Annotated in this window: 385 protein-coding genes, 14 tRNA genes and 1 pseudogene (1 of these 400 running past the window's edge); 205 read left to right on the forward strand and 195 right to left on the reverse strand. The window is 42.5% G+C overall.

The window, feature by feature from the left end; translation table 11 throughout:
- Positions 1-375 precede the first annotated feature (375 nt).
- The 5 genes from AAA970_RS00435 to AAA970_RS00455 all read left to right on the forward strand — a co-directional run bounded on the left by AAA970_RS00435 (position 376) and on the right by AAA970_RS00455 (position 921).
- Positions 376-449, forward strand: a tRNA-Arg gene (locus AAA970_RS00435).
- Between the two features lie 44 nt (positions 450-493).
- Positions 494-567, forward strand: a tRNA-Arg gene (locus tag AAA970_RS00440).
- A 44-nt stretch (positions 568-611) separates the two neighbouring features.
- Positions 612-685: transfer RNA gene (locus AAA970_RS00445), tRNA-Arg, on the forward strand.
- A 44-nt stretch (positions 686-729) separates the two neighbouring features.
- Positions 730-803: transfer RNA gene (locus tag AAA970_RS00450), tRNA-Arg, on the forward strand.
- A gap of 44 nt (positions 804-847) precedes the next feature.
- Positions 848-921 (forward strand) — tRNA-Arg (locus AAA970_RS00455).
- Positions 922-975: 54 nt separating this feature from the next.
- Here AAA970_RS00455 and AAA970_RS00460 read toward each other — a convergent pair.
- From AAA970_RS00460 to AAA970_RS00470, 3 genes are all read right to left on the reverse strand, one after another.
- Positions 976-1,413 (reverse strand): DUF2141 domain-containing protein, encoded by a 438-nt coding sequence (locus tag AAA970_RS00460; RefSeq protein ID WP_338235569.1) that lies wholly within the window; start codon positions 1,411-1,413, stop codon positions 976-978.
- Positions 1,414-1,681: 268 nt separating this feature from the next.
- Entirely contained in the window at positions 1,682-2,914 is a 1,233-nt protein-coding gene (locus AAA970_RS00465; RefSeq protein WP_338235570.1) for an aspartyl protease family protein, read from the reverse strand.
- Between the two features lie 15 nt (positions 2,915-2,929).
- Positions 2,930-3,178: a hypothetical protein gene (locus AAA970_RS00470; RefSeq protein ID WP_338235571.1), complete on the reverse strand. Its 249-nt coding sequence runs from the start codon at positions 3,176-3,178 to the stop codon at positions 2,930-2,932.
- Between the two features lie 692 nt (positions 3,179-3,870).
- On the opposite strand from AAA970_RS00470, the gene AAA970_RS00475 reads away from it, so the two are divergent.
- Together AAA970_RS00475 and AAA970_RS00480 are read left to right on the forward strand one after the other, a co-directional pair.
- Positions 3,871-5,292: a carbohydrate porin gene (locus tag AAA970_RS00475; protein WP_338235572.1), complete on the forward strand. Its 1,422-nt coding sequence runs from the start codon at positions 3,871-3,873 to the stop codon at positions 5,290-5,292.
- Positions 5,293-5,582: 290 nt separating this feature from the next.
- The gene (locus tag AAA970_RS00480; protein WP_338235573.1) at positions 5,583-6,470 is read left to right on the forward strand and encodes a class I SAM-dependent methyltransferase; all 888 of its coding nucleotides are present in this window, start codon (positions 5,583-5,585) and stop codon (positions 6,468-6,470) included.
- Between the two features lie 205 nt (positions 6,471-6,675).
- Here the strand turns inward: AAA970_RS00480 and AAA970_RS00485 are convergent, their stop codons facing one another.
- On the reverse strand, positions 6,676-7,965 hold the full coding sequence (locus tag AAA970_RS00485) for a glycosyltransferase (protein WP_338235574.1): 1,290 nt from the start codon (positions 7,963-7,965) through the stop codon (positions 6,676-6,678).
- A 61-nt stretch (positions 7,966-8,026) separates the two neighbouring features.
- Here AAA970_RS00485 and AAA970_RS00490 point away from each other — a divergent pair, with 61 nt between their 5' ends.
- The 6 genes from AAA970_RS00490 (at position 8,027) to AAA970_RS00515 (ending at position 15,867) form a co-directional block, all read left to right on the forward strand.
- The gene (locus AAA970_RS00490) at positions 8,027-8,929 is read left to right on the forward strand and encodes a glycosyltransferase family 2 protein (RefSeq protein ID WP_338235575.1); all 903 of its coding nucleotides are present in this window, start codon (positions 8,027-8,029) and stop codon (positions 8,927-8,929) included.
- 194 nt (positions 8,930-9,123) lie between these two features.
- Positions 9,124-9,957 (forward strand): universal stress protein, encoded by an 834-nt coding sequence (locus tag AAA970_RS00495; protein ID WP_338235576.1) that lies wholly within the window; start codon positions 9,124-9,126, stop codon positions 9,955-9,957.
- Positions 9,958-9,967: 10 nt separating this feature from the next.
- A complete protein-coding gene (locus AAA970_RS00500; RefSeq protein WP_338235577.1) occupies positions 9,968-11,227 on the forward strand; it encodes a cation:proton antiporter in 1,260 nt (419 codons plus the stop codon).
- Complete coding sequence (locus AAA970_RS00505) at positions 11,224-11,985, forward strand: FkbM family methyltransferase (protein WP_338235578.1); 762 nt, start codon at positions 11,224-11,226, stop codon at positions 11,983-11,985. The genes AAA970_RS00500 and AAA970_RS00505 overlap by 4 nt, the downstream gene beginning before the upstream one ends.
- 439 nt (positions 11,986-12,424) lie before the next feature.
- Positions 12,425-13,903 (forward strand): glycine--tRNA ligase, encoded by a 1,479-nt coding sequence (locus AAA970_RS00510; protein ID WP_053406300.1) that lies wholly within the window; start codon positions 12,425-12,427, stop codon positions 13,901-13,903.
- A 749-nt stretch (positions 13,904-14,652) separates the two neighbouring features.
- Complete coding sequence (locus AAA970_RS00515) at positions 14,653-15,867, forward strand: alkaline phosphatase family protein (RefSeq protein WP_338235579.1); 1,215 nt, start codon at positions 14,653-14,655, stop codon at positions 15,865-15,867.
- 379 nt (positions 15,868-16,246) lie between these two features.
- On the opposite strand, the gene AAA970_RS00520 is transcribed toward AAA970_RS00515, so the two are convergent.
- The 4 genes from AAA970_RS00520 to tilS form a co-directional block, all read right to left on the reverse strand.
- A complete protein-coding gene (locus AAA970_RS00520; protein ID WP_338235580.1) occupies positions 16,247-17,263 on the reverse strand; it encodes a hypothetical protein in 1,017 nt (338 codons plus the stop codon).
- 272 nt (positions 17,264-17,535) lie between these two features.
- Entirely contained in the window at positions 17,536-19,161 is a 1,626-nt protein-coding gene (ade, locus tag AAA970_RS00525; RefSeq protein WP_338235581.1) for an adenine deaminase, read from the reverse strand.
- A 334-nt stretch (positions 19,162-19,495) separates the two neighbouring features.
- A complete protein-coding gene (locus AAA970_RS00530) occupies positions 19,496-20,011 on the reverse strand; it encodes a cyclic nucleotide-binding domain-containing protein (protein WP_060685100.1) in 516 nt (171 codons plus the stop codon).
- Positions 19,995-21,335, reverse strand: a complete 1,341-nt coding sequence (tilS, locus tag AAA970_RS00535) for a tRNA lysidine(34) synthetase TilS (protein ID WP_338235582.1) — start codon at positions 21,333-21,335, stop codon at positions 19,995-19,997. The genes AAA970_RS00530 and tilS overlap by 17 nt, the downstream gene beginning before the upstream one ends.
- A 157-nt stretch (positions 21,336-21,492) precedes the next feature.
- Here tilS and AAA970_RS00540 point away from each other — a divergent pair, with 157 nt between their 5' ends.
- Complete coding sequence (locus AAA970_RS00540) at positions 21,493-23,154, forward strand: OstA-like protein (protein WP_338235583.1); 1,662 nt, start codon at positions 21,493-21,495, stop codon at positions 23,152-23,154.
- 405 nt (positions 23,155-23,559) lie between these two features.
- Here the strand turns inward: AAA970_RS00540 and yfcE are convergent, their stop codons facing one another.
- Positions 23,560-24,108 carry a phosphodiesterase gene (gene yfcE / locus AAA970_RS00545; RefSeq protein WP_053406973.1) on the reverse strand — a complete coding sequence of 183 codons (549 nt, stop codon included), beginning with the start codon at positions 24,106-24,108 and terminating at the stop codon, positions 23,560-23,562.
- A 312-nt stretch (positions 24,109-24,420) separates the two neighbouring features.
- Here yfcE and AAA970_RS00550 point away from each other — a divergent pair, with 312 nt between their 5' ends.
- Positions 24,421-25,050, forward strand: a complete 630-nt coding sequence (locus tag AAA970_RS00550; protein WP_338235584.1) for a hypothetical protein — start codon at positions 24,421-24,423, stop codon at positions 25,048-25,050.
- Positions 25,051-25,582: 532 nt separating this feature from the next.
- Here AAA970_RS00550 and AAA970_RS00555 read toward each other — a convergent pair.
- The 7 genes from AAA970_RS00555 to prfA all read right to left on the reverse strand — a co-directional run bounded on the left by AAA970_RS00555 (position 25,583) and on the right by prfA (position 32,310).
- Positions 25,583-26,329, reverse strand: a complete 747-nt coding sequence (locus AAA970_RS00555; RefSeq protein WP_338237698.1) for an SDR family NAD(P)-dependent oxidoreductase — start codon at positions 26,327-26,329, stop codon at positions 25,583-25,585.
- Positions 26,330-26,434: 105 nt separating this feature from the next.
- A complete protein-coding gene (locus AAA970_RS00560; RefSeq protein ID WP_053406291.1) occupies positions 26,435-27,472 on the reverse strand; it encodes an RluA family pseudouridine synthase in 1,038 nt (345 codons plus the stop codon).
- A gap of 101 nt (positions 27,473-27,573) precedes the next feature.
- Positions 27,574-28,308, reverse strand: coding sequence for an acyl-CoA desaturase (locus AAA970_RS00565; protein WP_338235585.1), 735 nt, complete (start codon positions 28,306-28,308; stop codon positions 27,574-27,576).
- 100 nt (positions 28,309-28,408) lie between these two features.
- On the reverse strand, positions 28,409-29,071 hold the full coding sequence (locus AAA970_RS00570) for a sigma-70 family RNA polymerase sigma factor (RefSeq protein WP_082305085.1): 663 nt from the start codon (positions 29,069-29,071) through the stop codon (positions 28,409-28,411).
- A 37-nt stretch (positions 29,072-29,108) separates the two neighbouring features.
- Positions 29,109-29,741: a PAQR family membrane homeostasis protein TrhA gene (gene trhA / locus AAA970_RS00575; RefSeq protein ID WP_053406288.1), complete on the reverse strand. Its 633-nt coding sequence runs from the start codon at positions 29,739-29,741 to the stop codon at positions 29,109-29,111.
- A 91-nt stretch (positions 29,742-29,832) separates the two neighbouring features.
- The gene (locus tag AAA970_RS00580; protein ID WP_338235586.1) at positions 29,833-31,044 is read right to left on the reverse strand and encodes a hypothetical protein; all 1,212 of its coding nucleotides are present in this window, start codon (positions 31,042-31,044) and stop codon (positions 29,833-29,835) included.
- 195 nt (positions 31,045-31,239) lie between these two features.
- Positions 31,240-32,310 (reverse strand): peptide chain release factor 1, encoded by a 1,071-nt coding sequence (gene prfA / locus AAA970_RS00585; RefSeq protein WP_338235587.1) that lies wholly within the window; start codon positions 32,308-32,310, stop codon positions 31,240-31,242.
- A gap of 365 nt (positions 32,311-32,675) precedes the next feature.
- Here prfA and AAA970_RS00590 point away from each other — a divergent pair, with 365 nt between their 5' ends.
- Positions 32,676-33,197: a YfiR family protein gene (locus AAA970_RS00590; RefSeq protein WP_338235588.1), complete on the forward strand. Its 522-nt coding sequence runs from the start codon at positions 32,676-32,678 to the stop codon at positions 33,195-33,197.
- A gap of 101 nt (positions 33,198-33,298) precedes the next feature.
- Here the strand turns inward: AAA970_RS00590 and AAA970_RS00595 are convergent, their stop codons facing one another.
- The 3 genes from AAA970_RS00595 to AAA970_RS00605 all read right to left on the reverse strand — a co-directional run bounded on the left by AAA970_RS00595 (position 33,299) and on the right by AAA970_RS00605 (position 36,980).
- Positions 33,299-34,222, reverse strand: coding sequence for a helix-turn-helix domain-containing protein (locus AAA970_RS00595; RefSeq protein WP_053406284.1), 924 nt, complete (start codon positions 34,220-34,222; stop codon positions 33,299-33,301).
- A 622-nt stretch (positions 34,223-34,844) separates the two neighbouring features.
- On the reverse strand, positions 34,845-35,819 hold the full coding sequence (locus tag AAA970_RS00600) for an NAD-dependent epimerase/dehydratase family protein (RefSeq protein ID WP_338235589.1): 975 nt from the start codon (positions 35,817-35,819) through the stop codon (positions 34,845-34,847).
- Positions 35,820-35,945: 126 nt separating this feature from the next.
- Complete coding sequence (locus AAA970_RS00605; RefSeq protein ID WP_338235590.1) at positions 35,946-36,980, reverse strand: potassium channel family protein; 1,035 nt, start codon at positions 36,978-36,980, stop codon at positions 35,946-35,948.
- A 417-nt stretch (positions 36,981-37,397) separates the two neighbouring features.
- Here AAA970_RS00605 and AAA970_RS00610 point away from each other — a divergent pair, with 417 nt between their 5' ends.
- The 3 genes from AAA970_RS00610 to AAA970_RS00620 all read left to right on the forward strand — a co-directional run bounded on the left by AAA970_RS00610 (position 37,398) and on the right by AAA970_RS00620 (position 42,203).
- A complete protein-coding gene (locus AAA970_RS00610) occupies positions 37,398-39,326 on the forward strand; it encodes a PrkA family serine protein kinase (protein ID WP_053406282.1) in 1,929 nt (642 codons plus the stop codon).
- A gap of 69 nt (positions 39,327-39,395) precedes the next feature.
- Positions 39,396-40,667 (forward strand): YeaH/YhbH family protein, encoded by a 1,272-nt coding sequence (locus AAA970_RS00615; protein WP_338235591.1) that lies wholly within the window; start codon positions 39,396-39,398, stop codon positions 40,665-40,667.
- A gap of 24 nt (positions 40,668-40,691) precedes the next feature.
- Entirely contained in the window at positions 40,692-42,203 is a 1,512-nt protein-coding gene (locus AAA970_RS00620; protein ID WP_053406280.1) for a SpoVR family protein, read from the forward strand.
- A 23-nt stretch (positions 42,204-42,226) separates the two neighbouring features.
- Here the strand turns inward: AAA970_RS00620 and hemA are convergent, their stop codons facing one another.
- Positions 42,227-43,504, reverse strand: a complete 1,278-nt coding sequence (gene hemA / locus AAA970_RS00625; RefSeq protein ID WP_053406279.1) for a glutamyl-tRNA reductase — start codon at positions 43,502-43,504, stop codon at positions 42,227-42,229.
- Between the two features lie 405 nt (positions 43,505-43,909).
- Between hemA and AAA970_RS00630 the strand changes: the two genes are divergently transcribed.
- Positions 43,910-44,746, forward strand: a complete 837-nt coding sequence (locus tag AAA970_RS00630) for a hypothetical protein (RefSeq protein WP_338235592.1) — start codon at positions 43,910-43,912, stop codon at positions 44,744-44,746.
- Between the two features lie 433 nt (positions 44,747-45,179).
- Here AAA970_RS00630 and AAA970_RS00635 read toward each other — a convergent pair whose 3' ends face one another.
- From AAA970_RS00635 to AAA970_RS00665, 7 genes are all read right to left on the reverse strand, one after another.
- Complete coding sequence (locus AAA970_RS00635) at positions 45,180-46,031, reverse strand: hypothetical protein (RefSeq protein ID WP_338235593.1); 852 nt, start codon at positions 46,029-46,031, stop codon at positions 45,180-45,182.
- A 247-nt stretch (positions 46,032-46,278) separates the two neighbouring features.
- Positions 46,279-47,166 (reverse strand): MerR family transcriptional regulator, encoded by an 888-nt coding sequence (locus tag AAA970_RS00640; RefSeq protein WP_053406276.1) that lies wholly within the window; start codon positions 47,164-47,166, stop codon positions 46,279-46,281.
- A gap of 54 nt (positions 47,167-47,220) precedes the next feature.
- Positions 47,221-47,886 carry a carotenoid biosynthesis protein gene (locus AAA970_RS00645; RefSeq protein ID WP_053406275.1) on the reverse strand — a complete coding sequence of 222 codons (666 nt, stop codon included), beginning with the start codon at positions 47,884-47,886 and terminating at the stop codon, positions 47,221-47,223.
- Positions 47,883-48,374, reverse strand: a complete 492-nt coding sequence (locus AAA970_RS00650) for a regulatory protein RecX (RefSeq protein ID WP_338235594.1) — start codon at positions 48,372-48,374, stop codon at positions 47,883-47,885. The genes AAA970_RS00645 and AAA970_RS00650 overlap by 4 nt, the downstream gene beginning before the upstream one ends.
- Positions 48,375-48,708: 334 nt before the next feature.
- Positions 48,709-49,224 (reverse strand): hypothetical protein, encoded by a 516-nt coding sequence (locus AAA970_RS00655; protein ID WP_060685122.1) that lies wholly within the window; start codon positions 49,222-49,224, stop codon positions 48,709-48,711.
- 28 nt (positions 49,225-49,252) lie between these two features.
- Entirely contained in the window at positions 49,253-50,107 is an 855-nt protein-coding gene (gene nadC / locus AAA970_RS00660; protein ID WP_338235595.1) for a carboxylating nicotinate-nucleotide diphosphorylase, read from the reverse strand.
- Between the two features lie 127 nt (positions 50,108-50,234).
- On the reverse strand, positions 50,235-50,630 hold the full coding sequence (locus tag AAA970_RS00665; RefSeq protein WP_053406271.1) for a DUF4783 domain-containing protein: 396 nt from the start codon (positions 50,628-50,630) through the stop codon (positions 50,235-50,237).
- Here AAA970_RS00665 and AAA970_RS00670 point away from each other — a divergent pair, their 5' ends adjacent.
- From AAA970_RS00670 to AAA970_RS00695, 6 genes are all read left to right on the forward strand, one after another.
- Positions 50,631-50,852 (forward strand): hypothetical protein, encoded by a 222-nt coding sequence (locus tag AAA970_RS00670; RefSeq protein WP_338235596.1) that lies wholly within the window; start codon positions 50,631-50,633, stop codon positions 50,850-50,852.
- Positions 50,853-50,872: 20 nt separating this feature from the next.
- Positions 50,873-52,396 carry a 2,3-bisphosphoglycerate-independent phosphoglycerate mutase gene (gene gpmI, locus AAA970_RS00675; RefSeq protein WP_338235597.1) on the forward strand — a complete coding sequence of 508 codons (1,524 nt, stop codon included), beginning with the start codon at positions 50,873-50,875 and terminating at the stop codon, positions 52,394-52,396.
- Positions 52,397-52,500: 104 nt separating this feature from the next.
- Positions 52,501-54,381, forward strand: a complete 1,881-nt coding sequence (locus AAA970_RS00680) for a GAF domain-containing protein (RefSeq protein WP_338235598.1) — start codon at positions 52,501-52,503, stop codon at positions 54,379-54,381.
- A gap of 298 nt (positions 54,382-54,679) precedes the next feature.
- A complete protein-coding gene (locus AAA970_RS00685) occupies positions 54,680-55,231 on the forward strand; it encodes a hypothetical protein (protein WP_338235599.1) in 552 nt (183 codons plus the stop codon).
- Complete coding sequence (locus AAA970_RS00690; RefSeq protein ID WP_338235600.1) at positions 55,232-56,215, forward strand: aldo/keto reductase; 984 nt, start codon at positions 55,232-55,234, stop codon at positions 56,213-56,215. It abuts the gene before it with no gap.
- A 548-nt stretch (positions 56,216-56,763) separates the two neighbouring features.
- Entirely contained in the window at positions 56,764-58,026 is a 1,263-nt protein-coding gene (locus AAA970_RS00695) for an oxygenase MpaB family protein (RefSeq protein WP_338235601.1), read from the forward strand.
- On the opposite strand, the gene AAA970_RS00700 is transcribed toward AAA970_RS00695, so the two are convergent.
- The 6 genes from AAA970_RS00700 to mutY form a co-directional block, all read right to left on the reverse strand.
- A complete protein-coding gene (locus AAA970_RS00700) occupies positions 58,023-58,313 on the reverse strand; it encodes a PLDc N-terminal domain-containing protein (protein WP_338235602.1) in 291 nt (96 codons plus the stop codon). The two genes, AAA970_RS00695 and AAA970_RS00700, sit on opposite strands and share 4 nt — an antisense overlap.
- A gap of 132 nt (positions 58,314-58,445) precedes the next feature.
- Positions 58,446-60,545: an ATP-dependent DNA helicase RecG gene (gene recG / locus AAA970_RS00705; protein WP_338235603.1), complete on the reverse strand. Its 2,100-nt coding sequence runs from the start codon at positions 60,543-60,545 to the stop codon at positions 58,446-58,448.
- A gap of 25 nt (positions 60,546-60,570) precedes the next feature.
- Positions 60,571-61,149, reverse strand: a complete 579-nt coding sequence (gldD, locus tag AAA970_RS00710; RefSeq protein ID WP_053406263.1) for a gliding motility lipoprotein GldD — start codon at positions 61,147-61,149, stop codon at positions 60,571-60,573.
- Positions 61,150-61,172: 23 nt separating this feature from the next.
- Entirely contained in the window at positions 61,173-62,519 is a 1,347-nt protein-coding gene (gene gldE / locus AAA970_RS00715; protein WP_338235604.1) for a gliding motility-associated protein GldE, read from the reverse strand.
- Between the two features lie 961 nt (positions 62,520-63,480).
- Positions 63,481-63,960 (reverse strand): single-stranded DNA-binding protein, encoded by a 480-nt coding sequence (locus tag AAA970_RS00720; protein ID WP_338235605.1) that lies wholly within the window; start codon positions 63,958-63,960, stop codon positions 63,481-63,483.
- A 155-nt stretch (positions 63,961-64,115) separates the two neighbouring features.
- The gene (mutY, locus tag AAA970_RS00725) at positions 64,116-65,189 is read right to left on the reverse strand and encodes an A/G-specific adenine glycosylase (protein ID WP_338235606.1); all 1,074 of its coding nucleotides are present in this window, start codon (positions 65,187-65,189) and stop codon (positions 64,116-64,118) included.
- 163 nt (positions 65,190-65,352) lie between these two features.
- Between mutY and AAA970_RS00730 the strand changes: the two genes are divergently transcribed.
- From AAA970_RS00730 to AAA970_RS00740, 3 genes are all read left to right on the forward strand, one after another.
- The gene (locus AAA970_RS00730; protein WP_053406260.1) at positions 65,353-65,646 is read left to right on the forward strand and encodes an HU family DNA-binding protein; all 294 of its coding nucleotides are present in this window, start codon (positions 65,353-65,355) and stop codon (positions 65,644-65,646) included.
- A gap of 37 nt (positions 65,647-65,683) precedes the next feature.
- On the forward strand, positions 65,684-66,559 hold the full coding sequence (locus AAA970_RS00735) for a tetratricopeptide repeat protein (protein WP_338235607.1): 876 nt from the start codon (positions 65,684-65,686) through the stop codon (positions 66,557-66,559).
- Positions 66,560-66,778: 219 nt separating this feature from the next.
- Complete coding sequence (locus AAA970_RS00740; protein WP_053406258.1) at positions 66,779-68,332, forward strand: Rne/Rng family ribonuclease; 1,554 nt, start codon at positions 66,779-66,781, stop codon at positions 68,330-68,332.
- A gap of 29 nt (positions 68,333-68,361) precedes the next feature.
- Here AAA970_RS00740 and AAA970_RS00745 read toward each other — a convergent pair whose 3' ends face one another.
- From AAA970_RS00745 to AAA970_RS00760, 4 genes are all read right to left on the reverse strand, one after another.
- A complete protein-coding gene (locus AAA970_RS00745) occupies positions 68,362-69,222 on the reverse strand; it encodes an HAEPLYID family protein (protein WP_338235608.1) in 861 nt (286 codons plus the stop codon).
- Between the two features lie 346 nt (positions 69,223-69,568).
- Positions 69,569-71,545, reverse strand: coding sequence for a protein-disulfide reductase DsbD family protein (locus AAA970_RS00750; protein WP_338235609.1), 1,977 nt, complete (start codon positions 71,543-71,545; stop codon positions 69,569-69,571).
- 99 nt (positions 71,546-71,644) lie between these two features.
- Positions 71,645-72,028 (reverse strand): hypothetical protein, encoded by a 384-nt coding sequence (locus AAA970_RS00755; protein ID WP_338235610.1) that lies wholly within the window; start codon positions 72,026-72,028, stop codon positions 71,645-71,647.
- Positions 72,029-72,178: 150 nt separating this feature from the next.
- Positions 72,179-73,546 carry a dipeptidase gene (locus AAA970_RS00760; protein ID WP_338235611.1) on the reverse strand — a complete coding sequence of 456 codons (1,368 nt, stop codon included), beginning with the start codon at positions 73,544-73,546 and terminating at the stop codon, positions 72,179-72,181.
- A 286-nt stretch (positions 73,547-73,832) separates the two neighbouring features.
- Here AAA970_RS00760 and AAA970_RS00765 point away from each other — a divergent pair, with 286 nt between their 5' ends.
- Positions 73,833-74,948, forward strand: a complete 1,116-nt coding sequence (locus AAA970_RS00765; protein WP_338235612.1) for a hypothetical protein — start codon at positions 73,833-73,835, stop codon at positions 74,946-74,948.
- A 292-nt stretch (positions 74,949-75,240) separates the two neighbouring features.
- Here the strand turns inward: AAA970_RS00765 and AAA970_RS00770 are convergent, their stop codons facing one another.
- The gene (locus tag AAA970_RS00770; protein ID WP_338235613.1) at positions 75,241-77,001 is read right to left on the reverse strand and encodes a PAS domain-containing protein; all 1,761 of its coding nucleotides are present in this window, start codon (positions 76,999-77,001) and stop codon (positions 75,241-75,243) included.
- A 387-nt stretch (positions 77,002-77,388) separates the two neighbouring features.
- Between AAA970_RS00770 and AAA970_RS00775 the strand changes: the two genes are divergently transcribed.
- From AAA970_RS00775 to AAA970_RS00785, 3 genes are all read left to right on the forward strand, one after another.
- Positions 77,389-78,534, forward strand: a complete 1,146-nt coding sequence (locus AAA970_RS00775; RefSeq protein WP_338235614.1) for a BamA/TamA family outer membrane protein — start codon at positions 77,389-77,391, stop codon at positions 78,532-78,534.
- Between the two features lie 100 nt (positions 78,535-78,634).
- Positions 78,635-79,282: an endonuclease III gene (nth, locus tag AAA970_RS00780; protein ID WP_053406247.1), complete on the forward strand. Its 648-nt coding sequence runs from the start codon at positions 78,635-78,637 to the stop codon at positions 79,280-79,282.
- An 86-nt stretch (positions 79,283-79,368) separates the two neighbouring features.
- On the forward strand, positions 79,369-81,195 hold the full coding sequence (locus tag AAA970_RS00785; RefSeq protein WP_338235615.1) for an asparagine synthetase B family protein: 1,827 nt from the start codon (positions 79,369-79,371) through the stop codon (positions 81,193-81,195).
- A 266-nt stretch (positions 81,196-81,461) separates the two neighbouring features.
- Here AAA970_RS00785 and gldB read toward each other — a convergent pair whose 3' ends face one another.
- Entirely contained in the window at positions 81,462-82,481 is a 1,020-nt protein-coding gene (gldB, locus tag AAA970_RS00790) for a gliding motility lipoprotein GldB (RefSeq protein ID WP_338235616.1), read from the reverse strand.
- 67 nt (positions 82,482-82,548) lie between these two features.
- Between gldB and AAA970_RS00795 the strand changes: the two genes are divergently transcribed.
- The 6 genes from AAA970_RS00795 (at position 82,549) to AAA970_RS00820 (ending at position 88,636) form a co-directional block, all read left to right on the forward strand.
- A complete protein-coding gene (locus tag AAA970_RS00795) occupies positions 82,549-82,704 on the forward strand; it encodes a hypothetical protein (RefSeq protein WP_338235617.1) in 156 nt (51 codons plus the stop codon).
- A 255-nt stretch (positions 82,705-82,959) separates the two neighbouring features.
- Positions 82,960-83,544 (forward strand): cytochrome c nitrite reductase small subunit, encoded by a 585-nt coding sequence (nrfH, locus tag AAA970_RS00800; protein ID WP_338235618.1) that lies wholly within the window; start codon positions 82,960-82,962, stop codon positions 83,542-83,544.
- 19 nt (positions 83,545-83,563) lie between these two features.
- A complete protein-coding gene (gene nrfA, locus AAA970_RS00805) occupies positions 83,564-85,063 on the forward strand; it encodes an ammonia-forming cytochrome c nitrite reductase (RefSeq protein ID WP_338235619.1) in 1,500 nt (499 codons plus the stop codon).
- A gap of 166 nt (positions 85,064-85,229) precedes the next feature.
- A complete protein-coding gene (locus AAA970_RS00810; protein ID WP_338235620.1) occupies positions 85,230-86,498 on the forward strand; it encodes a cytochrome c biogenesis ResB family protein in 1,269 nt (422 codons plus the stop codon).
- A 2-nt stretch (positions 86,499-86,500) separates the two neighbouring features.
- Positions 86,501-87,280: a cytochrome c biogenesis protein CcsA gene (ccsA, locus tag AAA970_RS00815; protein WP_053406242.1), complete on the forward strand. Its 780-nt coding sequence runs from the start codon at positions 86,501-86,503 to the stop codon at positions 87,278-87,280.
- 21 nt (positions 87,281-87,301) lie between these two features.
- The gene (locus AAA970_RS00820; RefSeq protein WP_338235621.1) at positions 87,302-88,636 is read left to right on the forward strand and encodes an alginate export family protein; all 1,335 of its coding nucleotides are present in this window, start codon (positions 87,302-87,304) and stop codon (positions 88,634-88,636) included.
- 800 nt (positions 88,637-89,436) lie between these two features.
- On the opposite strand, the gene sigZ is transcribed toward AAA970_RS00820, so the two are convergent.
- The 3 genes from sigZ to AAA970_RS00835 all read right to left on the reverse strand — a co-directional run bounded on the left by sigZ (position 89,437) and on the right by AAA970_RS00835 (position 92,738).
- A complete protein-coding gene (gene sigZ / locus AAA970_RS00825) occupies positions 89,437-90,024 on the reverse strand; it encodes an RNA polymerase sigma factor SigZ (RefSeq protein WP_338235622.1) in 588 nt (195 codons plus the stop codon).
- Between the two features lie 93 nt (positions 90,025-90,117).
- The gene (locus AAA970_RS00830; protein WP_338235623.1) at positions 90,118-91,860 is read right to left on the reverse strand and encodes an L-dopachrome tautomerase-related protein; all 1,743 of its coding nucleotides are present in this window, start codon (positions 91,858-91,860) and stop codon (positions 90,118-90,120) included.
- Between the two features lie 371 nt (positions 91,861-92,231).
- Positions 92,232-92,738, reverse strand: coding sequence for a lactoylglutathione lyase family protein (locus AAA970_RS00835; RefSeq protein WP_053406239.1), 507 nt, complete (start codon positions 92,736-92,738; stop codon positions 92,232-92,234).
- Between the two features lie 144 nt (positions 92,739-92,882).
- Here AAA970_RS00835 and AAA970_RS00840 point away from each other — a divergent pair, with 144 nt between their 5' ends.
- The 3 genes from AAA970_RS00840 (at position 92,883) to AAA970_RS00850 (ending at position 94,228) form a co-directional block, all read left to right on the forward strand.
- Positions 92,883-93,212: a winged helix-turn-helix transcriptional regulator gene (locus AAA970_RS00840; protein ID WP_338235624.1), complete on the forward strand. Its 330-nt coding sequence runs from the start codon at positions 92,883-92,885 to the stop codon at positions 93,210-93,212.
- Positions 93,213-93,353: 141 nt separating this feature from the next.
- Positions 93,354-93,683 carry a type II toxin-antitoxin system HigB family toxin gene (locus tag AAA970_RS00845; RefSeq protein WP_338235625.1) on the forward strand — a complete coding sequence of 110 codons (330 nt, stop codon included), beginning with the start codon at positions 93,354-93,356 and terminating at the stop codon, positions 93,681-93,683.
- 146 nt (positions 93,684-93,829) lie between these two features.
- Positions 93,830-94,228, forward strand: a complete 399-nt coding sequence (locus AAA970_RS00850; RefSeq protein WP_053406236.1) for a helix-turn-helix domain-containing protein — start codon at positions 93,830-93,832, stop codon at positions 94,226-94,228.
- Between the two features lie 197 nt (positions 94,229-94,425).
- On the opposite strand, the gene feoB is transcribed toward AAA970_RS00850, so the two are convergent.
- The 6 genes from feoB to pdhA all read right to left on the reverse strand — a co-directional run bounded on the left by feoB (position 94,426) and on the right by pdhA (position 101,440).
- The gene (feoB, locus tag AAA970_RS00855; protein ID WP_338235626.1) at positions 94,426-96,534 is read right to left on the reverse strand and encodes a ferrous iron transport protein B; all 2,109 of its coding nucleotides are present in this window, start codon (positions 96,532-96,534) and stop codon (positions 94,426-94,428) included.
- 4 nt (positions 96,535-96,538) lie between these two features.
- Complete coding sequence (locus AAA970_RS00860; RefSeq protein WP_053406235.1) at positions 96,539-96,763, reverse strand: FeoA family protein; 225 nt, start codon at positions 96,761-96,763, stop codon at positions 96,539-96,541.
- 195 nt (positions 96,764-96,958) lie between these two features.
- Entirely contained in the window at positions 96,959-98,275 is a 1,317-nt protein-coding gene (locus AAA970_RS00865; protein ID WP_338235627.1) for an aspartate kinase, read from the reverse strand.
- Between the two features lie 90 nt (positions 98,276-98,365).
- Complete coding sequence (gene ribH, locus AAA970_RS00870) at positions 98,366-98,842, reverse strand: 6,7-dimethyl-8-ribityllumazine synthase (RefSeq protein WP_053406233.1); 477 nt, start codon at positions 98,840-98,842, stop codon at positions 98,366-98,368.
- Between the two features lie 785 nt (positions 98,843-99,627).
- Positions 99,628-100,344 (reverse strand): tetratricopeptide repeat protein, encoded by a 717-nt coding sequence (locus AAA970_RS00875; protein WP_338235628.1) that lies wholly within the window; start codon positions 100,342-100,344, stop codon positions 99,628-99,630.
- 67 nt (positions 100,345-100,411) lie between these two features.
- Positions 100,412-101,440, reverse strand: coding sequence for a pyruvate dehydrogenase (acetyl-transferring) E1 component subunit alpha (gene pdhA / locus AAA970_RS00880; RefSeq protein WP_060685156.1), 1,029 nt, complete (start codon positions 101,438-101,440; stop codon positions 100,412-100,414).
- 115 nt (positions 101,441-101,555) lie between these two features.
- Here pdhA and recF point away from each other — a divergent pair, with 115 nt between their 5' ends.
- Entirely contained in the window at positions 101,556-102,665 is a 1,110-nt protein-coding gene (gene recF, locus AAA970_RS00885; protein ID WP_338235629.1) for a DNA replication/repair protein RecF, read from the forward strand.
- A 72-nt stretch (positions 102,666-102,737) separates the two neighbouring features.
- On the opposite strand, the gene AAA970_RS00890 is transcribed toward recF, so the two are convergent.
- The 3 genes from AAA970_RS00890 to AAA970_RS00900 form a co-directional block, all read right to left on the reverse strand.
- A tRNA-Arg gene (locus AAA970_RS00890) sits at positions 102,738-102,811 on the reverse strand.
- Positions 102,812-102,815: 4 nt separating this feature from the next.
- A tRNA-Arg gene (locus tag AAA970_RS00895) sits at positions 102,816-102,892 on the reverse strand.
- Between the two features lie 113 nt (positions 102,893-103,005).
- Positions 103,006-104,859 (reverse strand): AMP-dependent synthetase/ligase, encoded by a 1,854-nt coding sequence (locus tag AAA970_RS00900; protein WP_338235630.1) that lies wholly within the window; start codon positions 104,857-104,859, stop codon positions 103,006-103,008.
- Positions 104,860-104,983: 124 nt separating this feature from the next.
- Between AAA970_RS00900 and AAA970_RS00905 the strand changes: the two genes are divergently transcribed.
- Entirely contained in the window at positions 104,984-105,868 is an 885-nt protein-coding gene (locus AAA970_RS00905; RefSeq protein ID WP_338235631.1) for a YicC/YloC family endoribonuclease, read from the forward strand.
- A 98-nt stretch (positions 105,869-105,966) separates the two neighbouring features.
- Here AAA970_RS00905 and AAA970_RS00910 read toward each other — a convergent pair whose 3' ends face one another.
- The 16 genes from AAA970_RS00910 to AAA970_RS00985 all read right to left on the reverse strand — a co-directional run bounded on the left by AAA970_RS00910 (position 105,967) and on the right by AAA970_RS00985 (position 127,161).
- Positions 105,967-106,641: an energy transducer TonB gene (locus AAA970_RS00910; RefSeq protein ID WP_338235632.1), complete on the reverse strand. Its 675-nt coding sequence runs from the start codon at positions 106,639-106,641 to the stop codon at positions 105,967-105,969.
- A 526-nt stretch (positions 106,642-107,167) separates the two neighbouring features.
- Complete coding sequence (locus AAA970_RS00915; RefSeq protein ID WP_053406225.1) at positions 107,168-107,842, reverse strand: energy transducer TonB; 675 nt, start codon at positions 107,840-107,842, stop codon at positions 107,168-107,170.
- Between the two features lie 92 nt (positions 107,843-107,934).
- Positions 107,935-108,327, reverse strand: coding sequence for a VanZ family protein (locus AAA970_RS00920; protein WP_338235633.1), 393 nt, complete (start codon positions 108,325-108,327; stop codon positions 107,935-107,937).
- Positions 108,328-108,372: 45 nt separating this feature from the next.
- Complete coding sequence (gene gcvH / locus AAA970_RS00925; protein WP_053406223.1) at positions 108,373-108,750, reverse strand: glycine cleavage system protein GcvH; 378 nt, start codon at positions 108,748-108,750, stop codon at positions 108,373-108,375.
- Positions 108,751-108,933: 183 nt separating this feature from the next.
- Complete coding sequence (gene sov / locus AAA970_RS00930) at positions 108,934-116,073, reverse strand: T9SS outer membrane translocon Sov/SprA (protein ID WP_338235634.1); 7,140 nt, start codon at positions 116,071-116,073, stop codon at positions 108,934-108,936.
- A 35-nt stretch (positions 116,074-116,108) separates the two neighbouring features.
- On the reverse strand, positions 116,109-116,702 hold the full coding sequence (gene ruvA / locus AAA970_RS00935; protein WP_338235635.1) for a Holliday junction branch migration protein RuvA: 594 nt from the start codon (positions 116,700-116,702) through the stop codon (positions 116,109-116,111).
- A 166-nt stretch (positions 116,703-116,868) separates the two neighbouring features.
- Positions 116,869-117,291: a secondary thiamine-phosphate synthase enzyme YjbQ gene (locus tag AAA970_RS00940; RefSeq protein WP_053406221.1), complete on the reverse strand. Its 423-nt coding sequence runs from the start codon at positions 117,289-117,291 to the stop codon at positions 116,869-116,871.
- A gap of 46 nt (positions 117,292-117,337) precedes the next feature.
- Positions 117,338-118,225, reverse strand: a complete 888-nt coding sequence (locus AAA970_RS00945; protein WP_338235636.1) for a ComEA family DNA-binding protein — start codon at positions 118,223-118,225, stop codon at positions 117,338-117,340.
- A 70-nt stretch (positions 118,226-118,295) separates the two neighbouring features.
- On the reverse strand, positions 118,296-118,925 hold the full coding sequence (locus tag AAA970_RS00950) for a riboflavin synthase (protein ID WP_338235637.1): 630 nt from the start codon (positions 118,923-118,925) through the stop codon (positions 118,296-118,298).
- Positions 118,926-119,265: 340 nt separating this feature from the next.
- A complete protein-coding gene (locus tag AAA970_RS00955; protein WP_053406218.1) occupies positions 119,266-120,327 on the reverse strand; it encodes a hypothetical protein in 1,062 nt (353 codons plus the stop codon).
- A gap of 94 nt (positions 120,328-120,421) precedes the next feature.
- Positions 120,422-121,561: a glycosyltransferase family protein gene (locus AAA970_RS00960; RefSeq protein WP_338235638.1), complete on the reverse strand. Its 1,140-nt coding sequence runs from the start codon at positions 121,559-121,561 to the stop codon at positions 120,422-120,424.
- 9 nt (positions 121,562-121,570) lie between these two features.
- The gene (locus AAA970_RS00965; protein WP_338235639.1) at positions 121,571-122,458 is read right to left on the reverse strand and encodes a UDP-2,3-diacylglucosamine diphosphatase; all 888 of its coding nucleotides are present in this window, start codon (positions 122,456-122,458) and stop codon (positions 121,571-121,573) included.
- Positions 122,459-122,714: 256 nt separating this feature from the next.
- A complete protein-coding gene (locus AAA970_RS00970; RefSeq protein WP_338235640.1) occupies positions 122,715-124,088 on the reverse strand; it encodes a sensor histidine kinase in 1,374 nt (457 codons plus the stop codon).
- Positions 124,078-125,469: a sigma-54-dependent transcriptional regulator gene (locus AAA970_RS00975; protein ID WP_338235641.1), complete on the reverse strand. Its 1,392-nt coding sequence runs from the start codon at positions 125,467-125,469 to the stop codon at positions 124,078-124,080. Before AAA970_RS00975 ends, AAA970_RS00970 begins: the two co-directional genes overlap by 11 nt.
- A 246-nt stretch (positions 125,470-125,715) precedes the next feature.
- Positions 125,716-126,906, reverse strand: coding sequence for a glycine C-acetyltransferase (kbl, locus tag AAA970_RS00980; RefSeq protein WP_338235642.1), 1,191 nt, complete (start codon positions 126,904-126,906; stop codon positions 125,716-125,718).
- 66 nt (positions 126,907-126,972) lie between these two features.
- A complete protein-coding gene (locus AAA970_RS00985) occupies positions 126,973-127,161 on the reverse strand; it encodes a hypothetical protein (RefSeq protein ID WP_253275696.1) in 189 nt (62 codons plus the stop codon).
- A gap of 150 nt (positions 127,162-127,311) precedes the next feature.
- Between AAA970_RS00985 and AAA970_RS00990 the strand changes: the two genes are divergently transcribed.
- Complete coding sequence (locus AAA970_RS00990) at positions 127,312-128,241, forward strand: NAD-dependent epimerase/dehydratase family protein (RefSeq protein WP_053406212.1); 930 nt, start codon at positions 127,312-127,314, stop codon at positions 128,239-128,241.
- 38 nt (positions 128,242-128,279) lie between these two features.
- Here the strand turns inward: AAA970_RS00990 and AAA970_RS00995 are convergent, their stop codons facing one another.
- Together AAA970_RS00995 and AAA970_RS01000 are read right to left on the reverse strand one after the other, a co-directional pair.
- Positions 128,280-130,295: an LruC domain-containing protein gene (locus tag AAA970_RS00995; protein ID WP_338235643.1), complete on the reverse strand. Its 2,016-nt coding sequence runs from the start codon at positions 130,293-130,295 to the stop codon at positions 128,280-128,282.
- 221 nt (positions 130,296-130,516) lie between these two features.
- Positions 130,517-131,959: an NADP-dependent isocitrate dehydrogenase gene (locus AAA970_RS01000; protein ID WP_338235644.1), complete on the reverse strand. Its 1,443-nt coding sequence runs from the start codon at positions 131,957-131,959 to the stop codon at positions 130,517-130,519.
- Positions 131,960-132,396: 437 nt separating this feature from the next.
- Between AAA970_RS01000 and AAA970_RS01005 the strand changes: the two genes are divergently transcribed.
- The 14 genes from AAA970_RS01005 to AAA970_RS01070 all read left to right on the forward strand — a co-directional run bounded on the left by AAA970_RS01005 (position 132,397) and on the right by AAA970_RS01070 (position 150,395).
- On the forward strand, positions 132,397-133,176 hold the full coding sequence (locus tag AAA970_RS01005) for an enoyl-CoA hydratase-related protein (RefSeq protein ID WP_060685171.1): 780 nt from the start codon (positions 132,397-132,399) through the stop codon (positions 133,174-133,176).
- Positions 133,177-133,250: 74 nt separating this feature from the next.
- Complete coding sequence (locus tag AAA970_RS01010) at positions 133,251-134,756, forward strand: oligosaccharide flippase family protein (RefSeq protein ID WP_338235645.1); 1,506 nt, start codon at positions 133,251-133,253, stop codon at positions 134,754-134,756.
- 15 nt (positions 134,757-134,771) lie between these two features.
- Complete coding sequence (gene dut / locus AAA970_RS01015) at positions 134,772-135,203, forward strand: dUTP diphosphatase (RefSeq protein ID WP_338235646.1); 432 nt, start codon at positions 134,772-134,774, stop codon at positions 135,201-135,203.
- Positions 135,204-135,232: 29 nt separating this feature from the next.
- A complete protein-coding gene (locus AAA970_RS01020; RefSeq protein WP_338235647.1) occupies positions 135,233-136,243 on the forward strand; it encodes a sugar nucleotidyltransferase in 1,011 nt (336 codons plus the stop codon).
- A 217-nt stretch (positions 136,244-136,460) separates the two neighbouring features.
- On the forward strand, positions 136,461-138,224 hold the full coding sequence (locus AAA970_RS01025; RefSeq protein ID WP_338235648.1) for a tetratricopeptide repeat protein: 1,764 nt from the start codon (positions 136,461-136,463) through the stop codon (positions 138,222-138,224).
- A complete protein-coding gene (gene lolB1, locus AAA970_RS01030; RefSeq protein WP_479531366.1) occupies positions 138,217-139,068 on the forward strand; it encodes a lipoprotein insertase outer membrane protein LolB1 in 852 nt (283 codons plus the stop codon). The genes AAA970_RS01025 and lolB1 overlap by 8 nt, the downstream gene beginning before the upstream one ends.
- Positions 139,069-139,123: 55 nt before the next feature.
- Positions 139,124-140,266 (forward strand): murein hydrolase activator EnvC family protein, encoded by a 1,143-nt coding sequence (locus AAA970_RS01035; RefSeq protein ID WP_338235650.1) that lies wholly within the window; start codon positions 139,124-139,126, stop codon positions 140,264-140,266.
- 95 nt (positions 140,267-140,361) lie between these two features.
- On the forward strand, positions 140,362-140,538 hold the full coding sequence (tatA, locus tag AAA970_RS01040; RefSeq protein ID WP_072159092.1) for a twin-arginine translocase TatA/TatE family subunit: 177 nt from the start codon (positions 140,362-140,364) through the stop codon (positions 140,536-140,538).
- Positions 140,539-140,676: 138 nt separating this feature from the next.
- Positions 140,677-142,101, forward strand: coding sequence for an Asp-tRNA(Asn)/Glu-tRNA(Gln) amidotransferase subunit GatA (gene gatA / locus AAA970_RS01045; RefSeq protein WP_338235651.1), 1,425 nt, complete (start codon positions 140,677-140,679; stop codon positions 142,099-142,101).
- Positions 142,102-142,113: 12 nt separating this feature from the next.
- Positions 142,114-143,520 (forward strand): lytic transglycosylase domain-containing protein, encoded by a 1,407-nt coding sequence (locus tag AAA970_RS01050; protein WP_338235652.1) that lies wholly within the window; start codon positions 142,114-142,116, stop codon positions 143,518-143,520.
- Positions 143,521-143,872: 352 nt separating this feature from the next.
- Positions 143,873-144,988, forward strand: a complete 1,116-nt coding sequence (locus AAA970_RS01055) for a DUF4837 family protein (RefSeq protein ID WP_338235653.1) — start codon at positions 143,873-143,875, stop codon at positions 144,986-144,988.
- 107 nt (positions 144,989-145,095) lie between these two features.
- Complete coding sequence (locus tag AAA970_RS01060; RefSeq protein ID WP_338235654.1) at positions 145,096-147,357, forward strand: NADP-dependent malic enzyme; 2,262 nt, start codon at positions 145,096-145,098, stop codon at positions 147,355-147,357.
- 204 nt (positions 147,358-147,561) lie between these two features.
- A complete protein-coding gene (gene nadB / locus AAA970_RS01065) occupies positions 147,562-149,172 on the forward strand; it encodes an L-aspartate oxidase (RefSeq protein WP_338235655.1) in 1,611 nt (536 codons plus the stop codon).
- Positions 149,173-149,624: 452 nt separating this feature from the next.
- Positions 149,625-150,395, forward strand: a complete 771-nt coding sequence (locus AAA970_RS01070; RefSeq protein WP_338235656.1) for a septal ring lytic transglycosylase RlpA family protein — start codon at positions 149,625-149,627, stop codon at positions 150,393-150,395.
- A 272-nt stretch (positions 150,396-150,667) separates the two neighbouring features.
- Here AAA970_RS01070 and AAA970_RS01075 read toward each other — a convergent pair whose 3' ends face one another.
- Positions 150,668-151,258, reverse strand: a complete 591-nt coding sequence (locus AAA970_RS01075) for an acetate uptake transporter (RefSeq protein WP_338235657.1) — start codon at positions 151,256-151,258, stop codon at positions 150,668-150,670.
- A 243-nt stretch (positions 151,259-151,501) separates the two neighbouring features.
- Between AAA970_RS01075 and AAA970_RS27790 the strand changes: the two genes are divergently transcribed.
- Both AAA970_RS27790 and AAA970_RS01080 read left to right on the forward strand, forming a co-directional pair.
- Positions 151,502-151,738, forward strand: coding sequence for a cysteine-rich CWC family protein (locus AAA970_RS27790; RefSeq protein ID WP_060685184.1), 237 nt, complete (start codon positions 151,502-151,504; stop codon positions 151,736-151,738).
- A 26-nt stretch (positions 151,739-151,764) separates the two neighbouring features.
- A complete protein-coding gene (locus tag AAA970_RS01080; protein ID WP_338235658.1) occupies positions 151,765-153,444 on the forward strand; it encodes an FAD-dependent oxidoreductase in 1,680 nt (559 codons plus the stop codon).
- 56 nt (positions 153,445-153,500) lie between these two features.
- Here AAA970_RS01080 and AAA970_RS01085 read toward each other — a convergent pair whose 3' ends face one another.
- Positions 153,501-154,634, reverse strand: coding sequence for a serine hydrolase domain-containing protein (locus AAA970_RS01085; RefSeq protein WP_338235659.1), 1,134 nt, complete (start codon positions 154,632-154,634; stop codon positions 153,501-153,503).
- A gap of 145 nt (positions 154,635-154,779) precedes the next feature.
- Between AAA970_RS01085 and AAA970_RS01090 the strand changes: the two genes are divergently transcribed.
- The 4 genes from AAA970_RS01090 to AAA970_RS01105 all read left to right on the forward strand — a co-directional run bounded on the left by AAA970_RS01090 (position 154,780) and on the right by AAA970_RS01105 (position 157,758).
- Positions 154,780-155,721, forward strand: a complete 942-nt coding sequence (locus AAA970_RS01090; RefSeq protein WP_338235660.1) for an ABC transporter ATP-binding protein — start codon at positions 154,780-154,782, stop codon at positions 155,719-155,721.
- A complete protein-coding gene (locus tag AAA970_RS01095; protein ID WP_338235661.1) occupies positions 155,721-157,019 on the forward strand; it encodes an ABC transporter permease in 1,299 nt (432 codons plus the stop codon). The genes AAA970_RS01090 and AAA970_RS01095 overlap by 1 nt, the downstream gene beginning before the upstream one ends.
- 81 nt (positions 157,020-157,100) lie before the next feature.
- Positions 157,101-157,352, forward strand: a complete 252-nt coding sequence (locus AAA970_RS01100; protein WP_338235662.1) for a DUF6364 family protein — start codon at positions 157,101-157,103, stop codon at positions 157,350-157,352.
- Entirely contained in the window at positions 157,345-157,758 is a 414-nt protein-coding gene (locus AAA970_RS01105; RefSeq protein ID WP_338235663.1) for a PIN domain-containing protein, read from the forward strand. Before AAA970_RS01100 ends, AAA970_RS01105 begins: the two co-directional genes overlap by 8 nt.
- Before the next feature lie 350 nt (positions 157,759-158,108).
- On the opposite strand, the gene dnaJ is transcribed toward AAA970_RS01105, so the two are convergent.
- From dnaJ to hpt, 5 genes are all read right to left on the reverse strand, one after another.
- On the reverse strand, positions 158,109-159,260 hold the full coding sequence (gene dnaJ, locus AAA970_RS01110) for a molecular chaperone DnaJ (RefSeq protein WP_338235664.1): 1,152 nt from the start codon (positions 159,258-159,260) through the stop codon (positions 158,109-158,111).
- 77 nt (positions 159,261-159,337) lie between these two features.
- Complete coding sequence (locus AAA970_RS01115) at positions 159,338-159,931, reverse strand: nucleotide exchange factor GrpE (protein ID WP_053406192.1); 594 nt, start codon at positions 159,929-159,931, stop codon at positions 159,338-159,340.
- A 109-nt stretch (positions 159,932-160,040) separates the two neighbouring features.
- Positions 160,041-161,042 carry a GTPase ObgE gene (obgE, locus tag AAA970_RS01120; protein WP_053406191.1) on the reverse strand — a complete coding sequence of 334 codons (1,002 nt, stop codon included), beginning with the start codon at positions 161,040-161,042 and terminating at the stop codon, positions 160,041-160,043.
- Between the two features lie 437 nt (positions 161,043-161,479).
- Positions 161,480-162,052, reverse strand: coding sequence for an adenylate kinase (locus AAA970_RS01125; RefSeq protein ID WP_338235665.1), 573 nt, complete (start codon positions 162,050-162,052; stop codon positions 161,480-161,482).
- Between the two features lie 89 nt (positions 162,053-162,141).
- The gene (gene hpt, locus AAA970_RS01130; protein ID WP_053406189.1) at positions 162,142-162,669 is read right to left on the reverse strand and encodes a hypoxanthine phosphoribosyltransferase; all 528 of its coding nucleotides are present in this window, start codon (positions 162,667-162,669) and stop codon (positions 162,142-162,144) included.
- Between the two features lie 383 nt (positions 162,670-163,052).
- On the opposite strand from hpt, the gene upp reads away from it, so the two are divergent.
- From upp to AAA970_RS01150, 4 genes are all read left to right on the forward strand, one after another.
- The gene (upp, locus tag AAA970_RS01135) at positions 163,053-163,709 is read left to right on the forward strand and encodes a uracil phosphoribosyltransferase (RefSeq protein WP_082305081.1); all 657 of its coding nucleotides are present in this window, start codon (positions 163,053-163,055) and stop codon (positions 163,707-163,709) included.
- Between the two features lie 139 nt (positions 163,710-163,848).
- Positions 163,849-164,805: a calcium/sodium antiporter gene (locus tag AAA970_RS01140; RefSeq protein ID WP_338235666.1), complete on the forward strand. Its 957-nt coding sequence runs from the start codon at positions 163,849-163,851 to the stop codon at positions 164,803-164,805.
- A gap of 139 nt (positions 164,806-164,944) precedes the next feature.
- Positions 164,945-165,904, forward strand: coding sequence for a calcium/sodium antiporter (locus AAA970_RS01145; protein WP_338235667.1), 960 nt, complete (start codon positions 164,945-164,947; stop codon positions 165,902-165,904).
- Between the two features lie 151 nt (positions 165,905-166,055).
- The gene (locus tag AAA970_RS01150; RefSeq protein WP_053406958.1) at positions 166,056-166,439 is read left to right on the forward strand and encodes a hypothetical protein; all 384 of its coding nucleotides are present in this window, start codon (positions 166,056-166,058) and stop codon (positions 166,437-166,439) included.
- A 70-nt stretch (positions 166,440-166,509) separates the two neighbouring features.
- Here AAA970_RS01150 and ispF read toward each other — a convergent pair whose 3' ends face one another.
- A complete protein-coding gene (gene ispF / locus AAA970_RS01155; RefSeq protein ID WP_053406187.1) occupies positions 166,510-166,989 on the reverse strand; it encodes a 2-C-methyl-D-erythritol 2,4-cyclodiphosphate synthase in 480 nt (159 codons plus the stop codon).
- A 142-nt stretch (positions 166,990-167,131) separates the two neighbouring features.
- Here ispF and AAA970_RS01160 point away from each other — a divergent pair, with 142 nt between their 5' ends.
- The gene (locus AAA970_RS01160) at positions 167,132-168,478 is read left to right on the forward strand and encodes a YihY/virulence factor BrkB family protein (RefSeq protein WP_338235668.1); all 1,347 of its coding nucleotides are present in this window, start codon (positions 167,132-167,134) and stop codon (positions 168,476-168,478) included.
- A 29-nt stretch (positions 168,479-168,507) separates the two neighbouring features.
- Here the strand turns inward: AAA970_RS01160 and AAA970_RS01165 are convergent, their stop codons facing one another.
- Positions 168,508-169,743 (reverse strand): M16 family metallopeptidase, encoded by a 1,236-nt coding sequence (locus AAA970_RS01165; RefSeq protein ID WP_338235669.1) that lies wholly within the window; start codon positions 169,741-169,743, stop codon positions 168,508-168,510.
- 290 nt (positions 169,744-170,033) lie between these two features.
- On the opposite strand from AAA970_RS01165, the gene AAA970_RS01170 reads away from it, so the two are divergent.
- From AAA970_RS01170 to coaE, 6 genes are all read left to right on the forward strand, one after another.
- Entirely contained in the window at positions 170,034-172,493 is a 2,460-nt protein-coding gene (locus tag AAA970_RS01170; RefSeq protein WP_338235670.1) for a hypothetical protein, read from the forward strand.
- A gap of 8 nt (positions 172,494-172,501) precedes the next feature.
- Positions 172,502-172,837, forward strand: a complete 336-nt coding sequence (ytxJ, locus tag AAA970_RS01175; RefSeq protein ID WP_053406183.1) for a bacillithiol system redox-active protein YtxJ — start codon at positions 172,502-172,504, stop codon at positions 172,835-172,837.
- A 109-nt stretch (positions 172,838-172,946) separates the two neighbouring features.
- The gene (locus AAA970_RS01180) at positions 172,947-173,672 is read left to right on the forward strand and encodes a hypothetical protein (RefSeq protein WP_338235671.1); all 726 of its coding nucleotides are present in this window, start codon (positions 172,947-172,949) and stop codon (positions 173,670-173,672) included.
- A 216-nt stretch (positions 173,673-173,888) separates the two neighbouring features.
- Positions 173,889-174,785 carry a lipoyl synthase gene (gene lipA, locus AAA970_RS01185; RefSeq protein WP_053406180.1) on the forward strand — a complete coding sequence of 299 codons (897 nt, stop codon included), beginning with the start codon at positions 173,889-173,891 and terminating at the stop codon, positions 174,783-174,785.
- 343 nt (positions 174,786-175,128) lie between these two features.
- Positions 175,129-176,109 (forward strand): CdaR family protein, encoded by a 981-nt coding sequence (locus tag AAA970_RS01190; protein WP_338235672.1) that lies wholly within the window; start codon positions 175,129-175,131, stop codon positions 176,107-176,109.
- Positions 176,099-176,707, forward strand: a complete 609-nt coding sequence (gene coaE, locus AAA970_RS01195) for a dephospho-CoA kinase (RefSeq protein ID WP_338235673.1) — start codon at positions 176,099-176,101, stop codon at positions 176,705-176,707. The genes AAA970_RS01190 and coaE overlap by 11 nt, the downstream gene beginning before the upstream one ends.
- 194 nt (positions 176,708-176,901) lie before the next feature.
- On the opposite strand, the gene AAA970_RS01200 is transcribed toward coaE, so the two are convergent.
- Together AAA970_RS01200 and AAA970_RS01205 are read right to left on the reverse strand one after the other, a co-directional pair.
- Complete coding sequence (locus AAA970_RS01200) at positions 176,902-177,135, reverse strand: hypothetical protein (protein ID WP_338235674.1); 234 nt, start codon at positions 177,133-177,135, stop codon at positions 176,902-176,904.
- A 170-nt stretch (positions 177,136-177,305) separates the two neighbouring features.
- On the reverse strand, positions 177,306-178,820 hold the full coding sequence (locus AAA970_RS01205) for a sodium:proton antiporter (RefSeq protein WP_420916721.1): 1,515 nt from the start codon (positions 178,818-178,820) through the stop codon (positions 177,306-177,308).
- A 642-nt stretch (positions 178,821-179,462) separates the two neighbouring features.
- Here AAA970_RS01205 and AAA970_RS01210 point away from each other — a divergent pair.
- The 9 genes from AAA970_RS01210 (at position 179,463) to AAA970_RS01250 (ending at position 189,920) form a co-directional block, all read left to right on the forward strand.
- Positions 179,463-180,191, forward strand: a complete 729-nt coding sequence (locus AAA970_RS01210; RefSeq protein ID WP_053406177.1) for a type III pantothenate kinase — start codon at positions 179,463-179,465, stop codon at positions 180,189-180,191.
- On the forward strand, positions 180,178-181,548 hold the full coding sequence (bamG, locus tag AAA970_RS01215; protein WP_053406176.1) for a BamG family beta-barrel-assembly machinery protein: 1,371 nt from the start codon (positions 180,178-180,180) through the stop codon (positions 181,546-181,548). Before AAA970_RS01210 ends, bamG begins: the two co-directional genes overlap by 14 nt.
- A gap of 13 nt (positions 181,549-181,561) precedes the next feature.
- Positions 181,562-182,869, forward strand: a complete 1,308-nt coding sequence (locus AAA970_RS01220; RefSeq protein WP_338235676.1) for a tetratricopeptide repeat protein — start codon at positions 181,562-181,564, stop codon at positions 182,867-182,869.
- Positions 182,870-183,304: 435 nt separating this feature from the next.
- The gene (locus AAA970_RS01225; protein WP_338235677.1) at positions 183,305-184,609 is read left to right on the forward strand and encodes a tetratricopeptide repeat protein; all 1,305 of its coding nucleotides are present in this window, start codon (positions 183,305-183,307) and stop codon (positions 184,607-184,609) included.
- A 303-nt stretch (positions 184,610-184,912) separates the two neighbouring features.
- The gene (gene lptC, locus AAA970_RS01230) at positions 184,913-185,524 is read left to right on the forward strand and encodes an LPS export ABC transporter periplasmic protein LptC (RefSeq protein ID WP_338235678.1); all 612 of its coding nucleotides are present in this window, start codon (positions 184,913-184,915) and stop codon (positions 185,522-185,524) included.
- Between the two features lie 7 nt (positions 185,525-185,531).
- The gene (locus tag AAA970_RS01235; RefSeq protein ID WP_338235679.1) at positions 185,532-185,768 is read left to right on the forward strand and encodes a hypothetical protein; all 237 of its coding nucleotides are present in this window, start codon (positions 185,532-185,534) and stop codon (positions 185,766-185,768) included.
- Between the two features lie 7 nt (positions 185,769-185,775).
- Positions 185,776-187,056, forward strand: a complete 1,281-nt coding sequence (locus AAA970_RS01240; RefSeq protein ID WP_338235680.1) for a hemolysin family protein — start codon at positions 185,776-185,778, stop codon at positions 187,054-187,056.
- Positions 187,057-187,407: 351 nt separating this feature from the next.
- Positions 187,408-189,504, forward strand: coding sequence for a peptidylprolyl isomerase (locus tag AAA970_RS01245; RefSeq protein WP_338235681.1), 2,097 nt, complete (start codon positions 187,408-187,410; stop codon positions 189,502-189,504).
- Between the two features lie 146 nt (positions 189,505-189,650).
- A complete protein-coding gene (locus AAA970_RS01250) occupies positions 189,651-189,920 on the forward strand; it encodes a DUF493 family protein (protein ID WP_053406169.1) in 270 nt (89 codons plus the stop codon).
- Between the two features lie 98 nt (positions 189,921-190,018).
- Here AAA970_RS01250 and AAA970_RS01255 read toward each other — a convergent pair whose 3' ends face one another.
- Positions 190,019-190,783, reverse strand: coding sequence for a superoxide dismutase (locus tag AAA970_RS01255; protein ID WP_338235682.1), 765 nt, complete (start codon positions 190,781-190,783; stop codon positions 190,019-190,021).
- A 169-nt stretch (positions 190,784-190,952) separates the two neighbouring features.
- Here AAA970_RS01255 and chrA point away from each other — a divergent pair, with 169 nt between their 5' ends.
- Positions 190,953-192,131, forward strand: coding sequence for a chromate efflux transporter (chrA, locus tag AAA970_RS01260; protein ID WP_338235683.1), 1,179 nt, complete (start codon positions 190,953-190,955; stop codon positions 192,129-192,131).
- On the opposite strand, the gene AAA970_RS01265 is transcribed toward chrA, so the two are convergent.
- The 9 genes from AAA970_RS01265 to AAA970_RS01305 all read right to left on the reverse strand — a co-directional run bounded on the left by AAA970_RS01265 (position 192,120) and on the right by AAA970_RS01305 (position 201,680).
- Positions 192,120-193,034 (reverse strand): S66 peptidase family protein, encoded by a 915-nt coding sequence (locus AAA970_RS01265; protein WP_338235684.1) that lies wholly within the window; start codon positions 193,032-193,034, stop codon positions 192,120-192,122. The two genes, chrA and AAA970_RS01265, sit on opposite strands and share 12 nt — an antisense overlap.
- Positions 193,035-193,098: 64 nt before the next feature.
- Positions 193,099-193,644 (reverse strand): OmpH/Skp family outer membrane protein, encoded by a 546-nt coding sequence (locus AAA970_RS01270; RefSeq protein WP_338235685.1) that lies wholly within the window; start codon positions 193,642-193,644, stop codon positions 193,099-193,101.
- Between the two features lie 104 nt (positions 193,645-193,748).
- Positions 193,749-194,288 (reverse strand): OmpH family outer membrane protein, encoded by a 540-nt coding sequence (locus AAA970_RS01275; protein ID WP_060685215.1) that lies wholly within the window; start codon positions 194,286-194,288, stop codon positions 193,749-193,751.
- 492 nt (positions 194,289-194,780) lie between these two features.
- Positions 194,781-197,459, reverse strand: coding sequence for a BamA/OMP85 family outer membrane protein (locus AAA970_RS01280; RefSeq protein WP_338235686.1), 2,679 nt, complete (start codon positions 197,457-197,459; stop codon positions 194,781-194,783).
- Positions 197,460-197,461: 2 nt separating this feature from the next.
- Positions 197,462-198,208, reverse strand: coding sequence for an isoprenyl transferase (locus AAA970_RS01285; RefSeq protein ID WP_338235687.1), 747 nt, complete (start codon positions 198,206-198,208; stop codon positions 197,462-197,464).
- A gap of 78 nt (positions 198,209-198,286) precedes the next feature.
- Positions 198,287-199,180: a type IX secretion system protein PorG gene (gene porG / locus AAA970_RS01290; RefSeq protein ID WP_338235688.1), complete on the reverse strand. Its 894-nt coding sequence runs from the start codon at positions 199,178-199,180 to the stop codon at positions 198,287-198,289.
- Positions 199,181-199,298: 118 nt separating this feature from the next.
- Positions 199,299-200,171, reverse strand: coding sequence for an NAD kinase (locus tag AAA970_RS01295; protein ID WP_338235689.1), 873 nt, complete (start codon positions 200,169-200,171; stop codon positions 199,299-199,301).
- An 85-nt stretch (positions 200,172-200,256) separates the two neighbouring features.
- A complete protein-coding gene (locus AAA970_RS01300) occupies positions 200,257-200,922 on the reverse strand; it encodes a CBS domain-containing protein (protein ID WP_338235690.1) in 666 nt (221 codons plus the stop codon).
- Positions 200,923-200,930: 8 nt separating this feature from the next.
- Positions 200,931-201,680 carry an alpha/beta fold hydrolase gene (locus AAA970_RS01305; protein WP_338235691.1) on the reverse strand — a complete coding sequence of 250 codons (750 nt, stop codon included), beginning with the start codon at positions 201,678-201,680 and terminating at the stop codon, positions 200,931-200,933.
- A 199-nt stretch (positions 201,681-201,879) separates the two neighbouring features.
- On the opposite strand from AAA970_RS01305, the gene AAA970_RS01310 reads away from it, so the two are divergent.
- The gene (locus AAA970_RS01310) at positions 201,880-203,043 is read left to right on the forward strand and encodes a transposase (RefSeq protein ID WP_338235692.1); all 1,164 of its coding nucleotides are present in this window, start codon (positions 201,880-201,882) and stop codon (positions 203,041-203,043) included.
- 38 nt (positions 203,044-203,081) lie between these two features.
- Here the strand turns inward: AAA970_RS01310 and AAA970_RS01315 are convergent, their stop codons facing one another.
- Genes AAA970_RS01315 through AAA970_RS01325 form a run of 3 tightly spaced genes read right to left on the reverse strand, consistent with a single transcriptional unit; the run spans position 203,082 to position 204,631 of the window.
- Positions 203,082-203,654: an anthranilate synthase component II gene (locus AAA970_RS01315; protein ID WP_338235693.1), complete on the reverse strand. Its 573-nt coding sequence runs from the start codon at positions 203,652-203,654 to the stop codon at positions 203,082-203,084.
- Positions 203,655-203,656: 2 nt separating this feature from the next.
- Positions 203,657-204,166: a CvpA family protein gene (locus AAA970_RS01320; RefSeq protein WP_338235694.1), complete on the reverse strand. Its 510-nt coding sequence runs from the start codon at positions 204,164-204,166 to the stop codon at positions 203,657-203,659.
- A gap of 12 nt (positions 204,167-204,178) precedes the next feature.
- Positions 204,179-204,631 carry a GatB/YqeY domain-containing protein gene (locus AAA970_RS01325; protein ID WP_338235695.1) on the reverse strand — a complete coding sequence of 151 codons (453 nt, stop codon included), beginning with the start codon at positions 204,629-204,631 and terminating at the stop codon, positions 204,179-204,181.
- Between the two features lie 141 nt (positions 204,632-204,772).
- On the opposite strand from AAA970_RS01325, the gene AAA970_RS01330 reads away from it, so the two are divergent.
- The 4 genes from AAA970_RS01330 to metK all read left to right on the forward strand — a co-directional run bounded on the left by AAA970_RS01330 (position 204,773) and on the right by metK (position 208,369).
- A complete protein-coding gene (locus AAA970_RS01330) occupies positions 204,773-205,486 on the forward strand; it encodes a pyridoxine 5'-phosphate synthase (RefSeq protein ID WP_338235696.1) in 714 nt (237 codons plus the stop codon).
- Between the two features lie 6 nt (positions 205,487-205,492).
- Positions 205,493-206,248, forward strand: a complete 756-nt coding sequence (locus tag AAA970_RS01335) for an alpha/beta fold hydrolase (protein ID WP_338235697.1) — start codon at positions 205,493-205,495, stop codon at positions 206,246-206,248.
- A 1-nt stretch (position 206,249) separates the two neighbouring features.
- Entirely contained in the window at positions 206,250-206,963 is a 714-nt protein-coding gene (locus AAA970_RS01340) for an SAM-dependent methyltransferase (RefSeq protein ID WP_053406155.1), read from the forward strand.
- A 149-nt stretch (positions 206,964-207,112) separates the two neighbouring features.
- Entirely contained in the window at positions 207,113-208,369 is a 1,257-nt protein-coding gene (gene metK / locus AAA970_RS01345; protein WP_338235698.1) for a methionine adenosyltransferase, read from the forward strand.
- A 548-nt stretch (positions 208,370-208,917) separates the two neighbouring features.
- Here metK and hpf read toward each other — a convergent pair.
- From hpf to rpsU, 3 genes and pseudogenes are all read right to left on the reverse strand, one after another.
- Positions 208,918-209,214, reverse strand: a pseudogene (gene hpf, locus AAA970_RS01350) (ribosome hibernation-promoting factor, HPF/YfiA family); the annotation flags it as partial.
- A gap of 23 nt (positions 209,215-209,237) precedes the next feature.
- Complete coding sequence (locus tag AAA970_RS01355) at positions 209,238-210,140, reverse strand: tyrosine-type recombinase/integrase (RefSeq protein WP_053406153.1); 903 nt, start codon at positions 210,138-210,140, stop codon at positions 209,238-209,240.
- 146 nt (positions 210,141-210,286) lie between these two features.
- The gene (rpsU, locus tag AAA970_RS01360) at positions 210,287-210,481 is read right to left on the reverse strand and encodes a 30S ribosomal protein S21 (protein ID WP_053406152.1); all 195 of its coding nucleotides are present in this window, start codon (positions 210,479-210,481) and stop codon (positions 210,287-210,289) included.
- Between the two features lie 244 nt (positions 210,482-210,725).
- On the opposite strand from rpsU, the gene AAA970_RS01365 reads away from it, so the two are divergent.
- The 4 genes from AAA970_RS01365 to rfbA are packed head-to-tail and all read left to right on the forward strand — an operon-like array spanning position 210,726 to position 215,021.
- On the forward strand, positions 210,726-212,057 hold the full coding sequence (locus AAA970_RS01365) for a UDP-glucose dehydrogenase family protein (protein WP_053406151.1): 1,332 nt from the start codon (positions 210,726-210,728) through the stop codon (positions 212,055-212,057).
- Positions 212,058-212,062: 5 nt separating this feature from the next.
- On the forward strand, positions 212,063-213,049 hold the full coding sequence (locus AAA970_RS01370; RefSeq protein WP_338235699.1) for a UDP-glucuronic acid decarboxylase family protein: 987 nt from the start codon (positions 212,063-212,065) through the stop codon (positions 213,047-213,049).
- Between the two features lie 7 nt (positions 213,050-213,056).
- Complete coding sequence (gene rfbB, locus AAA970_RS01375) at positions 213,057-214,106, forward strand: dTDP-glucose 4,6-dehydratase (protein ID WP_338235700.1); 1,050 nt, start codon at positions 213,057-213,059, stop codon at positions 214,104-214,106.
- Positions 214,107-214,157: 51 nt separating this feature from the next.
- Positions 214,158-215,021 carry a glucose-1-phosphate thymidylyltransferase RfbA gene (rfbA, locus tag AAA970_RS01380; protein ID WP_338235701.1) on the forward strand — a complete coding sequence of 288 codons (864 nt, stop codon included), beginning with the start codon at positions 214,158-214,160 and terminating at the stop codon, positions 215,019-215,021.
- 250 nt (positions 215,022-215,271) lie between these two features.
- Here rfbA and cysS read toward each other — a convergent pair whose 3' ends face one another.
- A complete protein-coding gene (gene cysS, locus AAA970_RS01385; protein ID WP_338235702.1) occupies positions 215,272-216,768 on the reverse strand; it encodes a cysteine--tRNA ligase in 1,497 nt (498 codons plus the stop codon).
- Between the two features lie 280 nt (positions 216,769-217,048).
- On the opposite strand from cysS, the gene AAA970_RS01390 reads away from it, so the two are divergent.
- From AAA970_RS01390 to AAA970_RS01415, 6 genes are all read left to right on the forward strand, one after another.
- The gene (locus tag AAA970_RS01390) at positions 217,049-217,534 is read left to right on the forward strand and encodes a ribosome maturation factor RimP (protein WP_053406146.1); all 486 of its coding nucleotides are present in this window, start codon (positions 217,049-217,051) and stop codon (positions 217,532-217,534) included.
- Between the two features lie 69 nt (positions 217,535-217,603).
- Positions 217,604-218,845, forward strand: a complete 1,242-nt coding sequence (nusA, locus tag AAA970_RS01395; RefSeq protein WP_053406953.1) for a transcription termination factor NusA — start codon at positions 217,604-217,606, stop codon at positions 218,843-218,845.
- Between the two features lie 122 nt (positions 218,846-218,967).
- Positions 218,968-222,063 carry a translation initiation factor IF-2 gene (gene infB / locus AAA970_RS01400; RefSeq protein ID WP_338235703.1) on the forward strand — a complete coding sequence of 1,032 codons (3,096 nt, stop codon included), beginning with the start codon at positions 218,968-218,970 and terminating at the stop codon, positions 222,061-222,063.
- Between the two features lie 80 nt (positions 222,064-222,143).
- Positions 222,144-222,689, forward strand: coding sequence for a hypothetical protein (locus tag AAA970_RS01405; protein WP_053406144.1), 546 nt, complete (start codon positions 222,144-222,146; stop codon positions 222,687-222,689).
- On the forward strand, positions 222,686-223,141 hold the full coding sequence (locus AAA970_RS01410; protein ID WP_053406143.1) for a nucleoside deaminase: 456 nt from the start codon (positions 222,686-222,688) through the stop codon (positions 223,139-223,141). The genes AAA970_RS01405 and AAA970_RS01410 overlap by 4 nt, the downstream gene beginning before the upstream one ends.
- Before the next feature lie 533 nt (positions 223,142-223,674).
- Positions 223,675-224,280, forward strand: coding sequence for a superoxide dismutase (locus AAA970_RS01415; RefSeq protein WP_338235704.1), 606 nt, complete (start codon positions 223,675-223,677; stop codon positions 224,278-224,280).
- A 56-nt stretch (positions 224,281-224,336) separates the two neighbouring features.
- On the opposite strand, the gene AAA970_RS01420 is transcribed toward AAA970_RS01415, so the two are convergent.
- The 4 genes from AAA970_RS01420 to AAA970_RS01435 form a co-directional block, all read right to left on the reverse strand.
- Positions 224,337-224,753, reverse strand: a complete 417-nt coding sequence (locus AAA970_RS01420; RefSeq protein WP_053406141.1) for a response regulator — start codon at positions 224,751-224,753, stop codon at positions 224,337-224,339.
- 92 nt (positions 224,754-224,845) lie between these two features.
- On the reverse strand, positions 224,846-226,375 hold the full coding sequence (amaB, locus tag AAA970_RS01425; RefSeq protein ID WP_338235705.1) for an L-piperidine-6-carboxylate dehydrogenase: 1,530 nt from the start codon (positions 226,373-226,375) through the stop codon (positions 224,846-224,848).
- Between the two features lie 321 nt (positions 226,376-226,696).
- Positions 226,697-228,346, reverse strand: a complete 1,650-nt coding sequence (locus AAA970_RS01430; RefSeq protein WP_338235706.1) for a dipeptidyl-peptidase 3 family protein — start codon at positions 228,344-228,346, stop codon at positions 226,697-226,699.
- 19 nt (positions 228,347-228,365) lie between these two features.
- Positions 228,366-229,310 carry a CobW family GTP-binding protein gene (locus tag AAA970_RS01435; protein WP_338235707.1) on the reverse strand — a complete coding sequence of 315 codons (945 nt, stop codon included), beginning with the start codon at positions 229,308-229,310 and terminating at the stop codon, positions 228,366-228,368.
- Between the two features lie 230 nt (positions 229,311-229,540).
- Here AAA970_RS01435 and AAA970_RS01440 point away from each other — a divergent pair, with 230 nt between their 5' ends.
- Together AAA970_RS01440 and AAA970_RS01445 are read left to right on the forward strand one after the other, a co-directional pair.
- Positions 229,541-230,242: a hypothetical protein gene (locus AAA970_RS01440; protein ID WP_338235708.1), complete on the forward strand. Its 702-nt coding sequence runs from the start codon at positions 229,541-229,543 to the stop codon at positions 230,240-230,242.
- 83 nt (positions 230,243-230,325) lie between these two features.
- The gene (locus AAA970_RS01445; protein WP_338235709.1) at positions 230,326-231,654 is read left to right on the forward strand and encodes a serine hydrolase domain-containing protein; all 1,329 of its coding nucleotides are present in this window, start codon (positions 230,326-230,328) and stop codon (positions 231,652-231,654) included.
- Between the two features lie 321 nt (positions 231,655-231,975).
- Here the strand turns inward: AAA970_RS01445 and nadD are convergent, their stop codons facing one another.
- Both nadD and gmk read right to left on the reverse strand, forming a co-directional pair.
- Complete coding sequence (gene nadD / locus AAA970_RS01450) at positions 231,976-232,578, reverse strand: nicotinate (nicotinamide) nucleotide adenylyltransferase (RefSeq protein WP_338235710.1); 603 nt, start codon at positions 232,576-232,578, stop codon at positions 231,976-231,978.
- A gap of 9 nt (positions 232,579-232,587) precedes the next feature.
- Entirely contained in the window at positions 232,588-233,160 is a 573-nt protein-coding gene (gene gmk, locus AAA970_RS01455) for a guanylate kinase (RefSeq protein WP_338235711.1), read from the reverse strand.
- Positions 233,161-233,626: 466 nt separating this feature from the next.
- On the opposite strand from gmk, the gene AAA970_RS01460 reads away from it, so the two are divergent.
- The gene (locus AAA970_RS01460; RefSeq protein ID WP_338235712.1) at positions 233,627-234,526 is read left to right on the forward strand and encodes a lysophospholipid acyltransferase family protein; all 900 of its coding nucleotides are present in this window, start codon (positions 233,627-233,629) and stop codon (positions 234,524-234,526) included.
- Between the two features lie 34 nt (positions 234,527-234,560).
- On the opposite strand, the gene mnmC2 is transcribed toward AAA970_RS01460, so the two are convergent.
- From mnmC2 to AAA970_RS01490, 6 genes are all read right to left on the reverse strand, one after another.
- Complete coding sequence (gene mnmC2, locus AAA970_RS01465) at positions 234,561-235,247, reverse strand: tRNA (5-methylaminomethyl-2-thiouridine)(34)-methyltransferase MnmC2 (RefSeq protein WP_338235713.1); 687 nt, start codon at positions 235,245-235,247, stop codon at positions 234,561-234,563.
- 97 nt (positions 235,248-235,344) lie between these two features.
- On the reverse strand, positions 235,345-236,862 hold the full coding sequence (locus tag AAA970_RS01470) for an NAD(P)H-hydrate dehydratase (protein WP_338235714.1): 1,518 nt from the start codon (positions 236,860-236,862) through the stop codon (positions 235,345-235,347).
- Positions 236,863-236,871: 9 nt separating this feature from the next.
- Positions 236,872-237,156: a hypothetical protein gene (locus AAA970_RS01475; protein WP_053406130.1), complete on the reverse strand. Its 285-nt coding sequence runs from the start codon at positions 237,154-237,156 to the stop codon at positions 236,872-236,874.
- A gap of 120 nt (positions 237,157-237,276) precedes the next feature.
- Positions 237,277-237,924, reverse strand: a complete 648-nt coding sequence (locus tag AAA970_RS01480; RefSeq protein WP_053406129.1) for a hypothetical protein — start codon at positions 237,922-237,924, stop codon at positions 237,277-237,279.
- 165 nt (positions 237,925-238,089) lie between these two features.
- Positions 238,090-238,884 (reverse strand): hypothetical protein, encoded by a 795-nt coding sequence (locus AAA970_RS01485; protein WP_338235715.1) that lies wholly within the window; start codon positions 238,882-238,884, stop codon positions 238,090-238,092.
- Positions 238,885-239,262: 378 nt separating this feature from the next.
- Entirely contained in the window at positions 239,263-240,384 is a 1,122-nt protein-coding gene (locus AAA970_RS01490; protein ID WP_338235716.1) for a glycosyltransferase family 4 protein, read from the reverse strand.
- Positions 240,385-240,509: 125 nt separating this feature from the next.
- On the opposite strand from AAA970_RS01490, the gene AAA970_RS01495 reads away from it, so the two are divergent.
- A complete protein-coding gene (locus AAA970_RS01495) occupies positions 240,510-241,484 on the forward strand; it encodes a glycosyl transferase family 90 (protein ID WP_338235717.1) in 975 nt (324 codons plus the stop codon).
- Here the strand turns inward: AAA970_RS01495 and AAA970_RS01500 are convergent.
- The 3 genes from AAA970_RS01500 to AAA970_RS01510 all read right to left on the reverse strand — a co-directional run bounded on the left by AAA970_RS01500 (position 241,455) and on the right by AAA970_RS01510 (position 244,526).
- Positions 241,455-242,618, reverse strand: coding sequence for a glycosyltransferase family 4 protein (locus AAA970_RS01500; protein ID WP_338235718.1), 1,164 nt, complete (start codon positions 242,616-242,618; stop codon positions 241,455-241,457). The genes AAA970_RS01495 and AAA970_RS01500 overlap by 30 nt on opposite strands.
- Before the next feature lie 116 nt (positions 242,619-242,734).
- On the reverse strand, positions 242,735-243,547 hold the full coding sequence (locus tag AAA970_RS01505; RefSeq protein WP_338235719.1) for a glycosyltransferase family protein: 813 nt from the start codon (positions 243,545-243,547) through the stop codon (positions 242,735-242,737).
- 1 nt (position 243,548) lies between these two features.
- Positions 243,549-244,526: a glycosyltransferase family 2 protein gene (locus AAA970_RS01510; RefSeq protein WP_338235720.1), complete on the reverse strand. Its 978-nt coding sequence runs from the start codon at positions 244,524-244,526 to the stop codon at positions 243,549-243,551.
- A gap of 338 nt (positions 244,527-244,864) precedes the next feature.
- Here AAA970_RS01510 and dnaK point away from each other — a divergent pair, with 338 nt between their 5' ends.
- On the forward strand, positions 244,865-246,790 hold the full coding sequence (gene dnaK, locus AAA970_RS01515; protein WP_053406122.1) for a molecular chaperone DnaK: 1,926 nt from the start codon (positions 244,865-244,867) through the stop codon (positions 246,788-246,790).
- Between the two features lie 55 nt (positions 246,791-246,845).
- On the opposite strand, the gene AAA970_RS01520 is transcribed toward dnaK, so the two are convergent.
- Positions 246,846-247,493 carry a DUF1919 domain-containing protein gene (locus tag AAA970_RS01520; RefSeq protein WP_338235721.1) on the reverse strand — a complete coding sequence of 216 codons (648 nt, stop codon included), beginning with the start codon at positions 247,491-247,493 and terminating at the stop codon, positions 246,846-246,848.
- A 425-nt stretch (positions 247,494-247,918) separates the two neighbouring features.
- Here AAA970_RS01520 and AAA970_RS01525 point away from each other — a divergent pair, with 425 nt between their 5' ends.
- The 3 genes from AAA970_RS01525 (at position 247,919) to AAA970_RS01535 (ending at position 250,527) form a co-directional block, all read left to right on the forward strand.
- On the forward strand, positions 247,919-248,734 hold the full coding sequence (locus AAA970_RS01525) for a polysaccharide pyruvyl transferase family protein (RefSeq protein ID WP_338235722.1): 816 nt from the start codon (positions 247,919-247,921) through the stop codon (positions 248,732-248,734).
- Positions 248,735-248,775: 41 nt separating this feature from the next.
- A complete protein-coding gene (locus AAA970_RS01530) occupies positions 248,776-249,576 on the forward strand; it encodes a glycosyltransferase family 2 protein (protein WP_338235723.1) in 801 nt (266 codons plus the stop codon).
- A gap of 165 nt (positions 249,577-249,741) precedes the next feature.
- Positions 249,742-250,527: a DUF4422 domain-containing protein gene (locus tag AAA970_RS01535; protein ID WP_338235724.1), complete on the forward strand. Its 786-nt coding sequence runs from the start codon at positions 249,742-249,744 to the stop codon at positions 250,525-250,527.
- Here AAA970_RS01535 and glf read toward each other — a convergent pair.
- The 9 genes from glf to rsfS form a co-directional block, all read right to left on the reverse strand.
- Complete coding sequence (gene glf, locus AAA970_RS01540; protein ID WP_338235725.1) at positions 250,514-251,665, reverse strand: UDP-galactopyranose mutase; 1,152 nt, start codon at positions 251,663-251,665, stop codon at positions 250,514-250,516. The two genes, AAA970_RS01535 and glf, sit on opposite strands and share 14 nt — an antisense overlap.
- Positions 251,666-251,722: 57 nt before the next feature.
- On the reverse strand, positions 251,723-253,537 hold the full coding sequence (locus AAA970_RS01545; RefSeq protein ID WP_338235726.1) for a TrkH family potassium uptake protein: 1,815 nt from the start codon (positions 253,535-253,537) through the stop codon (positions 251,723-251,725).
- A gap of 440 nt (positions 253,538-253,977) precedes the next feature.
- Positions 253,978-254,982, reverse strand: a complete 1,005-nt coding sequence (gene rfaE1 / locus AAA970_RS01550; protein WP_338235727.1) for a D-glycero-beta-D-manno-heptose-7-phosphate kinase — start codon at positions 254,980-254,982, stop codon at positions 253,978-253,980.
- 145 nt (positions 254,983-255,127) lie between these two features.
- A complete protein-coding gene (locus AAA970_RS01555; protein ID WP_338235728.1) occupies positions 255,128-256,327 on the reverse strand; it encodes a pyridoxal phosphate-dependent aminotransferase in 1,200 nt (399 codons plus the stop codon).
- 263 nt (positions 256,328-256,590) lie between these two features.
- On the reverse strand, positions 256,591-257,214 hold the full coding sequence (recR, locus tag AAA970_RS01560) for a recombination mediator RecR (RefSeq protein ID WP_338235729.1): 624 nt from the start codon (positions 257,212-257,214) through the stop codon (positions 256,591-256,593).
- Between the two features lie 41 nt (positions 257,215-257,255).
- Complete coding sequence (locus AAA970_RS01565) at positions 257,256-257,537, reverse strand: ATP-dependent Clp protease adaptor ClpS (protein WP_053406111.1); 282 nt, start codon at positions 257,535-257,537, stop codon at positions 257,256-257,258.
- A 49-nt stretch (positions 257,538-257,586) separates the two neighbouring features.
- Positions 257,587-258,384, reverse strand: coding sequence for a UDP-2,3-diacylglucosamine diphosphatase (locus AAA970_RS01570; protein WP_338235730.1), 798 nt, complete (start codon positions 258,382-258,384; stop codon positions 257,587-257,589).
- Positions 258,385-258,490: 106 nt separating this feature from the next.
- A complete protein-coding gene (gene ftsH, locus AAA970_RS01575; protein ID WP_338235731.1) occupies positions 258,491-260,512 on the reverse strand; it encodes an ATP-dependent zinc metalloprotease FtsH in 2,022 nt (673 codons plus the stop codon).
- 192 nt (positions 260,513-260,704) lie between these two features.
- Positions 260,705-261,073, reverse strand: coding sequence for a ribosome silencing factor (gene rsfS, locus AAA970_RS01580; RefSeq protein ID WP_053406108.1), 369 nt, complete (start codon positions 261,071-261,073; stop codon positions 260,705-260,707).
- 53 nt (positions 261,074-261,126) lie between these two features.
- Between rsfS and AAA970_RS01585 the strand changes: the two genes are divergently transcribed.
- The 3 genes from AAA970_RS01585 to AAA970_RS01595 all read left to right on the forward strand — a co-directional run bounded on the left by AAA970_RS01585 (position 261,127) and on the right by AAA970_RS01595 (position 265,179).
- Complete coding sequence (locus AAA970_RS01585; RefSeq protein ID WP_338235732.1) at positions 261,127-261,888, forward strand: biotin--[acetyl-CoA-carboxylase] ligase; 762 nt, start codon at positions 261,127-261,129, stop codon at positions 261,886-261,888.
- Between the two features lie 77 nt (positions 261,889-261,965).
- Entirely contained in the window at positions 261,966-263,273 is a 1,308-nt protein-coding gene (ahcY, locus tag AAA970_RS01590; RefSeq protein ID WP_338235733.1) for an adenosylhomocysteinase, read from the forward strand.
- Between the two features lie 412 nt (positions 263,274-263,685).
- On the forward strand, positions 263,686-265,179 hold the full coding sequence (locus AAA970_RS01595) for an MltF family protein (protein ID WP_338235734.1): 1,494 nt from the start codon (positions 263,686-263,688) through the stop codon (positions 265,177-265,179).
- A gap of 47 nt (positions 265,180-265,226) precedes the next feature.
- Here AAA970_RS01595 and crtD read toward each other — a convergent pair whose 3' ends face one another.
- The 5 genes from crtD to AAA970_RS01620 form a co-directional block, all read right to left on the reverse strand.
- Positions 265,227-266,702: a 1-hydroxycarotenoid 3,4-desaturase CrtD gene (gene crtD / locus AAA970_RS01600; RefSeq protein ID WP_338235735.1), complete on the reverse strand. Its 1,476-nt coding sequence runs from the start codon at positions 266,700-266,702 to the stop codon at positions 265,227-265,229.
- Between the two features lie 63 nt (positions 266,703-266,765).
- Positions 266,766-267,488, reverse strand: coding sequence for a hypothetical protein (locus tag AAA970_RS01605; protein ID WP_338235736.1), 723 nt, complete (start codon positions 267,486-267,488; stop codon positions 266,766-266,768).
- Between the two features lie 5 nt (positions 267,489-267,493).
- Positions 267,494-268,129, reverse strand: a complete 636-nt coding sequence (gene rsmG / locus AAA970_RS01610; RefSeq protein WP_053406102.1) for a 16S rRNA (guanine(527)-N(7))-methyltransferase RsmG — start codon at positions 268,127-268,129, stop codon at positions 267,494-267,496.
- A gap of 103 nt (positions 268,130-268,232) precedes the next feature.
- Positions 268,233-268,847: an RNA polymerase sigma factor gene (locus tag AAA970_RS01615; RefSeq protein ID WP_053406101.1), complete on the reverse strand. Its 615-nt coding sequence runs from the start codon at positions 268,845-268,847 to the stop codon at positions 268,233-268,235.
- Entirely contained in the window at positions 268,805-269,983 is a 1,179-nt protein-coding gene (locus AAA970_RS01620; RefSeq protein WP_338235737.1) for a glycosyltransferase, read from the reverse strand. Before AAA970_RS01620 ends, AAA970_RS01615 begins: the two co-directional genes overlap by 43 nt.
- Positions 269,984-270,129: 146 nt before the next feature.
- On the opposite strand from AAA970_RS01620, the gene tgt reads away from it, so the two are divergent.
- The 3 genes from tgt to AAA970_RS01635 all read left to right on the forward strand — a co-directional run bounded on the left by tgt (position 270,130) and on the right by AAA970_RS01635 (position 273,336).
- Entirely contained in the window at positions 270,130-271,260 is a 1,131-nt protein-coding gene (tgt, locus tag AAA970_RS01625; protein ID WP_053406099.1) for a tRNA guanosine(34) transglycosylase Tgt, read from the forward strand.
- Positions 271,261-271,328: 68 nt separating this feature from the next.
- A complete protein-coding gene (locus AAA970_RS01630; RefSeq protein WP_053406098.1) occupies positions 271,329-272,405 on the forward strand; it encodes an LptF/LptG family permease in 1,077 nt (358 codons plus the stop codon).
- A gap of 1 nt (position 272,406) precedes the next feature.
- Positions 272,407-273,336: a DMT family transporter gene (locus AAA970_RS01635; RefSeq protein ID WP_338235738.1), complete on the forward strand. Its 930-nt coding sequence runs from the start codon at positions 272,407-272,409 to the stop codon at positions 273,334-273,336.
- Between the two features lie 271 nt (positions 273,337-273,607).
- On the opposite strand, the gene AAA970_RS01640 is transcribed toward AAA970_RS01635, so the two are convergent.
- Positions 273,608-274,774: a BamA/TamA family outer membrane protein gene (locus AAA970_RS01640; protein WP_338235739.1), complete on the reverse strand. Its 1,167-nt coding sequence runs from the start codon at positions 274,772-274,774 to the stop codon at positions 273,608-273,610.
- Positions 274,775-274,986: 212 nt separating this feature from the next.
- On the opposite strand from AAA970_RS01640, the gene AAA970_RS01645 reads away from it, so the two are divergent.
- Complete coding sequence (locus AAA970_RS01645; protein WP_053406095.1) at positions 274,987-275,346, forward strand: T9SS type A sorting domain-containing protein; 360 nt, start codon at positions 274,987-274,989, stop codon at positions 275,344-275,346.
- 54 nt (positions 275,347-275,400) lie between these two features.
- Here AAA970_RS01645 and AAA970_RS01650 read toward each other — a convergent pair whose 3' ends face one another.
- Positions 275,401-276,009 (reverse strand): Ezrin/radixin/moesin family protein, encoded by a 609-nt coding sequence (locus AAA970_RS01650; RefSeq protein ID WP_338235740.1) that lies wholly within the window; start codon positions 276,007-276,009, stop codon positions 275,401-275,403.
- A gap of 285 nt (positions 276,010-276,294) precedes the next feature.
- Entirely contained in the window at positions 276,295-278,910 is a 2,616-nt protein-coding gene (clpB, locus tag AAA970_RS01655) for an ATP-dependent chaperone ClpB (protein WP_338235741.1), read from the reverse strand.
- 406 nt (positions 278,911-279,316) lie between these two features.
- Here clpB and AAA970_RS01660 point away from each other — a divergent pair, with 406 nt between their 5' ends.
- From AAA970_RS01660 to AAA970_RS01690, 7 genes are all read left to right on the forward strand, one after another.
- Entirely contained in the window at positions 279,317-279,565 is a 249-nt protein-coding gene (locus AAA970_RS01660) for a type B 50S ribosomal protein L31 (RefSeq protein WP_053406091.1), read from the forward strand.
- Positions 279,566-279,703: 138 nt separating this feature from the next.
- Positions 279,704-280,912 carry a GlmU family protein gene (locus AAA970_RS01665; protein ID WP_338235742.1) on the forward strand — a complete coding sequence of 403 codons (1,209 nt, stop codon included), beginning with the start codon at positions 279,704-279,706 and terminating at the stop codon, positions 280,910-280,912.
- Positions 280,913-280,958: 46 nt separating this feature from the next.
- On the forward strand, positions 280,959-282,083 hold the full coding sequence (holB, locus tag AAA970_RS01670; RefSeq protein ID WP_338235743.1) for a DNA polymerase III subunit delta': 1,125 nt from the start codon (positions 280,959-280,961) through the stop codon (positions 282,081-282,083).
- Positions 282,084-282,093: 10 nt separating this feature from the next.
- Positions 282,094-283,017, forward strand: coding sequence for a hydroxymethylbilane synthase (hemC, locus tag AAA970_RS01675; RefSeq protein WP_338235744.1), 924 nt, complete (start codon positions 282,094-282,096; stop codon positions 283,015-283,017).
- Positions 283,018-283,344: 327 nt separating this feature from the next.
- A complete protein-coding gene (locus AAA970_RS01680) occupies positions 283,345-284,124 on the forward strand; it encodes a TrmB family transcriptional regulator (protein ID WP_338235745.1) in 780 nt (259 codons plus the stop codon).
- 176 nt (positions 284,125-284,300) lie between these two features.
- Positions 284,301-291,179 carry a S8 family serine peptidase gene (locus AAA970_RS01685; protein ID WP_338235746.1) on the forward strand — a complete coding sequence of 2,293 codons (6,879 nt, stop codon included), beginning with the start codon at positions 284,301-284,303 and terminating at the stop codon, positions 291,177-291,179.
- A 123-nt stretch (positions 291,180-291,302) separates the two neighbouring features.
- Positions 291,303-291,554 carry a hypothetical protein gene (locus AAA970_RS01690; RefSeq protein ID WP_338235747.1) on the forward strand — a complete coding sequence of 84 codons (252 nt, stop codon included), beginning with the start codon at positions 291,303-291,305 and terminating at the stop codon, positions 291,552-291,554.
- Here AAA970_RS01690 and AAA970_RS01695 read toward each other — a convergent pair.
- From AAA970_RS01695 to AAA970_RS01705, 3 genes are all read right to left on the reverse strand, one after another.
- A complete protein-coding gene (locus AAA970_RS01695) occupies positions 291,537-292,415 on the reverse strand; it encodes a diacylglycerol/lipid kinase family protein (protein WP_338235748.1) in 879 nt (292 codons plus the stop codon). The two genes, AAA970_RS01690 and AAA970_RS01695, sit on opposite strands and share 18 nt — an antisense overlap.
- A 107-nt stretch (positions 292,416-292,522) precedes the next feature.
- On the reverse strand, positions 292,523-293,344 hold the full coding sequence (locus tag AAA970_RS01700) for an enoyl-ACP reductase FabI (protein WP_338235749.1): 822 nt from the start codon (positions 293,342-293,344) through the stop codon (positions 292,523-292,525).
- Between the two features lie 355 nt (positions 293,345-293,699).
- Positions 293,700-294,941, reverse strand: a complete 1,242-nt coding sequence (locus AAA970_RS01705) for a J domain-containing protein (protein WP_338235750.1) — start codon at positions 294,939-294,941, stop codon at positions 293,700-293,702.
- Positions 294,942-295,036: 95 nt separating this feature from the next.
- Between AAA970_RS01705 and AAA970_RS01710 the strand changes: the two genes are divergently transcribed.
- Positions 295,037-297,319: a S46 family peptidase gene (locus tag AAA970_RS01710; protein ID WP_338235751.1), complete on the forward strand. Its 2,283-nt coding sequence runs from the start codon at positions 295,037-295,039 to the stop codon at positions 297,317-297,319.
- Positions 297,320-297,374: 55 nt separating this feature from the next.
- Here the strand turns inward: AAA970_RS01710 and AAA970_RS01715 are convergent, their stop codons facing one another.
- Positions 297,375-298,418 (reverse strand): DUF481 domain-containing protein, encoded by a 1,044-nt coding sequence (locus AAA970_RS01715; protein ID WP_338235752.1) that lies wholly within the window; start codon positions 298,416-298,418, stop codon positions 297,375-297,377.
- A 118-nt stretch (positions 298,419-298,536) separates the two neighbouring features.
- Between AAA970_RS01715 and ispE the strand changes: the two genes are divergently transcribed.
- The 4 genes from ispE to AAA970_RS01735 all read left to right on the forward strand — a co-directional run bounded on the left by ispE (position 298,537) and on the right by AAA970_RS01735 (position 306,549).
- Entirely contained in the window at positions 298,537-299,358 is an 822-nt protein-coding gene (ispE, locus tag AAA970_RS01720) for a 4-(cytidine 5'-diphospho)-2-C-methyl-D-erythritol kinase (RefSeq protein WP_338235753.1), read from the forward strand.
- Positions 299,359-299,658: 300 nt separating this feature from the next.
- Positions 299,659-304,362, forward strand: coding sequence for a tetratricopeptide repeat protein (locus AAA970_RS01725; RefSeq protein WP_338235754.1), 4,704 nt, complete (start codon positions 299,659-299,661; stop codon positions 304,360-304,362).
- 800 nt (positions 304,363-305,162) lie between these two features.
- Positions 305,163-305,693 (forward strand): hypothetical protein, encoded by a 531-nt coding sequence (locus tag AAA970_RS01730; RefSeq protein ID WP_338235755.1) that lies wholly within the window; start codon positions 305,163-305,165, stop codon positions 305,691-305,693.
- On the forward strand, positions 305,665-306,549 hold the full coding sequence (locus AAA970_RS01735; RefSeq protein ID WP_338235756.1) for a DUF6048 family protein: 885 nt from the start codon (positions 305,665-305,667) through the stop codon (positions 306,547-306,549). The genes AAA970_RS01730 and AAA970_RS01735 overlap by 29 nt, the downstream gene beginning before the upstream one ends.
- Positions 306,550-306,587: 38 nt before the next feature.
- On the opposite strand, the gene AAA970_RS01740 is transcribed toward AAA970_RS01735, so the two are convergent.
- From AAA970_RS01740 to ribD, 5 genes are all read right to left on the reverse strand, one after another.
- On the reverse strand, positions 306,588-306,917 hold the full coding sequence (locus AAA970_RS01740; protein ID WP_338235757.1) for an MGMT family protein: 330 nt from the start codon (positions 306,915-306,917) through the stop codon (positions 306,588-306,590).
- A 353-nt stretch (positions 306,918-307,270) separates the two neighbouring features.
- Positions 307,271-309,739 carry a TonB-dependent receptor gene (locus tag AAA970_RS01745; protein WP_053406076.1) on the reverse strand — a complete coding sequence of 823 codons (2,469 nt, stop codon included), beginning with the start codon at positions 309,737-309,739 and terminating at the stop codon, positions 307,271-307,273.
- A 234-nt stretch (positions 309,740-309,973) separates the two neighbouring features.
- A complete protein-coding gene (locus AAA970_RS01750; protein WP_338235758.1) occupies positions 309,974-311,194 on the reverse strand; it encodes an arginine deiminase in 1,221 nt (406 codons plus the stop codon).
- Positions 311,195-311,395: 201 nt separating this feature from the next.
- On the reverse strand, positions 311,396-311,878 hold the full coding sequence (locus AAA970_RS01755) for a GAF domain-containing protein (RefSeq protein WP_060685301.1): 483 nt from the start codon (positions 311,876-311,878) through the stop codon (positions 311,396-311,398).
- Positions 311,879-311,888: 10 nt separating this feature from the next.
- Positions 311,889-312,929, reverse strand: coding sequence for a bifunctional diaminohydroxyphosphoribosylaminopyrimidine deaminase/5-amino-6-(5-phosphoribosylamino)uracil reductase RibD (ribD, locus tag AAA970_RS01760; RefSeq protein ID WP_338235759.1), 1,041 nt, complete (start codon positions 312,927-312,929; stop codon positions 311,889-311,891).
- Between the two features lie 184 nt (positions 312,930-313,113).
- On the opposite strand from ribD, the gene AAA970_RS01765 reads away from it, so the two are divergent.
- Positions 313,114-313,668, forward strand: coding sequence for an acyl-CoA thioesterase (locus AAA970_RS01765; RefSeq protein ID WP_338235760.1), 555 nt, complete (start codon positions 313,114-313,116; stop codon positions 313,666-313,668).
- 465 nt (positions 313,669-314,133) lie between these two features.
- On the opposite strand, the gene AAA970_RS01770 is transcribed toward AAA970_RS01765, so the two are convergent.
- From AAA970_RS01770 to AAA970_RS01780, 3 genes are all read right to left on the reverse strand, one after another.
- A complete protein-coding gene (locus AAA970_RS01770) occupies positions 314,134-314,937 on the reverse strand; it encodes a GIN domain-containing protein (RefSeq protein ID WP_338235761.1) in 804 nt (267 codons plus the stop codon).
- A 501-nt stretch (positions 314,938-315,438) separates the two neighbouring features.
- A complete protein-coding gene (locus AAA970_RS01775; RefSeq protein ID WP_338235762.1) occupies positions 315,439-316,239 on the reverse strand; it encodes a GIN domain-containing protein in 801 nt (266 codons plus the stop codon).
- Between the two features lie 259 nt (positions 316,240-316,498).
- A complete protein-coding gene (locus AAA970_RS01780; RefSeq protein ID WP_053406068.1) occupies positions 316,499-316,957 on the reverse strand; it encodes a hypothetical protein in 459 nt (152 codons plus the stop codon).
- A gap of 226 nt (positions 316,958-317,183) precedes the next feature.
- Between AAA970_RS01780 and prmC the strand changes: the two genes are divergently transcribed.
- The gene (gene prmC, locus AAA970_RS01785; protein WP_338235763.1) at positions 317,184-318,044 is read left to right on the forward strand and encodes a peptide chain release factor N(5)-glutamine methyltransferase; all 861 of its coding nucleotides are present in this window, start codon (positions 317,184-317,186) and stop codon (positions 318,042-318,044) included.
- A gap of 140 nt (positions 318,045-318,184) precedes the next feature.
- Here the strand turns inward: prmC and AAA970_RS01790 are convergent, their stop codons facing one another.
- From AAA970_RS01790 to AAA970_RS01800, 3 genes are all read right to left on the reverse strand, one after another.
- A complete protein-coding gene (locus tag AAA970_RS01790) occupies positions 318,185-318,667 on the reverse strand; it encodes a hypothetical protein (protein WP_053406067.1) in 483 nt (160 codons plus the stop codon).
- A 109-nt stretch (positions 318,668-318,776) separates the two neighbouring features.
- Positions 318,777-319,694: a PfkB family carbohydrate kinase gene (locus AAA970_RS01795; RefSeq protein ID WP_338235764.1), complete on the reverse strand. Its 918-nt coding sequence runs from the start codon at positions 319,692-319,694 to the stop codon at positions 318,777-318,779.
- A gap of 54 nt (positions 319,695-319,748) precedes the next feature.
- The gene (locus AAA970_RS01800) at positions 319,749-320,960 is read right to left on the reverse strand and encodes a hypothetical protein (RefSeq protein ID WP_338235765.1); all 1,212 of its coding nucleotides are present in this window, start codon (positions 320,958-320,960) and stop codon (positions 319,749-319,751) included.
- A gap of 439 nt (positions 320,961-321,399) precedes the next feature.
- Here AAA970_RS01800 and AAA970_RS01805 point away from each other — a divergent pair, with 439 nt between their 5' ends.
- The 4 genes from AAA970_RS01805 (at position 321,400) to rsgA (ending at position 325,495) form a co-directional block, all read left to right on the forward strand.
- Positions 321,400-321,864: a Dps family protein gene (locus AAA970_RS01805; RefSeq protein ID WP_053406948.1), complete on the forward strand. Its 465-nt coding sequence runs from the start codon at positions 321,400-321,402 to the stop codon at positions 321,862-321,864.
- Between the two features lie 262 nt (positions 321,865-322,126).
- Complete coding sequence (locus AAA970_RS01810; protein WP_338235766.1) at positions 322,127-322,756, forward strand: peroxiredoxin; 630 nt, start codon at positions 322,127-322,129, stop codon at positions 322,754-322,756.
- Positions 322,757-323,306: 550 nt separating this feature from the next.
- A complete protein-coding gene (locus tag AAA970_RS01815; protein WP_338235767.1) occupies positions 323,307-324,557 on the forward strand; it encodes a 3-deoxy-D-manno-octulosonic acid transferase in 1,251 nt (416 codons plus the stop codon).
- Between the two features lie 11 nt (positions 324,558-324,568).
- A complete protein-coding gene (gene rsgA / locus AAA970_RS01820; protein WP_053406062.1) occupies positions 324,569-325,495 on the forward strand; it encodes a ribosome small subunit-dependent GTPase A in 927 nt (308 codons plus the stop codon).
- Here the strand turns inward: rsgA and AAA970_RS01825 are convergent, their stop codons facing one another.
- Positions 325,496-326,701, reverse strand: coding sequence for an MATE family efflux transporter (locus AAA970_RS01825; protein WP_338235768.1), 1,206 nt, complete (start codon positions 326,699-326,701; stop codon positions 325,496-325,498).
- Positions 326,702-326,968: 267 nt separating this feature from the next.
- Between AAA970_RS01825 and AAA970_RS01830 the strand changes: the two genes are divergently transcribed.
- Positions 326,969-328,090: a hypothetical protein gene (locus tag AAA970_RS01830; protein WP_338235769.1), complete on the forward strand. Its 1,122-nt coding sequence runs from the start codon at positions 326,969-326,971 to the stop codon at positions 328,088-328,090.
- A gap of 72 nt (positions 328,091-328,162) precedes the next feature.
- Complete coding sequence (locus AAA970_RS01835) at positions 328,163-328,768, forward strand: YigZ family protein (protein WP_053406058.1); 606 nt, start codon at positions 328,163-328,165, stop codon at positions 328,766-328,768.
- A gap of 62 nt (positions 328,769-328,830) precedes the next feature.
- Here the strand turns inward: AAA970_RS01835 and AAA970_RS01840 are convergent, their stop codons facing one another.
- Together AAA970_RS01840 and nhaC are read right to left on the reverse strand one after the other, a co-directional pair.
- Entirely contained in the window at positions 328,831-329,418 is a 588-nt protein-coding gene (locus AAA970_RS01840) for a 3'-5' exonuclease (protein WP_053406057.1), read from the reverse strand.
- Between the two features lie 10 nt (positions 329,419-329,428).
- On the reverse strand, positions 329,429-330,895 hold the full coding sequence (gene nhaC, locus AAA970_RS01845; protein WP_338235770.1) for a Na+/H+ antiporter NhaC: 1,467 nt from the start codon (positions 330,893-330,895) through the stop codon (positions 329,429-329,431).
- A 124-nt stretch (positions 330,896-331,019) separates the two neighbouring features.
- On the opposite strand from nhaC, the gene AAA970_RS01850 reads away from it, so the two are divergent.
- Together AAA970_RS01850 and AAA970_RS01855 are read left to right on the forward strand one after the other, a co-directional pair.
- The gene (locus AAA970_RS01850) at positions 331,020-331,835 is read left to right on the forward strand and encodes a Rossmann-like and DUF2520 domain-containing protein (protein WP_338235771.1); all 816 of its coding nucleotides are present in this window, start codon (positions 331,020-331,022) and stop codon (positions 331,833-331,835) included.
- 12 nt (positions 331,836-331,847) lie between these two features.
- Complete coding sequence (locus tag AAA970_RS01855) at positions 331,848-333,116, forward strand: replication-associated recombination protein A (protein WP_338235772.1); 1,269 nt, start codon at positions 331,848-331,850, stop codon at positions 333,114-333,116.
- A gap of 57 nt (positions 333,117-333,173) precedes the next feature.
- Here AAA970_RS01855 and AAA970_RS01860 read toward each other — a convergent pair whose 3' ends face one another.
- From AAA970_RS01860 to AAA970_RS01900, 9 genes are all read right to left on the reverse strand, one after another.
- A complete protein-coding gene (locus AAA970_RS01860; protein WP_338235773.1) occupies positions 333,174-334,001 on the reverse strand; it encodes a carboxypeptidase-like regulatory domain-containing protein in 828 nt (275 codons plus the stop codon).
- 100 nt (positions 334,002-334,101) lie between these two features.
- Positions 334,102-334,608 (reverse strand): outer membrane beta-barrel protein, encoded by a 507-nt coding sequence (locus AAA970_RS01865; protein WP_063790773.1) that lies wholly within the window; start codon positions 334,606-334,608, stop codon positions 334,102-334,104.
- An 82-nt stretch (positions 334,609-334,690) separates the two neighbouring features.
- Positions 334,691-335,227: an outer membrane beta-barrel protein gene (locus AAA970_RS01870; RefSeq protein ID WP_338235774.1), complete on the reverse strand. Its 537-nt coding sequence runs from the start codon at positions 335,225-335,227 to the stop codon at positions 334,691-334,693.
- A gap of 98 nt (positions 335,228-335,325) precedes the next feature.
- Entirely contained in the window at positions 335,326-335,697 is a 372-nt protein-coding gene (locus AAA970_RS01875; protein WP_338235775.1) for a hypothetical protein, read from the reverse strand.
- Positions 335,698-336,098: 401 nt separating this feature from the next.
- The gene (gene tsf, locus AAA970_RS01880; RefSeq protein WP_053406047.1) at positions 336,099-336,929 is read right to left on the reverse strand and encodes a translation elongation factor Ts; all 831 of its coding nucleotides are present in this window, start codon (positions 336,927-336,929) and stop codon (positions 336,099-336,101) included.
- A gap of 151 nt (positions 336,930-337,080) precedes the next feature.
- Positions 337,081-337,851: a 30S ribosomal protein S2 gene (gene rpsB / locus AAA970_RS01885; protein ID WP_060685320.1), complete on the reverse strand. Its 771-nt coding sequence runs from the start codon at positions 337,849-337,851 to the stop codon at positions 337,081-337,083.
- 65 nt (positions 337,852-337,916) lie between these two features.
- Positions 337,917-338,303: a 30S ribosomal protein S9 gene (gene rpsI / locus AAA970_RS01890; RefSeq protein ID WP_053406045.1), complete on the reverse strand. Its 387-nt coding sequence runs from the start codon at positions 338,301-338,303 to the stop codon at positions 337,917-337,919.
- Positions 338,304-338,308: 5 nt separating this feature from the next.
- A complete protein-coding gene (gene rplM / locus AAA970_RS01895; protein ID WP_053406044.1) occupies positions 338,309-338,755 on the reverse strand; it encodes a 50S ribosomal protein L13 in 447 nt (148 codons plus the stop codon).
- A 799-nt stretch (positions 338,756-339,554) separates the two neighbouring features.
- The gene (locus tag AAA970_RS01900; RefSeq protein ID WP_053406043.1) at positions 339,555-340,019 is read right to left on the reverse strand and encodes a hypothetical protein; all 465 of its coding nucleotides are present in this window, start codon (positions 340,017-340,019) and stop codon (positions 339,555-339,557) included.
- Between the two features lie 358 nt (positions 340,020-340,377).
- On the opposite strand from AAA970_RS01900, the gene AAA970_RS01905 reads away from it, so the two are divergent.
- Entirely contained in the window at positions 340,378-343,350 is a 2,973-nt protein-coding gene (locus AAA970_RS01905; protein WP_338235776.1) for a glycosyltransferase family 117 protein, read from the forward strand.
- A gap of 671 nt (positions 343,351-344,021) precedes the next feature.
- On the opposite strand, the gene hemE is transcribed toward AAA970_RS01905, so the two are convergent.
- Positions 344,022-345,062, reverse strand: a complete 1,041-nt coding sequence (gene hemE, locus AAA970_RS01910; protein ID WP_338235777.1) for a uroporphyrinogen decarboxylase — start codon at positions 345,060-345,062, stop codon at positions 344,022-344,024.
- Positions 345,063-345,245: 183 nt separating this feature from the next.
- On the opposite strand from hemE, the gene AAA970_RS01915 reads away from it, so the two are divergent.
- From AAA970_RS01915 to ffh, 3 genes are all read left to right on the forward strand, one after another.
- Entirely contained in the window at positions 345,246-346,409 is a 1,164-nt protein-coding gene (locus AAA970_RS01915; protein WP_338235692.1) for a transposase, read from the forward strand.
- A 136-nt stretch (positions 346,410-346,545) separates the two neighbouring features.
- The gene (locus AAA970_RS01920) at positions 346,546-346,791 is read left to right on the forward strand and encodes a YgjV family protein (protein WP_053406040.1); all 246 of its coding nucleotides are present in this window, start codon (positions 346,546-346,548) and stop codon (positions 346,789-346,791) included.
- Between the two features lie 295 nt (positions 346,792-347,086).
- Positions 347,087-348,418, forward strand: a complete 1,332-nt coding sequence (gene ffh, locus AAA970_RS01925; RefSeq protein ID WP_053406038.1) for a signal recognition particle protein — start codon at positions 347,087-347,089, stop codon at positions 348,416-348,418.
- Positions 348,419-348,423: 5 nt separating this feature from the next.
- On the opposite strand, the gene AAA970_RS01930 is transcribed toward ffh, so the two are convergent.
- The 3 genes from AAA970_RS01930 to AAA970_RS01940 all read right to left on the reverse strand — a co-directional run bounded on the left by AAA970_RS01930 (position 348,424) and on the right by AAA970_RS01940 (position 352,312).
- A complete protein-coding gene (locus tag AAA970_RS01930; protein WP_053406037.1) occupies positions 348,424-349,281 on the reverse strand; it encodes a patatin-like phospholipase family protein in 858 nt (285 codons plus the stop codon).
- A 95-nt stretch (positions 349,282-349,376) separates the two neighbouring features.
- Complete coding sequence (locus tag AAA970_RS01935; RefSeq protein ID WP_338235778.1) at positions 349,377-350,354, reverse strand: pyruvate dehydrogenase complex E1 component subunit beta; 978 nt, start codon at positions 350,352-350,354, stop codon at positions 349,377-349,379.
- 176 nt (positions 350,355-350,530) lie between these two features.
- Positions 350,531-352,312, reverse strand: coding sequence for a tetratricopeptide repeat protein (locus tag AAA970_RS01940; RefSeq protein WP_053406036.1), 1,782 nt, complete (start codon positions 352,310-352,312; stop codon positions 350,531-350,533).
- A gap of 147 nt (positions 352,313-352,459) precedes the next feature.
- On the opposite strand from AAA970_RS01940, the gene AAA970_RS01945 reads away from it, so the two are divergent.
- Positions 352,460-352,678 carry a PspC domain-containing protein gene (locus tag AAA970_RS01945; protein WP_072159071.1) on the forward strand — a complete coding sequence of 73 codons (219 nt, stop codon included), beginning with the start codon at positions 352,460-352,462 and terminating at the stop codon, positions 352,676-352,678.
- Positions 352,679-352,691: 13 nt separating this feature from the next.
- Here the strand turns inward: AAA970_RS01945 and AAA970_RS01950 are convergent, their stop codons facing one another.
- The 4 genes from AAA970_RS01950 to pyk all read right to left on the reverse strand — a co-directional run bounded on the left by AAA970_RS01950 (position 352,692) and on the right by pyk (position 357,792).
- Positions 352,692-353,702 (reverse strand): glycosyltransferase family 2 protein, encoded by a 1,011-nt coding sequence (locus AAA970_RS01950; RefSeq protein ID WP_338235779.1) that lies wholly within the window; start codon positions 353,700-353,702, stop codon positions 352,692-352,694.
- 67 nt (positions 353,703-353,769) lie between these two features.
- The gene (locus AAA970_RS01955; RefSeq protein WP_053406947.1) at positions 353,770-354,108 is read right to left on the reverse strand and encodes a YbaB/EbfC family nucleoid-associated protein; all 339 of its coding nucleotides are present in this window, start codon (positions 354,106-354,108) and stop codon (positions 353,770-353,772) included.
- A 123-nt stretch (positions 354,109-354,231) separates the two neighbouring features.
- Positions 354,232-356,199, reverse strand: a complete 1,968-nt coding sequence (locus AAA970_RS01960; protein ID WP_338235780.1) for a T9SS type B sorting domain-containing protein — start codon at positions 356,197-356,199, stop codon at positions 354,232-354,234.
- A 174-nt stretch (positions 356,200-356,373) separates the two neighbouring features.
- On the reverse strand, positions 356,374-357,792 hold the full coding sequence (gene pyk, locus AAA970_RS01965) for a pyruvate kinase (protein WP_053406033.1): 1,419 nt from the start codon (positions 357,790-357,792) through the stop codon (positions 356,374-356,376).
- Between the two features lie 723 nt (positions 357,793-358,515).
- On the opposite strand from pyk, the gene AAA970_RS01970 reads away from it, so the two are divergent.
- Positions 358,516-360,558, forward strand: coding sequence for a S9 family peptidase (locus AAA970_RS01970; protein WP_338235781.1), 2,043 nt, complete (start codon positions 358,516-358,518; stop codon positions 360,556-360,558).
- A gap of 425 nt (positions 360,559-360,983) precedes the next feature.
- Here AAA970_RS01970 and AAA970_RS01975 read toward each other — a convergent pair whose 3' ends face one another.
- The 8 genes from AAA970_RS01975 to ruvB form a co-directional block, all read right to left on the reverse strand.
- The gene (locus AAA970_RS01975; protein WP_338235782.1) at positions 360,984-361,592 is read right to left on the reverse strand and encodes a NifU family protein; all 609 of its coding nucleotides are present in this window, start codon (positions 361,590-361,592) and stop codon (positions 360,984-360,986) included.
- 84 nt (positions 361,593-361,676) lie between these two features.
- Entirely contained in the window at positions 361,677-363,008 is a 1,332-nt protein-coding gene (locus tag AAA970_RS01980) for a dicarboxylate/amino acid:cation symporter (protein WP_338235783.1), read from the reverse strand.
- Positions 363,009-363,182: 174 nt separating this feature from the next.
- Entirely contained in the window at positions 363,183-364,277 is a 1,095-nt protein-coding gene (gene aroC / locus AAA970_RS01985) for a chorismate synthase (protein WP_338235784.1), read from the reverse strand.
- 278 nt (positions 364,278-364,555) lie between these two features.
- Positions 364,556-366,037, reverse strand: a complete 1,482-nt coding sequence (locus AAA970_RS01990) for a BatD family protein (RefSeq protein WP_338235785.1) — start codon at positions 366,035-366,037, stop codon at positions 364,556-364,558.
- A gap of 342 nt (positions 366,038-366,379) precedes the next feature.
- The gene (locus AAA970_RS01995; RefSeq protein WP_338235786.1) at positions 366,380-366,931 is read right to left on the reverse strand and encodes a beta/alpha barrel domain-containing protein; all 552 of its coding nucleotides are present in this window, start codon (positions 366,929-366,931) and stop codon (positions 366,380-366,382) included.
- Between the two features lie 5 nt (positions 366,932-366,936).
- Positions 366,937-367,350 (reverse strand): hypothetical protein, encoded by a 414-nt coding sequence (locus AAA970_RS02000; RefSeq protein WP_338235787.1) that lies wholly within the window; start codon positions 367,348-367,350, stop codon positions 366,937-366,939.
- A gap of 833 nt (positions 367,351-368,183) precedes the next feature.
- Positions 368,184-369,113, reverse strand: a complete 930-nt coding sequence (gene queG / locus AAA970_RS02005; RefSeq protein WP_338235788.1) for a tRNA epoxyqueuosine(34) reductase QueG — start codon at positions 369,111-369,113, stop codon at positions 368,184-368,186.
- 9 nt (positions 369,114-369,122) lie between these two features.
- Entirely contained in the window at positions 369,123-370,157 is a 1,035-nt protein-coding gene (gene ruvB, locus AAA970_RS02010) for a Holliday junction branch migration DNA helicase RuvB (protein ID WP_053406024.1), read from the reverse strand.
- A 269-nt stretch (positions 370,158-370,426) separates the two neighbouring features.
- On the opposite strand from ruvB, the gene AAA970_RS02015 reads away from it, so the two are divergent.
- The 14 genes from AAA970_RS02015 to AAA970_RS02080 all read left to right on the forward strand — a co-directional run bounded on the left by AAA970_RS02015 (position 370,427) and on the right by AAA970_RS02080 (position 386,844).
- Positions 370,427-371,515, forward strand: coding sequence for an FAD:protein FMN transferase (locus tag AAA970_RS02015; protein WP_338235789.1), 1,089 nt, complete (start codon positions 370,427-370,429; stop codon positions 371,513-371,515).
- Positions 371,516-371,617: 102 nt separating this feature from the next.
- Positions 371,618-372,364 (forward strand): class I SAM-dependent DNA methyltransferase, encoded by a 747-nt coding sequence (locus AAA970_RS02020; RefSeq protein ID WP_338235790.1) that lies wholly within the window; start codon positions 371,618-371,620, stop codon positions 372,362-372,364.
- A gap of 316 nt (positions 372,365-372,680) precedes the next feature.
- A complete protein-coding gene (locus AAA970_RS02025) occupies positions 372,681-373,463 on the forward strand; it encodes a ZIP family metal transporter (RefSeq protein WP_053406021.1) in 783 nt (260 codons plus the stop codon).
- Positions 373,464-373,622: 159 nt separating this feature from the next.
- Positions 373,623-374,438 (forward strand): alpha/beta fold hydrolase, encoded by an 816-nt coding sequence (locus AAA970_RS02030; protein ID WP_338235791.1) that lies wholly within the window; start codon positions 373,623-373,625, stop codon positions 374,436-374,438.
- Positions 374,439-374,558: 120 nt separating this feature from the next.
- Positions 374,559-374,915, forward strand: a complete 357-nt coding sequence (locus AAA970_RS02035) for a hypothetical protein (protein WP_338235792.1) — start codon at positions 374,559-374,561, stop codon at positions 374,913-374,915.
- 78 nt (positions 374,916-374,993) lie between these two features.
- Positions 374,994-375,335, forward strand: a complete 342-nt coding sequence (locus tag AAA970_RS02040) for a c-type cytochrome (protein WP_060685346.1) — start codon at positions 374,994-374,996, stop codon at positions 375,333-375,335.
- Positions 375,336-375,451: 116 nt separating this feature from the next.
- Complete coding sequence (gene hflX, locus AAA970_RS02045) at positions 375,452-376,714, forward strand: GTPase HflX (protein ID WP_053406017.1); 1,263 nt, start codon at positions 375,452-375,454, stop codon at positions 376,712-376,714.
- Between the two features lie 146 nt (positions 376,715-376,860).
- A complete protein-coding gene (locus tag AAA970_RS02050; RefSeq protein ID WP_338235793.1) occupies positions 376,861-377,601 on the forward strand; it encodes a hypothetical protein in 741 nt (246 codons plus the stop codon).
- 12 nt (positions 377,602-377,613) lie between these two features.
- A complete protein-coding gene (locus tag AAA970_RS02055) occupies positions 377,614-378,768 on the forward strand; it encodes a PCMD domain-containing protein (protein ID WP_338235794.1) in 1,155 nt (384 codons plus the stop codon).
- Between the two features lie 140 nt (positions 378,769-378,908).
- Positions 378,909-379,814, forward strand: coding sequence for a peptidylprolyl isomerase (locus AAA970_RS02060; RefSeq protein ID WP_338235795.1), 906 nt, complete (start codon positions 378,909-378,911; stop codon positions 379,812-379,814).
- 219 nt (positions 379,815-380,033) lie between these two features.
- Complete coding sequence (purD, locus tag AAA970_RS02065; RefSeq protein WP_338235796.1) at positions 380,034-381,320, forward strand: phosphoribosylamine--glycine ligase; 1,287 nt, start codon at positions 380,034-380,036, stop codon at positions 381,318-381,320.
- Between the two features lie 519 nt (positions 381,321-381,839).
- Positions 381,840-383,342 (forward strand): PSP1 domain-containing protein, encoded by a 1,503-nt coding sequence (locus tag AAA970_RS02070; RefSeq protein WP_338235797.1) that lies wholly within the window; start codon positions 381,840-381,842, stop codon positions 383,340-383,342.
- Positions 383,343-383,822 carry a gliding motility lipoprotein GldH gene (locus AAA970_RS02075; protein ID WP_060685351.1) on the forward strand — a complete coding sequence of 160 codons (480 nt, stop codon included), beginning with the start codon at positions 383,343-383,345 and terminating at the stop codon, positions 383,820-383,822.
- 52 nt (positions 383,823-383,874) lie between these two features.
- Positions 383,875-386,844: a PD-(D/E)XK nuclease family protein gene (locus AAA970_RS02080; protein WP_338235798.1), complete on the forward strand. Its 2,970-nt coding sequence runs from the start codon at positions 383,875-383,877 to the stop codon at positions 386,842-386,844.
- Positions 386,845-386,863: 19 nt separating this feature from the next.
- Here the strand turns inward: AAA970_RS02080 and AAA970_RS02085 are convergent, their stop codons facing one another.
- A complete protein-coding gene (locus tag AAA970_RS02085) occupies positions 386,864-387,121 on the reverse strand; it encodes a hypothetical protein (RefSeq protein ID WP_338235799.1) in 258 nt (85 codons plus the stop codon).
- Positions 387,102-388,382 carry a tetratricopeptide repeat protein gene (locus AAA970_RS02090; RefSeq protein ID WP_338235800.1) on the reverse strand — a complete coding sequence of 427 codons (1,281 nt, stop codon included), beginning with the start codon at positions 388,380-388,382 and terminating at the stop codon, positions 387,102-387,104. The genes AAA970_RS02085 and AAA970_RS02090 overlap by 20 nt, the downstream gene beginning before the upstream one ends.
- A gap of 218 nt (positions 388,383-388,600) precedes the next feature.
- Here AAA970_RS02090 and AAA970_RS02095 point away from each other — a divergent pair.
- From AAA970_RS02095 to AAA970_RS02125, 7 genes are all read left to right on the forward strand, one after another.
- Positions 388,601-388,673: transfer RNA gene (locus AAA970_RS02095), tRNA-Gln, on the forward strand.
- Between the two features lie 66 nt (positions 388,674-388,739).
- Positions 388,740-388,812 (forward strand) — tRNA-Gln (locus AAA970_RS02100).
- 42 nt (positions 388,813-388,854) lie between these two features.
- Positions 388,855-388,927 (forward strand) — tRNA-Gln (locus tag AAA970_RS02105).
- A 27-nt stretch (positions 388,928-388,954) separates the two neighbouring features.
- A tRNA-Gln gene (locus AAA970_RS02110) sits at positions 388,955-389,027 on the forward strand.
- Between the two features lie 24 nt (positions 389,028-389,051).
- Positions 389,052-389,124: transfer RNA gene (locus AAA970_RS02115), tRNA-Gln, on the forward strand.
- 28 nt (positions 389,125-389,152) lie between these two features.
- Positions 389,153-389,225 (forward strand) — tRNA-Gln (locus AAA970_RS02120).
- Between the two features lie 28 nt (positions 389,226-389,253).
- Positions 389,254-389,326: transfer RNA gene (locus tag AAA970_RS02125), tRNA-Gln, on the forward strand.
- A gap of 1,112 nt (positions 389,327-390,438) precedes the next feature.
- On the opposite strand, the gene AAA970_RS02130 is transcribed toward AAA970_RS02125, so the two are convergent.
- The gene (locus AAA970_RS02130) at positions 390,439-390,825 is read right to left on the reverse strand and encodes a DUF6249 domain-containing protein (protein ID WP_053406008.1); all 387 of its coding nucleotides are present in this window, start codon (positions 390,823-390,825) and stop codon (positions 390,439-390,441) included.
- Between the two features lie 346 nt (positions 390,826-391,171).
- On the opposite strand from AAA970_RS02130, the gene AAA970_RS02135 reads away from it, so the two are divergent.
- Both AAA970_RS02135 and AAA970_RS02140 read left to right on the forward strand, forming a co-directional pair.
- Positions 391,172-391,810 (forward strand): RNA polymerase sigma factor, encoded by a 639-nt coding sequence (locus AAA970_RS02135; protein ID WP_338235801.1) that lies wholly within the window; start codon positions 391,172-391,174, stop codon positions 391,808-391,810.
- Entirely contained in the window at positions 391,807-392,211 is a 405-nt protein-coding gene (locus AAA970_RS02140) for a hypothetical protein (protein WP_338235802.1), read from the forward strand. The genes AAA970_RS02135 and AAA970_RS02140 overlap by 4 nt, the downstream gene beginning before the upstream one ends.
- A gap of 302 nt (positions 392,212-392,513) precedes the next feature.
- Here the strand turns inward: AAA970_RS02140 and hemB are convergent, their stop codons facing one another.
- The 5 genes from hemB to AAA970_RS02165 form a co-directional block, all read right to left on the reverse strand.
- A complete protein-coding gene (gene hemB, locus AAA970_RS02145; RefSeq protein WP_053406005.1) occupies positions 392,514-393,497 on the reverse strand; it encodes a porphobilinogen synthase in 984 nt (327 codons plus the stop codon).
- An 89-nt stretch (positions 393,498-393,586) separates the two neighbouring features.
- Positions 393,587-394,315: a hypothetical protein gene (locus AAA970_RS02150; protein ID WP_338235803.1), complete on the reverse strand. Its 729-nt coding sequence runs from the start codon at positions 394,313-394,315 to the stop codon at positions 393,587-393,589.
- Positions 394,316-394,587: 272 nt separating this feature from the next.
- Positions 394,588-395,661, reverse strand: coding sequence for a cytochrome d ubiquinol oxidase subunit II (gene cydB, locus AAA970_RS02155; protein ID WP_053406003.1), 1,074 nt, complete (start codon positions 395,659-395,661; stop codon positions 394,588-394,590).
- Positions 395,662-395,700: 39 nt separating this feature from the next.
- Entirely contained in the window at positions 395,701-397,083 is a 1,383-nt protein-coding gene (locus AAA970_RS02160; RefSeq protein WP_053406002.1) for a cytochrome ubiquinol oxidase subunit I, read from the reverse strand.
- Positions 397,084-397,085: 2 nt separating this feature from the next.
- Positions 397,086-397,319, reverse strand: a complete 234-nt coding sequence (locus AAA970_RS02165) for a hypothetical protein (protein ID WP_338235804.1) — start codon at positions 397,317-397,319, stop codon at positions 397,086-397,088.
- Positions 397,320-397,619: 300 nt separating this feature from the next.
- On the opposite strand from AAA970_RS02165, the gene AAA970_RS02170 reads away from it, so the two are divergent.
- Positions 397,620-398,129, forward strand: coding sequence for a metallophosphoesterase family protein (locus tag AAA970_RS02170; RefSeq protein ID WP_338235805.1), 510 nt, complete (start codon positions 397,620-397,622; stop codon positions 398,127-398,129).
- 63 nt (positions 398,130-398,192) lie between these two features.
- Here the strand turns inward: AAA970_RS02170 and AAA970_RS02175 are convergent, their stop codons facing one another.
- On the reverse strand, positions 398,193-398,336 hold the full coding sequence (locus AAA970_RS02175; protein ID WP_172674377.1) for a hypothetical protein: 144 nt from the start codon (positions 398,334-398,336) through the stop codon (positions 398,193-398,195).
- Between the two features lie 215 nt (positions 398,337-398,551).
- Between AAA970_RS02175 and hisS the strand changes: the two genes are divergently transcribed.
- Positions 398,552-399,919 (forward strand): histidine--tRNA ligase, encoded by a 1,368-nt coding sequence (gene hisS / locus AAA970_RS02180; RefSeq protein WP_338235806.1) that lies wholly within the window; start codon positions 398,552-398,554, stop codon positions 399,917-399,919.
- A 69-nt stretch (positions 399,920-399,988) separates the two neighbouring features.
- On the opposite strand, the gene AAA970_RS02185 is transcribed toward hisS, so the two are convergent.
- Positions 399,989-400,888 carry an SDR family oxidoreductase gene (locus tag AAA970_RS02185; protein WP_338235807.1) on the reverse strand — a complete coding sequence of 300 codons (900 nt, stop codon included), beginning with the start codon at positions 400,886-400,888 and terminating at the stop codon, positions 399,989-399,991.
- A 113-nt stretch (positions 400,889-401,001) separates the two neighbouring features.
- Positions 401,002-403,197 (reverse strand): DNA helicase RecQ, encoded by a 2,196-nt coding sequence (gene recQ, locus AAA970_RS02190; RefSeq protein WP_338235808.1) that lies wholly within the window; start codon positions 403,195-403,197, stop codon positions 401,002-401,004.
- Between the two features lie 336 nt (positions 403,198-403,533).
- Here recQ and AAA970_RS02195 point away from each other — a divergent pair, with 336 nt between their 5' ends.
- Positions 403,534-404,616 (forward strand): mannose-1-phosphate guanylyltransferase, encoded by a 1,083-nt coding sequence (locus tag AAA970_RS02195; protein ID WP_338235809.1) that lies wholly within the window; start codon positions 403,534-403,536, stop codon positions 404,614-404,616.
- 46 nt (positions 404,617-404,662) lie between these two features.
- On the opposite strand, the gene rlmB is transcribed toward AAA970_RS02195, so the two are convergent.
- Both rlmB and AAA970_RS02205 read right to left on the reverse strand, forming a co-directional pair.
- Positions 404,663-405,439, reverse strand: coding sequence for a 23S rRNA (guanosine(2251)-2'-O)-methyltransferase RlmB (rlmB, locus tag AAA970_RS02200; protein ID WP_338235810.1), 777 nt, complete (start codon positions 405,437-405,439; stop codon positions 404,663-404,665).
- 506 nt (positions 405,440-405,945) lie between these two features.
- The gene (locus AAA970_RS02205) at positions 405,946-407,154 is read right to left on the reverse strand and encodes a GWxTD domain-containing protein (protein WP_338235811.1); all 1,209 of its coding nucleotides are present in this window, start codon (positions 407,152-407,154) and stop codon (positions 405,946-405,948) included.
- Between the two features lie 193 nt (positions 407,155-407,347).
- On the opposite strand from AAA970_RS02205, the gene AAA970_RS02210 reads away from it, so the two are divergent.
- Complete coding sequence (locus AAA970_RS02210; protein WP_338235812.1) at positions 407,348-408,121, forward strand: class I SAM-dependent methyltransferase; 774 nt, start codon at positions 407,348-407,350, stop codon at positions 408,119-408,121.
- 42 nt (positions 408,122-408,163) lie between these two features.
- Here the strand turns inward: AAA970_RS02210 and AAA970_RS02215 are convergent, their stop codons facing one another.
- On the reverse strand, positions 408,164-409,057 hold the full coding sequence (locus tag AAA970_RS02215; protein WP_338235813.1) for a glycerophosphodiester phosphodiesterase: 894 nt from the start codon (positions 409,055-409,057) through the stop codon (positions 408,164-408,166).
- Between the two features lie 194 nt (positions 409,058-409,251).
- Between AAA970_RS02215 and AAA970_RS02220 the strand changes: the two genes are divergently transcribed.
- Positions 409,252-410,673, forward strand: coding sequence for an aldehyde dehydrogenase family protein (locus AAA970_RS02220; protein WP_338235814.1), 1,422 nt, complete (start codon positions 409,252-409,254; stop codon positions 410,671-410,673).
- Between the two features lie 530 nt (positions 410,674-411,203).
- Positions 411,204-412,382 carry an N-acetylglucosamine-6-phosphate deacetylase gene (gene nagA / locus AAA970_RS02225; protein WP_338235815.1) on the forward strand — a complete coding sequence of 393 codons (1,179 nt, stop codon included), beginning with the start codon at positions 411,204-411,206 and terminating at the stop codon, positions 412,380-412,382.
- A 216-nt stretch (positions 412,383-412,598) separates the two neighbouring features.
- On the opposite strand, the gene AAA970_RS02230 is transcribed toward nagA, so the two are convergent.
- Both AAA970_RS02230 and AAA970_RS02235 read right to left on the reverse strand, forming a co-directional pair.
- Complete coding sequence (locus AAA970_RS02230) at positions 412,599-412,964, reverse strand: magnetosome magnetite crystal formation protein family (RefSeq protein ID WP_060685373.1); 366 nt, start codon at positions 412,962-412,964, stop codon at positions 412,599-412,601.
- 54 nt (positions 412,965-413,018) lie between these two features.
- Positions 413,019-413,318 (reverse strand): hypothetical protein, encoded by a 300-nt coding sequence (locus AAA970_RS02235; RefSeq protein WP_060685374.1) that lies wholly within the window; start codon positions 413,316-413,318, stop codon positions 413,019-413,021.
- A gap of 444 nt (positions 413,319-413,762) precedes the next feature.
- Here AAA970_RS02235 and cmk point away from each other — a divergent pair, with 444 nt between their 5' ends.
- The 8 genes from cmk (at position 413,763) to AAA970_RS02275 (ending at position 421,736) form a co-directional block, all read left to right on the forward strand.
- Positions 413,763-414,449, forward strand: coding sequence for a (d)CMP kinase (gene cmk, locus AAA970_RS02240; RefSeq protein WP_338235816.1), 687 nt, complete (start codon positions 413,763-413,765; stop codon positions 414,447-414,449).
- A 19-nt stretch (positions 414,450-414,468) separates the two neighbouring features.
- Positions 414,469-415,338 (forward strand): 4-hydroxy-3-methylbut-2-enyl diphosphate reductase, encoded by an 870-nt coding sequence (locus AAA970_RS02245; RefSeq protein WP_060687349.1) that lies wholly within the window; start codon positions 414,469-414,471, stop codon positions 415,336-415,338.
- 144 nt (positions 415,339-415,482) lie between these two features.
- Positions 415,483-416,844 carry a Na(+)-translocating NADH-quinone reductase subunit A gene (locus AAA970_RS02250; protein WP_338235817.1) on the forward strand — a complete coding sequence of 454 codons (1,362 nt, stop codon included), beginning with the start codon at positions 415,483-415,485 and terminating at the stop codon, positions 416,842-416,844.
- Positions 416,845-416,852: 8 nt separating this feature from the next.
- Positions 416,853-418,049 carry an NADH:ubiquinone reductase (Na(+)-transporting) subunit B gene (locus AAA970_RS02255; RefSeq protein WP_338235818.1) on the forward strand — a complete coding sequence of 399 codons (1,197 nt, stop codon included), beginning with the start codon at positions 416,853-416,855 and terminating at the stop codon, positions 418,047-418,049.
- Positions 418,036-418,746 carry an NADH:ubiquinone reductase (Na(+)-transporting) subunit C gene (nqrC, locus tag AAA970_RS02260; protein WP_053405980.1) on the forward strand — a complete coding sequence of 237 codons (711 nt, stop codon included), beginning with the start codon at positions 418,036-418,038 and terminating at the stop codon, positions 418,744-418,746. Before AAA970_RS02255 ends, nqrC begins: the two co-directional genes overlap by 14 nt.
- 20 nt (positions 418,747-418,766) lie before the next feature.
- A complete protein-coding gene (locus AAA970_RS02265) occupies positions 418,767-419,432 on the forward strand; it encodes an NADH:ubiquinone reductase (Na(+)-transporting) subunit D (RefSeq protein ID WP_053405979.1) in 666 nt (221 codons plus the stop codon).
- 16 nt (positions 419,433-419,448) lie between these two features.
- Entirely contained in the window at positions 419,449-420,066 is a 618-nt protein-coding gene (nqrE, locus tag AAA970_RS02270; RefSeq protein WP_053405978.1) for an NADH:ubiquinone reductase (Na(+)-transporting) subunit E, read from the forward strand.
- Positions 420,067-420,239: 173 nt separating this feature from the next.
- Positions 420,240-421,736, forward strand: a complete 1,497-nt coding sequence (locus tag AAA970_RS02275) for an O-antigen ligase domain-containing protein (RefSeq protein ID WP_338235819.1) — start codon at positions 420,240-420,242, stop codon at positions 421,734-421,736.
- A 47-nt stretch (positions 421,737-421,783) separates the two neighbouring features.
- Here AAA970_RS02275 and AAA970_RS02280 read toward each other — a convergent pair whose 3' ends face one another.
- Positions 421,784-422,980 (reverse strand): acyltransferase family protein, encoded by a 1,197-nt coding sequence (locus AAA970_RS02280; protein WP_338235820.1) that lies wholly within the window; start codon positions 422,978-422,980, stop codon positions 421,784-421,786.
- 96 nt (positions 422,981-423,076) lie between these two features.
- On the opposite strand from AAA970_RS02280, the gene AAA970_RS02285 reads away from it, so the two are divergent.
- The 3 genes from AAA970_RS02285 to AAA970_RS02295 all read left to right on the forward strand — a co-directional run bounded on the left by AAA970_RS02285 (position 423,077) and on the right by AAA970_RS02295 (position 427,170).
- Entirely contained in the window at positions 423,077-426,418 is a 3,342-nt protein-coding gene (locus tag AAA970_RS02285; RefSeq protein WP_338235821.1) for a UvrD-helicase domain-containing protein, read from the forward strand.
- A gap of 92 nt (positions 426,419-426,510) precedes the next feature.
- On the forward strand, positions 426,511-426,870 hold the full coding sequence (locus AAA970_RS02290; protein WP_338235822.1) for a type II toxin-antitoxin system RelE/ParE family toxin: 360 nt from the start codon (positions 426,511-426,513) through the stop codon (positions 426,868-426,870).
- A gap of 9 nt (positions 426,871-426,879) precedes the next feature.
- A complete protein-coding gene (locus AAA970_RS02295) occupies positions 426,880-427,170 on the forward strand; it encodes a helix-turn-helix domain-containing protein (protein ID WP_338235823.1) in 291 nt (96 codons plus the stop codon).
- Here AAA970_RS02295 and AAA970_RS02300 read toward each other — a convergent pair.
- Positions 427,167-427,736, reverse strand: coding sequence for a 5-formyltetrahydrofolate cyclo-ligase (locus tag AAA970_RS02300; protein WP_338235824.1), 570 nt, complete (start codon positions 427,734-427,736; stop codon positions 427,167-427,169). The two genes, AAA970_RS02295 and AAA970_RS02300, sit on opposite strands and share 4 nt — an antisense overlap.
- 161 nt (positions 427,737-427,897) lie before the next feature.
- Between AAA970_RS02300 and AAA970_RS02305 the strand changes: the two genes are divergently transcribed.
- From AAA970_RS02305 to AAA970_RS02325, 5 genes are all read left to right on the forward strand, one after another.
- The gene (locus AAA970_RS02305; protein WP_053405971.1) at positions 427,898-428,269 is read left to right on the forward strand and encodes a BlaI/MecI/CopY family transcriptional regulator; all 372 of its coding nucleotides are present in this window, start codon (positions 427,898-427,900) and stop codon (positions 428,267-428,269) included.
- Positions 428,270-428,285: 16 nt separating this feature from the next.
- Entirely contained in the window at positions 428,286-429,746 is a 1,461-nt protein-coding gene (locus AAA970_RS02310; protein ID WP_338235825.1) for a TonB family protein, read from the forward strand.
- Between the two features lie 43 nt (positions 429,747-429,789).
- Positions 429,790-431,238, forward strand: a complete 1,449-nt coding sequence (locus AAA970_RS02315) for an energy transducer TonB (protein WP_338235826.1) — start codon at positions 429,790-429,792, stop codon at positions 431,236-431,238.
- Positions 431,239-431,321: 83 nt separating this feature from the next.
- Positions 431,322-431,816, forward strand: coding sequence for an energy transducer TonB (locus AAA970_RS02320; RefSeq protein WP_338235827.1), 495 nt, complete (start codon positions 431,322-431,324; stop codon positions 431,814-431,816).
- A 75-nt stretch (positions 431,817-431,891) separates the two neighbouring features.
- Positions 431,892-432,359: an energy transducer TonB gene (locus tag AAA970_RS02325; protein ID WP_338235828.1), complete on the forward strand. Its 468-nt coding sequence runs from the start codon at positions 431,892-431,894 to the stop codon at positions 432,357-432,359.
- A 277-nt stretch (positions 432,360-432,636) separates the two neighbouring features.
- On the opposite strand, the gene rocD is transcribed toward AAA970_RS02325, so the two are convergent.
- Both rocD and AAA970_RS02335 read right to left on the reverse strand, forming a co-directional pair.
- Positions 432,637-433,887, reverse strand: a complete 1,251-nt coding sequence (gene rocD / locus AAA970_RS02330) for an ornithine--oxo-acid transaminase (protein WP_338235829.1) — start codon at positions 433,885-433,887, stop codon at positions 432,637-432,639.
- A gap of 201 nt (positions 433,888-434,088) precedes the next feature.
- Entirely contained in the window at positions 434,089-434,511 is a 423-nt protein-coding gene (locus tag AAA970_RS02335; RefSeq protein ID WP_338235830.1) for a hypothetical protein, read from the reverse strand.
- Positions 434,512-434,609: 98 nt separating this feature from the next.
- Here AAA970_RS02335 and AAA970_RS02340 point away from each other — a divergent pair, with 98 nt between their 5' ends.
- Positions 434,610-434,783, forward strand: a complete 174-nt coding sequence (locus tag AAA970_RS02340; RefSeq protein ID WP_338235831.1) for a C1orf53 family protein — start codon at positions 434,610-434,612, stop codon at positions 434,781-434,783.
- A gap of 894 nt (positions 434,784-435,677) precedes the next feature.
- Here the strand turns inward: AAA970_RS02340 and AAA970_RS02345 are convergent.
- The gene (locus AAA970_RS02345; protein ID WP_053403863.1) at positions 435,678-436,973 is read right to left on the reverse strand and encodes an IS1380 family transposase; all 1,296 of its coding nucleotides are present in this window, start codon (positions 436,971-436,973) and stop codon (positions 435,678-435,680) included.
- A gap of 671 nt (positions 436,974-437,644) precedes the next feature.
- Between AAA970_RS02345 and rpmB the strand changes: the two genes are divergently transcribed.
- The 6 genes from rpmB to AAA970_RS02375 all read left to right on the forward strand — a co-directional run bounded on the left by rpmB (position 437,645) and on the right by AAA970_RS02375 (position 440,670).
- A complete protein-coding gene (rpmB, locus tag AAA970_RS02350) occupies positions 437,645-437,884 on the forward strand; it encodes a 50S ribosomal protein L28 (RefSeq protein WP_053405962.1) in 240 nt (79 codons plus the stop codon).
- A gap of 55 nt (positions 437,885-437,939) precedes the next feature.
- On the forward strand, positions 437,940-438,122 hold the full coding sequence (gene rpmG, locus AAA970_RS02355) for a 50S ribosomal protein L33 (protein ID WP_053405961.1): 183 nt from the start codon (positions 437,940-437,942) through the stop codon (positions 438,120-438,122).
- A 2-nt stretch (positions 438,123-438,124) separates the two neighbouring features.
- Entirely contained in the window at positions 438,125-438,274 is a 150-nt protein-coding gene (locus AAA970_RS02360) for a DUF4295 domain-containing protein (protein WP_071932164.1), read from the forward strand.
- 184 nt (positions 438,275-438,458) lie between these two features.
- Positions 438,459-439,415, forward strand: a complete 957-nt coding sequence (ftsY, locus tag AAA970_RS02365) for a signal recognition particle-docking protein FtsY (protein ID WP_338235832.1) — start codon at positions 438,459-438,461, stop codon at positions 439,413-439,415.
- Between the two features lie 287 nt (positions 439,416-439,702).
- The gene (locus AAA970_RS02370) at positions 439,703-439,855 is read left to right on the forward strand and encodes a hypothetical protein (RefSeq protein WP_338235833.1); all 153 of its coding nucleotides are present in this window, start codon (positions 439,703-439,705) and stop codon (positions 439,853-439,855) included.
- A gap of 56 nt (positions 439,856-439,911) precedes the next feature.
- Positions 439,912-440,670: a hypothetical protein gene (locus AAA970_RS02375; RefSeq protein WP_338235834.1), complete on the forward strand. Its 759-nt coding sequence runs from the start codon at positions 439,912-439,914 to the stop codon at positions 440,668-440,670.
- A gap of 160 nt (positions 440,671-440,830) precedes the next feature.
- On the opposite strand, the gene AAA970_RS02380 is transcribed toward AAA970_RS02375, so the two are convergent.
- Complete coding sequence (locus tag AAA970_RS02380; RefSeq protein ID WP_338235835.1) at positions 440,831-441,982, reverse strand: lactonase family protein; 1,152 nt, start codon at positions 441,980-441,982, stop codon at positions 440,831-440,833.
- 450 nt (positions 441,983-442,432) lie between these two features.
- Here AAA970_RS02380 and rlmN point away from each other — a divergent pair, with 450 nt between their 5' ends.
- The 9 genes from rlmN to AAA970_RS02425 all read left to right on the forward strand — a co-directional run.
- Positions 442,433-443,482: a dual-specificity RNA methyltransferase RlmN gene (gene rlmN, locus AAA970_RS02385; RefSeq protein ID WP_060687351.1), complete on the forward strand. Its 1,050-nt coding sequence runs from the start codon at positions 442,433-442,435 to the stop codon at positions 443,480-443,482.
- A gap of 828 nt (positions 443,483-444,310) precedes the next feature.
- On the forward strand, positions 444,311-447,274 hold the full coding sequence (locus tag AAA970_RS02390; protein ID WP_338235836.1) for a SusC/RagA family TonB-linked outer membrane protein: 2,964 nt from the start codon (positions 444,311-444,313) through the stop codon (positions 447,272-447,274).
- A gap of 12 nt (positions 447,275-447,286) precedes the next feature.
- Positions 447,287-448,669 (forward strand): RagB/SusD family nutrient uptake outer membrane protein, encoded by a 1,383-nt coding sequence (locus AAA970_RS02395; protein WP_338235837.1) that lies wholly within the window; start codon positions 447,287-447,289, stop codon positions 448,667-448,669.
- Positions 448,670-448,671: 2 nt separating this feature from the next.
- Positions 448,672-449,466: a hypothetical protein gene (locus AAA970_RS02400; protein WP_338235838.1), complete on the forward strand. Its 795-nt coding sequence runs from the start codon at positions 448,672-448,674 to the stop codon at positions 449,464-449,466.
- Positions 449,467-450,001: 535 nt separating this feature from the next.
- The gene (locus tag AAA970_RS02405; protein WP_338235839.1) at positions 450,002-453,163 is read left to right on the forward strand and encodes a SusC/RagA family TonB-linked outer membrane protein; all 3,162 of its coding nucleotides are present in this window, start codon (positions 450,002-450,004) and stop codon (positions 453,161-453,163) included.
- A 17-nt stretch (positions 453,164-453,180) separates the two neighbouring features.
- Complete coding sequence (locus tag AAA970_RS02410; protein WP_338235840.1) at positions 453,181-454,674, forward strand: SusD/RagB family nutrient-binding outer membrane lipoprotein; 1,494 nt, start codon at positions 453,181-453,183, stop codon at positions 454,672-454,674.
- Positions 454,675-455,359: 685 nt separating this feature from the next.
- Positions 455,360-458,476, forward strand: coding sequence for a SusC/RagA family TonB-linked outer membrane protein (locus AAA970_RS02415; RefSeq protein ID WP_338235841.1), 3,117 nt, complete (start codon positions 455,360-455,362; stop codon positions 458,474-458,476).
- A gap of 9 nt (positions 458,477-458,485) precedes the next feature.
- On the forward strand, positions 458,486-459,982 hold the full coding sequence (locus tag AAA970_RS02420; protein ID WP_338235842.1) for a RagB/SusD family nutrient uptake outer membrane protein: 1,497 nt from the start codon (positions 458,486-458,488) through the stop codon (positions 459,980-459,982).
- Between the two features lie 1,291 nt (positions 459,983-461,273).
- A protein-coding gene (locus AAA970_RS02425) for a SusC/RagA family TonB-linked outer membrane protein (RefSeq protein WP_338235843.1) crosses the window boundary here: on the forward strand, positions 461,274-461,373 show its beginning. It continues 2,855 nt past the right edge of the window; only the first 100 of its 2,955 coding nucleotides appear in the window; the start codon lies at positions 461,274-461,276; its stop codon lies beyond the right edge, outside the window.

Consider the following 461,373-nt stretch of genomic DNA (forward strand, 5'->3'; position numbering starts at 1 on the left):
GAAAATGACCGTATTTATTAAGTGAAGGCCTTTATTTCGTCGGAATCCTTGTCCTGCTTTCCAAAAAATACGGATAGTAGTAAAATTGTTGGAATTTAACGATTCCCTGAATTTGAATAATTATTTAAAAATAATGGGGGAAAATAAGGGGGCTTCTGCTTTTGGAATATCTTTTGCTTCAGAAAGTGAAAATGTAATCAATAGCGCGAATTGAATTTTTCTAATAGAGAATAGTTAAAAGTGCTAAAATTGAGATTTATTACATTTTTTTTCAAAAAGGGGTTTGCAAAAGCGAAAACAAGCCTTACCTTTGCAAAGCAATTTTGAAAAGGGCCATTCGAAGCCCTCTTTTTTTCTATAAAATTGTACAATAATGGCCTCGTAGCTCAACTGAATAGAGCACTTGATTACGGCTCAAGAGGTTCCAGGTTTGAATCCTGGCGAGGTCACGAAACAGCAGGTCTGCGCTGTATAAATAAAAGGACGGTTTATTGGCCTCGTAGCTCAACTGAATAGAGCACTTGATTACGGCTCAAGAGGTTCCAGGTTTGAATCCTGGCGAGGTCACGAAACAGCAAGTCTGTGCTGTATAAATAAAAGGACGGTTTATTGGCCTCGTAGCTCAACTGAATAGAGCACTTGATTACGGCTCAAGAGGTTCCAGGTTTGAATCCTGGCGAGGTCACGAAACAGCAAGTCTGCGCTGTATAAATAAGAGGACGGTTTATTGGCCTCGTAGCTCAACTGAATAGAGCACTTGATTACGGCTCAAGAGGTTCCAGGTTTGAATCCTGGCGAGGTCACGAAACAGCAGGTCTGCGCTGTATAAATAAGAGGATGGTTTATTGGCCTCGTAGCTCAACTGAATAGAGCACTTGATTACGGCTCAAGAGGTTCCAGGTTTGAATCCTGGCGAGGTCACAAATCCGAATTGGAAACAATTCGGATTTTTTTTTGCCTTCTATTTCGGTCAGACTATAAATAGTTGGTCTCCACAGTGGATTGAATGGGCTGGTCAGCGATGGTGAATTTCGCATCTTCAAATTTTGGAGGACCAAAGGAGCCCTTGGCATTGTTGGAAGCCCCTACCCCTTCTTTAGGCATACCGATGAAATTCGTATCTCTTTTGCCATTGTTGTTCTCATCATGGGTGAAAGCGAAGGCGTAAGTTCCGGCAGGAAGATGGAATTGAAAATTTGCTTTTCCATCCCGAATATCTGCTTTAAAAGTCTTTATGGCTTTCTTTTGGCTTGGGAAATCTTCTGCATTATCGAAAAGACTGAGTATCACCTGCCCTTCTTCACTTCTTAAATTAGTAACGGTGACCCTTACTTCGGTAGTTTTGTCATCGTTGGCATATAGACAGGTGTTTATTCCGAAAAATAGCCACCCCATTAGCAATAATGTTTTCATTTTAGCTTCCGTTGATTTGTGATTTAGAATAGATTGTTTGAGTTTTTCCCCTTTTTTATGGGCATTTAAAATGGCTTGTAGGAGGAACAGGACCTAAACCTACCACTTCATCCACTTTTCATGCCATTGATACGAAAATTATTTTATTCCGAATTATGCGCTTCAACCCTCATGTAGCGTTAAGGCGAAAGAATTGTAGGAATATTTCTGATTGATTGTTTGTTCCACAAAAGCGGCTAAACGAGGATTTAAGCATGAATTTTCCGGCTTAAATCAAGTCTTCCAGATAAAAAGTGGTTTTAAAGGTCTCCTCCCCTCTTTTGTACTTGATCTTTATTTTTCTTTTTCGCCTGGATTGTAAGAGGTTGTTAATATTCCCCAATTGTCCTTCTCCACCTTTAAAGTAGTTAACGGAAAGAATTTGATCCCCCTTTTGCAAGCCCGCTTTAGCCGCTGGTGAAGGAGCAGCGATATATTCTACATATATTTTGGGGGATAATTCATTTTTAAGGTGGAGGGTAAGTCCGCTTCTATCAAATTTATAGGGCTTGTTAAATTTGCGGCTTTTTTTGAGGTACATTTCTTTATGGTAATAATCTATCCACAGGTGGAAGCGGGACAAAATTTCCCCACCAATGGTGCCATTTCGCTGAAGTACGATGGCGCTGTCCAGAAAGAATTGTTCATCTACAAAATTACTGACCACATTATCAAGGGCAATTTCTGTATGAGAGAGGGAAACCGAATCTACCATACCCACCCAGCCGTTTAGCATGCCGCTGATGCCTACTCCCAGATGCGTTTCAATATTTTTTTGTGGGGGAGCAATGAGTTGATGTTGTTGGTCTTTTTCGAGGGTCAGTGCCGTGCTTGCTCCCGTATCGATCATTAATTGACTTTTGGGGAAGCTTCTGTTTTCTAAATGAACATCTCCTTCGATATGAATTTTGGTGTTGTCTACACTGATGGGAATGCTGGTGGCTTTGCGGGGTGGTTGGAAATCTTCTATGCGATGGAAAGTGATCATCTTGCGGTCGTAGTCGATTTCGGTCACAAACCTACTCAAAAGATCATAACCCAAAATTCCGTGAACCACTGTGCCGGTCATGGACCAAAAGTTGAGCGGGTCTTTGTCCAGCACTAAAATGGTCAGGTGATTGCCCATTAATTTGCCGGAAGCGAACTGAATCCCGGAAGAGATATAAGCATTTACGGGTTGTCGGTTTGCGCCATAAAGGGTGATTTTTTTTTGATATTTCAGGCCGAGAATGTCAGCGATGGTGATATCGGTAATAATGGTGGTGCGGACGCCGGTATCAATAATGAAGTTTAGAGGGATAAAGCCGTTGAGCTGGGCTTTGACAATGATGAGATTGCTTTTTATTTCAAAAGGAAGGGAATAACGTTTAGTCTCCCCCTTTAAATGAAAGCCGTAGCGCTGTTGAGCAAAAAGTGGAGTGGTAAGTAGAAAAAAAAATAGAACTGAGAATAATTTTCTCATTGATGATATGGGGTTTTATCTCCGCAAGACCAAATCCGTGAAGATCCCCACCACATTGAAATGAAAGTTCGGACTTGAATTTCTATGGTTATTTTCTTCTACCTGAGGATGCTCAACAGGGAAAAGGAAAGACAGTTTTGAGGTATTATCCTTCGCCAGAGACTGCCCTAAAGCGATCATCGCGGTAATCACGAGCATTACAGCAAAGGCGCCATAAATTTTGCGATTAAAACTTTTTGCGGATTTGGAAGGATAATTTTTCATGGACTTGAAGATCTAAGCTACTAAAATAGTGAGGTTTGGCCTTTTTTCCAAAGGGCGCCCACTTCAATTGAGATAGAATTCTTAATAGGATAGCTTAATACTGAATTGATTTGAAAAAGAAAAGGTTGAATTGTACTCTTGTTGCACCCTATTCTCTTTTTATTTGGAGTTTAGAGGGTGTTCAAAAGCGCAGCCTCCGGCTGCAAATTCGAATTATTGGAAGCGATTTTGGATAATTTCTCAACAATAGTGCTGCTATGCTCTCAAAATAATCGGGTATCGCTTCTGTAAAATTAAATTTTCGCTGCGAATTTTGGCTTACAAACACGCTCTTAGGCTGATTAATACCTCTTAAGATTCAGGAGATTCACACCAGGAAATTATTATCAGTCCATTGTGGATGTTTCCTGATCGCTAGATACTCCCAATTGAGCCGAGCATGCTTTCTCCTCATTCCGCCTCTTCGTTCGCAATAAAATCGAAACAGGAAAATTCCTTCATTTCCCACCTTATTGCTAAACGATGATTTAAGCATAAATAATTCGGCTTAGTGATCGTTTGTGCATTTGTGACCCAAAAAAAGGCCTCAGCAGCCGATCTTATCCCTTCCATTTGGAAAGAATCCACTTTGCCCCAAACAAAGCCAGCGTCCTTTATTTCTTATAATATAAAAGTACTAAAACAAAGGATAAATGGGATTTAAGCAATGGACTCTCTTTTTCCTCCTTATTTTTTGCACGAAGGCATGGGCGCAGCCCAACCAATATCCGGAAGATCCGAGGCAGGGTTTTTATATGGGCATGTATGCCCGGGTGGGGGTGAATTGGCTCTTTCAGCATCAACGTTCTATAGGGCGGAATTTTAATCTGAATGGGATGGGAAGTATTGGCGGCCGAAATGAAGAAGGAGATTATTTGGAATTATATACCGGCTATACTTTTCAGCCTTTAAAAAGTAAGGGAGACAGTACCATTATTCATACCCGCATAAGGCTTTCTGCTTTTTCATTATCCTCTCAGTTGATAGGTTTCGGAACCACAAACTCTCCTACCGGTTTAGGGTTTTCCTTGCCGGAGTTTCATGTGGAAGCCCGAAATATTGCCAACACCCCATGGGATTTATGGCTGGGAGCGATATTTTATCGGGGGGAAGATATTCATATGGCCGATCATTTTTACTTTGATGATCATACCGGTCAGGGCGTTGGTGCGAGATATAAAAATTCATCGCTGTCTGCCATGTTTATTGCTAATACCGATACTACTTCTACCGTTCCACCTTATTTTTTTACTAATGTGGTGAATGGTTTTCCGGTTTTGGAGTTAAGGCAGCGTTTGGTATTGATAGCAGAGCATGAGTTACAGCTTAATGATCATCATCGCCTGAAAGGGATGCTGGAGTATCATCAATTGGCTGAGGCGGGGAGTAGCGAAGAAGATTCTGTGGAGAATTACCCCTCCGACTGGGGCGGGGTTTTGGGCTTGAAGCATTTTTGGAAAATTCCGGGAATGAAGAATTCTTTTAATAATACCGCGATCCGTTATGGTGCCAGAATCGCCAATGGAGGTGATGGAGGGTTTTCCCGAACTTACCTTACCTATGGCGCCCCTAATCTGACGACAGGCGATTTTAGAAAAGCTTATTCCTTATCTTTTATCAACCGATTGCTACTCGATGATGCTGAGGATTGGTCATTGGAAGCTTATGCTTTGTACACTTATAGTCGGGGAGCTGCAGATACTTTGGGGGAATCGCCTACCTACAGGGGGAGAGTGACCTATAATCAAAAGCGGGAGTTCGCTATTGGCGGTCGCTATACCTACTATGTGACGGACTATTTTCATTTATTGACGGAGTCCAACTTTGCCCTAAGGAAGGATGGCTTGCAGGATCCGGCCACGGTTTTTAAAATAGGAATAACGCCGACATTGGTCCCTTTTGCAGGTAGAAGTTATTGGTCCAGGCCGCATTTCAGGCTGGTGACCTCCCTGGCTTTTTATAATCAATTTGCGCGGGAGAATTTATATTCCCCCTATTTGCAGGCTGTGGGAGAGACGGCGGTGGGTTTTTATTTAGGGTTCAAGACGGAATGGTGGTTGAATGCGCCTTGGTAATGGTCCTATTTGAGTTATTTTTAATTTTTATTTAGAGCTTGTTTAAAAGCACACTATCCGGCTGCAAATTCGAATTATTGGAAGCGATTTTGGATAATTTTTCAACAATAGCGGTGCTATTCTCTCAAAATAATCGGGTATCACTTCTGTAATACTTCAAATTCTCACTGCGAATTTTGGCTTTTAAACACGCTCCTAGGGGTTAAATGAGAAAAGGGTAGTTGAAAATTGCTGTTATATGTTTTTTAAATGCATTGAATCAATAACTTAGGGTATTGGGAATTTAAAAAGTGAACACAAACGAAATGAATGCTCAGGAAAGTTATCAAAAGCACGCCCTTCATCTACAAGAAAGAGTCAAATCAGCTCAATTTTGGGAGGAACGCTCCGTTAATGACTGGCGAGCGGAGCGTTTGTATGGTGCGCTGGATCCCATTATCCAAAGTGATAAATCCGCCAGTTGGTTGACGGTAGGTGATGGTTATGGAGCGGATGCTCATTACTTATTGAAAAGTGGGGTGATAGAAGTCTTGGCTTCTGATATTGAGGATAGTATTTTAAGTCTTGCGAAAGCGTCCGGGCGGATAAAGCAATATGCTGCTTTGAATGCCGAAGCGATCGATTTAGAGGATAACGCCTATGACTTTGTACTGTGTAAGGAGGCATTACATCATTTTCCAAGACCTTATCTCGCCTTATCGGAAATGACCAGAGTGGCCAAAAGGGCCGTGATTTTTATGGAACCGGTGGATATAGCGCTTTCCAATCCAGCCTTTCTGTTATTAAAAAATTTGGGAGATCGTCTGCCGAAGCTTTTTGGAGGACTGTGGAAGAATCGCTATTCTTTCGAAACGGTGGGCAATTATGTCTATAAGTTTTCGAAAAGAGAAGTGGAGAAGTTTGCCATGGGCATGGGGCTAAGGCATATTGCTTTTGGAGGGATCAATGATGTGCATGATGATTCCCCTGAAATGAATGAAAGGCCGATGAATCAAAGGAAACTAAGGCAGATCCAAAAAAGAATAAAACTAAAAGACAGGCTTTGCGCTACCGATTTTATTCCGAAAATGCATTTGATAGCAGTTATTGGAAAAGGTACTTTTTCCGATGAATTTAAGGATGTTTTAAATAAATCTCATTTTCAAATACAAGATCTGCCTCTCAACCCTTATGCTTAGATATTGGCTGATCCGAAAGATGTATGCTTAAATCCTCGTTTAGCTTTGGGGCGGGAAAAATGGTGGAAGAGTTCCCTGTTTCAAGTTTTATCCAATGAAGCAGATGAATGAGGAGAAAACAAGCTTTTCCAAATTTGGACCATTAAAAAAATCAGCCCTCCCCCGTAATGAACGATAACAAGTTGCTTGGGAATATTTATTAAATTTAGCGGGGCATAATTCGGGCTAACACTTGCTGATAGAGAGAATGATAGGCTTTTCCAACCTCTTTTTCAGAAAAGTGGGAAAGCATATGGCTTCTTGCAGCTTTACTAAGCTGATCAATATCGTTATCAAACATCCAATGAATTCCTTCCGCCAGAGAGGCCGGCTTTCCCAATTCCGCGACATAACCATTCTGTTGGTGAATTACGGCTTCGGGATTGCCCCCTGCGGCATAGGTGATCACCGGGCAGCCACAGGCCATGGCCTCCATAATCATATAGCTCAGGTTTTCATTCAAGGCAGCCGTGATAAAAGCGTCTGACAATTGGTATAGCTCCCGAATTTTCTTTTCCTGTCTGATTTCCCCCACATATGTAAAAGGGAAAGGCAGTTGATCTAATCGTTGTGGGTCATTACATTTTCCGAAAAGGAGAAGATGGGGATGCACTGATTTTTGCTTTTTCAAAAGCTGAAGTGCCTTTTCCAAATCTTGAAACCCCTTTCTTGTATCCAGGAGATTAGCGGCTCCGAAGGTTAAGATAGCTTGATCTTCGGGTAAATTCCACTGCCGTCGTAAGGCCTGCATATGCTTTGCAGGTTGAAAAAGATCCGTATCGATGGGGTTGTGGATTTGGTGGAATTGCAGGTATTGCTGAAGCCCGCTTTCCTGTGCCTGATCAATGATCCATTGACTCACTCCCACCAAATGCGGCGCCAGAATGTCGTAAATATCTTTTTTAGCTTTCCATTGTTGATGGGAAATATCTTTTGGATGAGCCTTTCGGATTTGAGGGCAATTTCCACAGCTGTTTAAATAGCCTTTGCAATCAAAAGCATAATGGCAGCCTCCGGAAAACGCCCAAATATCATGCAGCGTCCACACCACCGGTTTCCCCAAAGCAAAAAGTTTTTTCAAGCCTTTCAGCGATAAAAATCCCTGATTGATCCAGTGAATGTGGATAATGTCGGCAGATTGAATCATGGGGTGCCGGGAAAGATCAGCCCCGACAGTCGCTGAGGAAAAGGCAAACCGATGTGCTTTATCTTTTTCATATAACAGGAAATGAAGCTTTTCCAGTGCCAATCGCCATTTCCAGCCTTTTACCACTTCCATGTTTTCATGCGGCCTGTTTTGGTGCTGTACTAAAAAGTGTACATCCACCCCTTGCTGACGAAGGGCTTTAGCGAGGCGTAAGGAAGCCATGGCAGCTCCACCGGTATCTCCGAAGGAACAAAGGAAAACGACTTTTAGGGGCTTTTTTTGATTCATCTTAGGCGCTAAGCTAAGCATGGCATTTATATTATTAAAAGAAATAGCTTTAATTTAGTGGTGAATTAAAAATGCTCACGCCATGACCTTTGCCCCAATCGCACTTTTCGTTTACAATCGTCCGGATCATACCTTGAAAACTTTGGAGGCTTTAAAAGCCAATCCGGAGGTGGCGCATTCAGAGATTTTCATTTTTGCAGATGGCCCCAAAGCCGGAGCGGATGAAAAAACGAAATTGGCCATTCAGTCCACCAAGGCCCTGGTAATGGATTTTGAGATTGGGGCGAGGAAGGAATTGATTTTTTCGGATCAGAATAAGGGCCTGGCCAATAGTATTATTGAAGGGGTAAGCCGGATTTTGAAATCGCATGGCCGGATTATCGTCCTGGAGGATGATATCGTGGTGGCACCGGGCTTTCTCAAATTTATGAATGAGGCGCTGGAATTGTATCAAAATGAGGACAAAGTGTGGCATATTGGTGCTTATATGCCGGATTTGAAAAGGAATGATCTTCCACCTTTGGCTTTGGTTCAGCAAATGCAGTGTTGGGGCTGGGCCACCTGGGCAAATCGCTGGGAGCAATTTAATCCCTCATCAGCAGACTTGTTGAGTAAATTTGATGGCAGGCTGAAAAAGCAGTTTGACTATGAAGGTTCCTTTAACTTTCACCGGATGTTGCGTAATCAATTGGCTGGCAAGCGGGACTCCTGGGCCATTCGCTGGTATGCGACGATTTTTTTGGCGGGTGGTCTCTGCCTGAATCCTTCACGCAGTATCACGGAGAATATTGGCCAGGATGGTTCCGGACAGCACTCTTTTCGCACCACCAACTATGATGTGGACCGACTGGACCGGTTAGCAGTAGAGAAAATTCCCCTAGAAGAAAATAAAGAGGTGCGGCAGGCGATGGTGAAATATTATTGGAAAGCAAAGCTAAAAGCTATTCCACAATATATCATGTATTTACTTTTTGGCAGACGCTAAGGCTTGCGCCAACCACCAAAGCATCTCTTTCAAAATGGCTAAAAAACAGTCTCTGATTTTGATTTTAAGCCCAATTTGCCAAAAAAAGCTTTATATTGGGATAGCTTCCTGAGGGAATGATTTTTTGATCGTAGCCTTTGTGGTCTTGAAAATCAGGGAGTTAAAATTTTTCTTTACGAAATTTTCCGAGCATCATGTTTAAAAAATTAGCGGTGGCAATTGCCTTTTCGCCCACCGGGGAGGCCGTATTGTGGGAAGCAGTGCGTTTACAACAGTTGTTTGAAGCTGAAATGGTTTTAATTCACATTGGCGAGCGTTCTGATGAGGATGTAAAGCAGCTTGATGAAATGCTGGACCAGGTGAAGGTGGACAGGGGAAAAGTCAAACTTTGTTGGGAAAATGGCGCTCCTTCTAAAAAGATATTGGAGATCTGTCGGCGGGAAGAGGTGGATTTATTGATCGCCGGGGCACTTAGAAAGGAGAATCTCTTTCAATATTATATAGGTTCTGTTGCTCGGGACATTCTTCGAAAGGCCGATTGTTCAGTGCTGGTGCTGGTGACACCTTCCTCCCACCCGCAGAATTTCGATAATATTGTGGTGCAGGCTGGTGGTGGTAGAAACCCCCGAAAATCCCTGAAGGTGGCCTGCGACTTAGGCAAGCGGGATCAGGCCAGTATTCTGCATTTGATTCGGGAGATTAAGCTTTATGGGCTGAGCCTGGCGGTGGCCTCTGAGGATACGGAGGAGGAATATAGTGAAACCCGAAAAAATCTGGTGAATGAGGAGTTGAAAGAGGTGCAGGCCAAATTGGATAAACTGGATACCGAAGATCTTCGCATTAACATAAAAATTACTGCCGGTAAAGCAGGGCATGAATTGGCCAAATTTACCAGACGTACGAATGCCGATTTGCTTGTGATGCAGGGCATGGGCCGAAAGTTAGGACTCTTTGATCGCATTTTCAGACAAGACCTGGAGTATATCATGTCTGACCTGCCTTCCAATCTTTTGATCGTACACCCTTAAATGCCTTTTCATGGAGAAATTAAATCATAGTGAAGTAATCAACCTATTACTGCAGCTGGCCATAATTTTGGGAGTGGCGCGGTTGTTGGCCGAAGTGATGCGCCGGCTGAAGCAGCCCGCAGTAGTAGGAGAAATATTGGCCGGGGTGCTTTTAGGGCCTACCCTCTTTGGCCGACTGGCGCCGGAATTGTGGGGGACTTTATTCCCTACCAGTGGTTCCTCAGCGATTGTGCTGGATGGCTTTTTCCAGATTGCCGTAGTGCTGTTGCTCTTTATCGCCGGCCTGGAGGTGGAGCTGGATCTGGTGATAGAGCAGGGAAAGAAGGCGGCCAATATCAGTTTGTCTGCATTAATCATTCCCTTTATTCTGGGATTTATCGGCCCATTTATGGCGCCGGAATTTTACGGATTGACCGATGACCGCAATCATTTGGTATTTGCGCTTTTCATAGGAACGACCCTTTCCATTACGGCCTTGCCCGTTATTGCCCGGATTCTCATGGACCTCAATATCTTCAAAACCCGGACGGGGATGCTGATTATTGCTTCGGCCATGATTATTGATATTCTGGGCTGGTTGATATTTACCGTCATATTGTCGATGATGGGCTCTGAAAATGGCCATATGGGCTTGGGGGAAACGATTGGGCTGACCATGGGCTTCACGCTGGCAATGCTGACGATAGGCCGGGCGCTGATCAATAAAATACTGCCCTGGATCAATGCCCGCCTGGCATGGCCCGGGGGCTTGTTGTCCCTGTCGATGGCGCTTTGCTTTCTGGCGGCTGCTTTTACAGAGTGGATCGGTATTCATGCCATTTTCGGCTCTTTCATTGTGGGAATTGCGCTGGGAGATTCGGTGCACTTATCGGAAAGAGCGAAGGAGATTGTACATCATTTTATAAATAATATCTTTGCACCATTATTCTTTGTGTCCATTGGATTGCATGTCAACTTTATCGAAAGTTTTAATTTCCCTTTAGTGGTGGTATTGATCATTACCGCCTTTGTTGGTAAAGTGATCGGTGGATACGGAGGAGCAAAAATTAGTGGTTTAAGCAAGCATGATTCCCTGGCTATAGGCTTTGGAATGAATACCCATGGAACATTAGAGGTGATTCTGGGAGCAATAGCCTTGCAGGCCGGTTTGATCGAAAATCAGCTTTTTGTGGCGATTGTGATCATGGTATTGGTAACCATCATTATTTCTGCTCCATTATTGAAAATGTGTATCCAGCTGGGAGCACAGGCTAAGAAAGATTCAGAATGAGTATTATAATTGACCGATATATGAAATTAAAGGCCTGGTGGAAACTAGGCCGTTTTTTTGATTTTACCCGACTACCGGTGGAGGCGCTGGGTTCAAAAAGCTGCCATTGGTATATTCCAAAAGGGATTTTGGATGAGCATGCGGTGTGTTATTTGGCGGGAGCCGGTGAGGATATTTCCTTTGATGCTGCCCTGAGCCAGACTTATGGCTGTCAGGTACACACCTTTGACCCGACCCCAAGAGCCATCGCGCATTTCGAAGCATTACAAAATGCCTTGCAGGAGGCGCGGGCATTGGAGCTGCCCCATGAGGAGGGAACATTTTATCCCACCGATGCTGCCCTTTTGAACAAATGGCAATTTCACCCCTGGGGCTTATGGAATCAGGAAGAGGTTTTGAAATTTTACATGCCGGCAGATCCTTCTCATGTTTCGCATTCTGCGGTGAACCTGCAAAAAACAGCAGACTTTTTCGAAGCGCAGGTGTATGCCGTAGATGATTTGATGAAACAACTGGGTCATCAGCAGATTGACCTTTTGAAGATTGATATTGAAGGTGCCGAATACAAGGTGATGGAAGACTTGCTGAAGAAAGAGATCTATCCGCGTATTTTATGTGTGGAGTTTGATGAGGTGAACCACCCTCAGGATGAACATTACCTGAAGCGCATCAGGGAGCATATCCAGCAATGGTTAGACAAAGGCTACCAGCTGGTGCATATGGATGAGTTTTTTAATTCCACACTTTTGAGGGCCTAAGAGGAATTAGCGGATTAAGCTTTAAGCCGGATTATTCACCGCCAGCTTTAGAGTCTACCGTAAGAAGTTGTTTGTCTGTCTATTACAGCTAGGTCTGCTAAATTGCTGATAGCCCAAATTGGGGTAGGCTTGCTTGCTCCTCATTCATCTGCTTCGTTGGAAAAAACTCGAAATAGGAAACTATTCCATCATTTTTTCCACCTCGTAGCTATACGAGGATTAAAGGATGCATCATTCACGTGAAGTTCATGCCGGTCTTTGGGGGGCTTTTGCATCAAATTCCAAGGCATGAATAAGAATCTCACGGCTTTAGCCCCTTGCCAAATTCAAATTCCTTATATTTGCAGGCTAGTAATAATACCCCTCTTTTGATGGCATTATCACAATGCTTCAGGGGGTTTAGATTCGATACTAAGATTCAATATATTATTTTTCCAACATGGCAAAACAAGAAGAACACAGCGCCTTAAAGGATATCATCTCACATGCGAAAGAGTATGGTTTTGTTTATCCTTCTTCAGAAATTTATGACGGCCTTCAGGCAGTATATGATTATGGAGCCTACGGGGTGGAATTGAAGAAAAACCTGAAAGATGTTTGGTGGCAGTCCATGACGCGCCTGAATTCCAATGTTGTCGGGATTGATGCTTCCATTTTCATGCACCCTACTACTTGGAAAGCCTCAGGTCACGTGGATTCTTTCAATGATCCTATGATCGATAATAAGGATTCCAAGAAGCGTTACCGTGCGGATGTTTTGGTGGAGGAGTATGCTGCCAGGTTGGAAGAAGAAGGCAAAGCTGCTGAAGGAAAAGCTTTAGAGCAGGAGTTGGCGCGTCTTTTGGATGCGGAAGATTTGGAAGGTGTTCGCCAGTTGATCATTGATAATGGGATTGCATGCCCAATTTCTGGTACGACTAACTGGACAGAAGTTCGTCAGTTTAACCTGATGTTCTCTACCCAGATTGGTTCTGTGGCAGATGAGTCAAGCACGGTTTACCTTCGTCCGGAAACGGCTCAGGGTATTTTCGTCAACTTCCTGAACGTTCAGAAAACGGCTCGTATGAAAGTGCCTTTCGGTATTGCACAGATTGGTAAAGCTTTCCGTAATGAGATCGTCGCACGTCAGTTTATCTTCCGTATGCGTGAGTTTGAGCAAATGGAGATGCAATTTTTCGTTCGTCCGGGCGAAGAAATGGAGTGGTACGAGAAGTGGAAAGAAAGCCGCATGAAGTGGCACAAAGTATTGGGGGTACCACAAGAAAAGCTTCGTTTCCATGACCATGAGAAATTGGCGCACTATGCTAATGCTGCAGCGGATATTGAATATAAATTCCCATTCGGTTTCAAAGAGGTAGAGGGTATTCACTCTCGTACGGACTTTGACCTTTCTCAGCACCAGGAATTCTCTAAGAAGAAACAACAGTACTTCGATACGGAAATCAATAAAAACTACATCCCTTATGTAGTGGAGACTTCCATCGGAGCGGATCGTTTGTTCCTGATGACCATGTTCAATGCTTATACAGAGGAAATGGTGGGCGAAGGCGATAAGGCGAAAAAACGTACTTATTTGAAATTCCACCCGGCTTTGGCTCCGGTAAAAGCGGCGATCTTCCCATTAACGAAGAAAGATGGTTTGCCGGAAGTAGCGAAAGAAATCTTCGACGATTTGAAATATGATTTCAACTTGGTGTATGAAGAGCAGCAGTCCATTGGTAAGCGTTATACCCGTCAGGATTTGATTGGTACACCTTTCTGTATTGCGGTAGATCACCAGACCTTGGAAGACAAAACGGTTACTATCCGTCATCGTGATACCATGGAACAGGAGCGTGTAGCGATTGCAGACCTTAGAAAAGTGATTGGGGAAGCAGTTTCTATCTCTAAAATTTTCCGTGAGTTGGAAGACAAGTAAGTAATTATCAATAATAAAAAAAGCGGAGCTTATAAGTTCCGCTTTTTTTTTTCCTGTTTGAATATAAAAATAAGCGGATGAATATCACGCTTAAATGATAAAGTCAATTGGGATATTGATAATGTCAATAATAAAAAGAGCGGCAATTATTGTATTTGGCTGAGGATTAGTTGTAAATTAAAAAAAAGTTAGTGATGTCTGAAACCTACAAAGGAATATGCTAGTTCATTAAGTCAGACATTCGATAAAAAAGAATTTTCTTGAAGTAAGATATTTAAACCATTCCACAAAATTTTCTACAGAGACCTGACGGAAGCAGTCCACCGTCAGGTTTTTTTTGTTTTGGAACAATTGGGGAGTAAATGTTAGGTATCGATCAATTTTAAAGTGATAAAAAAATAACTTTGAAATTTTAGGAAGTCCTGTCGTTTTACTCCTGCTATTTTATTGAAGATGGAAACTGTCTATTATTTGCAGTTCCGTTTTGAAATTTGGACGCTTGTTTTTGAGCTAATTGACCTGTTTTTGTCATTAAACGATAGCCGTTATACTTTTTGAAAACTAAAAACCTATTCAATTGAATAATTTTGCACTTTTCTCATAATGATCTAATGATTTCGCTTTCTGCGGGATTAGAATCAGAAAAAAATGGTTTGAATTCCTCTTAATGAAATGATAATAATTCTTTGTGCTTTGGATGATTCACTATCGGATTTCTCCATTTATTTTTGTGGGATAATGATCAGTATATGAAAAGACTATGGATATTCTTTCTGACAGGAATGGTGTTTTGCTCCTGTGGAAAGAAAATGCAGCCCAGCACCGAGGAAGCCTATCATCCTCTTATTTTGATTTCACTGGATGGCTACCGATTCGACTATACGGAAAAGTATGCCCCACCCCATTTGGCTCAGTTTTCAAAGGAAGGAGTAAAGGCCAAGAGTATGATTCCTTCTTATCCTTCCAAAACGTTTCCAAACCATTGGGCCGTCATCACGGGCATGTATCCCGGACATAATGGCTTAATTCATAATGTTTTTTATTCTCCCGAATATGATGCTGTTTATGCATTGGGAAAGGCGGAGGAAAGAAACAATCCCCGCTGGTATGGGGGAACTCCTTTTTGGAAATTAGTGGAAGATCAGGGCAAAAAGGCCGCTTGTTTCTTCTGGCCCGGATCTGACGTCCCTCAACACGGAACCCTTCCCTCTTATTTTTTTCCTTATGATGAGTCTATTCCTTTTGAGAAAAGGGTAGAAAAGATTTTGTCCTGGACACAATTATCAAAAGAGGAAAGACCAGATTTTATCACCCTTTATTTCCATGAGCCCGATAAGAGTGGGCATAACTTTGGTCCTGATTCTGAAGAAGCGGCTGCAGCGGTAGCACAGGTGGATGCGCAATTGGGCGCGCTGTTGGATGGATTAAAGCAGCAGCAGGTGGAGGCCAATATTATTGTGGTGTCTGACCATGGCATGCAAAAGATAGAAGAAGGCATTGATTATCGATCGATGACGGACTATTCCAATTTTGAAGTGGTGAATGCTGGCGGATCGCAGGTGTTGCTTTATCCAAAGGAAGGTGCTGATGTAGAGTTGCTGGAAAAAGAATTGACCCAAAAAGCGGATGGCAGGTTTAAAGTGATTGTAAAGGAGTCTGCTCCAGAAAGATGGCATTATACCCATACTGCCGTACCGGAGGTATGGCTGGATGCACAAATCCCTTATTTATTCGTGGAAACAGGTAAGTCTTTTTCGACGGGAGCCCATGGCTTTGACCCCGCGGAGCAGAATATGCATGCGATTTTTTATGCCAAGGGACCTTCCTTTCAAAACAGGCTGGAAATTGAAGTTTTTGAAAATATTCACCTGTACCCATTAATGGCGCATTTATTAAATCTGGAGTGTCCGGAAACAATAGATGGGGAGTTCGAGGTTTTAGCCCCTACTTTACAGCAGCCCTAGGCCGGATTGATTAACTATAAACACGCTCTTTGGGAATGCTTGTCGTATTATCTTGAGTAGGTATGCTGATTGCTAATTTGCCCAAATTTGGGGAAGCTTGCTTGCTCCTGATTCATTTGTTCTCTTGGAAAAAACTCGAAATAGGAAAAATTTCTTCCTTTTTCCCGCCCTGCAGTTAAAAGAGGACATAAGCAGGATGAAAATAAAAATCGCTATTCCGGAGGGGATAGCGATTTTTTTTTTGATCCACAGTATTCGCCGTTTTAAGGACTATTCGGACTTACATTGGATGAGATTAGGAGCATTTGACAAGAAAGTCCCTCCCTCATTGACCATAATAACTAACAGGAGGCGAGTTGGAGCGGCTTTACAATAGCTTCTAATCTGCTTTATTGACGGCAAAGGTCAACTGCTCATAGAATAAAACATCATCATTTTGATTTTCATTTTTTAGGGCGATAATAGCGCTGAAGGTGATTTTTTCTTCACTATTCACTATTCGAAAATCATTTGGAAATAAGCCGCTGGTCTCCACTACATAGGAATTTTCTCCATCGGTAAAGGAACCGGATAGCTTGTTGGAGGCATTGGAGACAAATACTTCAAATTCATCGGAACCCAATAAATTCTGTAAGTCGCTATCCTCCGCACTTATTTGTAAGGAAAAAGATTTGTCGCCTTCGGTATCCACCTGAATAAGGGTTTGATTATCCTCCAAAAGCTCAAGAACGGCAGTGAAATCGTTAGTGGTGATATTCTGCTCGGTCTTATCGGATATGGCCGTCAGTCGGTCAAAATCATTTTCATCAATGATGATGATATTACTCTCCTGCCCCTGACCGGTGATGTATTTAAAAAACATGTTTTGCCCGGTATGGATCTTTGCTGATGTGATTTGGTAGGTAGTATAAGGAATAAAACTTTGCCCGTCGAAGGAGAAATAAGGGTTTACTACTACAGGTGGGGTATCATCAAAATTAATTTCGAAACTTTGTTCATCTATTTTATTCAGGGAGATGGTGAAATCATTGGCAAGGGTAGTGATACTTTCCACATTGGAAACGGATACCTGACCAGAAGAAGAGGTCGCCTCTATCTGACAGAAATAATTGGTCGCCTCTTTGATGTTGGCATTAATGATGGTTTTCGTTTGGTCCCCTGCTGTCAATGTTTCCGAAAATAAGACCGGGACTCCTTCCCCCGGTAGAGAGAGATAAACGTTGAGTACAAAATCTCCTTCTCCATCGGTGGAATATTCAATGTCAAAGCTGGATCCGGTTGGGTTTTTCAAACTTAAAATTTCAGCAGTTGCCACTACGATGGGCGTGCCCTCATCGTCATTTGAACAAGCAAAAAACAGCACAAGAGGCAAAATCAGAAGGGAAATTTTCTTCATTATAGTATTCGTTAGTATGTTTAACTATACGGAATGAAAAAATTTGCGTTAAAAAAATGCCTTTGGAACATTAATCCAAAGGCATAGAGATTGATGAAGAAGTTGGTGTTGATAAGATTATTATTGGTTAAGTTTTTGGAGCCGTTATTCTTATAACACTGTAAATATAAGATTAAGATCCAATTAACCAAAGCATAGGGTCGCAAATAATTACCTTAAAAAATAAGTATAAGTATATTTTAATTGGCTTTTTTAAAGGTTATATGCGCATTTTAATCAGTTAGCAGCTTGCAAAATGTGAATTTATCTGCATCAAATAATCCTAAATCACTCAGCTTTAAGGAGGGAATGACCAGTAAAGCCATGAAGGAAAGGGTCATAAAGGGAGAGTTTAGTTTTCCTCCCATTCTTTTCACCATTTGATCTACAGCCGTATACTTTTGCGCGATTTCATAACCATTGCTGGTCGACATTAAGCCGGCAACCGGTAAGGGTACGATGGCGCGTTCCTCCTCATCAAAGGCGCAAACGCCTCCCTTGTGTTCAATGATATAATTGACCGCTTCCGCAAGTGAATGATCATCAACGCCTACGGCAATGATGTTGTGGGAATCATGCGCTACGGAGGAGGCGATGGCACCCGATTTCAAACCAAAATTTTTGACGAAGCCTTTGGCTACTTCGGCTTTTTTGTATCGATTGACCACCACCATTTTCAGGATATCGCGATCCGGATCACTGACGACCAGACCATCTTCGATTTTGGCCTCCAGGGTCAAAGGATTGGTGATGAGTTGCCCTTCCAGCGCTTCAATGACTTTTACTTTTGAGCCTTCGGCCTTTATCTGAAAGTCTTCCGGCTTTTTTTCTGTGCAGGAAAAATTATTAATTGGGGTGCAGGCAGTGGATTTCATCAAAGTGACGCCATTTTCTGCCACGCATTCCCCTTCAATGAAGGTTTGTTGAATGTTGAAATCGTCCAGATTGTCTACCAAAATGAAATCTGCGGGATCTCCTTCTTGCAAAAGGCCAATATCCAGCCCGTAATGCTTGACGGTATTGTAGCTGGCCGCTCTGAGTACCTGGAATAAATCATGTCCCTTAGCCAGTGCCCGTTTCACGTGATCGTCCAGGTGATTTTCCACTAATTCGTCGGGATGTTTGTCATCGCAACAAAACATGATTTGTTCCGGATAATCAGCAAGGAGGCCAATTAAAGCTTCAAAATTTTTGGCAGCACTTCCTTCCCTGATTTGGATTTTCATGCCCGCCTTGAGTTTGTCCAGCGCTTCCTCTGCGGTGAAACATTCATGATCCGTGCTAATGCCCGCCGCAGCATAATTAGCCGCATCTTCCCCCTTCAGGCCCGGGGCGTGTCCGTCCACCGGACGGTTATATTTTTGAGCAATTTTTATTTTAGCCATTACGTCCTCCTCCTTTTGAAGTACGCCGGGCCAGTTCATCATTTCGGCCAAATATTTCAGGCCGTCCTTTCGGAAAAGGGTTTCAATATCTTCGGGACTGATGATGGCTCCTGCAGTTTCAAAGCTGGTCGCCGGCACACAGGGAGGGGCACCGAAATTGAATTTGAAATTGACATGCTGGGCATTATTGACCATGAATCGGATGCCCATAATGCCCATCACATTGGCAATTTCATGGGGATCCGATACAGTTCCCACCGTTCCATGCACCACGGCTAGTCGGGCAAATTCCGAAGGCACCAGCATGGAACTTTCTATATGAATATGGGCATCCACAAAGCCGGGCATTATGTAATGAGCCGGAGCATCCTTTACTTTTTGGATGGATGCGATTTTATTTTTTTTGATCTTGATCTCCGCCGGGTAAATTTTCTTTTGGTGTAAATCTACCAGCTGTCCTCTTATAATTTTCATAAGCAATTTGCTTCTCTGGAGTATTAATTAAGCAAAGCAGGATTTTCTCTTCTACAAAAGTAGCAACAAGAATTTATGGAGTACACTGCTTTTGTAGTGTCGATAAGGTACACCCGAATTATTCACCGTAATAATTTAGTAGTTGGTCTTAAGACGGTTGTTTTCCGTTCGATGAGGTTATGTTTACTGATTTATTACTGGCCCCAATTTGGGCAAGCTTGCTTTCCCCTCCTTCATCTGCATCGTTGGAAAAAAATGAAATAAGTAACATCCCTTTATTTTTCCGCCCTGCAGCTACAGAAGGATTTAAGCAGGAATAATCCGGCTAAAGGGATTATTGATATACTTCCTTCAACTCAAAAAAGGCCTTCGATTTTTTATAGGCCTGAAATAGTCGCTTCATATAATCATTATAATAAATGGATAAGGAGCGCAACATTTTATTTTCTATTTCCGGATTCTTTTCGAAAAGGTCCTGAAGGCTTCCGCCCGAGATCGCATAAATTTCGGCGGACTTACTGGTAGTCACTGCATTGTGGGTTCGTGTTGTATTGGGCAAGATCGCATTTTTGCCAAAAGCACTAAAGGGCCCCAGCCTTCCCAGCTCTTCAAAGTTGCCTTCAATATCAATGGACATCGTGACCTCTCCGCTTTTGATGATATAAAGCACCTGGCTGGGGTCATTGCGGAAATATACCGCCTCGTCCATTTGGAACTCTCGTTCATAAAGTAAGGGTTTGATCTCCGAAAGTTCCTGATAGGTCAGTTCCGACAGTAAAGGGCAATTTTGCAAAAAGTCGAACAGGACGATATCCTCAGGGTCATATGGTTTTTTAAAAAGTGATTTCATTTTGCTTCAATTCTATTCTCCAGATGTTTTTTGTTTTTGGGCCAATTTTGAATCGATCATCGGGGCGGTATCCTACCAACCAGACGATTTCTCCCTGACTTTCCAATACCATGGTTTGAGCTTTTAATAAAATCGGTATTTTTTGATCAATCAAAAAATCACTGACTTTCTTTTTTCCTTTCATTCCGAGGGGGCGAAATTTATCTCCCAGTTTCCAGGGTCTCAGTTTTAAAGGAAATTGGAGCAGATCTAGATCAAATGCCCCGATCAAAGGATTTTTTTCAAGCTGAAAATCCTTCACATTAAACGTATCCGACTGCCATTGGAATTGGTGGAGGTTAAGGATTTGCCTGCTATTTTCAATGATTTGAGCAGGCGGAGCCTGTGGTTTTTGTCCCAAAATAAAATTTCCCCGGTCCACTTGCAGGGCGAAGTCCCCGGATTCAAATAAGCTGCCACTATTCTCGCCCTGGCCTTCTGCGATTTGTAGCACCTGCTGGTAATTAAATCCATATTCCCTTAGCCACAGCTCGAGGAATAAGATGGGTTCTTTTTGGGAAAAAACCCGGGAGGTGGGCAAATAGAATAATTGTTGTTTCCAGTCGCCATGATTTTCCAAATGGGAATTTACCCAATGTTGCAATTGCCGATCCGCAGCTGCAATCCTAGCCTGACTGTTCCTGAAAGTGTGCTCCAGTTCAGGGTTAATTTTTTTGAGTTCAGGAATGATGTTTTGTCGGATTTTATTCCGGTGATATTGGGTGTCCTGGTTACTTTCATCTTCCCGAAATGGAATGCCTTCCATTTTTGCATAGGCTAAAATGTCCTTCCGGCTGAATTGTAAAAGCGGTCGGGCCAATCGATCATGTTGTTCGGGCATCCCTTTTAACCCACGAATTCCACAGCCTTTGGCCATATTGAAAAGGAAGGTCTCCAGCTGATCATTTAAATGGTGGGCGGTTAAGAGTTGATCACAATTTTGGCTTTTCATTAATTCTTCAAACCAATCATACCGGAGTTGGCGGGCCACCATTTCGATGGATTGCCCCCTTTCTTTTGCCTCAGCCATGGTATGGAAGCTTCTACAATAAAGTGGAACTTGATGTTCCTCGGCCCATTTGCGTACCAATAATTCATCCAAATCAGAAGACGATCCTCTTAGCTGAAAATTACAATGTGCCAGGATGAAAGGTATTTTTGCCTTTAAGCACAGGGTGGCCAGCACCATAGAATCCACTCCGCCACTTAGGGCAAGAAGGCTTTTGGTGGTGGAAAGATGCGGAAAGTGTTTGTGAATATGCGCTAAAAAGGCCTTAAGCTTCATTAGAATATTGTCGAATTAGCGTGGGGAATTATTAAATTTGAGTGAATTTACCAAAATTACAGGAGGATTGGTTCATTCGGACATTTTTGTCTGGCCACTTCCTGCCAAATGTCGACTCTTATGCTTAATTGATTAAGCAATCGTAAAACAATAGATAATGCGAATTATACTGCTTGCGTTTTCGGTATTGATGCTGGGCCTAAGCCTGCCGTCCATGGCGCAGAATAAAAAGGAAAAAGTGGATTATGATGCGGAGAACCTTTACAATGGGCGTAGAGGCAATATTCGTTATCAAAAATTGATTGATAATGTGGTTTTTCGATTCAAAAAACGGGATGCCATAATCTATGCGGATTCCGCCTATTATTACCGCCAGGAAGGGGAAATGGAATGCTATGGAAAGGTTCGCATTGTAGAGAATGATTCCATTAATATTACCTCCAAAAAATTGGTGTACCGGACACAGGAACGATTGGCCCGGTTGAGAGAAGAGGTGGTCTATACGGATGGAGAAATGATTCTGTATACTGATTTCCTGGATTATAATACTTCCTCCAAAAGTGCTCATTATTTCAATGGCGGAAATATCGTGGATGGGCAGAATAATTTGGATTCTGACCGGGGAACCTATTATCCGAATCAGAATAAGATGATTTTCGTGGGAAATGTAGTGTTAACTAATCCGGATTATATCATGGAAACGGACTCTTTGGTGTATAATACCATTACCAAGGAGGCCATTACTTTTGGCTTTACCAAGAGTACTTCCAAAGATGGAATGACGCTGGAGACTGACCACGGGATGATTTATGATGCCAGCAGTGAGGAATCATATGTAGAAGAGGGGCAGGTAGAAACAGATTCTTATTTAGTGACCGGCGATGATATGAAATATAACCGGGGGACGGATTCCTATTCGGTGATTGGAAATGTGTTTATGCTTTCCAAAAAAGATAGCGTCATCGTGACCGGGGAAGAGGCCTATTATGATAAGGCCACCGGCTATACCAAAGTGTGGGGTAGTCCGGTAATGAAGAAGTTGATGGAGGCGGATACCTTTTATATGAGCGCCGATACCCTGGTAGCCATTGATAATGAGGCGCAGCAAGAGAATAAAATGTTGGCTTATCACGATGTGCTGATCTGGAAATCTGACCTGCAGGGAATAGCGGATTCCCTTTGTTATGATATGGCCGATTCCATGATTTACCTTTATGAAGATCCCTTGCTTTGGGCACAGAATACCAATCAGATAGAAGCGGATTCGATTTCCCTATTAATGGCGAATAACACACTGGATAAGATGTTTCTGAAGCGGAACTCTTTTATAATCATGGAGGATACTCTCAAGAACTATAATCAGATCAAGGGACGGGAAATGATTGCTTATTTTGAAGGGCAAAATATCTCCATGGTGGATGTGAACGGGAATAGTGAAAGTAACTATTATGCGCTGAAGCAAGACAATACCTTGCATGGGCTGAACCACACGCTTTGCTCCAATATGAAGATCTTTTTTGAAGACAATGAGCCGGTTAATGTCCGTTTTTATGTACAGCCCGAGGCTAGTTTTTATCCGCCACATACTATTGAGCCGGAGATAGAAAAGTTAAGTGGCTTCAATTGGCGGATAGAAGAAAAACCGACTAAGGCGGATGTATTGGCTCCCCGTCTGGCGAAAATAGATAGCTTAATGCTGGATAGCCTCAGCATTGAAAAGCCGGCCACTCCAATTTTGTTAAATCTGGAGGAAAAGGAATCTTTGGAAAAAGAAATCCCTAAAGGGGAGGAGATGCAGACGATTCCGATGGAGCAATAAGCAAAAAAGAATAAAGAAAAAGGGCTGTCGACTGACAGCCCTATCCATAATCCCATTTGTCCTCCGTTTTGAAGGAAATTAACCTATATTGACTGCATCCAAGTAAGTCAAAAAATATAATAATATCAAGTTATTTTGGTGCAATAATTCAACAATTGAATATTTGTATGTTTTACATCCAATTACAATGAAATAGGCGGTTTAAGGTAGTTTTGTGCCCCGAAAATTCTTCCTTTCCAGTTTAGCATAAGGAATGGAACGAGGTTTTTTTCTGACCAATGGAGAGTCATGCGGATCAATTAGCTTTATTTTTTTTAAAATATTGACTCCTGGGAGAGTAGGCGTTTTAGTTTTATTTTTTCGACCGCTAAAGAAATTCACACAAGGACTTGTATTATAAAGGACTTATTTTTCGATTTCTACTGATTTTATCACATTTCCTTCAAAATCTTTCACGATAAGTTGGTTTTGATCAAAAATGCCATAGCTAGGGGCAAAACCTCCTTTTGGTAAAGCAATAGAACCCGGATTGAAGAAATATAGGCCTTTTTCTTTAGTGGCAACCGGAATGTGGGTGTGCCCTGAGACGAAAATGCTTCCTGCTTTAAGGGCCGGAGCCTGTTCCGGACTGGCTAAATGCCCATGGGTGATGTAGAAGTAAATGCCTTCGGCCTGGTATACCGCATAATCTCCCATCATCGGAAATTCTAATAACATCTGGTCCACTTCACTGTCGCAATTGCCTCTTACGGCAATGATCCGGTCTTTATAATTATTCAGCAGGCTGGCTACTTTTGCGGGTGCATAGCCTTCAGGTAAGGGATTCCTGGGGCCGTGGTACATGGCGTCTCCCACTAATATTATTTGATCCGGTTTTTCAGATTCCACTACTGCAAGTGCTTTTTCTAAAAAGGTGGCAGAACCATGAATGTCGGAAATGAAGATGATTTTCATATTTGATGCGTTTGAAATAAGTGAATTCTTTTCTTTAGAGGTGGATATAATGGCTTGGCGGCCTAACTGTTTGAAATCCAATTATTTTTTTACAAAAAAATGGAATTTTTTTTTCGCTAGCAATTTCCGGAAAAAGGGAATAATCTTTTAGTGTTTCTCCTCATTTAATGTGAATTATTCAATAAACAATCCTCAAAAGATGATTTTTGTCAGTTGAGAAAATGAGGGTGACTCTGAAATTATTTGCTTATTCTCATGAGTCCTTATATGTTTGCGGCTGCAATAACCAATTTACCACCAATTTTTATAATAATGTTCGAGTCAAAGTTATTTCACCGTTGGTCTCTTTTTCAATTAATGTCTGCATTTCAGGTATTGATTATTATTGCCATTGTGGGATATGGTATCACTCATCTTTCGAATGGCGTTGATCAGTCTTTCGGATCAGCATTAATTTTACTTTTTCTCCCTATGATGTATTACTTTCTGAGACAGCCTCTTCGTTTGGCTTTCAGAGAAGAAGGGATAGAATTTTCCAGGCCATTTGTGATTGGTCGCAAGGAATTGTTAGCATATAGTGATATTCGTGGGTATAGTTATTCCACTACTCCAACAAAATATTTTGAATTACATACGGTGATTTTCTATTTGGAAAATGGTAAAACCATTGAAGTGAATCGTCGAAATTTAGATAATTATTCTTCTTTACTGGAGAGTTTGACTCATTCTGAAATCAATTATTTTGGATTTGAGGCAGGACCTGAAGTGCCGGGAAAAAAACGTCAGTATAATTTTCTTAAAGTTTCCGGGAATGTAGGTGACCAAAACACAAAGCAGATAAAGCATGAATTAATTCAGGGAAGTGATGGCTTTAATACTTGTCTTGCGGGCTGGTCGGCCATCAGTGCGCTGTTGATTTGCGCGATTTACTTTGTAGCATAAGCATTACCTTAACCTTAACCAGATCGCTAATCGATCATCAATAATCAAACAAAAACCCAAAAGCTGCCGGTATGAGGGCGCACCATAAATGACTTTTCAGTCCAAAGTTTTGGTGAGCCTGGTAGTAAAAATCCTAATGATCCTATAATTGTGGCCGTCCGATGCAGGGCGGCCTTTTTTTATTTGGGATAAAAAGCTAAGCCGAATTAATCACGGCTCCATTTAGTGACTTATCATAGGTCGCTTGATAGCAATATTTTATGATTGGTTTTGCCGAATGTTTAATAGCTCCTATTTGGGCAAGCTTGCTTTCTCCTCATTCATCTGCTTCCTTGGAAAAAACTCCAAACAGAAAAATTCCTTCATTTTTCCCGACTTGCAGCTAAAAGAGGAGTAAAGCATGAATAATCCGGGTTAATGAACTGTCGATAATTGAGTCGCTCAAAGACCGCTATTATGACATGCCTTATAAGGATTTTTATCGCAGATTTTGGTTTCATCCAAATCAACCCTAGTCTATTGCATCCGCTGCTTATTTCCGATTGAAAATGGTAGCGCTTCCCTGGGCTTTGGGTAAAATGGTAATATCTGAAATGTTCACGTGATCCGGCCGAAGCGCCATAAAAGCAATAACTTCAGCGATATCCTGAGCGACCAATGGTTCATAGCCCTCATAGACTTTGGCTGCTTTTTCAAGGTCTCCTTTAAATCTTACCGCTGAAAATTCAGTGTCTACTGCTCCCGGGCACACATTCCCCACTTTAATATTATAAGGGTTGAGTTCCATGCGCATGCCATCGCTAAGGGCGGTTACGGCATGTTTGGAGGCGCAATAAACACCTCCTTTGGGGTATACTTCTTTGCCTGCAATGGAACTGATATTGATAATATGCCCGCAATCTCTTTCCACCATTTCCGGAACGATGGCCTTGGAAACGTAGATCAGTCCTTTAACATTTATGTCTATCATGGCATCGAAATCTTCCAGACTCCCTTCGTGAATGAGATCCAGGCCATGAGCATTTCCGGCATTATTTATTAAAAGGTCAATTTTTCTCCACTCCGGGCTCAGGCTATTAATGGCATCAAATACTTCACTTTGGTTACGTACATCAAAACATAGCGTCCTGGTTTCGGTAGGCATCGCTTCGGATATTGCTGCTAAACGATCAGCTCTTCGTCCACATAAAATCAATTTAAAATGTGGGGCAAGGGCTTCAGCGGTTGCTTTTCCAATGCCGGAGGTAGCACCAGTGATAAAGGCTATTTTTTTCATGATGTTGGGTACTTTTCAATTAAGAATTCTTTGCCCGGAAATTTAGGTAAAATGTTGGGTATTGGGATATAAAAAAAGCGGATTTGCTCCGCTTTTAAATTTTTTCGACTAGTCGTTGTACTGAACGTATTGCTCCCATTTTTCAATAACGCTGGCAAAATCCTCCGGCAGGTCACATTCAAATTGCATCCATTCTTTGGTCACGGGGTGTTCAAATCCCAAAGATTTCGCATGAAGCGCCTGGCGTGGCATTACTTTGAAGCAGTTATCCACAAATTGCTTATACTTGGAAAAAGAAGTTCCTTTTAGGATTTTATCGCCACCATACATAGTATCACTAAAAAGTGGGTGTCCCAGATACTTCATATGTGCCCGGATCTGGTGGGTTCTTCCGGTCTCCAAATTACATTGAATCAGCGAAACATACCGCAGGGGCTGAATAACTTTATAATGCGTAATGGCATGGCGGCCAATATCTCCCTCCGGAAAGGCATCTACTACGCGACGGTCCTTGAAAGATCTGCCCAGATGCACATTAATGGTTCCTTCACTTTCCTTAGGTTCTCCCCAGACTAAAGCTAGGTAGGTTCTTTCTATGGAGTGGTCAAAGAATTGTTTGGCCAGGCCACTCATGGCCTTTTCTGTTTTGGCAATCACCAACAAGCCGCTGGTATCTTTATCAATACGGTGCACTAAACCGGGGCGACCGGTATTGCCCTCCATTTCAGGAAGATTCTGAAAATGGTAAGCTAATGCGTTGACCAAAGTGCCGTTCCAGTTTTGATGTGCAGGGTGAACCACCATTCCGGCTTCTTTATTTACCACCAATAAATGTTCATCTTCATAAACAATATTCAGTGGGATATCCTCTGGAATTACTTCCGACTCATTCGGAGGCTCCGGAAGCGCCACAACCACAATATCATTTGGGTGAACTTTATAGTTCGGCTTTATCGTCTGCTCATTAACCTTTACAAAGCCATCTTTTATCGCTTTCTGAAGTTTACTTCTGCTCGTACTGGGCAGTTTATCCATCAGAAATTTGTCCAAGCGCACTAAAGTTTGCTTGGGATCCGCCACTATGCGGTGATGTTCATATAATTCTTCGTTTTCCTCGTCGAAAAAGCCTGTTGTTTCTTCACTCATATTCTTGAATTTCAACCGCAAAGGTAGTGGCCTTAACTGGAAAGTCCAAAGAGACCAAAAAATAGGGAGCACCTAATGCTGCTCCCTTATGTATGGTGTAGTTAAATCGCTGATTTTCTGAGTTTAATAATTTTTAGTCGGTCCAACATTTTGATGATGATAAAGGTGGGGTCGATTTCCCACCATTTAACGCCGAAGTTAGGTTTATGTCCCTGCGAATGATGGTTATTGTGGTAAGACTCGCCCATCATCAGGAAGTCTACCGGCAGTAAATTTTTGGAAGTGTCGGACACCTCAAAGTTACGGTAGCCATATTTGTGTGCAAACCAGTTAATGATGACGCCATGTACCGGTGCCATTAGGCACTGAATAGGGAAAAGTAACCAAAGCCAGATATTATCTGCGAACAAAAGATATATTATGAGATAGATTATGCCCCACATTAGGCGCGAAGGCCAGCTGGAGGCAAACAGATCGAATTTTTTCCATTCCGGCACTCCGCGGGTAAACCGTGCTTCCACAGGGGTTCTGCTGTAAAGAATATCAGTGAAGATCTTCTTAGTGCGGAACATCATGTAAAATAAATTCTTATCGTAAATGGGCGAATGTGGATCATGCTCGGTGTCTGCATAAGCGTGGTGCATTCGGTGCAAGACGCCATAAGCATAGGGAGAAAGATAACTGGACCCCTGACCGATCCAGGTAAGAATGAAGAAAACTTTTTCCGTCGTTCGAGACATGGAAAAAGTCTTATGTGCTGCATAGCGGTGCAGAAAGAAGGTCTGGAAAAATAGGGAAAAGTACCAGCTGAATATAAAAAACAGAATGATAATCATGGGTTATGGCTAGTTTGATTGTGTTGTATCATACAAGACAATCCACCATAACTATCTGTGACAAAAATAGCTGATAAAATTAAATGAAAATTAAAAACGTTTATTTCTCCTTTTGGGTATCCTCTTTCAGAAAATTGATAAAGTCTTCCAAATTACCTTCCCTGCTGGCTTTCAGAAAATGCTCATAGCCTTTTTTGGCTTGCTGAGCCTCAATTTGAAATCGCTCTTTTTGATCTTCCAGTCGTTGTTTGGCTCTGGAAACCAGTTGACGACAGTGATCCATTTTCTTTTCAAAGATTTCCGAGATCTCCGGGTATTCCAAATCAAAAAATTCCCGAAGCATATAAGGGCCCCGCTCTAAAGGACTGAGTTTTTTCACCATGGTTTGGTAAGCGCTGTGGAGTTGATGGTCAATATCTGCTTTGAAATCCTCCATCTCCTTTGTGCTGGGAAGAAACTCTGACATGTTTACGCTCCAGGGCATTTCCATTTTGTGGCGCCACTGTTTTTTGAAATTCAGGCAGGCATTGGTTACCGCTCGCACAAGATAGGCCTTTGGGTTGGCTACCTTCGAGCGATCCATATTCGTCCATTTGATCAGGGTTTCCTGAACCACATCCTCGGCATCTTTCAGGTCATCAAGGATTTCCATGGCTACTTTAAATAGTAACGGGCGGTATGTAATAATGCTTTGTGTCAGTTCCATCTTGCGACAAAGATACTTTAATTTTAATCGAATCAAATGGAATGAGCGAGAGGTCATGAAAGATTTTTTTCCATTTTAAAGGAAACTCTGTGGCCTATAGCTCTAAAATCACTAAAAAATGACATAAACTTCCTGCTACTACAAAAAGGTGCCAAACGGAATGGGCATAAGGTAATTTTTCCCAATGGAAAAAAATGGTACCCAGGCTGTAAAGGCCTCCTCCGGCCATCAAAAGCCATAATCCCTGACTTGGAATGAGTAAATAGAGTGGTTTAAGGAAGATAATGGCCATCCAGCCCATGGCAAGATAGGAGGCTGTGCTGAGCTTTTGGTACTTTCCGGTATATTTAAATTTTAATATTATGCCCAGCAGGGCCACTATCCATAAGAAAACTAAAAAATAGGGCCCTCCGTGCCGTTTTAGGGTAATTAATAGTATGGGGGTGTAAGTTCCGGCGATCATTAAAAAGATGGCGCAATGGTCGATGATTTGCAGCTTCCTTTTTAGGCTTGGACGGGAAACCCAATGATATAGGGTGGAGGAAATATAAACGGCGATCAGGCAAATACCATAAATGGTGAATCCGGCCAAATACCAGGGGTCAGCAACGTGCCAGGCTTTATGTAATAGCATTCCGAAGCCATAACTGCTTAATAAGAGCCCTACCCCATGGGTGAGGTAATTGGCCTGTTCTTCTCCAATAGTTTGTTTGTTAGATTTTTTCATATTCGGTTATTGATATTAACCGATTGAAAAATAATAAGTTGTGTGAGTTTTTGGGTGCTTTTAAATTATTTTCCCTTTATCTAGTGTCCAATTATTCGGTGGGGAGGTCCGCCTCCGGAATAAATTCGAATGCGCCAATATCCGGAAGTTCGTCCCGGTCCCGGTCTAAAATATCTTTGGTGACATTGGAAGGGATCCCAAAATCTATCTGTGGGCTATCTTCCAATAGTTTATAGTTATCGGTACTAATGTCCTGAAATAATTCCTGAGCGGTATACCGGTTGTAATTATTGGTATCTCCAAAATCCTGATCAGTGCGAAGTAGATTGTATTCCAGATGTACAGTTTGTGCCTGCTCATCAATATGGATTTCATCCGTTTGGCTGCTGGCTCCCCAAATGATAGAGTTGATGATATGCACTTCCAATGGGCGTTGCGCATTAGGATCCACCGGTAATTCTTCTGATTCAGGTTCTATGCGCAAATTCAGGGCCGGTTTTCTGCGGATAAGTCCTGTTCCGGCAGTAGAAAGGGTCAGGTGATTGGCTTGAATGTTGGCGCCCATTACCACCCCAATAAGTGGTCCTCCCACTTTTGCGATGATGCTGTTTTCCGCTATTACATCCGCATCATTTAGCAGCAGGCCATGGCTGTAATGGTTGATGAGCTCTACATTTCGCAGGATCAGCGGGCGATTAGAATGTTGCATGCAAAGGCCGATGTGAGCATTTTTGATCTGCGTATATTCAAAGCGCACTTCTCTCCCGGGTTGTTCAAGATATACGCCTTCCCATTGATTAGGAGCCTCAATATTCATTTTTTCATTCCGGATAATGACTGGTTTTTCTACACTTCCGGTGCTTATTAATCCACCGAACACCAGGATGGCAGATTTTTCCTGTGCCAGGATTTGTGTTCCCTCCCTTAAGAAGGCGGTCGCATTTGCGTCAATAGTCAGGGTGTCGGTCAGCAAATACGGACGGCTGTTGGAGAAAACAGAGTCAGATTGGAGGGTTAATTTTCCCAACACATAAACATCCTGACTAAAGGCTTGTAGTTTCACCTCCTGCTCATTGCCATTGGTTAGGAAAATCAGACTGTCCTTTTGTTCGAAGGGCTGGTCAAAGTCCGTTTCCTGAGCAAAGTATTCCACTATTATTAGCAGGCTGTCCTGTGCCATTAACAGCTCTTCGTTAATGGCAGGTTCTTCTTTTCCATTAATGATGACCTTGTAAGGGGAGCTTGTCCCTCCGGCAAGTCGGATTTGACTGATGTTGACAGACTCATTGTGCCGATTGTACACCCATAATCTTTTTGCGGCGCTAACCTGTCCGCTAAGAAGGGTGTCAAACTTTAAGCTGTCTGTGGAAAAATTCAGCTTGAGGGCTGGGTTTGTAGATATGGGTTCTTCCCGGGGCAAGCAAGCCCACGCAAAAATGACCAAGAAAAATAATAAAAAAAGATTTCGCATAAGCTTGCTTGGGGAAAAATGCAGGGATTACTCCTCTCCTGCTTTCATTTTATCTGCATTTTCAGCAATACGTAATTGCTCAATGATATCGCCAATATCACCATCCATAATGGCTGGAAGGTTATGAGAGGAATATCCGATACGGTGATCCGTCACTCTACTTTGCGGGTAGTTGTAAGTACGGATTTTGTCCGAGCGGTCACCGGAACCAACCAGCGATTTACGATGCTCGGAAATGGCATCATTGTGTTTTTTCAGTTCTGCTTCATACAGACGGGAACGCAAAACGGTAAGCGCTTTATCGTAGTTGGCGTGCTGAGAACGGCCATCCTGACACTCTACCACTGTGTTGGTGGGAAGGTGTGTTAAACGAACAGCTGATTCTGTTTTGTTGACGTGCTGCCCTCCTGCGCCGGAAGCTCGGAAGGTATCTTTTTTGATATCCTTCAAATTCAGCTCAAAGTCCACATCTTCGGCCTCAGGCATCATCGCCACCGTAGCAGCAGAAGTATGTACTCTTCCCTGGGTTTCAGTGGCCGGAACTCGCTGAACACGGTGAACACCGGATTCAAATTTCAGTTTACCGTAAACATCCTCACCGGAAACGGAGGCAATAATTTCTTTAAAACCACCTACCGTACCTTCTGTGGCACTCATTACCGAGAATTTCCAGCCCTGTTTCTCCGCGAATCTCTGGTACATACGGAATAAATCTCCAGCAAAAATAGAGGCTTCATCTCCACCGGTTCCTGCGCGAATTTCCAAAATACCATCTTTGGAATCATTAGGATCTTTAGGGATCAGCAGTTCTTTTAACTCCTCTTCCAATGGACTAATCTGAGGTTCCAGTTCATCCAATTCCATTTTAGCCATTTCACGATAATCTTCGTCTTTTTCAGTGGCTAAAATGCTTTTGGCATCCTCTATTCCTTTTTGAACGTTCTGGTATTCTTCGTATTTATTCACCACCTTTTCCAAATCTTTGAATTCTTTGGTGAGCTTGGTGAATTGTTTCATATCAGAAGCAATGTCAGGCTGAACTAAAAGTTGCCCAACTTCCTCGTAGCGAGCTTTTATTGCCTCGAGTTTATCTGTCATAATTTTTTTCGCTTATTAGGTCGCAATTTAATAAAACCGTGAATTAATTCCTTCTCAACTTATAGTATCCTTATCACATTCCGCCCATGTTGTGGCATGATGGAGATAAATCGCCTCTTTTTCGGGAAAGCTATCAGGTGATTTCTATAATTGGTTTTCGATACTCATTATAAAAACGAGCCTTTTCGCTTTTTTTTGCGTTAAATCTTCAACAGGAAAGCGAAAATATTATAACTAGGCTTAGTTAAATTTCACTCTTAGGGAAGATTCTTCAATTAATACTCATGAAAATAAAATTATTTGCCGGATCATTTTCCGATCTTTTCTGTAGCTTGTATATTGAAAATTGAATTATTTTTGCGTCAATGAAAAATAAGATCCTTTTCTTTTTGTGGGCAATGCTATTGAGTGCTTCAGTGACAATGGCACAGGGCAATCAATCTTTCGCCTTTCAAAAATTGTATATATATACTTTTACCAAATATGTAGAGTGGCCTGCCGCTGTAAGTGAGGGTGACTTTGTCATCGGAGTTTTAGGGCAGACCGGCTTATTGATTCATTTGCAAAAAATGGCAGATGAAAAGACGGTAGATGGTCGTGAAATAAAAATTGTTCAACTTGATAAGCCGGAACAGGCCAAAGATTGTCATATCTTATTTTTGGCACAGAACTTAAGCGAGCAGTTACCTGAAGTGGAGCAGGCACTGAATGAGGCACCGGTTTTAGTGGTGACCGAGCAGGATGGGCTCGCCAAGGAGGGCAGTGGCATCAATTTTATTATGGTAGATGGGAAATTGAAATTTGAGATGAATTTAACATCCATTGAAAAATCACAGTTAAAGGTGAAGGATGCCTTGAAACGATTTGCGGTGGAGGTTTATTCCTAAAAAGATATTTAAAATTAGTCCCCGACATCAGTCGGGGATTTTTTTTGCCCAAAAAAAATCCCCTGATGGCTCAGGGGATCTTATTATTTCTTTTGCTATCCTTAGATATTCATCAAGGACTCTCTGCGTCTCATTTTACCGGCAGGGATACCGAACATCATCTTGAATCGGCGACAGAAATAAGCGGTGTCTTTATAGCCTACTTCTTTTCCAATGTCTCGAATAGATTTTTTGGTAGTTCTCAATAGTCCCACCGCTTTTTCCATGCGCTGATACTCGATATAATCCTGAGGGTTAATACCGGTCAACATTTTGAAATACTGCCCTACATAATCTTCGGATACATTGGCTACACTTGCCAATACCTTATTGGACAGGTCTCCCTCAAGGTTTTCCTTGATGTAGTTAAAGATGTCGATCAATCGAGGATCCTTGAAGTAAGTAGAGTTCGTCGCCAATTGCTCCACAAACAATCTGTTGCGAATAATATGACGAACAATTTCCACCACCAGATATTCTGTATTGATCTTAACCACACGCTGGTTGCCGGCCAACTCTGAAACACTTTCTTTCAGGATGGTTCGCATGATGGCAGCTAAGCGATCATTTTTGCCGATCACAAATGGAGGAATATCCAGAGAGTTGAAGAAGTTTACAGAGTCGAAAACTTTTGCTTCAAAGGAAACATAGGAAAAGTTCTCGGCAATGGTATCTTCTAATTCGGAGTGATGGAAGGTTTTAAAGAAATCATCTCTTCTGGTGATGAATTCATCATTGTTCAATACATCCGGTTTGCCAGAACCATAAGTAATCGTGGTGGAATGGCCTCCAGGAATGAATAAAATATCTCCTTCGTTTACAGCCTCATCATTTTCACCAAAACGAACTTCACCTTTATTTAGTAATAAAATGGTGTTTTCTACGTCGTAGTAGTTGGTAATGGTAAGGGGTTGTAATATTTTTATATTCTTTGCTTTCGCGTACCGAACTCCGAGGGATTCGATAATTTTGTTATAATCTTCCATGATTTATCAACTTACACTGTTTCAATAATCTCTAAATTATCAAATTAAACCAATGATTACTTTTATAAGTGACTGAAAATAAGTCGTTAGTCGTAATCTGTATTGGTTTTGTTCAAATTTAATAATTATATTTTTTAAATTTTATTCTTACGTTAATTATTTTTCAGCAAACTTAATCTAAGAACAGTTCAAAAATTGAAAAGTTTATGTTTTTCTTCTTTTAGAACGTTTTTATTAAGCCTTTTCGTCATATTTTACTACAATTGACGAAAAAGTGTTTCAGTTATTAAAAAAATAAGGTGGATTATTGTAGAAAGGCAAATTTACGACCTTTCATTGTATTTTAGCTATAATTTTTGTTTCTCGCTTTGGTAGTGAAAGCCAGCTTTGTAAGCAGGTGGAGGAGGGAAATGACATGCCGCTATCCATAAATAGGGTAATTTATGCTGATTCTTAAATGGATGATATGTTAAGGGTCTAATTTGTTTGTCAAGGGGACATTATCTTTCACTGAATTTGGGAATAATGATATAGTGAATCTTAAATTGACTTTCCCTAATAAATCATATTCTGCTGGAGTAATTGAGATGGCTGTTTTTAAGCGGGAAAAATACAAGAAGGACTAAGAAGGATTTTTTTCCATCCATTCATAACAATCTTTGATGGCTTTGGGGAGGGAGGAAGCATTCCAATTTAGTTGCTGGACAATTTTTTTGGAGGAATAGTAATTTTGAATCGTCAGGATTCTGGCATTATTGGTATTAAGCAGGCTGGAGAATTGAAAGGTCTGAGCTAAATATTCCAAAGTCTTTCCGGCCCATATCAGCAGGCGATTAGGAAGTGGAATGATTACCTTAGGGTAATGAAACACGGAGTGACACTGCTGAAAAAATTCCTTATAAGACAAATTATCGCCAACGACCAAATAACACTCCCCGGAGATTTCTGATAGCCCAGCGAGTAAGGCAGCCTGCGCAACATCCCTGGCAGGAACAAAATTCTTCCCTCCTTTTGGGGCAAAAGCGAGAACAGATTTTGCTTTTTGTATGATTTGCCCGGAAGAGGGTTTAGCGTCCCGGGGGCCAATGATGAAGCTTGGGTTCAGCACAATGGCATTAAGTTGTTGTTTTTGGCAGGCATCCAGGACCATATGCTGAGCCTTGAGCTTACTTTGGGCATAGAAAGAATTCAAAAATAGCGGATCAGGAGCTAAAGACTCATTTCCGGGCTGTTTTTTATCACCATAGCCGAAAGCATTTGCCGTGGAGATGAAGATTAGTTTTTTTTCGGGGAAAAGTAAGCATGCCTTAATGATCTGTTCGGTCGAATCATAATTAAAAGCATAGTCACTTAACTGTTGACCACTCATATCCGTGGTGGCTGCCGCATGAATGATGAGGTCAGCCTCTTCTACCAGGGGTTTTAGGAATTCCCATTGAAGAATTTCACCATAGGCTAATCTTACGGGTAGATCTTGGATAGCGGAAATATTGGCCCCTTGTCTTAGAATACCAATTACCTCCCAATCATTTTTCAGGAAGGTTTCCGCGATATTGCTACCCAGCAATCCATTCACTCCGGTGATTAGTACTTTCATTTAAAGGGGTTTGGGTGTAAAATTGTAATAATCAATTAATTAAGTTGGAGGGCGCCTTGTGCAAATTTTTCAATAATTTGAATTTAATCTAGATCTACTATTCTCAAAAGAAGTGCTTTTCAGAATTTATTTGCAGTAAACTTTTTTGAATTTTTCAATTTCTTTGGTCTTTCCAATAATAATCATGGTGGTAGATTCCTCAATTTTGGTATGAATGGAGGGATTAAATTGAAATTTCTCTTTATCCTTTTTTGTCCCCAAAACAGAGACGCCGGTGATTTTCCGGATGTCTAATTCCTCAATCGTATGTGATTGATATTTTTGTGACAATTGGTCGTAACTGATTTCCTCCATTTGCATATCCTCCTCCGTGACTCCACTGATCGTATCAATAAATTCTACCACCAATGGTTTAGTGATCAGCTGCGCCATATGGTATCCTCCAAGAGTGTCGGGTTTAACAATTCGGTTTGCACCAGCCCTAATAAGCTTTTTTTCTGAAGACTCTTCACTTGCACGAGCAATTACCTCTAGCTTTGGGTTGAGCTCTCTACTGGTCAGGGAGATAAAAACATTTTCCGCATCAGAGGGTAAGGTGGTGATCAATGCCTTGGCATAAAGGATTCCTGCTTTTATTAATATGTGGTCAGCAGTGGCGTCGCCGAGAATCATTTGATGTCCGATATTGAAGGGAAATCTTTCCAATACTTCTTCACTGGACTCTACTACCACAAAAGGGGTCCCGGCTTTGGAAAGTTCCTCGCAAGCTTTTATTCCATTTCGTCCTAATCCGCAAACAATGACATGATTTTTTAATTTTCTTACCTCTCTGCTCATTTTATAACGGTTTAATAAATGGTTCATTTCTCCCCCAAAAAGGTAGCTGGTCAGGGTGGAGACTCCAAATGCAATGATAATCAGATTACTGATGATGTACAGGGTGGTGAACAATCTGCCATCCTGTGAAAGCGGAAGAATTTCCCCATAGCCCACCGTGCTGATCGTGATTACCGCCATATAAGCGGCATCAATCAGACTGTAGCCTTCTACTAAAGCATAAAATGTGGTACCCGTAAAAAAGCTTAAAAACAGCAGTGAAAGGGCAAAGAAAGGCCTTCTCAATGCTTTTTTATAGTCTCGATCAATGATAGATATTTTCAATTTCAGTATTAGATGTTTTGAATATGGATTGCTCTTCCTGTTTTATCAGGTCAAATGTATTAAACATAGGAGTCAATCTCCATAAAGATGCATTATTCATTTAAAAATTACGTTCATCTATAAAATTTAGGGACTGTAATTTTATTCTTTAAGTACAAAAAATAAGCAGAAGTAATAAAAACAAAAATTTGGTCTTTTTTATTATTTACAAGTGATCCTTTGGTGGATTAAGGGATTTGAAAGCTATGATGTTACAACGGAAAGCTTCACCAGTCCGTAATAAAACTAAGAGCTAACGGAATATTCACAAAAATAAGAGAATAGTTACAAGTTGCTTTAGCATTATTTCTAGTCAGGAGATTAAATAATACCGAATAATAAATAGCACCTAAAGAAGATTTCGAAAAAGGGGGAATTATGAGCTTAATAGATAAAATCAAAAACACATACCATCATGCCCAGGAAGAATTGACGGTCTCTGAGTATTTGGAATTGTGTAAGAATGATGATCAGGTTTATTTAAAACCTGCTGAGCGGATGCTCAAAGCTATAGGAGATCCGGTTGTGATCAATACAGGTGACGACCCACAAATGAGTCGTATTTTCTCTAACAAGAAAATAAAGGTTTATCCTGCCTTCAAGGATTTCTATGGAATGGAAACCACCATTGAGCAGATCGTTTCTTACTTCAGGCATTCCGCACAAGGGCTGGAGGAAAAAAAGCAGATCTTGTATTTAATGGGACCTGTGGGAGGAGGTAAAAGTTCTCTGGCAGAAAAAATTAAGGCATTGATTCAGGATCAGCCCATTTATGTACTAAAAGCTGGAAATGTCATTTCACCCGTTTATGAGAGTCCCTTAGGCTTATTTTCTGCCTACCGAGAGGATATGCAGGAGGCCTACAACATTCCTAGTCGCTATGTGCCCGCCTGTATGAGTCCCTGGGCTTCTAAAAGACTGAAAGAATTTGGTGGCGATGTTAATCAGTTCCGCGTGGTGAAGATGTATCCTTCTGTTCAGGATCAGGTGGCAGTGGCCAAAACCGAACCCGGGGATGAAAATAATCAGGATATTTCCACTCTTGTAGGAAAAGTAGATATTCGAAAGTTAGCGGAACACCAGCAATCCGATCCGGATGCCTACAGCTTTACCGGAGGTTTGTGTTTGGCGAATCAGGGGGTAATGGAATTTGTGGAAATGTTTAAAGCACCGATCAAGGTTTTGAATCCCCTGCTGACCGCAACTCAGGAAAATAATTATAAAGGAACGGAACCCATTGGGGCTATTCCTTTTGACGGGATTATTCTGGCGCACTCCAATGAAAGTGAGTGGGCGAAGTTTACTTCAGATAAGAAAAATGAGGCCTTCCTTGATCGTATTTATAAAGTGCAAGTGCCTTATGTATTGCGTGTTAAAGAAGAGATCAAGATTTATGATAAACTGATTCGGGAGAGTTCTCTGAGTAAGGCGCCCTGTGCTCCGCAAACTTTGCAGATTTTGGCACAGTTTGCCGTGATGTCGCGTTTATCTCCTTCTGAAAATTCTTCCCTATTCTCAAAAATGAGAGTGTATAATGGTGAATCTTTAAAAGATACTGATCCAAATGCGAAGAGTCTGCAGGAGTATCAGGATGAAGCCGGGATCAATGAAGGGATGACGGGTATCTCTACCCGATTCGCCTTTAAAGTGCTTTCCAAAGTATTCAATTACGATACGGATGAGATTGCGGCCAATCCGGTACATTTGCTCTATGTACTGGAGCAGGAGGTCATTAAAATGCAGATGGATAAAGAGCGTGAGGAGCGCTATCTGAATATTATTAAGTCTGTGTTAGCCTCTAAATATGCCGAGTTTATCGCAGATGAAATTCAGAAGGCTTATATCGAGTCTTACTCTACCTACGGTCAGAATATATTTGAGAAATATGTGGTCTATGCCGATCACTGGATGCAGAATAATGATTACCGCGACCCTGATTCGGGAGAGATGTTATCCAGATCAATGCTCAATGAAGAGCTGGAAAAAATTGAAAAACCTGCCGGAATTGCCAATCCAAAAGATTTCCGCGCAGAGGTTACCAATTTTACCCTTCGGTTCAAGGCCAGCAATGGTGGTGAAAGTCCGAGATGGGATGCTTATGAAAAAATTAAGACGGTTATCGAGAAAAAGATTTTCGCCAATACGGAGGATCTTTTACCGGTGATCACCTTCAATGCCAAGTCTAATAAAGATGATGAGGCGAAGCATAAGGATTTCATTCGTAGAATGGAAGATCGTGGCTATACCTACAAACAGATCCGAATTCTGGTAGACTGGTTTATGCGGGTTAGGAAAACAATGGCCTAAGCACTTGAAAAGGAATTTAAAAACCCAGGCTATAATCCTGGGTTTTTTTGATGGAAAAATGACTGCTCCATGGGTAAAATTATTGACAGGCGAAAAAATTCAAAAGGCAAATCAACCAGTAATCGTCATCGGTTTCTGAGAAGAGTTGAGGATCAAATCAAAAAGGCATTGCCTGATTTGATCAGCCAGGAGAAAATTACGGATGCCACCGGGGGTGGATCTGTGCGGGTGCCTATAAAAAAAATTAGTGAACCTTCCTTCCGACACGACGGGCGTACAGGGGATAAAACCACCGTTCGGCCGGGCAATGATCGCTTTAATGAAGGGGATAAAATTCCTAAGCCACCCGGAGGCGAAGGTCAGGGAAGTGGTCAGGGTAAGGGTTCCAATGACCCTACAGTGACCGAGGATGGTTTTACGGTGATAATTAGTCGGGATGAGTTTTTACATTATTTCTTTGAAGATCTGGAATTGCCCAATTTGTTAAAGAAGTATATGGAGCAAACCGAGGCGACCAAATTAAAGCGTGCCGGCTATTCCAAAGACGGTTCTCCGTCTAAATTGGCCATAAAAACGAGTTATCAGCAATCTATGGCGCGGCAGATTGCCATTCGGGGTGTGCTTAATAAGAAGAAAAAAGAGAAAGAAGAGGCTCTGGAAAAAGAGAAGAATGAGGAGAAACGACAAATATTATTAGAGGAAATCAAGCAGTTGGAGCTGCAGCTGAAAAATATACCTTTCTTTGATCACATTGATTTGCGGTATAAAAATCATGAACCCTATCCGCAGCCGATAACTTCTGCCGTTATGTTTTGTATTATGGACGTTTCGGCCTCCATGGGGGAGCATGAAAAGGATATTGCCAAACGGTTCTTTACGCTCTTATATCTTTTTCTGACCAAGCAGTATAAGAAAATTGAAATTGTTTTTATTCGCCACCATACAGTGGCTAAAGAGGTAGATGAGGAGGAATTCTTTAATTCTCGTGAATCCGGGGGTACGATTGTGGCGCCTTCACTGAAGTTGATGAATGAGATTATTGACGAACGCTACTCTTCTTCCGAATGGAATATTTACTGTTGCCAGGCCTCTGATGGGGATGCCTGGTCGGAGCGGGATGCGGTGGAATGCCGGAATATGATTAAGGAGACCTTGCTGCCGAAAATTCAGTATATGGCCTATCTGGAAATTAACAATAGTGAATATTCCAGTTACTTATGGCAGAACTATAAGGCAATAAATGATGAACAGGGATTTTCCATCCGTAAAATTTATCAGGTGTCTGAAATCTGGCCGGTATTTAAAGGATTGTTCCGGAAAAGAACAGCAGAGAAAGTCTAATTACCCACTAACTGACCTAAATCCATGAGTATAAAGTCAAAGGCGGCATTGAGTCGTAAGGTTTTTTCCAATCCACACTGGGATTTCGATTCCATACAGTTGGCAGATGAAATTACCCATTACTATGGGAAAGAATACCTGAAGCTGGATGTATATCCCAATCAGATAGAGGTGGTGACTTCAGAACAAATGTTGGATGCCTATTCGTTGGTAGGCTTGCCTACCTCCTACCCGCATTGGAAATTTGGAAAAGACTTTGTGATGAATCAGAACAGTTATCGCAAAGGGCAGATGGGTTTGTCTTATGAGATGGTGATTAACTCCAACCCCTGTATCTCCTACAATATGGAGAATAATTCTACCTGTTTAATGCTTTTGGTAATAGCGCATGCCTGTCAGGGGCATAATGCTTTTTTCAAAGGGAATTATATGTTTCGGGACTGGACTATGGCCGATGCGATCCTGGACTATATGGTTTTTGCTCGTGATTATGTGCTAAAGTGTGAGGAAGAATTCGGATATGAGGAGGTGGAGGCTACTTTAGATGCTTGCCATGCTTTGATGAACCTTGGGGTGGATAAGTATAAGAAACCGGAGGAGCGCTCGGTGAAAGAGGAAAACGAAAGGCTGAGGAAGCTGGTGGAGTTTAAGCGGGAAACGTATAATGAGTTATGGAAAACCATTCCTTCTGATACCTCCTCTAAGCTGGAAGAAAATGGCAAGGGTGTTGAGATGGAGGAGAATATCTTGTACTATATTGAAAAAAATGCCCCGCGTTTACCGGTTTGGAAAAGAGAGCTGATCCGGATTGTAAGGAAGGTTAGTCAGTATTTTTATCCGCAATCACAAACCAAGGTAATGAATGAGGGCTTTGCGACTTTTACCCATTACCATTTGGTGAATAAATTACATGAAGAGGGTTTTCTGGAGGAAGGATTTATGTTGGAATTCCTCCATCACCACAGTAGCGTAGTTTTTCAACCACCCTATTCCAGTAAGTATTTCAATGGTCTGAACCCTTATACGCTGGGCTTTAATATTTTCATGGATTTAAAACGAATTTGTGAGCACCCTACTGCCGAGGATCGGGAGTGGTTTCCGTCTATGGCAGGGAAGGACTGGCTGGAGCAATTTCATTTTGCCATGGAAAACTTCAGGGATGATTCCTTTCTCTTACAGTATTTGTCACCCAAAGTAATGCGAGATATGAAGTTGTTTGCCATCCGGGATGATGAAAAGGAGAAGCATTACGAAATCTCCGCCATTCATAATGAGCGTGGATATAAGAAGCTTCGGGAATATTTGAGCAGTCAATATTCCAGATCTAATTATGTTCCGGATATACAGGTGGAGAAGGGAGATATTCACGAAAGCAATGTGCTGAAGTTGATTTATAACCCTATCAATAATTATCAGCTCAATGATAAGGAGGCGGAGGAAACATTGGATTATGTCCGTTATTTATGGGGCTTTCCGGTTCATCTTTACCGGAAAAATAAGTTGGGCGTGAATCAGTTATTGAAAAAGTCTTATTAAAAAAAAAGCTGTCGGAGGACAGCTTATTTTTTTACATATTCTTGTGATTTTTCCAGATCGAATAAATCATTTAAAACGTCTACTAATTGATCCGCCTCATCTCGCTTACAAGCGGCCTTTAATTGGAGTACCGGTAGCTTCATGATTTTTTGGATCATGCCTTTGGTTACCTTGTCCATCATCTTGGCTTCCTGCTCTGTGGCATTTTTCAGGAAACGAGCCATTTCTTGTTGACGAATCTGCTCCAAAGAGTTTTTCATCTTTTTAATGGTAGGAGAAACGACCATTTCTTTGCTCCAATTCATGAATTCTGACTGGCATTCCTGAATGATGCTTTCTACCTGAGGGACCGCTTTCAGTCTTTTTTCAAGGGCTTTATTAGTAGTGGCCGTGATATTATCAATATTGTGTAAGGTTGCTCCCGGTACAAACTCCACATCCAACTCGATGCTTCGTGGTACTGAAAGATCTATAAAATGCTTATATCCTTTAATATTGATGTCTTTCACAAAATCAGCCGTAATAAAGGGCTGATCCATGGCGACAGAGCTGATGATGACATCTGCTTCTTCTCTGATAAAGGCTTGTGCTTCTTCGAAAGGAAGGGTATTTAAATTTAATTCACTTGCTAACTTTGTTGCTTTGGAAGAAGTACGGTTAGCAATATAAATCTCACGAAATTCCCGATCTACCAAATTTCTTACCACATCTTCTCCAATTTCACCAAGCCCTAATACTAATATCTTGGGGTCAAGGATTTGGGAGGTTAGGTTTTCTGCAATCTCTGTTGCGGCATAGGAAACGGATGCTGCTCCATCACGGAAACAGGTTTCCTGAGAAACGCGCTTGTTGCAGAAAAATACGGTGTGCATCAAACGGTGTAAAAGCGGACCCGCCATGCCTTCATCACAAGACCATTGGTAGGCTTTTTTCACCTGATTGGAAATTTGAATATCCCCTACTACCTTGGATTCAAGACCCATTGCAATATGGAATAAATATTGAACGGCGGCAGAATTTTCGGAAATTCCTTCAAATTTTGCGGCTATCCTACAAGGATTTTCCAGACCTTTTATGACCCCGATTAAGCGGGCAATATCGAAGCTAAGATCTCTTCGGTCATTATAATAAACTTCCGTTCGGTTACAGGTAGATAAAATTAGTGCCTCCTGAAGTCCTAATTTCTCTTTAAGCTCAAATAATAGCTTTTTGCTGGCATTTTCATCCAATGCCACAAGCTCCCTTAGCTTAATATCCGCTTGTTTATGGGATATCCCTGTAAATTTGAAATTGTTCACCATAGAAACCTCCTCTGTCTTGCAAAAGTACTGGTTTACTCACGAAAATCACTGATTATTATCACTTTTGTAAAACATTTATAATGAGTATAAATAAGATCAAAAGTGAATTCAATGGGTTCAAATTTTGAACCATTTTTTAAGGAAAGTCCTTAAGTTTTATTTATCTGGTAAATAAACAAGCATTTTTTTGTCTGAAATATGGTTGATTCGTCCTATTATTGGTTTCATTTTTAATTATATAAATTTTTTGTATTTAAATTTTCATTTTATCAACTGGTAATCAATAATTAAATGGTGTTGAGTAATCTGCTTTCCTTATGGATGGCCCTGAAGAGTATCGTAATTTCGTGTCCATTTCCAACTGAAAAGTGTGACAGTTGCCCCAATAAATTATACGAGGTGAATATGATAGGGAGATTACCGGAGGAAGTGAAGGAATCTTCGGGTTTAGCCGCGCATAATGATCTTTTTTTTACGCATGACGATAGTGGAGGTAAGCCGGTTTTATTTGCCTTCAAAAATGATGAAGTGGATTTAATGGGGCAGGTGAATTTTCCTGAAGAGGTGAAAAATGTGGACTGGGAAGATCTTGCTCAGGATGAAGATGGTCATATTTTCATGGGTGATTTTGGGAATAATAACAACAATCGAAAGGATTTAAAAATTTATCGCTATCACATTTTTTCGGGCGAAGTGGAGACTATTTCCTTTTCATATGAAGATCAGCTTGAGTTTCCTCCTAAGAAGAATAAAAATAAGCGTTTTGATTGTGAGGCAATGCTTTGGGCAAGAGGAAAGCTCTATCTCTTCGCAAAAATCCGGGGAGGGAAGCAAGTGAAGGTATATCAATTACCGGATCAGGCCGGAGAATATGTGGCGAGGGAAGTTTTTGCTTTTAAAATGCGAGAGCAGATTACGGCTGCAGATATCAGTCCGGAAAAAGGGCAGGTGGCACTTTTAAGTTATGGAAAAGTACTCTTGTATTATGCGGACTTCGACCAGGAAGATAATCTTCGAATGGTTCCTTTTTATTGTAAGCGATTTGTGAATTCGGGTCAGTCGGAGGCGATTTTATACCTGAATGAGGAGGAATTGTTGATAACTAATGAAAAGGGGAAGGTTTTCCTGATGAACCGGCGAACCTTATTTGAGGTGCCAGAGCGCTATACACCAGAACTACCTAAAATGGAAGCGCCTGAGCTGCTTCCGGCGCCAGATGAGCCGGTAAGAAGGGAAAATTAATCGGACTTACTCATCGCCAGGCTTAGGAAGTCAAATAAAAGGGTGCCTTATAGACGTTTTGTTATCAGTGTATCTTTATTGGTTTTGCTGATTTTTAATTGCCCGAATTTTGGGTGCTTGCTTTCCCACATTCATCCGATTCCTTGGTGGAAAAAATCAAAATGGAAAACGATTTCCTCCGCCACCAAAGGAAGAATAAAGGATGAATATTTCGGCTCAGGTTAATTTTGTGCATAACTACCCCTGAGTATGTGGATAAGTGGATAAATTGGTGGATTGCATGGGTCTTTTCCACATATTTTCGTGAAACATGATGGAAGTATTGATTTTATTCACGTAAAAATGCGCTTGGTAGATTTTTTGGGGAATAAAAAAGGGTTTTCCACATTAAGATTGTGGAAAACCCTTTTGTTTGTGGATAACTTCAAAATCCTTATTCCCGTTTGTTGGTGGATTTATATCGTTTCCCTTTAGATTTTTTAGGCAAGTTCCTTCTGTGACTTTTCTTTTTCCCATTCAAGTGTTGGTTATACAGGTATTTAGTGCCTGAATTGGACCATGGGCGATAAGTTAATCCCACACTCACTTGAAGGTATTGGTCCAGTCTCGGGGTATTGGTTTTTATGCCATCCAAAAAGTTAGTGGAAGTGAATCGGTATCCTACTTCAGAATGGAAGCCCATTTTATCTGAGAAATAGTAATTAAAACCTATTCCCACGGGAAGGATAATGCCTAATTGCGCATATTCATAGGCACTAATGTTATAGCTACCGTCATCTGTTGGAGCGCCTATAATATAGCCATGAGATTTCTCAGCCCTTTTATCGCCATCGAAATGGTTGAAAAACACGTTTCCCACACCGGCAAAGATATGCAGATCCCAATAATGGGTTGCTTTCAATGCGTTTACATTGGTCAATAACTTTCTTTTGAAGGCGACATAGTATTCAACATTTCGGGAGTGAAAGGCCAGGGAATCCGGATATGTCCCGCCATCGAAATTTTGGTTGAAAAAATTAAAATGTCCAGCCACAGACCATCGGTTGTTAAATTGATAGTCAATATTGATACCTCCTGTGAAGTTGTATATAGGCTGATGTCCACTTCCCAATTTTACGGCATCTGTATTGAACAGCGAGGTTCCGGTGGAAAGTCCAAAAGACCATGCACTTCTTAGGTTTGTATGATGGCTATATCCTTTAGAGGGAATCCGACCTTGGGCTAAAGCATCATTTGAACAAAAAATTAGTGCAAAAAAGGCGATGAAGTAAAATTTTAATTTCATTGGTCAATGCAGTGCGAGGGTTCCGAAAAGCAATTTTTATTACATGGTACTCTCAAAAGTAAAGAAAATCCTTCGAAAGTTATCTAATCTCACACAATACTGAAAATAAATATGAATTGTTTAAGGTAAATGATTGATTTTCAATGAAATGAAACCAGGGCTATTTTAGAGGGTTTTTGTAAACGCCTGAGCGTGCCGATCAGGGCAGTATGGTGGCTTTCGGCATGGGCAAAAATGTGGAAGCTGCCTATTCCTGCTCTTCAATAAAATCTACCAGGTCCTGGAATTTATTAAGTACAATCACATTTTCTGGTTCAATAATTCCCTGTCCAACTACCTGAGGCCCACTGATTAAAATGGTGGTTTTGGGGAAAGCGGCAGACATATTGTCCACGAATTTTTGCACTTCCAAATAGCTGCCTGGCACAGAGGTGATGATGGTGAGCAGGAAATCTGGCTGATGGATCTCAAAAATGGAGGTTAATTCTTCAAAAGGGAGGCTCTGTCCGAGGTAGAAGGTTTTATTTTTACGGTTTCGGAGCAGATAATTCGCGAATAGCAGCCCGATATCATGTAATTCTCCATCAGGCAAGAAGAGCATATATTTATGCTTAAACTCGGAATTACTTACATACTGACTGTCGATGGCGACCATCAGTTTTTGACGTACCAGATTACTGATAAAGTGCTCCTGAGCCGGATTAATTCCACCGGTTTGCCATAACAGACCTACCCGGGCCATAAAAGGATAGATAATGTTCACCATGGTATTTTCGAAGCCATATTTAAGGATATTGCTTCCCATGATTTTCTCAAAGCGCTCTTCGTCTAACTCCACCATGGCCAGTGTCAGGGCGTAGATCTGTTCCGGATAAGTGGTTTTTGAATCGGTGATGCGAATGACGTGGTCTCGCATTTCCGATTCCTCCATTTTGGCAATATTCGAAATTCTCAGGCCGTTTTCTTTCAGCAGCGATACATTCAGTATTAACTTCAGATCCCGATCGGTATAATAGCGGATATTGGTGTCTGTTCTTTGGGGTTTAAGGAAATTATATCGCTGTTCCCAAATACGTAATGTATGAGCTTTAATACCGGAAAGAAGTTCTAAATCTTTAATTGAATAGTTAGACATATCGCAGATGGTTAGGGGCTTACAAATATAATCCAATAACGGCTTGTACGCCGTTTAGCGCAGTAAAGCCCATAAAAAAATGAAAAAAAGCCCTTGAATGATAAAAAAAATGGATGAAACGGGATTCTTACTTTTTTTAACCAATATATAATAAAGGTTAGACAATAGGAAGGCGATAATAAACCAGCCCAAATAGTTCTGAAAGGGGATGGTTTCATTTTCCCAATTCCAGAAATCCAGGGCCATGGCCACCGGTTCAATAAATATATCCAGTGTGACCATGGTGCCAGCAGCCAGGGCCGCTTTGAAGAGCTGGTGAATTTTTAATTGTTGAAAAAGGTAAGAACTCCCATACACCAGACTGAACCAGTTCAGTCCAATGGTTAAGGGGGTGTGGAATATTTTGAGGCCGAGGGTTTGTCCGTATTGGTACTGGCCGAATATTAATCCGGTGTTGACGCCAATCATTTCCATAAGAAGTCCGACGGTAAAAGCGGAAAAGGCGAACAAATAAAAGCCCCGTGTTTTGTTGTGGTGAAATTGAAACAGGACAAAATTGGAAAACAGCAGATTGAGTGGGGTTAATAACTGAAAGTAAGGACGGCTGTATTCAAAAGTCAATCCAATGACGCCGGCTAAATGCATAGTGGCCAGCAGTACTAACAGCGGCCTGGCCGCACTTTTGTAATTCGAAAAATGGAGGTGTTTGATAAGGTTCATGAGTCGTCTTCCATTTCAATGGCTTCGTCAATCAGGCAAAAAATGATGGAGGATTCAAAGCCCTTTTGGGCGGCATGCTGAACCGTTTTCATTTTACGTTTGTAGGGATCTGTTTCTTTTTCCAGTTGATGGTATTTTCGATAAAGGATTTTCAACAAAACCTCATCATAATCTTCTGGCTTGATTTCATTTTCCAAAGCCGACTGTATCAGCGCATCATTCACCTGCTTGAGTTTTAAAGCTTGGCGGATCTTCTGTTTTCCCCATTTTTGATAATAAAATTTTCCCCTGACATAAGACCGGCAAAAGCGCTCCTCATCTAAGTATTTCTCCGCTATTAACTGCTCAATGGCGGCCTCCAGCATTTCATCTTCCAGTCCCCATTTCTGCAGTTTCTCACTTACCTCAGCCGTACAACGGTCCTGATAAGCACAGTAATTGGCGGCTTTTAAATAAATACTCTTATAGTCAGGGCGGTTAGCGTGCATGGGATTTTCGTCAAATTATTGGAAAAGAATGCTTTAGATATTATTTAGCCATTTTTTGTTTTAAACTTTAGAGGAAAATAGTGAAAAAATGTCCTTTTGGCTATCCGAAAATTTATTTGAGCGGTTAATATTATAAAAACACAGACGTTTACTAGTCACGTGCTTGGGATGAGTCCAGTGTATCCATCGTAGATGCACACCCAAATCTGATGATTATTGAATGAATAAAATGAAAACGCACGGACCGTCTGTTAAAACCCCGTCTTTAGTTGGATGGGGTTTTTTTATGCATAAAAAAAGCGGCCTGGCCGCTTTTCATAATTTTTTATGATCATCAGGAAGCTTGCTTAAGCACCCATTTGTTTTTGCCTTTTTTGTCAAACTTGCGATCGAAAATGGCACTTTCCATGAAGCTGAATTCTCGCTCGCCTTTAAAAGCCTTAAAAGGCAAATGAATCAATTGTGCTTTGGATACCCACAATTCGTAAGCATCTTCACTCTTGATAATTTCCTGAACCTGCTCCCACTTCATCGGCATTCCCTGTCTTTCATTCATCTTGATCAGGATCTGCTGACTGGTGATTTCATAGAAGAGCTTTTCAAAAAGTAATTGCCCCTGCTCCATCTGAGTAAGGCCTGCAAACTGGATCATCCAAAATAAAACGTAGAGGATCAGGGCCACAACAGCACCACCAATCCACCAACCCAGGTAACCTGGGGTTAGAAATCCTCCGCAGCAAATGGCCAGAAAAATAAGCGCCACCCACCATTGTTTTTTCAGGGTGTGCAACATCGCCATTTTGATGTACTCGTTTTTGTCCAGTTGAATTTTTTTGGTCTTTATGATCATAATTGTAAATGATAATAAGTCAATTGACTTAGAATGCTTTCAAGCTAATGTCTAAACTTTTAAAGGAATGTGTTAGTGCACCCACGGAAATGAAATCCACTCCGGTTTCGGCCATTTCACGAATATTCTCTTCCGTTATACCACCGGATGCTTCCGTCTGGCATTTGCCGTCAATCAGGGCAATGGCTTCCCGCATCATGTCGGGCTGCATATTGTCCAGCATGATCACGTCAATGCCTTCCACTTCCAGGCATTCCTTCACCTCTTCCAAATTTCGGGTTTCCACTTCTACGCGAAGGTCCAGCCCTTTTTCTTTCAGGTATTTTTGGGTTGCGGTAACGGATTGTCTGATCCCTCCGGCATAATCATTATGATTGTCCTTCAGCATGATCATATCGTACAAACCGAAACGGTGATTTTTTCCCCCACCAATATGAACCGCCCATTTTTCCATGATTCGCACATTTGGCGTGGTTTTACGGGTGTCCAGTAGTCGGGTGTTGGTCCCTTCAATAAGCTGGCTAATGCGATGCGTGCGCGTGGCAATGCCACTCATGCGCTGTGCAAAATTCAAAACAATGCGCTCTGCAGTAAGAATACCCCGAACAGGCCCTTCCACAATCAACGCTATATCGCCAAATTTCACATGATCACCATCATGCTTCTTAAGGCTCACTTTTAATCGAGGTTCTACGATATTGAACACCCGCTTGGCAACTTCCAGTCCGGCAATAATGCCATCATCTTTGATGATCATCTGCGCCCTTGATTGCGCATCTTCCGGAATAGCTGCTAGCGTTGAATGGTCACCATCTCCAATATCCTCCTTTATCGCAGTGCGAATGCACTGTTCCAAAGTTTCTTCAGTCAAATATGCTAACATGGTGCAAAAGTATAAATTAAGGCCACAAATGACAAGCGTCCATAAAGAGTTAAAAAATTATGACGATAGTCGGGAGATATATCCCTGGCTCACAGGGAGCTTTACCTAATATAAGGTGTTCCTTAATTTATTCCTTACTGAAATCAATGGTGTCTACATAATAGTTGCCGTCATAGGGCTTGACGAACATATAGACCCGATAAGTAGCGGTTTGCGTCTCATATTTTCCAATACTGTACTTCAGGCCCTCACGAGAAGTGCCTTGATGAACATATTGAAAATCCACGGGGGGATTCTTCTTAAAGAAGTCTTTTAACACGAACTCGGCCTGTGTCCGGCTATAATTAGCTTTTTCGCCATCAAAAGTAAGCTCGGCGTTCTGGTGAACATGCCGGCTGAGTTCTTTGGCGTTTCCGGTTTTAAGGGCGGTGCGTACTTTTTGCAAAACATCATTTTGCGCATGCCCCTGAAAGCCAATGCACAGGAGTATCGGTAATAGGAAAATGGGATAAAATTTTCTCATATGCTGGTTGAATGGAAAATTCAATATTTAGCAAAGAAGTTACAATATAATAATTCTATTGTTAATCCTGATCCTTGGGCTTTAAATTTACCTTTAATTGATTATTATAATGATTTAGATCATCTTGCGCCCCAATGCATTCTGTTATTTTTGTATCACATTTTGCTGGTGAAATCCCTTGGGAAAATCGTCAGCAAACTGCCAACAGTTGAAAAAATCTAATTTCACAATAAAGAATTGTCATGAATAAGAAAGTTATCCTTATGATCCTTGACGGATGGGGAATTGCTCCAAATCCAGAGGTATCAGCGATCGACAAAGCACAAACTCCATTTGTAGATTCTCTTTATGGTAAGTACTCCCACTCCAAACTGGAAGCATCCGGTTTGTTGGTAGGTCTTCCTGAGGGCCAAATGGGTAACTCTGAGGTTGGTCACATGAACCTTGGGGCAGGCCGTATTGTGTATCAGGATTTGGTAAAGATTAACAAATCTATCGAAGAGCACACATTGGATAACAATGAGGTGTTGGTAGAAGCGTTGAACTATGCCAAGGAGAACAACAAGAAAGTTCACTACATTGGTTTGGTTTCGGATGGAGGGGTTCACTCTCACATCAACCACCTGAAAGGCTTGTTGTCGATCACGGCAGAAAAAGGCTTGAAAGAAAATGTTTTCGTTCATGCTTTTACGGATGGTCGTGACTGCGATCCTAAGTCAGGAAAAGGTCATTTGGAGAACTTGACTGCTCATATGGCGGAGACTACCGGTCAGTTGGCTTCAGTAGTAGGTCGTTACTTTGCCATGGACCGTGATAACCGTTGGGAGCGCGTGAAATTGGCTTATGATGTAATGGTAAATGCGGTTGGTGAAAAAACTACCGACGTACCTGCGGCGATTCAGGCTTCTTACGATGCGGATGTAACGGATGAGTTCATCAAGCCAATCGTAAATACAGATGCTGCGGGTAACCCAATCGCGAAAATTGAAGAGGATGATGTAGTGATCTGCTTCAATTACCGTACGGACCGTGGTCGTGAGATTTCTAAGGCATTGACGCAGGAAGCTTTCCCCGAGCAGGACATGACGCCTTTGAAACTGAAGTATGTGACGTTGACGAATTACGATGCTACTTTCAAGAACGTATCTGTAATTTTCGATAAAGATAACCTGACCAACACGATTGGTGAGGTAATCGAGAAGGCGGGTCGTAAGCAAATCCGTATTGCCGAGACGGAGAAATACCCACACGTAACCTTCTTCTTCTCTGGTGGTCGTGAGGCTGAATTTGAAGGGGAGAAGCGTTTGCTTTGCCCATCTCCAAAGGTGGCCACTTACGATTTGAAGCCGGAAATGTCTGCGGAAGATATCCGTGATGCCATTATCCCTGAGATTCAGAACGAATGGCCTGATTTCGTTTGTTTGAACTTCGCGAACACGGATATGGTAGGTCATACCGGTGTATTTGAAGCAGCAGTGAAAGCAGCCGAAACAGTAGATAAGTGTGCTGAAGCTGTAGTAAACGAAGCATTAGCGCATGATTATTCTATTGTATTGTTAGCGGATCACGGTAACTCTGACTTCATGGTGAATAATGATGGTACGCCTAACACTGCTCACACCACAAACCCGGTTCCTTGTGTTATTATCGATAAGGAATTCAACGGTCCTGTGAAAGATGGTAAGTTGGGTGATGTAGCACCAACCATTTTGAAATTGATGGGCATTGAGCAGCCTGCAGACATGACGGGTGATTGCTTGATCTAAGAATTATCCTAAAATAAAATAAAGAAAAAATTAAAAAGCCTGATCATTAGATTGATTAGGCTTTTTTTATGAAATTTGTGTTTTTTAGTTAAAAAATACCCATTATGAATCTTTTGCTTTCTAAGGAGAAATCATTGGCTGAACGCTATTTGATTTTTTTCGGGATCGTTGTTATCATTAGTATCCTGCCTGCTATAAAAATTCTGAGCCTCAAAAAAGATATTAGTGACAGAAGAATAGTTGAAGAACAAGGTTATACTCCCCTCCGCTTTGCGATTGCAGATATGGAAAGTGCTGTAAGTGATTTACTGGTATTATCGCTTATTCAAGAAGCGGAAGGCCATACAATAGAAGACAAAGCAGTTCAGGCTTTTTCAGATTATAATGGTTCTTTAGCAGCAGCGCAGATTGCCCTTGAATACATTCAGAACCAAGAATTAAATAAGAAGTTGGCGCTCTTGTTAAAACAAAATGAGGGATTCATGAAAAGCTATAAAGCTAATAATATGAATTCAGAGGTAATTCTAGAAGGCCAATTAATGAAAAAGCAGTTGATGCATTTGGAAAAAGAAATTGATGATCACCTTTCTGCTCATATTAATGTAACCAATAAGGATATTAGTTGGCTGACCCGTTCTTATATTTTTTTCCTTTTGTTTTTGTTTTTACAGATTATCGGTTTTTTGGTGTACACCATTAAATTGGTGAAGAAACCAATACAAAAGTTAAGCACTCTGCTAGATTCTATGGCAACGGGTCAATTACCTGAAAAATATTTGGTGACTCACCTGAAGGACTTCAAAAAACTAAGCCAGTCCTTATCCAAAGTGGGTGACAACCTGAAGGCAGCTTCTAATTTTGCCAATCAGGTAGGAGAAGGTAATCTGGAGGAAGATTATGCAGCACAGGGGGAGGATGATCTTTTGGGAAATTCCCTGATTCATATGCGCCAGCAATTGAAGTCGGTGGCGGTGGAAGAGAAACAACGCCTTTGGAAGATTGAGGGCCTGGCGGCTTTAACGAATATAATTCGGAATGACTTTGATAATCTGGCTCATTTAGGAGATCAGTTGCTTCCGCAATTAGTAAGTTATTTGGGTGCTGTTCAAGGCACTTTTTATGTATATCAGGAAGTTGGAGGGGCGGGCTATTTAGACCAAACGGCCACTTATGCTTTCAGTAGGAAAAAGTATGAGCAGGGACAGATCAAAATCGGTGAGGGGCTTGTAGGGCAGGTGTTTTTGGAACAGAAAACGGTTTATATGACTGAGATTCCGGAAGATTTTATTCGAATTACCTCCGGTTTGGGAGATGCCCGTCCGCGCGCTTTGTTGGTATTACCCCTGAAGAATAATGATCAGGTAGAAGGAATTCTGGAGCTGGCTTCTTTTCACTCCTTTGATCAGCATCAATTAGATTTCTTAGAGGAGGCGGCCCAGTCTATTGCCATGACCATCTATAATGCGCGAACCAATGAGCAAACCTCCAAATTATTGAGAGAAACGCAGGAACAGGCCGAACAGATGAGGGCGCAGGAAGAGGAATTGCGTCAGAATATGGAAGAGATGCAGGCGACCCATGAACAAATGAGCCGTTTGCAACAGGAGCAAAAAACATCGACCAAGCAGATTCAGGATAAACTGGAATTCAATGAAATGATTCTGACTAAATTATCCGGAGGTGACCAATCCTGGGCGGTGAAGAAAGTGAATGGACAGTATGAAATGCTCAGCAAGTTGTTCGCAGAGCACCTTGGTTACCATGAGGTAGAAGAAGTATTGGGCCGACAGGATATGCAGCTGGTGAAGGATAGCCGTCTTTTAGCAGAGTTCCAGAGCAGAGATCAGCAAACACTCCAGTCTGAAACGCCTTGTTTGTTCGAAGAGGACGGCTTTTGGGAAGAAAGGGGTCATTTGGAATGGAAAGGAGAAGTGTGGATCTGGATCAGAAGGAAATCCACTTCAGCCAGTGGTTTGAAAGCATAAGCCGAATGCTGTACCCCCAGATTCCATTATCTTGTTCAGGGTGTTTATTTTCAGTGTGTTGAAAACGTTATTTCTGATTTAAAAATAGTTCAAATTTGGGTGAGCTTGCTTTCTCCTCATTCATCTGTTTCGTTGGAAAAAGCTCGAAATAGGAAAAATTCCTTCATTTTTTCCGCCTTATAGCTAACCGAGGATGTAAGCTTGCTTAATTCGGTTTAATCCATTGATTCCGGTGAGTTGCCGGATTTTTATTTGGATTGATTTTTTTATTTATTGCCCCTTCATTAAAACAAACTCAATGAGACTTTCCTTATCAATCGCTTTTGCCTTAGCGGTATTGCTTTCTTCCTGTAATATGGATCCGAAGAAAGAAGAAAGCCCTGCTTATTTTGATGTGAAAACTGTGGAAAACAGGCTGAAAAATCATTTGGAAAAGGTGCAGCCTGCGGTTGAACAGTATGTGGCCATTGGTCAAAAAGTAGAAAAGGTGAAAATAGAGGGGCCATCAGTGAATTGGGAAAACCAGTTCAAATTACTGGATGATATTGATTTAAATAAACCTGTTTTGGAGGGGCTTTATAAGGTGGATTCATTGGGTCAAAGCCTTCGTTATGAGCTGCTCAATGAAGATACTAAAGCCAGTGTGATTTCCCTGGAGGTCCAGGATCGGGATGGCATGAACAGTTTAGTGGCCTATCTTAGAGGGGAAACGCTGGTGCACAAAGCCAACCGAAAAATCAGCCTGAAATGGAAGGACGACCAGTTAATTTCCTATGAAGTCCATGGGCTGACGAAAGTCGTCATGCAGGATACGGTAACTTATACGGTAGAAATTAAACCTCTTTGGTAAATGGAATTAAGAGATTTAGGGAAAACGGGCATAAAAGTCAGTCGCTTGGGGATTGGTACCGCGGCTTTGGGGCGTCCGGCCTATATTAATTTAGGTCATGCAGAAGATTTGCAGCGGAATTATAATCAGGCAGAAATGGAAGCCCGTACCCATCAGGTGCTGGAGGCGGCTTATGCTGCCGGAATCCGCTACTTTGATACTGCCAGAAGTTACGGCCTTGGGGAACAATTCATGGGGAATTGGCTAAAGACGTTCAATCCGAAGGAAATTAGCGTGGGCTCCAAATGGGGCTATTATTATGTGGCGGATTGGGAAATTGAGGCGGAGGTACATGAGGTGAAGGATCATTCCCTTGGTCGATTTCAGCAACAATGGCTGGAAAGTGAGCAGCATTTGGGAAGCCATATAGATTTATATCAGGTACACTCTGCTACTTTGGACAGTGGCATCCTGACCAATTCAGCCGTGCATCAGGCGCTTCAGGAATTAAAGGAGCAAAAGGGTATTCGGATTGGTCTTTCTCTGAGTGGTGCTCAGCAGGCTGAAGTTTTGGAGGAAGCCATGAATATTTCCATAGACGGGCAAAGGTTGTTTGATGCCGTGCAGGCCACTTATAATGTATTGGAAACCTCTGCAGAGCGCATGCTTCAGACGGCTCATGAAGCAGGAATGGGAGTCATCATAAAAGAGGCGGTGGCCAATGGGCGCCTGACTTCCCGAAATCAGGAGGAGCCTTTTGTCAGTGATCTTAAGCAAATGGCTTGGAAACATCAGGTGGGAATGGACGCCATTGCCCTGGCCTTTGTTTTGCATCAGGACTGGGCCGATGTGGTGTTGAGTGGCGCGAGTACGGTGGCGCATCTTGAATCTAATGTATGGGCGAATTCGGTTCGGCTGGATCAGGAGGATATGGATTTACTGCGCGCCATGGCGATGGTTTCGGAGGATTATTGGGGTAAGCGAAAAAGTTTATCCTGGAACTAGCTTACCCTCGGGCAAAGGTAAATCTCTTTCTTTTTTATCTTCTTGGTTAGTTTGAGGAAGGGAAGTTTCCTGAAATAAGATGAAATTCTTCCTTTTAGAGCGCCTTTAAAAGTAGCCCAATTGGGGGTGATTTCAGATTATTAAAAGCGGTCATGGGGTTGTGGATCATTTTCAGATGATAGTCACGCATTTTCTCCCAATTATTGATTGTGGCTGCTGCTTTTTCCATTTTAGAGCGCAAATATTGGGTTTAACCCGAATTATTCACCGCTAGATTCAGGGGCTTGCTTTAATTCTCTAATTATCAGAGTGTTATATCCCTTCGGGTTGATTTTTAATAGCCCAAATTTGGGCAAGCTTGCTTTCTCCTCATTCATCTGCTTCGTTGGAAAAAACTCGAAATAGAAAACTATTCCTTCATTTTTCCCGCCTTGCAGCTAAACGAGTATTGAAGCATGAATAATCCGGGTTAAACAGGCGCTTAAAAATCAGTTGGATATCATATAAAATATTATCTTCAGGGATGTTTCAAAACTAAAACCTGACAGATGCCTGAATTGACACAAAACCCTAAGCCCAAAAATATAGATTGGAAGCCTTTACGCTTGCTGGCCGACCCTTTAGCTGATGAGGCCATAGCCCCCATAGTGGAAGGAGGTTATGCTCAGATTGCCAAAGTCAATGCCCTCTTTGATCAACTCAAATCGAATAAGCATTTTCCTGAAGATCAGATTCCTGATTATTTAAAAACCTACTTTGCCCATACCTCTTCCCTACCCGATTTCGCTGATGCTCAATTAATCGCCAAAGGGGAGCGCTTTTTCCAGCAGCACGGAACGCTGATTTCCATGCTATTGTTGTTGAAATCCCTTCCGGCCACTTATGCCTGTGGTCTGGGGGCGGAAGTGTTGCACCGCACCGGGCAGTTTGAAATGCAGCAAAAGAATCTGCAGCCTTTTGTCAGGAGGTTAATGGAGACCTCTCAGTTTGTACTGGACATCATGACCGATGGTGGTCTAGGGAAAAAGGGTAAGGGAATTCGATCCATACAAAAAGTACGATTAATGCATGCGGTGGTCCGTGCGAGAATACTGAAAGATCCTGCAGGATGGGAGGTAGATCATTTTGGAATGCCCATTAATCAGGAGGATATGCTGGGCACGCTTTTGTCTTTTTCCGTTTTTCCTCTAATGGGTTTGGAACAATTGGGCATTGCGCTAAAAGATGAGGAAGTGGAGGCCTATCTGCATGTATGGAAAGTAGTGGGGCATTTGATGGGCGTGCAAGCCGAATTGATCCCACATACTTATCAGGAGGGAAAACGCACCGGGATGTCTATTTTGCAGGATCAGCGATTAGCCTCCAAAGCAGGTGAAGTCCTGACCAAATCCCTGATTGAGTTTTTTGAATATGTGATTCCAGGAAATATTCTCGATGATGTGCCCGCAATTTTAATTGAGTTTTTTATAGGAAAGGAACTATCTAAGGCCATCAACCTGCAGGTGGAACCTCATCACCTGGAAAAAAAAGTAAGCCTGCTTTTTCGCCACTTTGTGGGGGCGTATGATGAGCTCCTGGACAGGCCAGCGAAGATGAGAAGACTGGTGGAAATTTTTAATAATAGCTTTTTACAGGCTGCAATGCATTATTATAATGGCTCCTCGGAAATTGCTTTTTACCTCTCTCCTTCGCTGAAGCATCGGTATGTTGCTCCGCATCCTGGAGGTTGGTATGAAAGAAGATCCCTTCGTTTTTGGGATAAATGGAAACTGACTATTTCAGGCCGAAAGCCCAAATGGCAGTTAGATTAACGGTTTTTTATGGAGCCTCTTAACAAATAGGCAATGGGTGTGATAAAAGGAAGGAGGATCATGAAAACCATCCAAATGGTTCTCTTTTCTTTATTAAATAAATAGATATAGGCCATAGAAATTATCCAGGTAATGAACAGCCCGATCTGAGACCCAAGAAAAAAATAGGAGCTTAATTGGTATTCGAAAAGAGAAAGCGCAAGAATAACGAGCATCAACATGCAGCTGATAACCGTTAATGCTTTTAGCGGGAAGGCATTATAAGCTTCTGAAACGAATTTTTTCATATTGATTTTCCTCCAATACAAAGGTACGTTTCAGGCAAATCTGTATGATTAATTAAGAATTAGTTTTTCAGTACAATTAATTGAGGAGAAAGTCAATAATTTTAATGATAATAAGATATCTAAAAATGATTTTTAACTTATTCTCCCCCAATTGGTAGTTGTCTTTTTAAGGGAATTAATATGGCTAAGGATGGGTTGGTTCTTGGGATGGGCTAATTCAGGATCCCTTTCCAGTATTCTTTTTGCAGCATCTCTTGCCGCCTGTAGAAGGGCGCCATCTGTTGCTAAATCCGCTATTAACAGGTCTAATACCCCACTTTGCTGCGTGCCGCTGATATCTCCCGGGCCTCTGAGTTTAAGGTCAACATCTGCAATTTCAAATCCATTATTGGTGCGCACCATAGTTTCCATTCTGACTTTTCCCTCTTTGCTTAGTTTTTCCTTACTCATTAAAATACAATAAGATTGCTCAGCACCCCGGCCTACCCTTCCTCTGAGCTGGTGCAACTGCGCCAACCCAAATCGTTCTGCATTTTCAATGATCATTACCGAAGCGTTAGGCACATTCACCCCTACCTCAATTACAGTGGTGGCGACCATGATTTGGGTTTCATTTTTGATAAACCGCTGCATTTCAAATTCTTTGTCTTCCGGTTTCATGCGGCCGTGGACAATACTGATGTGGTTTTCGGGAAATGCCCTGCAAATGCTTTCATAACCGTCCTGTAGATCTTTGATGTCTAATGTTTCCGATTCTTCTATCAGCGGATATACAATATAAACCTGTCTTCCCTTTTCAATTTCCTTTTTAATGAACCCATTGACCCGAAGGCGCCCGCTGTCATTCATATGAAAAGTCTGTATGGGTTTCCTTCCGGCGGGAAGTTCATCAATAACCGAAACATCCAGGTCACCATATAGTGTCATCGCAAGTGTACGCGGAATGGGCGTGGCGGTCATCACCAGAATATGAGGGTAAATTCCTGCGTTTTTATTCCATAATTTAGCTCTTTGGGCTACTCCAAAACGGTGTTGCTCGTCCACAATAGCCAGTCCTAATAATTTGAATTGAACGGTATCTTCCAAAAGGGCATGCGTACCTACGATTATTTTGAGTTCGCCGGACCGAAGGTTTTCATCAATGATCCTTCTTTTGGCTGTACGGGTGGAGCCGGTGAGTAATTCAATGGTCACCCCCATCATATCAGCAAAGGGTTTCAGTCCCTCATAGTGTTGAGTGGCAAGAATTTCCGTAGGGGCCATTAAGGCCGACTGGGTTCCGCTGGCAACGGCGATCAACATGGAGATAAAGGCAACAATGGTTTTCCCGGAGCCCACATCTCCCTGCACCAGCCGGTTCATTTGTTCGCCCGAAGCCATGTCGGCATGTATTTCCTTGATCACTCTTTTCTGAGCGCCGGTTAAATCAAAGGGCAGGTGTTGCTGATAGAAAGTATTCAGCAAATTGGTTCTTTTCAGCACCATTCCTTTGAATTTGTCTGTGCGGGCAATTTTTAGTTTGAGCAACTGTAATTGTAGAAAGAAAAGTTCCTCCGTTTTTAATCGGAACTTTGCCTTCTGAAGGGCCTCTATGGAGGGAGGGAAATGAATATGCCAGAGCGCTGTTTTTTTGTCAATCAGCTTGAAATGCTCCATCAGATAGTCCGGCAGACTTTCATTGACGTGTTCCAGAGACTGGTTGACAGCAGTTTTCATTAATTTGGAAAGTGCCTTGCTGTCCAGGAAGCGTCTTTTCATCACCTCTGTAGTGTGATAAATAGGTTGAAGTCCTCCCCCGGAGGGCTGGTGTGTTTCGGTCACCAGCTCAATTTCCGGATGGGCAATGCTGAACTTGGCCCCATATAATTGAGGTTTCCCAAAAACCAGTAACTCTTGCCCAACAGTTAGTTGTTTTTCAATCCACTTGGCTCCTTTGAACCACACCAGCTCAATGCTTCCGTGCTCATCGGAGAATGTGGCCACCAATCGTTGCTTTTGTTTTTCGCCAATAGTTTCAATCTTTCTGATCCAGCCTCTGACCTGAATGTAGGGCATGTCGGACTGAATTTGATCCAGCTGATGGTACTGAGAGCGATCCTCATGCCGGAAGGGGTAATGCTGGATGAGATCTCCAACTGTGTGAATATTCAGTTCTTTCTTAAGAATTTCCGCCTTTTTTGGGCCAACCCCTTTAAGAAATTCAATTTTTGTATTGAAAAAATTCTCAACCATTCCCTTCCCAGCTATAAAAAAGTCTTTATTTCCACTCCAGTGTGTTCATCATATGGAAGATATCATCCGTTACATACTGGATCACCGGGGCGAGGCTATCATTGGCCGTAGCTGTTCTGAAATATAATGCCCCGCGGAGAAAGTGCTTACTGCTGTCAGTAGTAAAAAACTGAAACTGCGTTGGGACTTCTCCCTCAATGGCCGCCACACTAACTAAATGACCATTCGCACTGGTGAAGGTACCTTCGTCAATGGCCGTGGCCTTTATTTGTTGTTTATGAGTAAGGCGATAGCTTTCATTAACGAATTCTTCCAGCTTTTCCTGAGAGTCGATCGCCTTATAGGTCAGTTGTATATCGGCCACAAATTCCGGGTAAAACACATGAATCCAATGCTCTTCTGCTATCCAGGAGGTGTCAGGTTTAATCACCGCATATTTAGACATTTCAAAATCATAGGGCATGCTGTCCGGTGCGGAAATATATGCATGTTCGGGCAGCGGGATACGGTAGAGAGCCGTTGGTTTTGGGTAATAGCTTTGATCATTGCAGGCTTGAGCGCCTATCAGCAGGCAAATGCTAAAAAAATAATATCTTAATTTCATGATTTTGGGCTTGGCTTTTCGACTTAGTTTTTGTCGGATTTCGTCATTTGGGTGCGTTTTACTCTTACACGCTTAATCCGCTTTTTGTCCACGGAATTGATGGTAAAGTTAAGGTTATTAACCGCTATTTCCTGTCCTACATTAGGCAGTTTGTGGTTAATTTCAAGCAGCAGTCCGCCTAAAGACTCGCTTTCCCCTTTAAGTGGTTCGAAGTCATTGATATCGATGTCGAGCACTTTGGCAAAATCATTCAGGGAAGTTTTTCCTTCGAAGATAAAAGTATTGGAGTCAATTTCCTTAAAGGCAATTTCTTCATCATCATACTCATCTTTGATCTCCCCAACAATTTCTTCAATGATATCTTCCAGAGTAATGAGCCCGGAGGTTCCGCCATATTCATCAACGATGATGGCCATGTGCACTCGTTTTTCCTGAAATTCTTTCAATAAACCATCAATTTTTTTGAGCTCAGGAACAAAATAGGCCGGCCTTAAGAGTTCCTGCCATTTAAAGTGTTCATCTTTCTCAATGTGGGGCAGCAGGTCTTTTACATATAAAATACCTTCTATCTTATCGATGGTATCATTAAATACCGGAATTCGGGAATAGTTATTTTTGTTGATACTGTCCATGAGTTCATGGAAGTCCATTTCCAACTCAAAAGCGGTGATGTCCATTCGGCTTCTCATCACCTGTTTCACGGTCAGGGAGCTGAAATTGACAATTCCTCTCAGAATGTCCTTTTCTTCCTTAGAGGTACTTTTTTCTGTCAGTTCCAGGATGTGATAAATTTCATCTGCCGAAATCTGATAGCCTTTTCGCTGAATACGACTTTCAATAATATTGGACCAGCTCATTAAAAGCCAGGAAAGCGGCGTGAAAAGAAATTCAGAAGCTTTTAAAATTCGGCCGGAGAATTTGGCGAATTTCAGATTATTCTGACGGGCAAAAACCTTTGGGATAATTTCTCCAAAAAAGACGATGACCAGTGAAAGGCCGGTAGTGGTGAGCGCAATTACCCCGGCGTCAGACTCATCACTTCCTACCGCATGCCAAACCATTACTGTGGTAATGAGTACCATGGATACGTTGATGAAGTTGTTGAGGATCAGGATATTGGCGAGCAGTCTTTTGGGTTTGCTGATCAGTTCGTAAACCAATCGGTCTCCGCTGTCTCCGGATTTAGATTTTTTGATGGTTTCCGTATCCAAAGAAAAGAAAGCGACCTCAGATCCTGAGGCAATAAAAGACATGACCAAAAGCGCAATGATCAATAAGCCGTTGAAGCTGTAGTAGAGAAATTCTCCTGTAAAAAAGCTACCTATTGCCAGGTACAACGGGTAGGGGTCATCAATCGCGGAAGTTTCCAAATTAGTGTAAAGGATGTTTTTCGATAAAATACAAAAAAATTGGGAAATTCAATCTAATCCAAGCAATTTGGCTTTAAGATTATCGGTTATTCTCCGGAATCACGGCCGGCGTAATTTAATTTTTCTCAAAATCATTCAAGCAGAATCCAATAGCTTGGGTTTTGTTGCCTCCTAAATTGCCGGTGTTTATTGTCTATTAAATGATAACCGGATCATGATTTTTCCCGATTTTTGACTTTAGTTAAGCGGTCATTCTAGCTTAACCCGATTAACAGGGCTTTTTCATAAAAAGCTAGATCAGCCATTCAATACCTTTTATAGTATAATTAATCGTTTCTTTTTCATTTTTTCTTGATAAAAAACGAAACAAAAAAATCAAGGCTGTGATCAATTTCGGCGGGACAAGGAACCTGCTGACGGAATCCATCAAGGCGACATTTGCAGACGACGCCAGACTGGTAAAGTATTGCAGAAATGTCGCTGTGATGCCTTCTGGTCGCCAGCAGAACCTTTGTCTATCCGCCCATTGATCAAGGCCGGAGGGTTGATGTGGAAGATTTTATACCATAATGTCAATACTGTAAAAGGTAGTAAGTTAACCCATAAACAAGCGCTCAAATCAAATAGACTCCCATCGGGAACTAGATCATTCCTATAATTTGCCCATTTGTGGTTTTATGTAAAAGCCGTGACCCGAAATATTTATCGCTAGATTTAGTGAACTAAGATAAAAAATTTATGATCAGTCCATTGTGTTGGTATTGCTGATTTTTTTACTGCCCCAATTGTGGAGAGCTTGCTTTCGCCTCCTTCATTTGCTTGCTTGGAAAAAACGAAATAGGAAAAATTCCTTTATTTTCCTGCCTTGCAGCTAAAGGAGGATTTTAGCAGGGAAATTTCGGCTTGTTGGCGGGGCTCAGTTTTTGGTAAAAAAAATCGCCCCGAAGGGCGATTGTATTTTTTAAAAAGGAAGATCATCATCCACGGCGGTATTGGGTGCTGCAGGAGCTTGTAATGGATCATTGACCATGGTGTTGGTCTGAGGTTGCATCACTTCCGGTTGTGGCTTTTGGCTCGCTGGAGCTGCAGCAGGCGCCGGAGCTCCCTCAGGTCTTGCCTTAGGCATCAATTTCATTTCACGTGCCACAATATCTGTGGTGTATTTAGTAACGCCGGTTTGGTCCTGATAAGAGCGCGTTTCAATCTTTCCTTCTATATACACCAAATCTCCCTTTTTGAGATATTTCTCTGCAATATCAGCTAAGCCTCTCCAAAGCACGATGCGGTGCCACTCCGTAGATTCCCGGCGCTCTCCTGTATTTCGGTCTTTGTAAACCTCAGTGGTTGCCACATTTATATTTGCGACCATCACTCCATTTTCCAGATGACGAACTTCAGGGTCAGCGCCCAGCCTTCCGAGTATTGTTGCTTTATTGATCATATGAAATGTTATTTATATATAATTTTTCTTTTGTCTAATATAACGGTCTACTTTCAAAAGTGCTTTGTTCAATTTTGATTTAGCCCTTTTCTCTAATGTAGGGTAAAAACCCTGAAAGGTGAAATAATCGACTATATTTTGTCGATTACCCCTTGTTATTCTACACCTTCTAGTTGGTGTTCTTTCAGGTACTGGTCAATGAGAATGGGTTTCGGAATCCCCATGGTTTCTTCTAATGGAAAGCTATGGGATTGAAAAGCTTCTTTGACCTGCTGGAAAGCAGCCTGATTTTTAGTGGAAATCTCAAAAAAACGCACAAACAGCTGTTGATGTGTCAAAACATGCTTGTATTGTTGACTTATTTGTCCCAACAGAAATTTTCCCCCATTAAAATTAGGCGTATTTTCTAATAAATCATCAAAATCAACTATGGCTTCCTTGCCTTCTATCAGTGGGAAATCATATAAACCCGCCCAAATTCCTTTAGTGTCGCGTTTTTTCATGAGCACTTCTCCCTCATGTTTAATAATAAGGTAGTGCAAATATCTTTTTTTTACTTTGACTTTTTTTGTTTTCACCGGAAGCTCTTCCTGCTTATTGTGCTCAAAAGCAAAGCAGCCTGCCTGTAGCGGACAATACATGCAATTGGGCTTTTTGGGAGTGCAAACCATCGCCCCCATTTCCATGGTGGCCTGATTAAATAAGTCAGGACGATCGCTGGGAATCAGGCTTTGAGCCTTTTCGAAAAATACTTTTTGCCCCTTTGGCGAGGCGATGTCATCCGAAATGCCGAAAAAGCGACTCAATAGCCGGTAAACATTTCCATCTACACAGGCTACTTTTTCGCCAAAAGCGAAAGAGGCAATGGCGGCAGCAGTATAAGGCCCAATTCCCGGAAGTTTTTTTAAATCTTCAAATTTTTTGGGAAAATGCCCCCCATGTTCTGCCATGACCGTTTTTGCGCATTTGTGGAGGTTTCGCGCTCTGGAATAATAGCCTAAGCCCTGCCAAAGCCGTAAAATTGATTCTTCATTTGCTTCGGCAAGTGATTGTATATTAGGGTGTTCTGTTGTAAATTGCTCGTAATAAGGTCGTCCCTGTTCTACACGCGTTTGCTGTAAGATAATTTCCGATAGCCATATGCGATAGGGGTCATGGGTTTCTCGCCAGGGGAGTTGGCGGTGATTCTTTTCATACCAGCTAACGATTTTATTTACAAAGTCTTGCATCGAGATTTTATTTTTTTAAATGGATCGGTCAAGTCGCGAAAACAGGGATAATTTTTACGCAATTTGTTTTTTAATTAAATACCGACCGTTATTTTTGTGAGCCCAAAAATAATTGGTTGATAGAATTTTACGAATTAATTTTTAAAACTTAAATAATAGCAAAGTGACTAAGGCAGACGTAATTTCTCAGATCGCTGAGCAAACCGGGATTGATAAGGCTGACGTTCAAGAGACTGTTGAAGCATTCTTCCAAGTAGTGAAGAACTCAATGGCTAATGGCGAAAACATTTACGTTCGTGGTTTTGGAAGTTTCGTAAACAAGAAAAGAGCTCGTAAAGTAGCACGTAACATTTCTCAGAACACGGCTATCGTAATCGATGAGCATTATGTTCCAGCGTTCAAACCTTCTAAGGTTTTCGTTGAGAAGGTAAAAGCTAGCGTAAAAGATAGCGAATAATTTGTTCTGAAAGATTTAGGCGTTTTTACCCAACGATATGAGCCGATCCCGTTTAACCTTAATTGCCTCTACCATTATCCTGACGTTTGCTATTTATAGCTTGCCCAGGGTGTTGAAAAAATCCGGTGAACCTGTTTCTTCTAAAGAAGAACAGCCAACCGAAAATGTAGCGAATGCTGATCGCCATGAAGGGCATGATCATAGTGATCATGAAGGACATGACCATTCGCATGATCACGCTCACAATATGGAAGGGGCAGAAGAGCTACACGCTGTGATAGTTTCTTTGAAAGAAAAATGGGAGAATTCGGAAATGTTAGAAAAAAAACATATATTTGCGGATTCATTGGCGGGCGTGTATAAGCGCCTAAATCAATTTGACAGTGCTGCATTTTTTGCAGAATTGTCATTACCTGATGAACCTTCAGCTTTAAAGTTGAAATCGGTTGGGGAATATTGTTACGAGGCTTTTCAGTTTGCGCCAAGCAGAGCTGCTGCTGCGGACTGGGGAGAAAAAACTCGTAATTATTTGGCAGCGTATTTGAAAGAGAATCCTGGAGATTTGACTTCAAAAACGCATTTGGCGATGACTTACGTATCAACAGATCAGCCGATGACGGCGATCATGGAGCTGCGTGAGGTATTGGCACAGGACCCTGATCAAGCCGACGCTTTATTTGCAATGGGCATGCTTTCGGTGCAATCCGGGCAGTATGACAAGGCCAGTGAGCGTTTTAAGCATTTAACTGAGGTTGATCCTCAGCATTTGCAGGCTCATTTCTATTTAGGATTGAGCTATTTTGAATTAGGAAAAAAGTCCAAGGCCAAGTCAGCGTTTGAATGGGTGGTTGCCAACAGTAACGATCCGGTGGTTCAAGCTACGGCGGGTGATTATTTGGAACAGCTTCAATAAAATTATTTTATAACTAAACACTCTTATAATTATGCCTTGCGGTAAAAAAAGAAAGAGACATAAGATTTCTACTCACAAGAGAAAAAAGCGTCTAAGAAAAAATAGACACAAGAAGAAGTAGTCTTATAACGATGTTTTCGTAGGCTGGACGGTGAAATACTGTTCAGCCTTCGTTTGTTTTGCTGCTACGGACATCTTTCACTTAAATTAATTAAGATTTTGAGTAACGAATTAATCATTAATGGAACTCAAAATGGATGTCGGTTAGCCCTTTTGAAAGACAAGCGCTTGCTGGAATTCCATACGGAGGACAGTGGGAATCAATTCAATGTTGGCGACATCTATTTAGGTACGGTTAAGAAAATCGCACCAGGCATGAATGCCGCATTTGTGGACATAGGTTATGAGAAAGATGCATTCTTGCACTATCTAGATCTTGGTCCGCAGGTTCGTTCTTTGAACAAATACACCAAACAAGCCCAAAATAAGAGAAATAACAACTTCCGCCTTAATGGCTTCAAAAGTGAAGAAGATATTAACAAATTGGGCAAGATCAACCAGGTACTGGCCAAAGGTCAGCAAATACTGGTACAGGTGGTGAAGGAGCCGATTTCTACCAAAGGTCCCCGATTGTCTTGCGAACTCTCTATAGCAGGTCGTTATATCGTTCTGGTCCCTTTTTCAAATGCAGTCCATGTTTCGAAGAAGGTCACCAGTAAAGAAGAACGTAAGCGACTGATTCGGTTGTTGAATTCCATCCGTCCGGAAAACTTCGGTATCATTGTACGTACCGTGGCCGAAGGAAAGGATGTTGCAGAGCTGGATCGAGACCTGCGCAACTTGCTTGACAAGTGGGAAAAAGGCATTAAAGCGCTAAAAACTGCCAAGCCACGAGACAAAGTGATTGGTGAAATGGGAAGAGCCTCATCCATATTGAGAGATATGCTCAATGAATCCTTTGATCAGATTGTTTCTGATGACGAGGAGGTATTTGAAGAGGTACAAAATTACATCAGGTCCATCGCCCCTGATAAAGAGAAAATTGTCAAACATTATACGGGTAAAGCCAAGATATTTGAGAATTTCGGCGTGGAAAAGCAGCTTAAGTCGCTCTTCGGTCAGTCCGTCAGCCTAAGAAATGGCGGTTACCTGATCATTGAACACACTGAGGCCATGCACGTCATTGACGTCAACAGCGGAAATAAATCCAATGCTGAGGCCGACCAGGAGACTACCGCATTGAAGGTGAACCTGGAAGCTGCGAACGAAGTCGCACGGCAATTGCGACTGCGTGATATGGGTGGTATTGTCATCATTGACTTCATCGATATGCGTTTGCCCGAGAATAAACGGGTATTGTATGAGCGCATGAAAGAGGAGATGAAAGATGATCGCTCGAAATTTACCATATTGCCTTTGACGAAATTCGGCCTGATGCAAATTACACGTCAGCGTGTGCGTCCGGAGTTGAATATTCAGACAAAAGAGGTTTGCCCGACTTGCAACGGCAGCGGTACAATTACCGCATCAATCGTAGTAGCAGACCAAATTGAGGAAAACATCGATTATATCCTTACAAAACAAAATGAAAAACATTTGACCGTTGCACTACATCCATACCTCCATGCCTATTTCACCGCAGGCTTTTTATCGCGGCGAATGAATTGGTTTTTAAAATACTGGAGATGGGTGAACCTTGAAAAAGATTCATCTCTTGGCTTAACCGAGTTTGTGTTAAGAACCAAAGATGGCGAAGAAATTGAAATTAAGTAGTGAGAAGCTCCTCGGAAGAGGAGCTTTTTTTATGGCTCCCAAATCAACCTTAAAAAAGTAGACAACCGCTGTCTTTCCCTGCTCACCGGAATTCCGGTCACGATACCAATCATCAAATCATCGGTGATGCCCAGTCTCATTTGGGGGCGAATGGTCATGTCAAAGTCCCCATGATCTACCTCCTTGTTTAATTCCACACCTAGGAAGTTCCGGGTGCCGGGAATCATATAGTGGAAGTTGGTATTGATTTGCCATTCGGTATGGATTTCATTTTCATGAAAAGGCTGTTCAATCACTGGCCCGGTGTAAATGAGGGTGTGAAAATTTTGCCCCCACCTTTTGGCTGCTACGAAAAAGGGGTTGTAAACATTAGCGGTAAAGAAGGATTCTTTTCCGTAGTTCTCAAAGGGCGTCATTTCAAATTCATGGATATAGCCTATGGCCAGGGAGGTTTTGGCTTTTTCGGAGACAAAGAAGGAATACTGGGCAGCCAGTTTCAGACTCTCCATCCTGTTGGCGGGCACTGCTTCCATGCCATTAGGATTGCCGGAATAGAAAGAAAAAGGAACTTCAATTTCGAGTCCAAGGCGGTTGATAGGCGCCCATTCGTATTCCACCAGCGCCTCTATCCGATCGTAGTCTGTATTATCATTCAAACCGAAGCCTACGTTCCACTCCTTCTCCCCTTTTCGGGCTCCCAAATCACGAATCAAGTCAATGTATAGCGGTTCAGCATGGAGGACTTTTGCGGGTGTTTTGTCTTCCGTTTCTTCAATATAAAGGCTGTCCAGAAGGTACCGATCCTCCCGAAGTTCTGTTTTTTGTGCATTCGAAATGAAAGGAATTAGCAAAAGTGCAAAAGCAGCAAGAGCAGTAAATTTGGTTTTCATGGAGTAGGTAATGTATTTCAATTAATTCAAATGATTCAGAGCCAAAAAAAATGCCTTATCGCCATGAGTATTGAGCAGCGGTAGCATTGGTCTTTACTTTGGCTTAGCAGTACCGGGCAAGGCTTTTTTATCCCTTTTTATTGCAGTCGTGATACATCCAGCAATAGTAGGCTAATCCTGTTTTTTTGCCTGAATTCTGAAAGGTGTAGCAGTTATCCGGCTGCATTTTCTGAAGGCGAATATGTAGGCATTTTTTTACAATTTCAATTTTAAGTGGCTAAAATGTACATGCACAAAAAAAGCGCTGAACCGAAATTCAGCGCTTTTTAAAGGGGGTTAATGAAGCTTATTTGTTGTAAGCCGCAATTCCTTTGTTCAGGAATTCTACAAAATTATTCACATTCAAATCATAAGCTTTTGGCTGAATCATTAATTCGCCCTCGCTGTCCAATAGCAAATAAAATGGCTGTGCATTGTTATTGTATTTGGTGATCTGAAGGTCGGCATTTTGCTTACCGATGGTCTTTTTTACTTTGTTGTCATATTCAGAAGTGTACCAATCAGCCTCAGGCAATTCTTTTTTATCATCGACATAAAGCGCCAGAATTACATAATCCTCACGCAAAATGTCCAATACCTTTGGGTCTGACCAAACGCGCTCTTCCATTTCACGGCAGTTCACACAACCATGGCCGGTGAAGTCGACGAAGATTGGTTTGCCTAATGCTTTGGAAGCCTCTAAAGCTTCGTCCATGTCAAAGTATCCTTGCAAGCCGTGTGGCAAGTGTAGGAAATCTGAATATTTGGCTGGTTTGTCCAATACATTTCCGGATACTACTGCGGCATTGCCTGAACCTTCCAAATTGAAATCTTGTGTTGTTCTTGGAGGCAAGTAACCTGCTAAAGCTTTTAAAGGTGCACCCCACATTCCCGGAATCATATACACGACGAAGGTGAAAGTCAAAATCGCCATGATCATCTTTGGAACGGAAGTTTTTCCATCAGAAGGAGAATCATGTGGCATTGAAATTTTGCCCAAGAAATAAAGGCCGATCATGAAGAAAATCACAATCCAGAAAGCCAGGTATACTTCCCGGTCCAAAAGACCCCAATGGTAGGTTTGGTCGGCGATGGAAAGGAATTTCAAACCTAAAGCCAATTCCAGGAATCCCAATACAACTTTTACATTGTTCAGCCATCCACCGGATTGCGGAAGGCTTTTCAATAGCTTTGGAGAAGCTGCGAAGATGGTGAATGGTACTGCAAAAGCTAGTGAGAAGGCAAACATCCCTACGACCGGTTTCAGGATTTGTCCGCCAGCAGATTCTACCAGGATGGTACCGACAATGGGTCCCGTACAGGAGAAGGATACCAATACCAAGGTAAAAGCCATGAAGAAAATTCCAATCAATCCCTCTTTTTCCTCATTGGCTACTGATTTATTGACTAAAGCAGAAGGGATTACGATTTCGAAAAGTCCCAGGAATGAAAGGGCGAAGATCAGGAAAACGATGAAGAAAAATAAATTCGGCGCCCAGTGCGTAGCTAAGAAGTTGGCAAACTCCGGTCCCATGGTCGCGGCTACAATCGTTCCTGCCAGGGTATAAATAGCAATGATAGAAAATCCATAAATCAATGCCTTTTGCAATCCACCAGAAGTATCCTGTCCGCCTTTAGTGAAGAAAGAAACGGTCATCGGGATCATTGGGAATACACATGGGGTCAATAGCGCTGCTAATCCGGCCAAAAATGCCAATACGGCAAATCCCCAGAGGCTGGTGCTCTGGTCGCCTTGCCCTTCCGGAATTACAGAAACCTCTGTTTTCGCTTTTTCCGCTTTTTTAGCTACAGGCTTGAAGAAGGCATTGAAATCAAATTCTTTGTCAAAAGGAATACACTGTCCGCTTTCGTCGGAGCATACTTGATATTCAATTACCGCAGAGATGGATGGATTATCCTTTAGCAGCTTCACTTTTTGCTGAAACTCCCCTGTTTTCTTAAAATAGGTGTACTCGCCTTCCCAAAGGTCATCGTACTTTTTGGATGGATTGACCGGAACCAAATCTCCCACCAACTCATAAGAATCATTGGTGTTGAAGTTAATTACCGTTACCATTGGTCCCAATTCCGGATCGAAATCGGAAGAATACAGGTACCAGCCGGCATCGATTTTTGCAGTAAAAGAAAGAGTAATTTCGTCTCCTGCCTTCGCTTCTTTATTGTCAACAGAAACTTCCCATTTGGCAGGATCTAATATTTGCGCAAAAGCGGTATTGATCATTGCCAGCAGGGCAACCATCAACATGGCCATTAATTTTTTCATAAAAATGATGAAATAGGAGGAGCATCAATGCTCCTGAAAATAAAATTCAGACATATAAATTAGTCACCCACAAAAGGGTGATTAGCAAGGGCAATATGTCTAGCACCGGGGAGGCGGGGAAAGCTTGGCGTCTTTCAAAAATTGATATTGATCCATAAAAGGACTTTCCTCCTGCTGACAAAGCGGAAGTGCTCTACTGCTGAAGTGAAAGAATTTGAGGATGTGTTGATCCAAGGATTTTACAATCACAATTTCCTTGGTGCAGGTTTTATTGTCCTCAGTTGGCTGGGGTAAGAATGCGGTATAATCGCAGGTGTTGTCTCCGAATACGGAAGGATAACATTGCACCGTACCGACACGTGAGGTATTTTGATCACCCCATTGGACACAAAAACGAATATAGGGAGAGTCCACCGGAACGGCTCCGTAGGTGTAGGCAATAACCGCCACCAAAATTCCCAATATTTGAATTTGTCTTAACATGAATGCAAATATAACGGGAGGAAGTGGTTATCGGAAGTATTTAAATCAGATAAATGGCTGAGATTGTCTAAAATGAGACAGTATTTTTACTTTCGCTTTAAAAAAAAGGCGAATCCGGAGAATCGCCTTTTGTCTTTTTTTTGCAACCGATTATTTATTCAAGTCGGCAAATTGCTGATGGAATTCCATAATGGTCTCAATCCCTTTCAGGTAATTCTCCACCCCATAGCTTTCGTTTGGTGAGTGGATAGTGTCTTCATCCAATCCAAAGCCCAGCATGATGGAATCCAAGCCTAATTCTTTTTTGAACAAGGCCACAATTGGAATAGATCCTCCTTCACGCATTGGAATCGCAGGCTTACCCCATACTTTTTCAAATGCATTGCTGGCCGCACGGAAGCCGATAGAATCCACTTTCGTTACCGATGCTTCACCACCGTGGTGAGGTGTTACCTCTACTTTTACAGATGCCGGAGCAATGGCCTCAAAATGCTTTTTGAAAAGCTGAGTAATGGTCGCACTGTCCTGCCCCGGTACCAAACGCATCGAAATTTTAGCAAATGCTTTAGAAGGCAATACGGTTTTGGCTCCTTCGCCAGTATAGCCACCCCACATGCCGTTTACATCCAAAGATGGACGAATACCGGTACGCTCAATAGTGGTGTATCCCGCTTCACCGTCAACGGCATCCACGCCCAGGTCTTTTTGATAAGCCTCCAGGCTGAATGGTGCGGCATTTAAAGCGGCACGCTCCTCGGCAGAAACTTCCTCTACGCCATCGTAGAATCCGGGTACGGTAATGCTACCGTTTTCATCTTTCAAAGATGCCACCATTTGCGAAAGCACGATCAATGGGTTGGCCACCGCACCACCATACTGACCGGAGTGAAGATCGCGGTTAGGCCCCGTTACTTCTACTTCCACATAGCTCAAACCTCTCAGGCCGGAACAAATCGATGGGCAATCCATAGAGAACAAACCGGTATCAGAGATCAGGATCACATCCGCTTTCAGGCGTTCTTTGTTGGCTTTAACGAAATCGCCCAAATGTTTAGAGCCGATTTCCTCTTCCCCCTCAATCATGAACTTAAGGTTCACCGGCTGCTGGCCCAAATTATGCAAAGCCTCAAAGGCCTTCAGGTGCATATAGGCTTGGCCTTTGTCATCAGAGGAACCACGCGCGTAGATGCGGTTGTTGCGAATTTCCGGCTCAAATGGCTCGGAATCCCATAATTCATATGGATCTGCCGGTTGCACATCGTAGTGGCCATATACCAATACGGTAGGCAATGACGGATCAATGATCTTGTCGGCATAAACTACCGGGTGACCATTGGTTTCCACGATTTCAATATTTTCTGCTCCCGCTTCTGCGAAACGCTCTTTGATGAATTCCGCTGCTTTGCGCACATCACCAGCAAACTTGCTGTCAGCACTTACTGATGGGATTCTTAACAAATCAAAAAGTTCGTTCAGGAAGCGTTCCTGATTTTCCTGAATATAGGAATTAGCACTCATAAGGGTCGAAATTTGAAATTCAATGTCTTATTTTCTCTTTGGCAAATTACTGAAATATTGTGGATATCTTTTGGCTTTTACACTTTTTAAGGCAGGCTTAATGCATTTTGGCGCCTTCCTCTGAGGTGTAGCTGAATGTTTTAGCCCTTGTATGCAGAAAGAATGACAGATAATTTGCAAATTTGTCTTTCTTGGAGCCTAATCTTCTTTTTAAGAAGGGCGGGCCGAATAGCAAGATTTGAGTTTAACCGTAATAATGCTCCACCTGAGGGCAAAAATAACATCGATGAAAAATTGGCTAAAATATAGCATGTTGACCATCCTGGCGATCACTGCGCTAAGTGCTTGTAAGGATGATGACGAAACAGCAGACTACATCCCCAATCCATTTAGTTCCAGCAGAATTATTGATACTGCAGGCGTTGATCATCCTTATTATAATGGATCGATCCAAAATCCGACGGTAGCCAATATGGAGGAGATGAAGGATCGTGGGGTAGTATCGATCAGAGGTTCTTTGGTGTTCAGTGATTTTGATTATAGTAATGAGGATATCAAAACGCTTAATTTTTTGGACTCCATTACGGGTAACCTTTCCTTTATTGCGGACAGTACTTTGACCGAAATTGGTGGTTTTGAAAACTTGCTGTATATCGGTGGGAATTTGCTGATTGAGCGTAATTTTTTGGCGAAGGAAATTAACGGTTTTCCCAACTTAGGCTGGATAGAAGGGAATATCACCATTAAAAACAATGAGGTGATGAGTTCATTGGCCGGTCTTTCTACCTTGGAGACTTTCAAAGGGAATTTGAGAATTGGGGTAATGCCGGATTTACTTTCTTTGGAAGGCTTGAATAAAATTGACTCCGTATTGGAGTTATCCATAGAGGGTTTGGGCGTTCAAAACCTGAAAGGGCTGGAGAGTCTGGAGTATGTGGAATCCAACGTGATGATTTCTTCGAATCCTTTTTTAAAGTCATTTGAAGGCCTGGAGCGGATTAATACCTTGACCAGATTGGACATTGCTCAAAACGAAAGCCTGGTTTCACTGGATGGATTAGAGAATTTGGAAGTGGTAACGGGTGAATTCAGATTATTGGCCAATGATGACTTGAGCAGCTTGGTGAATCTGGAAAAGCTCAATACGGTTGGTGGCCTGAATATTTCCTCTAACAATAGTTTGAGTAATCTGGATGGGCTGGAGCAGGTGAATATTGCTTTACCAAACCGTCAGGGTGCATTACAAATTGATACGAACGCCTCCCTGGCTGTTTCCGGTATGTGTGGGATCAAGCATTTGGCGGAAGAGTCGGTAGCCAATGATTCCTTTATCTGGAACGTTAGCCTGGCCAGTGGAGACCGGGTGAATCCACAGCAGGTTGCTGATCTGACTTGCCCATAGTAAAAAATACATTTTAACCCGAATTATTCACCGCTAGATTTAGCGACTCACTATAAATATCTTTAAGTTAGGGTGTTGCGATTGGTTTTGTCGAATTATCAATAGCTCAAATTTGGGTATGCTTGCTTTCTCCTCATTCATCTGCTTCGTTGGGAAAAACTCGAAATAGGCAACTATTCCTTCATTTTTCCCGCCTAGCAGCTAAACGAGTATTTAAGCCTGAATAATCCGGGTTAAATAAAAAGACCGCCATTCTTCAGGAGTGGCGGTCTTTTTTTGTCCTTTGGTGTGATCAGGCATTGACAGAGGAGTTGATTTTAGCCAGGTCAAAAGGCTTTAGAATCAACATGATCTTTTCCACTTGTTTATCAGTGGTGAAAATCGGACTGTAAATGGTTTCGATCAGGTATTTCTTATTATTGATTTCACAATTCTGCATGTATTCGTAGCTTTTTCCGCTTTGTAGGTGCTTCCAGAACTTTTCGTACTGATCCGGCCTGCTGGCCAAAGGGTTAAAGTCCCGGTCTCTTTTTCCGTCATAATATCCTTCCGGATCATTAAAAAATCGGCAGAATTCCGGACTCACCTCTAAATAGTTTCCATCAAAATCAAAGGTGGCTGAGATGATGGCCTTATTCAGGGTATTGAGTACGTCTTTAATCTCTCGCTCCTTCGCCGCATTTTGAAGGGACAGCTCTTTGACTTTGGTGATATCATGCGCAAGGTTGAGGATTTTCACCACTTCCCCTTCTTTGTTTTTTACAGGAGTATAGTTTTCCTCCAAATAGAAAGTCTTTCCCCCTATTTGTACGACTCCCTCTTTCTTGATGGCCTCCCCTTTCCGTAATCTGCCCCAGAATTGCTGATAAGCTTCCGGTTGTTTGGCCAGTTCGTCAAATTCCCGGTGATTTTTACCGATCAGGGACTCTTTGGTGAACGCTTTGCCGAATAAAGTCAGAAACTGATCATTGACATAAGTGATTTTCCCATCAGTGGAGAACTCTGCCAGATAATTGGCATAATCAATGGCCAGGAGTACTCCTTCCATCTCTGCTTTTTGTTTATGCAGGCTTTCCTGAGTAGTGTTGATTTCTTCCAGTTGTTGCTCCAGCTCTTCTTTCTGCTCCTGAATTTCCTCTGTTCTTTTAAAAACTTCGGATTCCAGATCGGTCTTTAATCGCTCAAGCTCCTTTTGTCGCTTTTTCATCTCCTCCTGAGTGGCCATTAATTCTTCCGTATTCTGGCGCATTTCTTCCTCCTGAGCACGTAATTGCTCTGTTTGCAGTTGAGATTCTTCCAGTAGGAGGGTAGTTTTTTGATTCAGATTGAAGCTGCTGATGGAAGCGGCGAGCTGTTCGGATAGTTTATTTAAAAACTCCAATTCGAAAGCCTCGAACATTTGGAAGGAAGCCAGTTCCATGACTCCGTAGACTTCCTCATTGACCATCAGGGGAATGATGTAAATATTCCGGGCCGTGGCGTCCCCAAGTCCGGAGGTAATTTTCGGATAGCCATTGGGAATATCTGTCATATAAATAGGAGCCTTTTCCAGATAGGCCTGCCCTGCTAAGCCCTCTCCAATGGCAATTTTTTTATGGAGATACTTTTTCCTGTCATAGGCATAGCAGGCTTCCAGTACCAGACAAGCTTCCTCTTCTTCTTCCACATCCACGATATAGATCATACCCTGATTGGCTTTGAGATAATGGATGACCTCTTTGAGGACGATGTATGCAATGTCCGTTTCTGAATTGGCCATTCGTAAAATGTCAGCAAATTTAGCCAGACCGATATTCGTCCAGTTGCGTTGATGCTCTATTTTCTCTTTTTCAATAAAATGATCTTTGAGTTTGATCAGCGCCCCATGGATCTCATCGCTCAAGGTGGAGTCGTCCATTTTTACTTTTAGGTTACCCTGAGAAAACTGCTGGATAATGTGTAATGCATTGTCTCGTATTTGCTGTTGTTCTCCCATCATTTTCGAATATTGCTGAAGCTCTTTCTTAAATATTCCTTTAAACAGTTGATTTTTTATACGAGATATTGATTTCACTTTTTATTGAAAATTTGATGGCTCTTAATGAGCGCAAATCAGCAAAAAAAAATCATGGTCTCCCTTAGAGATCAGTTAGAAAAAAGTTAATCTTCAGTCGTTTCTAAATCCTTCTTCATTCTAATAGTATTTAGTGTAGTTTTATTTGTGTTGTTGCTGTAGCTGAGCGGTTTCTGTTTTTATTGGAGTCAAAAAAATAGAGTGTATAATAATGGTTGTGCTGCTTCATCATGAGGATGGTATGGGGGGATTTGATCTAAAAATTATCCTCCTATTTTTATAGTGAAATTATAATGGAAAGGATTAATTGGATTCTAAAAACAGGTCACTCTGAGGTTTTATCGGGGATTTTTGCGTAACTAGAATCTCTAAAAATACAATATCGTTTTGAGTAAGCCTCTTTTTGCCCTTTTTCTATTGTTTATTGGTTTTTGTCAAGGGAGTGCCCATGCGCAACATCAAGCTGATAGTTTGTCCTCAGGGCAAGAGATGAAGCTGGTGGAAGATGTAATGGATTGGGTGACTATTGATAAAGAAAAATATACCCTGTCCTTTTATCCTTTGCTGGATTATTCTGAAAGGGCAGGTTTAGATGTAGGCATTATGCCTGTGATCGTACTGAAAGATCAGAAAGAACGTAAAAGGGAAACCAAGTACAGCAGACCAACGACGATCATTCCTTCTTTTGCGTATTCTACCAAAGGGCAAATGATGCTGGATACGGATGTGATTTATTATCACACGAATGGCTGGCTTCTGGGTGCCAGAATTCTTTGGTATCAAATTCCGGATACTTTCTATGGTATTGGTGGACCCAATGTTGCGCCTACCGAATTTTTAACCAATACTTTTGGGGCCACAGGCGTTTGGCTGAACCCACTAACCGATGTGTTTTTTCTGGGACTGTCTTATGATGTTTCCTGGGTAGATAATAGTCGTTTTGAAGGAGAGAGCCTGGATGAAAGTATCAGGGGATTTGAAGGAGGGTTTACCACAGGTTTGGGGCTGGATGCCCGTTTTGATACCCGGGATGATATCCTGTATCCTAGCCGGGGGCAATTATTTACTTTTGACTATCGCTACTATTTCGGGGATTTTAACTTTCATCATTTGGAACTGGATCTGGCTTCCTTTTGGAAAATTGGTTCCGCCAAAAACGTGATTGGTGCTCAGGCTTATTATGAGTTTGTCCTGGGGGATGATGTGCCCTTTTACAAATTACCGCAATTGGGGGGTAAGCATCATTTTCGAGCCATTGGTCACCCGAACCGATATATTGATAATCAAATCTATTATGTACAGGCAGAATATCGCCGGCATATTTACGGGCGATTTGGGGCTGCTGCTTTTGGGGGCTGGGGAAATACGCATGCGGAATGGGAAAATCCCTTTGTGAAAAATGGCAAATGGATGTATGGTGCCGGATTGCGATTTCAGCTATTGCCGGATGATCATTTGAATTTCCGCCTGGATGTGGGCAAAACTGCCGGAGAAGAGATGGCCATATTCTTTACCATGCGGGAGGCCTTCTAAAAAAGGGGCGGGAATTATTGCTGTTGAGGCAGGAATCTTTCAGGAAAAATTGCACAGCTGAGCGACAAGGGTGTAATTTGTGGAAAACAAGCCATAAATCATGACCCGTAAAGAACGCTATCAGGGCATATTGGACTATTTCGCCCAAGCCCAGCCGGAAGTTGAAACAGAGCTCAATTATTCCAATCCTTATGAACTTATTGTCGCCGTGGCCCTATCTGCCCAGTGTACAGATAAGCGCGTCAATATGGTGACGCCGAAAATTTTCGAAGACTTTCCTACCGTAGCGCATTTGGCGGCCACGCATTTTGATGAGCTTTTCCCCTATATCAAATCCATTTCTTATCCCAACAATAAGACGAAACACCTGATTGGAATGGCGAAAATGTTGGTGGAGGATTTTAACAGTGAAGTCCCTGCTACGGTAGAGGAATTAGTAAAATTGCCCGGAGTGGGTCGGAAAACGGCCAATGTGATCGTATCGGTGATTTACAATCAGCCTGCCATGGCGGTGGATACCCATGTTTTTCGTGTATCCAAAAGGATGGGACTGGTGAATCAGAATGCTTCTACTCCTTTGGAGGTGGAAAAACAATTGATGCGCCACATCCCCAAAGAGGTGGTGCCCAAGGCGCATCATTGGTTGATTTTACATGGGCGCTATATTTGCCTGGCGCGTAAGCCAAAATGTGAAGATTGTAAGATTTCGGCCTTTTGCCGTTCCTTTGAAAAGGGCGCGTTTATATAAATATTCAGGCTATGTTTTTTCAGTGATTGTCAACCTTTGTGGGAAGGCCATAGCCGTTATTCCAATAGAAATTATTCAAACTAAATATGTCAGCAATACATGCAATTTGGGATCGTCAGGGAGTGTTAACCACCGAAGTTATAGAGCGGATGCTGCAGGCGGCAGAAGGTTATGGAAACTCAGCGGGGCGATGGGAAGTAATCCACATGCCGGAAGGGCAAATCTTCCTTGGGGTGAATAATTTGCTGTTGGATGACAAAGATGTCCGGAGTTTACAGCCCGTTTCCACCAAAGAACGTACACGATATGCGGCCATGGATGGGCAACTCTTTAATTATCATGATATTAAAAATCAACTGGTCAGTGAAAGGGCTGTATTTGGTTCCATGTCTGTGGCGGAGGTGTGGATGAAATGGGAGGAAAGGGTCGAAAATCCCCAATATTCAGAGATAAATGGTGATTTTGCGGGATTTTATGTGGATAAGTCTGTTAATAAGTTGAAAATTGTGGATAACTCTTATGGTTCGAAGCAAATATTCAACTATCAGTCGGAAAATTTTTGGGTGTTTTCCACCTCATTGTCCTCCGTTATTGCATCGGGCTTGACAGATAAAGCGCTTGATCAGGTGGAAGTTGCGAAACTGTTATCTCAGGGTTACGTCTCTGAGGGGGCTACCATTTATAAAAATGTAAAAAACCTTACATGGGGGACGCAGCTGCAGCTTAGCTGTGGAAAGGAAGGTTGGCAGTTTTCCACAAATGTGTGTAAGTCGGTGGATAACTACTTTTCTGCGCAAACGGAAACTGATGAGGAGGGATTGAAGGAGGCTTTGATCGATACTTTGTTCATGGAAACCTCAGGGGATAAGAACATTGGTTTGCTTTTTACCGGCGGTCAGATGAGTACCACTTTGGCGGCTTTAGGAAGGGAGGCAGGCATCCGCCCCGCATTGGCTTATGGACTTGCAGTGGATCCTTCAGAGGTGGATCAGCGATATGCGGATTATAAGTTTGCGGAAGATACTTCCTATGAGGAGGGATTAGCATTATATCAGGATTTGCTTACTGAAAAATCATTAGAGCACTGGGAAGATTACATCTCCCAAATGGAGGTGCCCTGTCTGAGAATGAGCGGATTTATTCATTATCTGCTGGCACAGTTTATTGATGGCCGATCCGAAGTGGTGTTATCTGCTGAAGGGGGAAACACCTTGTTGGGAGCGGATAATGCTACTTTTGGTTTTGGCTTGTATCTCGAAAAATATGATTTGTTAAAGTCATGGATTCCCATGATTAAAAAGCTGGAAGGGGTATTGCCTTCAAAATCTTTTCTGCCAGTTAAAAAGCACCTGGACTTAATTCATTTGTTGGGCAGACATATTGACGAATCCCCCTCGATCACGGCGCAAAATTTATTCAGCTTATTTGGGGATAGCGCAGAGGGGGATATGGGGAGTGATTATAAAGCGCTGCGGGAATGGCAGTTTAAGCAAGATCTTCCAGGTCGCTTATATGTGGAGTCTTCCCAGTTTTATCGTCAGAATGGGATTGAGGTGCGGTATCCTTTTTTGAATGAGTTGGTGCTGGAAGAAGGCTTAAAATCTGCCATACACTTTAATAGTGAGCAAAATGCGACTGTAAAGCATTGGTTGAAGAATTGGGCCAAGGATAAGGTTGCCGCGCGGCCACATTACGAAAGTCGCTTACCGCTTGCGAATTATTTAAAATCCGGCAGGGCAGATATAATTAAGCATCAACTGCAAAAGGAAGATGCGCTGGTGTATCAATATTTGGACTTCGAGGAAATCCAGGGCATGCTGAAAGCGGCGGAAAAAGGAAAAGCTCAGTTTGAGGACCAACTGTGGGCAGCCGCTGTGATGGGCGCCTGGTTAGATTTTCATTTTGGGGAATAAAAAAAGGAAGGGCGCAGGCTCTTCCTTTTTCTAAGCCGGATTATTCTTGCGTATATCCTCGTTTAGCGGTAAGGCGGAAAAAATGAAGAAATTTTTCCTATTTCATTTTTTTCCAACGAAACAGATGAATGAGGAGAAAGCAAGTTTGCCCAATTTTGGGCTATTATAAATCAAAGAAAACATATCATAACAAACTAAAAACCAGTTGTTGCGCTTAGTTAATGAATTGAGCGGTGAATAATTCGGGTTAATAGTGGGGTTTTGCCCTAGCCTTTGTATTTAGAATTGGCAAAAATATTTTCTGCATTCGGATTGGCCATCAGGCTTTTTAAGTCAGCGGATTCATTTTCTTCCATATATTTCTTTACGATCTCCCAGCCTACCCATTGGCCAATTCTTCCCGGGCATTTTTCACCTATTTCCAGTGTTTTCGGGCGCTCTCCAATGAACTTTTTCTTTAATTCATTACCGGATTCATATAGCATTTGATTTTTCACCAGGCTGGCCCAAATCACTTTACTGTGCTCCTTTGATTCATTAAATTCCTCCTCGGTATAGCCAATGATCACCGTATCTGCCACGCAGGGGAGGATTTGTTTGGTGAAATAATACGACTTTCCATAAAATATCATGTCCGCCAGCATGCTGCGGTCCTTGGCATTGGAGCGCATAAAGCCATCGGCCAGTTGGTTGATTACTGAAGGGACAATATATTCCGGTGAGTATCTTCGCAAAATATACTGTGGCATGCTGTTGGGGCGGTATTTGGCGCCTTCTCCAAGAAAATAATCCAGCCCGATGATAATGAGGCTGTCCGAAACGTAGAGGTCGTCGTCAAAGCCCTGAAAGTTGGTGTCAAAGCCGGTAACGCCTGTCACGATTCTCGGTGCCTTAAATTCGGGGTAATGGTATTTGATGTTTTTAAAAGCTTGCTCAAACTCCTGCTTGAGGTCATATTGATCGAAAACTTTTTCCGATTCCTGGATTAATTCCTGAAAGGCCGGATGCTGACTGCGGTCAAATAGCTGATTGACCAGGATAGAATCGTGTGGGTGCTGTCCCTGTTTCAAAAAGAGGGTAGCAAAGGCCGGTTGGTTTTTTAAAAATAGCGCAACTTCTTCTTTGGATGATATTTTTTTTAGTGCAGAAGCGGTCGAAGTAAAGTCCAATTGGAGTGCAATATTTTCGGTATTGGGTTGTTGGCCACAAGGATCCTCTGTTTGATTGCGGCCACATGCAATCGCAGTCAAAAGGACCATGAAATATTTAATTTTGCTGAAATTCATAGACGGTAAATTTATGGCAATTTTTCATAAGGTGAAATAAGTATAAAATTAAAAGGAAAAATACTGTATGAATTTAAATCTTATTGAAAATTATTTTTTAGGGTTGTATTGGAATAATTATATTTTTCAGGGAGTTGATATTGCGATCGGTGTTATGAAAAATGATATTAACAATCTGGTTTCCTTATTGCGCTTTAAGGATGAGTGGCTTGAGTATGTTTAATGTTGACATAATTATTTCCTATTCCACTATTATTTTTAGTGATAATACCATTTAGAATCATTCTAAATAATTTCAATTGAATGAAACCAATAACAATTTTTTGGTTTGGGGGACTCATTTTTCATCAATTTCATAATCAACAATGGATCTTATTAAAAAATTATTCATCCCTGACAATTGTCATATTCCAACCTAATCTTAATCCCTTCTAAAGCAACTGATTCTTCCCTCCTTTATGGTAAACTAATATAGAATATGGGGAAGGTTTTCAGATTTCTAATGCCACCGAAGCAGTGGCGAATTCCTGTTATTTTGCTATTGGGAGTTTTTGCTGGTTTGGGGGCGTACACCTTTTATGTATCTAAAGCATGGGTGTATTTATCCGATGATCCTGCGGCCTGTGTGAACTGTCACATCATGGCTCCTCAGTATGCAACCTGGCAGCACAGCTCCCACCGTGAGCAGGCAACTTGTAATGATTGCCATGTGCCGCATGATACGCAGGCGCGCAAGTATTATTTCAAAGCCATGGACGGTTTGCGCCATGCGACGATGTTCACTTTGCGCTTAGAGCCTCAGGTGATCAAGATTCATGAAGCAGGAGCTACCGTAGTACAGGAGAACTGTCAGCGTTGTCATGATCATTTGACTTCCGCTAACGATAATCTACAGGTGAGCTTTCAGGAAGCAGAACATGGGCAAGGTAAATTATGCTGGGATTGTCACCGCGAGGTGCCACACGGCCGGGTGAATAGTTTGTCCTCAACGCCTAATGCGCGTGTGCCATTACCTTCATCGGTAGTGCCAAAGTGGTTAAAAGAAAAAACGAATAAGAAATAAGATTTAATTAGATATTGATATGGCGAATATTTCCAAAAGCGTAAACAATAAACCCTGGTTGGGTTGGTTGTTATTCGGACTTTCCCTGGTAGCAGTTTTCTGCCTGGGCTTGTTGGCTTCTTCTATTACTGAGCGACGGGTTGAAGCTCAGCTGGTGAACAAACCAATGAAAGCTTTGTCTAAAACAGAAGCAAGAAACGAATTGTGGGGAGAGAATTATCCTCGCGAGTACCAGTCCTGGAAGGAGACTTCGGAAATGGATTTCGTTTCAAAATACAATGGAAATGTAGAGCGTGACATGTTGGAAGAGGATCCAAATTTGGTGGTACTTTGGGCAGGTTATGGTTTCTCTAAAGACTATAATGCACCACGTGGTCACTTCTATGCGGTGGAGGATATTCAAAACACTTTACGTACAGGTGGTCCAGTAGATGAGAATGACGGTCCTATGCCAGCGACTTGTTGGACTTGTAAGTCTCCGGATGTACCTCGTATGATGGAGGAGCATGGAGTGGCAGAATTCTACAAAGGAAAGTGGGCCGGTAAAGGTTCTGAGATTGTGAACCCAATTGGTTGTGCAGACTGTCACGATTCTGAGACCATGAACTTGCAAATCAGCCGTCCGGCATTGGCCGAAGCTTTCGAGCGTCAGGGTAAAGATATCAATGATGCTTCTCACCAGGAGATGCGTACTTTGGTTTGTGCGCAGTGTCACGTAGAGTACTACTTCGACAAGCGTGATGGCAAAGAGAATTACTTGACTTTCCCATGGGATGAAGGTTTCAAAGTAGAGGATATGGAGAAATACTACGATGCGATCGATTTCTCTGACTGGACTCACTCTATCTCCAAAGCGCCGATGTTGAAAGCACAGCACCCGGGTTATGAAACCTGGCAAATGGGTATCCACGGTCAGCGTGGTGTATCTTGTGCGGACTGTCATATGCCTTATAAAACTGAAGGCGGTCAGAAATTCACTGATCACCACATCCAGTCTCCATTGAATAACATTGCAAACTCTTGTCAGGTATGTCACCGCGAGGATGCAGAAACATTGACGGCTAACGTTTATGAGCGTCAGGATGCGATCAAAGAAACACGTGATAAAGTAGAGCGTGAATTGGCGATTGCTCACCTGGAAGCAGGTTTCGCCTGGGAACAAGGTGCAACTCCAGCACAAATGAAAGAAGCTTTGACTATGATTCGCCACGCGGGTTGGAGATGGGATTTCGCTGTTGCGGCACACGGTTCCTCTTTCCACGCACCAGTAGAGATTGCTCGTATCTTGGGATCTGCGCTTGAGAAGTCTTACCAGGCACGTATGGAGATCAAGAAAGTATTGGTTGACTTAGGTTATACCAAAGATGTTCCACTTCCAGATTTCTCTACGAAAGAGAAAGCACAGAAAACCGTTGGTTTGGACATGGCGAAGTTGGAAAAAGAAAAAGAAGACTTCAAGCAAAACCTATTGCCTAAGTGGTTGGAAGAAGCCAAGGCAAATGGTAAGTTGATGAAATAAAACAATTTCGAGGCAAGCATTTTGGAGCAATCTTTGAATTGCTAAGCTTAAGAGGCAATGTAAAGACGGGAGGAGTTCATTCTCCCGTTTTTTACGCAAAACACTATCAATGATCATGTTTTGATCTGTGAATTGTCAGGAATCAAGAAAATCTATTGCTAAGAAGATGGAAAACAAGAAGCAGAAAAGAAAGCTTTGGACAGGCGCTCTGGGATATGCGGAAGCATGGGTGACGGTTGCGGGCTTGTGGTTGATTGGAGCCGCACTTCAATTTATGAATGGGCCATTTCCCGATGTGGCCATGATGTGGCCGGCCAATATCATTGCGGGAACAGTTTTGGTAACTGCCATCGTTTTACTTTATTTCTTCAATAGAAAAAAAGCCTGGGTGAAATGGCTGGCCGGAGTACCAGTGGCGATTGTGAGCTTATCTTTCTTCGGGCTGTTGTCCGTGATCATGGCGCTTACGCCACAGCAAGCGCATTTGGATCCGCACTGGATCATGGATTTGGGCTGGAATCAGATGACCTCTTCCTACCCTTTCATTTTATCTTATTTCTTCCTGTTAGTTTCTCTTGGTTTTGCTACCATGAAGCGTTGCTTCCCATGGCGGAATAAAAACTGGGGTTTCTTTGCGAACCATGCCGGTTTGTGGATTGCCCTGTGGGCGGCCGGATTTGGCGCTTATGATGTGCAACGCCTGTCAATGGATTTATACACCGGACAGCCGGAATGGAGAGCGTATGATGCCAAAGGGCAGATTTACGAACTGGATCTGGCTTTGGAGTTGAAAGCGTTTATCATGGAGGAATACGATCCGAAACTGATGATGGTACACCCGAAGACCGGACAGATTTATGATGATGCTGCACAGTATTTCCTCACGGTAGAAAATGATTCTACCGCCGGCAATATGATGGGCTTTGATATTCAGGTGAAGCGATTGATGCCTGCTGCCGCTTATGTGGCGGATGCCTCAAATGCCCGCTATGAGGAAGTGAATCAAATTGGTGCAGCCGCTACCGTATACGCTGAGGTGACCAAGCCGAATGGCGAGAAAGTGGAAGGCTGGGTAAGTGCAGGTAGCTTTGCGGCTTCTCCTGCATGGTTAATGCTGGACAGCACGCACACTTTAGCCATGGCACCGCCGGATCCTAAGCGATATGCGTCTGAGGTGAAAATCTTCCGTCCGGAAGAGGAAACTTCCGAGGAAGCACTGATTGAGGTGAACCATCCGATAAAGGTGGGTGACTGGAAAATTTACCAATTGAGCTATGATGCCGAGAAAGGCAAGTGGTCCAATCTGTCAGTGGTGGAGTTGGTGAGAGATCCATGGTTGTGGGTCGTGTACATCGGGGTATTTATGATGATCGCCGGAGCGGTTTATCTGTTCACCCTGAATAAAGATAAAGTAGAACCATCAAAACAAGCATAAGGATGAGCTGGGCAATTTTTCCATACATCGGTATGATCAGTGGAGCACTGTGGACAACCGGAACTTTCGGAGCATTTAAAAAATGGGATGACAAGGTGGTGAATGTCTTGTTCTTCTTGGGGATTCTGCTTTTTGGTGGTTTTATCGCTGCCATGTGGATGCATCTGGACCGTCCACCGATGAGAACATTGGGCGAGACGCGCCTTTGGTATTCGCTATTCATTCCGCTTATTGGTTTGTTAGGCTACCGTCGCTGGAAATATTTCTGGCTGCTGGCTTATGCCTGTGGGATGTCGGTGATGTTTATCAGCATAAATGTAATGAATCCTGAGGCCATGAATAAGGCTTTGATGCCGGCATTGCGTTCGGTATGGTTCGTTCCCCATGTGATTGTATACCTTTTCGCTTATGCGATTCTTTCCGCTTCCTCGGTGGTGGCGATTCAGGGACTGATTCAGCCGAAGAAGAGTTTGAGTTTGTTGAAAATGGGTGATCATTTGGTGTATGTGGGAACGGCATTTTTGACTTTGGGCTTATTGTTCGGGGCGCTTTGGGCGAAAGAAGCCTGGGGCCATTACTGGACCTGGGATCCAAAGGAAACCTGGGCTTTCATTACGTGGCTGGCTTATATGATTTACATCCACTATCGCCATTTTCATCCTAAAAAAGAGTCTGCAGCACTGTGGACGCTAGCTATTGCATTTATTGTACTACTGATCTGCTGGTTTGGTATTAACTATTTACCATCTGCGGCGAGCAGTGTACATACATATACGTCGTAAATTTTTGGGTAAAATCAACCTATGAAAAACTATTACTTACTATTAGGCATGCTGGCTGCATTGTGGTCTGCCCCTGCTTATGCGCAAGAAGAGGGCGAATCTAAATTTGAAGTGAAAGCTCAGATTCGTCCACGTGCGGAATTCCGCAATGGATCACATGGATTAAAGCCGGAAGGCGCAGATCCTGCATTTTTTATTAATAACCGTGCACGATTAAGTGCCTACTATACCGATGCAAGCGGTAAGTTGAAAGTCGGAATGTCGGGTCAGAATGTTTCTGTATGGGGGGCGACTCCACAAACAGAGATGGAAGGTTCCTTCATGTTGAATGAGGCGTGGGCTGAATATGCCGTTTCTAATGCGGTGGCTTTCAAAATTGGTCGTCAGCAGGCGGCTTATGATGATGATCGTATTCTGGGAACTTTGGACTGGCACGATATGTTCCTGACTAAAGTGGAACTGAACGATTTTCAGGCGCATTTGGGTTTGGCTTACAGCCAGAATGGTGAAAATAAGTTTGATAACTTATACACGCCAAGCGGCCAGCCTTACAAAAGCATGCAGTATTTGTGGACGAGCTATCAATTCTCCGAGCAACTGTCAGCAACGGCATTGTTCATGAATTTAGGCTTCCAGAAGATGGACGCTGATGGTCCTGTTTCAGGCTTAAATAATCTGCAGACGGTGGGCACCAACTGGACCTACAAAAACAATGGTTGGATGGTGTATGCGACTTACTACCATCAGTTCGGTAATAACAACGGTGTGGAGAATGTAAACGCAAACCTTGCCGCTGTTAAAGTAGCGTATAACGCACAAGGATCTGCCTGGACTTTCACCGGTGGATTGGATTACGTTTCCGGTAACGATGGAGAAGTAGTTGATATAGTAGATGACAACGGAATTGCTACTGGTGAGCAAAGAGTTGTTCCTGTAGAGGGAAATAAATCTTTTGATCCGTTATTCGGGACTCACCACAAATTCTATGGCTTCATGGATTACTTCTATGTGGGTAACCATGGTGGAAGTGTAGGTCTGTTTGATAAAAACATCGGAACCACTTATAAGGTGAATCCTAAATTGGCGATTACCGGTACTTTACACCATTTCAACAGCGCAGCTTCTATCAAGAACGAGCAGGGAGGTTCTGAAAGTACTTATTTGGGAACGGAACTGGATCTATCCTTTGCTTATAAAGTGGCGAAAGACGTTACTTTGGTGGGTGGATTCTCTCAGATGTTTGCCGGTGAGCAAATGGAATTGCTCTATCCAACAGGAAATTCTTCCAATGGTCAGAACTGGGCCTGGTTGAGTGTGAATATTAATCCTACGATTTTTGCGACTACGTTTAAGTAATCCATCCATTGAAGAGATAAAAGACAGGCCTTCCGATTCGGGAGGCCTGTTTTGTTTTTAACGATTTTGGAACTGCTAAAAACGGACTTTCGGTTTTTCAATCGGGGCAGGGATGAAGTGGGCCTGTTAAACCCGAATTATTCACCGCTAAATTCATCAGCTAAGTATAAGTAGCTTTAATTCAGTTTATTATAATTTTTTTCTTTAGTTTATAATAGCCCAAATTTGGGCAAGCTTGCTTTCTCCTCATTCATCTGTTTCGTTGGAAAAAACTCGAAATAGGAAACTATTCCTTCATTTTTTCCGCCTTACAGCTAAACGAGGATTTAAGCATGAAAAATCCGGGTTAAGCTCCTTTTTCCAGCCTGACAGCGTAGCGGCTCGGAAAAAGAGCGAGCCACGCCAGCCCGATGCGAACCCTTGCGGTAGCAGCCCCCCTAAAAAGGAAGCACCCTGATTTCATTTTGATAATGCTTAACAGCAGGCTTCGGTAGTACAGCAGTCGGTCTTTTGATTGTTTTGGCAATCACAGGTACAGGAGCTTCCATCTGCGCAGGTGCAGGTACAAGTACAAGTTCCATCCTCATTGCAGACGCACTCACACTTTTGATCTCCGCACTGACATTCGCATTTTCCGTTTTCACACTTACAGTTCTGGTCGTTTTGAGGTTCGCAACAGTTGGTTTCCGGTGTGCAACAAGCATTTGAATTACTCATCTTTTGAAATGTTTAGGTGTTAAAATTATTTCACCCTATAAGACGGACCACTTTTAAAAAGACGCAAAAATTTTTCAAATCGATTAACTGTTGCGCTGCGTGATGGCGCAGGTACAATGGCTTGCCCCGGCTTCACAGTTTTTTCGGCAGTTGCATTTGGGCTGGTAATCGTGGATATTGCCGTAACGATCTGTTTCTGCTCCACAACATTGCTGAAATAGCGCTTTTAATTTTTGTCGTCCGCGTTGTACTCTGGATTTGGCAGCGGAGTAACTGAGGTTAAGTTCTTCGGCCAATTGCTTTTGATTGAGGGTACCTTGTGCCGATTTCTCCAGCGCGTGGCGATATTTTTCCGGTAATTGATTAATAAAAGGTAGCAGGCAGGGAAGAAAGTCTCCATTGAGATTTTGCGCTTCCTCTAAATCGGGAATGTTATAGGTTTCCTGATAATCGACCAGCTGTTTTTTACGGTAATGATCAATAATGGTGTTGCGGGTAATTTGGTAAAGCCAGCTGGAGAGCTGATCCTGATCTTTGAGGCTATCGGACTTCAGGTGAATTTTCACAAAAACATCCTGCAAAATGTCCTCAGCGGTTTCATAGTCATTGACACGTTTGTGAATAAAGCCACCTAATTGATCCTTGAAATTGTTCCAGATATGCTCCGTCATGCCTTTTTCTTTGATAGACGATTCTCTCTGAAAAAGACGCAAAAATAATGCATAAAAAAAGCCGCAGCTACTGCCACGGCTTTCGTTTTAGTGTTATTTGGCTAGCCAGTCGACCATCTTTTGAGCTACACTGTGTGCAGAGGCGGGATTTTGTCCGGAGACCACCCGCTGATCCGCTACGGAATAGTCGCCCCACATCGGACCTTTGGAAAAGATACCTCCTCTTTCAATCAGGGCATCTTCCAAAAGCAAGGGAACCGTTTTTTCCAGCTTCATGGCCGTTTCTTCCTCATTAGAAAAGCCATTGACCTTTTTGCCTTTGATCAGGTATTCTCCATTGGATAGCTTGATGGGCAATAAGCCCGAAGGTCCGTGGCAAACTGCGCCCACCACACCGCCATCTTCATAAATGACTTGCGAAATCGTCGCCAAATTTTCATCTGTCGGGAAATCCCACATTGTCCCGTGGCCTCCGGCATAATAGATAGCGCGATAATCTTTTGGATTAATATCCGAAGCCTTAATGCTGTTCCTGACCAGCTTTTGAGCAGTGTCATCTTTGAGAAAATTCCTGTTTTGCATATCCGTGGTATCCATTCCGGTAAGCGGTGCCTCTCCCCCATTCGGACTAACGAAAGCCACCTCATAGCCATTTTCCAGGAAGGTATAATAGGCATGTGAAACTTCCGACAGGAAATAGCCGGTGGGCTCTCCCCCCTGACCCATTTCAGCATGACTGGTCAGTGCAATCAGGATTTTTCCCTTATTGACCGGGAGTTTTGGTTGGATATTGATGCGGTAAATTTCATAATCTTTCCGGTCTGAGACAGCATAATTGATTTGAGAAGTAGTAAAGTAAATGTTGCCTTCGGGGTCTTTGGCAAAGGTATCGGCCCAACGGATTTTTGGATCTTTCAGAAACTGGAAATATCGCTCCTCATTGTAAACCGCCACAGCTTCATTTTCCAAATCCGCCATGAACAGGTTGCCGGTATTATCGAACAGCATGCCATCTGGGGCCGCTATAGAGGCTACTCGCTCCACCCGATGGGCAAGGTCTTCATCATTGAAGGTTGGGTTTTGCAAAGCTGCTGTTGGTATTCTATACAGACTGTGAGCAGTTAAAGCGGCATAGTAAAGGTATTTTTTATCAGGAGAGAGGGCGATGCCGTCGGAATGCACCTGATTTTTCCAAAGACCATTTTCAAAAACCAGATAATCCGTTTCAGCCTGCGTGGAGGGATGGTCGGCCAAAACTTTTCGGGAGACGCCGGTATTTAAATTCAGGATGATTAATCCTCCTGCACCGGAATCAGTAATGTATATCATTCCGGTCTCAGTATCAATTCGCAAATCGTTGAAATAGGAGTTTTGACTCCAGGTCGTTCTAGAGAAAGGAATGGTCTTTACAAACTCATCCCGATCCAGATTAAAGAGATGCAGACGGGGACCGCCTTCCAATACGCCCTGAAATTGGGGATTCGCCGGATCCAGTACCCATAGGAAATTGCGGTCGTCCACCACGACGGATTGCACCGCAGTGAAGTGCTCTGCCTCATTTTTACCATTAAAGGTATTCCATGCTTCATTAGGAAAAGGCACTACCTTACCGTCAATAATTTCCGCTACTGACAAAGGTACATCATCGGACCAGCGGGGGAAATTCACGAACATTCGGCCTTCGGGACTGATGGTGATGCCGGTCCATTGTCTGGAAGAGCTGGCGATCAGACTCAGCGGGCGGTCATCTTTTGTGATTTTTTCTTTTTTGGGGTGCTCACAAGCCCAAGCGGACATTAAGAATGCCGCGATCAGGAGTTGGTTTAGTATTTTCATTTTGAGGGTAGATTGGGTGGAAGGGTGTTGGTCTGATTAGCAATCGGACTGGAGTGGAAATGAAAGTGTGCCGTGATACTAATCAACTATTTTAACCCGAATTATTCACCGCTAAATTTATCAACTAAGCGTAAATAGTTTATTTTAAGGTTTTTAAAACTAATTTTCTTTGAATTGTAATAGCCCAAATTTGGGCAAACTTGCTTTCTCCTCATTCATCTGTTTCGTTGGAAAAAATTTGAAATAGGAAAAATTCCTTCATTTTTTCCGCCTTACCGCTAAACGAGGATTTAAGTATGAATAATACGGCTTAAAAAAATTAAACAAAATTCAAGAGGGATGCAAACAGCATGCATCCCTCCCGGTAAGTATTATTTATACGCCCCGCTGGAGTAGTGTAACTCATAACTGTGGCTGTAAATTTCAAAGATATTTCCGAAAGGGTCTTCCACATAAACCATACGGTAAGGTTTCTCATTCGGGTAGTAATACCGCACGGGCATTCTTTGCTTGCCACCTGCGGCAACAATTTTTTCTGTTAGTCCTTCTACATCCGGGTCCTGTACACAGAAGTGGAATACGCCGGATTGGTAAGGATTGAAAATACCTCTGGTTTTGGGTTGATTAGGGAATTCGAACATCTCGAAGCCTACCCCATCTGAAGTGGATAAATGGGCAATGCGGAAAGTTTCCCAACCCTCTCCAAATACGTCGATACACATGATCCCGATGGCGGATTCATTTTCTTCTTTCACCGTTTCGGGGCCCATTAATAAATACCAGCCCATGACTTCAGTATAGAACTTAATCGCCTGATCTAAATCAGGCACGGTAATACCAATGTGGGAGAATGCTCTTGGATAAGTTTTATTTTCCATTTTTCACCTTTTAAATTTGTAATCCTGTTTGGGTGCAAATCTTGCAGGTAAATGTTGGATGGTCAAGTATCTACTAAAAAGTAGCCTACTTACCAAAAAGTAGTAATTGAGCTGAATAGTTCTGTTCGGTAATATTTTTTTTAAATGGAAGCAGAAAAAAGTTGTGGAGTATGTCCATTGGCAGAGACCATGGAGGTGATCGGTAGTAAATGGAAGCCCTTAATCTTGTTTCATCTGCGCGAAGGTGCAGAGCGTTCCGGGATACTTCAAAGACGCGTAAAAGGGATTACGAATAAGATGTTTACCCAATCCATTCGGGAGTTGGAGGCCGATGGTTTGGTGGCCCGGAAGGTGTATCCTGTCGTGCCTCCGAAAGTGGAGTATATGTTAAGTGCGCGAGGAAAATCTTTGTTGCCCATTTTGGAGCAACTAGATCAATGGGGACGTGAGGTTTTGCTTGCTGAACAAGTGTAATGTATCGTGGTACTTTATGTTAAAATAGTTGGTTTATTGTAAGTTTTGTGAGGTTTTCATCAGTTAAAGGGGTAAAACATCCTTAATTTTTGGAGTGGTTTCATTTTGTGAAACTTATTTTATAAGTTTAAAGTACTGATAATGAGAGTTCATTTGATAAAGAGGCAGACGGTGGAGGATTATATGCGTTCCAATGCATCTAGTAAGGCCGCTTTTGAGGCATGGTTAATGGCTATTCGTTATGCGGACTGGTACCAGCCTCATGATATATTATCCACCTTTAATTCTGTAGATATTTTAGGGAAGGGTTCAGATCGGGTTATTTTCAATATTGGTGGTAATTCCCATCGGATGATCTGCAAATATTTGTTCGGCCGCAAGGTGCACCTCTTTGTGAAATGGATCGGGACGCATGCAGAATACGATAAAATCTGTAAGCGAGGTTTACAATATTCCATTAGTGAATTTTAGGTCCTGATTTTTATAATAATGGGAACAGTAGCTATGCTTTTGAATAATTAGTGAGCTGTGGTATCGCAAATATTGTAAATAACCTCCATATAATGTGAATTCGTGGTCGGAAGAGTAGTTTTAAAAGGTTTTTAACAGAGAAAGGAATGGAAGCTTTAAAGTATAAGATTATCAAGGATCGGGAGCAGTATGAAGATTATTGCGAACAGCTAGAGGCCTTGTTAGCCCTGGAGAATCCCGAATTGGAAGACGAGATAGAGTTACTTACTTTTCTGATCGAAAAGTATGATGAGGAGCATTCCTCTTTTAATGAGCTCTCCCCTATTGCACTATTAAGGGAATTAATGGCTAGTCATAGCTTGAATCAAAGTCAGTTGGGGGAGATCATGGGGGTGCAAAAAAGCACCGTATCTAAAGTCCTCAATCTTCAGAAAGGGCTTTCTAAAGAAAGTATCCGCAGGTTGGCAGATCACTTTAAACTAAGGCAGGAGGCTTTTAACCGTCCTTATGAACTGCTCAATCAGGAGGTGTTGAAATCAAGCTAAGTCGAATTGCACGCCCTCAGGCTTAATTGGTAAGGCTCTCAGGGGCTTGTTTTGTAGTGTGTTGTGGTGGAAATCCTGATTTTTAACTAAGCCCAATTGGGATAGCTTGCTTTCTCCTCATTCATTTTCTCGTTGGAAAAAATGCAATAAAAAGGCGAACCATGGAGGTTCGCCTTTTTAGTATTTTTAAAGAAAAACTATATCAATGTTTGATAGGCAATCAGGGCTGAAACATAAGCCAGACCGGTCAGGTAGGCCAATTGTACCATCGGCCACTTCCAGCTTTTAGTTTCTCTTTTTACAATAGCCAGTGTACTCATGCACTGCATGGCAATGGCGTAGAATATCATCAGGGAAATTCCACTGGCCAGATTAAAGACCGGTAATCCGGTTTTGGGGTTAATCTCCGTGGCGAGTCGGTCTTTCACCGTTTTGGTGTTTTCGGCATCTGTTCCCACACTGTAAATGGTGGCCATGGATCCTACAAATACTTCTCTGGCCGCAAAGGAAGTGATCAGGGCGATCCCGATTTTCCAGTCATATCCAAGCGGTTCGATCACCGGCTCAATGGCTTTGCCCAAATATCCGGCGAAGGAATGCTCCAGCTTATAGGAAGCAATCAGGTTTTCCAGCTCTTCCTGATCATTTCCCTGATATTGTTCCGTGACGATGCTTTCTGCTTGTGCAATTTCACTTCCGGGACCATAGCTTGCCAATACCCATAATACGATAGAAATGATGAAAATAATTTTACCTGCGGAGAATACGAAGGTTTTGGATTTTTCATAAATCGTTAGTCCCACGTTTTTCCATCTGGGCATTCTGAAAGAAGGCAATTCCATGATCAGGAATGGGCGTTGAGGTGAATTGATGATCTTATGCATAATCAAAGCAATACCCAGCGCCAGGACAAATCCCAATACATATAATCCCATCAGCACCAAACCCTGAAGATTAAAGAAACCGATGGATTCGTCCGGAATCACCAAGGCAATCAGAATGGTGTAAACCGGCAGACGAGCCGAACAGCTGATCAGTGGTGCTACCAAAATGGTGATAAGGCGCTCTTTCCAGTTTTCGATATTCCGAGCAGCCATTACCGCCGGAATTGCACAAGCTACTCCTGAAATCAGTGGCACAATACTTTTTCCATTCAGGCCAAATACCCGCATGATCCGGTCGGTGAGGAATACGGCACGGGCCATATAGCCGGTTTCTTCCAGAAGTGCGATGAAGGCAAAAAGAATGGCAATTTGAGGAACGAAAATGACGATTCCGCCAATCCCCGGAATGATTCCTTCGCTGATGAGCGAATTTAAAGCTCCGTCCGGAAGAGTAGCACTAATCCATTCTCCCAATGCTCCGAATTGTTCATCTATGAAATCCATTGGAATACTGGCCCAGGAATAAATGGCCTGGAACATGAAGAATAAGATTCCAATGAAAATAAAATATCCCCAGAGTGGGTGGGTAAGTATTTTGTCCAGTTGGGAAGAGACGCGAAGGTTTTCCTCAATTTTTTTGTTATGAGGTTTTACTTCTCTCAGGATATCATCCAGCAGGCGGTAACGGTTTATGGTTTCCTGTGCCTGCAGTTGGTGACTTTTAAAGGAAGAGTTTTCCTTGATCTCATCAATGATGTCGATGTCCTCCGGGCCGATACCCGCATAGGTATCGGTCTGCTGCATCATTTGATATACCCGGTAGGGGTGCTCATCAGGGAAGGCAGCCGTTGCCCGATAGAATAAATCATCATGCACATAGGATTCCATCGGAAGGAAAGGCTCCGGGATATGATATTCGAATCGCTCGATTTCAGCGATTAATTCCTCCATTCCCTCTCCATTTCTACCATTCACCGGAATAATAGGACTGTCTAATTTTTGAGCTAATAGCTCAAGATCTAATTGGTCTTTCTCCGGCAATACGTCCAGCATGGTCATGGCTATAATAGCCGGCACGCCCATATCTTTGATTTGGGAGAAAAGCAAAAGATTACGCTTCAGGTGAGCCGCATCCACCACGACAACCGCCATATCCGGGAAATTATCTGATTCCGGATTGGTGACTTCCGTAAAAAATACCCGTTCGTCAGCGGAACGGGGATAAATACTGTAAGTGCCGGGAAAGTCTACGATTTGAACTTTGCGCGATTTAATCTTATTGCAGGGGCCGGATTTTTTATCGACCGTAACACCGGGAAAGTTTCCTACTTTTTGATTAAGACCTGTAAGTAAGTTAAAAATGGAGGTCTTACCGGCGTTGGGGTTACCAATAAGGGCAACCTTTAAAATATTTTCACGCACAGATTTACGATATTTTTTCAATCATGACGGTGGAGGCTTCTTTTTTACGCAAAGAAACGCGGGAGCCTGCTACATCAATGGCAATTGGATCACCTAAAGGCGCAATACAACTCAGGGTAATTTCTTCCCCGGGTAAACAGCCCATATCCAATAGGCGAAGGGATAGTTCCTCGTCAGAAAATCCTGTGACGATTCCCTTTTGTCCAATTTTCAAATCTGCAATGTTCATGATTTTTATACGAAACTAATTTAGAACTGATCTAAACGCAAATTAGTATTTTTTCCTTAACAAAACGATGTTGGAGAATTAAAATATAGAACAGGATATGAGATAATTAGTTGTTGTCCGGGCAATTTATTGGAGGGCATAAAAAAAGCTGCCCCGGGAGAGACAGCTTTCTATTAATGATTGCTTTATAGTTGCTTAGAAAAGGAATTCATTCAGACGACAAAGTGACTTCTCTTTGTTTTCACTTCCCACTAAAAGGGAAATGTTGTAATCTGAACCTCCATAGGAAATCATTCGGATTGGCACTTCTTCCATAGCATCCAGTACTTTGGTTGCGATACCCACTTTTTCCTCTCCAAAGTCTCCCACTACACAAACGATGGACTGATTGCGGTCCACCTGCACCTGGCCGAATTTCTCTAAGGTTTCCAGGATCTGAGGAAGTTGTTCATCATTATCAATGGTTAATGAGACTGCTACCTCAGAAGTAGTGATCATATCGATTGGTGTTTTATATTTTTCAAACACCTCGAAGATCTGACGGATAAATCCATAAGCCAGTACCATTCGATTGGAACGGATTTTTATAGCGGTAATGCCATCTTTTGCAGCAACTGCTTTTACAGCTCCGGTTGCCGAAAAATGCTGACTGATCAAAGTACCCGGTGCTTTTGGCTCCATTGTATTCTTCAATCGTACCGGAACATTGTAACGTTGTGCAGGGATAATGGACGTCGGGTGCAGGATTTTTGCACCAAAATAGGCCAATTCGGAAGCTTCATCAAAGCTCAACTCCGGAATTGGAAAAGTGTTTTCTACTACTCTAGGGTCATTGTTGTGCATGCCGTCAATGTCCGTCCAGATCTGCGTTTCTGATGCCTGAATGGCAGCGCCGATCAAAGTAGCGGTATAGTCAGATCCACCGCGGCTCAGGTTGGAAACCTCGCCTTCGTGGTCACGACAAATATAGCCCTGGGTGATAAAAAGTTGAGTGCCTTCAGCAGCTTCCACCAAGGCGGACAGTTCTCTGGAAGTGAATTCCAGGTCCGGCTCATGGTCTTCGTTTACTAGCATAAAATCCAATGCCGGCAGCAATTGTGCTTTTACGCCTTGTTCGTGCAGGTAAGTGGTGAATAGCTTGGTGGACATTAATTCGCCTTGTGCCAATAATTCCTTATTCAGGCGCTTGTTGAAGAAGTGTCCGGGCAAAGTGCGGATGAAGCTAAAGTGTTCATCAATGATTTGTTTTGCCTTGGCCAATGCATTATCGCCGATTACTAATTTGGGATAGAATGCCAAATAGTGCTCGTAAAGCTCTTCAATTAATTGGCGGGCCAAATCATTGTTTTTGGCTGTTAACGCATCTCCAATTGCCACTAAGGCGTTAGTAGTGCCCGAAAGAGCGGACAATACCACGATTTTACGTTCTGAATCTGCCTGAATTAATTCTGCTACGCGATGCATACGCTCCGGTCTTCCTACCGAAGTGCCTCCAAACTTGTATACCTGCATGACCTGTATAATATTTATCGTTTTTTACTCAAGTTTCAAGAGGCAGTGAACTAAAAACGGGCAAGGAGTTCTCCCTGCCCGAAGCTGTATTTAGAATCCCAGCATTTTAATTGCTGTGATCGCTGCCTCGTCTCCTTTATTTCCATGTTTCCCGCCGGCTCTGTCCAACGCCTGTTCCTGCGTATCTGGGGTAAGCACACCGAAAATTACGGGTTTATTGAATTTCAAATTCACTTCTGTAATACCAATCGCTACGGCCTGATTGATGAAGTCAAAATGTTTGGTTTCACCCTGAATCACGCATCCCAGGCAAATGACCGCATCCACATCAGCACGTTGTGCCATCCACTGTGCGCCTAAGGATAATTCGTAACTTCCCGGAACATTCTTTCGGATGATATTCTTTTCAGAAACCCCATTGACTAAAAGTGTTTCTTTAGCCCCCTTATAAAGGGCTTCTGTTACTTCCTCATTCCATTCCGACACTACAATTGCGAAAGTCTTGCCACTTACGTCAGATAAGTTTTTATCAGAATATTCGCTCAGATTTTTTAGTGCAGTTGCCATATGTATTACAGTTCAAATTTAGATGAATAAAAAGAATCGTGGTCAATTATTTTCCCGCTTTTATGTAAATCGATTCTAACAAATTGTTATAAAATGGAATAAACGCCGCCGATGGGTTTTATTATTATAACAACTGTTAGATTTATAAAACAACGGTTTTATTTGACGCTCAAAAGTACAATTAATTTTTGGGATTGAGGTTTGAAACTATTGGTGGATTTATGGGAAATGGGATTTAACTCCTCTCTAATTCAGGCTGATGTAAAATTGATTGTTTTCCATTCTCATATTCAAGTTTTGACTAAAATGGGAAAGCGATAATTGCTTTTTTCGTTTTAGTGTTTAGTCGTTGCCAATTTTTCGGTCAGTAAGGGTGTCCGCAGGGGGCGGTGGTGGCTTCAGATTGCCTGTTGAGCGGAGAAAGGTTGCAAATTGTTTAATTAGTAGCCAGAGGCCGGCCATTTGTACAGGGATGAACGATCAGGAGCGATCTTTTTTTCAACTTAAGCTGAATTCTTATTGCTTAAATCTTCGTTTGGCTGCCGGGTGGGGAAAATCAAGGAATAGTTACCAATTTCAACTGTTTTCCAAGGGAACAGGTGAATGAGGAGAAAGCAAGCCTGCGCAAATTTGGGTTATTAATAAATCAATAAACACCATCTTATCGAGCTGAAAATATGCCACTTTAGGGGAATTGCTGAATTTAGCGGTGAATAATTCGAGAAAGGGCAATAAAAAAAGGGATCAGCTTTTGGCTAATCCCTTTTGTATTTTTTTGGCTAATCTTAGTTGATCATTCCGTTCACGCGCGCTAGTTGCTTGCGGGCTTCCTGATACTCGTTAGCATCTGAGTAGTCATTTACGATAGTCTCCAGGCTTGACTTTGCCGTTTTCAAGTCACCTTTCAATTCAGCCGCTAAAGCTGCTTTTTTCAGGTAAATCGGAGAAAAGAATTTGTTGGCTTTGTAGTTGGCCGCTTTCTGATAGTAAGAAAGTGCATCCCCATAGCTTTTCTTTTCCATATAGCCATCACCAATCAAGGCATAAGTTTTTGCCTGAATCAACTGATCTGAAGGGCTGAAGCCTTTCAAAGTGTTGATGGCCTTATCAAACTCACCCTGACGCAAGTAAATTACACCTGTGTAATAGTTTGCCAATTTACCTGCAGGAGTGCTGCCATATTCGTCGGCAATTTTAAGAAAACCATAGCTGTTTCCATCTCCATTTAAAGCCAGGTTAAGGCTGTCTTGCTCAAAGTAGTACTGCGCCTGAAACATTTCTGCCTGTGCAGTTTTATCTTTGCCGGAAATGAAGCTCTGGTAAAAGAAAAACAATCCTACCGCCACGATCAAAGCTACGGATCCACCAATTACGGCTACCTTGTTTTTTTCTAAAAACTCTTCTGATTTACTCAGGCGGTCAGCAATCGCTTCTGGATTTTCCAATAACTCCTGACCTGTATACTTTTCAGCTTCTTCTTGTTTTTTCTTATTCTTTGCCATTTGAAAAAATTTTTAGGGTGCAATAATAATCAATTTTTATTGATATTAAAATAGCGGCCCTCACCGATTATTCTCTAACGAATGGATAGTCTTCCTGAGCGTAAACGTCTGTGAAAATTTCTTTTGGGTCCGGAAGTGGAGACTCCTCCGCAAATTTTACACATTCTTTTACAGACTCTTTGATTCTGTTATCCATTTCTTTTAATTCCTCTTCAGTTGCATAACCTTTTTCAAGGATAGTGGCTTTTACCTGCTGAACAGGGTCTTTTTGCTTGTAGCTCTCTACCTCTTCTTTGGTACGGTATTTTGCAGGGTCAGACATAGAGTGACCTTTGTAGCGGTAAGTGCGGAACTCTAGCAATACAGGACCTTTTCCTGCACGGATATGCTCAGCAGCTTCCTCACAAGCAATATGAACCTCTTCCACGCTCATGCCGTCTACCGGACGGGATGGCATATCGTAAGATTCTCCTAATTTATAAAGTTCGATTACGTTAGAAGTACGTTGTACGGAAGTACCCATGGCGTAACCATTGTTTTCAATCACGAAGATAATAGGCAATTTCATGGTCATGGCCATGTTGAATGCCTCGTGTACCGCACCCTGGCGAGCTGCACCATCTCCCATATAAGCGATACAAAGGTTATCTGTTCCTTTATATTGTTCAGCGAAAGCCAAACCGGCGCCCAATGGAATTTGTCCACCCACGATACCGTGGCCACCGTAGAAGCCATTCTCCACATCGAAGATGTGCATAGACCCACCTTTACCTTTAGAAAGGCCGGTGGCTTTACCGTAAAGCTCAGCCATGATACGCTTTGGGTCAGATCCTAAGGCAATAGGATGAGCGTGATCACGATAAGCGGTAATGTATTTATCCCCTTTTTTTAGTGCGGAAACAGCACCTGCTGCACAGGCTTCCTGACCAATATACAAGTGGCAGAATCCACTGATTTTCTGCTGACCATACACACGACCACTCATTTCTTCAAAGCGTCTCATGTGTAGCATGTTTTCATACCACCACATATAGGTTTCTTTGGAGAAACGCTCCTCAGTAGCCGCAGATCCAGTGTTTGCAGTTTGGTTTGACATAATTGTTATATGGTTTTATTGTTGTCTTAAGCTTGATTTGCAGAAAACAATTGTAGTTAATAGGTTTGTAGTGGGCGAAAATAATAAAAAGTCGCTGCAATCAATACATTCCTTTATGTTTCTTTTTAATATCCAACTGCTGAATTTCAAGAATTATGAAGAGCTGAATATGCAGTTTTCACCTCAGATTAATTGTTTGGTTGGAGAAAATGGTAGCGGAAAAACCAATCTGCTCGATGCTATTCACTATTTATCGCTGGCGAAATCTGCTTTTCCGGGGCAGGACCAGCAAAGCATTCGTCATCAGGAGCCTTTTTTCAGTATTCGGGGAGAATTCAGGAATGAAGACCGGCAGCATCAGGTATTGTGCGCTTTGCAACAAGGGGCCAAAAAGGTGTTGAGATGCGATCAGGTGCCTTATGAGCGCCTTTCGGATCATGTGGGGCGATTTCCGGTGGTGATGATGGCGCCCCATGATACGGATTTGATTCGGGAAGGAAGTGAAGAGCGGAGGCGTTTTTTTGATGCGATTATTTGTCAGACCGATCGTAATTATCTGCAATGGCTGATGGAATACAATGGATTGTTGAAGCAGCGGAATGCGCTGCTGCGTCAGTGGCAGAAAAATCATATGCCGGCAGATCAGGATCTATTGGAAACCTATAATATTCCCCTATTAGATCGTGCGGAAAAGATCGCCCGCGCGCGCATTTCTTTTTTGGATCAGTTTGAACCTTTGTTTCAGGCGCATTATCAGGCCTTGTCTGGTGGACGGGAAGAAGTGAGTTTGCGTTACCGGACGGAGGTACTGAAGGAAGATTTTAAGGAGAAGTTTGAGCAGGCGACGGAAAAAGATGTCGTCCTGGGAAGAACAACTATGGGGGTGCATCGGGATGATTTCCGATTTTTGATTGGTGGCCATCCGGTGAAGCGATTTGGTTCACAGGGGCAGCAGAAGTCCTTCGTGGTGGCATTGAAGTTGAGCCATTTTGATTTAATTCATCAGCAGAAAGGGTTTAAACCTATTTTGTTGCTGGACGATATTTTCGATAAGCTGGATGATCAGCGCATGCAGCACCTGTTGAAAATGGTGGCAGGGCATAAATTCGGACAAATTTTTATTACTGACGCCCGTCCGGAGCGAACCAAAGGCCTGGTAAAGGAGATTGACGAAGAGGTAAAAATCTTTGAAATTGAAAAGGGAGTAATACAGAATAAGGAATAGTCTGACCGTTTTAGAAAAATATTCAGGCAAAAAAAAGCCCATTCGAAAGAATGGGCTTTTGCTTAAGCATCGTGATCCAGCAGGGACTCGAACCCCGAACCGCCTGCTTAGAAGGCAGGTGCTCTATCCAGTTGAGCTACTAGACCATTGTGGTGATCGCGCAGGGACTCGAACCCCGAACCGTCTGCTTAGAAGGCAGATGCTCTATCCAGTTGAGCTACGCGACCGTTTCCTTCAATGCTTAAGCGGATGCAAATGTAGGAAGGCTTTGGTAAAAAACAAACCTTAGCGCCCCATTTTAGCTAATTTTACAAGATTTATTTTCTTTGTGCACCCTTTATTAATGGCTAACGTGCAGGCTTCTTGCGCGTTCCAAATTTATGGGATCATTGGTATTTCGATCTTTTTTTCTGAAAATTTCTTCAATTTCTGCTGCATAAAAATCATGTACCCGTGGTCGGATCATTTTGTAGTTATGATTCAGGAAGCGATTTTGAATACTCATGGGCTCCATCATCAGGCGGAATCTGTTGGGGGTCCATTTGGCTTCAAAGGCAGTCGCCTTTCTGAAATTGATTAACTCTTCTTCGATGGTTTTGAGTGTAAAAGGGATGAGTTCTTTATTTCCAATATGTTTTTCCAGGGCTTTTTTTCGAATGTTGGCCACATTTGGAACTACTAAAGCCAGGGTATAGGGTGATTGGTTATTGAACAGGCAAACGGCATCAATACAGCTGCAAAATTCTTCGATATCGGCCTCCACCATTTCCGGAGGAAATTTCTCTCCATCAGAGGAAATTAGCAGGCTTTTGATGCGCCCCAGGACATAGAGGTAACCCTCGCTGTCAATTTTACCAATGTCTCCGGTATGTAGCCATTTGTCTCTGATCAGGAGGTTCGTAGCTTCCGTATTTTTGAAATACCCTCTGGTCACATTTGTGCCTTTTACCACAATCTCTCCTGTTTTTTCCAGGGGTAATCGCTCTCCCTTTTCATCCCGAATTTCCACTTCTACCATGGAAAGCGGCATGCCTACGGAACCTACTTTTTGATATTGTTCATTATTGGTAGAAACTACCGGGCTGGCTTCGGTAAGTCCATAGCCCTGATAAACTGGAAGCCCGAGGGCATTGAAATAGAAAATGACATTGCGATCCAAATAGGCTCCCCCGGTTACCATAAATTTTAGGTTAGGGAATAGTTTATCTTTGAGCTTATTGAGGACGGCGTGTGTCATGAAAAAGGCACTCAGTCGTTTTACATATCCTAATTCATCTCCGCTTCTGGCTTTTTGATAAGCCAGGGCCAAAGCATTGCGGTAATCTTTTTCTACTTCCTCTCCTAGTGAGCGAACCGCTCTTTCTACATACAAGCGAAGACTTTTAATCAGGGCCGGAACCAGGAGCAGGAAGTCGGGCTGGAAGGACTGCAGGATTTCGGGAATCATCCGGAGAATTTCCATCATGGATTTTCCCTGTGGAGGAAAGCCAATACTTCCTCCCTGAATGATGACGCTATACAAACCTACGGTATGTGCAAAGGCATGATCCAGCGGAAGCAGCATGAAAGTGCGTGCCTCCGGGGGAATAGGGATTCTTTTTTTGATTTGGAGGACATTGGTTCGCAGATTCTCATGGCTAAGTAGAACAGCCCTAGGGTCTGCGCTGGTACCCGAAGTAAAGATAATGGTCGCCAGCTCCGTAGTCGGGATAAGGGGCACCTGATCACCAAAATCTAATAACTCCTGCAGGGGTGTTATTTGCGGGTGTTCGAAGCGCTGATTTTTGCGGTTATACCACAAATGTAAATTTTCAGGCAAAGCAGGCAGGTGCGGCAGTATTTGTTCCACCAGATGTTCTTCCAATACCAGATGTTGACATTCCGCATGTTTGATTTGCCAAATCAGGGTATTGATTTCCGTTTTGAGATTCATGGGTACCGCCACTCCCCCGGCATACCAAATGCTGATTTCCGTAATGACCCACAGCGGGGAGGAGTCGAGCCAAAGGGCGACTTTCTCTCCACGGTTTAGTCCTAAGTTTTTCCATCCATTGGCATAGCCATGCACATGCTGACTGGTTTCCTGATAGGTAATGGGGCTGAAAACTCCCTCCTGCCATTGCCAGAAAAGCGGTTGTGGTCCAAATGCATGTACGGCTTTCTCGAAAAGATCCAATAGACTGTTTTTATCCATGGGGGATAGGGTCAAATCGTCGACTTTTTACCAATTAAACGAAAATTTGAATTTCGGTCAACGAAGGAAATAAATGAAATATTGTATGTTTTTTTTACATTAGTATTTAAATAAAGAAAAGGCTATGATAAAATCCATGACAGGTTACGGTTCTGCCAATTTGGATACGGAATCCATCAGTATTCAGGTAGAAGTCAGAACTTTGAATTCTAAGTTCTTAGATACTAACTTAAAATTACCCAGAACCTTCAGCGATCGGGAGATCGAGATTAGAAATACCATTGGGGACTGTCTGGAAAGAGGGAAAGTTGCGGTCAATATTGAATTTAATCGCAAAGATGATACTACTCCAAAGGTGCAGGTGAATGAAGGGCTTTTTCAGAATTATTATGCCGCTCTGAAAGCTTTGGCGGAAAATACAGGCGCCAGTGAACAGGAATTGTTTAAGTTGGTATTGCAGATGCCGGAAGTTTTGGTGAATGAGCGGGAAGAGCTGGGTAGTGAAGCGGATTGGAAATTACTTCATTCGGCTTTAAATGCCGCGCTAAAAGATTGTGATGCCTTCCGCCTAAAGGAAGGAGCGGTATTGGCTGAAAAGCTGGTGAGCTATATTGACGTCATTGATGGATGTTTGCAAAAAGTTCCTCAATTTGAAGAAGAGCGCGTGGAGACGGTGAAAAACCGCCTGCGTCAAAATTTGGAGGACTTGCAGCAAAAAGAAGATTACGATCAGAATCGTTTTGAGCAGGAGATCATATTCTATCTGGAGAAATATGACATTAATGAGGAGAAAGTGCGTCTGGCGAATCACCTGAAATATTTTAAAGAGGTAATATTAAAACCTACGCAGGCTTCTAACGGAAAAAAACTGGGTTTTATTTCCCAGGAGATTGGCCGGGAAATCAATACGCTTGGATCAAAAGCCAACCATGCCGCCATTCAGCGCCTGGTGGTACAAATGAAAGAAGAGTTGGAAAAAATTAAGGAGCAATCCCTGAATATCCTTTAAAGGATTACAAATGATTGTACAATGAATAAGGCCAGCCCGTAGTGAGCTGGCCTTTTTGGTAGGTATAGTATGGGAAAAATATATCCTACTACTATGGTTTAATTCAATTTGAAGGTGATTGGTAACACCATTCTGACGCGCACGGCTCTGCCCCGCTGTTTTCCAGGATTCCATTTTGGGGAATTGGCCAATACACGCTTCGCTTCTTCATCACATCCGGCCCCAATGCCTTTCATGATTTCTACATTGGAAATGGAACCGTCGCGGTCTACTACGAACTGCACAAAAACTTTTCCTGAAATGCCTTGCCTTTTGGCTTGGCTGGGATAGTTCATGTTCTTGCTTACATATTTATAAAAAGCAGAAATTCCTCCGGGGAAAGCAGGTTGTTTTTCAGCAAAGACAACGATTTCTTCAGGATCTTCTTCTATTGGAGCGTCTGTAAATATTACATCTTCAATCTTATCGGTTTCGGTTACCTCGATATCGATGTCAATATCATCGGGATCAAGGATATCCTCCGTATCCGGAATTTCAATAATCACGGGATTAACCACTCTGGGTGGTTTGGGGGGCTCAATTCTACTGGCCGGGATTTCGACGATTTCGATATCATCTCCATCTATGGGGATGCCGGTAATATCAATTTTATCCTCATAAACCCGCCAATTAAAAGCAGCAATACTGAAAGCTAAAGAGAGGCAAAGGCCGATGGTAAAAAATAAGGATCTTCTCTTTTTTAGATCTTTTCCGGGGTCTTTCTTGAGTTCCATAAGCTAAAATGTTAGAAGTACTACATTAGAATCGGCCAATTCTTTTGCTTTATTATACTACAAAAACGTTGCCACAAAATTATTTTTGGTAAAAAATAACGTTTAAAAAATATAAAAAGGAGAAGCTATGGTTCTTGAGTGGTTTATTTTGTTGTTGATGGTTTGGGGGTAATTTGCTGTGGTGTAGTTTGTTGTGACTCGTTTGAGGAATTATATTTTAACCTTAAATTTTCAATGATAGATTCAGTAAATACCATTAATCAACTTATTGCCATTTCGATTTTGTTTTTTAAATAACCCAAATTGGGGTAAGCTTGCTTTCTCCTCATTCATCTGCTTCGTTGGGATAAATTTGAAATGGGAGAAGTTACTTCATTTTTTCCGCCTTACAACTAAACGAGGATTTAAGCATGAATTATCCGGCTTAAGCCAGAATAATCCGACTTAAGCCTTCGTAATTTGGATTTAAGCATAAAAAAAAGGACTACATTGCTGCAGTCCTTTTTTTAATTTCTTTTTTAGGGAATTATCCCAATTTGAAGGTGATCGGAAGGATCATACGTACTTTTACAGCACGTCCACGTTGCTTACCAGCTTTCCATTTTGGAGAGCTTTCAATTACACGCTTAGCTTCCTCATCACAACCAGCACCAATACCTTTAATAACTTGTACTTCGCTGATTTTACCATCTTTACCTACTACGAACTGTACGAATACCTTTCCTTCGATACCCATACGACGGGCTTGAGATGGATACTTCAAGTTTTTACCAATGTATTTGTAGAACGCTGGCATTCCTCCCGGGAATTCTGGCTGATCCTCTACAATAGTAAATACTTCTTCTACTTCTTCTTCCTCCGGTGCTTCCTCGAATACTACTTCTTCGATTACGGCATCTTCGGTAACATCCACGTCCAAATCAACGTCGATATCCTCGTCAATCACTTCCTCATCCGGTACCTCTACAATAACAGGTGCCTGGATTTTTGGTGGTGGTGGAGGGGGCTGTTGAGTCTGGGGTACCTCGGTCACTTCTTCGAAATCTACTTCAGCAACGGCAGCGTCGGCGATTTTTACATCGTCGTACGACTTCCACTCAAAAGCAAGGATTACAAGACCTAAGGAAATACACAGACCAATATTAAAGAACAGCCCTGATTTTTTGGTAAGATCCTTACCAGGGTTCTTTTTAATCTCCATATCAGCTTCCTTTTTAATTAGTCAAAGGGATGTATAAGAAAAGTTGTTGTCGTCCCTCAAACTTATTAAAAATTTCGCGAAACAAAAAGACCTCACCACTTATAGACGAAAAAAAATACAATCAACCCAATAAATGCGCCTATCATATCTGCCACTAAATCCATCCATTCGAAATGTCGGCTGGTGAAACTCCCTTGTAAAACTTCAATCAACAGTCCGAAAACGAAACACAGGCTAATGGTCCAATGGTAGGGAAAGCGTTTCATGTGTTCAACGCTGTACTGCTTACAGGAGCCTATTGTCAGTAATAGGGCCAATATTCCGAAAACACCAGCATGGGCCAATTTATCGAAAGGGATATACCAGTTGATTCCTGAAGGTAAGGAAGAGGCTGGCAATAGGGTAAGAAAAAGGATGATGATCACCCAGATGATGGTGAACAGTTGGTAACGAAGGATCATAACGGAAAGGTAAAAAAAAATCAAAGAAGTATCCTCCTTTGATTTTTTAAGCCAAGATTAAATTTAATGTTAGCCAATAAGTTCTTCGTACGCCTCTGCAGAAAGTAATGTTTCTACTTCTGCAGGATTGTTCATTTCAATTTTGATCATCCAACCTTCCCCATAGGCATCAGCGTTTACCTTTTCAGGCTCGCTTTCCAGGGATTCGTTGAATTCCACAATAGTTCCGCTAATGGGCATAAACAGGTCAGAAACGGTTTTTACCGCTTCTACTGTTCCGAATACCTCACCAGCTTCAATTTCTTCGTCTACCGTTTCTACTTCTACATAAACGATATCTCCCAGCTCTTTTTGAGCAAAATCAGTGACGCCCACGATAGCGGTATTTCCTTCAATACGGATCCACTCGTGATCTTTAGTATACTTTAATTCTGCAGGGATATTCATGGTTTTAAAAAATTAAAATGGGTCAAACTGTTGTGTGGCAAATATTGAATTATTTTTTCTAAAAACCATGGGAATTAGAGGGCAGTATGGAATTTAGAAATATTCAGAAGATGGCCTCAGAAGATTCTATCTTCTGCAAACAAAAACGCCCAAAACCATTGGAAGTTTTGGGCGCTTAAGAAATTAATTTGAGAAATTGAACCTTACCTGAACCCCGAAGTTGGTGGCTGTTCTGAGGTAGGAGGTGGAGATTTTGGGCTCATTTACCGTTCGCTCATAATAGGCTTGAATATTCAGTCGGTTATTTACCACGTAGGCGACCGTAGGCCTGATCTGGTAATTGACATTACCGTTGGTAATGGTGCTGACATCATCCAGCTTTCTTTGCAGGGTTTCGGTATCCCGAATCACAAAGTTGAGGCGGAAGGTCAGGTCATTGTCCAGAACGACGGTCCGTCCTTTCCATCGGAATGGCATTTTCATTCCTCCTTTGGTATATCCAATGTCAAAGGACCAGTCTTTATTTCTCATCTCGGTCATCTGAATATTGGAGATGTTCAGGGCGAGGTTCCTCTCCCATCGGTATTCTATCTTGGCACTTACCTTGGATTTTGTTCTGACATTTAAACCAATCAGCGGAGAAAATTGCTCCGACATCACGATTTGATCCAGGACATATACCGGTGTATAGAAGCCAGTTTCCTCGTTTATTTTAGTGGCCAAGGGGTAATTCTCAATGTCATTGGATAATTCCAGATTATCGGTGTACTCCAGTGAATTGGTATAGCTGTTGACGCTGTAAGTTGAATTATAGGCGTGAGTAATATTCACCGAACTGAAAATGTCTTTTAGCGCCGGGATATTACGCAATCCGGAATAGTCCAGACGCCAGTTTGGAATCGGGATTTTCGGGAATGGGCTTAATTTAGCTTCTTCCGCTGATTTTCCGGTATAGGCCGCTATAAAGGCCGGAATTAATACATCCTGAGAATTGATGTTATACTCTCCTCCATTGGGGTTAAGTGCATCCAACCGGTCCTTAATGATGGCGCGATAGCTTTCAAAATCCCGGAAAGCCTTATCCACCAAATCAGTATCAAAACTGGAGAAGGTGGTTGGCAGCATGAAATAGGAGATGGAATAGCTACCATTTCTTGCCGGCGTATTGGATTCAAAGGAATTACTGATGGTGTCATAACGGAAGAGTTCCTGATAGAAGGAGTTCTTCGTTTTGGTCATACTCAGTCGGATTTTCAAATCCTTAATCGGTTCCAGGTTGGCATTCAGGTTCATATTGATCATCTGGTTCTGACTGAATTGCTGGGTCAGGTTACCATTTTGAATCAATAGATCCTGATCCGCCAGCTGATTCCGAATGCCTGCATCCTGACTACCCAGAATAAAGGGCCAGCCCGGTGCGTTATTGTCAAAGTTTTGCCCGAAGAGGTTCGGGGTTGGCTCAAAGCCCGGCAAAGAAGTTCCGTCCGTATAGCTAATGGTGGCGTTCACGTCCCGAACCATCATTAACAACCTTAGCATGCCCTTAAGCCCTTTCATTTCAGCTGGGGCTTTAATAGTATCTGCCTCTATCTTTCTGGTGGTGGATCTGGAGGAGGATCGCCGTTTTCGTTTAGGTTTATTAATGTCCCGCAGGAATTTATTTTTATTGTAGAGTTTGACCAGGTCAATTTTACCGGTACCTCCGTATTGACGGTAGTTTTGGATCGTATTGGCGAAATCAAATTCCTCCTCAATGTTCACCGGGCCGGCCGTCCAGGTATAGTTCACCGAATAGTTCAGGTCGGCATTTAAGAAGTCCGTCAATGGAATTTTATCCAAAGGTAATCGGTAATCAGCCCGGATATTCTGATCAAAAGTTTTCAAACGGCCCAGCCTCATCAGATTGGCTCGAATGGAATCTCTGGCAGCCTGGGTATTGATGTCGCCTTCGGGTTCATCAATGGTTGCAAATGCTCTGGCATTATATGTAAGCGAGAGGTTTTGCGTTAATGCCCAGCGAATATTGTAATAGCGGTTAAAATTGAAGTATTTCTCATAGGTCGGTTCAATGCCTACCGTGGTTAAATCTTCATTGAAAAGCTGGTTTCTGATAAAGCTTCGGTCCAGGTCTCCCCTCACACTAATGGAAGAGGGCCATAGGGCTAAATTGAAATCTTTGATCAAACGCAACCAGTCTGATTTTAATCCTTTACTGTTTTTAAATGGCTCCAATATGAAGGGGTTGGCGTTATAGTTATAGGCCAGCCCTACTTTATGGTTAAAGTTGATATAATCTGCCAGGTTGATATTCGTCCGGGTAATTTCACTATAGGCATAAGAGAAAGCCCAGTTTTCAATATCATAAATGTGTGGGATAGCATCCTCTTTCACTTTTACTTTCCGGACATTGTTAAAACTAATCGCCCTCCGGTAAGTATTATCTTCCACTAATTTGCGATATGCATCCCTTTCGGCCTGGGTGTCAAAGGACTCCAGTGAGGCCTCCAGCGGAATGTCGGGATCCAGCGGATCCCACTTTGGCGTAATTTTGTTATGTTCGTAAGAAACGTACATCGGAATACGCAGTCCGAAACGGTCCAGCCCGAATTTATCTAAATTGACATTAGCGGCAATATCATAGTTCAGGGAAGACTCCCTGGTTCGTGCGGAAATATTATCCTGAATACCTCCAAAGCCGGAAGAGATATAGCTACTGCTACCTGAAAGTACCCCTAAATCCGCCAGTTTGGTATTGAATCGGACATTTCCGGCCCAACCATTTTCACTGTCGAAATCCGTTGCACGTAATTCATTAAACCAAACGGTGATATCCTTGCTTTGCTTGTCGAAGGTATCCGGATTTCGAGCACCGAGCATAATTGTTTGAACGGTACTTAATTCCGGCCGACCCACAATCGTGATTTTATACCGTCCCACCTGCTGCGAATAAGGCAAAGCCTGCTCAAAGCCTTCCCTGTTTCTCCGAGATTTAATAGCATAAAGGTCATTTAAGGCAATGTCCAGGTTGTTTTCTGCAGGCCAGATTTCCTCAGAGGTATTGGAACCTTCCGGTGTTATTTTAAGAGGCCATTCAATTTCGTAGAAGTTCTGGGTTAAGTCCGTACCGATTCTCATGAACACCCGGAGTTCATCACTCTGCGTGATGGGGTCCTGCCCATGGACAAACATTTTTAATCGACCATAATTGATCAAGTCCAGGGTGGTGTTTTTAAACACTGCCCGGGCGTCTTTATTCTGAAGATCTTTCATCACCAACTGAATGGATTGTTCGTTCAGCTGACGAGAAACCACAGAAGTGTTGTCGTAATCCCGGCTGATTCCCGGTGGAACCCGGTAAGGTATTTTGTTGAGTGCACTTGAGTTTTCCTCCAAATTCACCACGGAGACCTGGAAGTCGGTATCAAATGGCTCCGGCACTTCGTCCAGCCCATTGTCAAATAAGCTGTTTTCGTAACGTCGCCACTGCGAACCTACCAGCTGGAATTTGGCCATACGCAATACCACCGGCTGCTGCCAGCCCGTCAGGTATGTCCGCATAAAGCGAATGGTTTTGAAACCGGAAATCCCACCATAGGAGCCAGTAGGCTGACGCACCGGGATACGGAATAAATACCAGGAGGCGTTAGCCTCTGAGTTGGTGACTTTATCAACAATATTGTTTTTACCTACTTCCAGATCACCTGGTTTAAGGCTGATTTTGTATTCATAATACTCCTCCAGGTCACTGATAGTGTTGTCATTATTCAAATCCTCATTGTCAGGATAAGCGCTACCGGCTGAGGTGAAGTTATTATTGTTGGACTGAATCGGCGAGTTACCATCCATTCCGTTGAAGTCTTTATAACGCTCCAGGATTTTGGCATCAATATCCGTGTAAGCAGCATCCAGATAGTGTCGGAAGTTATCACCGGAAGGGTCTTGAGAAATAGCGGTAAGTACTTCCGGTGCTACTACTAATCGATCAATGAAATTTTCCCTAAAGAACTCTAATTCTTCCTCTGAACGAAGGCCATCCAGTCCCACATCCTGGAAAGGTCGGGAGTTCGGGTCATTATCAAAGGCATTGTTCAAATATTGCTGGGTCGTTACCTTACCCCATTCGTTGGTGTCGAAGCCGCCATCAGAACCATCGGGCGGCAGGCCGTTCTCAAAAGCATGCTTGCCATCCTTCATCAGGTCTTCGGATACAGAGCCCAGATTGAAATACAGGTCTCCTCCGGTAGTGTTATTGGTATTCAGACGCCCATCCAGTACGCGACCATTGGTGCCCTCGATGAAGGGATCCATCATCCAGAATTCGATGTACTCGATATTGGTTTTATCAAAGTCCACATCTGAGGTAATGGCGCGGGTAATAGCTCCCCAGTTGTCCTCCGGTTCCGGCAAAAGCCCCTCATTTGTCAGGTTGGGATTGTAGTTGTAGGGTCCACGTTCCTGCGGGAAAAAAGCCATATCGAAGGTGGCGATATTGGCATTGATCAGGGTCTCATCACGTTCTCTGAAGATCTCCTGTGGAGGAATATTCCGAACATAGTTGTTCTGAGTGTCTTCAGTGGTAATATTGGCCGGTTTGTTCCGGCTGTTGGTCTGGTAGAAGGTATTGTCAATGGTATACCAGGCCAGCTTGGCGCGCTTATAATTAATACCCAGTTTATCTTCTCCATTATCTTCGATGAGTCGGTTACCGGTGGTTTCAGGAGTCGCCCCTAAAAACCAGTTGTTGGATACCGAAAATGGGGTAATGGTGGTTTCAAAATCATCGATATAAGCGGTTCCGGATCCATCCACTTTATTAGAGGTGCCCGGAATTAATTGCGCAAATTCTGCATTAATACTGACCGTGGAAGTTTCTTTGGTTTGCACCAGGGGAAGCGCATCTACCATGCGGGTTAGAAAACGGGATTCATCCTGAAAGCTGACATCAAACCCATACTTCACATTTCGAACCGGTTCATCACCTATTCCTACCCGGCTTACTACTGCTCGTTCATTAAGGTAAAGCAGCGTACCTCCAATATTCAGGCGGTCATCCACCCGATAATCCAGGCGAGTTCCCAATAAGGATCGGGTCTGGAAGTTGAGTAAATCAGCCTGCTCATAAGTAATGGTAATAGATTTTCCGGAATTCAGAATGGCCTGGTTGGTAATATTTACCCGCCCCAGGTTATAGTCTACCGTATAATCCACGCCCTCGGTCATGGGAATACCACCAGCAGAGAGGACCACGGATCCCGGAGAGATATCAATTCCCGGAAGGGTGATCTCCGAGCCACTACCGGCCTGGAAGGATCCTTTGATAAAGAATTTATTCTTTTCGGTGACCAGCTCGGCATCCGCCTTGGTTCTGGAATAGAGTTCCTCGAAGACATATTTTTCTTTCAAAACATCCTCCGTGGGGAGGAACTGTTCGTCCAGGGTATTACCAAAAGGCTGCAGTACAGGGAAGAAGATGTTTCCATTGTCGGAGAATACGGTAACGTCGGCGACGTAATCAAAAATACCATCCGGCTGGGGGTCTCCGTTTCTGTTCAATCTATCGGCTCTTAACAGTTCCACCAAAGGCTTATCCTTAGTATTTGTTCCCTCGTGCAAACTGGGGTTATCAATACCGGTACGGTCATCCCGGTAAATTACTTTCAAATCAAAACCCTCCGGGCCAATTTGAGAAGACCCCAGGTTGTAGACGTTTCTCATCATCAGCTGCCAAGCGGGTGATTCTACATCAATCTTATTCGGGCGAAGCATTTTCAGGAAGATCAGTTCAGCATCAGGTCTGTTCTGATAATCTTCTGACATCTCCCCTACTTTATAAGCTTGTCCGTTGTAAGTGTATTCGTAGGCTACGGCCAGCATTTCATCATTTTGTAAACGACGGAAAAGCGAGATATAACCTAATGCACTATGAATGGAATATTCCTGCGGATCCAGCTTTCTGGCCCCATTGATCTTGACAAAATCCTCTGAATTTTCGAAGCCTTTGGCAATCATCGCATCGGTAAAGGTGTCCGCATTTCTTAAAGAGGGATCTTGCTGCAAGCTATTGAACATGCCATTGGCACGGTTATCATTCGGAAAAGCCGGATTAATAGGTTGGTTAAAGGAGTTATCCGGTTTATTCATATTATCCCTGTTGGGTTCGGCCATATCCAGGAGACCGGCTACATTTCGCAGGGTTTGGGTGTCATTATTTCGATTCAGCACATAGACTTCCACCCGGGTAACATTCACTCCTGAAAGCACCTGAGGTAATCCTCTCAACCAGTTTTCATAATTATCTTTGAAGAAATGGCCCAGGAAGAAGTGGCGGTTTTCGTCATAATTCGAAGCCACCATCTCGAATTGTTTTCCCTGTCCTCCGGAATTGCCTTCCAGAACAATGGTATTTGATTTACCTCTTTGTGTGGAAAAAAGCGTGGTCGCGTAAAGTTTACCAAACTGGAATTGAGCTTTTACCCCGAATAGGTTTTGAGCACCGGTAATCAAACTGTTGGAAGAGGGTAAACTTACATTACCGACTTCAATCTTTTTGATGATTTCTTCCTTGTATCCGGTATATTCTACCCGGAAGTCATTTTGAAAGTTAAAAGCCTTGTTGTTGTCAAAATTGGCAGTCACCTTCAGCTTATCTCCAATCTCCCCGATGACGTTCATGGATATTTGGTTTTGAAATTCAAAACCGCCATTTCGTTGTTGAGAAACCGGTACGGCCGGATTGGCCACTCTTTGATATCTTAAGGCAAAATCTAAGGTGGCATAACCGGAAGGGGTAATGTCAATATAACTCCCGCCGAAAATACGGTCGAAAATAGGGCTTACATAAATAGGCGGGATCAATTGTCGCCCACTTACGGCACTTTCGCCGTCCAGTCCTTTTGATCTTTCCAGCCAATATTCCTTTTGGATTTGTTGATTGTTGTATTGATTGAATTCATCAAAAGTCATATTGGTAGTAGGCCGGAAATTCACATCACCCATTTTTTCATAAATGGTGTAATTGTTGGAAGTATCCAGCTCAACATCCATCTTCACATTGGAGGGGTCTTTCAGGTATAATGGCGAAAGTCCCAAATTAGGATCTGTAAAGGGCGCTCCGGGCCGATCAGATTCCGGATTAATCTGCGGAGTGCGAGACGGTACATATTTCTCCGGAATACTGTCTTTCTGATTCTCATTCCTAAGGGTATCGGCCTGTTCCACCACCTGGAAAAAAGGCGCTGCAGCATCAGACAATGCCGGTGCTGCGAAAAGCGTTACTGCTGCAATGAACAGTAGTTGAGATATTGAATAAAGGTTAGACTTCAAGGTGGTGATGGGTTAAAAAATAGGTTGAGTCAGGATTAATTTTTTAGTGCAAGTTTGATGATCTCTTCCACACTAATATCACTTCCATGCTTTTTAAGGATATTAGTGATGCTTTTTTCAGCAGTGGCTTTAGGTATTCCTAAAGTAGTCAGTGCAATTAAAGCTTCTTCTTTCGCCTGATGTGCTGTGCCACCGCCAGTAGAACTTGCCGGAGCATCCACCCCCTCTTTCAGCAATTTATCTTTCAATTCCAGAATGATGCGCTGAGCAGTTTTGGCTCCGATGCCTTTAATTTTTTGAATAGTTTTTACATCCTCAGAAGCAATGGCCTCTTTAAGCTCCCTGACATTCATGGAGGAAAGCATAACCATGGCCGTATTGGCACCTACGCCATTTACGCCAATAAGGTGTAAAAAAAGCTTTTTCTCCAGGATATCAAAAAAGCCGAAAAGGGTGTGAGCATCTTCCTTTACCTGTAAATAAGTGGCTAATCTCACTTCTTCTTTATTGTCCTGAAGTTTTTCAAAAGTATTGAGGGAAATACGAACTTCATAACCTAATCCTCCCACATCCAACACTACATATGTTGGTTCTTTTTCTGTAATTCTTCCTCGGATATATGCAATCATTGATCAGCTTTTCTGGTATAAAATGAAGAAATACGCTAAATGCAATAAATAACGATAAAATTAATAAAACTACTGGTAAAACCGCAGTCTAGTGCTTTTTAATCCACTTTTAATTTAATAGTATGTCATAAAATAAAAGCATAATGCATTTTTCGCTTTCAAAAATCTAAATTCCCTGGGCGGTTATGATAATTTTTCTTTCTCCCCCATAATCCCGATGCTCGCAAAGGTAAATGCCCTGCCAGGTCCCCATGTTCAATTGCCCATTGGTGATAGGAATTGTCAAAGCAGGCCCCATAAGGGATGCCTTAATATGCGCGGGCATATCATCGGGACCTTCATAGGTGTGTTTGAAATAGGAGGCTCCTTCCGGCACCATTTTATTCATATGGGCTTCAAAATCCTGCCTTACGGTAGGGTCGGCATTCTCATTTATGGTTAAACTAGCGGAAGTATGCTGAATAAACACATGTAAGATTCCGACCTTAATTTGCGATAATTCGGGCATGTGGGCCATCACCTCCTCCGTAATCAGGTGAAAACCTCTTCGGAAGGCGGGAAGCCTTAATTGGTGTTGGAAAAACTTCATACGCAATAAAAGGAATTTCCCAAATTAAGGTAAAAAGTGATACCCGTCAATCGAAATTGAGGTAGGGAGCTAATTTTTGTATTTTTCTGTCACTACAGGATAGTATTTTCTTTAAATGACTACTATTCTCAATTGGGAATTCCCTTCGGTAATTGCAAATCACCTTGACTTCTTCATATTCCAGATAGGGGTGTCGGACTAGTTTTTTGAAATCATCCTGATTGATGGAGATGGTTTCGGGTTGGAAATGGGGCGTAATAAAGCAAGCCTGGTAGCAATTTTTCAGCACTTCTGTCTCTCCTTCGAGTGCATAGACCTCGGCCAGTTGTTCTTTTTCCACATAGCCTCCCAGTAGCTTTCGGTACTTGAGAATCTGCTCTGCTCGCTTGGGACCTATACCATATATTTTTGACAAATTATGCTTATCTGCAGTGTTGAGATTAATGTTTAGCTTTTTAGGAGGCGAATAGGGCTTCGCCATTTTAGGCTTGGCTTTGGCTTTAGGATTACGTTTAGGAAAGCTTTCCGGTAGATCGATGAAAGTGTAAATTTTTTGAAAATGGAGGGAATCCATATCAGCAATTTTGAGCAGGTCTTTTTTGAGCCGAAAGTTATAGCCTTTTTTGCGGAAGTTGAGAAGATGCTGAATGCTTTTTTTCTTAAAGCCTAATTGATGAAGTTGTAGGGCATTGGCCTTATTGGGATTAAAAGTGAACAGACTGTCTTTTTCCCATTCCTTCTGTAAAGCCAATAATTCGGGAGAAATAGTGATTTCTTCAATAATGCCCAATTTTATCGCTGTGGGTTTCAATAATTGGGGAAGGGTGTTCCCTAAGCCCAAAATGATAATGATAAAAAGGTGAAGTAAGATCACCGACCAAAGCTCCCGGTCACTGAGGTTGTATTTTTTTTGAAATTGACGAAAAAAGCGCATCAGTTTTTTTATTCAAAATGACTGATGCGCTTCGTTTTAGTTTAAAGCATATTGGAAGAATGCATGTAATTTAAACTTTACCTTTTAACTTTTCCAAAAGATAATCTTCATAGCCTCCTTCGAATAATCTTTGAACATATTTTCCAAGAATATCGAATTCCAGGTTCACCCTATCGCCCGCTTTAATTTGTTTAAAATTGGTGTGTTCGAAGGTGTAAGGAATAATTGTTACACGGAATTTTCCTTTCTCTGCCGTATTAAAAACCGTCAAACTTACGCCATTAATGGTAATGGAACCCTTTTCCACGCAAAAGTTGCCGGTGGAAGGGTCATATTCGAAATCAAATAGCCAGGAGCCATCCACTTCCTGAACACTGGTGCAAATACCCACCTGATCCACATGTCCCTGCACAATGTGGCCGTCATAGCGACCACCGGAAGCCATGGCTCTTTCCAGGTTTACAATATCTCCCGCTTTTAAATCACCCAGGGCTGTTTTTTTCAGGGTTTCATCCACGGCAACTACCGTAGAAACATTTCCGTCTATTTCAGTCACTGTCAGGCAAACACCATTGTGTGCCAAACTCTGATCGATTTTTAATTCAGGAGCCAGTACAGACTCGATTTTAAAAACGGCATTAGAATGGTCTTGAATGACTTCCTTGATGATACCGATTTGTTCAATTATTCCTGTAAACATGATGCTATATTTAGTGGGATTTAGGCAAAGGTAGTGATTTCCATTATAGAGGTAAACCTCATTTGCTTGTCTCCCAAGAATTTTAAAAGCATAGAGCAAGTTAAAAACCATTTCATCTGAAAAAAATTCGAATGATGGGAAGCGATTTTGGATCAATTCTCAACAATAGCCAGGCTATTCTCCCAAAATAATTGGGTATCGCTTCTGCAATCATCAAATTTTCGCTTCGAATTTTGGTTTTTAAACACGCACATAGTGATGCTGTTCCCTCCCAAAAATCAGGTATTGCCTCCGCAATAACTCAAATACGGAAAGAGGATGCCGGCCTTTAAACTGGCGCTTATTCAATAATTGGAATACTGTTATTCCTTGGGCGAATTTTTTGTTTAAAGAGCATGCTCAGACTTTCATGTAGCACTTCTCCCATATTCTGGCATTTCAGGAAAGAGGAAGAACGATACATTTCCGAAAGTTCGGTTTTCAACTGGTGTACATTGGTGGGTTTGGAGATATTATCGCCTTTCATCACCTCGATCAGCTGATCAATCTTATAATGCGCAGCTCGAATTCGGTTTCTTAATCGGGAACGTTCCTCTTTTTGGTACTGTAATTCCAGCTCCGGCTTCATATACTTGATGCCAATCTGAATGATGGGGTTGTTCTGCTTAAAAAACTGTGGAAGATAAATTACCCGACGGCCTTCGTAGTTTTGTTGGTCAAAGTCAATAGGACGGATTCGATAATGAACCTCATCAAAATCCGGAATAATCTCCACCACAAAGTTATTGGCGTGCATATCTCCCAAAAGGCGCACGAAGCATCTTTCGTTGAATTTAACAAATTCCTTGGCCAGTCTGATCTCATTGACCTCCTGTGAATGCATATGTCCGGCCATAAACTGGTCGCCGGGAATCCCCTGAATATGTTCTTCTACCAGCGTTTGGTCATTTACAAAGAAGGTGATGTTATTAGGAGAAAGGAGATGTTCCAGCTCCAGGCCATAAACCCGGGAAGCATCGGCTCTTTTGATATAAAAATAGTCGAAAAGGTCGTTAATGCGGTTCACCACCCGAATTCGGAAGGGACGGGTATTGCCGTAAGTACAAACGTCAATGCGATCAATATAAAGGTGTTTGATCACCGATACATCCCCGCCAGCTCTCAATAAAGAGTAAATATATTTCAGACTAGCGTGCACCTGTTCCATTTCAATGGGAGAGAAAAATACAGTCTCCCAAAGGGTGTCATTGTCGTTGTTATCAAAAAGTGGGATGGAACTATTGTATCGGCAGAGGTCTTCATAGGTGATGGGTAAGTCTGCTTGTCGACCGTGCTCGGCACAATAGAGTTGTAATTTATCGTAAATCGGATAAATGATTTTTTTCTTACTGATTATGGCCATTGTTGTGGATTGTCTGTCGGTCACAAATATAAAGATCACAACGACATTCAGGAGGAAATTGTGAGCAAAATCCAAAGGATATTTCGGGAGGTCATCAGACTTGCAGTGATTCTGTAATTTTTTGGCCAGGTGAGCTTGTCCTTTCACTGGAATTCAGCTGTTCCAATGCCGCTATGATCTTTCTCTCTCCGTCATCGAACCATTCTTTCTGCGGATTTACTCTTTTCGTTTTTTGTCCTTCCAAATAGGCCAGAAAGGTACTGATGTCAAAGTATTCAGCCCAAATGCCCGCACCTGCTTTTGCGGCATCCAGCGCATTGCAGGCTTGTTCATATTGCCTTTTTACAGGCACCATAAAGGTGGGTTTTCCTAAATACATGGCCTCACAAATGGATTCAAAACCGGCAGTGCTTACCAAGCCTCTGCAACGCAGCATGTGGTCTATGAATTTGGGACCATTGAGCTGATGAAAGATTAGGTTGGGATGAGGTTGGTACACTTCCCCGGCAGTTTTTCGGTCCCAAAAAGCAACGAGCTTCACTTCCCGGTTGCGCTCATGCCATTTCATGATATCGTCTCCATAGCCGTCATTGACCATATAGCAAAGCAAAAATTCCTCCTGATGAAGAGAGGGTTCGGGTAAATCATCTCTTAGCAATGGTGGGACGACCACGGTTTTCTTTTCCGGAATTGAGGTATAGGGCGCGAAGGAAAGTGCTATTTTAAGATCGGCCCCCAGGGCCATCAGGAAGTTATTGGTTTCGAAAAGAAGTTTTTCGGACCTGCGTTGAGGAATATGTGGGAAATCCGGGTGCTGAGCCAGGTACTGATGGCCGATGCAAACAAATTTGGCCTTAGGGCGAAAGCGTAGATTGTAAAATCCTCCCAAAAAATCATAGAAACTGACGATGATATCGGGCTTTTGTTCCTGCACCACCTCATGAATACGATTAAGACTTTTTTTGAAGATATTCAGGTATTTGAAATTATATAATACCGAACGGACGATTCTTACTTTTTTATTGTGTTTATCCGTAATGAAGTTGGGGCTTGCCACCTGCTCTACCGGGCAGGAAAAGTGTTCTGCGAAATATTCCGGCATTTCTCGTCTTTTCCCCTTGCCCAAGAAGACATGCGATACTTCATGACCTGCTTTTTGCAGGCGGGTTTGCAAAGCCATGGCCTGAGTCATATGCCCCCTACCCTCGATTTGAACAATAAATATGAATCGCATGCTTAATTTTTATTCGAATTTATCGGTTAATTTAATCATTTCATGGACAGAAAGCGGAAGAACTTCACTGCTCATGGTGGTGTTTTCCTCTTCTTCTGAATTTTGCAGGAGATTTTCCCATTCCTTATTTCCTTTCTTCTCCACTTCCTCTTCCTCCATTAATTCTTCGCAGTAGGTTATCAGCTGCCATTTTCCATTTTCATCTTCTGCTAGCGCCGTTAGGGATTCCACCCAGTCTCCGGAGTTGAGGTAGTGAATATCTTCAATCATTTTGTTGGCAGGCTGGTGAATATGTCCGCAGATAATGCCGTTGCAGTTATGGTGGCGTGCAATGGAGACCAGGTGCTGCTCAAAATCATCAATAAAAGAAACGGCCGATTTTACTCTGGCTTTGATCACCTGAGAAAGCGAATAATAGGGTAGCCCTTTTTTTCTTCTTCTGCGATTGTAATGGTGATTTAGCCAAAGCAAAAATGTATAGCCAATATCGCCCAGCTTGGCCAGCCAGGTCCATTGAGTGGTAATGGAATCGAAAATATCTCCATGAATGATGTAATACCGCTTTCCATGACTGTGGTAAAAATAGTCTTTGGCAATCTCAAAGTTGCCGATTTTTAGTGGAAGCACCTGGTCCAAAAAGTCATCATGATTTCCTCTAAGGTAAAATACTTTGGTTTGATGCTTTTCCATCATTTTCATGATGCGCATAAAAAATCGGGTATGCTTTTTCTTCCAAACCCCTGATTTCTTTAATTGCCAGCCATCGATGATATCCCCATTCAGGAAAAGATTATCACAGCTGTTTTTCTTTAAAAACTTCACCAGTTCTTTGGCTTTTGAGCCTCGGGTTCCCAGGTGAACATCAGAGATAACGATGGTCTTGTAGTGCTTGGCCATAAACGGAAACGGTTTAGCGCAAGGTCATCATTAATCATCAACTGGTTGTCAATTCATTTTTAAGAAAGGATGAAAAAAAGCCCCTCAGGGGCTTTGTAGGTTATTGGAATTTTACCTCTGTATTATTCTGATTATCCGGTTTCAGCCTGCAAATTGCTCGCAGCGTTTTGGCGGATAGTCACCCTGTTGAGGAAGTACGTCAAATAAATTAATCGGCATATTTTATCTGGGGAACCTGCCGGTTTTAGTTTAGGGATTAATTGATTCGAATGGTAAATTCGCTACCCACTCCTTCGGTAGACTTGGCGGTAATATTTCCATGATGCTGACGGATGATTTGACGAGATAATGCCAAGCCAATACCCGATCCATTTTTCTTAGTGGTAAAGAATGGAATGAAGATTTTTGCCAGCGCATCTGCTTCAATACCCGTTCCATTGTCCCGAATGATTAAAAGGGTCTGATCCGCTTTTCCGCCTCTCAGAGCGATTAACTCAATTAGACCACCTTCTTTTTTCTTTATGGCCTGACAGGCATTCTGCATCAGGTTGATTAATACCTGCTGCAGTTGTTGTGGATCCACAAAAATGGCCAGGTCATCCGGGATCACGTCTATTTTTACATCAATGTTTTTCGGTTCGGTTTCATATGCCATCAGGCGCACCACCTCATCAAAAAGTGATCTGGCCGCTACCACGCGGCGTTCTGGCTTTGGAATCTTGGTCAGGCTGCGGAAGTCCGTCACAAAGTGAATCAGCCCTTCTCCCCTTTTCTGAATCGTTCGAACAGCCATTTGAAGGTCTTCCAAATCAGCCTTGGGGAAATCGCAGAATTCTTTTTCCTCCTCGCAGCGATCGAGGTTGTGGATGATATCTCCTTCAATGGTGGAAGCCAGGGAAGTAATCGGTGTAATAGAGTTCATGATCTCGTGCGTCAGCACGCGTACCAGTTTTTGCCAGGCTTCCATCTCATTCTGATCCAGCTCGGACTGAATGTTCTGGAAGGAAATCAGCTTGAAGTTTTCCTTATTCAAATGGAGCTCCACTGCGAATAGGGACAGATTCACTTCTTCATCTCCGTTTTGAATTTTGATCAATCCTCTGCCGCCGGTCTTCAGGTTTTTTATTTGTTGCCGCAGCTCAGGGTGTACTTCTGTCAGGGCAGAAATGTGATCCAGGCTTTCGATGCCCAATAGGTTTTTTGCTTCGGTATTGAAGATTTCTACCTTCCCCCGGGAATCAAAAGTGATCAGACCTACCCCGGCATGCTGCACAATGTTTTTAAGGTAATTGTATTTTTCTCTTCCCTCTTCAGGCTCTAACCGGAATTCATTGAGCATGCCATTGAGTTCCCGGTACAAACCACTGAGATAACTCTGGTCGTTGTACTGGGGAAAGCGAAATGGGGTGTTCCCGTTTTCCTTTAATTGAAAAAATTTGCTCAATGCGTTATGGATGGTGTCCATCATCTTCATGAGCAGAAACACTTGTCCGGCCACCAGCAGTAACACCACGATGATCGAAAAAGCCGACCTATCGTCGCTCAGGATTAAAAATGCCAAAGCAAAGACAGAGACGGTCAGGGCAATGAGCCGGAGTAATATTTCTTTTTTCAGGGAATTATATTCCATATTTCTGTAGTCTGCGATAGAGGGATGCCCTCGTCAGTCCCAATTCTTTGGCAGCCTGAGAGATGTTTCCATTATGTTTGTCAATGGCTTTTTGAATGACGTTTTTCTCGACTTCATCCAAATTAAAGTTATTAGCCGGCTGGGAGGGTTCGTTTTGCACCTGGTGCATGGTTTGCTGAAGGAAAAAGAAATCTTTTTCACTCAGTTTCTCCCCATCGCACATGATAATGGCGCGTTCAATGGCATGTTGCAATTCGCGGATGTTTCCGGGCCAGCCGTAGGATTTCATCCTTTGCAGGCCGGAGTCATCAAGGCTAATCGGTGGCTTTTGATATTTTTTACAATAATTATTGATGAAGTGCCTGGCAAGGGTCGGGATGTCTTCCTGTCTTTCCCGAAGGGGGGGCAGGTGAATTTCCACCGTATTGATTCGGTAGAGTAAATCCTGTCGGAAAGTATTTTGATGCACCATTTCGTGCAAAGGCATATTGGTCGCTGTGATCAGCCGAATATCTACCGGTATGGACTTATTAGTTCCAATTCTGGTGATTTCTCTTCTTTGGAGGGCAGTCAGTAATTTGGATTGTAATGGCATGCTCAGGTTACCGATTTCATCCAAAAACAAAGAGCCTTTATTGGCCATTTCAAAGCGCCCCACGCGGTCTTCCTTTGCGTCGGTATAAGCGCCCTTTTTATGTCCAAAGAGTTCACTTTCAAAAAGCGTTTCGGTGATAGCGCCCATGTCCACATTTACAAAAATATTGTTTTTGCGCATCGAGCGATTGTGAATTTCTCTGGCGACCAATTCTTTACCGGTTCCATTTTCCCCCAGAATTAAGACATTGGCATCTGTGGTGGCGACTTTATCAATAATGGCGAATACATTCCGCATGGAAGGGCTGTCCCCTATCATTTGCCCAAAATTATCCTGCTGATCCGCTGAAAGTTGGCGATTGGTCTGGCGAAGCGTATCTACCTGTTCATAAGATTTGCGAAGCTTACTGGCAGACGTTAGGGTGGCCAACAGCTTTTCATTTTGCCAGGGCTTCAGTACGAAGTCGGTAGCGCCCTGCTTCAATGCCTGAACGGCCATTTCCACATCACCAAAGGCGGTAATGAGGATCACCACCGCATTGGCATCTCTTTCCATGATGTGTTCCAGCCAATAGAAACCTTCTTTCCCCGAGGTAGTGTCCCGGCTAAAATTCATGTCCAGCATGATGACATCGTAGGTGTCATGATTGAGCAGGAAAGGTATTTTTTTAGGGTTTTTCTCAATGATGACTTCCTTTGCATATTTTTTCAACAGCATCTTGGCTGCAAATAGTACATCCTCATCATCATCAATAATTAAAATTTTGCCGAGCTCTTTTTCCATCATAGTAGTAAGGTTTGGTGAAAAATTATCCTAAAATGATGCCATAATCCTAAATCTTTGATTACAAGCATACTGAGCATACCGGACTGTCCGCTTTTGGGAATGGTAGTGTCCGCTCGTGATCACAACTGTCCGTTTATGAACAATATAAGGAATAATCATCATAATTCGGAAGCAGGGTAAAATCCCTAAGACACAAAAAAAAGACCGGCGTAAACCGGTCTTTCGGGGATCGTTTCTGAAAGCGTACTATTGAATGACTCCCAGTTCTTTTCCGATTTTGGTGAAAGCCGCAATAGCTTTGTCCAAATGATGTTTTTCGTGAACCGCAGAGATCTGTGTTCTGATTCTTGCCTCCCCTTTTGGTACTACCGGATAGAAAAATCCGATCACATAAATGCCTTCTTCTAAAAGTCTGGTCGCAAATTTCTGCGCCAAAGGAGCATCGTATAGCATTACCGGAACAATGGGGTGACTACCCGGCTTAATGTCAAAACCTGCCGCGGTCATTTGCTTGCGGAAATAAGCGGTGTTTTCCCAAACTTTATCTCTCAGTTCAGTGCTTTCTTCCAGAATGTCGATCACCTCAATAGAAGCGCCCACGATCGCTGGAGCCAAAGTATTGGAGAATAAATAAGGGCGGGAACGCTGACGAAGCATGTCGATAATTTCTTTTCTGCCGGAAGTGAAACCACCGGAAGCTCCCCCCAGGGCTTTACCAAAAGTACCGGTAATGATGTCAATTCTTCCCATAACATCGCAATGCTCGTGCGTACCTTTTCCGGTTTTACCCATGAATCCGGAAGAGTGGCATTCGTCTACCATCACCAATGCTTTGTATTGATCAGCCAAATCACAGATTTTGTCCAACTGGGCAATGGTACCATCCATGGAGAATACCGAGTCAGTTACGATAATTCTATGCTCAGCATCCTGAGCAGCTTTCAATTGCTCTTCCAAATCCGCCATATCGTTATGCTTATAGCGGTAACGGGCCGCCTTACATAAACGCACCCCATCAATGATGGAAGCATGGTTAAGGGTGTCAGAGATAATGGCACTGTTGGGGCCCAAAAGAGGTTCGAAAACGCCACCATTGGCATCAAAAGCAGCAGCATACAAAATGGTATCTTCTGTCCCCAACCATTTGGCTACTTTTTGCTCTAATTCGCGGTGAATATCCTGCGTTCCGCAAATGAAACGAACGGAAGACATTCCAAAGCCATGGGTGTCAATTGTTCTTTTTGCCGCCTCAATCACTCTTGGGTGAGAGGAAAGTCCCAAATAATTGTTCGCACAGAAATTGATAACTTCCTTACCTTCTGTGGTTTTAATCTCCGCTCCCTGAGGAGTAGTAATGATTCTTTCCGTTTTGTAAAGACCAGCTTCCTTGATGGCCTCCAGCTCTTTTTCAAGTGCGGGTTTAAGCGTTTCGTACATGTTGTAAATTATATAGTAGGGGAAAATTTTTCCGTTAATAATTAGGGTAAAATGGGGTAACCTGAATTAATATTTGGTGAGGGTGAATTTTCTACGAATTTTATTAATCTCAAAGAGTTTTTGCATGGTGAAACTTTTGGGATGCATCTCGCTAAACTCCTGATTCCAAAGCTTATACTTTTCCGGTTCGTTCTGCTCAAAAGCGGCCGGATTAATATTTTTTGTTTTTAAATATTCGCTAAATTCCATCTTCATTTACCCGAATTAGTGGTTCAAAAATCATAAATTAGCACCTAAATCCAAAGGTAAAAGCTTTGCTTCAGGATTGAATTTAAATTTATTCATTATTGGATAGTTATTGTTAATAATTATTCAAAAAAATTACCGTTTTTCTGTATTATTGGAATGGAGAGAGTTTTAGTCATTGGCGCTTTCGGACAATTGGGTTCTGAGCTTACGGATGAATTGCGAAAATTATATGGAGAGCAAAATGTCATTGCCTCCGATTTAACCGTGGCCAAAGCGCAGGCCGAACGCGGTCCGTTTGAGCAATTGGACGTTTTGGATCGGGAACGTTTGGGGCAAATTGTGGAAAAGCACAAGATCACCCAAATTTATAATCTTGCCGCTATTTTGTCCTCCATTGGGGAGTCCAAGCCAGGTATTGCATGGAATGTGAACATGAATGGCCTGGTAAATGTGCTGGAACTTGCCAGAGAAAAGAATTTAAATAAAATTTATTGGCCGAGTTCTATCGCGGTTTTTGGACCTGATACCCCTAAGGTGATGACTCCTCAGGAAACGGTGATGAACCCGACGACCATGTATGGGGTAAATAAGCTGGCAGGTGAAAAATTGTGTCAGTATTATTTCCAAAAATTTGGTGTGGATGTACGTTCAGTTCGTTATCCGGGGCTGGTAGGCTATAAGGCTATGCCGGGTGGAGGAACCACGGACTATGCCGTTGATATATATTTCAAAGCCAAGCAGGGCGAAGAGTTTAATTGCTTTTTGGATAAAGGCACGGTATTGCCGATGATGTATATGGAGGATGCCATCCGTGGTACCATTCAGTTGATGGAAAGTCCGGCGGAGCAGGTGAAAATCCGCACCTCCTATAATTTGGCGGGAATGAGCTTTGCGCCGGAAGAGATTGGGGAGTCTATTCAGAAGATTATTCCGGACTTTAAAATGGTGTATAAACCGGATCATCGTCAGGCTATTGCAGAGTCATGGCCGGATTCTATTGATGACCAGTTCGCCAGAGCGCATTGGAATTGGGCTCCGAAATTTGATTTGGATGCCATGACCAAAGATATTTTAGAGCATATCTAAAAAAAAGAAGCCCGACGATTTTCGCCGGGCTTTTTGTTTTATGGCACTTGGTAAATATTACTGGTGTTGCGATATCCACTTTTATCTGAATACCAATCCGGATAGTTGCTTCCGCCAGATTCTACCCATTCCACAAATTTCAGATAAGTCTCATCAATACGTTTGCCCTCTGCGCAGTAATCAAAAGAATTGGGCAGGTTCATTGCCCATGGCAAATTGTGTTGTGATTTATACAGCTTTCCATCATTGATGCTGGAGTCATCATCAGCATTTTGGAAAAGGCCGGTATCGGCTAAATCTGTGGGCGCTTTTCCTGCCAAATGAATTTCATACCCTCGTCTCATATTGGCAATCAGAATAGGGTCAAAAGGTGCATTCCCAATTTCAGCCGGAAGGATAGGATTTGTCAGTTCCATAGAAAACCGGAGTGTGTCCGGGGTTTGGTAAGGGTTGGCCGCCAAAACATTTACATAAGCGCCGCCAAAGGCCTGCATGATGTTATAAGCATTGTCAAAAATGGGAACCACTGCAGTGGACTGCCCTGCTTCGGTGCCATTGGCCGCTATATTTAAATAGCCCTCCGCAAATGGCTGGATGCCATTTTCATCCGGTACTACATTCACAGAGCTGACCTGATTAGGGCTCAACTCGGGGAAGTTAATGGCAAATCCGTTTTTAAAGCCCGCTCCAATGGCCCGGATGACGAAGGTTCCTTCGATAAAAGTCACCTGATAATTGCCGTTTTTCACGATTTGGTACTGATAATCAATTACCAGGTCATTAAAATCATAATCACCTTTACTTGGCCAGAGGTCTTCATAAGTTAAGGATGCGAAAGCGTTGGAGCCAGGGTAATAATCATAATAGGTTCTTTTCGGGTCATTGGGGTCGCGATCAAAAACGTCATCTACTCCATCCCCATCTCCATCGGTAGGATCCGTGGTTTCCGGCACATCACCTCTTGTAATATTGGATGTTGGGTTAGCCGTCGCATAAAATACCAGATCATTGAAATCCTGATCACAACCTCTTTCTTCTCTTTGGATGTCTTCAAATCCGAATAGATAAAGGTCTTCATCCGGATTGTAAAGCATGACCATATGCTGGCGGTTGTCCGCGCTATTTTCTGGGTTTAAATCCGGATGAGAATAGAAGCTCCATTTCGGGCTGGAAGGCTGTTGGTTGCTGAAGGCATTGGATAGAATAAAAAAGCCAATGGTAGTTCCGGCATCAAAAGTTCCGATTTTTACTTTATCGCCGGACATCATTTGACCGCCACTGCCATTCAAAGAAGCATTTGGGAAAATGATGGTTCGGCTGTTTTCAATATCAGAGATGGAGCTTGGAGGATCATTTGTTGGGTAAGTGTAAAAACCCAGGGAGTTTCTGTAGCCCGCCCCTTCATGAACAACGGTGACCCATACGTCAGTAGATCCACCGGTAATGTGTATTTCTTTGGTGGTAGCGTTCAGATAATCCGGGTTGTAAGTAGGGACCGGGAATCTTTCCGGTAGGCTCGCCTGCACTTGATCAATAAGAGCGGACGAGATATTATCTCCAGGACTTACAAGATAGTCGGGCAACCCATTGGTATTCCAGCTTCCTAAATACTGATAGCCTAGTGTGGGATCTCCGTTAACACTTACAGCGGAAATCCGGTTGCTGGGAGCAGAACGATCGGTAGTGATTTCAAACTGAAAGCCCTCACTTCGATAAATAGGGAAAGAATCTTGTGGCACGCCGAATTTTGTAAAATGAACATAAACTTCTTCGGAGGCCGCGGGAATATTCAAATCAATTGTGGCGATTCCCTGGTTATCGGTTTCACCATTGAAGATCACGTCAAATTGCTCATTTAACAGTACAAATTTTGTTTCGGTTAAATCAGTGGATAGGCCGATAGTGGAAGCACTTTCTGTTTGAAAATTAAAATCCTCGGGAATATTTAGATTTTGAAGCGCATCAACATCTTGATTATCTACCGGATTGTCTCGATCCGGGGAGCAGGACCATGCCAGGAGTATTACACTCAGAATAGCAAAATATTTTATCATTATTGAGGTTAATTTTGGTACTCTTAGAGTTACGGCTCTTCTGAAAAAAAATTAAACGCATGTTGCGGGTAATGTCGATTAAGCTTTGGTCATGATGTAATAAAAAGTTTTTTTGTGAAAAGTGTAAGGTAAAGTATTGAAAATTATCTTTTTAGGTACTTGCATAAAACAAAAGCACTACCGGGGAGGCAGTGCTTTCGCAATAAGAAATATTATAACTTTTATTCCCCTTGTCCGAGGGAATAAGCTCTTTCTCCATTGAACATATACAAATGTTCTGTTTTGATAAAGTCGTGACCTTTATCGGCCAATATGGTCAGTAATTGAGCTACCTGACTATGACTTACCGTTTCATCAGTGGCGACAAACCGACAACGCCAGTGGTCTACGCAGAAAGTTTCCGGATTACCATCCGGATATACCTTAATACCGCGGTTAGAAATCATTCTAAGTTTAAGCCCATCAGCCTCAATGGCATTTAGAGCGTCACCAATGGTATTCGGGTTCATGTCTTCGCTTTTCCAGTCGATGAATACATCCACTCCCACTAATTCTTTCTTTTGAGGAGCGTATTTCGTCATGGGTTTTGGCTCCTCTTTTTGTTCATCGTAGGTTACTGATTTGAGCTCCGAAGGTTTTTTACCCAATCGCTCAATCACTGCCAAAGCAAATTCTTTGGTGCCTACTAATTCTTTAGAATCCGTTTTGTCGTAAATATCAGCCGTATGAATTCCATCCTCAATGGTTTTTAACCAGGCATTTTGGATTTTTTCGGCAATTTCCGGCTCGCCAATGTGTACCATCATCATCACGGCAGCATTGATCAGACCGGAGGGGTTGGCAATATTTTTTCCGGCAATATCCGGAGCAGAGCCGTGGATGGCCTCAAACATGGCGTAATTTTCCCCCACATTGGAAGATCCGCCCAATCCTACCGATCCGGTGATTTGTGCTGCAATATCTGAAATGATGTCCCCATAAAGATTCAGCGTTACGATAACATCGAAGATATGTGGACGATCGGCAATCATGGCCGAGCCGATATCGATGATCATGTGCTCCTGCTCAATTTCCGGATATTCCTTTCCTACTTCATCGAATACACGGTGGAAAAGGCCATCTGCCTGCTTCATGATATTGTCCTTGGTCATACAGGTCACTTTTTTGCGACCATATTTGCGGGCATATTCATAGGCATAACGTACGATTTTCTCGCAGCCGGACCTGGAGATGAGCTTCAGACACTGCACCACATCCTCCGTTTGCTGGTGTTCTATGCCGGCGTATAGATCCTCTTCATTTTCCCGGATAATCACCATGTCAGTTAATGGATGGTGAGTTTGTACATAGGGGAAGAAGGAGCGGCAGGGTCGGACATTGGCGTAAAGGCCAAGGGTTTTACGTGTGGTGACGTTCAGACTCTTGAAGCCACCACCCTGAGGAGTGGTAATCGGGGCTTTTAGAAAAATTTTATTCTTACGAAGGGATTCCCAGGATGAGGGCTCAATTCCTGCAGAAACACCTTTTAGGTACACATTTTTCCCAATTTCAATGGTTTCAATATCAATAGGGGCTTTAGCTGCCTCCAAAATCGCCAAAGTGGCTTCCATGATTTCCGGTCCGATACCATCACCGTGGGCTACGGTTATTGTTTTGTTTGGCATAACGATAGGGAATAAAAATTTAAGGTCTATGTTGATTTTATGATTCCTAACGAATTTAAAGAAATTTATTGATTTTTCAGGCTGCCATCCTTTTTTGATTATAAATATGTGGTATTGGTAATTTATATAGGTATAGAGGATTTGATTTATATTTTTTGACTCAAAAAGAGGTCGAATATTACTGAATTATTCAGGGCTTTTTTAGGAAGAATTGTGGAGGATGACCGATCTTCTTTTTTCCATCAATTTATTTTAGTTACTTCAGCCCGCAAAAATACAAGCACTGCTAATTTTTGCTCATTTACAGTGAATTAAATTGACTTTATCCTTTTTTTGCTAATACTTTAGGAGGGGAGTCAAAGGCCTTAAATAAATGCTACATTTTTTGCGATTTTAAGGTCAAGCTTTATCTTTGGTAAAAAAATTTCCATTTTGTAATGTTTAAATCCATCGAATTTGAAGTGGAGGATAACGTCCTTCTGCTGACAATCAATAAGCCTGAAAAGTACAATGTATTGGACCTTCAGACGCTGGAGGATCTCAGAGAGGCGATTCAACGTGGATATGACGATGATGATGTGCGTGGGATGATTATCACCGGCAAGGGAGAGAAGTCTTTCTCTGCCGGGGTGGACATCAATGAAATCAAAACGCTGAACGAACTTAATGGTAGAAAATACTCTGAAACTGGTCAGGAGGTTTTTGCTATGATAGAGGATTGCCACAAGCCGGTGATTGCGGCGGTGAATGGCTTTGCTTTAGGGGGCGGCTGTGAACTGGCTATGGCCTGCCATATCCGCGTGGCAACAGAAAATGCCCGTTTTGGTCTTCCAGAGGTGAACCTGGGCTTGATTCCCGGTTTTGGCGGTACACAAAGAATGGCCAATATTGTGGGCAGAGGCAAAGCATTAGAATTAATGCTGACCGGAGATCAGGTGCCCGCCGCAGAAGGAAAAAACATAGGTCTGGTGAATCATGTGGTGTATGCTCAGGATGAGCTGATGGTGAAAGCCAAGGAAATCATGAGAAAGATTATTAACAAGGCACCACTGGCCATTGGTTCTGTGATCAGCTGTGTGAATGCCGCGTCCAAAGGAACAGATGCCGGCTATCAGTCAGAAGCCAATAACTTCTCGAACCTTTGTAAGTCACAGGATTTTAAGGAAGGCGTATCGGCTTTTTTGGAAAAGCGTGACCCGGATTTTCAGGGAGAATAAGCGACAAAAAATATTATTACAAATAAAAAGGATTGGGTGATACTCAATCCTTTCCTTTTATCAACCCATTTTTAATGAGCAGATTGAAAAAACTGGCCGGAGATACCGTGCTTTATGGCATGAGCAGTATTGTGGGCCGGATGCTGAACTACTTTTTAGTTCCTCTTTATACGACGTATTTGTCCGCAGCGGAATATGGTGTGGTGACTGAGCTGTACGCCTATGTCGCCTTTTTCATGGTATTATTCACCTTTGGAATGGAGACTACCTTCTTCCGCTTTGTTTCTCAGGATAAATCAAGTGCCAAATCTATTTTCAATCAAATTACCAGCCTCGTTTTGGTCATTGATACGGCACTGGCCTTATTGCTTTGTGCATTGGCCACGCCCATTATGAATTATTTGGAATTTCCGGGTAAAGAGGGCTATGTCTATGCTTTGGCGGCGATATTATTTTTGGACGGGGTGAGTGCCATCCCTTTTGCTAAATTGAGAATTGAAGGGAAGGCCAAGAAATTCGCCATGACCAAAATGATCAATATCCTCATCAATATGACCTTGAACATTGTGCTGTTGGTGGGTATTAATGCCATTTTGGAAGGGAATTTTATGCCGGAACAGGCAGCATGGGTAAATAGCTGGTACAGCCCGGCCGTGGGACCAGCGATCGTTGTATTCTCTAATTTAGTAGCCTCTGCGGCCAATTGGATCATGTTGGGCAGCGCCTTTCGCAGTTTTAAATTCCAATGGAATAAGGAGGCCATTAGTCCCATCGTACGTTATGGTTACCCCCTTTTATTTATGGGCGTTGCCGGGACAACCAATGAAATGTTTTCCCGCCTGATGCTGAAGAAAATTCTTCCCGAAGGCTTTTATGAAGGCTTTTCAAATCAGGAAATTTTAGGAATTTTTGGGGCTTGTTATAAGCTGGCCATTTTTATGAATTTGGCGATTCAGGCCTATAAGTATGCTGCAGAACCCTTTTTCTTCAATAATTCCGGCGACAAGAGTTCCCCGGCGCTTATTGGTAAGGTGACCCATATTTTTATTGCTTTCGGGGCAGTGGCTTATGTAGGTATAGTCGCCAATCTGGATATTATCGCCATTTTTACCCTCAGACAAGCGGAATACAAGCTGGCACTGGATGCGGTTCCGGTACTGTTGATGGCTAATTTGCTGTTAGGGGTGTATTACAATTTGTCCATGTGGTATAAGCTTACGGACCGGACTTATGTGGGGACCTATCTAGCGGTTGGGGGAGCGATTTTGACCATTTTGTTGAATCTCATGCTCATTCCAAGCTATGGATATATGGGCTCGGCCTATGTCACTTTTATCGTCTATTTATTGATGACCGTGGCAAGTTATATATTGGGGCAGAAATATTACCCTATCCCTTATCAAATGGTGAGAGGAATGCTTTATTTGGTGCTCGCGGGCCTATTGGGTCACTTCTGTTTCCAATTAAAACTTGACAATTTCTATTTTCTTAAGGGGATTCAGCTATTGATCTTTTTGATCTTTGCCGGGATGGTGTTTATTTTGGAAAGAAGTACGCTGCGTAAAAATCGCAGGGCTTAGTTTTTTATAATCAGGATGAAAGTTAAAGTAATTAATAAATCAAAGCACGGTCTGCCTCAGTATCAGACTGCTGCTGCTGCCGGACTGGATCTGAATGCTAATTTGGACCAAGATATTGAATTGAAGCCTTTGGAGCGCGTTTTAGTGCCAACTGGTTTGTTTATGGAATTGCCTGTGGGCTTTGAGGCTCAGATTCGCCCAAGGAGTGGACTGGCATTCAAACACGGCTTATCTGTATTGAACAGCCCCGGAACGATTGATGCTGACTATCGCGGAGAGGTGAAAGTGTTGTTGGTGAATTTATCCAATGAGCCTTTTGTGGTGAAAGACGGAGAGCGTGTAGCGCAAATGGTGATTGCGCGCCATGAGCAAATTCAGTGGGAAGAAGTAGCGTTGTTGGAAGATTCTGAAAGAGCTGCGGGTGGCTTTGGCAGCACAGGTAAATAATTTTTTAGAAACCATTAATTTTTAAATCAATGAATATCATCATACCTATGGCCGGTATGGGCAAGCGCATGCGCCCCCACACCCTTACCGTTCCTAAACCATTAGTTCCAATTGCAGGTAAGCCTATCGTGGAGCGTTTGGTGGAGGATATCGTGAAAGTCTGCACGGAACAGATCGACAATATCGGTTTCGTAATCGGTCGCAACTTTGGGGAGGATGTGGAAGCAGACCTTAAAGGGATTGCTGAAAAGTCCGGGGCTCAGGGCCATATTTTCTATCAGGATGAGGCTTTGGGAACCGCTCACGCCATTTATTGCGCCAAGGAGATCTTAGAAGGCAATACGGTAGTGGCTTTTGCTGATACTTTGTTCAAAGCTGATTTCACTTTGGATGTCGAAAAAGATGGCATCATCTGGGTGAAGCAAGTGGAGGATCCTTCTGCTTTTGGGGTCGTACAGCTGGATGACGACAAACAGATCACTGCTTTTGTGGAGAAGCCAAAATCTTTTGTTTCTGATTTGGCGATTATCGGAATATATTATTTCAAGAAAGGGGAAGATTTACGTGCTGAAATCGCCGAGCTGATTGATCATAAAATCATGGATTCCGGAGAGTACCAGCTCACCCGCGTTTTGGAAAACCTGACTTCTAAAGGTACTAAATTCTATCCTGGTACGGTACAGGAATGGTTGGATTGTGGAAACAAAACGGCTACGGTAAATACAAACCACCGCTACCTGGAATACATTAAAGATGATGCTGGTTTGGTAGATGCTTCTGCTCAGGTAATTAATTCAGTAATTATTCCTCCGGTATATATCGGTAAGCAGGCCAGAATTATTAATTCCGTTGTCGGGCCTCATGTTTCTGTTGGGCACAGAACAGAAATTACCGATTCCCGTGTAGAGAATTCGATTATTCAAAAGGACAGTGAGATCAGTCATGCTATTCTGAAAGATTCCATGATTGGTAACCAGGCCGTATTCGAAGGGAAATCCAAAACCATGTCGGTGGGTGATTTCAACACCATTACAGAGTAAACACGCTCGTATATTTAAAGAAGGCAATCGGGCTCCAAACGAGGATCTGGTTGCCTTCTTTTTTGTTTTTTTTCAATTTTTTCCGATTACCATCTAATGGTCCCCTTTCTTTTTTCAATTTTAGGGGAGGATATTAGCTGTTTATCCGTAATTTTCGTTTTACAAAGATAATCTAGTTGTTATCCAAGAATCACATTTTAATCATACGCATATACTAATGAACATTTCCAAATTTTTGCGTGCTGTTGGTTTGAGTCTCATGGTTTTTTTGCTGGCAGGGGGAATTTCTGGTCAGGCTATCGCTCAAAAGAAGAAGAAAAAAAGTAAAAAGAATAAGCAAAAGTCCGAGGTAGTGGTACCAACGGAGAAGGATTTACGAAATGCGGAAATGTTCTTTGCTCAGGCAGAAAAGTTCTACATTCTGGATGATTTCGTGAAGGCATATGTTTATTTCGAAAAATCTCTCGAGTACGATCCCAACAATCCTGCGGCGCATTTTAAGATGGCCGAGATCTCGATGAGAAGAAACCAGAATGAAGATGCCATGACCCACGCTCAAAAAGCTTTGGAGCTCGATAAAACCAATAAGTATTATTATTTGGTGAATGCCGAGGTTTATAAGAAAACCGGTGAGTTAGAGAAAGCCATTCAGGTGTACAAAGATTTGATGGCCAATGTGGAGAAAACCGATGAATTCAATTTTGAATTGGCAGGCCTTTACCTTTACCTGAAAAAGTTTGATGAGGCGCTAGGGGCCTTGGATAAAGTAGAAGAAGTATATGGCTTAAATGAGCAGGTGGTTTTCCAAAAGCAGAAAATTTACATTCAACAAGGGAAGCTGGAAAGCGCAGTAGCTGAAGGTGAAAAATTGATCAAAGCCTTCCCGGATGAACCTCAATTTGTGTTGGCACTATCTGAAATTTTGATTTCCAATAACCGCCTGAATCAGGCACAGGATTTATTAGCGGATTATTTGGAGGATAATAAAAGTGCCGAAGTCCGAATGCTTTTAGGGCAAATACAAGTAGAGCAAGGGGAGCATGAGGTGGGTAAGGCCAACATCCATGTGGCAATGAAGGATCCCAAATTGACGATTGAGGCTAAATTGCCTTATGCGGTCAGCTTATTTCAACAACTTCCAAAGGAGGATGCAAAATTAGAGGCTAAGCAGATGTGTGAAATGCTGGTAAAAGTGCATCCGGAGGAAGCCTCCGCATTTGCGCTTTTTGGGGATTACTATTTCACTTTAGAGGAAAAGGAAAATGCACAGGTGCAATACCTGAAATCTTTGGAGTTGGATGACAATAATTTGGCCGTATGGCAAAATGTGATCAATATTGATTTTGAAAAAGAGGATATGGATGCCGCCATTGCGCATTCCAATAAAGCCTTGGAGCTTTTCCCAAATCAGGCGATGCTGTACTACTTTAATGGTACGGCTTATTTGATGGAGAAAAATTATAAAAATGCGGTTCAGGCATTTGAACAGGGGCGAAAGCTGTCTTCTAATAATGAGCAACTGACCACCGTTTTTTACGGACAGTTGGGGGATGCTTATAATGGTATTGATGACCATGAAAAATCAGACAAAGCCTATAAAGAAGCACTGAATCTGGATCCCAATAGTGAGCATGTTCTGAATAATTACAGTTATTTTTTATCCTTGAGAAAAGAAAATCTGGAGGAAGCCAAGCAGATGTCCGAGAAGTTGATTAAACTGCATCCGGATAATGGAACCTATCTGGATACCTATGGCTGGGTACTCTATCAAATGGGTGATTTTCCGGCGGCCAAAGAATTTTTGAAGAAAGCAGTAGATTTGGGAGAGACTTCCGGAGCTGTTTTGGAGCACTATGGAGATGTTCTTTTTCAACTAGGGGAAGAAAGTGAGGCGCTGGAGTATTGGGAGAAAGCCAAGGTAAAAGGAGATGCTTCCGATTTGTTGGATAAAAAGATTAAGCATCAGAAATTGTATGAATAGGAGTAGTTCCCTATTGATTCTAGCGATATTTTCAATATTTATTTTTTCTTGTAGCCGACGAAATGTCGGCTTTAGATTGGTTGAAAAGAGCGATTTCCAGGTGGATCGCCTGGATTTTGAATACCTTTCCGGTAAAATGAAAGTCAACTTTCACAATGGAGAGAAGGAGTTAGGAGCCACCGTAAATTTAAGAATGAAAGCAGATTCCATTATTTGGATGTCTGTAACGCCCGGCTTGGGAGTGGAGGTGGCCCGGGCTCAATTCACGCCTGAATCTATTACCATCCTGAATAAGCTGAAAAAAGAGGTCTATTATCTGGATTATCAGCAGCTGAGCGAAAAGTATAAAGTAGCGCTTGATTTTTTTGTGTTGCAGTCCATTTTGGTGGGTGATTTAATTGAGCAACAGGTGGATAAGGATCGGGTAAAAAGAGAGAGTAATGTGTTTTTGTTAGACCAGGAAAGGGCTGAAATGCAGTATTTGAGTCGGGTGGATCCCCTCTCCTATCGTATTCAGCGTACCCAGGCCATTCAGGCTAAAACGGGCAATACCTTAACCCTTGAATATTCAGATTTTCAGGAAATAAAAAATAAGAATAAAAAGAAGACCACTAAAGAAAACTATAAGCAGGAGAAAAAGGAAAATAAGAAGGCGGCAAAAATGAACCGTAAGGAACGGAAGTCGGATATTTTTCCTTTTATGAATGAAATTGATGTCGTGTTTCATCCAGTGAGTGGAGGAACATTGTCAACTCATGTGAGGGTGGAGTTTCAGAAAGTGGATATTAATGAGAAGAAGTTAAGCTTCCCATTCAAAGTTACCTCCCGCTATGTTCCGAAATAGATTTTTTCCCTTTTGGATTTTTTTCGCCTTTATTTTTTCCATTGGCTCAATTGAAGTGACTGCACAAAAAAGTAAGCAACAATTAGAGCAGGAACGACAGGTCAATAAGAAAAAGATTGAAGAGACTTCCCGTATTCTTTCAGAAACCATGAATAGCCAAAAGGCCACCGTGGGACAGCTGAATGCCTTAAATGAGCAGATTAAAACGCGTAAAGACATGATGTCCAACATCAATAAAGAAGTGGTGGAGTTAAACGTGCGCATGGGGGAATTGGAGGATATCATCGAAGGGATGGAGGGTGATTTAGTGCAGTTAAAAAAGGAATATGGGGAAATGGCCCATACCGCCTATAAATCCCAATTGAGCCAGAATAATTTAGTCTTTCTATTTTCAGCAGAAACTTTTCATGATTTTGTGCTTCGCCTGGAGTATATGCGGCAATATTCTAAAGCCAGAAAAAATCAGATGGAAATGATTAGCCTGGTCAAGAAAACATTAGAAGACCAAAGAGAAGAAATTGAGGAGGCCAAACAGGAAAAAGATCAGCTTTTGGTCGCACAAATGGGGGAATTCCAGGAGCTGGAAAATCTTCAGAAGAAGCAAAAAACGGTATTGGCGGAATTGAAAACCCGGGGACGGAAGCTGAACAAAGAGCTTAAAGACCGGAAAAAGGCAGATGAAAAGCTGGGTAATTTGATCGCAGATGTGATTCGGACTGAGTTGGCCAAGAAATCATCTGCCAAAAAAGCGGCGGTGAAAAAGGCTGATGTTGCTTTTGTAGGTGCCGATTTTGCCAATTTCAGAAAAAAATTAGAATGGCCGGTAGCCTCCGGTTTTGTCAGTCAGGGCTTTGGTAAACACCCCCATCCTGCTTTGAAAGGGGTTGTGGTGGAGAATCCGGGGGTGGATATTCAAACCCGTAAACAAGAGCTGGTACGGGCAGTACATCAGGGAGTGGTGAAAACCGTGGCCTACGTTCCTGGTGAAATGAATACCGTGGTGATTGTGCAGCATGGGGATTATTTCACGGTTTATGCCAAATTGGAAAGCAGTAAGGTGAAAGTAGGAGAAGCGGTGAATGCTAAGGACCCGATAGGTGTGGTGCATACCGACTCAGACGGGAAGTCAGAATTGCAATTTCAGGTTTGGAAGCAAAAGGAGAAACTTAATCCGCAAGTGTGGTTGCGAAGCCGTTGATACTCAATTTGAAATCCTTTTCGGGCATTTTTGCACGCTAAGGCATATTATGTATATTTGTAATACAATCAAATACCAATTTTAAACTTAAAATTATGATGCCAGGTGGAATGGAATGGGTGGTGATCATCCTTGTAGTCGTGCTTTTATTTGGAGCCAAAAAAATTCCTGAACTGGCTCGTGGTCTTGGAAAAGGGATCCGGGAGTTCAAGGACGCTACAAAAGAGATAAAAGACGAAATTGATGATGCAGGAAAGCAGATTAAGGAATAATCTGTCCTGATTTTTAATACAATTTTTCGAGGCAAACAATAACCTCTCTTTGATGCCATGCAGCAGGGAGAGGTTCAAATTTTTACGGGTTCTCCTTTGGGAGTTCTTTTTTTATGGCATGTTTTTAATTTTCTCGCTTTGAAAAAATTCAATAACCTAACAGAAATTCAATCCGAAATAAGTGCCGGAGCGCTAAATTGTGAGGCTTTGGTAAAGTATTACCTGAAAAATATTGAGCAACAAAAAGAGCTCAATGCTTTTCTGGAAGTTTATCAGGAAGAAGCTCTACAAGAAGCGAATCGGATTGATCAAAAACTGAAGGATGGAACAGCCGGGCGTTTGGCTGGAATGGTCGTGGCGCTTAAAGATGTATTATGTCACGAAGGGCATGAGCTTTCTTGTTCCAGTAAAATGCTAAAAGGTTTTCAATCCCAGTTTACTGCCCCGGCAGTCCAAAGGTTGTTGGCGGAAGATGCCATTGTCATCGGACGGGTAGCCTGTGATGAGTTTGCCATGGGATCATCAAATGAAAATTCAGCATTTGGCCCGGTGAGAAATGCCGCAGACCTTAACAAAGTTCCGGGAGGCTCCTCCGGGGGATCAGCAGTGGCCGTACAGGCGGATTGTTGCTTGCTAAGCTTAGGTTCAGACACCGGAGGTTCGGTGCGACAGCCGGCAGCATTCACAGGTACCATCGGTTTTAAGCCTACTTATTCCCGGATTTCCCGCTATGGCTTGGTTGCTTATGCCTCTTCTTTTGATACCATCGGCATCATTTCCCGCTCCATAGAGGATAATGCCCTGGTATTGGAAATTATTGCCGGATATGAAGAGCAGGACAGCACCGTTTCTCGTAAGGAGGTACCAGCCTATAGCACGCAATTGTCGGAGGAAGGTAGGGTAAAAAAAATCGGCCTCATTCGGGAAACCATGGAGTCTGAGGGACTGAATGAAGAAGTTAAGGCAAAGACGCTGGAAAAAATTGATGCCCTGAAGGCACAGGGGCATCAGGTGGAAACAGTGGAATTTTCCCTCCTGGATTACATTCTACCCACCTATTATATTTTAACCACCGCAGAGGCCAGCTCAAACCTCTCCAGATATGATGGCGTTAAATTCGGGTACCGGTCTCCGAATGGCACAGATTTGGAGTCGATGTACAAGAAATCAAGATCGGAGGGATTTGGGGAAGAGGTGAAGCGCAGAATCATGCTGGGAACATTCGTTTTGAGTGCCAGCTATTATGATGCATATTACACTAAAGCTCAAAAGGTGCGTCGATTGGTAAAGGATCAGGTTGATCAATTATTAAGCGAGTTTGATTTTTTATTGATGCCTACTACTCCGACAACCGCATTTGCCATAGGAGAGCATTCTGAAGATCCTTTGGAGATGTATTTAGCAGATATTTATACCGTTTTAGCAAACGTATGTGGCCTGCCTGCCATTTCCATTCCCAATGGGGAGGATAAGGATGGCATGCCAATAGGTTTACAGATCGTGGGGGGAGCATTTAAGGAGGCTGACTTGTATGCCTTTTCAAAAAAGCTGCTTCCTGCATAGAGGAACAGAGATATGAAGAAATATTTAGGAATTTATGGTTTGTTATTGGCATCCTTCGGGGGTGCCTGGGCCGGAAATTTTCCTGATGGGCGACATAGCCAGCCAGTAGTACACACCAACTACCAATATGAGTATATCCCTGACCCTGGCTTTGAGCTGGTAGGGGAAAGAATGGAGGAGCTTTCTGAGATTACAGAAATTCCGATGAATTATAATCTGAAGGTGAAGAACTTTGTGGATTATTTTACGATTCGGGACCGTTCGTATTCCAAGGAGATTATCCGGAAATCTTACATGTATTTTCCCATTTTTGAAGAAAAATTGGCGGAATATGGTTTGCCGGACGAACTTAAATATCTTTCTATCGTAGAGTCGGGATTGCGCCCTGAGGCGCGTTCCCATGCCGGAGCCATGGGACTTTGGCAATTCATGTATTTTACCGGAAGGGAGTATGGCTTGCATCGTACGTCTTATTATGATGATCGGGTAAACCCGAATCGGGCCACGGAAGCTGCCTGTAAAATGTTTACCAATCTGTATAAGCAGTTCGGTGATTGGGAGCTAGCCTTAGCGGCATATAACTGTGGGCCCGGGAATGTGCGAAAGGCCATGAGACGTTCCGGAAAGAAGCACTTCTGGGACATTTATAATTATTTGCCTCGTGAGACCCGTTCCTATGTTCCTCAATTTGTAGCGGTCACCTATATGATGAAATATGCAGAAGAGCATAATTTATTTGTGGATGATCCGGCCTATTTACCAGAATTTGAAGAAGTATTGGTGAGTCAGTTTACGAATTTGCGGGTATTGGCCAATCAGTTGGATATTTGTCCGGATGATATCCGCATGCTGAATCCTTCCCTAAAGCATGATGCGATTCCTCCTTTTGCAAAATCCTACCCACTGATTTTACCGGTAGAAGCCGCAGAGAAATTTGTTGCCAATCAGGAATATTTACTTGATTCTGCTACTTATGGGCAGAAAGAGATTGATATGGTAGCGCAGAATATTCCGGGTAGTGTCTACGGACGCGAAAGAATTCGTCATCGTGTCAGATCCGGAGATGTATTAGGGAAAATTGCACGTAAATATGGTGTGCGAGTGTCTGATATTCGGGAGTGGAACAATATCAGGGGTACGATGATTCGTGCCGGACAGCGATTAGACATTTGGGTCAAACCTTCCTATTTTGATCGTCAGGCCAATGTTATCGCCAAAAAAGCCGGGACAGCGACTCCTACCCAAAGCAGTGCAAAATCGGTTACTACCATTAACGGAAAGGTTTATGTAGTACAAAGTGGTGATACGCTTTGGAGTATTTGCCAAAAGCTGGAAGGCGTATCGGTGAGTCAATTAAAAAAATTAAATGGTCTTCGATCCAATAAGCTGAATGTAGGACAGAAGCTCAAAATTGGATAATGAGAATTTATTGAAAAAGAAACCGGACTTAGTTCCGGTTTTTTTTGTTGAAGAATGCTAAGCCGAATTATTCACCGCTGTATTTAGCAAAACACTCAATCATCCGGCCATCAATCAATTACAGGTATTTTTCTTTGATTTTTTATAGCCTAAATTTGGGTAAGCTTGCTTCCTCTTCATTGATCTGCTTCCTTGGGAAAAACTGAAATAGGCAACAATTCCTTCATTTTTCCCACCTTGCACTTAAACGAGTATTTAAGCATGCGTAATTCGGGTTTAAATAATTACTTTGCATTTAAATTTATAACCGAATAATTCAGGTCTGAAAATATTTTTCAATCAATCATTACAGATGATGCGTATTCATAAATCATTCGGAAGTGTATTGGCCATTTTATTGATGGTAGCAGCTTTTGGCTGTGAATCTACTTCCTCCAAGAAAAAGAAAAAAGAGTATTTACCCGCTTCCCGTGGAGTGTTCGGTCAGATTTTACTGGTCATGGATTCCGCCTCCATGAAGGGCCCTATCGGAGATGCTTTGGATGAGGTGTTTTTAAGTCCTTATGCCGTGCTTCCACAGTCTGAGCCTAAATTCAAGATTTTACGAATTACACCGGAAGACTTTACGGCTTCCCTATTGTTCCAGGCCAATGTGGTTCGGGTATATTCTTCTGACAACCGCTCTAAGTCGGCAGATTTAACCAAACAGGCGATGCCCAAAAGCATTTTGTCTAAATTGTCTTCGACGGATCCTTCAGATTATATGGCAGTCGCCAAAGACGTATACGCCCGCGGGCAGGAGGTCATGTTTCTTTACGGAAATACCCAGGAGGAATTGGCCGGAAAAATCATGATGCATGCTGATGTGATTCAACAGCATTTTAACGAAAGAGAGAAAAAACGAATTCGGACCGATATTTACTCTTCCAAAGAGTCTAAAGAATTGGGCAAGCATATTCAGGATAAATTTGGAGTAAAATTGAGAATCCCCTTTGCTTATAAAAAGGCAGACGAAGGGCAACAGTTTATCTGGTTCCGTAACCCGGGACAGAAAATTGATAAGAGCTTTTTCTTAACAGAAACTCCATTTGTGAGTGAATCCCAATTGGAGCCGGATTCCATTATTGCTTTCCGTGATCGCGTCTGTAAAGAGTATGTATTGGGGAATGATGATCCGGATTCCTACATGCTGACCCAAACCATTTTGAAACCGGAAACCAGAACCGTGGATTTTAATGGCAAATATGCCGTAGAGATCCGTGGGCTATGGAGATTGAATGAAATCGCTATGGGTGGTCCGTATGTTGGGTATGCCATTGTGGATGAAGCGCAACAGAAACTATTTTATCTAGAGGGATTTGCTTACCGTCCGGGGGGAAATAAAAGAGAGTTAATCCGCGAACTGGAAGCCATTTTGTGGACATTCCAAACCTCTGACGAACTGCCGAAACAAAGTGCCGCGAAATAGGGAGCACAAACGCGCAATAACCAAACCCTCATATGTCTGTTTTTTGGTAAACCGCTGAGGTTTAATGAAGGCAGGCATGAAATCATAAACAAACAAATACCATTTATATGTCGGAAAAATTAAAACGGGATGCGCTGGCTTACCACCAGCAGGGTCAACCCGGAAAGATTGAGGTGGTTCCTACCAAACCTATGAGTACGCAACTGGATTTGGCCTTGGCCTATTCTCCAGGAGTGGCGGAACCTTGTTTAGAGATTGAAAGAGACCAACGAAATTCTTACAAATACACCGCCAAGGGAAATTTGGTGGGCGTAATTTCAAACGGTACGGCCGTTTTAGGATTAGGGAATATTGGAGCAGAAGCCTCCAAGCCGGTGATGGAAGGAAAAGGCGTGCTTTTTAAGAAATTTGCCGGAATAGATGTTTTCGATATTGAAATTGATGAGGAAGATCCGGATAAATTTATTCAGATCGTAAAATCACTGGAACCCACTTTCGGCGGGGTTAACCTGGAAGATATCAAAGCACCGGAGAGTTTTAAGATTGAGCAGGAGTTGATCGAGCAAATGAACATTCCAGTGATGCATGATGATCAGCATGGGACAGCCATTATTTCTTCTGCAGCCTTGCTAAGTGCTTTGGAGATTGTAAAGAAGCCGATTGAATCCTTAAAAATCGTGGTGAACGGAGCGGGTGCTTCTGCCATTGCCTGTACGAAACTTTATGTTTCATTGGGTGCCAGAAAAGAAAATATCCTGATGCTGGATTCCCGAGGAGTTATTCGAAAAGATCGTGGTGAACTGGCGCCAAGTAAAGCACTTTTCGCTACTGATCGTACAGATGTTAGTACATTGGAAGAAGCTCTTGCTGGAGCAGATATGTTTCTGGGGCTTTCCAAAGGAAATGTGCTTTCTCCGGAAGCCGTGAAATCGATGGCCAAGGACCCGATTGTTTTTGCTTTGGCGAATCCGGATCCGGAAATTCCCTATGAAACCGCGATGGCTTCCCGGGATGATATCATTATGGCAACAGGGCGTTCAGATCACCCCAACCAGGTAAATAACGTATTGGGATTCCCCTATATTTTCCGTGGGGCACTGGATGTGCAGGCCACCAAAATTAATGAAGCCATGAAATTGGCGGCTGTTCGTGCATTAGCCGAAATGGCCAAGGAAAATGTACCGGAAACGGTAAAGCAGGCATATAATGATCCGACCATTGCGTTTGGAAAAGAGTATTTGATCCCAAAGCCACTTGATCCAAGATTGATCAGCCGAATTTCACCAGCGGTGGCGAAAGCAGCGATTGAATCCGGAGTGGCCAAATCCAAGATTGATGACTGGGATGCCTATGTGGTGGAATTGGAAGAGCGTATCGGTATTCACCAGAGTCTCATCCGTCATTTGATTTCCACAGCCAAAAGGAATCCAAAACGTGTCGTATTGGTAGATGGAGAATCTTCTAAAATGCTGCAGGCAGCTTACAGCATTTTGCATGAAGGCATTGGGCACCCCATACTTTTGGGGAATGCAGAGGTGATCAAAAACCGAATCGAAGAGCTACAGCTGGATCTGGATGGTGTTGAGGTGATCAATCCGATGATCGAGAAGGCCAAACGGGAAGTTTTCGGACAGCTGATGTGGGAAAAACGTAAGCGAAAAGGCCTCACGATGAAGCAGTCCATTAAGCAGATGCGCAATCGGAATAATTTTGCTTCCATGATGGTGGAACACGGAGAGGCTGATGTGGTCGTTGGTGGAGTGACGCAGGATTATCCAAGTGCGCTGATTCCGAATCTTCGAATTATCGGAAAGCGAGCAGGCGTGGATCGTGTGGCTGGTCTTTACATTGTTTCCAGTAACAATAAGCCCTATTTCTTTGCAGATACCGCCGTAAACGTTAATCCAACCGCAAAGGAATTGGCGGAGATCATTAGCCTGACGGCAGAGCGTGTTCGTTCTTTCAATATTGAGCCAAGGATTGCCGTACTTTCCTATTCCAACTTCGGTTCCTCTCAGGGGGACGTCCCTACAAAAGTACAAGAGGCAGTGGAGCTGGCCAAACAGCAGCATCCGGACCTGATCATCGAAGGAGATATTCAGGCCAATGTAGCGGTTAATCCGGAATTGCAAAAAGAGATTTATCCTTTCAGTGCGCTGGCAGAGAAAGGAGCCAATACCCTGATTTTCCCTGACCTGGCCTCTGGTAATATCGCTTACAAGCTCTTAATGGAGATGGGGGGTACCGATGCGATTGGCCCGATCCTGATGGGCATGAACAAACCGGTACAGATATTACAAATGGGGGCTTCTGTACGCGAAATCGTACAACTGGCCGCTATTGGTGTGGTGGAAGCCCAAAAAGCGTAAAAGAAACAAAATTAATAAGGATACAAAAAGTCTGGCCCGGAGGTCGGACTTTTTTGTTTTACGGTTTTTCTGGCGCTTCATGAGCTTGCTACTTCTAGTTTTTGTTATAATTTTCAAGAATTGTCGGCAAATCAATTAGCTTTGTATTCACAATAAAGCCCGACGGATTTGCCGGGAATTGGAGGAAGCAAAAGCTGTTTGAATATGCCTATCGTTAAATCAGATTTTTTGGTATTAGGAAGTGGGATTGCAGGATTAAACTTTGCCTTAAATGTGGCCGATCATGGAAAAGTCCATATTGTAACGAAGTCGGAGCCTCAGGAATCCAACACTCGTTACGCACAGGGGGGAATAGCCGGGGTGTGGTCTGAAAATGATGATGAAGAACTTCACTATAAAGATACTTTGATTGCAGGTGCCGGATTATGCCATCCGGATGCGGTAAAAGTATTGGTAGAGGAAGGTCCTGATCGATTAAGAGATTTGATTGAACAAGGCTGTGAATTTGATAAAAATGCAGACGGCACTTACTCGCTGGCCAAAGAGGGTGGTCATTCCCGTCACCGGATCCTGCATAAGGCGGATTTGACAGGAGCAGAAATTGAGCGCGCCTTGTTAGCCAAAGTGAAAGCCCACCCGAATATTACCATCTTTGATCATCATATGGGGGTGGATTTAATCACTGAACACCATGTGCTGGGAAATTTACAGGCTGATTTTAATATCTGTTTCGGAGCCTATGTGCTCGATATTCAGGCACGGCGTGTAATTCCTTTTCAGGCAGATTTTACCATGATTGCCACCGGAGGAGCTTCTCAGGCTTACCAGCATACCACTAATCCGGAGGTGGCTACGGGTGATGGCCTGGCTATGGCCTATCGGGCCGGAGTGCGGATCGCGAATATGGAATTTGTACAGTTTCACCCTACCTGTTTGTATAACCCGGGAAAGAAACCCTTCCTGATTACAGAGGCCATGCGTGGCCATGGAGGGCAGCTGCGAAATGCCAAAGGAGAACGTTTCATGGAGAAATATGATGAGCGTTTAGAGTTGGCACCACGCGATATTGTAGCCCGGGCCATTGATACGGAAATGAAGAACCTGCGCTCCAATTGCGTTTATTTGGATTTGACGCATATTGGCGGAGCGGAATTGTCCAAGCGCTTTCCCAATATTTATCGCCATTGTAAAGCAGAATTGGGTCTTGATATTGGTAAGGATTATATTCCGGTAACGCCTGCCGCGCACTACGTTTGTGGTGGAATAATGACCAACTTGAATGGTTTGACTTCCATGCAAAATCTGTATGCCGGAGGAGAATCAGCCCATACCGGTATTCACGGGGGGAACCGTCTGGCATCTAACTCGCTGTTGGAAGCTTTGGTGTTTACGCATCGGGCAGCGGAAAAAATCATTTCCAAGCGCCTTAAAAATCGACGCAATTTTTCCCATATCGTCATTCCTTCCTGGGATGATTCCGGAGCCAAGAATAAGGAAGAATGGTATCTGGTGCGAAATAACCTGACCCAGATTAAGGACGTGATGTGGGATTATGTGGGAATTGTCCGGTCGAAAATTCGCCTGACCAGTGCTTACAAACGAATGAAAGTCTTTAATAAAGAAATTGAAGACTATTATAAGAAAACAAGGATTTCTCCGGAATTACTGGAATTGAGAAATTGTGGCGCCATCGCCGATATGATCATCCAGTCGGCCTTACGTCGAAATGAAAGCCGGGGAGCCCACTTTATGAGCGATTATCCGGAGAGCCTGGAGCAGTATAAAAAAAATACTATTATCGTTGGTAAGATTTAATCCGAATTATACCTGCCTAATACTACGTTTAACTTATGGGCGGGAAAAATGAAGGGGTTTTTCTTAAAGAAACAGCGGAGTGAGGTGAAAGCTGGCTCACCCTTGGGTTAATAAAAAATCAAAAATAAAGGCTTTAATGTGCTGAAAATAGACCTCTTGACTATATATGTGAAATTTGGAGGTGTGTATTTCGGTTTAAATGTCTTTTGGTTTTAGTTCTTCCAAAGTGGCTTTTGTACCACAATGTGGACAATATAAAGCCGGTTTATGAATGATTTGAAAATCTCCAATACTCCACCACGACCCACATTGAGCACAGCGGAAATGGTATAAAATTTCTTTACTATATTGGTGCTTATTTTTTTGACCCATATTGACCGTATTTTTCCTGCTTATGAATGAGATGTATTTTATTGTAACACCTTAAGTTGGGAAAATAGATTTGAAAAAACATGCTGAAGAGAATGATATTATTCTGGGCGATTATGCTTGGAATGCTTTATGTGGCGCATGCCCAAAAAGTAGGTGATAAATTTAAGGGAGAGATCTCTTACTATGCAGATAAGTTCAATGGTCGCTCCACAGCCAGTGGAGAGAAATTTTCCAATAAAGCTTATACTTGTGCGCACCGAACCCTTCCTTTTGGAACTAAGGTGAGGGTAACCAACACTTACAACGGGAAAACCGTGGAGGTGAAAGTTACCGACCGCGGGCCTTTTTCTAAAGGAAGAGTATTGGATCTGACTAAACAGGCGATGAAGGATCTCGGAGGAGTAGAGGCCGGACTGATCAAGGGCGTGGTAGAAGTGATTGCCCTGCCGGTAGAATATGGGGGAGATAAGCCCGCTCCGGCATCAAAAAAAACGGAGCCTACAGCCCAGCAAAAGCCTAATAAGGCTCCTTCCGCGCCAGTGGCTGTGGAGGAAGTTGTTGCTCCTGCGGTTATTGAGGTTTTTGAAATTGAAGCGAAAAGTATGCAACTGGAGGGCGGTTTTGTCGTCCAGTTGGGTTCTTTCAATTCTTACGAAAATATGTTGGCTAATCTGGATAAAATCATGGGCTTGGGCAAAAGCCGGGTGCAGGTGGTCGCACAAAAAAAAGAGACTATTTTTCGGGTATTGTTGGGGCATTATCCGGATCGGGCTGCTGCAGAGGCAGATCTCCCCAGAGTTCGAAAAGTTAATAAAGATGCTTTTGTGGTGCCGGTAGACCGATTGCTTTAACTCGAATTTTTACCGCTAAATTTAATGATCTAACCCAAGGTGCTTATTGCTAATTAATTACAAGTATTTTTTTTGGTTTTTTATCACCCCAATTTGGGTGAGCTTGCTTCCTTCATATTCCTCTGTTTCATGGGAAAAAACTCGAGATAGCGGACTGTTCCTTCATTTTTTCCGCCTGGCAGCTAAACGAGGATTTTAGCATGAATAATCCGGGTTAAGCAGGCATTATATGGGTTAAAAAAGAAAAACCGACTCGTAAGCCGGTTTTAATTTTATTTTTTATGTCCCAGAGGTAAAAGCTCCTTTCCGTAAATTTCATTCAGAATCTGCGCCAGCGCATCATACATGGCCATGGCTCCGCAGAATATACCGACAATTCCGGCGAAATTGGTAATCGCATGGTTGTCCAGAAAGTCTCCGGCGGCTAAGAGGAAGAAAAGGGCCGCCAGTGATCCGAAGATGACTTGAGATACCCGGTTACTTTTTAGTGTTCCTACAAACATTCCGGAGGTGAAAATTCCCCAGATCAATAAGTACCAGCCCATGGCTTGTTTGCTGGCAGCTTCTACATTCAGGTCAGCCTGAGGGAGAATCCAAATGGCTACCAAGGATAACCAAAAGAAGCCGTAAGCAGTAAAGGCTGTTGCGCCAAAGGTGTTGTTCTTTTTGGATTCCTGAATTCCTGCCACTACCTGTGCCAGTCCTCCCACAAAAATACCCATCCCCATGATGGCGGAGTTTACTCCAAAAAGACCGGCATTGTGCAGGTTCAATAAGATGGTGGTCATGCCAAATCCCAAAAGTCCAAGCGGAGCAGGATTGGCCGTAGTGTCCTTTACAGCGACAATGTCTAAGTTTTGCATTTTAGTTTGAAATGATAAAATAAATGGTCGATTTCCTAAATAATGATCTTTATCAGGAAATTCGGCTGCGAAAATAGAGGTTTAATTTTGATACCACAAGAGCCGTGGTAATTCTTGCGAAAGTAGTGGATTAATCCTTTTTTTACTTGTGTAACAAAAGTCATAGAAGGCCTGCATAAATAGCCTTTCATTTGTAATCAGAATCGCGGAGCAATGCTTTCAGGTTCAATTCTTTAGTAAATAATGTTGCAAAAACACGAATCCAAAGTTTGCCCGAGATGTGGCAACAAATTTGAATGTAAAGTTGGAAATATCGCCGAATGCCAATGCAGTGCGGTAACTTTTTCTCCGGAGGAGAAAGAATTTATCAAAGCCAAGGCTTTTTCGGATTGTATTTGCGTGCATTGTATGCGGGAATTGAAGCAGGAATTTTTCGAGCAACAGCGAAGCGTGCAAATGAAACAAATTAAGCAAAGATAAAATCCCCGGGAGGGGCGCAGGTTTTTATGAACAAGCAAGAAACAATCATCATCGTTGGAGGTCTTTCAGCAGGACCATCCGCTGCAGCCAAAGCAAGAAGAATGAACGAGAATGCTCGTATTCTTCTTTTCGAAAAAACCGATTACATCAGTTATGCCACTTGTGGTATTCCTTATACTTTTTCGAATACCATACAGAGCAGAGAAAAGTTGTTGGTGGTAAAACCCAATCTATTGGAAAACAGGTTTGGTGTAGAGATGCATTTGAATGAGCCGGTGATGGACATTCTGCCTGATCAGCATCAGGTCATTACATCAGCGGGTACTTATGCGTATGATAAATTGATTTTTGCCACTGGTGCCCGTGCTTTTGTACCGGAAATCAAAAATTTAGAGCTAACGCAGGATTGGTCGAACGTACGTTCCATGGCTGATTTTGATAAAGTTTACAACGGACTTGATGCCATGCATGATATCGTGGTATTGGGAGCAGGACTGATCGGAATTGAAGCAGCTGAAAACCTGGCCAAAGCAGGGAAAAAAGTTACAGTGGTCGAATTAGCACCTTCCGTACTGGCTGCCTGGGATGCTAAATTTGGGTATTTCGCGGAACAAGCCCTGAATGAAGGAGGGGTTGACGTGATTACCGGTGAAGGAATTTCAGAGGTGGTTGTCGAAGAGGGCAAATTGAAAGCCGTGATTGTGGGAGATCGTACTATTCCTGCAGATTACCTGATGACTGCCGTAGGTGGACGTCCCAACACTGAAATGTTAAAAGATAAAGGAGCGGAAACTTTATCCAATGGTGCTTTGGTGGTGAATGATAAAATGGAGACCTCTTTGGCGGATATTTATGCTGCTGGAGACAACGTGTCGATTAAAAACCTGATCAACGGCGAGGCTGGTTATTTCCCTATGGGCACGCATTCCAATAAAGGTGGACGTGTTGCGGGTGCCAATGCTGTCGGTGGAAATGAGCGTTTTCCCGGGGCTTATGGTACAGCGATCGTGAAAGTATTTGATTATACTTTAGCGCGTACAGGCTTTAATGAGCGTGCATTGAAGATGAGGGAGATTCCTTACCAAAGTACTTTAATCATTGCCGGAGCGACTCCCGGATTTTATCCTAATCCAAAGGATTTGATCGTGGAGATTTATTATGATCCAACTACAGGTACTTTATTAGGAGCAGAAGTTTTTGGGGAAAAAGGAGCAGATAAACGTATTGATGTTTTGTCTACCGCCATTTATGCGAAGCTAACAGTACATGATTTGCCTAATCTGGATTTGGCTTACGCCCCTCCATTCTCTCCGGCAAAAGATCCGGTGATTGTAGCAGGATATACGGCTTCCAATACCCTGAAATTTGTTCATGAGGAAATCAGCCCAAGAAATCTGACCACCTTCCAGAAAGAAACGCCTTCAGAAGATTACCAGTTGGTGGATGTGCGTAATCCGCAGGAATTGGCCAATCAGGGTCAGGTACCGGGTGCGATCAATATTCCATTGGATCAATTGAGAGAAAGAATAAATGAGCTGGATCCTGCCAAGCAACAGGTGATTTATTGCCAGAAAGGATTGAGAGGCTATTTGGCTTCTATGATCCTGGTGAACTCTGGCTTCACGAAAGTGAAAAATGTTCAGGGAGGATTCTTCTTATATAAAAAATCAGGCTATGAGGTCGTGCCTCAGGCTGTAAATGCTTAAGCATTGATTTATCCTTAAAAAACGGAAGGGTCTGTACTGAATTTAGTACAGACCCTTTATTTTTCACCAGAAACCGGTTTTTTCTTCTTTTCCATTAATTCATCCGAGATGTCCAGTATCGCCGGGTAGACCCCCACTTGGGAGTCATTCTGTATCCAAATGAGTACAATCTCTTTTTGGGGCAAAATACCCCCAAATCCGGAGAAGCCGAAGGTTTGCCCGCCATGTCCATATAGATCCATTAAATGCATAATGCCCATTCCATAACTGCCTAAAGGCCCAATATCTGCAAAATGAGCGGTCCGCAATAAGTTGGTGGTTTCCGGGTATTTGAAGAACTCTCCTCCCCACCATTTCCGGATGAAAACCGCCATATCCGGCAAAGTACTGACCATTTCCCCACTCGCTCCGGCTAATGAAAAGGCCATATTGATTTTTTTGCCATCAAAATAACCCTGCATTTTTTTCGACAATTCCTCTTTATTCATTCTTGTACCAAATTTGGTGCGCTGCAGATTGGCAGGGTCTAAAATATGCTCCTGAATGTAATCCTGCCATGGTTTCCCACTCACGGTTTCGATAAGAATGCCTAAGGCCAGATAAGCCGTATTGCTGTAATGCCATTTTTTATTTGGAGGCCCATAACTTCCTTCAATATTGGAGTTTCGAATAAGCTCTCGTGGTTTAAAACGTACTTTCCCCTCATAGCCATATTTATCAACTGTAGCCTGATCGGTACCGTCGTCCAGGTAATCAAATATGCCGGCAGTGTGGTTAAGCATGTTCAATATGGAAATGGAATCACTCCAATTTTTTTTCTTCCATCGATTTAAATTTTTAGCCCAGGGCTCCTCTATATAGAATGTAAAGGGTTTGTAGATGTTCAACAAGCTATCCTCATGTAATTGCAAAATGGCCGTTGCGATAAACATCTTGGTCATCGAACCAATTTCCACATAATAATTCCCTAAAGCCGGAACATTTTGTTCTTTATTGGCAAGGCCGGCAACGGCCATCCATTGCCGACCATTGGGAAAGTCTATTAGGCATAGGGTTCCCGTTTGATGATGCGATTCGGAAGAGACCAAAACCCGCTCATTGAGCCATTCCGGTGCGTGCTCCGTTTGGGGGAAAGCAGGCTGAGCGCATAAAAGAAGAGAAAGAAGAAGTAAGGTAAGTTTTCGGACCATAAGACGTTCTTTTTAAAAGTAACGTAAGGAGGCCGTCATCTGGATTAATCTATAGGGATAAATATAAATAATTCTATATTGCGTATTATCTCTTAGGGGGAAAAGGGCATTTCCCATTATTCTAGTTTTCATTTGAAAATATTATATGATCAATCAAATAGAAATTGAGCAGGTCAATAAACGATTTGCAGATCATCAGGCACTGACGGACCTTAGTCTGACGGTTCCTAAAGGAAGTATTTTTGGATTACTCGGGCCAAATGGTGCGGGGAAGTCCACTTTGATCAGGATTATCAATCAAATCATATTTGCGGACTCAGGAACCATCCGCTTCAATCAGCGGGAATTACAACCGGATCATATTCGAAGAATTGGTTATCTGCCGGAGGAGCGGGGATTGTACAAAAAGATGAAAGTTGGCGAACAGTTGTTGTACCTGGCCCGACTGAAGGGACTTTCCAAAAGAGATGCCATCCAAAAGATTCGAATGTGGTTTGATAAATTCGAGATAGCAGACTGGTCCAATAAAAAGGTGGAAGACCTTTCCAAGGGCATGGCGCAAAAGGTGCAGTTTATTTCAACGGTCATGCATGAGCCTGAATTTCTGATTTTGGATGAGCCCTTTTCCGGTTTTGATCCGGTGAATGCCAATTTGATCCGTGATGAAATTCTTGCGCTTCGGGATAAAGGATGTACGGTCATGCTTTCTACTCACCGGATGGAATCCGTGGAGGAATTGTGCGATAATATTGCATTGATCAATAAGTCCGAAAAAGTACTGGAAGGGAAAAAGCGGGATATCAAAATGGACCACAAGGCCAATAAATATCAGATCGTGACAGATGCCATGATCGACCCGGCCATTATTCCTTTCGAATTGATTAATTCCCATCAGGAGGACTATGGGCATTTCAACATGACTTTTCAATTGGCCGAAAGTGAAAATTCGAATGATTTACTGTCTGCGGTATTTCAGCAGGGACATGTAGTCCATTTTGAGGAATTGATTCCTTCTATGAGTGAAATTTTTATACAACATGTCTCCAAAGTGGAGGGTCCTGCCTCCTCTGAAATTATAAGTTCTTGATGATGGAAAAAATTTGGCTAGTTATACAGCGGGAATATATGACCCGGGTGCGGAAAAAATCTTTTGTGGTCATGACGCTGCTGGGTCCACTCCTTTTTGTGGCGATGTGGGCGGTGCCGATCTGGCTGGCAGAAAAGGGACCTGAAACCAAAAAGGTGGAAGTGGTGGATTATTCCGGCTTGTTTTCCGATGCTTTTGAAAGTAATTCGGAGGTGGAATTTCATTATGTGGATGAAAGCCTGGAGGATGCGAAGGAATATCTGGAATCGGGGATTTATGATGGTTTGTTATTAATCCCGAATGTGGATTTAAAAGAAAAAACCAATCTGGTTTATTTCTCGGAAGCTAATCCGGGGATGGCGATTAAGTCAGAAATCCGGAAGGTAATTGCTGAAAAAATTCAAGAGGAAAAATTAAAGGCCGCCGGTCTGTCAAAGGAGTGGTTAAACACCATTAAACCCGAGGTTGGCATTCGCACAGTGAATATCAATGAAAACGGCGATGAGGCAGAGAGCCATGCGGAGGTGGCTTCGGTGATTGGTTATTTGGCGGCATTCCTAATTTACTTCTTCATTTTCCTTTATGGTACCCAGGTAATGCGTGGGGTGATTGAGGAGAAGTCGAACAGAATAGTGGAGGTAATTATTTCCTCTGTTCGTCCCTTTCAATTGATGGTGGGGAAAATTGTTGGTGTAGCGAGCGTGGTGCTGACTCAATTTATCATTTGGGTAGGACTGTCCCTTGTGCTTAGTCTGGTGATTGGAGCGATTACCGGTGTATATTTAAGTCCCTCTCCTGCCGCCCCGATGGATCCGCAGATGGAGGCGATGGCAGCCGAAGGCTTGCCGAAAATTACGGCAGCACTGGCCTCCATGGATTTCGTGACCATCGGAGTTTCTTTTGTCTTTTATTTTTTGGGAGGCTATCTGATGTATGCCGCTTTATTTGCTGCGGTAGGGGCTACTGTGGATCAGGATGGGGACTATCAGCAATTCATGATTCCGCTGAGTATGCCCTTGCTATTCGCGATCATTTCTCTGGCGGTGGTATTGCAGGATCCACATGGTAACTTTGCTTTCTGGATGTCGATGTTTCCTTTTACTTCTCCGGTAATTATGATGATGCGCGTGCCTTTTGGAGTTCCTCTTTGGCAGTTATTATTGTCGATGACATTCCTTGCGGCTGGTTTTACTTTCACCACCTGGCTGGCAGCCAGAATTTACCGAATTGGCATTTTAATGAATGGTGCCAAGGTGAATTACCGGGTGCTTTGGAAATGGGTTCGGATGAGGTATTGAGTGTAAGTGATTGTTTTAAAGAACAATATAATTGATGATACGTATTAATATTAGTAAATTGTACGTATAATTTCACATAAGATGACGGATAAGCAGTTAACCCTGAAGCTCAATTCAACCACCATTGATAAGGCCAAGGCATATGCGCAGCGGCAGCAGACGAGTATTTCTAAATTATTGGAGAATTATTTAGAAACGATTATGCAGGAGGAAGAGGCACCGGAGGAGGTTTCCCCTCTTGTTTCCCAAATCGTAGGAAAGGGGAATAAAGTAGCAGATGAGGTGGATTTCAAAAAAGACTATCGGGCGCATTTAGACCAAAAGTATGGATAGGATTTTTTTGGATACGAATGTGGTATTGGATCTGCTTTTAAAAAGGAAGGAATTCCTTACCGATGCAATTCGCCTATTTACCTTAATTGAATACAAAAAAATTGAAGCAGTGGTATGCCCCGTGACCTATACCACTGCTTCTTATTTTTTGAGCCGGGAGAAATACCAAAATCAGGATGAGCTTTTTACCTGGTTAAGCATTCTTTTAAAAACTGCCGTGGTGGATGGGGAGATTATTCAGAAAGCCCTGCATTCCAAATTCCGGGATTTCGAAGACTCCGTGCAGCATCAATGCGCCATTAATGAAGGCTGTAAGGTGATTATTACGCGAAACAGGAAATATTTTCAGCATGCGCTGTTGCCGGTAATGTTGCCGAAAGAGTATCTGGCCAGCCTTGAAAAGTAAGTCTAATTATTTATGCTAATCATGGATTAAAAACGATTGGAGCATGATTCAAGGTTAACGACCAAAAATACGAAATCCTCCAAAATAAAAAAGCCGCTGAATATCAGCGGCTCCTTCTATGAACTATTGTTAGCCCGAATTATTCACCGCTAGACTTAGTGAGTTGCTGTAAATGTCTATTCTTCAGGTTTTTTTTGGTTAGTTTTGTCGAATTATCAATAGCTCAAATTTGGGTATGCTTGCTTTCTCCTCATTCATCTGCTTCGTTGGGAAAAACTCGAAATAGGAAACTATTCCTTCATTTTTCCCGCCTTGCAGTTAAACGAGGATTTAAGCATGAATAATCCGGGTTAGAAGAATTCTCTCATTCTTTCAAAGAATCCTTTTTCCTTTTTCGCTGGATCCGGCTTGAAGTTGTCTGCCTCTCTTAGTTTCTCCAGGATTTCCTTCTCCTCTTTAGAAAGCGTTTGAGGCGTCCATACATTCACGTGGATTAACTGATCGCCGGTTTGGTAACCATTGATGTCCTTAATTCCTTTCCCTCTCAAGCGAAGAATTTTACCGGATTGTGTACCCGCATCGATGCGGATTTTTACCTTACCATCAATAGTGGGTACTTCCACATGCGTTCCAAGTGCTGCATCGGCAAAGTTGATGTATAATTCATATACCACATTATTGCCTTCGCGCTTCAATTCCTCATGCGCTACTTCTTCAATCACGATCAGCAAATCACCCGGGATTCCACCACCTTTTGGGGCATTTCCTTTTCCGGACATGGACAATTGCATGCCTTCAGATACACCGGCAGGAATCTTCACTGTGATTACCTCTTCCTTGGTTTTTACACCGGAACCATGGCAGCTGTCACAGTGCTGATCTACCATTTGACCGGCGCCATTACAGCTCGGACAGGTAGAGGCAGAGCGCATTTGCCCCAACATGGTATTCACCACCTTCTGAACCTGACCCGTACCATGACAGGTAGGACAAGTACGCAAAGAATTACCATTTTTGGATCCGTTACCACCACAGCTTTCGCAGGAATCCTGACGCTTCACTTTGATTTTCTTCTCCACGCCATGCGCCATTTCTTCCAAAGTAAGCTTTAACTTAATGCGAAGATTGGTGCCCTGACGCTGACGAGGACGACGGCCACCGCCACCACCTCCGAAAAAGCTGTCGAAAGGACTACCCCCTCCCCCACCGAAGATATCTCCGAACTGAGAGAAGATGTCATCCATATTCATGCCGCCACCGCCAAAACCGCCGGCGCCGCCCATGCCTGCATGGCCAAACTGATCATATTGCTGACGCTTTTGAGCATCACTCAATACTTCATACGCTTCCGCAGCCTCTTTAAAACGCTCTTCTGCTTCCGGATTGTCGGGGTTTTTATCCGGGTGATATTTGATCGCTACCTTACGGTAAGCTTTCTTAATCTCCGCTTCAGAAGCCCCTTTTTGTAGTCCTAAAACCTCGTAGTAATCTCTTTTGGCCATGTTAATATGGATTAAAAACTATATGGCTTGAAGGGGAGCGCAAACTCCCCCGCTGCTTGTTTCTTCTTTGTTAAAAATTATTTTGCGCCTACCACCACTTTGGCAAAACGAATCACTTTTTCATTCAATTTGTAGCCTTTTTCCACTACATCGAATACTTTTCCTTTCAGATCCTCTTCAGGAACCGGGATTTCGGTGATTGCATCGTGCATGTCAGTGTCAAAATCGTCTCCTTTTTCGGTCTCCAAAGCCTTAAGTCCGAATTTCTCCAATACGGTCTTAAAGTTTTTGAAGATCAATTCAGAACCTTCATGTACGGCTTTTGCGTCCATGTCTTCTTTGAAATTGGCATTGGCACGGTCAAAGTTATCCACTACGGAAAGTAATTCTTTGATCAAACGCTCGTTGGCGCTTTCCACCAATTCCAATTTCTCTTTGGAGGTACGACGACGGTAATTTTCAAATTCAGAGTACAAACGCAGGTATTTGTCCTTATGCTCCTGTACTTCTGCTTTTAATTTATCTTCTTCAGAAACCGCCTCTTCAGTGTTCGCCTCAGCAGCGTTTTCTTCTGTATTTTCAGTATTCTCAGCCGTTTCTTCAGCTTGTTGCTCGTTTACAGCCTCTTCTTGCAAGTTTTTTTCCTCTTCGTTTACGGTATGCTCTGCCATTGCAAAAAATGGTTTAAAGTTCAAATTTGATTTCCTCAATGATTTTGCCAATCCTTAAAATGTGTCATTATGTCCATTTTGACTGACAATTTTGCCAAATTATCGGCTATTATTCGGCCACCGGATTCAATCCTTGCCAGATAGCGTCTTTTAATTTGTCCAGATTGGTTTGAGTAATGGAGGAAATAAAAAGGCTTTCCACTCCTTCAGGAAGTTCGGCTTTGAATTCTTCCATCATTTCCTCATCCAGCATATCACTCTTGGTAATGGCCAGAATATGGTGTTTGTCCAAAAGCTCCGGATTGTATCGCTCCAATTCTCCTCTCAGGATCTGATATTCTTTTTGAACATCTTCAGTATCGGCCGGAATCATGAACAGCAACATGGAGTTTCGCTCAATATGGCGCAGGAATCGTAATCCCAAACCTTTTCCTTCCGCTGCTCCTTCAATAATTCCCGGGATATCCGCCATTACGAATGAGCGGTTGTCAAAGTAAGACACCACCCCAAGGTTGGGCACCAAAGTCGTGAAAGGATAATCCGCAATTTCTGGCCGCGCGGCAGAAATACTGGACAATAAAGTGGATTTTCCGGCATTTGGAAATCCTACCAATCCCACATCAGCCAAAAGTTTCAGTTCCAATACCAGCCACTCCTCCTGTCCTGGTTCTCCCGGTTGTGCGTAACGAGGTGTTTGGTTCACGGCGGTTTTGAAATTTTCATTTCCCAGGCCTCCGCGGCCACCAGGAGTAATGATCATTTCTTCCCCGTCCTCAGTGATCTCTGCGCGAATCTCATTGGTTTCGGCATCACGAATAATGGTGCCTAAAGGAACTTCTATGATCTCGTCGCGTCCCTGAGCACCGGAGGAACGCATCCCTCCACCGGACTCTCCGGCTCCGGCGATAACGTGCTTGCGGTATCTAAGGTGTAGCAGTGTCCATAGCTGGGCATTTCCACGAATAATAACGTGACCTCCGCGACCTCCATTTCCACCATCCGGTCCTCCTCGAGGGACGTGTTTTTCTCTACGAAAACTTACTGCTCCTGCACCGCCTTTGCCGGAACGGGAACATAATCGAACGTGATCGATAAAATTTGAAGCTGACATATATATGCAGTAATGTGTATTCTGATTTTAATTTCCTCCCAATTGGCCGAAACTTGTGCAAGTTATCAAATTTAATGGAGAATACTTTTTGACCAGGCCAAGGATCTCCACTAATTTTTAACCCAAATGATTCCCCGCTAAATTCTGTGACTCCCTTAAAGTAGTTTATTTTCAGCTCGATAAGGTGGTGTTTGTTGATTTATTATTAGCCCAAATTGGGCAAGCTTGCTTTCTCCTCATTCATCTGTTTCGTTGGAAAAAACTCGAAATAGGAAACTATTCCTTCATTTTTTCCGCCTTACAGCTAAACGAGGATTTAAGCATGAATCATCCGGGTTAACCGACAAAAACTGTTCCTTTTCATTTTTAGGTTCAGGAGAATAAAAAAACAGCCTTCCCCGCATTGGAGAAGGCTGTCTTTATTTGAAGGTGTTGACTTACAATTGCTCGATTGCATCGCAAATATCACCGAAAATTCCATCAATAGTACCAACACCGTTGATGGAAACAAATTTCCCCTGCTTTTCATAGAAATCAGCCACCGGAAGCGTTTCTTCTTTGTAAACGTTGATGCGGTTGTTGATTTTTTCAATGCTTTGGTCATCTGCACGGCCTGAAGATTTTCCGCGCTCTAGGATACGGGTTCTTAATTCTTCATCTTCCACTTCCAATGCGATCATACCTGAGATTGGTGTGTTTTTGCCATTCATCAGGGTATCCAATGCTTCTGCTTGTGCTACTGTACGAGGGAAGCCGTCAAAGATAATTCCTTTTACCTCTCCAACTTCTTTCAAACGATCATCCACCATATCGATTACCACCTGATCCGGAACCAGGTTACCATTATCCATATAGCTTTTGGCCAATTTACCCAGCTCGGTACCTTCTCCTAAGTGCTTGCGGAACAAGTCACCTGTAGAGATGTGCAACAAACCGTATTTTTCGATTAATTTTTCCGACTGCGTTCCTTTACCGGCGCCTGGAGGGCCAAAAAGTACAATATTAAGCATTGTATAAAAATTTAAATTTAAGTATTGGTTATCTCCTCATGAAATTAAGACTACTATTGGACTTTTCTCATGAAAAAAATCAATTTCTTTTATTCTGCTAATTGGTAAACAGCAGGTAGATTTCTTCCGTAGCCATCGTAATCCAATCCGTAACCTACTACGAATTTGTTCGGGATCTCAAAAGCGGCATATTTTATCGGCATATCTTTTTTGTAAGCCTCTGGCTTATACAATAAAGAAGCGATTTCTGCAGATTTAACGCCTTCTTCTTTTAATAATTTCATGATGTGTTCCAAGGTGTTGCCGGTATCAACGATGTCCTCAATAATGATTACCTCACGCCCGTTCAGATCATCCTGTAAACCTACCAATTGCTTTACCTCTCCGGTAGAGTTCATGCTCTCGTAAGAAGCCAATTTTAGGAATGAAATGGTAGATTTTAAATTTGTCAGACGGTAAAGGTCGGCGGCAAACATGAACGAACCGTTCAAAATGGCCAAAAAGATAGGTTCTTTCCCTTCATAGTCTTTGTTAATCTGATTTGCCAATTTCTCGATGCCCTGAGCCAATTGCTCTTCATCAATGAACATCTTGAACGCCTTGTCTTTTACAATCATCACCTTGAAATTTTTATAAAATAAAAAAGCCCTTAATATTCTCAAGGGCAGGCAAATATACCACCTTCAATTTATTATTGAAATGCCTTAGGCGGAAAATGATGAATTTTTTATCGATAAATTTTATATTTTTTTCAATCAATATGACTGTTAATCAGTCCGAAAGGTGTCTGTTTTTGCTGAAAATGAAGAAATAATATCTTGTTAATTGTAGGTTATGTAGTTTAAAGTTTTCTCCGGGGTGAAATATTGACATTGATTATTGATTTAGTTTAATTTATCTCATCTTGAAAAGATGCTATTTCGACCAGTTGAGTAAGAAGAGGATTTGGATAATATAGTGTATATTAGCGCTGGTATTATTTGAGACAAAATTAGGTGTTGTGAAAATATTCAGACTTAATGAAACGGCTTCGGTCGCCAATCACTTTCTGGCCGAATTAAGAGATGTAAATATTCAGGGAGATTCCATGCGCTTCAGAAGAAATATTGAACGCCTGGGAGAATTAATGGCCTATGAGGTATCCAAGGATTTACCTTATGTGACTAAAACAGTGACCACTCCACTGGGTACAGCGGATATTCCGGTATTGGAACAACAACCCATTATGATGACCGTTTTGAGAGCCGGTTTGCCTTTTTATAATGGTTTTATGAATATATTTGATAAAGCCTCCAGTGGATTTATCGGTGCTTTCAGAAAAGAGAATGCAGATGCTCCTGACGGCTTTGAAATAGAATTAGGCTATGCGGCTTATCCTGATTTGGAAGGTCAGGACTTGATCATTGTGGACCCGATGTTGGCTACTGGTCGTTCATTGGTAGATGCAATTGAAAAGGCCATTGGCAAAGGAACGCCTCGCTCGATTCATATCGTAGCGACGATTGCCGCTCCGGAGGGCATAGCTTATGTGGAGGAGAAAATGGGAGATCGTTGTACTTTGTGGTTATGCGCCGAGGATTCTCATTTGAATGAAAAGTCCTATATCATTCCCGGTTTGGGAGATGCAGGGGACTTAGCGTTTGGCTCAAAAGATTAGAAGGTGTCTGAAAATTAAATAAAGAGAGCGAAAATTTTTCTTTTTTTCGCTCTTTTTTTTGGCGTAACCATCGTATTATTCTCATAATAACAGCTAAATTCGAAAAATAAGCGATTCGTCGCTCATTATATTAGCAAAAATGGGATCTTTGGTTATTGATGGAGGTCTGTTGGGAATAGGTCTCCTCGTTTTGATTCTTGGAGGAAATTATCTGGTAAAAGGTGGGGCAGATTTAGCCTCCCGTTTCAAAATTTCTCCCATGGTGGTCGGGCTTACCGTAATTGCCTTTGGTACCTCGGTACCGGAATTGTTGGTTTCCTTACAAGCTGCTTTTCGGGCTAGCCCGGATCTGGTGATAGGGAATGTAGTCGGTTCTAATATTTGCAATTTGGCTTTTATTTTAGGAGTGACCAGTTTGATAACACCTTTGCCGGTAAATCGAGGGACCCTTTTTCAGGACTGGCCGGTCACTTTTGGCGCTGCCTTAGTCCTGTTTTACTTGGTTCAGGATGGCGCTTTAAGCTTTTTTGATGGACTCTTATTGTTTTCGGCTTTGCTGATATTTGTATGGTTTCAAATTTGGCAATCGGGAAAAACGACTCATTTTCCAACCACCCAAGATGCTCCTGCGCCCGAAAGTCCGTTAGGGGCTTCTGTTTGGAGAGACCTCACTTTGATACTTCTTGGAGGATTGGGGCTTTATCTCGGGGCAGATTGGTTGGTGCAAGGGGCTCGAAATATGGCGACTTCTTTTGGGGTGTCGGAGCGTATTATCGGCCTGACTGTTGTGGCGGTGGGGACAAGCCTGCCGGAATTAGTCACTTCCGTTATTGCCGCAAGGAAACAACAAGCTGATATTGCTTTGGGCAATGTGCTGGGATCTAATATTTTTAATATTCTGGCCATTTTAGGGTTGACCTCCATGATTACCCCCATTTCGGTAGACTCTGCTTTCATTCAAAATGATTGCTACTGGATGCTCGGCCTGACCCTGCTTTTGCTTCCGATGATGGGCTTGAGTCGTAAAATCAGCAGGATGAGCGGGGCCTTATTACTGGGGCTTTATTTACTTTATAATTATTTATTAGTGCTTTGATGGAATATGGTGTTTTTTTGAATTGAACTCAAGGAAAAGAATACCAGCGAATTTTTTCCATGAATAAAATGCTATATGTTCCGCCATATTTGGCTTAATTAGAAGAATTTTACGCAGCAAGCGTACATTGAATGAGTTTATGATGGAATCCATGATTTTTGATATTGCCCGCTTGGTTTTGGGGCTATTTTTTTTAATTGGAGGAGGAAACTACCTGGTGAAAGGAGGCACGGAGCTGGCGCTTCGTTACAGAATTTCCCCTATGGTAGTCGGACTTACGGTTATTGCCTTTGGGACTTCAGCGCCCGAACTATTGGTGTCGGTGACCGCCGCCTTTCAGGGAAGCCCGGATTTAGCCATGGGCAATGTGGTGGGCTCCAATATATGTAATTTGGCCCTGGTACTGGGCACCACGGTGGTCATCACCCCTATCGTTGTTCAAAAAAGTACTTTGAAGGTGGATTGGCCGGCTACTTTTGGGGCATCGGTCTTATTGGTTTTATTGGTGCAGGGAGGGGTGCTGACTGCGGTGGAAGGTGCGTTGCTATTCGGTACGTTGATTATTTACCTTACTTATCAGGTGTGGAAATCCCAAAAGAATCCGCACATACCAGAGGAGGTCGCTGAGGTAATGGAAGCCGGAATCAAAGGAACCGTATGGAAAGATATTTTATGGATGGCTCTTGGCGGTTTAGGACTCTATTTCGGTTCGGACTGGTTTGTGGAGGGCGCTCAAAATATCGCCAAAGCTTTTTCCGTGCCGGAAAGAGTGATTGGTCTGACCGTGGTGGCACTGGGTACCAGCTTACCGGAATTAGCCACTTCGGTGATTGCCGCACGGAAAAATCAGGTGGATATGGCGTTGGGTAATTTATTAGGCTCCAATATTTTCAATATCCTGTCGATATTAGGTATTACGGCCATGATTTCTCCTATTTCTGTCAATGCGTCTTTTATTGACAATGATATGTACTGGATGCTGGGCGTGACGGCCATTATTTTCCCGATGATGTGGATTGGCAAAAAAGTGGGGAGAATCGATGGACTTATTTTACTGGCGGTCTATTTCCTTTACACTTATTTGGTATTGGCGAATTAGGAGTATTGGCAGCCATAGTTTTGATCTTGTAGGAATTTTAAGCTACTGATCAATTAATCAATTTTTGGCCGGAACATGTTATTTCGTTGGCCGTTCACACATTGTGATAGTAGCAATTTTAAGTAAATATGTTCCGGTATATTTGATCAGCATGATCAAATTTATTGGTGGTCCGGCGCTTGGTCCTGCCTTGGGGCTTACTTATTGGGAAACGGTACTTTTTACCATTTCCGGCATGATGACCACGGTGGTTTTGGTGTCCTTTTTTGGTATTCAGTTACGGCACTTTCTCCTCAGAAAAAAAATCATCGGGAAGAAAAAGTTCAGCCGTAGAAGTCGGCGATTTGTTTACATCTGGAAGCGATATGGCCTTTTAGGCGTGTCATTCCTGACGCCGGTTATTTTTAGTCCGGTTGTGGGAACACTGTTAGCCTCTGTTTTAGGTGCTCCAAGGTTACAATTAATGGTTTATATGCTTGTCTCTGCCGCTTTTTGGGGACTGGGGCTTTCCTTTGTTTTGCATCAGGTGATGTAAAACCGAAAAAGGAGCGATTCGCCCCTTTTTTTTATGCTTTCCGCTTTCTTGACATGCTGCAGGCACTGATTTATTGCTTTTCCAGCAAGACCACCGCATGAGCAGAAACGCCTTCTTCACGGCCTACAAAGCTTAATTTCTCCGTGGTAGTGGCTTTGATGGAAACATCCTCTTCCTCGATGTTCATCACCTCCGCCAGCACTTTTTTCATTTCCGGTATATGTGGATTTACCTTTGGCTTTTGTAGGCAAATGGTGGAATCAATATTACCAATTTCATACCCTTTCTCACGGACCAGCTTCAATACTTCAGCCAATAGGATTTTACTGTCGATGCCCTTATACTGGGGATCCTGATCGGAAAAATGAAAGCCAATATCGCGCATGTTGGCTGCGCCTAAAATGGCATCGCAGATCACATGAATTAAAACATCAGCATCGGAATGCCCAACCGCTCCTTTTGTATGGGGAACTTTGATGCCGCCCAGCCAGAAATCATAGCCTTCTTTTAACTGGTGTACATCATATCCGTATCCTATTCGAATTTTCATAGTTTTGAAATTGATATTTTCTTTTGTAATTATATTCCGATTTAGAGAAAAAACTCAAAATCGAATTTTTTTGCTAACCTTTGGGGACTACAAATGTAACCAAAGAGTGCAGACCGGACGAAATATTTGGCTACAAAGACTCATGAATATTCTTCAATTTAATTATGAGAAATTCTTCACAGAAGACCTGTGGAGTATTCAGATTGCAAATATGCCTTGGCCGAAACAGATCGGGATTAAGGTTTTGAGAGTTTTAACCCTTGCCGTAAATGGTTATTTAAAAGACCGTTGTGGTTTCAGGGCTTCTGCACTTACTTATTTCACACTGCTGTCGATCGTCCCGGTAATGGCGCTGGCCTTCGGGATTGCCAAGGGTTTTGATCTGGATAAAAAACTAGAAGGGATCATTTTCTCTTCTCTGAAGGGGCAGGAGGAAATCGCTCATCAATTGGTAGATTTTTCCGAAAGGATGTTATCCTCTGCTCAGGGGGATATCGTAGCCGGATTTGGTTTTGTTGTTTTATTTTATTCGGTGATGAAACTGATCTACAATATTGAGACTAGTTTTAATGATATCTGGTCTGTAAAAGCGACTCGCTCCATTGCCCGAAAATTCACGGATTATACCACCATGATCGTGATCGCCCCCATTTTGGTGATCATTTCTTCCTCCTTAAATGTGATGGTGATGAGTAAGCTTCGGGAGTTCTCTCAAAGTATTGATATTGCCTACATAAATGAATACGCCGCACAGGGGGTTACTTTTGCAGCTCAGCTTTCGCCTTATCTGATGCTGATTGCCCTTTTTACGCTGGTTTATATGATCATGCCTTATACCAGGGTGAATTTAAAATTTGCCTTTATTTCAGGGATTTTTAGCGGTTATTTAATTCAGACCATTCAGTGGCTTTATTTGGATTTGCAGATTGGCGTATCCAGCTATAACGCTATTTATGGTAGTTTTGCAGCACTCCCCTTACTGATGATTTTTTTCCAGCTGAGTTGGCAGATTGTGCTGTTTGGGGCGGAATTATGTAATGCCATGCAATCGGTAGAGGAGCATGAGAGAAATTTTCGACTGGGGAAAGTATCGCTCCGTCATTTGAAAATAATCGGGCTCTTGATTTGCCGGGAGGTAGTCAGGGCTTTTGAAGGAAGAAAAGAGCCGGTGCGTTTGGTGGATATTGAGCATAATACGCATGTTCCTTTTTTCTATTTGGAAGAGGCTGCCCAAAAATTGGTGCAGGGAAAGATTTTAATTTCACGCTTTGAAGCAGGCAAAGAGCCGGAAGAAATGGGCTTGGTACCCGCGCTGCCTCTGGATCAAATGACGGTCTTTACGGTATTAGATAGCCTGGAGAAAGTCGGCTTCGATGATGCGACTTTGGGCAAACTGCCGGAAGATCTGGAAGAAATGGACCATTTACTTTTAAGACTAGATCAGGACTTTGAAAACAGCGAGAAAAATGTGTTGGTAAAAACCATATAAAGAAAAGGGGAAAGCTTCCCCCTCTCCCCTTATTTTTTAGCTTTATAGTACATGGTAGTACATTGCTCTTTTTGGAGGTATTGCCTAGCTACCTGCTGTATATTATCAGTGCTTACTTTACCTATTTTGCCGAGTTCCTCATTGATCATATTGGCATCTCCCAGAATATCCCCCATGGCTAAAAACATCGCACGGTTCAATAATTCCACCTCAGAGAACGCATGGGCGGCCTGTGCCTGATTTTTGGTTTTTTCCAATGTGGTTTCCGAAATTCCCTGATGCAATCCGTATACAATTTGCTCAATTTCCGCATTGGCATCATCCAATGAAATATGCGGATTTAGCTTTCCACCAATAACCAACATGCCCGGATCATGGGAGCCCGAAGAGTAGGCGCTTATGCTATTGAATAACTGTTTTTCTTTCACCAGATCATTATAAAGTTGAGAGGTGCGTCCTTTGCCTAAAACATCCGTCATTAAGTCAAGGGCATAGTAGTCAGCATGCAACCGGTCCGGCATGCGGTACACTTTGTAAATGGCATCCAAAGGGACATCCGCCTCAACCTCCAGTTGTTTTGCCGAGGATTGAGCTGGCTCTACGGGTAGCGCCCTTTTAAGGGACTCCCCCGCAGGAATAGGACCAAACCATTTTTCTGCTAATTGCTTTACCTGATCTAATTTCACCTGACCAGCCACCACCAAAGTGGCATTATTCGGACGGTAGAATTTATAGAAAAATTCTTTTACATCCTCCATTGTCGCTTGTTCAATATGGCTAATATCTTTTCCAATGGTAGGCCAGCGGTAAGGGTGTTTACTATATATTTCCGGCCTCATTTTTAACCAAATATCACCATAGGGCTGGTTAAGATAGCGTTGCTTAAACTCTTCAATGACCACAGATCGCTGCACTTCCAAAACTTTTGGGTCAAAAGACAACGACATCATCCGGTCAGACTCCAGCCAAAAAGCCGTTTCCAGATTTGCGGCAGGGAGATTGATATAGTAGTTCGTAATATCCGGGGAAGTAAAGGCATTATTGTCTCCCCCAACTAATTGCAGAGGACGATCAAAAGAAGGGATGTTTTTGGATCCTCCAAACATTAAATGTTCAAAAAGATGGGCAAAGCCCGTTTTATTTTCTGACTCATCCCGAGAGCCCACATCATAAAGTAAATTCACTGCCGCCATAGGAGTGGAAGGGTCCTCATGAACGATTACTTTAAGACCATTATTTAATTGAAAGCTTTCGAAATGAATCATATATAGTTTTTTGGAGATAATACCAGTCAGGATTTATCTGATAACGAAAAATTGAGTGAAGATTATGTAATTGAAGGCGAAAATAATAAAAAAGATAGATCTCCGACTCCCCTTTTTGGTTTGAAACCTCCTTTTTAATACATATTATTATTCTAAATGCTTAACTTCCCCTATTTTTCAGGGAAAATGAAGGTAATTCCTAAAAGGAAGACTAATTATAAGCGTGAAGCGGACCTGTTCGTCTTGCTTTTCGTTAATCTACCCATGGAGTTTGACGCTTAATTTTGAAAATGCTACTTAATATTTGCAAATATATATGGAAGGGGAACTCCTCTCCTGCCCACCAGTATTCTTTGTTGCTGATGGTTTTTGGTTTGATGCTTTTTTGCCAGCAAGGGCAGGCGCAAAACCGGCCTCCTTCGGCCTCAGACGCCATCATGTATCAAAGCGGATCGAATAAGAATGCTAAAGATTCCAATTATAAAAAACGTCGGGAACGCCAGCGTTCCAATGCCAGTAAGAATACGGAGGCGGGATTAAAGAAAACGAAGAAATCGAAAGAATTGGAGTCTAAGTATCTTTCCAAAAAGCAGGCTAAATATAAAGGACGACAGAAGCGTAAAAACGAAAAAGCGGTTTATCGGAAGAAATCCAAAAAGCAACGTAAAGGTGGCGGGGGCGTTTCGGAAAGTCAACCCCAAAGATTTAATGAGCAATCGCCCAAGCCGGGAAGAAATATGGCCAGCCAACAGGAGGTCGTACCGGAGCGGTTCAAAGAACGTCCATCCAATTTTGATAAATACCGAGGAGGAAAAGACAGAGGAGTAGCCTATGATGGCGGTGGAGGGATTACCGGAAGGAGAAGAGCGTCTGAATTGAAGCGTCAGGGAATGAGTTCTTCGAAAGGGAAAAGTTCGGATCGTTTAGAAAGAAAGTATTTATCCCAGCGACAATCAAGAAGTACGGGAGATCCTGCTTCTAAATCCAAGTATGCTTCCAGAAAGTCGGTATACAAAAAATCTTCCCGCGAGCAGATGAACAATCGTGGGGAATATAAACTTACCGCTGAGCGATTTAAATCCTACCCTAATGCGGAAAAATTTAATCCGGATAAGATGAAAAAGATCAATCCGACCAAAGAGCGCAATGATATGCGCGCGAAGTCCATGGAAGGATTGGCTCAGGGGATTTATAAAAGAGATCCTAAAGGAGCGAAAGAAAGGTATGAGTCCAAGACACGGCATCAATATAGCGGTGATATTAGAAACGGCGGACAGAAACGCTATGCCAGAATGGTGGATAAGTCCATTGAAGCCCAACGCCAGGGAAGTGTAAAGGGCAGTGCGTCCAGCACCCATCAGGGGCGTAGAGTGAGGGCAAGCCAATTTTCGCGCTACACCGGTGATCAAAGACATTTGTCTTACGGGCAAATGGAAGAAAGACGGAAAAGCACCTCAGACCGCATGATGAAGCAAGGCTTGCGCATTGGACAGCCAATGGATTCCCGCCGACTGGAAAGTGAGTTTATTACCCGTGCTCAGCAAGAGGGTAAAATCATGAAGGGCGGGAAAAGTCGTCAGCAACGCCAGGCGGAAATGCAGCATAAATCCATGGAGATGGCCGGTCAGGGATTGCGAAAGGTCAATCCCAGATATGGAGAACCAAAAGATAAATATTTATCTAAAACCGTTCAGAATTACCAGGGAAGCATCAGAAGACAATCCAAATATGATCTTTATAAGCAGAAGTCTTATGAAGGACTGAATGAGGGCATGTATGTGGTGGATACGCATAAGGAAAAACAAATGCGCTTTAAGACCATGTCAAAGATGATGCATCAGTACGGTGGCGATGTGGTTCGGAAAAATAAGATGTCCCTTTATCAGGATAAATCTTCGGAGGCCTTAGCCCAGGGGCAGTATGTGGTGGATACGCATAAAGAAAAACAGATGCGCTATAAGGCCCAGTCGAAATATATGCATGGCTATGAGGGGACGATGATCCGCAAGAATAAGGTGGCGCTTTATCAGGACAAATCGGAGGAGGCGCTTGGTCAAGGCCAGTATGTAGTGGATACACATAAAGAAAAGCGGATGCGCTATAAGGCGCAGTCGAAGTATATGCATGGCTACCAGGGAACCATTATTCAGAAAAATAAAGTGGCCTTATATCAGGATAAGTCAGCTGAGGCTCAGCGACAAGGTCAATATGTGGTGGATACCCGAAAAATGAGGCAAAAACATTTTAAGGAAATGTCACAGGTAGCGCACAACTTTAGCGGTACACAAGTCTATTCCAATAAAGTCACCTTATATCAGGATAAATCCGCCGAGATGCAAAAGCAGGGCCTTTATATGATCGATACCAAGAAAATGGATAATCGTCATTATAAGTGGATGTCCAAAAATGCACATCAGTATGAAGGTAGCTTTGTGGATCATTCCAGGGTCATCAGAAAATTAAAAGCGAAGGAAGCTTATCGTTATTCCGGAGAAATTCCGGCTAAGCAATACTATCAGAGAGAAAGAAAGAGACAAGTATTGGCTTCGCGTATGATGCGTTATGAAGGAACACCTCATAAGGAGGTAGGGAAGCTGGGCATGTGGTGGAAAGGAATTTGGTATAATGATACAGAGATGAAGGCGGTGAAGGAGAAACAGAAGAAACCTTCTTACAACGCAAAAGAGTATGAAATTTGGGATACTGGTAGTCAGTTTCAATCCCAGAGAGAAGCGATGACTATTGAATAAGGGAAAATATGAATTGGAATATTTTAGAACAGGAACAACATTTGGAAGAAATCAGGGAAAAATCCTTCCAACAGCCAGTGGTAATTTTTAAGCATTCTACCCGCTGCCCGATAAGTTCTATGTCCTTGCGTTTTTTTGAATCCAACTTTAAAGAAGAACTTGGCGTTAAACCCTATTACCTGGATTTGATTAGCTTTCGAGCGATTAGTAATGAGATTGCAGCGCAATTTGGGGTGCCTCATCAGTCACCACAGGTGATTTTGATTAAAAATGGAAAAGCTGTATTTGATACCTCTCATCATAATATCAGCTTCGCGGCTATTGAAAAGGCGGTGAAAGCATAATAAAAAATCACCATTTTTTTGTAGAACTGAAAGTTTTATTGAAACCTAAGCTGTCGATCCTCCTTTATAATAATAAGTAGACTCCAATGCACTAAATTCCTTCGAACCTATGAGGAAATTTTTATTGTCTTTTTTGATATTACTGTCTTTCATTTATTGCCCGACTTCGTCTGTAGCACAAGATCTGGAAGATGATGGTTACAATTCCCAATTTGTTTGGGGGATTAACAAGGCGACCAATTCAGGCTTGATCGGCGGTTTTGTATTCCGATATTCCAAAGCCCTTACAGAAAATGTATACCATTCCTTTGGTTTGGAGGTGGTCAATATCAAACATCCCAAAGAAAGAAGGCAGCAAACCCTCAGCGGAAGCGCCTTTATTTTGGGGAAATCTAACTATCTATATGATTTCCGATTTCAGTATGGAAGGGAGTGGCGGTTGTTCAGAAAGGCTCCCCAACAGGGGGTTCAAATTAATTTCTTAGCCTCTGGAGGTCCTTCCATTGGGGTGGTTACCCCTTACTATGTGGAGGTGTCCGGTGGGGGAGATCAGGGGCAAAGACGTGTCCCCTATGATCCTACAGTTGATTTGGCCACTATTATGGGCCCCGGAGGTTTGTTTCAGGGGGTTCCCGAATCTTCTATAGTGCCCGGAGGACATTTAAAAGCGGCCTTAACTTTTGAATTTGGTAACGCCAAAAGTAGTGTAGTGGGAATAGAAGTGGGAGTTTTGATGGAGGTATTTGCGAAAGAAATTGAATTGATGCCCAATGCGGAGAATTCGGCTTTCTATCCTAATGCGTTCATCACTTTTTACTATGGAAGTCAAAGATAAATTGATATATAATTGAATTATTTTGCACTCCTTCAGCTTGTTGGAGTGCTTTTTTTGTGTTTTTTCTAGCTTTAGAAGAAAACGATGAGAGCTGTTTCCGCATTCGTTCGTATTGTGTCCGTGGATAGACTGATGATTTCGGGCATTTTATTTACATTTGCGTTGAAACGCCCATGAACCGAGCGTGGATCTTTTTGAATCGTAAGCGTTTTTCCTATGATTGATTTACCCGTTATCCCTAGTATTCCTAACGAGACCACCGAAGATGGCCGCACCAAAAAACCTTCTTGGTTGCGCGTTAAGCTTCCGGTAGGTAAGGATTACAAGAATGTAAGGGATATTGTTGATAAGCATAATTTGCATACCATTTGTCAGAGTGGTAATTGCCCTAATATGGGTGAGTGTTGGGGAGCTGGTACAGCGACCTTTATGATTTTGGGGAATGTGTGTACGCGTTCCTGTACTTTTTGTGCGGTAGCCACCGGCCGCCCACCGGAATATGATGATGCGGAGCCTAAGCGAGTGGCAGAAGCCATTACCAAAATGAAGGTGAAGCATGCCGTGATTACTTCGGTAAACCGCGATGAGCTAAAAGATCGTGGTGCTGAGATTTGGTATCAGACCGTGAAATTGACGAAAGAACTGAGTCCATCTACCACCATAGAAACTTTGATTCCGGATGTTAAAGGAACCTGGTCAGCCTTGGAACGAATGGTGGAGGGAGGGCAGGAAGTCGTTTCTCATAATATGGAAACGGTAGAAAGCCTTTACAGAAGGGTGCGTCCCCAGGCGAAATATGCCAGAAGTCTGGAGCAGATTCGTCGCACTAAGGAGCTGGGCATGAGAACCAAAACCGGGATCATGTTGGGGCTTGGAGAGAAGCCGGAGGAGGTATTGAAAGCCATTGATGACCTGGCTGCCAATGGCTGTGATATTTTGACTTTAGGTCAATATTTGCAACCTACCCGCCGCCACCACGAAGTGATTGAGTTTATTACTCCGGAAATGTTCCAATACTATAAGGAAGAAGGAGAACGAAGAGGAATAAAATATGTGGAGTCTGGTCCGCTTGTAAGATCATCTTACCATGCCGAGCGCCACGTTAACGTATAATAAAAACATCAGAAAAGAGGATAAGTAAAGTTATCCTCTTTTTTTTGTGGTAAAATGAAGAGATTTTTGTTTTTAAGTTCTGAATTCGGGAATCAAATGATATTTTTGTTTAGAGTGTGAAGAAATCATCAGGATTCGAAAAGACCACGCTGTATTAGAAGTACAAATCTTTTCCTTCTTATGAAGGAAGAGATAATGGGTGTCCTGACGGATGAAACCACTCCAATAAAAGCCTAATGACGGGAGCAAATTCCCTTATTTGAGCATACTCACCTGTATTCCTCAAAGGTTGCTGATGCTTTAGGTTTAGAAATACTGGCATTGAACCCTCAAATTTTTTTTCTTGAAAAGACTCAAGCAAATTATCGCCATACTTAGGAAAATTGCCCCTTCAACTGAACCTGGGCAGTTAAAGATTATGGCCATTTGTTTCTGCTCCGCCTTTGTGCTTTGGATTCTTACTGCGCTTCAGAAAGAAGACCATCAAATGACCGTGAAGGTTCCTTTGGAGTATGACTATGATCAAAGTCGCCTAAGCGTGATGGATCCCCTACCCGAGTATGTGAATGTGGATGTTAGCGGGCCGGGTTGGGGACTGGTGAAATTGTATTTGCCCTATTTAAGAAACCGTATTGCAATAGATTTGCCTGATGATGCTTCCAGGAAATATGCTACCAGTCGGGAAATTTCTTCAGACGTTAGGGAAGCACTGAGTGGGTTGAGGGTCGGTTTTATTTCACCGGACACCATTAAGTTTGATATTGACCGTAAAATTCGCAAGAAAGTGAAAGTGGGGTTAAATCCCGTTTCTGTGAACTTGGCGGAAGGGTTTCGTGTTTTTTCAGAAGTAGAGGCATTTCCGGATTCCATAGTAATTGAGGGCCCCGAAAAGCAGATTTTAGCAGCACCGGATGAATTTCTAGTGGATTTACCCATGGAAACCGTTGAGGGGCCGGTGAATACCAATATAGACCTGACCGTAGAGGAGACGCCCTATTTGAACATTTTTCCCTCTAAAGTCAGGGTGAAGTTTGATGTAGATGAAATGGTGACGGTAAACTATCCGGTAAACATGGAAATCAAGCATTTCCCTTCTGATGGCTCTGCCTTTTTGTTGGATAGTGTGACCTATATTCAGTACAATATTCGAAAAAAGGAGAAAGCGCTCCACTTACCTTTCCGTGTTGGGGTAGATTTTCTGAGATTAAATTTGTCAGATTCGACCATCATGCCGGAGGTACTTTCCATTCCCAAGCAGGTGGAAAATGTGCATCTGGACTCAGGGGCAGTAAAAGTTCACTTTAAAGAAAAGGATGAGGGATAAGTTAAAAATAGGGATTACCGGTGGGATAGGTGCAGGAAAATCCTCTGTGAGTAAATTTCTGGAGGTGCTGGGCTATCCGGTTTACAATGCTGATGAACGTGCGAAGGAGCTGGTAGTAGCGGATCCTGAAGTCAAAGCCGCCATTATTAACTTATTGGGGGAGCAAGCTTATTTGGAGGATGGCAGCTATAATCGGCAGTGGGTAGGGCAGCAAGTTTTTGCTGATGATCAATTACTAAAAAGCCTCAATCACATTGTGCATCCTGCTGTAGCTAAAGATTTCCAAAAATGGTCAGGAAGACAAGCCAGTACGCTTATTTTCAAAGAGGCGGCCATTATGCTGGAACACGGAAAAGATTTGGTAGGCGTTGACTATATAGTTGCGGTAGTCGCTCCTGAGCAGGAACGGATCCAAAGGATTCGAAAAAGGGATGCCTTCCGCTCCGAGGCGCAAATACATCAGATTATTCGTAATCAGATTCCGGAAAAGGACTTAAAGGCGAAGGCAGATTTTTTAATTGATAATGCCGACCATTCGGCGGTGATTCCACAGGTCAATAGTCTGTTGCATAGCCTAAGCCGAATTATTCAGGCTTAAATCCTCATTTAGCGGCAAGGCGGGAAAATGAAGGGATTTTTCCTATTTCGAGTTTTGTCCAAGGAAGCAGATGAATGAGGTGAAAGCAATCCTGCTCAAATTCGGGCTTTTAATAAATTAGTAAGACTAATCCTTTCGGCTTGAAAATAAGTCGATGAAGGTAAGTTGCTGAGTCTGGCGGTGAATTATTTGGCTTAAAGAATATCAGAGGGTAGGGCAATCTGGTCGGTATAGAACTTGGTGCGTTTATGTTTGGGGTTAAATCGTTCAAAGTGTTCAATGAGATCCAGTTTGGGATTGTAGAATACTTCAATGTAAAAGTCATGCACCAGATACAGATTGACCTTATGGGCATAGTAGCGAATGGAGACAACGAATGTTCCGTGAAAATACAAGGTCTTGATCTTGTCCCGGTATTTTAATTTCATAAAATCTTCAAAAGTCTCTAGATGCATCTCCTCCCCTTCTTTAGTTTTCTTAATACAAACTCCAAATTAAGGCTATAGTTGAGGGATTCAAATGATTATTCTGAATACTTGATATAAAAAAAGCACCGACCGCAATTGGCCAGTGCTTTGATATTGAATAGCTTAATGTTTTATCCAAATAGCTGTAGGTAGAAGAATAACACCCACACCACTACCAAAATTGGGAACAAAATTGGAAGAGAGAATCTCAGAATGTAACCAAAGAAGGATGGCATTTTGATCCCTTCCTGCTCTGCAATGGATTTTACCATAAAGTTCGGGCCATTACCAATATAGGTCATTGCGCCAAAGAATACCGCGGCCACCGAAATCGCTGTTAATTCTACCGCTGAGTTGGCCATTTGACCAGCTGCAAAGGCAATCACTTCAGACTGATTGGAAAGATCCGCCCCTTTAGAAGCCATAGCTGCTGCCAGGAAGTTCAAATAGGTCGGCGCATTATCCAGGAAGCCGGAAAGTGCACCTGTTCCCCAGTACAATGAGTTGTGGTTGATCAATGCCTGACCCGCTTCGGATTTGGCAAAGTTCCCTACCAATTCTAATGCAGGCATCATGGTTCCGAAGATACCAATGAAGATGAAGGCTACTTCACGGATAGGCTCAAAGTTGAAGCCGTTTCCTTTAAGGGCATCTTTATTGGCCCATTTGAAAGAGAAGAATGCCGCGCTTAGCATGATCACCTCCCGTAGGAAAGACATTTTTTGTCCGTCATAATTAATGGCCGGAACCCAGTCAAAAACGTTAGGATCCAAGAATACTGCCACGACTACCACTGCCAGCCAAACGAAGTTTTTAGAACCAACAAAAGTAACTTTACCAGTGTGAACGGCTTTACCTGCCTGCGTTTTTACAGAAACGTTTCCGCCATTGTCATCCCCTGCATTGAATTCCAAATCACTCTCCAGATTATTCTCGTGATTTTTGCTGTCATAGAAGTAGAATACAATCGCTAAAATGATGATCGCAAATGCCCAGGTGTCCCAGTTATGCGTAAGGGTCCAGAAGAATGGAACTCCTTTCAAAAACCCTAAAAACAATGGAGGGTCACCAATTGGTGTCAAACAACCCCCAACGTTGGAAACCATAAAGATGAAGAAAACGATATGGTAAGGTTTAATTCGTCCTTTGTTTAATCTCATGAAAGGGCGAATCAATAACATGGAAGCTCCGGTAGTACCAATGATATTGGCCACTACAGCACCAATCACTAAAAGGACGGTGTTGGCCATTGGAGTTCCTTCCCGGTCCACATTGATCATGATACCTCCAGAGGCGACATACAGTCCCGTTAGCAGGGCAATGAACTGAAAGTATTCAAAAAAGGCATGAACTGGTCCGTGGGTGTTGCCTAAAACAAAGATGTAATAACTAATCACCAGAGTGGCTAATCCAACAGCTACCTTTGGATAATGATGGTGCCAAAAGTGCTCATAGAATAATGGGCCTGTAGCAATCATTAAAAGCAATAAAACGAACGGAATAACCGTCCATGCCGGAGCCTCGTGGTGTTCATCATGTGCTCCATGGCTGTCGTGCTCGGCTTCCTGATGGTGGGAATCCTCCTGATGATCCTGCCCGGTCGCAACCGTAGTGACAGTAGTTGTTTCCGCCTGGTCAAGGGCCATTGCTGGTTGGTCAACTGCTCCGGCCACTGTTAGCACCGATACTAACAGCCAAACAAGTAATTTTCTCATAATCTCCTAAATCAAACCAAAAAAATCATCCCCGAAGGGATCATCTATAAAATTATTGTGTAATGTTTCAAACTAATATTTGGGCTTTCGCTCAAATGGGGCAAGAATTTATGTCAAAATGCATTATTTGCAGCCATTTTTATGCCATTTTTCGTTTTTTGATGTTATCAATAAATTACCAAAGTTCGAAATGCACCTATTTAAATCTATTGAAAGAAATGCAGGTCTTTAAATGTCTTTAGTAACTACTTGATATACAGTCTTATTATTTAAAATTTAAGGGGAGCCTGGAAAAAGTATTAATATTGAATTATTCTAAAACTTTAGCCCTGAAATTTTAAGAGGATTTCAGGACAGGTTAATTTTCTTCACGCAATATATGTTATCATTAAATATCCTTTTGTGACAATTGTTATGGAATGTCATAAGAAATAAGTCAAAATGAAAAAAAGGCATTAGTGCCGATTTGAATGCATGATCATATGTTAACTATATTTAACATATCCTCCGGTTCAGGGATGGAGATGTTGTATTTTATTTCATTAATTTTGTCTAGAACAAAATGAAAGCGGAATGGATCAAATCGTTCTGGATATTGGTAATACACGGACAAAGATAGGCGTTTTTTCGGGTCTTAAATTGACCAAAGTCATAAAAGAAACGAATTTGGATGATATCCTTAATGTTTTAAATCAATACCCTGAAGCCTTAGGAATTTTGGGGGCAGTAGGCGAAATCCCTGAAGAGGTTTTGCATATTGTGAAAAAGCCAAATAATCGTTGGATGGTGTTAGGGCCGGAAACAAGGGTTCCTATTGAAAATCGATATTATTCTCCCGAAACTTTGGGGATGGATCGGCTGGCCGGTGTCTGCGGAGCTGTGCAACGCTTTCCCTCCGAAGCCAGTCTGGTAATAGACGCCGGTAGCTGTGTGACTTTTGATTTGATTGATGAAAAAGGGGTTTATCATGGGGGAAGTATTTCTCCTGGTTGGCAAATGCGCTTACGTGCCATGCATGAGTTTACCCGGAGCCTGCCGCTTTTACAAGGCGAAGTTCCCGCGGAAATAATGGGGAAAAGTACTGTGGAATGTATGCAAAGTGGTGCATTTTATGGACTTTTATCAGAAATGCGCGAAATTATTTCACACTATCGCGCTAAATTTAATACCTTGCATGTCGTTCTATGTGGAGGGGACGCACCTGCGTTTCTCGAGCAATTGGATGGAAAAAATATTCTGTTAGAGCCTGATTTGGTGTTATACGGATTACAGGCAATTTTACTTCATAATGCTAAAAAATAGATATAGTCTTTTTGGCCTGATACTGTTTTGTTGGTTTTTCGCAGCAGACCTAAAGGCCCAGGTAGCACAGACACCTTACTCCTCTTTGGGGGTTGGGAATCTTATGCCACAGGGATATGTTTCAAACTTAGGTAAAGGCGGAGTGGGGATTGCTTCAAGTGCACCCTGGTTTATCAACAACCTGAACCCGGCACTATTGGCGAATAATACCAGTACTTTGATTGAGGTGGGGGGATTTTATGAAGGAAGAAAAGTAGAGGATGGAGAATTTTCCCAATATTCCAGTACCGGTAACCTTTCCTATATTTCCATCGCTTTCCCGGTTATGTTTAATCGTTGGACCATGAATTTTGGTTTTAACCCTTATTCTGCGGTGAATTACAGAATTAATCAGGGGACCGTAGGGGTTATGGATGGCCCGATGGCGCCAGATGGAAGCCCCTATATTTACAAAAGCCGGGAACTTAGAGGAGATGGCGGATTAAGGTCAGCCTACTGGGCAAATGGGGTTCGGCTTAATAAAAATTTTAGTTTGGGGATAAAGGCATCATATTTGTTTGGTTTTTATACGAGAGAGCAAATTAGTCGATACTACGACGAACGCGCTTTTGATTTGGACCCGGATATAGCAGAAGAAGCATTTGCTTTTAATTATCTGACTGCCTATCAGAATGTCATTGAAGTAAGTGACTTCTCCTTTCAGTTAGGTGGTAGATATAAAGGTAAGCTTGCTGAAAAGACCTATATTAATGTAGGGGCTACTTATGACTTCAGAGCAGATTTGAGTGGGAATAATGAAGTGGTATTGGAAAGGAGAGTAAGTACGGAAAACCCTTATGATGAGCAGGTTTTTCGACAGCAAATCTCAAACGATCCGGATTTTGAAACCATAATCCCTGCAAAATTGGGATTGGGTGTTTCACTTGAAAAAGATTATAAATACTCTATTGCGGTAGATTTTACACAACAGGATTGGTCAGCTTACGCTAGCCATATTGAAAGCAGTACCAATGCGGTATCTATGGGGAATTCTTATCGAGTAGCGGTAGGTGGGGAATATATTCCTGACTTTTTCTCCGTAAGAAATTATTTATCCCGCGTGGCTTATCGCGCCGGTTTCTTTTATGAGCAGACCCCCTATCTAATGGTTGATGCGAATGGAGGGACAACATCGGTAACGAATATGGCTGTTTCAGCAGGTGCTACTTTTCCTATTGGATATAATTCTCTGTCTTTGGCTGGTGTAGCCGGGGTGCGAGATGCAGCAGTAGAAGGAGCATTTAGAGAAACCTATTTTCAGCTCTCTGTTGGGGTAACTTTCAGTGAACGTTGGTTTATAAGAAGAAAATACGACTAATCAATAATTTACTATGAAGATCAAATCACTCTTAAGTCTTCTGTTAATCGCAGGAAGTGCGACTGTGTCCTACGCACAGGCGGGATGGAACTGGCCTGAAGGACAAGAGGAAATTGCACAGGAAAAAAACGTTATCTATACGGATAACATGAAAGCAAAAAATTATGAAGCTTGCCGTGAGCCCTTAAACTGGTTGATCGTTAATGCTCCTGATTTGAATAAATCCCTTTACCAAAATGGTGCAAAAATCTACGATGCATTAGCGAAGAAATCTAAGGACAAAGCTCAAAAGGCAATGTTGCAGGATTCCGCTATGTTGACCTATGATTTGCGTGCTAAATATTTTGGTCAAAAAGCTGCCGTAATTGATCGTAAGGTATATTACGCTTACTATTATTATAAGGATGAGGCAGAGAAATATCCAGAGGTTTACGAGATGTTCAAAGAAGCTTTTGAATTGAACGGAGCCAAAATTTTGGATAACAACTGCGTGGCGTACATGGATTTGATGCGTCGTTATAAAGAACAGGATGAGAATGCGATCTCTGATGAGACCGTTATTGCAACTTATGAGCAAATCTCTACTATCCTTGATCAGAAAGAAGCAAAAGGTAAAAACCTTGATAAATTGGAGACTATCCGTGAGAATGTAGACAAATTGTTTACTTCCATTGTAGATGTTGACTGTGATTTCATTGCTAACACTTTAGGCCCAAAGCTGGAGCAGGATCCTAACGATTTGAAATTGGCGAAAAACATTTTCAAATTATCTGTGGCAGGTCGTTGTATGGAAGATCCGGTATTCTTGGCTTCCGCAAAAGTGATTCAGTCTCAGGAGCCAGATTTCGGTGTAGCGAAATTGGTAGGGATGAAGGAAAAGCAAGCGGGTAATTACGAGGATGCTTTGGCTTACTTCAATCAGGCTTTGGAATTGACTGACGATGAAACCAAGAAAGCAGGATTGTTCCTGGATATGGCTGACGTTTATGCAAAATCTCACCAAGCTGCTAAAGCACGTGAGTTTGCCATGAAGGCGGTATCTGCTGATCCATCCAAAAAAGAGGCTTATACTTTGATTGGTAACTTGTACTTCTCTTCATTCGATAAGTGTAAGCAAAACAAAAATAAGGTAGAGGACCGTGCAGTATTCATCGCTGCTTATGAGATGTATGCTAAAGCGGGTAACCAAGGTGGAATGGCGAATGCAAAAGCGCAGTTCCCATCGATGGAGGATATTTTTACCTATGATATGAATGTTGGTGATCCTGTATCTATCGGATGTTGGATTAACAAAACAGTGAAAGTTCAGAAGCGTGACTAATCATCACCTTTAGTGATATATTAAAAGCGGTTAGCCTTGGGTTGACCGCTTTTTTTTTTAGGCTGGATTTTCAAGCTTAAGCCGGATTAAAGCATGAATTATCCGGGTTAATGATGCAGCCAAAAGCGCTATTGTCGCAAGATTTTAGCATCGCTTCCTATAATTAGAATTTAGTTGGAGGCTGAGGTTTAAAGTATGAACCAAGCGGTTTAAATTTTTTGGTTAAAGCTTAACTATTATTGAGTAAAGAATAATTTGCATATTTTTTACGCTGTCCTATTACTTTTCCATAGAATATTTTGCTATTTAGGGTTTTAGTGAGGGAGATGTTTTGTTTTCAGGCATTTTGTGCGGTGTGGATGCTTTTTTTGAGGTCTGAAATTCAGTGGGGATTTTTAATGATGTCGTTGTTATCACTTACCCTTTTTTTTAAATATGAAATTTAAATTTATTCTAGTATTGACGCTTTCCATGGTTTGGGGAGCTTCGTTTGCGCAATCAGGATGGAATTGGCCCGCTGGTCAGGAAGAGCTGGCCCAGGAGAAGAACGTTATTTATACCGACAACCTGAAAGCGAAAAATTATGCGGCCTGTCAGGAGCCCTTGCTGTGGTTAATGGTTAACGCACCTGATTTAAATAAGTCGCTGTATCAGAATGCGGCAAAAATTTATGACGCCCTTGCCACCAAAGAAAAAGACCCTGCTCGTAAAAAGCAGCTGCAAGATTCCGCTCTGCGCTCTTATGATTTAAGAATTCAGTATTTCGGGCAAAAGGCCTTGGTGCTGGATCGAAAGGCATATTATGCCTATAAGTATTTTAAAGACAGCCCGGAGGAATATCCGGGCTTGGTGAAGCTATACCAGGAGGTAATTTCCTTAAAAGGGAATAAAACAATGGACCGTAACTGTTTTGGTTATTTTGATATTGTACGCCGCTATCGTAGCCAGGACGAATCCGCCTTTACCGATGAAGAGGTGTTGGCTATTTACGATGAGATAGATGGCATTCTGACTGCGCAGATGAAGACCTCCAAAAAGCCGGAAGAGGTAGAGAAAATCAAGGATTTGGTGGACCAGCTATTGCCGCAAATTATAGATGTTGATTGTGATTTTATCGCCAATAATCTGGGACCTAAATTGCAACAGGATCCTCAAAATATAGATTTGGCCAGACAAATCTTTAAGCTGTCTTATGCCGGGCAGTGCATGGATTTACCCGTTTTCCTTGCTGCTACCAAAATTATTTATGAGCAGGAACCCAGCTTTGGTATGGCGAAATTAATTGCGGTAAAGGAAAAGCAAAATGGCAATTATGAGAACGCCATGAAGTTTTTTTATTTGGCGGAGGAGCAGGCTGAGGATGCAGAAAAACAGGCTGATATGAAGTTGGAAATTGCAGGTATCCATGAAAAACAAAAGAACTTGAGTCAGGCCAGAAAAATGGCCATGGAAGCCGTGGCTTTGAATCCGGCAAAAGTGGAAGCCTATACCTTCGTGGGGAATTTATACTTTGGTTCTTTTGAGCGGTGCCGACAGAACCAAAATAAGGTCAAAGATCGGGCGGTATTCATAGCCGCGTATGAAATGTATGCCAAGGCGGGCAATAAAAGTGGAATGGCCAATGCTAAATCTCAGTTTCCGAATATGGAGGATATTTTTACCTATGATTTAAATGTGGGGGATCCGGTAAACATCGGCTGCTGGATTAATAAAACGGTACAGGTCCAGAAGCGGGATTAAGTATTAGTCCTAATGGAGCATCCTGAAATCCTTGTTAGCAGTAGGGTGGGAAAATGAAGGAAGAGTGCTCTAATTAGAGTTTTTTCCAACGAAACAGATGAATGAGGAGAAAGCAAGCTTGCCCAAATTGGGGCCATTATAAATCAAAGAAAATTAATTATAATGAACTGAAATTAAGCTGCTTGAGGTCAATTAATAAATTTAGCGGTGAATAATTCGGGTTAAAGAGCAGGCAGGCTGTATTTTGATTGCCTGCTTTTTTTATATCTTTGTTTAAAATCATCATTCCGCTTATTAATATCCATGAACAAGCATTTTTTCGGTTTTTGGGCGATACTATTGGCCCTGCTAACGCTTTCAGCCTGTGAGGAAGAGAAAAAAGACGTGAACGTTTTTGTATCCTACGAGGGCCCTATGATGGAGGCGGACACGATCCTGACCTATTACAGTGATTCCGCAAGATTGGTGCTGACCCTGGAGGCTGACAAGCAATTAGAGTTTGAATCCGGTGATCGGGAGTTTCCCGAGGGATTGTATCTCGAATTTTTTAATAAAGAGGGCGAGATGGAAGCCACCCTTCGATGCAATTATTGCTATTACGAAAAGGAGAAAATGGAGTATAAGGCTCAGGGTGATGTGCGGGTTCAGAATGTAGAGTCCGGAGAAAAACTGAATACGGAGGAGTTGTTCTGGAATCCGAAAACCAAAAAGGTCTATACGGAGAAGTTTGTGAGAATTGAGTCGGAGGGGCAAATATTGACTGGTGAGGGACTGGATGCTGCTCAGGATTTTTCCTTTTATCACATTCGCACGCCCAAAGGAACTATTGAGCTCGATGAGGAAGAGGAAGAGGAAGAAGATTCCACAGGTGTAGACTCCACGATGATGGTAGCACCTATTACAGACATTCAATAGTATTTTCATGTCAAGAGGATTAATCACTCAAATCGTATTTGCCCTAACGGTCGTCGCCTTCATTATTGGGGTGCACCAGACCATGCTTTATGGTTTTCAAAAATCCTATTTTATTTTTATGTTTAGCCTGGCCGGTTTCTTTGGTTATCAGTTGCTTCGGGGGCCGGTAAAAAAGCAGGCTGATGCCCCAAAGAAGGATTCCGGAAACCCAAAAGGGAAAAAGAAAAACAGGCGTAAAGCTTAACGACCTTATGATTGAAAGTTTGGAACAACCGATTTATATCGTAGTCATTTCATTATTGGCTTCAGCCCTCTTTTCCGGGGTAGAAATTGCCTTTATTTCCGCCGATAAGCTACAATTTCAGTTGGATGAGAAAAAGGGTATGTTGTCCGGTAAAGTGTATACCAAATTTTTGAAAAGCCCCAGCCAGTTTGTGGCTACTATGTTGGTGGGCAATACGGTTACGCTGATGGTTTACACCATATTTATGGCGAAAGTGATCGAAGGTTTTAATAGTGTTTATCACTTTCTTCCGGAAGATAATGAGTTCTTATTATTCTTCTTGCAGACGGTGATCTCCACTGTGATTGTCCTTTTTTTATCCGAGTTTACCCCCAAATCCCTTTTTCTGATTGATCCCAATGGGATTTTGAAAGTGTTGATGGTTCCGGTATGGTTAATTTACCAGCTTAGTCGTCCGGTGGTGGCCATGGTCATGTTTGTGTCAGAATTATTCATCGTGCATGTGATGCGCCTGCCCTATTCTGAAGATTCCGGGATGTTAGGCAGAACGGAGCTCAGCCAGTTTGTAAGTAATTTAAAAGAAGGCTATGAGGAGGAACAAGAGGTCGATTCCCGTATCATTAACAATGCACTGGAGTTTAAAACCGTACAGGTGAGAGACTGTATGGTGCCCCGGACTGATATCGTGGCCGTGGAAGAAAATGCCGCTGTAGAGGACTTAAAAAATGCTTTTATGGAAAGCGGGCATTCCAAAATTTTAGTTTACAGGGAGTCTGTGGATGATATCATCGGCTATTGTCACAGCTCAGATTTGTTTCGCAAGCCTAAGAGCGTGAAGGAAAATATGATGGATATTCCCATTGTTACCGAAACCATGCTGGCCAATGACCTGCTTCTTCAATTTGTGAGTGATCAGAAAAGTATTGCAGTAGTAGTAGATGAATTCGGGGGAACGGCCGGTATTGTGAGTGTGGAAGATGTAATTGAGGAGATTCTGGGAGAAATTCAGGATGAGCATGATGATGAGGATTTGGTAGAAGAGGAAATCGGGGAAGAGCATTATCGTCTCTCTGCCCGGCTGGATATTGATTATTTAAATGAAAAATATGACTGGGATATACCGGAAGGGGATTATGATACCTTAGGGGGATTTATTTTTGCCGAAGCTCAGAAGATTCCGGAGGAAAAAGAGGAAATTTTTACTTCTATAGGTTTGATCACCATTGAGATCAGGAAGGAAAATGGAATTGATATTGTTCAGCTGGACCGGTCAAATCTGGAGGATTAACTTCTCCCTGCCCGGGGAAGAAATAGCTGATTTTGGCAAATTTTGCTTTTCCTTCATTAAAATATTGTGTCCTTCCTTAATATTTTGATAATTTTAATCTCGCTCGGGATTGAAATAAGGCTTAAATGGCTAGGCTAAGAACGAAATAGTCATTTTTTTAGAATCCCCTGCTGAAAAGGTTTATTTTCAATGGTTTTTTACCGATATTTCGAACCAAATTTTTTTTGAGGGGAGTCCAAGATATTTTTTGGAGCAGCGAAAGCTGAGCATTTTTACCAGGCTTCCTCTACCAAAAATTGTAAATAAATAAGAAATAATAATCGTAGCGCTTTTTTTAGATTGTGTTAAACAATGGCTTTAATTAACAAAATACGTGAGAAAACAGGCGTCGCTGTAGGTGTAATTGCAGTTGGTCTGTTAGTTTTTATTGTAGGTGGTGATTTGTTAGCTCCGGGTTCCTCTCAGGATGATCGAGTTGTGGGGGAGATTGCAGGAAATGAAATACCCTTAGAAGTATACCAAAACCAAATAGAGGAACTAAAAATCAACTTCCGTAATAATTACGGTAGATTTCCTTCTGAAACGGAGACCAACTCTTTGCGTCAGCAAGCGTGGGATCTTTTGGTGATCAAAGAAACCTTCAAAACTGAATATGAGGCTTTGGGAATCAAAGTATCAGATGAGGAATTGATTGACATGGTTCAGGGTAAGAATATCAGCCCACAGATCCAGGCTTCATTCACTGATCCTCAGACAGGTGTGTTTGACAAAGATCGTTTGGTGCAGTTCTTGGCGCAAATGTCACAAATGCCTCCTCAGCAGCAAGCACAGTGGACTTCTTTTGAGGCTTCATTGATTCCTGCTCGTGAACGTTTGAAATTTGATTACTTGGTTCAGGGTGCTAACTATGTAACTACTGAAGAAGCGAAGCGTCAGTACGAAGGGGAAACCGAAGTAGCTGAAGCAAAATATCTTTATGTTCCTTTCTACACAGTGGGTGACTCTTTAGTACCTGTGAAGGACAGTGAATTGAAAAGCTATTTAAGCGCTCATTCGAAACAATATCAGACAGAAGCTTACCGTGCGGTGAAGTATGTAACTTTCCCAATTGTGCCTTCTGCTTCTGATTCAGCTGCTTTCTTTACCGAGATCAACGAGATCAAAGACGAATTCAAAGCAGTAGCAGAAGATGCAGAGTACGCTGCAGCCAATACTGATGTGAATGGCCAGTCTTTTGGAACTTTCTCAATCGATCAATTGCCACGTATGTTACAGGCTAACGCAGGTAACCTTTCTGAAGGGGATGTTCGTGGTCCTTATGCGGAAGGTGGATTCTATACGCTTTATAAAGTATCTAAAATTTCTGAGGAAGGAACAAAGTCGGCTAAAGCTAGCCACATTTTGATTCGCGCTGAAGATAGTTCAGACGAGGCTAAAGCAAAAGCAAAGAAAGAGGCAAACAGCATTTTGAGAAAAATCAAAGGTGGTGCTGATTTCGAGGAAATGGCCAAGGAAAATTCTGCGGATCCATCTGCTTCTCGCGGTGGTGACTTGGGATGGTTCTCTGAAGGTCGTATGGTAGAGCCATTCGAAAAGGCAGTTTTCGGAATGAACAAAGCAGGTCTTTATGGTGCTGTTGTAGAGACGCAGTTCGGTTACCACATTATTAAAGTAACAGAGCCGGTGACAACAAAGGCATTCAGCGTTGCGACTATCCAACGTGAGATGATTGCTTCTGATGAAACGCGTGATAAGATCTTCCGTGATGCGGATATGCTGGCGACCAATGCTGGTGATGTTAACGAAATGGAAGCGCTTGCAAAAGAGAACAATTACCGCGTTCAGACTGCCGCTCGTTTAGGCGCTAATGATCGTCGATTGGGATCTATTGCTGATGCTCGTGCTGTAATTAGCTGGGCATTCCGTGATGCAGCTATCGGTGAGGTTTCTGAAGCGCAGGACGCTGGTGAGAACTATGTGGTAGCAGCCTTGACTTCCGTAGTGGAAGAAGGAACGTCTCCACTTTCTGCAGTGAAAGCAGAGGTGACAGATAAAGTGAAAAAAGAGAAGAAAGCAGAGATCATCAAGGAGAAATTGTCCGGAGCTACTTTGGATGAGATGGCGAAGAACTACGGCGATGACGCTAAAGTTTACGAAGCTTCTGATTTGAAAATTGCTTCTAACATTTTACCATCTGTAGGTTATGCACCGGAAGCAGTAGGTACTATCTTCGGCTTGGAGAAAGGTGAGATTTCCAAAGCAGTAGTAACCGATAACGGTATCTTGGTGATCCAATTAGTAGCGAAAACCACTGCCCCTGAAATAGCAAACTACAAAACTTATGCAGATCAGTTGAAAGCGAACCTGAACAACCGTGTTTCTTTCAACATCTCAGAGTCTTTGAAAGAGGCAGCCAATGTAGTAGATGAGCGATATAAGTATTATTAATTCGCTTAGCTGACAAATTGTCTGAAAAAAATAAGCCAACAGCCTGTCGATTTAATTCGGCAGGCTGTTTGTATTTAAGCACTTGTTGTCAGCAATATTCAGTTGCTGATGGACAAACAACGTATAAATAAAGAAAAGGAGTATTTATGTCTAAGTCGTTTTCATACGAAGACTTTAAGAAAAAATTAGAGGATCAGCATCAATTCCCTACCAATTATACTTACAAGTTTATCGTTCCGTCCACAGAAGTGGAGCATTTTCATAAAGAGATTTTTCCTCGCCAGATGGTGGAAGAAAAACGCTCTAAGAATGGAAAATTCTTCTCTTTCACTGCGAGGTTTGCAGTAAGATCTTCTGATGAAGTAGTCAATACTTACAAGAAGGCTGCGAAAATTCCTGGTTTGATTTCCTTGTAATTTGTGGTAAAAATGGCGCCCTATTGAACATAAGGGGTAGTAATAAAAAAGGCGATTCCGGTAAAGAATCGCCTTTTCTTATGGTAAAACAGTGGAGATTAGGACTCAAATCGTTTTGAAACCTCTTCCCAGTTAACCACCTTCCAAAAGTTTTCAATATAGCTGCCCCGCATATTTTGGTAGTTGAGGTAATAGGCATGCTCCCAAACATCCAGGTTAAGTAAAGGGGTGCCCTTTATCTCCGCCACATCCATTAATGGATTGTCCTGATTAGGCGTGGATCCAATACTCAATTGCGTTCCGTTTTTCACCAGCCAGGCCCAGCCTGAACCGAATCGGGTGGCCGCCGCCTTGGAGAACTGCTCTTTAAACTCCTCAAAACTGCCAAAGGCCTGATCAATAGCAGCAGCCAGTTTGCCAGTGGGCACTCCTCCCCCATTCGGACTCATCACTTGCCAAAACATATTATGATTGTAATGCCCGCCTCCATTATTTCTAACCGCTGTGGAATATTGGCTGACATTGGCCAGAATAGCTTCCAAAGAACCACCAATCTGCTCTTTTTGAACAGCCGCATTTAATTTTTTAACATAGCCTGCATGATGCTTCCCGTAGTGGATTTCCATGGTCATGGCATCAATATTGGGCGCCAGAGCATCAAATGCGTAAGGAAGTGCAATTTGACTGAAAGTCTCTACCTGAGGTTTTACTTCTTTTGCTTCCTCTTTTTTCTCTTCTTTTTTGGATTCACAACTGCTGAGCGCTCCCATTAAAGGCATGCCTGCTGCGCTGATAATGGCAGCTTTGGCAGAGGTCTTGACAAAGGCTCTTCTACTGTTGCTTGGGTTTTGTTTATTGTCCATGATTATTGTGTTGGAATAATTCAATTTGAAAATTAAATCCTTTTCTTCAAAATTTATTTATCAGATATTACGGCAAGTAAAAGTCTAAACCTTTGAAGTGTACCACTGGCTACAGTTTGTGCGCCAATTAGTGAGAAGTTAAGACCATTTCTGTAATCAAAACTTTTTTATGAGAAGAGCCAGGCGTCTGATTTTTTTAAGAGATGTAATGCAATTGGCATTTACTGCTTATGGCGGTCCACAAGCTCATATTGCGCTTTTTATAGAAGTACTCATAGAAAAGCATCAGTATCTCACCGAGGAGGAATTATTGGAGTTAAATGCGCTTTGCTCCATTTTGCCGGGGCCTACTTCTACCCAAACTATTACAGCGGTTGGTTTTAGGCTAGGGGGCCCTTCTTTGGCTTATTGGACACTGTTAATTTGGTGTTTTCCTGCTATTACCCTAATGATTTTGTTGGGGCTTTTAATAAGTCTGGCAGCGTCTTTTGACATTTCATTAGCTTTTACCCGATTTATTCCACCACTGGCAGTGGCTTTTGTGGCCGCAGCAGGGATTAAGATCGCCCGAAAAGTGATTCGGGATGGGGAGGGCGTCGTCATTATGGTGATTTCGGTGGTTTTATGTTTGTTGGCTGCCAGTCCATTCCTTTTTCCCCTGATCTTATTAGCCGCCGGCACCTTTACCAGTTGGCGACATCATCGGGAAGAAAAATCTCCTGCAGAAAAAGCGCCCTGGCGTATCGATTGGAAGAATTTCTTTTTATGGATTGGGGTGCTCATAGGAGCTGCGTTGGTCGGATATTTTACGCAAGACAAATTAGTCCGCCTTTTTGAGAATTTTTACCGGAATGGCAGTCTGGTTTTTGGTGGTGGACAGGTACTAATTCCTTTACTCTACACGGAATTTGTAAGCCTTAAAATGTACCTGACTTCTGAGGAGTTTCTGACGGGCTATACCATGGTACAGGCGGTTCCCGGACCTGTATTTTCTTTTTGTGCTTATGTGGGGACCCTCAGTATGCAGCAGCATGGTGTTCCGATGGCTATTTTGGGTGGATTAGTCTCCGCGGTGGGTATTTTCCTTCCCGGCACATTTTTGATTTTCTTTGTTATTCGCTTTTGGGAGCGTCTGAAGCATTATGCCGTGATCAAAGCAAGTTTAAAGGGTATTGTGGCGGCCAGCTCTGGTTTTGTGGCTGCTGCAGCCGTTCAGCTGGCCATGCCCATAGAGTGGCAATGGTTGAATATCCTGGTGGTATTGTCAGGATTTATTCTGATTCTTACCAATAAAGTCCCCGCACCTGTTATCGTTTTACTTACCCTGGGGATAGGCTTAATTTTGTAAATAATCAATACTAGACCCTTCATCCGTTACTTCCAGGCAAATATTAGCGCCATGAATAAAAGGGAGGTTGTGAGCCTCATGACCAATTGGAGCGCCTACCCAGACCGGATATTGATAATTCGCAACATGTTGCAGGATGATTTCTTCCGCCAGTTTTCCGAAAGGATAACGCCCCTCTTTCATATCTGAAAATTGTCCGATAATCAATCCCGCCAGTTGGGAGAGTACCCCTGATCGCTGTAATTGTATCATCATGCGGTCCAGATGGTAAAGTTGTTCCTCCAGATCCTCCAAAACCAAAATAGCGCCTTTCCAATTCGGCTCTGAAGGGCTTGAGAGGCAATGATTGATGATGCTGAGGTTTCCGCCCAAGATTTTTCCCTTCGCTTTCCCCTGACGGTTTAAAGGGTGTTTAGGGGATGCTAGCTTTGTTGTTTTCCCTTTGAGTAAGCCAAACAAAGCTTGTCGGGCGACTTCTCCTCCTTCCCGGGCATAGGAATTGGGCATTACCCCATGAATGCTGCAGATATGGTATTTTTCCAAATGCAGGTGAATGGCTGTAAGGTCGGAAAATCCCACCAACCATTTTGGCAATTTCCGGAATTGGCTGAAATCCGCCAGGTCAATAATCCTGCTGGCCCCATAGCCCCCGCGTGCAAAGAGAATAGCCTTGATTTCCGGATTGTCCAGTGCTTGCTGAAAATCGGCCAGACGATCTTCATCTTTTCCGGCTAACATCCCAACCTGGTCCAGGCAATGTGCTCCCAAATGGACACGGAAGCCTTCTTTTTCCAGTATTTTCCGGGCAGCCTGGACTGGCGTCTCCATTACCGGGCCGGAAATGGCAACAATGGCAACAGCATCTCCTTCTTTTAAAAATGGCGGGTACAGGGTTTTTTGCATAGGGCTTAAAAATAAAAAATCCCAACCGTAAGATTGGGATTTTTAAATTGATATTTTTTTCAAATTAGTTGGAAGCAGGAGGAGTTACTCCAAGGTCTTTCAATACTAAATTTGAGATGTTGTCTTCTTCACGCGCATAAAGCAATACTGGGAAACCAGCCGCATCAGAAGTGAATACGTGGGTATAACCATTTGCTTCCGCTACTTTATCAATAGAGTTCTGGATTTTCTTGTAAGTAGGTTCCAATAACTCTTGTTGTTTCTTTTGCAAAGATCCTTGGGCAGTTTGCTGGAACTGCTGGATTTGCTGCTGCATGTTTTGAAGTTCCTGTTGCTTGTCTGCACGAACCTCAGGTACCATCGTTTCGGCTTTTTCGCTGAAGTCTCTGTACTTTGTTTCGAATTCCTGCATTTTAGCTTGCAACTGATTGCCAAGTTGCGCCTCGTACTCCTTCAATTGCGTTTCGATCTGCTTAGCTTCAGGTAACTGGCTTAGGATATAGTCAACATTGGTGTATCCTATTTTAATTGCTGCAGTTTGTGCTTGCGCACTCAAACCCAAAAATACCAACACCAATGCCAGCGCAGTAATTAAGCTTTTATTTTTCATAATTATCCCAAAAATTAAATTTGTTGCAAACTAATAAAGATTAAGAGTTTAAAAAAAAACTCTTCCAATTTATCGATCCGAATTAACACTATTTAACACTATCCTTATTCTACGGTGTCATTGGGATCTCCAAGTCCCAGTTCTTCCAGTACATAGTCGGTGTAATCGTGTATCGGGTCGGTATAAATCATCACCAGTGTTCCGGATTTATCGAAGATCACCTGAAGCCTTTTTTCTTTGGCGACTTTGGATACTGCCTCAAAAACTTTGTCTTGTACCGGCTTGATCAATTCCTTTTTCTTCAGGAAGAACATCCCTTCAAATCCAAAGACTTTTTTGTGGTAAGCTTTAACTTCTTCCTCCTTTCGTTGAATCTCCTTCAGTCTTTCCTCCTTCATTTCGGCAGTAAGCAGGACTTCTTCGGCCTGGAGTTCATCGTATTTGGCCTGGATATCTTTATAACTTTCGGCAATTTCTTTTTGCCAGGTTTCGGAAAGTTTATTAATTTCTGACTGGGCTTCCTGATATTCGGGGATTTTGGTCAGGATGAATTCTGTATCCACATAACCAAATTTCTGAGCCCAGGAATATTGACCAAAACAAAGGCAGGCCAACAGGCAAAAAAAGAAAGACAGTTTATTCATATGCATTGAAAAGCGTTTTGCTTTAGATTTCAATTTACGCTTCCTAAAAGGAAATTAAACCTAAATATTAGATTATTTTTTGATTTAAGGAAATTAACCGAATTATGAGCGCTTTACCGGATTGTCCATACTTAAATCCTCCTTTAGCAGCAAGGGGGAAAATGAAGGAGTAGTTCTTCATTTCAAGTTTTTTCCAAGGAAGAAATAGTTCTTTAGAGTGTGTTTAAAAGCATACCATCCGGCCGCAAATTCGATTTATTTCCATAAGCCTAGCCCCCAATTTTGGGTTTTAAAAATTCAGGAAAAGATCGGTAATGGGGAGATCCCATGAAGAGTGAGGAAAGGTAAAGCATCCAACGGTGAATAAATTTGTTTAAGCCCTTTGAATCTGCTGGTGCATCATTCCGGTTAAACGGCGGACGTCTTTTCGAAACAGGGCATAAAAAAAGCGATGCTCAAAGGAACATCGCTTTTGTATATTTTTCAATCTGATTATCTGATCTGCTGTCCGATGGTGAAGTGGAACTGAGAACCGGAAGGTCCGCCAGCAGGCTGCGTTGGAGTCGGATCAAATCCGTAACCCCAGTCAATACCAATCAAACCAAAGGCCGGCATAAAGATTCTGGCACCCACACCCGCTGATCTTTTTACATCGAATGGGTCAAAGCTACTGACCTCATTAAAGTTGTTACCCGCTTCTGCAAAGGTGTGAACATAGATGGTCGCAGATGGATTCAGTGACAGTGGGTAACGCAATTCCGCGGTATATTTTACGAAAGTTGTACCCCCCTGAATTTGTTCTTCCGGGTTGTAAGGAATCAGGGAACGATCCTGATAACCTCTTAAGGCTACAATATCAGTACCCAACATGAAGTTACCTCCGGAAAGACCCGAACCACCCATTTCAAATCTTTCGAAAGGACCTACCCCAACCTGATTGGTATAGGATCCCATATGTCCAAAGTGGGCCTTGGTTTCCAATACCAAATCACCCCAGATTTGTACATAGTTTTTCAGGTCAAAGTTAACCTTATAGAATTCGACAAATCGATACTTTTCCTCATTATCAATGTTGTCATAATCTTTGTTATTGAACAAAGAATATGGAGGCGTCATGGCCAATCTGGTACTTACCAATGAACCGGTTCGCGGATACATTGGGTTATCCACCGAGTTACGAGACAAAGTCGTAATGAAGGAGAAGTTAGTAGAAGTACCAGTATCAAATCCTAGTCTGGAGTAAGTATAGTTCTCCATTTCGTAAGTCTGCATCGATAATGCGTAGGAAATGGTAAACCAGTCATCCGGCCAGGTCAAACGCTTTCCTAATCCAATCGATGCTCCCCACATTTTCAAAAATCCAATCTGATTCGTGAAACTGAAATCATTGAATGGGAAGATACGCTGTACCGAGTGATTGAAAGACACATTTAATGAGGTAGGCTTTCTACCACCCAACCAAGGCTCGGTAAATCCGATTGCATAAGACTGATACTGTACCCCGTTTGCCTGGATATTCAGGGAAAGCTTTTGGCCATCTCCGGAAGGCAATGGACGATAAGTACTCTTATCGAAAATATTCTTAACCGAGAAGTTATTAAAGGTCAATCCTACTGTTCCTACGAAACCGAAGGATCCACCCCAACCACCGGAAAGGGAAATCTGATCGGATGGTCGCTCCTGTACGCCCCATTCAATATCTACAGTCTCTGCAGCCATATTGGGCAGTGGAACCGGATTGATGGTTTCTGCATCAAAATAACCCAGCTGAGAAAGCTCGCGCTGTGTACGGATAATCATGTCACGGGAGAATTTATCTCCGGGAACGGTTCTTAGCTCACGGTAAACCACGTGGTCATTGGTACGGTCATTACCGGTCAAGCGAACTTTATTGATTGTAAACTGGGCTCCCTCAACGATACGCATTTCCACGTCAATGGAATCTCCTTCTACTTTTACCTCAACAGGCTCGCAGCGGAATGCCAGATAACCGTTGTCCATATACTGACCATAAACGTCTGGACCATTCGGGTTGAAGTTCAGCTTTTTATTGATGAGCTCCATATCATAAACATCCCCTTTTTTTACCCCCAGGATTTTGTTCATGATTTCGTCGGTATAAACGAAGTTACCCACCCATTCTACATCTCGGAAATAGTATTTCTGACCTTCTTCAATATGTAAATCCACATTGATACGGTCTTTACCGGAAGCATAAACAGAATCTTCCATGATTTGTGCGTCCCGGTAACCTCTGGAGTTGTAATAAGTGATGACTTTATCTAAATCCTCCTCATACTCGGTGCGAATAAATTTGGTGGATTTAAAGAAGTTCAGCTTCACGTTTTCATTCAAATAATCCTTTACGCTGGAGCCGCCGTCACCTTCCTGATGCGTCAGGAAGTATTTCATGTTTTCCGGTTTTCCTAGGGAAATGAGGTCGGAGGCTAACCTGTTAGGCAGTTTAAAACGAAGGTTTTCATTGGTTTTCTTCATTTTACGCTTGACCGTTTGGTCATCAATGGCTTCTGCCCCGAAAACATTGATTTTGTCAATCCTTACTTTGTTGTTTTTGGTGACATCGAAAATCAATCGAACACCGCTGGTTACCAGCGTATCTTCAATTTGCTTCGTTTTTACGTCCACATTTAAGTGTCCTTTGTCCACATAGAAGTCACGAATGGAAAGTTCTGCATTTTTCACAATGGCATCGGTCAGTACCCTACCACGGATCAGCTTAATTTTTTCTCCCAATTCCTTGGACTGGCTTTTGGAGATTCCCTGGAATTCAAAACGCGTCAGTCTTGGACGCTCCTTTAATTCCAGTGTTAGGAATGCCTGTCCATCTTCCAGCTTATTGACCAAAATGGAAACGTCCCCGATAATCCCGTGTTTCCACAGTTTACGGATGGCGTTACTGATGTCATCTCCGGGAATTCTAACCTTGTCACCTACTTTTAGGCCGGTTAAGGAGAGCAATGCCGATTTATTCAGGGTTTCAATTCCTTGTACGTCAATTTCGGCAATTTCATATTCCTTAGGATTTCCATAATCCAGCTTGATGGTGTTGTCAATTTTACGTCCAACACCCATTCTGAATTGTGCTGTGGCTTCTTGAGCCAGGGATAATCCAAGGGAAAAAATAGTGATAAATCGGATTATATTAGACAATTTCATGAGTTTTGGGATTGCACCTGTTCGCTAATTTTTCCAAATCTTCGTTCGCGTTTTTGATAATCTAATACCGCTTCAAACAGGTGTTTTTGTCTGAAATCTGGCCATAGGGTATCAGTAATATGTAGTTCGGTATAAGCTATCTGCCACAGTAAAAAATTGCTGATCCTTTTTTCCCCACTGGTTCTAATGAGTAGTTCCGGATCAGGGATTTCTGCCGTGTATAGACTTTTACTAATAAAATCTTCGGTAATATCTTCAGGTTTCAGCGCTCCACTTTGTGCGGCTGCTACCATTTTTTGAACACTGTTAATGATCTCGGCCCGGCCACTGTAGCTCAGCGCCAGATTCAATACCAGCTTGCTGTTGCCTTTGGTATAATTCATTGCCCAGCTTAGTTCTTCCTGACAACCTTTTGGAAGGCTGGAAATATCTCCAATAGCATTTATTCTAACACCATTTTTGTGAAGATCAGGAGTCTCCTTTTTAATTGTGCTGACGAGCAATTGCATCAAGGCCTCAATTTCTAATTTTGGACGGTTCCAGTTTTCGGTGGAGAAGGTATAAAGCGTAAGGTATTTTACCCCCAATTCCATGCTTCCCTCAACCGACTCCCGAACTGCTTTAAGGGCATTTCGATGACCAAAAATCCTGGCTGCTCCTTGTTTTTTAGCCCATCGTCCGTTGCCATCCATGATGATGGCGATATGTTTAGGTATATTATTTGGATTAATCTGTTCCTTCATGCGAAATAACCATTCCTTATCTTCAAGCCTGTAAAGTTGCTTTAATTTTTTTAAGAATAAAAACTTATTAGCAGGGCTTTAGTAAAAATCATGAGGGCATGGAACGCTGAAAAAACCATAACTCAGGGAAAGACCAAAGTAATAGTACATGTCCGCATTCGAATCATGTCCGTAATAGAAATCTCTTTTTTTAACTTCTTCCGGTTCGGAAGGGTAATATCTTTGCGAATGATTGCTGGTTTCAATTTCCTGAGAAACATTGTCCAGGCGATCGGTGAAAGTCAGGCGTGCGCCAAATTCCAGGTTGAGGGTCCAGTTTGGGTTTAAACTGTATTTAAAGCCAAAGCCCAGTGGAATCACCAGTGGAAATGCATTTTTTTGCTCAATAAAGCTGTCTCCACCTGTAATTGTGGCAGTGTAAGAGAAGGAATTGTAATTGTATTTTGTAGCCGGGATATTGGCCACTCCGGAGTTTTCAGGGGGGATAGGCGCTATAGAGGAAGTGCCCTGAAAGTAATTGAAACCAACCCCAAGGAATAAATAAGGGGTCCAGGGATAACCAGAGCCACTGCTTTTGTAGTCCATGAAATTGTACTCCATGACGGCACTCGCCTCGGTCATCAGTGCATTGAAGGAGGCGTTTCGGCTGGTGGCAAAATTATCTCTGGCCGTATTGGCATCGCTCCCCTGAATGCTTCCTACCAGTAACTGGTAGCGCATGGTAAAACCGTACTGATAATTTCGGCGGTAGGCTACCGCCACTGCCGGGAGGGTTTCTTTAAAAGAAAAATTAGGCTGTATGTCTCCCGTATAGGTCATGCCTCCAATCCCGACGCCAATTTCCTGAAATTGGGCATTGGCTTCCTGCTTCCATACCAGCATAAATCCTAGCAGGAGGGTCAGTTTACAGCATAAATATGTTTTGCGTTTGGGTAAAAACACCACTCGTTTTTTGATTATTAGAAACCTCAAATTCGAAATTATTACAAAAATGAGGGGAAATATAATAAAATGCTTTAAACGTATTGCTCTTGCATAAGCAGAATGGTGTGATTGAGACTAAATTTGAGCTGAAGATACAATTTTTTAATTAATTTCTTAGATCCATGCCCCAATTGAGTTTACCACGAAGGGTATCATAGAAGCTATAGTCATTGAGGTGGATCAGTTTTACACCGAAAGATTCTTTTTTTAGTTTGATTTCGGTTTGGTAGGGAATGCTCTGCGAGCGGGAATCCAAAGAAATTAAAACATTGCGTGATCGGCTTTCTATTTCCAGGCGGATTTCAGAATTATCCGGAATAATCAGTGGTCTTACATTTAAGTGGTGCGGACTGACCGGAGTAATGACGAAATTATTGGATGCCGGATGTAGCAATGGGCCTCCGCAAGACATGGAATAACCCGTGGAACCCGTCGGAGTGGCCACGATTAATCCGTCGGCCCAATAGCTATTGATGTATTCATCATTAATAAAGGCACGAACGGTAATCATAGAGGAGCTGTCCTTTTTGGTTACCGTGAATTCATTCAGCGCGAAGTTCTGATTGGGGAAAAAGTTTTCCGGAGTCCGTAAAGAAAGTAAGCTTCTTTCATCGATTCGGTAGTCTCCTTCCTGAATTCTTTTGAAAGTTTCTGTAAACTTGTTGATGGGAATAGTGGCCAGAAAGCCTAACCTTCCGGTATTAATACCTAAAATAGGCGTCTCACTACTTCCCACATAAGTAACGGTATCTAGCAAGGTGCCATCTCCCCCAAGGGTAATGATTGCATCGCATTCGGGTAAGTTTCCACGCCCAAAAGTACCGGCCAGGGGTAATTTGATGCCCCGGTAGTGCAAGACTTTGGCATATCTTTCGGAGAGGAAAATTTTACTACTGTATCGAACAATTCGGTCAAAAATTGTTCGCATAACCGGAATACTTTGTTCTGAGAAGTTTTTACCGTGTAAGGCGACGCGCATCACTATTGTTTTAAAAAAAATAAATCTTAAAAACCCCTCATTTATTAAGGTTGAGCGGATTTTGGCTCAAAATTACAAAGCCAAATTAAATATTTAAATATTTCATCAAAATATCAAACCGCTCCTGCTCATTGGTTAAACTGGTGGTCTCCTCGAAACGGGCTTCAATCAGATAGCCAAAGCGCTCCAATGTAGCCACAATTCTTTGCAGCTCGTGGGTATTGAGTTTAACCGTCAAATGTAATCTTGTGGGATCCTCAGGGTCATCATATACATAGGTACTGAGGATTTTAGTGTTGTTTTCCTCTATTAGTCGGGTGATTTCAGCCAGGGAATAATCAATCTGTTTCATGGACAGGATTAATATTCCACCGGGACTCTGAATGGCCGATAATTGCGATAAGGCTTTCAGCGTATCATTTAAGGTAATGATCCCCTGGAAATTTAAATCTTCGTCCACCACGGCGACAATGTCCACTCCGTAGTCGGTAGAGAGTTTGATGACATCCAGCATATGCTGATGTTTCTGAACATAACATTGTTCCGCAATCAAAGCATATTCCCCCACCAGGGCGTCGATATTATTATTCTCTAATACCAACTCCTCAGAGATCATGCCCTTGAATTTTCGATTGTCCACCACCGGAAGTTGGTGCATGCGCAATTCTTCCATCCATAAAAGCGCCTTTTGCGAATTGTCAGATGATTTTAATGGTGGAATGGAGTGGTTTATCAGAGATTCTGCAATCATATTATTTTTCAGTTCAGGAATCGATCTACGATCTGGTTAAAAACATCCGGATGTTCCATCATGGGAGCATGACAACACCGGTCAATGAATCGTAGTTGAGTGTCAGGTATAAGCCGGTCAAAATCATAGGCCACTTCCGGAGGGGTAATGGTATCATTGGTACCCCACACCAAAAGTGTTTTGGCTTTAATTTTTGGCAACTCATCGGTTAAATTGTTCCGTTGAGCGGACTTAGCTATACTAACGATTTTCATACACTTTGGGATGCTGTTCGTGATATTAAAAACCTCATCCACATATTCCTTAGTGGCCACTTTGGGGTCATAGAAGGTATATTCTACTTTTTCTTTGATGAACTGGTAGTTTCCCCTTTTGGGAAAAGAGCTACCCATGGAGTTTTCAAATAGGCCGGAAGAGCCGGTCAGAATTAATTTATCCACTTCATCAGGGTGTGCCAGCGCATACATCAAAGCAAGATGTCCCCCCAGAGAGTTGCCCATGATGATCATATGATTCAAACCCTTCATTTGGACGAATGCCTCAATATGCGCCAGTAGGCCCTCCAGGTTGGCCTGTTTTCTTGGGATTTCATAAATGGGTAATAAAGGAATAACGACCCTGAACCCTTCTTTGAAGTGATGGACGACCCCATCCCAATTACTTAGGGCGCCAAATAACCCATGAAGCAACATGATGGTTTGCCCCTCACCCTCCTCTATATACTGAAAGCCCTGAGCTTCCTTAATTTCAATAGTCATGCAATAACATTAATATAGGCTAAAAGCCATAAGAGGAATTAGCCTGTAGAAATAATATTTGGCAATTTAGCTCAATACTCCGTAGAGTTTTGAGCTATTGTAAAAAAAATGGTGACCTGTATATTTGTATCGCCAAACACCAACATACTAAGTCACCATCAAGAGCATCGAAACACTCCTAGCGCAAATATTCCATAAAATGTTAGACATTAACAAATGGGAGAGGGATTTCATGATAGAAAATTTGAAAGGACTACTGTCTTTCCGTGGTCGTAATAATTTCACCAACATGAGTCGGTATCTGCGGTACAATGAGGCCACGATTAGATCATGGTATGAAAAATATTTCAATTACCTTTTTTTCAATATTGAGCTCATTAAGACACTTAAAGATGAATTGCGCATCATTGCCTTTGATCCAAGTTATGTTTCCAAAAGTGGTCAACTCACCCCAGGTTTAGGGTACTTTTGGTCAGGCTGCGATAATTCAACAAAAAGAGGTCTAGAAATTACTGGAATAGCAAGTGTTGGCCTCGAAAGTAAAACCGCAATGCATTTAGAGGCCCATCAAACCTTTAAGAGTGAGGACGAGTCATTTAATTTGCTGACCTTTTATGCCAATTTGATTTTGTCAAATGTTGAATTGTACAAGCAAGTATCAGATAGTGTGGTTGTTGATGCTTACTTTTCGCGCTTTACATTCGTCGATCCAATAGTAGAAAAAGGGTTTATTGTCATTAGTAAATTGGCTAAAAACGCATTTCTTCGTTACAGAAATACCGAACCACCTACCGGAAAAAGAGGGCGACCCAAGGTCTATGGAGAAAAAGTGAAATTTAATAATCTTGACCAAAGACACTTTACACTATGTTTCAAAAATGAAAACTCGGAGGCTTTCGAAGCAGAGGTTCATAGTAAAAGTCTTAAACGATGGATCAAGTGTGTGGTCGTCGTTACTGAGCTTGACAATGGGAAAACCAGACGAGAAATTTTATTCAGTACAGACATTAATCAAAGCGGTTCCGCAATAATTGAGCGTTATCGACTTCGATTTCAAATTGAGTTTCTATTTCGAGATGCCAAACAATTCACCGGTTTGACTCACTGCCAAGCAAGGAGTAAAAATAAGATACATAATCACATCAATATGTCCCTAACGGCGGTGTCCGTGGCAAAAGCGCTTCACTATTTTGATAATAAAACCGAAGAAAAGGAACCCTTCTCATTATCAAGTATTAAGATGCTATATTTTAATCGAAACTATATCCAAAGAATATTTAAAGGGTTCGGGATTGCCCCCGAACCGTACAATAATTCAGAGCAAATGCTCCAAATAGAGAGATTTGGCTGTATTGCGGCCTAATTCTTTACGGAGTATTGTTAGCTGAAATGCAATGGATATCAAATGATGCGATGGTGTTCACACCAATTCCTAAGCATTTGCAGTCCTTCATCAGTACAAATAGCTTCCGGGTGAAATTGTATGCCGGTCATTTTCTTCTCAAAATGCTCAATGGCCATTATTTCTCCCTGCTTTGTTTCGGCAGTTATTTGAATATCAGATCTTAATGGCTTTTGCAGGACTAGAGAATGATAACGGGTTACCTTCGAGTGTTTTCCTAAATCCCTGAATGGAATGCCGGTTGGAGAGATTTTGATTTCGGTAATTTTTCCATGCAGAGGTTGAATGGCCTGAATGACTTTCTCGCCCAGGTATTGGCCAATGGCCTGATGTCCCAGGCAAACGCCTAGCATAGGTAATTGACCATCAAAATGTGCAATATACTCCATTAATCGCCCAGCTCCGGAAGGAGTGCCCGGGCCGGGAGAAAGGACGATGGCCCTTACACCCTTCAGGTTTAAATCATGGATGGGGGTATTATTTCGGTAAACCCGGCATTTCACACCAATTTGCGCAAAATAATCCACCAGGTTGTAGGTGAAGGAATCGAAATTATCAATCAGTAATATCAATGTTACACGCTTTTTGGAATGTCCGGAATTTCGAACTCTATGGGAGGAAAGAAGCCCGCTACGAAGTCAGCCAAATCTGCCAAAATAGGAAATGCCATGCTACTACTCATTAATTCGTCGGCTTTTTCAGGGGCAAAATGCTGAATGGCAAAAACAATAACGCCCAGAAAGAGAGCGATCTTAATAATTCCCAATAAGCCACCAGCTAAAGTGTCTAAACTTCCGAGTAGTGTCATATGGATAATTTTTTTCAGGAAAGTTCCGATAAAATGCACCCCTACAACAAAAACAATGAAGACCAAAACGAAAGCGAGATAAGGCAGGTAGCTGATATCAATGCTTACAAAAGGTTTTAACAGGCTGGTAGCGATATCCTGAAATTGTATAGCGCCCCATATCGCAATAAACAGGCTTAAAGTCGTGACAATGCTGACGATAAGTCCCTTTTTAAATCCATTGTAGGCGCCATAACCCATAAGAACCAAGGCGCCTATATCAAAAATACTGATCAAAATAGTTTTGAATTATTGATTAAGTAAAGTCTTCACCATGGTGGAAATAGATTTTCCATCGGCTTTTCCGGCAAGGGATTTAGTGGCAACGCCCATCACTTTCCCCATATCTTTTGGGCCTTCCGCACCGGTTTCAGCAATAATGGTGGTAATTGCCGCCTTTAACTCCTCTTCCGAAAGCGGCTGTGGCAAGTATTGCTCAATCACAGCAACTTCAGAAAGTTCAATTTCTGCTAAATCCTCACGATTTTGTGATTGATACATATCAGCAGATTCTTTTCTTTGTTTTACCGCCTTTTGAAGAATCTTGATTTCCTGCTCTTCATTCAACTCACTGGCACTGCCCTTTTCTGTCTCAGCTAGCATAATCATGGACTTGATTGCTCTTAAAGCTCTCAAATCGTCTTTTTTCTTGGCTAGCATAGCTTTTTTAATATCGGTATTGATGGTCTCTTTTAAGCTCATAAGTTTTCTTTTTATTTTTTGAAATATTATTTGGATACAAAGGTATGGATTTAAGCATTCGGTGGAATAGTTCGACTAAAGCCTCCTGAAAATCTCTTAAAATACTAACTTGCGCCTAAATTTAATAAATCAGGTAATGATATGACGAAGCTGAGTGTAAATATCAATAAAATCGCTACCCTTCGCAATTCGCGCGGTGGGGACAATCCGAATGTTGTAAAAGCGGCACTGGATGCCGAAAGGTTTGGTGCGGAAGGAATCACGGTGCATCCCAGACCGGATGAGCGACATATCACCTACCAGGATGTTTTGGATTTGAGCGAAGTCGTAACTACTGAATTCAATATTGAGGGTTATCCGGATGAGCGTTTTATGGAAATCATCAAAAAGGTGAAGCCCGCTCAGGCGACATTGGTGCCGGACCCGCCAACGGCCATTACCTCCAATGCAGGCTGGGATACGGTTAAGCATGAAGGTTTTCTGAAAGAGATTTGCGAGGCCATTAAAGCAGAGGGGGTTCGTGTTTCTATTTTTGTGGATCCTGACCCTCAATTTGTAGTGGGAGCGAAAAATTGCGGAGCGGATAGAATTGAGTTGTACACCGAGCCATATGCGGCTAACTTCCATAAAGGAAAAGAGGAGGCGGTATCCCATTACGTAGCGGCAGCAGCGAAAGCGCAGGAATTAGGCCTGGGGATTAATGCAGGTCATGATTTGGATTTGGATAATCTGAAATATCTTAAAGAACAATTGCCGCAATTAGATGAAGTATCTATCGGCCATGCCTTAGTATGCGACGCCCTTTATATGGGTTTTGAAAATACCATTCAACTATACCTACGACAGTTAAAATAAACCAATATGCAGCTTAACTTTAAACGGCTTGGGGAGGGCACTCCCCTGATTATATTACATGGCTTATTCGGCTCTCTGGATAACTGGATGACCTTTGCCCGTGCCATAGCAGCAAAGCGTACCGTTTATTTGGTAGATCAGCGAAACCATGGGGGCTCGCCCCATGCAATGGATCACCATTATGAGGCGATGGCAGATGATTTGGAGGTGTTTTTTCAATCTCATCAGATCGAAGAGGCTGATATCATCGGACACTCCATGGGAGGGAAAACGGCCATGCAGTTTGCTTGTGAGCATCCTGAAAAAGTTAAGCAATTAATAGTAGTGGATATCGCCCCCAAGGAGTATCCGGTGCATCATCAATTGATCATTGAAGCATTAGAGTCTATTGATTTGTCTGCCATTAAAAGTCGGGGGCAGGCGGATGAGCAAATGAGTAAATTGATTGAAGACTTTGGAGTAAGACAATTTCTTTTGAAAGGTCTGGCCAGAGGTCCGGAAGGTTTTCGATGGAAATTCAATTTAGAAGTGATAAAAGATCAAATTGAGAACATTGTGGTGCCTTTGGATGCGCAATCTCATTTTGACGGGCCTTCCGTTTTTATCAGAGGAGCCAGATCCAATTATATCCTGGAGGAAGATTTTGATGGTATTTTGAGACAATTTCCTCATGCTTCATTCGAGACCATTGCAGAGGCGGGTCATTGGATTCATGCAGAAAAACCTCAGGCATTTCTGGAGGTGATCAGTAAATATTTATAAGATGTCAAAGAATAAAGGTACACTATATTTAATCCCCAACGTCATTGCAGACGAAACGGCTCCGGCAGTAATTGCAGAGCAGGTTCGTGAAGTGGTGAAGGATACACAGTACTTTTTGGTGGAAAATATCAGAACGGCCAGAAGGTATATCTCCAGCTTGAAATTGGGCCTGACCATTGAAGAGTTGAGATTCGAAGTTTTGGATAAAAAGACCAAAGATACCCAACTTGCTCAATTGATGCAGCCCGTACTGAATGGTGAGAATGTCGGGATTATCTCAGAGTCGGGTTGTCCGGGAATCGCGGATCCGGGGGCATTAGCCGTAGATTTTGCACATAATAAGGGGATTCAGGTGGTGCCTTTGGTAGGTCCTTCCTCCATTTTTATGGCCTTGATGTCTTCCGGTTTTTCAGGGCAGTCCTTTGCCTTTAGCGGTTACCTTCCGATTGATAAAAAAAGAAGAGTTGAGGCGATCAAGCGTTTAGAGAAAACGGCTAAAGATTTTCATCAAACGCAGATTTTTATGGAGACGCCTTATAGGAATGATCATCTTTTTAACGATTTAGTGAAAAACTGCAATCCGAACGTCAAACTTTGCGTAGCTAAAGATGTTTCCGGTAAGGAGGAATTCATTAAAACCAAGACAATCGCTCAATGGAGAAAAGAGAAATTGACCATAGGCAAATTCCCGACAATTTTTGTACTTAGTGTTTAAAAACGTATTTAGTTTCAGGCATTTTCTCTAACTTTGAATTTCGATTTAACATTCATGTTCTTTGCAAGGGAGTGTTTTTCTTGGTCTTAGAGCCAAGGCGGTTTTGGTCCCCTTGCCGAGTTCAAAAAATCCTAAAATCATATTTTAATATGTCTTATTTCTTTACGTCAGAATCAGTATCAGAAGGGCACCCGGATAAAGTTGCCGATCAAATTTCTGATGCACTTATCGACCATTTTTTGGCCTTTGATAAGCATTCAAAAGTTGCGTGTGAAACCTTGGTGACTACTGGTCAGGTAGTTTTGGCCGGGGAAGTGAAATCCAAAGCTTATTTGGATGTACAGCAAATCGCTCGTGACGTTATCAATAAAATTGGATATACCAAGGGAGAGTATCAGTTTGATGGTAATTCTTGTGGTGTTATCTCCGCTATTCATGAGCAATCTGATGATATCAATCGTGGTGTTGACCGTGAGGATAGAGAAAATCAGGGTGCAGGGGACCAGGGGATGATGTTTGGTTATGCCACCAATGAAACCGAGAACTACATGCCACTGGCATTGGAAATTTCTCATCGTATTCTTCGCGAACTTGCAGATTTGCGTCGCGAGGGGAATGAAATTCCTTATTTGCGTCCGGATGCAAAATCTCAGGTGACTGTTCAGTACTCTGATGACCATAAGCCGGAGCGCATTGAAGCGATTGTAGTTTCTACTCAGCATGATCCTTTCGCGGATACCGATGAGGAGATGCTCGGTAAAATTGAAGCCGATATCAAGGAGATTTTGTTGCCAAGAGTGATTTCTAGCTTGCCGGTACATATTCAGGATCTTTTTGGGGCGGATATCAAATATCACATTAACCCTACCGGGAAATTTGTGATTGGAGGTCCTCATGGTGATACCGGTTTGACTGGTCGCAAAATTATTGTGGATACTTATGGTGGTCGTGGAGCTCATGGTGGAGGTGCTTTTTCAGGTAAAGATCCATCAAAAGTAGACCGTTCAGCAGCCTATGCCACTCGTCATATTGCCAAGAATTTAGTTGCAGCAGGTGTAGCGGATGAGGTGTTGGTGCAGGTTTCTTACGCTATTGGCGTAGCGGAGCCGACCGGTGTTTATGTCAATACCAACGGCACCGCCAAGGTAAGCTTAACGGATGGTGAGATTGCGGAAAAGGTGAAGGCCATTTTTGATATGCGTCCTTACGCTATTGAGCAGCGCTTAAAACTAAGAAACCCCATTTATCAGGAAACAGCTGCTTATGGTCACATGGGTAGAACTTCAGAAGTTAAAAAAGTTTCTTTCCCAAATCCGTACTCGGAGCCTGTAGTGTTGGAAGTGGAAACTTTCACCTGGGAAAAATTGGACTATGTAGAAGCCATTAAAAATGCTTTTAGTCTATAAGGATTTAGCTTGAATAGCTTGTCTTTTAAAAATAGGATTTGGCCTTAGGCTGGATCCTATTTTTTTATGTGAAACCTATTCTTAAGCCGGATTCTTCAGGCTAAAACCCTCGTTTGGCTGGTGGGTAGGAAAATGAAGGGATTTTGCTTATTTCGAGTTTTGTTATGGAGTTAGACCAATGAAAAGAAAGCAAGCTTAGGGTGGGTTTAAAATCCAAAATTCGTAGCGAAAATTTGAAGCGTTGCAGAATCGATACCCGATTATTTTGAGAGAATAGCATCGCTATTATGGAGAAGTAGCTCTTACCTAATTTTGGTCATTAAAAAATCAGCCAGCTATCCAAAATATGTTGAAAATGAACTATTTGGGGTGGGGTATTGAACCTAGTGGTGAATAATTCAAGTTAGAATTCATTTCAAGGAATAGTGGAGCAAAAAAAAACCGACCCAAAGGCCGGCTTTTTTTTATTATGCTTTTTATTCGAACTCTTCTTCAAACTCCTCCTCGGAGATTGCTTCTTGATTAAGAAGAACTTCTTTATTGTTTTGCTTATCGGTTAATTTTTCCTTGTATTTTTTTAGTTGTCGTCTTAAGCTTTCTGTCGCCTCGTCCGTTGCCGCCTCGAATGAACTACCGGTTGCTTTAGCGAAAAGCTGTGTTTTTGGTAAGTTTAATTTAATTTCTACGATCTTATTCTCGTTATCGTCATTTTTAGCCAGACGTAAGAATACTTCGCCGTCAATAATTCTGTCGAAAAAAGTCTCCAGTTTGTCAACTTTCTTCTGAATGAAGTCTAATAGCTTGATATCAGCTGTAAAGTGAATAGAATGCATCTGCAACTTCATAAGCGAAATGTATTTTAAGTGATCTATTTATGGATATCTTCCTCGGCCTTTGGATGGGCCTGATTGAAAACATCCTTTAATTTTCCAATACTATTATGTGTGTAAACCTGCGTAGCAGATAAACTACTATGTCCTAAAAGATCTTTAATGGCATTTAAATCAGCTCCGCGGTTCAAAAGATGGGTAGCAAACGTATGTCTCAGAATGTGTGGGCTCTTCTGGTCTATAGTTTTAAAAATTTCCAAGTACTCCTTCACCTTCTTGTAAATAAAAGTTGGATACGATTGCTTTCCACTATTGGTAACGATTAAAAATTCGCAAGTGTTACCCGAAAATTCAATTAGTTTTTGTTCTTCATATCGGGGAATAAGCTCTCTGAGGGTGCTATTTAGAGGTATTAGTCTGATTTTGTTACCTTTACCCCTGACTCTAACCGTGTAATTTTTTTTATCAATTTGTTCACTTTTTAACTCAATTAGCTCCGCCCGTCTTATACCGGTGCCATATAAGAGCTCTAATATTAATCGATCTCTAAGGCCTTGGAAGTCCTCGGGCAGGTGAGACAGTTGGTCCAGAAAGTGATTAAGTTGGTCTTCCGGAATAAATTTTGGAACGCGCTTAGGCTTTTTTAAAGTTTTAAGTTTTTCGGTAGGGTCTTTTTCAATGGTGCCTCTTTTCAGACAAAATTTGAAAAAGCTTTTCAGGCAGGCGATTTTTCGGTTTATAGAAGTTATCGCCATTTCTTCCTCTGAAAGATAAATGATCCACTGCCTCAATTCATTGGGGGAGACCAAATGAACGGGGGTCTCTATGGCATTTTCCTGAAGGTAGAGAGAAAATTTGTTAAGGTCATTTTCGTATGAGATGATGGTATGTTGGCTGAGTCTTTTTTCATAAGCCATATACCTCAAAAAATCCTTAATCATATTTTTAGTGAAAAGGTAATCAATGTGAAATTATGGAGCAGGTGATTTACGTGTTGTTTTTCACCAGCCAATTTGATTACCTGAAAAATGGGCAAAAAAAAAGTACCATCTTAGGATGGTACTTAATTTTTTCAAAAAACTATTAATTAATAGTTTTCTTCAGCGTACATTTTCTGCTTATAAGCAGCCTTTAGTCTCTGCTGTCTGTTAGTGATAGAAGGCTTAGTGTAGAAGTTACGTGCTCTCAATTCACGCAATACTCCAGTACGCTCAAATTTTTTCTTGAAGCGCTTAAGCGCTTTCTCGATGCTTTCGTTTTCTTTTACGTTTACGATGATCATAATATATCTCTATTTCAATTTCGTTCAATTCAATCGGAACGCAAAGATAGGATATTAATTTTTAATTTCCCCACCATTGCCAGCTTTTTCTTTAAAAATAAGCGGATTAGCGAAAAACAGCTCAAGATCTGATGAAAAAAATATTTTTTGAATTGTAATTTTTCACGAACAACTACAAAAAAAATAAGTTAACCCTGTGTTTCCATTAGGAATATTTTTCAATTATCATTTAAACCCCAACACAATGAAAATTGCAGTAGTAGGAACAGGTTATGTCGGATTAGTAACCGGAACTTGTTTTGCTGAGACCGGAAATCATGTGACCTGTGTAGATATAGATGAGCGCAAAGTGGCAAAAATGCGCAATCGTGAAATGCCCATATTTGAACCTGGTCTGGATCTTTTATTTCATAGAAATATTGACCAGGGTAGATTGTCCTTTACCACTTCGTTAGCGGAAGGGATTGAAGGGGCTAAAGTTATCTTTTTGGCATTGCCCACGCCTCCCGGGGAAGATGGATCTGCCGACCTGAAGTACATTTTGCAGGTGGCGGAAGAATTAGGGCCAATTTTGAATCAATATGTTGTCGTGGTGGATAAATCAACGGTACCAGTCGGAACCGCTGAGAAAGTCAGAGCTAGAATTGCGGCAAATGCCACTGTTGACTTTGATGTGGTGTCTAATCCTGAATTTTTACGGGAAGGAGTGGCTGTGGATGATTTTATGAAACCTGACCGGGTGGTCGTAGGAACCACCTCCAAAGATGCGCAGAAAGTGATGGAGCAATTATATGCGCCACTGGTTCGGCAGGGGAATCCGGTGATTTTTATGGATGAGAAATCAGCGGAATTGACCAAGTATGCTGCCAATTCATTTCTGGCGACCAAAATTACCTTTATGAATGAGATTGCCAATCTGTGCGAGTTAGTGGGTGCTGATGTGGACGCGGTTCGGCGTGGAGTGGGAACCGATACCCGAATTGGCAACCGATTTTTATTTGCGGGCATAGGTTATGGAGGTTCATGCTTTCCAAAGGATGTTCAGGCTTTGGAGAAAACGTCCAAAGAATATGAATATGATTTTAAGCTTTTGGATGCTGTAATGGAGGTGAACCATCGCCAAAAGACAAAGCTTTTTCCAAAATTGATCGAGTATTTTGGTGGAAGCCTGAAGGGGAAAACAATCGCTGTTTGGGGCTTGGCATTTAAACCAAATACAGATGATATTAGAGAGGCTCCGGCTCTTTATAATATTAAAGACTTTTTGGAGGCCGGAGCGAGGGTGAAAGTCTATGATCCTGAAGCGATGGAAAATGTGAAAGAAATTTTCGGGGATCAAATAACTTATTGTTCACACCAATATGCCGCTTCTGATGAGTCAGATGCTTTGGTGATTTTTACCGAATGGCCAGTCTTCCGTACCCCGGATTTTGATGTCCTACAAAAAGGCTTGAATAACCCCATCATATTTGACGGCAGAAACCTTTATGATTTGGAAGTCATGAAAGAGCTCGGTTTTGATTATATTAGCGTGGGACGAGCAGAAGTTCGTAAACATCAAACTGTAAAGGTTTAAGTCATATGAAAAGAGTATTAATCACAGGTGCAGCCGGTTTTTTGGGTTCGCACCTGTGTGACCGTTTTATAAAGGAAGGCTACCATGTCATGGCCATGGATAACCTGATCACTGGGGATTTAAAGAATATAGAGCATCTTTTCCCGCTTTCTAACTTTGAATTTTATAATCATGATGTATCTAATTTCGTGCATGTTTCCGGTGACTTAGATTTTATCCTTCATTTTGCCTCACCAGCTTCTCCTATCGACTATTTGAAAATCCCGATTCAAACTTTGAAGGTGGGCTCTTTAGGGACACACAACTTGTTAGGATTAGCCAAATCAAAGGGAGCCCGGATGTTGATCGCCTCTACTTCCGAGGTTTATGGAGATCCTGAGGTGCATCCTCAAAAAGAGGATTATTGGGGAAATGTAAATCCTGTCGGGCCTCGAGGTGTTTATGATGAAGCCAAACGATTTCAGGAGGCCATGACCATGGCCTACCATACCTATCATGGGCTGGAAACTCGGATTGTCCGTATTTTCAATACCTATGGTCCCAGAATGCGTCTGAATGATGGGCGAGTATTACCGGCCTTCATAGGGCAAGCCTTAAGAGGAGAGGACTTAACCGTATTTGGGGATGGCTCTCAAACCCGCTCCTTCTGCTATGTTGACGATTTGGTGGAAGGGATTTATCGTTTATTGCACTCGGATTATGCTCATCCGGTGAATATTGGAAATCCTAATGAGATTACCATTGGGGAATTCGCAGAAGAGATTATTAAGCTTACAGGAACAGATCAAAAAGTGATCTATAAAGAATTGCCTACCGATGATCCTAAAAAAAGGCAACCGGATATTTCTTTAGCAAAAGATATACTAGATTGGGAACCTAAAGTTTCCCGGGCGGAAGGGCTTAAAATCACCTATGAGTATTTCAAGTCCTTATCCGAATCGGAGCTTTATAAAAAAGAGCATAATAATTTTGAGCAATACATAAAAAAGTAACTTTTTAATGAAAGCCATTTTAATTACGGGAGGAGCCGGTTTTATCGGTTCCCATGTGGTTCGTCTTTTTGTAAATAAATACCCTGAGTACAAAATAGTGAACTTGGATAAGTTGACTTATGCAGGGAACCTAGAGAACCTTCTTGATATTGATCAAAAGGAGAATTATGAATTCGTTAAAGGGGATATTTGTGATGAAGCTTTCATCAATAGCCTTTTTCAGAAATATCAATTTGAAGGGGTTTTACATCTGGCGGCCGAATCACATGTAGATCGCTCTATTAAAGACCCTCTGGCTTTTGTGAAGACCAATATTATTGGAACGGTAAATCTTTTAAATGCTGCCAAGGACTTATGGGCAGATAATTTTGAAGGGAAGCGATTTTATCATATTAGTACGGATGAGGTTTATGGTTCTCTTGATGATGGAGGTTTCTTTTACGAAGATACCTCTTATGACCCACAGTCTCCATATTCAGCATCAAAAGCGTCTTCAGACCATTTTGTAAGAGCCTACGCCAATACTTATAAGTTACCGGTGGTGATTACGAATTGTTCCAATAACTATGGGCCAAATCAGTTCCCGGAGAAATTGATTCCGCTGTTTATTAATAACATTAGAAATAATAAGCCTCTTCCGGTATATGGGAAAGGAGAGAATGTAAGAGACTGGTTGTACGTAGTGGATCACGCCCGTGCAATTGATGTGGTTTACCATCAGGGAAAATTGGGGGAAACCTACAATATCGGTGGCTTTAATGAGTGGCAGAATATTGACCTGATTAAAGTGATTTGTAAGGTAATGGATGAGAAGTTGGGTCGTCCGGCAGGAACGGCAGAGCAACTTATTACCTATGTGACTGATCGTGCAGGTCATGATTTGAGGTATGCCATTGATGCCAACAAGATTATGAAGGAATTGGGTTGGGAACCTAGTTTACAGTTTGAAGAAGGGATTGGCAAAACGGTCGATTGGTATCTGGAAAATCAGGAGTGGATGGACAACATTACTTCAGGAGATTACCAAAAGTACTACCAGGAGCAGTACGAGCAATAAAAGAATTGAAACCAAGGGGGCGGATTTTTCTGCCCCTAAATTTTTTATCCCATGAAAGGAATAATTCTAGCGGGGGGATCAGGGACGAGGTTGCACCCCCTAACTTTAGCAATGAGTAAACAAATGATGCCGGTTTATGATAAACCCATGATTTATTACCCATTAAGTATTCTCATGATGTCTGGTATTCGTGAGATATTGATCATTTCAACCCCAAGGGACCTTCCATTTTTTAAAGAATTATTAGGAGATGGGAAACGACTGGGGTGTGAATTTTCTTATGCTGTTCAGGAGCATCCGGAAGGATTAGCACAGGCCTTCATTATTGGCGAGGAATTTATTGGGGATGATAAGGTCGCTTTGATTTTGGGTGATAATATTTTCTATGGAAACGGTTTATCCACTCAGCTTCAGGGGAATGTTGATCCCGATGGAGGAATCATTTATGCCTATCATGTGAATGATCCGGAGCGTTATGGGGTGGTAGAGTTCGATGATCAAAAACAAGCCATTTCCATCGAGGAAAAGCCATTGGAGCCAAAGTCAAATTATGCGGTGCCGGGCTTGTACTTTTATGATAATGAGGTGGTGTCTATTGCTAAATCCATCAAGCCAAGCAAAAGAGGAGAGCTGGAAATTACAGATGTAAATAAAGTTTATCTGAGGAAGGGGAAATTGAAGGTCAGTGTGATGAACCGTGGTACAGCCTGGTTGGATACCGGTACCCATGCTTCTTTGGCTCAGGCCGGGCAGTTCGTTCAAATTATTGAAGAAAGACAAGGGCTAAAAGTAGGCTGTATTGAGGAAATCGCCTACCGGATGAACTTTATTAATAAGGAGCAATTGCTAGAACTGGCAGAGCCCTTAATGAAAAGTGGTTATGGTCAATACTTAGCCCGTATTATTCACGCTTAAATCCTCGTTTTGCTGCAAGGCGGGAAAAATGAAGATATAGTCCCTATTTCGAGTTTTTTCCAACGAAACAGATGCATGAGGAAAATGCAAGCCTACCCCAATTGGGGCTAATGGGAAATTTGTAAGCCAATATGAAAAAAATAAAAAAAAGTCACTTAAGGTAGCTAGGTGAATCTAGCGGTGAATAATTCGGGTTAGGACATATTAAGGCGTTATAAAAAAAGGAGGTCATTGACCTCCTTTTCTTTTTTTATTTTATCTCGTCGTATGCCCAGTCAATTTTGTCCTTCATATCTTTTACTGCAATGCCCTGACCTTTCAGAGCAGCTCTAATTTCATCCACTTTATCATAATCCTTAGCTTCTTTAGCTTCCTGGTAAAATTTCAAAAGCATATGGATGATCGGATCTACCTCTTCGATTTTTTCTTCCTGAAGGCCTAAAACATCAAAAACAAAACCGTTGAAGGTATTGATCAGGCGGTCATAAGTTTCCCGACCTATCTCTGCATATTTCAGTTGGCCTAAATATAGGGTATTAATCTTCTTTAAGAGGTTGAAAAGGTGTGCAATGGTTTGAGCAGTATTGAAATCGTCGTTCATGGCACGATAACAATTATCACAAATACTATTGATTTGTTTCTGCTGCTTTTCATTGATTTCAACGCCTTCCTCCTCCTGGTAATTCAGTTTGGAGATTAACCTCATTCCATTTGCCAGGCGTATATATCCTTTCTCCGCAGCTTTCAGAGCGTCATTGGAGAAGTCCAGTGGACTAGAGTAATGGGACTGTAGCATGAAAAAGCGGACAGTCATCGGAGAATATCCTTTTTCTAATAATTCATGATCTCCGGTTACCAATTGGTTAGGCAAGAATGAATTCCCCTTAGATTTACTCATTTTAGTGCCATTAACCGTCAGCATATTGGAATGCATCCAATATTTGACCGTTTCTTTGCCAGTGGCGGCTTTTCCCTGCGCAATTTCACATTCATGATGAGGGAATTTTAAGTCCAATCCTCCTCCGTGAATATCAAACTGCTCACCCAGATATTTGGTGCTCATGGCCGTACATTCTAAGTGCCAGCCCGGGAAACCAATGCCCCATGGAGATGGCCAGCGCATAATGTGCTCCTCGGAAGCTTTTTTCCAAAGAGCGAAATCCGCCTTGGATCGCTTCTCTTCCTGTCCGTCCAAATTTCGGGTAGTCTCTAAGAGGTCTTCTACTACCCTGCCGGAAAGTTTTCCGTAATTTTCCTGCTCATTATATTTGGCAATGTCAAAATAAACCGACCCTTCAGACTCATAGGCAAGGCCTGCGTCCAATATTTTTTGAATCACCTCAATTTGCTCAATGATATGTCCCGTTGCCGAGGGTTCGATGTCCGGGGAGAGGATGTTGAATAATTTCATGACCTCGTGAAAACCGGTGGTGTAACGCTGAACAACCTGCATGGGTTCAATTTTTTCCAGTTTTGCAATGCGCCCGATCTTGTCCTCCCCGGCATCAGCATCATCCACTAAATGTCCTACATCAGTAATGTTGCGTACATAGCGCACTTTATAATCCTGGAACTTTAAGTATCTGTTGATGACGTCAAAGCACATAAAGGTTCTAACATTTCCCAGGTGAACATCACTGTAAACAGTAGGGCCACAAACATACATCCCAACAAATGGGGGATTGAGTGGTTCAAACTTCTCTTTTTTCCCACTTAGGGAATTGTAGACTTTTAATTCATTCAGCATAATGCAAATTTAAAATAATCGCCAAGTCTTAAAGGAATTATGGATGATAATTTTCTCCCTCAAAATCCAAATCTAAAAAAATGATTGGACAGAACTGATTTTTATAAATACCCTTTTGGAGATAGAAAGTCTCCTTTCGGTCCCCTAAAATTAAAAGGAATGCATATATATCTAGCTGTGATCAAATAAGATGTTGTTATAAAAATTAAAAATTTCTATATTTGCGCTATCAAAAGGTTGAGGGGGCCCATCGCTCCCTCTTTTGTTTATAAATGCAGGTATGGCATTTCAGGAAGATTTAAAAGATAAAGTCTGGAAGTTGGCTGAGGAGGCCCTGAAGGACGATCAATACTTTGTTGTCAATGTGATTATCAGTGGTCATCAGCCCAATATGAAAGTTTTGGTGCTGCTTGATGGCGATGATGGTATGGATATTGATGTTTGTGCAGAGGTAAGCAGATATGTAGGGTATCAGTTAGAGGAGCAGGAGGTCATTAGCACCAAATATATTTTGGAAGTGTCTTCTCCCGGATTGGATTACCCGCTACAATTGCACAGACAATATTTGAAGAATATTGGCAGAACGCTAAAAGTTACAGTGGAAGGAGAATCCAAACCTTTTAAAGGGGAGTTACTGGAAGTAACAGATTCAAATATTCTTCTGAAGGCCGAGGTGAAGGAAAAAGGAAAGAAAAAGGTAAACTATGAGGATACCGAGATTGCTTTCGATTCCATCAAGGAAGCCATGATTGTAATTGTATTTTAAGAAAGGCTGTGCTAAAAAGTAACAGTTTAATTTGTTTATTATAGCAAGTAAAGAGACCGAAAGCATATGTTGGACAGTTCGACTTTAATCGAGTCTTTTGCGGAATTCGCAAAAACCAAAAATGTGGATCGCCCCACGATGATCCGTATTCTGGAAGATGTATTCCGTACAATGATCCGCAAAAAATATGAGTTTGATGATAACTTCGAAGTTATTATCAATGCTGAAAAGGGTGACCTGGAAATCTGGCGTTATCGCGAAATCGTGGATGATAACTCTGAGGATATCTGGGATTATGACAAAATCAGCCTGGAAGAGGCTAGAAAGATCGAGCCTGATTTTGAGATTGGAGAGCAGGTTGCGGAGTCGGTTCAATTGGAGGATTTCGGTCGTCGTGCAGTAATGACTGCTCGTCAAACTTTGATGCAACGCATTAAAGATTTGGAAAAAGATATTTTATATCAAAAATATAAAGATTTGGTAGGTGATGTCATTACGGCTGAAGTTTACCAGGTTTTGGGTCGTGAAATCATCCTTGCCGATGGGGAAGGAAATGAATTGTCTTTACCAAAAGGAGAGCAGATCCCAAAAGATCGTTTCCGCAAGGGAGACACTGTTCGTGCGATCATTCATAAGGTAGATACCAATAATGGTAATCCAAAGATTTTGGTTTCTAGAACGTCTCCTGAATTTTTGGAACGCTTATTTGAGCAGGAAGTTCCTGAGATTTATGACGGATTGATCTCTATTAAGAAGATTGTTCGTGAGCCAGGTGAACGTGCGAAAGTAGCGGTGGAATCTTATGATGACAGAATTGACCCGGTAGGAGCTTGTGTGGGAATGAAAGGATCCAGAATCCATTCTATCGTTCGTGAGCTTCGTAATGAGAACATTGATGTGATTAATTTCACAGAGAACAAAGACTTGTTTATTGCTCGTGCATTGAGCCCGGCGAAGGTAGTTCGTACCGAGATTAACGAAGAAGAGTCTCGCGTAGCGGTATTCCTTAAACCGGATCAGGTTTCTTTGGCAATCGGTAAAGGAGGATATAATATCCGTCTTGCCGGTAAATTAGTGGGTTATGAGATTGACGTCTTCCGTGACATTGAAGAAGGGGAGGAAGAAGATATCATGCTAACTGAATTTAAAGACGAAATTGATGAGTGGATCATCGAAGAGTTGAACAAAGTTGGTCTGGATACCGCAAAGAGCGTTATCGCCCTTTCTATGGAAGAATTAGTACGTCGTACTGACCTTGAAGAGGAGACCATTGCCGAGATCGTGAAGGTAATTCACAACGAGTTTGAATAAAAATATAGCATAAAGAGACAGGGAATCCCGAACCTGTCTCTTTTTAATGTATATTTGTCGTTCGGGATTTCCTATCATTTGAGAATAGCTCATTTTTATTAGCATCAGGCATCAGTAAATATATGGCAGAAGAAAAAAAGCACCGATTAAGTAAAGTCGCCTCCAAATTAAATGTGGGCCTTAACTCTGTCGTCGAGTTTTTGACGAAGAAAGGGTATGAGGTTTCACGTAATCCTAACTCTAAATTATCTGAGGAAGAATTCCGCCTTGTAGCAAAGGAATTTCAGGGATCCGCTCAGGACAAGGAGGAAGCGGCTGAACTGCAAATCGGTACTTCAAAAAGAGCAGCGAACGCCGGTAACGAGACCAGCAAAAAGGAAACTGCTAAAAAAGAAGAAGAATTTCAGGAGGAGAAGCAAGTGTTTATCAAAAACATGAGCGATGAGCCCCTGACGCCAAAAAAAGAGGAAGAAAAACCTCAGCAAAAGGAAATACCTAAAGTGGAAGATCCACAACTGGAAGGATTGAAAGTGGTTGGTAAAATTGATTTGGATGCTTTGAAAAAGCCATCCCCAAAACCAGCAGAAAAGAAAAAAGCTGCTGAGCCCAAGAAGGCTACACCACCGAAAGCACAGGAGAAAAAACCTTCTGAGGAGAAGATTGAAAAAACTGATGCCGCTAAAGTAAATCCTCCGAAGAAAGAGGCTGCCCCTGAAAAGCCAGCCCAAACCGAGAAAGCAACTAAAGAAACACCGGAGAAGCCGGTTTCAGAGAATAAAGTTTTGGAAAAGGAAAATACCGTTGAGGCAGCAACTAAAAAAGATGCTCCTCAAGCAAAGGGGACTTCTGAGGGGAATGCCGATCAGAAAGGAACTACTACTGGTGAGTCCGGTAAGGTAATTACAGCCCAGGCAGACAAGCTGCAGGGATTAAAAGTAGTAGGTAAAATCGACTTGAGTTCTTTTGAGCGCAAGCCAAAGAAAAAGCCGATAGCATCTTCTGATGACAAAGGTCGCGGAAAAAAGAGACAGCGCAAACGCATTACCAAAGATGGCCAGGGGAACGTACAGAACCAGGGTGGTCAGCAAGGTGGTAATCAGCAAGGCGGAGGAAACCGTAACCAGCAAGGTGGCGGCAATCGCAATCAGCAAGGCCAGGGCGGCGGTAATCGCAATCAGCAGGGTGGAGGTAATCGCAACCAGCAAGGTGGCGGTGGTAACCGAAATCAGCAAGGTGGCGGAAGAGGCCGTAATCAAAATCAGAATAGAAAAGGCGGAAGAAAGCCACAGCCACAAAAGGAGGAGCTTACAGATAAGCAAATTCAGGAGCAAATCAAGCAGACGCTTGCTAAGCTTTCCGGCGGAAACAAAGGAAATCAGGCTTCTAACCGTTCTAAATACAGAAAAGATAAGAGAAACCGTGCCAGTGAAGCCTTTGAGGCGGAGATGGAGCAGGAAAGACTGGATGCAAAGAAGCTAAAAGTAACAGAATTTATTTCTGCGAACGATTTGGCTACTTTGATGGAGGTTTCTGTAAACGAAGTGATTGCAACAGCCATGAATATGGGCATGTTCGTATCCATCAACCAGCGTTTGGATGCGGAAGCGATTACTTTATTAGCCGATGAGTTTGGTTACGATGCAGAATTTGCTTCTGCAGAGGACGAGACAGAAGTTACCGTTGTAGAGGATAAGGCTGAAGATCTACAGGAAAGAGCACCGATCGTAACGATCATGGGTCACGTTGACCACGGTAAAACTTCCCTTTTGGATTATATCCGTAACGCTAATGTAACGGCATCTGAGGCCGGTGGTATTACGCAGCACATTGGTGCTTATGACGTGATGACCGAAACTGGTAAGCGTGTAGCATTCCTGGATACTCCAGGTCACGAAGCCTTTACCGCGATGCGTGCACGTGGTGCGAAAGTTACCGACGTTGCCATTATCGTAGTAGCAGCCGATGACGCGGTAATGCCACAAACAAAAGAGGCCATCAACCACGCTCAGGTAGCGGGTGTACCAATCGTAATTGCGATTAACAAAATTGATAAGCCGGCAGCGAATGCGGATAAAATTCGTGATGAGTTGTCACAAATGAATATCTTGGTAGAGGACTGGGGTGGTAAATACCAGTGTCAGGAAATTTCTGCTAAGTCAGGTCAGGGTGTAGAAGAGCTACTGGAGAAAGTATTGCTTGAAGCGGAGATTTTGGAATTGAAAGCCAATCCAAATCGTGAAGCAGCAGGTACTGTAGTAGAGGCTTCTTTGGACAAAGGCCGTGGTTACGTTGCGACCATGTTGGTAGAAAACGGTACTTTGAGTATTGGAGATATCATGTTGGCAGGTCAGCACTATGGTAAAGTTAAGGCCATGTATGACCACCGTGGAAACCGTTTGGAATCTGTAGGTCCGGCAACTCCAGTTCAGGTATTAGGTTTGGATGGAGCTCCACAGGCGGGTGACAAATTGAATGTGATGGAAACGGACCGTGAGGCGCGTGAAATTGCAACTAAACGTCAGCAGTTAGCACGTGAGCAATCTGTTCGTACGAAGAAACACATTACTCTGGATGAGATTGGCCGTCGATTGGCGATTGGATCATTCCAGGAATTGAATATTATCGTTAAGGGTGACGTGGATGGCTCCGTTGAGGCATTGTCTGATTCCTTATTGAAATTGTCTACTGATGAGGTAGCCGTGAATATTATTCACAAGGCTGTAGGTCAGATCTCTGAGTCTGATGTATTGTTGGCCTCTGCTTCTGATGCGATTATCATCGGTTTCCAGGTTCGTCCTTCCGTTCAGGCGAGAAGAATTGCCGAATCTGAAGAAATTGATATCCGTCTGTACTCTATCATCTACGATGCGATTAACGAGGTGAAAGATGCGATGGAAGGTATGTTGGCTCCTGAAGAACAAGAAGTCATCATGGGTAACGCTGAAGTACGTGAGACCTTCAAAATCTCGAAAGTGGGTACCATTGCAGGTTGTATGGTTACCGACGGTATCATCAAGCGTGGTAATGATGTGAGATTGATCCGTGACGGTATCGTGATTTACTCTGGTGCATTGGGTGCTTTGAAACGCTTCAAAGACGATGTAGCAGAAGTGAAGAAAGGTTACGACTGTGGTATCTCTATCAACGGTTTCAACGATATCAAAATCGGTGACGTTATTGAGTCATATGAGATTCAGGAGACAAAGCGTACGCTTTAATAACGAGAAAAATATTATTGAAAAAGCCGGCCAATTTGGTCGGCTTTTTTATTTTTGGGGCATTCAACCTTTAAGTAATTATGAAAAAGATATACATGGCGGTGGTATTCCTGATGCTGCCTTTCTGCCTTCAAGCGCAGCAATTGGAAAAAGTAAAAGTGAATGATGAGATCACTATCGAAGTACCAACTGATTTCCGACCTATGGCAGCGGATGTAATTGCCCGGAAATATGCCGGTAGCAGCGCCGTTATTTCAGCGATGTCAGATTTAAACGGCCAAGCAGACTTAACCTTGTCTCAAAAGCCTAGTCAATGGTCTACGGCTGATTTCCCGATTCTAAGAGGCTTTTTCAAGAGTTCTATTCAGGAGCTGAACGGAGATATCGATTTTAGCAGGGAAGAGGTGCTGGAAATCAATGGCAAATCGTTTCTTGTATTTGAATTTGATGCGCCGCTACCCAGTGGAGAGGGACCTTCCAATGGGGTAGGAAGAAAATATAACCTTATAGCCTATACCATTGATAATGGACAGCTGTTGACCTACAATTTTTCCTGTAATAGCCGGATTAAATCACAATATCAGAATACTGCTATGATGGTGTTAAATACCCTAATGATAAAATGAGTGAGTTGATAAACCCTTTTGATGATAATTATTTCATGCGTCAGGCTTTACAGGAAGCGGAGGTAGCGTTTGAAGAGGAGGAAATACCGGTTGGTGCGGTGGTCGTGTGGAAAAACCGAATAATAGCCAGAGCCCATAACCAAACCGAGCGATTGTCTGATGTAACGGCACATGCCGAAATGTTGGCCATTACTGCTGCGGCCAATGCCATTGGTGGGAAGTACTTGAAAGATTGTACGCTTTATGTTACAATGGAACCTTGTACCATGTGTGCTGGTGCCATATTCTGGGCGCAGGTGAGTAAAGTGGTATTCGGTGCTGCGGATTTAAAACGAGGCTATGAGCGGCTGGATCCTCCGGTGCTGCATGGAAAAACCGAGATCGTCAGAGGAATCATGCAGGCGGAGTGTCAGGCCATAGTGGATGAGTTTTTCCAGAAATTGCGTAAGTAAAACCCGCTTGTGTTTAAAAGTATGATGTTCAATTAAATGACCATTATAGCAGAAGTGATGTTACCCTAATTATTCACCGCTGGATTTATTTTCATTGCATTACGGTTGACTTTGCTGGTTATTTTAATAACTCAAATTGGGGTAATCTTTCTTATTCCTCTTCTGTGTTGGGAAAAAACCGAAATAGGAATTTATTCCTTCATATTTACAGCATAGCAGCTAAATTAGGATTTAAACATGATTAATTCCCGCTAGAATTATTTTCGGGCTATAGTATCATTGTTGTTGGAGCAATTTTGTGAGGTTCCTGCTTGCTAACTCCTCATTATCAGGGAGAATCAATTCCTTCAATAGGATTATGGTTTTTATCAATTGGGAATAGCGAACGGAGTATGCTAATTTCCGTTTGAAAATCAGAAGTGAATAAGATAATTAATCCTTTTATTTAGGACTTTCTGAAGAAAAAAATTATCTTAATTCTACTGATTTTCAGTGAAAAACAATTGAAACAATACCAATTAAACACAATAATCATGGCTTTCGAATTACCGGCTTTGCCTTACGCTTTTGATGCGCTGGAACCACATATTGATGCGCGCACTATGGAAATTCATCATGGTAAACACCATGCCGGATATGTAGCAAAATTGAATGCTGCTATTGAAGGAACACCCGCTGCTGATAAATCTATCGAAGACTTGATGACAGAAGTAGGATCTTTGGGGACGGCAGTAAGAAATAATGGTGGAGGTCACTACAACCACACCTTGTTCTGGAGCATTTTGAGTGCAAATGGTGGTCAGCCATCAACAGAATTGGCTTCAGCTATTGATGCCGCTTTTGGTTCTTTTGACGCATTCAAAGAGACTTTCTCCAATGCAGCGGCCACGCGTTTTGGTTCAGGATGGGCTTGGTTGATTGTTAAGGCTGATGGTTCTTTGGCCGTGACTTCAACTGCTAATCAGGACAATCCCTTGATGGATATTGCAGAAGAAAAAGGAACACCAATTTTAGGGTTGGATGTTTGGGAGCATGCTTACTATTTGCATTATCAGAATCGTCGTCCGGATTATATCGGTGGATTCTTTAATGTTATAAACTGGGAACAGGTTTCTAAAAACTTTGCTGCTGCGAAATAATCGGCATTAGATAATGAATAAAAAAATCCCGTTCATCTGAACGGGATTTTTTGTTTTTAGATCTCCAACTTTGCCAAATTGTCTTGAGACAGTGGCTTGTTGATGTATTGTTTTACGTAATCGTATTTTTTTGATTTGCTAACATCCTGCGGGTTAATGGAGGAAGTCAGCATCACGATTTTACATTTGTTCTTTGTAAGATCTGAAAGTTTGTCGAATTCATCCAAAAATTGAAATCCATCCATTAAAGGCATATCAATATCGAGGAAAATGACTTCTGGAAGAACGCTCTCGGCCACTTCTTCCATTTTTTCAATATTTCTTAAGAACTCAACTGCACTTTTAGCACCAGTATGGGTATAGATTCTTTCCGTAATATTGGCCGCCTCAATCATCTTTTGATTAATTAGATTGTCAATCTCATTATCGTCGATCAGCATCACCGCGGAATATTTGGGACTATTTGGACTCATGATAACTTATTTATTTAAAACAGTTCATAAACGTAACGTAATTAAATGATTTTTTTTCAATTAAATCATAAAATTGTTAATAAATAATTACATTAAATATTGAATTCAATGCCTTGAGCCAGAGGTAAATTCGAACCATAGTTCATGGTATTAGTTTGCCTGCGCATATAAATTTTCCAGGCATCTGATCCGGACTCTCTACCTCCACCAGTTTCTTTTTCACCACCAAAGGCGCCGCCGATTTCTGCCCCGGAGGTGCCAATATTTACATTGGCAATGCCGCAGTCGGAACCATTAGTGGATAAGAATTGCTCCGCCTCTCTCATATTCAAAGTCATGATGGCAGAGCTCAGCCCTTGTGGCACATCATTTTGTTTCGCTATGGCTTCCTCCAGGCTATTGTACGAAATCAGGTACAAAATTGGTGCGAAAGTCTCTTCCTGAACAATTTTGTATTCATTTTCTACTTTAAAGATGGCAGGTTGCACATAACAGCCGGAACTATAGCGCTCTCCTTCCAAAACTTTTCCATCGATAATAACTTCGGCTCCTTCTTCTTTGGCTTTGGCTATGGCATTTAGATAATTATTGACCGCCTCTTTATCAATTAATGGCCCCACATGGTTTTCCGTATCCAGCGGATTTCCGATTTTTAGTTGGGCATAGGCATTTTTAAGTTTTTCAGCCACGGTCTCTATGATAGATTCATGGACGATTAATCTACGCGTAGAGGTACATCGCTGCCCACAGGTACCTACAGCTCCGAATAGTGCCCCAATGATCGACATCTCTAAATCGGCCTCCGGTGTTATGATAATGGCATTATTTCCGCCTAGTTCCAAAAGACTTTTTCCAAGACGCGCCCCAACTGCAGCCCCCACTGATTTTCCCATTTTGGTGGAGCCCGTTGCGGAAACCAAAGGAACATGCTTATCGTTAGCCATGGCTTTACCCACTGAAGCATCTCCCACCACAAGGCAGCTTACTGCTGCCGGGGCATGGTTGGCTTGCAATACCTCCTGCACAATTTTTTGACAGGCAATTGCTGAAAGTGGTGTTTTTTCGGAGGGTTTCCAAATGCAAACATCTCCACATACCCAGGCCAGGAAAGCATTCCATGACCACACCGCTACCGGAAAGTTAAAGGCCGAAATGATGCCCACTACGCCCAGCGGATGATACTGTTCATACATGCGGTGCTGTGGACGTTCAGAATGCATGGTCAGACCGTGCAATTGTCGGGATAAGCCTACCGCAAAGTCGGCAATATCTATCATCTCCTGTACTTCCCCTAGTCCTTCCTGAAGGGATTTCCCCATCTCATAAGAAACTAAATGGCCGAGCGCTTCTTTATTTTGTCGAAAGGCCTCCCCTATCTGTCGAACGATTTCTCCTCTTTTAGGGGCAGGTATATTTCTCCATTCAAGGAAATCTTTCCTGGCCTGATCAACTACCTGATGATACTGTTCTTCGGTGGCCAGCTGCACCTCTCCAATGGTATTGCCATTGACTGGAGAAGTACTTTTTATTTTGGGGCCATTACCTCTTTGCCATTGGTTACCAATGGCAATACCCAAGTTTTCATGCTCGAGTTTTAGTTGGGATAAAAAGTTCAGGTTCATTCTATTTGGGGTTTGTTCTTTAATTTTTTGTTAGGTGAAAATACGAAATTTCAGGCTGGAATGAGGCATTTTGGGATAATTTACCACTGAGAAGGACTGTACGTTTTTGAGTGCAAAAAAAGCCAGTGCTTTCACACTGGCTTTTCTGAAGGGATTTAATTGATATTTAAATCCCCTTTATCTGAAGAAAATTAATACGATCGTATTTGATTTTGGTTTATTTTAAAAAATAGCATTGCATTGTGCTTTGAAAAACCTGCAGCGCTTCCAAAATACTTCATTTTTTTGCTAAACATGTAGCACTTTAATTAGGCCTTGCTACTAAAGCCCCAATTCTTTTATTCCCTGCTGGAAGACCACATCTTTAGGGATATTTAACTCAGATAATTTATCCAAATCCGCTTGTAGTTCCGGGCTTATTTTGCCGCTTTTTTCTACTAATGCGGCTACCCCATCGTAATCGCCATTACCCTGCAGCGTTAATATTTTCTCTGACAAGGCATTTACCGCCTCCTCCATTTTTTCATAATTAACACGGTAAAGGCCGGTGGCTTCGTCTTTGGAAAATGCGCCGAATTCCTTGAAATAATTGAATCGAATCATATTCGCCACACCATGTGCAGAGGCTGCTCCGAAGCGTACGGAGCGGAAAATACCTGCTAGGAAGGTAGTATAGTAATCTTTCATCTCCCCTTCCAATTCTCCTTTAGCATGTAATTGATCGATCATATACAGGCCAAGAATATCTGCTTTTCCTTCTTCCAGGGCCGAGGCATGTTCTTTAAGGGCAGCTCTTACCATTCCCTTATTGTTAATGGTATTTTTTATTCCCAAACCATGGGCTACTTCATGGAACATGGTATTGGCAAAAAAGGCGTCGAAAGTCACATTGCTTCTTTGTTCTTCCACAATTAATGCACTGGCAATGGGCAGCATGATTTTGTCAAATTTGGCCTTCATGGCATTTTTTAGCTGCAGTCGGCGAGTACCTTTTTCTAGTTGCACTTTTTCATCATTGGGCAGGTTAATGGCAATGGTTTTTGATGCCGCATTACAATCTCCTGCATAATAGACGACATCATAGGCGTTCAGATCAGAGTCGGTTCCGGCTTCTTCTTTTTTATAAGCTTCCGCTACCGGAAGATTGCTCTGAAGCTCTGGAAGAAAAGAGGCAAATTTGGCTAATTTCTTACTCCACTCCATATCTTTTATTAAAACGTAGGCTTCATGGGATGCTTTATTGCCAAATAGCTTATCTTCATAGGTTTCTATAGGCCCCACCACCAGGTCAATCATATTGTCCTTCATGTCCATCCAGGCTAAATCCGACTCGAAATATTCATCAGCTCGGAGGGCTTTTGCTCTTAATTGAAGGTATTTTTGGAAACCTTTATCTTCGGCCAAGTCGGCTGCTTGTTCTAATAACTGTGCAGCTTCCTCCGTTTGTGCTTTGAAAAATTCATGATAAGGGATGGCCACCAAGTTTCCGTCCTCTCCCCTTCTGACCATGGTGTATAAGCTGTTGATATCAGACGCTGAAGATTTCTCAAACTCCTCCTTGGTCATATCTGCCGGGTAATAATTCGCTCCTTTAGGCTTTTCTCCTACGCCTTGGATAAAGGGCTTATTGTTTTCCAAGCGATCCCAGGGTCCATAGTTGATTACAGCATAGGCTTTTTCTGCCGGACTTAGCGGTTCCAGCAAAGCATTTTTGTCTCCGTAAGCTTCCTGCCAAAAAATATCATCCATGATTTCAGCTACTTGAATCAACAGCGGAATCATTTTTTTCTGGTTCTCACTCAAATGGGAAAGGTCGGCAGTCAAAGTAAAATGATCATACTGGTTTACTTTTTCCTGAACCGGATCTGATACCGATAGGCTGGAATTTTCAGCTTTTTTTTGATCTGCCTGGCATCCTCCCAAAAGTAGTCCTCCTGCAAAGGCAAGGGAGAGTATGTGGTTCTTTTTCATATTATTAAGGTTGATTTTATTAATTGATCTCACAATCTGATAATGCTTTTTTGATGCTCTCTTGGTCCAGGTTATTTCCGATGAAGACCAGCATATTATCGCCCCTTTCCTCTTCGAACAGACTTCCCTGAGTAAAATAAAATTGGGTGCCCACGGACTGCACGATGATTTTGCGGTCGTACGTTTTTGAGTACAATTTTCCTTTTACTCTGTAGACCGAAGGATTCATGGGCAGGAACATCGAAAGCCAGGCTTCGAATTTATGCAAATCCAGGGCATTGCCAGACTGCCAGGTAAAACTTCTGATCTGTCCGTGTTGATGATGGATGGGCTGGTCGGCCTTTTCCACCATTTTGTAATCTCTTTTTCTTAAATCAAAAAGATGTTCATTGTCTACCTGCCCATATTGACAGGGGATAATTTCAGCAAAAGGATTCAGGGAAGCTAGTACCTCCTTAACCTTATTCCACTCTTCTTTTGGGAGAAGATCAGTCTTGTTCAGTAAAATGTTGTGTGCTGCTGATAGCTGTTGAGCCGTCACGGACTCTTGCTCGATTCTTTCCAGTACCGTTGGGGCATCGGCCAGGGCGATGATACCATCCAGGCTGAATATGCCCTGCAGGTGAGGATCAAACATAAAGGTAGCAGCTACCGAAAGCGGATCGGCAATGCCGGTGGTTTCAATTAACAGGTGATCAAACTTAAAGTCACTGGTGATCAGCTTGGTTAATACCTTAAGTAACTCTTCATTGATATTGCAGCAAATACAGCCATTGGCTAATTCAAAAATGCCCTCTTTTGGTCCATCGATCAGTTCTTGATCTAAGGGTACTTTGCCAAATTCATTTTCAATAATGGCGTATTGTGTTTGGGGATTTTGTGAAATGATGTGGTTAAGGAGAGTGGTTTTTCCCGCACCCAGAAAGCCGGTTAGTATGGTAACTTTTATAGAATTTTGCTGCATCTTATTTCGTACAATTTACTCCAAGGTAGGCAATGCCCATCGACATCTCAAGGAGTTTTCCTGAAATAATACTAAGGGTTACATCGCGTAGAAAGTTTTTCCAACGGAAATATTCCAAAATGTTACGGGAGCTATGCCTCCAAATGTTACTTATAGGGAACAGTATTCCTACAATTTGAGTTTTAATATCACATCCTGATTTTTTTCTCAAACCTAACCTCATCTTATTTATGACCCGGACTTTAACATTCCCATTTAAGCCCTTTGTGATCTTTTTCATTTGTTTCCTGGTACATACAAGTTGCCAGCCTCTTGAGGAGGTCAACCCGGAAACCCGTAGTATTCCCATTGAAAATTTAAAAGCTAACATTAAAAACCCGGTTGTATTGGATATGAGCAGTGCTAATCTGCATTTGGGCATTATGGATATTCACAATGTAGATCAGTTAAATGGGATACATGATTTCAAATTGGGGACTTATTTGAAGGATCTTAATTTGGGCGACTTTATGGATTATGGGGAGTTTTATGAGGGCAGGCTTAAGGTATTTATCTCGAAAAAGCACCTGGTGAAGCTAAAGAATGCAGACTGTTTTGATGTTACCCTATATTTTATAGATGACATGCTTGCTAAAGTACAAATGACTTCCAATTTGGGTTTGGTGAATGATTTATTGCAGACTTTTGGACGACCTAATATTAAAAGAAAGAAAATCGCCAGGGAATTGCACTTGCCTGAAATTAAAAACCCCTATTTACTTACTTTGGTGGAAATGGAATGGAAAACATTCCGAAACAGAATGACCTATAAGGAATCTTTGAGAGACCGATCCTTTGACATTGGAAAGCTTGAGAAAATTAATCGCCTAACCATCCAGATGAATGGTTATGAAAAGCACCTGATGTATTTGGATCGGGTGATGAGTTTGTAAAACAATATAAAAGCACAGTTCTTACTGTGCTTTTTTAATTATTGCATTATTTTGTAGGAGTTGAATAAGCTAACTCACCTCCTATGAATAGAAAAGTTATTTTTTGGGCCAGTATCGCCCTATTGTTGTTTTATGGTGCCTGGTATGGTTACGCCCGTCTTCCCATCATTAATGGTTATGCTTCAAAAATGATGTGCTCCTGTGTTTTTGTTTCGGAGCGATCTCCGGAAGATATATTGGCCACTGACTTGAATTTTTCACTGATTAAATATGCCTCACCTGAAGTGGATTACGATCGAAAAACGGTCACTTCTACGGTGTGGGGGCTGGGGGCAGAAACCTCAGTTTATCAGGAAGGGTTGGGTTGCACTCTGGTAGCAGATAGTAAACAGCCCCCTGCATTGGAGCAGGCTATATCAGTATGGCCTGATCGGCCTGATACACTTATGTGGCCAGTGGGTGATTTTTTGGGAAGAGGAAAACCTTATCCGGCTTTAAAAAAGGTGATGGACAAGGCTTTTCAAAAGGAGAAAAAAACCAGAGCGGTATTAGTCACCAGAGGGGATGAGTTGATTTGGGAACAATATGCTGAGGGCTTTGACGAAAATACCAGATTACTGGGCTGGTCAATGACTAAATCGATTACCTCTGCCTTGATCGGAATATTGGTTGGGGATGGGCAGTTGGATATTCACGCCCCGGCCCCGGTTGCGGATTGGCAATCGGATCAGCGAAAGAATATCACCTTAAATCATTTATTACAAATGTCCAGCGGCTTGGACTGGGTGGAAGATTATGGCGATATTTCCTCTGCAACGACGATGTTGTATGCTTCCAGTGATATGGGGAAATTTGCTTCCAATGTGCCCTTGGCGCATAAACCGGGTCGGGTTTGGTATTATTCCTCCGGAACTTCCAATATTTTAACAAAGATTATTTATGAGACTTTGGGCGATCAAAGGGCCTATTATCAATTTGCCAGAAAACGTTTATTTAATCCCTGTGGGATGCGTTCGATGGTGTTGGAACCGGATGCCTCCGGTAATTTTGTAGGCTCCTCCTACTCCTTTGCCACTACCCGCGACTGGGCCAGATTTGGTTTACTTTATTTAAATGACGGGATATTTAATGGAGAAAGAATTCTGCCGGAAGGCTGGGTCGATTACTCCCGGCAGGCAGCAAAAAGTGCAGATGGGGAGTATGGCGCACAATGGTGGTTAAATGAAAGCCTGCATTTTCTTCCGGATTGCCCGGCTGATGTTTATTTCGCAGATGGATTTCAGGGGCAAAGGGTTTGGGTAATTCCTTCTCATGATTTGGTAGTGGTACGTTTGGGGCTTTCTTCGGGAGAAGATTTTGACTTCAATGAATTTCTGTCCGGAGTATTAAAAGCAGTGGCTCAGGATAATTAAACCCGAATGATTCATCGCCAGATTCAGGTAGTAGCTTTATGTCAGATCGTTAAAATTGTTGTTGTCGATTTTGAATTTGCCCAAATTTGGGCAAGCTAGCTTTTTCCTCATTCATCAGCTTCATTGGAAAAAATTCGAAATAGTAGAAATTGCCTCATTTTTCCCGCCTTATAGGTAAAAGAGGATTAAAGCATGGATAACCCGGGTTAAAGTTTGTACCTTTTTGAGTACGTCAGGGAGCAAGAACATTGGGCTGTATCAAAAAAGCGCCAAAACTGGGGTGGAGACCAAGTTTTGGCGCTTTTTTTTGAGGCAATGGGCTTATGCGCCAAATAATTTCCGACTTTCAATCATTTCAATAACCTCATCCGGGACGATGTATTTGATAGACCTTTCTGCCTTAATACACTTTCGGATAAAGGTGGCTGATATATCGACCATTGGAGCCTCGACCATGGTCACTTTTGGGTGATCATCAAAGGAGCTTGGTTTGGAATCCGGTCGGGGATAAACCACCAGGCCAAAATTTTTCAGGATCTCCTCATGGTTTTTCCATTTATGGAAATGACTTAAATTGTCCTGCCCTACAATAATTTTAAAGTCATGATGCGGGTTCTTTTCGGATAAATAAGCCAGGGTGTCAATAGTATAGCTGGGCTTTGGCATGCGGAATTCCACATCGGTCACCCGAAGCTTATGATTGTTTTCTATAGCCTTCTCCACTAAATCGTAGCGGTCAAATTCATGCTCCAGGCTACTTTTCTTTTTGAAAGGATTTTGTGGAGATACCACAAACCACACCTGATCCAAATCTGCCAATTCCACCATACTATTGGCAATGATAAGATGACCAATATGAATGGGATTAAAGGAACCGAAGAAAAGACCTATTTTGAGCTTTTTTTGAACGAAATTCCCGAACATGGCTGGTGTTTATTTTTCAATGAATTTTTGAAGCGTCTCTTCTGAGGTTTTTAAGGCATTTTCCAAATTGTCATTGATAATGGAAATGTCAAAATTTTCTTCAAAGCCTAATTCATACTCGGCCTTGGCCAGTCGCTTTTTGATGGCACCTTCCTCATCAGTACCTCGGCCCCGAAGTCGCGCTTCCAGGGTTTCCAGATCCGGTATTCTGACGAAAACGGCCAATGCCTGCTCCTGAAAATATTTTTTCAGGCTAACTCCTCCTTTTACATCCACATCAAATACGACGTGCTTTCCTTCTGCCCAAATTCTTTCCACTTCTGATTTCAAAGTACCGTAGCAACATCCGGGATAAACTTCCTCCCACTCCACAAACTCATCCTGATTCACTCTATTGTTGAATTCTTCTTTGCTGAGGAAGTAATAGTCCTGACCATGCTTTTCCGCACCTCTGGCCTCTCTGGTAGTGGCCGAAATAGAGAAGCATAAATCATCTCGCTGATTTAATAAATGATGAACGATAGTTGTTTTTCCTGAACCTGAAGGCGCTGAAAAGATAAAAGCCTTGCCTTTATGCGTCATGATTTTTTAAAATTGAAAGAGAAATTTAAGTTTGGGTATGGAAAATATAGAGGAATGACGCTAAAGCAGCGAAATTCCAAAAATTGGATCTTTCGCTGATAAAAGAAGGGGAAAAGGAGGATGTCCCTTGTACTTCAATTTGATAATTGCAGCTTTGAATTTTTCCATGCGCAAAGGTAGGAAAATCGTATAGGACAGCCAAAAATGAAGCAAAAATCCATAAAGGATTGGGGATATCGTATAGGAGAACATGTTTAAAAGCACCCCATCCGGCAGCAAATTCGAATTATTGAAAGCGATTTTGGAAAATTTCTCAACAATAGCGATGCTATGCGCTCAAAATATTCGGGTATCGCTTCCGCAATAATCAAATTTTCGCTTCGAATTTTGGCTTTTAAACCTGCTTTAAGGTTCCCATTTAATTAAAAAAATTACGACTTTTAGGGCTTAACAAGGTGGTTTATTCATGCAGCAATTCATTTATAGATTTCTCTTTTTTCCATTTTTCTATTTAATCTCCCTTATCCCCCTGCGGATAATGTATCTTTTTTCCGATTGTTTTTATTTTGTTACCTATTATTTGATAGGCTACAGAAAAAAAGTAGTGCTGGATAACCTCCATCGGTCTTTTCCTGAAAAATCTCCAAAGGAAATTAAGGCTATTGCCCGAAAGCATTACCGGTTTTTCACGGACTCACTTTTCGAAACCCTGAAGAAATTGTCTATTTCTGAGAAAGAATTGAGGAGAAGGGTCGAGATAGAGCATTATGCAGAAATGTACCAATTGTATAAGGATAAGCATAGCATTATCGTAGTGATGGGGCATTATGGCAGTTGGGAATTGGGTGGTGCAAGAATAGGTTTGGAGGAAGGGCATCCTTTGATTTGTATTTATAAACCGCTTCATAATAAAATGATGGATCAGTTGTTTTTGTATATCAGGACTAGGTTCAGAGGGGAAGTGGTCGCCACAAAGAATACGCCCAGGGTGATGCTGGCCAATAGGAATAGGGAAACGGCCATTGTTTTCCTGGCAGATCAAACGCCTTTATTATTATCTAACTCTCATTGGGTGAAATTCCTGAATCAGGATACACCAGTCTATCGGGGGACGGCTCAATTGGCTCAAAAGTTTGATTACCCGGTGGTTTATGCCGTGGTCCGCAGGCCGAAAAGGGGATATTATAAGGTAAGTTTTGAGGTTTTAACCATGGATCCAAAATCTTTGAGTGATCTGGAAATTTCCAGAAGACATACCCGCAGGTTAGAAGAGGATATTATTGCTCAGCCTGAGTTGTGGATGTGGACTCACCGAAGGTGGAAGCGTGCACACCAAAAGCCGAAAGATGTGCAGGCGGTGGTATAAAAAAGGGGCTGTCTTTTGCGGACAGCCCCTTTTTTTAGTTTTTAATGGCGCGTACCATTTCTTTTTTTCCCGGAGGGCCTTCCAGACTTTCTACGGTTAGGCCTAAACTTCTAAGATCTCTTTTTAATTGACCTTTGGCACAATAAGTCACCAATGCTCCATTAGAGACGAGTTGTTGCGTACATTTTTGAAGAAGTTCCGGCGCCCACATTTCTTCCTGTTTACTCGGCGCAAAGGCATCGAAGAAAACCACCTGTAGCGTTTTTTCAGGGAAGATGACTGTCTCCAGCTTATCTTCCATTTTGTAAAGACTGAAATATTCGGAAATGTGAACTTCTTTTCCCCATTCTGCCTGATGCATTTGCTGAAAAGTGTCCGAAAGATCGGCTCTCTCCATCTGTGCGGGGTAATTTAAGGCTTTGGTAATTTCTTCCGGAAGCGGGTATGCCTCCAAAGTGATGAATTCCACATTTCGTCGGTGTTTCATGGCCCATTCGTATGCAAGAAGTGCATTTAAGCCTGTTCCGAAGCCAATTTCAAGTATAATCAGGCTTCCTTCCGGAGATTGCGATGCCCAATAATCCAGCCCCATTTTGATGAAAACATGACGGGACTCCTGTATGGCCCCGTGGGAACTATGATAAGTTTCATTCATGTCCGGAAGAAAAAGCGAATGCGATCCATCCTCCGTTTCAATGATTTTTATTGCTTTTGCCGCCATATGCTTATTTCAATGTTCAAGCGAAAGGATCAATTTATACCTGGAAATAGATAGACTACCGGCAGGTGATTGATCAAAGGGCAAATATCGGTAATTTTTACCAAAGGTCCTGATACAGCCTTTGAAAGGCCTGAGGCAACTTTTCAATGATATCGGAGGCGATCAGGCTGGTTTGCCCAATTTCTTTAGCGGCTAAGTCACCGGCGAGGCCATGCACAAATACGCCTATCATAGCGGCTTCTGAAGAGGCATATCCCTGCGCAAATAAGGCGGTGATGATGCCGGTCAATACATCGCCACTACCTGCGGTGGCCATTCCCGGGTTTCCGGTAGGATTGAAAATGATTTTGCCGTCCGGAAAGCCAATGGCTGTGTTCGCACCTTTGATTAAACAAACTACCTGGTGTTCCACGGCCAGCGCCTGCAGGTTTTGGAGTCGCTCAAATTGGTTTTCGCTTTTTCCGGCTAGGCGTTCAAATTCTTTTGGATGGGGCGTCAATATACTGCCCGAAGGAATAGCTGCCAATAAATGCGGACTCTGACTAATAATATTGAGGGCATCGGCATCCAGCACCATTGGAGAGGGATGTTGCGCAAAGAGGATGTTCATGGCTTCCTTGGCTGCCGTTTCGGTGCTTAAACCAGGTCCGGCACCAAGGGCATCATATTGATCCGTTTGATGAGGCTTGGTGAAGAACTTGGTGCCCATCTCATCCGGGAGCACCATGGCTTCCGGAACGGAAGTCTGCAGAACTTCTACGCACTTTTGGGGGCAATGCACCGTGAGTAAGCCCAGGCCTGAACGCAGTGCTGCTTTGGCTGCTAAAATACAGGCTCCCGCTTTGCCATAGCTGCCGGCTATTAACAAGGCGTGGCCGAAACTGCCTTTATGATCATATTTTTGACGCGGTATTAAGATTTCCCTGATTTTCTTTAGGGAGCCCGCGGCATAATCACTTTCCTGCTCTGCAATAAAGGCTTTATCCAAGCCAATATCTACAATATGCAGTTGACCAACATGTATATGATTTTCGGGCAAGTAAAAAGCCAGCTTCCCCACCTGAAAAGAAACGGTATGCTTAGGCTGAATGATAGGATGCTGACCTTTGGCTTTGTGTTCTGAAAATAAGCCGGAGGCAATGTCTATAGCGATTATTTCTTTTCCGGAATGATTGGCAGCATCTATGATTGAAGCGGCCAGGCCTTCAACAGGTCGGTTAAGGCCTGATCCAAAAATTCCGTCTATTAATACCTGATATTTTTTTAAATCGGGCAATTCTTCCTTTTTCTGCACCTCGTGAAAAGGGAAGTTGCCCTGATACTGATAATAGTAATGATTGAAATCTTTACTGCCTTTTTCTGTAAAGCGGATGATGGCTACTTCTACCGGATAACCTTTTTGATGTAATAAGTGAGCGATTACCAGCCCGTCTCCCCCATTATTGCCCATTCCACATAAGACCAGAATTTTTGGTCGATTCGGGGCATGGTTACGGAACCAATTACAAAATTGTCCGGAGGCCCGATACATTAAATCTTCGGAGGAGATGGGTTCGTGTTCTATGGTATATTGATCACAGGCACGAATTTGCTCAGCAGTTAGAATTTTTGTCATAGTAGGGAGCTAATAGCCAAAATAAGTGTAACCCTCTCGGGAGGAGCGGTGGTCATGGTGAACTTTTTTTCCACGCGGGCTGATCTCTATTTTCACCATTTTATTGATGGTTTGCAGGTCAGCATCCAGTGGGTTACTAAGGACTTCGTCTAGTAAAAGCGTGGTTTGTTGTTGAAAATCTCCTTGACAAAGAAAGTCGAAAAAGTTACTGGCTTCTTCCAAATGAGCATATTGATATTGCACAATGGGCATTTCCTTAAGCCTGATTTCAATGCGGTATTTGGTTTTGGTCATACCTGTTTTCCTCCAATGGAAAATAAGGCTTTCAGCAAAAAATTAAAAGGGATTCGATTTCAAAGGCCAAAAAAAAGAGGCACCGTTGAAGTACCTCTTTCCTCTAATTTTTTTAAAGTATTAAGCGTTGGTTCCTCTTTTTAAAGAAGCCTTAAGCTCTTCCACCTTATTCATTTCAGTAGTCAATTCTCTGCGTAGCTTTGTTTCACGCTCTCTCATTCTTTGTTTGTAAGATTCGAATTCCTCGTGCAGCTCTTCATAATCTGAAGTTTTTGAAGCAGCAGTATTATTCGAAAATTTAACACGCGTAAAGGCAAATACTAAAGCAGCCACTAGCGAAAGGATAATACCGAAACTTGTTACTTTAAAAGTGTTTTTGTTCCAGTCAATGCCAAGCGCAGTTAGGTGGCTTACCTGATAGATATTCTCTTCGATTTCTTTGTCTTTAGAGGAAATCATATCATTCAGGCGAACAATCTCTTCATTACTTTCAGCCAGTTGCGCATTGGTTTGCTTCAACAGATTACGGTGGCCTACGATACTGTCCTCTACTACGCGAACGATTTTATCATAACTCACCTCTTTGATCACTTTATAAGGAACACCAGCACCATTTTTATAGGTGGTACTGCTTTTTTTCAAACTCTGAAATTGTTCTTTAAGGGTTTGCTCTCCAGTAGCTGCCTGCTCCGTTCCCTGTGCACTTGCTACAGAGATACTTCCCACCAAAAAAGATCCAAGCAAAAGGGCCCACAATTTTTTCTTCATCTTTCTAAATTTGATTCGAATTAATCAGCACAAATCACATCAAATAGCGTGCAAAAATGCTAAGTAGATAACTGTCTATTGTACAATATCTTACGTAAAGATAATATTTTGTAAGTAAGATCTAAAAATTATTTTGTTAGACGCATCACAATTGCGTCATATTTCTTACTTCAGTTTCAAAAGCAATTTAATATTTCCGTGGTTATAAACCACCCGAAAACCGGAATCAATTAATTGTTGGTTAACAAACTTTCCATCTTGCCCAATCAAATGCGGATAAATCCGCTTTTCTTGGGTTTGGTCAAGATAAAAAAATTGGGCTGGGCTGATCCCTACCTCTTCAAAGCCAAATTGCAGGTAACTTTCTCCTTTGGACCATTCCAGATCTACATAAGTCATAATATCATCCGGGGATTTTTCCTGAATAAAGTGCTTCAGCAGCTTACTAAAACCACCCACCACCGTATAGCCTGATTTGTTACAATGTCGGATCAGTTCGAAAGATTTGTAAATGTTGCCATTTCGGCTTATTTGCCGGGGATGGCTAAAGGCCATTACGGCGACAAGTGCTCCCTCATATACTAAGCCATATTTGATTTTTGCCCTCAGCGGAGTGTGTAAATGATTTTGTTCGAGAAAGTTAATTAGTTCCGGATTACTTATGGAGATAACCTTACATTTCCTGCCATGAATTCTTTGGGTAATGCCAAGGGCCGAAAGTAATCTGGAACAAATAATTTCCTTTTGATTCGCCCATTGATCTTTCCAAAGATGTATTCCCTGTAATCTTTCTGTTCCAAAATCTGCAGGAAGTTGCTCCAGGGGTTCAAATAAATAAAGGGAAAGTTGTTCACTAATGAGTGCGGTGGGCTGTTCAGGCGCTTTTTGAATTTTAAATGCAGCATGTTGGGAAATAAATTGGTAAACCTCATTTTTCCAATGCTGTAATCGGTGGGGCATGTTTTTTATTTGCTAAGTTAATGATATTCATGGAATGAGCTTTGACTTTGCATCTTTTTTGATGCATTTCATCCTCAGCTGTCGCAAAATCGAACTTATAAAGACCAAATAGTTGTCGTAAAATAAAAAATAAGCAGGACCGAGGTGGGTTTAAAAAGTGTAATGGTATCCCAAATTATTTACCGCTTTATTTATTAATGCTTTTTAATTGGCTTGTTTTCAGTTTAATAAGCGTGTGTTTGCTGGTTTTTTTATGGCCCAAATTTGGGCGAGCTGGCTTTCTCTCCATGCCTCTGTTTCATAGAGAGAAATATGAAATGGGGAACTATTCCTTTATTTTTTGCGCCAACAGAAAGATTTATGCTGGGCTTTATCGGCTTAATGAGTGATTAGTGATTCGTTTTCCATTATGACTTCAGCAGGAAGGTAGGATTGAAAGAATTTTTCATAATTTTTCACTGTGGTTTCGATGGAAAATTCCTCTCTTGCGGCTTTTAGTCCGGCTTGAATGTAATTTTGGCGAATGTCTTCATTATTCAAATAAAGATTTATTTTTTCGGCCAATTGCTGGTGATCCCCATGTTCGAACCATAGCCCATTCTTTTCTTCATTAATCACCGAAATAATACCATGCATTCTTGTCCCGATGACTGGAACACCTTTCATCATGGCTTCTACCAGCACCAATCCGAATCCGTCGGAATCAGAAGGCAGGACAAAAAGATCCAGAATTTCATATAATGGCAAAATTTCTTCCCGCGGCAGCATGCCCAGATAGATGATTTTATTTTTGATTTGGTGTTCTGCCACTAATTCATCAAACCCATTTTTCTCCACACCCGCCAATAGCAGGCAGGCATCCTCTTCTACATGTTGGAGCGCACGCACCAGTTGGTCCTGGCATTTATGGCGTGCAAAACATCCAATCAATCGTTTTTCAAGTGGAATACTGTACTTTTCTTTCAGTTGCATCAAAGCATACTCACTGGCATTACTTTTCCCCTCAAAAGGCAGGCCATTGCTGATTACTTCCAGATGATGTGCCGGAAAGCCTTTTTCAATAAAAGTCTGCTTCAGCGCATCGCTGATGACAATCATTTTGTCTGTTCCTTTCAGGTAAAGGTTGTTCTGAATTTTTCCGCCAACACTTAGTGGCCTTTGGCGCCGGGTATGGAAAACTTTAAGCCCAAGTTTAAAAAACTTGTTCACCAACATGGATAAGTAGCGGTCTTTGCTTTCCTGGGCATTAATGATTTGAATATTGTGCTTTTGAATAACCGCCTTCAGTTGGAGCTGGTCACGCAGGGCAAATTTTGATTTAAAATCTAAAGCTTCAACAATAAAGGTTCCGTAAGATTTCCCTCTACTCCAAATATAACTGTCCTTTTTACAGCCCAACACAACCGTATGACCTCTTCTGGCGAGTCCGTCAGCCAAATAACAAATGGAATGAGATGCGCCATTGTGTAGTCCATCGGAGGAAAGAAGTAGGATTTGCATAAACTTAAAAGTAGAACCGTCTATATTTGTGATGAATTATAGAAAAACTTGCCGCAAGTTTTATAATTAGGGTCGTAATTCAAAAGGATATTCCTCCTTTCTGTAAGATTATTAGCAATTTTTGAATGAGTCTACTTTCTTCCATATTCCCCCCTCTTTCTTATAAGCGAAATAAAGCGCTTTATTATTTCAATCGTTGGTTAGAAGGCCTGCCAGCCATCAGATCCGCTGATTGGATTATCCGGCATTATAAAAAAGGATGTACAGCAGAAGAGTGGAAGGTTATGGAAAAGAGAAGAGATTTTTATTGTCAGTTGGAAACCCGTTTTGCTTTAAGTGAAAATGCGAAATCTTTACAGGAATTGGCCTCAGAGCGTCATTCAAAGGTTTATTTTTTCGATACGCGCCGCTACCTTCGTCATTTTTCTTCCGCTACTAAGATTGATTATTTATTTGGAGACATTCGGCATGTGGAGGCTTTTCCGACTATTCAGAAAAGCCGTCCTGTTGGGGAGCAAAACGGAGTGCTTCTAAAGTTAAATGAGGTTCGGCATTTTAATTTTATTAAGGATCCTTATTCCTGGAAAGATAAAAAAGCGGAAGCTTGTTGGAGAGGAGCTGTTTTTTATGGGCAGGAAAGCCGTGTAAGTTTAATGCAGAATCATCATAAGGATCCCTCGATGAATATAGGAAAAACGAATGATGGAGATACTCCCAAGGAGTGGAAGCAAGAGCGGATGAGTATTCCTGAACAGCTGAAATATCGCTATTTGTTGTGCCCGGAAGGCAATGATGTGGCGACCAATTTAAAGTGGGTGATGTCATCTAACTCTGTAGCGGTAATGCCGAAACCGAAATTTGAAACTTGGTTTATGGAGGGGACATTAAAGGCCGGAGTACACTATATTGAAGTTAAAGCGGATTGGTCCGACCTGAAAGAACAAATTGCCTTTTTCGAATCCCATCCCGAGAAAGCGATGGAAATTGTACAAAATGCAAATGCTTTTGCGGCAACATTTAAAAATCGAAAAAGGGAATTTGTGCTGGGGTTGATGGTTTTGGATAAATATTTAACCCTTGCAGGAGGGAAGAGATTTTAAAGTTTCTTCCAGTGTTTCCATTATTTCACTGCTGATCTTTTCGATATTATGATTGGTTAAGGCCCTGTTTTCAGCAGTTTGGCCCATAGTTGCTAATAGCGATCGATCATTATAGAATAGTGCAAACTTGTCCGCAGCTGCTTCTATATCAGTGAAAGGGACAGAAAAACCGGCATCTTCTTTTACAAACTCCGGTATCCCCCCGGCATTTTGATAACATACAGTGGGATTGCCCAAAGCTGCATTTTCTAATACTACTAAAGGAAATGGATCCTCTATGGAGCACATGTAGAAAACATCAAAAAGGCTGTAGTATTTTTGAGGATTGGCGGTATTGGGGATAAAAGTAATATCCGCTTTGGCCAGTGCTTCCGCATGATCTTTTTTGAGCTTGTGAAGTTTTTTTTCATCTCCACCCACCCAAAGGAAAGCAATATTTAAATCCGGATATTTGGCCTTACACAAAGCCGCCGTTTTAATAAACCAGTCATATCCTTTACGTTTAATAATGGTTCCGGATGCTCCGATAATTAAGGCGTTTTCCGAAATGCCCAGTTCCTTTTTAAATTGTTTTTTTTGAGTATCGTCTAATTTATGTTTGTTAAAAGCGGCCAAATCGGCCAATTCGTAGTGCAGTCGAATTTTATTTTCAGGCACCTTTCTTTTTTGCAATAAATTATTTTTAACCGCCTCGGAAACCGCAATAAAGGTATCGGTACTTTTAAGGTTATCGGCCCACATTTCCTGCCCAAGCTTGGCAATAATATTTTCCAGTTCATGAACGTGGGTGACGCAAGGCACGCTGTACTTGGCGGTTAATTGGCTGGAGATATGGCTTGCCGCCGAAGTGTTCACGTAAATGATGTCCGGCTGAAACTGTTGGTCTTCTAATTTTACATCAGAATATTCAAGCTTTCTTTTTCTTAAGAATTTGGGCATCCATTTTCCATATAGGTTTTTTTCAAGCACCTGAGTCGGGGCAATGGATTGATAATTTTCTACAATTTCACCGCCGTTAACCAACAAGATGCGGATATCATGTTCAGTATTGGATTTAACCCATCTGCACCAATGCTCTAAAAAGATAGGAGCACCAGTTCTTGAGGCTTCATGTCCAATAACTAAAATATTCATTGTGTAAAATTTTAAATGAGCGGATGATGGCTTGATGAAGGGGCTTTCAAAATTTAATCCAAATAGGGAATTATACTTAATAATACCGAATCGGGATACAATTTAGTGCTTTTCGGCTAATGAGGCTTATAATGTTTTTTAGGCTTGAAGAATTTATAATACTGCCTGGCCCAGAACATTACAAATCCGGAATTGATGATAATATTTTTCCATTTTGATCCGGATACATAAAACCGCGTGATGGTAGTCCCCACAAACCTTCCGGCAAAGGCCCTTTCGTATTTATTTTTCAGGGCATTTTTTATCTCAAAAAAGCTCTTATTCGCATTGCCTTTGCTTTTATGGAATATTTTGAAATCTATGACATAGGCCTGGTACCCTCTGATATTCGCTAATAGGCAAATGTCAGTGCCGTAAAGGTGAAAACCCTTTAAGTCAGCGGAGGTATTCAAATTTGCAGCGGCCTTGATGATAAGAAAATTTTCATCGAGGTTAATCGCTTTTAAGGGTAAATTTTTTTCTCTCAAGGTTTCATTCGGATGGGAAATATGCATGGCAGTATACTTTAAATTTACTCCACCGGCATTTCCGAGTATACCCCAGTTGGGATCAATGGCTTCAATTTCGGTAATTTTCCTATCCAGTTCGGCTTTGCCATCCTCCTGCAATAAAATATCCTGATGGCAGATAATGACATATCGCCCTCTTGCCTGACGAAGCATACGATTAATTCCGCCGAAAGCTTCAAAGGAGTTTCCCTCGCTATTGTCTACAAACAAAAATTCACTATTGGAGGCGGAGAAACCTTTGGCTTGAAAGGACGCCACCATTTCCTCATATTCATTGAGGTCAGTAACAAAGGAGCAGATGGAGTACTCAAATGAAAATTCTTCCTCCACGGTGATTTTTTGGGGAATTATTTCTTCCATTTTAAACTCTTTTGATGTGGTAGGGGGCAATTGAATCATAGTGTCTTTGAACGATTTCCTTCAAACTGAGTGGTTTTTTGGGGTAGGCCAGCGCTTCCAGTTGCTTTTTGGATTGTCGCATTTTTTTGGAGGAGTTAAGGTATTCCCAATATCCAAAATAAACGCCAAAGCGGAAGTTCACCCAACGAAACATCATTTCAAAGGCAATTTGTAAATTATAAAGCCATAATCGCCAGCCGTTATAGTGGATGCCATGGACAAAAAATCGGTTCCTGCGTGCGATAGTGTCTACCCAGGTCTTTCTTAACTTGCCCGTAGAAACCGAGCCTTCATGACGACATACCGCCTGGTGTTCATAATAGCATTTCCAATGCAGGCGGTGGGCACGAATTCCTAAGTCCAAATCCTCCGAATAGAAGGGAGAATAGATTTCGTCGAAACCACCCATGGCTTTTAGCTTTTGGGCATCCATCAGCGCATTGGCACCGGATAAATAGATGGTTGGAGTCCAAAAACCTTCTTGATGGTCCTCTAACAGGTAGTTGTTATCGGCTTTCAGCTTCAGTCCTCTCATGATGGGCAGCTTGGCGGTATCCTGAATTTTATCATCAAAATAGCCAATGATTTTTCCCATGACCCCAAAGGTATCTTCCTGCTCAAAATATTTGAATTGAGGTTCAAAATAGCCTTCGGTCAGGATAATGTCGCTATTCATTAAAAAAATTAGCGCTTTACTCGCTCTTTGAATACCCGCATTACAGGTGGCAGAAAATCCTTCATTCTTTTCTTTGGCAATAATGATATGCTCGGCATAATGCGCATTCAGGAAATCCACCGAATCGTCAGTGGAACAGTCATCCACTATGATTACTTCAAAATCCTGACATGCCCGGGATAATTCCTGAATCAAAGAGGGAAGGTTTTTTTCCAATAGTTCTCTTCCATTGTAATTAGGAACAATCGCTGAAATACTTCTCATGAAAAAATAGAATGAGTGATCGCTTTATTATTAAGTTTCAAAAATAGGGGAAATAAAGATGTGAATAAAATTGAGGGCATGGAATTTAGTCTTTTCCGAAATTTCAGTCAGAAAACACGTCATTGGGGTACACAAGATTGACAGGAAGTGTGTCAATTTGAGGCTTGAAGCGAAAAGAAATTTTTATTTTATGACAGCTCGTGTCAATTTGTCACGCAAAAATCACTGATTGGAGCGCTTTTCCGCATTGGCACGCCACTTGATGAATAATTCCCGAGCGTCTTTTGGGCGTGTTTGAAAAGAAAAAAAATTAGAAAACATATAAATCAATTATTGCAATGGGTAAGATCATTGGTATCGACTTAGGAACCACCAACTCTTGTGTGGCTGTGATGGAGGGTAACGAGCCTGTAGTTATTCAAAATGCGGAAGGGCACCGTACAACTCCATCTATTATTGGTTTTTTGGACAATGGAAATGGTGAACGTAAAGTAGGGGAGCCTGCTAAGCGTCAGGCCATTACCAACCCTGTGAATACAATCGCTTCTGTGAAGCGTTTTATGGGTAAGAAATATTCTGAGGTTTCTACGGAGGCTAAAGAAGTAGCTTACCAAGTAGAGCAAGGAGCTAACGACACTGTTCGCGTGAAGATCGGTGATCGTCAATATACTGCTCAGGAGCTTTCTGCAGTTATTCTTCAGAAAATGAAGTCTACTGCTGAAGATTTCTTGGGTACTGAAGTAACGGAAGCAGTTATTACTGTACCAGCTTACTTCAACGATGCAGAGCGTCAGGCAACCAAAGAAGCAGGTCAGATTGCTGGTTTGGATGTGAAGCGTATCATCAACGAGCCTACCGCAGCTGCTTTGGCTTACGGTTTGGACAAGAAAATGGATGATCAGAAAATCGCTGTTTATGACCTTGGTGGTGGTACTTTTGATATCTCTATCCTGGAATTGGGTGACGGTGTATTTGAAGTATTGTCTACTAACGGTGATGTTCACCTGGGTGGTGATAACTTTGACCAAGTGATCATCAACTGGTTGGCAGAGTCTTTCTTGTCTGATCACAACGTAGATTTGCGTAAAGATCCAATGGCATTGCAGCGCTTGAAAGAAGCAGCTGAGAAAGCGAAGATCGAGTTGTCTTCTTCTACCAGCACTGAGATCAACTTGCCATACATCATGCCGATTGATGGTATTCCTCAGCACTTGGTGAAGTCATTGTCTCGTGCACAATTCGAGCAATTGGCAGATGATTTGGTACGTCGTTCTATGGATCCTGTGAAACAGGCATTGAATGATGCAGGTTTGTCTACTTCAGATATTGATGAAGTAATCCTGGTAGGTGGATCTACTCGTATCCCGGTTATTCAGGAGTCTGTTGAGAAATTCTTCGGTAAGAAGCCATCTAAAGGGGTGAATCCGGATGAGGTAGTAGCAATTGGTGCTGCCATCCAGGGTGGTGTATTGACTGGTGATGTAAAAGACGTATTGTTGTTGGATGTTACGCCATTGTCTTTGGGTATTGAGACCATGGGTGGCGTAATGACGAAATTGATTGAGTCTAACACGACTATCCCTACCAAGAAGTCAGAAACATTCTCTACTGCTGCGGACAACCAGCCATCTGTAGAAATTCACGTACTTCAGGGTGAGCGTCCTATGGCTGCTCATAACAAGACGATTGGTCGTTTCCAATTGACTGACATTCCACCAGCACCACGTGGTGTTCCTCAAATCGAAGTAACTTTTGATATTGATGCGAACGGTATCATGCACGTGTCTGCCAAAGATAAAGGTACTGGTAAAGAGCAGAAAATTAAGATTGAGGCATCCTCTGGCTTGAGTGATGAGGAAATCAACCGCATGAAAGAAGAAGCGAAAGCGAACGAGGCTGCGGATAAAGAAGCAAAAGAGAAAGTAGAGAAAGTTAACCAGGCGGATTCATTGGTTTTCCAAACAGAGAAGCAATTGAAAGAATTCGGCGATAAGCTTTCTGAAGGTAACAAGAAAGCAATCGAAGATGCTTTGGCTACTTTGAAAACTGCGCATGCTTCAGGTGATGTGGCTCAGATCGATCCGGCAATGGAAGGTTTGAATAAGGCATGGGAAGCAGCTTCTCAAGAGCTTTACCAGGCACAACAGGAAGCACAAGGTGGTGCTCAGCCGGGCCCTGACGCAGGCGCTAATGCTGGCGCAGGTGCAGCAGGTGGCGACACAGGTTCTTCTGCAGAAGATGTAGATTTTGAAGAGGTGAAATAATCCTTTAGATATAAATCATAAAATAGAAAAGCAGCCTTTTGGGGCTGCTTTTTTTTTATGGTGTATTTTTCACAATCCATTGAACCAAATCAAAGTCTTTGATAATTTTTAAACGGTTAGAGAAGGTGTCGCCAACATGGGCCTCCTTTTTAAAATAGGAAAGTGGAACAGTGTCCGGATGATTTAGCTCCTTAGCAGAAAGCAGAATCTTGGGATACTTTATTTGATCAAAATGAGAAAGCATCTCCGGAGTAAATTCATTTTGGTCGTTGGTAATCACCAAGATGTTCTTCCAATTGATACGCCTAACTCTGCGGTTCCATTTGGTTCTGGCTTCTTCCTCATTTTTGTAATGCAGAAAATGAATCTCAATTTCTCCTTTTAAGCAACCAATGGGGTAATGATGTTCCTCCAGGTGCTTTTTTGCAGATGGATATTTTGACTCCTTGATAAAAGTTAAAGGAGCATGAAAAAAATACTCCGGTGCACGGCACAGCTCGTAGAAATCCTCCGGATAGAGGAATAAACCCACCGTCGGGGAATTGTATGGAATGCCGGCTTCTTTGCAGGTTTGTCCACCCAGGCAATTGCTGGAGAGTAGGGTGAATGGTCTGCCTTTCAGGCTTTGAGTAGCGTATTTTTTATATAGCCATTTTTTTAGCTTCCTTGGAAGTAAAAGGCTATTGAATAATATCTGAATCATGAATTTTACCTCTAATCGGGGTAAGTTATCCCCATTTACAATACTCCAAAATTCTTAATTTCAAAGGATAAAACATACTTCATCGACTTTTTTGAGTGATTTCAAAACCTAAGTATAATCAGTGAGGAAAAAGCGCTTTTTAGCCTTAGGCGATGGGGAACTGGGAGTTCCAGAGCATCTTTATAATAGTCTGCGTTAAAGATTCTCATTTTAAGTAAAAACTATTTTGAAGGTTATTTAGCAGGTTTTAATATGCTTTTAGTTTTGAACTGTTTCGGTATATGCTCACTTTTGTGATTTTAAGAGTAACTGAAAAGTTTAGGAAGGTTTGCTGATGTATTCTTTTTGTTTGGGAAAGAGGTGATTATCTGTTTTCGCCCGGTGGGAATGGGTGGGTTTTATTTATTTTAAAACGAGAATAAGTATTGACTTTTGATTTTATGTGGAGGAAATACACAAGGTTATGGTGGTGTGGGAATGAAGGCGTATTTAATTTTGGTGATGAGTTAAACCCATGGCTTGTTGAGAAAATATCCAAGACTAGAATAAAAAGAGTACATAAGTTATCAGCATACAATCTTTTTAAAACTCATATTTGTATCGGTTCCGTGATGAATAGGGTAAATAAAAGGACCGTAGTTTGGGGTGCTGGTATAATGGATAAGGATACTAAATTTGAAGAATCAGATTTTCGTGCGGTAAGGGGACCTTTAACTCAAAAAAGAATAAAGGATCAGGGCTTTTGCCCGCCGTCTACCGTCGGAGACCCAGCTCTTTTGTTACCTAGGTTTTATTTACCTGAAAGGAAGGAAAGAAATAAATACGGGCTAATTCCTCATTATGTGGACTATGCTGATGTTTTAAATCGGGTAGAAGGAGATGGAAATATAAAGGTTATTGATCTAACGGGTAGTATCGAACAGGTTATCGATGAAATCAATGCTTGTGAAATTATTTTTTCAAGTTCTCTGCACGGGATAATAGTCGCTAACGCTTATGGTAAGCAGGCGTATTGGTTGGCTTTCTCTGATAAGTTGAGTGGTGATGGGACAAAGTTTTTTGATTATGGACTTTCTGTTGGAATGGGAAAATATCAAATCAATTGCACAAAAGTAAATAGTCAGCAAAAATTAGACTCCTCCTGCTTGGAGGAGATCATAGTCCATGGAAGTGCTTTTTCTGTAAAAGTGGACTTGGAATTGATGCAGGATGAACTGTTGGAGAGCTGTCCTTTTTATTGAGTTTTGGATCCTGAAAAATTTTAACTTTAGATTGAGAATTGATGGAGGTGTCAATAATTATTCCTGTGTATAATGCCGCAAAGTATTTGGAGGAGACTGTAGCATCTGCTCTTGCTTCCACCAATTGTGATTTTGAAATTATCCTAGTGGATGATAAGTCTACAGATAATTCGCTGGAAGTGATAAAATCCTTGTCCTCTGATTATTCACAGGTGAAGTATCTGGCTTTTTCAGAAAATAGGGGAGTTGCATCAGCCAGAAATGAGGGGATTCGGGCTGCTAAAGGTAAATTTATACTTCCCTTGGATGCAGATGATCTGATTCATCCTGAATATTGTGAAAAAGCACTGGAAGTAATTTCCACCCGGGAATATGATGTGGTGTATAGCCAAGCCAATTTTTTCAATGATCAGAAAGAGTGGCAATGGAACTTAGGAGCATTCAATGCGCAGCGAATTTGGGTGTCAAATATGGTTTTTGCTACTGCCTTTTTCAGGAAATCTGATTGGGAAGAGATTGGGGGCTATAATGTAAATATGGACAAGGGTTTTGAAGATTGGGATTTCTGGCTGGGTTTCGTAGCAAGAGGCAAGCAATTTTATCAAATCCCAGATGTCCTTTTTTATTACCGGCAATTAGAAGGTTCCAGGACTTGTTCAGCTAACCTTAATAAGGTGAGGATGTATGAGCAAATAAAAAAGAATCACAGGGCTTACTTTAGCAGGCACAAGCTGTCCAATAAATTCTTAAGAAAGGAGTTGCGGAAGCGATTCTTTATCATTAATTGGTCCAAAAGGAGAGGGGTGAAGTTGCGTCTGTTTGGGGTGGATATTATAGGTTAAAGAATTTTTTTTTGGATTATTTTCACGGGAAACCTGATTGAAATTAATAAAAAGGCAACTTTTGAAAAGTTGTAGGCTCGGGTTAATTTTTTAGTTTTGACTCTACTTATTAATTAGAAAAAGTAAGGCATTTCTCTGTAGCCTTTTTTATAGTAAATTCTTGAAATGATTTTAGTTGCCTTTCATAAAGAGTATCCCTATTCAAAAAGTGAGATTTTCAAACCTATTCATGTTGGGAAAGCGCTGTCTCGAGTCGAACTACCAATGATTTCGGATATGGATGGAGAGGACCACATTTCCGAGAAGAATAAAAATTACTGTGAGCTAACGGCCATGTATTGGGCGTGGAAAAACCTTCCATTGCAAAATCTTCCGTTTATTGGATTTATGCATTATCGTAGATTCTTGAATTTTGATCAGACTGCATTAGGATCCTTTTTGCATGGTTTTTCTCCTTATGAAAAGGTGAAAAAGGTTATGAGAACAGCCACAGAGTGGTCAGGCATTTATAATGACAGCCATGGGGAAAAGATCAATCATTATTTAAACACCCATGATGTACTCCTTCCGAGGAAGTTTTATAAAAAGCGGCTGTCCCCCAAAGACGATTTTTCACAGGCCCATTATAAAGAGGATTGGGAGGTTTTCGAACAGGTGATCAGGGAAGGTTATCCCCATTACTTTCCTACTTTTGAAAAGGAATTCCTTAAACAACCCGCCCGGGTCTATATTTATCACATATTTATTATGAAGCCTGAGCTGTTCAGCTCCTATATGCAGTGGTTATTTGATGTTTTGAGCAAAATGGAGGGAAAGCTGAAGGCCGAAAAATCCTCCGATGTTTATCAGGCAAGGGTTTACGGTTTTTTAGGCGAGCGACTATTGCATTTATTCGTCACTCACCATCAGTTAAAAGTTAAAGAATTACAAACCATTTTTATTGAAGACTAAACTTGGTCTTTTTTTCCTCCATTGTGAATTGCTTCCCTGGTGAATGAGGTTTTTCCTGAAAGTATTTTAAAGCAGAGGCAATGACCTGGTGCATGTCATAATATTTGTACTCTCCCAGTCTTCCTCCAAAAATCACATCGGGTAGCGCTTCGGAAAGGGCTTTATACCGCTGATATAACTCCGTGTTTTTGATATCATTTATGGGGTAATAGGGCTCATTTTGTGGAGAATTTCCCAATGGGTATTCTTTGGTAATGACTGTAGTGGACTGGCTTCCGCCCTCAAAGTGTTTGTGTTCCACAATTCGGGTGAAAGGAGTTTCCGCGTCGGTATAGTTGACCGCCGCTACTCCCTGAAAATTTTTTTGGGGGAGTTCTTCAGATTCAAATTTCAGACTCCGGTATTCCAGCTTCCCGAAACAATAATTGAAGTACTCATCAATTTTTCCGGTATACACCACTTTTTTGGCCAGGCTTTCCCAATAGGCCTTGTCTTCAAAAAAATCCGTGTTGGTTTTACATTCAATGCCTTCCAAGAGCCCACGGGTTAAATTGTTGTAGCCACCAATGGGAATGCCCTGATAATGGTCATTGAAGTAATTGTTGTCAAAAGTATACCTCACTGGCAGCCTTTTAATGATGGAAGGCGGTAATGCGGTGGCTTTTCGGCCCCATTGTTTTTCAGTATATCCTTTGATCAGTTTTTCGTACACATCTCTTCCTACCAAGGAGATGGCTTGCTCTTCCAGGTTCTGAGGGTTGCTTATCCCCTCCTTTTTTATCTGTTTTTCAATAATGTCCTTAGCCTCCTCAGGGCTTGTGCATCCCCAAAGTTGATAAAAGGTATTCATATTAAAAGGAAGGTTATACAGGCTTCCGTTATAATTCGCTATTGGGCTGTAAACAAATGGTTTGAATTCTACAAACTGATTGACATACTCCCAAATGCGCTTACTGTTCGTGTGGAAAATATGAGGACCATACTGGTGGACATTTATCCCGTTGACCTGCTTACAATAAATATTTCCTCCCAAATGGCTTCTTTTGTCAATGACCAGGCATTTTTTTCCTCTTTGATGCGCCTCACGGGCAAAGACCGCCCCGAATAAGCCGGAGCCCACAATCAAAAAATCATACATGTAGCGAAAAAGATGGTTAAGAGGGGCTCAAGTTAAAAAATATTGATTCAAATTAAATCACCCCACCATAATATTCGCACTTGGATATTTGTAGTTTTTTGAATATTTACTTGAACTTATTGCGACAATAAAGGTCAGGCTACCTACCCTGCCCAAAAACATGGAATTGATGATAATCCATTTACTCCAATAGTCCAGAGAGGAGGTTAAGCCCATGCTAAGCCCACAGGTGGAGAAGGCGGAGATTTGCTCGAAAATGATGACTTGCAAAGGGGATTTTTCCTGAAAAATCGTTAGTAGAATAATGGAGACGGCATTAATCAGAATGGCAAATACAAAAATGGCATTGGCATTGAATAAGGCCTCTTTGGGTAATTCCCGTTTGCCGATTTCGATTCTTGATTTTCCACGGATGTTGGCATACATGGAGGAAAGCATCACAAAGAATGTGGAGGTTTTAATGCCACCCCCGGTGGATCCTGAGGATGCTCCAATAAACATCAGAAAGGACATAATCAGGACAGTAGAGGTTTTTATTCGGGAAAAGTCCACCGTGTTAAAGCCGGCGGTACGGGTAGAAACGGATTGGAACATGGCCGAGATGATGGACTGGCCTGTATTCATGCCAGACATCACATTGTTCTTTTCCAAAAACCAAAAGCAAAGGGTCCCGAAGATGATCAGGAAAAACGAGACCCAAATGGAAATCCGGGTTCCTAGCTTCCATTCCATCCAGGGCTTTTCCAGTCTTTCTCTTAGCCTTTTGATGGAGAAAAGGTCTTTCATGGCACCAAAGCCAATTCCTCCGCAAATAATGGTCGCCGCCACGATGACATGCAGCAGGTAGGCATCGCGCACACCGGCTTCGTAAAGGTTATTGGTATATAAACTAAAGCCGGCGTTACAAAAGGCCGAAATGGCATGGAACACTGAAAAGAAGATTTTCTGTAATTGAGATTCAAATTGAACGCCCGACCCCCAGGTCATGTAGATGCCTACTGCCGCAGCGGCTTCAATCAGAAAAGTCATCTTGAAAATGACCTTTAAAGTCTCAATGGAATCTTTGAGGGAGTCCGAGCTCAGGTAATCCTGAATGAGCATTTGTTCTTTGATATTGGACTGCCCTCCCAGGATACCGGAAAAGAAAACGGCAAATGCAATAATTCCCAGGCCTCCCAGCTGGAATAAAAGCATAATAACGAATTGTCCTTTGGTGGTAAAATAGGTGGCAGTATCCACTACGATGAGGCCCGTGACACAGACCGCACTGGTGGAAGTGAATAGGGCATCAATAAAGGGCATGGAGCCACCAGAAGTCGTCATGGCGGGTAACATCAGCGTGCCGGCTCCCGCAAGAATCAGGCTTAAGAAGCTAAGGGTGATAAGTTTGGCCGGTTTGATGGTAAGATTACTGAGAAAGCGGCTGGCAACGGCAAATTCATTGATGAAAATGAATAATAGACAGAGGGAAACAAAGAAAAAGTAAAAGTTGGAATGCCGGGTGTGGATGAACTTCGATTTGAGTAAAAGCTCAAAAATATAATTGTCCAAATGGTGGGTTGTGGCCTTATTGAGTAATACAAAAAGGATGAGCGCAAATTCGAATTTATGCGATAGCAGAAATTCCTTCATCTTCAGACTGTAAATGCCCCGGGCTATAAAGTTGATGATATAAAAATCTAAAGCGATATCCAGCCAGAAGGTCACTTTCTGTAGCCGCACCTGATCCAGTTCAAAGCCAATGGCATAAACAATCCCTAATACTACTGCCAGCGTAATGAAAAACCGGGAAATACCAATGATTTTGTAGGCAATTGGCCTGCTGAGGTAAAGTTGGTTAATGATACGCTCAAATATCGGATTGCGGCTCATGAGGGGAAAGGCATTAAATGGAAAACAAAAAAACCAATGCTCTTCAGAAGGAAAACGAGACACGGCAAAGATGTTATGCAATATCACATTTTCTTTCGAAAAAGAAATGGCTTTCAGGCTTTGCCGTAATTAACCGGAATAAGGAATGCTTCAATCCTTGATTAGCCACAAGGCGGGAAAAAGTAAGGATTAGTCCCCTTTTTCGAATTTTTCCCGACGGGCAAAGTGAAAGAGGAGAAAGCAAGCTGCTCCAAATTGGGACTATTATAAAATCAGTAAAATCAATGGCAAGGAATGGAGAAAACTTACTTTATAGCGTTTTACGAAATTTACGGTGATAAATTCGTTTTAACCAAAGCGAACTATTCGTTCAAAACTATCGACTACCGTTTCGGTAATAATCAAATTATCGCTTTAAGAGTTCCGGTATTAAAACACATTTAAGTTAAAAGATCAAAGTACTTGTTTTTGAGTGCTTCTTCGTAAAGGCGTTTTTTATCTATTGGAACCACTCCCAATGATTCACAAACCAATCCGCCTCCAAGGTTAGCCAGAGAGGCGGTGAAGTCTAAAGGAAGACCCAAAGCCAGGCAAAGGGAGGCAATACTGATCACGGTATCTCCTGCACCGGAAACATCGGATATGCTGCGAATATGGGCCGGAACATGAACGTGTTGCTTTTCATTCTTGATGAATACACCTCTTTCCGACATGGTGATCAGGGCAGTATCTGCCTGCAGGCTTTTTAATAATTGATCTACCGCTGCTAAAACTTCTTCCTGATGATCCGCATTAAACTCAATTTTTAAGCCCTCTTTGATTTCTTTCAAATTAGGTTTGAAAAGCGTCACGCCCTGATAGTGCATGAAATTACGTTTCTTCGGATCTACTACCGTAGGAATATTTTTGGCCCTGGCCCAGCTGACCACCTGTGCAATCACCTCTTTATTCAGGACGCCTTTATCGTAATCTTCGAAGATGATCACATCCACACTGTCAATGATTTCTTCAATTCTGTTTAAAAGGGTTTCCTGTTCTTCTGCATTCAGGTTTTGATCATTCTCGGTATCAATACGCAACATTTGTTGCGAACCCGCCAATACCCTTTGCTTCACCGTCGTGGTACGGTGGTGACTTTTGATAATTCCCTCTGCAGAAACGCCTCTGGCCTCCAGTAAATCCATAAAGCTTTGTCCCTGGTCATCATCTCCTACCAATGCACAAAGAATAGGGGTCGCCCCCATGGACTGAATATTTTTGGCCACATTGGCCGCGCCACCTAAACGATCCTCTTTCTTGTGGATGTTCACCACCGGTACCGGCGCCTCCGGAGAAATACGGTCGACCTTGCCCCAAATGTAGGAGTCCACCATTACATCTCCGATCACCAATACCTTCAGTGGATTAAAACTTTCGAATAGTTTATCTAAAGAGGGATATTTCATTTTTATCTAATTCTTTTTCAAAGTGCAAAAATAAAAAAGAAACGCTTTTCCCACGGATTATCTCTCCTTTTTTAGTCTGATCTGCCCGGACAAAAAAAAAGCGCCTGAAAAACAGGCGCTTGTAGCGTAATATTTTGTGGCGGAATTAAGCCAGTTGCGCTAATCCTGCTTTCATTCTTCGGATGGCTTCTCTTAGTTGCTCTTCTGAGGCAGCATAAGATAAACGCAGGCAGTTAGGTGAGCCAAAGGCAGCACCAGACACGGTAGAAACATGGGTCTCCGTTAACAAGTACATCGACAAATCATTCGCGTCTTTAATTTCTTCGCCTGCGGGAGTTTTCTTTCCAAAGAAGTCAGAGACATCCGGGAAGAAATAGAAAGCACCCTCAGGCATATTTAAGTTCATGCCCGGGATCTCAGACAATAATTCGTATACCATCGAACGGCGGTGGTGGTAAGCCTCTGCCATTTTCTTGGTAGGCTCCGTATCGCCGGTCAAAGCCGCCAGTGCTGCTCTTTGGGCAATAGAGTTGGTGCCTGAAGTGAATTGCCCCTGTAATTTTGAACAGGCTTTAGCAATGAACTCAGGTGCACAGATATAACCAATTCTCCATCCGGTCATGGCATGACCTTTAGAAAGACCGTTCACCGTTACTGTACGCTCTGCCATTCCTGGTAAGGTGGCGATAGAGCAGTGCTGGCCGGTGAAGTTGATGTATTCATAAATTTCATCCGCAATCACCACGATGTTGTCATGCTTGGTCACTACATCTGCAATAGCCTGTAATTCTTCTTTTGAGAATACGGCACCTGTAGGGTTACAGGGAGAAGAGAAGATGATGGCTTTGGTCTTTGGTGTAATAGTTGCTTCCAGTTGGTCTGCCGTAGCTTTGAAATCTTTTTCAATGCCAGCATCAATGAAAACAGATTTACCTCCGGCAACGCCGACCATCTCCGGGTAGCTTACCCAGAATGGGGAGTAGATGATCACCTCATCTCCTTCGTTGATGATGCACTGGAAAACATTCGCAATGGAATGCTTGGCACCGGTGGAAACTACTATATTTTCAGCAGTTGCGTCAATACCATTCTCACGCTTTAATTTTTCCGCAATTGCTTCACGCAAATCCTGATAGCCAGGAACAGGAGTGTAGGTGAAATAATCTCCCGAATCGATCGCATCCTTAGCCGCCACCTGAATATGTTCCGGTGTTTTGAAGTCAGGCTCCCCCAAACTTAGGCTAATAACGTCAGCACCCTGTGCTTTGATTTCACGGGCTTTTTGGGCCATGGCGATTGTCGCTGAAACGGCCATGGATTTTACGCGATTGGATAAGATGTCCATTAGTTAATGCAATTATGCGGTTTGATATTTCTTAATAAACACTGAAAAATTAAACAGTATTCGTAATATTTCCGAAAGAAAAATGATTTTTAACAAGTCCCTGAGGTGATGTTGTTCATCAATCTGAAATTTTAACATCATACAGGGGTAATTTTAGTTTTGTTTTAAAAATAACAAACCTTGTTGTAAAAAAAATATCCGATCCCTCTTGTCGAAGTATCGGATATTTTGGATCCCTGAACAGGGAATATTCCAATTTTTAATTAATCAGCGAAAGAGACTCTGGCCTGTATGGATCGACCCAGGGTGACTTCATCCGTATATTCCAGTTCACCGCCCACAGGTATACCCCGAGCAATGGTGGTGATTTTTAAATCTTCAAAAGCTCGGAGTTTTTTGGTCAGATAGAAAGCGGTGGTGTCTCCCTCCATGGTGGGAGAAAGCGCCAGGATTACCTCTTTGATCGGTTCGTCTTCTTCTTTTGCTTTTTCAATCCGGCGGATGAGTTCTGAAATTTTCAGAGTCGAAGGGCCAATGCCTTCAATGGGGGAAATCACGCCCCCCAGCACATGGTAATGACCGAAGTACTGCGCCGTATTTTCTACCGCCATTACATCCTGTGATTCTTCCACCACGCAAATGATAGCACCATCCCGACGTGGAGACTGGCAGATATTACAAACCTCCTCATCGCTGATATGATGGCATTTTTGACAGAACTTAATGTCTTGTCGCATTTTGACGATGGCTTTGGAGAGTTGCTCACTTTGCTCTTCCGGTGCTTTGAGCAAATGCATCACCAGCCGCAGGGCAGTTTTTTGACCAATGCCCGGCAGTTTGGCAATTTCGCCAACGGCGTTTTCAATAAGTTTAGATGAAAATTGCATATATGGTGTTGAAACCTATATAAAGGTTGGATTTCTGAAACTTAAATGATTTTAGCATCAATACCGGCTTCACAGATGGCATCCTTCATTGGACGCAATTCTTTCATGCTGCCTTTCTTAACGGAACATTTTCCTTTATAATGGATAATCCAGGTGCACTGTTCGGCCTGTTCGGTAGTGTGTCGGCAGACTTTGATGAGTGTATTGATGACATGGTCAAAAGTGTTGACATCATCATTGAAGACCATAAGATCCCGCTCCTCCGTGATAGTGTCCTGCACCAGCACTTCCTCCAATATTTCCTCTAGAATATCGTTTCTCATGGTGAATAAATATTGTTTTGATCTGTAAAGATACCAAATAATATGATAATCAATTGGTTATTAGTTGAGTTTCCGATTCGAAATTTTTCAATTCCAGCCGCTTCCCGTCAAATTCTCCGTAAAGGCAGTGCTTGAACCATTCCCCAAGATTATAATAACGGGCATTTTCATTGATCTTCAGATTCAGGGGCAAGTGCCGGTGTCCGAATAAATAATAATCGTGGTGGTTTTCCGCCTCAATTTCCTTACAATAGGCAAAAATCCACTCGTCTTCCCCCAAAAACTGCTCATCAAAGTCTGCATTTTGCAGTCTGCTGCCTTGTGACCATCGGGTGGCGATACCAATACCCAGGTTTGGGTGTAAACGCTCAAAGCACCATTGACAGAAAGGGTTGGCGAAGATTTTCTTAAGGAATTTATATTTCTTGTCTCCCGGGCCCAGCCCGTCACCATGGCCAATCATCATTTTGATACCATTAATTTGCAAGCTGATGGGTTGTGCCTTAATCACTGGGATATTCAGTTCTTTGGGAAAGAAATCAAACATCCACATGTCGTGATTCCCGGTGAATAAAAGGATGTGGATACCCCGGTCTTTCAGCTCCGCTAATTTGCCTAAAAATCGCACATAACCTCTCGGGACAACCGTCTTGTATTCAAACCAGAAGTCAAAAATATCTCCCAAAAACAGGATGGCGTGCGCATCATCGGCAATGCTGTCCAGCCAGCGGATGATTTTTTTTTCCCGGATAAGGCTTTGCTCGGCATCAGGAGCACCCAGGTGAAAATCAGAAGCGAAATATATTTTTTTGCCGTTGGGCAAATGTTGTATGGAATCTAAATTCATCAGGAAAAAAGGCTTGCAGCCAGCTTAAAACATTTGTGTGCGAAAATAAAAAAATCAGATGAGGATCCCCCATCTGATTTTATCTATTCCGGTTTTTTATACCTTTTTAAGCTTCTGTATTCTCCTCGGAAGTTTTTTCTTCTTTGGAGGGCTCTGCGCTTTTATTGGTGTATTCCTGATAAGTGGTTTGCTTCTCGAAAGGACGCTTTCCAATTAATCTTTCCAGATCGGACTGGAATAAGATTTCCTTATCCAACAACTCCTGCGCAATCAGCTCTAACTGATCATTTTTGCTCATCAGCAACTCTTTGGTGCGCTGATAGGCATCTGCAATGATTTTGCGTACCTCCTCATCAATTCTTTCGGCGGTCGCATCAGAGTAAGGTTTATTGAACTGCATGTCTCCCCCTTTGGAATCGTAGAAAGAAACATTGCCAATTTTATCGTTCATCCCATAAATCGAGACAATGGAATAGGCCATTTTCGTTACCCGCTCCAAATCACTCAATGCTCCGGTAGAAATTTTTTCGAAGATAATTTCCTCCGCTACACGACCACCCAAGGCCATACACATTTCATCGATCAATTGCTCCGTCTGATACAGGAACTGCTCTTTTGGAAGGTATTGGGCATAACCCAAAGCCGCTACGCCACGCGGAACAATACTTACTTTCACCAATGGATCAGCATGCTCCAGGAACCAGCCTGCCACTGCGTGACCGGCCTCATGGTAAGCCACAATTTTCTTCTCCTCAGGAGAAATAATCTTGTTCTTTTTCTCCAAACCTCCAATCACGCGGTCAATCGCATCCTGGAAGTCCTGCATGTCGACATGCTCCTTATCTCTACGTGCGGCAATCAAAGCCGCCTCATTCGTTACGTTCGCAATTTCTGCACCGGCAAATCCCGGAGTTTGGGCTGCTAATTTCTTCGCATCCACATCAGGTGAAAGCTTCAGATTATTCAAATGCACCCCAAAAATAGCCTCACGTCCTAAGATATCCGGCTTGTCAATGGAAATCTGACGGTCAAAACGTCCCGGACGAAGCAATGCGCTGTCCAGTACATCCGGACGGTTAGTAGCCGCCAAAATGATCACGCCCGAATCCGTACCGAAACCATCCATCTCTACCAACAGGGAGTTCAGGGTGTTTTCGCGCTCATCATTGGAGCCCGGCATCTGGCCTTTACCACGCATTCTACCGATCGCATCAATCTCATCGATAAAGATGATACAGGGTGCCTTGTCTTTTGCCTGTTTGAAAAGGTCTCGTACACGTGCGGCACCTACCCCTACAAACATTTCCACGAAATCAGAACCTGATAAAGTAAAGAAAGGAACGCCTGCCTCGCCGGCAACGGCTTTCGCCAAAAGGGTTTTACCAGTACCCGGAGGGCCCACTAATAAGGCGCCTTTAGGAATTTTACCGCCCAGTTTGGTGAATTTGGAAGGTTTCTTCAGGAATTCTACTACTTCCTGCACCTCTTCTTTGGCTTCGTCCAGTCCGGCAACATCTTTAAAAGTAATTTTTACTTTATTCTCTGCGTCGAAAAGCTGTGCCTTGGATTTACCAATGTTGAAAATTTGGCCGCCAGGTCCGCCACCGCCGGTCATCCGGCGCATCAGGAACCAAAAAGCGAACAACATCAAAATCAAGAAACCATAGTTGAAGATAAAAGAGGTGATATCTGAACGATCCTCTACCTTATAGCCGATTTTCTGATATTCAGGATCTTTTTCCTTTAGCTTATTTTCCAGATCGGTATAATGGGTAATAAAAGCATCACCGGATACTATATTAACCTTGTACTGTGGGCCCTCAGAAGCGGGCATGCCAAATGCCGGAGCAGATTGATCCTCCTTATATTTGGTTTTTTCCATTGCTTCCGGTTTCAGGGTGATTTCCACCAGATTTTGGTTTCTGATCACCAAAACCTCCTTCACGTCACCATCGGAAAGCATGGTGTCGAAGCGATCACGGGTAATGTCTTTTGCAGAATTGCCTTTGCCGAACATGCTGAAACCTATCACCAGCAACAACAATGAAATAATTACCCACATTTGGTAATTATTTCTAGGCGGCGGAGTAGGAATCATTTTTCGCTTTTTCTGTGGATTCTCTGCCATTATAAATTAGTTTGATATAAAAAATAAACGGAATTTTCTTGGTATTTGATAACAAACGGATTGGTTATGCCTTCGTTCCCTCAATATTAGATTTATTTTCAGGATTTAATACAATTCAAAGTTAATTTATTGTATTATTTATTGCTAACCAATTTGCTATCAACTTTATGAAGTATGCTTAGAGAAGATTCATTAAGAATCAATTCGTGTAATTTTTGCATCTCCCCACATATTTTCCAGATCGTAGAACTCGCGGGTCTCTTTTTTAAAAACATGCGCCACTACATCTACATAATCCAGTAGTACCCATTCTCTGCCGTCCATTCCTTCACGGTGCCATGGGTTGGTTTTGTTCTTTTTGAATACTTCCTCATCAACTGATTTGGCGATGGATTCTACCTGGGTATCTGAACTACCCGAAGCAATTACAAAAAAGTCAGCTACTGCATTGCCCACTTTTCTCAAATCCATGACCACCACATTGCTGGCTTTCTTTTCCAGCATCCCCATCACGACTAACTGGCTCAGCTCCTCGGAGGATAAGTTATTTTTTTCTTCCATTCGATGTATATAAATTAGCGCAGTAATATAATTATAATTCACTCCGCAAAAAATTGGCAAAAAAAATAAGAATAGGAAAAGAAATCAAATTTCTGCCAACATGTCAGTCAACCAATAGTCTTCTGATGCAAATGACCCTGCAGGATGGCACGCAAAATGGCAGTGTCATAGTGACGGAGGATCAAACAGCGGGTCGGGGACAAAGAGGAAATGGATGGGAATCTGAGCCTGGGGCTAACCTGACCTTTTCAATCGCTTTAAAACCAGAGATTATTCACCTTTCGGAGCAATTCTATCTGAGTATGGTGATTGCCCTGGGCATCTACAAGGTGCTGAAGCAATACATTCCCCAAGATGAGCTTCAATTAAAATGGCCCAATGATATTCTGGTTGGCAAAAAAAAGATTTGTGGTATACTGATCGAAAACGTGATCAAACAGGGCCGCATGGAGTGGTCGGTAATCGGAATTGGATTAAATGTGAATCAGATTGAATTTGAGCTGGGCAGGGCCATTTCTCTCGCCATGATTTGTGGACAGCCATTTGACAAACAGGAGATTTTAAGGTTAATATTACAATCCATTGAGCAGGAGTATACTAACTTAGCCATGGGAAGGCAGCAAGCGCTTAAAACTGACTACCTCAACGCTTTGTATGGCTATGAGCAAGTCTGCAGCTACAAGGATTTAAATGGTAAGGTAATTGAGGGAGAAATTGTAGATGTTGAGGATCAGGGCCCACTGGTACTGAAAGTCAATGGAAAGTTGCAGCGTTATCAGTTTAAAGAAATCAAGTTCCTCTCTTTGGAAGAATAAGTGTACTGAATTGAAACAAAGCGTGTTGTAATTGAATTTAATGTAAGCGAAATCAAACTATATTTTTATAAAAACATATGATTGAATCAGGTTTAAAATACAAGGTTAAAGATATTGCTTTAGCTGAATGGGGAAGAAAAGAGATTAAATTGGCGGAGGCGGAAATGCCGGGTCTAATGTCCCTTCGTGAAGAATATGGTGCCGCAAAGCCTTTGGCGGGTGCGCGTATTGCCGGTTGTTTGCACATGACCATCCAGACGGCCGTATTGATTGAGACATTAGTAGCATTGGGTGCTGAGGTAACTTGGTCTTCTTGTAATATTTTCTCAACTCAGGATCATGCTGCTGCGGCCATTGCTGCTGCGGGTATTCCGGTTTACGCCTGGAAAGGAATGAATGAGGAGGAGTTTGATTGGTGTATCGAGCAAACTTTGACTGCATTCGAAGATGGCAAGCCATTGAATATGATTTTGGATGATGGAGGTGATTTGACCAATATGGTATTGGATCGTTACCCTCAGTTTGTGAACGAAATCAAAGGACTTTCAGAGGAGACCACTACTGGTGTACACCGTTTATACGAGCGTGAGCGCAATGGTTCATTGGTATTGCCAGCGATTAACGTGAACGATTCGGTGACAAAATCGAAATTCGATAACAAATACGGTTGTCGTGAGTCTTTGGTAGATGGTATCCGTCGTGCAACTGATGTGATGATTGCGGGTAAAGTAGCTGTCGTTGCCGGTTTTGGTGATGTAGGAAAAGGTTCCGCAGAATCATTGCGTGGTGCAGGTGCTCGTGTTATCGTTACGGAAATTGACCCGATTTGTGCTTTGCAGGCAGCCATGGAAGGTTTTGAAGTGAAGAAAATGGATGACGCGGTGAAAGAGGCGGATATCGTGGTAACCACTACTGGTAACAAAGATATCATCGTGGGTCGTCACTTTGAGTCAATGAAGGACAAAACCATTGTTTGTAATATCGGTCACTTCGATAATGAAATCGATATGGCATGGTTGAACGGCACTTATGGCGATACTAAAGATACCATTAAAGATCAGGTGGACAAGTACACCATTAATGGTAAAGAGGTGATTATTCTGGCGGAAGGTCGTTTGGTGAACTTAGGTTGTGCTACCGGTCACCCTTCTTTTGTAATGTCCAACTCATTTACCAACCAAACTTTGGCGCAACTTGAGCTATGGACCAACAGCGATGCTTATGAAAACAAAGTTTACACTTTGCCAAAGCATTTGGATGAGAAAGTAGCACGTTTGCATTTGGCAAAAATCGGGGTGGAATTAGATACACTTTCTGAGGATCAGGCAGACTACATCGGCGTTAAGGTAGAAGGTCCATTCAAGCCTGAATACTACAGATATTAAGACCAACAGCATGTTGATAAACCCTAATTCGTTCCGGATGGTTTGGTATTAAACATGCGTTAAATTGCATTAACATAATTATAAAAAGGAGTCCCATTTTGGGGCTCCTTTTTTTATATTGATAGTCAGTGAATTAGTCTATAGAACTGGAGGTAATATATAATTAAAATTTATACTATAAAAAAATGTGTTTTAATCATCTAAAAGGCATTTTCATATTGATTTTGTGCTAGTTGTGTTTTTGGTACCTTAGTTTGGTGGTCTTTTTGCGTATAATTGCAAGAAGGGTGAGTGCGCGATATTTAGCTCCTTAGCGAGATTTGATTGAATTTTAACAATTATGAGTTCAATCACCGAATATCAGTTTTTTCTTCGGACGGAGGAAAGGGCCAGTACTCGAAAACATTGATCTATGAACTTTGCCAATTACTTTGTTGAGTCAGTAAACCGGAGCAAGAGGTTTTTTTACACTGCGGCCATCATGATGATGATTCCTACCGCCTGTAAACAAACTAATTCCGATACGTCGAAGACGGAGACCTTAGAGCAGCGCTTAGCGAAACATGCTCCTATGGTGGATGTGGATTTGGACGATATTCGCGATCGGGGACATTTGACGGCGATTCTTTTTGGTAACTCTACCAGTTTTTATCTTTACAAAGGTACTCCTCGTGGTTATGAGTATGAGTTGCTTCAGAGTTTATCGAAATCTTTGGATGTAGATCTTAAAATCAGGGTAACGAATTCCTTTGAAGCAGCTTTAAAGATGCTGAATGAAGGAGAGGGAGATATTATTGCCCATAATTTAACCCAAACCAATGAAAGGAAGATGCTGGTCAACTTCACCGGAACCATGCGGGAAGAGCCTCCGGTATTGGTCCAGCGTGAAGTGGGACGAAAAAACCCGACCACGCCCTTATCTCCCACGGAATTTGTGGTGAAACGCCAGCAGTTGGCCGGGAAGAAAGTATATGTGGGGAGAAATACGGTATTCTCCAATATGCTATATGAGCTTTCTTTAATTTGTAAAGAGCCAGTACAAGTTCAAATTGTAGATAAAACTGCCGAAGAATTGATTCGGGAAGTGGCGGAGGGGAAAATTGATTACACGATCTCTGATGCACATATTGCCAATTCCAATGCGATTTATTTTGGGAATTTGAATACAGAAGTAGCTATTGATGCCCCTCAAAAGCTGGCCTGGGCCATGCGCAAGAATAGTCCTGAATTATTGTCGGCGACAAATGAGTGGTTGAGACATATCAAAACGACTTTCAGTTTTAACGGCATCTATAACCGTTATTATATGGACCAAAGAAGGTTTAAAATGCGTAATGATTCGCAGTTCTCGACCATCAATGGTGACCGGCTGAGCCCATATGATGAAATGATTAAAAAAGGAGCATACAATATCCGCTGGGACTGGCGATTACTGGCGGCTCAGATTTATCAGGAATCCCTTTTTGATCCGCAGGCGAAATCCTGGATGGGGGCGCAGGGGCTGATGCAGGTGATGCCCAATACCGCGAAGTTTTTTGGGAAAAATGAATCCGATCTTTATAATCCCGGGGAAAATATAGCCGCAGGAACCGAGTATTTAAACTGGCTGAATAAATTCTGGGCGAGAAGAATAGAAGACCCCAAAGAACGGATTAAATTTATTTTAGCTTCTTATAATGCCGGACAAGGGCATGTGCTGGATGCCCAACGATTGGCGAAAAAGTATGGGAAGGATCCGGAAAAATGGGAGGATAATGTGGAGTTTTACTTATTGAAAAAATCGGAAGCAACGTTTTATAAAGATCCGGTAGTAAAATCAGGCTATTGTCGCGGAAGAGAACCGGTGACCTATGTAAAAAGCATTTTGAAAAGGTACGATTCTTACCAACAACTTATACCCAGTTAATATTTAACGGCCTCTCATTTTGGGAGGCCGTTAAATTTTTGGTGATTCTAAGCGGGCAGCTTTTCATCCATAAACTCTCTTGCCAGTTTACCACTCAGTATGGAAAGCGGGATGCCTCCTCCCGGGTGTACACTGCCCCCACAGAAGAAAAGGTTTGGAAGTTTGGAGGAGTAATTTGCATGTCTCAAAAAAGCGGCAAACATATTATTGGAGCTGTTCCCGTATAAGGCTCCGGCAAAACTGCTGGTTTTGGCTTCTATGCTTCTGGGGTCCAAAATTTCTTCTGTTTCGATGAGCTCCTCGATATTGGTGCGGAGCTGTCGATTGATTTTCTGAATCAAATGGGTCCTGGCCTCCCTGACGAGTTGATCCCAGTCTTGCCCCTGATTATGGGGGACATTAATCATAGTGAACCAGTTTTCGCAGCCTTTTGGTGCATCTTCAGATTCATATTTTGAAGTAATGCAGATGTAGATGGTTGGATCCTCGAAAATGCTTTTTTGATCAAAGAGCTGCCGGAACTCCTCCCGGTAATTTTTGGAGAAAAGGATATTATGTACGCCTAATTGTGGGAATTGCTTTTTGATGCCCCAATAGAAAATAAGTGCTGAGCTTGATTTCGGCTGATTCAGAAGGAATTTCGGTGCATATGCCTGAGGCAATAGTTTTCGATAAGTATTGACCATGTCCATATTACTGACCACCGCATCAAATTTATACTGCCCTTGGTCAGTGGCAATCCCTTTTACCAGCTTGTCCTCTGTCAGAATTTCTTCCACTCTTTGATTGAAGTGAAAATGAACGCCTTTCCTTTTGGCCAGCTCAAACAACGCCTTGGTAATCGCAATCATCCCACCTTTGGGCGCATAAGCTCCTAATTGGTGTTCCAAATGCTGGATAATATTTAAAGTGGCAGGCGTCTGATAGGGGTCGGATCCATTATAGGTAGCATAACGGTCAAAGAGTTGAATGACTTCTTCATTGCCGTAAAGTTGCTGATTTTCCTGATGCATGGTTCTCAGGAAGTTTAACCTGGGAACTTTAGGATAGGCATTGAATGCTTCCCTACTCCAATAAGTCTTGGCTTTATGAATGCTTTTGTACATGAACAAGGGGGCCAGCGTTTCGTAAAGTTCCTGGCTTTTTTTCATGCCCTTCATGATTTGCCTAAAGGGAACTTTAGTTTTCTGTGCGATTTCCCCTGCAAATTTTTCCACATCGGCATGAGCTGTAATCTCCAGTCCTGATTCATAGAAGTATTTGCAAATAGGATCCATTCGGCTGTATTCGAAATGATCGCGGGGATTTTCGCCTGCCAGTTCAAAAAGTTCATCTACTAATTCAGGCAAGGTGAACAGGGAAGGCCCGGCGTCGAAGCGGTACTCACCGGATTTGATTTCGGAGAGCTTGCCGCCCGGATAGGCATTGGCTTCAAAAACATGTACCTCCTCTCCTTTGATGGCTGAGCGGATGGCGACCGAAAGTCCTGCGACTCCTGCACCAATAATGCCTATTTTGTTCATAGTAGGTTTCCTTTTAAAAAAATAAAGCGGTATAAATTAAAAAATTAATACCGCTTTATCAGCTTAGGTCAGATGTAAATAATGCTCATTGATCAAATACCCGATCAGTAAAAGAGAATTGTGGAGGCAATGAAAGAAAATAGCCCAGCTAATTCCAAACCGGAGTCGGGTAAAGCCAAGGAAGTAACCCGCTACAATTTGAGGAAGAACCATTAAAGGAATTGCCCAAAGGGGAACATCCACCGCTACAAAATTTACAGCATGTGCCAACCCAAAAGAAAACACGGACAACCAGAATAGTCCTTTGAAATATTTACCCCAGATCATCTCCGGCCGGTGTCGCCAGTCGGAGAAATAGAAATAGAGGAAAACCGACAAGGCGCCGATGAGTACTATGGCTAAATTTTTTGGAAGTGACTGAAAGCAAATGGCTGCCAGGAAAACGATCCAAATGAAAAAGGAAATGCCGGCGTATTTGGGCCGAAGAAATAAGCGGAAGCCTAATTCTTCCAGCGTGGGCTGAACAATTCCGGCTAAAACAAAGACCACTGCAAAGGGCATTGTTTCCAGAAACTGTTCAATGGCATGGTTGTCTAAATTATCCACTATGCCCTTCGACTCTAAAGCATATAATACACCCATTACCAAAAACATAGGAATCCACATCATCAGGTAAATTCCCAAAACCTTTGGTAAAGCAGTCTGAAAATCTTCTTTCTGGTAAATATCACGAGGGGCTTTCCAAAAATGCTTTAAGCTTTCTCCCTCAGAAAAAATTGTACTCATGATGCTTATTCCACTTCTACGTAAATCACTTTCTTCGTCTCGAAGAAATCCTCCTCAAAAAAGTCTGGCAGGTCATATTCGCGATAAGGACGCTTCAATTCGGCCATCTCTTCTTTGAGATCTCCCCCTTTTAAATACAAAATACCGTTGAATAAGGGGTGCAAAGATTCGTCTTTGAAATGGGTGCGTACCCAATTAAAGAATGGCTTAATGCGCGTTACCGCCCTGCTGACCACAAAATCGTATTTTTGCTTGACCTTCTCTGCTCGAATTTGCTCCGCCTTTACATTATCTAATCCCAGGGCTTCCGCAACATTTTGCACTACCGTGATTTTCTTCCCAATGGAGTCAATCAGGTGGAAGTTAGTCTCTGGAAACATGATCGCTAAAGGAATACCGGGAAATCCACCACCGGTTCCTACATCCAAAACATGTGCTCCCGGGCGGAATCCCATCACTTTGGCTATTCCCAGGGAATGCAGTACGTGGCGTACATACAACTCCTCTATATCTTTTCTGGAAATGACGTTGATTTGACTATTCCAGTGAAAATATAAATCCTTCAGCTGGCTGAATTGCTCCTTTTGCTTCTCTGTAAGCTCCGGGAAATATTTGAAGATAATATCGACAGTATGTTCCATTGCACTATTTAAATAAAAAGGAGAGTAATAAACTCTCCTTCAGTATAATTTATGCAAAGGTAGAAACTACCTGCTTGTCCTACAAATCGAATGCGAAATTGCATTAAATATGATGCTCGTTCCCCTTAACCAGGTCATACAGTAATTCCCTGGCGCGGTGCAGTTGGGCCTTAATCGTACCCAGTGGGGAACCCAGTTCTTTGGCGATTTCGTCATAGGATAATTCCTGAAAATACCGAAGCCGTACCAGTCGCTGATATTTGGGAGGAAGCTTGGTCACGAACATTTGTACCAGTTCGATTTTCTGACTTTTAATCGCCTCTTCCTGTGGATTCAAAGAACCATCTCTCACCTCTATGCCCACCGTTTCGCCATTATCATCTTTATAAGTAGACTCAATACTTAAAGTATCCAGTTTCTTCTTACGGATAAAGTCAATGGCATTGTTGGTCGCAATGCGAAACAGCCAGGTAGAAAAGGTATAGTCCTTTTTAAATTTGTGTAAGTTCTTGAACGCTTTCGCGAAAGCTTCAATGGTCAGATCTTCCGCATCATCCACGTTGCGGATCATCTTCAGGATGATATGATAAACCGGTTTTTTATATCTTTTCATCAGATCAGCATAAGCCTGCTGATCTCCCTCCTCTACAGCTCGGTCAATCAATTTGAAATCCTCTAATGCTTTTGCTGAAAATGTCTTTCTTGGTGATGATTCCATTGAGTTTGTTTGATAAAAAGTGTTCGCAGTCCTGTTAATACATAATAAAAGACGTATAGCAGGTCTAAAATTGGGATGCTCCAGATCGAAACTTTTTCTCTGAGTCTTTCTGCAGACAATTTAATATTGATACTGATCACTGCAACTACAAGTAGCCCAAATGCCAGTAAATTTATTGATAAACCAAAATGCCAAAGGTTCAGGGGCAGCAATAGCCAGAAAAAGACTTTGCTGATCACCCAGCACCCTAATAGCAGGCGGTCGGTAAATCGGTATTTCACTCCAGCAGAAAGGTGACGTGTTTTCTGATGGATAAATGCCCTCCAGCTTTCCTTAGGTTTGGAATAAACAAAAGCGGCTGGATGAATCTCCCAATCAGTGTTGTGCTTATTGGCCATTTCATTGACCAATAAATCGTCGTCCCCACTGAGAATTTGATCATGGTTACTAAACCCTCCATGGTCGAGAAAAAAACCTTTTTGATAGGCCAAATTTCTACCTACTCCCATATAAGGGTTTCCCCACATTGCAAGTGAAAGATAGGAAATCCCGCTTAAAAGTGTTTCGAAACGAATAAATAAATTCAAAAATCCCTTATGAAAATTATACGGGCTGTATCCCAATACGAATTGTATGTTTTTTTGGAACTTAGAGGCCATAAGGAAGAGCCAATCCTCGCTGGCGGGCCGGCAGTCCGCATCAGTGAAGACCATATGATTGTGTTGGGCGTGTAGGATTCCCTGTTGAATTGCATATTTTTTGGGACTTTTGCCTGCTGGAGTCTCATTTATGGAAATAATATTTAAATGAGAATTGATTTTTTTTTGCTCCAACAGTAGTTTCCTGCTCCTGTCTGTTGACCGGTCATCGACGAATAAAAGCTCCCAATCCTCCGGATATTTTTGTTTTTGGAGATGTTCCAGAAGCTCAGGAATATTTTTTTCCTCATTGTGAATAGCAACAATCAGACTGAGTTTGGGAAGGGAGGACCTGGGAGAATTTTTGGGCTTTTGCCACCAAATTCGGCTAAACAGCAGGCCATGGTAAATCATTTGTAATCCTCCGGCGATCAACCAGCTGATTAAAAGAAAAAAAAGGCTGGGATTCCCCGAGTATTTTTCAATAATATCTTCCAAAAAGCGTTAATTTTGCTCGGTTAAACGGCAAAGCATAGGAAATAGGATGATTACTATATTTCCTTGCTTCATTCGTTTAAAGGTAATGGAAATTTTAGATAGTTCTCCTCAGAGGGCTCATCTTTGATCGATAAATAGAAAAACGCATGCAGTTCGAATTAGAAGCAAAAGACCCCAAAAGTAAAGCACGTGCCGGGGTGATCACCACCGATCACGGGAAAATCGAAACTCCTATCTTTATGCCGGTAGGTACGGCGGGATCCGTGAAGGCGGTACACACCCGGGAGTTGAAGGAGGATGTAAAGGCGCAGATTATTTTGGGAAATACCTATCACCTGTACCTTCGTCCGAAATTGGATATACTGGAACAGGCGGGCGGACTGCATAAGTTCAATGGCTGGGATCGTCCTATTTTGACCGATAGTGGCGGGTATCAGGTGTTTTCACTTTCCGGAACCAGAAAAATTAAGGAGAATGGGGTGACTTTTAAATCTCATATCGATGGGTCCAAGCATTTGTTTACACCGGAAGGCGTGATGGATATTCAGCGTACTATTGGTGCCGATATTATGATGGCTTTTGATGAGTGTACGCCTTATCCTTGTGATTTCCGCTATGCGAAAGATTCCATGGAAATGACACACCGTTGGTTGAAGCGTTGTATTGATCGGTTTGACAGCACTGATCCGAAATATGGCTATAGCCAGACTTTGTTCCCGATAGTTCAGGGATCAACCTATAAAGATTTGCGCGAGCAGTCGGCTACATTTATTGCGGAGCAAGGCCGTGAAGGAAATGCAATTGGAGGCCTTTCGGTGGGAGAGCCGGCAGAAGAAATGTATGCGACTACGGATTTGGTAACGAATATTTTGCCAGAAGACAAGCCTCGTTATTTAATGGGAGTAGGGACGCCGGCTAACATTCTGGAGAGTATTGCTTTAGGGGTGGATATGCTGGACTGCGTAATGCCTACGCGTAATGCGCGTAACGGTATGCTTTTTACCTCTGAGGGCATCATCAATATTAAAAATGAAAAATGGAAGGACGACTTCTCTCCGATTGATCCGAATATTGGAGGTTATGTGTCTACTTTCTATACGAAAGCTTATTTGCGCCATTTGGTGACGGCGAAGGAATTATTGGCGAACCAAATTGCTTCTATCCACAATTTAACTTTCTACCTGTGGTTGGTAGGGCAGGCACGTGAGAAAATCAAATCCGGAGAATTTGCCAGTTGGAAAAATGTGATGGTAGAAAAGGTGAGCCGTCGATTGTAATAGGCCTTGAATCTTTTCGATTTTTATTGTGGGTAATTTAAATTGCCCACTCAACCTTTTTTAAGCTCATGCTAAAAATTCTTGACCGCTATATCCTCAAAAAGTTTTTGACCTCCTATGTGTTTGTCGTGATGGTATTGGTGTCGGTAATTTGTATTATCGATATGACCGAGAAGAACGATAAATACCTGCAGAATAAGCTGCCGATGATGGAAATTCTGGCTTATTATGGGGATTTTGCGCTATATATGGGGAATTTCATTACCCCACTCATGGTTTTTATCACCACGGTATTCGTGACCTCTAAACTGGCCAGTCATACTGAAATCATTGCGATTTTAAGTAGTGGGGTGAGCTTTAAGCGGTTTATGCGCCCTTACTTTGTTGGGGCGACACTATTGGCGGTGGTTAGTTTTTTCGCCAATGCTTATTTGATTCCGAATTCAAACAAATCCCGACTGGAATTTGAACGGGCTTATTTGGAGCGTCAGTTTTATTTTGATGATCAGCATGTACACATTAAGCTTTCACCGGAGTCCTATTTGTATCTAAAATCGTACAATAACAGTTCCAATACGGGTTATCGGGTGACTTTAGAAACGATTGAAGGCAATGAGTTGAAATCCAAACTGACCGCTCGCCGAATGAAGTGGAATAGGGAAAAGGAAAGCTGGACGCTCTATAATTGGCAGCAAAGGGAAATCAATGGGATGGAGGAAATTGTTACCAAGGGGAATGAGCTAGATTCTGCCTTTAACCTTTTGCCGAAATATTTCGAAAATCAGGAAAAGGAATATGAAGCCCTGACGCTTCCAGAGCTGGATATGGCCATTGCCGATTTGCAATCCCGGGGTTCCGAGACCTGGAAGGAATACGAAATTGAGAAATTTGTGCGCTACACCTCTCCTTTTGCCATTCTGATTCTGACCTTTATCGGAATTACGGTGTCTGCCAGAAAAGCGCGTGGAGGGACTGGCGTACAGGTTGCGATTGGTTTCGTATTGGCCTTTGTGTACATTATCTTCTTTATGTTTGGCCGAACTTTGGCGGAAAAGGGGACCTTAACCCCGATTATCGCTGTTTGGATTCCAAATATCGTCTTTGGATGTATTGGGGTTTATTTATATCGAACCGTGCCTAAATAAAATGCAACAGAACGCAGTAAAGGATTACCTGATGCTCCACTTTATCGTATTTGTGTGGGGCTTCACGGCAGTGTTGGGGAAATTGATTACGTTGCCTGCCGTTGAAATTGTGTTTTACAGAACCTTGATTGCCTCGGTGGCCATGTATATTTTACTGGCACAGCGTAAGCGGCTACAGGCGCTGACTAAAAAGGCGAAATACCACTTGTTGGGAGCAGGTGCCTTAATTGGTTTTCACTGGATTCTGTTTTTTGCCTCGGCGGAAATTTCTACCGCTTCGGTCTCATTAGCAGGAATTGCGACCGGTGCCTTTTGGACCAGTTTGCTGGATCCGATGATCAATAAGCGAAAAGTGGCCTGGTATGAGGTGGTATTGGGGATATTTGTCCTGTTGGGGCTTTATGTGATTTTTAGTTTTGAATTCACGCACTTTTGGGGTTTGATGGTGGCGATTGCCTCAGCCATTGCAGCCAGTTTATTTACGATTTGTAATGGGCGCTTTGTCGGGAAATACGAACCAGCGACCATTACCCTTTATGAAATGGTAGGTGCCTTTGGCTTCACTGTGCTATTCCTGCCCATTTATGTGACCTTTTTTGCGGAGGGAAATATATTGAGAATGTGGGGTGGATGGGCTGATTTCGGTTGGTTGATGATATTGTCGCTGGGTTGTACCGTTTATGCTTATACGGCTTCGGTTAAAGTGATGCGTACCGTAACCCCTTTCATGATGAATCTTACCGTGAATATGGAGCCGATTTATGGCATTACCCTGGCGGTCCTGATTCTTGGCTCAGAGGAGAAAATGAGCAGTCAGTTCTACATCGGAACAGCGATGATTTTGCTGTCTGTATTGTGCTATCCCTTATTGAAAAACTGGGATAAGCGGAGAAAGCATAAAAAAGAAAAAATAAGGCTTCAGGAGGTTTGAGGCTAAAGAAGTTACAAAAAAAGGGAGTGCGCAATGCATTCCCTTTTTTTAGTTTTAAGCCGAATTATTCGCCGCTAGATTTAGTTATCCGTCTTGATAGATTAATTATCAATTCATTACGTTCGTGCCTGCTGATTTTTTTATAGCCCAAATTTGGGCAAGTTTGCTTTCACCTCATTCATCGGCTCCATTGGAATAAAATGAAACAGGAAATATTCCTTCATTTTTCCTGCCTTGCCAATAAACGAGGATTTAAGCATGGATCATTCGGTTAAAAAGCTTCCAGTATGGAAAGGTAAATGCCTTTTTGCCCCCCGGAGCCGAATCCTACATCTACCCGAACATTCAGGCGATCCTTTTCCGTGGCCTGAAAACGAAGGCCTGCACCACCCACAAACTGTGCCTCCTGAAGGCTGAATTGATGTGCATGAGTGGTGGTTTGTCCGGCACCAGCCCAAGTGGCTCCGCTGAATCGCCACCATAAATGCCGGCGAAATTCTACCTGAGCAAACCAGGCATTATTATCTAAATAGCGGTTGAAGTGGTCAATTCCTCTTAATCTTTTGCTCCCGCCAATGCCGGGCATCAGAAAAAAGGGCACCTCTCCATCGGTAATGTCTACTCTTCCTTGAAGTGCCAATATGTTTTTTTCGTCCACAATAGTAAAAAACTTCCGGATCTCGGCGGTGAATAAATTGAATTGATAATCACTAAGTCCCGGCGTATAAAAGGAGGCTTGTAGATTGAGCCAGTGGCCGGAAGTAGGGTAGAAATTATTGTTTCGCGTGTCCCAGCGCAAAATAGGGCCAAAGCCGATCAGGTTTCCGCCCTCATATCCCGGGGTGGATATGGGTAATATCTCGGGATTGTCAATGTCCGCAACCGTCTGGTGCATATAGTTCATTCCGAAACCCACCATTAACTCTTGTCGCAGCATATAATTAAATTCGGCATTATAGCTGAAGGAATTGGAGGTGTAAAGGGTGAATTGCTCGGAGCTGTTCGCTGCTCCAATGCCATAGAATTCATCATTGGGCAATAATGCCAGATTAATATTTCCCTGAAGGTTCCATTTTTTCAAATAAACGTCATAACCCAATTCCGCCTTGACCTGATTTTTGGTAGACCAGGTAAGTTGCGGCATTAAAAGGGTGGGGCGATACCAATCTTCCTGATTGTTGTTATTTTTGATTTTAATGATGGACAGCCCTCCCATTCGCATGCCATCCCGAGGACTGTAGGCCACCGCCGGATAAGCCGAAAGCGCTACCTTTTCATTTTCATAGGAAAATAAATCGACCAGGTTCAAAACTTTATCCACCAACCCAACGCCAGTGCTTGCTTTTCCCACTTCATCAACAGCTTCTGCCTCCTGCGCCAAAGCGATTTGGTGAAAAAAGGTTAAAATGAAGAGGCTTGTAACTAATATCCGATGCATGTATAATTGACCCAGAATGAGGTGTTTATCCGTAAATTTGAGCCTGCAAAGGTAAGAAGCTTTTGCTTAATTGTTAAATTTTGTGAAGATAAGCGTGATAATCACCTTTTTATTTCAATGGGGTGCAATAATGTGCGTATAAATTAGCATATTTGCTAGTGAGGAACGGAAATTGCCGATTCTTTTTAAAAAATGTTTAACTAATAAATTCAATGAATGGTCTAAAGGTACTTTTTATGTTGGCCTTTACGATGGTTCTGAGTTTGACGGCTTTCGCCCAAACTGAGAATGCATTGCCTCTAGGCCTTCGAACCGTCAATGATCGGGTGGAGGTTTATCCCAATCCGAACAATGATGTTTTACACGTAAAACTCGATAATATCAATGTGAATTCTCTGGAAATGGAGGTTTTTAATATTATCGGGAATAATATAAAGATTGATGCAGAAGAGGTGATCAAAAACAGGTATTACCGAATTGATACCCACGATTTTCAGCCGGGATATTATTTACTTGTATTAAAAGATCCTAAAACACGCTTTAATAAAGCAATTCGGATCAAGAAGGAATAAAAAAAGCAGTGTCGATTAAATCGCACTGCTTTTTTTTGACTTCATATTTTTTTATTAAATAGCGCCTTCCAATACGTCTTTGATCGCTACACGCTGTCCATCTTTGTAAGGAACAATCCAGGCATCCTTTACGCCCATCTCTCTCAGGTATTTCTTGAAAGTGTCCGCTTCCCAGTAATCCACGAAGTGGCCCAAAGTGAATTTCTGCGTACCGTCCGCATCTGTTTCACCAGAGAAGTTTTCATGCTGTTCGAAATATTTCGAAAGGTCTTTATTTCTGAAAGCACCAATTTGAACTTTAAAAATCACACCATCCACAGAAGCAGAAGACCTGGCAGGAGCTGAAGCTTCTGCAGCCGCTTTTTCTTCTTGCATGGCGGAAATCTGACCATTTTTGTTTTGAAGCTCGGTGGTCAATTCCATGATTTTGGCATCACGCTCGGCAACATTCTTCTCCAAAGAAGCAATTTGAGAGTCATACTTACCTGCCTGACCTTGCAATTTTGCGTAATCTTCGGTCAACTGCTTATATTGTTCAGGGGTAACGCGTTTGAGTTTTTTCTTCCACTCTTTTTTTTCCTTTTTGGAAAGTTGTGCTTGCGCTTCAGTAGCAACTAAGCCAACACAGAAGAAAAGAGAAAAAAGAAGTACTAATTTTTTCATAGGTTGCTTAATATAGGTACACTTAAATACGAATATAATGATATACTTTAAATTAATACTCCAATATATCCAAATTTTCCCTTAAAGAAAGATTTTCATGAAATTGCTTATGATTTTTTTAGCCTAATTGGAGGGCGGAATGATTGATTTTTCCCTGGAGGGAAGGGCGGCATATACAAAAAAAGGACGTGTAAAATAACACGTCCCAAGCCTCAAATTTCTTTAGAAATTGAGAAAGCTTTTAAAACACAACCTCCTAATACATAGCATATTCTGTGCCAATGGCTACAGGTTTAGGGGGCTGATATTTTCAAAGACCAAATCCAGTTGGTCTGAAAGTTGAATACTGACCACACCTTCCGCTTTAATTCTTCCGGAAAGAATTTCCTTGGATAAGGGGTTCAATAATTCTTTTTGCATCACCCTTTTTAGCGGTCTGGCGCCAAAGGAAGGATCGTAACCCAATTCTCCCAGGCGGTCCAGTACTTCGACGCTGGCTTCGATTTCGATATTGTTCTCTCGTAATCTGCGTTTGATCTCCTCAAACTGAATATTGACAATCTTGCGGATATCCTTTTTACTTAATGGATGGAACATAATGGTTTCATCAATTCGGTTAAGGAATTCCGGTCTGACCATCTGCTTGAGTAAGTTCAGGACCTGCTCCTGCGTTTTTTCAATGACGTCAAAATAGTTATCATCATTAATGCTGGCGAAATTTTCCTGAATCACCTGCGCACCCATATTGGTGGTCATGATGATGATCGTATTTTTGAAATTGGCAATGCGGCCTTTGTTATCGGTCAAACGTCCGTCGTCCAGTACCTGCAACAGAATATTGAAGACATCCGGATGCGCTTTTTCAATTTCGTCCAAAAGCACTACTGAATAAGGCTTGCGGCGAACCGCTTCCGTTAATTGTCCACCTTCATCATAACCAACATATCCCGGAGGCGCTCCGACCAGTCTCGAAACCGCATGACGCTCCTGATATTCTGACATATCGATTCTCACCATGGCGTTTTCATCATCGAAAAGATAATCAGCCAAGGCTTTCGCCAACTCGGTTTTACCCACCCCGGTGGTTCCCATGAAAAGGAAGGAACCAATCGGGCGCTTGGGATCCTGCAATCCGGCGCGACTCCTGCGCACCGCATCCGAAATGGCGTTAATGGCTTCATGTTGGCCGGCTACTCTTTTGGCCAGTTCCTCTTCCAAATGCAAAAGTTTTTCTCTTTCACTTTGTAACATTTTTGATACAGGAATTCCGGTCCATTTCGCCACCACTTCCGCAATGTCTTCGCTGGAGACTTCTTCCTTTAAAAGCGTGTTTTCACTTTCCAAAGCCTCTACTTGTTTTTGGGCCTCTTCCAACCGCTTTTCCGCCTCCAGTAATTTTCCGTATCGAATCTCGGCTACCTTGCCCAGGTCACCGGAGCGCTCCGCCTGTTCTGCTTCATATTTCAGTCGGTCAATATTTTCTTTTTCCGCCTGAATGCTGGTGATCACGGATTTTTCATTTTCCCATTGTGCTTTTAAGGTATTGCGGGCATCGGATAATTCGGCGATTACTTTGTTCAGCTGACTTTCTTTGTCCTTATCTCCTTCACGGCGAATCGCCTCGCGCTCAATTTCCAGCTGCATAATTTTGCGTTGCAATTCATCCAATTCTGCAGGCAGGGAGTCAATTTCAATACGTAATTTGGAAGCCGCCTCATCCATCAGGTCAATGGCTTTATCGGGCAGGAACCTTTCAGTGATATAGCGATTTGAAAGTTCCACTGCCGCAATTACCGCATCATCCTTAATGCGCACCCCATGGTGCAATTCATACTTGTCTTTGATGCCTCGCAGAATAGAAATGGTGTCTTCGACTGTAGGTTCATCAATGATCACGGTCTGGAATCGGCGCTCCAGCGCCTTGTCCTTCTCAATGTATTTTTGATATTCCTTCGTGGTGGTAGCCCCGATGGTTCTCAGTTCCCCTCTGGCCAAGGCAGGTTTCAACAGGTTGGCCGCATCCATGGCGGTATCACCTCCGGCACCAGCGCCTACCAGGGTATGGATTTCATCAATAAAGAGAATGATTTCCCCATCAGAAGCCGCCACTTCCTGAATGACGGATTTTAATCGTTCCTCAAATTCACCTTTATATTTGGCCCCGGCCACCAAAAGTCCCATATCCAACGCAATGATTTGCTTGGATTTTAGGTTTTCCGGTACATCACCATCCACAATTCTTTTGGCCATCCCTTCCACGATTGCCGTTTTCCCTACACCGGGCTCACCGGTCAGCATGGGGTTGTTTTTCGTACGACGGGAAAGAATCTGAATGGCCCGACGAATTTCCTCATCACGACCGATGACCGGATCAATTTTTCCGGCTTTGGCCAGCTCATTCAGGTTCTTCGAGTATTTTTCCAGTGATTTATATTTCGATTCGGCATTCTGGTCTTTGACCTGATTGCCGCCCCGAAGTTCCAATAATACTTTCTTTAGCGCCGATGCATCCATGCCCCAATCCCGCATTTGCTGACCGGTGGGGTTTTTACTTTGGGCCAAAGCTACCAAAAGGTGATCAATGGCCACATATTCATCGCCCCATTCGGTGATGCTGTTCTGGGCTTGATTTAATATCTGTTGCGCCTCATTGGAGAAATAGGATTGTTGCCCGCCACTTACTTTGGCAAAGCCCGCAATCTGTTGATCTAGTTTCTCCTCTAACTGCGAACGGTTTATGCTTAATTTCTTTAATACAAAATTGGAGACATTCTCATCCACCAAAAGAATTGCTTTGAGTAAATGTGCAGGCTCTATGGCCTGTTGTCCATTCGATTGGCTCAACTCAACGGCCTTCTGCAATGCCTCCTGCGACTTAATGGTATATTGATTTAAATTCATTTTTCTTCCATTTAAATTTTGTTGATCGTTGAAGCGCTCAGGTAGTGTTGATCAATCTGTGTTCCAGTAGGTTGATGGCTGAAAAATTGTCGCCTCAACTGAAATTTCGGCAAAAAGTCGGTGAAAATGTCGCAGCTGAGTCATGGAGCCTGAAATAATTTCAGTAAAAAACGGCAGTAGAGAGAAATTGTTGCAGATTTCCGAATCAATCCGTTTTTCCTTGCGTAAACTTTTGTTAACTTTGCAGGCTAATTATTCCCAAATCCTTAACATTTGGGCGGAGTGGAAAAGGGAAATTACTAATCAATTAAATGTCAGTAGGGTTGTGCCTTACGATAATGTTTCCTATTTTTGCACTCCTTTTGAAGAAGAATAAAAAAAAATATAAATAATAAAATATAAGATCATGAAAAAAGGAATCCATCCTGAGTACAGAGAAGTGGTTTTTCACGACCAATCATCTGACTTTAAATTCTTGACTCGTTCTACTGTAGAGACAGCTGAGACTATCGTATGGGAAGACGGAAAAGAATATCCTTTGGTAAAGGTCGAGATCTCTTCTGCATCTCACCCATTCTACACTGGTAAGAACATCTTCGTTGATACTGCTGGTCGTGTGGATAAATTCTACCAAAAGTACGGAAAGAAAAACTAATTCCTGCGGGCGCGTCTCGCTTGAAGAAACAGAAGTCTCCTTGGTGCAAATCAAGGAGACTTTTTTATTTTTGCCCTATTGAAATTGTGAATGGGTGCTGGCCAACTGTGCAAAGGGCCAACCCAAAACTGTGTGTAAATGAATATCATCCTATTTGATCAGCCCGAAATTCGGACTGCCCTGAAGCCTTTTACCTTTACTCGCCCGACGGCCGGTATCCGTATTGGAATTTTGACCATTGCTGAGAAGTGGCAAAAACATCTGGAAGAAGAAGTAAGCTTTTTGACGGCAGATTATCTGCAAGAGAAGTTTCCACTTTGGGTGGCAGAGGAAGCCAATCTTATTATTAATGGAGCGCTTTGCCCCAATGCTGCTTTGGTGCAAGCGTTGGAGGAATTACCTCAGGGGGCAAGCTTAATGTCGGGGGAGCAGTTATTAGCCGCGGTATATTCGGAAAGCCAGTTGGCGAATTTTGACGGTGTACATCCGGTGGAGGGTTCTGTGGAGGTGCCTTTTGATGGGGAATATAATTTGGTGGAGGAAGTGTGGCATATTTATACCCGTAATGGGAAAGAAATAAAGGAAGATTTTCAGCTGGTAACAGCAGGCAGAAAATCTCAAGCCATCACGGATCCCTATACGCGGATATATGCCAAAGAAAATATCTTCATTGAAGAAGGCGCGGATATTAAAGATGCTACTTTAAATGCCGAGGCCGGCCCAATATATATTGGTAAGGATGCGGTGATTCAGGAAGGGGCGATTGTCAGAGGTCCTTTTGCTTTATGCGAGCATGGGCAGGTAATGCTGGGAGCGAAAATGCGAGGCAATACCACTGTCGGGCCATGGTCCAAATTAGGCGGAGAGGTGGATACTTCTGTGGTCTTTGGCTATTCCAATAAAGGGCATGACGGCTATATGGGGCATTCTGTTTTGGGAGAATGGTGTAATCTGGGAGCGGATACCAACACTTCGAACCTTAAAAATAATTATGCGCCCTGTAAAGTGTGGTCCTTTAAAAAGGATGGCTTTGTGAATACCGGCGAGCAGTTTTTGGGTTTAATCATGGGAGACCATGCCAAGGCAGGGATTAATACCATGTTCAATACCGCTACGGTGGTAGGGGTAGGGGCCAATGTTTTCGGGGAAGGTTATCCGCGAAATTATATTCCTTCTTATTCTTGGGGAGGGCATGGTGGATTTTCTACTTTTGCATTGCCCCGGGTAGTAGAGGTGGCAAAGCGGGTGATGGCTCGCCGTAGCCTAGAATTTAGTGAGGCAGATTTTAAAATTCTGGCGAGGGTTTTTGAGGAATCAAAGCCACACCGGGTTTGGGAAAAGAAATAATAGAATAACTCAGGATTTCTGAGATAAATTGGAATAAGATTTTTTTATGCAGTTTGCGGATATCATCGGTTTAGCCGAAATCAAACAAAGGCTATTAAAGGCAGTGTCGAATAACCATTTGGCACATGCATTATTGTTTGCCGGCCCGGAAGGTGGAGGTCAGCTGTCCCTGGCTTTGGCCATGGCGACCTATGTAAACTGTACCAACAAACAGGAAGGCGATGCCTGTGGGGAGTGTCCTTCCTGTCAAAAAATGAAAAATATCGCGCATCCGGATGTGCATTTTGCCTTTCCGGTAAGTGCCACCAAGCAGTTCACGGGTAAGGATGTGGTGAGTGATAACTTTCTGCCGGATTTTCGGAAGTATTTGGCCAGTGAGGCGCATCCAACACTTGCAGGCTGGGTGGCCGCCTTTAGTGGAGAGAACAGGCAGGTGAATATCTCCAAGGAGGAGTCGCGCCGGATTATCCGATCTTTGGCCCTGAAAAGCTATGAGGCGGAATATAAGGTGATGATCATCTGGTTACCCGAAAAAATGCATATCGCGGCCTCCAATGCGCTATTGAAAATCATTGAGGAGCCACCAAAGAACACCCTGTTCTTTTTGGTGACGAATCAGGAGCAGCAATTAATCGGTACCATCCGTTCGAGAACGCAGATGGTGAAAGTGCCTCATTATTCTCCGGCAGAGCTGCAGGAGATATTGCAAAGGGATGGAGGTGCTTCTGAAGAAAGGGCCATGCAATTGGCACAAATTGCCGAGACGGTGCCGGAAGCAATGGCGCTTTTAGAGGAAGGAGAAGAGGACAGTCAGGAGCTTTTCCGCCAGTGGATGCGGCTGTGCTATTCCTGGGACTTCGCTCAACTGATGCAACTGACCGAAGCATTTGCCAAATACAATAAATTGCGCCAGCAGGGGATGTTGCAGTATGGGATGAGCATCATGCGGGCATCACTTTTACAGCATTATGGGGCGCAGGATCTGCAGGCGTTGAATCAGGGCGGGCAGGATTTCGTAGGCCGCTTTTCCCGGGTGATGAATATGGAGCAGGTAGAGTGGATTAACCGCCTGATTGGTGATGCGGCTTATCATCTGGAAAGAAATGCCAATGCCAAGATCACCTTTTTCAACCTATCGCTGAGAATAGCGAGCATTTTGAGAGGACAATAACTAAAGATATATGAAGGTTCGAATAGGAACAAGAGGAAGTAAGCTGGCCCTTTGGCAGGCTTATTTTGTACAGGATGCCTTGCAAAAAGGAGGGCTGGAGACCGAAATCGTAAAAATTGAAACCAAGGGAGATAAAATTCTGGATGTTTCTATCCATAAGATTGGCTCCAAAGGGGTGTTTACCGAGGAAATTGAAGAGCAGCTGAATGATGGGCGCATTGACATTGCGGTGCACAGTGCCAAGGATATGCAGTCGGAACTACCGGAAGGCTTTGAGTTGATTTCCTTTAGTGAGCGCGAAACACCGAATGATGTCATTGTTTCCAAGGATAAATCCCTGACGCTGGACAGCGGTAAAAAATTCCGCTTAGGTACTTCTTCTAATCGTCGAGTAGCGACCCTTCGCCGATATTATCCGCATATTGAGATTGTACCGATTCGTGGAAATTTGCAGCGCCGGATTCAAAAAATGGAAGAGGGCCAATGTGATGCCTTACTTTTGGCTTATGCCGGTGTTCACCGCATGGAATATGATGATTTGATCGTGGAGAAATTACCTTTGGATCGTTTTACGCCGGCCGTGGGGCAGGGGTCTGTGGCGATTGAAGCTTCTGTGAAGCTGGATCCGGCATTGCGTGCAAAAATCCGGGAGAGTCTGAATCACGAACCTACCGAAAAATTATTATTAGCCGAGCGCGCATTCCTGAGAAGGTTGCAAGGCGGTTGTTCCGTTCCGGTATATGGACTGGCGCAATGGGAAGGAGCGCAGGTGAAGCTTGTGGGCGGAATTATTGGCCTGCAGGGCGAGAAGCAAATTGAAGCCTCTGCGATGACCACACCAGAGGAGGTGGAAGAAATGGGAACTGCCGTGGCGGAGGATTTAATCGGCCAGGGAGGGGATCAGATGCTGAAAGAGATTAAGGCGCAATTATAGGTATTTGTTCAATAATAAAATTTAAGGGAGGGCGTAAGTCTTCCCTTTTTTTGTATTTTATCTGTTTGGAATTCTTTTTGGTTAAAGGTTATTACCCTCTGGGCTTATCTTTTGTTGAGTTTTTTGATATTTAAACGCGCACTATTTTACGGGACAGTAAAGCTGTTGTTTTGTGGGATTTTACGCCTTGTGAGGTCTTTAAAATCAGTCGATTGAATGGTTTTTGCGTCTTTTCTTTATTTTGCGTTCTTCTTATTGTTCGAAATATTATTTTGCGGCAATAATAATTCTCAAAATAATTTTGTTTTAAATAATTAGCTACTACTTTTGGTAGTAGTAATGGATGAGTTATTAAGTAAAATTGGATTTTCCCAACAAGAGTTGAAAATATACAGGCTTTTGCTGGATAAGGGAGAATTAGCGGTTTCAGAAATTTCAAGGGTTTGTGGTATTCCTACTTCAAAGCTATATGCCTTTATGGAAGGCCTGGCAGATAAGGGCTATTGCCGATTGACTTCTGAAAAACCGAAGATGTATGCCGTGAATTCTCCGAAATCAGCTTTTTCTCGCAGGCGGGATGAGTTGTTACAACAAGAGCAGGAATTGGCGGCATTAAGTAAAAAGCTGGAGGAGCAATTTCAGAAACTGGATCAGCCACCGGTTTCCGTATTCCGTACCCTGACAGATGCCGATGAAATATTGAAAGAGTATTATCGGCTTTTCAGGTTGGCGGAGGAAATTGGAGTGGGTTTTTCCAAAGCGCCTTATTCGGTCGACATATCAAATCTGCCGGAAGTGAACCCTTCTGAAGAGGCTTCCATGGAAAAGGGCGTGGTATTTAAAGGGATTTATGAAATACCCAAAGGAGAAAGTGAGGAGGATGTGAAGCGGCTGGCATCCTATTTTAAATCCCAGGGCGAAGAGGTAAGAATGGCGAAAGCACTGCCTTTTAAAATGCTGATGGTGGACTTCCAATATGTGCTGTTGCTGATTCACGGAGGAAATGATGTACCTGTCAATATGGCTTTGTCGATAGAAGACGAGGCTTTTGCGAGGTCCATGTTTCAGTTGTTTAACTTTTACTGGGAGTCTGCAGCGGAGCTTTAGTCCTGAGCCCATTTTTTATATTAAAAAGAAAAGCCTTGAAGGCTTAACGGCCTTGTTATGTTCAAAAATGAAACCTTCTGACCTCCGTCTTTTACGCGCAAGAAGAATGAGGAACAGGGGAACATCAATATAAAGCGAAATATAATAACTATAGTGTAACCTAATCTTTACCTATCATGCTTAACACTACTGTGACAGCCATCCGAAGGATGAGCTTATTGGCACTGCTATGTCTGATTTTTTCAGGCATGGCATGGGCGCAGGAAGAAGAATCCATTCCCACCAAAGGGATGATTCGAATGAAAATAAAAGAGAAAGATCTACCTTATCTGGAGGCGCAGCTGCGTCAGATTGAATCCAATCAGATCTCCATCAACCAGACGGGTATTCAAAAATTTGACCAGTTCAATACCCAGTTTCAGACCAAAAGTATTAAAAGAGTTTTTCGGGAGGCCGGCAAATTTGAAGAGCGTCACCGTGCCTTTGGTCTTCACCAGTGGTATGAAATTCAGACCGACTCTTTGAATGAGGTTGAGGCTTTGTTGGCCGCTTATGGGGAGTTGGAAATGGTGGAGACGGTAGAGCCAAAAATGCTCTGTAAGCTATTTGGTGAGCCGATGAGCACCGCTCCTTCGGATCCATTTTTTCAGAAACAATGGCACTATGACAACCAAGGTCAATCGGGTGGAACACCCGGTGCCGATATTAATCTATTGAAAGCGTGGGAGATTGAAACTGGATCGCCTGAAGTAGTCGTTGGTGTCATTGATGGAGGTATTGATGTGAATCACCCAGACCTGAAGAATCGACTTTGGATTAATACCGGAGAGATTCCTGGCAACGGAATTGATGATGACGGCAATGGCTTCGTGGATGATGTCTACGGATGGAACTTTGCTGATAATATGCCCACTATTATTCCGCATACACACGGAACGCACGTAGCTGGAACCATTGGCGCCGAAACCAATAATGGTATCGGTGTGGCCGGTGTGGCCGGTGGTTCTGGTCCGGATGATGGTATTCGTATGATGTCCCTGCAGGTATTTTCTAATTTTTTGGAGTGGAGCACCCAGGGTGGATTTGAAGAAGCCTTTATTTATGCAGCAGATATGGGAGCCGTTATCACCAATAATTCATGGGGTTTTCCGGATGCTACTGAGTCTGAGTTGCAGAAAGAGGCGATTCGCTATTTTATTGCCATGGCCGGTCGTGATGAGGAAGGAAATGCGGTAGGTCCGGTAGACGGTGGTGTAGTGATTTTTGCAGCGGGTAATTTTGGTTATAATCCGGTGTATACGCGTCCGGCTTATTCTTTCCCTTCCATTATGGAGGAAGTAATCTCGGTTTCCAATGTGGATCACAATGACCAGAAGGCCTTGTCTTCTTATTGGAATGAAACCATTGACATTGCGGCACCGGGGAGTAATATTTACTCCACTTACCCAAATGGAGCATATGTGGCCATTTCAGGTACCTCCATGGCCGCTCCTCACGTGACCGGTGTGGCTGCGCTTGTGGCTTCCAATAATGCCAATCAGATAACGGCCGATCAGATTCGTAGCAGATTGATTGACCATTCGGTGAATATTGATCACCTGAACTCCACATTTGTAGGTAAAATTGGGCAAGGTCGTTTAGATGCTTATGCAGCTTTAGTAAAAGACGAAGGTCAAAAGCCGAATCCTATTGATAATTGGGGATTTTATTCTATTGGTTCTATAGGAGCTCAGATTGGCTGGATGCTTGTCACCGATGCCTTTGGTTTAACCGTTCAGGAATATGAAATTTTGTTAGCCGAGGGAGCGTTTACGCAGGAGGAATCCGCAGTATTTGAAAATGCAGCCAGCGTGATGCATCATTCCAGTGGGACTTCTAACGCTTTTATGAGCTATATTTTTAATGGCTTACTACCGACCACTACCTATAGCCTAGCAGTTCGGGGAGTGGATCAGTTCGGTAACCGTGCGGATTTGTCAGAAATCATGACTTTTACCACCACACCAACAGCTGAAGTGTCCTGGGTAGAAGAATCTCCTATTGCATTGGAAGTGGACCTGGATGGAGAAAGTAATCCACAGACAACCATGGCAGTAAAAAATACCGGGGAATGGCCAAGCCGGGTATCCTTTCGTCTGAATGATTTCCAAATGGAAGAAGCGCCTGAAATGACCAATGGCCGCCTATCCGCATTCTCCACTGAAAGCAATGCTGTTATCCCTTTTTCAGATCATCCGGAACCTTCTGCAATTCCATTTAATGCTTCAGCGGGTAACTTTTCAAAAACTACGGCAGCTTCCGATCCGGTAGTGATTATGCCTACCTATAAAGCCATTGATTCTCTGCACCATGATCAGGAATATATGCCGAATTTTATGGCCGGAAATGGTGGGGGCACTACAGAGTTTTTAAATAAATTCACTGCTCCACGAGATATGAAAATCGGGGCATTGAGTGCATTCCTGTGTAGCGAGATGTATCCGGAGGTATCTTATACCCTGGCCATTTATGTGGGAGGAGAGGACCGCCCGATAACTACGCCGGTACACCGCGTGATGGTGCGGGTGGACGATCAGAGAGGAAAATGGTATTCTGCTTCATTTTCAAGGGATGTGGCAGTAGCGGAAGGAGAGGTATTCTGGATTTCTGTACTTTCGCCACAAGGGGTTTTCTATCCTCTGGGTGGAGAAGATGTTTCGAGCAGTTCTAGAGGAAAATCCTATGTTCGACAGGAGAGCCACAATTACTTCCAGGATTTTGGATCGGCTAAGCGGATGCTCTTTAAGATTCGTGCTTTTGAGGTGTTGAAAACAAACAGACTGGTTACTTTTGATCCTAATTTTGTAGTGGTAAAGTCCGGTGAAAGTCGTTTGACCACCATGACCATCAAAGGAAATGAGTGGTATGACGGTGTATATAATTTGCAGTTAATTGCCAGTCATGATGACGTGATGAAGGGGCCATTGTCCCGTCCGGTGACTTTGACTGTAAAGGGGAATAAACCTAAAATTGTAATTAGCGAGGAAGAAATAGACTTCAACACGATCTATTTAGAAAATGCCGAAACGCATAAATTTTTAATTCGCAATGAAGGAAAAGCACTGACAGATACGCTTCGTTTGACGATAGAAGACTCAAAAGGGTTTGAAGTTTCTCCGGCAGTGATAAATCCGATTATTCCCGGAAAGGGAGTAGAAGTAACGGTAAAAGCTTTAGCGCAATCAGAAGTTGGGCAGGTGACAGGTGTTTTGGAAATTGAGACAGGCCAGCAGGAGACTGAAAGATTGGCATTGAGTGCTCATTATATCAAAGGTGCTTTCATGGAAGTGGATCAGGCCGAATTTGGATGGGTAGACGAAAATGCGATTCCTATTGGAGAGACTAGAACCACTACCTTCACCGTGACCAATACCGGTGACCGGGACGGAGAGTTTGTATTCTCCAGCTTTGAAGATGGAAAGAGTAGCGGCTATATTCAGTCCTTGACGCCTTATAAAGGATTTTTGAAAGTGGGAGAATCGATGGAGGTGGAAGCTTTCGTCAATACCGAAGGCTTGAAAGACAATGGCTATAACTCAACCAGAACCACTTATTATAACTTTCCTGCAGGGCGAGGCAGCCTGAAGTTTTCCGTGCAATTGATTGGAGAGGCCATAATTGAGGTACCCGAAAAAATTCATTTTGGTGAAAGTGTATACCAGGAGGGACTTGAAATAACACAGATTATCGAAGTGAAAAATACAGGAAATGCAAAAGCAAGCTTTCAGGTAAAAAGTATTTCGGAAGGATATACTATTTCAGGCTATGTTCCATCCAGTATTAGTGCAGGAGGGGTTGTGAATTTAAAAGTTATTGCACAATTACCGGGTGTAGGAGAGCATTTTGGGGATTTGATTATTTCAGTTGATAATACTGATTTCACTATCGCCTTATCTGTCGAAGGGCTTGAGTCTCCGGAAATGAATGTAAGGGCAGATAATTTCCTTACTTCTGCCACGATGGCTTATGGAACATTAGGAGAGCAGACCAGTTTGGCGGTTAGCAATACCTCTGAGACAGAGCCGTTAAATTTTGTTGTAAGTACCCCTGCATGGCTTAATTTACAGGATGATACTCCTTCTTTGCAAAGAGGAGATGGTAATTTTGGCTACTCTTTTGAAATAACGGAAGGTGTTGAGTGGATGGATATATCTGAGCAGGGAAGGGAGCTGTTTCAGGATATGGTATACCCATATTATATCACCACTTACCATTTCGATAAATTTAACTTTCCATTTTATGGAGAAATACAGCGTCAAATTCGTATTTCGAGTGCAGGGGTACTTAGCTTTAATGGGGGGATTCCAGATTATGCATTTGCTAATCCAGGGCCATCTCCTGATTATAATATTAATGAAGATCAATTGGCCTTCAATGCAGATTTAGGCGTTATTTCAGCTTTTTGGATGAGAATGTATCCTTCTAGTGGCGGTGGAATTTATCTGTTGGAAGAGGAGGATCGTCTGATTATTCAATTTGATGATATGCGGGCAGTGATGGCGGGGCCATTAACTCCGCATACCCAAACTTCTATACAGGTTATATTGACGGCTGATGGTGGAATTGAATTGTCATATAAGCAATTGCCAACGGCATTTACTTATCAGGTAGTAGGGATGAAGAACTTAACGGGTGATTTAGCTTGGCAATACATGGACAGCAATGCAGATTTCATTAAAGAACTCTTAGGTAAAACAATCAAAGTGAAAGCACCAAAATTGTTTACTCTTAATCCTAATGAAGAGCTTAGTATCGATATGCAATATAATACAGAGTCCACAGCTGCGGGTAGTTATGAATATAAAATGACAGTCTTTAGTGATGATGTTAACCAACCGTACTGGAGTACAAATGTTCAGTTGGAAGTTACCGGTGAGGCTCAACTCTCCACAGTCCAAGAGCAGCTAGAATTTAATGATGTGATTTATGCTTTGGATTCAGCCTTTGAGCAAACATTGCTAGTTGATGTACGCAATGAGGGCAGCTTGCCCGTAATGTTTTCTGCTTCATTCAAAGATGGGGACTTATTTACATGCACGACAGACACCTTGCCATTAGGGGCCTTTGATCAAGTGTCATTGAGTGTGCGTTATCAGGCTTTGACTGATGCAGTCACTTATGATACTTTGGTGCTTGCCTTTGATAATGCCACCGAGCTGTTACTACCTGTTGTCGGAGATGCCAAATCAGCGCCATACTTGCAGTATGCTATGGATTATACATCGCGCCAAGATACGATTGATATATTGGTGAACCAAGGGCAGTCAGGGCAGTACGCTTTTCAACTGTCAAATATAGGGAAAGAGATGCCTCTGGACTACGATGTCACCTTGGGGCTGACGCGTTACGGTTGGAGCAAAGCACCTGAGCAGGTAGTAGAAACCCCGATACCAACTCCATCCAATGCCCGGGTAGTGGAGAGTAACGTATCCACGAGTTTCGCTCTTTTAGACGAAATGCCAATTCCGGAACGCTCCTTTGAGCAAATGGTAAATGCGAGAGTGGTACACGAAGAAAAGCATGCTTTCTCTGATTCTCTGGCTTATGATTTGGCAACGGATATACCGATGAGTCTTTTAGGTTCTGATCAAGTAGATGTTCAGTATGCCGCCAAGTTTGAGGTGGTCAACCCACAGGGCTTCACCCTGACGCACATACGTAATTATTTTGTTAAGCAAACCGAGACACCATGGACCGTTACTGTGATCAAAGGAGATAGCCCTATAGGCTCAGAAGTATTAGCAACTGAGGAGTATTTCCCTGTTTCTGAAACGGGAGCAATGGAGAATATTCCACTGTCGCAACCACTTTACTTCACTAAGGGAGAGGTTTTCACCATTAAGATGGTAGCATCAGATGATATCCACTATCGCCTACCAGTAGAATATGATGTGCCCTCAGTGATCGGAAAGTATTTCGTGACGCTGGATGGAGGAGTCACCTGGGAAGCCATGTCTTCTTCAAGTTCTTTCTACTATACTTATGCCATTAAGCTGAGAGCGATGGACGCTTATGGTGCCGAGTGGTTGGATATTTCACCGAAAACGGGAAGCTTGGAAGCAACGGAAGAAGCTACGGTGGAAATCAGTACGGAGATGAAAGGTTTCGAGCCGGGTGTTTATGAAGGATACTTGTATGTTGGACACAATGAACCACTACGTGAAACGGTGAAAGTGCCGGCAAGCATCCTGTTTAATGGAGCGCCTTTGGCAAAAGAACTGGCGCCCCTTGAGATCAATGAAGGGGAGGAAGCACAATGGGAAATTGAGCTTTTAGATCCAGAAAATCATGCGCTGACGCTTTCTTCTATCAATGGTGCCGATGATTTCACTTATCGTTTGGAAGAAGGGAAAATGATTTTGGAAATGGCTCCGGATTATCTGATGAGTGGGGAATATGCTCCTGAGTTTTTGCTTGTAGATGAATTGGGAGCACAGTCCACCTTTACGCTTTCCGTCTTGGTGAATGATGTGAAAGTAGCACCGGTGCTGACTCAGGAATTTACGGATTACGAGCTTCAGGTAGAAGCACTGCAGGAAGTGCATCTGGCAGATTATTTCGAAACACTGGATGAGGAGGCACTTCATTTTTATGTGAAGACTGCTGACGGAATGGTTTCTGCTTTTGTGGAAGAAACAACGCTTGTCCTTTTGGGAGTGGCAGTAGGAACTACTGAGTTGGAGGTTGTAGCAGAGAATGAATCCGGTTTGATTACCTCAGCTCCTCTGAAGGTAAAAGTAAATCAGGCACCGCTTTCTTCCGGAATGGCTGCTACCATGAAAGTGTATCCTAATCCAACCACTGGAGGCTTATCCGTGATTCTACCTACGGTGGCGGCCAATGAGATGGTGCAGTTGGAGATAATGGACATGTCAGGTAAGAGGTTGATGACCCTTGCGGAGCGGGCAGAAAGCCAACGGGTAAGTAGTGATTTATCCGCCTTGCCTTCAGGTTATTATCTTCTTCAGATTAGCTGGTCTGGGGGTAAGTCCATAGCTAAGGTGATTAAGGAATAGTTCAACTTGTAATGTTTATTGCTTTTTAAAAATCCCGCTTCGGTGGGATTTTTTTATGCTAAAAATTATTGTTTAAATCATATTTCAGTTCTAGATTTGAACTCTAAATTAGCAGACTACAAAATGAGCAATCGTTTAATTTATTCCTTTACCCTATTCTTTTTATTCGCTTTCGTTTTACCATTGTTATTGGCGTTTTTCCTGATTGAGCCGGTAGAAATAGTGGAAGCTTCTTCCGCTTATGAATGGGGCTTTTTTTCAGGTGTCGTTTTGGCACGTTTGGTTAAAGTAGGCCTTTTATTTATGGCAGGCTGGTTAATGTACATCAGAATAAAGTCCTCAGATATCTTCAGCACTTTATCTTCTAAGCATTAATAAATTTCCCCGATGCAATTTCACTGTTAAGGGGAGCTCCATCTGTACGGCCTCTCCGTCCAGATGCACCTCCTCCTCTCTTTCACAGGAGATCAGCACTTCTTTCGTTTGAAAACTTTGGTAAAACCGGCTGCGATGCAGCGATTTGGTAAACAGGCGATAGCCCATCCAGGGCGCATACCAAATGGGGCATGCCCTGATGATGGAAACATCCACCTTTCCATCCGAAACACTGGCATGGGGGGCGATATAGGCATTATTACCAAACTGGGAAGAATTCGCAATACTGATCAAAAACGCTTTAGTGGATAAGTCCTGCCCATTCCATTGCAGGCGGTAGTTTTTTTTCGGGTAAGTGAAATAAGCCAGAATACTTTCCTTCACATAGGTGTGTAATCCCCGGCTGCCGGCTTTTGCAAACCGGTGTGCTACATGGGCATCAAAGCCGATTCCGGCCACATTGATAAAAAATTTCCCGTTCATTTCCAGTGTATCCATCGGTTGGGTTTTAGCTTTTCGCATCCATTTGATGGCCCTCTTTAGCTCCATGGGTATGCCCAGGTGCCGCGCCAATCCATTGCCTGAACCTTTTGGGAGGACGCCCATGGCTGTTGGACTACCCGCTAGTGCTCCGGCAATTTCATTCACGGTTCCATCTCCACCAATGGCGATCACGGCATCATACCGGCCGATGGCTTTTCGAGCGATTTCGGCAGCATGTCCGGCATATTTGGTTTTTTTCCATTTATAACCAATTTTTCCGGACCAGCTTTTTTTGACCATTTTCTTTAATCCCTGAATCTTACCGGCACCGGCAATCGGGTTATAGATAATGAGGTATTGGGGTTGTATTTCGGGCATGATTCGCTGGGAAAAATTTTCTCTAATAAACGAAATCAAACGCTAAGGCATAAAAAAACCGACCACTAAATAGCAGTCGGTGATATTGTCTTTTTATGATGTCAGTATTACTTCTGACGTGCTTTGGCCAAAGTCTCCATCATTTCCTCTGTGATACCACAAGTGGAGAATCCACCATCGTGCATCAAATTCTGCATGGTTACATAACGGGTATAATCAGAGAATAGAGAAAGGATGTATTTTGCACACTCTTCAGATGGCGCGTTTCCTAATGGAGAAAGCTGATCTGCGAAGTTGAAGAAATCATCAAATCCGGTGATACCCTGACCTGCAGTAGTTACCGTTGGCGACTGGCTGATGGTATTTACACGTACTTTTTTAGCGGCAAAACGCGCACCATAACCACGTGCAACAGACTCCAACAATGCCTTGGCATCCGCCATATCGGCATAGTGAGAGAAGCTACGCTGTGCAGCAATATAAGAAAGCGCTACGATAGATCCCCACTCGTTCATTACATCCAATTTCTCAGCAGTCTGCAATACTTTGTGGAAAGACATCGCTGAAATATCCAAAGTCTTGTGGAACCAGTCATAGTTCAAATCACCATAAGTCTTGCCTTTGCGTACGTTCGGGCTCATGCCGATAGAGTGCAATACAAAGTCAATTTTACCGCCCAAAATTTCGGATGCTTTGTTGAATAGGTTTTCCAAATCCTCAACGCTGGTCGCGTCTGCTGCAATAACTTCTGCATTACAAGCCTCGCCCAATTCTTTAATTTTACCCATACGCAAAGCGATAGGAGCATTGGAAAGTACGAATTCAGCACCTTCTTCATGTGCCATCAAAGCGGTTTTCCAAGCGATAGACTCTTCATTTAAGGCACCAAAAATGATCCCTCTTTTTCCTTTTAGCAGATTAGTTGCCATGGTATTATAGTTTAATATATTATTTCAGTTTCCGAAATCAGCCTGCAATTTATAAATCTTCCACAATATCCCCGACCTTTTTCGATGCTAATTTAACGGAGGGTGAAGCCCTGGTGCGGAGTATTCATGCTTCAACCCTTGTTTAGCTGCAAGGCCGTTAAAATGAAGGAATAGTTTCCTGTTTCGAGTTTTTTCCAACAAAGTAGCGGAATGAGGAGGATGAAAGTTAATCCCCGGTCTGGACTAATTAAATTTCTGGAATAATGGCTTCAATATGCTGAAAAAAAGCTTGTTGGCGGGGCTTGTGGAGCTTGGTGGGTTGTAATTCGAATCCGCTCATTTATCGGTAGTGAAATTAGGGACAGAAGCGGGCGACCCACTCCCCGGCTTGTAAGCTTCCTCTGTGAATGGCCTGATCCCAGGCTTCGCAGGCTTCCTGTCGTTGATCCATGGCGTAATAGCAGTTTCCTAAAACATTATAGGCTTCAGGCCTTCTGGGGCGGAGAAAAATGGCCCAGTCGCAGGCTAGTTTTGCCCGTTCATATTCTTCCAGTCTGGCCAATACCACCGCAAGCCCATAATGTGCAATATAATGGGACTCGGGAATGTCCTTGGGTTGCAAAACCAAGGCATAGGCGCGGCCATAGTTAATAATATAGGCATCAATCATGGCATCAGTGGCCATGGTATAATACTTTAGGGCTTTTTCATTATTTATGAGCTGGTCTGCGCAAAGTGAGGCGGCCGAAAGTAGTAATGGAATGTTGAATTGTTCCATTCCTACCATCTCCTCATAAATAGAAAGCGCCTGTTGGTAGGCGCCGATATCTTCATAGGCCATGGCCAGTTGCTGATAAAGTACTGCAGAATAATCAGAGTGTTTTACTAATAATTGCCAATAATAGACTGCATGCTGATACTTTTCATCGAAGTAGGCATCCTGCCCTTTTTCATAAAGATCATTCAGGATCGCATTACGGTAAGAGATAATATCATAATTCGCTTTTGGATGCGCTACTAAAATTTCCAAAGAGTCCAGGGCTGAATGGTAGGCCTTATGTTCATATAAACTCCGGGCCACATCAAACCTTCTTTGCTCTTCCATCAGGCGGGCAATTTCCTTTTCCTGCTGCTTTTTAATATACATATAGATTGGGATCCCGACCATTATCGATAGCAAGGCAGAAAAGGCCACAGCAGTCATCACATTCATCCAGTGGTTTTGCCCCAGCTTTTCCCAATAGCTGATTGGCTCCGGTCGGGATTCCGGATTTTGTTGGTAATATTTTTCCCGATGTTTTTCACGCTGCTGATAGGTGGTTCTTTTTCTGGGGTTAAAAGCGTCCTCTTCCTGTTTTGTATCAGACTTTTGGGCCGCTTGGTGTTGGTGGGAAATCAAAAAATCATAGGCAGCACGTTGTTCCGGGTCAATGAGTACCCGATAGGCGGTGGAGATGAGCTTGAACGTTTCTTCCGCTTCAGGATCATTCGGGTTTTTATCTGGATGATATTGCAGGGCAAGTTTTCGGTATGCCGTTCGGATTTCCGGCGAGTTGGATGTGGGATCTACGCCTAGTATTTGGTAATAGTTGATCAAGGTGCGTGATTGTTGGGATGAAAGTAAAAACGGTTATGTTGCAGATGGTTTCTTTTTGAATACGAAAACTCTCTTTTGAAATGACATAAATTTAGATGAAATTTGAAAGAAGGTTGGAAACCGAAAATAAGGTTTTGGAAGAAAAATACGATTTATCAAATTATAAGGAATCAATACCTATGAAGATGATGAAGAAGTGGGGATTCGCCCTGCTATTATTGTTCACGCCTGTGCTAACGAAAGCAGATGAAGGCATGTGGCTCCCACAATTATTGAAAAGCCTGAATGAGGCAGATATGCAGGCAAGGGGCATGAAAATGTCTGCAGAAGATATTTACAGTGTGAACCAATCCAGCCTCAAAGATGCAGTGGTGTCTTTTGGCGGATTTTGTACGGGAGAGTTAATTTCTCCCGAAGGTCTGGTGTTAACCAATCACCATTGCGGGTACGGGCAGATTCAGTCTCACTCTTCGGTTGAAAATGATTTATTGACGAATGGCTTCTGGGCCATGTCACGTGAGGAAGAAATTCCGAATCCGGGCTTGTTTGTGACTTTCATTGTACGTATTGAGGAGGTGACTTCAGAAGTTCTGGATGGCATTACTCCTGCTATGGAGGAAGAAGAGCGCCAGGAGCGGGTGAGCCTGAACATTGACCAGGTGGTGGCCAAAGCAACCGAAGGCACCCACTATGGCGCGAAGGTGAAGTCCATGTTTTACGGTAATGAGTACTATTTATTTGTTACCGAGACTTTTGACGATGTGCGCTTGGTAGGAGCTCCTCCATCGGCCATTGGTAAATTTGGAGGAGATACTGATAACTGGATGTGGCCGCGTCACACCGGAGATTTTTCTATGTTCCGTGTATATTCCGCACCGGATGGCAGCCCTGCAAAATATGCGGAGGAGAATGTTCCATTGAAGCCAAGACATTTCTTACCAATCAATATGACCGGCGTTGAAGATGGCGATTTCACCATGGTATTCGGATTTCCGGGGCGTACACAGGAGTATTTGACCACTTACTCCATCAAGCCTTTGGTAGAAACGACTAACCCGAACCGAATCAAAATCCGCGAGACCAAATTGAATATTTTGAAGGCGGATATGGATAAGGACGCAGCGATTCGTATTAAGTATTCTGCCAAATATGCCCGCGTAGCGAATTACTATAAAAAGTGGATTGGAGAGAACCGTGGATTGAAGGTAACCAACGCCATTGCCGAGAAAGAGGCTTTGGAAGCAAATTTCCAAAAATGGGCAGATGCGGATGCGGACAGAAAAGCCACTTACGGCAGCCTGTTGTCAAAATTTGAGCAGACGCACAAAGAGGAGCAGGATGTGATTTTGCCTTATAACTATATCCGTGAGGCTGTTTACGGCACAGAGGTTTTGACCATGGCAGCGAAGTTCCGTGCTATTATTGACGCCCTGCCGGATGATAAGGAGAAGAGTATTGAAGGCGCCAAGGCATATGCTAAGAAATTCTTTAAGGACTACAGCGCGGCCACGGATGAAAAAGTATTTGCGGCCCTGATGGGACTTTATCATGAGGATATCCATGCGAATTTCCAGCCAGCGCTATTGAATGCGGCGGTAAAGAAATATAAAGGCGATATGGAGGACTATGCGGATTTTATCTTTGAAAAGTCAGCCATGGTAAGTGAAGAAAAGGTTAATGCTTTATTGGAGAATTTCAATGAAAAAGCCGTGAAGCAATTGATGAAAGATCCGGCCATTCAGCTGGAGCGTGAATTCTACGACATCTATACGCAGAAAGTGAAAACCGTTATGACGGATACACAAAATGCTTTGGAGAGACTGAACCGTGCCTATACTGCCGGATTGCGTGAGATGATGCCGGAGAAAACTTTCTATCCGGATGCCAACAGCACCATGCGTGTTTCTTATGGCGTGGTGGATGGTTCAAACCCATATGATGGCATGCGTTTCACTTCTCACACTTATCTGGATGGTGTTTTCCAAAAAGAAATGGCCGGTGCGGATGACTACATCATCACGGACCGCATGAGAGAACTGTATGCCAACAAAAACTATGGACAGTATGCAGACGAGACGGGTAAACTACCGGTATGTTTCACCGCTTCTAATCACACTACAGGTGGTAATTCCGGTTCTCCGGTGATTGATGGCCATGGCCGCTTAATCGGCTTGAACTTTGACCGTTCCTGGGAATCCACCATGTCGGATATCAAATACGATAAAGACATTTGCCGCAATATTGCTGTGGATATTCGCTATGTATTGTGGGTGGTGGATGTATATGCCGGTGCCGGACATTTGGTAGAGGAAATGACTTTGGTAAAAGAAGATCCCAAGCCCGTTCAACTGCCTGAAGTTGAAGAGGTAGTGGAGTAATTTTTAACAGGCACTTCATAAAAAAGGCAAGCCAGATCGGCTTGCCTTTTTTATGCTATAACTCCCAGCCAAAAGTGGTGTAGAATACATAATCGACTTCAGAAACCCCCGGACTTACCGGTTTGCTATCGTAGTTGGTGGTGTTTCCTATTTTAAACAAAAATCCTTTGGGTAAATCCCAGGTCAGGTCCACGGTGAAATCGGCCCGGTACCTACCGGCAGTATTCAGGTTGGCGTAAGTATCCAGATTAGTATTTAAGGTGAAATCATCAATGCCAAAAATGGACAATTGGGTGGAGACCACAGCCTCTGCGGAGTTAGAGGTAGCATTGGAGGTTTCAGTGTTAATATAGCGTTCATTCGTCCAGGCCATACCTGCTGATACCAGCCAGTCTAGTTTATGTGAGCGGGCAATATAATTACCAATACGAGCAGAGGTGGAGGTCCTCAATTTTAGATTTTGCTCATCATTGCTGAGAAAACTCATCCCGACCCCGGCAAACCAGCTTTTGTAAAATGTCCATGCCCAATTGATCGCCCCATCGGTTCGGTGTGTATCCGCCACGGAATCCTGGGAGTTTTGGACAGATTTGACATTCCCGCCCAAAGCCCAATTATCAGTCGCATAGCGCGCATTGGCCTGTCCGGTAAATTGCTGCACATTTTTAGCTTTGGTAAAGGTATAGCCTAAGCTAAGCCCAACGGTGAAGCGATCAATGAATTTAGTATCGACCGTCTTTATAGAGACCATCTCTCTTAATTTTTTACTGTAGGGCTGCCCTCCGTAAAAAGGGGTGATGATGACAGCCGTAGAATCATTTGGGTCTGTTTTAAAGCTTCCTACAACCCGGTCTCCTCCTTTTAAATAAATATTGTAGGTGCGTTCAGAGAAGATGCTTTCAATTTCATCCCAATCAATTTTAAAATCAGCATCTCCGTAATCAGCATCAATAAAGACGTAGTTCCTTTGTAACTTAGTAAATTCTCCATGAATGACATCCCCGTTTTTTAGGATGAGTTCATCGACTTTTGTTTGCCCTTTAGTAATTAACGGAATAAAAAATAATATCAAAAGTGGGTAGAGGTATTGTGTTTTCATGGAGGTAAAAGTGTCCTTATCGTATGAATTAAATGAGCTTAATCGAAAGCTTTTATTTTGGCAACTCGATTGTAATTTTACTTGTTTTCATACTGAACCCTTTTTGATATATTTGATCATGATTTCTTTTCCAAATGCAAAAATCAACCTGGGGCTTGATGTAATCTCCAGGCGTTCAGATGGTTTTCATAATATTTCATCCGTCTTTCTTCCGGTAGACTGGAAGGATGCTCTGGAAATTGTGCCCGCGGCCGAAACCACCTTTGAAAGCTACGGCATTCATATTCCGGGAAACCCGGACAGTAATTTGTGTCTAAAAGCCTATCATTTGTTGGCGAAAGATTATCCTATGCCCACGGTAAGAATTATCCTGGAGAAAATTATTCCCATAGGTGCCGGCCTGGGGGGAGGATCCGCGGATGCGTCATTTACCCTTAAACTTTTAAATGAGCAGTTTGATCTGCAGCTTGAGGAGGCGGCATTGGAGTCTTATGCCGCTCGTTTGGGGAGTGATTGCCCGTTTTTTATTAAGAACCAGCCAATTTTGGCTACGGGCACCGGAATCACCTTTGAATCGGTGAATGTGGACCTTTTAGGCTATCAGATTTTATTGGTGAATCCGAATATCCATATTGGAACCGCCGAAGCTTATGCGGGAATTTCGCCTCGAGTACCCGAATTATCGGTGAAGGAAATCATTGAAAATTATGAGATTAAGGCGTGGAAAGGCTTGTTGAAAAACGATTTTGAGGCGTCTATTTTTCCGAATCACCCTGAAATATCGAAATTAAAGGAAGATATGTATAAAGCCGGGGCAGTTTATGCTTCTATGTCCGGATCGGGCGCTACGGTTTATGGAATATTTGAAGGTGATCAGAAAATTGAACAAATTAAGGAGGGTTTTTCTGATAGTTATCTGAAACATAGTAGTTTGCTTTGATTGAAGATTAGTTTAATATTGAGCTTTTTTGATATACCTGTTGCGAACAGGTTTATTTTGCGACAACTATTTTGCTTTTATTGGTGTCATTTTACATCGTTTTAAGGATAAATTTAGGGATAAGCGGTATTTATTTGAACATTAGAGGGTTATTGAAAATAAAGGCAGCGTCTCTATTTCCTTCGATTTTTGCCGGAAATGCAGGAGTCTTGTCGCTTTTTTCGTAATATTTGTAATCGGAACCTAACATTTTACGCATTTACCGACGGCCCGTTCGTCATCCCAACATATCATTGACCTATGAAAAGAAAATTACTTTTTCTGCTACTCCTTCTTTGGGGAGTGGGTTATTCGTCTCATGCGCAATCAGCGCAAAATCCCAGCACTTTCTTAATCAAAACCATTGGTGCCAATGGAAAGCAGGCTAATGCATTTACCGGCTTTTTTATTGATGAAAACGGAACGGCCATTAGCCGTGGAACCGGCTTTCATAAAGCGGTGAAAGTGGAGGTGATCATGGCAGACGGGCAAAGCTATTCCATCGGAAAGGTTTTGGCGTTTGATCCAGCCACCAGCCTGGTGAAATTTTCCGTGAATAAAGCCAAGGGCACTATCGCCTATGCGGTGGGCATGCCCTCCAAAGGCCAGCAGGCAAAAGTGGAAAAGCACAATGCGGAGGGGGCAGAAACGATTGCCCTTTCTCTGGATAAGGCGGTGAAATTTGAAAACTATGGACATTGGGCCTTATCCAATAAATCCATTGAAGCGGATGGGGCACCTGTCATTGCCGACGGAAAAGTGATTGGGATAGTGGCCGATCAGGTGATAGATGGTAAAACGGCCATCATCGATGCACAGAGAATTTACCAGTTACAAAAGGTAAATCAAAAACTAGAAGACTGGTTGCCTTCCTTTCGAGCAAATCGCAATTTGCTGATCGCCATGGAAGCCTTTGACCAAAAGGATTATGAAAAAGCCGCGGCTACTTTTGCCAAATGTGTGCGTTTGGTCGGAAGTGAGTTTACCGCCTATTACTATGGAGCCAAGGCCCGTGAGGCCAAGGGGGATTTGGCCGGTGCACGCACTGCATATGGTAAAGCATTGGACTATAAAGAAGGAGAGCTGGAGATTTTACAATCCAGGGGCTTACTAAGTTTCAAAATCCAAAATTTCAAAGCTACCATTGATGATTTAACGATTGTTGAGGCGGCGGGAAAAGCAAGCCCGGAAGCTCTGACCGCCCTGGGAACCGCACTTTATGAAGAGAACCAATTTGAGCAGGCCATAATTATTTTAGAAAAGGCTCCCAAAACCGCGGAGAGCCAGTTTCAGTTAGGAAATGCCTATTTCCGTCAAAAGGATTTTGATAAGGCCATCGGCAATTATAAGGGGGCTGAAAATTCCGGTAATAAAGAAATGACCCTCTTTAATAACCGGGGAAAAGCACATTTGCTTAACGGTAATGCCGCTCAGGCCAAAATTGACCTGACCAAGGCATTGTCCATAGATCCCACTTATGTAAAGGCCGTGGAAAACCGTGCGGCAGCCCATTATGCGCTTAAGCAATGGGAGCCCACTCTGGAAGATGCCCAAAACGCCGAGCGCATGGGCGGTGAGGATAAAAAATTGACTTTGTATAAAGGGGTGGCTGCTTATCAGCTTAAACAATATGAACTGGCCGCAGCTTCCCTGAAAGATGCCGTCACCCGCGGATTTGATGAGGTGGAGATTTTAATCATGAAAGCAGCCTCAGAGGTGGAATTAAAGCAATATAATCCTGCTATTCAGACTTATATTATGGCGCAAACTGCCGGCGCAGATGATGTTGACTTTCATTTTAAACTGGCCACCGTCTATTGGAAGACGGAGCAGTTAAAACCCGCCGTGGCCCACTTCAAAAAAGCTTTAGTAAAGGGAAAAGCGGATTTGGAGCTATACGAGAGCCTGGGGCTTTCTCAATATGAAGCCAATGAGGTGGCGGCTTGTATTCCTCATTTGCAAAAGGCGGTGGAAATGTCCAGCCAAAAGGCGGAAGTGTATACCACTCTGGGTGCGGCGATGTTGAAAGAGCAGCCTGATCATGCAGATTTGTTGTCTATTTTATTGAAAGCCGAAGAAATGGGCAGTACTGATGCCCAAATGTATCAGGCAATAGGATTTGCTTACCTGCAAAAGTCTCAGGCCCAGCAAGCCATTCCTTATTTTCAAAAAGCAAAGGCTGGTGGCGCCTCCGGTAGTGCGCTGGAAAAGTCCTGGGGTTTGGCTAGCTTTCAATTGGAGCAATATGCGGAGGCCATTCAGCATTTGGAGAAAGCGATTGATGGTGGTGCACGCGAACCGGAATGCTATCAGTTTTTAGGATTGTCTTTATATGCCACGGAGCAATATAAGGAAGCTTCTGCGGCCCTGAAAATGGCGGTAAAAGGTGGGGTGAACGATCCGGATGTTTTGAAAAAATTAGGAGCTTCGGCTTATGAAAGTGGCGATATGAAAACGGCCGTGGAGGCTTTCCCTAATTCAGGTGCCTTAAAGACGCCGACTGTTGCGGGGCAATATGGCCTAGCGCTTTATGCTATTCGCGATTATGACAATGCTTTGATCCAATTAAACAAGGCAGAAGCACTGGGTTATCAGCAGGCAGATTTGTACGAAACCCGGGCGAGCCTGAACCTGAAGCAAAAGGAGGAGGCAGCAGCATTAGCGGATTATGACAAAGCCGTGGCTGCAGGTTCCAATGGAGAAGAGATACAGATGAAGCGCGCCAAATTGGCCATGAAGTTGAAGGATTATCCTAAGGCTACATCGGCACTGGATGCGGTGATAGGGCAGAATTCTGAAAATTCCGTGGCTTACCTATTGAGAGGAACCGCAAAATATCGTCAGGATCAATATGCTTCGGCGAAATCAGATTTGGAGAAAGCGAAAAGCCTGAGTGAAGGCGCAACCCCACTCTATGAGATGCTGGGGATTTCTCTTTACGAAATGGGCGATAAGACGAATGCCAAAACCAATATGGACCAGGCAATATCACAGGGTTCCAAAAATAAAAAGGTTTATGGACTGGCCGCTGAAATGGAACTAAAGGCCAAAAATTATGAAAAGGCGCTGAGCTTATTCGAGGAAGCGGGCCGATTAGGTTATGATGCGCCCACCTACTATGGAGATAGAGGAATGTGCTATTACCAATTAGGCAAAAACGCGCCGGCCATAGACGATTTGAATCGGGCAATCAATGCGCAGCCGGATAATCCGGCCTATTTAAAAGCCAGAGGAAATGCCCTTTTTCTGACGAATCAATTTGAGAAGGCAGCGACTGATTTAGCGAAAGTAGGAGGCCTGACAGCAGAAGAAAAATTCCGTTTAGGACGCAGCCAATATAAAACCAAGGATTATGTCAACGCGGAGAAATCATTAGAAGCAGCCACTACCGCCGGTGAAAAAACCATCGCCGCTTATTCAGATCTGGGTGCTGTAAAAGTCGCATTGAAAAAGAAAGAAGAGGCTATTGCTGCTTATTCTCAGGCACTGGCCATCGATGCCAATAGTATTGAAGCGCTTCAGGGCCGTGGTTTAGCCTATTATAAAATGTCGGACTACGAAAAAGCCCTTACTGACTTCCTCGCTTTAGAGCAGAACGCCAATGCAGGCAAAGAAGTGGGCGCCATGATTGGTACGGCTTATTTCCGCCTAAGGAAATACGAGCAGGCATATGATCGCCTGGACATGGCCATCACCCAGGGGGTAAAAGATCAGGAGGTCTATTTAGGCCGAGGGGTTTGTTTGTATATTCAGAAAAAATATGAGGAAGCGATTCCTGATCTTCAAAGAGGATTGAAAGGACGGGAGGATTTGACCGGATTCAATGCTTTGGGAAATGCCGAGATGTTTCGGGAAAATGAAAAGGGTGCAAAGCCTGCCTTGGAGAAAGCCATTCAGTTAGGCACTCAGGATCCGCTAACGTTCTACCATATGGGAATGGTGCAATATGGAGCGCGTGATTTCCGTACTTCTTTGCAAAGCCTGAATAAGGCCATAGCGCTACAGAGCAGCTATCCGGAGGCTTATCAGCAGCGAGGAGATACCAAATTCCGCCTTAAAGATTATGAAGGAGCTTTAACTGACTACAATCAGGCGGTGAGCCAGGGCGGAAATAATGCTAAATTATTGAACAATAGAGGTAAGGCGCTCTTCATGACTGGAGACAAGGAAAAGGCCATTGCGGCCTATACAGCGGCATTGGACCAGATGCCGGAATACCCAAAAGCCCTGGAAAATCGTGGGGTCGCCTATTATTTGATTAATGATTATGAAAAAGCTGTAGTCGACTTACGTCAGTTCGAGAAGCTTACCGAGAAACAGGAGGAGGAAATACTGTATTATATCGGGGAATGCTATTATCACCAGGGAGATTTCAATATCGCCATTTCTTATTATGAGCGGACCAATAATAAAATCAATGAACCTACGCTTTACGCTCATTTAGGAGAGGCGCGCCTGGAAAATGAAGAGTTTGAACAAGCCATAAAATCTTTGTCAGACGCCGTAAACAAAGGAATCAAAACCGGCGATATTTACCGTTTCCGTTCCACGGCTTATGTCTATTTGGAAAAATATGAAGAAGCCCTGGCAGACCTGACCAATGCCATTGAGCTGGATCCAAAGAATCCGGATGTGTATTATAACCGGGCATTGATTCTGGAACAGAAAGGGAATTTCAGAGCAGCCATTAAGGATTATAATGTGGCCATTGAACTGAATCCAAAAGATCCGGAAATGTTCTATAATCGGGCAAGTTTGCTGGTGGAGGAAAATGACCTGATGGGTGCCATCAAGGATATGGATTTAGCCATTGGACTGGATGATTCCAAAGCCAACTATTTCTTAGTGCGCGGGAATATCAAAAGGCGACTGGAAAATAACCAAGGCGCTTGTGAAGACTGGCAAAAAGCCGCCAGTATGGGCGACCGAAAAGCAGGTTTCATGATCAAACAATATTGTAAATAGGACTTTGTGTGTGGGGGGCATCCTAGGGGCGGTCAGGCTCTCGGGCCTCGCGCTTTTGGCGAATGTGAGATTGCATATCATTTATCATTCCCCAAAAGGAGCTCAGGCAAAGCCCTCCATTCTTAAGAGCGTGATGAAAAGCCAAAATCGCTTCCAATAATTCGAATTTGCAGCCGGATGGTGTGCTTTTAAACATGCTCTAGCCCAAAAGCTTAAAATCATAATTTTATAACAGCCCGCACAAGTTGCGGGCTTTTTTTGTTTCAGCTCAGGTTTTTTTAACCAGCGCAGGCTGCAAAATTCAGGGCATTTTTAAAAAAAATTAAAGCATAATCAAAGAATGTGCATAAACCCAAGGCCTATATTTAGTCGTCAACAAATTCCCTAAAAGCGAGGGGCTATATTTATGACAGAAAACCTTAAACAGCAACAATTCGGCCTTGATCAATGGGCGGATAGACAGGATAGACAAAGGTTCTGCTGGCGATAAGAAGGCATCACAGCGACATTTTAGCCATATTTCACCAGTCTCCTGCCCTGTTCAAATGTCGTCTTGATGGATTCCGTCAGCAGGTTCTTTGTCCCGCTGACATTGATCTCAAGCCTTGATTTTTTGTTTCGTTTTTTATCAAGAAAAAATGAAAAAGAAACGATTGATGATTAAATATAAGGTGTTGAATGGCTGATCCAGCTTTTTACGAAAAAGCCCTGTAGCGGTGAATAATTAGGATTAGAAATCTTTACCCACTATTGATCCCCGAATGCTTTTGTGTACCTTTGTTTGTTGCAAGCGCATAACTATGAAAAAAAGCATTTTCTTTTTTCTTTTAATGGTCGGTATGACCTTTTTGGGACTCTCCAGCTGTGATACCTGTTCGGACTGCGGACCAGAGCAAACCAACCCCTATGTGGTGTTGAATTTTTTTGAGAATCAAGAGGGAACTCCCTCTGTTCGATTGATGGCCACAGCTTATGGGATAAAGGACGATGGCAGTTTGAGTGATGAATTCGGGATAGAGGATTCAGTTACGACCATGAATTTGCCATTGGACATGAATACTCCACGAGCCAAGTACCGGTTGGAGGTCATTAAGAAACGGGGTGAGGTAGAGTTGCAGCCCATTGAATTTGATTTTGAATTGACCTATGATTTAACGGAGACGCTGGATCCACGCAATATTGTGAGAGTAGTGGCCACTAACGTAAAACCTGAGGGAGAGCCTTCGAACGGAAATGATAAAGTTCGGTCCTTTGAGGTAATTTGTAATGATGAATCTGCAGATTGTATAAGCGAACACACCAATGTCAACATTGTTTTTATACTTAACTAAATTCATTTTTTGTGTAAGCTTTCTCCTCCTGCCCTTTTTTGCCATGGCACAGGAGTTGGAGGAAGAAAATGAACCGGCAAAACCAACCTTCGACAGAAGTCTTTACATTCGGGACACTGTCCGAACGACTCCTATGGTTTTGATTGATATTCCCATTCTGGATCGGTCCGATGAGTTTAAAACCCTTTCCAGAAAGGAAAGAAGGGAGTTGGAAAAAGCCAAAAAGGACTCCCTGCCTAAAAAAATATTGCCGCCTTTATCTAATCTGGAAATTGCGGTAAACTATTCTGATCCCATAGAAGGGTTTTCCAGCAGAAATGGCCTAATGGCCGAAGCCTGGGCGGGATTGACCCTATTTGAATATTTTGTGGCCGTGGCAGAATTTGGAAGTCAGGACATCACTTTTAATGGTTCTGCCTACAAAAATGTGGATAACTATCAGGTGACGGGGCAGTATTACCGTTTTGGGGGAGATTTAAAAATTCCCGTGAAGCAAAACAGTTCCCTTCGTATTGGTGGGCGTATTGGCAACAGTACTTTTTCGGATTCCGGAACGGCGCGAATCACCGGAGAGATTTTTGATGATTATGAAGTGGATTTTGCCAGAAATAATCTGTCGGCCAATTGGTGGGAGGTGGACATCACTTCAGAGACCGCCATTTGGAAAAACCTGTTGATGGGCTTTACCTTCCGATACCGAGTGCTGGGTGATTTTGATAATAATTATGAAGTCCCGGTCCGATACATTTCAGGTTACGGCTTTGCGAATGGCACCTCCATGGGATTGGATCTGTTTTTAGCCTGGAGAATCCCGATAATGCCTGTGAGGTATAAAGAACGAATTCCTAAGAATTAAGAAATTTCATAACCGCCTGATGATTCAGTGCGGTTTTTTTATAAGGCTAATTCTATGGCAGGATCCCAAAAATGGGCTTTGAAGTTCACAATCTGGTCCTCCTTTACTACAATTCCTTCATTAGCGAGTCTTTCTTCCATCGCTTCCGGTGGATTAAAATGCATTTTACCACTCAATAAGCCATTTCTGTTTACCACCCGGTGCGCAGGTACCTCTGGCAACCCATGCGCATTGTTCATGGCCCAGCCCACTACGCGTGCCGACCGTTTGGCACCCAGATAGGCCGCAATGGCGCCATAACTGCTTACTCTGCCCGCAGGAATCAGCTTGACAACTTCGTACACCTGTTCAAAAAAGTCATTTTTCATGCTTAAAGATAGCTTAATGCTGGCAACTCTGATCGTCCTTCCAATAAAAAAAGGAGCCCGGGGTTACAGGCTCCTCCAATTATTGGATATATATGGGTTTGAATTAACCCGAATTATTCACCGCCGATTCAGGGACTTGCTTTAATCAACTAATTATCAGTATAGGACATTCGTGTCGACTGATTTTTTTATAGCCCAAATTTGGGAAAGCTTGCTCTCCTCATTCATCTGCTTCGTTAGGAAAAACTCGAAATAGAAAACTATTCTTTCATTTTTCCCGCCTTACAGCTAAACGAGGATTAAAGCATGGATAATCCGGTATAAATTTAGCGGTGAATAGCGCTGTTTAAAGGCTATATCTCGATAATAATTCCAATAGTCGGCAGAATATTTCCATTAGTGGAAGGAATATAATCAGGCAGGAAACTGCCCGGATTATTTGGATCCGGAATAGTCTCTCCCGGGTTAATGGGATTGGGGATGTCGTTTCCAAAATCATTAGGATCGCGTAGCAGATTGCCATTGGCATCCTGAGCAGCCGTTAAGTTGGGTTGAGCATCCTGACTGAAGTTATACAGGTTCTGAATGTCGATGAAGAAATTCAAACTCCAGTTATCGAAGTAATACTTCTTATCAATTCTCAAATCCAGCTGGTGGAAATTTCCATTTCGCTGGCTGTTCAGTTGGTTTTCAAAGTCCCGTATTCCCACCCGGTTCACCAACCAGTAATCTCTTTTCATTGAAGCCTCCACATTATAAGGGGTAAAGGGCGTTCCTCCGGAATACAACCAACGGGTACCAATTTCCCAATTGCGCTTCAGCTTTTTACCGGCGGTTAAACTTACAATATTGCGGCTGTCCCAAGAAGAAGGAATAAACTGATTATTGGCATCTGTATATTCAGATCGCACCCAGGTATAAGCCAGCAATCCGTAAAAGCCCTTGTAAAATTTCTGTTGGGCCAAAAATTCAAATCCATAAGATCTACCCTTTGCGGTGGAAGTAACCGGTTCATCTCCGATTACGCCAAAATCTGCGCCCAGATTGGCCAGAGCCACCTGGTTACGGATAGAGAAGGGAGAGTTGCTGTATTTTTTATAAAATCCTTCCGCTGTAAAGCGTAAATTCTTCTCATCGATGCGGTATTCCAATCCACCTACCAAGTGCTCAGAGCGAATATATTTCAAATCATTCTGCTGGTTTACCAAGGTGCCATTTTCGTCCCGATAGCCAAGAGTGGTATAGGAGGGTAGCTGGTAGTAAATACCGGTATTGAAATTCACACTCAGCTTTGGCGTCATGGCATAAGAAGCGGAGAACCGTGGTGATAATTGATCCAGCATATTATTCATATCATCTGAATAATTATTTGCATCCGCCCGCACCCCAAGTGAAAGGCTTAATCGTTCATCAAAAAAACCTTTGGTCACCTGTCCAAAAACATTCCATTTCTGCATATCCAGATCACTGGAGTAGTTAATCGGTATCAGCTGATCATCTGCCGCAGAATAAGTTAAAAATTGGCTTCGGTTGGTATATTTCGCAAATTCCGTCCCTACGCCATAGTTAAAAGCCCAGCCGTTTACTTTGCGATAATCCTCAATTCTGATTTTATTCTCCGCTTCGGAGGACTGATAGTCCAGCGTCTTGGGTTTACTTTCGTCATTATCCTGATGCTTGTAGGAGGTATTTTTGAGCATGTTTCTACTCATTACTGCAGTCAACACCCCGTTTTTGTGAAAATGCTCATATTTGGCGCCAATGGCATAAGACCATTGATCCTGAATCGGAATGTTATTATAGATGTATTCGTTTTGTCTGAAATCTTCGGAGGTGCTGTCAGAAAGCGCATCCGCATTCAGGGAGAAATCATCCAAAGAACCTAGACTCACCAAAGTAAGCTGATTTTTCTGGTTGAATTTGTGCTTTAGCTTAAATTGGTAGTCATTATAAGTCGGAAGAAAAGGCAGGCCCAAAACCTGGAATAAGAACTGCAGATAAGATCTGCGGGCACTGGCGATGAAAGTGGTTTTTTCCGAAAGTGGACCTTCCAGAGTGATTCCCAGATCACTGGCCCCTACAATACCATTAAAAGTGAGGTGATCGTCACGACCGTCTTTTTGCTCGAATTCAAATACGGAACTCAGGGCATTTCCTCTGTTGGCCGGAAAAGCACCACTGTAAAATTCTACTTCGCGAATGAAATCTACATTGATGATCCCCACCGGACCACCGGAAGCGCCTTGTGTCGCAAAGTGGTTGATATTCGGAATCTCAATTCCATCCAGATAGAAACGGTTTTCGGAGGGAGCTCCACCACGAATCAGAATATCATTTCTAAAAGAGGCTGAGGAAGCCACCCCGGGTAAAGATTGCACCACTTTGGAAATGTCACGGTTACCTCCGGGATTTCTTTTAATTTCATTCGTTCCAATCGTTCTCATAGAAAGTGGAGATTCCATTTTTCTTTCGAAGCCTTTGGCGACCACTTCCACTCCTTCTAATTGGGTGGCATCTTCTTCTAATTCAAACTTCACGATGGCCGGACGGGCATTAGTAACTTCAATTTCAAAAAGTGTCCGTGGGCTAAAGCCAACATAGCTCACCTCTAAGTTATAAAGGCCGGGTTGCAGGCCCGTGAATTCAAATTTACCATTAACATCAGTGACCACGCCGGTAGTGGATCCCTGAACGACTACGTTGGCGAAAGGAATACTTTCGTTGGTAAGTTTATTGATAACTTCACCTCTTATGATGCCATTTTGCGCTAGGGCCACCTGCCCTATGAAAATAAAGAACAAGCAAAGAATGCTATTTTTCATTGAATGGAGTGTTAGGTTCTGTTCGTTTAATTATTGTAGCAACAAATGTTACTCATTAGTACGATAGTTGCAACTTTTGTTTAACATTTTGGAGTAAAAATCTATATAAAAATCCTTTATTATGGCATTTTGTTTAATTATTTGATTGGTTTTGTTGATTTTTTTTGGCTGATTATTCAACAAAAAAGGCCTTCCCCGAAAGAGGAAGGCCTTTTGTTTTTGATCCTTTTCGTTTTATTTCAAGGACTGTCGCTCTAGTGGCATGGTCATACATCTGGGGCCTCCCAAGCCTCTGGAAAGTTCAGATGATCGAATTTCCAATACCTCCACTCCGGCTTCGATTAAGGCGCGGTTGGTGTACTTATTGCGATCATAGGCAATCACTCTTCGCGGCCCTATGGCAAAAACATTGGCGCCATCGTACCATTGTTCTCTGGAGGCATATTCCGGATAGCCTTGTGCTGTACCAATCACTTCCAGATAAGGAATTTCCAGCTTCAATAAATCAATGATGGATTTATTCACCACTTCTTCTTCCAGAATAACTTCTCCATTGGCATCTACGCCTTTTTGACGGTAAATGTAGGTGGTCAGGTTCATGTCCATGGCATCCGGATATGTCACGACTAAATTTTCATCAATCATGGTAAACACGGTGTCCAGGTGCATGAAATTACGACGTGCCGGCAGGTGTACTTCGTATACGCGCTCTACATCGCTATTGGCAATCACATGTTTGGCCACGGCCTTAATGGCTTTTGGGTCTGTGCGTTCAGAATTGCCAATGGCCAGCGCTTTATTAGACAATACAATGACATCCCCCCCTTCAATACAGCCGGTTTCCGGGCTGCCATCATGTGGGTAGGCATTGATATAGTTGTTTTTGAATTCAGGGTGGTGCTCAAAAATCAGCTGCATGATATCGGACTCCCGCTGGCGACCAGGATATTTCATATGACTGGAAATAACACCGGACTGAATCACTGCCGCCGGATCCCGCATGAAATAGCTGTTCGGGTTCGGAGTGATCAAGAAGTCAAGATCTCCCAGGTCCTGCAGGGATTTTGGGTTGTATTTTCTGCGCAAATGCTTCATCCGAATTCCCGCAGTAAGTGCGGTAGTGGCTTCCGCCAGGGATAAACGGGATAATAAGTCTTCTGCTACATGCTGGTATCCTTTCGCCGCAAGGGCTTTGCGGTAAGCGTCCAGCCTTAATTTTTCATCTTTTAATACCTCCTGAAGAAGGCCTTCAAGACGGAAAACCTTGGCTTCGGTATTTAATCGTACTAATGCACGGAATTCATCATGTTCACGCTGGATTTGCTCCAGATATGGCACGTCCTCAAAAAGGAATTCACCAATGTTGTCAGGGGTTAGCATTTCCAGCTCAAAACCCGGACGGTGCATGATCACTCCATTGAGTACTCCAAATTCGGATTGCAATTTAAGCTCCATAACAATTATTTATTCGTTTGGCATTAAGCCTAATGTTTGAGTATTTCTGGATTAAGTTTAATTAAATCATTTGTAGGTGAATGAAAGTATAATGGTCAAATCCAGAAAGTTTAAAATAAAGCGTACTAAAATAGCATTTATGCGCTGATCATAGAAAGCTTTGTGTTGATTTCTTTTTTGGGATATTTTTGGAGGGTTGATTTATAGTTGCTTAGCTAAAATATCCATTAATTGCTCCAAATATTTTTGATCCGTGGCATCAAAATCATTTAAGTGATTACTATCGACATCCAGTATCATTTTGACGGTTCCGGCTACGATTAAGGGGACCACAATTTCTGATTTACTGTCCGAGGAACAGGCAATATGTCCCGGGAATTGTTCCACATCCGCTACCAATTGGGTTTTGCCCTCCGCCCAGGCCGTTCCACAAACCCCTCTACCCTTAGCAATACGCGTACAGGCAATAGGTCCCTGGTAAGGGCCAAGTACCAATTGTTCTCCCTTTACGATGTAAAATCCTACCCAAAAGAAATCCATTGCCTGCTTTAGCGCTCCGGCAATATTGCTCAGATTGGCGATCAGGTCTTCTTCATAACTGATCAGGGCTTCAATTTGGGGAAGCAGTTGTTGGTATTGAGCGGCTTTATCCGCCTCTTGGTCGATGATTAATGATTCAGCCATAATGTTCGATTTATTTTGAGCGCCAAATTTCTAAATTATCTTCATTTACAAGGTGTTTTTCCTGACAAATTCCATTGATTTTCGGAGCGGAGATGCCCGTTCCAAAGATCATTTGGCTTTTAAAAATGCGGGCTTCGTCCCATAGGTCAGCCTCCAGGATTTCTTTTAATAAACCAGCTCCACCCTCAATGAAAACAGACAGTATTTTTCTTTGGTATAAATCATCGAAGACGGCTTTCAGGAAGTTATCTTCCTTGATCGCCACATAAGTGGTATTTCCCTTAGTATCTGATTTTGTCAGATTATAGCAGATGGTGGGTTGTTTTCCCCGAAAAAGGTTCAATCCGGAATCAAGGGTTAAATGGCGGTCAATGACTATTCTCACAGGGTCATTTCCGGTCCACATGCGAGCATTCAGGCTGGGATTATCGTAATGAGCCGTATTTTTCCCCACCATGATGGCTTGTTCTTCGGTTCGCCACTTGTGTACCAGGGTACGAGACCAGATATTACTGATCCATTTGGAGTCAAAATTTTCCCTGGCCACAAATCCATCGGCCGTTTGTGCCCATTTCAAAACTACATAGGGTCTTTTTTTCTCCATAAAGATGAAAAAGCGGCGGTTCATCTCTCTGGCTTCTGCTTCGCATACTCCGGTCTCTACTATTATCCCCGCTTTTTGCATTTTATTCAGACCGGTGCCGGCTACCTGTGGATTGGTGTCTGTTGCGGCCACTACCACTCTCCTAAGTTGATGTTTGATCAGCAGATCAGCACAGGGAGGCGTTTTGCCATAATGGCTGCAAGGCTCCAGCGTAACATAAGCCGTACTTTCTTTCAAAAGGGAAGGGTCTTTTACCGAGGCGACTGCATTTACTTCGGCATGCGCTTCACCTGCCCGTTGGTGCCAGCCTTCTCCAATAATTTTTCCCTGGTGAACAATAACACAACCCACCGTTGGATTAGGGTAAGTAGCTCCCAAACCGTTTTCGGCCAATTGGATGGCGCGTAACATGAACTTTTGGTCTTCTGATCGCGGAGAAGGGCACATAAGCAATTAGTAGAGAATAAATATGTTTTTTAATAATTCTGTTTTATTTCAGACAATTGTTTGAAATAGAGCTGAAGTTAGGGAGTTATCTGTTATTTTTCATCTACACCCATAAAATTTAAGCCATTGTGTTCAATTTATTTACCCGATAAACGACATGGATGGTATAAGAAAACTAAAACCAATGAACAATCAGTACAAAACCGTTGAAGATTCAAGGGTTGAAATCAAACAATTGATGCTACCCTCTAATGCCAATTTTAGTGGGAAAATCCATGGAGGGCACATTCTGGCTTTAATGGACCAGGTGGCTTTTACCGTGGCCTCCAAGCATTCGGCCTGTTATTGTGTGACTGCCGCCGTGGAAAGAGTAGAGTTTTTAAACCCTATTGAGGTAGGAGAACTGGTTTCCATGAAGGCACAGGTCAATTATGTGGGCAATACCTCCATGATTGTGGGTATTCGAGTGGAGGCAGAAGATATTAAAACCGGAAAAACGAAGCATTGTAACTCCTCCTATTTTACAATGGTGGCAAAGGAGGTGGGAGGGCAACCGCATAAGGTGCCCGGCTTGGTGATTAAAGATCGCGATGGCATTCGACGATTTTTGAGGGCAGCCAAACAGGTCGAGTTTACCACCAATAAAAGGCATGAATTTCATGAACATCAGGATGAAGATTTTCAATCTGAGGAATACCTGGAAGCCCTGAAGCAGTATAATGTAAAAATGGAGTTATAAGCCAAATGACGCTTGCTGGAAATCTCTTTGAGCTTTAGGGAGGTAGAAATGAAGGAATAATTTTCTGTTGTGAGTTTTTGCAAAAGTTGCAGGCGGAGGAGGAGAACGAAAGTTTACCCAAATCCGGGCTTAACCCGAATTATTCACCGCTAAATTAAGTAATTCACCTTAACTGAATTATTATCAATCCAATAGACTCATTTCTACTGATTTTTTTATAGCCCAAATTTGGGCAAGCTTGCTTTCTCCTCATTCATCTGCTTCGTTGGAAAAAACTCGAAATAGGAGACTATTCCTTCATTTTTCCCGCCTTGCAGCTAAAAGAGGATTGAAGCATGAATAATCCGGGCTAAAAAAAATCAGCAAAATCACCGGCAACAGTCTGAAAAAAAGGCGCTAAAATGGCGTCATTCTGGAAAAAAAAAGCGATGAGTTGGTCTCATCGCTTTTCCTTTAAATAGGCATTTAGTGCTTTTCTTCTACCCGGTTGCCGTCTTCTCTTTCTAAACCTGAAAAGTCAGGATTCAGGGGTTTGTAGAATAATTCTGCACCACCCGTCATTTTACCACTGATTTTTACACTGGCATTCACCCAAACTTTTGCCCCATCGGATAGGTCCAGTTCATAATGCTCAGATGCTAAAGGCTGGAAGGGGTTTTCCACCATATTCAGACTTGAGCTTCCGGCTGCTTTTACCTGAACTTTTTTCGGGCTTCGTCCATTCAAGTTACAAATGGCTTGTCCCTTAAGATCGATCGTGGTGGTTTGCGGGATAATATTATCCATAAAAATTTTCGAGCCGGTGCCACTTCCATAAATGGAAATATTTCTGGAGGCAAAAACGCCATGAGAGCTGACTTCCGCTTGGTCTTTGGCGATCAGCTTAATGTCCTCATAGGTAGTGAAGCCATCAGGGAAACGAACTTTTGCCTGACTTTTGGCTTCTAGTTCTATTTTCTCATTAACATTGTTGGTGTAAAGGTAGATGGTCAACTGTGAAATGGACGTTTTTTCCGGAGTGGAGATCGTCAATTGGTCATCATTATAAAGAAAGGTGACTTCCTCTAAATTTCCGAAGCCCCGAAGTTCAGCACGGCTATCACTTCCAATGCGAAATTCTACATTTAAATCCTGACCAATAATGACTTTGCTGAAAGCGGAAAGTTCTTTGGTTAGAGAATGAGGTTTGGGGTCATCTTTTTTACAAGATGAAAACGCAACCAATGCGAATAATAGTCCTGATAAAAGGGAAAATCTAAGTTTTTCCATTATGAATAATTTAGTTTAGGAAATACTGAGGAGGTGTTTACAGCGGATTGATGTGGGCTGTATTTTCCTTTTTTATAGGAGCCTTGAGTAGGTAGCGTATTCAAACCGGATTTTTCATGCTCAAACCCTCGTTTAGCTGCCAGGCGGAAAATGAAGGAATTTTTCCTGTTTCGAGTTTTTTCCAACAAAGCAGATGAATGGCAAGCAAGCTTAACCCAGTTTGGGCGATTTAAAAATCGGTAATGTCAATCGCCGTGGATTGAAAATGAGTTTGTTGGCTCGCTTCTCAAAGTCCAGCGGTGAATAATTAGGGATAATCGCTTTTGTTAAGGTGCCAATTTATAAAAAAGTGGCTAAAATTTACTTTTTAGGCGCTTGTTTAAAAGCCTTTTTCATTTGAATAATTCTAAGTATTATCGCATTGATTAGGATTGTTTTGGTAGAATAGTAATGGTGCCTGGATCCTAATTTTAAGCTCCATTAACGGAAAAGCCTTATTTTTTAGTGTTCCTCCTTAATGGTCGCACTTCCTCCGTCCTGCTTTTCAATGTGGAGGTGGCCTTCAAGGGATTTATAATACAAGTGACTCCCATTCTTCACCAAAGCCTGCAAAGTGTCGGTAGCATGCACCCATGCGTTCCCCCCATCAGTTAGATGAATTTGAAATTTTGGGGCAGAAAGCGGATTATTTATAAACCAATGGTCGTCTCCATCCAAATGAAAACGGGCGCCATTCCGTACCCGGAGATCCACCAGCGCATTCACCTGCCCACCAACATCTACTCGGCTTCCATCGTGTATATCAAATTCAGCAAGACGGGCAGAGAGCTCATGAATATAGATACGAGCAGCATTTCTGGCTTTTATAGTAATTAGCGAGTCCACAATGAAACGATCATTGGTTTCTAATCTGCCGGCATCCAGGATTTGGAGGTTTAAAGTTTTTGAAGTGAAAAATTCTTCCGGAATATAAATTTGACTCGAATTTTTCAAACAAATACTTTCCAGAGAAGGAGTGGAAATTTGAACGATGCTGTAATCCGGATTTAATCCATTGATTTCCTTCAGGTGCAGGTGTGCACCATTTTGTTCCCATTTTACAGTGGAAATAGATCCTTCCCCGAGTATATCAATGCGGTGAGGGCCGTTGACCAAATGAATACTGACATCATTATAAGTACTGATTTGAGAGAATGGTAATAGCGCTCCTTCCTTTACATCAGGATCACTACAAGAAAAAAAGCCTAAAGTAATGAGCAATAAAAGGAATACCAGCTTTGGGCTTGAGGTATTATTTTTCATATGGGATGTAAATATTTAATCCCAAAATTAGTCATGATTTTGATTTTTGTGTTTACCTGATGGGCATTTTTAGGAGAGAGCTAAAACAGCAGGGGTTATTTGGTCTTCTTTTCTCCACTCATGATGTACCAAAGAATGATCCCTCCGGCTATAAAGGGTGTAATAAAGGCGATTGCGACAAGAAGCAGGGTCATTTTTGTTTGAAAGTGTTAGTGATGCTTTTAAGTAAATAGAATTTAATCATTTATTATTAAACATGCTATTTGGAGGGAAGTTTAAAGGTGATGCCTGCCAAACCTTTTTGTTGACACTTCATGACGCATTTTTGATTCCAATAGTCGGCGCTCGGCATTCTGACCAGGGTGTCGGTATTCATATTAGTGGCCAGGTTTTCTATTTGGAGCATCCATAAGTTAAAGGCACTTATTTGATCCATTCTGGCACCGGTCACTACTACTACTTTACAACACCAAAAATGACGAGTGGTATGAAATAGGAATTCTTCTATGGATTTATGGAAAAATTTGAAGGTTGGGAGGGTGAGCTGACTTAAATCGAGAATGAACTTGCAGCATTTGCTTTGTTGGATGAAAGGAGCGATTTGTTCTTTTAAGTAATGGAATTCGGCCTCTTCAATGACATCCCGAAAAGAAACAGTCGCTAATTGATCCCTTTTAGATAATGTAAAACTTAGTCCGGGTGATTCGTAGGAGGCCATCTGCGTAATAGTTTTTATTTATTATTATTTAACGATTTTATTAGATTAATGATTAAACAAAATGACGAACGTATCATTTTCGACCCCAATTTTTAACGCTAAAGAGGGATAAGGGTTGATTTGTATCTTTTTTGATGCAAAAATCACGGGTAGTGGTTTTTTTGTACGCGGTGCTATGCGTGAAAGAAGCCATGAATTGGTTGGAATTTTCGTAAATTGCGGTCGTATGGATAAAGGATTAAAAGGGGCTAAGGCCCTTAAACAATATATTGCCAAGGCCCTTTTGGAGGCATTAGGAGAACGCGAAGCAGAGAGTGTAGCCTATGGTTTGTTGGAAGATTTGTTTGAGATTGACCGAACGGCCGTGTTGACTGACGCGCCATTGGAATTAGTGGAAGAAGAATGGGATGAATTATGGGATGCGGTGGAGCAACTGAAAAAGCATGTGCCTTTGCAGCATGTCACTGGCGTTGCGCCTTTTTTCAATCGTAAATTTATTGTGACTCCTGAAACTTTGGTTCCACGGCCGGAGACGGAGGAGTTGGTACAATTGATTTTGGAAGAGAACCAGGGCGACTTGTTTAATGTACTGGACATTGGGACTGGAACCGGCTGTATTCCGATAACGCTTGACCTGGAAATGCCACATTGTGATGCTTTTGCGGTGGATATTTCAGAAAAGGCCTTGTTCGTAGCCCGAAGAAATGCGGTTTATCTGGATGCTGCCGTGGAATTCGAGCAGATGGATGTGCTGAAAGATGCCCTGCCCTTCCAGCAGACTTTTGATGTGATCGTGAGTAATCCGCCCTATATCTGCGAAAGAGAAAAAGCGGATATGCATGAAAATGTTTTGAAATATGATCCGCATCTGGCGCTTTTTGTGCCGGATGATGCACCCTTATTATTCTATAAGCGTATAGCTGATTTGGCCATGGATCATTTGAATGATGGCGGGAAGCTGTATTTCGAGATCAATGAGGCTTATGGAAAAGAGACTAAAGCCATGCTGGAGGAAAAAGGATTTGAAGAGGTTCGGATTGTGAGGGACCTGAATGGAAAAGATCGCATCGTGCGCGCAGAGCGATAAAAAAAGCCCGAAGTTTTCATTACTTCGGGCTTTTTTCGGTATAAGTTGAACTATTCATCGCTATTGTCAAATATTAATTCAAAGTCAATACCAATAATTAGGCTTTAATAGGTGGAACGGGCGGTTATTCCCCTGACTTATTATTTCTTCTGTTGCTGAATCAATTCCAGCAATACTTTAAATTCCAGTGCAATGGTTCCCTTCTCTTCGGGTGGTAAGCCATTAAAGGCCTGAGAAGTTTCAAATCCACGGATGATATAAGAAAACAGCTGCTGGTCCTCCAGGGCTTTCACCATTTTACCCGTCAGGTCCTCTTTTGATATCATCATCGGCTGGCTTTCCATAAATTCCAGGAAATGTAATTGCTCATCCCGCATTTCCTTAAAAGCGGCATAGCCCAGTTTCTTTTGAAAAAACGCCTCCTCTTTATAATACAGATAGACCGCAAAAATGCCCCTGAGCAATGCTCCCTGGAGGTAGTTGCCGTATCCATCCATTTTAAAACCCAAAAAGAAAGCACTCAATAAAGGCTGTTCCTGTCGAATTTCCTCATACAAAGTTTTATACCCTTTCGGACCAATTTTATTCAACTGATCCTCAATCGCCTCAATTTTTTCAATCATAGCGCAAAGCTAATCAAATATTCTAGTTTTTTATTCTGCTTACCGATTGAAGCCAAAAAAGCCGAACCCTTTAAGGATTCGGCTTTTTATCAGCATAATATTTTTCGGCTTATAGCTCAAATTGGGATAAGTTTACAAATTCCTGCACACGGGCATTTACCGTCGCCTCATCCAAATCCTTCAATCTTTCCGGACCAAATTTCTCTACCGTAAAAGAAGCCATCGCTGAACCGAAAATAATTCCTCTTTTAAGGTTGTCAAAAGTTACATTGTCTGACTTTGCCAAATATCCCATCAATCCTCCAGCAAAAGTATCACCCGCTCCGGTAGGGTCGAAAACTTCCTCTAAAGGTAAGGCTGGCGCAAAGAAAGTACGGCCTTCACCGAAAAGCAATGCACCGTGCTCTCCTTTCTTAATCACCAAATACTTAGGGCCCATCTCCTGAATTTTTTGAGCCGCACGTACCAAAGAGTAATCACCGGACAGCTGGCGGGCTTCTTCATCATTGATGATCAACATATCAATCATCGTCAGAGCCTTTTTCAAATCATCCATCGCAATGTCCATCCACAGGTTCATGGTATCCATGGCAATGAATTTCGGACGGTTCTTCAGACGCTTGATGGTCTCAATTTGAATGGCGGGTGTCAGGTTCCCTAACATCAAATACTGACAATCCTGATAGCTCTCCGGAATGACCGGATCAAAGTTTTCCAGTACGTTCAATTCCGTGGTCAGCGTATCACGGCTGTTCATATCGTTATGGTAGCGGCCAGCCCAGAAGAAGGATTTCTCGCCTTCTTTAATCTGCAAGCCTTGGGTATCAATACCGTGGCGGTTCAGGTCTGCGATATTGTCGCTCCCGAAATCATCTCCCACCACTGCCACAATGTTGTTGGCTTCTTTTATAAAGTAGGACGCTGCTAAGGCAATATAAGTGCAGGATCCACCAACAATTTTATCAGTTTTTCCGAAAGGGGTTTCAATGGCGTCAAAAGCCACCGTTCCAATGGATAATAAGCTCATGTTTTATATATATTTTTATACTTTCAATAGGATGTCGTACTGAATTTAGAACGATTATTTGGCATTTTCAGTCACTGCTGCCGCTTTCTTTTTGAAGCCCAACCTTGGGTGACGCGTCACCTCCTTATTCGGGTCAAACATCAGGCGATAGGTGTGGTGCGTCTTTACGATTTTAGTGCCAAGGTTTTTCGCCAAATGCATCATGGCCGGATTGAAATCCCCAATCCAGTTCATCTCCAGCTCGGAATAATTGTGCACATCAGGGTTGATGACATTCTTTCCTGCTTCAATGATCAGAGCTGATTCCACCCCTTTTCCCTGGTGAGCCGTAGCTACCCCAAATACCATCCCCATTACGCGTTTGGAGACACCTCTCATTTGAAGGTATTTGAATTTTATCATCTGCCAGATATTCCATTTTCCGTTCATATGGCGGAATATCTGGTTTACCTCCGGCAGGTTGATGTAAATGGCAACAGGTTCATCGTAATAGTATCCAAAATAAATCAAACGTTCATCCATAATGGGCTTCATCTGCTCCATCAGGCTTTTGGCTTGTTCATAGGAGATGGAAGCAACGCCCTCAAAATTCTGCCAGGCATCATTATATACCGTAGTGAAATCGCGGGTATATTTATCCAGATTCTTTTTGTCGATCGTCTCGAATCGGTATCCTTCCGTATTCAGGATTTTTTCAGCCCTGCGGTGAATCAAATCCGAAAGCGGGTCGAAAGTATAGCGGCCAAAAGTATACTGTTTGAAATATATTTTGAAACCGTAATTTTCAAATAATGCCTGATAATACTCCGGATGGTAGTTGTTTTCATAATTGGCCGTGCGGTCATGCCCTTCTATCAGCAGGCCCCACCATTTATCCCGCTCCCCGAAATTAATCGGGCCATCCATGGCCTCCAGCCCTTTATCCGTTAACCAGTCTTTGCAGGCATCAAACAATTTGAAAGCCGCCTCCTGATCATTGATGCACTCAAAAAAGCCCATGCCACCTGTGGGCTGGTCATTGTCTTTATTCATGGTGGTGGAGCTGTAAAAAGCAGCTACCCGACCAATGTATTTTCCCTTTTCATCCTTAAGCATCCAGCGGATGGCCTCCCCATGCTGGTAAAACTTATTTTTCTTAGGATCAAAAACAGCCGCGATGTCCTTGTCCAGGGGGCGGATGTAATTTGGGTAATCTTTATATAGCGGATGGGGAAAGTCAATAAAAGCTTTCTCCAATGCCGAATTATTTACTTCAATTAATTGCATAATATAGCTGAACCTGAGATTCTACCGAAAAATTTGCGCAAGAACCAAAGTTAGCACAAAATGGGTGCTTAAAAAACGATTGCCCCGAAAAGCGGGCAATCTACCGCACAGAAAAGGACAGGATTAGTGGAAAATGGTTTGTGGTTAAAATATTTTCATAGAGACGTTTAGGTGTGCCTGAATTAGAATCAGTTTAAAATATGACAATCATTAGTCTTTTTTAATAGAAATAGTGGGAATTTTTAATCTGAAAAATGACGATTTATTGAGCGTAAGCCTGTTAGGGCGGGGTTTCATTTTTGGGATAATACTTAGCCTTTTCGCTTATCGGTTTCAATGATTTCGACATTGGATTTTATGATTTGATGAAGGAATGTGGCGGGACTACATTTGCATCATCATAGAAGTAAATAACAGACAAACAATAAAAAATATCATTATGAATTTTATCGGATTAGACCAAGCCAAATCAGACGAATTAGCCCTTGCTTTAAACGATTTGTTGGCCAATTATCAATTATATTATCAGAACCTGCGTGGGTTCCACTGGAACATTAAGGGGCCGCAGTTTTTTGAATTGCATGCGAAATTCGAAGAGCTGTATACCGAGGCGCAGGAGCAAATTGATGAGATTGCTGAGCGGATCCTTACTTTAGGTGCTACGCCGATACATTCCTTTGGTGATTATTTGGCGAAAGCCGAAATAGAGCCTGCTGTGGATGTTTTTGATGCGGAGAATACGGTAAGTATTACCCTGAAAAATATTCAAACCCTGATCTCTAAAGAGCGTGCTATTTTGGAATTGGCAGGGGAGGCTGATGATGAAGGTACATCTACTTTAGTAGGAGATTATATCTCTGGTCAGGAAAAAACAGCCTGGATGCTGAATGCTTATTTGGGATAATTGATCCTTTCAAATAATGTCAAAAGAGGAAAGCGATAATTTCGGTTTCCTCTTTTTTAATCATGTTTTTTTTAGACAAAATGCAGGGAGTCGAATTGGCTTTTGATCATTAAAGATCGTTTTCGGCTACTATCATTAAAACTAATATTAGGATAAGGAAAAGCAATGTTTAATTCCCTTCTTTAAAATTGATTTTCGCTGAGCACCCCCATAATTTGGGGTTTAATTTGAAATCTTTTAAATCCTAAAACATTAATAACAGATGTCATTAGTTGGAAAAAAAGCCCCATCATTTGTGGCTCCTGCAGTAGTAAACGGTGATGAAATCGTTGAAAACTTCTCTTTAGAGCAGTATATCGGTGAGAAGGAAGTGGTTTTCTTCTTCTACCCAAAAGATTTTACTTTCGTTTGCCCAACTGAAATCCTGGCTTTCCAAAGTAAACTGGCTGAATTCGAAAAGCGTAATGTTGCGGTTGTGGGTATTTCTTGTGATTCTGAAGAAACACACCTGGCTTGGTTATCTACTCCTAAAAATCAGGGGGGGATCGAAGGCGTTACTTACCCGTTAGTGGCTGATTTGGCGAAAACCATTGCCAACAATTATGGCGTTTTGGCCGGAGACTGGGAATACAATGACGAAGGTGAATTGACTTTCGAGGGAATTCCGGTAGCATTCCGTGGTACCTTCTTGATTGATAAGAAAGGGGTGGTTCGTCATGAAACGATCAATGACTTGCCATTGGGTCGTAACATCGACGAGATGATCCGTTTGGTTGATGCTTTGCACCACGTTGAGGCGCATGGGGAAGTATGCCCGGCCAACTGGTCAGAAGGCGAAGAAGCAATGAAAGCCACTAAGGAAGGGGTAGCAGAGTATTTGTCTGCTAATTAAGCCTTTTGGTATTAACCCGAATTATTCATCGCTAAACTGATCAACTAATCACCAGTAGCTTATTTCAAATTCATTATAGATTGTTTTCTTTGATTTATAATAGCCCAAATTTGGACAAGCTAGCTTTCTCCTCATTCATCTGTTTCGTTGGAAAAAACTCGAAATAGGAAAAATTCCTTCATTTTTTCCGCCTTACAGTTAAACGAGGATTTAAGCATGAATTAATCCGGCTTAAGCCGAAAAATGCACTGGCAGATTAAAAAATCCACTCGAGGAGCTTATTTTAAGTGAACGGTAGATTTTTTTATTGCTTTTTTTCGCCCCAAATAGGGTGAGCTTGTTTTTCCGCCATCAGCCGCTTCCGAGGGAAAACTTAAAATAGGGCACTATTGCTTTATTTTTCCTGCCTTGTGGCAAGATGAGGATTTATGCATGCATCATTCGGCTAAAGATAATTTTCCTAACCCTCCGATAATATCGGGGGGTTTTTTATTTTTGGGTAAAATTTGCTGCCTTTTGGGCAGTTGATGGTTTCATCCAACCAATACCCATGGGGCAATTCATATACAATTTTTTCTTCCACCTGGTGGAATCGCTCTTGCCAATTGCGGCCTTATTCAGCAAAAAATTAAAACTATTCGTCAATGGTAGAAAAGGCGTTATTGAAAGAATAGCTGGGTTTAAAAGAGAAAATACGGCTCCGGTGGCCTGGTTTCATTGTGCCTCCCTGGGCGAATTTGAGCAGGCACGCCCGGTATTGGAAGGCTTTAAAAAGCGATATCCACAGTATAAAGTGGTCCTGACCTTTTTTTCTCCGTCTGGTTACGAAGTCCGGAAAGATTATGCCGAGGCAGACTTAATTACTTACCTACCGATAGATACCTGGCAGAATGCCAAGCGCTTTGTGGATACGCTGGAGCCTTCCGTGGTTTTCTTTGTGAAATATGAGTTCTGGTATAATTTCCTGAAGCGGGTCGCACAGAAAAATATACCTTTATTTTCCTTCTCTACCATTTTCAGGGAAGATCAGATCTTTTTCAAGTGGTATGGTAGCTTTTTTCTGCGCACACTGCATTGCTTCGATCATTTTTTTGTTCAAAACGAGACTTCTGTCCGGCTATTGGAAGACGCCAAGATTTATAATTTTAGCAAAACCGGTGATAGTCGGTTTGATCGTGTGGAAGAAATATGCCAGCAGGCGGTGGATTTACCCATTGTAGAGAATTTTGCGAAGGGACATCGTGTATTAGTGGTGGGCAGCAGCTGGCCACAGGATATGGAAGTGCTTTACCCCCTGATTAACCGCGGGGATGAAGATCTGAAATTTATCATTGCACCGCATAATCTGAAAAAAGAGGAGATGGAGGAAGTGGAGCAAAACGCCCAGGTGCCTTGCATTCGTTATTCCCTGGCCACCGAGGAAAATGTGGCGGATAAGAAATTGCTGCTCATTGATAATTTTGGAATGCTATCTTCCCTGTACCGTTATGGTAGCTTCGCCTATGTCGGGGGAGCTTTTGGCGCAGGCCTTCATAATATTCTGGAAGCAGCCACTTACGGCTTACCAATCTTTTTTGGTAGATCTGCCAAAAACACAAAATTTCAAGAAGCCGTAGATTTAGTCAAGCGCCAGGGGGCATTTATGGTCAAGGATGCTGGCGACTTTTTGCAGCAATTTGATCATTTTTATCAAAATGAGGAGAAAAGGCGTCAAGCCGCCGAGGCTTCACGTGCATATGTGGAAGAAAATTTAGGCGTTACGGATCAAATTCTCGATTTTTGCGAAGCTTATATTAAATAGCCAAATACAATATGGAAGGATTAGTGATGCGCTCTACCGGCTCCTGGTATGAAGTTCGAGAAAAAGAAAGTGAGCAGGTATACCGTTGCCGATTACGTGGAAAATTCAAAATAAAAGGACTGAAGGTCACCAACCCATTAGCGGTGGGAGACCGGGTGACTTTTGAGTTGGAAGAAACGGAGGAGGAAACGGGCGTGATCACCGAAATTCATCAGCGGGATAATTACCTGATTCGGAAGTCTACCCGAAAGGTGCGTCACGGACATATTATTGGGGCTAATCTGGATCAGGCCATTTTGGTATGTACATTGGTAATGCCCAGAACCTCGCAGGGATTCATAGATCGTTTCCTGGTCTCTTGTGAGTCTTACCATATTCCGGCAGTATTGGTGTTTAACAAGTCTGATATCCTGGTGCCGGAAGCGCTGGAAATTCAGGAAGAGCTGATGGAGTTGTACGAATCTCTTGGCTATAAATGCCTGGCAATTTCTGCCAAAAAAGGGGATGGACTGGACGCCTTCAGGGAATTACTCAAGGGAAAAGTATCTATTCTTTCCGGACATTCGGGTGTAGGGAAATCCACGGTGATTAATGCTATTGCACCGGAGGTAGAACAATGGACGCAGGAAATCTCTACCTATGCGAACAAGGGTGTGCACACCACTACCTTTGCAGAGATGTTTGAAATTGAGCCGGGGACTTTTTTAATCGATACTCCGGGCATCAAAGAGCTGGGCTTAATGGATATCAAGGAAGAAGAAATTGCGGGTTATTTCCCGGAATTCCGTGCTTTGTTGAGCGAATGCCGTTTTTACAATTGCAGCCACATTCACGAGCCGGGCTGTGCGGTGCGGGAAGCCATGAAAGAGGGCTATATCGATGAAGGACGATATTTGAGCTACCTCAGTATGATTGAGGGCGATGATAACCGCCGATAGCTAAAGCAGGATTCTTCTGTTGAGTAAGAGCAAAACGCCAAAGTAAATAATGGATCGCAGGGCATGGGCTTCGACTATGCCCACGATGCCATCACGGCTGGAAAAGAAAGCTACCAAGGCCAAATAAAGCAGGGTAGCACCAAATTGTATACTCAGATAAACTTTGGCTCTGGATTGAGCCGTGACCAGAAAAGCGAGAAGATAGCTCAGGATAAAAAAGAAATCCCCAATTTGCTGGAAAAGGAAAAAGTCGGTTGCTTCTAAAAATTGGTGACTGAAAAGTACCATCAAAAGAATATCCTTACCAAAAAAGATAAAGAGGGATCCCACCAAAGTCACCGGGATTACCAGGGCAAATACGCCGCGAATGTAGGTGCGCAATTCTTTTGGGAAAAAGATAAGCTGGTTTACTTTTGGGAAAAAGGCTACCCCTACTGTACCCGTAAACAATAACAGGTAGTTTTCGGAAATTTTGACCACCGATTGCCACTGCCCCGTCTGTTCCAGTCCATAGGTATTCATTGCCCATTCCCGTACGCCGTATTCCACCATTTTACCAAATACAAATGCGCCAATGCTCATGGCAATAAAATCCCAAACGGCTTCCATAGAGCCTTTACTGGTTTCTACAGGGCGAATTTTCCGGATAAGTCCGTGATAAGCAGAATAGCTCATGGAGAGAATTAAGCCCAAGGCCTGTCCGAAGGCCACCGAAAGCAGGGCCAATTGCTGATCATCTTCATTAATAAAAATGGCCACCGCAATAAAAGAGAGAATCATGCCCAAAAGGCTGAAAAGGGTGTAAGTCTTCGCATTTCCGTGCGAGAGAATTACGCTCATCAGGAAAAGGTGGATCAGGATGAGAATAGCTGCGGTAAAGAAGAGTCCCTCAAATGGAAGTCCGGAATTTCCCAGAATTAAAAACTCTTTCAGAAATATATTTTTTAATCCATAAAACAGGACAAAGCTAAAGACAAGGATAATCAGATTATATGAAATTACGGCATAGAAAACCCGTCGCCTCGGCCCTGCGTCTAAAGTAGGATTAGACCAAAATTTCACCAATGCCCGGTTGATCCCTTCGTTGGGGATCTGGGTGATCAGTTCAATTAAGTTTTGAAAGTGAGCCAGTAATGCAATGCCGGAAGGTCCAAAATATACAGCAAACAGTTTAATGATACCCAGCTGCGTGATGATTCGAATCAAGAGGGTACTCAGGCTCAGTTTCGCTTTGCTGAGCCAGTCAGAACTAAAAATTTTGAGAGCTTCGATAACAAAAACAGTTTACAGGCGATAAAAAATGAGATCCTATTATAGTTAGGTAGAGGTATAAAATTTAAAAATTATTCAAATAAATAGCGCAAAAAAACAGTTTTTTGTTTGTCCGCTCCACAATTTTCCCCAATTATGCGAACTTATAAATCCCGTTATGGTGGTTTTTCTTTAAATCGCTCGTTGGTTAATTTCCTTTACATGAGGCAAAATATCTTTCTTCTTTTATTCGTTACCCTTTCCTTTCCCGCTTTTTCGGGGAATCAGATTAATATTCAAAAAGATAGGCGTGCGATGCGCTATATCGAAAAGGGGCTGAATGCTACTTACAATTTTGAATTTGATTTGGCGAATGATTATGCCGATTCTTTAGATGCCTACCTGGGCGAACACCCAACGGTATATCTACTGAAAGCGCGGGTACTTTTTTGGAAACAGAAATTTGTACCCGATGCCAATAAATTGGAAACGCAGTATGTACACCTTTTAGAACGAGGTATGGAATTGACTTTGGAGCTGCTGGCGAAATACCCTGAAAGTGCTGAGGCTAAATTTGCGGCCCTGACCTTTAATGGAATGTTTGCTGAATATTGGTTTGATGAGGGAAGCTCGATGAAAGCGATTAATTATGGAAAAGTGCTCTATAATTATGTGAAGGAGGGCTTCGGACTGATGGATCAGTTTCCGGATTTCTATTTTACTACCGGCCTGTATAATTTTTACAGAGTAAAGTTTCCTCAAAATAACCCCATATACCGTCCTTTTATGATGTTTTTTAAAAGTGGGGATATTGAATTAGGACTGGAACAAATGGCTTATGCCACCGAGAATGGCGTTTTTACAGCAGTGGAGGCGAGGCAGTACCTGTTTCATTTGCAGCTACGCTACGGAATGGATGCCAAAAGTGCTTTGCAGCAATCCCGGTATTTGATAACTCATTTTCCGAATAATCCCTATTTCCGTTGCATGTATCTGGAAAACCTGGCCTATTTAGAGAAAGAGGATGGACAAAGAATGGAGATGGCACGGGCGCTGACCCAGCAGAATATTTTATTGTATAAAGCGCCGGCTTACACCTTTATGGCGCGTTTTCTCTCAGAAGACAATCCAAAGGATCCACAGGTGAAAACCTATTTACTGGAGGCCGAAAAGTATTTTTTGAAGCAGGAGCATCCCTCTGACCACGGCTTATGCGTGACTTATATTGAGTTGGCTAAATATGCCGAGGCAACAGGGAATTCAGCGGATTTTAGCAAGTATAAAAAGCTGGCCATAAAATACAATAAATATGATATCGACAGCCGCTCTATAAATGCACTGTAGGGGAAATATCAACAGAAGTTTGATTGCAGAAAACTATCCTTATTTTTGTGCTTTGCAAGGCAGAAAAGACATATGAAAGACACCTATTTAACGCTGGCCGGAACATCAGAAGGTTTATATAAAGAAAAAGGAAGTAAATTTTTGGCATATGCTTACCCTATTAAAAAGGAGGAAGACGTCAAGGAAATTGTGGATGCCCTAAAAAAGCAGTACTACGATGCCCGTCACCACTGCTTTGCCTGGGTGTTGGGAAAGGAGGGCGAACGCTACCGGGCCAATGATGATGGAGAGCCGAATCACTCCGCCGGAGACCCTATTCTAGGTCAGATTCGTTCCAATAATCTGACCAATGTGTTGATTGTGGTAGTGCGCTACTTTGGAGGGACGAAGCTAGGAGTACCGGGCTTGGTGAATGCTTATCGAACTTCAGCGGCAGAGGCGATAGAAGAGGGGGAAATCGTGGAGAAAATCCTGACGATAGAAATTCCTTTTCGCTTTGAGTACTTGTCGATGAATGATGTAATGAAATTGATAAAAGAGTACGATTTGGAGATCGTAAAACAGGAGTTTGATAATGTTTGCGAGATGGAAATATCGGTTCGGGAGAAATTATTTGAGCAGGTGTATGCCAAATTGAAAGATATTGACGGTCTCTACTTATTAGAGGAAGAAGAATAAAAATGAGCTATAAAAAAAGGTCGTGATGTGCTCACGACCTTTTTTATTACCCTTATTTACCTTTAATAAAACGCTGGTTCCAGCATTTGTATCTTTCGGAAAATTTCCAGACAAATCCAGGCATCTGTGGCGGCATAATCAATTTGCTGAGGACTGTATTCCGCCTTCTCCCAATTGGAGGTTTGTTGGTTTTTAGAGATGCGAATCCCCAGGAAAATCGCGGATAGGTTTCTGGCGCCGGTTACTTTTAATCCCAAATTTTTTACTTCCACGGCTAAATCCACATATCCATTGGGTAAAATGTCTCCAATTTCCTTTAATCCGCGGATATCATCCGTTAAAGCAATGCCTACTTTGCAAATGTCCGGATTGGAAAGAAAGTCTGCCAGGCGCGCTGTCATGCCCGTTTGCTTTACCCTGATCAGATATACTTTTTCTTCTGTCGCAATTTGAATCAGAGCAATTCCGTTATTCTCACCCTTTCGGAAATTGGGTTTGGTCTCTGTATCAAAACCCACCACATTGTACTGTTCAATTTCCTTTAAGGCCTCCTGAAGTTCATCTTTTTCCGTGATATAGACTACTTCTCCCTCATATTTGGTTAACGGTAACTCGTTGACTTCTTCTTTACTTATTTCTTTTTGATACATAAAAGCTCACTTAATCGACTGCCACTACCGGCTCAGCCTTTTTGGCCGCATCCGGTTTAACGAACAAATACCCGAAAATGATTGTGACGAATGGACTTAGGATGTTAAAGAAGCAGTAAGGTAAATAGGCTAAAGTGCCTACTGATAATACTCCTGCCTGATACGCACCACAGGTATTCCATGGAATAAGTACCGACGTCACAGTACCGGAATCTTCCAGCGTTCTTGATAAAACTTCCGGAGCAATTCCCCGATTGCGATAAACATCCGCAAACATCCTGCCAGGCACCACTATCGAAAGGTATTGGTCAGAGGCAGTTACATTGAAAAATAAACAGGATCCGGCAGTGGCGGAAATCAAGCCACCAACTGAATTTACCTTACTAATAATAGCGGCAGTAATACGTTGCAATAGACCGGTAGACTCCATAATTCCTCCAAAAATCATGGCACACATAATCAGCCAGATGGTATTGAGCATCCCTTCCATTCCACTGGAAGTTAGCAGTTCATTGACTTGGGTATTTTCGGTGGTAATAGAGATTTCTGTAAACATGGATTTCATCAAGACACTATAAGGTGCTACCCAGGTGAAATCTTCTGTTCCGGCAACTTGTTGGATAACGGAGGGCTGGAAAATCCAGGCAAAAATACCTCCCAGCAAAGTACCGATTAATAGGGCAGGGATCGCAGGCACTTTTTTAAGGATCAATCCAATCACCATCACCGGTACCAAAAATAACCAGGGGGTGATGTTGAAAGTCTGATCAATACTCTCACGAATTGCTTCAATATTTCCGGCATCTGCATTAGAGGAATGCTGGAATCCTAAAATCAAGAAAATGATCAGGGTAATGATGATGGACGGGACTGTCGTAAACATCATGCTTCGGATGTGGGTAAACAAGTCCGTTCCCGCCATGGCAGGGGCGAGGTTGGTGGTATCCGACATCGGAGAAATTTTATCTCCGAAATAGGCGCCGGAAATAATCGCACCCGCAATCATGGGTTTATCAAAGCCTAAAGCGGAACCAATCCCCAATAAGGCAATACCAATGGTGGCAATCGTGGTCCAGGAGCTACCAATGGCAATGGAAGCAATGGCACAAATAATTACGGTGGCAAATAAGAAAATCTTTGGCGTCATGATGCCCAGTCCGTAATAGATCATGGAAGGGACAATCCCGCTCAATAGCCAGGTGCCCGAAAGAGAACCGATCAGAAGCAAAATCAAAATCGCCGGAAGGGAGGATTTGATACTTTGTACAATACCTTCCTGCATATCATCCCAGTTGTAGTGCAGGTTGACCCCGACTATGCCCGCTAATGCAGCCGCCAGGATTAGCGCAATCTGGTTAGGGCCATAGGTTGCATCGTCTCCGAAAATAAAAACGTTAGCGGCTAAAAGAAGAATTAATAGGCTTACAGGTATGAGGGCCTGAAGAAGGGATGGTGTTTTATAAGACTTTTGCTCCATCTATAGTATTTTTGTAATTATGTTATCCAAATAAAAACCCGTCGATAGGCGGGTGCAAAAAGCGTACGTTAATCAATTGATTAGTTTTGTTTTTTGGATAATCGGATAAATTTAACGAAATGTCATGAATAAGTTATACAAAGTAGCCATAATCGGTACCGGCAATGTAGCATGGCATTTGGCTCCTGCAATTGAAAATGCAGGTCATAAAGTAATGACGGTCTACGGCCGGGATGCCAGGCGTGGCGCCCAATTAATGAATCGACTTTATGGGGCTGAATGGAAGCCCGATCTCGACTTTTCAGACACAAAGGTAGACATTATTTTGATTTGTGTAAGCGATGATGCGATCTCTGAGGTGTCAAAAGAGATTATTTTGCCGGATGGAGCAATTCTAGCGCACACTTCGGGGGCAAAGCCCATGGAAGAACTTTCTTTTGCTGCAGCGGATGCACACGGAGTTTTTTATCCTTTGCAAACTTTTTCGAAGGGGAAAGAAATCGAGGTGGAAGAAATCCCCTTTTTAATTGAAGCTTCCTCGGATTGGGCCAGTCAAAAGTTGCTGAATTTTGCGGCTACGATCAGTCAAACGGTGAGGGCGATGGATTCTGCCCAAAGGCGATATTTGCACCTTTCCGCTGTATTTGCCTGTAATTTCTCCAATTTCATGATGCTGCGGGCTTCTCAGATCATGGAATCGCAGGGTTTGGACTTTGAATTGTTGCATCCCCTGATTGCCGAAACGGTGAATAAGACCCTGGAAATTGGCCCTAAAGCGGCCCAGACGGGTCCGGCCATCCGAAAGGATGTCCAAACATTGGAAGCGCACCTGGATTTGCTGGAAGATGATATGGACAAGGCCAAGGTGTACCGGGCACTGAGTCAGCAAATTATTGACGAGTGGCACCGCCCGAGTGAAGAAGAGGAGTGGGAATTATAAAACAGGATTGTTATGATAGGAAATAAACAGCAGCCATTAGCAGAACGCCTGCGCCCCCGAAATATTGATGAAATGGTGGGGCAGCAGCATCTGGTGGGCCCTAAAGGAGTATTGCGTCACTCGCTGGAAAGCGGCATGGTGCCTTCTTTGATCCTTTGGGGGCCTCCGGGCGTGGGGAAAACAACGCTGGCTCAAATTATGGCAGAGACGGTGAAAATGCCCTTTGCTACCCTGAGCGCTATTTCTTCCGGCGTAAAGGATGTCCGGGAGGTGATTGATAAGGCGCGCCGACAGGAAAAAACGCTGTTGTTTATTGATGAAATTCACCGCTTTAATAAGGGGCAGCAGGATGCGCTCTTAGGAGCAGTGGAGCGTGGACATATTACCCTGATTGGGGCGACCACCGAAAACCCTTCTTTTGAGGTGAATGGGGCTTTGTTGTCACGCTGTCAGGTGTACACCCTGAAATCTTTGGAAGAGGAAGACCTGAAAGGCCTGGTCAGAAGGGCGCTTTCGGAGGATAAAGTGATTGCCCCCAAAAATCTGGAGGTGGCAGAATATGAGGCTTTATTGTCTGTTTCCGGTGGAGATGCGCGCAAGCTGTTGAATTTAGTGGAGATCGTGGCTGATGCCTTGAAGGAAGGCGGGCAAATCACGAATGAGCTGGTCAAAAAGCTGGCCCAGCAGCGGATGGCCCTTTATGATAAGAATGCCGATCAGCATTATGACTTGGCTTCGGCCATGATTAAATCTATCCGGGGTTCAGACCCGAATGCGGCAGTGTACTGGATGTCCCGTATGATCAAGGGAGGAGAAGACATTAAATTTATTGCCCGCCGTTTGTTGATTTCTGCTTCAGAAGATGTAGGCATGGCCAATCCGACAGCCCTGGTGATTGCGACCAATGCTTTTCAGGCGGTGCAGGCCATTGGCTATCCGGAGGGAAGAATTATTTTGGCTCAATGTGCTGCCTATCTGGCTTCCAGCCCTAAAAGTAATGCGTCCTATATGGCGGTGAATAAGGCCATGCGCTTGATTGATGCCACCGGAGATCTCCCGGTGCCCTTGCATTTGCGTAATGCGCCTACTAAGTTCATGAAAGGGCAAGGGTATGGCAAAGGTTACAATTACAGCCATGATAATCCGGGAAATTTTGCCCCACAGGAATATTTACCTGAAGGACTGGAAGGTACGAAGCTTTATGATCCGGGTGATAACCAAAAAGAAAAGCATACCCGGGAGTGGCTGAAATACTGGTGGAAGGATAAGTATGGGTATTAGCCTGTGGATTCGGTCAATCGTGCTGTTTGAAAAGATAGCCCATGAAGGGTAAAAGGATTAATCCTGAAGTAGAGGCAGACTGTCTGTATTATTTACTTTTTTGGCCAACTGAGGCTCCTGTTCGAGAAAAGCACCATACTGGTTGATGATGTTCATAATGATTTCGCTATGTCCTAATTGATTTACCGCAAAGGGAGAGGGCTTCAAATGAGCCAAAAAAGCTTCTGCTTCCTCTGTTTCAATATTGAGTAATTTGGAAATGGCTTCCGGGCTGAAGTATTTGTTGAATTTTTGATTGGTTAATTGTTCCTGTTGTTCTTCATAAAGCACTTTTGCCATTTTTCGTTTCTCTTTCTCCCTTTTGCTGAATGCAGTATACATGGCTGTCATAGGGCTGGAGAGTGCTCCAAGGGCATATTCATAAGCTTTAGGGCTATGCGGTTTGTTTAATAGGGTATCGTCTTTTGCGGGAACTTTCATGTTAATACCCGGAATATAATAGGGTTCCGGTTTTTTTCGGAACATGGCGGAATTATCATAGGAGTAAATATTAACATTGGCCAATTTTTGCGTTTCTTCTACCAAACGGAATTTGGCACTGATAGCCTCCAGTTGGGTCCTGCTTAGGGTGATGGTATCCGTTTTATAGCCTAAAACCCGGAAACAAAGGGTGTCTCCCTGTTGTGCATTGATAGAGAAGAAGCCTATTTCATCCGAAACGGCTCCTTTTTTTTGAGAGATATTGACAATATGTGCAAAGGGAATACTTTCCTGATTGTTGGCATTGAGCAATTGGCCATGTAGAAAGGTCGGCAGAGGAGTGTTTTCCTGCGCTAAGGAAAGGGCTGGAAGAAAGAGAAGGAAGGAGAGTAGGAAAGCTTTCATCTTGCAAATATTGAAAAGCCGAAGGTAGTGGCTAATGCTCAGCAAGACAATTATTTAACTTTTATTAACAATGAAAAAGGGTGCCGAAGCACCCTTTCTGTTAAAATCTAATGGAGATTCCTATTTTTCCGGCAGTAACGGCTCTACCGCCTGCAAATTCCAAATTAATACCAAACTGGTCATTGAAATAATAGCGTCCACCTACCTGAAGGCCTAAGCCCAGTCCGGAAGTTCTGTTTCCGTAATAATCGTATGGGTAGTTCACAATTCTAAAGCCAACATTAGCACCTGCATAGAGGTCAAAGTTGGATGGAATATTCAATATGGTGTTGAAGTGATAATTAAAGCGTCCTACGATGCCGAAAGTATTTCTGCGGTAATATTTATCCTTATTATACTTTACATTTCTATTCGCCCAGGAAAGCTCTGCTTCAACAGACATATCGCGGTGAACTCCGTACTGAAAACTACCGGTAATCGGAATGCCATAATTGGCAAATCCTAATCCGAAGTTTAATTGTTTTCCCCCTTGTCCAAGTGGAGAATCAGCCTTAGCGGTTAATACTGTGAGCATTAACAACAAGCAGCATGTAATTAATTTTTTCATGTGAATTTATTTTCGGGGCGCAATAAATTCTTTCTCAGCTGCTTTTCAAAAAAAAACGGATTAAGATGTGATGAGTTTTTTCTTACAGGCGATAGGTTACCCCAACTCTTCCGCTGGATAATTGGTTTCCACCGTTCAGTTCCACGTTTACTCCCCAGTTTTGGTTGAAGAAATAACGACCACCTATTTGAAGGCCAAGGCCTATGCCTGAAGAGTGGCTTTTATGCCATTCATCCGTACCAGCAGGGCCTTCCCAGTGGTGGTTCCAGTTAACATAGCCAATATTAGCCCCGGCATATACATCAAAGTTGGAAGGTAGGCCGATTAATCGATTGAAATGGTAGTTAAAAGTTCCGGTGATCGAGAAGGAGTTGTAACGCCAGTAGTTATCGGAAAAAGAGCGATAACCTACTTCGAATCCTGCTGTCATGTCTTGATGAACACCAAAATCCATTCCCCCATAAACCGGGATGCCATTTCCTGAAAGGCCAAATCCTGCATTAATTTGCATTCCACCTTTAGGTAAGGAATTTTCTCCCTCTGTTTGAGGTTTAGCTTGTCCCATGGCAGTCAAGGATAGCGCTAGCGCCATAGAAAGAAAGAGTCCGAATAATCTCATAAGTTTAGTGAATTTTTGACTTAGGATTTATTTGCCTAAGCCCGAATCCGGAGTTTAGCCTCCGGAAGGTTGAATTGATAATATTTAACTAAAAAGTATTACACTTGAGGATAAGCCAGTAGGTCCGGGTCCAGATCTGTGAAATAGTCATCCCAAAAGAGGGTGTTATTCTCTACTTCATCCCTGACGACGGTGATGGCTTTATTTGCTCCTTTTTTAATTTGATAGGTAAGGGTTTCCGTATTATTGTAAATATCCCGAATGGTGATTTTGCCCATCATCAAATATTCGATGATCGTTTTAGTGACGGGAAAAAATACGCGCCCGAAACCTTCTTTCATCAGTATGCCCAGATAAAATATCTCTGCCATTTCAGGTCTGAGGAAGGCATTTTGTGGCTGGTATATTCCTACAGCCGTACCGTGGAGTTTTATAAGGTCTTGCTTTTTTATCAAAAGTCTGCAATCCATGAAGCAAAAAATTGAGTCTGAGCCCAAAGTTAAATAAAACTGTGGAATTAAGCATGTCGGAATGGGGTAAATAGCTATTCATTGGGAGTTGGTTTGGGGCTTTGGGTTGGGGGGGAGTTTGTTGGGCCTAAATAATGATTGCTTAGATTATCGTTTAGCAGCAAGGCTGGGAAAAGGAAGGGGTAGGCTATTATTTCCAATTTTCTGGTGGGGCACAGGAAAGAAGAGAAAGTAAGCTTTCCCAATTCGGGCAATTAAAAATCAAAAAAAAGTAACCGTAATGAATTGGCTGTAAGTTGATTTAGTGAAATTGGCGGGGAATGCATTCGGCGCAGCTGACTTTCGGGCATAAAAAAAGCAGGAGTTTCCTCCTGCTTCTATATTTTTCTGAGAATATATAATTATCCTACAGTGATACGCTTGAATGAAACTACAGTCATTCCTTTGTTCAAGCTATCCAAGTATTTAGCAACAGACATAGAGTTGTCCTTTACGAAATCCTGTGCCAACAAAGTGTTGTCCTTGAAGAACTTCTGCAATTTACCTTGAGCGATTTTGTCAACGATAGCTTCTGGCTTACCTTCTTTCAATGCGATCTCACGACCGATTTCCAATTCTTTAGCCTTAGTAGCCTCATCTACATCATCAGAGCTCAATGCGATTGGGTTCATTGCTGCAATCTGCATCCCTACATCTTTACCTGCAGTTACGTAGTCAGCTTCACCAACATTGGCCAAAGTTACGATTACACCCAATTTCTTGTTAGAGTGGATATAAGCAACAACTTTCTCACCAGTGATCACTTCGTAGTTCTTGATCACAATTTTCTCACCGAATTTACCGATAGTCTCTGTGATCTTCTCAGCTACAGTCATATCACCCAATGACAACGCCATGATACCTTCAACGTCTGCTGGCTTAGCCGCTGCAGCAGCATCCAAGATAGCATTACCCAAAGCCTGGTACTCGTCGTTGATCGCTACGAAGTCAGTCTCACATACTAAGCTTAAAGATACTACCTCAGTGTAATCCTCATTCGCTTTCACGAATACAGTACCTTCTGAAGTTTCGTTATCAGCGCGCTTAGCAGAAACTTTCTGACCTTTTTTACGAAGAACCTCGATCGCTTTGTCGAAATCGCCATCAGTTTCAACCAATGCCTTTTTACAATCCATCATACCGGCACCGGTCGCTTTTCTCAGCTCATTAACTTGTTTTGCTGAAATTGCCATTGTTAATATTATTTAGTGATCAATAAGAAATTTCTCTGCGAAAGTAATTGAATTTGTACAGATCTTCAATTACTTATCTAGATAAAAAAAATGAACACCTCCAACTACGCGAAGGCAGGGTGGTGTTCATTAATTTTATTTAATCCTAAGATTATTTTTCTTCAGCGTTCTCTGAATCAGCTGCTTTTTTAGCTTCCTCTTCTTTCTTACGCTCGTTCTCTTCTTTGTCTTTACGACGCTCGTTCAAACCATCTTCGATAGCTGAACCGATCGCCTTAGCAATGATAGAGATCGACTTGAATGCGTCGTCGTTACCAGGGATAGCGAAATCAACAGAAGTTGGATCAGAGTTAGTATCCACCAAACCGAATACTGGGATATTCAACTTTTGTGCTTCTTTCACTGCGATGTGCTCACGCTTGATATCGATGATGAACAAAGCTGCTGGAAGACGAGTCAAGTCAGCGATACCGCCTAATACACGCTCCAATTTGTCCTTCTCACGAGATACCATCAAACGCTCACGCTTCGCCAAGTTCATGTACTCTTCCGATTTCATCAACTTGTCGATAGAAGACATTTTCTTCAACGACTTACGAATAGTCGCGAAGTTGGTCAACATACCACCTAACCAACGCTCAGTTACGTAAGGCATTTTAAGGCGGCCTGCTTCTTCAGCGATGATGTCCTTAGCTTGCTTTTTGGTAGCAACAAACATCACTTTACGACCAGAACGAACGATTCCTTGAAGGGCGTTAGATGCTTCTTCGAGAGCCACCAAGGTTTTGTTCAAATCAATAATATGGATGCCATTACGCTCCATGAAGATATATGGAGCCATTTTTGGATCCCACTTTCTCGTTAAGTGTCCAAAGTGAACACCAGCATCAAGTAAGTCTTTATAAGTTAGTTGAATAGCCATTACTAAATCTTATATAGAAAATTTCAAATGTTTTAAAAAACGAAAACATTCGCCGAAGCAAAATATTAACGTTTCGAGAATTGGAAAGAACGACGTGCCTTACGCTTACCGTATTTCTTACGCTCGACCATACGTGGGTCACGAGTAAGGAATCCTTCTTTCTTCAATGCAGGACGATTCTCCTCATCGATTTCGCAAAGTGCGCGAGAGATAGCCAAACGAACAGCTTCCGCTTGTCCTTTGATACCACCACCGTACACGTTTACGTTAATGTCAAAGTTACCATCAACTTCAGAGATAACTAATGGTTGTTTTACGATCAATTGCAAGATCTCAGTTGGGAAATAAGTCGCCAATGGGCGCTTATTAACAGTGATTTCACCGTTACCAGCTTTTACATAAATTCTTGCGACTGAAGTCTTTCTTCTTCCTAAAGTGTTTACTACTTCCATGCTTCTTAGAATTTAATTTCTTTTGGTTGCTGTGCGTCGTGCTTGTGCTCAGCACCTTCGTAAACGAATAGATTGTGGAACAACTGACGGCCCAAACGATTCTTTGGCAACATACCTTTAACAGCACGCTCTACCAAGATCGTAGAAGACTTCTTAGTTTTTACCTCCATAGGAGTTTGCTTACGCTGACCACCTGGGTATCCAGTGTGACGAACATAAACTTTGTCAGTCCACTTGTTACCAGTCAAACGAACTTTGTCCGCATTGATTACGATAACATTGTCTCCACAGTCTACATGAGGAGTGAAAGATGGCTTGTGCTTACCACGAATCATTTTAGCAACTTCAGATGCCAAACGACCCAATACCATATCGGTAGCGTCAACAACAACCCATTCTTTTTCAACAGTCGCCTTGTTAGCTGATAGTGTTTTGTAACTTAAAGTATCCACTTTAGCTGAATTTTAATAATTATAAAATAATCTTAGATCCGAATTTCATCACTTCTTGCTGCATTGGTTTGGAAGCTCCTACGCAGTTTGATTACGTGAATCCTGTCGGCTTGAAACCCTTTTAAATCAGTGTAATACGGACTTGTACGTGCTAAGGTACGAGGTTTCGGTTCCTTAGGGGGCGGCAAGAATCTAAGGCGGTTTGGACTCAATCCACCCCAAAAGGAGTGCAAATATAGAAGAAAAATATTTACAAACCTAGGAAGATGAAACTGTATTTCAATATTTTAGATCCATTTACCCCTGAGCATCAATCGAATGCCCAGAGTGCTGGTCAAAAGTCGTGCTAAAAAAATGAAGTGACCTAAAAATGGAATTTGGTACAGCGGTCCTGTGTAAAGAAGAAGGAAGCAGAATATTGAGAAATCTCCGGTTTATATGGTTCTCCGAAAGGAATTTATATTTTGAATTGTTTGATGATACCCTAAGCGGGTAATTCATGCTTGAATCCTCGTTTAGCCGCAGGGCGTGAAAAATGAAGGAATTTTTTCTTCTTTCATTATTTCCCATGAAGCAGAATGAGGAAAAAGCAAGCTCGCTCAAATTTTGGCTATTAATCAATCAATAAACACAAGCTTTATGATTTTAGCATAAGCTTATTAAGGTGGTTTACCAAATTTGTCGGTGAATTATTCGGGCTAAAATAAGCCAGGAGAAAAGTGGGGGAAGTGGCATGAGAATTGAAAAGGCATAAAAAAAGAGCCGAAGCTCTCTTTTTGGGTTGGGGGAAGAAATGTTTTTATGGTTTTGACCAAATGGCATCTCCTCGGAAATTCACTTCGGGGAATTGGGATCCATCGGGTAATTCAATGATTAAGTCAGAAACCTGAAGGGTTATGACTGAAGTGCCATCAGTGGTGCCACTATATTGTTCTAAAGAATCAATGGTGATGGTAATATTTCCATTGTCTTGCATCCAGCTGCCAATGGCTACACTAATATCTTTAGGGTATATTTTGTTATCCTCATCCAGGATTACGGTCCGGTCATCCTTATCGCCCAGCAGTAAGTCGAGTGAGTCCCCATCAATTTCCACCGGAATTGAGATCAGCCCGCCAGTACCTGCAGGAACAGCTTCTCCATTAATTCCGGAAAGGTACCAGTCTCCGGCAGCAGAAGGGACGGAGGTATCTCCATTGTCATCATCAGAGCAGGAGGCGGCAAAAATGACCAAAAAGATGAACAGGAAATGTAGATTTTTCATAGTGTATTTTTGATTGTAGGGAAAACCGAAATCGGGAAAGGTAATAGGGGGATGCTTGCTTAGCACCTTCTATTTTCTTCACGAATAATTCTCGAAGTGGTTTAGTTTAACTAATTCTTTATTAGTTAATAAATGAAGTGGCGTAATAATTTTTTGTTGTTTTTTGATCCTTCTGCTGTTATGGGTGTACTGTAGAGGAAAGCTTATGGCGTTCATGAGCGGGGTTCTTTAGGGCATATTGAAATGCTCTTATTAAATTTTAAGCCGCGATCGGCTATTATTTGCAGAAGAGTTCCTATTTTCAACCCTTGAAAAATTGTATGCAATAATTCTTGTTATCAAGATAACCTTACATTAAATGTTTAATTACAGTAAAATTAATAATTACACCGGTTGGATCATTTTTGGAATTGCCACCCTGGTGTATTGGCTGACAGTGGAACCAACCGCCAGTTTTTGGGATTGCGGGGAGTTCATTGCCACCTCTTACAAGTTGGAGGTCTCTCACCCTCCGGGGGCACCATTTTTTATGTTGATCAACCGGATGTTCTCTTTCCTTGCGATGGGAGATCCGCTTCGAATTGCCTATTGGATTAATATTTCTTCGGTACTTTGCTCTGGATTTACCATTCTATTCCTATTCTGGAGTTTGACGATGTTGGGGCTGAAAATTTTGAAGGTTGATCGCGCAAAAGCCTCGCTGGAGCAAACGGTACTCATAATGGGTGGCGCTGCTGTGGGATCCTTGATTTATACTTTCTCTGATTCTTTCTGGTTTTCTGCTGTTGAGGCGGAGGTATATGCAATGTCCTCCTTATTTACCGCGGCCGTAGTTTGGATGATGTTGAAATGGGAATTCATTGAGGATGAGTCCGCTTCCTTAAGGTGGTTAATTATGATTGCCTATGTAATGGGGCTTTCTATCGGGGTTCACTTGCTGAACTTGTTGACCATTCCGGCTTTAGGGTTGATTTACTATTTTAAGAAGTATGAAGAGGCGACCATCAAAGGGGTTTTCATAACGCTGGCGGTGAGTTCTGTCATTCTGTTATTTATTAACGATATTATTATTCCTGGACTACCTACCTGGGCTGGGGATTTTGAATTATTCTTCGTCAATACTTTGAGCCTGCCTTTCGGTTCCGGAATTGTGAGCTTTATTGTTGCTTTTTTAGGGGCATTGATTTACGGGGTTTATTACTCTCAGAAAATGCAGAAGCCCATTCTGAATACTTTCCTGTTAGGGTTTGTATTCATTCTGATTGGTTATTCTTCTTTCAGTATCATCCCGATTCGTTCCAATTACAATCCTCCGATTGATGAGAACGACCCGAATAACATTGTATCTTTCGTTTCTTACCTGAAGCGTGAGCAGTACGGTACCCGTCCTTTGGGTTATGGGCAGTACTTTGATGCCGAGGTAGTGGGGACCGAAGTGGGTGCGCCGGTTTATGTGAAAGGAAAGGATAAGTATGAAATTGCAGATCATAAAATTGAATATCAATTTGACGATAAACGCAAAACGCTTTTCCCAAGAATATGGAGCAATAGCCCGCGCCACGTACAAGAGTATCAGAATATGCTGGGTTTACGTCCGGGAGAGCAGCCTACTTTCAGTGATAACCTGAGCTTCTTCTTCTCGCATCAGATCGGGACGATGTTCATGCGTTATTTTATGTGGAACTTCTCCGGGCGAGAAAGTGATATTCAGGGAGCGAGCTGGGTAGGGATTACAGATGCTTTTAAAGATTTACCTTCTACGATTAAGGATAACAAGGCGCACAATGTCTACTTCATGTTGCCGCTGATTCTGGGGCTATTTGGGGTGTTCTTTAATTTTAATAAAGACCCGAAGACCTTCTTTTTCTTATTGATTTTGTTCCTGATCACTGGTCTGGCTTTGGTGATGTTCCTGAACTCGCCACCTATTGAGCCGCGTGAAAGAGACTATATATATGTAGGGGCCTTCTACGTATTTGCCATGTGGTGTGGAATCGGGGTATTTGCCATTGCCGAATTATTAGGCAAGTTTACCAAAGGTGTTGCTACTCCGGCTTTAGCAACCGCACTTTGCCTGGTGGCGCCGGCGATTATGGCGCAGCAAAACTGGGATGATCATGATCGTTCCAATCGTTACTTCTCCGTAGATTCAGCTCGTAACTTCCTGGCAGGCTTGGCTCCGAATGCCATTATTTTCACCGGTGGTGATAATGATACTTTCCCATTGTGGTATGTTCAGGAAGTGGAGAATTTCCGTACCGATGTGCGGGTAATCGTATTATCTTACTTTAATACGGATTGGTACATTGACCAAATGAAGCGTAAAGCTTATGAGTCGGAAGCATTACCTTTTACTTTTGAAAAGGAACATTACCGTCAGGGTGGGCCGAATGATTATGCGGTTTATCAGGAGTTGCCTTCTGTGAAAAAGGGCGCGGCGATCAATGCCAAGCAATACATCAGCTTATTACGCAAGGGATCTAATCAGCTACAATTCCCTACTCGTAGTGGCGGGGTAATGAGTGTTGTTCCTTCCAAATCTATGTATTTTGATGTGGATACCTCTGAGGTGTTGAACAGTAATTTGGTGCCGGATAAGTTGAAGCCTTATGTGACGGATAAATTGGTGTGGTCTCTGAAAGGAAACGGCTTGGAGAAAAACACTATTATGCTGATTGATCTGATTACTAATAATAATTGGGAGCGTCCGATCTATTTTAATAATACATCGCTTTCCTCTATTGGAATTGATTTGTCCCACCATGTGGCGCAAGAAGGTAATGTTTATCGATTATTACCGATTGATTTCCCAGGGCAGCAGCAATCAGGGGAGTACTTGGTGGATACTGAAACCATGTACGATAACGTGATGAATAAATTTGCTTACCGTAGTCTGGATGACCCGAAAGTGTATTATGATGAGAACTACCGTAACTTTGTGCTTAATACCCGTTCGAATATTAATAGTCTGATCCTGGCCTTGTTGGAAGAGGGAGATGATGAGCGCGCTAAGGAAGTGATGAATGCCACCTTGGAGCGTATTCCGGATGAGGCGGTGCCTTATGATTATACTTCCATGCGAATGGTTAGATTCCTGTTGGCAGTGAATGAAAAAGCAAAAGCGATGGAAATTATCAAAGTGATGGGAGATCGGGCAATCGAAAACCTGGACTATAATGAGCGCATTGCCGGAGGTTTGGACCGCAGCACCCAGATGTCCATGATGGTGTTGGGAGAGTTTGTGAGAATTCTGAAGACCGAAAAGGAAGATGCCTTGGCGGTGGAAATGGATGAGAAATTAAGACACCATTACGCTCGCTTCGGCGGATAAAAAATAAATAATTGAAGAAAAGGCTCACCGGATGGTGGGCTTTTTTTTTGGAAATTTTTGACTTGCGGGAACTGTAACCCGAATTATTCACCGCCATATTTATTAACTGATCGCAAGTAATTTAATTTCAGTTCATTATAATTTATTTTTTTGATTTATAATAGCCCAAATTCGGGCAAGCTTGCTTTCTGCTCATTCATCTGTTTTGTTGGAAAAAACTCGAAATAGGAAACTATTCCATCATTTTTTCCGCCTTACAGCTAAACGAGGATTTAAGCATAAATAATTCGGGTGTAATATTCATGCACCATCCGAATGCTGCCCGCTTCCTCCATTTGTTGCATGACAGGAAAATTGAAGGAATTGTGGCCAGTAGTAGCCAGTGTTATTATACAGGAAGGGAAGAGGGGCTTAGTCAGGCAATTATTTTTTTGCCCGACGTAAAAGAGAGGGGCTTAGTTGTTTTGAGAGGGAGAGGAATAAGAGTGGCCTAAAAGCTGAGGAAGAGGAGCGGATGTAAGAAATAAATCCTTTAGAAAGAATGAACCCCGGACAAGGCCGGGGTTCAATCAAAAACAGGTGTATAAATTTTGTGCTACTTAAATTGCTTATGCATCTGTATATACTAAATGCGAAAGACAGGTAACCCTCCTTTTTGAAAAAAAATTAATTTATTTTCTCAGGCCTGGGCTGTAGCTTTTTACGGTCTCAATAAAACACTTCACTTTTTCCGGATCAATGTCCGGATAAACGCCGTGTCCGAGATTCGCAATGTGTCGGTCAGGGCCAAAAGTATCCAGCATGGTCTTGGTTTTAGCCTCTACAGTGGCAAAATCAGCATATAGCACGGCAGGGTCCAGATTTCCCTGAAGGGTTTTATTAGCTCCAATTAATTGGCGACTCTCCTGAATGTCCATATTCCAGTCCAGCCCAACGGTGTTGCAGTTTAATTGCCCAATGGCTTTTCTGGCGCCGTATGCTCCTTTGGCAAATACAGTGATGGGCACCTCCGTGATGGCATCACAGATTTGACGGATGTATGACAAGGCGAAAGTTTCATAGTGATCGTCAGGTAAGATTCCTGCCCAGGAATCAAAGACTTGCACCATGTCAGCTCCGGCGGCAATTTGTGCTTTTAGGTAAGTGATAGTGGTGTCAGTGATCATCTGCAATAACTGCTGCGCCATCTGAGGATCGGTATATAAAATTTTTCTCGCATTGGAGAATGTTTTAGAGCCGTGTCCTTCAATCATATAACAAAAAATCGTCCAGGGAGCACCTGCGAAACCAATTAGCGGAACGCGGCCGTTCAACTCTTTTTTGGTGATTTTTATGGCTTCTAATACATATCCTAAATCTGACTCCACATCTGCCACGCTTAATTTTTTGAGGTCGGCAGCACTCTTGACAGTCTCCGGGAACCATGGCCCCTTTTTCTCTACCATTTCGTAAGGCAGTCCCATGGCTTCAGGAACAACCAAAATATCTGAAAAGATAATGGCGGCATCCACCCCTAAAAGGTCAACGGGCTGAATGGTAACTTCTGCTGCCAATTCAGGTGTTTGAGCCAGCTCAATAAAACCGCTCACACTACTTCTTACCGCACGGTATTCCGGTAAAATTCTTCCAGCCTGACGCATTAGCCATACAGGCGTTCTTTCCGTTTTTTCCCCACGTGCAGCTCGTAGGATGAGGTCATTTTTAAGTTCCATAGCTATTTCAGAAATTTTCGATCGCAAATTTAGAGTTATTTGCTGTTTTTTAAGAGCAATACTCCGTAGAGTTTTGAGCTATTGTAAAAAAAATGGTGACCTGTATATTTGTATCGCCAAACACCAACATACTAAGTCACCATCAAGAGCATCGAAACACTCCTAGCGCAAATATTCCATAAAATGTTAGACATTAACAAATGGGAGAGGGATTTCATGATAGAAAATTTGAAAGGACTACTGTCTTTCCGTGGTCGTAATAATTTCACCAACATGAGTCGGTATCTGCGGTACAATGAGGCCACGATTAGATCATGGTATGAAAAATATTTCAATTACCTTTTTTTCAATATTGAGCTCATTAAGACACTTAAAGATGAATTGCGCATCATTGCCTTTGATCCAAGTTATGTTTCCAAAAGTGGTCAACTCACCCCAGGTTTAGGGTACTTTTGGTCAGGCTGCGATAATTCAACAAAAAGAGGTCTAGAAATTACTGGAATAGCAAGTGTTGGCCTCGAAAGTAAAACCGCAATGCATTTAGAGGCCCATCAAACCTTTAAGAGTGAGGACGAGTCATTTAATTTGCTGACCTTTTATGCCAATTTGATTTTGTCAAATGTTGAATTGTACAAGCAAGTATCAGATAGTGTGGTTGTTGATGCTTACTTTTCGCGCTTTACATTCGTCGATCCAATAGTAGAAAAAGGGTTTATTGTCATTAGTAAATTGGCTAAAAACGCATTTCTTCGTTACAGAAATACCGAACCACCTACCGGAAAAAGAGGGCGACCCAAGGTCTATGGAGAAAAAGTGAAATTTAATAATCTTGACCAAAGACACTTTACACTATGTTTCAAAAATGAAAACTCGGAGGCTTTCGAAGCAGAGGTTCATAGTAAAAGTCTTAAACGATGGATCAAGTGTGTGGTCGTCGTTACTGAGCTTGACAATGGGAAAACCAGACGAGAAATTTTATTCAGTACAGACATTAATCAAAGCGGTTCCGCAATAATTGAGCGTTATCGACTTCGATTTCAAATTGAGTTTCTATTTCGAGATGCCAAACAATTCACCGGTTTGACTCACTGCCAAGCAAGGAGTAAAAATAAGATACATAATCACATCAATATGTCCCTAACGGCGGTGTCCGTGGCAAAAGCGCTTCACTATTTTGATAATAAAACCGAAGAAAAGGAACCCTTCTCATTATCAAGTATTAAGATGCTATATTTTAATCGAAACTATATCCAAAGAATATTTAAAGGGTTCGGGATTGCCCCCGAACCGTACAATAATTCAGAGCAAATGCTCCAAATAGAGAGATTTGGCTGTATTGCGGCCTAATTCTTTACGGAGTATTGTAAGAGGTTCCCCACTTAATTTTTCTAAAGTAAAAATAGGTAAAGGGTGGGGGTGTTTTTGGATTGATTTTTGAAAATAGCTGTGTGATAGTTGTTTAGGTGTTTTTAGAGTGAGATAAATGAACTGGACGGAGCTTTTAGGTTATATGGCCATGGGATTGGCAGCATTTTCTTTTACATTCCGAAATTTGGTAACCCTGCGGAAAGTCAATATTTTTGCAGCCTTGATTTTTATTGTTTACGGCTTGTTGATTAAGGCCTTGCCGGTAGTGGGACTCAATGTGATTATTTTGGCATTGAATGTTTACGAGCTTTATCGCTTCTACTACAAGCAGGGACAGCATCCAGAAACTTATTCTTCATAAATGGATTATTCTGATTGGGTAGGATATATTGCAATGACACTCGTTGCGCTTTCTTTTACTTTTAAGGAAATACGGAAATTGCGGCTTATTAATTCAATAGGAGCTGTTTTCTTTGTGATTTATGGAGTGATGATTCAGGCCTACCCGGTGGTAGTCGTGAATAGTTTTATTGCCATTTTCAATATCTATCATCTTTTTAATGGGTCATCGCGTTCCTAAAAAGAATGCAAAAGCCCTATCGTTCAATAAAAAAGCGATATAATTTTTATATTTTTGCGGAAACTGAAGGAATGCCATGTTCGATAATTTAAGTACCAAATTAGATAAGGCCTTTAAAAACCTAAAAGGTCAGGGCAGTATTACCGAGATTAACGTTGCCACCACGGTAAAAGAAATTCGCCGTGCGTTGATTGATGCCGACGTTAACTTTAAGGTAGCAAAAGAGGTAACTGACGAAATTAAAAATAAATCCCTAGGACAGGATATCTTGATTTCCGTGTCTCCAGGTCAGATGTTGGTGAAAATTACTCAGGATGAGTTAACCAGCCTGATGGGGGGTACACAGGAAAATATCGTGTTGGAGGGAAATCCTGCGGTCATCCTGATTGCCGGTTTGCAAGGTTCTGGTAAAACTACTTTTACCGGTAAATTAGCTTCCCGCCTGAAGAAGGAAGGAAAGAGCGTTATGCTGGCAGCCTGTGATATCTACCGCCCTGCGGCGATTGACCAGCTGAAGGTTTTGGGAGAGCAGGTAGGTGTTGAAGTATATGCCGAGCCTGAGAATAAAAACGCGGTAGAGATTGCCCAAAAAGCGATTGCGGAAGCAAAAGCACAGAATAAAAAGGTGGTCATTGTCGATACGGCGGGTCGTTTGGCGGTGGATGAGCAAATGATGAATGAGATTGCAGCAGTAAAAGATGCAATTCAGCCATCAGAGACTTTGTTCGTTGTGGATTCGATGACCGGTCAGGATGCAGTGAATACTGCGAAGACTTTCAACGACCGTTTGGATTTTGACGGAGTAGTATTAACCAAGTTGGATGGTGATACCCGTGGTGGTGCGGCCATTTCAATCCGTAAGGTTGTAGAAAAACCGATTAAGTTTATCTCTTACGGAGAGAAAATGGATGCTTTGGATGTCTTCTATCCTGAGCGTATGGCCCAGCGTGTTTTGGGTATGGGTGACGTGGTTTCCTTAGTAGAGCGTGCGCAGCAGGCTTTTGATGAGGATGAAGCGAAGCGTATCAACCAAAAGATCCGCAAGAACCAGTTCAATTTTGAAGATTTCCTTTCTCAGCTAGCCCAAATAAAGAAAATGGGTAACCTGAAGGATTTGGTAGGCATGTTGCCCGGTGTAGGTAAAATGATGAAGGACATCGATATCGATGACGATGCATTTAAGCCTATCGAGGCCATTATTCTTTCCATGACCAAGGAAGAGCGTGAAAATCCGGAATTGTTGGACGGTAGCCGTCGCAGAAGAATTGCAAAAGGTTCCGGGACCACCGTTCAGGATGTGAATAAGTTGTTGAAGCAATTCAACGAAATGCGCAAAATGATGAAAACCATGAATAAATTGACGGGTTCTCGTCGTGGTATGGGATTGAGTAATTTGATGAAAAGATAAGTGAACTATTCGCTTTGAACCATATTTTGATTAGGCCCCTCCTCTTTGGTGGGGCTTTTTCTTTGGTGAAGGTTAATGAGTTTTTCCAGATTAATATTTTTGGTGAGGTGATACATGACTTCCTCGGTGGCTTTATAGCCAATATTGAATAGTTCTTGCGCCTGATTAAAGTCAAAAGTGCCATATTTTCGGGCATCAATAGGATCAATGACCAGATCACATTCATCCATCCGGTCTTTCACCGTTTGCCAGATAGCGAGCCGGTATACCCGCTCCGCCACAGATTTGATGCCACTAACTTGCGGGACTTTGAGGTTGTGATTTACATGAACGCCGATCGTGCGGTTGGCATGTTCCAGTAAAGGTTCCACCGGCAGGTTATTGGTCAGGCCTCCATCTACAAATTGCTCGTTATTGATCGTCACCGGAGGGAATAAAACCGGAATAGAGGCGGAAGCTTTTACCCAGTCCATTAGAGGTCCCGAGGAGACAATTTTCGAATTTCCCGTAGACAAATTACTCACGCAGATATGTAAGGGCATTTTTAAGCCTTCAAAAGAATTATGGGGAATATACTCCAGTATCTTTTCCTCTAAATAATCCAGCGGCAGGAGTCCGGTCTTTAATAACCGCCATCGAAACATATTGATAAACCTGCGCTCACTCACAATTTCTAATATTTGTATCGGCCGAATACCTTCACAGTATAATGCACCAACAATGGCCCCCATACTGGTGCCTGAAACTCTTTTTACGAAAATTCCATAGTCTTCCAGAGCTTGTAATACTCCAATATGAGCAATTCCTCTTGCGCCTCCCCCACTCAAAGCGATCCCTACTTCAATGTCTGCGGGTATGAGCATTGGTAAATTTTTTTATTTGGTTGAGCAATATAAAATCAGAAGCAAAAAAAAAGCGCAACCCAGAGGTGCGCTTTTATATATGAAAATAAATATTATTAACGATAAAGCACTTCCTTAATAGCTTTAACGGTTTTTTCTACATTAGGGACGGTCGCTTCCAATAATGATTTTGCATAAGCCACCGGAACGTCTTCAGAAACTACTCGGGTAACAGGAGCGTCCAAATAGTCAAAAGCGTTTTTAGATACGTGGAAAGCAATTTCTGAGGAGATAGAAGCCAATGGCCATGCCTCTTCCAGTACCACCAAACGATTGGTTTTTTTCACAGAAGTAATGATGGTCGCCCAGTCAATAGGACGAACAGTGCGCAAATCGATCACTTCTACATTAATGCCTTCTTTCGCCATTTCTTCAGCAGCCTGAATCGCTACCTTCATCATTTTACCGAAAGAACACAAGGTAATATCTGTACCTTCTTTTACAACATTAGCCGTACCGATTGGAATCAGGTACTCGCTCTCAGGCACCTCTCCTTTGTCACCGTACATTAATTCTGACTCCATGAAGATCACCGGGTCATTGTCACGGATAGAAGATTTTAAAAGTCCTTTAGCATCCTTTGGGTTAGAAGGAACCACCACTTTCAATCCAGGTGTGTTGGCATACCAGTTTTCGAAGTTTTGCGAGTGCTGAGCAGCCAATTGGCCTGCATTACCCGTTGCTCCACGGAAAACGATCGGCACATCTACTTGTCCACCGGACATCGACTTCAATTTTGCAGCAGAGTTGATAATCTGGTCAATTGCTACCAAAGAGAAGTTGAAAGTCATGAACTCAATAATCGGACGGATGCCATTCATGGCAGCACCTACCCCCAGACCGGTAAATCCTGCTTCCGTAATTGGGGTGTCAATGACACGTTTTGGTCCAAACTCGTCCAGCATTCCCTGGCTCACTTTATAAGCACCATTGTATTCGGCCACCTCTTCTCCCATTAGGAAGATGGTTTCATCGCGACGCATTTCTTCGCTCATCGCCTCACGTAGTGCTTCTCGAAACTGGATTTGTCTCATGGTTATTATTTTGAATTAGGTTATTGTGCATTGTTTGTTAAATACCCTGGCGGGTAATGTGGCGTAAAAATAAGCGAAATGGAATGAAAAAAAAATATTCTCCCTTTGATAATAAAAAACCCTCAACCGAATGGCTGAGGGCTTTGTTAATATTGCTGAAACAGCGAAAATTCGCCTTATTTCAATGCGTTACGGAATGCTTCAGAAGCAGAGAATTTAGAGAATTCTAAATCGTTAACCGCCTTTTTGGCCATCTCTGGCTCAGCAGCTACTGACTTCTTCAAAGCCGCGATAGCAGCATCTTCTTTACCTGCACGAGCGTTAGCAATGGCTTCGCCATAGAATGCAGCAGCAAAGTTGCTGTCTTTCTCAGCAGCTTCCTGGAAAGAAACTACAGCAGCGTCATATTGCTTGTTCAATAGCTGAGCCAAACCTTTGTTGTAAAGGTTAGCAGCAGCGTCATCAGCATTTGCCAAAGAAGCTACAGCATCAGCATATTTTGCACGCTTGATCTCCAAAGCAGCTTTCACACCAGCCAAAGATTTTGCGTTTTCTGACTCAAGACCCATAGCGTAAGCTTTCTCAATCAAGTTGAAAGCTTTCACGTCGTCACCAGCCAAATAAGCAGCAACCGCCATGTTAGCAGTAGCTTCAGCAGTTTCTTGCTTGCGGTTAGACAATTCGAACTGCGTCATTGCTTTCTCTACCATCTCAGCGCGAGCAGAACCTTCTGCTTCAGCAGCTGAAGCCAAGTAAGCAGCACCCAAGTTGTTGTGCGCAATGTGGCTATCCGCTTTCTTAGTGGCAGCAGCGTAGATAGCTTCTTTCTCAGAAACTGAAGGAGTCAAAGTAGCAGAGTACATTAACTCTTCCAAGCTCAAAGTATCAGCGTTTACACTGTTGTTTTGGATTTGCTTAGACAAAGTAGCGATTTCTGCATCTGTTTTCTTTTCTTTTACAGTCAGGATCTCAGTTTTTGCAGTACGCAACTTAGGATAAACATCCTTGAATACTTTGCGGTATCCGTTAACTTTTTGCATTTGCTTCTCTTTCTCTTCGAAAGAACCTGCACCGTTAACGATAGACAACAATTCAGACTTCACTGAAGCGTCTACGCCATCATAAGCTTCCAATTCTTTTTTGAATTCCGCCCAATCGTCTACTACTGGCTTCAATACGAATTTGATAGAATCCGCAGTGCCTTTGTAGTCGTAACGCTTCATCAATTTGCGGTATTCTTTCTCGATTACCGTTGCACGATTCTCCGCCAAGCGAGAGTTATTGCGCTCAGTACCCTCTGGTGAGTGAGTACCAGTAATGATTACCGTACGGGTTACGTTTTTGTCTGCTACGAAAGCATCCAAGAACTTACCACGCTCAGAAGTTTTCTCTGACCAACGCAATACAGAAGAACCCTGAGTAAAGAAGAACTCAACGTTTGTTGGGATCAATTCCTCTTGGTTGTTGTATCCGTGGAACAAGTAAGCAGGAGCGTATACATCTTCTACCAATTGAGAAGTAGTAATAACACCTTTAGCTACTGGAAGAACCGGACCTTCCTTAATTTTATTCTTCTTAGGGTCGACAGCCTTACCTGCGATCGCCAACTCACCAGAAGACATTTCATCATTGTAAGCAAAAGCGAAAGACTCAGACAAACGTGGGTTCTGATCTTTTTTATCAGCCCAGTCATCACCTTTCAAAGTGACAGCGCTTAGTGTTTCAGACTTCTCACCGTAATTGTAAGATGGCTCCATCTGATACTCTAGGCCTGGCTTTAACATTTTAACAGGCAAAACTGCTGACATTTCGAATTGTACAGTATCTGCATGAACCTCCAATGGGTTCGGAGTTACTGTCAATTCCTGGTCTTTTGCCATTTTAGCCATTTTGTTCAAAGAACAACCTGACATCATCATGGCGCCTAGTACGGCGGCAGGAAAAACAAGCTTTCTCATTTCTATCTTCGTTTAATTATAAAGGTTGCATTCGTGCGAAAATATCGGTATATGCTTACTATTGCAATAATAGTAAAAAAAAATCATCTTGATTGTAACTTTTATCTTTACCAACCGAATATCGCATTAGATATCAGCCAATAAAAAATGAAAAAAATACAATACTTCATAGAAGATTATGCATTTGGAGTCTGCACTTCCATCGCCCAAAAAATGGGGATTTCCGTTTTCAGCGTTCGACTAAGTTTTATGTATCTTTCTTGTCTTACCGCTGGATCTCCATTAGTGCTTTATCTTATCCTTGCTTTCTGGAAAAATATTCGCAGAAATTTAAGAAGGCACAATAATCCAATAATTTATGCCTGAATTTAAATTAATTTCACAAATCTTTAAAACTTTTTTTACCTTTTAAATAATACAAAAGGACAATCGATTTTGGAAGAATCAAATCCAAACATGCCTTATTGCTTCTTTTAAGGTTTTTTCTTTTGGACTGCCACTTGGGTAATCGGGACCAAAAGTACCACTGTGCTCGATAAACGGCCATTGCGTCGGCCCTCGAGTCAAAAAACAGGAATTTGGTGGCGGCCACCACATCGAGTAGGGATCGAAGACACAATTTTTGTATAAGGTGCCTGCGCCTCGTGTTTTTATAGAGGGTAATGAGTGAATTGCGGAAATTGAGGTAGGTTTTACGTGGGTTTGATTTGGGTAAAGTTCCTCCACCAACATGATATACTTTTGATTCTCCGTGATAGAACACTTCGTAGCCCGCATTGTTCATCCTCCAGCAAAGATCGATCTCTTCCATATGGGCGAAATAGTCCTCATCAAATCCATTGAATTCATGGAAGGTCCTGGATCTCAAAAACATACAACATCCTGTTGCCCAAAAAACCTTTCGAATATCATCATACTGATGCTCATCCTCCTCTAAAGTATCGAACAGCCTTCCCCTGCAAAAAGGATAACCTAAATAATCAATGTAACCCCCTGCCGCTCCGGCATATTCAAAAGTTATCCGATTGTGATAGGCCATTATTTTGGGTTGGCAGGCAGCGACTTTAGGGTGTTCCTCCATAAAGGAAATAATGGGCGTGAGCCAGCCTGCTGTTACTTCTGCATCAGAATTGAGCAGTACGTAATAGTCCGCGTCCACGTGCTTCAATGCATCATTATAGCCTTTGGCGAACCCGCCGTTTTCCTTATTAATGATCAGTCTTACCTGCGGAAAAGTTGCTTGCATGAAAGCAACAGAGTCATCGGTAGACTGGTTGTCAGCCACAATGACCTCGGCGCCTTCGGCATGCTGAAGTACGTTGGGTAAGAATTTGTTAAGGAAGGTTCGTCCGTTATAGTTGAGGATGACAATGGCTACAGATGCAGTCATGAAAAGAAGCGCGTGAAAAAAATGAAGAAACGACGCATGGCCGTTTCTTTAAGAATATTTAATAGGATTATCCTCCAAACATATTGGATAGGTCCATGCCTGGAATGTTCGGCATCATACCTTCGGTGCTTTTTTTGATTTCTTCGCGAGCCGTTTCATCTGCTTTATCCATGGCGTTGTTGACCGCTGCCACGATAAGGTCGGAAAGAATGGTTTTGCTTTCCGCTCCGGTAAGGGAATCATCAATGTCCAGTTTCACAATTTGCTTTTTGCAGTTGGCAACAACTTTTACCATACCGGCGCCGGATTCACCTTCTACTGTAATATTTCCTAAGCGGTCCTGAGCTTCGCGAACACGGTCTTGCACCTCTTTCACTTTGCCCATCATTTTCATCATGTCGAACATAGTATCGCTTTTATTTTTGGTTCTATCGTTAAAGGGGCTGAAAAAAGTGAAAAAAGAATTTTCAGACCCCAAATTTGCCTAAAGCTAACAAATTTCGTGCTTATTTATGGCCTGTCAGCTTATTTATCGGATTAATTGGAGCATTCCGCTGAAATCCAGTGTTTTTCCATCAGTGGTAGTCAGCTTGGCGCGATAAGAATAAGTGCCAGCTGGCGCTTTTTCATTTTTGTAGGTGCCGTTCCAGCCGGGTCTGATGCCACCCGCTATATTTTGGGTTTCACTGAGGGCGAATATGGTTTCTCCCCAACGGTTAAAAATCACCATTTCGAATTTTTCCAAAGGAGAGGTGCCTACATAGGTGAAAACATCATTCAGGCCATCCCCATCGGGCGTAAACGCGTTAGGGAAGCGAATGATCGGTTCAAAATCGATAGGGATGATGTTGGAAAGGGCAGTTAAATTCTCGGCATTATTGATGGCTGCAATTTGGGCAAAGGTGGTTTCCTCTGAGATTTCTTCCAAATTAATTTCATCGCGTGTAAATATGCCGGCATTAATGCTTTGTAGCAGCTGAAAGTCCTGATCCAGTAAGTACAACTCATATTCGTCCACAGAAAAACCCACATAATCTGTCCACTTAAAAGCCATCCTTTTGGCGGAAAGTTGTTCGCTCTCCGCGAAAATTGTACAGGAATTTTTGGGGACAGACAGATTATCACATTCGTCCAACAGGCTGGAGGTAAAGCAATGGGCTTGCTCATTAGGATTGAGGTTTTCAAAGGAGAACAGGTGTTCGGTGTTTTCTTCTTTATTTGTGCCCACTTCCAGATAATAAGTAGCCTGTGCAACCGGTTCTTCTCCCATAATTTCAATTTCTGCGTCATCTGAAACGGTTGCTACCACATAACGAATGGTGGCGGCCTGATCGGAATTTCCGGTAATTTCCGGGCTGAGGACGGAACGGGAAGTACCATTATCATTGGTGGCCAGTGCCTGATACTGGTATAAAAGGCCACAGTCAACGGACCTGTCTTCTATAATGGCATTCGGCTCGAATTCCTGAAAGTCCTCCCCATTTTTTTCAAGGGACAGTTTATCAGTACCCGCGTAAGTATTTTTCACCTCGTTAAAGCCTTTTTGAGATGCCGCATTTAAGGCAATAGTATGAAGTGTGCGAATGTCGCCATAGCTTTCAGATTCGCAGAAATCATAAGCATAGAGTGAAAAGCTCAGGGAGCTTTGCGTATTAAGGTCCTCGCCCAGGATGGTGTTGTTAACCGCCAATACCGGATCCTCCTCAGGGAGATCATAAAAGTAAGGGTATCGTTCGGTATCTCCGCTAAAAGTGATGGCTATCGCTCCATCGGTTTCGGATTGTGCCGTGACACTCAGGCTGACCTCCTGCGGGGAGGGAATGTCATAATTGTCTTCGATGATTTTGGAGGCCCTCCCTCGTTTACAGGCATCATCCATGGTGTCTCCCACCTCTCCAAAATCTCCCCTGATGGTAAAGGTGGTAGCTCCGGCGGAGAAATTATCATATCTCCTGGGGGTGTCTTCCAGTAAAAATTCGTCTGCAACGGGACTTTCGACAATGATTCGGTTGAAATTCGCTTTTTGACTTTCGTCAAAAAAAAGCACTACCTCATTATCAGTGCTGTTGGGGCATTGAAAAATGGAGAATTGAGGAGGATCAACGGTGATGGAAATTTGTAAGGAATCGATGTCCAATGTTCCTCCTGGCCCTGCCTGTCTCACTCGAATCAATGTGAATGATTTTTGTGGATTAAAGTCATTTTCTCCGTGAAGTCCATCCCCGATAAGGTCTCCCACTTTAAAAGCCTTGGGGGCGCCATTTGATTCTCTGAAAATGGCATTTTCAAGTATGGTATAGTCGTCTTGATAATAGCTGATGACCACATCTGCCCCACCGGTATCATTTCCCAATGGGTTATCCTGAATAACTAATTTGCTTCCTGCACACAAGATATTTTTGTCCACACTGAAAGACTCTTTGTCCGAAAGAACTTGCGCTTTCAGGGCAACAGGAAAGAGGATAAAACAGAAAATATATAGAATGAAATGCTTCAAAGAAAAATGTGGGTTACAGGGGCTTGTATTGAAATGATACGAATATTACTTCGAAAAATAACAAGAAAAAATTAAGGAGCGGAGGAAATCGAGCAGAAATGCGCCAACTGCGGAAGATCAGGCTAAAAAAAAAGCTGCCCGAAGGCAGCCTTTAATATTGTGAATCCCGAAGGATTATTTTTTCAAGTTAGACTCGATGTTCTCAACTGTAGCTACTTCCAAGAAAGAAGCACCGTGGAAGTCACCGAAGTTACCACCTACAACTACCAAACGATCATCTTGCTCTACCATGTTCTTCTCTTTCAACTCAGCCAAAGATTCTTTGATGTAAGCATCAGAATCATCACCTTTTGCCAAGAAAGAAGCGTGAACACCGTAAGTCAAAGACAACTCACGCATTACGCGCTCATCGTAAACTTTGGCGAAGATAGCTGTTTTTGGACGGTAAGCCGCGATAGCGCGAGGAGTACGACCGTTAGCAGAATCAGTGATGATTGCCGCTGGGTTCAAGTTCTCAGACGCATAGTAAGCAGATTTTGCTACGAATGCAGAGATGTCGTTGTTCAATACAACAAACTCAGTGTCTTTCTTGAAACCTTCGTATTTCTCAGTTGCCTCAGCAATAGAAGCCATTGTTTTTACCGCCTCGATTGGGTAGTCACCGTAAGCAGACTCACCAGAAAGCATAACCGCATCAGTACCATCGTAAACTGCGTTCGCTACGTCAGAGATCTCCGCACGAGTTGGACGTGGGTTCTCAATCATAGTGTGCAACATTTGAGTTGCAGTGATTACAGGCTTACGACGAGCGATACACTTGTCGATGATCATTTTTTGAGTGATTGGAATACGCTCCTGAGGAATCTCAACAGCCAAGTCACCACGTGCTACCATGATCGAATGTGCGTGATCCAAGATTTCGTCGATGTTATCAACACCTTCCTGGTTCTCGATTTTAGCGATGATTTTAGCATCAGATCCTTTAGCATCCAAAATCTCTTGTACTGCGATAACGTCAGCTGCGTTACGTACGAAAGAGTGTGCTACGAAATCGATGTTGTTATCTGCTACCCACTCGATATAACCTTTATCCTTTGCAGTGATAGAAGGCAATTTCACGTGTACAGAAGGAATGTTTACAGACTTTCTAGACTTTACAGGACCAGAGTTCTGTGCAATACACAACAATTTGTCGCCTAGGTTTTCTTTAACGATGAATTCAACATCACCATCGTCAATCAAGATGCGAGAACCTGCAGGTACATCCTCTACGAAACCAGCGTAGTTAACGTATACCAACTCACGAGTTGAGATACCTTCCGGATCACCCGCCATGAATACCTCATCACCAGGCTTCACACGAAATTCTTCATCGATCTTTGTTGTTCTGATTTCTGGGCCTTTAGTGTCTACCAAGATACCGATTTTGTCAGATACAGCACGAACGTTTTCAACAACGCGCATAGAGTCGTCGAAAGTTTGGTGTGCAGTGTTGATACGAACAACGTTCATACCTTGGTTATACATCTCTGTCAAGAATGGAATATCACACTTACGGTCAGAGATCGTAGCAACGATTTTCGTGTTTTTCATAAAAATGTTTTATTAAATGTTTCCAGCTTTTCTGTATGCTAAACCATCCTAATGGTGGTTATGGTTTTAACTTTTTTGAGGTAAGTAAAGCCTATTGAGGTATTTAGAGATTTTTTTTAAATCCTTTTTGATCAGGATTGTACTTTTCTCCATTTTCCTGAAATGGATGGTGCTCTAAAACCGGTGCAAATTTAAATAAAAGAAGATTGAGCGCCTAATTCCCAGCGTAAAAAAGAGTTGATTTTCAATCAGGTCAATCTTTCTCTTGTTTTTTAATGGGATATGCAAAATACGCCAATTTTACCTTTAATAAATTGATAATATTGTAATTAAGAGGAGGGGGTGTAGTTTGGTTTTTAACATAGGATTGAGGGGTTTTGTCTTTAATTGATAATAAAAATCCATGAGAAGATGATGAGAGAATATTAATTTTCAAAGAATTTGCCTTTTGGAATACAGTACTTTAAAACTATCAAATGACATATATCTGCTTTGCGGGTAATTAATAATGTTATTAGTCATTTTTCGATTATTAGGCAGGCTTTTTAGGTGGGGGTTTTGATATTTCGTATATTTTTTATTGAAAATTTCAGAAGGTGATGTGTTGGAGGTATTAATTCTTAAAAATATGCTATGATAATTTTTTCAAAAAGAACGACCTTTGGGCTTTTCCTGATGATGACATTTTCATTGGGATGTATGAACAATAAAAAAGAGGCACCTATGAAAGCACCCGTTGCCAAAAAAATACCACAGGTTCTTGAAGCTCACGGATATCAGCGCACCGATGATTACTACTGGATGCGTGATCGCGAGAATCAGGAAGTGGTGGATTATCTGAATCAAGAAAACGACTATACCCAAGCGGTGATGAAACACACCGAGGGACTTCAGGAAACCTTATATAATGAAATTGTTGGGAGAATTAAGCAGGATGATAGCTCCGTACCTGTTTATTTTGAAGGGCATTATTACTATACCCGATACGAAAAAGGGAAAGAATATGCGATAAACTGCCGCAAAGAGGGGAGTATGGAGGCCGAAGAGCAGATTTTGTTGGATCAAAATGAATTGGCGGAGGGTACTTCCTATTACGCCATGGGCGATTGGGAGATCAGTACCAACAGGCAGTTAATTGCTTTTAGCGAGGATACCGTTGGTCGCCGGAATTATGATATCCGTATTAAGAATCTGGAAACAGGGGAGATTCTGGAGGATCGTATTCCTGAAACGGTGGGCAACATCACCTGGGCCAATGATAATAAAACGCTTTTCTATACACTGAAGGATGAGGCGCTCAGGGCTAACCGTACATTCCGCCATGAATTGGGGCGTCCGGTGTCCGAGGATGTGTTGGTATATGAAGAGGAAGATGGACTATTTGATACTTTCATCTACAAAACGAAATCCAAGAAGTATTTAGTAATTGGTTCTTCGAGTACTACTTCTGCCGAATTTCAGATTTTAGAGGCAGATAATCCAACAGGCGAATTCCGGATGTTCCAGGAAAGAAAGCCTTTGCTGGAATATGGGATTGATCACTATGAGGATCATTTTTACATTCGTACCAATCTGGAAGCGAAAAATTTTCGCCTGATGAAGACACCCGAAACCGCTACAAGTATGGAAAACTGGGTGGAGGTGATTCCACACCGGGAGGAGGTGCTGCTGGAGGATATTGAGATTTTCAAGGATTACCTTGTAGTCAGTGAGCGTAAAGAGGGCTTGATTCAAATCAACGTGAAGCGTTGGGACGGCAAGGGAGAGTATTTTATTCCTTTTGATGAACCGGCCTATGTCGCTTATACCACTTCTAATCTTGATTTTGATACGGAAATTCTGCGTTATGGCTATTCTTCTATGACGCGTCCATCCTCGGTTTTTGATTTTAATATGAAAACCAAAGCCAGAGAGCTGAAAAAGGAACAAGAAGTGGTGGGGGGATACAATCCGGAAGACTATGTCTGCGAGCGGGTCAATTTCCCTTCGCATGATGGTAAAATGGTGCCCATGTCCATTGTATATAAAAAGGGCTTAAAGAAAGATGGACAAAATCCGACCCTGCTTTATGGTTACGGTTCTTATGGTTATTCCATTGATCCCTTTTTCAGCTCCGTTCGTTTAAGTTTGCTGGATCGTGGATTTGTATATGCCATTGCGCACATTCGTGGATCAGAGACTTTGGGCAGAGCCTGGTATGAGGATGGTAAATTTCTGAAGAAGAAGAATACCTTTGAAGATTTTTGCGCCGCGGGAGATTGGTTAGTGGAAGCGCAATATACTTCTCCGGAGAAATTGTCTGCCATGGGAGGCTCGGCCGGTGGTTTGTTAATGGGAGCTGTGATGAATATGCGACCTGAATTGTTCAAGTCAGTGATTGCCGCTGTACCATTTGTGGATGTGGTGACGACCATGATGGATGAGTCCATCCCATTGACGATTGGAGAATATGAGGAGTGGGGAAATCCAAACGATAAGGTTTATTACGAATATATGTTGTCTTATTCGCCTTATGATAATGTGGAGGCCAAGGCTTACCCAGCTGTTTTAGTGACCTCCGGTTTTCATGATTCGCAGGTGCAATACTGGGAGCCGACTAAGTGGGTGGCCAAATTGCGGGAGCTAAAGACAGATGATAATCCGATTTTATTGCATACCAATATGGAGGCTGGGCATGGAGGTAATTCCGGTAGATTCCGAAAATTTAAAGAGACGGCTTTAGAATATGCCTTCTTGTTGGATCAAATGGGAATGACCAATAACTAGCCATATTTATTCCTGCTGAAGTCTTTGTTTAGCTGCTAGAGGGAGTAATGGAGGGATTTTTCCTATTTCAAGTTTTTCCCATCAAAGCTGAAAAAGAAGAGAAAGCAAGCTCGCCCAAATTCGGGCCCGGCAGTTTGCAAATGGCTGAATACAAAAAATCCTCCCTGATGAAGTTCAGGGAGGATTTTTCTTAGCAAAATATTTTTTAACCCGGATTATTCCGGCTTAAATCCTCGTTTAGCTGTAAGGCGGAAAAAATGAAGGAATAGTTTCCTATTTCGAGTTTTTTCCAACAAAACAGATGAATGAGGAGAAAGCAAGCTTGTCCAAATTTGGACAATTATAAACTAAAGAAAATAAATTAAAACGAACTAAAAATAAACCACTAATGCTTAGCCGATTAATTTAGCGGTGAATAATTCGGGTTAAACTCCTACCGCCTCTACGGACTGAACTTCCGGAAGCTGATGCTTCAATAAGTTCTCAATACCCTGTTTCAAAGTAATGGTCGAAGACGGGCAGCCTGAGCACGCTCCTTGTAATAATACTTTTACCACGCCATTTTGGAAAGAATGGAAAGTGATTGCACCGCCATCTGATTCCACAGCCGGACGAATATACTCATCCAAAATCATCTTGATTTTTGCTTCAATCTCAGTTTCTTCCCCTTTGGAAACTTCCTGTGCGGCCAATGCTTCTTTGGAGAAAAGCACTTTACCGGATTGTAAATAATCAATGATATGGTCTTTTAATGCGCCCTGCACTTCTTCCCAGTTTACCTCCGCAGATTTGGAAATGGTAATGAAGTTGGAACTAATAAAAACGCGCTCCACAAATGGGAAACCGAATAATTCCTGCGCTAATGGGCATGGGGCAGCATTTTCCATATCAGAAAAATCGTATTGTTCCATCCCATCCACCAGCATCATACTGGTGACAAACTTCAAAGAATTAGGGTTAGGGTTGGCTTCCAAATAAATGGTCACCACCTTTTCGTACATTTTATCGCGATCGTATCCTTGGTTATTTTCCATGGTTATGAATGTTCTATTTTAATACAAATCTAAGCAATATTTTGGCCTTAATCGGTTATGCCACCGACATTTATTGCCATTGACTTATTCTACTTCTACCGTTTCCTTTTTGTCTTCCAGTATTTTTAATTTTTCTCCTTCGGTAGTGGCAATAATCATGGAAACGGTCGCATCTCCAGTTACATTGACAGCCGTACGGCACATGTCCAAAATTCTGTCCGGGCCCAAAACAAGTGCCAAACCGGCAGAAGGAACTCCGATAGATTCCAAAATGATCAATAGCATTATCAGTCCGGCGCCAGGAACTGCCGCAGAGCCGATTGAGGCCAATAGGGCGGTGAAAACAATGGTCAATTGTTGACCAAGGCTCAGATCATAACCCAAAGCATGGGAGATAAATACTGCCGCCACTGCCTGATAAAGGGAAGTGCCATCCATATTCATCGTAGCGCCTAGTGGTAAAACAAAGGAGCTCACCTCTTCTGATACCCCAAATTCTTTTTCTACACACTCAATAGTGATCGGAAGGGCTGCCGCAGAAGAGCTGGAGCTGAAAGCTAAAAGCAAAGCTCTTTCAATGCCTTTGAAGAATGCTTTATAACTGAAATTTTTTCGGGTAAAAACCCTCAATAGCATGGGGTATACCACCAATACCATGATCAGCAAGCCGATGATAACTGTCAGCGCATAAAAACCGAGAGACTTGAGGATTCCCCAAACCTTGTTAGGATCATCTCCGGCCACTTCCACCAATAAAGTACAGATCAAAGAAAATACCCCGTATGGAGAAATGATCATGATAAAGTCAATAATCTTGAGCACCACATGGTTGAGTCCATCAAAAAAGGCGACTACCGGGCTTCGTTTATTTTCCGGAATTTTTAATAAAGCCACACCGAATAATACGGCAAAGAAAACTACCTGTAACATCCGGCTGTTTTCCGAAGCTGCTTTTACAAAGTTTTCCGGTACCATTTCAATTAATGGCTGCAAGACCAATTGTTCTTTAACTTCTTCTGCCTGTTCTTTTTTCGCCTTAACATCCTGTGAATATTTGGCTTCAATATCTGAGCGGGTTTTAGGGGAAATTAGCTTACCCGGCTGTAGTAAATTAACAGTGACCAAACCGATGGTAATGGCAAAGGTGGTGGTCAGGATATAAATACCAATGGTTTTGGTGCCCATACGGCTCAGCTTGGAAATATCACTCAGGTTAGCGATACCGCAAATCAGAGACGCAATGACCAGTGGCGCAGCTACCATTTTCAGTGCGCGCACAAATATTTCACCGATCGGCTTTATTAGCTCCAGGGTGATCCATTGCGGAACATTAGTGAAAATAAAGGTTAAGCCTACGACCAGGCCCAGAATTAAACCTAAAAAGATCTGGCTATGTAGTGGGATTTTTTTGAACATCTAAAAAAAGGGGAATGTAATAACTAATAAATATGCCTCAAAAAGACCAAGGCCCTTTCAGGGACGCTGATTTTACGCAATACCACCGGGCTTTCCAAACATTTTTGGAAGAATCCAATAAAGCCCTGTTTTTAAACAAAAAGGGGAGCCATTTTAAGATAGCTCCCTTTTTTATCAGGCTTTTAACTGATCCAAACGTGTAGATTGGTTCAGCATAAAATGGTCTGCAATCACCAGGGCAGCCATGGCTTCCACTATGGGAACGGCTCTTGGGACCACGCAGGGATCATGTCTTCCTTTTCCGCTGACTGTTACAGCTCCGCCGTGTATATCAATGCTTTCCTGGTCAATCATGATGGTGGCCACCGGCTTGAAAGCTACCCGGAAGAAAATATCCTGCCCATTGGAGATGCCTCCCTGAATACCACCGGAGTAATTGGTTTCAGTTTTTACCTGTCCATTTTCATCCGTGAAGAATTTATCATTGTGCTCCGAACCATACATGCTCACCCCCTCGAATCCGCTGCCATATTCAAAACCTTTGGCCGCATTAATGCTTAACATGGCTTTGCCTAATTCGGCATTTAAACGATCAAACACCGGTTCTCCCAGTCCTACAGGAACTCCGGAAATTACAGCAGAAACGACGCCGCCAATGGTATCCCGCTTTTTACGGGTATCGTCAATCAGCTCGATCATTTTTTCAGCCATATTTGCATCCGGGCAGCGAACGATATTGGATTCAATGGCGGAAAGATCCAGCGCCTGGTAATGATTATCCAGCTTCAATGGGCCTACCTGAGAAACCCAGGCTTTGAAATCTATACCAAAATGAGCCAACATTTTCTTGGCAACGGCTCCTGCCGCTACTCTGGCGGCAGTTTCCCGGGCAGAACTACGCCCGCCGCCACGGTAATCGCGGTGGCCATATTTTTCATGATAGGTGAAATCGGCATGGGAAGGACGGAAAGATTCTGCGATATGCGAATAATCTTTGCTCTTCTGATCCTGATTCATGATGATCATGCCAATTGGCGTGCCGGTGCTCAGTCCTTCAAAAACTCCCGAAAGAATTTCCACTTTATCCCCCTCCTTGCGTTGAGTGGTGATTTTTGACTGACCCGGGCGACGGCGATCTAATTCCGTCTGAATGTATTCCTCATCAATGGGAACTCCGGCAGGACATCCGTCTATCGTGACGCCTAACCCTCTGCCGTGGGATTCCCCAAAAGTAGTGATGCGAAATTTTCGTCCAAAAATATTTCCCATGGTCGAAATGCTTAAATTTTTATGTGTGCGTTCATTGGCCCGAAGGCCTGGTGTTCAAGGTGCTAATCCGAATTATTTACCGCCTGACTTGGATTTACGCTAAGAAATTAGCTAATCAGTTCGTTGGACTGATTAGCTGATTTTTCAATCAGCCAAATTGGGCTGAGCTTGCTTTCTCCTCCTTCATCTACTTCGTTGAAAAAAAACTCGAAATAGGAAAAATCCTTCCTTTTTTCCGCCTTACAGGTCATGGAGGATGTAACTATGAATATTTCGGTCTACGGCTTCCGGATCAGGAAAAATGCCATGGTTCCCATTAAAAGCAGGATGAGGGTGTTCCCGATCCATCTCCAATAATTAGGCGATTGCAATGGTTTTAAATCATTGCTTTCTAAATTGATTTTATCATAGAAGCTTCCCAGCTGATTGGATTCAATCGTCAGGAATTGTTGGCTTTTCCCGGTGACTTTGATGGTTTCCTTTGGACGAAGGGTATCATAAACCTCCTTGTCCGGATCAAAGTAAATCCACTGGAAGAAGTCCCCCAAATTGTACTCGCCCGGTTCGCGCGGAATACCATAGAAAGTGAAGGTTTTGGAACCTGTCACGCGGTTGTTATTCCGGTTGATATTCTGACGAATGTTGGGTGGGTAAAATTCAATGTCTTTATTATCTGCCTGTATCGGTTGATCAATGGCGGCAATATTGCCTCTGCCGGATACGGTAAATGCATATTCAAAACTTTTACCGGCATCCAGTTCTTTCAGGCTTAATTTATCCGTTAATCGGTATCGGCCTACCGCCACTTTGTCTTTGAGTGGATGATCAGGAAGCTCCTTTACTTTTACTTTTTTGGATCTGGAACGGAAAGATTTAAAATCTTCTTTTCGATTTCTGCCAAAAAAGGACTGTTGCTTGGCCACCTTGTACTTGATCATTTTCAATTCCAATGAAGGGAAATCAATTTCTCCGGTATTCAAAGGGAAATAAGTCGCCTGATACAATTTGTACTGGGTATAGGTTTTGCCGTTGATGGTGACCGGAATGCCCTGTACACGGTCAATATTAAAGTTCTCCTCCCAACAATTAGCAGGTTTGATCTTCTTGGTCATCTCGGCCACCTGCTCGGGAAGCTGATAGAAGTCCATTGGGGCGCGGTTATTGGCTGCCACATAAAAGGCCAGGCTTAAGTTAAAGCCTTCCCCGACATAGACCTCCTCTTTGCTGGTAGACAAAGCAAAAAAGGCATCCTCTTTTACGTCTACAAATTCCTGCGGCTGGCTGTTGTTTCGGCCAAAAAAATCATCGAAGGGGTCACGCCCAAAAGGATCTCCAAAAGGATCAAATCCTCGCTGGCGACTTTGTTGTTTGGCAGGGCCAACTTTGATCGTGGCGCCCGGGGAGGAAATCTTTTGATTATTTACCGTCATTTCAAAAGACGAGAGCCGGTAAGTCCCTTCCCGCATGGGGGCATAGTTTTGAGTAAGTTTTTGGGTGGAGGATATTTGCCCGTTCACGATGTTGGTGGAACTGGAAGAGGAAGTTCCTCTCATGACAAACCCTTCAATTTCAGGGAAGTCCGAGTATCCTTTTAGCCTTCCATTCTCTACCTGAATGGTAATGGTGTACATTTGATTCATACCGATGTCGGAAGATCCCAAAATGAGTGAAACCTTTTCATCCTGTGCCATCGTATACTGCGGTAGAAGCATCAATCCTACCAGAAAAAGTACATAAGATATTTTTGAATTACAGCGCATGCAAAAACAATTACTTTTTTGAGTTCTTACAAAAGTAAGACATTTATTAAATCCCCTAAATAATAATCTTTTTAAAACACCTTCATTGGTGGGACTAAATTTATTAACATGCTAAATTATTGCAAGACTATTTTGTCTAAAGTAAGCTTCGATCCCTATCTTTTTAGAAAAGAACTGATCAAAGCACTTGGATATTGTGTGCCTGTGGAAAAACTAGCTCTTCAAAACTGGTGTTATCGCGAATACGGTGACCAATACGGAAACATTCTTAATGAGGCTTTCGCATAACCTGCCCAAAGACTTTACAGACCCCAATGGATTTTTCCATTGGGGTTTTTTGTGTCATTTTTGGAATAAATGCACCCATAATTGAGGGGCTAAGGTTTGCAGGGCAAAATCTATTGTTTGCTGATTTACCGGATGGTTTCCCTGATCTTGGCTTAAAATTATTCCGTCTACCCCGGCATTTTTGATCCAGTTTAGGGCTTGTGCCCATAAGGGTTCGGGCAGGTGATCGGTGTCCAGGTATACCCAAAGCAGGCCTTCATTGGAATGCACTAATTTGGACAGCTGGGCAAAAAGAATTTTGGGCCAATTCATCCCGGAAGCATGAGCGCCATAGGGGTAAGTGATGGCGACATGTTTGGCTCCTTCATTTAATGCAATTTGTGCCCCGGTCAGAATGCTTTCTGACCGGCTATTGCCATAGGGAAAGTCCAAAATGACGCCTAATTTTTCTTTGTCCGCTGCATCTCTAAGGGCTTTTTTTGCCCAAAATGGAGCCACAAAAAGCATTTCCGTTTTGGAGGAAGGCTGCTTCTGGAGCTGGTTTTCCAGTTTTTGTGCATCAATTTCGGCAGTCGCTACAATATTAGAATAGCGTACGTTAAGCATAAAATTTAGTGGTACATTTCACATTCCTTACAATATTTCTTTTTCCCGGGGGGTCTTTTTTTCGGTTTCTTTTTATGTCCGAAATAAGAGGGATCCGAATATTGCGGTTTTTTCATTTCTTCTTCCATCCGGGCTCTTTTAATGGCGTTCTGTTTCTGCCTTTCTTTGGCTTCAATGACGGCCTGATCAAAAGAATTGGATAGTTTTCCATCTTTTTGAGCCTTTTTCAAGGCTTTTTGCCTTTTCTTTTCTGCCTTCTTTATTTGCTTTTCTTTCTTTTTCGAATACTGCATGCCCGGAGCCTGTGTGTTAGGGGTTAAAACCTGTGCACTGGCTTTTTCAGGAATAATGCAGGATAAAAGTAAAAGCAATAAGGAGGAGGCAATCCAAATGAATGGTTTGTTCTCTAAAACTCTCATATAATTTAAATAGCACAATGTAGATTAAAAGTATAAAAAACTGTCGGGTATACAAAACCTCTTTTTTTTAACGGCCATCCGACGGAAAAAGTACTGGAATTTAAAGGGAGATATGCTGGTCTGGGAAAAATTAACACGAATTGCCCACCTATTAGGTCTCGGGGCTGATCAAGGAGTTTTTGATCAGTTCGCTATCGTTGTTTTTGATGGTCCGAAATTGGGGAAATTACTATCCCTTCCTTCATTGGCTTTGTTGGAAAAAACTCGAAATAGGAACCTTCCTCTTCATTTTTACCGCCTTGCCGCTAGAGGAGGATTTGAGCATGCCTAACCCGAATTATTCACCGCTAAATTTATCAACTAAGTGTAAGTGACTTGAATTCAGTTTATTATAATTTATTTTCTCTAGATTATAATAGCCCAAATTTGGGCAAGCTTGCTTTCTCCTCATTCATCTGCTTCGTTGGAAAAAACTCGAAATAGGAGACTATTCCTTCATTTTTCCCCCTTGCAGCTAAAAGAGGATGGAAGCATGAATAATCCGGCCTAATTCTGCTTAAATGCTATTTCGAAAATTATAGATTACGGCTTATTTATCCACACTTAAGAAGTTGAGGGCTCGAAAATCAAAGCTCGTATGCCGGTTATCCACATCTGAGCTTGAGAAAGTTCGATTTTTAGACGAAAAATTGGCGGAAATCTAAAAATTCAGGAGAAAAGTGTGGGTAATGGCGGATTTCGCCCAACTTTTCCACAATAGTTTTCCACAATCCACTATTTTGGTGGATAAGTATGAAAATTGGAAAGCTTAAAGGGCGAATTTGAGCGTGTGGCTACTCCTTTATAAAAGAAATGTTTCGTTTTAAACCCTCTAATTTTGTGCGTTTTACCGCTGATTTTCGGAATATTTCATTGAAGAGCTCCCGGCTTAGTTCTTCCCAGTCCCTGTTGTGCATATCTTTCAGGGCAGGATGTGGATAAAACTGATTTTCCTGGTGAGGTTTAGAAAATCGATTCCAAGGGCACACGTCCTGACAAATATCACAACCAAAAATCCAGTTTTCCATCTGTCCTTTGAAGGTGTCCGGGATACTATCTTTAAGCTCAATGGTGAGGTAGGAAATGCATTTGCTGCCATCAACAACGCCCGCTTGGGCGATGGCGGCAGTTGGGCAGGCATCAATGCATCGGGTGCAGCTGCCACAATAATCTTTGGCCAGGGGCACATCCGGTTCCAGTTCCAGATCAATGATGAGTTCGGCCAAAAAGAAAAAACTTCCCATTTGGCGATTGAGCAGCAAACTGTTTTTACCAATCCAGCCCAAACCTGATTTCTGCGCCCATTGTCTTTCCATTACCGGAGCAGAATCCACAAAAGCCCGTCCATCAATTTCCCCAATTCGCTCCTGTAGTTGGGAAATCAACTCCTTTAGCTTGTCTTTAATGATGAAATGGTAATCTTTCCCATAGGCATATTTGGCAATTTTATATGCTCCAGCCTGGGCCAAATCTTCCTGAGGGAAATAATTATAGACTAAAGAAACCACCGATTTTGCCCCCTCGACCAATTTTCGGGGATCCAGTCTTTTGTCAAAATGATTTTCCAGGTATTGCATTTTTCCCTGGTAGCCATTTTTTAGCCATTGTTCCAGTGGGCGGGCTTCTTCTTCTAAAAAATCTGCCCGGGCAATGCCTACAAAATTAAATCCTAGTCTTTTTGCCTCCTCTTTTAGGATAGCGGTATGTGCTGCCGTATTGTTCAAAGCTGAATATTATCCAAATAATGATCCCTGTGTAGCGTCTTGTTGTGGGCTGATCCCTAAATGTTCATAGGCTAGTAGGGTGCATTCCCGTCCTCGGGAAGTTCTCTTAATATAACCTTCCTGAATCAGGAATGGCTCATAAACTTCCTCAATAGTTTCTGCCTCTTCTCCCACAGCGGTGGCAATGGTGCTAATGCCTACCGGTCCTCCTTTGAATTTTTCGATGATGGTGCTCAGAATGCGGTTGTCCATTTCGTCCAGACCATTATGGTCTACGTCCAGGGCTTCCAATGCCATTTGGGCAATGTCCATATTGATGTTTCCATCTCCTTTAATATCCGCAAAGTCCCGGGTACGGCGCAACAGGTTGTTGGCAATCCTTGGTGTTCCCCGGCTTCTGCGGGCAATTTCGTAGGAGCCTTCCTCATCAATAGGAGTTCCTAACAAATGACAGGAGCGCTCCACGATCTTGGTCAGCAGCTGGGCATCGTAATATTGCAGTCGGGCATTGATACCAAAGCGAGCTCTCAGTGGAGCGGTAAGTAAGCCGGAGCGGGTGGTGGCGCCGATAAGCGTGAATGGATTCAGACCAATCTGCACAGTGCGTGCATTAGGTCCGGAATCAAGCATGATGTCGATTTTATAATCCTCCATAGCGGAATACAGGTATTCTTCTACTACCGGATTTAATCGGTGAATTTCATCGATGAATAGTACATCATGCTCCTCCAGATTAGTAAGCAGGCCTGCCAAATCAGAGGGCTTGTCTAAAACAGGCCCGGAAGTGACCTTAATGTTGGAGCCCAGCTCATTGGCGATGATGTGCGATAGGGTGGTTTTACCTAGGCCCGGAGGGCCATGTAAAAGCACATGATCCAATGGCTCGTTACGTTTTTTAGCAGCGCTAACGAAGACCTTCAGGTTTTCCAAAACCTTCTCCTGCCCGGTAAAATCGGCAAAGCTCAGCGGTCGAAGCGCCTTCTCAAATTCTTTCTCTTTGGGACTTAAGTGTTCTTCGTCTCCGCTTAAATAGTCTTCGCGCATGCGTTCTGGCCTTAATTCAACAAATGTTTTCGCTTCAAATCGAAGTTATCCAAAATATGGATGGCGCAAAAATAAGGATTAGGAAAAATTTATCCATCAAGAGTGGCGGAAATTATGACATTTTTTTGGCGAATATGTTTTTTGCTTTCTTTTTCCTCCCTCTATTTTCTGATTTTGGGGAATACAGGCAATAAATTCACAACAAAAGTCCTGCTTTTTGGGAATCAGGACAATAAGCCCTTATTTTTGCAGTGAAATTGTTAATAATCATGAGTAATCAAGGAAACCGACCACGCTTTAATACCAAATCATTAATATACCCCATTGTGTTATTGGGGCTTATGTTTGCCGTTCAGCAATATCGCGAGCGAAAGTATGGTCAGGATTTGGCAGAGAATGCTTCCAAACTGGTCTATTTTGAGGGAAACACCATGGGGACTACCTATCATATCAAGTATTTGGATGAGAGCCAGCGGAATTATAAACAGCAGGTAGACTCTGTGCTTTTGGATTTTAATCAGGCACTTTCTACTTATATCGCCGATTCCGAGATTTCACAGTTTAACCGGGAGCAGCGGTTGAAATATAAAAGTCCCTATTTTTATCCGGTATTGGAGGCTTCCAAAGAGGTCTATGAAATAACAGACGGGGCATTTGATCCCACTATTGGTCCTCTGGCAAAAGCCTGGGGTTTTGGTGCCGGGGACCGTACGAAGATGAGCCAGGCAAAGGTGGATAGTTTATTGGCATTGCTGGACTTTCCCTCCATTGTATTTGATCAGGAAGAGGTAAAAAAAGAACGCCCGGAAGTACAGCTGAACGTTAACGCTTTGGCCAAAGGTTATGGTGTGGACGTAGTTGCTGATTATTTAAAAGCACAGGGGGTGGAGCATTTAATGGTAGAGATTGGTGGTGAAGTAGTTTGCCATGGATTGAGCGATAAAAATATGCCATGGGTTATCGGGATTGATGAGCCCCTAACGGCAGAAGAATTAGCTGAACGGGGCGTTAAGCGTCAATTGTATGCCGCGATTAAAGTGGAAAATCAGGGGATGGCCACCAGTGGAAATTACCGCAATTACTATGTGGAAAATGGGGTGAAATATGCCCATACCATTGATCCAAAGACGGGTTATCCGGTGCAAAGGAGTTTACTCAGTGCGACGGTTTTGGCGCCAAACTGCATGCTGGCAGATGCCTACGCAACGGCTTTTATGGTGATGGGAGTAGAGAAATCCATTGCTATACTGGAAAGCCAGCCTGCTTTGGAGGGGTATTTGATTTATTCCGATGCCGAAGGAAAAATGAAAATTTATGCGACCAAAGGTGCTGAAAAAGCCATGGTCAACATTCGATAAAGGGATAATCTTTCTAAATATTTAATTGATAAATTCCCTTAGGGGATATTTATTGGAATAACTTACTTATTGCCAGAGAATTGTTCTATGACAGTTTCAAGGATGACAACAAAAAAAGAATGGTTTGGAGAATGGTTTGATTCTCCTTATTACCATATTCTATACAAAGACCGGGATTATACCGAAGCCCAACAATTCATCAGTCGACTGGTGGAAAAACTGGCTTTTCCAAAGCAAGCTAAAGTGATGGATTTGGCCTGTGGAAAAGGGCGGCACAGTATCTATTTAAATAAATTGGGTTTCGATGTGGTAGGTCTGGATCTTTCCGCCCAAAATGTGGAAGCTGCCCGGCAGTCCGGAAATAGTCACTTGCATTTTTATATCCATGACATGCGCAGGGTATTTGCGGAGGGCGTGAAGCAGTTTGATTATGTGCTGAACCTTTTTACTTCCTTTGGTTATTTCGCAGAAGAACAACAAAATCAGCAGGCCATTGAAAGTGCAGCACAAGCTTTGAAAAAAGGGGGTGTTTTTGTCTTGGATTTTTTGAATCCGGATAAAGTGATCAGCAATTTGGTGGGTCGGGAACGTAAGACCGTGGAGGAGATTAATTTCTGTATTACCCGACAGGTAGACGATCAGCACTTTATTGTGAAGGATATTTGGTTCGAGGATGAGAATCGTCCTTTCCACTTTCAGGAGAGAGTGAAAGCCATTTCCAAGAAAGAATTTATCCAATATTTTGAAGCGGCGGGTTTAGAGGTGCAGCAGGTTTACGGGGATTATTACCTTAATGAATATGATGCCCAAAAGTCTGACCGGATGATATTTGTGGCCAGGAGACCTTAACTGGCCAGGAGTCTTTAACCATGACGGATTACGCTTAAAGCCTCATTCCTCTGCTGCTTTGGAAATAAATGAAATAGGGAATTATCCCTTCATTTCCCCCTTTGCAGTTAAAAGAGGGTTTAAACAGGAATAATCCGGCTTATAAAAATAGAAAAACAGCTTTAATGATCAGTAAATAAGAATATTGCAATGGTTTGCAGCGGCGGACTGTGCACCATTCGAATAAAGGAATCTTTATTTTAATGAATATGATTTCATAAAATTCCCTTAACTTGCCACCTTGTTGCGATAAAAAGGATTTTAGGATTAATTATATATGTGGCTAACCTTATCGGTTCTCTTTTTTGCTACGCTTTTAGCGGGGCTCGCCCAACCTTGGATTTCTAAAAAGTTCAAACCTGATTTTAGAGAAATACTTAATTTTGCCGGAGGCTACTTATTTGCCCTCACGGTGGTGCACCAAATTCCGGAATTATTCCATTTTGATGCCGGCCATGATCACAGCCTGATGGATGAAACCTTATTAGGAGGCTTGATTCTGATGGGCTTTTTCGTTCAGGTAATTTTGGAAAAACTATCCGGAGGGATAGAACACGGACATTTTCATGCTTCTGGTGGGCATGGTCATCAGGATAAGCTGTCCCCCTGGGTGTTATTGATTGGTTTGGGGATTCACTCTATTCTGGAAGGGGCAATGCTAGGCCATGGAGCTTTAAGCGGGCATGAGTTATCTCACGGGCATTATCACGGCAATAACCTATTGCTGGGAATTATGCTTCATAAATTACCGGCGGCATTTGCTTTAACCGCTTTGCTGAATCATGGAAAAACCATGAAGAACCGCACCATTGTCATCTTGCTGTTGTTTGCGGCGGCCTCTCCGGTGGGGGCGTTGATGGCGCATGCATTAGGGGATGCCAGCTGGGTGGAGGATGAACACCTGAGATGGATCTCTGCCTTGGTAACCGGTAGCTTTTTACATATTTCCAGTACTATTTTCTTTGAAAATACGGGGAAAGCGCATAAAAGCTGGAAAGGCTTTGGAGCAATGCTTTTAGGTTCCCTGATTGCGGTAAGTACGGAGTTTTTTCCCTTTTAAACATACATTGACGTTGTTTGTCCGAAATGTCCATGGAAGCGAATGCTTTTTGGAAGAATGTTAATTTTTTTCGGCAAAAAGCGTTAACGAACTGTTACAAATAAGGCAGGCAGTGGTCTAAGAGTTATTCACTGACCGGTGTTTAAACAGCAAAATTGTATGAGGGAGAAGAGCGCTTTATTACATCATAAAATATTTAAACTTTCAGATCAACACGATTGGGTGGTCTTTGTGCATGGAGCCGGGGGAAGTTCTTCCATCTGGTTCAAGCAGTTGCGGGAGTTTAAAAAACAATATAATGTTCTATTATTAGACCTGCGAGGACACGGACAATCCAAGGAGATTATTCAGAATTTGGTAGATACGCAATACACTTTTAATAGTGTGGCCGAGGATGTGATCAGGCTGATGGATCATCTTGAATTGAAGCAGGCGCATTTTGTCGGTATTTCCTTAGGGACGATTGTCATCAGAACCATTGCTGAAATTCGACCGGAAATGGTCACCAGCATGATTATGGGGGGCGCAGTAACCCGACTGAAGCTGAGCAGTCGATTTTTGATTCGCATTGCCGAATGGACCAAACGCTTTGTACCTTATATGTGGTTGTATTCCATTTTGGCATTTATCATTATGCCACAAAACAATCATAAGGAGTCCAGAAACTTATTTATTCGGGAAGCCCGAAAGTTGGCACAAAAAGAATTTCTTCGCTGGTTTAAGCTGACCAATGAGGTGAATCCGCTGCTGAAGCTTTTTGGAGAAAAGGAAATCAAAACCCCTATCCTTTACATTATGGGTGCGCAGGATCATATGTTCCTGCAGCCGGTAAAGGAAATGGTCGCACGGCATTCTAATTCGCTATTGAAGGTGGCACAAGATTGTGGGCATGTTTGTAATGTGGAGGCGCCGGCCTTTTTTAATGAAGAGGCTTTGGCATTTTTAGGGCAACACGCCAAGTCTATGCGATTATAGAATTATCGGATTAGGATTTTTTCCTGCCTGTTACGGATTATGTAGGGATTGTAATATATTTGCATAACAATCAATGCTCCAAGGAGCAACAAAAACCTTACAATCATAACCATAACCCTTATGCTTACAGGAATAAAGCATTTACATACGACTGTAGTCATCCTTTTTACCCTTTGGATTGTCTTTAAATTTGTGATGATGCTGGCGGCTCCGCAAAAAGTGGATGCCCTCCGCGCTAAAACAAAAGTAGCCGACATGATACTGGGGACATTAGTCTTGCTTACAGGATTATACTTATGGATGGCCTCCGGCTTATTTGGGAATCACCTATTCCTTTTGAAGTTGGCGATCGTTCTGGTAGGAACTCCGCTGGGAATCATCGGTTTTCGAAAGAAGAATGCAGTGCTGGCCGGTATATCGGCTGGTTCATTTACATTGCTTTTACTTTATATGTTGCTGCACTACGGTAACGTATAATTGAAAATAACCTAATGAAAGCAGCAGGGTAAGTCTATTAAAGGCCTACCCTTTTGCTATTTTAAACCTATAGGAATCATGAAGAATTTAGTCTTCGGCCTTTTGGCCCTAATGATAGTGCTGGTAAGTGCTTGTGGCGGGAGTGAGAAAAAAGAAAGCCAGCAAAAACAGGAAGCGCCCAAAAAAGTGGCACAGGTAGATCCGGGCAAAAAAGCTTATCGAAAAGCGGCCTGTAATACCTGTCATGGTTGGGATGGTAAGAAAGGAATGTACAATTCTGCGGATTTGAGCCAGACTCAAATGACCATAGAAGAGCGCATAGAGATCATCCGTAAAGGAAAAGGCGATATGAATGCCTTTGAAGATGTACTGAGTCCGCAGGAAATTGAAGCTGTGGCAAAGTATTTGGACAAACTTTAAGAAAAGAAAAATAAAATGATGGGGACGCCGTTTTAAATACACCGCTATTTCATTAAACGAGTAGCAACCATGATTTTATCGCATTACTGCTCCGGCAGCATGCAGGAAAAGATTATATGAAAGCAGAATCAATAACCACCAGTGCCAAAATTGAAACCGCTGTTTTAGTGGCAGTCTCTACCAGACAACAACGCCCGGAACAGACGGAGGAATATCTGGACGAGCTGGAATTTTTGGCCACTACGGCCGGCGCCATCACAAAGGCGAAATTTGTGCAGAATCTGGATCACCCGGATAAGCGTACCTATGTAGGCTCGGGTAAGCTGGAAGAAATTGAAGCCTACGTGACGGCTTATGATATTGATATGGTCATTTTTGATGATGACCTTTCGCCTTCGCAGGTACGAAATCTGGAAAATCACTTTCAGTGTAAAATTCTGGACCGAAGCCTGTTGATTTTAAATATTTTCTCCATCCGTGCTCAAACGGCTCAGGCCAAGGTGCAGGTGGAATTGGCGCAGTACCAATACGTATTGCCGCGCTTGACGCGCATGTGGACGCACCTTCAGAAACAAAAAGGTGGGGTCGGGATGCGTGGTCCCGGGGAGACGGAACTCGAGACTGACCGCCGAATCATTAAACATCGCATATCCCTGTTGAAGGATAAGTTGAGCAAGATTGATAAGCAGTCGCAAACCCGTCGACAAAACCGTGACCGCATGGTGCGGGCGGCTTTGGTGGGTTATACCAATGTGGGGAAATCCACGCTGATGCAGGCAGTAGCAAAGGCAGATGTGTTTGCAGAGAACAAGCTATTTGCTACGGTGGACTCCACAGTGAGAAAGGTGGTGATCGACCGCATTCCCTTTCTGTTGACCGATACTGTCGGGTTCATCCGAAAGTTGCCGACCACCCTGATAGAATGTTTTAAGTCCACCTTGGATGAGATTCGAGAGGCGGATGTTTTGATTCATGTGGTAGACATCTCTCATGCCTCTTTTGAGGAGCATATTGATGTGGTGAAGCGTACCCTGGCAGAAATCGGGGTAACGGATAAACCTACAGTGCTTGTTTTCAATAAGATTGATCTTTACGAAAAGCAATTGCGCAGGGAGGCACACGAACGTCGAATGTTGGAAGAGATGGGGCAAGCCCCCGACTATGAGGAGGAGCCACAGGAGGATCTGATAGAACGCCTGAAGCGTACTTATCATGGGAAAGACGCGCAGACCACGGTATTTATCTCAGCCTCTAAAAAGAAGAATATGGATGAATTCAAAAAGGAAGTGCTCAGAAAAGTAAGAGAGCGCCATTTTGAAATTTTTCCGAATTATGAAAAAGAAGACTGGGAGTGGGGTGGAAACTTTGACCTGAGCTAGAGAACAAAAAAGCTTATCAAATCATGTGGTTTGGTAAGCTTTTTTTGTTTGGAGAGGTGTTTGACTCCACGAAATCTATTAAATTTGATTGTTAAATGAATCCCTGACTTCTTGGCTCTTTCTTTAAGCAACTAATTTTAAATTTCATGTTAAAAATTTTACGCCTAACATTGGTCTTGTGCCTCGGAATTGGGGCCAACATTGCGCTGGCGCAAGAGCAAGCCGCAAAACTAAGTCCTAGTGAAAAATTGGCTACTGAGGATTTTAATCAGTACCGGGCCAAAGGTAGATTTCATACCGGTTTAACATTTTCCTTCAGCACCAGAAATGCGATGAATGAAGATCAGCTGGTGCAAGTGCTTTTGGATCAAAGAAAATTTGATTTCTCCATGGGAACCAATCTGGGTTATTTCGTTAAAGAAAATTTCTCTGTTGGTATTGGATTTGGCTATAACAGAGGGGTGAATGAACGTACCATCCAGGGAGATCCTCTGAACACTCTGGCGCAATCGGTGAATCAGTCCTATGTAGCGACGGCATTTATTAGAAATTATCTGCCCTTGGATAAACAGGGACGATTTGCGCTTTTCAATCAAACGAATTTTCATTTTGAGCATGGCGCTCGCCTGAATGTCAACACGGTCGGTGCAGAAATCAATAAATCTCACACTGATTTCTATGAGATTGGTTTGGGTATTCAACCCGGAATGGTAGCCTTTATTTCAAGTGGATTTTCTTTCGAAGTTTCGGTAGGTCTATTAGGGTTAAATGTGAGTAAGGAAACCGGAAGAGAAAATTACGAAGAGGTGACAGAGGTCACGAAGTCTAATTTTGACTTTCAGATCAGTCTGTTGCAATTGAATATGGGCGTTTCGTATTATTTTTAAGGAGGGAAGAAAATGAATTTTTATAAGAATATATTAGGCTTATGTGTCATGCTGCTACTTTTTACAGCATGCAGAATTGACGAAACATTCTTCGGAGTAAGTGATCAAAAGAAAATATTGGTTTTTCAGGTTGATGGGCAAATTGGCTCCTCGGAGATAGATACGACCGCTTTTACCGTAGATTTAAAAATGCCGCTTGGTACAGATTTGTCACAAGTAGCGCCTTCGGTGATTAACACCTCCAGCTTATCATCCGTAAAGCCAGAAGCCGGGGAAATTCAAAACTTCAATGAGGAGGTCATTTACGTGGTCACTGCCGAGGATGGTAGTACTCAGGAATGGCGAGTGAGCATTGAGTTGACCGGTTCTACAGGTGGTACGCAGCCGGTGAATTCTAATTTTGAGGATTGGTATACGGCATCCTATGGATCCGTAATAGTGACCAGATACCAGCAGATAGGAACTTCTGAAGATGTAGACAATTTTTGGATCACTCCAAATGAAGGAAGTAAGCGGGCATTCAAAAATGAAAATAATATACCCTTTACTAAAAGTGATGGGCCGGCGGTTTCACTGACGACCATCGATGTTTCTTCTGTTGATGGATTACCACCTATTGCTGCAGGTAGCCTGTATTCCGGTGATTTTAACTATGGTTCAAACCTTATTCCGGACCCTTACCAATTGCCTGTATTCGGAAAGCCGTTTACGGATCAGCCGATAGGTTTTGAGGTTGATTACCGTTATTATCCGGGAGAGGGTAAAAAGTATTATGGGATTGATGGCGATAAAACTTTGCCTGCAAATGACGAAGATGCTGCGGATATTTATGTGATGTTGAGATTCAATGACGGGCAGACCATTCAGCGGGTGGCAACAGGTTGGTTCCGAACTGCAGACCGTAGTTTTAATCCTGCCTCGGATAATGTGGATACAGGTTGGGAGCGTATTCAGATTCCGATTTATTATGGAGATCATGAAGAACTTCCTGATTACGCACAACCGAAAACCAGCTTATATGCCAGTCTGAACGAGTCGGGCTATGCACCGGAAGGAACCGAGCCAAATGAAATTGTGGTGGTTTTCTCTCCAAGTGCCAATGGTAACGACTTCGCCGGGGTGATTGACAGCCGACTGGATGTGGCGAATTTTGAATTACTATATTAAGGTGAGCTAGCTCACATATTCAAAAAAGCGACCGGTCAGCGGTCGCTTTTTTTATGGATGGAGAAAAATTACTATTCATTTCCGTCAAATTTTTATTTTTTTGTGGGGATAAATTTTCAACTCCTCAATTGAGCAATACTATGCGTTTTCGCCTTCTTTTTTTATTCGTCCTATTGATGGTCATCGGTCTGCAGGCTTGTAATAAAAACAATGACAGCCTGATCACCTTTCATACTCCATTCGGGGAAATGAAAGCCATTTTATATGATCAGACCCCGGGGCACAAGGCCAATTTCCTGAAGCTGGCCGCTTCAGGTGCTTATGATTCTACTACCTGGCACCGGGTGATTAATGACTTTATGGTACAGGGAGGAGATTTGGCAGAAGTCGGAATGCCCGGAAAGGCGAATAAGACCATCCCTGCTGAATTTCGTCAGGAGCTTTTCCACCAAAAAGGAGCAATTGCGGCAGCCCGAAAAGGAGATAATGTCAACCCTAAAAAAGCCTCCAGTGCTTGTCAGTTTTACATTGTGGATGGAAAAAGGGTGAGTAAAACCGAGTTGGTCGCGAATATGAATGCTGTGAATCATTATTTGACCAAATATATGCCCGAGGTGCCGGGCTATGACAGTGTGCTTTATAAGCTGAATGACATTTATCACCAAGATGGACTGGAAGCCTATAATGATGAAATTTTTAAACTGATTCCGGTCATGGAGGATCGTTTTGATGTGAAGCTGACCAAAGCCGGCTATCCGGAAGCGAGGGTAAAAGCTTATGAGACCATCGGCGGCGTATACCATTTGGATGATGAGTATACCGTTTTTGGGCAGATAGTGGAAGGCCTGGACGTGATTGATCAACTGGCCGCCGTAGAAACCGGTGCAGGGGATAAACCACGAAAGCCGGTATATATAAAAATCACTGTGGAGGAAATGTCCAAAAAGAAACTTAGCAAAACATTCGGGCTGCAGTATACCGAAGAAGGAACCGTAAATGTGCCCTTGGAAGTTATAAAGGCGGATTACTCCAAGGCTAAAAAATAAGTGGAAGGACTCGTGGGTGAGTCCTTTTTTGCGTTTTAGGGTGATTTTTTAAAGAGAAGAAGGGTGTTTTCTTTTACAATGCTTTTAAATAGGGTGAATTTAGGGCTCCAGCTTCCTTTTGAAAAAAAATCCTAATCCCACCAATTACAGCTAAACTATTATTATTTTTGCCGAGGCTAAAGGCCAAAGCATTATCAAATTATTTACAGCGCGGAAATTATGAATATCCTTGTCCTTGGATCCGGAGGTAGAGAACATGCCTTCACTTGGAAGATTAAACAAAGTCCAAAATGTGAAAAGCTTTTTGTAGCTCCCGGCAACGCCGGTACTGCAGCTATCGCAGAAAATGTGAACATCGGGGTAACCGATTTCGAAGCTTTGGGCGCTTTTATTTTGGAGAATAAAGTGGACTTGCTAGTAGTAGGGCCTGAGGTACCTTTGGTAGAAGGGGTTCGTGATTTCTTTGAAGCGGATGCGAAATATGCCGGATTGAAGATTGTAGGTCCTAAGCAGGATGGTGCTACTTTGGAAGGAAGTAAAGATTTCTCCAAAGCCTTCATGGAGGAGTATGGCATTCCTACTGCGGCCTATAAAACCTTTACTGCGGAGACTATTGATGCCGGTTTGGCTTATCTGGATGCCATGTCCACGCCTATCGTATTGAAGGCAGACGGATTGGCGGCAGGAAAAGGGGTGTTGATCTGTGAGTCTCATGAAGACGCTAAGGCATCTTTCAAAGAAATGTTGTTAGAAGCGAAATTCGGTGCGGCTTCTGCTTCCGTAGTAGTAGAGGAGTTTTTGACCGGTATTGAGCTTTCTGTTTTTGTACTGACAGACGGTAAAGACTATGTGATTTTGCCGGAGGCTAAAGATTACAAGCGTATTGGCGAACAGGATACCGGTTTGAATACTGGTGGAATGGGTGCGGTATCGCCGGTTTCTTTTGCAGGTGCTGAATTCATGCAGCGTGTGGAAGATCGTGTTGTAAAGCCAACCATTGAGGGTTTGAAAGACAGAGGGATCGATTATAACGGTTTTATCTTCATTGGTTTGATGAATGATAACGGAGACCCGAAAGTGATCGAGTATAATGTTCGTATGGGTGATCCGGAGACGCAGGTAGTAATTCCTCGTATCAAGTCGGATTTCTTAGACTTGTTGGAGGCTGCAGCCAATGGTAATTTGGGCAATACCACCTATGAAGTTTATGAAGAAACGGCAACCACTGTAGTAATGGTAGCCGGTGGTTATCCGGAAGCTTATGGAAAAGGAGATGCTATCTCCGGTATTGAGGCTGTAGATACCGCCACGGTATTCCATGCCGGAACCAAGTTAGAAGGAGAGCAGGTGGTCACCAATGGCGGTCGTGTGTTGAATATTACCGGAAAAGGAGCTGATTTAACTACTGCTTTGGAGAATGCTTATGCCGGTGTGAACAAGATTGACTGGAACAATAAAAACTTCCGCCGTGACATTGGCCAGGATTTATTGAAATTGGAAAAATAAGACATTTCGTCTTTCAAGATACAAAGAGGTCATTGCCGGAGGGTAATGGCCTTTTTTTGTGGGGGTTGGTATTAGCCCGGATTATTCATACTTCAATCCTCCTTTAGCTGCAAGGCGGTAAAAATGAAGTAATAGTCTCCTATTACGAGTTTTTTCCAACGAAGCAGATGAATGAGGAGAAAGCATGCTTGCCTAAATTGGGGCTATAAAAAAATCAGTAGGTAGAAATGTAATGAATTGACGGTAAGTTGGTTAAATGTAGTTGCTGAATCTGGCGGTGAATAATTGGGGTTAGGGAGGGAAGCACTGTTGTATAAATTTGGCCCGGATTTCACCATTCAAATCTTCTTTTTTGATGCCAAAGAGGAACTGTTTTCATTTAATTGCAGATATTTCTTACTTTTATCCTTACATTGAACTAAACAGACCCACCCTACAAAATAATTTTTTTATTTTCATGTCTTTTCAACAGGAGTGTGATGATTGCGGGTGGCACCTCCGATGATATATATAGATAACATGGAAGGATGTACCACCTGTGGAACAGGACAAGAGGTTGCCGGTTGCGGCAGTCAGGGGTCTTGTAGTTCCGGCGGTTGCAATAAAATGAATTCCTTCGACTGGCTGGCCAATATGGAGCTGCCGGTAGACAAGGAATATGACGTAATCGAAGTCCGGTTTAAAAACGGACGCAAAGACTTTTTCAGAAATGACCAAAGCTTACCACTGGCTACCGGAGAGGCTGTAATTGTAGATGTGCCTAATGGTCACCATATGGGTTATGTATCCATGATGGGCGAGTTGGTGCGCCTGCAAATGCGCAAAAAAAAGGTAGAGGACAATGGCGAAATTCGCCCGATATACCGCCTGGCCAGTGATAAAGACTTTAACAAATACCACGAAGTAAAGAAAAGGGAAATGCCGACCCTTTACCGAACGCGGGAGATTATTCATGACCTGAATTTGTCGATGAAGCTGACCGATGTGGAATTTCAGGCAGACAATACCAAGGCGACTTTCTATTATTCCGCAGATGAGCGGGTGGATTTCCGGGAGCTGATCAAGATTTTGGCCTCTGAGTTTAAAATCCGCGTGGAGATGCGACAGATCAGTCTTCGTCAGGAGGCTGGGCGTCTGGGTGGAGTTGGTTCCTGTGGTCGAGAGCTTTGTTGCTCCACCTGGTTGAGCGAGTTTAAGAGTGTTTCCACCTCTTCAGCACGCTATCAGAATCTTTCCTTGAACCCATCCAAGCTTTCCGGACAGTGCGGGCGATTGAAATGTTGCCTGAACTATGAGCTGGAAACTTACCTGGAAGCACTTCAGGATATTCCGGAAATTAATGTCCCATTGGTGACGGAAAAAGGCGAAGCCCGATTGCAAAAAACGGACATTTTCCGCCGAATCATGTGGTTTGGTTATGAGAGTGAAAACAGCTGGTATTCCATTCCGATCGATCGGGTGATGGAGATCATCCGCATGAATAAGCGCGGACAGCATCCGGCCACTTTGGAATCCGATGAGCAGCAGGTAGCGGATGCACAGGCGGCATTTGCCAGTGACTTGGACCAGCTGGATAAAAAATATTCTTCGGATAACAAGCGTCGCAAGAAGAAGCGTCGTAAGAAGCCGGGGACATCCGGTGAGGCGAGAACTTCGGAGCAGAATCCATCGCAAAAGGAAAGCCGGGAGAACCGGGAGCCTAAGCAGGAGGGAGGAGAGAACAGATCTAACCGTAACCGTAGAAACCGTTCTCGTCGTCCGGCAAGGGATAATAATCCACAGGCCAAAGGCAATACTGCTCCGCAGAAAACAAACGGAGATGCGCCCAAGGCGAAGGAGGGAAATCCGGCCATTCCACCGCGGCAGAAGCATAATCCCGAAGGAAGGGATCAGCGCAAGCCGGAAGGAAAGGCAGAACAGTCCGGAGAAAAGAAAGAAGGAGGACAGCAGGGCCGTCGTCGGAATTTCCGCAGACGTAAGCCTTCCGGTCCAAGAAATCAAAAACCCAACAATAAGGAATAAATGAAACGATTGAAGTTTTGCCTTTTAGCGTGTATGGCTTTGGCATTTTTTGCCTGTGACAGCGGGCAGGTTTACGAGGCCATGCACAAATTTGAAGGTCAAAAATGGGAGGATGAAGATGCTCCCAAATTCGATTTTTCCATCCCTGATCCCGGGCAGGAATACAATGTGGCTTGTCTGATCAGGAATACATTGCAGTATCCGAAGCATAATATTTACCTGACCTATACGCTGGAAGACAGTACCGGTCAGGTGCTGGATTCGCAGTTGCTGAAGAAAGATTTATTCGATCCGGTGACCGGCCGCCCTTTAGGAACGGGAATTGGAGATATATTCGATCATGAGTTTATGCTTAAGGAGCATTTCAAATTTCCCCAGCGAGGGGGTTACCGATTGAAGCTGCAGCAATTTGTTCGGAATGAAGAAACGAGTCTTCCCGAAATCGTAGCGGTAGGTATTCGGGTAAGTAAAAGTAATTAATCGCATTCAAACCACTTTGTCGTCGGACAGGGTGGTTTTTCCTTTTAGATCTATGGCTAATTCCTCAACCTTTTTGTCTGAGCTGGCGGATATGATTCTGCGGGACTTTCCCCAGCCGGAAAAGCTGACCATTATATTTCCTAACCGCCGTGCCGGACTATTTCTGCGCAAGGCCATTTCGCAGAAGATCAATAAAGCCATTTGGTCACCTAATGTGATCAGTATTGATGATTTTATCCAGCGCCTTTCTGATTTGAAAACGCAGGATCCTCTGGCGCTTAATTTCGAATTGTACCATGTCTTTCAGGAGGTGATGTACGGGCAGCAGGAGCTTTCGGAACAAAGCCGGGAGTCCTTTGATCAGTTTTACTTCTGGGGGCAGATGTTGCTTAAGGATTTTGAGGATCTGGATAAGTATATGGTGGAAAGTGAGCACCTGTTGACCAATGTGGCAGATCTGAAAGCCATTGACCAGCAGTTTGACTTTCTGACTGAAGAGGAGCAGGCCCTGGTAGAAAAATTCTGGACCAGCTTTAAGGATAAGAATTTAAAATATGCGCAGGGCTTTCAGGAGCTGTGGGAGAAGTTGCCCCAGATTCACCGAAAGTTTCAGGATCGGCTGAAAGCAAAGGGCTGGGGGTATTCCGGTATGGTGCACCGCCATTTGCTGGAAAAATTAACAAGTGGGAATTATGAGCATCATTACGGAAATATTGTTTTTGCCGGTTTTAATGCCCTGACCAAAACTGAGCAGCAGATTATTTCCTTCTTTGTAGAAAAACACCAGGCCCGCATTTATTGGGATTTGGATCGTTATTTCTACGATGATTTTCAGCAGGAAGCCGGACGTTTTTTGAGAGAATACAAGCAGGATCCTATCCTGGGAGCCACCTTGCCGGATCCGTTCCGCCATGGCGTGCCGGAGGAAGAACAAAAGCTGGCAGCAGATCATTTTATACAAACGAAAAAAGACGAGCAGGATCCGATTGAAGTTATTGGGGTTCCATTGGAAGTAGGGCAGACGAAGGTGGCCGGGGAGCTGTTACAGGAAATCAGGAATGCCGTGCTGGCCAAAGGGGAAAAGTTCGAGGAGGAAAAGACGGCGGTCATTCTTCCACAAGAGCATATGCTTTTTTCCCTTTTGCATGCTGTGCCGGAGGAGTTCAAAAGCCTGAACGTGACCATGGGGTATCCGCTCAAGAATACCGCCCTGTACTCTTTCTTTGAACTGGCCTGTCAGTTGCAGCAAAGTGCAGTAGAGGGACCGGAATATCCTTATAAGGTGGTTTTGGAATTAATGGCGCATCCTTATCTGATGCAGTCTTTGCAAGCGGAGGAGCTGGAAAAAGTGCAGGAGGCTCGCCGGCAAATTATTCGTCGAAATCAATCCATGGTCAAGGGTGCCTATATCCAATCTTTGGAGGTACCCTTTCTGAACGTGATTTTTTATAAAGCACCGGATGTGGCGCATTTTAGTCATTACTTAACTGAACTCTTGCTGTATGTGAACAAAACAGTGCTTACGGAAGAGTTTGAGGAAGCGGCCCCGGAGCAGGAATTTGTATTGAAGCTGTATAAAGAGCTTAAAAAGCTGCAGGAGCTGCTGAATACGCATCAAATGGCCTTGCCGATGGAAACCTTTATCCGCTTGCTTCGGCAGGTGATACAGGGCGTTCGGGTGCCCTTTAGTGGGGAGCCTTTGCTGGGCTTACAAATTATGGGGGTGTTGGAAACCCGTAATCTGGATTTTGATCAGGTCATTATTCTTTCTATGAATGAGGGCGCTTTTCCGCAAGCAGCCTCCAAGAACTCTTTTATTCCTTATAGTCTCAGAAAAGCTTTCAGGCTGCCTACTTTTGAACAGCATGATGCGATGTATGCCTATTTATTTTATCGTTTGATTCAGCGGGCGAAGAAAGTTTATCTGGTGCATAATACTGAAACGGATGGGAATTATAAAGGGGAGGAAAGTCGCTACCTGTATCAGCTGAAGTTTGAGTCGCCCTTTCCATTAAAAGAAAGTGTTTTGGCAACCACTCCAAAGGCAGTGGGAGCGAATGCCATTGAAATCAAAAGAAGTCCGGAGGTGCAGAAGCAATTGTCCCGTTATTTAGGGGAAAATGGAGTGCCTTTGTCCCCTACTGCGCTCACCACCTTTCTGGATTGCCGCCTGAAGTTTTACTTCCGTTATATCGCCGGTCTGAAGGAAGAGCAGGAGTTGCAGGAGGAACTTGATGTGGCCGTAGCCGGTACGATTTTGCACAATACACTGGAAAATCTATATGAACCTTATTTGGGCCGTGACGACGGAATGGTCATGCCTCAGCAAATTAAGGAACTGATTTTGCCACAACTGGAAAAACAAATTGAGCAGGAGATCCGAAAGCATTATCAGTTGCAGGATGCTGAGGAAATGGCCCTGGCCGGCAATAATGTAATTGTGAAAAAAATGCTGCTGAACATGGGCCGGCAGATTCTAAAAAGGGATATGGAATATGCTCCCTTTACCCTTGTAGGGCTGGAGATCGGAAGAAATGAGTTTTTGAAAATTCCCCTGAATCTGAATGGGCAGCGCGCTACGGTACGACTCTCCGGTAGTATTGACCGGGTAGATTTGAAGGATGGGCAATTGCGGATACTGGATTATAAAACCGGAGGTGATTCCACCACTTTCAAATCAGTCGGGAGCTTGTTTGATCGGGAAGAGAAGGATCGCTCTAAAGTGGCTTTGCAGACCTTGATTTATAGTTTGTTATATGACCATAACTTTCCTGATCCGGAGGAGGAAAATAGTATAGTACCGGCTGTTTACGCCATTAGGGAAATGTACGGCCAGCAATTCGAATATTTTCTTAAGGAAGGGAAAAACCGACTGGAAAATGCAAGGAGATTATTTCCTGAAATAATGGAAGGACTGCAGCAATTGCTGGAGGAGATTTTCTCTGAAGAACAGGTGTTTGACCAAACCGATAAAGAAGAAAAATGCCGATTCTGTGATTATCGAAAGATTTGCAGACGGTAAGACATAAGGCGGGGAGTGATTATTCGATATTAACTTCCTGCCAGTATTTTTCTATGGCTGAAGCTGCTTCATAGGCTTTGATCAAATCTATCATCTGTCCTCCTTTTCGAAAAAGAACTTCTACGAAAAAGCCCTGGATAACATAAAGGTGGATCATTTGGCCTTCCTCTACATTAATGTAAAGCAGCTCTGCCTGCTCCCATAGCATATCACATTGTTGACAAATCGGGTAGGTTAAAAAAAGTTCCGGGCTCATTTTAATCTGAATTCGTTCCATCTTCGCTAACTATTTTTTTGGGGTTGTCGTCTAACTTTTTAGCGATTTCTTTATAATTTTTTATACGACTCCTCGCGGCTTTAGCTACTGCCTCTCCGCGTTTGGTGTGCTTCTTCAACAGTTTGTGGTACTCCTTTGCTTTATCGTACTCCCCTTGTTTTCCATAAATATCCATGAGGCCTAAAATGGCATAATGATAATAGCCCATGTTGAAGGCTTCATTTTCGGCTACAAAATCCATCACCATTTTATAGTACTGCTCAGATTTCTGATACTGCATGCGGGCGTGATATAATTGGCCTAAAAAGAAAGCGGCATAGCGGCCGTCATCAGCCCCGTAGCCATATTTTTTATTTTCAATATCTGAAATGATGGACAGGCAGACTTTTTCCATTTCATAATAGGAGGCCGTAGCGTAAAGCATTCGGGCCAGATAACGCTCAAAGAAGGGGTTATTCGGGTAAGTTTTGTGGAGGTAGCGTGCAATATGTAGCGCGCCCTGTGGGTCTTTTCCATCACTGGCCAACATCCGCATCAGGAATATTTGTCCCTCCGTCCGGGTGAAAAAGGCATTTTTCCCCACCTCCCTGAGCTGCTTGATCCCTAAATCTTTGTCCCCTCCGGGGAAAAACCACATGATAGGCTTCAGCATGGGATAGTTTTCCGGTATCCATTGGGCGTAATAATTATAAAGTCCATCTCCAAACAATAATTCCGGGCTCATGCCTCCCTTTCCTTTGGATTCCTCTAAATAGGCCAAAGATTTTTTGGCCAGGTTGGCTGCTTTGGTCCATTCTTTTCTCTCCGAGACCAGCCGGGCCTCGAAAGCATAGGCAGCAGCCAGAAAGAATGCGCCTTCCAGAGAAGTTTTTTCGTAATTATAGAGCTTATCGGCCAGCATAATGGAGGAGTCCATATAGGCCATGAAAACCGGGTCCTGGCTTTTATCTTCGAAATTGACGGTGATTTTCCACCATTCGGCTAATCCCATCAAAAAATAGGGTAAGGGATGCCAGCCAAAATCTTCCTTGAGCTTTACATATTCTGTTTCTACTTCGTCGAAGCGGAAATCATAAATGTCGTCCAGCATTTTGGAAGAGGCGATCTGTACTTCTGTTTCATTAAGCAATAAGAGCCCATTTCCCTGCACCACCAGCGTGTCGTATTGGGCTGTAGCCGGTAAGGCAAATAGTAGCAAAAAACAAAAGGAAAAGGTCAGCATTGGTTTGGCAGACCTGAAAAAATCCTGAACGAAGCTCATATGGTCTCTTTAACGAAGTATCAACACAAAGTTAAAGGAAAATTACGTAAAAATGCGCCTTTGGGGATTATTCTCCATCTTTCTGTATTTCAGGGAACAGCCCTTTATTTTTCCGGAAATGCCAAAATTTTACGCACAGGGGTTAGGAATTTAATTTAAAAGTCCGTTATATTTGCATCCGCAAAAACGCTGAGGGTTTCACCTTTAAGCGATGCTACTGCCCGATGGTGTAACTGGCAACACGTCTGATTTTGGTTCAGAAGAGTCTAGGTTCGAGCCCTAGTCGGGCAACTTTCATAATGATCTTGATTAAAAGATGTTTGGGAGTTGTTTTTAACTACTTCGTCTTTTATTTCTTGCCCGATGGTGTAACTGGCAACACGTCTGATTTTGGTTCAGAAGAGTCTAGGTTCGAGCCCTAGTCGGGCAACTTCAAGATAATAAACAGTGTTCGTATTGCGATACGATACTCTGCCCGATGGTGTAACTGGCAACACGTCTGATTTTGGTTCAGAAGAGTCTAGGTTCGAGCCCTAGTCGGGCAACAAAAGCTTACAATTTGGATATTATCCTGCCCGATGGTGTAACTGGCAACACGTCTGATTTTGGTTCAGAAGAGTCTAGGTTCGAGCCCTAGTCGGGCAACAAAGTTTACAATTGGATATATCCTGCCCGATGGTGTAACTGGCAACACGTCTGATTTTGGTTCAGAAGAGTCTAGGTTCGAGCCCTAGTCGGGCAACAAAAGCTTACATATTTGGATATTATCCTGCCCGATGGTGTAACTGGCAACACGTCTGATTTTGGTTCAGAAGAGTCTAGGTTCGAGCCCTAGTCGGGCAACAAAGCTTACAATATTTGGATATTATCCTGCCCGATGGTGTAACTGGCAACACGTCTGATTTTGGTTCAGAAGAGTCTAGGTTCGAGCCCTAGTCGGGCAACAAAAAAGCCGCTTTCTTTTTACAGAGAGCGGCTTTTTTTGTTGGAGTCACTTTTAGTTTTTCTGGCTTACTTCAATAACACGGTGGAGTTCCACCCGGTGAAGTCTAAAAAGCTCGCGCACAGCATCGGAATTTGATCTTGCTTTGAGCTTCAGGAAAGCTACGCCTTTTGGGGATTGATATTTAATAGTGTACATGATAGTGGGGGATTAAATGAACAAAATTATTATGCTTTCCTCAAGGAAAAATGTAAAGTTTCAGCCTCCTGTTGAGGATGAGTTTCCTGTGATTGTATTGCAATATAGTAAGGGGGAATTGGTTAAAAAAGCGCATTTGTCATGGTGTAAGAAAGTTCTTTAAATTGTATTGTATTGGTTTTGAGCGGGTTGTTTGTGGTTAAACGAGTTGTGAGATTTACGGGGAACCTCCTTTTTTATTTAGTTTCCTTTATAGTACAAAAGAATTTTGTTGCATAGTTTCCAAAAAAAAGTGAGATTCATTGAAAATGAAGGTTTCGGTAATTTTTGATTGCGTTTTCTGACAGATTCAAAATATTTTTTAAGAGCTCCTTTAGTCAGGCTATTCAAAATGTTCAATTTTAAGTAAAATTTAATGTCCTGATTTTTAATGAGGTAGTTTTGATATTTCTAGATAAGGAAGTATGAAATCATTCCTCATTTAATTTGAAAAATCCAATTGGAAAAATAGCTTAAATAGCTCAACAGGTCATCGAACGGAGCATTTTGTGCTTGATGTAAAGGCTTATGTGTTGAATTTTAGGGTTTCGTCTTCAATGTAGGGTTTGTGGGGAAGCTGTATGATTTTTCTGAATTTGTTTATTTTGGTAGAAAGAAGCCATGGGGTGACTGCAGACAATAAGAGTGTGTTTATGGTCAAAATTCGAAGGGAAAATTTGAAGAATCGAGGATTATGGCATAAATAATCCGGCTTAGTTGTTTCTCTTTTACTGGCACGAATGAGGTCGGTTATTATTAGGAGCAGTATTTTATCCTGCATCAGGCCTCAATTTTGAAGCTGGGAAGAGAAGAAGATTTATTCAAATAAAAAAGGCCTTCCGGATTGGGAAGGCCTTTTTTCTGAAGTAATTGGTTTTAAAAGGGTGAAGAGGAATCCTCTTCTTTTTCTTTTTGCTCAATTTTGCTCGCTATGAAATAGTAGGTTAATAGTCCTAAGCCACCTCCAATAATCATCAGGAAGATATTAACCGGAGACTGGAGGAAATCGGAGAAATCCTGTCCGCCCTGAATAAAGAAGCCAATAATTCCCCCCAGGCCTACGCCCAAAGCCAATAAGGCATTTTTGAGGGAGCTAAAACGATTTTTTCTTTCAGGTCCTTTCATCAGGTCTGTGGGATCCATTCCCTTCTCAATCATGGCTAAACGTTCCCGATTCCGAGCGGTGGTCAGGATATAAACGATGCCAAAAACCATCAAAAAAGCGGAAAGCGGGACTAAAATTGGAATTAATAAAGGACTCATAGCTTTAAATTTAAATGTTGTTTTGCTGTTTTTCGCCCTTTTGATGCCAGCTAGTTAAGGATGGTTACAAAAATTTCTTTTTTTTTTTCAGTAGCCTGATGAAGGAGTTAACCCCAATTATTTAACGATAAATTCATTAAATAAGCCCAAGTGACTTATTTTCAATTAAATGTGATTTATTTTCTTTGATTAAAAATGGCCCAAATGTGGGCAAGCTTGCTTTCTCCTCATTCCTCTGTATCGTTGGGAAAAACTCGAAATAGGAAACTACTTCTTCATTTTTTCCGCCTTACAGCTAAACGAGGATTTAAGCATAAATAATTCGGCTTAATATGGTCAATCCGGGTTGGGGAAATTTTTTCAAGAAAAATGCTTAACTTCTGTAACCGCAGCTTCTGAAAGCGCATCCAATGGACAGATGTTGAATACTGATACTGAAAACACCATATTGAACCAAATACGGCAGGGAAACTATAGCCGGGCTACGCTTTTGATTGATCATCATAAAGAGATGGTGTATCAAATCTGCTATCGGATTTTATTGAATCAGGCCGATGCAGAAGAAGCAGCTCAGGATAGTTTTTTGAAAGCCTTTGAAGCCCTGGATCAGTTTCGGGGGGAGGCTAAGTTTTCCACCTGGCTTTACCGTATTGCTTATAATATGGCCCTGGGTAAAAACAGGCAAAATTCCCGTCGGTCCGTATGGGAATGGGTGACGGATCAATTGCCGGATCGGCAACAGGGTCCTGATGCCGCTGAGATTATGGAGCAGGAAGACCGAAAGGAGCAGGTTCATGCGGCGATCAACCAGCTGCCGGAAGAGGAAAGGGTGATTATTTCCCTATATTATTTGGAGGAAATGAGTACAAAGGAAATTGCCGAGGTGGTGAATATTAAGCCGAATCTGGTGAAGGTGAGATTACACCGGAGCCGGAAAAAGCTGGAAGAAAAATTGTCCAATCGAAAAAGTATGTTTGCCTTATGAGCGAGTTAGATAATAGAAAAGACTGGGAAAAGGATTTAATATCAGGCTTGAAATCTACTCCACGATTATCTTCTGATTTTAGTCAGCGGGTTTTGCATAAAATGCAGCATCCTGCTATTGTCGTGCCGATGAAGCATTATAGCCCACTGATATCAAAGCGTATTTGGGTGTTGTTACTGGTCTTGGTGGTAGCCCTTGGACTGGCTGTGTTGATGATGGCACCTGCTCAATCAGTATCCACTGCGGCAGATAGCTTTTGGATGAATTGGGCCTTGGAGATGAGTGCCCTCTATCAAAGCCAGGACATAATCATGGGGGCTTTTTTATTAGCTTTGAGTGGTTTAGTATTGAGCTTGATGGACCAGCAGTTCAAGAAAATATTTAGGTCAATGAGCATTTAAGCCAAAATATTTGCCGCTGGATTATCTAAAGAAGAACTAATCGCTCAATTTTTTATTTGTTTTGAGTGGTTTTACTGATAGTTAAATCGCCCGAATTGGGGTGAGCTTGCTTGCTCCTCATTTCGTCAGCTTCCCTGGAATAAACTTGAAATAGGAAAAACTCCTACATTTTTTTCGTCCTGGGCTAAGTGAGGATTTAAACATCAATAATCCGGCATAAACTTGAATAATTGAGCTAAACGAAATAATTGGTAAAAAAAATAAAGCCTGTCTACTCGGACAGGCTTTATTTTTATCTTCAATTATCGGTTGTTTTTTTGCCATTCGGCAAATTCCTTGGCGTGATAGGTCAGGATAATATCTGCTCCGGCACGCTTCATGGATAATAAGGTCTCCAGCATAATGCGTTCACCGTCTAACCAGCCTTTTTCTGCCGCCGCTTTGACCATGGCATATTCGCCACTGACATTATAACATGAGATCGGAATATCGAAGTTATCTTTTAAGGTGCGAATAACATCCAAATAAGCCAATGCCGGTTTCACCATTAGGAAATCCGCCCCTTCCTGAAAATCCAGTTCTCCTTCCAGAATCGCTTCCTTACGATTGGCCGGATCCATTTGGTAGGTTTTTTTATCTCCGAATTTTGGTGCAGAATCCAAAGCATCACGGAAAGGACCGTAATAGGCAGAAGCATATTTGGCCGTATAAGACATGATGCTGGTGTTGGTGAATCCTGCTGCATCCAAAGCCGCACGAATATGCGCCACACGGCCATCCATCATATCTGAGGGGCCAATGATATCCGCTCCGGCTTGTGCTTGCACCACGGCCATTTTACCTAAAACCTCCAGGGTCTCATCATTCAGGATTTGTCCATTTTCAACAATGCCATCGTGTCCGTCCGAAGAATAAGGGTCCATGGCTACGTCAGTCATCAGGCAGCATTCCGGAAATCGCGCTTTAATTCCGGCCAGGGTCTGGATGTAAATACCTTCAGGATTTAATCCTTCCGTAGCCATCTTATCTTTTTTGTCCTCGGAAAGGGAAGGGAAAACATCAAAACTGCGAACGCCCAAATTCATGCATTCTTCAATTTCTTTGTACAACAGGTCTTGTGACCATCGGTAGATGCCGGGCATTGAAGCCACTTCTTCCTTTTTATTACTTCCTTCAATCAGGAAGAGGGGGAAAATAAGATCTGAAGTATTCACCTGCGTTTCCGCTACCATTTGGCGTACGGCATCCGACTTACGGTTTCTTCTTGGTCTACGAGATAAATCCATATTAACGTATTTTGTATTGGCTGCAATTTAAGGATTTCGTTGGATGGTTGGTGATAAAAAAAGCCGGAAATATTTCCGGCTTGAAATTTCTATTGACAAGTGATGGTGGGGTTGAGATTAGCGGCTGTAGCATCTGCTTCATTCACATTTTCATGGAAGAGACTGAAGCGGTCAATGGCAAAACCTTTTGATCGGCCGGAAATTTCCACGGTATAGATCCCGGCTTTTTCAAAAGTGGCAAATACCGCATGGGCATCGTTATCAGAGGTATTGGAAATCCATGCCCACTCATTCAGTTTATTGAGGTAGATCTTAAACCATCCCTCTTTTCCGGACCCATTTGGGTTAGGGGTTTTGCCAGAGTCTTTGGGGTAGACGTAAGAACCATTCTTGGCTTTATAGCCGAAGAAATCCGTGGCGTCTGCCATTCTCAGCCAGGCATCATTGGCGTCAGAACCGGAGTTTCCTTCGTTGATTCTACCCCGCCAAAGGAATCGATAGGTTCCGGGAGTGTTTACTTGAATCCGGTAGGTTAAAAGTCCATTTCCCGGATTATTGTAAGCCGTTTCACCTTCCCACTGCAAATAACCATTTCCTGTAAAATCAGGGCTTTCTGTTTTTAATCCCCATCCTTCCCCAATGGTAGTGTTTTCCATTTCAACAGTGATGATCCCATCTACTTCTTGGTAAATGTGTTCCGAAGGGTCGGTGCAAGGGCTGTTGATGTCATGATCATCTTCAGAAGAACAGGCGACAAACAGGGTGATCAGAAGAAGTAGACTTTTCCACCTTAATAATGAGGTGCATGATAATTTCATCTTTTTAAATTGAGTTAGGTTAATTGAAGGTTCGAATAAATAAAATATTATCAATAAATAGTAATGTCAGTGATTTTTATTTCTCTTTTTATAAGTAATCGTGAAGGTGTCTGTAGGGGGAGATTAAATTTACTGAGGATAGGTTTATGAAATAAATACCAACCATGCTTTAATTTACCAATTTTGGGTGTTGGTGGGGTTTGCTTGACTGTTAGGTGTGGGATAAAAAAAAGACCGGAAGCTCCGGTCTTTTTAAACGTTATAAAATATTATTAATAACTCTGGTCATCAATTTTGGTCTTGCCCTTATAAGTCCAATAAATAAGGGAAGTGTAAATTCCGACGAAAGGCATACCGAAAATGGCGACTTTAAACATGGTTTCCAGTGTATATTCCGAAGAGGCTGAATTGTAAATATTCAGGCTGTTGGCAGGATCATTGGCTACGACCAGGTTCGGGAATACACCCAAAGCGAAAAGCATGATCAGTGCCGCAATGGTACAAGAACTGGAAATAAAAGCCTGATGGTATTTCCCTTTTACAATGGTTCTCGGAATGTTCATGATGGACAAGACATTTAAGCCAATCACCAACCAGGCAAATACGGAGACAATGGTCTGGTAATCCTTGATCAGATGGTGTTGAGGGTTAGTGGCTGCTACTTTTCCAAAAGAGAAGTTAGCCAACATTTCCGGTTTTAAATAAAGAGTCATACCGGTGAGGACCACAAACAGGGTGACGAAAACGAAGTAAGCATTCATCGTGTAACGCTTCATATCGGCTTGTAATTTTCCCTCTGTTTTGATCAACAGGTAAACTCCACCATGCATGGTAAACATCACCAAATTGAAAACGCCCGTCATCAGGGTATATGGCGTAAACAAGGCCAGGAAAGTTCCATGGTATTCCTTGTCCGGGCCAATTTCAATGCCCATGATGATATTTCCAATCGCTACCCCAAAAACTACCGCAGCGATTACGGAACCGATAAAGAAGTTAAAGTCCCAGGTTTTACGCCAGGTGGTATTTTCTTCTTTGGAGCGGAACTCGATGGAGACCGCCCGGAATATCAGGGCGACCAGTACAAACATTAAAGCCAGATAAAATGAGGAGAAGGCGGTGGCGTAAACTTCCGGGAAAGCGGCGAAAAGGGCTCCTCCGGCAGTAATCAGCCAAACCTCATTCCCGTCCCATACCGGACCAATGGAGTTCAGCATGATTCTCCGGTCATGATCCGTCTTGGATAATAAATGCAAGGCGCCAACCCCTAAATCAAAGCCATCCAGAATGGCGTACCCAATCAATAGAATTCCTACTAACAGGTACCATACTACATGATAATCCATAGTGCAATAATTTGATATTTATTAATGAGCAGAGCCGCCTTACAGCCCTTTTAATCCTTCAATTTTCTTCCCTTTGTGAGAGTATCCCGCTTCTACACCGTGATCTTCCCCACCCGGTCCGTGTTTGATCTCACGATCTAAAACATACAACCAAACGAAGAATAGCAATGCGTAAACGATCATGAACATGATCAGGGAGGTCAATACTTCGGGAGCGGTAACACTCTTTGATACGGCATCCTTGGTTTTTAATAAACCGTACACCACCCACGGCTGTCGACCCATTTCAGCGGAGAACCAGCCCAATTGGTTGGCGATTACCGGTAGTACGACTGCAGCCACATAGCCTTTCATCAGCCAATCCTGGTTAAAGAGCTGCTTGCGGTAAAGCAGGAAGCAAGAGAATAAAGTCAAGCCGATGAGCAGCATACCGATGCCTACCATGATGTGATAGGTCTGGAATACCGCCGCCGCCTTTGGCCATTCCTCTTTCGGGAATTCATTTAGACCTTTTACGGGCGCATCCAGATCACCATGCGTCAGGAAGCTTAACATACCCGGGATGGCCAGGCCGACAGTTTCCTGCGTTTCCGGATCGGTAAATCCAAACAGGTAAAGCGGCGCTCTTTCCGTGGTTTCATAAAGGCCTTCATAAGCGGCTAATTTTGCCGGCTGATATTCTGCCACCTGCTCGGCATGGCTGTGCCCAATGGCTAACTGGCCCAAAGCCGCAATCGTAGAAACGATTAATGCAATGGTGAATGATTTTTTGGCGAATTCTTCATATTGCTTTTTCAAAATAAAGTAAGCCGAAACGGAAAGTACCAGAAATGCTCCCTGAAGGAATGCTCCTACGACCACGTGTTCAAAACGAAGCATGGCCGATGGGTTAAAGACCATACCCCAGAAGTCGGTAATTACCGCTCTGGTGACACCATCCAATGTTTCCAGTTTATAGGCGACCGGCGTCTGTTGCCAGGAGTTCGCAACCACAATCCAGAAAGCGGACATGGTAGATCCCAGGAATACCATTATGGTGGAGAACAAGTGCGTACGTTTGCTTACACGGTTCCAGCCAAAAAGGAGGATGGCTAAAAAGCCGGATTCCAGGAAGAAGGCAAAAATACCCTCTGCAGCCAAAGGAGAGCCAAAAATATCTCCTACAAAACGCGCATAAGTGGACCAGTTGGTACCAAATTCAAACTCCAGTACAATACCGGTGGCTACCCCGACGGAGAAGTTGGCGGCAAATACTTTAATCCAGAAACGAGTAATACGCTCCCATACTTCTTTGCCGGTGATCAGGTATAGGGATTCAAAAATGACCAATAAGAGGCCCATCCCAATACTGAAAGGAGGAAAAAGGTAATGGAAGGAAGCCGTGAAAGCGAATTGAAATCGCGATAGTAGTTCAACGTCCATAATTATGATTTATCTGTTTTTTGTTTTTTTCGGAATAGTTCGTCACGAAAATAGATCGTAAATGAACCAGCGCTGAAGAATAAGCCAAAGACCCATCGGAGGAACTTCTTCCAACCCATGCCCAAAACTTCCTCCGGCATGCCCGGAAGGTTGGCGAATAGATAGAAACAGAAGAAGCAAATCATCACCCAGGCAAATATGAGCTGGGCTGTATTATTTTTGGACGCTTTATTCATAGCATAAAGAAGTATTGATGGCGCGAAATTCGGCATTAGTCTGCTTGAAAGGTCATTTTTGAGACTGAATTTTGTATCAATTAAAATGATTTGCGCATAAGGTTTGTTGATGCCAAAAATCCATAGAATATGCCTTTAAATCAAAATTTAAAGGTTTTTTAATTTGATCGTTTGGGGAATTTTGAATTATCAAAGACTTTTTTGTTCGTCAATTATTAATAATCCTGTAGAATGCTGTAAAATTGATTTTTTTAAAAAAATGAGGCTTTTAGTAATTTAGAATAAAACGATAAATTAAAGATGAAAATAGGACTATTGTCAGACACTCATGGTTTTTTGGATGAGCGTGTGTTTGAGTATTTTAAGGATTGCGATGAGGTTTGGCATGCAGGCGATATCGGGGATTGGGAATTGCTGGAGCAGCTGGAGGGCTTTAAGCCCCTTCGGGCAGTTTATGGGAATATTGACGGCGGGAAATTACGGCAGGAATTACCCGAAGATTTATTTTTTGAGGTAGAAGGCCTGAAGGTCTGGATGACCCATATCGGTGGTTATCCCGGAAAATATGCAGCCAGAGTGAGAAATATATTAAAAAGTCAAGGGGTGCCGGATTTGTTTATTTGTGGGCATTCTCATATTCTGAAGGTGATGGCAGATCCAAAATTCGGGAATATGTTATGCATGAATCCGGGAGCGGCAGGTCGGCATGGCTTTCATAAAGTCCGGACTTTGCTGCGGTTTGAGGTAAATGCCGGGCGGCCGGAAAAGCTGGAGGTGATAGAATTGGGAGCGCGCTCAGCCCTGAAATAAAGGATAATAAAAAAGCAGCACCTTTGCGGGATGCTGCTTTTTAACAGAGATCAAAAACTGATCTTATGCTTCGAATTGTTTTTTCAATTCTTCTACATCAACTTTTTTGATAACAGGCTTCGCACATGCGTGAGCAATAGCTTTGTTAAGGTTTTTAGCAACCGCCTTGTTTCTTTTTCCTTTACGGACTAGTCTAGTAACTGCCATGTCTTTATTTATTATGATTTTATATGATTCTTACAAACGGACTGCAAATTTAAGGGATTGTCACTAAAAAACTAATTAACGCCCCAAAAAAAATCACAAAAACTTGAAAATCAACGGGCGTTGGAACGGAAAAAAGCGGTCATTCGCTTATTAATCGCTTCCCATTTTGTATTTTTGCACTCTAAAATTACGTGACATATTTTCAATAAGCATCAATGGCAGTACAAAAACCGTCCATACCTAAAGGAACCAGAGATTTCGGACCAGAAAAGATGGTTCGCAGAAATTATATTTTTTCGATCATCAGATCTGTTTTTGAACAATTCGGTTATATGCCGTTGGAGACTCCAACCATGGAAAACCTTTCCGTATTAACCGGAAAGTATGGTGATGAGGGAGACCAGCTGATATTTAAAATGCTGAATTCCGGTGATTATTTGAAGAAAACATCGGTGGCTGATTACGAAGCAGGATCGAAGACTTTACTTCCGAAAATTGCCGAGAAAGGCTTGCGTTATGACCTAACGGTACCCTTTGCCCGTTATGTGGTCATGAATCGAAATGATATTACTTTCCCTTTCAAGCGTTATCAGATTCAGCCGGTATGGCGTGCGGATCGTCCGCAGAAAGGTCGTTATAGAGAGTTCTTTCAGTGTGATGCGGATGTGGTGGGGACGGATAGCCTGATTTGTGAGGCGGAAATCATCCAGATGATCAATAAAGTATTCGCCGGTCTGAATATTACAGATTATTCCATCAAGATGAATAACCGTAAAATTCTAAGCGGTATTGTAGAGACCATTGGCGCCCCGGGGAAAGAGACGGATTTTTGTGTAGCGATTGATAAGCTGGATAAAATCGGGTTTGATAAGGTGTTGGAGGAATTGGCTGAACGCGGGTTCTCAGAAGATGCTGTGGAGCAGGCCAAGCCTATTTTGAAGATGGCCGGCAGCAATGAGGAACTTTTGGCAGAGAGCAAAGAGCTTTTGGCACTTTCTGCAGATGGTTCGAAAGGAGTAGAAGAACTGGAGGAAATCTTCACCTACCTGAAAAAGTTTGGGGTAGAAGATCACCATGTGGATTTTGATTTAACTTTGGCCCGTGGGCTTTCTTATTATACCGGAGCGATCTTCGAGGTTAAGGTGAATAATGTTTCCATTGGCTCGGTGAGTGGTGGTGGTCGCTATGATAACCTGACCGGCGTATTTGGCTTACCGGATGTACCTGGCGTTGGGTTCTCTTTTGGCGTGGATCGTATTTATGATGTGATGGAAGAGTTGGATTTGTTTCCAAAAGACAATTTGGTCACCACCCAGCTGATGATTGTGAACTTTGATGAGGAATCAGAAACGCATGGTTTGGGCTTGCTGGCACAATTCCGTGAGGCGGGAATTAAATCTGAGATTTTCCCTTCCTCAGCCAAGCTGAAAAAGCAGATGAACTATGCCAATAAGAAATCCATTCCATATGTATTGATGGTGGGCTCTGAGGAGATTGCCAATGGGGCTTATACTTTGAAGAATATGGAGAGTGGCGCGCAGGATAAGTTGAGTGTTGCGGAGATTATTGAAAGGCTGAAGTAAGTCATCTAAATCATAGCAAATAAAAAAGGCCTTCCGAATTCAAACGGCAGGCCTTTTTGTTATGCCTGTTTATTGTGCACTTATCTGCTCATGTAGAATTTTGATGCCCTCCTCAAAGCTGTGCGGCTCATAGCCCAAAATCTCTCTTGCTTTATTGATGTTAAAACCGGTTTTGGCGGGGCGCTTTGCCGTTTGCTGGAAAATACTGCCATCTACTTTCTCAATGTAGGACTTATCCAGTTGGAAATAATCGCAGGTCATCATGGCCATATCGTAAGGGGTCAGCAGGTCTTTTCCGGATATATTGAAAACACCTTCCGCTTGCTTTTCGGCAATCAACCAGCAGCCCATCGCTAAATCTTCTGCCAGGGTTGGCGTCCTCCATTGATCATCCACGATTTTCAGGTCTTTGCCCTGTTCTATGGAGTTTTTTACCCATAGGATGATGTTGGAACGGCTCATATCATGGGCAATGCCATAAACCAGAACGGTTCTGGCAATGGCCCAGCGGATGTTACTTTTCTGTAACAGCTCTTCCGCGGCCAATTTGCTCTCTCCATAATAGCTTAACGGATTGGCGGAAGCTTCTTCATCATAGGGACCATCGGCTCCGTCAAAAATGAAATCAGTAGAAAGATGCAGAAGGAAAGCATTGTTTGCTTCTGAAGCTTTAATCAGGTGTTCGACGGCATTCACATTTAAATCCCAGCAGGCTTCCTTTTCGGTTTCGCATTGGTCCACCTGTGTCATGGCCGCAGTATTGACAATCACATCAGGTTGATGAGTTTTAATGGTTTCCATTACCTCATTGGCATTGCAAATGTCCATGGTTACATAGGTAAAGGTATCCGGATTGGGCAGGCGGCTGTTCCCTTTACCAGTGGCGATGATTTCCACTTCCTTTTCAGCCAGTAGGCCTACCAGTTTTTGCCCTAGGAGACCATTAGCTCCGGTGATAAGTATTTTCATTTTTGTTGATATAGGTTCACAAAAAAAGCGTTTACCTTTAGATCCGTATGGCCTTGCGATTGGTTCTCTCGCAGCCTGGAAAAGATAAACGCCTTAATGTAAGAATTCTAGTGTTAGTTGGCTAAATCCGAATAGATTTTGATGCGCATCAATCGGATTTCGTCCTCAGCAAAGTCTTCGCCTAATTCGTCCAATGCCTCTTCAATATCGTCTGTTTCGGCCGCCATGAAATAATCTCTCAGCTCGTCCTGCATTTCCTCATCCATAATATCTTCTAAAAAATAGTCGATATTCAGTTTAGTGCCGGAAAAACAGATATGTTCCATTTCTTCCAATAGCTGGAAAAAATCCCAGTTTCGGCCTTCTGCCAACTCATCCAGATTCACCTTGCGGTCAATTTGTTGAATGATGAAGATTTTATCCTTGGAACGGTCACCAGCGGTTTTTACGGTAATCTCATCAGCAGTTTCAATGTCATTTTCACTAACATATTTATTGATGAGCTCGATGAATGGCTTTCCGAATTTAGCGGCCTTCCCTTGTCCGACGCCCTGAATTTGCAGTATGCCCTCCATGGTGCAGGGATAAGTTATGGCCATCTCTTCCAATGAAGGCTCAGAGAAAACGACATAAGGGGGAACCTTTTTCCGCTTGGCGACTTCTTTCCTCAAGGCCAATAGCTGCCCAAACAGCACCTTATCATAGGATTTGGTGGTAATGGCTGGCACCTCGTCTTCCTCCGGCATATTGCGGTAATCATGGCCTTTAGGAACCAATACCTCATGCGGATTTTCGATGAAGGCTTTTCCTGCATCGGTCATTTTCAGTACGCCATAATTATCAATATCCTTTTCCAGGAATTGGTTGATCATCGCCGCACGGAAAATGCTTTTCCAGTCCTCATCGGTATCTCCCTTTCCGAGTCCGTACACCTCCAGTTCATTGTGCTCATAGCTCATCACATACTGATTTTGTGAGCCTCGAACTACATTGACCAGGTGGTTAATGCCGAATCGTTCTTTGGTCAACAGGCAGGTTTTAAGCGCAATGACTATTTCTTTTTGAGCGTCAAAGCGTTCCTTTGGGTTCTTACAATTATCGCAGAAACCACAATCTTTCTCGCGGTGCTCTCCAAAATAATGGAGTAATTGCTTCCTTCGGCAAACGGCGGACTCCGAAAAGGAGGCGACTTCTTCCAAAAGCATTTTGGCGTTTTCGCGCTCTGTAACCGGCTTATCTTTATTGAATTTTTCCAGCTTGACAATGTCATTATAGCTGTAGAAAAGCAAACAGTGACCATTCAGTCCATCTCGGCCCGCCCGACCTGTTTCCTGATAGTAGCCTTCCAACGATTTTGGGGCATCATAGTGAATGACAAAGCGCACATCCGGCTTATCAATCCCCATGCCGAAGGCAATGGTGGCCACAATCACTTCCAGCTCTTCATTCAGGAAGTCGTCCTGGTTTTTCACCCGAAGCCCGGCTTCCAGTCCGGCATGATAAGGTGCCGCCTTTACGCCGTTTACCTTCAGGAGGTTGGCGACTTCTTCCACTTTCTTTCGGCTCAGGCAGTAGATAATGCCGGCCTGTCCCTTGCGGTCCAGGATGAATTTTATCAACTGCTTGTCAATATTTTTCTTGGGACGAACTTCGTAATACAGGTTTTCCCGATTAAAGGAAGACTTATAAAGTTTGGCATCTTCTAATCCCAGGTTGCGCTGAATATCCAGTTGTACCTTTGGAGTCGCCGTTGCAGTAAGGGCAATAATAGGCAGATCTCCAAACTGGGAAATGATCGAGCGGATTCTTCTGTACTCAGGGCGGAAATCATGTCCCCACTCCGAGATACAGTGTGCTTCATCAATGGCGACAAAAGAAATTTTGGCCTGTTTCAAAAACTCGACATTCTCCTCTTTTGTGAGGGATTCCGGCGCTACATAGAGGAGCTGTGCTTCTCCGGCCAATACTTTTTTCTTTACCCGGGTCATCTCGCCCTTGGTCAGGGTAGAGTTGAGCATGTAGGCGTCTATCCCCAATGCCCTTAGCTGATCTACCTGATTTTTCATCAGGGCAATCAATGGAGAAATGACAATTGCCGTCCCCTCCATCAGGAGTGCCGGTAACTGATAACACATGGATTTACCGGCCCCGGTAGGCATAATCACGAAGGTGTGATTCCCTGCCAGTAAATTTTCGATAATGGCTTCCTGGTTACCTCTGAATTGATCGTATCCAAAGACATCCTTTAATTTATCTGTTATTTTACTCAAGACCTTCTGCTGTTGTTCTGGTAAATAAATGGAAAGCACACCATGATGGGGGGAATCAATGTGCTGTCTATTTAATTTAATAAAAATTATTGTATTATTCTAATGAAATAGATCATTAGATCTTTGCCTAAAATGCGCTATTTTTACACTAGGCAGACTGACAGGTAGTTTGGAGAAAAATTTCCAATAGATTTGTGTAATCGACGTTGTACCTTGTCAGGATTAGTTAATTAATATATGAATTTACGTTTTCTGAACTTTCTACAAAAGGAGTTTATTTCTTTTTTAAGTGTTTAGACCATAAATTCGTATTGCGCAATTGAAATGACAAATTTCACAAATTAAAGAAAGGTTATAATAATAAAATAAATCGGGATGTATAGTGAGAATAATTTCGTGGTGATCATGGCTGGAGGTATTGGTAGCAGGCTTTGGCCCTTTAGCCGAACGGACCGTCCCAAGCAATTTATGGATGTTTTCGGCTTAGGGAAATCACTATTGCAGCAAACCTATCATCGATTTTTACCGATTTGCCCCCGAAAGAATATTTTTGTGGTGACCCATGAGGATTACCGTGAGCTGGTACAGGAACAATTGCCGGAAATCGGGCAGGATCAATTATTACTGGAACCTCATAGAAGAAATACGGCGGCCTGTATAGCTTATGCTTGTTATAAAATTGCATCAGCCTATCCAAATGCCCGCATCGTGGTTTCTCCTTCTGACCATGCGATTTTCAAGGAGGAGGCTTTTCATAACTGTATATTTACCGGTCTGGAATCGGTTATTGATCAGGATCGGTTGTTGACCATTGGTTTACGTCCGCATAAGGCGGAGACTTCTTATGGTTATTTACAATACCGGGATGGAGATGAAGCCACCATCAAAAAGGTAAAAACTTTCACGGAGAAGCCTTCTAAAGAAATGGCGGAGCTTTTTGTGGATAGTGGGGATTACGTTTGGAACTCAGGTATTTTTATCTGGAATGTGCAGGCGATTATCCGGGCATTGCGAAAGCATTTGCCAGATTTGGCAGATGTTTTTGAGGAAATGAAGGGAGATTATTTTTCCACTGCTGAAGGAAAGTCTCTGCAAAAAGCCTATTCTCATTGTAAGAATATTTCTATTGATTATGGATTGATGGAAAAGGCCGGAAATGTGGATGTGATTCTGGGTGATTTTGAGTGGACGGATTTAGGTTCTTTCCAGACCATTCATGAATTAAATCAGGAGAAAGAGGAAGGGAATACTGTTTTTGCCAATGCGATGCTCTTTGATGTCGAGGATTCCATGGTGGTCAGTGAAGATCCGGAGACGTTGGTAGTGGCGGAAGGGCTGGAGAACTATGTGGTGGCGGTCAGAGAAAAGTTAGTGGTGGTGGTGAAGAAAGGAAATGAGCGCAACTACAAAAAGATTTTCAAGGCGGTGAAAAATAAAACCGGCAAAGAGTATTTGTAAAATAGTTCAGGTAAAAAAAAGGGAAGCTCATTAGGCTTCCCTTTTTTTATTTTATTCCTTTTTGGCGAACGGCTTCATAAATAATGACGCCTGCCGCAACGGATACATTCAAAGATTCAATTTTTCCCAAAATCGGAATTTTGGCTTTTTCATCTGAGCGTTTCAAATACTCCGGAGAAACACCATCTTCCTCAGAACCCATTAAAATGGCAATCGGTTGATTGTAGTCCAACTCCGTATAAATTTGATCTGTCTTTTCTGTGGCCGCTACGACCTTGATACCACTTTCCTGTAAATACGTGATGGTGTCCTTCAGGTAATCCTGACGCGTTACCGGGATGATGTTTAATGCACCGGCTGAAGTTTTTACAGCATCCGCATTAATTTGCGCAGCTCCCTTGGAAGGAATAACGATGGCATCTATCCCTGCACATTCCGCTGTACGGCAAATGGCCCCGAAGTTGCGGACATCGGTCACACGGTCCAGCATCAGAATGAAAGGATCTTTTCCTTTAGCATAACACTCGCTGATAATATTGTCCAAAGACTGGTAGGTTACCGCAGAAAGGTAAGCAATAGCTCCCTGATGGTTTTTGCGGGTAATCCGGTTCAGTTTTTCAACCGGAACCTTGCTGATCGGAAGGCGAAATTCAATGGCAGTGTCTACCAACTCTTTCGTCAATTCGTTATTCAGCCCTTTTTGGATATACAGTCTGTCGATTTCTTTTCCAGCCCGAATGGCTTCGATAACGGCTCTTGTGCCAAAAATCATATCCGCCGTTTGCGGTTTTTTGCGGAAGTTTCCGCGGAACGTTCTTTCCATAAATCACTAGCTTTCTTTTGGAAGGTAAGCCTCTGCCTGCAAGAATAATGCAAAAATTCCCGGCTTGCCCTTCTCCGCTGCAAAGATAGCTGAATAGTTTTAGGAATTGTTCGCTGGCCCGGACTTTAAATAGGGAAATTACAAAAATGCCTTTGGGTACTAATGGGATTGAAGCGTTAAAGGGTAGGTAGCAAGCTCAGGCTTAAGCCGAATGATTCACCGCTAGCTTTTTCGGTTCGTTTTAAATAGCCTATTATTAGTCGATTAGTCTTTGGTTGCTGACAGATTAATCACCATAATTTTGGCAAGCTTGCTTTCTCCTTATTCCTCTGCTGCGTTAGAAGAAAATTAATATGGAGGACTTTTCCTTCATTTTTCCCGCCTTGCAGCTAAAGGAGGATTTAAGCAGGAATAATCCGGCTTAAATCGCTTTGCCTGATGATTATAAAAAAGCCTTATACTCCATTATCGAAATTTGCTTTGGATGAATGGACATGAAATATGCGCTAAATGCCCTTTAAGCCCTTACGCCAGAGGTCTACCTGTCGGTACCAGCTGTCCTGATATTTTTTGGAACGTTTCAGCAGGTAAAACCCTTTATGGTAAAAATCCTGATTTTTGTTGAAGGTGAATTTCACCTGCTCCAGCTCATCTTTTCCATAGATCCATATCTCCTCTGATTGGTCCCGATACACCTGATCCGGCTTGCCAAAAACAATATAGACCATGCCGCGGTCGGTTTTCCAACCTTGCTTGTAAGTGGTGAAAAGAATGTTGGCATTAGTCACCTGTCCGTAATAGCGCTTGATAGTGGCGCGCGCTCTTTTTGGAGACCGGCTGTTTTCCAGCCAAAATTGCTCAAAGGCTTGTCTCAAATCCGAATGGGTAAGCAAGTCCTGATATTCCTCATTAGTGGAAATATAGCGCAATGGAGGGCCGAGCTCGTTCATTTCTTTAATTTCCGGAAAGTATGTGCCCTCTTTCCGGAATACCCAGCCTTTTTTGCTTTCGGGCTTTGTGGAAACAAAGTAGGTGCCGGTCTTATCAATAGGGATAATAGTGCCGGAGTTGAAAGAAGTATCCGTGTAATGTAATTCTTTTGGAGAGGAGGCCTTGCTCATCGGAGGCAAAGCGGGAAGGAATTTGTGTTCCCAATAGCGGATGGTGACTTTTTGTTCCACTCCTGTGGCTTTCACATTCAAAGCAGTAGAGGGGATGTAATTGGCGGTTACGGCCCAGAAGGGTTCTTCTCCGTCCTGAGGGATGAAATCAACGGCATCGAATAAAGGAATATCATGATAAAACACGAAATCTCCGTTATTCGTAGCCATCTTCAGAATCATAATATCCTTGGTGTCTACCTTTGGGGATAGCGGGATGATGAAGTAATTGTTTTCTCCATCGCGCTTTTTAAAATTATCATAATTTACCCCTGTGGTACCGGACTTGTCCAGTGAATTATAGGAGTTGACAAAGAAATACGTCAGCCGGCATTCGTCCACCACATTTTCCTGCGACCGGTATTTGATATTTAGTATTACTTTATAACCTTCCTCATCCCGAAATACAAAGTGTCGGAAGTTGGTAAGCGCGTTGGGATTGTAATTATAGGATTGGTTGTATTCGTTAAAAGGCAATTGTGCCAGGGCGACCGATTCCTGAAGGAAAAGGAAAAAGAAAGCAATGATGAAAAATCGATAGCAGGCAAAATTCATTTTGGATGATTTTGAGAAAGTCGGGAATTTAAGTACAAAAATAAAAATTCGGTGAAAAGTCTCCCTTCTTCAATCATTTATATCTCCCCAGCCTTTGCAGTTCACGGAAATGGCTATATTTGTGTTGTTAAGATAAACGAAAAATTGGTAAGCTCGTTGGGCGGATCATTTTTTATTATAGATTAGAAATTAAATGAGTGTATATACCACAGAAATCGCTTCTGATCAGATTCCTTCTGATAATCCTATCCATCAGCGATTATTAAAAGCCTATTATGCCGCAGCTCCTTATGTGAAGGGAAAGTTGTTGGAAGTGGGTTGTGGGGAAGGCAGAGGGGTGCACTTGCTGGCACCTAAGAGTGAGTCCTACACGGCTATAGATAAAATTCCCGAAGTGGTTGACAAGCTGAAAGCGGAGCATCCGGAAGTGGATTTCCGTCAGGCAGTAGTGCCTCCTTTCAGGGATTTTGCAGATGAGAGCTTTGATACCGTGGTGTCTTTTCAGGTGATTGAGCACATTGCCGATGATGCTTTATTTTTGAAAGAAATCCATCGGGTATTGAAAAAAGGAGGTGTAGCGATTATTTCAACGCCGAATATTAAGAAAACGCTGAGCCGAAATCCATGGCACGAGCGGGAATATACTGCTGATGAGCTGAAGGCTTTGGCCGGTAGGTATTTTGATCAGGTGGAGGCCAATGGTATTGGCGGAAACGATAAGGTTTGGGAATACTATCACCGTAATAAGAAATCGGTGGAGGCCGTTATGAAGTACGATGTGCTGAATTTGCAATATCGTTTGCCGGCCTGGTTGCTTCGTATTCCTTATGATTTTATGAATCGAAGAAATCGTAATAAGTTGAAAACCGCTTCAGATGATTTGGTGATGTCTATCCGACATGAGGATTATTTGGAGGTGAAAAATGCGGATGAGGCACTGGATCTTTTCTACATTTTAAGAAAATAAACCCTAAAAAAGGCCGTCCTGTTGAGGGCGGCCTTTTTTGTTTTATTGCAAATGCTTCTCCTCTCCTACGATCATTAGTAAATCGGGATAGTCCGAAATCAGGCCGTCTACTCCCCATTCAATCAGTTCTTCCATGTCTTTTCGTTCGTTGACCGTCCATGGGATTACTTTCACGCCCATTTCATGGAGATCTTCAATGTTTTTTTTCTTTAGCAGAATATACTCAGGGCTGTAAACGTCAGGCAGAAAGCCGAGATTGTCCAAATTCTCCTTTTCTGATTTTTTGTTTTCGATCAGATAGGCCAGGGTAATTTCCGGATAGTATTCATGTAAATATTGTAATGCCCGGATATCAAAACTCTGCAGCATCACTCTTTCTGTAGGTAAGTAGTCCTGAATCGTTTTGACGACCAATTCACAATATTCGCCCACCCTGGGATGGTGAATGTCATCCCATTCTTCCCGGCTTTTGATTTCGATATTATAATAAACCTCATTGCGGTCCGTGTCTTTTACATGATGTTCCGCTGCTTTGATGACCTCCGATAATAGAGGTTTAAAGACCGTCAGTTTTTCCTGTCTCGGGAATCGGGGATGCTTTTTCTTTCCTACATCAAAAGTTTTGATCTCCTTATAATTCATATCATACAGATTATAAGTCTCCTCATTCTTTTCGCGAATGCTTTTGCCCTCCGGGGTGGTGGTAATTTCATGACTCAGGAAGGGGTCATGTGAAACCACTACCTTTTTGTCTTTGCTGATGACGACGTCCATCTCTAAAGTAGTGACGCCCAGGTCCAGTGCTTTGATAAAGGCCGGAATGGTATTTTCGGGCATCAGGCCCCGCGCACCACGATGGCCTTCAAAATCAAATTGTGCAATACAGGGATGATTTAACATTACTAAAAAGAGGAAAAAAGAAAGATAAAATCTCATAGGTATACATCAAAAGGATAAGGAGGGCTAAGGTAGTTTTTGAGAAATTGAAAAAAAACTGATCATCATTAAGAATTTATGACTGTTTTTGTAAGAAACTCGACAGCATGACGGGGTTTTTATATATTATTATGCCGTAATAATGAAAAAGGATCCGCAATGGTTTCTTTTTCTCCAAAATAAACAAACAGACCATGACGCAAGAACCTATTACTCCAACTTTTTCTGAAACCTCAGAAGAGGAAATTCAACGGATTCTACATTTGCAGAAAGCTTATTTTAAAAGTCAGGAAACGCTTTCGCTTTCATTTCGGAAGCGGCAACTGCTGAAGCTGGCAAAGGGTCTGAAGCAATATGAGTCCGAAATGCTGGAGGCCTTGCAGGCGGATTTTAGGAAGTCAAAGTTTGAAGGATTTATTACAGAGGTTGGTCTGCTGCAGGTAGAGTTAAAGCATTTAATCAAGCATCTAAAACAATGGGCAGGGCCAAGAACAGCAAGTCGGTTCAGTTTGGCGAATTTTCCTGCAACTACAAAAATCTATCCGCATCCTTACGGGGTTTCCCTGATTATTGCGCCCTGGAATTACCCGGTACAACTGGCGCTTTTGCCGCTAATGGGGGCTATTGCTGCAGGTTGTTGCGCGATTTTGAAGCCTTCAGAGTATACCCCGAATTGTAGCAAGGTGATCAAGAAAATGTTGGAAGAGCTGTTTGAAGAACGGTATGTGAAAATGGTGCAGGGAGGGGTAAAGGTGTCAACACATTTACTGGCTCAGCCTGTGGACCATATCTTTTTTACCGGAAGCGAGGCGGTGGGGCGAATAGTATCACGTGCCGCGGGGGAAAAAATGATTCCGGTAGTTTTGGAGTTGGGGGGCAAGAGCCCTGCAATTGTAGCGGCGGATGCCAATTTAGCCATTGCCGCGCGCAGAATCGTTTGGGCCAAATTTGTAAATGGAGGTCAGACCTGTGTAGCACCGGATTATATTTTAGCAGATGAAAAAATAAAGGATGCCTTGGTGGGGCATATGATGGACGAGGTAGAGAAGATGTATGGTAAGGATCCTTCCAAAAGCCCGGATTATCCACGCATGGTCAGTGATCGCCATTTTGAGCGTTTGGTGAAGATGCTGGATGAACGTAAAGTGGTAATGGGGGGAGTTTACACAGCCTCGGATCGGTACCTGGCGCCCACAATCATGGATCATGTCACAGCGGAAGATGCGGTGATGCAGGAGGAGATTTTTGGGCCGATTCTACCGGTACTGGCTTATCAGAAGGCGGAAGAACTGGATGCTTTGCTGGATCGGTATCCTAATCCTCTGGCGCAATATGTGTTTTCGGAGGATAAAGCTTTTGCGGAGAGCTTAATGAGCAGAAGAGCTTTTGGTGGAGGTGCGATTAATGATGCCGTGGCGCATTTGGCAGAGGGCAGTCTGCCTTTTGGAGGAATTGGGCATAGTGGTATGGGAGGCTATCATGGGGCGTATTCTGTAGAGGCATTTAGTCATATGAAGGGCGTCATGAAAAAAAGCAGTTGGCTGGATTTGCCTTTTAGGTATGCACCTTATCGTGGGAAATTATCTTTTATGAAACAATTATTTAAATGGATGTAGAATTGAAGCGTATTTTATTATAAAAAAATATTTATTAATGGGGTTGGGTCCGATTTGGGTCCAGCTTTTTTTGTTTTTAAGGGTATTTTCTCGTGGGTGATGCGGTTTTTTAAGTGGTTGATTTTCGTTAATCCGGATTATTTATGCCTAAATCCTCGTTTAGCTGCAAGGCCGGGAAAAGGAAGAAATAATTCCTTATTTCAGTCTTTTTCCACGGAGGCAGATAAGGGCGGAGAAAGCAAGTATGCCCCTATTAGAGCTTTGAAAATCTGGGAAAACAAATTGAAATACGCTAGTTTTAAGTTGTTTGTGGTAATTCACGCAAGCTGTTCGGTGAATAATTCGGGTTAAGGCGAGCTACTAAATTGAGTGGTGAATAATTCGGGTTTAGGGTCTTGATTTCCGGCTTTTAAAATGGTTTTTGATTAATCATGCTTTAATTTTTAAAAAATATTTTTAATTAACTTCCTTTTTTAATTTTTAGCACTATATTTGAATTGTGTTGATAAACAAATGTAATTAATTAGTTCATGAGAACACTTATTCAAAATGTGCGCGTGATTTCTCCCGGAATGGACCTGAACAGGGCTTCGGTATTGGTGGAGAATGGTTTGATTCGGGCGGTGATTCGTTTGGGGCAAATGGTTCCGGCGGCCGAAAAGGTGATTGATGGTCGTGGGCAAATTTTGATGCCGGGTTTTGTGGATATCCATACTCATGGCGCTAATGGGGCAGATGTTTGTGACGGTACTGCGGCTTCTATCCGGACCATTGCAGAGACTAAACTAAAGGAAGGGGTGACGACCTTTCTGCCCACCACCATTACCGCACCCAATGAGGTGTTGGCTAAATCAATGGAGGCGGTGAAGGCGTATGCACAGGATGCGGAATTTGCGAAAACACCGGGAGTACATATTGAAGGGCCTTTCATTAACAGGAAATGTGCCGGGGCTCAGAATCCGGATTTCGTTCGCAAGTCGGACTGGTCGGAATTGAAAGCATTGCATGATATTTATCCGGTGTCGGTGGTTTCTGTCGCCATTGAGACGGAAGGAGCTTTGCCCTTCACCAAGTCTGCGACGGAAGCAGGGATTACGGTATCAGCGGCTCATACGGATGCGAGTTATATGGATTTCCTTCAGGCCAAGAAGAAAGGAATGACACACTTGACGCATTTTTGTAATCAGATGACACCTTTGCATCACCGCGAAATTGGATTGGTTGGGGCTGGATTATTGGATGATGATGTAAAGTTGGAATTGATTTGTGATGGCGTGCATTTGAACCGGGATATGATCAAGCTGATCTTCAAAAGCCGTAAAATGGAAGACCTGATGCTGATTACAGATTCAGTGGCGGCTTCCTGGTGTGAAGATGGCGTGCGAAGCTTTGGTGGATTGAAGGTGGAGGTGAAAGACGGGGTGGCCCGCCTGGAGAATGGTTCCCTGGCCGGATCTACCCTACGGTTCAATGAGGGACTTAAAATGGTGCGTTCGGTGACTGGTTTACCTTTGGCTGAGCTGGTGAAAACCACCTCCTGGAATCAGGCGCAAAGTTTAGGCCTGGAAGGAATCGGTAAGATTGAAAATGGCTATTCCGCAGACTTTGTGTTGCTGGATGAGGAAATGAATGTGATGAGCACTTTTGTCAACGGTGTGCAAAAATATAAAAAAGCCAGTGCCGCGAAGGAATTGCAGGCAATGGCTTAGTGAAATTCTAATAGGTTGAGAATAGGTTAATTAAAACTTTGGTTTTTTTTTAAATTGATGGTTTAGCGCCGGGTTTATTTGGTTGAGCCCGGTTTTTTTATGTGCAAAATTATTGGCCATTACGACATAGTGGGAGGGGGGTGTTGTTGGAGGAAGGCTTTAGTGAAATGAATGCTTCCTCCAAATCAAGGCTAAGGATGGTTGGTTTTCATTGCTTTAGTCCAAAAAGCGGATGGTGAGTGGGTAGCGATAAAACTTTCCTTTGTCCAGATCCACAGCCGCGATGATGCAGCAGATCACCGTCATCAGGGCGAAAAGGATTACAAAGGGAATGCCGATGATGAGGAAGGAAAGTAATCCGGAGATGATCAGGAAGATGGTCATTGACACCTGAAAGTTGAAAGAGGCCTTGGCGTGCTCGGCCACAAAATTAGATTCTTCTCTTTTGGAGAGATAAATGATTAGCGGCACCAGGATATTGGCTAGCGGGATGCATAGCCCGATAAGGGTGCCGAGGTGAGCGAATAGTCCCCATTGTTTTTCCTGACTATTGGCATACCTGACGGGAAGGGTGTTGCTCATAATAATTGTTTTAGATAGTTGGCGTTCCTTTTATTTTCCGGATCGCTTTTTCCTTTAATTTTCTTTTTTTCTGTCATTGCCCGATTTAAAGTCGGAAAACTCCTTTTTAATTTTTTCAGTAGTACTTTTTACTTTGTCTTCTATTTCCTGAATGGTGGACTGGTGCTCGATGGCAAATTCATCTACTTTCATTTCTAAAAAATGGAGATTGCGCTTGATTTCGCCTGATCTTTTGTTCCATTCTTCCTTCACTTCCTGTTTGTCTACCGGTACTTCGTTGATCAGGTCATCAATCTTTTTACCAATATTTCGGAAGAGTTTTTCCATGGAGCCTTGATTTTCTTTCTTGTTCATTGTCAGTAGTTTTTGGTAAATTTATGCGTATTTTAAATATTAAATAGAACTTATTATAGGGATTACTTACTTCCTGCTAATTATAAAAACGACTTTGAGGGCTGTCCCGTTTGACCGTATTTGAACATTCTGAAAGGTTACGATTTGAGAATAAAAATTTTAGGGGGAAATTATGGAAAGCTTTGTTACCTTTGGGGGCGATTTGGAATAGTGGGAGAGAATTTTTTTACCAAATAAAATACGAAATCAGTGAAGAAAAAAAGGATAACTGTTCGTTGGAAGGCGGCAATGTGTCTGTGCTTAATGTTGATCGTTGGCGGGGCAGGCCTGAGTTCTTGCTCTACTGGTCGGAAATATCCTCCCAAAAAGAAGCAAATCAAAAAAGGGAAGCCTATTCCCTGTCCAATGAAGGACTGTTAAACATTTGTTGATCAGCGGAAAAATATGAGTAAAAAAATAGTAATCGCCATTGATGGTTATAGCGCCTGTGGGAAAAGTTCAACAGCTAAAGCGGTAGCTGCTCAGTTGGGTTATGGGTATATTGATACAGGTGCTATGTACCGATCGGTGACGCTATATTTCAAGGAACATAATGTTTCACTAACTGACCCCAAGGGCATTAAAGAAGCTTTGAAGGTTATTGATATTCGTTTCAAATATAATAAACAAGAGGGGGTGAACGAAACCTTTTTAAATGGAACGAATGTCGAAAAAGAGATCCGCAAGATGTATATCTCCGATGCAGTGAGTGATGTGGCCGCTATTGGATTGGTTCGTGAAGCCATGGTCGAGCAGCAGCGTAAGATGGGCAAGAAAAAAGGAGTGGTGATGGATGGACGCGATATTGGTTCGGTGGTTTTTCCGGATGCTGAGCTCAAGATTTTCATGACGGCAGATGTGCGCATTCGTGCTGAGAGAAGGCAGAAGGAGTTATTTGAACAAAAGCAAATTGTGAATCTAGAAGAGATTATCGAAAATCTTCGAAAGAGAGACCGAATAGATACAACACGAGCGGAAAGTCCTTTGGTGCAGCCGGAAGATGCAAAAGTGGTAGATACCTCCTTCCTGACCTTTGAGGAACAGGTGGGAGAAATAGTAAAGGCTGCTGAGAAAACCGTTGCCGCCCAATAGATCAGAAGAAACCTGGATTATGGAAGTAACCATTGATAAAAACTCCGGCTATTGCTTTGGAGTGGAATATGCCATCAAGATGGCGGAGGATGAAATGGCGCATTCGTCTACTTTGTATTGTTTGGGGGATATTGTCCACAATGATATGGAGGTGAAGCGCTTAAATGAGCAGGGGTTGAGGGTGATTTCCCGGGAAGATCTGGCAGATCTTAAGGATTGCAAGGTGCTGATTCGTGCTCATGGCGAGCCGCCGGAAACTTACCGCCTGGCAATGGAAAATAATATTACCCTGATTGATGCTTCCTGTCCCGTAGTGTTAAAACTGCAGAACCGTGTGAAGACGGCTCACGATAAAATGCAGGACGATAATGGACAGGTGGTGATCTATGGAAAAAAAGGGCATGCCGAGGTGATTGGATTGGTTGGGCAAACCAATGAAGAAGCCTTGATCGTGTCTGAGGAAAAGGATCTGGAATTGTTGGACTTTAACCGACCGGTGACCCTATTTTCTCAAACGACCAAAAGCACCAAAGGCTTTTATGCCCTTAAGGAAAGTATAGAAAATAAAATGCAGCAAAAGGCTGAGGTGGTGGATTTTCAGGCGAATGATTCCATCTGCCGACAGGTGTCAAACCGTGAGCCACAGCTGGAGCGCTTTTCTCAGGAACATGACCTGATTCTTTTTGTCTCAGGTAAGAAAAGTTCAAATGGAAAGGCGCTGTATGCGGTTTGTAAAACCCACAACCCAAAAAGCTATTTCATAGAATCCGAAGCAGAAGTATTACCTGAGTGGTTGGAGGGCGTGAATTCTGTGGGTATTTGCGGGGCGACTTCTACTCCAATGTGGCTGATGGAACAGGTGGCGGACTTCATAAAAAAGGCCAACTGAGTCAGCTTTTTATACTTTTCGAAGATTAAGATATGATGAGGCTCATTATTTACGTGAATTATTGTCAATTTAATCAATAATTAGCGCACTTTTTATTAGCTTTGAGCCGTTTTTTAGGGACCTATTGAATCAATTCATGTAGCGATGTCAAATACAAAAAAGGTAAAGAAAGGATTTGATATCAAGCTTGTTGGCCAAGCTGATAAACAAATCTCTTCATTTGCAGAATCAAATGTATTCGCGCTTAAACCATCGGACTTCATTGGAATCCAACGTCCGAAATTAATGGTTAAAGTAGGGGATACAGTCAAGGCAGGCTCTCCGATGTTATTCGACAAAATGACACCAGATGTTCTTTATACTTCTCCGGTATCCGGCGAGGTGGTAGAGATCGTTCGCGGTGCGAAGCGTCGTTTATTGGAAATCCGCGTTTTGGCAGACAAGGAACTCGAGTTTGAGTCCTTCACACAATACAGCTCCGCTGATTTACAAAAGGTATCTCGGGAGGAAGCTGTTGCACAAATGTGCAAGGCCGGTGTATGGCCACACATTATTCAGCGTCCTTATGGCGTTGTAGCAAATCCACAAGATACCCCGAAAGCAATTTTCATTTCTGCTTTCGATAGCCATCCATTGGCACCTGATTACGAATTTGCCTTCCAGGGTGAAGAAGCGTATCTTCAGGCAGGTATCGATGTACTAGCGAAATTCACGGATCGTGTTCACCTGGGCTTAAACGGTGCAGTTTCAAACTCCATTTTTGCGGGTTTACAAAACTGCGAGCAAACCGCTTTCACCGGTAAACACCCAGTGGGTAACGTAGGGGTACAGATTCATGAGATTTCTCCAATCAACAAAGGGGATCTTTACTGGACTGTTTCTGCTACTGGCTTAGCAGCGATCGGTAAATTGTTCCTGACGGGTAAGTATGACGCTTCCCGCGTGATTGCGATTACCGGTTCTGAGGTGAAAAAGCCGGCCTATGCGAAAGTATTGGCGGGTACGTGCATCAAGCCTTTGGTTGAGGGTAATGTAAACGAGGGTCACTTGCGTTATATTTCTGGTAACGTTTTGACTGGTGAGAAAATTGCTCAGGACGGTTTCCTAGGTTTTTATCACAACCAATTCACGGTAATCCCTGAGGGAGACGGTGAGCAGGAATTCCTGGGATGGATTACTCCGCAGTCGAATCGTGTATCCTTCCACAAAGCGTTTGGTTTATTGTCATTCCTTAATCCAAATAAGGAGTTTCGTTTAGACACCAACACGCGTGGGGAGAAGCGTCGTTTTGTAGTATCCGGTGCCTTCGAAGAGGTGATGCCTATGAATATTTTACCTACTCACCTGATGAAAGCCATCATTGCCGAGGATTTCGACAATATGGAAGCATTGGGTATCTACGAGTTGGTAGAAGAAGATGTAGCCCTTTGTGAGTTCATTGACGTGTCGAAGAACGATATTCAGGCTATTTTGAGAAAAGGTTTGGATTTGTTGCAGTATAGCTAATAAACATCATGAAATTCTTAAGAGAAAAACTTGACAATATCAAGCCTGACTTCGAAAAGGGTGGGAAATATGAGAAGTTCCACTACCTGTTTGAAGCCGTTGATACCATCCTTTATGTACCAAAGGAGGTAACGGGTTCCAAAGGAGTTCAGGTGAAAGATGCCAACGACTTGAAGCGACTAATGATGACCGTAGTGATCGCATTGGTGCCTGCTTTGTTGTTCGGTATGTATAATGTAGGGTATCAGCACTATGCAGCAACAGGCGTTACTGATGCTTCATTTGGTGATATGTTCATTTATGGCGCCATTCAGGTGTTGCCTATCGTATTGGTGGCATACGCTGTCGGTGGTATGGTAGAGGGAACTTTTTCCGTGCTACGTAAACACCCATTGGCGGAAGGCTTCCTGGTAACCGGGATGTTGGTGCCATTGTGTATTCCTGCCTCTATTCCATTGTGGCAGGTAGCAGTAGCGATGATCTTCGCCGTAGTATTAGGCGTGGAGGTTTTCGGTGGTGTAGGGACTAACGTATTGAACGTGGCCCTGACAGCTCGTGCATTCCTTTACTTCGCTTACCCAACGGATATTTCCGGTAACGTTTGGACTTCCGGTATCGAGGGGGCTAACCTTGTAGAAGGTTTCACAGGTGCTACTCCATTGGCGATTGCGAACGCTACGCCAGCGGGTGAGAGTGTCGTAGCGACATTAGAAGCCTCTTCTTATGGCGGCATTAATTTCGGTTTCATGGACATGTTCCTGGGTTTTATTCCAGGTTCTATCGGTGAAACTTCCACACTAGCGATTCTTTTGGGTGCTATCTTGTTGATTGCAACGGGTGTAGCTTCCTGGAGAATTATGGTAGGTGTTTTCGGTGGTGCTTATTTGACCGGTTTGTTGTTGAATGCATTGGCGGTGAACGCTTATATGGGAATGCCTGCTCATTACCACTTGGTAATCGGTGGTTTGGCTTTCGGTGCTGTTTTCATGGCAACGGATCCTGTAACTGCTGCACATACCACTACCGGTAAGTGGGTTTACGGTATTTTGATTGGTGTATTAACGGTTATCATCCGTGTGTTCAACCCTGCATACCCGGAAGGTATCATGTTGGCAATTTTGTTGATGAACGTATTCGCTCCGTTGATCGACCACTATGTAGTTGAGTCTAACAAAAAAATGAGATTGAAACGTGCAACAGTCTAACGGATATATCGTCGGTTTTGCGGCTGCCATGACAATCGTTCTTGGAGGACTATTGTCTTTTGCCGCTGTTGGGTTAAAAGATGCCCAAAAGAAAGCAGTAGAATTGGATACGCGTAAGCAGATCCTGGGTGCGGTAACGGATATCTCTTCAGAGACGCCGGACCGTATTTTGGAGATCTTCAATACGCAGATCGAAGGTTTTGTAGTAAATTCTAAAGGTGAAAAGATTGACGGAGTAGATGCATCTAAGGTAGATGTAGGCCGTGAATTTAAAAAGCCTGTAGAGGAGCGTCAATTGCCAGTATTTAAGTATACTGATACTAACGGTGCTGCTTCTTATATTTTGCCAATGTATGGTAATGGTCTTTGGAATAACATTTGGGGATTCCTGGCATTGGAGTCAGATGGAAACACTGTAAAAGGTATTTCTATGGATCACGTAGGTGAGACGCCAGGCTTGGGTGCTCGTATCACTTCTGATGAAGTACAGGATCGTTATACCGGTAAGAAAATTTTTGAAGGGACTAATTTAGTATCCATTCAAATGTTGAAAGGGGAGAACAATGCTTCATTGTCTAACCACCAGGTAGATGGTATGTCAGGGGCAACCTTGACTGCTGATGGTGTCAATGACATGTTGGAGAACTACCTGTCTTACTATAAGGCATTCTTGGAAAAAAGTGTAATCAACGGTTAATACCAAATAAAGAAATTAAAATGGCTGAAACAGTTGAAACGGCAGAAGTGAAAAAGGCAGCAGAGCCTTTATTCTCTAAGCGCCGCAAAAAGATTGTTACTGATCCTTTGAACGATGACAACCCGATTACCATTCAGGTATTGGGGATTTGTTCTGCATTGGCAGTAACCACGCAGTTGGAGCCTACCTTCGTTATGGCCATTGCCGTAACGGTGGTAATTGTATTCTCCAACCTGATTATCTCATTGATGCGTAATTTGATTCCGGGTCGTATCCGTATCATTGTGCAATTGGCAGTAATTGCAACTTTGGTATCTTTGGTAGACCAGGTATTGAAAGCATATTTCTTCGACGTATCCAAGATGCTGTCTGTATTCGTTTCCCTGATCATTACCAACTGTATTGTAATGGGACGTCTGGAAGCATTTGCTATGGGTAACAAACCTTACGATTCCGTATTGGATGGTTTGGGATCCGGTTTTGGATATGCATGGATCATCCTGGCAGTAGCCTTCTTCCGTGAGTTGTTCGGTTCTGGTTCTATCTTCGGTTTCAAAGTATTTGAAGCGATTGGTTTGCCAGATTTCCCATTGAACGGTTTGATGGTATCTCCGGTAGGTGCATTTATGGTGTTGGGGCTGATCATTTGGGTACAGCGCGCATACACAGGTTACGTTGAAAAATAATTAAACGAACGAATCAATGTTAGAATTAGTAAACTTAGGTATCAAATCCATCTTCATTGAGAATATGGTATTTGCCTACTTCTTGGGAATGTGTTCTTATTTGGCCGTTTCGAAGAAAGTAGATACTGCAATGGGCCTTGGACTAGCGGTAACGTTCGTATTAACGATCACCGTACCTGTTAACTGGTTATTGCAGGAGTATGTATTGAGAGAAGGCGCATTGTCTTGGTTATTAGGTGCGCAGGCAGCTGAAATCGACCTGACCTTCTTGCAAGCGATTATGTTTATCGCCGTAATTGCCTCTATGGTACAGTTGGTAGAGATGATCATTGAGAAAGTTTCTCCGGCACTTTACGGTTCATTGGGTATCTTCTTGCCTTTGATCGCAGTAAACTGTGCAATCTTGGGTTCTTCCATGTTTATGGTACAGCGTGAGATGGGATTGGGTGAGTCTGCAGTATATGGATTCTCTTCCGGTATTGGTTGGTTGTTGGCGATTATCGCCATCGCTGCAATCCGTGAGCGTTTGAAGTATTCTGATGTACCTGATGCCATGAAAGGTTTGGGGATCACCATGGTCATCACTGGTTTGATGGGTATGGCATTTATGTCTTTCATGGGTATTGCTTTGTAATCCCACGACATATAGATATTGAAAAGGCAGTCCGATCGGGCTGCCTTTTTTTGTTTTTTTGATTGAAAACCTACACGAATATGATTTTTTGTCATTTTCAATAAACAACTTCCTATTTGAAATGGGGTAAAAAAGAAAAGTGTAATCTATTTTAGATCAAGCCTTTCACCATTTTGGATATACACAGACTTCGACTTTTTCTGGGTGGCCCATGGATACGTCGCTGGGGTTGGTTATTGGCCCTTCCTTTTGCACTTTTGCTGGGCCTGGCCATTGGTACGGGGAATAAGCTACCGCTGATGCTGTTCTTTTTGCCGCCCATTTTGATGTTCATGGCCTATTTTTATGCCAATCCGAAGGTGGGCATGTATTTCGTTCTGGTCATCTCCTTTATGCAGGCCGGTCTTACCCGCTATTATCCCTTTGCCCCCTATGGCCTGGGGGTAGATGTCTTTCTCTTACTTCCCATTCTCTTTACTATTTTGGGCAAAGGCCGCGAGCTGGATGCTTCGGATCTCCATCAGGCCGTATTTTATGTGATTTTGATCTGGTTTGGCTATTGTGTGATTGAAATTGCCAATCCACTTTCCCGCTCCGTAGTCGCCTGGTTTTATGCTATGCGTGGCCTGGCGCTATATCTGGTTTTGAATTTTATTTGTGGGGTCCTTATTTTTAATAAACCCAAGGATATGGACATGATGATCACCATTTGGACCATCTTTTCCATTATTGGAACCATTTGGGGAATTAAGCAATTGTTCATCGGGGTTTCTCCCACCGAGCAGCGATGGCTGGATGCCGGAGCGGCGAATACCCATGTTCTTTTTGGTAAATTAAGGGTATTTTCTTACTACTCAGATGCGGCGCAATTTGGAGCCTCCCAAGCCATGGCCGGAATTGTATTTGGCATATTTGCGATTGCCGAATGGGCGAATAAACGGAGGAGGAATTATTTGATTTTTGCCTCTCTGATGGCTTTTTATGGCATGCTCATTTCAGGTTCACGCGGGCCACTGGTAATTCCTGCCCTGGCGGGCTTTATGTACCTGCTTTTGAGCAAAAGGGTGAAGATATTGATTTTGGGCTGCTCCATAGGTTTTATGATGTTCGCAGTGCTGAAATGGACCACCATCGGGCAGACCAATTATCAGATCAATCGGATGCGTACCGCCTTAAATCCCTCAGAGGATCCTTCATTTATGGTGCGCAAAAACCGGGAGAAGATACTGGAGAATTATATGCACAACAAACCCATAGGTGCCGGGATTGGGATGGCCGGTTCCTGGGGGAAACGTTTTGCCCCAGGCTCTTTTTTAGCCGAACTGGGAACCGATGGTCATTATACCAGGGTATGGGCAGAATGTGGTGTCATTGGACTGTATGTACATGTATTCATGATTGTATTTATTGCCGTGAAGGGGTTCTTGGTGGTCTGGAATTTAAAGGAATCTAATGTCAGGATAAAACTTATCGCCATGTATGGAGGCTATTGCGGAGTGGCGGTGGCCAGCTATACCAATGGCTTGATTACTCAGATTCCTACCGCACCTTTGACCTATTTTGGCATTGCTTTTATTTTTCTGGGGCCGCGATGGCAGCGGGAGGCAGAGGAGCAGGAGAAAGCATTGGAAGCAGCAGAAAAGGAAAAGCGAAAAACGGCCTCTGTATAATAAAAAAAAAGCCTGTCGCCGGAAGGAGCGACAGGCTTTTGGGATTATCAGGAATTGACAGGCTCTGCTGTAGGTTTAGGAGTGCTTTCTCCGCTGGTACCGCTTTTAACCACCATGAATTTACTTTTGTATTTCAGTACTTTCGATTCAAAGAATTCATAGGACAAAGCAGTAATGAATGTGGTGAAAATGACACTTCCACCGTACAGGCTGATATTGAAAAAAGTATTGCTCATTTCGGGCACTTCAAAATAGATCAGCAATTTGATTAGTAAAATGATGCAAATGTTGTGATACATATACACTCCGTATGATAAATTCCCGAGAAAGGTAAAAGCAGGTCCTTCCAGGCTATTGGAGGCATTCGGGTTGGTAGAAACATTCATGATGAATAAAATGAATACAATGGCTTCCACCACAGAGGCGCCAAAGAAATGCATGGGAACAAACAGCATGGCCACCAAAAGTACCATACTTCCATAATGGGTGACAGGATGATAGGTCCATTGGAGAAATTGCGCTTTTCTTTCAAACAAGATCCAGGCGCCAATTCCTCCGACCGTCATCTGTTCAATTTGGAAAGTATGCATAATGCGGTAACCAAAGTTCAGCGGGACATACCATCCACTGGACGGAAGTACGGCATCCTTCGCAAGGTACAGTACTAAATCAATTCCCATTTTAAAGGCAATGAAACCAAGCAGGAACTGAGGCAGCCTTTTCCTGAATAGCCAGATCAATATAGGCCAGGCCAGATAAAATTGCTCTTCTACCCCAATGGACCAGGCCTGATTGGCGCCCAGAACGGGTTCAAAAGCCTGGCGGGCGATATTGGGTAAAATGACCAGATAGAGAGACAATTTTCCCCAAAAATCTTTGTACAAATTAATCCCGAAGTCGTCCAGGTTAACCATTATGGGAAGTAAGAAAAAAGCAATAAAAGTAATTAAAAAGTAGAGGGGCCAGATGCGAAGTGCTCTCCGGACATAAAATTTGAAAAAGGCAATTTTTCCTGTTTTTTGGACTTCCGCCATTAAGAGATAGGTGATCAGGAATCCACTAAGGACAAAGAACAAAGAAACGGCCTTGTGGCCAAGGGCATCTACAGTGGTATTTCCCCAGGAATTAGGTAAGCCAAGCCAGTATTTATGATGTTCGATATGATGGAAGATCACCGCGCAGGCGGCAAAAAACCGAACGCCGTTTAATCCCTTAAAATAGATTTTCTTTTTTGATTGCTCCATGCAGGGGCTTATTTTTGGTTAATGTTTCGGGTTTGTGTTTGAGCTTAACCGAACCTCTAAATTATTGTTACGGATTTTCGATATCTCATTTACTTCATGTCCATCTCTACCTTGTCAGAAAAAGCAGCAGAATTCAAAGTTTATAAGGCCGCCGCAGGTTCCGGAAAAACATATACCCTTGCCAAGGAATTCATCGCTTTAGCCATTAGTGAGCGTTATCATTTTCGTCATATTTTGGCGGTAACCTTCACCAATAAGGCAACGCAGGAGATGAAAGACCGGATGTTGCTTTTTATGCATGAAATAGCGCAAGGCCGGCAGGAGGAAATGTGTAAGGATATTGCGCAAAATTACCTTGGCCTGCCGGAAAAGGAGGTAAAGCAACGTTGCGCGGAAGAATTGAAGAATATATTGCACGCCTATTCCCAATTTCGGGTCACCACGATTGATTCCTTCTTTCAGGAAGTGGTACGTGCCTTTGCCAAAGATTTGGGATTGCATGGGGATGCCCGCATTGAGCTGGATCAGGCCTCAGTCATGGAAAATGTGGTGGAGCGCCTGATGAATAAGTTAGGGCGGGATGCAGAACTGACCAGCTGGATGGTGGCTTTTGCGGAGGAGAAACTGGAGCATAATGAGCGCTGGGATGTGCGGGATGGTCTTCAGCGGTTCGCCAGTCAGTTGCTTTCGGAGGAATTTAAGGTATTTGAAGAAGCCTTACGACAGCAAGTGAAGGAAGAGGATAAGATCAAATCTTTCCGTGATGTCCTGCAAAAGATAGTCGGCAACTTTGAAAACCGATTGGACAGCATAGGCAAAAAGGCCATGGGACTGATTGAACAGCATGGGCTAAGCCTGGAAGCCTTTCCCTATAAGGCGGCTTCCTTCGCTTCCTTTTTTGTGAAGATACAGGAAGAACGGAAGGATTATAAAGCGGGTTCCCGGGTGTTGGCCGCGCAAGATGAGCCATCTAAGTGGATGAAGAAAAAGAATGATCCCAATGAGGCGGCGATTACGGCCATTTTTGAGCCCGTAAATGCGCTATTGAAAGAAGCTGTTTCTATTGTACAGGAGGATTATGGTCGCTATTTCATTTGCAAGATGGTCCGTTCTCAGGTTTATTATATTGGCTTATTTGCCAGAATTCTGGAGGAGTTGCAGGCTTATCGGGAAGAGCAGAATATGATGCTGATTTCCGATACCTCCGATTTTTTGAAAAAAATCATTTACAATGGAGCCGGTGAAGATCAGGATTTTGAGGATAGTCCGATTCCGCCCTATATCTATGAGCGGGTAGGGAGTAAATATGCCCATTTTCTGATTGATGAGTTTCAGGATACTTCCGGATTTCAGTGGAAAAACTTTCGCCCGTTGATCACCAATGCCCTGGCCGAAGGCCATACTTCTTTGGTGGTGGGAGATGTAAAGCAGTCCATATATCGGTGGCGAAACGGGGACTGGCGCCTGTTGCTGAATCAGATTTACAGTGATATCCAGAATCCTCGCCCAACAGATTGCCTGCTGGACACCAATTGGCGTTCTTATCAAAATATTATTGAGTTTAATAATGCGCTTTTTCAGGAGGCACCGGTCTTGTTGGCCGATTTCTTACGGCAGGGGAAAGGGGATCTTTCTGCCGAAGGGATTGCCTTCGTGGAAGAAAAGGCAGATGATATTGAAAAGGCTTACGAAGGGGTAGCGCAACGGGTGAGTCCTGGAAAATTAGCACATGAGGTGAAGGGCTTTGTTGAAAGCCATTTTATCAATCTGGAGAATAGTCGAAGTAGTACCGAGTTCAAGGAAAAGGCCCTTGAAAAATTACCTTCCTTGCTGGAACATTATTTCCAAAATGGTTATCGCCCGAAGGATATTTCCTTTTTGGTACGAACTAAAAGCGAGGGACAGGAAGTGGCTGCCCGCTTACTGGCTTATGGTCAGGATAGCGGTCAGGAGGATTTGTTCCGGGTAGTTTCTTCAGAATCTCTGTACATTGGGGAGGCGAGTTCGGTACAATTGCTTTTGGCCAGTATGCGCTGGCTGGTGAAGCAGGAGGATCCTCAGGCCATTGTACAACTGGTATATGCTTACCAGCAGGTTTTTCAACCGGAGATTGATCAGCACGCTTGTTTTGTGGCGGATGTTGAAGACCCGCTTTTCCCACAAGCGGTAAAGGAGGCATGCCATTCCTTTTTGAAATTGCCTTTATTCGAATTGGCAGAACAACTGATTGATTTGCTTGGAATTTGCAAAGCGGAGGAGGGAATAGGAAATGTGGAGATCGCCTACGTGCAGGCTTTTTTGGATGCGGTGATGGAATTCAGTCAGGGGGAGTATGATGATCTGAATGCTTTTTTGGAATGGTGGGATAAGACCGGGGCAAGAAAGGCCATTCGTATTCCCGATAGTCTGGATGCCATGCAGATTATGACCATTCATAAATCAAAAGGGCTGGAATTTCGAATTGTAGTGGTCCCTTTTTGTAATTGGGATATGGACCACTCGGCCACTAAAGCTCCTACGCTGTGGGCGAGTGCGGATCAAGCGCCATTGAATGCATTGGAGCGGGTTCCGGTGCGCTATACCAAGGATTTGGCGCAATCGCCGTTCTGGGAAGACTATCTGGAGGAATGGGTGAAAATTCATTTTGATAACCTGAATATTCTCTATGTGGCCACCACCCGGGCAGAGGAAGGTTTATTGACGCTGAGCCCGCAGTCCAAAGGGGAGAAAATCAGTAATGCCGCTGATTTATTGAAAATGTCCCTGCAAAGGTTTGGAGAGGAGGCACAATGGGAGATGGGAGAAGAAGGAGATATTTATCGACGGGGAACCATTGGATCTGCTGAAATCAAGGATAAAAAAGGTAAGCAGGAGCGTATTCTAAAGAAGCTTTCTTTCTTTGACTGGCGAAATGACCGATTGAAGATCAGCCGACAGTCCGAGATACTGAATCAGGATTTTTTAGAAACGGAAGAAAAGGTGAATTACGGGGTACTGGTACATGATATTTTATCCAGAATCCGCACCATGGATCAGGTGGAGGATGCCCTGAGCATGGCCCGCATGGAAGGCGAAATTGATGCAGAGCAGGAGGCGCAGTTGAAAAAGCAGATTGACGTATTGATGAAAAATACTTTGGTGGCCTCCTGGTTTGCGCCCGGTCCGATTATTAAAACTGAGGTTCCGGTTTTGCCTAAAGAGGGAAAGGCCGTTCGTTTGGATCGGGTCGTGCTTTCTGAAGACAGTGCGACCATTGTAGATTATAAAACGGGCTTAGAAAAATCGCAGGATATCCGACAAGTACAGTCTTATATGTATATGATGCGGGACATGGGATACAAGAAGGTGAAGGGCTATCTTTTATATTTGAATGATGGCAGAACGAAAGAGGTCTTTATTAAGAAAGCAAAGGATGACGGGCAGATGAGTTTATTTTGATTATGGTTTAATCAACTTTTTATTGTCTTATAGGTTGTTTGTGAGGTGATGTTTGGTAAAAAAGCATCCTTTTTGTAACTTTAAAGTAACATATGGGTCTTAAGAAAGTAAGGGAAGTAATTGCTTATCGGGATTATTTTCAGAAATTCCTTCAAAAGCAGCCTCGAAAGGTTCAGGACAAAATATTTAAGGTTATTGAATTGATCGAGGTGTTGGAGCAAATTCCCACTCAGTATTTTAAGCATTTAACAGGAACGCATGGTTTATACGAGGCCAGAATAAAATTGGGCTCTAATATTTGGAGAGTGTTCTGTTTTTTTGACGAAGGCCGGTTAGTTGTGCTATTAAATGGATTTCAGAAAAAGGATCAGAAAACTCCCAGAGGTGAAATAGAAAAGGCGCAGCGATTGATGTTTGAATACTTTGAAGATAAAAGGCAGGACAATAAATAAATAAGAAAAATGGATACGAAGTCTTGGGAAGAGATCAAAAATGAGGTTTATGGTTCCAAAGGAACTGATAGAAGGGATGAATTAGAGCGGGAATCCGAAGCCTTCAAAATAGGCGTGCTCTTAAGAAAGGCTCGGGAAGATAAAAACCTCACCCAGCAGCAAATGGCAGATTTGGTGCACAAGAAGCGTACGTATATCTCACGAGTAGAGAATGATGCCGCTAACCTTACCTTGAAGACTCTTTTTGATTTGGTGGAGAAAGGATTAGGCGGTAAAGTTAAAATCGAGATTGAACTTTAATTTTTGAATCTATAAACCTGATCCGGCGTGATGACCGCATCCAGTGGTTCATCAAATGGATTCAAATCCTCTATCGTATCTACAGGAGGGAATAAGGACAACCCCACTTTTTCGATGTCCTTGCGGCAGTTTTTAAAAAAACGATCATAGAAACCTTTGCCATAACCCACCCGATAGCCCTTTTGATCGAAAGCGAGTAGGGGCACAATCACCAAATCTATTTCCCGATCCGGAATAGGCATTCCATTCCCTGAAGGCTCCGGAATTCCCCATTCATTGGTATGGAGATCTGTTTTTTCCAATAAATAGCCCTGCATGCTGCAATCTTTAAAATCACTTTTGGGAGCCACAACCCTAATGTGTGGGGGTAATTGGCGGATAATTTGCCAGCTGTCAATCTCATGGTGATGGAGGATAGGCAAGAAACTATGCAGATAGTGCACTTTTGATAAATCGGAAAAGGCAAAGAAGCTTTTGGTAATTGCTTCACAGGCCTTTTGGAAGTCCTCACTACTGAAAGATTTCCGTTGCGCTAAAAATTTTTGCCGAATTTCCTTTTTGTACATTATGGTGCTTGCTATGTGTTTAAGGTTCTATTTCGATTTATTTCTTTAATTAATCAAATATATCTCCGCTTTTGTCAGGTCATTTTTTCTTCATTAACTAATCTTTTAGTTTTTAAACTAAATAAATAGTTATACATTTACATCATAGCTATAGATTGAGTATGAAAGATTTAACAAAAGCGGAAGAACAAATCATGCAGGTGCTCTGGAAAAAGGAGAAGGCCTTCATTAAAGATATTATCGAGGAATTACCGGAGCCCAAGCCGGCTTATAATACGGTATCGACGATTGTGAGGATTTTACAGAAGAAGGAAATTGTAGGACATGAGGCTTATGGCAGGTCGCATCGGTATTTTCCATTGATGACGAAGGATGAGTATCGTAAGTATTCCCTGACCAATTTGTTAAATGGATATTTTGGTGGCTCTTTGAAGGGCCTGGTGTCTTTCTTTGCCAAAGAGAAGGATTTGAATCTGGCTGAATATGAAGCCTTATTAAAAGAACTGGATCCGGAAAAGGATCAGGACCAATAACCTTATCAATGGAACTATGAATACGCTTCAATTCACACCCCATATCATCCTGATCGCTGCGGTTTTGCTGTATAAGATGGTATTACAGGGGCAAAAATCCGGTCAGAAGAACAGAATTTTCATTCTGCTCACGATGCTTACGGCCTTGTTGCTTCCCTGGCTTCCGGCTTTGAACTTTTCATTTGGAGCAACACCTGCGGCAGGGGAAAGCACTGCAATCCTGCTGTCTCCGGTAGAGATCAATGCCACTTTTGAAGGTACCGTTAGTCAACATGATTGGCTCAAGTGGATTTATTGGGGAGGTATTGTAGTATTGGTTATTCACTTTTTGCTTCGTTTTGTAATCTTAAGTTTTCATTTATTGAAATCTTCCTGGTCCATTGGCGATGGATTCATCTGGGTGAAAGGCGTGAAGCAACTACCGGTGTGTTCCTGGTTTCAGTTTTTGATCTGGCCGGAGGATTTAGCCCTGGAAAAAGAAGATCAGTCCCGGATTATAGAACATGAGTTGGGACATATCCGCCAGTGGCATTCGCTGGACCGGATGTTTATGGATTTTTGTTGCCTGATTTGGTGGTTTAATCCTGCCATTTGGCTATTGAAATCTGCTCTGGAAGAAGAGCATGAATATTTGGCAGATGCCTATAGTTTGAAGATGCATCCTGATTATAGAGCCTACGCACAGCTGTTAGCGCGCAACACCTTAGGACAGTTTGGCTTAAGCGTGGGACACTCGTTTTTTAATTCAAAAAGTTTAAAGAGAATTACCATGATGAAGTCTGATCAAAAATTATCGTTAAAACGTGTGGTGTTGGTAGCAGGGATGTTTGCTATGGTGGGCTTTTGGGCCTGCCAGAAAGAAGAAGTGAAGCCTTTACAAACAGCTGAGCTGGCCCTGGACGGAGAGGTCTTTACTATAGTGGAGGACCAACCTGAGTTTGAGGGGGGAATGCCGGCCTTTTATAAATATATTGGGCAAAATATGAAATATCCTTTATCCGCAAGAAAGCTGGGGCTTGGAGGCAGAGTTTTAGTTCAGTTTGTGATTGATAAGGAAGGTAATGTGGTGAATGCAGAGGTGATCAAGGGTATTGCGGATGACAATGTCGCTTTTGGAGCCCTGTCGAAATTAAAGTCTGAAGATATTGAGTCCATGAATGTACAGAAAAATGAAGATGGCTCTGCGACCATTACCGTGAAGATGAAAGACGGAACGGAACAGGTGGTTGAAAAAGGCAAAGATACTTCTAGCAATCTGGAGGAAATCCTGATTGTGGGCTATGGAGGTTCTAAGAGTGATGAGCTTGAAGTTTCACCCAATGCGCTTCCTTCAGAGCTGAAAAAAGCTGCCCAGGAATTGGATGAAGAAGCTTTACGTGTAATCGTTAATTCACCAGCGAAATGGAGCCCGGGTATGCAAAGAGGTAATAAGGTGAATGTTCGGATGATCCTGCCCATTACCTATAAATTAGGTTAGGACTATATTCCCGGCTTCGGCCGGGGATGTTTCCCTCTTGCTTATGACTTCCACCATTTTCACTACCCACCTGAGTCTATTGGTGGCCACCGCTTTATATTATTTTTTGTTAAGAGGCAGAAAGCGAGGGCAATTTAATCGGATATTTCTGGTCTTGTCTGCCCTGATGGCCTTTTTAATGCCTGGCTTGGCATCGCTCCACTTTTCCTTTTTTGAGCAGGAAACGATGGTTGCTTCAAGCGCACTTTTATTGTCTCCTGTAGAAATAAATGCAACAGTGGAGACGGTAAACCGTGAAGTCGATAGCTTGATGTTGATCTATTGGTTAGGTTTTGGGGTTTTAGCTTTTCGCTTTCTGGTCCAATTTGGAAAGTTTACTTTTCATTTATTGAGAAATGATTGGCAGGTTGAAGCCGATTATATTCGCGTTTACTCCCAAACGGATTTCCCTATTTGCTCTTGGTTTAATTTTCTATTCTGGCCTTCATCGACAGACTTGAAGGTGGAAGATCAGTCGCGTATCCTCGCGCATGAGCTGGGGCATATCCGCCAATGGCACTCGCTGGATCGTTTATTTCTTGATTTTTGCAGCTTGATCTGGTGGTTTAATCCGGCCATTTGGTTGTTGAAAGCGGCACTGGAGGAAGAGCATGAGTACCTGGCCGATGCTTGTAGCTTGAAGGAATATCCTGATGAAAAGGCTTATGCACAGTTGTTAGCGAGCAATACATTAGGGCAGTTTGGCTTAAGCATGGGGCACCCCTTTTTTAATTCCAAAAGTTTAAAGAGAATTAGGATGATAAAATCAGATCAAAAAATATCGGTCAAACGTGCCCTTATGGTTGTAGGGCTGTTTGCCGTGGTGGGTTTTTGGGCCTGTCAGCATGACGAAATGAACCCGCAACCTGAGCAGGGACTGAACTTGGTTGAAGGGCAGCAAGTAGATGTATTTCCGGAGTTTGAGGGAGGATCAGCAGCTTTTCAACAGTATATCAAGCCAAATTTAAATTACCCAGAAGATATTCAAGCTTATGGGATTGAGGGAGAGGTACTCATACAATTTGAAGTGGATGAAACTGGAGCAGTAAGAAATGTGAAATTGCTTCAGGGGATTGGGGAGGGAAGTACGTTGTTTTCCGCTTTTGATCAACTACGACCGAATGAGGTGATTAATATTAACAGGTCGGAAGAGGCTGGGAAAGTGGAGGGTTTTGTCATAAACATGCGCAATGGAGGGAATTATACCTTGAAAAGACCTTCAGAACAGGCCTCCATTCTGGATGAAGTGTTATTTCATCATCTTTCCGGGGATTCCTTTGATGGCCGGGAGAACAACAAGCACGTGAGTTTACTCCGTTATTGTCGAAATTATATCAATCATGCTGCAGTGAAGGTGGTGAAGGAGGCTCCTAATTGGAAGCCCGCAATGAAAAATGGAGCGCCGGTAAGTGTGCAGATGGTGTTGCCGGTGCATTTCGTCATTGATGGCTGAAGTTAATATTTCTGCTGTTTGGAATTAGATTGTTTTTAGGATTAAAGCAATATATTTAAGAATTAATCCAATGAGGTGAATGCATGTCAAACTTCCTTTACAATTTTGGTAATCAGCTTAGTCTTTTTCGACTGATCTTTATTTGTCTATTCCTTCTAAATCAGGGAAATGCTTATGCTTCAGTTGTGCTTTCCTCAATTCTTCAACAAAGAGATAGTGTGGAGGTGATGACGGTAGTAGACAGTCCGCCTGAATTTGAAGGAGGAATGCCAGCCTTCTATAAATACATTGGGAAAAATTTCAAACTGCCAGCAACATGTCGGGAGTCAGCGATTTCGGGAAAAGTTTTTGTGGAATTTATCGTCTCCGAAGAGGGAGAAGTGCTGTCGCCGAAAATAATTAAAGGATTAGAGATGGCCTACCCGCTGGAGGATGGTAGGCTTCATCCAGCAGTAAAGGCTTATCATGAAGAGATGCTAAGGGTGTTTAGCCATTCACCACGATGGAAGCCCGGCACTCATGAAGGAGTGGCTCGAAATGCACGTATGCAGCTTGTAGTGGTGGTGTGTTTGGGCTAAGTATGGGTAGTTGAAATTTATCATTCCAGCTATTCAGAGCCGATTTTTTTCTTTCAATACTTACCTATTACTTTTATGAAAGTCACTGCCCCATTATTATTTGATTGCCTCCTGGCGCTGTTATTGGGATGTTTTGCCTCTTCCTGTAATAGGGATCAAATGGAGGTTGCGAATGCTGAGGTTGATAAGGTGATGACGGTAGTAGACGCCCCACCTGAATTCGAAGGAGGAATGCCAGCCTTTTATAAACACATTTGGAAAAATTTCAAACTTCCAGCGGCTTGTCAGGAGTCATATATTTGGGGAAAAGTTTGGGTGGAATTTGTGGTCACCAAAGAAGGAAAATTAGTGTCTCCGAAAATTATTAAAGGATTGGGAGACCAACTGGAGGATGGTACGCTTCATCCAGCAGTAAAGGCTTTTCATGAAGAGATGCTAAGGGTGTTTAGCCATTCACCACGATGGAAGCCCGGTACTCATGAGGGAGTGGCCCGAAATGTACGCATAGTGCTCCTAGCCCGAATTATTCACCGCCAGATTTAGTGGCTTGCCTTAACTAGATTTCTGTCAATTTATTGCATTCGAGTCGACTGATTTTTTTTTATAACCCAAATTTGGGCAAGCTTGCTTTCTCCTCATTCATCTGCTTCGTTGGAAAAAACTCGAAATAGGAAACTATTCCTTCATTTTTCCCGCCTTGCAGCTAAACGAGGATTTAAGCATGCATAATTCGGGCTAATAGCCTTTCGCTGGGGCTAAAAAAATCCCGAAAGCATGCGCTTCGGGATTAAGTTGTATCTTTTATCGTGCAAAATAAGGATTACTCCTCAACCATTGCCGATTCAAATTCTAATACCACACGCTCGATGATATCACAGCATTCGTTCATTTGCTCTTCCGTAATGATCAATGGAGGCGTGAAACGAATAATATTACCATGGGTAGGCTTGGCGATCAATCCGTTTTCTTTCAGGCTTACACAGATATCCCAGGCGGTTGAGCTGTCTTCGGTATCATTGATTACCAAAGCGTTCATCAGTCCTTTACCACGCACCAAGGTGGCCAGTTTTGATTTCTCCACAAGCTGTTGCATGCGGCCACGGAATACCTCACCCATGGCGTTGGAGTTCTCTACCAGCTTTTCATCTTTAATGACTTGCAAGGCCTCTACGGTGACTACAGCGGCTAATGGATTTCCACCATAGGTAGAACCGTGCTCACCCGGGTGAATTACGTCCATGATGTCATCATTACAAAGCACCAAAGATACCGGAATAGTACCGCCGGAAATGGCTTTTCCAAGAATCAACATGTCCGGATGAACGCCTTCATGGTCCGAGGCCAGCATAGCGCCGGTACGTGCCACACCGGTCTGAATTTCATCCATCATCAAAATCACATTGTGCTTTTTACAAAGCTCTTGTGCTTTTTTCAAATAGCCATCCTGTGGTAAGTATACGCCAGCTTCACCTTGAATTGGCTCAATCCAAAGTCCAGCCACATTAGGATTGGCCAATGCCTCATCCAAAGCGGCCAAATCATCATAGGCGATCACCTGAAAGCCCGGCATGAATGGACCGAAATTTTTAGTAGCCTGCTCATCCGTAGAAGCAGAGATGATGGTCGTGGTACGGCCATGGAAGTTACGCTCCACCGCCACGATTACCGCTTCATTATCCGGGATATTCTTCTTCAGGTATCCCCACTTTCTTACAATCTTGATCGCAGATTCATTGGCTTCTGCGCCGGAGTTCATAAATAAGGCTTTGTCGTATCCGAAATACTCGCATACGTATTTTTCTGCCTGTCCTAGTTTGTCATTGTAAAATGCCCGCGAAGTCAGGGTCAGTTTTTTGGTCTGCTCAATCATCGCATTGATGATTCTTGGGTGACAATGCCCCTGGTTGACTGCACTGTAGGCCGAAAGGAAATCGTAATAGCGTTCTCCTTCACAGTCATAAACGAAAACACCTTCGCCTCGCTCCAATACTACCGGTAGGGGGTGGTAGTTGTGACATCCATACTCGTTTTCAAGCTCCATGGCTTGTTGACTGCTCACTTTTTGCATCATGATTTTTTTGGGTTTATATTTTATGATTAAAAATACGGCCTGTTCTGGAATTGGAAAAGGCCTCCCTTTCGTCTGGAATCGGAGAAAGAGTATCCGAAAAATCGTTTTAATATACAAAGAAGCCTCCGAAGGAAAAAACTGCTAATTCCCCCGGAGGCTTCATTTTCGCCTGTTTTGATGCCATATCAGGCTTTAAACTTTTTAAACCGCCATTGTGGAAGTGGCGGGCAACAGAATATTTTTTATTTCCGCATAGTTTTTTTCTTCAATCAGGCCTATAAGCGTTTTGGGTTTTTCCCATTCCGGATCCTGAATGGTCAAGTGGATTAGCGCAAAACCGGCCGCAAGTTTCCGCATTTCTAGTCCCTGCACTTCTTTCTTCAAAAATTCAATCTCATTCGCTTCCTTATTGAAATAGGGGTTGTAAGCCACAAAATAATTACCGCGCTGATGAATTTCATACAGCTGCCAGGGCAAAATCATGATGATTAAGGAAAGCGCCAAAAACATCAGCGCTGTTGTGAATGGGAGATGTACCATCGCCACCAGGGTGATTAATCCTAAACCAACCGGAAGGCTTACTTTTAAATGGTATATTTTGGAGGAAAGAATTCTTTTACTCATTATTAAGCGTTGAAATCTGTGCTTGAAAATTCAAAGTCAAAGTTAGGAAATCAAGGTTATTCACACGTTAACGTAAAATAAAGGTCTGTTTAAAAAGTATGAAACAACATCAGCAATCATTCGGCCAATCTTCCACCAACGAAGACTATTATATCAATGAGCAGGGATTAATGGTCTTTACGGCGCAATTTCATTTAAAAAGGGGCTATTGCTGTGGAAATGGTTGTAAACACTGCCCTTATCCTAAATCTCCTAAAAGCAATAAGGGTTAACCCGAATTATTCACCGCTAAATTCACTAACTAAACGTAAGAGGCTTAATTTTAGCTTTTTATAATTTTTTTTCTTTGATTTATAATAGCCCAAATTTGGGCAAGCTTGCTTTCTCCTCATTCATCTGTTTCGTTGGAAAAAACTCGAAATAGGAAACTATTCCTTCATTTTTTCCGCCTTACAGCTAAACGAGGATTTAAGCATAAATAATTCGGGTTAAGCTGAATGACAGGGCTTTTTCATCAAAAGCTAGATCAACCATTCAATACCTTATATTTAATCATCAAGCGTTTCTTTTTCATTTTTTCTTGATAAAAAACGAATCAAAAAATCAATGCTGTGATCAATGTCGGCGGGACAAAGAACCTGCTGACAGAATCCATCAAGGCGATATTTGGAGAGGGCAGGAGACTGGTGAAATATTGCTAAAATGTCGCAGTGATGCCTTCTTGTCGCCAGCAGAACCATTGTCTATCCGCCCATTGATCAAGTCCGGAGGGTTGATGTGGAAGATTTCATACTATAAAGTCAATACTGTAAAAGATAGTAAGCTAACTATTAAATAAGCGCTCAAATCAAATTGCCCTTCATCGGGGACTAGATCATTTCTATAATTTGCCCATTTGTGGTTTTATGAAATAGCCGTGAGCCAAATGATGCATGCTTTAACCCGAATTATTCATACCCTTTATATCTAAAGAGATTTTGGTAGTGTATTTCCTGATATCTTTAACAAATGGAGTGGCACTTAAAATGATGAGGTGTATTATTTATTTATTCGGCTTTCAATAGCGAGATTTTAAGGCCAAAATACCAATTTGATGCTTGAAATAGCAGATTAGAGTGATTTGGACGGACCTCTTCCATGAAATTGGATTGTTTTTGCGAATAAATCTATTGCAGTAGTTCTAAAAATAATTTTTGTTGTGGAAATGCCTTGGAGAAGCTATAATATACTCGTCTAACCGTCGATTTTATCGTCCCACCAATTTTTAATAGGCACAGGCGAATCGTATCCACTTGCCATTTTTTTGCCCATTCATGCTTTGTCTGACTTATTTCTTTTTTTATTAACCTAAAAATTTCATAAGCCATCGACGATAGAATTAATCTGAAAAAGTTCGGCCAAAAAAAATGATTGGACAACCTATCGGCGAAACACATATTTTTCACTTCTTTTATCCTGTTTTCGCTGCTTTCTCCCCGTTTAACATAGAAGCCAAAATATATATCTCGTACACTTGCCTCATCCATATTACTGATTACAAATCGAGTGTTAAGTCCCTTTCCGGTCCATTCGACTTTAGCTATGCAATTTTGTTCTTGTTCCCAGGTTTGAGCCTGATATTGGAAATTAAAAAAGTGCTGATGTTTTTCGGAGCCATCTTCAAAAATATGACGCACAGCGCTTTGTACCTTCTCTGCTTTAGCCTTTAATATTGAATTACTGGCAATACCAATAGTATACTTCAAATTACATTCATTGGCTAATTTATAAAATGGAGCACAGCTAAACCCAGCATCTGCGCGAATGACAATTTCTATCTCGGGATAATGTGATCGTATTTTTTTAACTAACCTTTTTAAGATCGCGACAAACCAACGATTTGAATGACTATTGCCTGGACGTAATACTGGTAGAACTATTTGTCCTGTTTCCCCATCATGGACAAATAATTGATGATACATATGGTGCCCGTAATAGCCATTGAATAAGGCTAATTGCTGGTGCCCATGTGTTTTATCGTCTGTTCCATCAAAATCTAAAATGATTTTTTTCCTCCCTCTGAGTGAGTTAATGTAATGACTGACAAAGCTTTCACATAGCGAATAGATAACTTTTCGATCAACGCTCATCTCAAATCGGGATAGTGTTGGCTGAGAGGCAAGAGAACCATTTAAAATACTGGAAATCACGGGATCATTTTTTAAATAATTCACATCATTACAGTCCTGATATCCTAAGACTAAGCCGAAAATCCTCTGTTTGAACAAATCAACGGCTTTATGATGAATCAAACTTTGATTTCGGCTATCAATGTAAGCCTTACTTATTTCATTTATATAACCGAATTTCTTTTCTATTTTCTCCAATAGAACAACTCCTCCATCAGAAGTCATTTCATCACCATGAAAATCAACGAAAACGGCTTTACTCTTTTGATAAAATACTGTATTTTGATTGCTCATATTTGGGCTATAAATCGATGCTATATTTTTGATTTAACTAATTGTAATATAGTGATTTATAGCTTTTTTTGTGTGTTTTGTATGAATAATTCGGGTTAATTCTTGTTTTGCGGGAACAAGGAAGGAATTTCCCCATTTTCGAGTGCTTTTCTAGGAAGCGGCAAAATGCGGACAAAACCAGCGTCCCTCCATTGGGGCTATGAAAAAGTCGGGAAAACACTTAATAACATAAAAAAAATAAAAGCCATGAGCGTAATAAATCCGGCAGTGTCTCTTTTAGGATACGCAGGTGATTTGAAGTTGTAATGTTCTAAGTTAGGGGACGAACCGCTCGCTTTGTTGTCTTTTTTGTGCTGATTCAAAAAAAAAAGATGCAGTAATTGCAAGAATAGCAATGAATTGGTAAGTAATTTGATAGGAATCAACAGCGGTTTGATAGCGTGAGGATTGTACAATAAAAAAGCATGATGCTTTTTTTTAATCAATGAATTTTTGTACTTTTGCGTCCCTGCAAAATCGGATCAAGGGTTTAGGCGCCAAGCTTCCTGGTGCTTGAGAAAGATTCCATGCCTTTTCTCCTCTAAATTTTTGATCTTTTGGAAATTAATTCCGAATTTTGCCAACCGTTTGGTAATTAGAAATAAATTTTCGAGAGAGAATAAAATTATATCATGGCCAGAGTTTGTCAAATCACAGGTAAAAGACCTCAAGTAGGAAATAACGTTTCCCACTCTAACAGAAAAACGAAGCGTAAGTTTCTACCTAACCTAATGAAGAAAAGATTCTTCATCCCTGAGACAGGTGAGTGGATTACTTTGAAAGTATCCGCATCTGCAATCCGTACCATCAACAAAAATGGTATCACTGCAGTATTGAAGAAAGCAAGAGCTAACGGTAACGTGCTCGTATAATCATCACTCTATCTTCTGAGAAGAGTAAATTATTAACAATTTAAATTATTAGAACATGGCTAAGAAAGGCAACAGAGTTCAAGTAATTTTGGAGTGTACTGAGCACAAAGAATCAGGTAAGCCTGGCACTTCAAGATATATCACAACTAAGAATCGTAAGAACACTCCGGAGCGTATTGAGTTGAAAAAATACAACCCGATTCTTAACAAATACACTATCCACAAAGAAATTAAATAATCATGGCTAAGAAAGTAGTTGCAACTTTGAAGCAAAAAGGTGGTGTAAAATACGCTAAGGTAGTAAAGGCTGTTAAGTCTGAGAAAACCGGAGCTTACACTTTCCGTGAAGAAATCGTTACTGAGGACCTTGTAAAAGAGCGTTTGAAGTAATCGATAACAAAATATTTCAATACAAAGAAAGTCCCGTATTTATTATGGGACTTTTTTGTTATATATTGCAATGAAAATATTTAGCGGTAAACTACAGGAGTGTCGGTAATTTAATTATTGACTGATTACTAGCAGCCTGTCCATTACCGTAATAAGTACTACTACTTTTAGTAAATCAATTTTTATGGGAATCTTCGGTTTCTTCTCTAAAGACAAAAAAGAAAAGCTGGACAAAGGTCTGGAAAAAAGTAAGGATAGCTTACTGTCCAAAATCGGTAAAGCCGTTGTGGGGAAATCCACTGTGGATGATGACGTTTTGGATGAATTAGAGGAGATTTTAATTACTTCTGATGTTGGGGTAGATACTACCCTGAAGGTGATTCGCCGTATCGAGGAACGTGTGGCCCGTGATAAGTATATGGGTACGGACGAGCTGGATGTGATCCTGCGCGAAGAGGTAGCGGGCTTATTGGCGGAAAACCAAACGGAGCAGCTGAGTGATTTTGAAATCCCTGGCGGAGTGAAAAAGCCCTATGTGATTTTGGTAGTAGGCGTGAATGGAGTAGGGAAAACTACCACGATAGGTAAGCTTTCTGCTCAGTTTAAAAACAAGGGATATAAAGTATTGCTGGGTGCTGCGGATACATTCCGTGCGGCAGCGGTGGATCAGATTAAGCTTTGGGGGGAACGCACAGGGGTGCCTGTGGTTGCTCACGGGATGAATACGGATCCTTCAGCAGTGGCTTTTGATGCGGCAAAGAAAGCTGCAGAAGAGGGTTATGACATTGTGATGATCGATACCGCCGGTCGTTTGCATAATAAAGTGAACCTGATGAATGAGCTGACCAAGATTAAGCGGGTCATTCAAAAATTCATTCCGGAGGCTCCGCACGATGTGATGTTGGTGTTGGATGGTTCTACGGGGCAAAATGCCGTGATGCAGGCGCGTGAATTTACCAAGGCTACGCAGGTGAGTTCTTTGGCCATTACCAAGTTAGATGGTACAGCCAAGGGTGGTGTAGTAATCGGCATTTCTGATGAGTTCAAGATTCCGGTACGTTATATCGGCGTTGGGGAGCAAATCGAAGATCTGCAGATTTTTAATAAAGATGAATTTGTTGATTCCTTATTCAAGAAATAGGGCGGATAAAAATATAAACTTTTAAAGGCAGTCTTCTTCAGGCTGCCTTTTTTGTTGGCTAAATGGGAGTTGGAATGAAAGTAAAAGCACTGGCCTTTGAGGTGCTGGGGACATTCTCCCGGATTATCCAAGCTAAAATCCTCATATAGCTGCCAGACAGGAAAAATGGAAGAACAGTTTTCTGTTTCGAGTTTTTTCCAAGGCAGCAGAAGAATAAGGAGAAAGCAATCTTACCCCAATTGGGTCTATTGATAAATTAGTGAAATAAACTTCGGAAAACATGGGCAATGAAGGGTTTAGTGCTGGTGTGGTGTCGAGTGATTCGGGCTAATTCAACGGGCGTATTATTGTTAGAAATGCGGGCAATTGAAGTGCTCAAAAGATTGATAATATTCCGTTATCAGGCGGCCATTTCGGAAGGGAAAAATAAAAAGCAATAAATGCCTTCCATGCGAGAATTTGGCTAACAATTTTTCCATTGAGGGCTTTTCTGTATATGAGAAGATCATTGGTGTTGCCCGTGGTCATTACCCTGTTAATCTTAGTATCCGGATTCTTTTCCCGGCCTGCATTCGCTCAATCAGTGAAAGAGCGAAAGAATGTGGTGCGCTGGAACATGACGCCCTGGCTATTGTGGGAAAATGCTTCCATCATCCTAGGGTATGAGCGCGTCATTAATAAAAATATGAGTGCCTCTATCAATGCCGGGAGATTGGTATTTCCTCGTTTTGTGGGTAACCCTGCCCCCAATTTTATCCGATCTGATGGAAATCAAAAAGGTGGGGCAAGCTTGGTCGTTGACTTTCGGTTTTACCTAAATCGCAATAAATATGGAGCTCCGGATGGGGTTTATATTGGTCCCTACTATGCGCACTATGCCTTTGGCTGGGAGCGAAATTATCGAATTACAGATGGAGCGGGTGCTCAAATTGGCACTTTTGGCTCAAAAGCCTTTGTTCAGGCAGATAACGTGGGGATTGAACTCGGCTATCAGTTTATCATCAAGAAGCGTATTTCGATTGACTTCGTTTTAGTAGGTCCCTCGATTTCCTGGTACTATGGTCGTATTCATCTGAAAGGTGATTTAGATCCTGAAATTGAAAAGGAGGTTTTGGAGGCCTTGAAAGAAGCGGCCTTAGATCGCTTTCCCTGGGTGGAGAATTTATTGCAAAATCGGGAAATTACCCGGGAGGGCAGAATGCGAACCGCCGGATTTGGTTTTCGCTATGTGGTGCAAGTCGGTATTTATTTTTAGGGGCTTCCCTCCTGTCGTCGGTCGGGCTGGAGCGGCTCGCTCTTGAGCGTTAGGATTTTAGTGATGACCAAAGTGTTCCAACGCTCAAGGAGCTCATACAAACCCGCACCATCCCTAAGCTAAGCAGGGCCAATAGCCCTGCGGGCATTAATTCTTCTAATTACTTCTTCGGTAGCACCCATTTCATACAAACAGGCGTTGGGATTTTATAAACCTTGCCCTCACTCCGGGGAAGTCCGCTTTCAGCATTTATTTCAAATACTGCTATATCTCCACTGTCCTGATTGGCAGCCAAAAGAAATTTCTCATCCGGACTGAAGGTGATGGCGCGTGGCGTTTTTCCCAAGGTGGAGAAGTGTCCCACCTTTTTTAGTTCCTGACTAATTTCAAAAACCGTGATACTGTTGCTATTGCCCCTGTTGGAAACATATAGGTATTTTCCTGCCTGGTCAATAATGATATCTCCGCCTGCGGCTTCCTCTCCTTCATTATTTAAATAACTGCTTTCAGCAGTGAGTTCATGCTGAGCGGAAAAAGTACTGATGTTTCCCTTTAGTTCATCCACCACATACAATTGTTGATTTTTAGGGTGGACCGCAAGGTGTCTGGGGCCTGCCCCAGCGCTGAGAGAAAGGACTTTTTCGGTTTCCAGTGTTTGATTCTCCGTATTGTAGATATGAATTTGATCCGTCCCCAAATCAGTACTTAGGAGTTGGTGAGCCCCATTATAATGGGCCATATGCGCATGAGGTGCTTCTTGTCTTGCTAGGTTCGGGCCTTGACCGCTATGTTGGTCCATAGCAGGCTTTGTCCCCAGGCTGCCGTTGGGATTCAGTGGAATCAAGGTAATATTTCCACTTCCATAATTCGCTACAGCTAATGATTTCCCCTCAGGAGATACTTCCACATAGCAGGGATAGTTCCCGAGTGTTGAAGACTCATTCATTAAGGCCAAAGTGTTGGTGGTGGCCTCAAACTGATAGGCGTAAACCGGAGCGCCCTTTTCATCATCCGCTACCTCACTAACGGCATAAATATACTGGCCATTAGGGTGTACGTTTAAGTAAGAGGGGTTAATGATGTTATCGGTAGTGGAGAGGTGCTTCAATGCGCCATTGGCAGGATTGAAACTATAGATATAAATCCCTTCCGCCTTTCCGTCAACATGCCCTTCTTTCCTGGTGTAGGTGCCAATGGCTAAAGGGATAGCATTTTCCACTATCGGCTGTTGATTGTTGTTAGATTGTTGTTCACGCTTTTCCCCGCAGGCAGAAAGCATTAGCGCGCAAAAAAAATAGATGGTCTTTTTCATGGTTTGATTTACTTCAGGCAGAAAGATACAAGCTTTTATGATTTTGGCTTTGTCCGGCCGGAAGTTTTTGTCTTTTTTCAAAAGGGAGGGCCCAGGTCTGGCGCCTAGGCCGAATTTTTCACTGCAAAGGGAAGTAATTCGCCTTAAGTGGCTTGTTATTCCCTTCTTTATTTAAAGTTGTGGTTGCTGATTTTTTAAGAGTTCAAATTTGGGCAAGCTTGCTTTCTTCTCATTCATCTGCCTCGTTGGAAAAAAACCGAAATAGGAAAAAACCTTCATTTTTCTCCCTTGGCAGCTAAAGGAGGATTTAAGATTAAATAATCCGGGCTAAGAATTCTTGTCCTTTTCAGGTGAATTTGGGGATTGTCATCCTTTGGCATTTGATTTGATAAATATTGGCTATCTTTGTACTAATTGTCATAAAGGCAATGGATATCGAATAAGAAGATGATGAAAGCCGTTTCTGAAAAGCAGGACATAAGAAAACTGACCAAGGCGCAGTTAAAGGATAAATTTGTGGAGATGGGGGAAAAGCCCTTTCGCTCCAAGCAGGTATTTGAGTGGCTGTGGAAAAAATCCGCCACTAGTTTTGAGGAGATGACCAATCTTTCCAAAAAGACCAGAGAATGGTTGGAGGATAATTTCGTGATCAACGGAATTGCCGTGGATCAGGCTCAAGTATCCAGCGACCGTACCATTAAATCGGCCTTTAAGCTCTACGATGAGCATGTTGTGGAGGGTGTTCTTATCCCTGCCGATGACCGGATGACGGCCTGTGTGTCCTCTCAGGTAGGTTGTTCGCTGTCTTGTTCGTTCTGTGCTACCGGTTATATGGACCGCAAGCGTAATCTGGATGCTGCAGAAATCTATGATCAGGTAGTGACCATTGCCAGGCAAGCAGAGGAAAACTATGGCCAGCCCCTTTCCAATATTGTATATATGGGAATGGGAGAGCCGCTGCTGAATTATAAAAATGTTTGGGAGTCTATCGAAAAGATCACTTCGGAAGAAGGCTTGAATATGTCACCAAGGCGGATTACCGTCTCCACTGCTGGCGTTGCCAAGATGATCACCAAAATGGCGGATGATGGCGCCAAGTTTAATTTGGCCCTTTCGCTGCATGCGCCCACGGATGAGAAGCGGAACCGTATCATGCCAATCAATGAAACGAATAACCTGGAGGTGTTGGTGGAGGCATTGAACTATTGGTACGCCAAAACGAAGAGTCGGGTGACTTTCGAATATATCGTGTTCAATGATTTCAATGATTCCATTGAAGATGCCAAAGCCTTATTGAAAATTTGTCGCAAGGTGCCTTCAAAGGTCAATATTATCGAATACAACCCCATCAAAGAGGCTGATTTCGTTAACGCCAAAGAAGATAAACTCGATAAGTTTGCCAACTATCTGGAGAAAAACGGAGTGATAGTCGTGGTCAGAAGAAGCCGCGGTAAAGATATTGATGCTGCCTGCGGACAGTTGGCGAATAGAAAAGACTAGCTTTATTGACCCGTATTATTCACTTTCAGATTCAATGGATCAAATGAAGGAGTTTCGTTTTTAGCCTCTGGAGAATTTTGTTCCTAGATTTTAAAGAGCCCAAATTGGGGTAAACTTACTTTGATTTCATTCGGCTGATTTGTTGGAAAAAAATCGAAATAGAGAAAGCCCCTTCTTGTTTCCCGGCTTGCAGCTAAGCCCGGATGGAATTAAAGATAATTCGGGCATAATTATAATGACTACAAACCACCTCTTTGGGGTGGTTTTTTGTTTTTGGTCACTAATAAGACAATTGTAAATATTTTTTTTACGCTCTAATAAAGGTGTTTTTAAGCTTGTGAGATGGATGGGAAATGAGTGCTGAAGCTACTAAAAGAGGAGGGCAAAATATAATTCAATATTATATCGATTTTTGTGGTTTGTGGGTTTAATGGATTTGAGTGTCTTGGCTTTTTTGTGTAAGTATTTGATTCGTTTAATCTAGGATTGGAAGCATTTTAATAACATTAAACACAATTAATGTTATTAAAATGATATTGAACCAACTCCTCTGTTTTTTAAAAGTGGCCTTGCGGTGGTGTTATGTAAATTTTTATGTTTATAGGAGGATTTTTGTATTGGTTTTTGATTAAAAACCAGTCGTTGATACTTCCTTTTATTGGAGGTTGATGGGTTATTTCGCGGAATTAAATTTCACCAAAGTCATTTTTAGCAGAATAAATATTAGTAGTTGGGGTTTGTATTTAATCTTTTTTTTGGATTAAATTTACATTAACTTAACCATAGTGATCAACCAAATCACTTTAGTATTACCCAATCTTAACCATTATGAAAAAAATGCTACTGATGGCAATGGCTACGCTATTTGCCTTTTCGGCCTATGCTCAAGGTCGGGTGGTAACGGGTACCGTTACTGCAGAAGAATCCGGGGATCCCATCCCTGGTGTCAATGTTCTCATTAAAGGAGAAGCCTCCGGAACCATTACGGATATTGAAGGTAAATACTCCCTTGATGTACCCTCTAAGGATACAAGATTAGTTTTTACTTTTATTGGTTTGGCTACTGAAGAGGTTTTAGTAGGGGGGCAGTCCGAGATTAATTTGACCATGAAAGCGGAGTTTACCCAGCTTACAGAGGTAGTCGTAACAGGATACAGTGAGTTTAATAAAAAGAGTTTATCAGGTTCGATAGCAGTTATCGATGAAAAAGCATTGGAGAATGTACCTGTAGCAACTTTCGATCAAATGTTGCAAGGACAAGCTTCAGGTCTTTATATTAATGCTGGCTCAGGACAACCTGGAACTGCAGCCACAATCCGTATTCGTGGCAACGGCTCTATTTTAGGGGGGAATGATCCTTTGTACATTATGGATGGTGTTCCAATTGAGGCAGATGCTTTTGCGGCGATCAACCCGAATGATATTTCCTCAGTGAATGTTTTGAAAGATGCCTCTTCTACCGCACTTTACGGGTCTCGTGGAGCCAATGGTGTAATTGTGATTACTACCAAACAAGGTAAATCAGGTGCAACTCGTTTCAATTATTCCGGCCAATACGGTATTACGGAAGTTGGAGATTGGAGATATGACATGATGAATACCGAAGAGCGATTGCGTTACGAGGAAATGACTCAAAGAAGTAACGGCTGGGCTTATTCTCCTAATAATCCCAACGCTCCGGATGATGCAGCGGAAAAATTGGCCGAATTAAAGGCGATTGATACCGATTGGGCAGAAGTAGCAACGCAATTAGGCCGTTCTCAAAATCACCAGTTATCTATGACTGGAGGCAAAGGAGGAACTTCTTTTTATATCTCCGGAAATTATTTTCAACAAGATGGTGTGCTGTTGGGATCTGATTTGAACAGGTACTCAGGTAGATTTAACATCAAGAATGATTCTTTTGATAGATTGAAGATTGACTTGAACTCTTACATTGGTTATTCGGATTTGAATTATGTACCAAGTGAAGGGTTATCTGTAGCAAACCCAATGGTTCAGTCTTTGAATATGCCATACCAAAAGCCTATTGATGATGATGGGAATTATACATATGGGCCTTTGGGGCAAAACCCATTAGAATGGAGAGACCATACCTCTAACAGCAGAGGGGAATTGAAAGCAAATGTTTCCCTAAATGCAAAATTGGATGTGTGGAATGGTATTTTCGTCAGCGGACGATTAGGCTTGGATTATAGAAATAGAAAGTCAAACCAATGGAGAGATCCAGAGTATAGACCAGGATCCGGAGTAAGTAATGGTGGTGAGGGCTTGTATAGTTTTAATGATTACTCTTTCTTTTCTCCAATCCTGTTAGGTCAGATTGGTTACGCCAAAGAATTTGGTAAACACAAATTGGCGGCCTCTATTAATTCTGAATTGATTCAGAAGACTTACTCAGGACATAATTACACCGGTTATGGAATAAACGGAAAATTGCCAAATACTCCGGGTGGTATTACACAAGGAGATCCGGATAATGGTTTTATTGCCTCTGTTGGCGGTTTTAAGGAGTCAAATGCTTTGCTTTCCTATTTCTTAGTAGGAGATTATTCCTATAATGAAAAGTATAACTTAACCTTCTCTTTGAGAAGAGATGCTTCTTCCAAATTTGGAGAAAATAATCAATGGGCGACACTTGGGGCTGTGGGAGCTTCTTGGGTAGTATCTGATGAAGACTTTTTTAATAGTGGCTTGATCAGTTTTATGAAAGTAAGGGCTTCTTACGGTGTTGCGGGTAACCAAGATGATACGGATGAAAGTATTGGATCATACCAACGATATGGCGTTTTCCAAAATACGAGTGGGTATGCGGGGACTGCAGGTATTGTGCCTGCAAGTATTGCAAATCCTGATTTGAAATGGGAAACTTCTGCCCAGTTTAATCTAGGAGTTGATGTTTCTGCTTTTAATGATCGAGTTAGTTTGGCAGTAGATGTTTACAATAACATTACTTCAGATTTATTCCTTGATCAAAAGCTGTCCTATACTTCAGGTCAGGGAGAGTTGAGAATTAATGCGGGTGAAATGAGAAACCGTGGTATTGAATTCGTATTGAATACGACTAATGTTCAAATAGGTGATTTCAAATGGACTACCAGTATGAATTATTCCTATAATGAAAATGAAATCATGGACCTTGGTCAGGTTTCCCAGTTTGAAAATGGGACCTCACTGGTAGAAGTAGGAAAACCGCTAGGCTCTCATTACAGTGTAGGCTGGGGCGGAGTTGATCCTGCAAATGGTCAGCCACTCTATTTGACAGCTGATGGTGCTTTGACGCCTACTTATTCCGAGGAAAACTCCACAACTAATTGGGGTACTTCAAATCCTCCTCATATTGGTGGAATTACCAACAATATGTCTTATAAAGGTTTTGACTTTTCTTTCTTCTTTAGTTTTCAGGCAGGTCACAAATTATTTAATAACCAATTATATTTTATAGAGAATCATAACGTTTCCTATAATCAAACCACAAGAATGCTTGATATGTGGCAGCAGCCGGGTGATGTAACTAATATTGCAGCACCAGGATATGCAAGAGAGTTTAGTTCTTATGATATAGAGGATGGTTCATTTATTAAATTGAAAAACGTTCAATTGGGTTATACCCTTCCTTCCGAAATAATAGGCAAGACTCCTTTTAACTCCCTAAGAATCTATGCGCAGGGGCAAAACCTGATGACATGGACGAAATTCTCTGGATTTGATCCTGAAATCGGAAATAACATTGCGCAATTCCAGTATCCAATTCCTCGAATTTATACAATGGGTATTGATTTATCTTTCTAATCCGACATCACTATGAAATATAAAATATTAATCTTAGCCCTGGTAGTTTTACTGGGGGCTTGCTCAGAAAAGTTGGACTTGAAACCAACAGATACTATTGAGACCTCTCGGGCATACCAGTCTTTTGACGATTTGGAGGCCGGTTTGGCTGGAGCATATTCCTCTGCATCAGGAACTAGTGCTATTTCGACTTCCTCTTATCAAACTGATATGACAAAAATGGCCACTGGTGGTCGTAATATTGGGGTTACGCAGTATAATTGGAATTATAATGCCCTGGGAACCGGAGTGGAATTTACTTTTGGCTGGGCGACAAACTATATTGCCATCAATGGTATTAACCTGTTGTTAGCCGGAGTTGAATCTATCGTTCCCTCAGAGGAAGAAATGGAACGCCATAAGCAGATCAAGGGGGAAGCGATTGCCTTGAGAGCTTATCTTCATTTTGAATTATTTAGAAATTATGCTGAAAGTTATACGGATGGAGGCAAGCTGGTAGCGCCCTATATGACCGAATCTGTGATCAGTTCTCCGGAAAGACTGACGGTGAGTGCATTTGTGAGTCAGTTAAAAGCAGATATTGAGGAGGCTAAATCACTTTTAGCCGGATATGACCCTGCTACACCTATTTATGTGAGTACTTCGTTTTTGCAAGCTTTAGAATTGAAGTTAGCCCTTTATCAGGAGGATTACACAAAGGTAATTGCTATTGCGGATACCCTTTTGGGGATGTATGATATCGCGGATATTATGGAGATTGGTGAAGTTTTCGATCGTGCCATAAACAGTGAAGCAGGCGTGATCTTTAAATTTGCTATTCCGGATAATGGTGGTCGAATTGGGGCTATTTGGCAGGACTCTAACGGGACGGTAAACTTTGAAGTAACCCAGGATTTCATAAATAAATTCAGTACAACCCATGTTGATGTAAGACAGGCAATCAATGTCTCAGAATACGATGGGCTGAATGTTGTAGGAAAGTATTTAGGGACGGATGCCGCAGTTGGAGCAAGTGATTTCTTTGTATTCAGAGCAGAGGAAATTTTATTAAGCAGGGCTGAGGCATATTATTATTCAGGAGATGAAATAAAAGCTTTGGCAGACCTGAATACACTGAGGGCGGCTCGTTTGGAAGGTTTTGTGAATGGAGCTGAAAACGGGATTGTTTTATTGAATGCCATCAAAACTGAACGCGCTATTGAGTTGGCTTTTGAGGGCCACAGATGGTTTGATATCAGAAGATGGGGGGATGACATCATTCGTGTTGATGTAACTGCGGCGACTACTCCAAAATTATTATCCGGAGGGGATTATCGCTTTGTAATGCCAATTCCTAATCACGAATTATTGGCAAATACTTCAATGGTTCAAAATCCAGGATATCAAACGAATTAATTATGAAGTTATTTAATAAATATATACTTGGCCTAATGGCCATGGCGATTGCACTTTTTTCCTGCGAGGAAAACATTCATGAGACCAAATATGCAGGTGAAAGACGTGTGCAATTTGATTTGAGTCAAAATCTCGTGGCAGCTGAAGGAGGTGATGAAGCTGTTATTGCGGTATTGTTGGATCAGCCCTTATCTTCGGATTTGACAGTTTCTTTGGATATCGAAACGATAAATGCTGTTGAGGGTGAGGATTTCCAGTTGAGTTCCGGTAGTATTGTGGTCAAGGCGGGAGAGCTGTCGGGAGCGATTAGTCTGACTGCTATCCCCGATACTGAAATTTCAGATGTGGATAGAATTGTAAACTTTTCAATTGCTTCAGTAAGTGATCCTGAGGTAGTAGTTGGATTCAGTGACGGAACAGAGCGGACATCCGTTAGCGCTGAAATCAAGGATAAGGTTTATAAAGGGGTTACGATGGCAGATGATGATTCCGGCGATCAATGGGAGTTTGTGACTCAGGTTATTGATAATGGTGACGGAACCCATACCATTCTTAATGCATGGGGTGAGTACGTGTATTTCTATACCCAAAACCCTGCTTATATCGGTGCGTTTGACGCTGTAGTAATTATCTCCATTGGAGATGATGGTGCTGTAACAGTAGTGGATCAGTCTCCATATTGTCAGGTTACAGACATCACCTATGATGTAGCAGCAGACAAGTATTCAATTAAATTATTGGATGTTGATGTATTCAATGGTGGACCATATCCTTACATTACCACGCTACAACCATAATTGCTTTTTATAATAAGTGAAGTATATTAAGATTAAAAAGTCCTCATTATTGAGGGCTTTTTTATTGCCTTTTTGTGAATTACCAAGCCGTTTAGCGGAGCGCTATTTTTCGGAAGCCTGCTTTTTTGTTGAAAGACTGTTACTGAAATATCGGTTTTGTTGAAAGAAATAACGATTTTTTGACTTTTTGGTATGGATTTGTTTTTAAGTCTACTTTTTTTAGAAATTTTTTCAAAAAAATATTGTTGAGTATTAATCATTATTCATTAAGTAACCCCTAAATATTTTTTAACCTCCCGTTAATCCGATGATAGTATTTACGCACGTTCCCCATTTTTTTACTTGTTTTTTTGAGGGGGATTAGTTTTCGATTAAGGCATCGTTTCTTGGACTAAAAGTTAGAGTTCTAATTATTCAATCGAGCAAAATAATGTATTGATTATTCGTTTTTGAGTAAAATAAAATTCTGCCTTAATTGCATCGTGGAACAAAAGCAATTGTTCTATAATGTTATCCATTCTTAACCATTTTTTTTATGAAAAGAGCAATACTCATTGCCCTGGCCGTGCTATGGACTGGTATGTCCGCCTATGCGCAAGGGCGTGTGGTTACGGGTACCGTAACGGCAGAAGACAGCGGGGAGCCCATCCCCGGAGTGAACGTATTAGTAAAAGGAACCGCTTCCGGTACAATTACTGATATCGAGGGGCATTACTCCATTAATGCTTCTTCCTCAGATAAAGTTATATTTTCCTTTATTGGTTTAGCCACGGAAGAAGTTGCAGTGGGTGGTCAGTCTAAAATCGATATGGTCATGACCGCGGATATTAAGCAACTTACCGAGGTCGTAGTAACCGCTATGGGAATGAAGCGCGACAAGAAGTCTTTAGGCTATGCGGTGCAGGAGGTGAATAATCAGGAATTGACCAAGGCCGGTAATGCGGATTTGGCCACTGCCATGCAGGGTAAAATTGCCGGTGTGGATATTAAGCCTTCTTCCGGTATGCCGGGGGCATCTTCTCAAATTACTATTCGTGGAGCGCGTTCCTTTACTGGAAACAATACACCTTTATATGTGATTGACGGAATGCCGGTTTCTTCTACGCCGGATTTTAATACTGGAAGCTCTGTTACCGGAGCGGATGTTTCTAACCGTGCAGTGGATATTGATCCAAATGATATTGAGAGTATCAACATTTTGAAAGGTCAGGCTGCAGCAGCACTTTATGGTATTCGTGCCTCTAATGGGGTGGTGGTCATTACCACCAAAAGTGGAAAAGGCAATGTGAAAGGAAAGCCTGTGGTGACTTTTTCAAATTTCACCTCTTTTGATGTAGTCTCCAGATCTCCTGAATATCAAAGCGGTTATGCGCAAGGCTATAATGGTGCATTTGATCCTTATTCTTCCATGGCATGGGGCCCAAAATTGTCAGAGCTACCTAATGATAGTAACTATGGTGGCAATAGCCAAGGCAAAAATGGCATGTACTATGTCCCACAACGTGCAAGTGCGGGCTTAGACCCCTGGACGACTCCTCAGACTTATGATAACTTCAATGATTTTTTCCGGACGGGGCATACGGTAACGAATTCAGCTAACATTAGCCAAGCGACCAATAGAGGTCATTATTCTTTTGGTATTGGTAATTCTACTCAAAAAGGTATTGCTCCAGGTACGGGTATGGAGCGTTATAATGTGAAAGGAAACGTGGAGACCAAGTTAAATGACTATTGGACGACGGGTTTCACTGCGAATTATATGCAGAATAATATTGATAAATTGTCTGCAGGTAATGATGCCATTCTCGCGGGTGTATTTGCCGCTCCTGCTACTTATGATTTGAAGGGAATCCCCTCAAGTACACCAGAAGATCCATATGATCAGGTTTATTACCGTTCTTTAACTTTTAATAATCCTTATTGGGCCGTAGATAATATGACCTTTAATGAGCAAACCAACCGTTTTTTTGGTAATGGTTATTTAGAGTTTGCCCCAGAGATTGGTGATGATATGAGTTTGAAAGTGAAAACTCAAATTGGAGCAGATACCTATACCACTCACTTACAGGATATTTATGGTTATGGTCATCGGGGTGGGACTGGTTTCATGCAGAATTATGGTGTCACTTCCGCAACGGTTAATAGTTTGACAACGGTGAACTTTGGTTGGTCTATTAATGATGATCTTTCCTTAAATGCTTTAGTGGGTAATGAAATCAATGACAGTAATCAAAAGAAATATTCTCAAAATGGATATGATTTCAATTTTGGTGGCTGGTCTCATATTAACAATACTAATATCCAACAAGCTTCCGAAGAACAATGGGGGAATAGAACCGTTGGATTTTTCGGTCAGCTTTCTTTAGACTATAAGAAAATGTTGTTTTTGACTGCTACAGGCAGAAATGATATTGTTTCTCAAATGCCTAGAGGGAATCGTTCATTTGTTTACCCTTCGGTTTCCCTGGGTTTTGTTTTGACAGAGATAGAGGCCATTGGTGATATTCCTGCACTATCTTTCGCGAAATTGAGAGCATCTTATGCGGAAGTAGGGCAAGCTGGTGCGTACAGGGATAACTTTCTGTATACTCCTTCCTATGGCGGAGGATTTTGGTCTAACGCCCCAATTACTTACCCAATGGACGGTGTAAATGCATTTGTTCCTTACTATGTGCAATATGATCCGGAATTAAAACCTCAGAACACTCAATCCTATGAGATCGGGGCAGAATTGAGATTTTTCAATGACCGCTTCGGACTGGATTATACTTATTCCCGTCAGAATGTTACCGATCAGATTTTTGAAGTACCATTAGCAGGTTCTACCGGTGTTACCAGCAGGATGATGAACGGTGGAGCGGTACATACGGATGCGCATGAATTGGTTTTAACCGCCACTCCTGTGCAAACCAAAGATTTCCAGTGGGATTTAAGTGTAAACTTTTCCCGAATTGTGAATGTGGTGGATGAATTAGCAGATGGTGTGGAAAGCATCTTTTTAGGTGGTTTCGTAACCCCTCAGGTAAGAGCTGGTATTGGGTATACCTTCCCGGTAATTTATGGTACTGCTTATGCAAGAGATGATCAGGGTAGAATTTTGGTGAATGATAATCCTAACGCTTGGAATTACGGTATGCCAATGCCGGGAGAGCCAGACGTGATCGGAAATGTAGCACCTGATTTTATTATGGGTGGTTCAACTCGTTTTTCTTATAAGAGAGTTAGCTTAAGCGCTACTTTTGAGTGGAAAAATGGAGGGCAAATGTACTCCGGTTCAAATGGATTACTGGATCTATATGGCGTTTCTGAAAAAACAGCAGACCGTTCTACGCCTTTTATTTACCCCGGTTTTAAATCCGATGGTACTCCCAATGATATTCAGAGAGGTGGAGAAGAGGACGCTGTTGCTTATCAAAATCTATATGCAAATGCTTTGGGTAATATTGATGAAGCCTACATTTATGACAACTCTTTTGTGAAATTGAGAGAGGTGACTTTGAGCTATCGCCTACCAAGATTCAAAAGCGGTTTGGAATTAGGGGTGAATGCTTTCGCTAGAAATATTTTGCTATGGTCAGCATTACCAAACTTTGATCCGGAATCATCTCAGGGTAATAATAATATGGGAGGCTCATTTGAGCGATTCTCTATGCCGCAAACGCAAAGTTTTGGTTTTGGCTTCGATCTTAAATTTTAATCCCAAAATTGAATATCATGACTAAATTTAAATATATATTAGGTCTATTGGCCATTGTTTTGATGTCTTCCTGTTCAGAAGATATTATGGACAATATTAATTCTAATCCGAATAATCCTGTTGATTCACCAACCAATTTGATGTTGACGGATGTTTTCGTAAAAAGTGCTTTCTCCGTAACCGGGAGTGATCTCGCCTTTTACGCTTCCTCCTATATGGAACACAATGTGGGAATTTATAATCAACTGTATAATGCAGAGATTCGTTCCGGGGAGCCTATAGCGCACAGTACCTATAATAATTCCTGGAATAGCATTTATAGAAACTTGTTGGTACTGAAGCAGGTGGCTGAAAAATGTTCGGATGATGGAAATGAAGCAGGGAATCACTGGAATTTGGGAATTGCCCAGGTGATGACAGCCTACAATTTAGCCATCCTTACAGACCTTTTCGGTGATGCGCCATGGTCGGAGGCCCTTCAGCCGGGTATTATTTTCCAACCAAAGCTGGATAAACAGCAGGATATTTATCAGGATGTTTTTACGCATCTGGACAATGCTATTGTTAATTTGAACAAAGCTGCAGAGGTAAATGAAGCAGAGGCTTTTCCTTATGAGCCTATTGCCGGACAAGATATCTTTTATGGTGGAGACATTGATTCCTGGATTGCATTTGCCAATGGATTAAAAGCCAGGTACACTATGAGATTAATGGCTCAGGATGAAGTTAATTATCAGGAGGTGGTATCTTTGGTAGAAAAATCTTTTGCGAACGAGACGGAAGAGGCACGATTTGATTATAATGGAGGGACTTCCATTAGTCCTTTCTATAAGTTTTTCACTGATCGTGATTATTTTGGTGCCAGCCTGAGCTTTTATAATAAACTCGAAGAAAGAAACGATCCGAGAGCAGAGGTTTATTGGCTGAAGCATCCAAGATTGAAAAAAGATACCATTGAATTCGCTGTAAATGGGGATCCGGCTCAGGCGCAGAACAGATATGCCGTTTCTGCACTAAGTACGCCTACTGCCCCAACTTATTTGTTGAGTTATCACGAGCTGGAGTTTTTAAAAGCGGAAGCATATGTTAGATCAGGAGATCTTCCAAAGGCGGAGGCTGCTTTAAACAAAGCCATTACAGCTGCTTTTTGGAGTAAGAAATATGTATTTGGATCCGTAGCGGATGCGGATTTTGCGTCCCTGATTCAGGCTTATATCACTGATGAAGTGAAGCCATTGTTTGATGCTGATCCATTATCAGAGGTGATGAACCAAAAGTATTTCGCCTTCTTCGAGGCAGAAGTGGTAGAGGCGTATAATGATTATCGTAGACTAGAGGCCATGGGCGATCATGTGATTGAATTAGCCAATGAAAAGAATGCTACTCAATTTCCTTTGAGATTCACTTATGGTGGATCTGATGTAACGGCAAACCGGAATGTAGCGGAAGCCTATGGTGATGGAAGGTATGTTTTCTCTGAAAACGTATGGTGGGCAAAAGGAAGCCGTTAATCCGATAAAGTAATATATAGTTTTGCATAAAAGGCCAGCGTTAATCGCTGGTTTTTTTTATGCATTGATTTCTATTGGGGAAACTTGAAAGGGGGGCTGATTACTTCATTCATTACGATCAAGTCAATATTTCTGTATGAATAGTTCAGGTTAATCTATTTGTGTTTTGAATCTAATGAGTAAAAACGAAAGGATTATTTTTCAGCCTAATTTTTATCAAATAGATTAAAATCGCCTCCTTTTTTTCTTTTACTCATCTTTACAGATGCGTAACGTAAGTCGATATTTATTGAATTGATTTTGGGTTAATTCAAGTTTGTTTGAGGATTTGATGGCAAAAAGGTCTTTTGGCTAAAAATTCACATCAACTTATATAATTTAATTGTTTTTTAATAAAAAAAATAGTTTCAAATCAAGCATTCCAAAGGTGTTTAATACGCGTCTTTTTTAATCTTTTATTAATGATAGAAGTGGTTTTGAATAATGGATTTTGGCTTGATGGAGTGGGTATTGGTTTTAGATTAGACGGCACTGGTTTGTTATTTTGATCGATATCTTATTATTCAGTTGAATGGGTTTTTGTATTGGTTTTCGCTTTTTGAACAGAATTAAATACTGCTTTACTTGCGGTAGATAGTATTTTGATTTGCTATCAGGTGTTATCCATCTTAACCAAACTTTACTTATGAAAAATCCATTACTGATTGCTCTGGCAATTCTGTGGACTGCTATGTCTGCTTTTGCTCAGGGGCGTGTTGTTACGGGTACCGTAACAGCAGAAGAAAGCGGGGAGCCCATCCCCGGAGTGAATGTTACTGTCAAAGGATCTGCCACAGGAACAATTACGGACATTGAGGGGAAGTATTCCCTAAACGTGGACGGTGCAAAAAGCTTAGTGTTTAGTTTTATTGGCTTAGCCACAGAAGAGGTCGTGATTGGGAATCGCTCCAAAGTGGATATGGTCATGACCGCTGATATCAAAGAACTGGAAGAGGTGATGGTCGTGGCTTATGGGTCTGCTAAGAAGTCTTCTTTTACGGGTTCAGCGTCTAAAGTTGAGGGAGATAAAATCGCAACTCTGCAAACTTCGTCTATCTCAAAGGCTTTGGACGGTCTTACTTCAGGTGTCCAAACTACAGCGGCATCAGGACAACCGGGAGAGGATGCTAAAATTCGAATTCGGGGTGTGGGTTCAATCAATGCTTCCAGTGACCCTTTAATTGTAGTAGACGGTGTGCCATATGCGGGTAAGTTAAACGCCATTAACCCACAGGATGTGGAGAGTATGACGGTGCTTAAAGATGCAGCTGCAGCCTCTCTTTATGGTTCTAGGGCTGCCAATGGAGTTGTGATGGTTACAACGAAGAAGGGTAGTAAATCTGCAACAAAGGTGTTTTTGGATGCAAAAATAGGGGTCAATCAAAGAGCTATTGGCGAATATGATATCATGAAAGACCCTGGGCAGTATTTCCAAACAGCTTGGCTTCAACAAAAAATGACACACGGTGACTCCCAGCGTGCCTCCGATGAATTAATTAGTGAACTCGGTGGCTATAATCCTTACGGTGTAAATGTAGTCGTTGATGCTAATGGTAATTTAACAAATGCACCACTTTTGTATAATGATGATTGGGCGAAGGAAACCTTCCGCACTGGGGTGAGGCAAGAGTATAATATCAACTTTAGCGGAGGCTCAGATAAGTCTACTCATTATTTCTCATTAGGTTATTTGTCTGATGAAGGTATTGTGGAAGGGTCAGAGTTTGAGCGTATTACCATGCGTGGGAATATTGATCATCAGGTAACTAATTTTTTGAAAGTAGGTACTAACCTTTCCTATGCTAGAGGTGAGCAAAATTCACCCCGTACTTCTTCCGGAAATGCTTATGGTAACTCTTTTATGTTTACTCAAAATGTAGCACCTATTTATCCAGTATATATTTATGATGGTCAAGGGAACCGACAATTTAATGATTTAGGGGAGCCAATTTATGATTTTGGTGATGGTGTAATGGGATCCAGACAGTATGGGGCCAATACCAACCCTGCCATGCTTTCAGCCTTGGATAAAAACAACAGAATCGAAGATAACTTCTCGGGAAGAGGGTACTTAAATTTGGACCTATTCGAAGGGCTGACTTTTAACGCTAATTTGGGTTATGACCTGCAAAATATAAACACCACTTTATTTTACAATCCAACAGTAGGCGATGCCGCATCTGTTTCAGGACGTTCCACAAAAAGATCCTATCGTTATGAGACCATCACCATGTCTCAATTATTAAGATATAATAAAACTATCGGTGATCACAACATTAGTGCTTTGGCTGGTCATGAAAGCTACGCTTACCAAAGAAACTACTTAGCGGGGCAGAAGACCAACTTTTTTACTCCAGATAATCCGGAATTGGATAATGGGGTTGAAATTGCCTATTTGGAGTCCAATGAGCGTACCCATACGATCGAATCTTATTTGGCCAATGTAAGCTATGATTATAAAAATAAATACTTTATCTCTGGTTCATTCCGTATGGATGGTTCGTCCAAATTCCACCCGAATAATCGTTGGGGTAACTTCTGGTCTGTAGGAGGTGCCTGGAGAATCAATGAGGAAGACTTTATGTCATCTGCATCTGCCATTGATAATTTTAAATTAAAGGCCAGTTATGGTACTCAGGGTAATGACGGTATTTTGGATGACATTGGTAATGTGGTTTATACCCCTTTTACCGATTTGTATCAGGTAGTTAATAACAATAATGAGATTTCCTTAGTGCAGTACTATAAAGGGAATGAGGAGTTGAGCTGGGAGAAATCAAAGAATTTTAATATTGGTACGGAACTAACTTTGTTTAGCGGTCGACTGAATATTGATTTTGAATATTACAACCGAGTAACGTCAGATCTTCTATTTAATTTTCCGGTAAACCCTTCTATGGGCTATAGTTATTATCCTGAAAATATTGGGGAAATGGTTAATAAGGGCGTTGACTTCTCCATTGGAGGGGATATTGTTCGTAATGGCGATTTCCGTTGGAATATGGTTTTTAACGGAACTACGATGAAGAATGAAATCCTGAGCCTTAAGGATGAGTTTGCAGAAGAAGGAATTACCCGTGGACGTCAACGTTTAACGGTGGGAGGGTCAATTTATGATTTCTATTTGCAGAGCTTTGCCGGAGTGGATCCTGAGACTGGGAATTCGCTATGGCGCCAAAGAGAAATGATTGATGGAGAGTATACTGGAAATATTTTAGTTACAGATGAATATGCTTTGGCAGATCGTTTTCAGAATGAAACGGCTTTGGCGGATTTCTTCGGTAGCTGGATCAATAGCTTCGAATATAAAGGGTTTGACCTGACGGTGATTACTAACTTCCAGATTGGCGGAAAGGTATATGATTTGCCATATGCAGGCTTAATGCATAGTGATAGAGTCGGAACGAACTGGCATAAGGATATTTTGAATGCCTGGACTCCGGAGAACCCGCATACCGACGTTCCGAGATTATCCACCGCATATCAGGATGGAAATTCACAATCTGATCGTTTCTTGGTTGACGCCTCTTACTTTAATATTAGAAATATCACGCTAGGATATACTGTTCCTCAAAATGTGGCATCTCGCTTACACCTTGGAGGGCTTCGTGTTTATGTTTCCGGAGATAATCTAGCCTTATTTTCTGCCAGAAAAGGTATGGATCCAAGATTGTATGCAAATGGATCGAGTACAAATGGAGGAAATGGCTTTGAATATGCTGCGCTAAGAACGATTTCTGGAGGACTTAACATCACTTTCTAATTTACTAACATGAAAACAAATAAAATAATAATAGGCTTGTTAGCAATTGGAACGTTGTTTACAGGCTGTGCGGAAGATTTTTTGGAGTCTAAATCCACTGAGTATGCTACTGAAGAAGTTATCAATGATTTTGCGCGTCAGGATGCTGAGGCTGCTATGGGCCCATTGATGGAAGGGGTATATTCAAAATTGTTTGAATATAGAGACTCTCATGACGATTTCGGTTTAAGAGCGATCATGATGGCTTCTGATGTAATGACTGATGATATTGCCCTGGCGACCTCAAATTGGTTTATCTATGATAATCAAAATATGAATAAAACCCAGAATTATCGTAGAACGAGATCTACCTGGGGATATACATATGAGGCGATTAGAGGATGTAATCAGGTAATTGTTGGTTTGTCTGGTATTGAAGAAGCCGATTTGACTGATGCGGCCAAGGACTTATTGGGCCAAGCTTATGCAGTTCGAGGAATGCTGTACTTTAATCTGATTAATTTTTATCAATTGCCATATGAAACAGCAAAAGATAAACCTGGAGTTCCAATTTATACACACGAGGAGGAGCTACAGGGGAGAGAGCCTGTATCCAAGGTATATGATTTAATTATCAATGATTTGGAGACGGGTTATGCGTATTTGGAAGGCTTGGGGATGGACCAGACCAAAATGAATGAATATGCTGCTGCGGGGATTTTGGCAAGAGTTTTAGCTTTTAAAACAGATCACCCCAATCAATGGGATGAGGTTGCTAAATATGCAGCTATCGCTGGAAGTGTGGGAATGATGTCTTCCGAGGAACTTGCTGCTTTTAGATTTAACTCTATTAACAATAAAGAGGTATTGTTTGGGGCGCCGATTGATGGCCAGACCACTACCTTTTATGCTTCTTTCATGAGTCATATGGATCCTTGGGGTCCTGGATATGCAGGTGCACTAGGTTGTTACAAAATGATCGCAGATGATCTTTATGCAGAAATGTCTGATTCTGATGTAAGAAAGGCTTGGTTTGCAGCAGAGGATACCTATGTTAATCCGGAAAATAAGGAAGAAAGTCGTGTGATATCAAAATATACCCAGATTAAGAAGTTTGTAGATGTTGGAGGTTTTCAATCGGATTATATCTACTTAAGAGCGTCGGAGTTTGTGTTATTGGAAGCAGAGGCTAGGTATTTGTCTGGGGATCAGAGTAGCGCACGCACATTGTTGAATAAATTGTTGGCAAACAGATATACAGATGAGTATCAGTCATCAAATTCAGGGCAGGCGCTGCTAGATGAGATTTATTTCCAGAAAAGAGTCGAATGTTGGGGAGAAGGCGTACGTTTGTTTGATATTAAAAGAAGAAACGAAACTATGGATAGAAATGGTACCGAGAATCATCATTCATCAGCAATGGTTATTCCTACCATTAAAGGTTTTGATGAACAATATATATTCCAAATTCCTTTGGTGGAGCTAGATGCCAATACGGAAATTGGTCCTGGGGATCAAAATCCTTAAAATACTTAGATATTAGTCTTTAAAAGCTGCCTCCTTTCCGAGGCAGCTTTTTTGTTACCCGAAAGTTTCTGCTTCATTTTTTTTTAGATTCTGTTCCGCTCAGTTTGAATTTTTGGGTAGAGGCTTTGCCCAAATATATTATTATTCTGAAAATCATATAGAGTAAATTGGAAACACATTCTCATACCTACACTTCAGTTTAGCAGATAATGAAATAATTTAATTGTCACTATATTTTAGTTTGTTAGCATAATGAGGCAGGAACAAACGCTAAAATAGATGTTATCATTTTCAGTCTAGCAATATGGGAAATCCCCCTTTTTGCCCAAGCTATAGAGTTAGAACAGGGCCTCATATCCTGAAAAAAGTTCCACATCTAAGCCCCCCTTTCTAGCTAGGCAGCCTCCCTAAAACAGGAGCTGATTACTGATTCCGTGGTTTCCTGGGGCTAGGCTTTAAGTCTTTCCAGATATTTAAGTAGCGCTACTAAAGGTGGATTCCCTTGCTGTTCCTACTGCCCTTCTCCAAAGAGTTTTTAACCTTTTATTCAGGAGTTAGGTTACCGATGGCTTTACTACAGTTGATGCGATCATAATAGGCGGTCTGCATTTTAGTTCCTGTCGTATTGACCAGCTGAGGAATTGCGGAGACTGCTTTCATATTATACCTGAGGACCATTAATGCTGATGGAGCAGTCCTACACAAAGGGGGTTGATGTTTTGTCAGTTTCAATGCCCGCAGTCTTTACCATTAGGAGTCCCTGTTATTTTGTGTTTTTGGTGTAATTTTAGTTAAAACATGGTTTATCTAATATTTAAACTAATCTCTTTCCAATGGGCTCCTCCTTTGGTATTCCCAAATTCGCAAGGATTATGCTGTAAAATTAGGATATTCAGGTCTTTAAATGAGTTTGGGTGAAAAAAGATTAAAAAAATTAACTTAACATGAGGAAAAAATTTAATTGGATTTAAAATAGAATGTGTTTTTGCAATATTGACTTCAATATTAATGATCTGCTTTTAGGAAAAGTGGTTTAGAAACACTTTAATCTATTTTTTGTTCGGTCGATTGAATAAAAAATAAAATTAAATTCCGCTATCCATATACACTTAACGTTTCGGGTTATTGTAGGGTAATTTGAATAATTCAAGTTTGAGCTTAAATCATTGGGGTTTGTCCATATTTTGTTCCGTGGTCTGGTGTTGTTAGGAAATAAAATATTGTGTTCCTTTGCCTTAGAGATCGAATTAATCGATCGATTGAATTATCCATTCTTTACCTATTACTTTATATGAAGAGAGCAATACTCTTTGCCCTGTCGGTACTGATGACAGCAATGTCAGCGTATGCGCAAGGGCGTCTAGTGAGCGGTCAGGTGACCGCCGCAGAAT

This window comes from Persicobacter diffluens, assembly GCF_036244895.1.
GTDB classification, from domain to species: Bacteria; Bacteroidota; Bacteroidia; order Cytophagales; family Cyclobacteriaceae; genus Persicobacter; species Persicobacter diffluens.

Coding starts and splice junctions, on each gene's coding strand:
- AAA970_RS00460 (WP_338235569.1), bottom strand. CDS start 1,413: ATGAAAACATTATTGCTAATGGGGTGGCTATTTTTCGGAATAAACACC.
- AAA970_RS00465 (WP_338235570.1), bottom strand. CDS start 2,914: ATGAGAAAATTATTCTCAGTTCTATTTTTTTTTCTACTTACCACTCCA.
- AAA970_RS00470 (WP_338235571.1), bottom strand. CDS start 3,178: ATGAAAAATTATCCTTCCAAATCCGCAAAAAGTTTTAATCGCAAAATT.
- AAA970_RS00475 (WP_338235572.1), top strand. CDS start 3,871: ATGGGATTTAAGCAATGGACTCTCTTTTTCCTCCTTATTTTTTGCACG.
- AAA970_RS00485 (WP_338235574.1), bottom strand. CDS start 7,965: ATGCTTAGCTTAGCGCCTAAGATGAATCAAAAAAAGCCCCTAAAAGTC.
- AAA970_RS00490 (WP_338235575.1), top strand. CDS start 8,027: ATGACCTTTGCCCCAATCGCACTTTTCGTTTACAATCGTCCGGATCAT.
- AAA970_RS00495 (WP_338235576.1), top strand. CDS start 9,124: ATGTTTAAAAAATTAGCGGTGGCAATTGCCTTTTCGCCCACCGGGGAG.
- AAA970_RS00500 (WP_338235577.1), top strand. CDS start 9,968: ATGGAGAAATTAAATCATAGTGAAGTAATCAACCTATTACTGCAGCTG.
- AAA970_RS00505 (WP_338235578.1), top strand. CDS start 11,224: ATGAGTATTATAATTGACCGATATATGAAATTAAAGGCCTGGTGGAAA.
- AAA970_RS00510 (WP_053406300.1), top strand. CDS start 12,425: ATGGCAAAACAAGAAGAACACAGCGCCTTAAAGGATATCATCTCACAT.
- AAA970_RS00515 (WP_338235579.1), top strand. CDS start 14,653: ATGAAAAGACTATGGATATTCTTTCTGACAGGAATGGTGTTTTGCTCC.
- AAA970_RS00520 (WP_338235580.1), bottom strand. CDS start 17,263: ATGAAGAAAATTTCCCTTCTGATTTTGCCTCTTGTGCTGTTTTTTGCT.
- ade (WP_338235581.1), bottom strand. CDS start 19,161: ATGAAAATTATAAGAGGACAGCTGGTAGATTTACACCAAAAGAAAATT.
- AAA970_RS00530 (WP_060685100.1), bottom strand. CDS start 20,011: ATGAAATCACTTTTTAAAAAACCATATGACCCTGAGGATATCGTCCTG.
- tilS (WP_338235582.1), bottom strand. CDS start 21,335: ATGAAGCTTAAGGCCTTTTTAGCGCATATTCACAAACACTTTCCGCAT.
- AAA970_RS00540 (WP_338235583.1), top strand. CDS start 21,493: ATGCGAATTATACTGCTTGCGTTTTCGGTATTGATGCTGGGCCTAAGC.
- yfcE (WP_053406973.1), bottom strand. CDS start 24,108: ATGAAAATCATCTTCATTTCCGACATTCATGGTTCTGCCACCTTTTTA.
- AAA970_RS00550 (WP_338235584.1), top strand. CDS start 24,421: ATGTTCGAGTCAAAGTTATTTCACCGTTGGTCTCTTTTTCAATTAATG.
- AAA970_RS00560 (WP_053406291.1), bottom strand. CDS start 27,472: ATGAGTGAAGAAACAACAGGCTTTTTCGACGAGGAAAACGAAGAATTA.
- AAA970_RS00565 (WP_338235585.1), bottom strand. CDS start 28,308: ATGATTATCATTCTGTTTTTTATATTCAGCTGGTACTTTTCCCTATTT.
- AAA970_RS00570 (WP_082305085.1), bottom strand. CDS start 29,071: ATGACCTCTCGCTCATTCCATTTGATTCGATTAAAATTAAAGTATCTT.
- trhA (WP_053406288.1), bottom strand. CDS start 29,741: ATGAAAAAATCTAACAAACAAACTATTGGAGAAGAACAGGCCAATTAC.
- prfA (WP_338235587.1), bottom strand. CDS start 32,310: ATGACAGATAAACTCGAGGCAATAAAAGCTCGCTACGAGGAAGTTGGG.
- AAA970_RS00590 (WP_338235588.1), top strand. CDS start 32,676: ATGAAAAATAAGATCCTTTTCTTTTTGTGGGCAATGCTATTGAGTGCT.
- AAA970_RS00595 (WP_053406284.1), bottom strand. CDS start 34,222: ATGGAAGATTATAACAAAATTATCGAATCCCTCGGAGTTCGGTACGCG.
- AAA970_RS00600 (WP_338235589.1), bottom strand. CDS start 35,819: ATGAAAGTACTAATCACCGGAGTGAATGGATTGCTGGGTAGCAATATC.
- AAA970_RS00610 (WP_053406282.1), top strand. CDS start 37,398: ATGAGCTTAATAGATAAAATCAAAAACACATACCATCATGCCCAGGAA.
- AAA970_RS00615 (WP_338235591.1), top strand. CDS start 39,396: ATGGGTAAAATTATTGACAGGCGAAAAAATTCAAAAGGCAAATCAACC.
- AAA970_RS00620 (WP_053406280.1), top strand. CDS start 40,692: ATGAGTATAAAGTCAAAGGCGGCATTGAGTCGTAAGGTTTTTTCCAAT.
- hemA (WP_053406279.1), bottom strand. CDS start 43,504: ATGGTGAACAATTTCAAATTTACAGGGATATCCCATAAACAAGCGGAT.
- AAA970_RS00630 (WP_338235592.1), top strand. CDS start 43,910: ATGATAGGGAGATTACCGGAGGAAGTGAAGGAATCTTCGGGTTTAGCC.
- AAA970_RS00635 (WP_338235593.1), bottom strand. CDS start 46,031: ATGAAATTAAAATTTTACTTCATCGCCTTTTTTGCACTAATTTTTTGT.
- AAA970_RS00640 (WP_053406276.1), bottom strand. CDS start 47,166: ATGTCTAACTATTCAATTAAAGATTTAGAACTTCTTTCCGGTATTAAA.
- AAA970_RS00645 (WP_053406275.1), bottom strand. CDS start 47,886: ATGAACCTTATCAAACACCTCCATTTTTCGAATTACAAAAGTGCGGCC.
- AAA970_RS00650 (WP_338235594.1), bottom strand. CDS start 48,374: ATGCACGCTAACCGCCCTGACTATAAGAGTATTTATTTAAAAGCCGCC.
- AAA970_RS00655 (WP_060685122.1), bottom strand. CDS start 49,224: ATGATCATAAAGACCAAAAAAATTCAACTGGACAAAAACGAGTACATC.
- nadC (WP_338235595.1), bottom strand. CDS start 50,107: ATGTTAGCATATTTGACTGAAGAAACTTTGGAACAGTGCATTCGCACT.
- AAA970_RS00665 (WP_053406271.1), bottom strand. CDS start 50,630: ATGAGAAAATTTTATCCCATTTTCCTATTACCGATACTCCTGTGCATT.
- AAA970_RS00670 (WP_338235596.1), top strand. CDS start 50,631: ATGCTGGTTGAATGGAAAATTCAATATTTAGCAAAGAAGTTACAATAT.
- gpmI (WP_338235597.1), top strand. CDS start 50,873: ATGAATAAGAAAGTTATCCTTATGATCCTTGACGGATGGGGAATTGCT.
- AAA970_RS00680 (WP_338235598.1), top strand. CDS start 52,501: ATGAATCTTTTGCTTTCTAAGGAGAAATCATTGGCTGAACGCTATTTG.
- AAA970_RS00685 (WP_338235599.1), top strand. CDS start 54,680: ATGAGACTTTCCTTATCAATCGCTTTTGCCTTAGCGGTATTGCTTTCT.
- AAA970_RS00690 (WP_338235600.1), top strand. CDS start 55,232: ATGGAATTAAGAGATTTAGGGAAAACGGGCATAAAAGTCAGTCGCTTG.
- AAA970_RS00695 (WP_338235601.1), top strand. CDS start 56,764: ATGCCTGAATTGACACAAAACCCTAAGCCCAAAAATATAGATTGGAAG.
- AAA970_RS00700 (WP_338235602.1), bottom strand. CDS start 58,313: ATGAAAAAATTCGTTTCAGAAGCTTATAATGCCTTCCCGCTAAAAGCA.
- recG (WP_338235603.1), bottom strand. CDS start 60,545: ATGGTTGAGAATTTTTTCAATACAAAAATTGAATTTCTTAAAGGGGTT.
- gldD (WP_053406263.1), bottom strand. CDS start 61,149: ATGAAATTAAGATATTATTTTTTTAGCATTTGCCTGCTGATAGGCGCT.
- AAA970_RS00720 (WP_338235605.1), bottom strand. CDS start 63,960: ATGATCAATAAAGCAACAATACTCGGAAGGCTGGGCGCTGACCCTGAA.
- mutY (WP_338235606.1), bottom strand. CDS start 65,189: ATGCAAGACTTTGTAAATAAAATCGTTAGCTGGTATGAAAAGAATCAC.
- AAA970_RS00735 (WP_338235607.1), top strand. CDS start 65,684: ATGAGCCGATCCCGTTTAACCTTAATTGCCTCTACCATTATCCTGACG.
- AAA970_RS00745 (WP_338235608.1), bottom strand. CDS start 69,222: ATGAAAACCAAATTTACTGCTCTTGCTGCTTTTGCACTTTTGCTAATT.
- AAA970_RS00750 (WP_338235609.1), bottom strand. CDS start 71,545: ATGAAAAAATTAATGGCCATGTTGATGGTTGCCCTGCTGGCAATGATC.
- AAA970_RS00755 (WP_338235610.1), bottom strand. CDS start 72,028: ATGTTAAGACAAATTCAAATATTGGGAATTTTGGTGGCGGTTATTGCC.
- AAA970_RS00760 (WP_338235611.1), bottom strand. CDS start 73,546: ATGAGTGCTAATTCCTATATTCAGGAAAATCAGGAACGCTTCCTGAAC.
- AAA970_RS00765 (WP_338235612.1), top strand. CDS start 73,833: ATGAAAAATTGGCTAAAATATAGCATGTTGACCATCCTGGCGATCACT.
- nth (WP_053406247.1), top strand. CDS start 78,635: ATGACCCGTAAAGAACGCTATCAGGGCATATTGGACTATTTCGCCCAA.
- AAA970_RS00785 (WP_338235615.1), top strand. CDS start 79,369: ATGTCAGCAATACATGCAATTTGGGATCGTCAGGGAGTGTTAACCACC.
- gldB (WP_338235616.1), bottom strand. CDS start 82,481: ATGAATTTCAGCAAAATTAAATATTTCATGGTCCTTTTGACTGCGATT.
- AAA970_RS00795 (WP_338235617.1), top strand. CDS start 82,549: ATGAATTTAAATCTTATTGAAAATTATTTTTTAGGGTTGTATTGGAAT.
- nrfH (WP_338235618.1), top strand. CDS start 82,960: ATGGGGAAGGTTTTCAGATTTCTAATGCCACCGAAGCAGTGGCGAATT.
- nrfA (WP_338235619.1), top strand. CDS start 83,564: ATGGCGAATATTTCCAAAAGCGTAAACAATAAACCCTGGTTGGGTTGG.
- AAA970_RS00810 (WP_338235620.1), top strand. CDS start 85,230: ATGGAAAACAAGAAGCAGAAAAGAAAGCTTTGGACAGGCGCTCTGGGA.
- ccsA (WP_053406242.1), top strand. CDS start 86,501: ATGAGCTGGGCAATTTTTCCATACATCGGTATGATCAGTGGAGCACTG.
- AAA970_RS00820 (WP_338235621.1), top strand. CDS start 87,302: ATGAAAAACTATTACTTACTATTAGGCATGCTGGCTGCATTGTGGTCT.
- sigZ (WP_338235622.1), bottom strand. CDS start 90,024: ATGACGGAGCATATCTGGAACAATTTCAAGGATCAATTAGGTGGCTTT.
- AAA970_RS00830 (WP_338235623.1), bottom strand. CDS start 91,860: ATGAAAATACTAAACCAACTCCTGATCGCGGCATTCTTAATGTCCGCT.
- AAA970_RS00835 (WP_053406239.1), bottom strand. CDS start 92,738: ATGGAAAATAAAACTTATCCAAGAGCATTCTCCCACATTGGTATTACC.
- AAA970_RS00840 (WP_338235624.1), top strand. CDS start 92,883: ATGGAAGCAGAAAAAAGTTGTGGAGTATGTCCATTGGCAGAGACCATG.
- AAA970_RS00845 (WP_338235625.1), top strand. CDS start 93,354: ATGAGAGTTCATTTGATAAAGAGGCAGACGGTGGAGGATTATATGCGT.
- AAA970_RS00850 (WP_053406236.1), top strand. CDS start 93,830: ATGGAAGCTTTAAAGTATAAGATTATCAAGGATCGGGAGCAGTATGAA.
- AAA970_RS00860 (WP_053406235.1), bottom strand. CDS start 96,763: ATGAACATTGCAGATTTGAAAATTGGACAAAAGGGAATCGTCACAGGA.
- AAA970_RS00865 (WP_338235627.1), bottom strand. CDS start 98,275: ATGCAGGTATACAAGTTTGGAGGCACTTCGGTAGGAAGACCGGAGCGT.
- ribH (WP_053406233.1), bottom strand. CDS start 98,842: ATGGCAACTGCACTAAAAAATCTGAGCGAATATTCTGATAAAAACTTA.
- AAA970_RS00875 (WP_338235628.1), bottom strand. CDS start 100,344: ATGGCAAAGAATAAGAAAAAACAAGAAGAAGCTGAAAAGTATACAGGT.
- pdhA (WP_060685156.1), bottom strand. CDS start 101,440: ATGTCAAACCAAACTGCAAACACTGGATCTGCGGCTACTGAGGAGCGT.
- recF (WP_338235629.1), top strand. CDS start 101,556: ATGTTTCTTTTTAATATCCAACTGCTGAATTTCAAGAATTATGAAGAG.
- AAA970_RS00900 (WP_338235630.1), bottom strand. CDS start 104,859: ATGGATAAAAACAGTCTATTGGATCTTTTCGAGAAAGCCGTACATGCA.
- AAA970_RS00905 (WP_338235631.1), top strand. CDS start 104,984: ATGATAAAATCCATGACAGGTTACGGTTCTGCCAATTTGGATACGGAA.
- AAA970_RS00910 (WP_338235632.1), bottom strand. CDS start 106,641: ATGGAACTCAAGAAAGACCCCGGAAAAGATCTAAAAAAGAGAAGATCC.
- AAA970_RS00915 (WP_053406225.1), bottom strand. CDS start 107,842: ATGGAGATTAAAAAGAACCCTGGTAAGGATCTTACCAAAAAATCAGGG.
- gcvH (WP_053406223.1), bottom strand. CDS start 108,750: ATGAATATCCCTGCAGAATTAAAGTATACTAAAGATCACGAGTGGATC.
- ruvA (WP_338235635.1), bottom strand. CDS start 116,702: ATGATTGCATATATCCGAGGAAGAATTACAGAAAAAGAACCAACATAT.
- AAA970_RS00940 (WP_053406221.1), bottom strand. CDS start 117,291: ATGAAGTTTTTCCAACACCAATTAAGGCTTCCCGCCTTCCGAAGAGGT.
- AAA970_RS00945 (WP_338235636.1), bottom strand. CDS start 118,225: ATGCGCTTTTTTCGTCAATTTCAAAAAAAATACAACCTCAGTGACCGG.
- AAA970_RS00950 (WP_338235637.1), bottom strand. CDS start 118,925: ATGTTTACAGGAATAATTGAACAAATCGGTATCATCAAGGAAGTCATT.
- AAA970_RS00955 (WP_053406218.1), bottom strand. CDS start 120,327: ATGGCCATAATCAGTAAGAAAAAAATCATTTATCCGATTTACGATAAA.
- AAA970_RS00960 (WP_338235638.1), bottom strand. CDS start 121,561: ATGCGATTCATATTTATTGTTCAAATCGAGGGTAGGGGGCATATGACT.
- AAA970_RS00965 (WP_338235639.1), bottom strand. CDS start 122,458: ATGGCCAAGCACTACAAGACCATCGTTATCTCTGATGTTCACCTGGGA.
- AAA970_RS00970 (WP_338235640.1), bottom strand. CDS start 124,088: ATGGAATATAATTCCCTGAAAAAAGAAATATTACTCCGGCTCATTGCC.
- AAA970_RS00975 (WP_338235641.1), bottom strand. CDS start 125,469: ATGATGGAAAAAGAGCTCGGCAAAATTTTAATTATTGATGATGATGAG.
- kbl (WP_338235642.1), bottom strand. CDS start 126,906: ATGTACGAAACGCTTAAACCCGCACTTGAAAAAGAGCTGGAGGCCATC.
- AAA970_RS00985 (WP_253275696.1), bottom strand. CDS start 127,161: ATGAAGATGGAATTTAGCGAATATTTAAAAACAAAAAATATTAATCCG.
- AAA970_RS00990 (WP_053406212.1), top strand. CDS start 127,312: ATGGAGAGAGTTTTAGTCATTGGCGCTTTCGGACAATTGGGTTCTGAG.
- AAA970_RS00995 (WP_338235643.1), bottom strand. CDS start 130,295: ATGATAAAATATTTTGCTATTCTGAGTGTAATACTCCTGGCATGGTCC.
- AAA970_RS01000 (WP_338235644.1), bottom strand. CDS start 131,959: ATGCCAAACAAAACAATAACCGTAGCCCACGGTGATGGTATCGGACCG.
- AAA970_RS01005 (WP_060685171.1), top strand. CDS start 132,397: ATGTTTAAATCCATCGAATTTGAAGTGGAGGATAACGTCCTTCTGCTG.
- AAA970_RS01010 (WP_338235645.1), top strand. CDS start 133,251: ATGAGCAGATTGAAAAAACTGGCCGGAGATACCGTGCTTTATGGCATG.
- dut (WP_338235646.1), top strand. CDS start 134,772: ATGAAAGTTAAAGTAATTAATAAATCAAAGCACGGTCTGCCTCAGTAT.
- AAA970_RS01020 (WP_338235647.1), top strand. CDS start 135,233: ATGAATATCATCATACCTATGGCCGGTATGGGCAAGCGCATGCGCCCC.
- AAA970_RS01025 (WP_338235648.1), top strand. CDS start 136,461: ATGAACATTTCCAAATTTTTGCGTGCTGTTGGTTTGAGTCTCATGGTT.
- lolB1 (WP_479531366.1), top strand. CDS start 138,217: ATGAATAGGAGTAGTTCCCTATTGATTCTAGCGATATTTTCAATATTT.
- tatA (WP_072159092.1), top strand. CDS start 140,362: ATGATGCCAGGTGGAATGGAATGGGTGGTGATCATCCTTGTAGTCGTG.
- AAA970_RS01050 (WP_338235652.1), top strand. CDS start 142,114: ATGAAGAAATATTTAGGAATTTATGGTTTGTTATTGGCATCCTTCGGG.
- AAA970_RS01055 (WP_338235653.1), top strand. CDS start 143,873: ATGATGCGTATTCATAAATCATTCGGAAGTGTATTGGCCATTTTATTG.
- AAA970_RS01060 (WP_338235654.1), top strand. CDS start 145,096: ATGTCGGAAAAATTAAAACGGGATGCGCTGGCTTACCACCAGCAGGGT.
- nadB (WP_338235655.1), top strand. CDS start 147,562: ATGCCTATCGTTAAATCAGATTTTTTGGTATTAGGAAGTGGGATTGCA.
- AAA970_RS01070 (WP_338235656.1), top strand. CDS start 149,625: ATGCTGAAGAGAATGATATTATTCTGGGCGATTATGCTTGGAATGCTT.
- AAA970_RS01075 (WP_338235657.1), bottom strand. CDS start 151,258: ATGCAAAACTTAGACATTGTCGCTGTAAAGGACACTACGGCCAATCCT.
- AAA970_RS27790 (WP_060685184.1), top strand. CDS start 151,502: ATGTTGCAAAAACACGAATCCAAAGTTTGCCCGAGATGTGGCAACAAA.
- AAA970_RS01080 (WP_338235658.1), top strand. CDS start 151,765: ATGAACAAGCAAGAAACAATCATCATCGTTGGAGGTCTTTCAGCAGGA.
- AAA970_RS01085 (WP_338235659.1), bottom strand. CDS start 154,634: ATGGTCCGAAAACTTACCTTACTTCTTCTTTCTCTTCTTTTATGCGCT.
- AAA970_RS01090 (WP_338235660.1), top strand. CDS start 154,780: ATGATCAATCAAATAGAAATTGAGCAGGTCAATAAACGATTTGCAGAT.
- AAA970_RS01095 (WP_338235661.1), top strand. CDS start 155,721: ATGATGGAAAAAATTTGGCTAGTTATACAGCGGGAATATATGACCCGG.
- AAA970_RS01100 (WP_338235662.1), top strand. CDS start 157,101: ATGACGGATAAGCAGTTAACCCTGAAGCTCAATTCAACCACCATTGAT.
- AAA970_RS01105 (WP_338235663.1), top strand. CDS start 157,345: ATGGATAGGATTTTTTTGGATACGAATGTGGTATTGGATCTGCTTTTA.
- dnaJ (WP_338235664.1), bottom strand. CDS start 159,260: ATGGCCAAAAGAGATTACTACGAGGTTTTAGGACTACAAAAAGGGGCT.
- AAA970_RS01115 (WP_053406192.1), bottom strand. CDS start 159,931: ATGGCAGAGCATACCGTAAACGAAGAGGAAAAAAACTTGCAAGAAGAG.
- obgE (WP_053406191.1), bottom strand. CDS start 161,042: ATGTCAGCTTCAAATTTTATCGATCACGTTCGATTATGTTCCCGTTCC.
- AAA970_RS01125 (WP_338235665.1), bottom strand. CDS start 162,052: ATGCTTAATATTGTACTTTTTGGCCCTCCAGGCGCCGGTAAAGGAACG.
- hpt (WP_053406189.1), bottom strand. CDS start 162,669: ATGATTGTAAAAGACAAGGCGTTCAAGATGTTCATTGATGAAGAGCAA.
- AAA970_RS01140 (WP_338235666.1), top strand. CDS start 163,849: ATGGGATCTTTGGTTATTGATGGAGGTCTGTTGGGAATAGGTCTCCTC.
- AAA970_RS01145 (WP_338235667.1), top strand. CDS start 164,945: ATGATGGAATCCATGATTTTTGATATTGCCCGCTTGGTTTTGGGGCTA.
- AAA970_RS01150 (WP_053406958.1), top strand. CDS start 166,056: ATGATCAAATTTATTGGTGGTCCGGCGCTTGGTCCTGCCTTGGGGCTT.
- ispF (WP_053406187.1), bottom strand. CDS start 166,989: ATGAAAATTCGAATAGGATACGGATATGATGTACACCAGTTAAAAGAA.
- AAA970_RS01160 (WP_338235668.1), top strand. CDS start 167,132: ATGAATATTCTTCAATTTAATTATGAGAAATTCTTCACAGAAGACCTG.
- AAA970_RS01165 (WP_338235669.1), bottom strand. CDS start 169,743: ATGATTCATTTCGAAAGCTTTCAATTAAATAATGGTCTTAAAGTAATC.
- AAA970_RS01170 (WP_338235670.1), top strand. CDS start 170,034: ATGCTACTTAATATTTGCAAATATATATGGAAGGGGAACTCCTCTCCT.
- ytxJ (WP_053406183.1), top strand. CDS start 172,502: ATGAATTGGAATATTTTAGAACAGGAACAACATTTGGAAGAAATCAGG.
- AAA970_RS01180 (WP_338235671.1), top strand. CDS start 172,947: ATGAGGAAATTTTTATTGTCTTTTTTGATATTACTGTCTTTCATTTAT.
- lipA (WP_053406180.1), top strand. CDS start 173,889: ATGATTGATTTACCCGTTATCCCTAGTATTCCTAACGAGACCACCGAA.
- coaE (WP_338235673.1), top strand. CDS start 176,099: ATGAGGGATAAGTTAAAAATAGGGATTACCGGTGGGATAGGTGCAGGA.
- AAA970_RS01200 (WP_338235674.1), bottom strand. CDS start 177,135: ATGAAATTAAAATACCGGGACAAGATCAAGACCTTGTATTTTCACGGA.
- AAA970_RS01205 (WP_420916721.1), bottom strand. CDS start 178,820: ATGGCCCTTGACCAGGCGGAAACAACTACTGTCACTACGGTTGCGACC.
- AAA970_RS01210 (WP_053406177.1), top strand. CDS start 179,463: ATGGATCAAATCGTTCTGGATATTGGTAATACACGGACAAAGATAGGC.
- bamG (WP_053406176.1), top strand. CDS start 180,178: ATGCTAAAAAATAGATATAGTCTTTTTGGCCTGATACTGTTTTGTTGG.
- AAA970_RS01220 (WP_338235676.1), top strand. CDS start 181,562: ATGAAGATCAAATCACTCTTAAGTCTTCTGTTAATCGCAGGAAGTGCG.
- AAA970_RS01225 (WP_338235677.1), top strand. CDS start 183,305: ATGAAATTTAAATTTATTCTAGTATTGACGCTTTCCATGGTTTGGGGA.
- lptC (WP_338235678.1), top strand. CDS start 184,913: ATGAACAAGCATTTTTTCGGTTTTTGGGCGATACTATTGGCCCTGCTA.
- AAA970_RS01235 (WP_338235679.1), top strand. CDS start 185,532: ATGTCAAGAGGATTAATCACTCAAATCGTATTTGCCCTAACGGTCGTC.
- AAA970_RS01240 (WP_338235680.1), top strand. CDS start 185,776: ATGATTGAAAGTTTGGAACAACCGATTTATATCGTAGTCATTTCATTA.
- AAA970_RS01245 (WP_338235681.1), top strand. CDS start 187,408: ATGGCTTTAATTAACAAAATACGTGAGAAAACAGGCGTCGCTGTAGGT.
- AAA970_RS01250 (WP_053406169.1), top strand. CDS start 189,651: ATGTCTAAGTCGTTTTCATACGAAGACTTTAAGAAAAAATTAGAGGAT.
- AAA970_RS01255 (WP_338235682.1), bottom strand. CDS start 190,783: ATGGACAATAAACAAAACCCAAGCAACAGTAGAAGAGCCTTTGTCAAG.
- chrA (WP_338235683.1), top strand. CDS start 190,953: ATGAGAAGAGCCAGGCGTCTGATTTTTTTAAGAGATGTAATGCAATTG.
- AAA970_RS01265 (WP_338235684.1), bottom strand. CDS start 193,034: ATGCAAAAAACCCTGTACCCGCCATTTTTAAAAGAAGGAGATGCTGTT.
- AAA970_RS01270 (WP_338235685.1), bottom strand. CDS start 193,644: ATGAAAAATAAAAGCTTAATTACTGCGCTGGCATTGGTGTTGGTATTT.
- AAA970_RS01275 (WP_060685215.1), bottom strand. CDS start 194,288: ATGAATAAACTGTCTTTCTTTTTTTGCCTGTTGGCCTGCCTTTGTTTT.
- AAA970_RS01285 (WP_338235687.1), bottom strand. CDS start 198,208: ATGAAGGAACAGATTAATCCAAATAATATACCTAAACATATCGCCATC.
- AAA970_RS01295 (WP_338235689.1), bottom strand. CDS start 200,171: ATGCGCGTCGCCTTACACGGTAAAAACTTCTCAGAACAAAGTATTCCG.
- AAA970_RS01300 (WP_338235690.1), bottom strand. CDS start 200,922: ATGATTGCAGAATCTCTGATAAACCACTCCATTCCACCATTAAAATCA.
- AAA970_RS01305 (WP_338235691.1), bottom strand. CDS start 201,680: ATGACTATTGAAATTAAGGAAGCTCAGGGCTTTCAGTATATAGAGGAG.
- AAA970_RS01310 (WP_338235692.1), top strand. CDS start 201,880: ATGTTAGACATTAACAAATGGGAGAGGGATTTCATGATAGAAAATTTG.
- AAA970_RS01325 (WP_338235695.1), bottom strand. CDS start 204,631: ATGAGCTTAAAAGAGACCATCAATACCGATATTAAAAAAGCTATGCTA.
- AAA970_RS01330 (WP_338235696.1), top strand. CDS start 204,773: ATGACGAAGCTGAGTGTAAATATCAATAAAATCGCTACCCTTCGCAAT.
- AAA970_RS01335 (WP_338235697.1), top strand. CDS start 205,493: ATGCAGCTTAACTTTAAACGGCTTGGGGAGGGCACTCCCCTGATTATA.
- AAA970_RS01340 (WP_053406155.1), top strand. CDS start 206,250: ATGTCAAAGAATAAAGGTACACTATATTTAATCCCCAACGTCATTGCA.
- metK (WP_338235698.1), top strand. CDS start 207,113: ATGTCTTATTTCTTTACGTCAGAATCAGTATCAGAAGGGCACCCGGAT.
- AAA970_RS01355 (WP_053406153.1), bottom strand. CDS start 210,140: ATGATTAAGGATTTTTTGAGGTATATGGCTTATGAAAAAAGACTCAGC.
- rpsU (WP_053406152.1), bottom strand. CDS start 210,481: ATGATCATCGTAAACGTAAAAGAAAACGAAAGCATCGAGAAAGCGCTT.
- AAA970_RS01365 (WP_053406151.1), top strand. CDS start 210,726: ATGAAAATTGCAGTAGTAGGAACAGGTTATGTCGGATTAGTAACCGGA.
- AAA970_RS01370 (WP_338235699.1), top strand. CDS start 212,063: ATGAAAAGAGTATTAATCACAGGTGCAGCCGGTTTTTTGGGTTCGCAC.
- rfbB (WP_338235700.1), top strand. CDS start 213,057: ATGAAAGCCATTTTAATTACGGGAGGAGCCGGTTTTATCGGTTCCCAT.
- rfbA (WP_338235701.1), top strand. CDS start 214,158: ATGAAAGGAATAATTCTAGCGGGGGGATCAGGGACGAGGTTGCACCCC.
- cysS (WP_338235702.1), bottom strand. CDS start 216,768: ATGCTGAATGAATTAAAAGTCTACAATTCCCTAAGTGGGAAAAAAGAG.
- AAA970_RS01390 (WP_053406146.1), top strand. CDS start 217,049: ATGGCATTTCAGGAAGATTTAAAAGATAAAGTCTGGAAGTTGGCTGAG.
- infB (WP_338235703.1), top strand. CDS start 218,968: ATGGCAGAAGAAAAAAAGCACCGATTAAGTAAAGTCGCCTCCAAATTA.
- AAA970_RS01405 (WP_053406144.1), top strand. CDS start 222,144: ATGAAAAAGATATACATGGCGGTGGTATTCCTGATGCTGCCTTTCTGC.
- AAA970_RS01410 (WP_053406143.1), top strand. CDS start 222,686: ATGAGTGAGTTGATAAACCCTTTTGATGATAATTATTTCATGCGTCAG.
- AAA970_RS01415 (WP_338235704.1), top strand. CDS start 223,675: ATGGCTTTCGAATTACCGGCTTTGCCTTACGCTTTTGATGCGCTGGAA.
- AAA970_RS01420 (WP_053406141.1), bottom strand. CDS start 224,753: ATGAGTCCAAATAGTCCCAAATATTCCGCGGTGATGCTGATCGACGAT.
- amaB (WP_338235705.1), bottom strand. CDS start 226,375: ATGAACCTGAACTTTTTATCCCAACTAAAACTCGAGCATGAAAACTTG.
- AAA970_RS01430 (WP_338235706.1), bottom strand. CDS start 228,346: ATGAAAAAGAACCACATACTCTCCCTTGCCTTTGCAGGAGGACTACTT.
- AAA970_RS01435 (WP_338235707.1), bottom strand. CDS start 229,310: ATGCAGCAAAATTCTATAAAAGTTACCATACTAACCGGCTTTCTGGGT.
- AAA970_RS01440 (WP_338235708.1), top strand. CDS start 229,541: ATGACCCGGACTTTAACATTCCCATTTAAGCCCTTTGTGATCTTTTTC.
- AAA970_RS01445 (WP_338235709.1), top strand. CDS start 230,326: ATGAATAGAAAAGTTATTTTTTGGGCCAGTATCGCCCTATTGTTGTTT.
- nadD (WP_338235710.1), bottom strand. CDS start 232,578: ATGTTCGGGAATTTCGTTCAAAAAAAGCTCAAAATAGGTCTTTTCTTC.
- gmk (WP_338235711.1), bottom strand. CDS start 233,160: ATGACGCATAAAGGCAAGGCTTTTATCTTTTCAGCGCCTTCAGGTTCA.
- AAA970_RS01460 (WP_338235712.1), top strand. CDS start 233,627: ATGCAGCAATTCATTTATAGATTTCTCTTTTTTCCATTTTTCTATTTA.
- mnmC2 (WP_338235713.1), bottom strand. CDS start 235,247: ATGGCGGCAAAAGCAATAAAAATCATTGAAACGGAGGATGGATCGCAT.
- AAA970_RS01470 (WP_338235714.1), bottom strand. CDS start 236,862: ATGACAAAAATTCTAACTGCTGAGCAAATTCGTGCCTGTGATCAATAT.
- AAA970_RS01475 (WP_053406130.1), bottom strand. CDS start 237,156: ATGACCAAAACCAAATACCGCATTGAAATCAGGCTTAAGGAAATGCCC.
- AAA970_RS01480 (WP_053406129.1), bottom strand. CDS start 237,924: ATGAAGAAAAAATTGTGGGCCCTTTTGCTTGGATCTTTTTTGGTGGGA.
- AAA970_RS01485 (WP_338235715.1), bottom strand. CDS start 238,884: ATGCCCCACCGATTACAGCATTGGAAAAATGAGGTTTACCAATTTATT.
- AAA970_RS01490 (WP_338235716.1), bottom strand. CDS start 240,384: ATGCAAATCCTACTTCTTTCCTCCGATGGACTACACAATGGCGCATCT.
- AAA970_RS01495 (WP_338235717.1), top strand. CDS start 240,510: ATGAGTCTACTTTCTTCCATATTCCCCCCTCTTTCTTATAAGCGAAAT.
- AAA970_RS01500 (WP_338235718.1), bottom strand. CDS start 242,618: ATGAATATTTTAGTTATTGGACATGAAGCCTCAAGAACTGGTGCTCCT.
- AAA970_RS01505 (WP_338235719.1), bottom strand. CDS start 243,547: ATGGAAGAAATAATTCCCCAAAAAATCACCGTGGAGGAAGAATTTTCA.
- AAA970_RS01510 (WP_338235720.1), bottom strand. CDS start 244,526: ATGAGAAGTATTTCAGCGATTGTTCCTAATTACAATGGAAGAGAACTA.
- dnaK (WP_053406122.1), top strand. CDS start 244,865: ATGGGTAAGATCATTGGTATCGACTTAGGAACCACCAACTCTTGTGTG.
- AAA970_RS01520 (WP_338235721.1), bottom strand. CDS start 247,493: ATGATTCAGATATTATTCAATAGCCTTTTACTTCCAAGGAAGCTAAAA.
- AAA970_RS01530 (WP_338235723.1), top strand. CDS start 248,776: ATGGAGGTGTCAATAATTATTCCTGTGTATAATGCCGCAAAGTATTTG.
- AAA970_RS01535 (WP_338235724.1), top strand. CDS start 249,742: ATGATTTTAGTTGCCTTTCATAAAGAGTATCCCTATTCAAAAAGTGAG.
- glf (WP_338235725.1), bottom strand. CDS start 251,665: ATGTATGATTTTTTGATTGTGGGCTCCGGCTTATTCGGGGCGGTCTTT.
- AAA970_RS01545 (WP_338235726.1), bottom strand. CDS start 253,537: ATGAGCCGCAATCCGATATTTGAGCGTATCATTAACCAACTTTACCTC.
- rfaE1 (WP_338235727.1), bottom strand. CDS start 254,982: ATGAAATATCCCTCTTTAGATAAACTATTCGAAAGTTTTAATCCACTG.
- AAA970_RS01555 (WP_338235728.1), bottom strand. CDS start 256,327: ATGGACATCTTATCCAATCGCGTAAAATCCATGGCCGTTTCAGCGACA.
- recR (WP_338235729.1), bottom strand. CDS start 257,214: ATGCAATTTTCATCTAAACTTATTGAAAACGCCGTTGGCGAAATTGCC.
- AAA970_RS01565 (WP_053406111.1), bottom strand. CDS start 257,537: ATGAGAAACGATATTCTAGAGGAAATATTGGAGGAAGTGCTGGTGCAG.
- AAA970_RS01570 (WP_338235730.1), bottom strand. CDS start 258,384: ATGAATTTAGATTCCATACAACATTTGCCCAACGGCAAAAAAATATAT.
- ftsH (WP_338235731.1), bottom strand. CDS start 260,512: ATGGCAGAGAATCCACAGAAAAAGCGAAAAATGATTCCTACTCCGCCG.
- rsfS (WP_053406108.1), bottom strand. CDS start 261,073: ATGGAAGAAAAAAATAACTTATCCTCCGAGGAGCTGAGCCAGTTAGTC.
- ahcY (WP_338235733.1), top strand. CDS start 261,966: ATGATTGAATCAGGTTTAAAATACAAGGTTAAAGATATTGCTTTAGCT.
- AAA970_RS01595 (WP_338235734.1), top strand. CDS start 263,686: ATGAACTTTGCCAATTACTTTGTTGAGTCAGTAAACCGGAGCAAGAGG.
- crtD (WP_338235735.1), bottom strand. CDS start 266,702: ATGAACAAAATAGGCATTATTGGTGCAGGAGTCGCAGGACTTTCGGTC.
- AAA970_RS01605 (WP_338235736.1), bottom strand. CDS start 267,488: ATGAGTACAATTTTTTCTGAGGGAGAAAGCTTAAAGCATTTTTGGAAA.
- rsmG (WP_053406102.1), bottom strand. CDS start 268,129: ATGGAACATACTGTCGATATTATCTTCAAATATTTCCCGGAGCTTACA.
- AAA970_RS01615 (WP_053406101.1), bottom strand. CDS start 268,847: ATGGAATCATCACCAAGAAAGACATTTTCAGCAAAAGCATTAGAGGAT.
- tgt (WP_053406099.1), top strand. CDS start 270,130: ATGCAGTTCGAATTAGAAGCAAAAGACCCCAAAAGTAAAGCACGTGCC.
- AAA970_RS01630 (WP_053406098.1), top strand. CDS start 271,329: ATGCTAAAAATTCTTGACCGCTATATCCTCAAAAAGTTTTTGACCTCC.
- AAA970_RS01635 (WP_338235738.1), top strand. CDS start 272,407: ATGCAACAGAACGCAGTAAAGGATTACCTGATGCTCCACTTTATCGTA.
- AAA970_RS01640 (WP_338235739.1), bottom strand. CDS start 274,774: ATGCATCGGATATTAGTTACAAGCCTCTTCATTTTAACCTTTTTTCAC.
- AAA970_RS01645 (WP_053406095.1), top strand. CDS start 274,987: ATGAATGGTCTAAAGGTACTTTTTATGTTGGCCTTTACGATGGTTCTG.
- AAA970_RS01650 (WP_338235740.1), bottom strand. CDS start 276,009: ATGAAAAAATTAGTACTTCTTTTTTCTCTTTTCTTCTGTGTTGGCTTA.
- clpB (WP_338235741.1), bottom strand. CDS start 278,910: ATGAATTTAAATCAATATACCATTAAGTCGCAGGAGGCATTGCAGAAG.
- AAA970_RS01660 (WP_053406091.1), top strand. CDS start 279,317: ATGAAAAAAGGAATCCATCCTGAGTACAGAGAAGTGGTTTTTCACGAC.
- AAA970_RS01665 (WP_338235742.1), top strand. CDS start 279,704: ATGAATATCATCCTATTTGATCAGCCCGAAATTCGGACTGCCCTGAAG.
- holB (WP_338235743.1), top strand. CDS start 280,959: ATGCAGTTTGCGGATATCATCGGTTTAGCCGAAATCAAACAAAGGCTA.
- hemC (WP_338235744.1), top strand. CDS start 282,094: ATGAAGGTTCGAATAGGAACAAGAGGAAGTAAGCTGGCCCTTTGGCAG.
- AAA970_RS01685 (WP_338235746.1), top strand. CDS start 284,301: ATGCTTAACACTACTGTGACAGCCATCCGAAGGATGAGCTTATTGGCA.
- AAA970_RS01690 (WP_338235747.1), top strand. CDS start 291,303: ATGAGCAATCGTTTAATTTATTCCTTTACCCTATTCTTTTTATTCGCT.
- AAA970_RS01695 (WP_338235748.1), bottom strand. CDS start 292,415: ATGCCCGAAATACAACCCCAATACCTCATTATCTATAACCCGATTGCC.
- AAA970_RS01700 (WP_338235749.1), bottom strand. CDS start 293,344: ATGGCAACTAATCTGCTAAAAGGAAAAAGAGGGATCATTTTTGGTGCC.
- AAA970_RS01710 (WP_338235751.1), top strand. CDS start 295,037: ATGAAATTTGAAAGAAGGTTGGAAACCGAAAATAAGGTTTTGGAAGAA.
- AAA970_RS01715 (WP_338235752.1), bottom strand. CDS start 298,418: ATGAAAACACAATACCTCTACCCACTTTTGATATTATTTTTTATTCCG.
- ispE (WP_338235753.1), top strand. CDS start 298,537: ATGATTTCTTTTCCAAATGCAAAAATCAACCTGGGGCTTGATGTAATC.
- AAA970_RS01725 (WP_338235754.1), top strand. CDS start 299,659: ATGAAAAGAAAATTACTTTTTCTGCTACTCCTTCTTTGGGGAGTGGGT.
- AAA970_RS01730 (WP_338235755.1), top strand. CDS start 305,163: ATGAAAAAAAGCATTTTCTTTTTTCTTTTAATGGTCGGTATGACCTTT.
- AAA970_RS01735 (WP_338235756.1), top strand. CDS start 305,665: ATGTCAACATTGTTTTTATACTTAACTAAATTCATTTTTTGTGTAAGC.
- AAA970_RS01740 (WP_338235757.1), bottom strand. CDS start 306,917: ATGAAAAATGACTTTTTTGAACAGGTGTACGAAGTTGTCAAGCTGATT.
- AAA970_RS01745 (WP_053406076.1), bottom strand. CDS start 309,739: ATGAAAAATAGCATTCTTTGCTTGTTCTTTATTTTCATAGGGCAGGTG.
- AAA970_RS01750 (WP_338235758.1), bottom strand. CDS start 311,194: ATGGAGCTTAAATTGCAATCCGAATTTGGAGTACTCAATGGAGTGATC.
- AAA970_RS01755 (WP_060685301.1), bottom strand. CDS start 311,878: ATGGCTGAATCATTAATCATCGACCAAGAGGCGGATAAAGCCGCTCAA.
- ribD (WP_338235759.1), bottom strand. CDS start 312,929: ATGTGCCCTTCTCCGCGATCAGAAGACCAAAAGTTCATGTTACGCGCC.
- AAA970_RS01765 (WP_338235760.1), top strand. CDS start 313,114: ATGAACAATCAGTACAAAACCGTTGAAGATTCAAGGGTTGAAATCAAA.
- AAA970_RS01770 (WP_338235761.1), bottom strand. CDS start 314,937: ATGGAAAAACTTAGATTTTCCCTTTTATCAGGACTATTATTCGCATTG.
- AAA970_RS01775 (WP_338235762.1), bottom strand. CDS start 316,239: ATGAAAAATAATACCTCAAGCCCAAAGCTGGTATTCCTTTTATTGCTC.
- AAA970_RS01780 (WP_053406068.1), bottom strand. CDS start 316,957: ATGGCCTCCTACGAATCACCCGGACTAAGTTTTACATTATCTAAAAGG.
- prmC (WP_338235763.1), top strand. CDS start 317,184: ATGGATAAAGGATTAAAAGGGGCTAAGGCCCTTAAACAATATATTGCC.
- AAA970_RS01790 (WP_053406067.1), bottom strand. CDS start 318,667: ATGATTGAAAAAATTGAGGCGATTGAGGATCAGTTGAATAAAATTGGT.
- AAA970_RS01795 (WP_338235764.1), bottom strand. CDS start 319,694: ATGAGCTTATTATCCATTGGAACGGTGGCTTTTGACGCCATTGAAACC.
- AAA970_RS01800 (WP_338235765.1), bottom strand. CDS start 320,960: ATGCAATTAATTGAAGTAAATAATTCGGCATTGGAGAAAGCTTTTATT.
- AAA970_RS01805 (WP_053406948.1), top strand. CDS start 321,400: ATGAATTTTATCGGATTAGACCAAGCCAAATCAGACGAATTAGCCCTT.
- AAA970_RS01810 (WP_338235766.1), top strand. CDS start 322,127: ATGTCATTAGTTGGAAAAAAAGCCCCATCATTTGTGGCTCCTGCAGTA.
- AAA970_RS01815 (WP_338235767.1), top strand. CDS start 323,307: ATGGGGCAATTCATATACAATTTTTTCTTCCACCTGGTGGAATCGCTC.
- rsgA (WP_053406062.1), top strand. CDS start 324,569: ATGGAAGGATTAGTGATGCGCTCTACCGGCTCCTGGTATGAAGTTCGA.
- AAA970_RS01830 (WP_338235769.1), top strand. CDS start 326,969: ATGAGGCAAAATATCTTTCTTCTTTTATTCGTTACCCTTTCCTTTCCC.
- AAA970_RS01835 (WP_053406058.1), top strand. CDS start 328,163: ATGAAAGACACCTATTTAACGCTGGCCGGAACATCAGAAGGTTTATAT.
- AAA970_RS01840 (WP_053406057.1), bottom strand. CDS start 329,418: ATGTATCAAAAAGAAATAAGTAAAGAAGAAGTCAACGAGTTACCGTTA.
- nhaC (WP_338235770.1), bottom strand. CDS start 330,895: ATGGAGCAAAAGTCTTATAAAACACCATCCCTTCTTCAGGCCCTCATA.
- AAA970_RS01850 (WP_338235771.1), top strand. CDS start 331,020: ATGAATAAGTTATACAAAGTAGCCATAATCGGTACCGGCAATGTAGCA.
- AAA970_RS01855 (WP_338235772.1), top strand. CDS start 331,848: ATGATAGGAAATAAACAGCAGCCATTAGCAGAACGCCTGCGCCCCCGA.
- AAA970_RS01860 (WP_338235773.1), bottom strand. CDS start 334,001: ATGAAAGCTTTCCTACTCTCCTTCCTTCTCTTTCTTCCAGCCCTTTCC.
- AAA970_RS01865 (WP_063790773.1), bottom strand. CDS start 334,608: ATGAAAAAATTAATTACATGCTGCTTGTTGTTAATGCTCACAGTATTA.
- AAA970_RS01870 (WP_338235774.1), bottom strand. CDS start 335,227: ATGAGATTATTCGGACTCTTTCTTTCTATGGCGCTAGCGCTATCCTTG.
- AAA970_RS01875 (WP_338235775.1), bottom strand. CDS start 335,697: ATGGATTGCAGACTTTTGATAAAAAAGCAAGACCTTATAAAACTCCAC.
- tsf (WP_053406047.1), bottom strand. CDS start 336,929: ATGGCAATTTCAGCAAAACAAGTTAATGAGCTGAGAAAAGCGACCGGT.
- rpsB (WP_060685320.1), bottom strand. CDS start 337,851: ATGGCTATTCAACTAACTTATAAAGACTTACTTGATGCTGGTGTTCAC.
- rpsI (WP_053406045.1), bottom strand. CDS start 338,303: ATGGAAGTAGTAAACACTTTAGGAAGAAGAAAGACTTCAGTCGCAAGA.
- AAA970_RS01900 (WP_053406043.1), bottom strand. CDS start 340,019: ATGAAAAATCTACATTTCCTGTTCATCTTTTTGGTCATTTTTGCCGCC.
- AAA970_RS01905 (WP_338235776.1), top strand. CDS start 340,378: ATGTTTAATTACAGTAAAATTAATAATTACACCGGTTGGATCATTTTT.
- hemE (WP_338235777.1), bottom strand. CDS start 345,062: ATGGAACTTAAAAATGACCTCATCCTACGAGCTGCACGTGGGGAAAAA.
- AAA970_RS01915 (WP_338235692.1), top strand. CDS start 345,246: ATGTTAGACATTAACAAATGGGAGAGGGATTTCATGATAGAAAATTTG.
- AAA970_RS01920 (WP_053406040.1), top strand. CDS start 346,546: ATGAACTGGACGGAGCTTTTAGGTTATATGGCCATGGGATTGGCAGCA.
- ffh (WP_053406038.1), top strand. CDS start 347,087: ATGTTCGATAATTTAAGTACCAAATTAGATAAGGCCTTTAAAAACCTA.
- AAA970_RS01930 (WP_053406037.1), bottom strand. CDS start 349,281: ATGCTCATACCCGCAGACATTGAAGTAGGGATCGCTTTGAGTGGGGGA.
- AAA970_RS01935 (WP_338235778.1), bottom strand. CDS start 350,354: ATGAGACAAATCCAGTTTCGAGAAGCACTACGTGAGGCGATGAGCGAA.
- AAA970_RS01940 (WP_053406036.1), bottom strand. CDS start 352,312: ATGAGAAAGCTTGTTTTTCCTGCCGCCGTACTAGGCGCCATGATGATG.
- AAA970_RS01945 (WP_072159071.1), top strand. CDS start 352,460: ATGAAAAAAATACAATACTTCATAGAAGATTATGCATTTGGAGTCTGC.
- AAA970_RS01950 (WP_338235779.1), bottom strand. CDS start 353,702: ATGACTGCATCTGTAGCCATTGTCATCCTCAACTATAACGGACGAACC.
- AAA970_RS01955 (WP_053406947.1), bottom strand. CDS start 354,108: ATGTTCGACATGATGAAAATGATGGGCAAAGTGAAAGAGGTGCAAGAC.
- pyk (WP_053406033.1), bottom strand. CDS start 357,792: ATGAAAAACACGAAAATCGTTGCTACGATCTCTGACCGTAAGTGTGAT.
- AAA970_RS01970 (WP_338235781.1), top strand. CDS start 358,516: ATGAAAGCACCCGTTGCCAAAAAAATACCACAGGTTCTTGAAGCTCAC.
- AAA970_RS01975 (WP_338235782.1), bottom strand. CDS start 361,592: ATGGAAAATAACCAAGGATACGATCGCGATAAAATGTACGAAAAGGTG.
- AAA970_RS01980 (WP_338235783.1), bottom strand. CDS start 363,008: ATGTTCAAAAAAATCCCACTACATAGCCAGATCTTTTTAGGTTTAATT.
- aroC (WP_338235784.1), bottom strand. CDS start 364,277: ATGGGAAATATTTTTGGACGAAAATTTCGCATCACTACTTTTGGGGAA.
- AAA970_RS01990 (WP_338235785.1), bottom strand. CDS start 366,037: ATGCGCTGTAATTCAAAAATATCTTATGTACTTTTTCTGGTAGGATTG.
- AAA970_RS01995 (WP_338235786.1), bottom strand. CDS start 366,931: ATGCTTAACGTACGCTATTCTAATATTGTAGCGACTGCCGAAATTGAT.
- AAA970_RS02000 (WP_338235787.1), bottom strand. CDS start 367,350: ATGAGAGTTTTAGAGAACAAACCATTCATTTGGATTGCCTCCTCCTTA.
- ruvB (WP_053406024.1), bottom strand. CDS start 370,157: ATGCGCGAAGACTATTTAAGCGGAGACGAAGAACACTTAAGTCCCAAA.
- AAA970_RS02015 (WP_338235789.1), top strand. CDS start 370,427: ATGAGTAATCAAGGAAACCGACCACGCTTTAATACCAAATCATTAATA.
- AAA970_RS02020 (WP_338235790.1), top strand. CDS start 371,618: ATGACAACAAAAAAAGAATGGTTTGGAGAATGGTTTGATTCTCCTTAT.
- AAA970_RS02025 (WP_053406021.1), top strand. CDS start 372,681: ATGTGGCTAACCTTATCGGTTCTCTTTTTTGCTACGCTTTTAGCGGGG.
- AAA970_RS02030 (WP_338235791.1), top strand. CDS start 373,623: ATGAGGGAGAAGAGCGCTTTATTACATCATAAAATATTTAAACTTTCA.
- AAA970_RS02035 (WP_338235792.1), top strand. CDS start 374,559: ATGCTTACAGGAATAAAGCATTTACATACGACTGTAGTCATCCTTTTT.
- AAA970_RS02040 (WP_060685346.1), top strand. CDS start 374,994: ATGAAGAATTTAGTCTTCGGCCTTTTGGCCCTAATGATAGTGCTGGTA.
- hflX (WP_053406017.1), top strand. CDS start 375,452: ATGAAAGCAGAATCAATAACCACCAGTGCCAAAATTGAAACCGCTGTT.
- AAA970_RS02050 (WP_338235793.1), top strand. CDS start 376,861: ATGTTAAAAATTTTACGCCTAACATTGGTCTTGTGCCTCGGAATTGGG.
- AAA970_RS02055 (WP_338235794.1), top strand. CDS start 377,614: ATGAATTTTTATAAGAATATATTAGGCTTATGTGTCATGCTGCTACTT.
- AAA970_RS02060 (WP_338235795.1), top strand. CDS start 378,909: ATGCGTTTTCGCCTTCTTTTTTTATTCGTCCTATTGATGGTCATCGGT.
- purD (WP_338235796.1), top strand. CDS start 380,034: ATGAATATCCTTGTCCTTGGATCCGGAGGTAGAGAACATGCCTTCACT.
- AAA970_RS02070 (WP_338235797.1), top strand. CDS start 381,840: ATGGAAGGATGTACCACCTGTGGAACAGGACAAGAGGTTGCCGGTTGC.
- AAA970_RS02075 (WP_060685351.1), top strand. CDS start 383,343: ATGAAACGATTGAAGTTTTGCCTTTTAGCGTGTATGGCTTTGGCATTT.
- AAA970_RS02080 (WP_338235798.1), top strand. CDS start 383,875: ATGGCTAATTCCTCAACCTTTTTGTCTGAGCTGGCGGATATGATTCTG.
- AAA970_RS02085 (WP_338235799.1), bottom strand. CDS start 387,121: ATGGAACGAATTCAGATTAAAATGAGCCCGGAACTTTTTTTAACCTAC.
- AAA970_RS02090 (WP_338235800.1), bottom strand. CDS start 388,382: ATGAGCTTCGTTCAGGATTTTTTCAGGTCTGCCAAACCAATGCTGACC.
- AAA970_RS02130 (WP_053406008.1), bottom strand. CDS start 390,825: ATGAGTCCTTTATTAATTCCAATTTTAGTCCCGCTTTCCGCTTTTTTG.
- AAA970_RS02140 (WP_338235802.1), top strand. CDS start 391,807: ATGAGCGAGTTAGATAATAGAAAAGACTGGGAAAAGGATTTAATATCA.
- hemB (WP_053406005.1), bottom strand. CDS start 393,497: ATGGATTTATCTCGTAGACCAAGAAGAAACCGTAAGTCGGATGCCGTA.
- AAA970_RS02150 (WP_338235803.1), bottom strand. CDS start 394,315: ATGAAATTATCATGCACCTCATTATTAAGGTGGAAAAGTCTACTTCTT.
- cydB (WP_053406003.1), bottom strand. CDS start 395,661: ATGGATTATCATGTAGTATGGTACCTGTTAGTAGGAATTCTATTGATT.
- AAA970_RS02160 (WP_053406002.1), bottom strand. CDS start 397,083: ATGGACGTTGAACTACTATCGCGATTTCAATTCGCTTTCACGGCTTCC.
- AAA970_RS02165 (WP_338235804.1), bottom strand. CDS start 397,319: ATGAATAAAGCGTCCAAAAATAATACAGCCCAGCTCATATTTGCCTGG.
- AAA970_RS02170 (WP_338235805.1), top strand. CDS start 397,620: ATGAAAATAGGACTATTGTCAGACACTCATGGTTTTTTGGATGAGCGT.
- AAA970_RS02175 (WP_172674377.1), bottom strand. CDS start 398,336: ATGGCAGTTACTAGACTAGTCCGTAAAGGAAAAAGAAACAAGGCGGTT.
- hisS (WP_338235806.1), top strand. CDS start 398,552: ATGGCAGTACAAAAACCGTCCATACCTAAAGGAACCAGAGATTTCGGA.
- AAA970_RS02185 (WP_338235807.1), bottom strand. CDS start 400,888: ATGAAAATACTTATCACCGGAGCTAATGGTCTCCTAGGGCAAAAACTG.
- AAA970_RS02195 (WP_338235809.1), top strand. CDS start 403,534: ATGTATAGTGAGAATAATTTCGTGGTGATCATGGCTGGAGGTATTGGT.
- rlmB (WP_338235810.1), bottom strand. CDS start 405,439: ATGGAAAGAACGTTCCGCGGAAACTTCCGCAAAAAACCGCAAACGGCG.
- AAA970_RS02205 (WP_338235811.1), bottom strand. CDS start 407,154: ATGAATTTTGCCTGCTATCGATTTTTCATCATTGCTTTCTTTTTCCTT.
- AAA970_RS02210 (WP_338235812.1), top strand. CDS start 407,348: ATGAGTGTATATACCACAGAAATCGCTTCTGATCAGATTCCTTCTGAT.
- AAA970_RS02215 (WP_338235813.1), bottom strand. CDS start 409,057: ATGAGATTTTATCTTTCTTTTTTCCTCTTTTTAGTAATGTTAAATCAT.
- AAA970_RS02220 (WP_338235814.1), top strand. CDS start 409,252: ATGACGCAAGAACCTATTACTCCAACTTTTTCTGAAACCTCAGAAGAG.
- nagA (WP_338235815.1), top strand. CDS start 411,204: ATGAGAACACTTATTCAAAATGTGCGCGTGATTTCTCCCGGAATGGAC.
- AAA970_RS02230 (WP_060685373.1), bottom strand. CDS start 412,964: ATGAGCAACACCCTTCCCGTCAGGTATGCCAATAGTCAGGAAAAACAA.
- AAA970_RS02235 (WP_060685374.1), bottom strand. CDS start 413,318: ATGAACAAGAAAGAAAATCAAGGCTCCATGGAAAAACTCTTCCGAAAT.
- cmk (WP_338235816.1), top strand. CDS start 413,763: ATGAGTAAAAAAATAGTAATCGCCATTGATGGTTATAGCGCCTGTGGG.
- AAA970_RS02245 (WP_060687349.1), top strand. CDS start 414,469: ATGGAAGTAACCATTGATAAAAACTCCGGCTATTGCTTTGGAGTGGAA.
- AAA970_RS02250 (WP_338235817.1), top strand. CDS start 415,483: ATGTCAAATACAAAAAAGGTAAAGAAAGGATTTGATATCAAGCTTGTT.
- AAA970_RS02255 (WP_338235818.1), top strand. CDS start 416,853: ATGAAATTCTTAAGAGAAAAACTTGACAATATCAAGCCTGACTTCGAA.
- AAA970_RS02265 (WP_053405979.1), top strand. CDS start 418,767: ATGGCTGAAACAGTTGAAACGGCAGAAGTGAAAAAGGCAGCAGAGCCT.
- nqrE (WP_053405978.1), top strand. CDS start 419,449: ATGTTAGAATTAGTAAACTTAGGTATCAAATCCATCTTCATTGAGAAT.
- AAA970_RS02280 (WP_338235820.1), bottom strand. CDS start 422,980: ATGGAGCAATCAAAAAAGAAAATCTATTTTAAGGGATTAAACGGCGTT.
- AAA970_RS02285 (WP_338235821.1), top strand. CDS start 423,077: ATGTCCATCTCTACCTTGTCAGAAAAAGCAGCAGAATTCAAAGTTTAT.
- AAA970_RS02290 (WP_338235822.1), top strand. CDS start 426,511: ATGGGTCTTAAGAAAGTAAGGGAAGTAATTGCTTATCGGGATTATTTT.
- AAA970_RS02295 (WP_338235823.1), top strand. CDS start 426,880: ATGGATACGAAGTCTTGGGAAGAGATCAAAAATGAGGTTTATGGTTCC.
- AAA970_RS02300 (WP_338235824.1), bottom strand. CDS start 427,736: ATGTACAAAAAGGAAATTCGGCAAAAATTTTTAGCGCAACGGAAATCT.
- AAA970_RS02305 (WP_053405971.1), top strand. CDS start 427,898: ATGAAAGATTTAACAAAAGCGGAAGAACAAATCATGCAGGTGCTCTGG.
- AAA970_RS02310 (WP_338235825.1), top strand. CDS start 428,286: ATGAATACGCTTCAATTCACACCCCATATCATCCTGATCGCTGCGGTT.
- AAA970_RS02315 (WP_338235826.1), top strand. CDS start 429,790: ATGACTTCCACCATTTTCACTACCCACCTGAGTCTATTGGTGGCCACC.
- AAA970_RS02320 (WP_338235827.1), top strand. CDS start 431,322: ATGTCAAACTTCCTTTACAATTTTGGTAATCAGCTTAGTCTTTTTCGA.
- AAA970_RS02325 (WP_338235828.1), top strand. CDS start 431,892: ATGAAAGTCACTGCCCCATTATTATTTGATTGCCTCCTGGCGCTGTTA.
- rocD (WP_338235829.1), bottom strand. CDS start 433,887: ATGATGCAAAAAGTGAGCAGTCAACAAGCCATGGAGCTTGAAAACGAG.
- AAA970_RS02335 (WP_338235830.1), bottom strand. CDS start 434,511: ATGAGTAAAAGAATTCTTTCCTCCAAAATATACCATTTAAAAGTAAGC.
- AAA970_RS02340 (WP_338235831.1), top strand. CDS start 434,610: ATGAAACAACATCAGCAATCATTCGGCCAATCTTCCACCAACGAAGAC.
- AAA970_RS02345 (WP_053403863.1), bottom strand. CDS start 436,973: ATGAGCAATCAAAATACAGTATTTTATCAAAAGAGTAAAGCCGTTTTC.
- rpmB (WP_053405962.1), top strand. CDS start 437,645: ATGGCCAGAGTTTGTCAAATCACAGGTAAAAGACCTCAAGTAGGAAAT.
- rpmG (WP_053405961.1), top strand. CDS start 437,940: ATGGCTAAGAAAGGCAACAGAGTTCAAGTAATTTTGGAGTGTACTGAG.
- AAA970_RS02360 (WP_071932164.1), top strand. CDS start 438,125: ATGGCTAAGAAAGTAGTTGCAACTTTGAAGCAAAAAGGTGGTGTAAAA.
- ftsY (WP_338235832.1), top strand. CDS start 438,459: ATGGGAATCTTCGGTTTCTTCTCTAAAGACAAAAAAGAAAAGCTGGAC.
- AAA970_RS02370 (WP_338235833.1), top strand. CDS start 439,703: ATGAAGGGTTTAGTGCTGGTGTGGTGTCGAGTGATTCGGGCTAATTCA.
- AAA970_RS02375 (WP_338235834.1), top strand. CDS start 439,912: ATGAGAAGATCATTGGTGTTGCCCGTGGTCATTACCCTGTTAATCTTA.
- AAA970_RS02380 (WP_338235835.1), bottom strand. CDS start 441,982: ATGAAAAAGACCATCTATTTTTTTTGCGCGCTAATGCTTTCTGCCTGC.
- rlmN (WP_060687351.1), top strand. CDS start 442,433: ATGAAAGCCGTTTCTGAAAAGCAGGACATAAGAAAACTGACCAAGGCG.
- AAA970_RS02390 (WP_338235836.1), top strand. CDS start 444,311: ATGAAAAAAATGCTACTGATGGCAATGGCTACGCTATTTGCCTTTTCG.
- AAA970_RS02395 (WP_338235837.1), top strand. CDS start 447,287: ATGAAATATAAAATATTAATCTTAGCCCTGGTAGTTTTACTGGGGGCT.
- AAA970_RS02400 (WP_338235838.1), top strand. CDS start 448,672: ATGAAGTTATTTAATAAATATATACTTGGCCTAATGGCCATGGCGATT.
- AAA970_RS02405 (WP_338235839.1), top strand. CDS start 450,002: ATGAAAAGAGCAATACTCATTGCCCTGGCCGTGCTATGGACTGGTATG.
- AAA970_RS02410 (WP_338235840.1), top strand. CDS start 453,181: ATGACTAAATTTAAATATATATTAGGTCTATTGGCCATTGTTTTGATG.
- AAA970_RS02415 (WP_338235841.1), top strand. CDS start 455,360: ATGAAAAATCCATTACTGATTGCTCTGGCAATTCTGTGGACTGCTATG.
- AAA970_RS02420 (WP_338235842.1), top strand. CDS start 458,486: ATGAAAACAAATAAAATAATAATAGGCTTGTTAGCAATTGGAACGTTG.